This window comes from Rhizobium sp. BK512 (assembly GCF_014194915.1).
In the GTDB taxonomy this organism is placed as follows: Bacteria; Pseudomonadota; Alphaproteobacteria; order Rhizobiales; family Rhizobiaceae; genus Rhizobium.
Map to the genome: position 1 here is coordinate 610,345 of NZ_JACIAS010000002.1, position 384,489 is coordinate 994,833.

Annotated in this window: 388 protein-coding genes, 11 tRNA genes and 4 pseudogenes (1 of these 403 only partly in view); 169 read left to right on the forward strand and 234 right to left on the reverse strand. The window is 59.8% G+C overall.

Translation table 11 applies throughout. The features are described from left to right. Positions 1-249: the 3' portion of a DUF1489 family protein gene (locus tag FHX06_RS08970; RefSeq protein ID WP_112547681.1), read on the forward strand. The gene continues 189 nt to the left of window position 1, outside the view; only the last 249 of its 438 coding nucleotides appear in the window; its start codon lies beyond the left edge, outside the window; its stop codon occupies positions 247-249. Between the two features lie 56 nt (positions 250-305). On the opposite strand, the gene FHX06_RS08975 is transcribed toward FHX06_RS08970, so the two are convergent. The 7 genes and pseudogenes from FHX06_RS08975 to FHX06_RS09005 all read right to left on the reverse strand — a co-directional run bounded on the left by FHX06_RS08975 (position 306) and on the right by FHX06_RS09005 (position 6,840). Further along, positions 306-581 (reverse strand): hypothetical protein, encoded by a 276-nt coding sequence (locus FHX06_RS08975; protein ID WP_112547680.1) that lies wholly within the window; start codon positions 579-581, stop codon positions 306-308. A 111-nt stretch (positions 582-692) separates the two neighbouring features. Then, a complete protein-coding gene (locus FHX06_RS08980; protein WP_183878966.1) occupies positions 693-2,270 on the reverse strand; it encodes a D-alanyl-D-alanine carboxypeptidase in 1,578 nt (525 codons plus the stop codon). Between the two features lie 119 nt (positions 2,271-2,389). Further along, positions 2,390-3,198, reverse strand: a pseudogene (locus FHX06_RS08985) (hypothetical protein). Positions 3,199-3,353: 155 nt separating this feature from the next. Further along, complete coding sequence (locus tag FHX06_RS08990) at positions 3,354-3,959, reverse strand: transglutaminase-like cysteine peptidase (protein ID WP_113117052.1); 606 nt, start codon at positions 3,957-3,959, stop codon at positions 3,354-3,356. 383 nt (positions 3,960-4,342) lie between these two features. After that, the gene (gene pip / locus FHX06_RS08995; protein WP_113213252.1) at positions 4,343-5,302 is read right to left on the reverse strand and encodes a prolyl aminopeptidase; all 960 of its coding nucleotides are present in this window, start codon (positions 5,300-5,302) and stop codon (positions 4,343-4,345) included. A 186-nt stretch (positions 5,303-5,488) separates the two neighbouring features. Next, positions 5,489-6,100 carry a PilZ domain-containing protein gene (locus tag FHX06_RS09000; protein WP_029869225.1) on the reverse strand — a complete coding sequence of 204 codons (612 nt, stop codon included), beginning with the start codon at positions 6,098-6,100 and terminating at the stop codon, positions 5,489-5,491. A gap of 122 nt (positions 6,101-6,222) precedes the next feature. Next, positions 6,223-6,840: a PAS domain-containing protein gene (locus FHX06_RS09005; protein WP_113213221.1), complete on the reverse strand. Its 618-nt coding sequence runs from the start codon at positions 6,838-6,840 to the stop codon at positions 6,223-6,225. A gap of 292 nt (positions 6,841-7,132) precedes the next feature. Between FHX06_RS09005 and FHX06_RS09010 the strand changes: the two genes are divergently transcribed. Both FHX06_RS09010 and FHX06_RS09015 read left to right on the forward strand, forming a co-directional pair. Next, positions 7,133-7,918 (forward strand): rhomboid family intramembrane serine protease, encoded by a 786-nt coding sequence (locus tag FHX06_RS09010; RefSeq protein ID WP_183878968.1) that lies wholly within the window; start codon positions 7,133-7,135, stop codon positions 7,916-7,918. Between the two features lie 97 nt (positions 7,919-8,015). Further along, positions 8,016-8,450, forward strand: coding sequence for a CBS domain-containing protein (locus FHX06_RS09015; RefSeq protein WP_029869207.1), 435 nt, complete (start codon positions 8,016-8,018; stop codon positions 8,448-8,450). Between the two features lie 24 nt (positions 8,451-8,474). Here the strand turns inward: FHX06_RS09015 and FHX06_RS09020 are convergent, their stop codons facing one another. The 3 genes from FHX06_RS09020 to folE all read right to left on the reverse strand — a co-directional run bounded on the left by FHX06_RS09020 (position 8,475) and on the right by folE (position 10,652). Further along, the gene (locus FHX06_RS09020; RefSeq protein ID WP_113213223.1) at positions 8,475-9,443 is read right to left on the reverse strand and encodes a patatin-like phospholipase family protein; all 969 of its coding nucleotides are present in this window, start codon (positions 9,441-9,443) and stop codon (positions 8,475-8,477) included. Between the two features lie 116 nt (positions 9,444-9,559). Beyond that, complete coding sequence (gene hisI / locus FHX06_RS09025) at positions 9,560-10,012, reverse strand: phosphoribosyl-AMP cyclohydrolase (protein ID WP_029869255.1); 453 nt, start codon at positions 10,010-10,012, stop codon at positions 9,560-9,562. Positions 10,013-10,037: 25 nt separating this feature from the next. Further along, a complete protein-coding gene (folE, locus tag FHX06_RS09030; protein WP_029869256.1) occupies positions 10,038-10,652 on the reverse strand; it encodes a GTP cyclohydrolase I FolE in 615 nt (204 codons plus the stop codon). 341 nt (positions 10,653-10,993) lie between these two features. Here folE and FHX06_RS09035 point away from each other — a divergent pair, with 341 nt between their 5' ends. The 6 genes from FHX06_RS09035 to FHX06_RS09060 all read left to right on the forward strand — a co-directional run bounded on the left by FHX06_RS09035 (position 10,994) and on the right by FHX06_RS09060 (position 18,213). Continuing rightward, entirely contained in the window at positions 10,994-11,440 is a 447-nt protein-coding gene (locus FHX06_RS09035) for an iron-sulfur cluster assembly scaffold protein (RefSeq protein ID WP_113015874.1), read from the forward strand. Positions 11,441-11,443: 3 nt separating this feature from the next. Further along, positions 11,444-11,845 (forward strand): membrane protein insertion efficiency factor YidD, encoded by a 402-nt coding sequence (yidD, locus tag FHX06_RS09040; RefSeq protein ID WP_113015875.1) that lies wholly within the window; start codon positions 11,444-11,446, stop codon positions 11,843-11,845. A 1-nt stretch (position 11,846) separates the two neighbouring features. Continuing rightward, positions 11,847-12,374 (forward strand): DUF1697 domain-containing protein, encoded by a 528-nt coding sequence (locus tag FHX06_RS09045; RefSeq protein ID WP_113015876.1) that lies wholly within the window; start codon positions 11,847-11,849, stop codon positions 12,372-12,374. A gap of 118 nt (positions 12,375-12,492) precedes the next feature. Beyond that, the gene (locus tag FHX06_RS09050) at positions 12,493-15,090 is read left to right on the forward strand and encodes a tetratricopeptide repeat protein (protein ID WP_183878970.1); all 2,598 of its coding nucleotides are present in this window, start codon (positions 12,493-12,495) and stop codon (positions 15,088-15,090) included. 152 nt (positions 15,091-15,242) lie between these two features. Next, positions 15,243-17,249, forward strand: coding sequence for a threonine--tRNA ligase (thrS, locus tag FHX06_RS09055; RefSeq protein WP_112547670.1), 2,007 nt, complete (start codon positions 15,243-15,245; stop codon positions 17,247-17,249). Between the two features lie 124 nt (positions 17,250-17,373). Continuing rightward, positions 17,374-18,213: a lysophospholipid acyltransferase family protein gene (locus FHX06_RS09060; protein WP_112547669.1), complete on the forward strand. Its 840-nt coding sequence runs from the start codon at positions 17,374-17,376 to the stop codon at positions 18,211-18,213. A 29-nt stretch (positions 18,214-18,242) separates the two neighbouring features. Here FHX06_RS09060 and FHX06_RS09065 read toward each other — a convergent pair whose 3' ends face one another. Continuing rightward, complete coding sequence (locus FHX06_RS09065) at positions 18,243-19,346, reverse strand: hypothetical protein (RefSeq protein ID WP_112547668.1); 1,104 nt, start codon at positions 19,344-19,346, stop codon at positions 18,243-18,245. A 113-nt stretch (positions 19,347-19,459) separates the two neighbouring features. Between FHX06_RS09065 and FHX06_RS09070 the strand changes: the two genes are divergently transcribed. The 3 genes from FHX06_RS09070 (at position 19,460) to FHX06_RS09080 (ending at position 21,901) form a co-directional block, all read left to right on the forward strand. Beyond that, a complete protein-coding gene (locus FHX06_RS09070) occupies positions 19,460-20,044 on the forward strand; it encodes a nitroreductase (protein ID WP_183878972.1) in 585 nt (194 codons plus the stop codon). After that, the gene (locus FHX06_RS09075) at positions 20,044-20,646 is read left to right on the forward strand and encodes a flavin reductase family protein (RefSeq protein WP_183878974.1); all 603 of its coding nucleotides are present in this window, start codon (positions 20,044-20,046) and stop codon (positions 20,644-20,646) included. The genes FHX06_RS09070 and FHX06_RS09075 overlap by 1 nt, the downstream gene beginning before the upstream one ends. 124 nt (positions 20,647-20,770) lie before the next feature. Then, positions 20,771-21,901, forward strand: coding sequence for a DUF2336 domain-containing protein (locus FHX06_RS09080; RefSeq protein ID WP_183878976.1), 1,131 nt, complete (start codon positions 20,771-20,773; stop codon positions 21,899-21,901). Here FHX06_RS09080 and FHX06_RS09085 read toward each other — a convergent pair. Then, on the reverse strand, positions 21,898-22,305 hold the full coding sequence (locus FHX06_RS09085) for a hypothetical protein (RefSeq protein WP_112968149.1): 408 nt from the start codon (positions 22,303-22,305) through the stop codon (positions 21,898-21,900). The genes FHX06_RS09080 and FHX06_RS09085 overlap by 4 nt on opposite strands. 127 nt (positions 22,306-22,432) lie before the next feature. Between FHX06_RS09085 and FHX06_RS09090 the strand changes: the two genes are divergently transcribed. After that, complete coding sequence (locus tag FHX06_RS09090) at positions 22,433-22,894, forward strand: GNAT family N-acetyltransferase (RefSeq protein WP_112968148.1); 462 nt, start codon at positions 22,433-22,435, stop codon at positions 22,892-22,894. 21 nt (positions 22,895-22,915) lie between these two features. Here FHX06_RS09090 and FHX06_RS09095 read toward each other — a convergent pair whose 3' ends face one another. The 3 genes from FHX06_RS09095 to parE all read right to left on the reverse strand — a co-directional run bounded on the left by FHX06_RS09095 (position 22,916) and on the right by parE (position 27,570). Further along, positions 22,916-24,100 (reverse strand): AI-2E family transporter, encoded by a 1,185-nt coding sequence (locus tag FHX06_RS09095; protein WP_112547663.1) that lies wholly within the window; start codon positions 24,098-24,100, stop codon positions 22,916-22,918. Between the two features lie 117 nt (positions 24,101-24,217). Next, on the reverse strand, positions 24,218-25,354 hold the full coding sequence (locus tag FHX06_RS09100; RefSeq protein ID WP_183878978.1) for an esterase-like activity of phytase family protein: 1,137 nt from the start codon (positions 25,352-25,354) through the stop codon (positions 24,218-24,220). A 143-nt stretch (positions 25,355-25,497) separates the two neighbouring features. After that, positions 25,498-27,570, reverse strand: a complete 2,073-nt coding sequence (gene parE, locus FHX06_RS09105) for a DNA topoisomerase IV subunit B (RefSeq protein WP_113213228.1) — start codon at positions 27,568-27,570, stop codon at positions 25,498-25,500. 205 nt (positions 27,571-27,775) lie between these two features. Here parE and FHX06_RS09110 point away from each other — a divergent pair, with 205 nt between their 5' ends. The 4 genes from FHX06_RS09110 to FHX06_RS09125 all read left to right on the forward strand — a co-directional run bounded on the left by FHX06_RS09110 (position 27,776) and on the right by FHX06_RS09125 (position 31,970). Continuing rightward, positions 27,776-28,660: an alpha/beta hydrolase gene (locus FHX06_RS09110; protein WP_113213229.1), complete on the forward strand. Its 885-nt coding sequence runs from the start codon at positions 27,776-27,778 to the stop codon at positions 28,658-28,660. A gap of 125 nt (positions 28,661-28,785) precedes the next feature. Continuing rightward, positions 28,786-29,556 carry a triose-phosphate isomerase gene (gene tpiA / locus FHX06_RS09115; RefSeq protein WP_112547659.1) on the forward strand — a complete coding sequence of 257 codons (771 nt, stop codon included), beginning with the start codon at positions 28,786-28,788 and terminating at the stop codon, positions 29,554-29,556. A gap of 108 nt (positions 29,557-29,664) precedes the next feature. Further along, positions 29,665-30,198 carry a preprotein translocase subunit SecG gene (gene secG, locus FHX06_RS09120; RefSeq protein ID WP_113213230.1) on the forward strand — a complete coding sequence of 178 codons (534 nt, stop codon included), beginning with the start codon at positions 29,665-29,667 and terminating at the stop codon, positions 30,196-30,198. 143 nt (positions 30,199-30,341) lie between these two features. Then, positions 30,342-31,970, forward strand: a complete 1,629-nt coding sequence (locus FHX06_RS09125) for a CTP synthase (protein ID WP_112547657.1) — start codon at positions 30,342-30,344, stop codon at positions 31,968-31,970. A 64-nt stretch (positions 31,971-32,034) separates the two neighbouring features. Here the strand turns inward: FHX06_RS09125 and FHX06_RS09130 are convergent, their stop codons facing one another. Further along, complete coding sequence (locus FHX06_RS09130; protein WP_113213231.1) at positions 32,035-33,123, reverse strand: citrate synthase/methylcitrate synthase; 1,089 nt, start codon at positions 33,121-33,123, stop codon at positions 32,035-32,037. 83 nt (positions 33,124-33,206) lie between these two features. Between FHX06_RS09130 and FHX06_RS09135 the strand changes: the two genes are divergently transcribed. From FHX06_RS09135 to FHX06_RS09150, 4 genes are all read left to right on the forward strand, one after another. After that, the gene (locus FHX06_RS09135; RefSeq protein ID WP_183878980.1) at positions 33,207-34,346 is read left to right on the forward strand and encodes a citrate synthase; all 1,140 of its coding nucleotides are present in this window, start codon (positions 33,207-33,209) and stop codon (positions 34,344-34,346) included. Between the two features lie 116 nt (positions 34,347-34,462). Beyond that, on the forward strand, positions 34,463-34,990 hold the full coding sequence (locus tag FHX06_RS09140) for a FecR domain-containing protein (RefSeq protein WP_183878982.1): 528 nt from the start codon (positions 34,463-34,465) through the stop codon (positions 34,988-34,990). Between the two features lie 8 nt (positions 34,991-34,998). Continuing rightward, positions 34,999-36,861 carry a CHASE2 domain-containing protein gene (locus FHX06_RS09145; RefSeq protein ID WP_183878984.1) on the forward strand — a complete coding sequence of 621 codons (1,863 nt, stop codon included), beginning with the start codon at positions 34,999-35,001 and terminating at the stop codon, positions 36,859-36,861. Between the two features lie 97 nt (positions 36,862-36,958). Next, complete coding sequence (locus FHX06_RS09150) at positions 36,959-38,830, forward strand: DEAD/DEAH box helicase (RefSeq protein ID WP_113015887.1); 1,872 nt, start codon at positions 36,959-36,961, stop codon at positions 38,828-38,830. Between the two features lie 53 nt (positions 38,831-38,883). On the opposite strand, the gene FHX06_RS09155 is transcribed toward FHX06_RS09150, so the two are convergent. Further along, positions 38,884-39,666, reverse strand: coding sequence for an alpha/beta fold hydrolase (locus tag FHX06_RS09155; RefSeq protein WP_112547651.1), 783 nt, complete (start codon positions 39,664-39,666; stop codon positions 38,884-38,886). Between the two features lie 157 nt (positions 39,667-39,823). Between FHX06_RS09155 and FHX06_RS09160 the strand changes: the two genes are divergently transcribed. From FHX06_RS09160 to FHX06_RS09170, 3 genes are all read left to right on the forward strand, one after another. Further along, complete coding sequence (locus FHX06_RS09160; protein ID WP_183878986.1) at positions 39,824-40,486, forward strand: class I SAM-dependent methyltransferase; 663 nt, start codon at positions 39,824-39,826, stop codon at positions 40,484-40,486. Positions 40,487-40,586: 100 nt separating this feature from the next. Then, entirely contained in the window at positions 40,587-41,039 is a 453-nt protein-coding gene (locus tag FHX06_RS09165; protein ID WP_112968139.1) for a MarR family winged helix-turn-helix transcriptional regulator, read from the forward strand. Further along, positions 41,036-42,277 (forward strand): multidrug effflux MFS transporter, encoded by a 1,242-nt coding sequence (locus tag FHX06_RS09170; RefSeq protein ID WP_312866489.1) that lies wholly within the window; start codon positions 41,036-41,038, stop codon positions 42,275-42,277. Before FHX06_RS09165 ends, FHX06_RS09170 begins: the two co-directional genes overlap by 4 nt. Here FHX06_RS09170 and glp read toward each other — a convergent pair. From glp to FHX06_RS09195, 5 genes are read right to left on the reverse strand one after another with little or no spacing between them, the layout of a single operon-like run. Continuing rightward, the gene (gene glp / locus FHX06_RS09175; protein WP_183878988.1) at positions 42,246-43,469 is read right to left on the reverse strand and encodes a gephyrin-like molybdotransferase Glp; all 1,224 of its coding nucleotides are present in this window, start codon (positions 43,467-43,469) and stop codon (positions 42,246-42,248) included. The genes FHX06_RS09170 and glp overlap by 32 nt on opposite strands. Continuing rightward, positions 43,466-43,963 (reverse strand): cyclic pyranopterin monophosphate synthase MoaC, encoded by a 498-nt coding sequence (moaC, locus tag FHX06_RS09180; RefSeq protein WP_183878990.1) that lies wholly within the window; start codon positions 43,961-43,963, stop codon positions 43,466-43,468. The genes glp and moaC overlap by 4 nt, the downstream gene beginning before the upstream one ends. 2 nt (positions 43,964-43,965) lie before the next feature. Beyond that, a complete protein-coding gene (trpC, locus tag FHX06_RS09185) occupies positions 43,966-44,778 on the reverse strand; it encodes an indole-3-glycerol phosphate synthase TrpC (RefSeq protein WP_183878992.1) in 813 nt (270 codons plus the stop codon). A 9-nt stretch (positions 44,779-44,787) separates the two neighbouring features. Then, positions 44,788-45,804, reverse strand: a complete 1,017-nt coding sequence (trpD, locus tag FHX06_RS09190; RefSeq protein ID WP_112547646.1) for an anthranilate phosphoribosyltransferase — start codon at positions 45,802-45,804, stop codon at positions 44,788-44,790. Positions 45,805-45,817: 13 nt separating this feature from the next. After that, on the reverse strand, positions 45,818-47,710 hold the full coding sequence (locus FHX06_RS09195; RefSeq protein WP_183878994.1) for a SurA N-terminal domain-containing protein: 1,893 nt from the start codon (positions 47,708-47,710) through the stop codon (positions 45,818-45,820). A gap of 218 nt (positions 47,711-47,928) precedes the next feature. On the opposite strand from FHX06_RS09195, the gene FHX06_RS09200 reads away from it, so the two are divergent. Beyond that, a complete protein-coding gene (locus tag FHX06_RS09200; protein WP_112547781.1) occupies positions 47,929-48,210 on the forward strand; it encodes a hypothetical protein in 282 nt (93 codons plus the stop codon). A 63-nt stretch (positions 48,211-48,273) separates the two neighbouring features. On the opposite strand, the gene FHX06_RS09205 is transcribed toward FHX06_RS09200, so the two are convergent. From FHX06_RS09205 to FHX06_RS09215, 3 genes are all read right to left on the reverse strand, one after another. Next, positions 48,274-48,528, reverse strand: a complete 255-nt coding sequence (locus FHX06_RS09205) for a GlsB/YeaQ/YmgE family stress response membrane protein (RefSeq protein ID WP_112547644.1) — start codon at positions 48,526-48,528, stop codon at positions 48,274-48,276. Positions 48,529-48,966: 438 nt separating this feature from the next. Continuing rightward, complete coding sequence (locus FHX06_RS09210; protein WP_113213238.1) at positions 48,967-50,079, reverse strand: NAD(P)/FAD-dependent oxidoreductase; 1,113 nt, start codon at positions 50,077-50,079, stop codon at positions 48,967-48,969. Between the two features lie 217 nt (positions 50,080-50,296). Continuing rightward, positions 50,297-50,386, reverse strand: a tRNA-Ser gene (locus FHX06_RS09215). A 438-nt stretch (positions 50,387-50,824) separates the two neighbouring features. Here FHX06_RS09215 and FHX06_RS09220 point away from each other — a divergent pair. The 4 genes from FHX06_RS09220 to FHX06_RS09235 all read left to right on the forward strand — a co-directional run bounded on the left by FHX06_RS09220 (position 50,825) and on the right by FHX06_RS09235 (position 55,062). Further along, entirely contained in the window at positions 50,825-51,955 is a 1,131-nt protein-coding gene (locus tag FHX06_RS09220; protein ID WP_113117075.1) for a septal ring lytic transglycosylase RlpA family protein, read from the forward strand. 83 nt (positions 51,956-52,038) lie between these two features. Then, the gene (locus FHX06_RS09225) at positions 52,039-53,232 is read left to right on the forward strand and encodes a D-alanyl-D-alanine carboxypeptidase family protein (protein ID WP_183878996.1); all 1,194 of its coding nucleotides are present in this window, start codon (positions 52,039-52,041) and stop codon (positions 53,230-53,232) included. A 134-nt stretch (positions 53,233-53,366) separates the two neighbouring features. After that, entirely contained in the window at positions 53,367-54,044 is a 678-nt protein-coding gene (gene tmk / locus FHX06_RS09230; protein ID WP_113213240.1) for a dTMP kinase, read from the forward strand. Beyond that, positions 54,037-55,062 (forward strand): DNA polymerase III subunit delta', encoded by a 1,026-nt coding sequence (locus FHX06_RS09235; RefSeq protein WP_183878998.1) that lies wholly within the window; start codon positions 54,037-54,039, stop codon positions 55,060-55,062. Before tmk ends, FHX06_RS09235 begins: the two co-directional genes overlap by 8 nt. A gap of 65 nt (positions 55,063-55,127) precedes the next feature. On the opposite strand, the gene FHX06_RS09240 is transcribed toward FHX06_RS09235, so the two are convergent. Then, a complete protein-coding gene (locus FHX06_RS09240; RefSeq protein WP_183879000.1) occupies positions 55,128-55,916 on the reverse strand; it encodes a sulfite exporter TauE/SafE family protein in 789 nt (262 codons plus the stop codon). A 232-nt stretch (positions 55,917-56,148) separates the two neighbouring features. On the opposite strand from FHX06_RS09240, the gene metG reads away from it, so the two are divergent. Genes metG through FHX06_RS09255 form a run of 3 tightly spaced genes read left to right on the forward strand, consistent with a single transcriptional unit; the run spans position 56,149 to position 59,303 of the window. Continuing rightward, entirely contained in the window at positions 56,149-57,699 is a 1,551-nt protein-coding gene (metG, locus tag FHX06_RS09245) for a methionine--tRNA ligase (protein ID WP_183879002.1), read from the forward strand. Between the two features lie 4 nt (positions 57,700-57,703). Next, positions 57,704-58,486, forward strand: a complete 783-nt coding sequence (locus tag FHX06_RS09250; RefSeq protein ID WP_113206209.1) for a TatD family hydrolase — start codon at positions 57,704-57,706, stop codon at positions 58,484-58,486. Positions 58,487-58,490: 4 nt separating this feature from the next. After that, positions 58,491-59,303 carry an MBL fold metallo-hydrolase gene (locus tag FHX06_RS09255; RefSeq protein WP_112968124.1) on the forward strand — a complete coding sequence of 271 codons (813 nt, stop codon included), beginning with the start codon at positions 58,491-58,493 and terminating at the stop codon, positions 59,301-59,303. Here the strand turns inward: FHX06_RS09255 and FHX06_RS09260 are convergent. Both FHX06_RS09260 and FHX06_RS09265 read right to left on the reverse strand, forming a co-directional pair. Then, a complete protein-coding gene (locus tag FHX06_RS09260; protein WP_112543847.1) occupies positions 59,300-59,911 on the reverse strand; it encodes a TerC family protein in 612 nt (203 codons plus the stop codon). The genes FHX06_RS09255 and FHX06_RS09260 overlap by 4 nt on opposite strands. 33 nt (positions 59,912-59,944) lie before the next feature. After that, entirely contained in the window at positions 59,945-60,103 is a 159-nt protein-coding gene (locus FHX06_RS09265) for a hypothetical protein (RefSeq protein WP_162728575.1), read from the reverse strand. Between FHX06_RS09265 and FHX06_RS09270 the strand changes: the two genes are divergently transcribed. The 4 genes and pseudogenes from FHX06_RS09270 (at position 60,102) to FHX06_RS09285 (ending at position 64,553) form a co-directional block, all read left to right on the forward strand. Continuing rightward, positions 60,102-60,770: a DUF2161 domain-containing phosphodiesterase gene (locus FHX06_RS09270; RefSeq protein WP_112543846.1), complete on the forward strand. Its 669-nt coding sequence runs from the start codon at positions 60,102-60,104 to the stop codon at positions 60,768-60,770. The two genes, FHX06_RS09265 and FHX06_RS09270, sit on opposite strands and share 2 nt — an antisense overlap. 149 nt (positions 60,771-60,919) lie before the next feature. Beyond that, positions 60,920-61,168: pseudogene (locus FHX06_RS09275) on the forward strand (helix-turn-helix domain-containing protein); the annotation flags it as partial. A 157-nt stretch (positions 61,169-61,325) separates the two neighbouring features. Then, positions 61,326-64,178 carry a M16 family metallopeptidase gene (locus FHX06_RS09280; protein ID WP_183879004.1) on the forward strand — a complete coding sequence of 951 codons (2,853 nt, stop codon included), beginning with the start codon at positions 61,326-61,328 and terminating at the stop codon, positions 64,176-64,178. Between the two features lie 210 nt (positions 64,179-64,388). After that, the gene (locus FHX06_RS09285) at positions 64,389-64,553 is read left to right on the forward strand and encodes a hypothetical protein (RefSeq protein WP_162710070.1); all 165 of its coding nucleotides are present in this window, start codon (positions 64,389-64,391) and stop codon (positions 64,551-64,553) included. On the opposite strand, the gene FHX06_RS09290 is transcribed toward FHX06_RS09285, so the two are convergent. Beyond that, positions 64,517-64,999 carry a phage regulatory CII family protein gene (locus tag FHX06_RS09290; RefSeq protein ID WP_112543843.1) on the reverse strand — a complete coding sequence of 161 codons (483 nt, stop codon included), beginning with the start codon at positions 64,997-64,999 and terminating at the stop codon, positions 64,517-64,519. The genes FHX06_RS09285 and FHX06_RS09290 overlap by 37 nt on opposite strands. Positions 65,000-65,331: 332 nt before the next feature. Here FHX06_RS09290 and fdhA point away from each other — a divergent pair, with 332 nt between their 5' ends. From fdhA to FHX06_RS09320, 6 genes are all read left to right on the forward strand, one after another. Next, positions 65,332-66,522, forward strand: a complete 1,191-nt coding sequence (fdhA, locus tag FHX06_RS09295) for a formaldehyde dehydrogenase, glutathione-independent (protein ID WP_112543842.1) — start codon at positions 65,332-65,334, stop codon at positions 66,520-66,522. A gap of 661 nt (positions 66,523-67,183) precedes the next feature. Further along, complete coding sequence (locus FHX06_RS09300) at positions 67,184-69,532, forward strand: calcium-binding protein (protein ID WP_183879006.1); 2,349 nt, start codon at positions 67,184-67,186, stop codon at positions 69,530-69,532. Between the two features lie 128 nt (positions 69,533-69,660). Then, on the forward strand, positions 69,661-69,969 hold the full coding sequence (locus tag FHX06_RS09305; RefSeq protein WP_113117083.1) for a hypothetical protein: 309 nt from the start codon (positions 69,661-69,663) through the stop codon (positions 69,967-69,969). 62 nt (positions 69,970-70,031) lie between these two features. After that, the gene (locus FHX06_RS09310) at positions 70,032-70,538 is read left to right on the forward strand and encodes a winged helix-turn-helix transcriptional regulator (protein WP_113148388.1); all 507 of its coding nucleotides are present in this window, start codon (positions 70,032-70,034) and stop codon (positions 70,536-70,538) included. Positions 70,539-70,633: 95 nt separating this feature from the next. Further along, positions 70,634-71,899, forward strand: a complete 1,266-nt coding sequence (gene fabF, locus FHX06_RS09315; protein WP_183879008.1) for a beta-ketoacyl-ACP synthase II — start codon at positions 70,634-70,636, stop codon at positions 71,897-71,899. Between the two features lie 74 nt (positions 71,900-71,973). Continuing rightward, positions 71,974-72,402 carry a DUF4864 domain-containing protein gene (locus FHX06_RS09320; protein ID WP_112547229.1) on the forward strand — a complete coding sequence of 143 codons (429 nt, stop codon included), beginning with the start codon at positions 71,974-71,976 and terminating at the stop codon, positions 72,400-72,402. A 539-nt stretch (positions 72,403-72,941) separates the two neighbouring features. Here the strand turns inward: FHX06_RS09320 and tgt are convergent. The 5 genes from tgt to coaD form a co-directional block, all read right to left on the reverse strand. Beyond that, positions 72,942-74,075, reverse strand: coding sequence for a tRNA guanosine(34) transglycosylase Tgt (gene tgt, locus FHX06_RS09325; RefSeq protein WP_112968405.1), 1,134 nt, complete (start codon positions 74,073-74,075; stop codon positions 72,942-72,944). Then, positions 74,072-75,157 (reverse strand): tRNA preQ1(34) S-adenosylmethionine ribosyltransferase-isomerase QueA, encoded by a 1,086-nt coding sequence (gene queA, locus FHX06_RS09330; protein WP_183879010.1) that lies wholly within the window; start codon positions 75,155-75,157, stop codon positions 74,072-74,074. The genes tgt and queA overlap by 4 nt, the downstream gene beginning before the upstream one ends. A gap of 72 nt (positions 75,158-75,229) precedes the next feature. Further along, entirely contained in the window at positions 75,230-75,739 is a 510-nt protein-coding gene (locus tag FHX06_RS09335) for a peptidylprolyl isomerase (RefSeq protein WP_112547226.1), read from the reverse strand. A gap of 25 nt (positions 75,740-75,764) precedes the next feature. Next, the gene (locus tag FHX06_RS09340) at positions 75,765-76,337 is read right to left on the reverse strand and encodes a peptidylprolyl isomerase (protein ID WP_112547225.1); all 573 of its coding nucleotides are present in this window, start codon (positions 76,335-76,337) and stop codon (positions 75,765-75,767) included. 26 nt (positions 76,338-76,363) lie between these two features. Continuing rightward, positions 76,364-76,858, reverse strand: a complete 495-nt coding sequence (coaD, locus tag FHX06_RS09345; RefSeq protein ID WP_112968408.1) for a pantetheine-phosphate adenylyltransferase — start codon at positions 76,856-76,858, stop codon at positions 76,364-76,366. 197 nt (positions 76,859-77,055) lie between these two features. Here coaD and FHX06_RS35550 point away from each other — a divergent pair, with 197 nt between their 5' ends. Both FHX06_RS35550 and FHX06_RS09355 read left to right on the forward strand, forming a co-directional pair. Next, a complete protein-coding gene (locus FHX06_RS35550; RefSeq protein WP_246715521.1) occupies positions 77,056-77,226 on the forward strand; it encodes a hypothetical protein in 171 nt (56 codons plus the stop codon). 145 nt (positions 77,227-77,371) lie between these two features. Continuing rightward, positions 77,372-77,533, forward strand: a complete 162-nt coding sequence (locus tag FHX06_RS09355; RefSeq protein WP_183879012.1) for a hypothetical protein — start codon at positions 77,372-77,374, stop codon at positions 77,531-77,533. Between the two features lie 85 nt (positions 77,534-77,618). On the opposite strand, the gene FHX06_RS09360 is transcribed toward FHX06_RS09355, so the two are convergent. Together FHX06_RS09360 and gyrA are read right to left on the reverse strand one after the other, a co-directional pair. Further along, on the reverse strand, positions 77,619-77,963 hold the full coding sequence (locus FHX06_RS09360; protein WP_183879247.1) for a hypothetical protein: 345 nt from the start codon (positions 77,961-77,963) through the stop codon (positions 77,619-77,621). Positions 77,964-78,230: 267 nt separating this feature from the next. Continuing rightward, complete coding sequence (gyrA, locus tag FHX06_RS09365) at positions 78,231-81,032, reverse strand: DNA gyrase subunit A (protein WP_113117087.1); 2,802 nt, start codon at positions 81,030-81,032, stop codon at positions 78,231-78,233. A gap of 225 nt (positions 81,033-81,257) precedes the next feature. Here gyrA and FHX06_RS09370 point away from each other — a divergent pair, with 225 nt between their 5' ends. After that, positions 81,258-81,905: a MarC family protein gene (locus FHX06_RS09370; protein ID WP_112968411.1), complete on the forward strand. Its 648-nt coding sequence runs from the start codon at positions 81,258-81,260 to the stop codon at positions 81,903-81,905. Positions 81,906-81,952: 47 nt separating this feature from the next. On the opposite strand, the gene FHX06_RS09375 is transcribed toward FHX06_RS09370, so the two are convergent. Beyond that, a complete protein-coding gene (locus FHX06_RS09375) occupies positions 81,953-82,519 on the reverse strand; it encodes a single-stranded DNA-binding protein (RefSeq protein WP_112968412.1) in 567 nt (188 codons plus the stop codon). Positions 82,520-82,773: 254 nt separating this feature from the next. Between FHX06_RS09375 and uvrA the strand changes: the two genes are divergently transcribed. Genes uvrA through FHX06_RS09390 form a run of 3 tightly spaced genes read left to right on the forward strand, consistent with a single transcriptional unit; the run spans position 82,774 to position 87,005 of the window. Next, the gene (uvrA, locus tag FHX06_RS09380) at positions 82,774-85,698 is read left to right on the forward strand and encodes an excinuclease ABC subunit UvrA (protein ID WP_112547218.1); all 2,925 of its coding nucleotides are present in this window, start codon (positions 82,774-82,776) and stop codon (positions 85,696-85,698) included. Beyond that, complete coding sequence (locus FHX06_RS09385) at positions 85,695-86,174, forward strand: GNAT family N-acetyltransferase (RefSeq protein ID WP_113208527.1); 480 nt, start codon at positions 85,695-85,697, stop codon at positions 86,172-86,174. Before uvrA ends, FHX06_RS09385 begins: the two co-directional genes overlap by 4 nt. Before the next feature lie 24 nt (positions 86,175-86,198). After that, a complete protein-coding gene (locus tag FHX06_RS09390) occupies positions 86,199-87,005 on the forward strand; it encodes a DUF72 domain-containing protein (protein ID WP_113210610.1) in 807 nt (268 codons plus the stop codon). Between the two features lie 4 nt (positions 87,006-87,009). Here FHX06_RS09390 and FHX06_RS09395 read toward each other — a convergent pair whose 3' ends face one another. Next, positions 87,010-88,482, reverse strand: coding sequence for an NAD(P)H-hydrate dehydratase (locus tag FHX06_RS09395; RefSeq protein WP_113210609.1), 1,473 nt, complete (start codon positions 88,480-88,482; stop codon positions 87,010-87,012). A 344-nt stretch (positions 88,483-88,826) separates the two neighbouring features. Here FHX06_RS09395 and FHX06_RS09400 point away from each other — a divergent pair, with 344 nt between their 5' ends. From FHX06_RS09400 to hspQ, 3 genes are all read left to right on the forward strand, one after another. Then, positions 88,827-89,165, forward strand: coding sequence for a P-II family nitrogen regulator (locus FHX06_RS09400; protein ID WP_003539626.1), 339 nt, complete (start codon positions 88,827-88,829; stop codon positions 89,163-89,165). Between the two features lie 77 nt (positions 89,166-89,242). Further along, positions 89,243-90,652, forward strand: a complete 1,410-nt coding sequence (glnA, locus tag FHX06_RS09405) for a type I glutamate--ammonia ligase (RefSeq protein WP_112547213.1) — start codon at positions 89,243-89,245, stop codon at positions 90,650-90,652. A 154-nt stretch (positions 90,653-90,806) separates the two neighbouring features. After that, positions 90,807-91,136, forward strand: a complete 330-nt coding sequence (gene hspQ / locus FHX06_RS09410; RefSeq protein ID WP_007811955.1) for a heat shock protein HspQ — start codon at positions 90,807-90,809, stop codon at positions 91,134-91,136. Positions 91,137-91,292: 156 nt separating this feature from the next. Here hspQ and FHX06_RS09415 read toward each other — a convergent pair whose 3' ends face one another. Beyond that, entirely contained in the window at positions 91,293-91,964 is a 672-nt protein-coding gene (locus FHX06_RS09415) for an invasion associated locus B family protein (protein WP_112547212.1), read from the reverse strand. A 285-nt stretch (positions 91,965-92,249) separates the two neighbouring features. On the opposite strand from FHX06_RS09415, the gene FHX06_RS09420 reads away from it, so the two are divergent. Beyond that, the gene (locus FHX06_RS09420; RefSeq protein ID WP_113210607.1) at positions 92,250-94,052 is read left to right on the forward strand and encodes an extracellular solute-binding protein; all 1,803 of its coding nucleotides are present in this window, start codon (positions 92,250-92,252) and stop codon (positions 94,050-94,052) included. A gap of 125 nt (positions 94,053-94,177) precedes the next feature. Further along, on the forward strand, positions 94,178-94,849 hold the full coding sequence (locus FHX06_RS09425) for a DsbA family oxidoreductase (protein WP_112547210.1): 672 nt from the start codon (positions 94,178-94,180) through the stop codon (positions 94,847-94,849). 59 nt (positions 94,850-94,908) lie between these two features. On the opposite strand, the gene mfd is transcribed toward FHX06_RS09425, so the two are convergent. Then, positions 94,909-98,415 carry a transcription-repair coupling factor gene (gene mfd / locus FHX06_RS09430; RefSeq protein ID WP_183879014.1) on the reverse strand — a complete coding sequence of 1,169 codons (3,507 nt, stop codon included), beginning with the start codon at positions 98,413-98,415 and terminating at the stop codon, positions 94,909-94,911. Next, on the reverse strand, positions 98,412-98,714 hold the full coding sequence (locus FHX06_RS09435) for a succinate dehydrogenase assembly factor 2 (RefSeq protein WP_112547208.1): 303 nt from the start codon (positions 98,712-98,714) through the stop codon (positions 98,412-98,414). Before FHX06_RS09435 ends, mfd begins: the two co-directional genes overlap by 4 nt. Positions 98,715-98,808: 94 nt before the next feature. Here FHX06_RS09435 and recG point away from each other — a divergent pair, with 94 nt between their 5' ends. After that, positions 98,809-100,914, forward strand: coding sequence for an ATP-dependent DNA helicase RecG (gene recG, locus FHX06_RS09440; protein WP_183879016.1), 2,106 nt, complete (start codon positions 98,809-98,811; stop codon positions 100,912-100,914). A gap of 22 nt (positions 100,915-100,936) precedes the next feature. Here recG and FHX06_RS09445 read toward each other — a convergent pair whose 3' ends face one another. The 14 genes from FHX06_RS09445 to pcsA form a co-directional block, all read right to left on the reverse strand. Further along, complete coding sequence (locus FHX06_RS09445; protein ID WP_112547206.1) at positions 100,937-101,623, reverse strand: DUF502 domain-containing protein; 687 nt, start codon at positions 101,621-101,623, stop codon at positions 100,937-100,939. 124 nt (positions 101,624-101,747) lie between these two features. Continuing rightward, a complete protein-coding gene (gene glmS, locus FHX06_RS09450; RefSeq protein WP_183879017.1) occupies positions 101,748-103,574 on the reverse strand; it encodes a glutamine--fructose-6-phosphate transaminase (isomerizing) in 1,827 nt (608 codons plus the stop codon). Positions 103,575-103,682: 108 nt separating this feature from the next. Further along, positions 103,683-105,044: a bifunctional UDP-N-acetylglucosamine diphosphorylase/glucosamine-1-phosphate N-acetyltransferase GlmU gene (glmU, locus tag FHX06_RS09455; protein ID WP_183879019.1), complete on the reverse strand. Its 1,362-nt coding sequence runs from the start codon at positions 105,042-105,044 to the stop codon at positions 103,683-103,685. A 63-nt stretch (positions 105,045-105,107) separates the two neighbouring features. Next, positions 105,108-105,881: a FadR/GntR family transcriptional regulator gene (locus tag FHX06_RS09460; protein WP_112547203.1), complete on the reverse strand. Its 774-nt coding sequence runs from the start codon at positions 105,879-105,881 to the stop codon at positions 105,108-105,110. Between the two features lie 13 nt (positions 105,882-105,894). Beyond that, positions 105,895-106,863 (reverse strand): galactofuranose ABC transporter, permease protein YjfF, encoded by a 969-nt coding sequence (gene yjfF / locus FHX06_RS09465; RefSeq protein ID WP_183845935.1) that lies wholly within the window; start codon positions 106,861-106,863, stop codon positions 105,895-105,897. Continuing rightward, positions 106,860-107,870 (reverse strand): ABC transporter permease, encoded by a 1,011-nt coding sequence (locus tag FHX06_RS09470; protein ID WP_183879021.1) that lies wholly within the window; start codon positions 107,868-107,870, stop codon positions 106,860-106,862. Before FHX06_RS09470 ends, yjfF begins: the two co-directional genes overlap by 4 nt. Beyond that, positions 107,867-109,390, reverse strand: coding sequence for a galactofuranose ABC transporter, ATP-binding protein YtfR (gene ytfR, locus FHX06_RS09475; protein WP_183879023.1), 1,524 nt, complete (start codon positions 109,388-109,390; stop codon positions 107,867-107,869). Before ytfR ends, FHX06_RS09470 begins: the two co-directional genes overlap by 4 nt. A 120-nt stretch (positions 109,391-109,510) precedes the next feature. After that, positions 109,511-110,473 carry a galactofuranose ABC transporter, galactofuranose-binding protein YtfQ gene (gene ytfQ, locus FHX06_RS09480; RefSeq protein WP_063475569.1) on the reverse strand — a complete coding sequence of 321 codons (963 nt, stop codon included), beginning with the start codon at positions 110,471-110,473 and terminating at the stop codon, positions 109,511-109,513. Between the two features lie 148 nt (positions 110,474-110,621). Continuing rightward, a complete protein-coding gene (locus tag FHX06_RS09485) occupies positions 110,622-111,698 on the reverse strand; it encodes a BMP family ABC transporter substrate-binding protein (protein ID WP_112547199.1) in 1,077 nt (358 codons plus the stop codon). Positions 111,699-111,752: 54 nt separating this feature from the next. Then, positions 111,753-112,673 carry an ABC transporter permease gene (locus FHX06_RS09490; protein WP_112547198.1) on the reverse strand — a complete coding sequence of 307 codons (921 nt, stop codon included), beginning with the start codon at positions 112,671-112,673 and terminating at the stop codon, positions 111,753-111,755. Continuing rightward, the gene (locus FHX06_RS09495; protein WP_183879025.1) at positions 112,670-113,755 is read right to left on the reverse strand and encodes an ABC transporter permease; all 1,086 of its coding nucleotides are present in this window, start codon (positions 113,753-113,755) and stop codon (positions 112,670-112,672) included. The genes FHX06_RS09490 and FHX06_RS09495 overlap by 4 nt, the downstream gene beginning before the upstream one ends. Continuing rightward, positions 113,745-115,313, reverse strand: coding sequence for an ABC transporter ATP-binding protein (locus tag FHX06_RS09500; protein ID WP_113117102.1), 1,569 nt, complete (start codon positions 115,311-115,313; stop codon positions 113,745-113,747). Before FHX06_RS09500 ends, FHX06_RS09495 begins: the two co-directional genes overlap by 11 nt. Before the next feature lie 39 nt (positions 115,314-115,352). After that, positions 115,353-116,333, reverse strand: coding sequence for a quinone oxidoreductase family protein (locus FHX06_RS09505; protein WP_183879027.1), 981 nt, complete (start codon positions 116,331-116,333; stop codon positions 115,353-115,355). Positions 116,334-116,344: 11 nt separating this feature from the next. Next, positions 116,345-117,070: a phosphatidylcholine synthase gene (gene pcsA, locus FHX06_RS09510; protein ID WP_112547195.1), complete on the reverse strand. Its 726-nt coding sequence runs from the start codon at positions 117,068-117,070 to the stop codon at positions 116,345-116,347. 345 nt (positions 117,071-117,415) lie between these two features. Here pcsA and FHX06_RS09515 point away from each other — a divergent pair, with 345 nt between their 5' ends. Further along, complete coding sequence (locus FHX06_RS09515; protein WP_112968646.1) at positions 117,416-118,228, forward strand: ferredoxin--NADP reductase; 813 nt, start codon at positions 117,416-117,418, stop codon at positions 118,226-118,228. A 48-nt stretch (positions 118,229-118,276) separates the two neighbouring features. Here FHX06_RS09515 and FHX06_RS09520 read toward each other — a convergent pair whose 3' ends face one another. The 10 genes from FHX06_RS09520 to FHX06_RS09565 form a co-directional block, all read right to left on the reverse strand. Then, positions 118,277-118,891: a GntR family transcriptional regulator gene (locus tag FHX06_RS09520; RefSeq protein WP_183879029.1), complete on the reverse strand. Its 615-nt coding sequence runs from the start codon at positions 118,889-118,891 to the stop codon at positions 118,277-118,279. 102 nt (positions 118,892-118,993) lie between these two features. After that, positions 118,994-120,196: an ABC transporter permease gene (locus FHX06_RS09525; RefSeq protein WP_183879031.1), complete on the reverse strand. Its 1,203-nt coding sequence runs from the start codon at positions 120,194-120,196 to the stop codon at positions 118,994-118,996. Continuing rightward, positions 120,186-120,902 carry an ABC transporter ATP-binding protein gene (locus tag FHX06_RS09530; protein ID WP_183879243.1) on the reverse strand — a complete coding sequence of 239 codons (717 nt, stop codon included), beginning with the start codon at positions 120,900-120,902 and terminating at the stop codon, positions 120,186-120,188. The genes FHX06_RS09525 and FHX06_RS09530 overlap by 11 nt, the downstream gene beginning before the upstream one ends. Before the next feature lie 12 nt (positions 120,903-120,914). Next, positions 120,915-122,213, reverse strand: a complete 1,299-nt coding sequence (locus FHX06_RS09535) for an efflux RND transporter periplasmic adaptor subunit (protein ID WP_183879033.1) — start codon at positions 122,211-122,213, stop codon at positions 120,915-120,917. 292 nt (positions 122,214-122,505) lie between these two features. After that, positions 122,506-123,402 carry a carbohydrate kinase family protein gene (locus FHX06_RS09540; RefSeq protein ID WP_113117105.1) on the reverse strand — a complete coding sequence of 299 codons (897 nt, stop codon included), beginning with the start codon at positions 123,400-123,402 and terminating at the stop codon, positions 122,506-122,508. After that, on the reverse strand, positions 123,399-124,430 hold the full coding sequence (locus FHX06_RS09545; RefSeq protein ID WP_113117106.1) for an ABC transporter ATP-binding protein: 1,032 nt from the start codon (positions 124,428-124,430) through the stop codon (positions 123,399-123,401). Before FHX06_RS09545 ends, FHX06_RS09540 begins: the two co-directional genes overlap by 4 nt. After that, positions 124,430-125,944: an argininosuccinate lyase gene (gene argH, locus FHX06_RS09550; RefSeq protein WP_113210594.1), complete on the reverse strand. Its 1,515-nt coding sequence runs from the start codon at positions 125,942-125,944 to the stop codon at positions 124,430-124,432. Before argH ends, FHX06_RS09545 begins: the two co-directional genes overlap by 1 nt. A 3-nt stretch (positions 125,945-125,947) precedes the next feature. After that, positions 125,948-126,805, reverse strand: coding sequence for a carbohydrate ABC transporter permease (locus FHX06_RS09555; protein WP_183879035.1), 858 nt, complete (start codon positions 126,803-126,805; stop codon positions 125,948-125,950). Further along, positions 126,802-127,749 carry a carbohydrate ABC transporter permease gene (locus FHX06_RS09560; RefSeq protein ID WP_113013639.1) on the reverse strand — a complete coding sequence of 316 codons (948 nt, stop codon included), beginning with the start codon at positions 127,747-127,749 and terminating at the stop codon, positions 126,802-126,804. The genes FHX06_RS09555 and FHX06_RS09560 overlap by 4 nt, the downstream gene beginning before the upstream one ends. A 9-nt stretch (positions 127,750-127,758) precedes the next feature. Then, positions 127,759-129,015 (reverse strand): extracellular solute-binding protein, encoded by a 1,257-nt coding sequence (locus tag FHX06_RS09565; protein ID WP_113013638.1) that lies wholly within the window; start codon positions 129,013-129,015, stop codon positions 127,759-127,761. 262 nt (positions 129,016-129,277) lie between these two features. Here FHX06_RS09565 and FHX06_RS09570 point away from each other — a divergent pair, with 262 nt between their 5' ends. The 5 genes from FHX06_RS09570 (at position 129,278) to FHX06_RS09590 (ending at position 134,411) form a co-directional block, all read left to right on the forward strand. After that, complete coding sequence (locus FHX06_RS09570) at positions 129,278-130,495, forward strand: ROK family protein (RefSeq protein WP_183879037.1); 1,218 nt, start codon at positions 129,278-129,280, stop codon at positions 130,493-130,495. 33 nt (positions 130,496-130,528) lie between these two features. Then, positions 130,529-132,925 carry a PIG-L family deacetylase gene (locus FHX06_RS09575; RefSeq protein ID WP_183879039.1) on the forward strand — a complete coding sequence of 799 codons (2,397 nt, stop codon included), beginning with the start codon at positions 130,529-130,531 and terminating at the stop codon, positions 132,923-132,925. Positions 132,926-132,935: 10 nt separating this feature from the next. After that, complete coding sequence (locus FHX06_RS09580; RefSeq protein ID WP_183879041.1) at positions 132,936-133,802, forward strand: DMT family transporter; 867 nt, start codon at positions 132,936-132,938, stop codon at positions 133,800-133,802. A gap of 213 nt (positions 133,803-134,015) precedes the next feature. Beyond that, a tRNA-Lys gene (locus FHX06_RS09585) sits at positions 134,016-134,091 on the forward strand. Between the two features lie 50 nt (positions 134,092-134,141). Continuing rightward, positions 134,142-134,411, forward strand: a complete 270-nt coding sequence (locus FHX06_RS09590) for a hypothetical protein (RefSeq protein WP_112547181.1) — start codon at positions 134,142-134,144, stop codon at positions 134,409-134,411. 53 nt (positions 134,412-134,464) lie between these two features. Here FHX06_RS09590 and FHX06_RS35555 read toward each other — a convergent pair whose 3' ends face one another. After that, the gene (locus FHX06_RS35555; protein ID WP_112547180.1) at positions 134,465-134,644 is read right to left on the reverse strand and encodes a hypothetical protein; all 180 of its coding nucleotides are present in this window, start codon (positions 134,642-134,644) and stop codon (positions 134,465-134,467) included. A gap of 322 nt (positions 134,645-134,966) precedes the next feature. Here FHX06_RS35555 and FHX06_RS09595 point away from each other — a divergent pair, with 322 nt between their 5' ends. After that, entirely contained in the window at positions 134,967-135,902 is a 936-nt protein-coding gene (locus FHX06_RS09595) for a flagellin (RefSeq protein WP_113210586.1), read from the forward strand. 318 nt (positions 135,903-136,220) lie between these two features. Next, entirely contained in the window at positions 136,221-136,970 is a 750-nt protein-coding gene (locus tag FHX06_RS09600; RefSeq protein ID WP_112547178.1) for a cytochrome c biogenesis CcdA family protein, read from the forward strand. A gap of 31 nt (positions 136,971-137,001) precedes the next feature. Here FHX06_RS09600 and FHX06_RS09605 read toward each other — a convergent pair whose 3' ends face one another. From FHX06_RS09605 to cysG, 5 genes are read right to left on the reverse strand one after another with little or no spacing between them, the layout of a single operon-like run. Beyond that, positions 137,002-138,213 carry a UbiH/UbiF family hydroxylase gene (locus FHX06_RS09605; protein WP_113210585.1) on the reverse strand — a complete coding sequence of 404 codons (1,212 nt, stop codon included), beginning with the start codon at positions 138,211-138,213 and terminating at the stop codon, positions 137,002-137,004. Positions 138,214-138,254: 41 nt separating this feature from the next. Then, positions 138,255-138,767: a DUF934 domain-containing protein gene (locus tag FHX06_RS09610; protein WP_112547233.1), complete on the reverse strand. Its 513-nt coding sequence runs from the start codon at positions 138,765-138,767 to the stop codon at positions 138,255-138,257. A gap of 10 nt (positions 138,768-138,777) precedes the next feature. After that, positions 138,778-140,448, reverse strand: coding sequence for a nitrite/sulfite reductase (locus FHX06_RS09615; RefSeq protein ID WP_112968441.1), 1,671 nt, complete (start codon positions 140,446-140,448; stop codon positions 138,778-138,780). An 8-nt stretch (positions 140,449-140,456) separates the two neighbouring features. Then, positions 140,457-140,771, reverse strand: a complete 315-nt coding sequence (locus FHX06_RS09620; RefSeq protein ID WP_112547175.1) for a DUF2849 domain-containing protein — start codon at positions 140,769-140,771, stop codon at positions 140,457-140,459. A 1-nt stretch (position 140,772) separates the two neighbouring features. Next, entirely contained in the window at positions 140,773-142,209 is a 1,437-nt protein-coding gene (gene cysG / locus FHX06_RS09625; RefSeq protein ID WP_113210584.1) for a siroheme synthase CysG, read from the reverse strand. Between the two features lie 301 nt (positions 142,210-142,510). Here cysG and FHX06_RS09630 point away from each other — a divergent pair, with 301 nt between their 5' ends. Further along, complete coding sequence (locus tag FHX06_RS09630; RefSeq protein WP_183879043.1) at positions 142,511-143,098, forward strand: nucleoside deaminase; 588 nt, start codon at positions 142,511-142,513, stop codon at positions 143,096-143,098. Positions 143,099-143,104: 6 nt separating this feature from the next. Then, positions 143,105-143,950 (forward strand): nucleoside triphosphate pyrophosphohydrolase, encoded by an 846-nt coding sequence (gene mazG, locus FHX06_RS09635; protein ID WP_113210582.1) that lies wholly within the window; start codon positions 143,105-143,107, stop codon positions 143,948-143,950. 18 nt (positions 143,951-143,968) lie between these two features. Here mazG and hflX read toward each other — a convergent pair whose 3' ends face one another. The 8 genes from hflX to dusB all read right to left on the reverse strand — a co-directional run bounded on the left by hflX (position 143,969) and on the right by dusB (position 154,073). Continuing rightward, positions 143,969-145,294 (reverse strand): GTPase HflX, encoded by a 1,326-nt coding sequence (hflX, locus tag FHX06_RS09640; RefSeq protein WP_113210581.1) that lies wholly within the window; start codon positions 145,292-145,294, stop codon positions 143,969-143,971. Positions 145,295-145,372: 78 nt separating this feature from the next. After that, on the reverse strand, positions 145,373-145,615 hold the full coding sequence (gene hfq, locus FHX06_RS09645) for an RNA chaperone Hfq (protein WP_003539403.1): 243 nt from the start codon (positions 145,613-145,615) through the stop codon (positions 145,373-145,375). Positions 145,616-145,725: 110 nt separating this feature from the next. Next, a complete protein-coding gene (locus FHX06_RS09650) occupies positions 145,726-146,589 on the reverse strand; it encodes a D-amino-acid transaminase (protein WP_113210580.1) in 864 nt (287 codons plus the stop codon). A gap of 60 nt (positions 146,590-146,649) precedes the next feature. Then, positions 146,650-148,014 carry a sigma-54-dependent transcriptional regulator gene (locus FHX06_RS09655; protein WP_112547169.1) on the reverse strand — a complete coding sequence of 455 codons (1,365 nt, stop codon included), beginning with the start codon at positions 148,012-148,014 and terminating at the stop codon, positions 146,650-146,652. After that, positions 148,004-150,271, reverse strand: a complete 2,268-nt coding sequence (locus FHX06_RS09660; protein WP_112547168.1) for a sensor histidine kinase NtrY-like — start codon at positions 150,269-150,271, stop codon at positions 148,004-148,006. Before FHX06_RS09660 ends, FHX06_RS09655 begins: the two co-directional genes overlap by 11 nt. Before the next feature lie 183 nt (positions 150,272-150,454). After that, positions 150,455-151,906 (reverse strand): nitrogen regulation protein NR(I), encoded by a 1,452-nt coding sequence (ntrC, locus tag FHX06_RS09665; protein ID WP_112547167.1) that lies wholly within the window; start codon positions 151,904-151,906, stop codon positions 150,455-150,457. Continuing rightward, positions 151,903-153,057 carry a two-component system sensor histidine kinase NtrB gene (locus FHX06_RS09670; RefSeq protein ID WP_113202914.1) on the reverse strand — a complete coding sequence of 385 codons (1,155 nt, stop codon included), beginning with the start codon at positions 153,055-153,057 and terminating at the stop codon, positions 151,903-151,905. Before FHX06_RS09670 ends, ntrC begins: the two co-directional genes overlap by 4 nt. Further along, positions 153,054-154,073, reverse strand: a complete 1,020-nt coding sequence (gene dusB / locus FHX06_RS09675) for a tRNA dihydrouridine synthase DusB (RefSeq protein ID WP_183879045.1) — start codon at positions 154,071-154,073, stop codon at positions 153,054-153,056. The genes FHX06_RS09670 and dusB overlap by 4 nt, the downstream gene beginning before the upstream one ends. A 141-nt stretch (positions 154,074-154,214) precedes the next feature. On the opposite strand from dusB, the gene FHX06_RS09680 reads away from it, so the two are divergent. The 3 genes from FHX06_RS09680 to FHX06_RS09690 all read left to right on the forward strand — a co-directional run bounded on the left by FHX06_RS09680 (position 154,215) and on the right by FHX06_RS09690 (position 156,310). Beyond that, on the forward strand, positions 154,215-155,435 hold the full coding sequence (locus FHX06_RS09680) for a bifunctional 2-C-methyl-D-erythritol 4-phosphate cytidylyltransferase/2-C-methyl-D-erythritol 2,4-cyclodiphosphate synthase (protein ID WP_183879047.1): 1,221 nt from the start codon (positions 154,215-154,217) through the stop codon (positions 155,433-155,435). Then, the gene (locus FHX06_RS09685) at positions 155,432-155,926 is read left to right on the forward strand and encodes a CinA family protein (RefSeq protein ID WP_183879049.1); all 495 of its coding nucleotides are present in this window, start codon (positions 155,432-155,434) and stop codon (positions 155,924-155,926) included. The genes FHX06_RS09680 and FHX06_RS09685 overlap by 4 nt, the downstream gene beginning before the upstream one ends. Positions 155,927-156,004: 78 nt before the next feature. Next, positions 156,005-156,310 (forward strand): hypothetical protein, encoded by a 306-nt coding sequence (locus FHX06_RS09690; RefSeq protein ID WP_113013624.1) that lies wholly within the window; start codon positions 156,005-156,007, stop codon positions 156,308-156,310. A gap of 8 nt (positions 156,311-156,318) precedes the next feature. Here the strand turns inward: FHX06_RS09690 and FHX06_RS09695 are convergent, their stop codons facing one another. The 13 genes from FHX06_RS09695 to eno form a co-directional block, all read right to left on the reverse strand. After that, a complete protein-coding gene (locus tag FHX06_RS09695) occupies positions 156,319-156,768 on the reverse strand; it encodes a type II toxin-antitoxin system RatA family toxin (RefSeq protein ID WP_113148350.1) in 450 nt (149 codons plus the stop codon). Between the two features lie 9 nt (positions 156,769-156,777). Then, a complete protein-coding gene (locus FHX06_RS09700; RefSeq protein WP_183879051.1) occupies positions 156,778-157,365 on the reverse strand; it encodes an AAA family ATPase in 588 nt (195 codons plus the stop codon). A 150-nt stretch (positions 157,366-157,515) separates the two neighbouring features. Continuing rightward, positions 157,516-158,487 (reverse strand): lipoyl synthase, encoded by a 972-nt coding sequence (lipA, locus tag FHX06_RS09705; protein ID WP_113148348.1) that lies wholly within the window; start codon positions 158,485-158,487, stop codon positions 157,516-157,518. Positions 158,488-158,592: 105 nt separating this feature from the next. After that, positions 158,593-158,841: a GlsB/YeaQ/YmgE family stress response membrane protein gene (locus tag FHX06_RS09710; protein WP_112547158.1), complete on the reverse strand. Its 249-nt coding sequence runs from the start codon at positions 158,839-158,841 to the stop codon at positions 158,593-158,595. Positions 158,842-158,854: 13 nt separating this feature from the next. Next, positions 158,855-159,109 carry a GlsB/YeaQ/YmgE family stress response membrane protein gene (locus FHX06_RS09715; RefSeq protein ID WP_007822459.1) on the reverse strand — a complete coding sequence of 85 codons (255 nt, stop codon included), beginning with the start codon at positions 159,107-159,109 and terminating at the stop codon, positions 158,855-158,857. 78 nt (positions 159,110-159,187) lie between these two features. After that, on the reverse strand, positions 159,188-160,633 hold the full coding sequence (lpdA, locus tag FHX06_RS09720) for a dihydrolipoyl dehydrogenase (RefSeq protein WP_183879053.1): 1,446 nt from the start codon (positions 160,631-160,633) through the stop codon (positions 159,188-159,190). Positions 160,634-160,649: 16 nt separating this feature from the next. After that, positions 160,650-161,228, reverse strand: coding sequence for a GNAT family N-acetyltransferase (locus FHX06_RS09725; RefSeq protein WP_183879055.1), 579 nt, complete (start codon positions 161,226-161,228; stop codon positions 160,650-160,652). Positions 161,229-161,230: 2 nt separating this feature from the next. Beyond that, positions 161,231-161,872, reverse strand: coding sequence for an SGNH/GDSL hydrolase family protein (locus FHX06_RS09730; protein ID WP_112547155.1), 642 nt, complete (start codon positions 161,870-161,872; stop codon positions 161,231-161,233). Positions 161,873-161,893: 21 nt separating this feature from the next. Further along, the gene (locus FHX06_RS09735) at positions 161,894-163,243 is read right to left on the reverse strand and encodes a pyruvate dehydrogenase complex dihydrolipoamide acetyltransferase (protein WP_113202919.1); all 1,350 of its coding nucleotides are present in this window, start codon (positions 163,241-163,243) and stop codon (positions 161,894-161,896) included. A gap of 15 nt (positions 163,244-163,258) precedes the next feature. Continuing rightward, positions 163,259-164,656 carry a pyruvate dehydrogenase complex E1 component subunit beta gene (locus tag FHX06_RS09740; protein WP_112547819.1) on the reverse strand — a complete coding sequence of 466 codons (1,398 nt, stop codon included), beginning with the start codon at positions 164,654-164,656 and terminating at the stop codon, positions 163,259-163,261. Positions 164,657-164,671: 15 nt separating this feature from the next. Then, entirely contained in the window at positions 164,672-165,718 is a 1,047-nt protein-coding gene (gene pdhA / locus FHX06_RS09745) for a pyruvate dehydrogenase (acetyl-transferring) E1 component subunit alpha (protein WP_113212637.1), read from the reverse strand. Between the two features lie 146 nt (positions 165,719-165,864). Beyond that, entirely contained in the window at positions 165,865-166,185 is a 321-nt protein-coding gene (locus FHX06_RS09750; protein WP_112547821.1) for an FtsB family cell division protein, read from the reverse strand. Positions 166,186-166,329: 144 nt separating this feature from the next. After that, positions 166,330-167,604 (reverse strand): phosphopyruvate hydratase, encoded by a 1,275-nt coding sequence (eno, locus tag FHX06_RS09755; RefSeq protein WP_112547822.1) that lies wholly within the window; start codon positions 167,602-167,604, stop codon positions 166,330-166,332. A 473-nt stretch (positions 167,605-168,077) separates the two neighbouring features. On the opposite strand from eno, the gene FHX06_RS09760 reads away from it, so the two are divergent. Further along, positions 168,078-169,889 carry a methyl-accepting chemotaxis protein gene (locus tag FHX06_RS09760; protein ID WP_183879057.1) on the forward strand — a complete coding sequence of 604 codons (1,812 nt, stop codon included), beginning with the start codon at positions 168,078-168,080 and terminating at the stop codon, positions 169,887-169,889. A 13-nt stretch (positions 169,890-169,902) separates the two neighbouring features. Here FHX06_RS09760 and kdsA read toward each other — a convergent pair whose 3' ends face one another. Beyond that, on the reverse strand, positions 169,903-170,751 hold the full coding sequence (gene kdsA / locus FHX06_RS09765) for a 3-deoxy-8-phosphooctulonate synthase (protein WP_112547824.1): 849 nt from the start codon (positions 170,749-170,751) through the stop codon (positions 169,903-169,905). Continuing rightward, positions 170,748-171,635 carry a VOC family protein gene (locus tag FHX06_RS09770; protein WP_113212639.1) on the reverse strand — a complete coding sequence of 296 codons (888 nt, stop codon included), beginning with the start codon at positions 171,633-171,635 and terminating at the stop codon, positions 170,748-170,750. The genes kdsA and FHX06_RS09770 overlap by 4 nt, the downstream gene beginning before the upstream one ends. 195 nt (positions 171,636-171,830) lie before the next feature. Here FHX06_RS09770 and lexA point away from each other — a divergent pair, with 195 nt between their 5' ends. Beyond that, positions 171,831-172,556: a transcriptional repressor LexA gene (lexA, locus tag FHX06_RS09775; protein ID WP_112547826.1), complete on the forward strand. Its 726-nt coding sequence runs from the start codon at positions 171,831-171,833 to the stop codon at positions 172,554-172,556. On the opposite strand, the gene FHX06_RS09780 is transcribed toward lexA, so the two are convergent. Beyond that, the gene (locus FHX06_RS09780) at positions 172,537-174,954 is read right to left on the reverse strand and encodes a ComEC/Rec2 family competence protein (protein ID WP_409564356.1); all 2,418 of its coding nucleotides are present in this window, start codon (positions 174,952-174,954) and stop codon (positions 172,537-172,539) included. The two genes, lexA and FHX06_RS09780, sit on opposite strands and share 20 nt — an antisense overlap. Before the next feature lie 290 nt (positions 174,955-175,244). Here FHX06_RS09780 and gltA point away from each other — a divergent pair, with 290 nt between their 5' ends. Further along, the gene (gltA, locus tag FHX06_RS09785) at positions 175,245-176,534 is read left to right on the forward strand and encodes a citrate synthase (RefSeq protein WP_112547827.1); all 1,290 of its coding nucleotides are present in this window, start codon (positions 175,245-175,247) and stop codon (positions 176,532-176,534) included. A 30-nt stretch (positions 176,535-176,564) separates the two neighbouring features. Here gltA and lpxB read toward each other — a convergent pair whose 3' ends face one another. The 18 genes from lpxB to FHX06_RS09875 all read right to left on the reverse strand — a co-directional run bounded on the left by lpxB (position 176,565) and on the right by FHX06_RS09875 (position 195,322). Then, positions 176,565-177,734: a lipid-A-disaccharide synthase gene (gene lpxB / locus FHX06_RS09790; protein ID WP_112547828.1), complete on the reverse strand. Its 1,170-nt coding sequence runs from the start codon at positions 177,732-177,734 to the stop codon at positions 176,565-176,567. Then, the gene (locus tag FHX06_RS09795) at positions 177,731-178,612 is read right to left on the reverse strand and encodes an LpxI family protein (RefSeq protein WP_112547829.1); all 882 of its coding nucleotides are present in this window, start codon (positions 178,610-178,612) and stop codon (positions 177,731-177,733) included. The genes lpxB and FHX06_RS09795 overlap by 4 nt, the downstream gene beginning before the upstream one ends. 3 nt (positions 178,613-178,615) lie before the next feature. Then, a complete protein-coding gene (gene lpxA, locus FHX06_RS09800; RefSeq protein WP_112547830.1) occupies positions 178,616-179,434 on the reverse strand; it encodes an acyl-ACP--UDP-N-acetylglucosamine O-acyltransferase in 819 nt (272 codons plus the stop codon). Further along, complete coding sequence (fabZ, locus tag FHX06_RS09805) at positions 179,431-179,898, reverse strand: 3-hydroxyacyl-ACP dehydratase FabZ (RefSeq protein ID WP_112547831.1); 468 nt, start codon at positions 179,896-179,898, stop codon at positions 179,431-179,433. Before fabZ ends, lpxA begins: the two co-directional genes overlap by 4 nt. Beyond that, positions 179,891-180,952: a UDP-3-O-(3-hydroxymyristoyl)glucosamine N-acyltransferase gene (lpxD, locus tag FHX06_RS09810; RefSeq protein ID WP_113212640.1), complete on the reverse strand. Its 1,062-nt coding sequence runs from the start codon at positions 180,950-180,952 to the stop codon at positions 179,891-179,893. Before lpxD ends, fabZ begins: the two co-directional genes overlap by 8 nt. 50 nt (positions 180,953-181,002) lie before the next feature. Further along, the gene (gene bamA, locus FHX06_RS09815) at positions 181,003-183,342 is read right to left on the reverse strand and encodes an outer membrane protein assembly factor BamA (protein WP_112547851.1); all 2,340 of its coding nucleotides are present in this window, start codon (positions 183,340-183,342) and stop codon (positions 181,003-181,005) included. Positions 183,343-183,540: 198 nt separating this feature from the next. After that, positions 183,541-184,674 (reverse strand): RIP metalloprotease RseP, encoded by a 1,134-nt coding sequence (rseP, locus tag FHX06_RS09820; RefSeq protein WP_113212641.1) that lies wholly within the window; start codon positions 184,672-184,674, stop codon positions 183,541-183,543. 29 nt (positions 184,675-184,703) lie between these two features. Beyond that, complete coding sequence (locus FHX06_RS09825; RefSeq protein ID WP_113212642.1) at positions 184,704-185,534, reverse strand: phosphatidate cytidylyltransferase; 831 nt, start codon at positions 185,532-185,534, stop codon at positions 184,704-184,706. 2 nt (positions 185,535-185,536) lie between these two features. Continuing rightward, entirely contained in the window at positions 185,537-186,280 is a 744-nt protein-coding gene (locus tag FHX06_RS09830; RefSeq protein ID WP_029869054.1) for an isoprenyl transferase, read from the reverse strand. A 37-nt stretch (positions 186,281-186,317) separates the two neighbouring features. Next, the gene (frr, locus tag FHX06_RS09835) at positions 186,318-186,878 is read right to left on the reverse strand and encodes a ribosome recycling factor (protein ID WP_029869055.1); all 561 of its coding nucleotides are present in this window, start codon (positions 186,876-186,878) and stop codon (positions 186,318-186,320) included. 51 nt (positions 186,879-186,929) lie between these two features. Next, the gene (gene pyrH / locus FHX06_RS09840) at positions 186,930-187,652 is read right to left on the reverse strand and encodes a UMP kinase (RefSeq protein ID WP_029869056.1); all 723 of its coding nucleotides are present in this window, start codon (positions 187,650-187,652) and stop codon (positions 186,930-186,932) included. Between the two features lie 95 nt (positions 187,653-187,747). Continuing rightward, positions 187,748-188,674: a translation elongation factor Ts gene (gene tsf, locus FHX06_RS09845; protein WP_029869057.1), complete on the reverse strand. Its 927-nt coding sequence runs from the start codon at positions 188,672-188,674 to the stop codon at positions 187,748-187,750. A 239-nt stretch (positions 188,675-188,913) separates the two neighbouring features. After that, positions 188,914-189,681: a 30S ribosomal protein S2 gene (rpsB, locus tag FHX06_RS09850; protein ID WP_029869058.1), complete on the reverse strand. Its 768-nt coding sequence runs from the start codon at positions 189,679-189,681 to the stop codon at positions 188,914-188,916. 208 nt (positions 189,682-189,889) lie between these two features. After that, positions 189,890-190,993, reverse strand: coding sequence for a substrate-binding domain-containing protein (locus tag FHX06_RS09855; RefSeq protein WP_113212643.1), 1,104 nt, complete (start codon positions 190,991-190,993; stop codon positions 189,890-189,892). Beyond that, positions 190,993-191,610 carry a 5-bromo-4-chloroindolyl phosphate hydrolysis family protein gene (locus tag FHX06_RS09860; RefSeq protein ID WP_113212644.1) on the reverse strand — a complete coding sequence of 206 codons (618 nt, stop codon included), beginning with the start codon at positions 191,608-191,610 and terminating at the stop codon, positions 190,993-190,995. The genes FHX06_RS09855 and FHX06_RS09860 overlap by 1 nt, the downstream gene beginning before the upstream one ends. A gap of 7 nt (positions 191,611-191,617) precedes the next feature. Next, positions 191,618-193,186: a VWA domain-containing protein gene (locus FHX06_RS09865; protein WP_409564367.1), complete on the reverse strand. Its 1,569-nt coding sequence runs from the start codon at positions 193,184-193,186 to the stop codon at positions 191,618-191,620. Positions 193,187-193,200: 14 nt separating this feature from the next. Further along, a complete protein-coding gene (locus FHX06_RS09870) occupies positions 193,201-194,277 on the reverse strand; it encodes a toxic anion resistance protein (protein ID WP_183879063.1) in 1,077 nt (358 codons plus the stop codon). Positions 194,278-194,482: 205 nt separating this feature from the next. Next, the gene (locus FHX06_RS09875; RefSeq protein WP_029868876.1) at positions 194,483-195,322 is read right to left on the reverse strand and encodes a cell envelope integrity EipB family protein; all 840 of its coding nucleotides are present in this window, start codon (positions 195,320-195,322) and stop codon (positions 194,483-194,485) included. Between the two features lie 150 nt (positions 195,323-195,472). Between FHX06_RS09875 and FHX06_RS09880 the strand changes: the two genes are divergently transcribed. From FHX06_RS09880 to FHX06_RS09900, 5 genes are all read left to right on the forward strand, one after another. Then, the gene (locus tag FHX06_RS09880; RefSeq protein ID WP_029868877.1) at positions 195,473-195,940 is read left to right on the forward strand and encodes a RidA family protein; all 468 of its coding nucleotides are present in this window, start codon (positions 195,473-195,475) and stop codon (positions 195,938-195,940) included. Further along, entirely contained in the window at positions 195,940-196,659 is a 720-nt protein-coding gene (locus tag FHX06_RS09885; protein WP_183879065.1) for a glycerophosphodiester phosphodiesterase, read from the forward strand. Before FHX06_RS09880 ends, FHX06_RS09885 begins: the two co-directional genes overlap by 1 nt. A 78-nt stretch (positions 196,660-196,737) precedes the next feature. After that, positions 196,738-197,940: a GNAT family N-acetyltransferase gene (locus FHX06_RS09890; protein ID WP_183879067.1), complete on the forward strand. Its 1,203-nt coding sequence runs from the start codon at positions 196,738-196,740 to the stop codon at positions 197,938-197,940. A 51-nt stretch (positions 197,941-197,991) separates the two neighbouring features. Then, on the forward strand, positions 197,992-198,420 hold the full coding sequence (locus tag FHX06_RS09895; RefSeq protein WP_037106265.1) for an HIT family protein: 429 nt from the start codon (positions 197,992-197,994) through the stop codon (positions 198,418-198,420). 59 nt (positions 198,421-198,479) lie between these two features. Then, a complete protein-coding gene (locus FHX06_RS09900; protein WP_112547841.1) occupies positions 198,480-198,770 on the forward strand; it encodes a Dabb family protein in 291 nt (96 codons plus the stop codon). A gap of 64 nt (positions 198,771-198,834) precedes the next feature. Here FHX06_RS09900 and clpA read toward each other — a convergent pair whose 3' ends face one another. From clpA to FHX06_RS09930, 6 genes are all read right to left on the reverse strand, one after another. Continuing rightward, complete coding sequence (gene clpA / locus FHX06_RS09905) at positions 198,835-201,327, reverse strand: ATP-dependent Clp protease ATP-binding subunit ClpA (protein ID WP_112547842.1); 2,493 nt, start codon at positions 201,325-201,327, stop codon at positions 198,835-198,837. Between the two features lie 10 nt (positions 201,328-201,337). Next, a complete protein-coding gene (clpS, locus tag FHX06_RS09910; RefSeq protein ID WP_112547853.1) occupies positions 201,338-201,688 on the reverse strand; it encodes an ATP-dependent Clp protease adapter ClpS in 351 nt (116 codons plus the stop codon). Between the two features lie 262 nt (positions 201,689-201,950). Beyond that, positions 201,951-202,319, reverse strand: a complete 369-nt coding sequence (locus FHX06_RS09915; RefSeq protein ID WP_113013608.1) for a phasin family protein — start codon at positions 202,317-202,319, stop codon at positions 201,951-201,953. Positions 202,320-202,605: 286 nt separating this feature from the next. Then, positions 202,606-202,809 (reverse strand): DUF3126 family protein, encoded by a 204-nt coding sequence (locus FHX06_RS09920; protein WP_007827403.1) that lies wholly within the window; start codon positions 202,807-202,809, stop codon positions 202,606-202,608. Between the two features lie 137 nt (positions 202,810-202,946). Beyond that, the gene (gene cysE / locus FHX06_RS09925; RefSeq protein ID WP_113117129.1) at positions 202,947-203,780 is read right to left on the reverse strand and encodes a serine O-acetyltransferase; all 834 of its coding nucleotides are present in this window, start codon (positions 203,778-203,780) and stop codon (positions 202,947-202,949) included. Positions 203,781-203,911: 131 nt separating this feature from the next. After that, complete coding sequence (locus tag FHX06_RS09930) at positions 203,912-204,697, reverse strand: alpha/beta fold hydrolase (protein ID WP_183879069.1); 786 nt, start codon at positions 204,695-204,697, stop codon at positions 203,912-203,914. A gap of 146 nt (positions 204,698-204,843) precedes the next feature. Between FHX06_RS09930 and FHX06_RS09935 the strand changes: the two genes are divergently transcribed. Beyond that, positions 204,844-205,089, forward strand: coding sequence for a zinc-finger domain-containing protein (locus FHX06_RS09935; protein ID WP_112547845.1), 246 nt, complete (start codon positions 204,844-204,846; stop codon positions 205,087-205,089). 28 nt (positions 205,090-205,117) lie between these two features. Next, a complete protein-coding gene (locus FHX06_RS09940; RefSeq protein ID WP_183879071.1) occupies positions 205,118-206,266 on the forward strand; it encodes an FAD-dependent monooxygenase in 1,149 nt (382 codons plus the stop codon). 15 nt (positions 206,267-206,281) lie between these two features. On the opposite strand, the gene FHX06_RS09945 is transcribed toward FHX06_RS09940, so the two are convergent. After that, positions 206,282-207,472: a cystathionine beta-lyase gene (locus FHX06_RS09945; protein ID WP_183879073.1), complete on the reverse strand. Its 1,191-nt coding sequence runs from the start codon at positions 207,470-207,472 to the stop codon at positions 206,282-206,284. A 380-nt stretch (positions 207,473-207,852) separates the two neighbouring features. Here FHX06_RS09945 and FHX06_RS09950 point away from each other — a divergent pair, with 380 nt between their 5' ends. The 4 genes from FHX06_RS09950 to FHX06_RS09965 all read left to right on the forward strand — a co-directional run bounded on the left by FHX06_RS09950 (position 207,853) and on the right by FHX06_RS09965 (position 212,121). Next, positions 207,853-208,878, forward strand: a complete 1,026-nt coding sequence (locus FHX06_RS09950) for an amino acid ABC transporter substrate-binding protein (protein ID WP_112547847.1) — start codon at positions 207,853-207,855, stop codon at positions 208,876-208,878. A 104-nt stretch (positions 208,879-208,982) separates the two neighbouring features. Next, complete coding sequence (locus FHX06_RS09955) at positions 208,983-210,185, forward strand: amino acid ABC transporter permease (RefSeq protein ID WP_183879075.1); 1,203 nt, start codon at positions 208,983-208,985, stop codon at positions 210,183-210,185. A 1-nt stretch (position 210,186) separates the two neighbouring features. Then, positions 210,187-211,332, forward strand: a complete 1,146-nt coding sequence (locus FHX06_RS09960) for an amino acid ABC transporter permease (RefSeq protein WP_112968470.1) — start codon at positions 210,187-210,189, stop codon at positions 211,330-211,332. 15 nt (positions 211,333-211,347) lie between these two features. Then, positions 211,348-212,121 (forward strand): amino acid ABC transporter ATP-binding protein, encoded by a 774-nt coding sequence (locus tag FHX06_RS09965; RefSeq protein WP_112968471.1) that lies wholly within the window; start codon positions 211,348-211,350, stop codon positions 212,119-212,121. A gap of 63 nt (positions 212,122-212,184) precedes the next feature. On the opposite strand, the gene FHX06_RS09970 is transcribed toward FHX06_RS09965, so the two are convergent. Next, positions 212,185-212,916, reverse strand: coding sequence for a hypothetical protein (locus tag FHX06_RS09970; protein WP_113013606.1), 732 nt, complete (start codon positions 212,914-212,916; stop codon positions 212,185-212,187). Between the two features lie 274 nt (positions 212,917-213,190). Continuing rightward, positions 213,191-213,364 carry a hypothetical protein gene (locus FHX06_RS09975; protein WP_183729581.1) on the reverse strand — a complete coding sequence of 58 codons (174 nt, stop codon included), beginning with the start codon at positions 213,362-213,364 and terminating at the stop codon, positions 213,191-213,193. A 188-nt stretch (positions 213,365-213,552) separates the two neighbouring features. Between FHX06_RS09975 and FHX06_RS09980 the strand changes: the two genes are divergently transcribed. Then, positions 213,553-214,077, forward strand: coding sequence for a DUF992 domain-containing protein (locus FHX06_RS09980; RefSeq protein WP_112545716.1), 525 nt, complete (start codon positions 213,553-213,555; stop codon positions 214,075-214,077). A gap of 14 nt (positions 214,078-214,091) precedes the next feature. On the opposite strand, the gene FHX06_RS09985 is transcribed toward FHX06_RS09980, so the two are convergent. Together FHX06_RS09985 and FHX06_RS09990 are read right to left on the reverse strand one after the other, a co-directional pair. After that, on the reverse strand, positions 214,092-214,367 hold the full coding sequence (locus tag FHX06_RS09985) for a hypothetical protein (RefSeq protein ID WP_113202938.1): 276 nt from the start codon (positions 214,365-214,367) through the stop codon (positions 214,092-214,094). Between the two features lie 64 nt (positions 214,368-214,431). Further along, positions 214,432-214,962 carry a DUF4231 domain-containing protein gene (locus tag FHX06_RS09990; RefSeq protein ID WP_112545717.1) on the reverse strand — a complete coding sequence of 177 codons (531 nt, stop codon included), beginning with the start codon at positions 214,960-214,962 and terminating at the stop codon, positions 214,432-214,434. A gap of 159 nt (positions 214,963-215,121) precedes the next feature. Between FHX06_RS09990 and FHX06_RS36010 the strand changes: the two genes are divergently transcribed. Then, positions 215,122-215,247, forward strand: coding sequence for a hypothetical protein (locus FHX06_RS36010; protein WP_281413368.1), 126 nt, complete (start codon positions 215,122-215,124; stop codon positions 215,245-215,247). A gap of 879 nt (positions 215,248-216,126) precedes the next feature. Here FHX06_RS36010 and FHX06_RS09995 read toward each other — a convergent pair. The 5 genes from FHX06_RS09995 to FHX06_RS10015 form a co-directional block, all read right to left on the reverse strand. Further along, positions 216,127-216,203, reverse strand: a tRNA-Arg gene (locus tag FHX06_RS09995). Between the two features lie 54 nt (positions 216,204-216,257). Then, positions 216,258-216,563, reverse strand: a complete 306-nt coding sequence (locus tag FHX06_RS10000) for an ETC complex I subunit (protein ID WP_112545719.1) — start codon at positions 216,561-216,563, stop codon at positions 216,258-216,260. 632 nt (positions 216,564-217,195) lie between these two features. After that, a tRNA-Pro gene (locus tag FHX06_RS10005) sits at positions 217,196-217,272 on the reverse strand. 83 nt (positions 217,273-217,355) lie between these two features. Continuing rightward, positions 217,356-217,844 (reverse strand): DUF192 domain-containing protein, encoded by a 489-nt coding sequence (locus FHX06_RS10010; RefSeq protein ID WP_113212670.1) that lies wholly within the window; start codon positions 217,842-217,844, stop codon positions 217,356-217,358. Then, positions 217,844-218,422, reverse strand: a complete 579-nt coding sequence (locus FHX06_RS10015; RefSeq protein ID WP_112545721.1) for a cold-shock protein — start codon at positions 218,420-218,422, stop codon at positions 217,844-217,846. The genes FHX06_RS10010 and FHX06_RS10015 overlap by 1 nt, the downstream gene beginning before the upstream one ends. 194 nt (positions 218,423-218,616) lie before the next feature. Between FHX06_RS10015 and gloA the strand changes: the two genes are divergently transcribed. The 6 genes from gloA to FHX06_RS10045 all read left to right on the forward strand — a co-directional run bounded on the left by gloA (position 218,617) and on the right by FHX06_RS10045 (position 222,562). Then, entirely contained in the window at positions 218,617-219,057 is a 441-nt protein-coding gene (gloA, locus tag FHX06_RS10020; protein ID WP_112545722.1) for a lactoylglutathione lyase, read from the forward strand. 101 nt (positions 219,058-219,158) lie between these two features. Then, positions 219,159-220,256 carry a YcbK family protein gene (locus FHX06_RS10025; RefSeq protein WP_113212671.1) on the forward strand — a complete coding sequence of 366 codons (1,098 nt, stop codon included), beginning with the start codon at positions 219,159-219,161 and terminating at the stop codon, positions 220,254-220,256. Between the two features lie 194 nt (positions 220,257-220,450). Further along, positions 220,451-220,525, forward strand: a tRNA-Glu gene (locus FHX06_RS10030). 74 nt (positions 220,526-220,599) lie between these two features. Then, positions 220,600-220,674 (forward strand) — tRNA-Glu (locus tag FHX06_RS10035). A gap of 339 nt (positions 220,675-221,013) precedes the next feature. Further along, positions 221,014-221,088, forward strand: a tRNA-Glu gene (locus tag FHX06_RS10040). A gap of 304 nt (positions 221,089-221,392) precedes the next feature. After that, positions 221,393-222,562 carry a TMEM43 family protein gene (locus FHX06_RS10045; protein ID WP_113212732.1) on the forward strand — a complete coding sequence of 390 codons (1,170 nt, stop codon included), beginning with the start codon at positions 221,393-221,395 and terminating at the stop codon, positions 222,560-222,562. A gap of 15 nt (positions 222,563-222,577) precedes the next feature. On the opposite strand, the gene recJ is transcribed toward FHX06_RS10045, so the two are convergent. The 4 genes from recJ to FHX06_RS10065 all read right to left on the reverse strand — a co-directional run bounded on the left by recJ (position 222,578) and on the right by FHX06_RS10065 (position 228,069). Then, on the reverse strand, positions 222,578-224,380 hold the full coding sequence (recJ, locus tag FHX06_RS10050) for a single-stranded-DNA-specific exonuclease RecJ (RefSeq protein WP_113212733.1): 1,803 nt from the start codon (positions 224,378-224,380) through the stop codon (positions 222,578-222,580). 433 nt (positions 224,381-224,813) lie between these two features. Beyond that, complete coding sequence (locus FHX06_RS10055) at positions 224,814-226,139, reverse strand: homoserine dehydrogenase (protein ID WP_112545725.1); 1,326 nt, start codon at positions 226,137-226,139, stop codon at positions 224,814-224,816. A gap of 65 nt (positions 226,140-226,204) precedes the next feature. Beyond that, positions 226,205-227,422, reverse strand: coding sequence for an LL-diaminopimelate aminotransferase (locus FHX06_RS10060; protein ID WP_183879077.1), 1,218 nt, complete (start codon positions 227,420-227,422; stop codon positions 226,205-226,207). Positions 227,423-227,646: 224 nt separating this feature from the next. After that, entirely contained in the window at positions 227,647-228,069 is a 423-nt protein-coding gene (locus FHX06_RS10065; protein ID WP_112545727.1) for a hypothetical protein, read from the reverse strand. Positions 228,070-228,217: 148 nt separating this feature from the next. Here FHX06_RS10065 and phaC point away from each other — a divergent pair, with 148 nt between their 5' ends. Continuing rightward, positions 228,218-230,047, forward strand: a complete 1,830-nt coding sequence (gene phaC, locus FHX06_RS10070; RefSeq protein WP_113212672.1) for a class I poly(R)-hydroxyalkanoic acid synthase — start codon at positions 228,218-228,220, stop codon at positions 230,045-230,047. A gap of 278 nt (positions 230,048-230,325) precedes the next feature. Further along, entirely contained in the window at positions 230,326-231,672 is a 1,347-nt protein-coding gene (locus FHX06_RS10075) for a tlde1 domain-containing protein (RefSeq protein WP_183879079.1), read from the forward strand. Here the strand turns inward: FHX06_RS10075 and FHX06_RS10080 are convergent. Further along, on the reverse strand, positions 231,669-232,520 hold the full coding sequence (locus tag FHX06_RS10080) for a LysR substrate-binding domain-containing protein (protein WP_113147975.1): 852 nt from the start codon (positions 232,518-232,520) through the stop codon (positions 231,669-231,671). The genes FHX06_RS10075 and FHX06_RS10080 overlap by 4 nt on opposite strands. Positions 232,521-232,607: 87 nt before the next feature. Between FHX06_RS10080 and FHX06_RS10085 the strand changes: the two genes are divergently transcribed. Both FHX06_RS10085 and FHX06_RS10090 read left to right on the forward strand, forming a co-directional pair. Next, a complete protein-coding gene (locus FHX06_RS10085) occupies positions 232,608-233,309 on the forward strand; it encodes a haloacid dehalogenase type II (RefSeq protein WP_183879081.1) in 702 nt (233 codons plus the stop codon). Between the two features lie 22 nt (positions 233,310-233,331). Then, entirely contained in the window at positions 233,332-234,123 is a 792-nt protein-coding gene (locus FHX06_RS10090) for an aldolase (protein ID WP_183879082.1), read from the forward strand. Positions 234,124-234,129: 6 nt separating this feature from the next. Here FHX06_RS10090 and FHX06_RS10095 read toward each other — a convergent pair whose 3' ends face one another. Continuing rightward, complete coding sequence (locus FHX06_RS10095) at positions 234,130-235,287, reverse strand: pyridoxal phosphate-dependent aminotransferase (protein WP_183879083.1); 1,158 nt, start codon at positions 235,285-235,287, stop codon at positions 234,130-234,132. A 206-nt stretch (positions 235,288-235,493) separates the two neighbouring features. Here FHX06_RS10095 and FHX06_RS10100 point away from each other — a divergent pair, with 206 nt between their 5' ends. The 6 genes from FHX06_RS10100 (at position 235,494) to FHX06_RS10125 (ending at position 240,421) form a co-directional block, all read left to right on the forward strand. Continuing rightward, a complete protein-coding gene (locus tag FHX06_RS10100) occupies positions 235,494-236,252 on the forward strand; it encodes a DsbA family protein (RefSeq protein WP_112545733.1) in 759 nt (252 codons plus the stop codon). A gap of 242 nt (positions 236,253-236,494) precedes the next feature. After that, the gene (aroQ, locus tag FHX06_RS10105) at positions 236,495-236,932 is read left to right on the forward strand and encodes a type II 3-dehydroquinate dehydratase (protein WP_113013595.1); all 438 of its coding nucleotides are present in this window, start codon (positions 236,495-236,497) and stop codon (positions 236,930-236,932) included. Between the two features lie 21 nt (positions 236,933-236,953). Beyond that, a complete protein-coding gene (gene accB, locus FHX06_RS10110; protein WP_112545735.1) occupies positions 236,954-237,430 on the forward strand; it encodes an acetyl-CoA carboxylase biotin carboxyl carrier protein in 477 nt (158 codons plus the stop codon). Between the two features lie 10 nt (positions 237,431-237,440). After that, entirely contained in the window at positions 237,441-238,793 is a 1,353-nt protein-coding gene (gene accC / locus FHX06_RS10115; RefSeq protein ID WP_112545736.1) for an acetyl-CoA carboxylase biotin carboxylase subunit, read from the forward strand. A 6-nt stretch (positions 238,794-238,799) separates the two neighbouring features. Beyond that, positions 238,800-239,417: a leucyl/phenylalanyl-tRNA--protein transferase gene (gene aat, locus FHX06_RS10120; protein ID WP_112968486.1), complete on the forward strand. Its 618-nt coding sequence runs from the start codon at positions 238,800-238,802 to the stop codon at positions 239,415-239,417. Between the two features lie 74 nt (positions 239,418-239,491). After that, positions 239,492-240,421, forward strand: coding sequence for a DUF2167 domain-containing protein (locus FHX06_RS10125; protein WP_183879084.1), 930 nt, complete (start codon positions 239,492-239,494; stop codon positions 240,419-240,421). Positions 240,422-240,543: 122 nt separating this feature from the next. Here the strand turns inward: FHX06_RS10125 and FHX06_RS10130 are convergent, their stop codons facing one another. The 6 genes from FHX06_RS10130 to FHX06_RS10155 form a co-directional block, all read right to left on the reverse strand. After that, positions 240,544-240,984 (reverse strand): DUF2155 domain-containing protein, encoded by a 441-nt coding sequence (locus tag FHX06_RS10130; RefSeq protein ID WP_112545739.1) that lies wholly within the window; start codon positions 240,982-240,984, stop codon positions 240,544-240,546. 116 nt (positions 240,985-241,100) lie between these two features. Further along, a complete protein-coding gene (locus FHX06_RS10135) occupies positions 241,101-241,496 on the reverse strand; it encodes an NADH:ubiquinone oxidoreductase subunit NDUFA12 (RefSeq protein WP_112545740.1) in 396 nt (131 codons plus the stop codon). 102 nt (positions 241,497-241,598) lie between these two features. Then, positions 241,599-242,066 (reverse strand): GNAT family N-acetyltransferase, encoded by a 468-nt coding sequence (locus tag FHX06_RS10140; protein WP_113212679.1) that lies wholly within the window; start codon positions 242,064-242,066, stop codon positions 241,599-241,601. Next, positions 242,066-242,572 carry a GNAT family N-acetyltransferase gene (locus tag FHX06_RS10145; RefSeq protein ID WP_183879085.1) on the reverse strand — a complete coding sequence of 169 codons (507 nt, stop codon included), beginning with the start codon at positions 242,570-242,572 and terminating at the stop codon, positions 242,066-242,068. The genes FHX06_RS10140 and FHX06_RS10145 overlap by 1 nt, the downstream gene beginning before the upstream one ends. Before the next feature lie 163 nt (positions 242,573-242,735). After that, a complete protein-coding gene (gatB, locus tag FHX06_RS10150; protein ID WP_113013590.1) occupies positions 242,736-244,241 on the reverse strand; it encodes an Asp-tRNA(Asn)/Glu-tRNA(Gln) amidotransferase subunit GatB in 1,506 nt (501 codons plus the stop codon). Between the two features lie 88 nt (positions 244,242-244,329). Then, positions 244,330-244,839 (reverse strand): GNAT family N-acetyltransferase, encoded by a 510-nt coding sequence (locus FHX06_RS10155; RefSeq protein WP_112968491.1) that lies wholly within the window; start codon positions 244,837-244,839, stop codon positions 244,330-244,332. Positions 244,840-245,256: 417 nt separating this feature from the next. Here FHX06_RS10155 and FHX06_RS10160 point away from each other — a divergent pair, with 417 nt between their 5' ends. After that, entirely contained in the window at positions 245,257-245,514 is a 258-nt protein-coding gene (locus tag FHX06_RS10160; RefSeq protein ID WP_112545745.1) for a YjhX family toxin, read from the forward strand. A 52-nt stretch (positions 245,515-245,566) separates the two neighbouring features. Here the strand turns inward: FHX06_RS10160 and FHX06_RS10165 are convergent, their stop codons facing one another. The 5 genes from FHX06_RS10165 to FHX06_RS10185 form a co-directional block, all read right to left on the reverse strand. Next, a complete protein-coding gene (locus FHX06_RS10165) occupies positions 245,567-245,842 on the reverse strand; it encodes a hypothetical protein (RefSeq protein ID WP_112968492.1) in 276 nt (91 codons plus the stop codon). A 72-nt stretch (positions 245,843-245,914) separates the two neighbouring features. Next, on the reverse strand, positions 245,915-246,049 hold the full coding sequence (locus FHX06_RS36015) for a hypothetical protein (RefSeq protein ID WP_281413369.1): 135 nt from the start codon (positions 246,047-246,049) through the stop codon (positions 245,915-245,917). A gap of 103 nt (positions 246,050-246,152) precedes the next feature. Further along, positions 246,153-247,634: an Asp-tRNA(Asn)/Glu-tRNA(Gln) amidotransferase subunit GatA gene (gene gatA, locus FHX06_RS10175; protein ID WP_183879086.1), complete on the reverse strand. Its 1,482-nt coding sequence runs from the start codon at positions 247,632-247,634 to the stop codon at positions 246,153-246,155. Between the two features lie 60 nt (positions 247,635-247,694). Continuing rightward, on the reverse strand, positions 247,695-247,982 hold the full coding sequence (gene gatC / locus FHX06_RS10180; RefSeq protein WP_112545748.1) for an Asp-tRNA(Asn)/Glu-tRNA(Gln) amidotransferase subunit GatC: 288 nt from the start codon (positions 247,980-247,982) through the stop codon (positions 247,695-247,697). A gap of 125 nt (positions 247,983-248,107) precedes the next feature. Then, entirely contained in the window at positions 248,108-248,812 is a 705-nt protein-coding gene (locus tag FHX06_RS10185) for a metal-dependent hydrolase (RefSeq protein ID WP_112545749.1), read from the reverse strand. A gap of 178 nt (positions 248,813-248,990) precedes the next feature. On the opposite strand from FHX06_RS10185, the gene ruvX reads away from it, so the two are divergent. After that, positions 248,991-249,482, forward strand: coding sequence for a Holliday junction resolvase RuvX (gene ruvX, locus FHX06_RS10190; RefSeq protein ID WP_112545750.1), 492 nt, complete (start codon positions 248,991-248,993; stop codon positions 249,480-249,482). Here the strand turns inward: ruvX and FHX06_RS10195 are convergent. The 3 genes from FHX06_RS10195 to FHX06_RS10205 all read right to left on the reverse strand — a co-directional run bounded on the left by FHX06_RS10195 (position 249,422) and on the right by FHX06_RS10205 (position 250,701). After that, the gene (locus tag FHX06_RS10195; RefSeq protein WP_112545751.1) at positions 249,422-249,751 is read right to left on the reverse strand and encodes a DUF6105 family protein; all 330 of its coding nucleotides are present in this window, start codon (positions 249,749-249,751) and stop codon (positions 249,422-249,424) included. The two genes, ruvX and FHX06_RS10195, sit on opposite strands and share 61 nt — an antisense overlap. After that, positions 249,748-249,921, reverse strand: coding sequence for a hypothetical protein (locus tag FHX06_RS10200; protein ID WP_183879087.1), 174 nt, complete (start codon positions 249,919-249,921; stop codon positions 249,748-249,750). Before FHX06_RS10200 ends, FHX06_RS10195 begins: the two co-directional genes overlap by 4 nt. A gap of 120 nt (positions 249,922-250,041) precedes the next feature. Then, on the reverse strand, positions 250,042-250,701 hold the full coding sequence (locus tag FHX06_RS10205; RefSeq protein ID WP_112545752.1) for a TetR/AcrR family transcriptional regulator: 660 nt from the start codon (positions 250,699-250,701) through the stop codon (positions 250,042-250,044). 246 nt (positions 250,702-250,947) lie between these two features. Between FHX06_RS10205 and map the strand changes: the two genes are divergently transcribed. The 5 genes from map (at position 250,948) to FHX06_RS10230 (ending at position 256,868) form a co-directional block, all read left to right on the forward strand. Continuing rightward, positions 250,948-251,784, forward strand: coding sequence for a type I methionyl aminopeptidase (gene map, locus FHX06_RS10210; RefSeq protein ID WP_112545753.1), 837 nt, complete (start codon positions 250,948-250,950; stop codon positions 251,782-251,784). Between the two features lie 8 nt (positions 251,785-251,792). Further along, positions 251,793-252,608 carry a RadC family protein gene (gene radC, locus FHX06_RS10215; RefSeq protein ID WP_183879088.1) on the forward strand — a complete coding sequence of 272 codons (816 nt, stop codon included), beginning with the start codon at positions 251,793-251,795 and terminating at the stop codon, positions 252,606-252,608. Positions 252,609-252,679: 71 nt separating this feature from the next. Further along, positions 252,680-253,270 carry a dual specificity protein phosphatase family protein gene (locus tag FHX06_RS10220; RefSeq protein ID WP_112968497.1) on the forward strand — a complete coding sequence of 197 codons (591 nt, stop codon included), beginning with the start codon at positions 252,680-252,682 and terminating at the stop codon, positions 253,268-253,270. Between the two features lie 99 nt (positions 253,271-253,369). After that, on the forward strand, positions 253,370-254,776 hold the full coding sequence (gene sthA / locus FHX06_RS10225; RefSeq protein WP_112545756.1) for a Si-specific NAD(P)(+) transhydrogenase: 1,407 nt from the start codon (positions 253,370-253,372) through the stop codon (positions 254,774-254,776). A 412-nt stretch (positions 254,777-255,188) separates the two neighbouring features. Further along, a complete protein-coding gene (locus FHX06_RS10230; RefSeq protein WP_409564369.1) occupies positions 255,189-256,868 on the forward strand; it encodes a B12-binding domain-containing radical SAM protein in 1,680 nt (559 codons plus the stop codon). A 559-nt stretch (positions 256,869-257,427) separates the two neighbouring features. On the opposite strand, the gene tig is transcribed toward FHX06_RS10230, so the two are convergent. The 4 genes from tig to FHX06_RS10250 all read right to left on the reverse strand — a co-directional run bounded on the left by tig (position 257,428) and on the right by FHX06_RS10250 (position 261,053). After that, positions 257,428-258,921, reverse strand: a complete 1,494-nt coding sequence (gene tig / locus FHX06_RS10235; RefSeq protein ID WP_183879092.1) for a trigger factor — start codon at positions 258,919-258,921, stop codon at positions 257,428-257,430. 187 nt (positions 258,922-259,108) lie between these two features. Beyond that, positions 259,109-259,193: transfer RNA gene (locus tag FHX06_RS10240), tRNA-Leu, on the reverse strand. Positions 259,194-259,347: 154 nt separating this feature from the next. Beyond that, positions 259,348-259,938 carry a GDYXXLXY domain-containing protein gene (locus FHX06_RS10245; protein ID WP_113212683.1) on the reverse strand — a complete coding sequence of 197 codons (591 nt, stop codon included), beginning with the start codon at positions 259,936-259,938 and terminating at the stop codon, positions 259,348-259,350. Beyond that, complete coding sequence (locus FHX06_RS10250; protein ID WP_183879094.1) at positions 259,935-261,053, reverse strand: DUF2157 domain-containing protein; 1,119 nt, start codon at positions 261,051-261,053, stop codon at positions 259,935-259,937. Before FHX06_RS10250 ends, FHX06_RS10245 begins: the two co-directional genes overlap by 4 nt. Positions 261,054-261,909: 856 nt before the next feature. Between FHX06_RS10250 and FHX06_RS10255 the strand changes: the two genes are divergently transcribed. From FHX06_RS10255 to trmFO, 5 genes are all read left to right on the forward strand, one after another. Further along, positions 261,910-262,056, forward strand: a complete 147-nt coding sequence (locus FHX06_RS10255; protein WP_112968501.1) for a DUF1127 domain-containing protein — start codon at positions 261,910-261,912, stop codon at positions 262,054-262,056. Positions 262,057-262,350: 294 nt separating this feature from the next. Then, entirely contained in the window at positions 262,351-262,494 is a 144-nt protein-coding gene (locus FHX06_RS10260; protein ID WP_112545790.1) for a DUF1127 domain-containing protein, read from the forward strand. A 124-nt stretch (positions 262,495-262,618) separates the two neighbouring features. Then, complete coding sequence (locus tag FHX06_RS10265) at positions 262,619-262,858, forward strand: hypothetical protein (RefSeq protein WP_112545761.1); 240 nt, start codon at positions 262,619-262,621, stop codon at positions 262,856-262,858. Positions 262,859-262,862: 4 nt separating this feature from the next. Further along, complete coding sequence (locus tag FHX06_RS10270; protein WP_183879096.1) at positions 262,863-263,177, forward strand: hypothetical protein; 315 nt, start codon at positions 262,863-262,865, stop codon at positions 263,175-263,177. Between the two features lie 76 nt (positions 263,178-263,253). Continuing rightward, on the forward strand, positions 263,254-264,687 hold the full coding sequence (gene trmFO / locus FHX06_RS10275; protein ID WP_183879098.1) for a methylenetetrahydrofolate--tRNA-(uracil(54)-C(5))-methyltransferase (FADH(2)-oxidizing) TrmFO: 1,434 nt from the start codon (positions 263,254-263,256) through the stop codon (positions 264,685-264,687). Positions 264,688-264,698: 11 nt separating this feature from the next. Here trmFO and FHX06_RS10280 read toward each other — a convergent pair whose 3' ends face one another. The 5 genes from FHX06_RS10280 to yajC all read right to left on the reverse strand — a co-directional run bounded on the left by FHX06_RS10280 (position 264,699) and on the right by yajC (position 269,388). Next, entirely contained in the window at positions 264,699-265,166 is a 468-nt protein-coding gene (locus FHX06_RS10280) for a hypothetical protein (RefSeq protein ID WP_112545764.1), read from the reverse strand. A 69-nt stretch (positions 265,167-265,235) separates the two neighbouring features. After that, complete coding sequence (locus FHX06_RS10285; protein ID WP_409564370.1) at positions 265,236-266,090, reverse strand: phytoene/squalene synthase family protein; 855 nt, start codon at positions 266,088-266,090, stop codon at positions 265,236-265,238. Continuing rightward, on the reverse strand, positions 266,087-266,473 hold the full coding sequence (locus FHX06_RS10290) for an Mth938-like domain-containing protein (RefSeq protein ID WP_112545766.1): 387 nt from the start codon (positions 266,471-266,473) through the stop codon (positions 266,087-266,089). The genes FHX06_RS10285 and FHX06_RS10290 overlap by 4 nt, the downstream gene beginning before the upstream one ends. Positions 266,474-266,477: 4 nt before the next feature. Further along, a complete protein-coding gene (gene secDF / locus FHX06_RS10295; protein WP_183879102.1) occupies positions 266,478-268,997 on the reverse strand; it encodes a protein translocase subunit SecDF in 2,520 nt (839 codons plus the stop codon). A gap of 43 nt (positions 268,998-269,040) precedes the next feature. Next, positions 269,041-269,388, reverse strand: a complete 348-nt coding sequence (gene yajC, locus FHX06_RS10300; RefSeq protein ID WP_112545768.1) for a preprotein translocase subunit YajC — start codon at positions 269,386-269,388, stop codon at positions 269,041-269,043. 209 nt (positions 269,389-269,597) lie between these two features. Here yajC and FHX06_RS10305 point away from each other — a divergent pair, with 209 nt between their 5' ends. Then, entirely contained in the window at positions 269,598-270,470 is an 873-nt protein-coding gene (locus tag FHX06_RS10305; protein ID WP_112545769.1) for an ATP-binding protein, read from the forward strand. A gap of 98 nt (positions 270,471-270,568) precedes the next feature. On the opposite strand, the gene FHX06_RS10310 is transcribed toward FHX06_RS10305, so the two are convergent. The 13 genes from FHX06_RS10310 to FHX06_RS10370 form a co-directional block, all read right to left on the reverse strand. Further along, the gene (locus tag FHX06_RS10310) at positions 270,569-272,176 is read right to left on the reverse strand and encodes a peptidoglycan DD-metalloendopeptidase family protein (protein ID WP_183879104.1); all 1,608 of its coding nucleotides are present in this window, start codon (positions 272,174-272,176) and stop codon (positions 270,569-270,571) included. Positions 272,177-272,437: 261 nt separating this feature from the next. Further along, positions 272,438-273,091 (reverse strand): protein-L-isoaspartate(D-aspartate) O-methyltransferase, encoded by a 654-nt coding sequence (locus FHX06_RS10315; RefSeq protein ID WP_112545771.1) that lies wholly within the window; start codon positions 273,089-273,091, stop codon positions 272,438-272,440. Beyond that, positions 273,088-273,861, reverse strand: a complete 774-nt coding sequence (gene surE / locus FHX06_RS10320; protein WP_183879106.1) for a 5'/3'-nucleotidase SurE — start codon at positions 273,859-273,861, stop codon at positions 273,088-273,090. Before surE ends, FHX06_RS10315 begins: the two co-directional genes overlap by 4 nt. Before the next feature lie 4 nt (positions 273,862-273,865). Next, entirely contained in the window at positions 273,866-275,149 is a 1,284-nt protein-coding gene (serS, locus tag FHX06_RS10325; protein WP_113013576.1) for a serine--tRNA ligase, read from the reverse strand. 94 nt (positions 275,150-275,243) lie between these two features. After that, positions 275,244-276,071: a twin-arginine translocase subunit TatC gene (gene tatC / locus FHX06_RS10330; RefSeq protein ID WP_112968510.1), complete on the reverse strand. Its 828-nt coding sequence runs from the start codon at positions 276,069-276,071 to the stop codon at positions 275,244-275,246. Then, a complete protein-coding gene (gene tatB, locus FHX06_RS10335; protein WP_112545775.1) occupies positions 276,068-276,709 on the reverse strand; it encodes a Sec-independent protein translocase protein TatB in 642 nt (213 codons plus the stop codon). The genes tatC and tatB overlap by 4 nt, the downstream gene beginning before the upstream one ends. Before the next feature lie 51 nt (positions 276,710-276,760). After that, a complete protein-coding gene (locus FHX06_RS10340; RefSeq protein WP_007813596.1) occupies positions 276,761-276,952 on the reverse strand; it encodes a twin-arginine translocase TatA/TatE family subunit in 192 nt (63 codons plus the stop codon). A 183-nt stretch (positions 276,953-277,135) separates the two neighbouring features. Beyond that, positions 277,136-277,858, reverse strand: coding sequence for an SMC-Scp complex subunit ScpB (scpB, locus tag FHX06_RS10345; RefSeq protein ID WP_112545776.1), 723 nt, complete (start codon positions 277,856-277,858; stop codon positions 277,136-277,138). Then, the gene (locus tag FHX06_RS10350; RefSeq protein WP_183879108.1) at positions 277,855-278,715 is read right to left on the reverse strand and encodes a segregation and condensation protein A; all 861 of its coding nucleotides are present in this window, start codon (positions 278,713-278,715) and stop codon (positions 277,855-277,857) included. Before FHX06_RS10350 ends, scpB begins: the two co-directional genes overlap by 4 nt. A 25-nt stretch (positions 278,716-278,740) precedes the next feature. Continuing rightward, positions 278,741-279,754: a beta-N-acetylhexosaminidase gene (nagZ, locus tag FHX06_RS10355; protein ID WP_183879110.1), complete on the reverse strand. Its 1,014-nt coding sequence runs from the start codon at positions 279,752-279,754 to the stop codon at positions 278,741-278,743. Positions 279,755-279,862: 108 nt separating this feature from the next. After that, a complete protein-coding gene (locus FHX06_RS10360) occupies positions 279,863-283,219 on the reverse strand; it encodes an SPOR domain-containing protein (protein ID WP_183879112.1) in 3,357 nt (1,118 codons plus the stop codon). A 61-nt stretch (positions 283,220-283,280) separates the two neighbouring features. Continuing rightward, the gene (gene argS / locus FHX06_RS10365; protein WP_112968514.1) at positions 283,281-285,038 is read right to left on the reverse strand and encodes an arginine--tRNA ligase; all 1,758 of its coding nucleotides are present in this window, start codon (positions 285,036-285,038) and stop codon (positions 283,281-283,283) included. A gap of 62 nt (positions 285,039-285,100) precedes the next feature. Further along, positions 285,101-286,318, reverse strand: a complete 1,218-nt coding sequence (locus tag FHX06_RS10370) for a deoxyguanosinetriphosphate triphosphohydrolase (RefSeq protein WP_113013571.1) — start codon at positions 286,316-286,318, stop codon at positions 285,101-285,103. Positions 286,319-286,538: 220 nt separating this feature from the next. Here FHX06_RS10370 and erpA point away from each other — a divergent pair, with 220 nt between their 5' ends. Continuing rightward, positions 286,539-286,871 (forward strand): iron-sulfur cluster insertion protein ErpA, encoded by a 333-nt coding sequence (erpA, locus tag FHX06_RS10375; protein WP_113013570.1) that lies wholly within the window; start codon positions 286,539-286,541, stop codon positions 286,869-286,871. 118 nt (positions 286,872-286,989) lie between these two features. After that, entirely contained in the window at positions 286,990-287,781 is a 792-nt protein-coding gene (xth, locus tag FHX06_RS10380; RefSeq protein ID WP_112968517.1) for an exodeoxyribonuclease III, read from the forward strand. Between the two features lie 77 nt (positions 287,782-287,858). Here xth and exoR read toward each other — a convergent pair whose 3' ends face one another. The 5 genes from exoR to FHX06_RS10405 form a co-directional block, all read right to left on the reverse strand. Continuing rightward, a complete protein-coding gene (exoR, locus tag FHX06_RS10385) occupies positions 287,859-288,662 on the reverse strand; it encodes an exopolysaccharide production regulator ExoR (protein ID WP_112545783.1) in 804 nt (267 codons plus the stop codon). Between the two features lie 713 nt (positions 288,663-289,375). After that, positions 289,376-290,656, reverse strand: coding sequence for an OmpP1/FadL family transporter (locus tag FHX06_RS10390; RefSeq protein WP_183879114.1), 1,281 nt, complete (start codon positions 290,654-290,656; stop codon positions 289,376-289,378). Positions 290,657-291,046: 390 nt separating this feature from the next. Continuing rightward, positions 291,047-293,890, reverse strand: coding sequence for a valine--tRNA ligase (locus tag FHX06_RS10395; protein ID WP_113013567.1), 2,844 nt, complete (start codon positions 293,888-293,890; stop codon positions 291,047-291,049). A gap of 119 nt (positions 293,891-294,009) precedes the next feature. Further along, complete coding sequence (locus FHX06_RS10400) at positions 294,010-294,897, reverse strand: DUF2497 domain-containing protein (protein ID WP_113117167.1); 888 nt, start codon at positions 294,895-294,897, stop codon at positions 294,010-294,012. A 232-nt stretch (positions 294,898-295,129) separates the two neighbouring features. After that, positions 295,130-295,795 carry a protein-L-isoaspartate O-methyltransferase family protein gene (locus FHX06_RS10405; protein ID WP_183879116.1) on the reverse strand — a complete coding sequence of 222 codons (666 nt, stop codon included), beginning with the start codon at positions 295,793-295,795 and terminating at the stop codon, positions 295,130-295,132. Positions 295,796-296,264: 469 nt separating this feature from the next. Here FHX06_RS10405 and FHX06_RS10410 point away from each other — a divergent pair, with 469 nt between their 5' ends. After that, a complete protein-coding gene (locus FHX06_RS10410) occupies positions 296,265-296,555 on the forward strand; it encodes a hypothetical protein (protein WP_112545157.1) in 291 nt (96 codons plus the stop codon). Positions 296,556-296,624: 69 nt separating this feature from the next. On the opposite strand, the gene FHX06_RS10415 is transcribed toward FHX06_RS10410, so the two are convergent. Further along, positions 296,625-296,698, reverse strand: a tRNA-Cys gene (locus FHX06_RS10415). Positions 296,699-297,159: 461 nt separating this feature from the next. Between FHX06_RS10415 and FHX06_RS10420 the strand changes: the two genes are divergently transcribed. Further along, positions 297,160-297,546, forward strand: coding sequence for a KTSC domain-containing protein (locus FHX06_RS10420; RefSeq protein ID WP_112545158.1), 387 nt, complete (start codon positions 297,160-297,162; stop codon positions 297,544-297,546). A gap of 54 nt (positions 297,547-297,600) precedes the next feature. Here the strand turns inward: FHX06_RS10420 and FHX06_RS10425 are convergent, their stop codons facing one another. Beyond that, complete coding sequence (locus tag FHX06_RS10425; RefSeq protein ID WP_029616333.1) at positions 297,601-297,894, reverse strand: hypothetical protein; 294 nt, start codon at positions 297,892-297,894, stop codon at positions 297,601-297,603. A gap of 118 nt (positions 297,895-298,012) precedes the next feature. Between FHX06_RS10425 and FHX06_RS10430 the strand changes: the two genes are divergently transcribed. From FHX06_RS10430 to FHX06_RS10450, 5 genes are all read left to right on the forward strand, one after another. After that, positions 298,013-298,087 (forward strand) — tRNA-Asn (locus FHX06_RS10430). Between the two features lie 334 nt (positions 298,088-298,421). After that, a complete protein-coding gene (locus tag FHX06_RS10435; protein ID WP_113117169.1) occupies positions 298,422-299,309 on the forward strand; it encodes a helix-turn-helix domain-containing protein in 888 nt (295 codons plus the stop codon). Between the two features lie 165 nt (positions 299,310-299,474). Next, entirely contained in the window at positions 299,475-299,876 is a 402-nt protein-coding gene (locus tag FHX06_RS10440) for a GlcG/HbpS family heme-binding protein (RefSeq protein WP_018114352.1), read from the forward strand. A 37-nt stretch (positions 299,877-299,913) separates the two neighbouring features. Further along, positions 299,914-300,723: an SDR family oxidoreductase gene (locus FHX06_RS10445; RefSeq protein WP_112968590.1), complete on the forward strand. Its 810-nt coding sequence runs from the start codon at positions 299,914-299,916 to the stop codon at positions 300,721-300,723. A 78-nt stretch (positions 300,724-300,801) separates the two neighbouring features. Beyond that, positions 300,802-301,350 carry a nuclear transport factor 2 family protein gene (locus FHX06_RS10450; protein WP_113117170.1) on the forward strand — a complete coding sequence of 183 codons (549 nt, stop codon included), beginning with the start codon at positions 300,802-300,804 and terminating at the stop codon, positions 301,348-301,350. 300 nt (positions 301,351-301,650) lie between these two features. Here FHX06_RS10450 and FHX06_RS10455 read toward each other — a convergent pair whose 3' ends face one another. Continuing rightward, positions 301,651-302,310: a peroxiredoxin gene (locus FHX06_RS10455; protein WP_018114238.1), complete on the reverse strand. Its 660-nt coding sequence runs from the start codon at positions 302,308-302,310 to the stop codon at positions 301,651-301,653. 277 nt (positions 302,311-302,587) lie between these two features. On the opposite strand from FHX06_RS10455, the gene FHX06_RS10460 reads away from it, so the two are divergent. Beyond that, entirely contained in the window at positions 302,588-303,385 is a 798-nt protein-coding gene (locus FHX06_RS10460) for a creatininase family protein (protein WP_183879118.1), read from the forward strand. On the opposite strand, the gene FHX06_RS10465 is transcribed toward FHX06_RS10460, so the two are convergent. Beyond that, positions 303,386-304,336: a LysR family transcriptional regulator gene (locus FHX06_RS10465; protein ID WP_112545164.1), complete on the reverse strand. Its 951-nt coding sequence runs from the start codon at positions 304,334-304,336 to the stop codon at positions 303,386-303,388. It lies immediately after the preceding gene. 183 nt (positions 304,337-304,519) lie between these two features. Between FHX06_RS10465 and FHX06_RS10470 the strand changes: the two genes are divergently transcribed. The 6 genes from FHX06_RS10470 to FHX06_RS10495 all read left to right on the forward strand — a co-directional run bounded on the left by FHX06_RS10470 (position 304,520) and on the right by FHX06_RS10495 (position 310,584). After that, on the forward strand, positions 304,520-305,536 hold the full coding sequence (locus FHX06_RS10470) for an ABC transporter substrate-binding protein (protein WP_183879120.1): 1,017 nt from the start codon (positions 304,520-304,522) through the stop codon (positions 305,534-305,536). A 67-nt stretch (positions 305,537-305,603) separates the two neighbouring features. Next, on the forward strand, positions 305,604-306,428 hold the full coding sequence (locus FHX06_RS10475; RefSeq protein ID WP_113206774.1) for an ABC transporter ATP-binding protein: 825 nt from the start codon (positions 305,604-305,606) through the stop codon (positions 306,426-306,428). Further along, positions 306,428-307,282: an ABC transporter permease gene (locus tag FHX06_RS10480; RefSeq protein ID WP_183879122.1), complete on the forward strand. Its 855-nt coding sequence runs from the start codon at positions 306,428-306,430 to the stop codon at positions 307,280-307,282. The genes FHX06_RS10475 and FHX06_RS10480 overlap by 1 nt, the downstream gene beginning before the upstream one ends. Next, entirely contained in the window at positions 307,282-308,595 is a 1,314-nt protein-coding gene (locus tag FHX06_RS10485) for a cytosine deaminase (RefSeq protein ID WP_183879124.1), read from the forward strand. The genes FHX06_RS10480 and FHX06_RS10485 overlap by 1 nt, the downstream gene beginning before the upstream one ends. Before the next feature lies 1 nt (position 308,596). Continuing rightward, the gene (locus tag FHX06_RS10490; RefSeq protein WP_183879125.1) at positions 308,597-310,006 is read left to right on the forward strand and encodes an FAD-binding oxidoreductase; all 1,410 of its coding nucleotides are present in this window, start codon (positions 308,597-308,599) and stop codon (positions 310,004-310,006) included. Beyond that, positions 310,003-310,584: an NAD(P)H-dependent oxidoreductase gene (locus FHX06_RS10495; protein ID WP_113147941.1), complete on the forward strand. Its 582-nt coding sequence runs from the start codon at positions 310,003-310,005 to the stop codon at positions 310,582-310,584. Before FHX06_RS10490 ends, FHX06_RS10495 begins: the two co-directional genes overlap by 4 nt. 155 nt (positions 310,585-310,739) lie before the next feature. Here the strand turns inward: FHX06_RS10495 and FHX06_RS10500 are convergent, their stop codons facing one another. The 4 genes from FHX06_RS10500 to FHX06_RS10515 all read right to left on the reverse strand — a co-directional run bounded on the left by FHX06_RS10500 (position 310,740) and on the right by FHX06_RS10515 (position 312,868). Continuing rightward, the gene (locus tag FHX06_RS10500) at positions 310,740-311,129 is read right to left on the reverse strand and encodes a RidA family protein (RefSeq protein ID WP_112545171.1); all 390 of its coding nucleotides are present in this window, start codon (positions 311,127-311,129) and stop codon (positions 310,740-310,742) included. A gap of 75 nt (positions 311,130-311,204) precedes the next feature. After that, positions 311,205-311,768 carry a methylated-DNA--[protein]-cysteine S-methyltransferase gene (locus FHX06_RS10505; protein ID WP_113212211.1) on the reverse strand — a complete coding sequence of 188 codons (564 nt, stop codon included), beginning with the start codon at positions 311,766-311,768 and terminating at the stop codon, positions 311,205-311,207. A gap of 88 nt (positions 311,769-311,856) precedes the next feature. Beyond that, the gene (locus FHX06_RS10510) at positions 311,857-312,444 is read right to left on the reverse strand and encodes an RBBP9/YdeN family alpha/beta hydrolase (RefSeq protein ID WP_183879127.1); all 588 of its coding nucleotides are present in this window, start codon (positions 312,442-312,444) and stop codon (positions 311,857-311,859) included. A gap of 127 nt (positions 312,445-312,571) precedes the next feature. Beyond that, positions 312,572-312,868, reverse strand: coding sequence for a hypothetical protein (locus FHX06_RS10515; protein ID WP_183845877.1), 297 nt, complete (start codon positions 312,866-312,868; stop codon positions 312,572-312,574). Between the two features lie 198 nt (positions 312,869-313,066). Between FHX06_RS10515 and FHX06_RS10520 the strand changes: the two genes are divergently transcribed. The 5 genes from FHX06_RS10520 (at position 313,067) to FHX06_RS10540 (ending at position 318,503) form a co-directional block, all read left to right on the forward strand. Then, positions 313,067-313,390, forward strand: coding sequence for a hypothetical protein (locus FHX06_RS10520; protein ID WP_112545174.1), 324 nt, complete (start codon positions 313,067-313,069; stop codon positions 313,388-313,390). A gap of 129 nt (positions 313,391-313,519) precedes the next feature. Further along, complete coding sequence (locus tag FHX06_RS10525) at positions 313,520-314,974, forward strand: cryptochrome/photolyase family protein (protein WP_183879129.1); 1,455 nt, start codon at positions 313,520-313,522, stop codon at positions 314,972-314,974. Then, positions 314,971-316,308: an NAD(P)/FAD-dependent oxidoreductase gene (locus FHX06_RS10530; RefSeq protein WP_183879131.1), complete on the forward strand. Its 1,338-nt coding sequence runs from the start codon at positions 314,971-314,973 to the stop codon at positions 316,306-316,308. The genes FHX06_RS10525 and FHX06_RS10530 overlap by 4 nt, the downstream gene beginning before the upstream one ends. Next, complete coding sequence (locus FHX06_RS10535) at positions 316,305-317,165, forward strand: DUF1365 domain-containing protein (protein ID WP_183879133.1); 861 nt, start codon at positions 316,305-316,307, stop codon at positions 317,163-317,165. The genes FHX06_RS10530 and FHX06_RS10535 overlap by 4 nt, the downstream gene beginning before the upstream one ends. A gap of 78 nt (positions 317,166-317,243) precedes the next feature. Continuing rightward, positions 317,244-318,503: an SAM-dependent methyltransferase gene (locus tag FHX06_RS10540; RefSeq protein ID WP_112545178.1), complete on the forward strand. Its 1,260-nt coding sequence runs from the start codon at positions 317,244-317,246 to the stop codon at positions 318,501-318,503. On the opposite strand, the gene FHX06_RS10545 is transcribed toward FHX06_RS10540, so the two are convergent. Further along, a complete protein-coding gene (locus FHX06_RS10545) occupies positions 318,504-319,337 on the reverse strand; it encodes an SDR family NAD(P)-dependent oxidoreductase (RefSeq protein ID WP_112968606.1) in 834 nt (277 codons plus the stop codon). Positions 319,338-319,435: 98 nt separating this feature from the next. Next, positions 319,436-320,095 carry a ChrR family anti-sigma-E factor gene (locus FHX06_RS10550; protein WP_029616512.1) on the reverse strand — a complete coding sequence of 220 codons (660 nt, stop codon included), beginning with the start codon at positions 320,093-320,095 and terminating at the stop codon, positions 319,436-319,438. A 211-nt stretch (positions 320,096-320,306) separates the two neighbouring features. Between FHX06_RS10550 and FHX06_RS10555 the strand changes: the two genes are divergently transcribed. The 5 genes from FHX06_RS10555 to FHX06_RS10575 all read left to right on the forward strand — a co-directional run bounded on the left by FHX06_RS10555 (position 320,307) and on the right by FHX06_RS10575 (position 324,161). After that, positions 320,307-321,347, forward strand: a complete 1,041-nt coding sequence (locus FHX06_RS10555; RefSeq protein WP_018115452.1) for a cysteine synthase A — start codon at positions 320,307-320,309, stop codon at positions 321,345-321,347. 6 nt (positions 321,348-321,353) lie between these two features. Next, positions 321,354-322,091, forward strand: coding sequence for an alanyl-tRNA editing protein (locus FHX06_RS10560; RefSeq protein WP_113212217.1), 738 nt, complete (start codon positions 321,354-321,356; stop codon positions 322,089-322,091). 26 nt (positions 322,092-322,117) lie between these two features. Continuing rightward, entirely contained in the window at positions 322,118-322,987 is an 870-nt protein-coding gene (gene sseA / locus FHX06_RS10565) for a 3-mercaptopyruvate sulfurtransferase (RefSeq protein ID WP_112968608.1), read from the forward strand. A gap of 4 nt (positions 322,988-322,991) precedes the next feature. Continuing rightward, a complete protein-coding gene (locus tag FHX06_RS10570) occupies positions 322,992-323,552 on the forward strand; it encodes a GNAT family N-acetyltransferase (RefSeq protein WP_112968609.1) in 561 nt (186 codons plus the stop codon). Positions 323,553-323,651: 99 nt separating this feature from the next. Further along, complete coding sequence (locus FHX06_RS10575; RefSeq protein ID WP_113147928.1) at positions 323,652-324,161, forward strand: DUF1203 domain-containing protein; 510 nt, start codon at positions 323,652-323,654, stop codon at positions 324,159-324,161. A gap of 16 nt (positions 324,162-324,177) precedes the next feature. On the opposite strand, the gene ald is transcribed toward FHX06_RS10575, so the two are convergent. Beyond that, positions 324,178-325,296: an alanine dehydrogenase gene (gene ald, locus FHX06_RS10580; protein ID WP_112545185.1), complete on the reverse strand. Its 1,119-nt coding sequence runs from the start codon at positions 325,294-325,296 to the stop codon at positions 324,178-324,180. 158 nt (positions 325,297-325,454) lie between these two features. On the opposite strand from ald, the gene FHX06_RS10585 reads away from it, so the two are divergent. From FHX06_RS10585 to FHX06_RS10600, 4 genes and pseudogenes are all read left to right on the forward strand, one after another. Next, positions 325,455-325,916: an Lrp/AsnC family transcriptional regulator gene (locus tag FHX06_RS10585; protein ID WP_018115458.1), complete on the forward strand. Its 462-nt coding sequence runs from the start codon at positions 325,455-325,457 to the stop codon at positions 325,914-325,916. Positions 325,917-325,985: 69 nt separating this feature from the next. Then, a complete protein-coding gene (locus FHX06_RS10590; protein ID WP_018115459.1) occupies positions 325,986-326,867 on the forward strand; it encodes a DMT family transporter in 882 nt (293 codons plus the stop codon). 87 nt (positions 326,868-326,954) lie between these two features. Continuing rightward, positions 326,955-327,269: pseudogene (locus FHX06_RS10595) on the forward strand (PilZ domain-containing protein); the annotation flags it as partial. Between the two features lie 139 nt (positions 327,270-327,408). Beyond that, complete coding sequence (locus FHX06_RS10600) at positions 327,409-329,397, forward strand: bifunctional 2',3'-cyclic-nucleotide 2'-phosphodiesterase/3'-nucleotidase (protein WP_113212218.1); 1,989 nt, start codon at positions 327,409-327,411, stop codon at positions 329,395-329,397. Between the two features lie 42 nt (positions 329,398-329,439). Here FHX06_RS10600 and FHX06_RS10605 read toward each other — a convergent pair whose 3' ends face one another. Continuing rightward, positions 329,440-329,997: a DUF2087 domain-containing protein gene (locus tag FHX06_RS10605; RefSeq protein ID WP_312866498.1), complete on the reverse strand. Its 558-nt coding sequence runs from the start codon at positions 329,995-329,997 to the stop codon at positions 329,440-329,442. 188 nt (positions 329,998-330,185) lie between these two features. Further along, complete coding sequence (locus tag FHX06_RS10610) at positions 330,186-331,154, reverse strand: LysR family transcriptional regulator (protein WP_113206760.1); 969 nt, start codon at positions 331,152-331,154, stop codon at positions 330,186-330,188. Positions 331,155-331,294: 140 nt separating this feature from the next. Between FHX06_RS10610 and FHX06_RS10615 the strand changes: the two genes are divergently transcribed. Beyond that, positions 331,295-331,909: an FMN-dependent NADH-azoreductase gene (locus FHX06_RS10615; protein ID WP_018115464.1), complete on the forward strand. Its 615-nt coding sequence runs from the start codon at positions 331,295-331,297 to the stop codon at positions 331,907-331,909. A gap of 57 nt (positions 331,910-331,966) precedes the next feature. On the opposite strand, the gene FHX06_RS10620 is transcribed toward FHX06_RS10615, so the two are convergent. Beyond that, entirely contained in the window at positions 331,967-332,536 is a 570-nt protein-coding gene (locus FHX06_RS10620; protein ID WP_018115465.1) for a TetR/AcrR family transcriptional regulator, read from the reverse strand. Between the two features lie 106 nt (positions 332,537-332,642). Between FHX06_RS10620 and FHX06_RS10625 the strand changes: the two genes are divergently transcribed. Further along, on the forward strand, positions 332,643-333,419 hold the full coding sequence (locus tag FHX06_RS10625) for an SDR family oxidoreductase (protein WP_113212220.1): 777 nt from the start codon (positions 332,643-332,645) through the stop codon (positions 333,417-333,419). An 11-nt stretch (positions 333,420-333,430) separates the two neighbouring features. Here FHX06_RS10625 and FHX06_RS10630 read toward each other — a convergent pair whose 3' ends face one another. The 3 genes from FHX06_RS10630 to ilvA form a co-directional block, all read right to left on the reverse strand. Further along, positions 333,431-334,702 carry a sensor domain-containing diguanylate cyclase gene (locus FHX06_RS10630; protein ID WP_113212221.1) on the reverse strand — a complete coding sequence of 424 codons (1,272 nt, stop codon included), beginning with the start codon at positions 334,700-334,702 and terminating at the stop codon, positions 333,431-333,433. 240 nt (positions 334,703-334,942) lie between these two features. After that, positions 334,943-335,272 carry an HlyU family transcriptional regulator gene (locus FHX06_RS10635; RefSeq protein ID WP_113206757.1) on the reverse strand — a complete coding sequence of 110 codons (330 nt, stop codon included), beginning with the start codon at positions 335,270-335,272 and terminating at the stop codon, positions 334,943-334,945. Positions 335,273-335,308: 36 nt separating this feature from the next. Further along, positions 335,309-336,559, reverse strand: a complete 1,251-nt coding sequence (gene ilvA / locus FHX06_RS10640) for a threonine ammonia-lyase (protein WP_113212222.1) — start codon at positions 336,557-336,559, stop codon at positions 335,309-335,311. 195 nt (positions 336,560-336,754) lie between these two features. Between ilvA and FHX06_RS10645 the strand changes: the two genes are divergently transcribed. Beyond that, the gene (locus FHX06_RS10645; protein ID WP_018115470.1) at positions 336,755-337,117 is read left to right on the forward strand and encodes an antibiotic resistance protein VanZ; all 363 of its coding nucleotides are present in this window, start codon (positions 336,755-336,757) and stop codon (positions 337,115-337,117) included. Between the two features lie 30 nt (positions 337,118-337,147). Here FHX06_RS10645 and FHX06_RS36020 read toward each other — a convergent pair whose 3' ends face one another. From FHX06_RS36020 to wrbA, 3 genes are all read right to left on the reverse strand, one after another. Beyond that, positions 337,148-337,279 carry a hypothetical protein gene (locus tag FHX06_RS36020; protein ID WP_018115471.1) on the reverse strand — a complete coding sequence of 44 codons (132 nt, stop codon included), beginning with the start codon at positions 337,277-337,279 and terminating at the stop codon, positions 337,148-337,150. 133 nt (positions 337,280-337,412) lie between these two features. Next, positions 337,413-337,498, reverse strand: a tRNA-Leu gene (locus FHX06_RS10650). Between the two features lie 150 nt (positions 337,499-337,648). Beyond that, entirely contained in the window at positions 337,649-338,245 is a 597-nt protein-coding gene (gene wrbA / locus FHX06_RS10655; protein WP_018115472.1) for an NAD(P)H:quinone oxidoreductase type IV, read from the reverse strand. Positions 338,246-338,466: 221 nt separating this feature from the next. Between wrbA and FHX06_RS10660 the strand changes: the two genes are divergently transcribed. The 7 genes from FHX06_RS10660 (at position 338,467) to FHX06_RS10690 (ending at position 348,277) form a co-directional block, all read left to right on the forward strand. After that, a complete protein-coding gene (locus FHX06_RS10660) occupies positions 338,467-339,243 on the forward strand; it encodes a competence/damage-inducible protein A (protein WP_183879135.1) in 777 nt (258 codons plus the stop codon). Positions 339,244-339,347: 104 nt separating this feature from the next. After that, the gene (locus tag FHX06_RS10665) at positions 339,348-340,190 is read left to right on the forward strand and encodes a universal stress protein (RefSeq protein ID WP_112968620.1); all 843 of its coding nucleotides are present in this window, start codon (positions 339,348-339,350) and stop codon (positions 340,188-340,190) included. Between the two features lie 167 nt (positions 340,191-340,357). After that, complete coding sequence (gene gpt / locus FHX06_RS10670; RefSeq protein ID WP_018115475.1) at positions 340,358-340,855, forward strand: xanthine phosphoribosyltransferase; 498 nt, start codon at positions 340,358-340,360, stop codon at positions 340,853-340,855. Between the two features lie 173 nt (positions 340,856-341,028). Next, positions 341,029-341,619 carry a hypothetical protein gene (locus FHX06_RS10675; RefSeq protein ID WP_183879137.1) on the forward strand — a complete coding sequence of 197 codons (591 nt, stop codon included), beginning with the start codon at positions 341,029-341,031 and terminating at the stop codon, positions 341,617-341,619. Between the two features lie 582 nt (positions 341,620-342,201). Beyond that, the gene (locus FHX06_RS10680) at positions 342,202-346,014 is read left to right on the forward strand and encodes a vitamin B12-dependent ribonucleotide reductase (protein WP_183879138.1); all 3,813 of its coding nucleotides are present in this window, start codon (positions 342,202-342,204) and stop codon (positions 346,012-346,014) included. Between the two features lie 260 nt (positions 346,015-346,274). Further along, positions 346,275-346,946, forward strand: a complete 672-nt coding sequence (locus FHX06_RS10685) for a response regulator transcription factor (RefSeq protein ID WP_183879140.1) — start codon at positions 346,275-346,277, stop codon at positions 346,944-346,946. Continuing rightward, on the forward strand, positions 346,946-348,277 hold the full coding sequence (locus tag FHX06_RS10690; RefSeq protein ID WP_183879142.1) for a sensor histidine kinase: 1,332 nt from the start codon (positions 346,946-346,948) through the stop codon (positions 348,275-348,277). Before FHX06_RS10685 ends, FHX06_RS10690 begins: the two co-directional genes overlap by 1 nt. Before the next feature lie 140 nt (positions 348,278-348,417). On the opposite strand, the gene FHX06_RS10695 is transcribed toward FHX06_RS10690, so the two are convergent. Both FHX06_RS10695 and FHX06_RS35560 read right to left on the reverse strand, forming a co-directional pair. Beyond that, positions 348,418-349,407 carry a potassium channel beta subunit family protein gene (locus FHX06_RS10695; RefSeq protein ID WP_183879144.1) on the reverse strand — a complete coding sequence of 330 codons (990 nt, stop codon included), beginning with the start codon at positions 349,405-349,407 and terminating at the stop codon, positions 348,418-348,420. A 198-nt stretch (positions 349,408-349,605) separates the two neighbouring features. Continuing rightward, the gene (locus FHX06_RS35560; RefSeq protein WP_112545198.1) at positions 349,606-349,797 is read right to left on the reverse strand and encodes a hypothetical protein; all 192 of its coding nucleotides are present in this window, start codon (positions 349,795-349,797) and stop codon (positions 349,606-349,608) included. 243 nt (positions 349,798-350,040) lie between these two features. Between FHX06_RS35560 and FHX06_RS10700 the strand changes: the two genes are divergently transcribed. After that, complete coding sequence (locus FHX06_RS10700) at positions 350,041-350,421, forward strand: hypothetical protein (RefSeq protein ID WP_183879146.1); 381 nt, start codon at positions 350,041-350,043, stop codon at positions 350,419-350,421. A gap of 64 nt (positions 350,422-350,485) precedes the next feature. Here the strand turns inward: FHX06_RS10700 and FHX06_RS10705 are convergent, their stop codons facing one another. Continuing rightward, positions 350,486-350,974 carry a GAF domain-containing protein gene (locus FHX06_RS10705; RefSeq protein WP_112968629.1) on the reverse strand — a complete coding sequence of 163 codons (489 nt, stop codon included), beginning with the start codon at positions 350,972-350,974 and terminating at the stop codon, positions 350,486-350,488. Positions 350,975-351,091: 117 nt separating this feature from the next. Here FHX06_RS10705 and FHX06_RS10710 point away from each other — a divergent pair, with 117 nt between their 5' ends. Together FHX06_RS10710 and FHX06_RS10715 are read left to right on the forward strand one after the other, a co-directional pair. Then, a complete protein-coding gene (locus FHX06_RS10710; RefSeq protein WP_183879148.1) occupies positions 351,092-351,556 on the forward strand; it encodes an NUDIX hydrolase in 465 nt (154 codons plus the stop codon). Positions 351,557-351,607: 51 nt separating this feature from the next. Next, positions 351,608-352,213 (forward strand): carboxymuconolactone decarboxylase family protein, encoded by a 606-nt coding sequence (locus FHX06_RS10715; protein ID WP_018115484.1) that lies wholly within the window; start codon positions 351,608-351,610, stop codon positions 352,211-352,213. 31 nt (positions 352,214-352,244) lie between these two features. Here FHX06_RS10715 and FHX06_RS10720 read toward each other — a convergent pair whose 3' ends face one another. After that, entirely contained in the window at positions 352,245-353,174 is a 930-nt protein-coding gene (locus tag FHX06_RS10720) for an alpha/beta hydrolase (RefSeq protein ID WP_246715531.1), read from the reverse strand. Between the two features lie 319 nt (positions 353,175-353,493). Between FHX06_RS10720 and FHX06_RS10725 the strand changes: the two genes are divergently transcribed. Then, positions 353,494-353,916, forward strand: a complete 423-nt coding sequence (locus tag FHX06_RS10725; protein ID WP_018115487.1) for a lipocalin-like domain-containing protein — start codon at positions 353,494-353,496, stop codon at positions 353,914-353,916. Between the two features lie 101 nt (positions 353,917-354,017). Here the strand turns inward: FHX06_RS10725 and FHX06_RS10730 are convergent, their stop codons facing one another. Continuing rightward, positions 354,018-354,905, reverse strand: a complete 888-nt coding sequence (locus FHX06_RS10730; protein WP_112545201.1) for a LysR family transcriptional regulator — start codon at positions 354,903-354,905, stop codon at positions 354,018-354,020. Positions 354,906-355,029: 124 nt separating this feature from the next. On the opposite strand from FHX06_RS10730, the gene FHX06_RS10735 reads away from it, so the two are divergent. The 7 genes from FHX06_RS10735 (at position 355,030) to FHX06_RS10765 (ending at position 359,241) form a co-directional block, all read left to right on the forward strand. Continuing rightward, on the forward strand, positions 355,030-355,869 hold the full coding sequence (locus FHX06_RS10735) for an oxidoreductase (protein WP_113203021.1): 840 nt from the start codon (positions 355,030-355,032) through the stop codon (positions 355,867-355,869). 154 nt (positions 355,870-356,023) lie between these two features. Beyond that, positions 356,024-357,028 (forward strand): ketopantoate reductase family protein, encoded by a 1,005-nt coding sequence (locus FHX06_RS10740; protein ID WP_183879150.1) that lies wholly within the window; start codon positions 356,024-356,026, stop codon positions 357,026-357,028. 114 nt (positions 357,029-357,142) lie between these two features. Further along, positions 357,143-357,289, forward strand: coding sequence for a hypothetical protein (locus FHX06_RS10745; RefSeq protein ID WP_018115491.1), 147 nt, complete (start codon positions 357,143-357,145; stop codon positions 357,287-357,289). A gap of 9 nt (positions 357,290-357,298) precedes the next feature. Next, positions 357,299-358,219 (forward strand): 4-hydroxy-tetrahydrodipicolinate synthase, encoded by a 921-nt coding sequence (gene dapA / locus FHX06_RS10750; RefSeq protein WP_183879152.1) that lies wholly within the window; start codon positions 357,299-357,301, stop codon positions 358,217-358,219. Positions 358,220-358,341: 122 nt separating this feature from the next. After that, positions 358,342-358,527 carry a hypothetical protein gene (locus FHX06_RS10755; RefSeq protein ID WP_183879154.1) on the forward strand — a complete coding sequence of 62 codons (186 nt, stop codon included), beginning with the start codon at positions 358,342-358,344 and terminating at the stop codon, positions 358,525-358,527. 23 nt (positions 358,528-358,550) lie between these two features. Next, positions 358,551-358,814 (forward strand): hypothetical protein, encoded by a 264-nt coding sequence (locus FHX06_RS10760; RefSeq protein ID WP_018115494.1) that lies wholly within the window; start codon positions 358,551-358,553, stop codon positions 358,812-358,814. Between the two features lie 124 nt (positions 358,815-358,938). Next, positions 358,939-359,241 (forward strand): DUF1883 domain-containing protein, encoded by a 303-nt coding sequence (locus FHX06_RS10765; protein WP_018115495.1) that lies wholly within the window; start codon positions 358,939-358,941, stop codon positions 359,239-359,241. 34 nt (positions 359,242-359,275) lie between these two features. Here FHX06_RS10765 and FHX06_RS10770 read toward each other — a convergent pair whose 3' ends face one another. After that, a complete protein-coding gene (locus FHX06_RS10770) occupies positions 359,276-360,592 on the reverse strand; it encodes a replication-associated recombination protein A (RefSeq protein ID WP_183879156.1) in 1,317 nt (438 codons plus the stop codon). Beyond that, positions 360,589-361,989 carry a DegQ family serine endoprotease gene (locus FHX06_RS10775; RefSeq protein ID WP_183879159.1) on the reverse strand — a complete coding sequence of 467 codons (1,401 nt, stop codon included), beginning with the start codon at positions 361,987-361,989 and terminating at the stop codon, positions 360,589-360,591. The genes FHX06_RS10770 and FHX06_RS10775 overlap by 4 nt, the downstream gene beginning before the upstream one ends. 279 nt (positions 361,990-362,268) lie before the next feature. Between FHX06_RS10775 and FHX06_RS10780 the strand changes: the two genes are divergently transcribed. Then, positions 362,269-362,619 carry a lysozyme inhibitor LprI family protein gene (locus FHX06_RS10780; protein ID WP_113013526.1) on the forward strand — a complete coding sequence of 117 codons (351 nt, stop codon included), beginning with the start codon at positions 362,269-362,271 and terminating at the stop codon, positions 362,617-362,619. Positions 362,620-362,625: 6 nt separating this feature from the next. Here FHX06_RS10780 and FHX06_RS10785 read toward each other — a convergent pair whose 3' ends face one another. Next, a complete protein-coding gene (locus FHX06_RS10785; protein WP_183879161.1) occupies positions 362,626-363,084 on the reverse strand; it encodes a MarR family winged helix-turn-helix transcriptional regulator in 459 nt (152 codons plus the stop codon). A 75-nt stretch (positions 363,085-363,159) separates the two neighbouring features. On the opposite strand from FHX06_RS10785, the gene FHX06_RS10790 reads away from it, so the two are divergent. Continuing rightward, positions 363,160-363,564 carry a GFA family protein gene (locus FHX06_RS10790; protein ID WP_183879163.1) on the forward strand — a complete coding sequence of 135 codons (405 nt, stop codon included), beginning with the start codon at positions 363,160-363,162 and terminating at the stop codon, positions 363,562-363,564. Between the two features lie 58 nt (positions 363,565-363,622). On the opposite strand, the gene ilvD is transcribed toward FHX06_RS10790, so the two are convergent. Continuing rightward, positions 363,623-365,461 carry a dihydroxy-acid dehydratase gene (gene ilvD, locus FHX06_RS10795; RefSeq protein ID WP_018115501.1) on the reverse strand — a complete coding sequence of 613 codons (1,839 nt, stop codon included), beginning with the start codon at positions 365,459-365,461 and terminating at the stop codon, positions 363,623-363,625. Positions 365,462-365,779: 318 nt separating this feature from the next. On the opposite strand from ilvD, the gene msrP reads away from it, so the two are divergent. Both msrP and msrQ read left to right on the forward strand, forming a co-directional pair. Further along, on the forward strand, positions 365,780-366,727 hold the full coding sequence (msrP, locus tag FHX06_RS10800; protein WP_018115502.1) for a protein-methionine-sulfoxide reductase catalytic subunit MsrP: 948 nt from the start codon (positions 365,780-365,782) through the stop codon (positions 366,725-366,727). Further along, complete coding sequence (gene msrQ / locus FHX06_RS10805) at positions 366,727-367,386, forward strand: protein-methionine-sulfoxide reductase heme-binding subunit MsrQ (protein WP_183879166.1); 660 nt, start codon at positions 366,727-366,729, stop codon at positions 367,384-367,386. Before msrP ends, msrQ begins: the two co-directional genes overlap by 1 nt. Here msrQ and FHX06_RS10810 read toward each other — a convergent pair. After that, positions 367,383-367,811 (reverse strand): DUF2809 domain-containing protein, encoded by a 429-nt coding sequence (locus tag FHX06_RS10810; protein ID WP_183879168.1) that lies wholly within the window; start codon positions 367,809-367,811, stop codon positions 367,383-367,385. The two genes, msrQ and FHX06_RS10810, sit on opposite strands and share 4 nt — an antisense overlap. Before the next feature lie 149 nt (positions 367,812-367,960). On the opposite strand from FHX06_RS10810, the gene FHX06_RS10815 reads away from it, so the two are divergent. Both FHX06_RS10815 and FHX06_RS10820 read left to right on the forward strand, forming a co-directional pair. Continuing rightward, complete coding sequence (locus tag FHX06_RS10815; RefSeq protein ID WP_112968642.1) at positions 367,961-368,830, forward strand: DUF817 domain-containing protein; 870 nt, start codon at positions 367,961-367,963, stop codon at positions 368,828-368,830. Between the two features lie 28 nt (positions 368,831-368,858). Beyond that, on the forward strand, positions 368,859-369,242 hold the full coding sequence (locus tag FHX06_RS10820; protein WP_183879170.1) for a VOC family protein: 384 nt from the start codon (positions 368,859-368,861) through the stop codon (positions 369,240-369,242). 77 nt (positions 369,243-369,319) lie between these two features. Here the strand turns inward: FHX06_RS10820 and rplQ are convergent, their stop codons facing one another. The 28 genes and pseudogenes from rplQ to FHX06_RS10960 form a co-directional block, all read right to left on the reverse strand. Beyond that, a complete protein-coding gene (gene rplQ, locus FHX06_RS10825) occupies positions 369,320-369,742 on the reverse strand; it encodes a 50S ribosomal protein L17 (RefSeq protein WP_007812897.1) in 423 nt (140 codons plus the stop codon). Between the two features lie 179 nt (positions 369,743-369,921). After that, complete coding sequence (locus FHX06_RS10830) at positions 369,922-370,932, reverse strand: DNA-directed RNA polymerase subunit alpha (protein ID WP_018115507.1); 1,011 nt, start codon at positions 370,930-370,932, stop codon at positions 369,922-369,924. Positions 370,933-371,029: 97 nt separating this feature from the next. Beyond that, on the reverse strand, positions 371,030-371,419 hold the full coding sequence (rpsK, locus tag FHX06_RS10835) for a 30S ribosomal protein S11 (protein WP_003547577.1): 390 nt from the start codon (positions 371,417-371,419) through the stop codon (positions 371,030-371,032). 133 nt (positions 371,420-371,552) lie between these two features. Further along, positions 371,553-371,921, reverse strand: a complete 369-nt coding sequence (gene rpsM / locus FHX06_RS10840; protein WP_018115508.1) for a 30S ribosomal protein S13 — start codon at positions 371,919-371,921, stop codon at positions 371,553-371,555. A gap of 219 nt (positions 371,922-372,140) precedes the next feature. Further along, entirely contained in the window at positions 372,141-372,791 is a 651-nt protein-coding gene (locus FHX06_RS10845; protein WP_183879173.1) for an adenylate kinase, read from the reverse strand. Then, positions 372,788-374,128, reverse strand: a complete 1,341-nt coding sequence (gene secY / locus FHX06_RS10850; RefSeq protein ID WP_018115510.1) for a preprotein translocase subunit SecY — start codon at positions 374,126-374,128, stop codon at positions 372,788-372,790. Before secY ends, FHX06_RS10845 begins: the two co-directional genes overlap by 4 nt. A 235-nt stretch (positions 374,129-374,363) precedes the next feature. Further along, on the reverse strand, positions 374,364-374,837 hold the full coding sequence (gene rplO / locus FHX06_RS10855; RefSeq protein WP_018115511.1) for a 50S ribosomal protein L15: 474 nt from the start codon (positions 374,835-374,837) through the stop codon (positions 374,364-374,366). Positions 374,838-374,853: 16 nt separating this feature from the next. Continuing rightward, positions 374,854-375,063: a 50S ribosomal protein L30 gene (gene rpmD / locus FHX06_RS10860; RefSeq protein WP_007812887.1), complete on the reverse strand. Its 210-nt coding sequence runs from the start codon at positions 375,061-375,063 to the stop codon at positions 374,854-374,856. A gap of 13 nt (positions 375,064-375,076) precedes the next feature. Next, a complete protein-coding gene (gene rpsE, locus FHX06_RS10865; protein WP_007812885.1) occupies positions 375,077-375,646 on the reverse strand; it encodes a 30S ribosomal protein S5 in 570 nt (189 codons plus the stop codon). Positions 375,647-375,776: 130 nt separating this feature from the next. Beyond that, positions 375,777-376,139: a 50S ribosomal protein L18 gene (gene rplR / locus FHX06_RS10870; RefSeq protein ID WP_018115512.1), complete on the reverse strand. Its 363-nt coding sequence runs from the start codon at positions 376,137-376,139 to the stop codon at positions 375,777-375,779. 12 nt (positions 376,140-376,151) lie between these two features. Next, positions 376,152-376,685 (reverse strand): 50S ribosomal protein L6, encoded by a 534-nt coding sequence (gene rplF / locus FHX06_RS10875; protein ID WP_018115513.1) that lies wholly within the window; start codon positions 376,683-376,685, stop codon positions 376,152-376,154. A gap of 41 nt (positions 376,686-376,726) precedes the next feature. Continuing rightward, a complete protein-coding gene (gene rpsH / locus FHX06_RS10880) occupies positions 376,727-377,125 on the reverse strand; it encodes a 30S ribosomal protein S8 (protein WP_004674934.1) in 399 nt (132 codons plus the stop codon). Between the two features lie 12 nt (positions 377,126-377,137). Then, positions 377,138-377,443: a 30S ribosomal protein S14 gene (gene rpsN, locus FHX06_RS10885; protein WP_018115514.1), complete on the reverse strand. Its 306-nt coding sequence runs from the start codon at positions 377,441-377,443 to the stop codon at positions 377,138-377,140. Between the two features lie 32 nt (positions 377,444-377,475). Next, positions 377,476-378,033: a 50S ribosomal protein L5 gene (gene rplE, locus FHX06_RS10890; RefSeq protein WP_018115515.1), complete on the reverse strand. Its 558-nt coding sequence runs from the start codon at positions 378,031-378,033 to the stop codon at positions 377,476-377,478. Next, positions 378,026-378,334: a 50S ribosomal protein L24 gene (rplX, locus tag FHX06_RS10895; RefSeq protein ID WP_018115516.1), complete on the reverse strand. Its 309-nt coding sequence runs from the start codon at positions 378,332-378,334 to the stop codon at positions 378,026-378,028. The genes rplE and rplX overlap by 8 nt, the downstream gene beginning before the upstream one ends. Before the next feature lie 12 nt (positions 378,335-378,346). Continuing rightward, positions 378,347-378,715 carry a 50S ribosomal protein L14 gene (rplN, locus tag FHX06_RS10900; RefSeq protein ID WP_003573790.1) on the reverse strand — a complete coding sequence of 123 codons (369 nt, stop codon included), beginning with the start codon at positions 378,713-378,715 and terminating at the stop codon, positions 378,347-378,349. A 261-nt stretch (positions 378,716-378,976) separates the two neighbouring features. After that, positions 378,977-379,216, reverse strand: coding sequence for a 30S ribosomal protein S17 (gene rpsQ / locus FHX06_RS10905; RefSeq protein WP_018115517.1), 240 nt, complete (start codon positions 379,214-379,216; stop codon positions 378,977-378,979). A gap of 12 nt (positions 379,217-379,228) precedes the next feature. Further along, positions 379,229-379,429 carry a 50S ribosomal protein L29 gene (gene rpmC, locus FHX06_RS10910; RefSeq protein ID WP_018115518.1) on the reverse strand — a complete coding sequence of 67 codons (201 nt, stop codon included), beginning with the start codon at positions 379,427-379,429 and terminating at the stop codon, positions 379,229-379,231. Positions 379,430-379,441: 12 nt separating this feature from the next. Next, positions 379,442-379,855 (reverse strand): 50S ribosomal protein L16, encoded by a 414-nt coding sequence (rplP, locus tag FHX06_RS10915; protein ID WP_003573792.1) that lies wholly within the window; start codon positions 379,853-379,855, stop codon positions 379,442-379,444. A 38-nt stretch (positions 379,856-379,893) separates the two neighbouring features. Continuing rightward, a complete protein-coding gene (rpsC, locus tag FHX06_RS10920) occupies positions 379,894-380,628 on the reverse strand; it encodes a 30S ribosomal protein S3 (protein ID WP_003573793.1) in 735 nt (244 codons plus the stop codon). Then, a complete protein-coding gene (gene rplV / locus FHX06_RS10925; protein WP_018115519.1) occupies positions 380,628-381,017 on the reverse strand; it encodes a 50S ribosomal protein L22 in 390 nt (129 codons plus the stop codon). The genes rpsC and rplV overlap by 1 nt, the downstream gene beginning before the upstream one ends. 2 nt (positions 381,018-381,019) lie before the next feature. Beyond that, on the reverse strand, positions 381,020-381,298 hold the full coding sequence (gene rpsS / locus FHX06_RS10930; protein WP_007531666.1) for a 30S ribosomal protein S19: 279 nt from the start codon (positions 381,296-381,298) through the stop codon (positions 381,020-381,022). Between the two features lie 15 nt (positions 381,299-381,313). Beyond that, positions 381,314-382,150, reverse strand: a complete 837-nt coding sequence (gene rplB, locus FHX06_RS10935) for a 50S ribosomal protein L2 (RefSeq protein ID WP_018115520.1) — start codon at positions 382,148-382,150, stop codon at positions 381,314-381,316. Positions 382,151-382,161: 11 nt separating this feature from the next. Continuing rightward, entirely contained in the window at positions 382,162-382,455 is a 294-nt protein-coding gene (locus FHX06_RS10940; protein WP_007812862.1) for a 50S ribosomal protein L23, read from the reverse strand. Next, entirely contained in the window at positions 382,452-383,072 is a 621-nt protein-coding gene (gene rplD / locus FHX06_RS10945) for a 50S ribosomal protein L4 (protein ID WP_007812861.1), read from the reverse strand. Before rplD ends, FHX06_RS10940 begins: the two co-directional genes overlap by 4 nt. A 13-nt stretch (positions 383,073-383,085) precedes the next feature. Beyond that, positions 383,086-383,727 carry a 50S ribosomal protein L3 gene (gene rplC / locus FHX06_RS10950; protein ID WP_018115521.1) on the reverse strand — a complete coding sequence of 214 codons (642 nt, stop codon included), beginning with the start codon at positions 383,725-383,727 and terminating at the stop codon, positions 383,086-383,088. Between the two features lie 33 nt (positions 383,728-383,760). Beyond that, positions 383,761-384,069, reverse strand: a complete 309-nt coding sequence (gene rpsJ, locus FHX06_RS10955; protein ID WP_003547547.1) for a 30S ribosomal protein S10 — start codon at positions 384,067-384,069, stop codon at positions 383,761-383,763. Positions 384,070-384,375: 306 nt separating this feature from the next. Then, a pseudogene (locus FHX06_RS10960) lies at positions 384,376-384,489 on the reverse strand (elongation factor Tu); the annotation flags it as partial.

Here is a 384,489-nt window from a genome sequence, read left to right on the forward strand (position 1 = left end):
GGGCAGGTTCAGGCGCGGCAGAAAATCCTGGACGTTCAGACGTTTACCGACGGTGAGGGCATTGGACGCTGCCATCTCGTCCTCGGGCCCGAAGTGATCGAAACTTCGGTTCAGCCGAAGCGTGCCTTCCAGGGCTGGCGTTATTATCCTGATGAGGACGTGCCGCGCGATCTCCACAGTCTCGGCGCCGGCATTGCGGAAATGCCCGCGGATCTGCGCCGCGAGCTTTCGGAACTCGGATTGCTGTAAGGTTTCTTGTCCTTAGCGGCTCCGGAAAGGGCTGCACACCCTAGCTGAAATTGCTTCTACCGCAAGCGCAGCACGACCGGCGAATTGCCGTCAGGCGAGGTGATGTGCAGGTGAATATGCGCCTCCGGCTGTGAGTAGCGCCAGGCGCGCGCGCCGTGGCATAGCAGCAGGTTGATGAGATCACGGGTCTTCGGCGATTTCGCCTTCGGGCGCTGCAGGCCGATTTCGGCGAGGCGGAGTGCTGCCTCGTGCAGCGGGTGCAGGCCGGAGCGTCCCTTATTGACCGCCCGGCGCCCCGCAGGCGCATTTGGTACATTCTCGTTGATCGACATCATCTTCCCCGTACGCAATACAAATCGACTAGGATAGACTGCCGGCGGCGCGAACATCGCAGCCGGCAGGCGGGAGCGCCGCCAAGTCAGTGACAGGCAGCGCCAGATATCTCATTGTGCGGCCGCCCAGCACTTCACGCCGGCCTTCTTGAGGGCCTTGCAGGCATTGACGGCATCACGCTGGTCGTCGAAACCGCCGAAACGGGCGCGGTAGACCTGATCGGCTCCGCTGGCATAGGCGACGGCGAAAGGCTTGGCGGAGTTCAGCGCCTTGCCACCCTTGGCCTTGGCGCTTGCCAGAAGGTCCATCGCCATTTCCCGGCTGGACGAGACACCGATCTGGACGACCCAGCCGGACGGCTGCGGCACTTCCTTGGCGGCAACGTCCTTTGCAGGGGCGACCTTGGTGGAGGCCGTCGTCAATTCGTCGACGGAGGTGTCACCCTGTTCCGGCGGCACATAGGCAGCTGCCGGCGTCGGGACGGCGGCGGAGGCTTGCTGCTGCTTGATCGCGACGGTCTTTACCTTGGTCGGAGACGGCATCGGCTGCGCCAGCAAGGGATTGCCTGTCTTCGGTGCGGCGGTTTCCGCATAGGCAACTTCGGTGCTTGCAGTCTGATAACGGCTATCCGGAAGCGGCCCCTTGTGCGGCAGACCGAGATCGGCAGCGGCTGCCGCGACTGGCGGCTGATTGGCTGGGATTGTTTTCTTTTCCGCGACCTGGGCAACCTTGGCAGGAGAAACCGGAGCGGGCGTTTCGATCATCTCGGGCATCTGCTTCGACTGGGCGACGAGCGTGCCGCCGCTGGTGGCGGCCTTTGGCAGATAGGCATCGAGCAGCCTGCGCATCTGCGAGTCGCGGGCGGGGGTGGAGGCACCGCCGAGAACCACGCCGACGATCGACTTGCCGTCGACCTGCAGGGAACTGACCAGATTGAAGCCGGCAGCGCGGGTATAACCGGTCTTGATGCCATCGACGCCACGGACGGAGCCGACGAGGCGGTTATGGCTGCGAATGACGCGATTGCCGAACTTGAAGGCGCGCGTATTGAAATAGCCGTAATATTGCGGGAAATGCTGCCGAAGAGCGATGCCGAGGCGAGCCTGATCGCGGGCCGTCGTCATCTGCGCGGTATTCGGCAGGCCATTGGCATTGCGATAGGTCGTGCGCGTCATGCCGAGCGCATGCGCCTTGGCCGTCATCATCTGGGCGAAACGATCTTCCGAGCCGCCGAGCATTTCACCGAGCGCGGTCGCCGCGTCATTGGCAGACAACGTCACGAGACCGAGGATGCCCTGTTCGACAGTAATCGTGCCGCCGGCGCGCACACCGAGCTTGGTCGGCGCCTGAGCGGATGCGTGAGCAGAGAAGGGGACGGGCGTATCGAGGCGGATGCGGCCTTGCTCGAGTGCCTCGAAGGTCATGTAGAGCGTCATCATCTTCGTGAGCGACGCCGGATACTGCAGACGGTCGGCATTCTCGCTGTAGAGAACATTTCCCGTCCGGGCATCGACGACGATGCCAGCATATTTCGGATTTGCAGCTTCCGCTTCGGCATTGACCGAGTCGACCGCGACGATCGCGATAGCCATCGAAAGGATCGTCAGCACCTTTGCGAGGAAACCGGCAGACCGCGGCGATGATACGGAGGAAATTGACCTTGACACTATTCCACTCTTCGCTTGCATTTCGGATGTTTGGCGGGCCACGCACCCCCTACTGCGTAACCGGCTGTCTTGGAAAACTACCGGTTCAGCGTTACCAATCCGTTTATGATGAATCGTTTCTTCAGACATTTGCGGGGATTTTAGCGGGGTGTTGCAGACCGGCTCACAAGCCGGGTTTCCACAAAGGTCCTGATCGCGGCATCAATATGGTCCCAGTCGGCCAAATGACGACTTGAGAACCGGTAAAGCACACTTAAATCTTTGCCGACCTTGATATCGCGCTGGCAATCGCCGCTGGTCGCGACCTCGGCAGACGAGGGCAAGACACAGCGAACCACATAATCTGCAGCCCCTTCACGCGATGCGGTCAACAATATCTCACCGTTGTAGCCGGCATCGGCCCGCAGGCGGTGCAGCGTCAAGCCATGCGAGAAGGGTTCGGCGGCGCCATCCATCAGATGCGAATAGATCGGCTCCAGCCGGCCCGACATGTCCCGCGACATCGTGCCTTGCGTGATCTGCAGGAAAATCAGGCCTGACGATTGGGCGATATCATCGAAACGCTGGCGCGTTTCCTTGCTGTAGCCCTGCATTTCCGGCCAGGTGAGGTAAAGATCGACCCGTTCGGCGGCGCCGTCATGCCGTTCGCTGGGGAAGCGAATCGTGTTGGCGGGCAGGCCGATCGTATCGCGGCCGATTGTGAGTGTGATCCCATCGGTGTTTTCCGTATTGCCGGCAAGCGAGATGTGACGGCCGAACCAGCGACCGGCAATGCTGATCGCAACCGTCAGCAGCGCCAGAACCGCAATCGTCGCGGTGACACGGACCAGGAACCGGGTCGAGAGAAGGGGTTGCTCGGCAGGATGGCCCACGGCGGAATGGCTCATCGTCGTCCTCGGATATCGGGCCGCCGTAAGAAGAACGCGAGTCGTCGGTGCCGGTGATGAATCTCGGGGAGATGATGGAATAGCGGGAGTTAACGGGTCGTTAACTCAACCAAAAGGATGCACCACAAAAGAAGCGAGCCGTTCCCGGGACAGCGGGAACGGCTCTGGGCGCCGGTCGGGACGGGGATGCGGGGACTGACCGGAGCCGGTATGCCTGTTACTTCACGCTACCGACTGCGACGGCGCGGCCGTCCTGCAGCTTCGTCCAGCGGGCCGGATCATCGGCGGACTGGCGCTTCAGGTAGGTGTATTCGGTATCCGACCACAGCAGCACCTTGTTGCGCATGTTGTCGAGAATGAAGTCGCCGTGGTCGGTACGCACCGTCAGCACGGCATGGCCCTCACCATTCGGCTGCAGCACGACGGTCATCAGCGTATCGGACGGAGAGAAGCCGGCGTCGATCAGCATCTTGCGCTTCAGGAGCGCGAAGTCCTCACAGTCGCCAGCGGTCTTCGGATAGGCCCAGCGCTCCTCGACACCATAGATCTCCATGTCCGTCATCGGCTGGATGGTGGAATTGACGGTATAGTTGATCTCAAGGATTTTTTTCCAGCGATCCTCGGTGAGGATCGCAGGGCCGGCATCGCCGCCGGCATAGGCGCATTCTTTCGGATTGGCCTGGCAGAATTCATAGTGCCCGATTGGCGGGCTCGCATTGCCTGCAAGCGTCATGCTGGCGGGTGATGCCTGTCCTGCGCCCGCCATTGCCGCTATCATGCCGACGGCCAGAAGGCCGCTCTTCAGTAGATTTCGAATTGACATTATCGTCTCCCCGTTATGAGGACGACAATGACACGGACGTTTTTATCTCACGCAAAATTACGCAATCAAATTAATGGCTTAGTTGATTCAAATACGCAGCGAAGTTGAATCAAATCCATCTCGAATACGACTAAAATTAAAGACGCATTCGTCGCAAATTCGATTAAAATTGAAGGTTTGGGAAAAAGACTTTTGGACCGGAAATGACCGAAAATCGGGCAGGCCGTTAACGAAATCTGGTAAGCCGGATAAAATTCTGCAGCGGCCTGTGGCGAGAACGGTAGTTGGAGCAAATCCGGCCGCAGTGCCCAAATGGGCTGAATCGCTTCTCCAAAAGCCGATTCCGGCTCATGTCCGTATGTGCCGGCGAAAAAATAATTTCGTCAGAGATCACGAAATCTGTTCGTCGCAGCCACGATCGCGGCGGCAATATCAGCGTTTTCGGTGGAATGGGCGGCCTTTGGCAGCACCACGAGCTCGACACCGGGCCATGCGCGCGCAAGTTCCCATGCGGTGACAAGTGGTGCCTCTATGTCGAAACGTCCGTGGATCAGGACGCCAGGAATGCCTGCGAGACGCCCGGCATTCTTCAGGAGTATGCCGTCCTCGAGCCAGGCGCCCTCGAGGAAATAGTGCGTGATGATACGGGCACGTGCCAGACGATAGAGCGGATCGGACCAGCGCCGGGGCAGGCCAGCGGCGTCGGCAAGCAGGATCGTGGCAGCTTCCCATTCATGCCAGTCGTGCGCGGCCTGCAGCCTCACCTGTTCCTCGGGATGATTGAGCAGTTGATGGTAGGCGCTCACCCGATCGCTGCTACGCAACGCCGGCGGCAGCGCCTCGCCGAACCTCTGCCATTCCTCGGGGAAGAGCGGCGCCATGCCGCGATAGAGCCAGTCGATTTCGGAGCGGCGCGTCGTCGTAACGCCCGAAATGACGATGCCGTTGACATGGGCGGGGTGGGTTTGCGCATAGGCGAGCGCCAGCGTCGAGCCCCAGGAATTTCCGAAGATCGTCCACTTTTCCACGCCGAAGAGGCTGCGCAGCTGCTCTATGTCCTCGATGAGATGGGCAGTCGTGTTTCGCGAGAGGTCTGTTGCGGCGTCGGCGGCGTTCGGCAGGCTACGTCCGCAATTGCGCTGATCGAAGAGGATGATGCGGTAGACCGAAGGATCGAAATAGCGTCGTGCCGTTGTCGAGCAGCCGGACCCCGGTCCGCCATGCAGGACGAGCGCGGGCTTGCCCGACGGATTGCCGCAAGCTTCCCAATAGACGAGGTTGCCGTCACCGGTGTCGAGCAAGCCATGTTCATGCGGTTCGATTTCGGGAAAGAGGACTGACATGACCGTGCCTTGGTTGAGGCGCGCTGTATCCTTCAAGTCTGTGACGGATAGATGACGGATCTGCCGTGCCGCAGGCTGACAGGCCCGAAACCGGACGAAAAACCGCTGCGCACTTTTTCTGGAATTGCTTTTTGGTTTGGCGCAATTCCGGACGAAAAACCGCTGCGCACTTTTTCTGGAATTGCTCTAGAGAAATTCGCGGAGCGTCTCGCGCGACTGGACTGACAGGAATTCGATCGCAACGCCTTCCGAGAAATGACGAACGACGCGACCGCGCATGTTGCCGAGACGAACGGGCGTGCCGAGCGTCGGGCGCACTTCGACATCGACGGCGGCGCCGGAAAGCGACAGGTCCATGATGCGGCACATGTAGCGCGTGCCGTCCTCCAGCGTGAGTTCGGTCTTGGTCTCGCGCGGGGTCAGACGATCGTGACGGCGATCTTCCGGCAGACCGAGCTCGTGCTTGTTGGCAAGCCAGGTGAGCTGGGCGGCGAGCTTCTCGCGCTTGCGCTCGGTGGCGTTGATCGACATCGTGAAGCCGCGCATGTCGACTGTCTGCACATGACCTTCGACGCGGCCGAGGTGGTCAATATAGGCGACGACACGTTCATTGGCGCGCGGGCGGCCGGCACAGGTGACATACATGTCGCCGGGCGACATATCGATCACCATGCATTCGAATTCTTCGTAGCTCGCAAGCATCAGGCGGCCCTGCATATTGATGGGCACGCGCTGGAACACTCCCTGTTCTGGGCGCGGCGCAGGTCGGTGCGTCTGAGCGGGCTGGAACGAGTGCATCAAAGGGCTTCTTTATGAAATCGCTGAGCCCAATCCTTACCCGCAATCCCTTAACAGAAGGTTGTGGAAACAGGCAGCGCCTAACCCTAAAGTACTAGGGGCGGCGACCCAAAACGCAACAGTCAGCGAGCGGCTGCTCCATGCAGGAAATGCGACATGACACGCAGCATGGCCTGGCCGAACGTTGCCTGTTTTTCCACGGCGATCTCGACGGGACGGCGCGGTTCGGCCTCGAGCGTGCGGCCGAACTTGTCGTGCAGCAGGCGGCTGCGATCAAGCGCGAGCAGCTCGAGCGGTACGATCTCCAGCCAGCTTGCGGCGGCCGCAGGCGCGATGGCGCCGAGGAGCCGGTCGCAGCCGCCCTCCGGCGAACGCAGCGGCATCATGATGATTTCGAAGGCCGCGTGATGGCCGGCGGTGCTGTAGCCCGTCGCGTTGAAAAGCGTCGGGATGGCGTGCGCCATGACGCCCTGCGCTGTCTTTTCGATATCCTCGTGCTGGCCGTTGGCCCAGAGGGCGGAGAAACGCTCGCCGCGCAGATCACGGCCGAAGAGATCGCAGATTTTCGTGCCAGCGAGACGGAAGCGGATATGTCGGTCTTCCTCCATCTCCAGAATGAAGAGGCTCGACAGGAGATGTGGGATCGCACCAGGCTCGATCTGCGATTTCAGCGGCGCATCGCGCCCGCCGCGCAGAGCATTCCAGTAGTCGAAAATGTCGATCGTGATCTGAAGGCGCATGGCAATGTCTCATTTCGGTTCATTGGCGGGCGGTTTTCGCCCCTTCACCTTCTACCTTGCGGATTTCATGCCAAATCCGGCGAGTTAAGGTTAAGGAAGGGTTTCGCTTGAGCGCCAAGGCCTGTCGTGAGACCGTCTCTCCATCACTTCAAACAGTGAAGTTCTGCACAAGACTGCCAGGGGAGGGGCCATCCTTCGGGGAACCCAGGCGAGCCGTCCGGCCAGTTCCGGACGGCTTTTTTTTTGAAGCCGGCTCCTGTATGGCTGTGGCCTGCAACGAGGCGAGATGAGCATGAACGAACAGACGTCCGGGCCTGATCAGGCATTCCAGCCGATGCAGCCCGAACCGCCGGCCAGGCCGCCGCGCCAGCCGGTTTTCAATCTTCCGCCCGCACTGTTTGCCACGCTTCTGCTTCTGATCCTGATCTATGCCGGGCAGTCGCTGCTGTCTCCCGACGGGCTTTACTGGTTTCAGTTGAATTTCGGCTTCATTCCGCTGCGCTATGCCATTTCACTTGCTGAGCAGGGGCCGCAGCTCTACTGGACGCCGGTCACCTATTCGCTGCTGCACGGAAGCGTCGAGCACATCGTCTTCAACGGCCTTTGGCTGATGGCCTTCGGCGCGCCGGTCGTGCGCCGCATCGGCACGTTCCGCTTCATCATCTTCTGGATTCTTTCCGCCATCGCTTCGGCGGCGCTGCATGCGGCGCTGAACTGGGGCAGCGATGGGCCGCTCATCGGTGCATCCGGTGTCGTCTCCGGCCTCATGGGCGCGGCCTGCCGCTTTGCCTTTCCCTCCGGGCGACAGATGGTTCGTCCCGCGCATCTCAATCCGCGACTGTCGGTGCTGCAGGCAATGCAGAGCCGCACGGTGATCATCTTCATGCTGCTCTGGCTGGTCGGCAACGCGCTTATCGCCGTCGGCATTCCGCTCGTCGGCGATGGCAGCCAGGAGATTGCCTGGGATGCGCATATTGGCGGTTTCGTCTTCGGCTTCTTCCTTTTCGGGCTCTTCGACCGGAAGCCGCCGCAGGAGAATTTCCAACAGCCTTGGCCGGACGACGAGTTGCAATCCTGACCCAACGAGTGCACGATTGATCTCCGCGATGGGAGGAGAGACCGCCGCGGAACCTGTGTTTCCGAGAAGTGTTTCACTTTCTCCATAGGAGGTCCATATGGCCAGTTCCGTCAAAGCAATACTCGATCTGAAGGGTCGTGACGTCGTCACTACCGGGCCGAATACCACGGTTTCGGAAGCTGCCGCGATTCTCAGCAAGAAGAAGATCGGCGCGATCGTCGTCGTCGGCATGGAGAACAAGATTTCCGGCATGTTCACCGAGCGCGATCTCGTGCATGTCATCGCCAAGTCCGGCAAGGACGGGCTCGATCAGACGCTTTCTTCCGTCATGACCTCGAAGGTCTTTCGCTGCAACGAGCAGACCTCGGTCAACGAGCTCATGGAGCTGATGACCAGCAAGCGTTTCCGCCACATTCCCGTGGAAGCCAACGGCAAGCTTGCCGGCATCATTTCGATCGGTGACGTCGTGAAATCACGCATCGCCGAAGTCGAGCGCGAAGCCGAAGAGATCAAGGCTTATATTGCTAGTTAAGGCAATAAGGCTTCGCACCGGGCACTAGGGGTGCCTGGCGTAAAGTTCCTGCATTCGCTGCAGCTCGGGCAGCCTCGCCCGGGCTTCTTCATAGCCACGTTCGATGGCTTCCCCCGCACGATGGAACTCCGACAGGCCGATGTCCGACAGGCGCGGCTGCAGTGAAATGTCCGGCGGGTCGCCGGCAAGTCGGGCCCGCGCGATACGATCCTGGATGATGTTGAAGGCCTGCACCATGACGCCGGTCATGCCCATACGCGCGGAATAGGGAGCCTGCTTCTGCTGCTGCACTTCGGCGGGCGAGAGGCTGGCATTGTGGCGGACGACGGCCGAGCGGCCGTAGAGATCATAATTGAGATTGACGGCGACGACGAGCGGTTGCTCGTAGCTGCGGCAAACAGAAACCGGCACGGGATTGACGAGCGCGCCGTCGACCAAAGTGCGGTTATTGCTGCGCACCGGCTCGAAAATGCCGGGCAGGGCGTAGGAGGCACGGATCGCCGTGATCAGCGAGCCATTGGCAATCCAGACTTCGTGGCCCGTGTTGACCTCTGCCGCGACGGCGACGAAGGGCCGCTCGAGTTCCTCGATCGTCAGGCCTTCCAGATGTTCCTGCATGCGCTTGGTCAGCCGCATGCCGCCGAAGAGACCGGAGCCACCGATCGTCAGGTCGAGAAGGCTTGCGATGCGGCGCATGGTGAGCGAACGGGCGAAGCTTTCCAGCTCGTCGAGCTTGCCGGCGAGATAACAGCCGCCGACGAGCGCGCCGATCGAGGTGCCGGCGATCATGCCGATCTCGATGCCGGCCTCGTCGAGCGCACGCAATACGCCGATATGCGCCCAGCCCCGCGCGGCGCCGCCGCCGAGCGCCAGGGCAAGCTTTGCTTTCTTTTCTGAGGGGGTTTCGACTGGGGGAATTGCCGTATCCTGGAGCGCTGTTGTGGCAGAACCTCCGCCCTCGGCGCTTTGACGATGCATATTCCAGCCCAGCATGGCGTTCCTCCCTCCCGGCAGAACACTCGGGTTCCAATTAACAGCCCCGAACCCTTTCCAAAGGGTATATGGAACCGACTTGCGTCGCAATAAGGGGCAGGTGACGGGGATTCGGTCTATTTTCCGTACACATCCTTGGGATCGAAATGCAGGTCGTCATCGACAATGGTCAGCATGGGCTTTCCATCCTCCAGGGTGATGGTGCGGTAGAAGCAGGAGCGGCGGCCGGTGTGACAGGTCGCGTCATGACCGGCGACCTCGACCTTCAGCCAGATGGCGTCCTGGTCGCAATCGGTGCGGATTTCCTTGACGGTCTGGAGGTTGCCCGAGGTTTCGCCCTTCTTCCAGATCTTGCCGCGCGAGCGGCTGAAGTAGTGGGCGATGCCGGTCTGGATGGTCAGCGCCAGCGCATTGGCATTCATGTGGGCGACCATCAGCAGTTCGCCGTCGCCGGCATCGGTGACGATGGCTGTGATCAGGCCGCGATCGTCGAAGCGCGGCGTGAAATCGCCAGCGTCCTCCAGCTCGGATTTATCGTCCGATGGCTGATTGAAAATCAGTTCACTCATCGCGGCCCTCCTGAGGGAGCCGGTCTCAGCGGCCCCTTACCATTGTCATGAATCGGACCTGATCGGCCGGCTCAGTCTTGAACGTTCCTGTAAAGGTTGTCGTCAATGTGGTCGAGCCCTGCTTCTGAACGCCGCGCATGGCCATGCACATATGTTCGGCCTCGATCATGACGGCGACACCGCGCGGACGCAGCGTTTCGTCGATGGCCTTGGCGATCTGCGAGGTCATCGTTTCCTGCGTCTGCAGGCGGCGGCCGTAGATTTCGACGACACGAGCAATTTTGGAAAGGCCGAGCACGCGGCCGTCAGGCATATAGGCGACATGCGCCTTGCCGATGATCGGCACCATGTGATGCTCGCAGTGGGAGAAGAAGGGAATGTCCTTCACCAGCACCATGTCGTCATAACCGGCAACCTCCTCGAAGGTCCGGCCGAGCACGTCTTCCGGGCTCATCTCGTAACCGGCGAAGAGCTCGCGATAGGATTTGGCAACACGGGCAGGCGTATCCAGCAGGCCCTCACGCGACGGGTCGTCACCGGCCCAGCGCAACAGGACGCGAACTGCGTCCTCTGCTTCCTGCTGGGAAGGGCGATCGGATTCGTGGACGGTATGCGGAAAATTCTTGACGATGGCGTCCATATTCAATGGTCTCCTGCCCGCAACGCGGACCGTAGTCGGACTAGCCACTGGTACCCCAAGCGGGAATTCTTGCACCTTTGGCAGGTTCCGGGGCTTTCCAGGCTCGTTTTTCTCGAACCCTTCCGGCACGGTTTCCCAGTCAAACCCGATTGGCAAACTTATTGGTTCTCCAATCAAAGTTGTTCGGGGCCATTGCATTTCGATGACCCTCGAACGACATACATATAGGAAGACGACCCCGGTATGTAAGTATGCTGTCGTTTGACTGTGTGTTTTTTGTTTACACGACAATCACATAGGAATTAGCGTCGCTTTTAGGCGTTTTTGGAGCCAAATCCGTCATGGACGACATCTATAACAGCAAAATCCTCGAATTTGCCGGCAATATCACGCTGACTGGCACGCTTGACGACGCGGATGCGAGCGCCCAGGCGCATTCGAGACTGTGCGGTTCGAAAGTGCGCATCTGGCTGAAAATGGATGGCGATACGATCAGCGCCTTTTCGCATGACGTGAAGGCCTGTGCGCTCGGCCAGGCGTCCTCCTCGATCATGGCCCGCCATGTCGTCGGCGCGACATCGGGCGAAGTGCGCAAGGCGCGCCGGGATATGCTCGCCATGCTGAAAGAAGATGGTGAAGGTCCGGATGGACGGTTCGCCGACATGCGCTATCTTCTTCCCGTGCGTGATTACAAGGCGCGTCACGCCTCCACCATGCTGACCTTCGATGCCGTCGTGGACGCCATCGGACAGATAGAGGCAAGACGCGCTGAAACCGTCGAGGCGTGAGCCATGTGCGAATTCTGTCTGCTACGTGAGGAGGAGGACGAGGGCGGTGCCGCCGCCCCGAAGCCTCGCGCCGAGCCGCAGAAAACATTCTCGCGCAACTACCGGGGTCCGTTCCGCAAGACGCCGGACCGCCTGCTTGGCATGGGGTTGATCCGTCTCTACCAGCTGACACTCTCAGGCTTCATCGGCAATTCCTGCCGGCATATCCCGACCTGTTCCGAATATGGCTATGAGGCGGTTGCGCGCCACGGGCTGTGGGCCGGCGGCTGGATGACGCTTTTCCGCGTCGGCCGATGCGGCCCCGGCGGCACAAGCGGGCTCGACCCGGTGCCGGACATTCTCGCATCCCGTTTCCGCTGGTTCACGCCCTGGCGTTATTTCGCCCTTGGGCGGAAGGAGGCATAAGATGTGTACCTTCATCGCACTTCTGCACAGCATCGTCCTCACCTCCGAGCGACGCGTCATCATGGAGGATCTGCGCACGCTCGCCAAAGAACTCGGCTATCGCGATCCCCGCACATTGGTGTCCACCGGCAACCTCGTTTTCGAGGCGGACGGAATGCGGCCGCATGAGGTCGAAGAGCAGTTGGAAGAGGCTTTTGAAGAAAAGTTCGGCAAGCATGTCGATATTATCGTGCGCAGCGACTGCACCTGGATGGCGCTCTGCGGTGCCAATCCCTTCAAGGACGGTATCGGGGATCAGGTGATCGTGCGCGTCAACCGCCTGCCGATCGACCCGGAAAAGGTGGAGGCACTGAAGCAGCTTCTTGTCGAGGGACAACGAATGAAGCTGGTCGGCTGCGATCTCTGGATCGATTTTCACGGCAAGCCGAGCCAGTCGAAACTGCTTTCGGCGCTCACGACCAAGCGCATGGGCGTCGGCACGATGCGCAACTGGAACACCGTGCGCGGCCTTTTTGAAATGGTGGTCTAGGCGCCGCCTGAAGAGCACGCCACCCGCGCTTTTCGCCTCTCGGCAAAAAATATACTTGCAGTTGAAAAACTTGGGGATATCACTGTGTTTCCCGCCCCGTTTTTCAAATTTTGCGCTCATGAAACTCTTTCAATATTTCGCGACCGCGTCGCTCTTTCTTGCCTGCTCCATCGCCAGTTTTTCGGCACACGCTGCAAATGTGACCGACACCACCAGGACCGAGTGCCGCCGTCTGGCAGGGGACGACGTCGATGTCGCTTATCTCGCCCATTGGCGGGACGCGCTTGCCGCCTGCCAGACCTATTTAAAGGCGGCCCCCGACTCTAGGGATGCTCGTTATTTCACGCTCGCCAGCCAGTTCAACCTTCAGCAATACGAGCCGGCGCTTGCCGGTTTCGAAGCCCTGGCGGCACAGGGGCACGCGCCCTCGATGGTCTATCTTGCGACCGCTTATGCGAACGGCAAAGGGCGCCAGCAAGACTTCGACGTGGCGTTGTCTTGGTTGAGAAAGGCATGGAAAACCGGTGACGCGCGCTCGGCCGAATATCTGGGAGAGATGTATAGGCTGGGGTGGGGTGTTGCTCAGGATTTCGCGACGGCGCGCTTCTATTTCGAGCTTGCAGATGAACTCGGCTACATCCCTGCCAAACGTTCGCTTGCGTGGTTTTATATTGACGGGGCTGGCGTTCCAATCAACCCCAAGCGAGGTTTCGAGCTGCTTTCCATAGCGGCGCAACAAGGCAACGATGTCGCAGCAGCGGAGTTGGCGTATCTTTCCGCCAGGGGCATCGGCACGGAGAAGAACGTTACGCGCGCCGTCGCCATGTTCGACGATATGGTACGAAGCGGCTCTGTCGAAGGTATGAGAAGGCTTGCGCGATACTATTTGAGAGACGGCGACAAAATCCAGAAAAAGACTGCCGTGGAACTGCTTGAGAAAGCGGTCGCGCTTGGTGACGGCGATGCCATGAAGCAGCTGGCGGATGTCTATATCGCGGGCAAGGAGTTGCCGCGCGACTTCGCCAAGGCCGAAAGCCTGCTGGATGAAGCAATAGGACAGGGAACGCTGGCCGCATACTATGGCAAGGGCATGCTGTTTCTTAAGATGCCTGATCGGCGCTATGGCGAGGCCATGTATTGGCTGAAGGAAGCTGCCGGTCGTGGCGACGCCTCTGCCATGGCGTATGTGGGCATGCTCTACGAGGGCGGCAACGGTGTGCTGGCGGACGAAAGTGAAGCGCGCATCTGGTATGAGAGAGCTGCCAAGCTTGGAAGTACTGCCGGCGCCCGGCGTTTCGGCGACGCGCTCTATTTCGGAATAGGCGGCCCCCGCGACATCGCGACTGGCGTAAAATGGCTGGAAAAAGCTGCGGCCTACAACGACACCTATGCCATGCGGGCGCTCGCCTATTCCTATGAAAAGGGTAACGGCCTCCCAAAGGATGCGGTAAAAGCCTTCGAATGGTTCCATAAAGCGGCTGACGCGGGAGATACCGAGGCATTTATCGAGGTCGCCGACTGCTTCTATAGCGGCGCCGGGACGACGGCCGACGTCAAAAAATCCTTTGTCTGGTATCTCAAGGCGGCGGAAAGTGGCTCGGCCAAGGCGCAATATTCCGTCGGGCTTTTATACGGCAGAGGCGAGGGGACAACCCAGGATTCCAGAGAGGCGGTGCACTGGTTCAAGGTCGCGGCAGAGAACGGATATGCCGAGGCCTTTGTCGAGCTTGGTGAAATGTACGCCAATGATGCCACGCTGCCGCGGGACGACGGCAAGTCGACCGACTATCTGGAAAAGGGTGCCGCCGCCGGCAACGCTACGGCGATGATCCTGCTCGGGATCAAATATGAGGATGGCGATGGGGTCGCCCGAGACTATGCCAAAGCGATCGAGTGGTACGAAGCTGCGGCCAACAAGAAATCCGCCGACGCGATGTATAGGCTCGGGACACTCTATCGCCTGGCGGATGGAAACCAGAAGGACTATGGCAAGGCCCTCGAATGGTTGACGAAGGCCGGCGCCAACGGCAATGCGAAAGCACAATATTCCCTGGGCGATATGTACGAGTATGGGCAGGGCGTGCCCATTGACCGCTCCAAGGCGCTCAGCTGGTTCATGATGGCAGCCTTCAAGCAATACCCCGACGCGATGAATGCCGTCGGCTACTATTATCAGAATGGCATCGCCACGGAAGAGAACCAGACCATCGCTCGCGACTGGTATCAGAAGGCGGCCGACGCCGGATCTGCGGCCGGTGCCCTCAATCTCGCGTGGTACTACGAAAGCGGCAAGGATCAGGATCAAGCGATCGCTTTCAACTATTACAAGAAATCAGCCGAACTCAATTCGGCCGAGGGCATGTTCGCGCTTGGGCGGTTCTACGATGATGGGCTAGGCACTGACGTCAACCGGCAGGAAGCCATCAAATGGTATCTGCGAGCGGCAGACATGGGCTACAAAAGAGCCGCCTATCGACTTGCCTATGCTTATGACGTGACTTTCAGCTCCGATAATGCAGCGGAGAACATCCTTCTGGCAATCCGGCAGGGCGACGGACAGATTGCCGATGAGCTGAAATCGTTTTCGCCCTTCACGCGCACGGCGCTGAAAAGAAGCCTGTCGCGACGCGGTCTCTACGATGGCCCAATGGACGATGAGATCGATCAGCCTCTGAAATCGGCCCTCAAGAACTATAGGAATAGCTATGGCGGATAGGCGCTCCCTCCCGTCTCTGCGTCGGAAGTGCCTCGCTTTTCCTTTACTCAGACACCAAATATCAGTATCAGGCGGCAGCGGCATCCCGAGCAGATGACGCTTCCGTTTCAACCACCCGCATTCGTTGGCGGGACTGGACAAGGAGAATTTGAATGTCCCAATCCGTTTCCCTGACATTTCCCGATGGTTCGGTGCGCAGCTTCCCGGCTGGCGCGACCGGTAAGGATGTCGCCGAATCCATTTCCAAATCGCTTGCCAAGAGCGCCGTCGCCATTGCGATCGACGGTAACGTGCAAGACCTTTCCGATGCCGTGACCGACGGCAAGATAGAGATTGTCACGCGCAAGGACCCGCGCGCGCTGGAGCTTATCCGGCATGACGCTGCGCACGTGATGGCAGAAGCCGTGCAGGAACTGTGGCCCGGCACGCAGGTGACGATCGGCCCGGTCATCGAGAACGGCTTCTATTACGATTTCGCCAAGAACGAACCGTTCACACCCGACGATCTGCCGAAGATCGAAAAGAAGATGAAGGAGATCATTGCCCGCAATGCGCCCTTCACCAAGCAGATCTGGTCGCGCGAAAAGGCCAAGGAAGTGTTTGCCGCCAAGGGCGAGCAGTACAAGGTCGAACTCGTCGACGCGATCCCTGCAGGCCAGGATCTGAAGATCTACAATCAAGGCGAATGGTTCGACCTTTGCCGTGGTCCGCACATGGCCTCCACCGGCCAGATCGGCAGTGCCTTCAAGCTGATGAAGGTTGCCGGCGCCTATTGGCGTGGCGATAGCAACAATGCCATGCTGTCGCGCATCTACGGTACGGCGTGGGCTGATCAGGCCGATCTCGACAACTACCTGCACATGCTGGCCGAGGCTGAAAAGCGCGACCACCGCAAGCTCGGCCGCGAAATGGACCTGTTCCATTTCCAGGAAGAGGGGCCGGGCGTCGTCTTCTGGCACGGCAAGGGCTGGCGCATCTTCCAGTCGCTGGTCTCCTACATGCGTCGCCGGCTCGCCGTCGACTATGAAGAAGTCAACGCACCGCAGGTTCTCGACACCGCGCTCTGGGAAACGTCGGGGCACTGGGGCTGGTATCAGGAAAACATGTTCGCCGTGAAATCGGCGCATGCGATGACGCATCCGGAAGACAAGGAAGCGGATAACCGTGTCTTTGCCCTGAAGCCGATGAACTGCCCCGGCCACGTGCAGATCTTCAAGCATGGCTTGAAGTCCTATCGCGAACTGCCGATCCGTCTTGCCGAATTCGGTCTCGTGCATCGCTACGAGCCTTCGGGCGCGTTGCACGGCCTGATGCGCGTGCGCGGCTTCACGCAGGACGACGCGCATATCTTCTGCACCGACGAGCAGATGGCCGCTGAATGCCTGAAGATCAACGACCTGATCCTGTCGGTCTATGAAGACTTCGGCTTCAAGGAAATCGTCGTGAAGCTTTCCACCCGTCCGGAAAAGCGCGTCGGCTCCGATGCGCTGTGGGATCGGGCGGAAGCCGTGATGACCGATGTGTTGAAGACGATCGAGGCGCAGTCCGAAGGACGCATCAAGACCGGCATTCTGCCGGGCGAGGGTGCTTTCTACGGGCCGAAGTTCGAATATACGCTGAAGGACGCCATCGGCCGTGAATGGCAATGCGGCACGACGCAGGTCGACTTCAACCTGCCGGAACGTTTCGGCGCCTTCTATATCGACAGCAATTCGGAAAAGACGCAGCCGGTGATGATCCATCGCGCCATCTGCGGCTCGATGGAACGCTTCCTTGGCATCCTGATCGAGAACTTCGCCGGCCATCTGCCGCTGTGGGTCTCGCCGCTGCAGGTGGTTGTCGCCACGATCACTTCGGAAGCCGATGCTTACGGCCAGGAAGTGGCCGATGCGCTCCGCGACGCCGGTCTGCATGTCGAGACCGACTTCCGTAACGAGAAGATCAACTACAAGATCCGCGAACATTCCGTTACGAAAGTTCCCGTCATCATCGTTTGCGGCAAGAAGGAAGCGGAAGAGCGCACGGTCAATATCCGCCGGCTCGGCAGCCAGGAGCAAACGTCGATGTCGCTGGATTCGGCGATCGAAAGCCTTGCCCTGGAGGCAACTGCGCCCGATATCCGTCGTAAGCTCGAGGCAAAGAAGGCCAAAGCAGCCTGAAACTGCCTTCTTGGACAATGGCAGCGCCCGGCATCTATCTGTCCGGCGCTGTCAGAAATCTGACATGCAACAGTAATATAGCCGCCACAAAACAGGGGACGGGTTTATCCCGGCAGGCATTAGAGTGCGCTTCAAAGAGCTTTCCTACGCGAACGAACGGGATCCGCGCCTGAAGCGTTGGCTCATCCGCTCCATCGAGGGCCTTTCCGGTCGTGACCGTTACGTACGGCTCTATGACATCTGGCGCCGCGACATCGTCGGCAAGAGCGACCGCGTCTTCGGCAAGATGCTCGATCTCATCAATGTGGAAGTCGAGGTGAAGGGCAACTGGCCGCTTGAGCCGGTGCCGACCGAGCCCATCGTCATCGTCGCGAACCATCCCTTCGGCATCGGCGACGGCATTGCGGTACTGGCGCTTGCCGAGCAGCTTGGCCGCCCGTTCCGGGTGCTGATCCACAATGATCTCCTGAAGGTGCCGGAAATGGCCCCTTACTCGCTGCCGATCTCCTTCGAGGAGACAAAGGAAGCGATGGCAATGAACATGAAGAGCCGTCACGAGGCTGTCCGCCTGCTGAAGGAAGGTACGACCATCGTGGTGTTTCCGGCCGGTGGTGTCGCTACAGCAAAGAAGGGTTTCGGCCGCGCCGAGGACCTGCCTTGGAAAATGTTCCCGGCCAAGCTCATCCAGGCGGCGCGCGCCAGCGTGCTGCCGATCTATTTCGAGGGCCAGAACGGCCGCCTCTTCCATCTCGCCAGCCGGGTTTCGATGACGCTGCGTCTGTCGCTGCTGATCCGCGAATTTCGCCGTCTCTCAGGCAGCACGATCACGGCGCATGTCGGCAGGGTATTGTCCTGGGAAGAATTGAGCAGCGGCAGCGACCGCAAGGATCTGCTCGTCCGCCTCTTTGACGCTGTCTTCTCGATGGCGCCGAAGAAGAAAGCCTTCCTCAAGCGCGCAAGCTGAAATTTCCCGATCGTTCGGATGCGGCGACGTCAGTCGAGGCTGGCGCCATCGCCGTTTTGAAGATCCTCATAGGACGGCAAAGCCGGCTGCGGCGGAATCTCACCGCCGGGCTGCGGCACGCCCTTCGGCCCGGCGGCGGCCGGTCCCGGGGATAAGGCTGTCGCAGCCGGGGCAATCGGCTGCTGGGCCTGCTGGTTCTTCATCAGCACTTCGACATCGGTATTGACGCCGGCAGCGACGGTGAAGTCACGCTGATAGATCTTGTCCTTGTTGCGGGCGACCGCCGTATACTCACCTTCGGACAGGACCATGGTCGGAAAGGCGCTCACGCTTTCGCCGACGCTGTCGCCTGCTGCCGTCAGGATCGACCAGGCCGTATCGGCTATCGCTTCGCCACCGGTTTCCGAAACCAGCTTGAAATTGATCTGTGCCGCCCTGTGCTGGATCGTCGCTTCGGTGAGCTTGCCCGCCTCCACCTGGATGTCGGCCCGGATGCTCGCGTTCACGTCGCCGTATTCGGAAACGACATGATAGGTGCCGGCGTTGAGACGCACGACCGTATTCGGCGGCACATCGGCCATGACAAGGCCGCGTTCGCCATCGTCGCGCACCTCGGCGGAATAGATCGAGAAGCTCAGCTGATCCGGGCGAATACGGACGTCGGAGCCGGAGACGGCATTGAGCAGCAGCCCGCCGGCATCGAGAACCATGACCTGTTTATCGACCTCGCCATCATCCGGCACCGTCAGCTTCTTGGTGACGCCGGCGCGGCCGAAGGAAACATTGACGAAATAATCTCCGGCAGCGAGCTGGAAGGCCGCAGTGCCGCCACGAGAACTGGCGATCAGCGGCAGCTTGCCGTCATTTCCAGCAACAGGGCTGAATACATACCAGGAAAGCCCGTCTTCAACCGGCGCGCCATCGGCCGTCAATTTGGCTTCCAGCGAGACATCACGCAGGCGCACGCCTTCCTGAGCCGCACCCGGCGCGATGAACGCGTTGAGCTTCGGCATTTTGGGCGTGGATTCAAGCTGCTTGAATTCCTTGAAGGCATCCTGGGCGGCAGCGCCAAACGGCGTCAGCATCAGGGCAAGAGCAAGGCCGATCCGTGCAAAAGGCAAAATGCCAGACATCCTGTTCGTGAACCGATTGACTTCTGAAATCGCAAAGTCCACTTCAAGACCAATGCCGTGGCAAATTCAAGACCTCCGGCCTCCCTCTGCATACAAATGAGAGTTTCCCCCGCATGAAATCCGATATCAAGCTGATCGATTACCTCTCCGTGCGCCGCTCCATCCCCGCGTTCCAGATGTGCGAACCTGGACCGGAGAAGCCGGAAATCGAAGAAATCCTGCGCCTTGCTTCACGCGTTCCCGATCACGGCAAGCTCGCCCCCTGGCGCTTCATCGTCTATCGCGGCGAGGAACGCGTGCGGCTTGGCGAAGAACTGCTGAAGCTTGCCCTCGAAGCAAAACCCGATCTGTCCGAGGAAATGATCCAGGTGGAGCGTACGCGCTTTACCCGTGCGCCCGTCATTGTCGGCATCGTCAGCAAGGCTGGCCCGCATTTCAAAATCCCGGAATGGGAGCAGATCATGTCGGCGGGCGCGCTATGCCTCAATGTCATCCTGGCCGCCAATGCGCACGGCTATGTCGCCAACTGGCTGACGGAATGGTTCGCCTTCGACGAGCGCGCCTATCCACTGCTCGGCGTCCAGCCGGGAGAAAAGGTTGCCGGCTTCATCCATATCGGTTCGACGACCTTTCCGCCCGTCGAGCGTCCGCGCCCTGAACTGAGCGAAACGGTCACCTGGGTCGGCGGGGAAGACTGATGTTCTATACGACGGACACCAATCGGCACGGGCTGGCGCATGATCCCTTCAAGGCGATCGTGGCACCACGCCCGATCGGCTGGATCGGCAGCAAGGGCAGGGACGGAACGCTCAATCTTGCGCCCTATTCCTTCTTCAACGCGGTAGCCGACAAGCCGAAGCTGGTGATGTTTTCGTCGATTGGGCACAAGCACAGCCAGCGAAATGCCAAGGAGACCGGTGTTTTCACGTGCAATTTCGTCAGCCGTAATCTGGCGGAGAAGATGAACCTTTCCTCGGCAGCACTACCCTACGGTACGAGCGAATTCGAATTCGCAGGATTGACACCGAAGCAGGCCGAACTGATCGATGCGCCCTATGTGGCTGGGGCTTTTGCCGTGCTGGAATGCAAGGTGACCGAGATCATCGAGCCGAAGACGCTGTCCGGCGAGCCGACCGAGAATGTCTTCGTTTTCGGGCAGGTCGTCGGCATCCATATCGATGAGGCTATCATCAGCAATGGCCGGTTCGACGAGGCGCTGGCGCGCCCGGTCGCGCGCATGGGCTATATGGACTATTGCGAAGGAAGCGAGGTCTTCGAGATGTTCAGGCCGAAGATCTGACAGTTTCCACGTAAGGCCGCGCAAACCCTAATAAATATGGTGAACCAATCATAAACTTTTTCAGGCTACCGTCGCTGTATTGAATGAGACGCGAAGGAATCGCGTTCAGTGCTGGGGCGTGGTCGTGATCATAGAGGCATTTCTTCGTTGGGCCGAGACGGCCAAGACCGCCGACAGGGCGGCCGCTGCAAATGCCCTCGGACGCGTCTACCTCAGATGCGAAATGTCGGATGAGCGGCGCGACGCAGCTGAGAAGGCAATGACCTATCTGCTCGACGATCCGTCGCCGCGTGTGCGCTTAGCGCTCGCCGAAGCGATCGCCTGGGCGCCGCATGCACCGCGCAACATCATTCTTTCGCTCGCCGAAGACCAGCCGGAGATCGCCTGCCATGCGGTCACCTGCTCGCCCATCCTGACCGACGCCGATCTCGTCGATCTCGCAGCACGCGGCAGTGGCACGACACGGATGCTGATTGCGGCACGCGCCCATGTGACGCGCCCGGTTTCCGCAGCACTTGCCGAGGTTGGCGATGAGGACGAAGTTCTCTGCCTCCTGGAAAATGATGGCGCCACGATTTCCACCCAGTCCCTGAAACGGATTGCCGAACGGCTTGGCGATGTCAGCGGCATCAGAAACCTGCTTCTCGACCGCATCGACCTACCGGCAGATGCCCGCCAGCTTCTGACACAGCATGTCAGCAATGCGCTGGTCGGCCTGCCGCTGGCGCAGGCGGCAATCGGCCTGCAGAGGCTGCAGCGCATCAGCCGTGAAGCGACCGAAGCGGCAATCGTTTCCATTGCCGGAGATATCGCGCCCATCGAAGTGCCTGATCTGGTCGAACATCTTCGCCTGAACGACCGTCTGACGCCGTCCTTCCTCATGCACGCACTCTGCTGCGGCAAGGTGGAGTTCTTCGCCTGCGCCATCGTCAATCTGTCCGGATGCAGCGACCGGCGCGTACGGGCAATCCTTGCCACCGGCCGCATGCATGCCGTGCGCGCGCTCTATGAATCGGCAGGTCTGCCGCGGGATATCAGCATCATCTTCGTGGAAGCGACGTTCCTATGGCGTGAGGCTTCCCGCAAGACATCGACCTCGCTGCTCGGCAGCATCTGCGGGCGTCTGCTTCAGAAATTCCACGGCCGGGTAGGGCAGCATGATGCCGTCGGCGAGCTGCTCGATATGGTGGAGAAGCTGCATGTGGCCGAGCAGCGCCGTTCGGCCCGTGTCTATGCGTCGCTGGCTGCTGCCTAGTCGGTAAAGCGAGCAGCGGCCCAGGAATAGCTCGCTGAGACGAAATGCAATGGCTTCGCCAGGGTATTCTTCACATCCTGACCGGAAGGCAGATTGGCGCGAACACGCCCGGCAACATTGTCCACGAAAGCGCCAATGCCATCCTGTTGTTCGGCGACCTCGGGCGCTGTTGGAGCGGATGGTGCCGGCTTGGCCGGTTCGGCAGCGGCAAGGGATTTCGGCGCCTCGCAGACCGCAATGACCGTCGGATAGCTGGCATTGGCGTAGTTTTTCAGCCGTTGTTCAGCCTCGGCATCGCAGGCGACGACGGTTTCCCAGTGCTTGTCCACCGTGGCCACATAATTGCATTGGCTGACGGAATCGTCGCAACCGAGGATCGTCATGGCGATGAGGACGGCTTGCATATATTGCCTCCATGGCTATTGAGCGTGTCATCACCTTCGACAGCACAATTCCAACGGAATGAAGGCAGCGACGTTAACTCCCCGTCATCCGGGAAAATTTGCGCCCTTCGTCGCAAAAGGAGAGAAAATGCCTGTCACCATCGCTCTGGAATCGCCGCGCCAGGATGGCGTGATCCGCCTTCTTGATCTCTCCGATGCGTATGCGCAGTCGCTCTATCCGCCCGAGAGCAACCATCTCGTCGATATCTCGACGCTGGAAAAGCCGTCGGTGAGCTTCCTCGTGGCGCGCAACGACGACGAGATCGTGGGCTGCTGCGCGCTGGTCGAGGCGGGCGACGGCACGGCCGAGATCAAGCGCATGTTCGTCGACCCGCAAGCGCGGGGCCTGAAGGTCGCAAGCCGGCTGATGGACCGATTGGAGGAAATTGGCTTGGAGAAAGGGTTTGCAGCAGTGCGTCTGGAAACCGGCATCTCCCAGCCCGAGGCGATCGGCCTCTACAGGAAATACGGATACATCGAAATCGAGCCCTTCGGCTCCTATCAGCCAGATCCGCTCAGCCTGTTCATGGAAAAACGGCTGACTGTCTGACGACCTTCGCCGACGGGGAAATCAGCCCTCGGCGGCGCGTTGCACCGGGGGGGCTTGCTCGTCGAGGAGGATCTGCGGGCCCGTATCGGCGGTGCGGACCTCATGTATCCATTCCCGCCAGATAGCGACCAGGAGCGCCATCAGCACCGGGCCGATGAAGAGGCCAAGGAAGCCCATCGTCTTCACGCCGCCGACCAGACCGAAGAAAGTCGGCAGGAACGGCAGCTTGATCGGTCCGCCGACGAGCTTCGGGCGTAGCGTCTTGTCGACGATGAAGAGTTCGACCGTGCCCCAGACGAAGAGGCCGATACCGGCGACATGCGAACCGCTGGCGAGCAGATAGACGGATACCAGCGTGAAGGAGAGCGGCGCGCCACCCGGGATCAGCGCCATGACGCCGGTCAGCACGCCAAGCGTGACCGGAGAGGGCACGCCGGCGATCCAATAGGCGACGCCGAGCACGATGCCTTCACCGATGGCAATCAGCGTCATGCCCATGACGGTCGAACTGATCGTGGCAGGCACGACGCGGGAAATACGCTCCCAGCGGTTCGGCAGGATGCGCTCGCCCAGCATGTCGATCTGCTTTGAGAAGGAGAAGCCGTCGCGATAGACGAAGAAGAGCGCAATCAGCATGAACAGCAGCGTCAGGAGCAGGTGGAAGGCGCCGCCGCCCGCCGCCAGAACCGCGCGGTAAATGTTGCCGATATGAGCGCCGCTGACGGCCTGGATGAGTTCACCCATGGCGCCGGGGCTGCCGATATATTTCGTCCAGAGCTCATCGAGATAGGGACCGGCGAACGGCAGCGCGATGATCCATTGCGGCGTTTCCGCCCCGAAGCGGTTGGCGTGAATCGCCCAGGCAACCCAGGTGCGCACTTCACCGGTCGTATAGGCAACGGCAAGGCCGATCGGAATGACGAGGAAGGTGAGAATAAGGATGATTGCGATGGTCGCGGCAATGGTCGTATTGCCGCCCACGCGGGCGAGGAGCTTGCGGTAAAGCGGCCAGCTCGCAAAGCCGATGACGAGGGCTGCAAGCACCGGCACCACGAAGCCGTAGAAGAAGTAGACGCCGGCCGCGGCAACGAGCACGAGCAGCCAGCGAGCAGCCGAAATGGAGGGTATCAGCGGCGTACGTATCGTCGCCGATGGCCCCAGCCATCGCGGCTCCGTATTGGTTTTCTGACGGTCAAACACACCCACGCGCGCCTCTTTTTATTGTTGTCCTAGTTTATGGGCTATGAACCGGGCGGTTTCAAGGTCCGCCCGGATAAAGCGTATACAAAGCGTGGCTGTTTTTAGCTTCCGATCGCCTCGATATTATTGAGGGCGGTGGTTGATCTTGAAGGCGTAGAACTGACTCTTCTGGCCGGTCGAGAAATTATTGTCCGAACCGAGGATCAGGACATCAGTACCGTCCTTCGCCTTGCCGATTGCCATGGCCTCGATGTTGTCGGGCGTCAGGCCGATGGCGCGCAGATCCAGCACCTGGCTTTTGCGGGCCGGGACGACGCGCTGGTCGCTCTTGGCAAGCGAGGCGATGGCGGAGACATCGGTCGCGCCGTCGAGATCCATCATGAAAAGCTTGACGTTGTTGCCGAAGCCCTGGGCATAGCTGCGCTCGACGGCAAGCAGGCGGTGATCATCGAGCGCAATCATTTCCGACATGCCGTTGTCGTTGCCGCCGTCGGCCTTCGTGGCGGCCTGCGGGATTGGCGAGACCGGATAGACATACTGAGTCTTCGGCTCCCCGGTTGCGCCGTCATAGCGGATAATGCGCGACAGGCTGCCTGTCGTCAGGCTGGGATTCGGGCCGTCCTGATAGAGGGCTGCCTCTACGCCGACGAAGACATCACCGGATGGAGACACTGCGATATCCTCGAAAGCGAGATTGTCGCGGATGCCGGTCGACTTGTCGGCGGTCGGTGCAAAACCGTCGGGCAACTTGAACTCGCGCACGAAGGCGCCATCAGGAGAGGTGACGCGCACGAAGGGGGCGATCAGCGCCTTAGCGTCGCCTTCGCTACCCCAGTAAATGCCGTCCTTGCCGAAGCGGATGGATTCAGGATCGACGGTGCGCGAGGCAAAAGGCTGGCCGTTCTTGTCCTGGAGGGTGACATGCTTGACGACGGTGACGCCCTTCAGGCCGGCGGCGCCGACATCGATATCAAGATCGTAGAAGCGGGCCGGGGCCTTTTCGGAGCGATCGTCGCTGATGGCAATGTAATGGCCAGTGGCGGCATCGAAATCGAGGCCGGAAATGCCGCCGAATTCAACGCCGTTTTCCATCTGACCGGTCGGGATGACGAATTCACCGAGATAGGAAAGGGAGATCGCAGCGGCGCAATCGCCGAAGGGGCAGGCGGTCTCGACGGTCGCGCCAATATCGGTTGCGAAAACGGAAGCGGTGCTGGACAGGAAAACGAAAGCGGCAGTCGCGAGAAAACGCTTGGTCATGGCAAATATCCGGCAAAGGGTTGAAACAAGAGGGCCGGCGCTGCAGTGACCTCTCGGGAGGGCAGAGCGCCGGCCGTTCTATTGCGCCGGTATTTTGACGGAAGCGTAACGGTTCTTCGTCAGTTCTATGAATTCGCCAAGGCTTAAATATCGAGGTCTTCGGCGAAAGCTGCACGTTCCTGGATGAAACGGAAGCGTGCCTCGGCCTTTGTCCCCATCAGGTCGTCGACGGCATTGCGCGTGCCTTCGAAATCCACCTCGTCGATCAGCACGCGCAGAAGCGTGCGCTTAGACGGGTCCATGGTGGTTTCCTTGAGCTGGGCGGGCAGCATTTCGCCGAGACCTTTGAAGCGGCTGATCTCGATCTTGGCCTTGCCCTTGAATTCCGTCTCCATGAGTTCGGCGCGATGCTCATCGTCACGGGCATAGGCAGATTTTGCGCCCTGCGTGATCTTGTAGAGCGGCGGCACGGCGAGGAAGAGATGACCGCCGCGCACAAGCTCCGGCATCTCCTGATAGAAGAAGGTGATGAGCAGCGAAGCGATATGCGCGCCGTCGACGTCGGCATCGGTCATGACGATGATGCGTTCGTAGCGAAGATCCTCTTCGCGATATTTCGAGCGCGTGCCGCAGCCGAGCGCCTGGACGAGATCGGAGATCTGCTGGTTGGCTCCGAGCTTCTCGCGGCCGGCGCTGGCAACGTTGAGGATCTTGCCGCGCAGCGGCAGGATCGCCTGATTGGCGCGATTGCGCGCCTGCTTGGCGGAGCCACCTGCCGAGTCACCCTCGACCAGAAAAAGTTCGGCGCCTTCAGCGGTGTTCTGCGAGCAATCGGCAAGTTTGCCGGGCAGGCGCAGCTTGCGAACCGCGGTCTTGCGGTTGACTTCCTTCTCCTTGCGGCGGCGCAGGCGCTCTTCGGCTCGCTCGATCACCCAGTCGAGAAGCTTCTCGGCTTCACCCGGATTATCGGCGAGATAGTGATCGAACGGGTCACGCAGAGTGTTTTCGACAAGGCGCTGGGCTTCGACCGTCGCCAGTCGATCCTTCGTCTGGCCGACAAATTCCGGTTCGCGGATGAAGACCGAGAGCATGCCGACGGCCGAAATCATCACGTCGTCGGTGGTGATCTGTGCAGCGCGCTTGTTCTGCGTCAATTCGGCATAACTCTTCAGGCCCTTGGTCAGCGCGATGCGCAGACCCGCCTCATGCGTGCCACCTTCGGGTGTCGGAATGGTGTTGCAATAGGAGTGAACCTGCGGATCGCCGCCATACCAAGTGATCGCCCATTCCAGCGCACCGTGGCCGGCAACCTTTTCGCTCTTGCCAGCGAAGATTTCGCGGGTGACGGTGAATTCCTTGCCCATCGTCGCCTGCAGGTAATCCTTCAGGCCGCCGGGGAAGTGGAAGACGGCCTTGTCAGGCACGTCGGAGCCTTCGGGCAGCACGCCCGGATCGCAGCTCCAGCGGATCTCGACGCCGCCGAAGAGATAGGCTTTCGACCGGGCCATGCGGAAGACTCGGCCCGCATCGAACTTCGCGTGGTCGCCAAAGATCTGCGGGTCGGGGTGGAAGCGAACCTTGGTGCCGCGGCGATTGTGCACATCACCCAGCTCCTCGATGCCACCCTGCGGCACGCCGCGTGAGAAGCGCTGGCGGTAGAGCTTGCGGTTGCGAGCGACTTCGACTTCGAGAACATCCGACAGTGCATTGACGACGGAGACGCCGACGCCGTGCAGACCGCCAGAGGTCTCATAGGCCTTGCCGTCGAACTTACCGCCGGCATGAAGCTTGGTCATGATGACTTCGAGCGTCGACTTGCCGGGAACCTGCGGATGGTTCTCGACCGGAATGCCGCGGCCGTTGTCGGTGACAGTCAGATAACCCTGAATATCGAGATGCACGTCGATGAAATCGGCATGGCCGGCCACCGCTTCGTCCATCGAGTTGTCGATGACTTCGGCAAAGAGGTGGTGCAGTGCCTTTTCGTCGGTACCGCCGATATACATGCCGGGGCGCATGCGCACCGGTTCCAGACCTTCCAGAACACGGATCGATGAGGCGCCATAATCATCGCCGTTCGACGTTGCCGGGGCAGGGCGCGCGGCAGCGGGTGCCGCAGCCGCGGCGGGCCGTTCGGCAGGTGCCGCAGGCTTTGCAGCCTCCTCCTGCTTTTGCGCGAGGGGCATTCCGGAAAAGAGGTCGTTGCTGTCTTCCATGGAACCGTTCAGATCTTCATTCTCGTGAAGGGCCGCCGCTGGCCCACAATAGTCGCGGTCCGTATCGCGTTTGCGAATCAGGGGAATTCTGACAGAAAGCGCCCCGATACGCGACGCGCCCCGGATTTGCGGAGCTTTTCAAGATGTGATTTGCGTTGCCGGGCGCCGAATGGCAAGTCGCGGCAGCTCTTTGGGAACCATCTGCATGCCGATGTCCACAAGTCATTGCACCATAATCACTGCAATTGCGGCCTTTTTCCTGTCCGCGGCTGTCACGACCACCTCGGCCGAGACGTTGCCGCCCTACAAGGACGATCTGTTTTCGACGCAGAAAGTGCTGCAGACGGGCGATGACGGCGCATCGGAAGTGATCGATTACGACGAGATGCGCGACATTAATGGGCGCGACCAGATCCCTCAAAAGCGGGTACAGCAGAAATATGTCTCGCTCGGCATCAAGAAACTGCAGGCGGACGAAACGCTGTCGCTCGACGGCGTTAAGCTCGATGTCACCAGGGTGGGACCGGCTGAGAATGCCGCCTTCACGGTCATCTTCATACACGGCCGCGACGGCGACCGGCGCCTCGGCGCCAACGACTATTCCTTCGGCGGCAATTTCAACCGGCTGAAGAACCTTACGGCCGGTAATGGGGGCGTCTACTATTCGCCGACGGTCAAAACCTTCGACGCCACTGGCGTGACCGCCATTGCCGGGCTCATCCGCTATGCAAACGCGCAGTCTCCCGGCCGCCCGGTCATTCTCAGCTGCGCCTCGATGGGCAGCCAGATCTGCTGGGGCATCACCCGTGACGCCGAGAGCGTCAAACGGCTGAAGGGGATGCTGATCATGAGCGGCGTCTCGGACCCGGATTTTGCGAAAAGCCCATTCTACAAGGCCAAGCTGCCGCTGTGGTTTGCCCATGGCAGCCGTGACCCTGTCTATGCCGCCACCGACCAGCAGGCGCTGTACGAAAAGCTCCACAAGGCAAAATACCCGACGCATTTCACGCTCTTCCAGAATGGCAATCATGGGACGCCGATCCGCATGATCGACTGGCGCAGAGTGCTGAACTGGGTTCTGGCGTCCTGAGCGGGCAGATTCCAGGTCACATAGGGCTTTCAGGCCATCATATTTCGCCGAGGCCACCCCAGGCGCTTTCCTTTGAGCCACGCTTTTGCTAAGGCCGCCGGATATGCGGATTTTGGGAGAGCAGCATGACACCTGACGTACGCCCGCTCGTGGCGGGGAACTGGAAGATGAACGGCACGCGCGATTCATTGGACCAGATCAAGGCGATTGCCCAGGGCGTCATGGTTCCCTTGTCCGACAAGGTCGAAACGCTGATCTGCCCGCCGGCGACACTGCTTTACGTCTCGACCGCGCTTGCGACCGACAGCCCACTTGCGATCGGCGGACAGGATTGCCATCAGGCCCAGTCCGGCGCGCATACTGGCGATATTTCGGCCGACATGATCGCCGATTGCTTCGGCACTTACGTGATCGTTGGCCATTCGGAACGGCGCATCGACCATGCCGAGACCGACCATATGATCCGCGGCAAGGCACAAGCCGCCTATCAGGCGGACCTGACGGCGATCGTCTGCGTCGGCGAGACCGGCGAAGAGCGCGACGCCTATCAGACGCTCGACATTCTCAAGCGCCAGCTTTCCGGCTCGCTGCCGGGGGAAGCAACTGCTGACAATACCGTCATTGCCTATGAGCCCGTCTGGGCGATCGGCACCGGGCTGACACCGACGGCAAAGGATGTGGAAATCGCCCATGCCTTCATCCGCTCCGAACTCGTCCACCGCTTCGGTGATGAGGGCAAGGGCATGCGCATTCTCTATGGCGGCTCGGTCAAGCCCGGCAATGCCCGCGAACTGCTTGCCGTCGACAATGTCGATGGCGCGCTGATCGGCGGGGCGAGCTTGAAAGCCACCGACTTCCTCGCCATCTACGGCACATACGAGGCGCTGCTCGCCTGAGTCGATTGCATATTCCTGGCCGAAGGGCTTGGAATAGCTGATGACCTCATGTAAAGAGCCGCCAGATTATTACTTTATGTCCGTCCTCAGACGGGCAGGACTGGACCCATGCAGACCGTATTGATTGTCATCCATCTCATGATCGTGCTCGCGCTCGTCGGCGTCGTGCTCATCCAGCGCTCCGAAGGCGGCGGTCTCGGTATCGGCGGCGGATCGGGCTTCATGTCGGCCCGCGGCACGGCCAATGCGCTGACGCGCACGACGGCGATCCTGGCGACGCTGTTTTTCCTTACTTCGCTCGGCCTCGGCATCCTGACCCGTTACGAAAGCCGCCCGACCGATATTCTCAATCGCATTCCGGCAACGAGCGGGCAGGGCAACGGCATTCTCGATTCGCTCGGCGGTGGCAACACGCCGGCTCCGGCTCAGCCTGCCGATAACAGCGGCATTCCGAATGGCGGCGCTGCGGCTCCGGCACCGGCTGCCCCGGCAACGCAAGCTCCTGCAACTCAGGCACCGGCTGCAAGCGCCCCTGCGGTGACCGCTCCGGCTGCTCCGACGACGACGACGGCTCCGGCTCAGCCTGAGGCTCCGGCCGCGACCGCGCCGGCACAGCCTTCCGGCGTCCCCACGGGACAATAAGCCGGTCCAGAAAATAAACCGCCGGCAGGCCCTCGGGTCTGCCGGTTTTCTTTTGTTCAGATTCCTGCGCCACGCACCAAAAGTTCTGGAAAAGAATTTTTGGGCTGGTGGAATCGTTTTTGAAAAGGTATCCGGTGACTCCCATGGCGCGATACGTATTCATCACTGGCGGCGTGGTTTCTTCCCTCGGAAAAGGAATTGCGGCCGCGGCTCTCGGAGCGTTGTTGCAGGCCCGTGGTTATCGGGTCCGGCTTCGCAAACTTGACCCCTATCTGAACGTGGATCCGGGCACTATGAGCCCGACCCAGCACGGCGAAGTCTTCGTCACCGACGACGGCGCGGAGACCGACCTCGATCTCGGCCACTACGAGCGTTTTACCGGACGCTCGGCGACCAAGACCGACAACATCACCACCGGCCGAATCTACAAGAACATCATCGACAAGGAACGCCGCGGTGACTATCTCGGCGCGACCGTTCAGGTCATCCCGCACGTCACCAACGAGATCAAGGATTTCGTCATCGAAGGCAATGACGACTATGATTTCGTCATCTGCGAAATCGGCGGCACGGTCGGCGATATCGAGGCGATGCCTTTCATGGAAGCGATCCGCCAGCTCGGCAACGACCTGCCGCGCGGCACCGCAATCTACGTCCACCTGACCCTGATGCCGTACATTCCGGCAGCGGGCGAGCTGAAGACCAAGCCGACGCAGCATTCCGTCAAGGAACTGCAGGCGCTCGGCATTCATCCCGATATCCTGCTGGTGCGCGCCGACCGGGAAATCCCGGAAGCCGAACGCCGCAAGCTGTCGCTGTTCTGCAACGTGCGCCCTTCCGCCGTCATTCAGGCACTCGACGTTGCCAATATCTACGACGTGCCGATGGCCTATCACAAGGAAGGCCTCGACGACGAAGTGCTTGCCGCCTTCGGCATCGAGCCGGCTCCCAAGCCGCGCCTCGACCAGTGGGAAGAGGTCTGCAACCGCATCCGTACGCCGGAAGGTGAGGTCACGATCGCGATCGTCGGCAAATATACCGGCCTCAAGGATGCCTATAAGTCGCTGATCGAAGCGCTGCATCACGGTGGCATCGCCAACCGCGTCAAGGTCAAGCTCGAATGGATCGAGTCGGAGGTCTTCGAAAAGGAAGATCCGGCACCGTATCTCGAGAAGGTGCACGGCATTCTGGTGCCGGGCGGCTTCGGCGAGCGCGGTTCGGAAGGCAAGATCCATGCTGCGCGTTTTGCCCGTGAGCGCAAGGTGCCGTATTTCGGTATCTGCTTCGGCATGCAGATGGCCGTCATCGAGGCTGCGCGCAACCTCGCCGATGTCTCGAACGCCTCCTCGACCGAATTCGGCCCGACGCCGGAGCCGGTTGTCGGCCTGATGACGGAATGGGTGAAGGGCAACGAGTTGCAGAAGCGCACGGCAGCGGGCGATCTCGGCGGCACGATGCGTCTCGGTGCCTACAAGGCGTCCCTGAAGAAGGGCACGAAGATTTCGGATATATACGGCTCGACCGATATTTCCGAGCGTCACCGCCATCGCTACGAAGTCAATATCGACTACAAGGACCGGCTGGAAAACTGCGGCCTCGTCTTCTCGGGCATGTCGCCTGACGGTGTCCTGCCTGAGACGATCGAATATCCCGACCATCCCTGGTTCATCGGCGTTCAGTACCATCCTGAACTGAAGTCCCGCCCGCTCGATCCGCATCCGCTCTTTGCAAGCTTCATCGAAGCGGCGACGGAACAGAGCCGATTGGTCTAATTCTTCGCTGTTACACAATTCCAGCCGCTCCCTCCGAAACGAGGGAGCGGCTTTTTTCATTCCGTCACGCCGCCTGCGGCAGCGGTCCCACGTAGACCGAGCGGGGACGAATGAGACGACCTTCCAGCCCCTGTTCGCGGGCATGGGCGACCCAGCCGACAGTGCGGCCGATCGCAAAGACGCCGGTAAAGGCATCGCGCGGGAAGCCGAGGCTTTCCAGAAGCAACGCGGTATAGAATTCCACATTCACATCCAGTGGTCGGTCTGGCTTGCGCTCCTTCAGGATCGCGAGCGCTGCCTGCTCAACGGCTTCGGCAAGCGCGATGCGGCCGGTATTCACCTGACCTGCGGCAACAAGCGGCTTCAGCGCATTTTTCAGCGCATCGGCACGCGGGTCGCGCACGCGGTAAACACGGTGGCCGAAGCCCATCAGCCGTTCGCCGCGATCGAGCGCCGAGCGCAGCCAGGGGCCGGCATTGGCATCGCTCCCGATACCGTCAAGCATATCGAGCACCGGCCCCGGCGCGCCCCCATGCAGCGGCCCCTTCAGTGCGCTGATCGCCGCCAGCACCGAGGAGGTGAGGCCGGCGCGGGTGGAGGCGATGACGCGCGATGCGAAGGTCGAGGCGTTGAGGCCGTGATCGGAGATCGTTACGAGATAGGTGTCGAGTGCACCCGTCTGCTCGGCGCTCGGCACCGTGCCCGATAGCATCCGCAGGATATCGGCTGACTGCGACGAGCCGGCATCGGGCTTTATCGGCTTCTCGCCGCGCTGCAGGCGCAGAACCGCCGGCAGGAAGACAGCGGGTGCTGCAAGCAGGCGAAGCGCAGTATCGATATCTTCACCGTCCGGCAACCGGGCGACGAGTGCTCGCATCGCATCGACCGGCGGCAGCGCCAGCAAGCGGGAATCGGCGGCTTTGATTTCCGCGAAAACTTCCCGTCGCGCCTGGCCAAGCCGGCGGCGCAACTCGGTTGCATCGAGATGCGGTTCGATCAATCCATCCAGCAGCAGCGCGGCGACATCTTCATAGGTACTGCGCCCGGCCAGATGATCCAGGGATATGCCGCGGATGATCAGCCGGCCCGCTTCGCCGTCGACATCCGAGAGCTGTGTTTCAGCGGCAATGACATCTTCCAAACCATTTTTCATGGGTTTTCTCCTTTACCAGAGGAAAGATCGGACCTAGTTTGGTTGACGTCAATCTTGATGTAATTGATCAATATGAGGTTGCGATGACCTGGGTGACAGCAGAGGAAGCGCTGGCGGAACTCGGCACCAAGCCGCAGACGCTTTATGCCAATGTCAGCCGGGGTCGCATCCGCGCCAAGGCCGACCCAGCCGACCCGCGCCGCAGCCTCTATCAGCAAAGCGACGTCAAACGGCTTGCCGAGCGGCATGCCGGCCGACGTAAGAGCGAGACGGTCGCCGCCGAGGCAATCAGCTGGGGCGATCCCGTGCTGGCATCCGCGATCTCAACCATTGCCGCGGGACGATTGCTTTATCGGGGGCGGGATGCGGCGGAGCTTTCAGTGCATGCGACGCTGGAGGAGACTGCGCTGCTCCTTTGGAATGCGGAAAGTTTTACCTGCGTGCCACCGCGCGCCCCAGAGCCGGCAGCGCCTGCCATTCAGGCTGCACTTATGGCGCTGGCAGGACGGGTGAGCGCAGATCTGCCGTCGCTCGGACGTGCGCGCCCCGCCTTGCAGATGGAAGCATGCAGCGTGCTTTCCACCATTGCCGATGCGCTGGCGCCAGGCCCGACGGACCATTCCCTGCATCACCGTCTTGCTGCCTGCTGGGGCAGGCCGGAGGCCGCCGATTGCCTGCGTCGGGCGCTCGTCATGTTCGCCGATCATGAGCTGAATGCCTCGACCTTCGCTGTCCGCGTCACGGTTTCGACGGGAGCGGCACTTTCTGCGGCCGTGCTCTCGGGTCTCTCGACGCTGACCGGCCCACTGCATGGCTCGGCGTGGCGGAGTATCGATGCCCTTGTCGAAGCCGCATCCAGCATCGGGGCGGAGCGCGCGATCCGCCACCAGTTGCTGCGGGGAAGCAGGCTGGGGGCCTTCGGACATCCGCTTTATCCCGACGGCGATGTGCGGGCACGCGTTCTGCTCTCGTCTTTCGACGTGCCGCCAATCTTCCGCGATGTTCAGCGGGCGGGCGAAGAGATGGTGGGCGAGCCGGTCAACGCCGATTTCGCGCTTGCCGCCATGACGGCCGCCTTCAACCTGCCGGAGGAGGCGCCGATCATCATCTTCGCACTGGCGCGCACAGCCGGCTGGCTGGCGCATGCGATGGAGCAGATCGAAAGCGGCCATCTGATCCGCCCTCGCGCTCGCTACATCGGGCCGTCACCGAGCGGACCCTGAATGTTTCCGAATGGCTTGCACGGCCTCCGATTTTTGCATAGGGAAACCGGCGAATTCAGCTAGTATCGACCGGCCGGCGCCTTCGAGGATGTACCGGCGGTCATGAGAGGCGGATCATGAAAGCCATCCCAGCAATCTCCCTCAGCCTGTTTTTCGCTGTCCTGACCATCGGGCTCCTGCCTCAGGGAGCAGCTTATGCCCAGTCCGCCAGCTGCGCGATTTCGCGGGCGGCGAATGGCAACCAGATCTTCCGCTGCCCTGGCGGCGTCAATATCACCGCCGAACGCGGAGCATCGTTCACACTCATCGATCGCAATCGCGACGGCAGCCCGGATTCGCTGTCATTGCGCAGCAAGGCTGCCCTTGTCGACGTGGACAGCAGCCAGCATCGCGGCGGTTTCCAGGTGGTGACGCCGCAGGCGATCGCGGCCGTTCGCGGCACCCAATGGGCCGTCGATGTCAAAGGCAGCACGACCTCCGTACTGGTCACACGCGGCCGCGTCGGCGTACGCCGTCCGGCAGGGGCAGCCGTCGTGCTTGGACCGGGCGAGGGTGTGGACGTGACGCGCGGAACGGCTGCGCTCACTGTTCGCACCTGGCCGGCGCCCCGCGTCGCGGCTCTTCTTTCACGCCTCGGTCAATAAGCGGTCTCATGAACCACCGGCTTCCGACAGTGATCGCACTGCTGCTCGCCGGTCTGTGGGGCGCTGCCCTCGGCTATTTCCATCTGCAGCAGCAGTCGAACTCCGGCCTGATCGAGCGTGTGGAAGCCACGCTTGTCGATCTGCGCAGCATGATCGTCGGTGTCCGGTCTCCGCCCGATATCGTTTCCATTATCGCGATCGATGACCGCACCGCCGCAGCACATGGCTATCCTCTCAAGCGAGAGACGCTTGCACAACTCGTAACCACCATCGGGGCGTTGAAACCAAGGGCGCTGGCTCTCGATATACTGCTCGTCGATCCCGGCACGGAAGAGGGGGATGCGGCGCTCGCAACGGCGATCAAATCCGCGCCCAGCATCATCGCCGGTGCCGCGACCTTTCCACAAAGTCTCCAGTCGGTGACAGCAAATGCCGAGGATCCGCTTGCAACGGTTCCCGAGGCACAGCAGCTTCTGCTGCCGCAGCCGCGCTTCGCGGAGGCTGCGCCGCTCGGCATCGTCAATGTCGCGACGGACCAGAGCGGCGTGCCGCGTTTCATCCCGCTGTTTTCTCGCGCCGCCGACCGTCTGGACGCAGCCTTTCCTTTGCGCGCGGCCTCGATTGCGCTCGGGGCCGAACCCTTGATCGAAAACGATGGCATCCGGCTCGGTGCTCACCGCATTCCAACGGATACGGGCCAGCGCCTGCCGCTGACGTTCTATGGTCCTGCGGGCAGCATCAGCACCTTCAGCGCTGCCGATGCGCTCGATGGCAAGCTGCCGGCGGATGCCATCACCGGCAAGGTTGTGGTGATCGGCGCAACAGTCACCGGCGGCGGCGATGTCTTTCCCACACCGTTCGATCCCATCCTGCCGGGTGTCGAAGTCATGTCGACGGCAATCACCCATCTGATCGCCGGCGATGGCATGGTCCGCGACAGCAGAACACGGCAGGCGGATGCCGGCATTGCGACGGCCTTGCCTGTTCTCCTGGTCGCGCTGGTCGCGTGGCGCCGCAGCGCTCTCGGCTCCATCATCATATGCCTCACGGTCATTGCCTGGGCGATGCTCAACCTTGCCGCTTTCGCGAACGGTTACTGGCTGAGTGCTGCATTGCCGATTGCGGCTGCACTCCCGCCTGCGATTATTTTCGGCGCCGCAGAACTCTGGCGCGATCGCCGCCGTGCGCGGCACTTTGCCGATCAATCCGAGCGCCTGCAGCGCATCGAGGCGCCCGGCCTCGGGGAGTGGCTGGCGCGCGACCCGGCATTCCTGGCCGAGCCCGTGCGGCAGAATGCTTCCGTCGTCTTCATCGATCTCTCGGGCTTCACCGGCCTCAGCGAAGCGGTTGGACCGGCCATGGTGCGCGAGATCCTCAGCAGCTTCTTTGAACTGATCGATGAGGAAGTACGGCTTCTCGGCGGGGCGATCACCAGCTTCATGGGCGACGGCGCCATGATCCTCTTCGGATTGCCGGCACCGGCGGCGGACGATGCGGCGCGGGCCGCAGCCTGCGCCATACGGCTTGCCGATCGCACGCGCCTCTTCCTTGCAGGCCATCCTGAGCTTCGGCGCAGGAAGATAGGCTTCAAGCTCGGCGCCCATTGCGGCCCGATCGTCGCTTCGCGTCTTGGCACCGGCGACCGGCAGCAGATCACCGCGACGGGCGATACCGTCAATGTCGCGCAGCGGCTGATGGAAGTGGCGGCAAGCCGCGGTGCGGAGCTTGCGCTCAGCGCGGGACTGCTCGACGCCGCCGGTCCCGATGCCATTCCCTTGCACACGGGCCGGTTGGCCGGACCGTTCGATACGAAGCTTCGCGGCCGCTCCGGCGGCATCGCCATCTACACATGGCGCGGCGAGACACTTTGACATTCGCAGCCGGAGCGAGTAGGAACGGCCAACTCTTCGGCCGGACGTTTCCGGCTACGGCGCTCGCTGCGCCTGACAGCTCCGAAAGATCGAACAAATGACTGACTATAACGGCGTCTCTCCGGCGATCGCCAAGGCGTTGCAGAAGCGCGGCTATACAGAGCTTACCCCCGTCCAGAAGGCGATGCTCGATCCGGCGCTCGCAGAATCTGACGCTCTCGTTTCCGCCCAGACCGGCTCGGGCAAGACCGTTGCCTTCGGCCTGGCGCTTGCGCCGACGCTGCTTGAAGGCGCCGAGCGTTTCGGGCCAGCCGCCGCACCTCTTGCTCTCGTGATCGCGCCGACGCGCGAACTGGCACTGCAGGTCAAGCGCGAGCTGGAATGGCTTTACGAAATGGCGGGCGCCGTGATCGTCAGCTGCGTCGGCGGCATGGATATCCGCAGCGAGCGCCGTGCGCTGGAACGCGGTGCGCATATCGTCGTTGGCACGCCGGGACGTCTCTGCGACCACATCCGCCGCCATGCGCTCGACATGAGCGAGCTCAAGGCTGCCGTGCTGGATGAGGCAGACGAGATGCTCGATCTCGGCTTCCGCGAAGATCTGGAATTCATCCTCGAAGCGGCGCCCGATGAGCGCCGTACCCTGATGTTCTCGGCAACGGTTCCAGCTGCGATCGCCAAGCTCGCCAAGAGCTATCAACGCGATGCCGTGCGCATCAGCACGCAGGCGGAAGAGAAGCAGCATATCGATATCGACTACCGCGCGCTCGTCGTTTCTCCAAGCGACCGTGAAAACGCCATCATCAACGTGCTGCGTTATTACGAGGCGCGCAATGCGATCGTCTTCTGTTCGACGCGTGCGGCCGTCAATCACCTGACGGCACGGTTCCACAACCGCAATTTCAATGTCGTGGCACTCTCCGGCGAATTGACCCAGAACGAGCGCAGCCATGCGCTGCAGGCCATGCGCGACGGACGCGCGCGCGTCTGCATCGCGACCGATGTCGCCGCACGCGGCATCGACCTGCCGGGCCTCGATCTCGTCGTGCATGCCGACCTGCCGACCAATCCGGAAACGCTGCTGCATCGCAGCGGCCGTACGGGCCGTGCGGGACGCAAGGGCGTCAGCGCGCTCATCGTGCCGCTCAACGTTCGCCGCAAGGCAGAGCGACTGCTGGAAAATGCCGGCATCAATGCCACCTGGGCACGTCCGCCGTCCGTCGAAGAAGTGACCGAACGCGACGACGAGCGGCTGCTCGCAGATCCGATCTTTGCCGACAAGCCGCAGGATGAAGAACAGGATCTCGTACAGAAGCTGATCGCCAGCCATGGTGCCGAGACGCTTGCCGCCGCTTTCGTGCGCCTCTACCGCGCCAATCAATCGGCGCCGGAAGACCTGATCGAGGTTTCGGTGCAGGACGACCGCGCCCGCAAACGCCGCGACAACGGCGAGGCACGCGAATTTGCTCCGGCGCAGAAGGGACCGCGCGACGACTTCGGTCCGAGCGTCTGGTTCTCGGTCTCCGTCGGCCGCAAGCAGAATGCCGAGCCGCGCTGGCTGATCCCGATGCTCTGCCGCAACGGCAATCTCACGAAGCGTGAGATCGGCGCGATCAAGATGCAGCCGGATGAAACCTTTGTGGAAATTGCTGCTGATAGCGCCGATGGTTTTCTCGGCGCGCTCGGCCCGAACAAGACGATGGAACGCGGTATCCGCGTGGTCAGGCTGAACGGCATGCCCGATTTCAGCAAACCGGCTGCCAAACCCTTTGCCAAGAAGCCGTTCGAGGATCGTGGCGATGATCGTTTCCGCGGCGAGAAGCCGAAGGGCAAGTTCGGCAAGGACAGGCCCGCCAGCGCCGAGCGTCAGGACGACAAGCCCTGGACGAAGAAAGGCCCGAAGCCGAAATTCGAAGGCGGCAAGTTCGAAGGCGGCAAGGGCAAGTTCGGTAAGAAAAAGGACCGCTAACGCAGTCGCCGGCCGCACTGGTAAGGCAATGCGGCCGGCATGCAGCGAAGGTCTCAGATATGTTCGTCTTGACCGGCTGCTGCGAGGATGAGATCGGCGACGGCGCGCGGCTGCGAGATCAGCGAAACGTGGCTGGCGTCGAGCTCCACAGTGGTCGCATTCATGCGCTTTGCCATGAAGCGTTCGAGATCGGGATTGATGGTGCGGTCGTTCTTCGAAACGGCGTACCATGACGGCTTGGAGCGCCAGGCGGCAACCGTTGTCTTGGCAGTGAACAGCGTATCGGAAATGCGGCCCTGCACGGCATAGAGCGCCTTGGCGCGGGCAACCGGCAGATCGCCGGCGAAGTCTCTCACGAAAGCTTCCTCGCTCAACTGGGCGTAACCGCCATTGTGAACAAGGCCGGCACTGGCCGGCGGCGTCGGATATTGCTTGGCAAGCGCGGTATAATCCTCGCCGGCATCCGGTGCGCGAGCGGCGATGTAGACGAGTGCCGTGACCTTGGGATCGACACCAGCTTCGGTGACGAGCATGCCGGAATAGGAATGGCCGACCAGCACGGTCGGACCATCCATCAGCGCCAGGATACGCTTGGTGGCTTCGACGTCGTCGGCAAAAGAGGTGAGGGGGTTTTGAACGGCCATCACGTTCAGACCGGCGGCCTGCAGATGAGGGATGACATCCAGCCAGCAGGATGCATCGGCATAAGCGCCATGGACGAGAACGACATTCTTTGCCTTGGCGACGGTGGCGGCCCGGCTGGCAGCCGGAAACATGCTGAGTGCGGCCCCTGCAACGAGAGCGGCCGAGAATGAGCGTCTGGTGATCGGTTGCATAAGTTCCTCCAGCTTTGGGAAATAGGGGCGAACCCTGGGGGATCGCGGGTGGAAATTACGCGGGGGCGCGGGCTTCCATAACTATACAAAGGTCCAGCGAGGTATTATGCCGTCCGGAGAGCCTGAAGGCCTGTCGCAACGAGGCAATCGATAGCAGATGAGACCGGCGTCCACAGATGATCGTCTCGACCTGACGGCCTTCATCAAGGCGAACCTGCCGCTTTCGGAAGTGCCTTCCATACCTAAGGTCAGGCTGCATACGGCGACACCGAGGAGCGGCCTCTATCGGCTTGCAATGGCTGACGATTCCGACCTGATGCCGCCCTACTGGGCCTATCCCTGGGCAGGTGGCGCCGTGCTTGCGCGCTATCTCTTCGACCATCCCGAAACGGTTGCCGGCAAACGCATCATCGATCTCGGAACCGGCTCCGGTCTTGTCGCTATTGCGGCAATGAAATGCGGTGCAGCACATGCGCTGGCCGTTGATATAGATGACAAGGCGATTGCTGCTACGCTGCTGAACGCTGCAGCGAATGGTGTGATGATCGAGACGCAACTCAGCGACATCATGGGAGATGCTCCGCCTGCTGCCGAGGTAATGCTGGCCGGTGATATCTTCTATGACGAGGCGTTGGCGGGGCGTGTCCTGCCGTTTCTCGAACGCTGCCGCATGGCCGGTCTCGATGTGCTCGTCGGCGATCCCGGCAGGGCGCCCCTTCCAACGTATTCACTGCTGCGGCTTGCAAACTATGCGGTTCCGGATTTTGGCGGAGCCCAGAGCCTCTCGACCGCCGACAGCGCTGTTTTCCGACTGAAGTGAACCGAGAAAAGTGCATCGCTTGAAACGACGCACCAATCACACTTTCGTCTTGCGCCACAATAGATGACATGTCATTTATTGCTATCCCATCGATATTGACATGACCGACGACAAGATCACAACCTCATTCGGGAGCCTCATCTCCCAGACCGCTCGCTACTGGCGGCGTGTCGCCAATCTGCGTTTGCAGCCTTTCGGGCTGACGGAAGCGACATGGCTGCCGCTGCTGCGTATCGCCCGCTCGCCGACCCCGATGCACCAGAAGGAACTGGCCGCCTCGCTCTCACTCGACAATTCCTCGGTCGTACGCCTGATCGATAATCTGGAGAAGGCGGGACTGGTCGAGCGACGAGAAGGCGAAGACAGGCGTGCAAAGGAAATCCTGCTGACGGAAGAGGGCAGGAGGACCGTGGAGGCGGTCGAACGCGTGGCGCAGGGCATCCGCGAGGAGGCGCTTGCCTTGCTGCCGCGCGAGGACATCGAAACCACGTGGCGCGTGCTCGATCACATCAGCGACGTACTTGCCCGGCAGCTCGAGGAACCAGAACAGTGAATACGCATCCAGGCCCGATGAGCGAAGCGCGACCACTTGGCGCAAAGCGTCGCATACCGGTCTGGCTGCTCGGGCTCATTACCTTCAGTGGCACTCTGGCCATGCATATTTTCGTGCCTGCGCTTCCGGCAGCGGCCACCGATCTCGGTGCCTCGATCGGCGAGATGCAACTGACCGTCAGTCTCTACATTTTCGGCCTTGCCGTCGGTCAGCTCGTTTATGGTCCGCTTTCGGATCGCTACGGACGCCGGCCGGTGCTGATGAGCGGGCTTGTGCTCTATACGCTCGCCGGCGTCGCCGCGCTTGTCTCGCCCGGCGTGCATGCGCTGATCGCGGCCAGGCTCTTCCAGGCTTTCGGTGGCTGCGCCGGGCTTGTCATTGCCCGCGCCATCGTACGCGACACCTCCAGCCCCGATGAAACGGCCAAACGGCTTGCGATCATGAACCTGATGGTCACGGTCGGGCCGGGGCTTGCCCCGATCGTCGGCGGCGCGCTTGCTTCTACGCTCGGCTGGCGTTCGATCTTCGTGGCCCTCTGCGCGCTCGGCATCGTCAATCTGCTGCTGACATGGCGCAAGGTGCCGGAAACCGGCACCCGCAACTCCGAGACCTCCATGAAGTCACTGAGCCGTGACTATCTGGGGCTGCTCGCGTCGCGCTCATTCGTCGGCTATGCCATCGGCGGCGGCTGCGCGACGACCTCCATGTATGCCTTCACGGCATCCGCCCCGTTCATCGTCATCAACGAGCTTGGCCGCCCGGCAACGGAGGTCGGCATTTGTCTTGCACTGTTGATCTTCGGCTACTGGATCGGCAGCATGATCGCCACGCGGCTGATCGGCCGGTTTGCGATGAAGCGACTGATGGTGATTTCCAATCTCGTCAGCATTGCTGCCGCACTGGTCTTCTTCGGCCTCGCCGTGAGCCATCATCTAACGCTTCTGCCGATGATGGCTGCGATCATGGTCTATACGATCGGCGCGGGCGTGGCCTCGCCCAATGCGCTGACGCTCGCCGTCAGCGTCAATCCGAAAGTCACCGGCTCGGCCTCCGGCCTTTACGGCTCGACGCAGATGGCCGTCGGCGCTATCTGCAGTGCGCTTTCGGGCATAGGCGGTGACCCCGGACTTGCCGCGGCGACCGTCATCCTCGGCGCAAGCGTGCTGGCACAGCTCTGCTTCTGGCTTGCGGTCGCCTCAAGAAATGTCAGGCGAGGAGATCTGGCCGCAGAAGCATGACCGGGCAGGTGGCTCCCGCCGGCAATTCCGGCGCATGCGGCGGGCGAATGATGAGGCAGTCCGAATGGGCGAAGGTCTTCATCATCGATGAATCCTGCTTGTCGAAGGGTTCGACAAGCCAGCCGCCGACAGCGGATTTCGAGAGCTTGGCGCGCACATAATCCTGACGGTGATCATTGGCACGCAGCGTGACGGCGGCCTCCACCATCGTCTCGCGCGGAACTGATGGCAGCGAGCCAAGCTTACGGATCAGAGGCTCCAGAAAGAGCAGCGAGCAGACGAGGCTCGAGACGGGATTGCCGGGGAGGCCAAGAACATGGGTCTTTCCGAAGCTGCCGACCATCAGCGGTTTGCCGGGGCGCATGGCAATGCGCCAGAAATCGAGCTGCATGCCGGCTTCGATCAATGTCGCCTGCACCAGATCATGATCGCCGACCGAGGCGCCACCGAGGGTGACGACCACATCGACTTTCGCATTGCGCGCCTTGTCGATCGCTGCCGTGATCTTCGCCTTGTCATCAGGCACGATGCCGAGATCGAGCACGTCGGCACCGGCGCGGCGGGCAAGGGCCGCGACGCCAAAGGTGTTGGAGGCGATGATCTGTGAGGGACCAGGGGTGCTTCCGGGCGGCAGAAGTTCGTCACCGGTCGCAAGAATGGCGATGAGGGGACGGCGCAACACCTCGACATCGGGCCGGTTCATGCCGGCCGCGACCGTCAGCCGCGAGAAATCGAGGATCGTACCGGCGGGCAATACCATTTCGCCTTCGGTGAAATCCTGACCGCGTGGGCGAACATGCTGGTTCTGCCGCACCGGGAAATTGGTTCTGATACCGCCTTCGATCTTTTCCGCGTCCTCCTGCAACAACACGCTATCGGCACCCGACGGTACAGGTGCGCCGGTGAAAATGCGGACGGCCTCGCCCGGACCAACGCTACCTTCGAAACCGTGGCCGGCAGACGATGTGCCGATGACCTTCAGAACGGCGCCTGGCTCCGGCGCATCCTTACGGCGCAGCGCATAGCCATCCATGGCGGAGGAGTTGAACGGCGGTTGGGTCAGACCTGCCGTGAGGTCGGCGGCCAGAACGCGACCCTCAGCCTCTGCGAGCGGCAGCGTTTCGGACGCCATGACGGGCGCGGCACTGGACAGCAGGCGGCTTAAGGCCTCGGCGACCGGCAGAAGGTTCATCTTGCCTCCGGATGGCGGAAATCTCCGGATTTGCCGCCGGATTTTTCAAGCAACCTGACACCGCCGATCTCCATCGCCTTGTCGGCGGCCTTGGCCATGTCGTAGATCGTCAGGCACGCGACGGAGACGGCAGTCAGCGCTTCCATCTCCACACCGGTCTTGCCGGTGAGCTTGGCAGTGGCCGTGACCCGCAGGCCGGGCAGGTCGGCATCTTCCTCGATCTCGACCGTGACCTTTGTCAGCATAAGCGGATGGCAGAGAGGAATGAGGTCGGCCGTCCGCTTGGCGGCCATGATGCCGGCAAGGCGAGCGGTACCGATGACGTCGCCCTTCCTGGCATTGCCTTGACGAATGAGCGAAAGCGTGTCCGGCGCCATTTTCACGTGGCCTTCGGCAGTGGCGATGCGCACGGTCTCGGCCTTGTCGGAAACATCAACCATATGCGCCTCGCCGGAGGCATCGATATGGGTGAGGCCTGGCTTTTCGCCGCTCATGCTCATTCGGCCGCGATTGCGGCTTCGCCTGTCAGGAGAGTGCGTGTGGCGGCCGCGACGTCATCCTTGCGCATCAGGCTTTCGCCGACGAGGAAGGTATTGATCCTGACGGCCTGCAGACGCTTGCAATCCTCATGGGTGAAGATGCCGCTTTCGCCGACAAGAAGACGATCGTCAGGAACCATTGCAGCCAGCGTCTCGCTGACAGCGAGGCTGACTTCGAAGGTGCGCAGGTTGCGGTTGTTGATACCGACGAGCGGCGAAGACAGCTTGAGCGCACGTTCCATTTCCGGCGCATCGTGGACTTCGACCAGCACATCCATGCCAAGCGAGAAGGCTTCGTCCTGCAGGCGCTCGGCATCGTCATCGCTGAGCGAGGCCATGATGAGCAGGATGCAGTCGGCACCCCAGGCGCGGGCTTCATGGACCTGATAGGTCTCGAACATGAAATCCTTGCGCAGTGCGGGCAGTGCGCAGGCGGCGCGCGCTGCCGTCAGAAACTCCGGTGCGCCCTGGAAGCTCGGCGTATCGGTCAGCACGGAAAGGCAGGCAGCACCACCGGCTTCGTAAGCCCTGGCGAGAGCAGGCGGATCGAAATCAGGACGGATGAGCCCCTTGGAGGGGCTTGCCTTCTTGATCTCGGCGATCAGGCCGAATTCTCCGGCATCGCGCTTGGCGATGAGCGCCTTGTGGAAACCGCGCGGCGCGGACTGCCCGGACTGCATGGCCTTGAGATCGGCAAGCGAGGTCCTTGCCTTGGCGGCAGCGATTTCCTCGCGCTTGTAGGCTTCGATCTTCTTCAGGATATCGGTCATGAGACGATCCTAGTCGATATCGTTGGATACGGCGATCAGTTTATCGAGCGCAGATGCCGTTGCGCCGCTATCGAGCGATTCCGTTGCAAGCGTCATGCCGTCACGGATCGTCTCTGCCTTGCCTGCGATGACGAGGGACGCGGCGGCATTGGCGAGCGCAATATCGCGGTAAGCGTTCTTGGCGCCGCCGAGCACCTCGCGCAGCGCTGCAGCATTGACGGTGCCGTCGCCGCCCTTGATCTCGGCGAGCACGCGAGGCGCCACACCGAAATCAGCAGGCGAAAGCTCGAAGGTACGGATTTTGCCGTTTTCGAGCGCTGCAACGCTGGTCGTGCCGGTCGTCGTGATTTCATCAAGGCCGTCGCCATGGACGACCCACACACTCTCGGCGCCGAGGTCGCGCATGACTTCGGCAAGCGGTACCACCCATTGCGGCGCGAAGACGCCGAGAAGCTGGCGCTTGACGCCGGCCGGATTGGAGAGGGGACCGAGCAGGTTGAAGATGGTACGCGTTCCGAGTTCGACGCGCGTCGGCCCGACATGGCGCATGGCCGAATGATGCTGCTGCGCGAACATGAAGCCGACACCGGCTTCTGCGATGCAGCGGGTGATCATCTCCGGGGTAACCTCGAGATTGACACCAAGGGCCGCAAGGCTGTCGGCGGCGCCGGATTTCGAGCTCAGCGCGCGGTTTCCGTGCTTGGCGACCGGGACGCCCGCGCCGGCGACGATCAGCGCCGCCAGCGTCGATATGTTGTAGGTGCCGCTGGCATCACCGCCTGTGCCGACAATATCGATCGCGTCGGCAGGCGCTTCCACCCGCAGCATCTTGGAGCGCATCGTGGTGACAGCGCCAACGATCTCGTCGACCGTCTCTCCGCGAACGCGAAGCGCCATCAGGAAGCCGCCGATCTGCGAAGGCGTTGCCTGGCCGGACATCAGGATATCGAAGGCCTGGCGGGCCTCGTCACGGGTCAGGGGCTCGCGGCTTGCTGCCTTGGCCAGAAGCGGCTTCAGATCGGTCATGCGTCGCTTCCCCCTAGCGGACGGTCGCCTGTTCGGCGAGTTTCTGGTTGACCTGCGTGCCGTACTGGCTCTGCAACAGGTTGACCATCTGATCCAGAATATCGTCGCCGGCGGCATTTGCCATGGCGGTGATCTGCTGGTCGCGGTTATCAAGGGCATCGGTCGTCGGTTGGTCGTTGACCTCGGTCACCTTCAGCAGGATCTGGGTGCTCGGATCGGCGCCAACGGCTGCTGCGACGGTATCGACAGGGCCCGAGAAGGCTGCGTTGATGCCGGCGCGACCGAGAACCGGATCGTCGGTCGAGCGGGTAAAGCCGCTCTTGCTTTCGACGGCGATGCCGAGCGGCGTGGCGATATCGGCAAGCGACATGCCCTTCTGCGCCTCGGTCTTCAACTCGGCTGCCTTCTTGGCAAGCTCGGCCTTCTGCTGCTCGGCGGTCCAGTCCTGAACGGCCTTGTCGCGCACTTCGGCAAGCGGGCGGTCACGCTCGGGCATGATGTCGCGCACATCAAACCAGACATAGCCGTCATTGCCGACGGAAATGGCAACCGCATCGGCGCCGACATCGGTTTTGAAGGCTTCGGCCAGAAGCTGCTGCTGCGCCGGGATATCCTTGACCGGATTGCCGTCCTTGTCGGCACCCGTCATGTCGATGGCGTCGATGACGACGGCCTTCAGCTTGAGCTGGTTGGCGATCTCTTCAAGAGATGTGCCGCCGGCGCGCATATCCTCGATACGGTCGTGAACGTTGATCACTTCCTGCGAAGCATTGGCGACCGAAAGCTGCTTGCGGAGCTCTTCCTTGACCTCGTCGAAGCTTTTGGTGGTCTCCGGCTTGATGTTGGTCACGCGCAGGATCACAGGTCCAAAGCTGCCGTCGACGACAGGCGTCGTGCCGCCATCGGTCTTGACGGCGAAGGCGGCGTCGGCAACGGCCTGATCCGGAACCTTGTCCTTGGTGAATTCTCCGAGCAGCACGTCGCCCGCAGTCTTGCCCTGATCGGTAACGAGCTGATCGAAACTCGTACCGGTCTTCAGCGCGGTCTCGGCCGCATTGGCGAGATCCTTGCTGGCAAAGGTCAACTGTTCCAGCGTGCGGCTTTCCGGCGTCGTGTAAGCCGCCTTGGCCTTGTCGAAAGCTTCCTTGATCTGGTCGTCGGTGACGGTCGCGGGATCGGCGATATCATCCGGCTGAAGCTTCAGGTAGGCGATCTTGCGGTATTCCGGTGCGCGATAGCGCTGCTTGGCATCTTCGAACCATTTGGAGAGCACGTCATCGGCCGGCGCCTTGATCGGCTCGATATTGGCGTTCGTGAGCAGCAGGTAATCGACGCTGCGGCTCTCACTGCCATAGAGTTTCAGCGCGTTGACGAGCGTCGCAGGCGCCTGGAAGCCGTTGGCAACGGCCTCGATGATCTGGCTGCGGACAGCCTGCTTGCTGCGATCCTTGATATAGTCGTCTTCCCGAATGCCGGCATTGCGCAGACGCGAGGTGAAGAGCGAGCGGTCGAACTGGCCGTTGACTGCCTTGAAAGCCGGATCGTCACCGATCAGCTGGGCAAGACGGTCCTCGGAAAGACCGAGCCCCATGTCATCGGCAAGCTGATCGAGCGAGGCGCCGGCAACGAGCTGGGCGAGGACCTGCTGTTCAACGCCGAAAGCGCGCGCCTGTTCGGGTGTGAGCCGCATGCCGAACTGCTGGCTCAGAGAAGCAATCTGACGCTGATAGGCGAGGCGGAATTCGTTGACGTCCACATGCTGGTCGCCGACGGTGACCACCGTCGTGCTGTTGCCGCCGCTTATCAGCTCACGCGACACGCCCCAGATGCCGAAGGAGGCGACGAGGAGGAGCAGGAGCAGCTTGGCAACCCAGGTCTGAGCAGCTCTTCTCAGAAAATGGAACATGGAAACGCAAACCTCGCATTATCATTGGCCCCGGAAGGGCAGACATTCGTCGTTCCATAAAACAAAGCTGCGAGGAAATGAAGGCTTGTCGCACGAAAAGCTTGCGAGGCTTGCACACGCTCTCGCTGACCCGCCGCGAGCGACAAAAGATGCTACATTGCGGAACCTTTCCAGTCTTCATTTCGTTGAAGCGGCATTCCATCAAACAGGAGCAGACCATGGCCGAATTGAAAACCGCTTCCGCCGAATCCACCGCTGCGCGCGTCAAGGCTGAAGTTGCCGCCGAAGATCTGTCCGCGCAGGTTGCTGCGTTGCGCGAGGATCTGGCCCGCCTTTCGGAGAGCGTGATCGCTCTGGGGCAGGGCGCAAAGACCGCAGTGGCCGACGAAGCCTCTGTCATGACCGAGCGCGTCCGCGACAAGGTGCGTGAAGAGCCCCTGACCGCGATTGCCATCACGGCAGGCGTCGCCTATCTCTTCGGTCTCCTCAGCCGCCGATAATGAAAAAAGCCGGACGCAGGACGTCCGGCTTTTCAATCTTTCCAGCGATCTTTCCGTGTCAGGTCAGCGGCGGACGAGGCGCCCGAGCGCGATCAGGATGCATGCCCCGACAAAACCCGTGACCAGGTATCCGAGCCAGCCGGTCAACGGCTGGATATGAAGGATACCGAGAATCCAGTTGGCGACAATCGCGCCGATGATGCCGAGCAATATGTTCATGAACACGCCCATGTTGCTGTTCATGAATTTCTCCGCCAGCCATCCGGCGAAGCCGCCGATGATGATGGCTGCAATCCAACCCACACCTTCGTTTTCCATAGTGATCTCCCTCCTAGGCAAAACGTGAGATAAAACGCGCACAATCGAAATAAGTTCCGTCGCGGCAGCGGTTTGGCGGCGTCAGGGATGAAGCACCGTCACTGGCGTCGAGAGTGCGTGTGTCGCGATCTGAAACATCAGGCCGGAAAAGGCCAATGCGGCAAAGCCAGCCGGCATCAGCAAGCTCTTATTGAACATCATATCCTCCCTTTATTGGGAGCAAGCATAGTTTATCGCCTCAACTGCGCAAGCCGCTCATTAATAAGTAGTTAAGCATGTAATTTAAGTAAAATTGCCACGTCATTACATGCGCTACACCTAATATTAAATCACCTGGAACCGGAGCATTCTCAATTTGCATTATCAGAGAAGAGACTTTGGTCGATAGGATCTCTACGGCTCTCGCTCGATCAAAGCCGGCGGACGACAGAAGATTGTCTATCCGGCAAGTCTTGCCACCCTCTGCCCGATGGCGAGCGAGGCGGTCAGGCCGGGGCTTTCAATTCCGTAGAGTGCCACATAGGCAGGGTGACCGGTTTGCTCCGGCCCCTGGATCACAAAGTCACCACTGCCGCCCACAGCCGGTCCGGCGATTTTCGGACGGATACCCGAATAGGCGGGCTGCAGCGCGCCATCCGCCAGATTGGGCCAATAGCGGCGGATTGCGGAATAGAATTTGTCTGCTCGACGCGGATCGACGTTATAGTCAATCGTCTCGATCCACTCGACATCGGGGCCGAAACGTGCCTGGCCAGCAAGGTCGAGTGTCAGATGCACTCCGAGGCCGCCGGGCTCAGGGACGGGGTAGATCAGCTGCGATGCGGGCGCACCGCCGGATAGAGCGAAATAACATCCCTTGGCGTAGTGACGCGGCGGGATCGTGCCAGCGTCCAGGCCGCCCAGGCTTTCTGACAGGGCCCAGGCGTTCAGGCCAGCCGCATTGACCACAAGGCGTGTTTCGATCTCTACCGGGTCGCGGCCGCCGACTGCGAGGCGAACCTTGTCGGCAGTGAACTCACCGTCGATGACTGGAGAATTGCAGATAACGGCTCCGCCATTCGCCTCTATATCCGTGATGTAGGCCTGCATGAGGTTATGGCTGTCGATAATGCCGGTTGACGGCGAGACAAGTGCTGCAAAGCCCCTGATTTGTGGTTGCCTGAGAGCAAGCTCCGCAGCATCAATCAGATAGCAGTCTTCGACGCCATTGGCGGCAGCCTGCCTCGACAGCTTTTCAAGATATCCAACCTCCTCCTCACTCGCCGCGACAACGAGTTTGCCGCAGGCCCTGTGGGGGATATTTCTCTCCCGGCAATAGTCGTAAAGCCGATGTTTTCCGGCAACGCAGAGTTCAGCCTTCAAGCTGCCGGTGGCATAGTAGAGCCCGGCATGGATGACCTCGCTGTTGCGGGCCGATGTAATGCTGCCGGTTATCGGCTCCGCCTCGAGAAGAACCACATCGCGGCCGGACATTGCAAGTTCGCGCGCGACCGCAAGCCCCACGACCCCTCCGCCCACGACGACGCAGTCGAGGTCCAGTACCTCCGCCATGCAATTCCCCTCCATCCTCCAACCGCGTTACTGAACTCGCTGTTTTGGGAGCCCGGACAACGCAATCCAGCTTTCAGATATCGTTCGGGCGAACCTATCCCAAAATCAAGAGGATGGTGAAATACGATTTGATGCCGGGCCCGGGTCGTCTTCGCCGGAACAAGCGATGAGGAACTCGGCGACAGGAGGAAAAGCAGCCAATAGATTCAATAACGGATGGCGGAAGAGGTGGGATTCGAACCCACGGTACGGTTTCCCGCACGCCGGTTTTCAAGACCGGTTCCTTAAACCACTCGGACACTCTTCCATCCAGTTGATCCGGTCCGTCCTTGCTGACAGGCCCTCGTTTTGACAAGGACTCGTCCCGCCGACGGCCAAATCGCGGTTCGGCTGGCTTTATAGCGGTTCGGACTTCAGCGTCAATGTGCTCTGACAGTTCGGACGGATAAACTGCCATAATGTGTCCTGCTGCGGGGCAGACCATCGTGGTTGCCAAAAGGTACTGTCACGATCCGAAACGGTTCAACATGCGGAAATACATGCGCGATTTCATTCCCGCACAGATTAAAATCAACCAAATATTAACCATAATCATTCGAATTATCGCTATCGTGCCGAAATCGTTCGCAAATTCGCCATGATATCCACAAGATTAAAGTCTCGTTAGGAAGGCACGGAATAAGGCACTCCAACTCATTCACGAGTGAGTTCCTTAACCATAACGGTCTTTGGTGGCGTGGGGCATATGAAACTGAATTACGGGGCGGCGTCTTTCGCAACGGCGGCACGGTGGCTGGCATTGTCGGCGGTGTGCGCAACGGTGGCGGCTTGCGGCACAACGCAGGCGGTTCCCAAGAAGAAATCCCACGGCAAGGAATATTTCTCCGAAAGCGAGTATGGCGTCAAAGCCAGCCCGCGTGTTGCCAACGGCAACAATATCCCCAAGGGCGGTGGCCGCTACATGGTGGGCGATCCCTATGTGGTGAAGGGCAAGATGTATTACCCGAGGGAGGACTACTCCTATAACAAGGTGGGCATCGCTTCCTGGTACGGCTCTGCCTTCCACGGCCGCCTGACTGCGAACGGCGAAGTCTATGACCAGATGCATCTTTCCGCTGCGCATCCGACCTTTCCGCTGCCGAGCTATGCGCGTGTGACGAACGTTGAAACCGGTTCGTCCGTGATCGTCCGCGTCAACGACCGTGGTCCCTATCACGAAGGTCGCATCATCGACCTTTCGAACAAGACCGCATCCATGCTCGACCTGCAGCACAGCGGTACGGGCAACGTTCGGGTTCAGTATGTCGGCAAGGCGCCGCTCGACGGTCATGATATGCCCTATCTGATGGCTTCCTATGTTCCGAAGGGCAGCCGTCTTCCGGGCATCTATCCGGGCGGTGGGCAGATCGCGAGCGGCGTGATGGTTGCCTCCAACAGCAAGAAGATCACCGGCGACCAGTTGCAGAGCCTCGGCGGCTATTCCGACCCTTCGCCTGACAGCGTACCGGTGCCATTCTCGTCCGCTGCCTATGCGGGCAACTCGCCGAGTGCCAAATACAATGCGGCGCCGGCTCAGGCCCCCGTGCCGATGCGGGCGCCGGCAGGCGGCCATTTCCTGCAGCCGCCCCCGGCTTTCGCCAATGGCGCGCAGGCGATGGAACAGGCCGTGGTCCTGCCGGAAATCGGACCCATTCCCCTTGAACGCCCGAACGGCTGGTCGAAGGGCGCGTCGCTTGCGATGAACTATCAGGATGCGATCACCGTGAAGGTTCCGCTCGCATTCGATGCCGTGATGGTGCGAAATGACGGTCTGACGCAGGAATCCATTCTCGCCTCCTTCAAGCGCCAGAATGGCGGCAGCGCAAAGGCGCGATAAAGCCCAACGATAAAGTGTAATTGCATCGGCTTCCGGCTCGCTTTACCCTCCTGAGTCAACCCGCACCATCAATGGGAATTGCGATGTTGAAGCCGTTGCTTCGCCTTCTTGCATGCCTGCTTTTGCCTGCTTCTACTGCCGTTGCGGCAGAGGGAACCGAGGCCGGTTTCGTCACCAAGGCCGCGCAGGCCTATATGATCGAAGCTTCGACCGGCACTGTACTTCTCGCCAAGAACGAGAACCAGGTTTTCGCACCCGCCGCGCTTGCGAAGCTGATGACGATGGATCTCGTTTTCGATGCCGTCAGCAAGGGGCAGATTTCACTCGATACCGAATATCCCGTCTCCGAATACGCCTGGCGCACGGGCGGCGCGCCTTCGCGTGCCGCCACGATGTTTGCGGCGCTGAAATCGAGGGTTCGTGTCGAGGATCTGATCAAGGGTGTGGCGATCCAGGGCGCCAATGATGGCTGCATCATCCTTGCCGAGGGCATGGGCGGCAGCGAAGACCAGTTTGCGGCATCGATGACGCGTCGCGCACGCGACCTCGGCATGGACAAGGCCGTCTTCGGCAATTCAACCGGAATCCCGGATGGCAAGAGCAAGGTGACGGCCAAGGAACTTGTGACGCTCGCCACCAATCTGCAGACATCCTATCCCAATCTCTATTCCTATTTCGCCCAGCCTGATTTCGAGTGGAACAAGATCTTCCAGCGCAACCGTAATCCACTGCTCGGCATGGATCTCGGAGCGGACGGTCTCGCGACCGGCTTCACGGAAGGCGAGGGCTATTCAATCGTCGCCTCCGTGCAGCGCAACGGACGGCGGCTCTTCGTGGCGCTTGCCGGCATCGCCTCCGACAAGGAGCGCACGGAAGAGGCCAAGCGCGTGCTGGAATGGGGGCTGACAGCCTTCGAGAGCCGTCAGGTCTTTGCAGACACGGAAGTCATCGGAGCGGCAAGTGTCTATGGCGGCACGGCGCGGACAGTTGATCTCGTCGCCAAGGCGCCGGTCAGCGTTTACATTCCGATCAACAATCCGGACCGGCTTGCTGCCCGCATCGTCTATCACTGGCCACTGATGGCGCCAGTCAAGGCGGATACGGAAGTCGGCACGCTGCGGATCGTTTCCGGCAACAGGATGCTGCGAGAAGTGCCGCTCTATACGGTGCAATCCGTGGAGGTGGGCTCGCTCAGCAGCCGTGCGATCGATGCGCTGCTCGAGCTTGGCGAATCGCTGTTCTTCTCCTGGCTATGGGACAAGTCCGAGCAGAGCTGACGCTTCTTTTCGGGCGCAGATAGCCGTAATTTGCCGGGGAAGGCGAATATGTCGCCGCGGCAAAAGGTTTCGCTGCGCACTATCTTCGGATAGATAGAGAAAGAGCACGGCGCTCAGAATGCGGGAAAGTATCATTGTCATCCGGTAAGGGTTTGTTCGTTACGTTTGAAGGCGGAGAGGGCGCGGGCAAGTCCACGCAGATCCGCCGACTTGCCGAGGCATTGAAGGCCGATGGCCATGACGTGCTGCTGACCAGGGAACCGGGCGGTTCGCCAGGCGCCGAAGCGGTGCGCCATGTGCTGCTTTCAGGCGCTGCGGAAGCCTTCGGCACCCGCATGGAGGCGATCCTTTTTGCCGCCGCCCGCAACGATCATGTGGAAGAGATCATCCGCCCGGCGCTTTACACGGGCAAGATCGTGCTCTGCGACCGCTTCATGGATTCCTCGCGCGTCTATCAAGGCGTCACCGGCAATCTGGAACCTGATTTCATCGAGACGCTGCAGCGCATCGCCATCAATGGCGTGATGCCCGACTGTACGCTGATCCTCGATATTCCGGCCAAGCAGGGATTGGAGCGCGTCAGCAAGCGAAATGCCGACGGTCCCGACCGGTTCGAGAAGGAAACGCTCGAAACGCACGAGAAGCGCCGCGAGGCCTATCTGGACATCGCCGCGCGCGAGCCTGAACGCTGCCATGTCGTCAATGCCACGCAGACGGAAGAGGCGATCGCCACGGAGATCCTTACCATCGTCAGGCAATTGCTGAAACCATCAGCCGAAGTTCGGATGCCGGAAGCGGCCCATCATGAGTGAGGAGAGGCCCGGTCTGCTCGACGGCGCCATATGGCCAGCCGAGAATACGAAGCTCTTCGGCCATGAAGAGGCAGAGGATTTCCTGGCGCAATTCTACCGCTCGGGCAAAGGACATCATGCAATCCTGATCGAGGGGCCGGAGGGCATCGGCAAGGCGACGCTGGCCTTCCGCTTCGCCAATCACGTTCTGTCGCATCCCGATCCCGCGGGCGCACCGGAGCGCATTGCCGATCCGGATCCGGCCTCGGCCGTCAGCCGACAGATCGCCTCGGGAGCCTCACACAATCTCCTGCATCTTTCCCGCCCTGTCGACGAGAAGACCGGCAAGGTCAAATCGGCAATCACCATCGACGAAGTGCGCCGGGCCGGCAAATTCTTCTCGCAAACCTCAGGCACGGGCAACTGGCGTATCGTCATCATCGATCCCGCCGACGACATGAACCGGAATGCGGCAAACGCCATTCTGAAGATCCTCGAGGAGCCGCCGAAGCGCGCAATGTTCCTCGTTCTGTCGCATGCGCCGGGCAAGCTACTGCCGACGATCCGCTCGCGTTGCCTGCCGCTGAAGCTTGCGCCGCTCGACGATCGCGCCCTTGTTTCAGCCCTTGCCCATCTCGGCATCGAGGGGGAGGGGCACGCCCTGCTTTCTGCCGCAAAGGGCAGTGTCGGTGAGGCTCTGAAACTACTGAACTATGGCGGCGGCGAGATCATCCAGGCCTATAACGAGGTTCTGTCCTCCGAGGGACCTGCGGCACGCAAGGCCATGCATCGGCTTGCAGATGCACTTTCCGGCAGGGAAGCCGAGACGATCTTTGATTTCTTCGTAAGCCATGTCGGCGATGATGTGATGAACCGCGCGCGCCTTGCTGCCGGGGAGGGACAGATCGCGGCGGCCGACCGCCTTGCGCGGCTCTATTCCGAAATCACGGAGAAACTGACCATCTCCGGCGCTTACAATCTCGATCGCAAGCAGACGATCATGGAAGTGCTTTCCGAAATCAAGCAACCGCGCGCCTGAAGCGTCTTTGTTTTTAAGCATTTGCGGACGCGAAACCGCCGCACAGTTTGCAGGAATTCCTCCGGTCAGCCCGTCAACAGCTTCCAGGCGACAATCGTCAACGTAATGGCGAGCACAATGCGGATGGTGCGTTCGTGCAGTTTGGGCGCAAGCAGGCTGCCGAGGATGATGCCGGGAATGGAACCGACGAGCAGGGCAAGGAGCATTGCCCAGTCGATCTCTCCGATGAACCAGTATCCCATACCGCCGATCAGGGTGAGCGGCACGGCGTGGACGATATCCGAACCGACGATCTCACGCACGTCGAGCCTGGGGTAGAGGATCAGCAGGATCGTCACCCCCAGAGCGCCGGCGCCGACCGATGTCAGCGTGACGAGCACACCGAGCACGAAGCCCAGAACGACGGTGAAGGCGACGATGCTTGCCGGCTTCGGCGGCATGCGTTCACCGATGGCACGACGGGCGAATTCAAGGATCTGACTGCGGAAAATCAGCATGATTGCGGTCATGACCAGCAGCCAGCCGAGCGCGGTGGTGATGGTATTCGTGACGCCAATGCTTTTACGGTCGACGCCGGCCATGAGCCAGAGCATCGACAGCGCGGCGGGCACGCTGCCGGCCGCCAGACTGCCGACGATCTTCCAGTTGACGCGTCCATGCATGCCGTGAACAGCCGTGCCGGCCGTCTTGGTGATTGCTGCATAGAGAAGGTCGGTCCCGACGGCGGTTGCCGGGTGGACACCGAAAAGGAGCACGAGTAGCGGCGTCATCAGCGAACCGCCGCCGACGCCGGTGATCCCGACCAATGCTCCCACCATGAGACCGGACAGGGAATAGAGAGGCTCGAACGTCAAATATGCGCCTCCGAAGGCGCGCGGCCATGACTATTCCGATCGATGAAAAATGGCACTTCGCGTCTGTCCCACCCCGTTGCCGGACAAGGGGTAGATGGCGCCCGAACGTGAGTCAAGTTCGAGGCCTAGCGTCCGTGAAATCGTAGGCGGCCGCCAAACTTGATGTTTCGCTTGTGCGAGACATGCGCTAAGAGCGGCGGACGATTTATAGAGTAAGCCGGAATTGGCCGCCATGACAGACAAGACCCCCTTCTACATCACGACCGCGATCTCCTATCCCAACGGCAAGCCGCATATCGGCCATGCCTACGAGCTGATTGCGACCGATGCCATGGCGCGCTACCAGCGCCTCGACGGCAAGGATGTCTTCTTCCTGACGGGGACTGACGAACACGGCCAGAAGATGCAGCAGACGGCGCGCGCCGAAGGCATCACGGCGCAGGCGCTTGCAGACCGCAATTCCGGTGAATTCCAGGCGATGGCGAAGCTGCTCAATGCTTCGAACGACGACTTCATCCGCACCACGCAGGAGCGTCACCACGAGACTTCGCGCAACATCTGGAACCTGATGGCCGACAACGGTGATGTCTACAAGGATTCCTACGCCGGCTGGTATTCCGTGCGCGACGAAGCCTACTACCAGGAAAACGAAACCGAGCTGCGCGCCGACGGCGTGCGCTACGGGCCGCAGGGTACGCCAGTCGAATGGGTGGAAGAGGCGAGCTATTTCTTCAAGCTCTCCGAATACCAGGACCGGCTGCTGAAGCACTATGAGGAAAACCCCGATTTCATCGGCCCGGCCGAGCGCCGCAACGAGGTGATCTCCTTCGTCAAATCGGGCCTCAAGGATCTGTCGATTTCGCGCACCACCTTCGACTGGGGTATCAAGGTACCGAACGATCCCGCCCATGTCATGTATGTCTGGGTCGACGCGCTGACGAACTACATCACTGCTACAGGCTATATCGAAGACCGCAACGGACCGCGGGCGAAATACTGGCCGGCCGACGTGCATATCATCGGCAAGGACATCATCCGTTTCCATGCCGTGTACTGGCCGGCCTTCCTGATGTCGGCGAAGCTGCCGCTGCCGAAGCGCGTCTTCGCCCACGGCTTCCTGCTCAACAAGGGCGAGAAGATGTCGAAGTCGCTCGGCAACGTCGTCGATCCGGTCAATCTGGTGAACCATTTCGGTCTCGACCAGGTGCGCTACTTCTTCCTGCGCGAAGTCTCCTTTGGACAGGACGGCAGCTACAGCGAAGAGGCGATCGGCACGCGTATCAATTCCGATCTTGCCAATGGCATCGGCAATCTTGCCAGCCGTTCGCTGTCGATGATCTTCAAGAATTGCGACGGCAAGATCCCGGAATGCGGACCGCTGACAGATGAGGACAAGGCAATGCTGGCCCAGGCCGATGCGCTGCATGCCTCGACAAGCGAAGACATGGGCAAGCAGCTCATTCACCGCGCGTTGGCCTCTATCATTGCCGTCGTCTCGGAAACCGACCGCTACTTCGCCGGTCAGCAGCCTTGGGCGCTCAAGAAGACCGATCCGGTGCGCATGGGTACCGTGCTCTATGTAACCGCAGAAGTGGTGCGCCAGATCGCGATCCTGCTGCAGCCCTTCGTGCCGGAATCGGCCGGCAAGCTGCTCGACCTCGTGGCTGCTCCGGCCGACAAGCGCGATTTCACGAGCCTTGGCGAAGCGGGCCGCCTGGTGCCAGGAACGCCGATCGAGGCGCCGGCGCCGGTCTTCCCGCGCTACGTGGCTCCGGAGGCTTAAAGCCGTGCTGGTCGATACGCATTGCCATCTGGACTTTGCCGATTTCGATGCGGAGCGCGACGAGATCGTTTCACGTGCCCATGGGGCCGGTGTGGCGCAGATGGTGACGATCTGCACCCGCGTGCGCAAGCTCGACGGACTGCTCGCCATCACCGAGAAATATCCGTCGGTCTTCTGCTCCGTCGGCACGCATCCCAATAATGCGGGCGACGAGCTGGATATTCAGACGGAAGATCTGGTGCGGCTTGCCAACGCGCATCAGAAGGTGGTCGCAATCGGTGAAGCCGGTCTCGACTATTTCTATGACACGCAGAAACCGGAGGACCAGCAGACCGGTTTTCGCCGCCATATTGCCGCTGCCCGGGAAACACAGCTTCCGCTCGTCATCCATAGCCGCAGCGCCGATGCAGACATGGCGGCGATCCTGACCGAGGAGACAGGGAAGGGGGCCTTCCCCTTCATCCTGCATTGCTTCTCGGCCGGTCCGGAGCTTGCGAAGACTGGCGTCGAGCTCGGCGGCTATATCTCCTTTTCGGGCATCCTGACCTTTCCGAAATCCGAAGAGCTGCGAGAGATCGCAAAGACCATTCCGCACGACCGGCTGCTTGTCGAAACCGATGCGCCGTATCTGGCGCCCAAACGCTGGCGCGGCAAGCGCAACGAGCCGTCATACGTCGTGAATACGGCCGAGGTACTGGCCGATACGATCGGCCTTCCCTACGAGGAAGTCGCACGGATCACGACTGACAACGCTTTCCGCCTGTTTTCAAAGATGCCGAGGATCTAGCGGCGTGACACGGCGGCTGCGGTTCACCATTCTCGGCTGCTCGTCATCACCCGGCGTGCCGCGCATTACAGGTGACTGGGGTGCCTGCAACCCCAACAATCCGAAGAATAAGAGAACACGCGCAGCCTTTATGGTTCAGCAGTTTTCGGCCAGCGGCGCGGCAACGACTGTCGTTATCGACACAGGTCCGGATTTTCGCGAGCAGATGATCAGGGCAGGGGTCGATCATGTGGACGCTGTCCTCTACACGCATCCGCATGCCGACCATATTCACGGCATCGACGATCTGCGCGGCTATTTCCACAATACCCGCCGCCGCGTGCCGATCTTTGCCGACCAGTTCACCATGGGCAGGTTGCGGGAAGCATTCGGCTACTGCCTGGAAACACCGCCGGGCAGCAATTATCCGCCGATCGTGCTGCCAATCGTGATCGAGGATCTGGAAAAGCCCGTTGAAATCCATGGCCCGGGCGGAACGATCGCCTTCATGCCGCATCTGCAACAGCATGGTGATATCCATTCGCTCGGCTTCCGCATCGGGAATGTGGCTTATTGCAGCGATGTCAGCGATTTTCCGCCGCAGACGGTCGAGAAGCTGCAAAAGCTCGACATGCTGATCATCGATGCCCTGCAATATGCCTATCACCCCAGCCATCTCTCACTGGAACAGTCGCTGGACTGGATCGAGCGGCTAAAGCCGAAACGGGCAATCCTGACGCATATGCATACGCCGCTCGATTATGACGTGGTTATGGCTGAAACGCCGGACCATGTGGTGCCGGCGTTCGATCAGATGAGCTTCGAAGTCGAGCTCTAGGCGCCGATAAAAGGCGCGACTTCGAGATATCCGCGATGGATCATGTCGAGTGCAACATAGAGAATGATCAGCAGGCCGACATAGGCGATCCAGCGATGTTTGTTGAGCAGGCGGGCGATAAAGTTCGCGGCGATGCCCATCAGCGCAATGGAAAGACCGAGGCCCAGCACCAGCACGCTCGGATGTTCGCGAGCGGCTCCGGCAACGGCAAGAACATTGTCCAGCGACATGGAAACGTCGGCGATGACGATCTGTGTCGCAGCCTGAAAGAAGGTCTTCCTCGGCGCAGCTGCGCCAGCCTCGGCCGCATGTTCTTCACCATGGCCGGCACGCAGCTCACGCCACATCTTCCAGCAGACCCAGAGCAGCAACAGGCCGCCGGCGAGCAGCAATCCGACGATTGCCAGCAGATAGACGGCCACGGATGCGAACAGGATGCGGAGCACCGTTGCCGCCAGAATGCCGACAATGATTGCCTTGCGACGCTGCGTGGCTTCCAGGCCGGCAGCAGCAAGGCCGATGACGACGGCATTGTCGCCGGCGAGAACAAGGTCGATAGCAATGACCTGCAGCAGAGCCGTCAAACCGGCCGCTGTGAAAATATCCATATTGAATTACCCCCGGAATACGCTTCGAGCGTGCTAGCGTCTTGAGGGTTTTCCGTCAACCTTGGAAGGGATGCGATAATGCCCATCCACGCTATCCCAGGCAATCCGGCTGATGGCAATCGATGCGGTGTCCCGTATCAGCGGATCGATGTAGATTATGGAACGATTCTCTTCTTCGATCTGCAGGCCCATGGAAACTTCGCTTTATCTGCCCGTGAAAGGCTTTCTCGAAAAGGCAGGTTATGTCGTCAAGGGCGAAGTCGCCGGCTGCGATCTCGTCGGCCTGAGCGATGACGATCCGCCTGTTGTCGTCGTCTGCGAGCTGAAGATGAGCTTCAATCTGGAGCTCATTCTGCAGGCCGTCGATCGCGCGGCCGTATCTGACGAAGTCTGGATCGCCGCGCGAATTTCAGCCAAGGGCAAAGGCCGGGAAGCAGACAAACGCTACCGCGACCTTTGCCGGCGGCTTGGCATCGGCATGCTCGGGATTTCCGACACCGGCGACGTCAGCGTCATTGTCGGCTCCGTGTCACCGATGCCGCGGACCAATCCGAAGCGACGCTCGAGGCTGATGCGCGAGCACCAGAAACGACGCGGAGATCCGGCGCTTGGCGGCAGTACGCGCGCTCCGGTCATGACGGCATATCGCCAGCAGGCGCTTGGCTGCGCAGCAGCACTGGCATCAGGTCCGTTGCGCGTACGTGACATCCGATCCGGCGTGCCGGAGGCTGGCAAGATCCTGCTGTCCAATGTCTATGGCTGGTTCGAACGGCTCGACAGAGGCGTCTACGGTCTGACGGAGGCCGGACGCGACGCATTGCAGCGGTGGCCGCAGCCGGAGATGCAGGCGGCGCAGTAGTGGGCTAGCATTAGGGGTGATGTGGTTTGGGTATCTGTTTTAGTTCCATAATCTATCTTATGCGATCTTTGTGTACGAAGAGGTGAGTTCAAGGATAAAGTGCGACTTCCGAATGATACCAATGGGTTGTCACTCGCAAGGAAGACGCGATGAAACCTACCTACTCGCATATCGATGTGGATGAACGACGCAAGATCGCCCGCTGGCGCCGCGGCTGTCGAGATCATTGCCGAGAAGCCCGGACGGCATCGATCTACGATCTTTCGTGAGCTCAAGCGCAACACATTCGTCGACAAGCTGATTCCGGATCTCAATGGCTGCTACTGTGTGACAGCGCATGAATGGCTTGAGAACGGCGGGCTGAACTCCGGAAGCTGGTACGTTTCTCGCAGGTAAAGTCGAAGTCCGACCGACCTTCCTCAAATTTTCCTGATTTTATAGATAGGTGCATTTTCTCAACTCTTATCCATGACGGAAAATAGACGTTGATGCGAGTCGCGACCTGTCTGATAGTCCGGCCGAAGTCAAACACCCCGTGCTCGGCACCAGGACAAAATGCCCCTTAAACATATGAGGTTTCCTATTCTTTCTAGGTTCCTGGCAGCGGCCTCGCTTGCCGCACTCTTCATCTCAGGCTCACCGGCCCTTGCGGAAAATCCATCCGCGCCGTGGCCGCAGACGATCAGCGACCTGCCGGCTGAACCCGGCATACGCTTCGGCACGCTCGAAAATGGTATGCGGTTTGCGATCATGCGCAATGCCACGCCAACTGGACAAGCGGCCATCCGTTTCCGGATTGGCGCCGGCTCGCTGGACGAGAGAGATGACCAGCAGGGGCTTGCGCATTTCCTCGAGCATATGGCTTTCAAGGGCTCGACGCATGTCGGACAGGACGAGATGATCCGTATCCTGCAGCGCAAAGGCCTGGCCTTCGGGCCTGATACCAACGCCAACACCTCCTATGACGAGACCGTCTATTCGCTCGATCTGCCCGAGGTTGACGCGGATACGATTTCCACCGGCCTGATGCTGATGCGCGAGACGGCAAGCGAGCTGACGCTCGATGCCGGCGCCTTCGACCGCGAGCGCGGCGTCATCCTTTCGGAAGAGCGGCTGCGCGACACGCCGCAATACCGCGCGGCGATCGGCGTCACGAATTCCATGCTCGCCGGCCAGCGCGTGACGATGCGCGCGCCGATCGGCAAGGTCGACATCATCAGCAATGCCCCTGTCGATCTGCTGCGTGATTTTTACCATGCGAATTATCGGCCCGATCGCGCCACGCTGATCGTGGTGGGCGATGTCGATCCCGCTGCCATGGAACTGGAGATCAGGCAGCGCTTTGGCGACTGGAAGGTTGCCATCCCTGCCCCGCCAAAGCCCGATCTCGGCACGCTGAAGCCGAAAAGCGAAAGCGCCGAGGTCATCGCGGTTCCGGGCGGCACAACGAATGTTCAGATCGCCTGGACGCGGCCCTATGATGCTTCGCCTGACACTTTTGCCAAGCGTCGCCAGCAGCTGGTCGAAGATCTCGGTCTTCTGGTACTCAAACGTCGGCTAGGCGCCATGGCCAACAGGGCCAATGCTCCCTTCATCAGCGCCGCCGTCGGCTCTCAGGATCTTTTCGACTCGGCCCATATCGTTGTCGTCACCGCAAATTCCGAGACGGACAAATGGCAGCAGGCGCTCGCGGCCATCGATCAGGAACAGCGCCGTTTCCAGCAATTCGGCGCCGAGCAGGCCGAGCTCGACCGGGAAATCGTCGAATATCGCTCTCTCCTTGAAGCCGCCGCCGCCGGTGCTGCGACGCGCACAAGCACCGACATCGCCTCCATGCTGGCGAGCAGCGTGGACGACAATGAGGTCTTCACCTCCCCCGCGGAAGATCTTTCGATGTTCGAGACGATCACCAAGGGGCTGACAGCGGCCGAGGTCAACGAGGTTGTCGCGCGCGTCTTTTCCGGGAACGGCCCGCAGCTCGTCCTGCAGACCGCTCAGGCGCCAAAGGGTGGCGCCAGCGACATCAGGCAGGCATATGACGCTTCCCGTGCCGTTCCGGTCACTGCGCCGTCCGCCGCAGCGGCGGTCGCCTGGCCCTATACCCATTTCGGCGAACCCGGCGCTGTTGTCGAACGCCGCGTTGTCGAGGATCTCGGCCTGACCATGGTGCGCTTTGCCAACGGCGTGCGGCTGACCATCAAGCCGACCAAGCTGCGCGCCAACGAAGTGCTGGTACGCGAGGATATTGGTCACGGCCGGCTCGGACTGCCGAATGACCGTCCCCTGCCGATCTGGACATCGCCGGCCGTGGTCCTGTCGGGCACCAAGGCAATGGATTACCCGGATTTACAGAAAGCGCTGGCCGCCAAAATCGCCGGCATCGACTTCTCGGTGGATGACAGCTCCTTCCAGTTCACCGGCCAGACACAGACGGGGGATCTGGCGACGCAACTGCAGATCATGGCCGCCTACACTTCCGATCCCACCTACCGGCCGGAAGTTTTCAAGCGCGTCCGGCAAGCCTATTTGAACAACCTCGATCAGTATGAGGCGACGCCAGGGGCCGTCATCGGCCGCGATTTCGCAGGCCTTGTGCATTCCGGCGACCCGCGCTGGACTTTCCCGGACAAGGCGCAATTGTCTGCCACGAAACTGGAAGATTTCGAAGCGCTGTTCCGGCCGCAAATTTCCGCAGGCCCGATCGATATCACCATTGTCGGCGACATAACGGCGGACGAAGCAATCCGTCTGACGGCTGAAACCTTCGGGGCTTTGCCGGCTCGCCCGGATGCAACAACAGACAACGTTGCAAACGATGTGCGTTTCCCCGCCCCCACCGAAAAACCCGTCATGCGGACTCATAACGGCCGGAGCGACAACGCCGCGGCGATTGTCGCTGCCCCCGTTGGCGATATGCTCTCGGACATGCAGCGGGGCTTTGTCGCCAACATCGCCGGCCAGATCTTCGAAAACAGGCTGATCGACCAGTTCCGGATTGCCGAAGGCGCGACCTACAGTCCGCAGGGCGCGATGGATCTGTCGTGGGACATTCCAGGCTATGGCTACGCCTATCTCTATGTCGAGACAACGCCGGACAAGGTCGAGAATTTCTATGCGCTCGTGGACAAGATCGCTAATGACCTCAGATCGAAAGATGTCTCGCCGGACGAACTGGTCAGGGCTCGCGCACCGATTATCGAGACGTTGAAACACCAGCAGCAGAGCAACGAATATTGGGTGCAATATCTGAACGGCGCCCAAACGGACCCTCGCCGTCTGGAACGGATACGCGACAATCTTGCCGGCTATGACAAAGTCACCGCCGAGGACATTCGCCAGTTTGCCACGACCTACTTCCAGCCGGACAAGTTCTGGAAATTCGAGGTACTTCCGGCAGCGGTTCGATAGGTTTGAAGACAGGATCCCGAAGCGCGCAGTCGCTTCGGGATCTGTTCCGATCTGTTCGTAGGCCCGCGTAAAAACGACAGGATCGTTTTGATGGCGAAGCCTCGGTCGGGCTTGCTAGATGCGTCAGCAAAAATCACCGGCTTTCGCATGTCTTCCGACCATTCTCGTCCCCTCCAGGAATATGCACGCATTGTGCGCCAGAAAAACCTCTTGAAACTTCGGCTTCTTTCCGTGGAACGGCAGCTGGCGACCGCCGGCGGCGCCAGGAAGTCCTTCCTTGAGGAGACGCGCCTGACGATCATCGAGGCGATGCTCTCGCTCGAGGAAGAGGGTGAAGCCTATCTTTTACTGATGCGCAAGGACGGCCCGGCATAGGCGCCGTTGAGAGAGAGGCGAAGGGATGCGAGCGCCCTCTCCGCATCCTCGATTTCCTTGAGCACCAGTCGCTGCTTGCGGTGATCCATCCCGCCTCCGGCAAGTGCGGCATCCACAATTTCGAGCACGTCCGTCGCCTCGATGACCACGCGGGTGGCGCCCCGCTGCAGCGACCCGGCAGGCTGCTGCTGTTGCCAGTCGGAAGAACGCTCCGCCGCAACAAAGATACTCTTCTCGAACAGATAGGATGCCAAGCGCGGATCCGGCACGACTTCCAGCAGATTTTGGATTTCCTCTGCGGAAAAACATGTTCGGCTGATCAGACGTGAGTGAAAGGCCGCATAATTCATGCCCAGCGCGGTCGCGACGACCTCTACCGGATAGGCCTTCTCCACGATCAGGATAGTGTAGACGATGTCTGCGAAGGCACGGCCGCGCTGCGTCATGATGGCCCCCAGGCTCTATCCCTGCAACTATAGCGGAACCCACGTCAAAAGGGAGCTACCGTTTTGATATTGTATCCGTCACGACGGTGCTAATGCGGCGCCCTGGCAGGACGCACCCCGCCTGCCGGGGAAAGGCCACCTGTCTTCGAGTCCGCCGAAGCGGGTGGCCGGACCGTATCGAGCGCCCTGCCCTTTGACCCGGTTTTGCCGTTTCCGCCCGCAAGGCGTCGCTTTCGGGACGGCGCTCAGATCTTTCTGGTCTACTCTGTGACAGGCAACCGCTGCGGGAGGAGCTGCTGGCGCGTTGCTGCATTTCAACGGAGGAGACGGAAATGAGCAAGAACCGTGGCGTCGTCTACTTGCGGCCCGGAAAAGTGGAAGTCCGCGACATTGACGATCCGAAACTCGAGGCACCGGACGGGCGTCGTATCGAACATGGCGTCATCCTGAAGGTCATCTCCACCAATATCTGCGGTTCGGACCAGCATATGGTCCGTGGCCGCACCACCGCCATGCCGGGTCTGGTGCTCGGACATGAAATTACCGGCGAGATCATCGAAAAAGGCATCGACGTCGAAATGCTCGATGTCGGGGACATCGTCTCCGTGCCCTTCAATGTTGCCTGCGGGCGCTGCCGCTGCTGCAAATCACAGGACACCGGCGTCTGCCTGACGGTCAATCCGTCGCGGGCCGGCGGCGCCTACGGCTATGTCGACATGGGCGGCTGGATCGGCGGTCAGGCCCGTTATGTCACGATCCCCTATGCCGATTTCAACCTCTTGAAAATCCCCGACCGCGACAAGGCAATGGCCAAGATCCGTGATCTCACCATGCTTTCCGACATCCTGCCGACCGGATTCCACGGTGCCGTCAGAGCCGGCGTCGGCGTCGGCTCCACCGTCTATGTCGCAGGTGCCGGCCCGGTCGGCCTCGCAGCGGCGGCATCAGCCCGTATCCTCGGCGCGGCCGTCGTCATGATCGGCGACTTCAACAAGGATCGCCTCGCCCATGCCAGCCGCGTCGGCTTCGAGGCCATCGATCTCTCGAAGAGCGACCGTCTCGGAGACATGATCGCAGAGGTGGTCGGCACGAATGAAGTGGATAGCGCCATCGATGCCGTCGGCTTCGAAGCACGTGGACATTCCGGCGGCGAGCAGCCGGCGATCGTTCTGAACCAGATGATGGAAATCACCCGTGCCGCAGGCTCCATCGGCATTCCCGGCCTCTATGTCACGGAGGATCCGGGCGCGGTGGACAATGCGGCCAAGCAGGGCAGCCTGTCGTTGCGTTTCGGTCTCGGCTGGGCCAAGGCGCAGTCCTTCCACACCGGTCAGACACCTGTGCTTAAATACAACCGCCAGCTCATGCAGGCGATCCTGCACGACCGGCTGCCCATTGCCGATATCGTCAATGCCAAGGTGATCTCGCTTGAGGATGCCGCCCAGGGTTATGAGAGCTTCGACCAGGGTGCTGCGACGAAATTCGTTCTCGACCCGCATGGCGCAATTGCCAAAGCGGCGTGATCGATATGATGTGCCGGGGCGGAAACGCCCCGGCATTCCCTCTTGGTAATACGATCGACCGTGCCTCCCCCTACATCCTCGCCAGCCAACGACTGTTGACAGAATGTATGGCTGATCTCAGTCATCAGCGGCGTCGTCACGCATGAAATGACGGAGCAATCCGCGACTTTGATGAAGACCTCCGCCGACACCTGAATAGAGCGCGATGTGGGCGAGCTCTTGCGAGCTTGCCGGTTCCGGCTTGATGAGCACTGGAGCGTAATCTGCGTCGCCGTGCTGCGCGGCCACTACATCGGGTCGAATCGACACGACCTCGCCTTCAATTCCAGCATCACCCCCTGACCGATAGCATTGAAGCGGACCCCGGCCCTCTGGCCGAGCACGATATCATCGATATCGCCTGCGGCGTTCTTCCGCTCTGCGACCAAGCCTTATCGCTTTGGGCAACAAGGCTCTTCCCGCCGCTCCGACAGCCGAGATGCCGAGTCCGCAAATATCGGATCGCCTCCAACGCAGCGCTTAGCAATCATATTGCGAACAATACAATATGGTTAACGCAATCATAACTTTGGCGGATTCTACTGTAAATCAGGCCCTACTTTTGAAGGGAATCACTATACCATCGAAGTAATGTTTTCTACTTCCAGGCGAGGAGGATGAAATGGCCCAAGCTACTAGAATTACTGACGTAATCGATTCATTCGGGATTGACACACATATCGACTACACCGACGGGAAATATTCCAATATCGCGGAAGTTGTTAAAGCCCTGGGCTACCTTGGTCTCGACACAGTTCGAGATCATGCCCCCACCCCTGCCTCCGACCCCTACGGTCAAGGCCATCTTGGGGATGCGGCCGATGCGGGTGTCAAATTCGTTTTTGTTTCCGGGCGAGATGACACTCCCGCCACCGTCGTCCAGCGACTGCATGCCTTCGTCGAAGCGCATCCGGGTTCGATCGTCGGCATCGAAGGCCCGAACGAGGTCAACAACTGGCCGGTGGCTTATAAAGGTCTGTCGGGAGAGGCTGCGGCAGTTGCCTACCAGAAGGACCTCTTCAATGCAGTCAATGCCGATCCGCTGTTGAAGGATATTCCGGTTCTCGGTTTTACCGGTTACACGGTTGCCTCTTCCAACGATTACACGACGATCCACACCTATGCGAAAGAGGGCGACCAGCCCTTCTCCTGGCTCTCGCGTGAATCCGGCAACCAGATGCAGGCCGATCCCGGCAAGCCGCTTACCATCACCGAGATCGGCTATCACACGTCGCTGACCGCTGACACCAACGGCGGATGGGAAGGCGTCGACGAGACGACGCAGGCAAAACTGCTTCTCAACACTCTGATGGACGGCGCCTTTCTGGGATCCAAGGGAACCTTCATCTACCAGCTTCTCGATGCCTATTCGGATCCGCAGGGTTCCGATCAGGAAAAGCATTTCGGGCTGTTTCGCCTGGATTACACGCCGAAACCGGCAGCAATGGCGATCCACAATCTGACCGAAATTCTCGAAGACGACGGCGCGACCCAGGCGAGCTTCAATCCGGGCACGCTCAATTATTCAATCAACGGGCTGCCTTCCACGGCGCGCAGCTACCTGACGGAGAAATCCGACGGAAGCTATCAGATCATCATCTGGAACGAGCCGGATATATGGAACCAGACGACCGACAAGGCGATCCAGGCGGCTGCGACCAACGTCAGCGTCAACCTGGGCGGAGCTTTCGGGACCGTGCAGGTCTACGACCCGCTGGCGGGCGATACGCCGGTCAAAAGCTTCAGCAATATATCCTCGCTCAACCTGGACGTTGTCGACCATCCCATCATTATCAATATAGCCGCAGGTAGCGGCGCCCGTCCGGAACCCGGCCACATCTACGGCGGCACCGGAGACGACACGTTTACGGTCACCTCCCCGACCGACATTGTCGATGAAAGCCGCGGCGGCGGAACCGATACCGTCATGTCATCGATCAGCTTCAGTCTGGCCGATGCCGCACATGCGATCGGCGCCATCGAAAACCTGACCCTGACCGGCAACGCCAATATCAACGCGACTGGCAACAGCCTTGCCAATATTCTCGTCGGCAACTACGGAGCCAACGTGCTGGATGGCGGCGCAGGCGCAGACACCATGAAGGGCGGCGGTGGTGACGATACCTATATCGTCGACAACATCAATGATGTGGTCATCGAGGCTGGCGGCTCCGGCAAGGACGCCATCAAGTCCTATGTCTCCCTCAGCCTGATGGACAAGGACCACGTGACCGGAACTGTCGAAAACCTGACCCTGTTGGGTGCCGACGACATCAATGCGACCGGCAATGTCATGAACAACGTTCTGACAGGCAATTCCGGCGACAATTATTTCGATGGCGGCAGGGGCGAAGACCGAATGATCGGCGGCCTTGGCAACGACACGTATAAGGTGGATTCGGCGGGCGACATCGTCGACGAGACGGGCGGCGGTGGCATCGACACTGTCAATGCCTCCATATCCTTCTATCTTGAGAATGCCCTTGGAACAGTTGAAAACCTGACGCTTACAGGCTCATCGGCGATCAATGCCACAGGTAGCGGCGAAAATAACGTGCTGACCGGCAACAATGCAGCCAATACCCTGTCGGGTGGCGCAGGAAACGACAAGCTCATCGGCGGCAACGGCAACGATGTCCTGAACGGCGGAGCTGGAGCCGATACTTTCGTCTTCGACTTCAAGCCCAGTGCTTACAACAACATCGACAAGATCGAGGACTTCTCGGAAAGCACCGGTGACAAGATCGTGCTCGATCACGAGATTTTCACCGCCATCGATCCAGCGAGTTTTTCGGCCGAAAACTTCGTGCTCGGCACCAAGGCTTTGGATTCGAACGACCGTTTGATCTACGACCAGACAACGGGAAAGCTTTTCTACGATGCAGACGGAAGTGGGCGCGGCGCGGCCGTACAGATCGCGACACTCTCCAATCTGGCGGCGCTTCATCACGATGATTTCCTGTTCATTTGACATCCGAACCTGACGTCTTCAAGCGGCGGTCCTGGATGGGGCTCCATTTTTGGAGCCCCTTTTTCTTGTCCTGCGCCGGTCCTGCCCAACATTGTCAGCAGGATCCCATCAGCCGAGCGGAGAGACCGTTGCCCTGGACTGCCTACATCATTCATTTCATCGCCGCCGCATTCCTGACCAATGGCATGCCGCATTTCGTCAATGGCGTCAGCGGCCGGCCTTTTCGTACACCTTTCGCTCGCCTGCAGGGGGCGAAGCTCAGTTCTCCGGCCACCAATGTCGTCTGGGGCTGGTTCAATTTTCTCGTCGCCTTCCTGCTCTTTGCCAATATCGGGCCGCTTTATATCGGGACGCCGGGCGACACCGTCTTTGTAGCAGCCGGCGTTCTCGTAACCGGCGTTCTCCTGGCGCGGATCTTCGAGCGGTATGACGCCTGACAAGTCGCTTACGCGCGTAAGTCGCTTGCATGATGCAAGTAACTTCTGTAGTGACTTGCATCATGCAACGAACGAGCTTTGCCAATTTCAAATGCCCCGCCGCCCGCGCGCTCGACAGCGTCGGCGACTGGTGGAGCATGATGATCCTTCGCGACGCCTTTCACGGGCTGACGCGTTTTGACGAATTCCAGAAGAGCCTCGGCATCGCGCCGAACATCCTGACGCGGCGCCTTGGGCACCTGATCGATGAAGGACTGTTCGAGAAGCGCCTCTACAACGAGCGCCCTGCCCGCTACGAATATGTACTGACTGCCAAGGGACGCGATTTCTTCCCCGTTCTGATGGCCCTGTTTTCCTGGGGACGCCGGCACGTTCCGCAAGAAGATCTTGCCTTCCTGCTTGGCAATGCCGCTTCCGGCGAGGAACGCCAGCCCATGCTGGTGGATGCAGCCAGCGGCGAAGAATTGAAACCCGAAAACACCTGCCTGCTGCCGGGACCGGCTGCCGATGAGGGCGACCGCGAACGGATCGCCCGCATGCGTGCCTACTACCTCGGCATCGACGCCTAGAGCATTTCCAATGCTCTTACTCTTAGTTTTTACGCAATTCCGGACGCAACCCCGCTTCGCGCTCTTACTGGAATTGCTTTAGAAAGGTCAAATCCATGGAACGCATTGTTGTCACCGGTATGGGACTTGTTTCGCCGCTTGGCGTTGGCGTCGAGACCGCATGGAACCGGCTCGTCGCCGGTGGTTCCGGCCTGCGCGTGCTGCCGGAGAATGTGGTCGGCGATCTCGCCGCCAAGGTCGGCGGCGTCGTTCCCTCCATCGAGGAGGACAGTGAAGCCGGTTTCGATCCCGATCGCGCCGTGCCGCCCAAGGACCAGAAGAAGATGGACCGCTTCATCCAGTTTGCGATGATGGCGACGGACGAAGCGGTGCGCCAGGCCGGCTGGATGCCCGAGAGCGTCGATGCGCGCGAGCGGACAGCCACGATCATCGCGTCGGGTGTCGGCGGTTTTCCGGCAATAACGGATGCAGTGCGCACGGCTGAGACCCGCGGCGTGCGACGGCTGTCGCCCTTTACTGTGCCTTCCTTCCTCGTCAACCTGGCGGCCGGTCAGGTCAGCATACGCTACGGCTTCAAGGGGCCATTGGGCGCGCCGGTAACGGCCTGCGCGGCAAGTGTTCAGGCGATCGGCGATGCGGCGCGGATGATCCGCTCCGGCGAGGCTGACGTCGCTATCTGCGGCGGCTCGGAAGCCTGCATCGACAAGGTGAGTCTCGGCGGTTTTGCAGCAGCGCGCGCACTCTCGAGCGGTTTCAACGACAGACCCGAACTTGCGTCGCGTCCCTTCGATACAGCGCGCGATGGTTTCGTGATGGGCGAAGGAGCCGGAATTCTTGTCATCGAAACCCTTGAGCATGCGCTGGCGCGCGGCGCAACGCCGCTCGCCGAACTCGTCGGCTACGGCACGGCCGCCGACGCCTATCACATGACGGCAGGCCCGGAAGATGGCGACGGTGCCCGCCGGGCGATGGAAGCAGCATTGCGGCAAGCCAGGATCCCGGCCGCCGAGGTGAAGCATCTCAACGCCCATGCGACCTCGACACCGGTCGGCGACAGGGGCGAGATCGCTGCAATCGGTACGGTCTTCGGTCGCGACGGCGGCATCGCCATCAGCGCAACCAAGTCGGCGACGGGCCATCTCCTGGGTGCAGCCGGCGGGCTTGAAGCCATCTTCACAATCCTCGCGCTGCGCGATCAGCTCGCCCCGCCGACCCGCAATCTCGAGACGGCCGATCCCGCAGCAGAAGGCATTGATCTCGTGGGCAGGGTGGCCCGCAAGGTGGCGATGGAATATGCGATTACCAACGGCTTCGGCTTCGGCGGCGTCAATGCCAGCGCTCTCTTCCGTCGCTGGTCCTGAGCCCTGGTTTATCGGGCTCTTTCCTTGCGCGCAAAATAGCCTACACTTCTGCTGACATAGCCGGAGATGATCCTATGCGCGCCTTCTTCGCAGTGCTGGTTCTGTGTGCTGTATCCGTGATGTCAGGCATGGCGGCCCGCGCCGAAGATCCCGTGCAGGCAACACAGACAATGATCGAGGAGCAGATCAGGGCATTCCTCAAGGACGACGCGGATACCGCCTATTCCTTCGCCGCGCCCGGCATCAAGGCCATGTATCCAGACAAAAACGTCTTCTTCGCGATGGTGAAGAAAAGCTACGAGCCGGTCTATCACCCGGGCAACTATGCCTTCGGGCGCAGCAGATCGATCGACGACGGTGCAATGATCTATCAGGAAGTGCTGATTTCCGGCCGCGACGGCAAGGACTGGACGGCGATTTATCAGGTTGCTCGTCAGCCGGACGGCAGCTTCAAGATCAACGGCGTGCAGATCGTGCCGAACGCCGACAGCAAGGGCATTTAGGCATTAAGCATCCCTGCATCTTAACGTTGCGTCAGATTTCCCCTATGAGTAGAGAGCCAATATCATTCTACCCCGGGGATAGAAATCAATGCGTGCTTCTTTCAAGTGCCTGGTCGCCGTCGCGACGATCGGTTTTACAGCCATGCCGGCATTGCTCAGGCAGAATCTTTTTCCAGGCTAACGCAGCAGAATTATGCCATCGGCAAGCTCACAAGAGGAAAAGCCGGCGGTTATGGCTGGGTCCTTTCAAACGGCAGCACGCGTTTCTTTTGCCGGCTGAATGCCAGCTTGGCATACGTCAACAAGAAAGAGATGATGAGCATCCTTTCGAATGGAAGGCTCATTAAACTGGACCGCGCCACGTTTGAGGCATCGATCGGCGGTTCTGATCCGTCGATACCGCAATGGAGCGACCTTCAGACCGGCCGCGTCAAGCCGGCTGACGTTGGAAGCTGCGCACCTGTTCGCTGACCGATATCGGTACGGTACGATCTTGCTAGCAGACAGGAGTCGTAGCCAGGCGGCCCTTGCCGGGGATATCACACCGGTTCGAGATCGCCTCTCGCCCATTCCTCGATCGTTTCCGCCATGAAATCGGCGAAGCGACCTTCGGCAATCGCCTTGCGGATGCCCTGCATCAGTTCCTGATAATAGTTCAGATTGTGCCAGGAAAGCAGCATGCCGCCGAGCGCTTCGTTGGCGCGGACGAGATGGTGGAGATAGGCGCGGGAATAGTCGCGCGTCGCCGGGCAGTTCGATTGTTCGTCGAGCGGGCGCATGTCCTCCGCATGGCGGGCGTTGCGGATATTGACCTTGCCGCGACGGGTAAAGGCCAGGCCGTGACGGCCCGAGCGGGTCGGCATGACGCAATCGAACATGTCGATTCCACGGGCGACGGATTTCAGGATGTCGTCGGGCGTGCCGACGCCCATCAGATAGCGAGGCTTTTCACCGGGCAGGACCGGAAGCGTCGTCTCCAGCATCTTCAGCATGACGTCCTGCGGCTCGCCGACAGCAAGACCGCCGACGGCGTAGCCTTTGAGGTCGAGCTTTGCCAGTTCTTCGGCCGAACGGACACGCAGGGCCGGCACGTCACCGCCCTGGACAATGCCGAACATCGCCTTGCCCGGCTGATTGCCGAACGCGACCTTGCAACGCTCGGCCCAGCGCAGCGAAAGCTCCATGGCGCGCTCGATTTCCTTGGGCTCGGCCGGCAATGCCACGCATTCGTCGAGCTGCATCTGGATATCGGAGCCAAGCAGCCCCTGGATCTCGATCGAGCGCTCCGGCGACATGTGATGCAGGCTGCCGTCGACATGCGACTTGAAGGTGACGCCCTGCTCATCGAGCTTGCGCAGACCGGAGAGAGACATGACCTGAAAGCCGCCGGAATCCGTCAGGATCGGATGCTCCCAGCGAATGAGCTTGTGCAATCCGCCGAGGCGGGCAACGCGCTCGGCCGTCGGGCGCAGCATCAGATGATAGGTATTGCCAAGAATGATGTCGGCGCCGGTGTCACGCACCTGGTCGAGATACATGGCCTTGACCGTGCCGACCGTGCCGACAGGCATGAAGGCCGGCGTGCGGATGGTGCCGCGCGGCATGGAAACTTCCCCGAGACGGGCGCCGCCATCGGTCTTCTTCAGGGTGAACTGGAAATTCTCAGTGGTCATCGGTCTTTCCGGAAAAGAAGGCTCGCGTCGCCGTAGGAATAGAAGCGGTAGCCTGTCGAAATGGCATGCGTATAGGCCGCGTGCATGGTCTCGAAACCGGCGAAGGCCGAGACCAGCATGAAGAGCGTCGAGCGCGGCAGGTGGAAATTGGTCATCAGTATGTCGACCGCCTTGAAACGGTAACCAGGCGTGATGAAGATGCCTGTCGCGCCCGCCCAGGGTCTGATCTCGCCGCTCTCTTCGGCGGCGCTCTCGATCAGCCGCAGCGACGTCGTGCCGACGCAGACGATGCGTCCGCCCCTCGCCTTGACGGCATTCAGCTTCGCAGCAATCTCGGCGCTGACATAGCCGCTTTCGAGATGCATCTTGTGATCGTCGGTATCGTCGGCCTTGACCGGCAGGAAAGTGCCGGCGCCGACATGCAGCGTCACGAAGTGGCGTTCGATGCCAGCCCTGTCCAGTGCCTCGAAAAGGCCGGGCGTGAAGTGCAGACCGGCGGTCGGGGCGGCGACGGCGCCCTCCTCTCGCGCATAGATGGTCTGGTAATCGGCGCGGTCGCGTTCGTCCTCCGGACGCTTTGCGGCGATATAGGGCGGCAGCGGAATATGGCCGACGCCTGCGATTGCCTCATCCAACGCAGGTCCGGAAAGATCGAAGGCGAGCGTCACTTCGCCGGCGTCACCCTTTTCCTCGACGGTCGCGTCGAGCGAGCCGATCATGCAGCTTTGGCCACCATGGCCGAAAGCGATACGATCGCCTTCCTTGATACGCTTGCCGGGTTTGGCGAAGGCCTTCCACTTGTTGGCGCTGATCCGCATATGCAGCGTCGCCGAAACCTGCTGACCGCCCGCACCCTCGCGGTGGCGGATGCCTTCGAGTTGTGCCGGGATGACCTTGGTATCGTTGAAGACCAGCGCATCGCCGGCGCGCAGGAAGGACGGCAGGTCGAAGACGCGATGATCGGAAAGAACCGGCTGCCCGTTCGGATCGACGACAAGCAGCCGCGCGCTGTCGCGCGGCTCAGCGGGCCGCAGCGCAATGCGTTCATCCGGCAGGTCGAAATCAAAGAGGTCTACGCGCATCGAAGCACTTCCAGGCAAAGCGAAACCCGCCCCGCGCTCTCGCGCAAGGGCGGGTTCCTGCAGAAATCACAATCAGACGTCGGCGGCAACCCGCATGGAGACGATCGAATCCGGATCGGAGACGGGCTCGCCCTTCTTGATCTTGTCGATGTTATCCATGCCTTCGATGACCTGGCCCCAGACCGAGTACTGCTTGTTCAGCCAGGGAGCGTCGGTGAAGCAGATGAAGAACTGCGAGTTCGCCGAGTTCGGGCTCTGCGAGCGGGCCATCGAGCAGGTGCCGCGAACATGCGGAGTTGCCGAGAATTCAGCCTTCAGATCGTCCTTTTCAGAGCCGCCCATGCCGGCGCGGCCCGGATTGAAATTGTCGCCGCCCTTCTTGCCGAACTGTACGTCACCCGTCTGCGCCATGAAATCGGCGATAACGCGGTGGAAAACGACACCGTCATAGGCCTTCTCGCGGGCGAGTTCCTTGATGCGCTTGACATGCTCGGGCGCGACCTGCGGCAGAAGCTGGATGACAACCTTGCCCTTGGTGGTTTCCAGAATGATGGTGTTTTCCGGATCCTTGATCTCGGCCATTGTCGTTCTCCTTCTTGTCGTGAATTTACTTCTTGCCCATCGTGACCTTGATCATGCGGTCAGGATTGCTGACTTCGCCGTTCTGGCCTTCGCCCTTCTTGATCTTGTCGACGTTTTCCATGCCCGAAACAACCTTGCCGACGACCGTGTACTGGCCATTCAGGAAGGAACCGTCATCGAACATGATGAAGAACTGCGAGTTGGCGGAATTCGGGTCCTGGGCGCGTGCCATGCCGACCGTGCCGCGCACGAAAGGCGTCTTGGAAAATTCGGCCGGCAGGTCAGGCAGGTCGGAGCCACCGGTGCCGGCCTGGGCGGCATCGAAGTTCTTTTCCATGTTGCCATATTTCACGTCGCCGGTCTGGGCCATGAAGCCCGGGATGACACGGTGGAAGGCGACATTGTCATATTCGCCCTTCTTCACCAGCGCTTCGATCTGCGCCACATGCTTCGGCGCCACATCCGGCAGCAGCTGGATGACAACCGGGCCGCTCTTCAGCTGGATGGTGATGTAATGATCGGCCGCCTGCGCAAAAGCGTCGCCCGCGAAGGAGGCGAGATAGAGCACGCCGGCAAATGCAAGATAGAAGAGTTTCATGTGAGCTCCATTGCGGCGGTATCCGCCTAGGCTTTGCGCTTGGATTTCAGGGCTTGCAAGACGGCCGCCGGCACGAAGGCGCTGACATCGCCGCCCATGGCTGCGATCTGGCGCACCAATGTGGCGGTAATGGGCCGCGAGGCCGTGCCTGCCGGCAGAAAGATAGTCTGGATATCAGGCGCCATCTGCCTGTTCATGCCGGCCATCTGCATTTCATAATCGAGATCGGTGCCATCACGCAGGCCACGGATCAGCAGGCTTGCGCCATGCGCGCGCGCGGCGTCGACGACGAGATTGTCGAAGGAGACGACATCGATATGCGCGCTCTTTTCCGGCAGCACCTCAGCGAGCGACGCGCGGATCAACGCTGCCTTTTCGTCGAATGAAAAGAGTGGTGCCTTCCCCGGGTGGATGCCGATCGCGACGATCACCTTTTCGGCGACGTTGAGCGCCTGGACCAGCACATCAACATGTCCATTGGTGATCGGGTCGAAGGACCCCGGATAGAAAGCTGTGGTCATTTGGTCCGGCCGTTCGTTTGACGCCTTTTGTCATGGAAGCCCGTTTCCCGCAAGTCATTTAGCCAGACCGCCCGACGCGGCTGAACGATGAATGAACGGCGCGTTCAAGGTCCGCTCAGATGCGATCTGCTTTATTCGCATCATCAACCCAGACGCTGCCGGTCCCGGTAGCGTCACTCCCCGGAAAGACCCCGATCATGCTGATCATCCTCATCGCAGTAGCCGTTATTTCCTCGCTGTTCGCCGAGTTTTTCTACGGTTACGTCGCCGACAGGCATCAGATTGGCTGGGTACGCCCGGAGGTCAGCGAACATGCGGCGATCATGAGACAGCTTGGCCGCACACGTTCTAATCGATTTGATTTCTGAACGGCAGATGAACGTGACATTCAAGGTCGCTTCAGATCACGATTGGTAAACACCCCGCCAACATCCGGCGGAACCTTTTAAAGACGGATGCGTTCAAATGATCGACACATATGAGATGCGTAAGCGCGGCAGGAAGGGAACAAAGATGCCTGGCAAGATCACGATGATTAACATGCTCTGGATGGTAATGGTCACGGGCATGCTGACTGCCACAATCGCTCTCTATGACAATCAGAAGGTCGATGCTTCCAAGGTATATGGTCCGTTCGCTTCGGCTCGCTCCGTAAGCGTTCTCGGTCAGTACTGAGGAGCTTGAACGCAACTCCCTAAAGAAAGGAACGCCACCATGTTCACGATCCTGACAGTTTTCACAGCACTCATCAGCATCATGTTCATTGTGTCCGTGACCTCCACGATTTCCGCTCTGCGCCGTGAAAGCGAGGAAGTGAAATCGCTCCAAGAAAAGCATAAGGCTTTCTGAAGCCGCTCCCGCAGCACAAAAGCATGAATGCAAGCCGGATGTTTTGCATCCGGCTTTTCTCATGTCGAGAATGGCGGCCGAAGCGCCAGACAGCCGCTGTTTCGCAACGGCAGAACCAATAGAGCTCGTTGCCATAGAGCGCGCGCAGATAGTCGCTGCGTTCGCTTGTAACGACGGCAAAGCCCTGCCCCATCGCAAGGATCGAGACACCCTCGGGCAAAGTGCCGGGCTGGATGTTGCCGGCCGGAAAGACCACGGCAGCCGTGTCCTCACCTATTGCAGCAAATACGGCAGCGCCATCTTCAAGGGAAGTTCCGCTGGAAAGGCTGGTCCGGGATCACTTTGCGGCAGAAGCAGGAAGCTCCGCGCCGCCGCGCCGGTTGCAGCCGAAACACCGGCCAACACACCCCGCCTTGTCCAGCTGCCCACAACATTCCCCTCAGGATGAATCGGCAAGCTCTTCATAGCGCAATAAAAAAACGGGCGGCAGGTGCCGCCCGGTTTGCTATGTGAATGTCGTGAATTACTCAGCCGATGGGGTTTCGTCGGCTTCGCCCGCTGCCGGAGCTTCACCTTCGGAAACCACGGCTTCGTCACCATTCTCGGGCGTCTCTTCTTCTTCCGGCTCGCTGATACGCTCGACCGAGACGACCTTCTCATCCTTGGCCGTGGAGAAGATTGTCACGCCCTTGGTAGCGCGGCTGGCGATACGGATGCCGCCGACCGGGACGCGGATCAGCTGGCCGCCATCCGAGACGAGCATGATCTGATCGCCATCATCGATCGGGAAGGCGGCGACCAGTTCGCCGATTTCGCCTGTCTTCGACGTATCGGTGGCACGGATACCCTTGCCGCCGCGGCCGGAGATGCGGAAATCATAAGAGGACGAGCGCTTGCCGAAGCCTTTTTCAGAGACCGTCAGCACGAATTGTTCGCGTGCCCTCAGCTCTTCGTAACGCTCGTCGGAGAGCTGTCCCTCCTCGGTGACTTCTTCGCCGACCAGAGCGATATCCTCCTCGTCCACGCCCGTGGCACGACGTTCGGCGGCGGAGCGCTTGAGGTAGGCAGCGCGCTCCCAGGGCTCGGCATCGACATGGCCGACAATCGTCATGGAGATGATCCGGTCGCCATCGCCGAGGTTGATGCCGCGCACCCCGATCGAGTTGCGGCCGGCAAAGACGCGGACGTCATCGACCGAGAAGCGGATGCACTGGCCGAGCGCCGTCGTCAGCAGGACATCATCCTGATCGGTGCAGGTCTCGACGGAGAGGATTTCGTCACCCTCGTCTTCCAGCTTCATGGCGATCTTGCCGTTGCGATTCACCTGGACGAAGTCGCTGAGCTTGTTACGGCGGACCGTACCACGCGTCGTCGAGAACATGACGTCGAGGTTATCCCAGCTGTCCTCATCCTCGGGCAGCGGCAGGATCGTGGTGATGCGCTCGCCAGGTTCGAGTGGCAGCATGTTGATCAGCGCCTTGCCGCGCGAGGTCGGCGTGCCGATCGGAAGGCGCCAGACCTTCTCCTTGTAGACGATACCGCGCGAGGAGAAGAACAGAACCGGCGTGTGGGTATTGACCACGAATAGCCGGCTAACGAAATCTTCGTCGCGGGTGGTCATGCCGGAACGGCCTTTGCCGCCGCGGCGCTGCGCACGGTAGGTCGTTAGCGGCACGCGCTTGATATAGCCGAGATGCGAAACGGTGACGACCATGTCTTCACGGGCGATGAGATCTTCATCGTCCATTTCGAGACCGCCGTCGATGATCTCGGTGCGGCGCGGCGTGCCGAACTCGTCGCGGACGGCGGTGAGCTCGTCCTTGACGATCGTCTGGATGCGGATACGCGATGACAGGATATCGAGGTAATCCTTGATCTCCTCGCCTATCTTATTGAGTTCATCGCCAATTTCGTCCCGGCCGAGAGCCGTCAAACGGGCAAGGCGCAGTTCGAGGATGGCGCGGGCCTGCTCTTCCGAGAGGTTATAGGTCAGGTCATCATTGATGCGATGCCGCGGATCGTCGATCAGGCGGATCAGGCTTTCGACATCTTCTGCCGGCCAACGGCGGGTCATCAGTTCTTCGCGGGCCGACTGCGGGTCCGGCGCCTGACGGATAACACGAATGACTTCGTCGATATTGGCAACAGCAATCGCGAGACCGACCAAGACGTGCGCACGTTCGCGCGCCTTGCGAAGCAGGAATTTTGTTCTCCGACTAACGACTTCTTCGCGGAAGGCGACAAATGCGCGGAGCATGTCGAGGAGCGTCAGCTGTTCCGGCTTGCCGCCGTTCAGCGCCACCATGTTGCAGCCGAAGGAGGTCTGCAGCGGCGTGTAGCGATAAAGCTGGTTCAGGATGACGTCGGCATTGGCGTCGCGCTTCAATTCGACGACGACGCGATAGCCTTGGCGGTCGGATTCATCGCGCAGGTCGGAGATGCCTTCGATGCGCTTCTCGCGCACCAATTCGGCCATCTTCTCGATCATCGTCGCCTTGTTCACCTGATAGGGGATCTCGGTGATGATGATCTGCTCGCGGTCGCCGCGCATCGGCTCGATGGTGGCAACGCCGCGCATGACGACGGAACCGCGACCGGTTTCGTAGGCCGAACGGATGCCGGAGCGGCCGAGAATCTTGGCTCCGGTCGGGAAGTCGGGACCCGGAATGATCTGCATTAGTTCCGGCAGTTCGATCGCCGGATCATTGATCAGCGCAATGCAGCCATCAATGACTTCAGAGAGGTTATGCGGCGGAATGTTGGTCGCCATACCGACGGCGATACCGCCAGCACCGTTGACTAGAAGGTTCGGGAATTTTGCGGGAACGACAACAGGCTCGGAGAGCGTACCATCATAGTTGTCGCGGAAATCGACCGTTTCCTTGTCGAGATCGTCGAGCAGCGAATGAGCGGCCTTCTGCAGGCGGCATTCGGTGTAACGTTCGGCCGCCGGCGGGTCACCGTCGACAGAGCCGAAATTGCCCTGGCCGTCGATCAGCGGCAGACGAAGCGACCAGTCCTGCGCCATACGGGCGAGCGCGTCGTAGATCGCGGCATTGCCGTGCGGATGGTATTTACCCATCACGTCCCCGGTGACGCGGGCGCATTTGACGTATTTCTTGTTCCAGTCGATGCCGAGCTCGGACATGCCGTAGAGGATGCGCCGGTGCACGGGCTTCAGGCCGTCGCGCACGTCGGGAAGTGCGCGGGACACGATCACGCTCATCGCGTAATCGAGATATGACCGCTGCATTTCCTCCATAATGGAGATCGGCTCGATGCCTGGCGGGAGCTTCCCGCCGCCGGGGGGTGTTTGCTCAGTCAAAACGGTTCACGTTCTCTTCTAGAATCACTCGAAGATTTATAGCGGAAAGCCTGTTCCCGCGCCAATTTGGCCAGGGGTTTTGAACAGGCTTTTACGGTCGAAAGAGGGCAAATAATGGTATTTGCCCGCGATAGGTAGACAATCAGCGATCACGCATTTGCCAAATCGGAATCGGCACAGCACAATCATGAAAAACAAGCATCTATATGGGGTTTTGAAGAAGCGATGGCAAGCGCCGACCAATTGATCAACGCGTTCACGACGCTGCTCGTCACCATCGATCCGCCGGGGCTTGCGCCCCTCTTTCTCGGCCTCACTGTCGGCATGAGCCGGCCGGAGCGAAAGCAGGTGGCGCTGCGCGGCACCACCATCGCCTTCATCATTCTTGCGGTCTTTGCGCTATTCGGCTCCAGCGTGCTCGGGGTGCTCGGTATTTCCATCGGCGCGTTCCGGCTGGCGGGCGGCCTGCTGCTTTTCTGGATCGCCTTCGAAATGGTTTTCGAGAAACGCCAGGATCGCAAGGAAAAGACGACGGAAGTCGCAATTACCAAGGATCATATCGAGAATATCGCCGTCTTCCCGCTTGCCCTGCCCCTGATTGCCGGACCGGGCGCCATTTCGGCGACGATTCTGCTCGGAGGGACCCTGCCCTCCACGGTCGAACGTGCGCAGCTGATCGGCGTCATCGCTGCGTGTCTGCTGATCACCCTGATGGTGCTGTTCCTCGCCGACCGGCTCGACCGTTTCCTCGGGGTGACCGGCCGCGCGATCCTGACCCGCCTCCTCGGTGTAATCCTCGCAGCACTTGCCGCGCAGTTCGTCGTGGACGGTGCAAAATCCGCTCTTAATCTGATCAGCGCCACGCCGACATGAAAACGGCGCCTTGGGGCGCCGTCGTCAAAGCTCGGGAATAGCGTCGCTCAAAACGGGATATCGTCGTCGAGATCGCGCGAGAAGTTGCCGCCGCTGCTGCTGCCACCGCCACTGCTGCCACCGCCACGATTACCGCCGCCGCTGCTTCGGCCACCGCCGCCAGAAGACGGGCTGGAACCATAATCGTCGCCGTAACCGCCGCCACCGAAGTCGTCACCACCGCGACCGCCGCCGAAGCCGGAACCTGCGCCACCGCCTTCACCACGACCGTCGAGCATCGTCAGGGTCGAGTTGAAGCCCTGCAGCACGATTTCCGTCGAGTAGCGGTCGTTGCCGGTCTGGTCCTGCCACTTGCGGGTCTGCAGCGCGCCTTCGATATAGAGCTTGGCGCCCTTCTTCACATATTGCTCGACAACCTTGCAGAGGCCTTCGTTGAAGACAACGACCGTGTGCCATTCGGTCTTCTCGCGGCGCTCGCCGGAATTGCGGTCACGCCAGGTTTCCGAGGTCGCGATACGAAGATTGGCGATCGGCCGGCCATCCTGCGTACGGCGGATTTCGGGGTCGGCGCCCACGTTTCCGATCAGAATTACCTTGTTCACACTGCCAGCCATATCATTCACCTTACTGCCGCCCTGCCCGGCGGCGTTTAAAAATCATCGGCGCACCTTAAACCATAGAGGACAGGCGGTGCGTATCCAGTTCCTGTCATCCACAAGGAATTTTGTTCTTTATTTGTTCTAATTATTCGCTATGATCCTGTCAACAGAATCGAAAACCTTTGTTGTTCCGGACATTCAGCCTCGACTCGCCCGCCGGCATCACTAAATAAGGGCTGTTATTCCCCAAACGACTTGAAGCAGAGACGATGAGCGAACTGAAGACGATCTCCATCCGTGGCGCGCGCGAGCATAATTTGAAGGGCATCGACCTCGATCTGCCGCGCAACAAGCTCATCGTTATGACAGGCCTTTCGGGCTCCGGCAAATCCTCGCTCGCCTTCGACACGATCTATGCCGAGGGACAGCGCCGCTATGTCGAAAGCCTTTCGGCCTATGCCCGCCAATTCCTGGAAATGATGCAGAAGCCTGACGTCGACCAGATCGACGGGCTTTCGCCGGCAATCTCGATCGAACAGAAGACGACATCGCGCAACCCGCGCTCGACGGTCGGTACGGTCACCGAAATCTACGACTACATGCGCCTGCTCTTCGCACGCGTCGGCGTCCCCTATTCGCCGGCCACCGGCCTGCCGATCGAAAGCCAGACGGTGAGCCAGATGGTCGATCGGGTGCTCGCTTTCGAGGAAGGCACGCGGCTCTACATTCTCGCGCCGATGATCCGCGGCCGCAAGGGCGAGTATAAGAAGGAACTGGCGGATCTCATGAAAAAGGGCTTCCAGCGCGTCAAGATCGATGGCCAGTTCTACGAGATCGCTGATGCGCCTGCTCTCGACAAGAAATACAAGCACGATATCGATATCGTCATCGACCGTATCGTCGTGCGCCCCGACATGGCCTCGCGTCTGGCCGACAGTTTCGAGACCGCTCTGAAGCTCGCCGATGGGCTCGCCGTTGCGGAATTTGCCGACAAGCCGCTGCCGCCGGAGGAAACCTCGGCTGGTGGCTCTGCCAACAAGTCGCTCAACGAGACGCATGAGCGTGTGCTGTTTTCGGAAAAATTCGCCTGCCCGGTCTCCGGCTTCACCATTCCGGAAATCGAGCCGCGGCTCTTCTCGTTCAACAATCCCTTCGGTGCTTGCCCGACCTGCGACGGTCTCGGCTCGCAGCAGAAGATCGATACCGACCTGATCGTGCCTGAGCCGGAGCGCACGTTGCGGGATGGCGCGATTGCGCCGTGGGCCAAGTCCACCTCGCCCTATTACAACCAGACGCTTGAGGCGCTCGGCAAGCATTTCGGCTTCAAGCTCGGCAGCCGCTGGAACGATCTCTCTGAGAAAGCCAAGGATGTCATTCTCAATGGCACCGAGGAGAAGATCGAATTCCACTATGCCGATGGCGCGCGCTCCTACACGACCTCGAAGAATTTCGAGGGCATCGTGCCCAATCTCGAGCGGCGCTGGAAGGAAACGGATTCGGCCTGGGCGCGCGAGGATATCGAGCGCTTCATGTCGGCCGCCCCCTGCCCGGCCTGTAATGGTTTTCGCCTGAAGCCGGAAGCGCTCGCGGTCAAGATCAACAAGCTGCATATCGGCGAAGTGACGCAAATGTCGATCCGCATCGCGCGCGACTGGTTCGAGACGCTACCGGCGACCTTCAATGCCAAGCAGAACGAGATTGCCGTGCGCATTCTCAAGGAAATCCGCGACCGCCTGCGCTTCCTCAACGATGTCGGCCTCGAATATCTGAGCCTGTCGCGCAATTCAGGCACGCTGTCGGGCGGCGAGAGCCAGCGTATCCGGCTTGCCTCGCAGATCGGCTCGGGCCTGACGGGTGTTCTCTACGTGCTCGACGAGCCGTCGATCGGCCTGCACCAGCGCGACAATGCCCGGCTTCTCGAAACGCTGAAGCACCTGCGCGATATCGGCAATACGGTTATCGTCGTCGAGCATGACGAAGATGCGATCCTGACGGCTGATGATGTGGTCGATATCGGCCCCGCTGCCGGCGTCCATGGCGGCCAGGTGGTGGCACATGGCACGCCGCAGGAGATCATGGCCAATCCGAAGTCGCTCACCGGCAAATATCTGTCCGGCGAACTCGGGGTGGCCCTGCCCGACGAGCGACGCAAGCCGAAGAAAGGCAAGGAGATCAAGGTCGTCGGCGCGCGCGGCAACAATCTGAAGAACGTCACCGCAGCCATTCCGCTCGGCGTCTTCACGGCTGTTACGGGTGTTTCGGGAGGCGGCAAGTCCACCTTCCTGATCGAAACGCTCTACAAGTCTGCAGCGCGTCGTGTCATGGGCGCGCGCGAAATCCCTGCCGATCACGATCGCATCGACGGTTTCGAACATATCGACAAGGTGATCGATATCGACCAGTCGCCGATCGGCCGTACGCCGCGGTCCAATCCGGCGACCTATACCGGCGCCTTCACGCCGATCCGCGACTGGTTCGCCGGCCTGCCGGAGGCCAAGGCGCGCGGGTATCAGCCGGGCCGTTTCTCTTTCAACGTCAAGGGCGGCCGCTGCGAAGCCTGCCAGGGCGATGGCGTCATCAAGATCGAGATGCATTTCCTGCCCGACGTCTATGTCACCTGCGACGTCTGCCACGGCAAGCGCTATAACCGCGAAACGCTCGACGTGACTTTCAAGGGCAAGTCGATCTCCGACGTGCTGGACATGACGGTGGAAGAAGGTGTCGAGTTCTTCGCAGCGGTTCCGGGCGTGCGCGACAAGCTGCAGTCACTTTTCGATGTCGGCCTTGGCTATATCAAGGTCGGCCAGCAGGCCAATACGCTCTCGGGTGGTGAGGCGCAGCGCGTCAAACTCGCCAAGGAACTGTCGAAGCGTTCGACGGGCCGCACGCTCTATATCCTCGACGAGCCGACAACTGGCCTGCATTTCCATGACGTCTCCAAGCTTCTGGAAATGCTGCACGAGCTGGTCAATCAGGGCAATTCGGTTGTGGTCATCGAGCACAATCTCGAAGTTATCAAGACTGCCGACTGGATCCTCGACTTCGGCCCTGAAGGCGGTGACGGAGGCGGCGAGATCGTGGCCGTCGGCACGCCGGAGACCATCGTCAAGGAGAAGCGTTCCTATACCGGTCATTTCCTGAAGGAACTGCTGGAGCGGCGACCGGTCAAGAAGACGTTCGCGGCGGCGGAATGACCATGCGGCGTGCCACGGGAGCGGATCTACCGGTTGTCGTGGCGCTGACCGCAGCTGCCTTTGCCCCTTATACACAAAGCTTCGGCGCGCCACCGGTGCCCGTAACCGAAGATTACGGGCCTCGGCTCGATCGCGGAGAGATCTGGTTGCGGGAGGCTGACGACAGGATTGCGGGACTGGTCGTTGTCGAACGCTACCCGGACCATCTTATGCTCTTCAGCATCGCCGTCGCGCCTGAGTTTCAGGGATCGGGACATGGCGTTGCAATGCTTACCTGGCTGGAGGACAGAGCGCGGGAATGGGCAGTGCCGGAGATCCGACTTTATACCAATGCGCTAATGGAGCGGAATATAGCGCTCTATTCCGCCTTTGGTTTTCAGGAAACGGGTCGCCGCCCCCATCCCTATCGGCCAGGGTGGACTATCGTCGACATGTCGAAAACGATCGACAGGACGAAGAAGGTTGGCGCGATCTGAAGGATCGCAAGCGAGGAGGAAGAGATGAGCAAATCGGGCACGATCCGCGTGGGCATCGGCGGCTGGACATTCGAGCCGTGGCGCGGCCATTTCTTTCCCGACGATCTCAAGCAGAAGGACGAGCTGCACTATGCCAGCCGCCAGTTGAAGGTCATCGAGGTCAACGGCACCTATTACAGCACGCAGAAACCGGCAGTCTTCGCCAAATGGGCCGCCGACGTGCCCGATGGCTTCGTTTTTTCGCTGAAGGCGACGCGCTACACCACGAACAGGCGCGTGCTTGCCGAAGCCTGGGAGTCGATGGAGAAATTCCTCTCGTCCGGCATTAGCGAGCTTGGCGATCATCTCGGCCCGTTGCTCTGGCAGTTTGCGCCCACCAAGAAATTCGAGCCCGATGATTTCGAAGCCTTCCTGAAGCTGCTGCCCGAAAAGCAGGACGGGCTGAAGCTGCGCCATGTCGTGGAAGTCCGGCACGATTCCTTCAAGGTGCCTGAATTCATTGCGCTGCTCGAAAAATACGGGGTGGCGCCCGTCTGCGCCGAACATTTCGACTATCCGATGATTGCCGACGTAACGGCGGATTTCGTCTACACGCGTCTGCAGAAGGGATCGGACGATATTCCGACCTGCTACCCGGAGCCGGAACTGAAGGATTGGACCAAGCGGCTGCAGGTCTGGGCCGAAGGCAAGGTGCCTGACGACCTGCCGCTGATCGACAAGGACCGCAAGGTCAAAATTGAACCGCGCGATGTCTTCGCCTTCATGATCCATGAGGGCAAGGTCAACGCGCCGCATGGGGCAATGGCCCTGCAGAAGCGGGTAAACGGTTAAGAGCTCAAAACGGCAGCACGTGGCTGGCGAGATCTTCGGCGGTCAGGCCCTTGCCGGCGCGATTGCCGGCTTCGCCATGCAGCCAGACGCCGGCAGCCGCCGCCTCGAAAGCCGGCACTCCTTGGGCAAGCAGGCCGCCGATGATGCCGGCCAATACGTCGCCTGAGCCTGCGGTGGCGAGCCAGACAGGCGCGTTGGTATTGATCAGTGCACGCCCATCCGGCGAGGCGATGACGGTATCGGCACCCTTGTATATGACGGCGGCGTTGGCGCGACTTGCGGCTGCGAGCGCCTTGTCGACCTTACCCGCCTTCTCGTCTGCGGCAATATCGGGAAAGAGGCGAGCGAATTCTCCATCATGCGGCGTCAGCACGAGGCGCGGCTCCCCCTTGAACAGGTCGAACAGCGCCTGCGGGTCATCCTTGAATGAGCTGATACCGTCAGCATCGAGAACGACGTGCCGGTCCCGGAGCAGGGACACGAATTTACGGGCTTTCTTTCCAATCCCGAAACCGGGTCCGAGAACGAAGGTCTGAAGCCGCGCATCTCCAAGCCAGCCCTTCAACGCCGCCGCGTCATCAATGGCGTGCAGCATGATGGCGGTCAGATGGGCGCTGTTGGCCGACAGGGCTTCGTTCGGCGCTGCGATCGTCACCAGTCCGGCCCCGGCTTTCAGGCCCGCCATGGCCGACATGCGGGCTGCGCCCGTCTTGCTCGCCTCTCCCGAAAACACGACAAGGTGGCCGCGCTTGTATTTGTGTGTTTCCAACTGCTCGGCCGGCATAGCAGCGCGCCAGGCGCAGGGCGTATTCTCGGCCACGAGGCCAGTCGTCTGCGCCTGGATGATGCGGCTCGGAATACCGATATCGAAGACCTCGAGGCTGCCGCAAAGCTCCCTGCCCGGCATCAGAAGATGGCCGGGCTTACGGGTCATGAAGGTCACGGTATGCGCCGCGCGGAAGGCGGCTCCGAGCACGGCACCGGTGCGCCCGTCCAGGCCTGATGGGAGGTCGACGGCAATGACCGGCGTGCCCGCCCTGCCGACCTTGCGGATCAGATCGGCGACATCGGGCGGCACATCGCGCGCCAGACCCGCTCCGAAGAGACTGTCGACGACGATATCGCCCTGCTCCGGATCATAGTTGCCTATATCCAAGCCCTTCAGCGCACAGGCTGCCCTCGCCCGTGCGGCGTCCCCCTTCAGCTTCTCCGGATCGCCGAGATAGAAGATCTCCACACGTGCGCCACTCTCCTGCAGAAGCCGGGCAACCACATAGCCGTCGCCGCCATTATTGCCGGGACCGCAGAGGACGGCAAAACGTGCAGTGCCCGGATAAAGCCGCAGCGCAGCGGCGGCGACAGCGGCGCCCGCTTTCTCCATCAAGCCGTAGGAGTCGATTCCAGTTTCAGCGGCAGCCCTATCAGCGGCGGCCATTTCGGCAGGTGTGAGGAGGAGATCGGAAAGGCGTTGGCTCATGGCCCTATTCAATTCAAAAAACGCCTAAAAAACAACCGCATGATCGAGAAAACAAAAGATCATATTTTGTGCATCTGATTAATTTTTCATCGAATCGTGAGGGCCATCGAGAAGTCGAAAATGGAATGGTTTTTTCAGGTTTTGTATCATTTTCGATAAAAATGCGCCCCCACTCACCTCATTTTTCATCAAAACGACATTGAAACGCTGGCAAACAAGGTCGCGCGCATAAAATTCCGCGATTTTTTGCGCGAGACGGATTTCAAACTGGCACGATATCTGCATCATATTCCGCGAGCGGGAACGTTCCTGCTGTAACAGGAGAAGCGGAGAGACATTTTCTCATGAAAAAGATCGAAGCGATCATTAAGCCTTTCAAGCTGGACGAGGTGAAGGAAGCCCTTCAGGAAGTCGGTCTGCAGGGTATCACCGTCACGGAAGCGAAGGGCTTCGGTCGCCAGAAGGGCCACACCGAACTCTACCGCGGCGCTGAATACGTCGTCGATTTCCTGCCGAAGGTGAAGGTTGAGGTCGTGCTCGCAGATGAAAACGCGGAGGCCGTCATCGACGCGATCCGCAAGGCCGCGCAGACGGGGCGCATCGGCGACGGAAAGATTTTTGTTTCCAACGTCGAAGAGGTCATCCGCATCCGCACCGGTGAAACCGGTATCGATGCCATCTGAAGGCTTTGCCTTCGGGCAAGCTCACCCATCCTCATCGCACATAACGTAACATCATCACAAAACAGAGGAAGCATCTTATGGCGAGTGCAAGCGAAATCCTGAAGCAGATCAAGGAAAACGACGTCAAGTTCGTCGACCTGCGCTTTACCGACCCCAAGGGCAAGCTGCAGCACGTAACGATGGACGTTGTTTGCGTCGATGAAGACATGTTCGCCGATGGCGTCATGTTCGACGGCTCCTCGATCGGCGGCTGGAAGGCCATCAACGAGTCCGACATGGTGCTCATGCCCGACACGGACACCGTGCACATGGACCCGTTCTTCGCTCAGTCGACCATGGTCATCGTCTGTGACATCCTCGACCCGGTTTCCGGCGAAGCCTATAACCGCGACCCGCGCGGCACTGCCAAGAAGGCCGAAGCCTATCTAAAGGCATCCGGCATCGGCGATACGATCTTCGTCGGCCCGGAAGCCGAATTCTTCGTCTTCGACGACGTCAAATACAAGGCTGATCCCTACAACACCGGCTTCAAGCTCGACTCGACCGAACTGCCGTCGAACGACGATACCGACTACGAGACCGGCAACCTCGGCCACCGCCCGCGCGTCAAGGGCGGCTATTTCCCGGTTCCGCCAATCGACAGCGCCCAGGACATGCGTTCGGAAATGCTGACGGTTCTCTCGGAAATGGGCGTCGTCGTTGAAAAGCACCACCATGAAGTGGCTGCCGCGCAGCACGAACTCGGCATCAAGTTCGACACGCTCGTTCGCAACGCCGACAAGATGCAGATCTACAAGTATGTCGTCCATCAGGTCGCCAATGCCTATGGCAAGACGGCAACCTTCATGCCGAAGCCGATCTTCGGTGACAACGGTTCGGGCATGCACGTTCACCAGTCGATCTGGAAGGGCGGCAAGCCGACCTTCGCCGGCGACGAATATGCAGGCCTGTCCGAATCCTGCCTCTACTATATCGGCGGCATCATCAAGCATGCCAAGGCGATCAACGCGTTCACCAACCCGTCGACGAACTCCTACAAGCGTCTCGTCCCGGGTTACGAAGCACCGGTTCTGCTCGCCTATTCCGCGCGCAACCGTTCGGCCTCCTGCCGCATTCCGTTCGGCACCAATCCGAAGGCAAAGCGCGTCGAAGTCCGCTTCCCGGATCCGATGGCAAACCCTTACCTCTCCTTCGCTGCCATGCTGATGGCAGGCCTCGACGGCATCAAGAACAAGATCCATCCCGGCAAGGCCATGGACAAGGACCTCTACGACCTGCCGCCGAAGGAACTGAAGAAGATCCCGACCGTCTGCGGCTCACTGCGTGAAGCGCTGGAAAGCCTCGACAAGGACCGCAAGTTCCTGACGGCTGGCGGCGTCTTCGACGACGATCAGATCGATGCCTTCATCGAGCTGAAGATGGCTGAAGTGATGCGCTTCGAAATGACGCCGCATCCGGTCGAGTACGACATGTATTACTCGGCATAAAACAAGAGAGAAGCCCCGGTTCGCCGGGGCTTTTTTCGACCCCGAGGTCATGAAAACCGATGGGCAGACATGACAATCATGTGACGAAGTCCCGCAAAAAATCTTGATTTGCGGGGGGCCGATCACCAAATCAGGTGAGAAAGGAAGTCGTACCATGAAAGAAAGAGTTGCAAAGTTCAGCATAGGCGAAGTGGTTCGGCACAAGGTTTTTCCGTTTCGCGGCGTCATCTTTGACGTTGATCCGGAGTTCGCGAATACGGAAGAATGGTGGAATTCCATTCCCGCGGAAGTCCGCCCCAGCAAAGACCAGCCGTTCTACCATCTGCTTGCCGAAAACGATGACAGCGAATATGTCGCCTATGTTTCCGAGCAGAACCTGGTGAGCGACGAGAGCGATACGCCGCTTCGCAATCCGCAGGTCGAGCAGATCTTCGACCGCGGCCCGACGGGCCAGTTCAAACCCAAGATGAGCTTCGCCCATTAAGTCGGACCACATGACCTCTATGACAAGGCCCCGCATGTCGGGGCCTTTTTCTATTCTCGCATGTCGCGCAAAACGGCTTCACACTTTTGCGCGACAAGCCAGCAACAAAAAACCCGGCCTGAAGCCGGGTTTTTCGTCAATTCGTGAAAGTCCCGATTACTGGGCCTTTGCTGCCTTCTGGGCGTCTTCCAGCTTCTTGCGGGCTTCTTCAGCCTTCTTCTGCATGCTGTCCTGCAGGCTGCGCTGGCTTTCGGCAAGCTTCGATTCGGAAACCGGTTCGCCGTCATAAGCGCCCGTGAAGCCTTCGAGCGAAACCTTGATCGGGTTTGCAGCACGGCGGAAGTTGATCGAGGTGAAGACCACGTCGCTGCCCTTCTTGAGGCTTGCGATCATGGCGTCCGTCAGCGGAATTTCAGCCGTGCACTTGTCGGGCAGGCAGACGGCGTAATCGAGCTTCTGGCCCTTGCCGCCGTCAATCTGCATTGCAATGCCCGGGGGGATCAGGCGCGCAGCAGGAACAGAAACCTGAAGGATCTTGCGGTTGATCTTGCCGGAGACCGAGATCAAGCCAACGGCAGTAACCAGCTGGCCGCCATTGGCGAGAACCAGGTTCTGAACAACGCAGATGTCGTTGTCTTCCTGCTTGCTGCAGGTCTTGTACCAGCCGAGGCGCGGTGCACCTGCGGCCTGTGCGGGCGCGTCAGCCGACGCTGCCGGAGCCTGGGCGGCTGCATCCTGTGCGAAGGACGAGACCGGAGCCGAGGCACCGAAGATCACTGCCATCACGGACAGTGCTGCCCGCATTTTCTTTTCAGACTTGAACATCATAACGAATTCCGTCTCCTGATATCCGTTGCGGGGCTACGTTCGGCCGCCCCAACCACCGGGTCGTTCGGCACTCCACCTCTTAAAAAATTAAGGCAAATGCATGACCCCAAAACTTCGGGTCACGTGTTACATCGCGCTGTGGAAGATATCCAGCATTTCTTTGGCAATTTCGCGGGCATTTTGGCACATAGGTAAAGAAAACGGCGGGTCCGGTTGGAATTGGACGCTCGCATGTTACCCTGCCGGCGAATCGTGCCCATTGCCGCGCATCAAGGAATTTCAGCAATGCTTCGGATCGCCCTTCTCGCCGCTTTCACGCTGATCAGTGGCGCCGCCGCTGCTGAGCCCGTACATGGTATTGCCATGCACGGTGCGCCGGCGCTGCCTGCCGATTACAAGCACTTCCCTTACGTCAATCCCGACGTGAAGAAGGGCGGGAAAATCACCTATGGCGTGGTCGGCACTTTCGACAGCCTGAACCCTTTTATCCTGAAAAGCATGCGCACAACGGCGCGCGGCATGTGGGATCCGCAATTCGGCAACCTCGTCTATGAATCCATGCTGCAGCGTTCGAGCGACGAGCCCTTCACGCTCTACGGCCTGTTGGCGGAAACGGTGGAATGGGATGAAGACCGTACCTTCATTCAGTTCAACCTCAACCCGAAAGCCAAGTGGTCGGACGGGCAGCCAGTTACACCCGAAGACGTGATCTTTTCTTTCGAACTGTTGCGTGACAAGGGACGCGTGCCCTTCTCCAGCCGCCTCAATCTCGTTTCGAAAATGGAGAAGGTCGGCGACCACAGCGTACGCTTCACCTTCAACGACAAGGCAGATCGCGAGACGCCGATGATCTTCGGCCTGTTTCCGATCCTGCCGAAACATGCGATCGCACTTGATGGTTTCGACCGCAGTTCGCTCACGCCTCCCATCGGCTCCGGTCCCTACAAGATCAAGAGCCTGAAACCCGGCGAGAGCATCACCTACGAGCGCGACCCGAACTATTGGGGCAAGGACATTCCGGCCAAGGTCGGCATGGACAATTACGACCAGCTCACCGTGCAGTATTTTCTGCAGGACACGACGCTTTTCGAGGCATTCAAGAAAGGTGATGTCGATATCTATCTGGAGGGCAATCCCGGGCACTGGGCCAATGCCTATGATTTCCCGGCCGCAACATCGGGCACGGTTGTGAAGGATGTCTTCAAGCCGAAACTGCCGAGCGGCATGCTGGGCTTCGTCTTCAATACGCGGCGTCCGATCTTTAGCGATATCAAGGTGCGCGAAGGCCTGTCGCTGGTCTTCGATTTCGAATGGGCCAACAAGAACCTCTACTCCGGCGCTTACAAGCGCACGCAAAGCTTCTGGCAGAATTCTGATCTGTCGAGTTTCGGGGTACCGGCGGATGAGCGTGAACTGGCGTTGCTCGGACCGATCAAGGACCGGATCGACCCCACCATCCTTGACGGCAGCTACAAGCTGCCGGTGACGGACGGTTCGGGACGCGACCGCAAGGTGCTGAAGCAGGCTGTCGACCTCCTGAAACAGGGGGGCTACACAATCCAGGGCGGCAAGATGGCGGATGCGAGCGGCAAGCAGCTTGCCTTCGAGATCATGACGCAAAATCCCGATCAGGAAAAACTCGCCGTCGCGTACCAGCGTTCGCTGCAGACGATCGGCATCGCGGCGTCGATCCGCACCGTCGACGATTCGCAATATCAGAGCCGGACGAACAGTTTCGACTACGACATGATAATGAAGGCCTATACTTCTTCACTGTCACCCGGCAATGAGCAGCTCGGCCGCTGGTCGTCGGCGGCACGCACGCGCCAGGGTACAGACAGCTTCGCGGGCGCCAATGATCCCAATCTCGATACATTGATCGATCACCTGCTGCGCTCCCGCTCGACGGAGGATTTCACCGCTTCTGTGCGCTCTTATGACCGGCTGCTGCTCTCCAACCACTATGTGCTGCCGCTCTACCACATCGATCAGCAATGGGTTGCCCGCAACAAACGCATCGGTCATCCGGATGCGGTGCCGCTCTATGGCTATCAATTGCAGACGTGGTGGGATACGAGCGCGCAATAATCACATCATTGAGCGTAGCGCTCTATTTCCTTTCTCTTGCCTCGGCCTTCCTCTAAAGATCGCCGGCAACATCTTCTATGCATCGCGCCGACTCTTGTTGAGGGATGGCAGAATAGGGAATTACAATGGAACGCATCACCATCGACGTCGTCTCTGATGTCGTCTGCCCCTGGTGCTATCTCGGCAAGGCGCGGCTGGAGCTCGCGATCGCCGAGGTTCAGGACGAAATCGGTGTCGATATCAACTGGCGCCCCTATCGTCTCAATCCGGATTATCCGCGCGAAGGCGTCGATCAGAAGAAGATGCTGGAGCAGAAACTCGGTGGCGCCGAACGCGTGGCCGAAGCGCACAAGATGCTGACCAACTACGGTCGTGAAGTCGGCATCAACTTCAATTTCGAAGCCATCAAGATCGGGCCGAACACACTTGACGCGCACCGCCTGATCCACTGGGCGGTTGTCGAGGACAGGCAGAAGCAGGAGGCCGTGGTCTCGGCACTGTTCAAGGCCAATTTCGAAGAGGGCCGCAATATCGGCGATCATGAAGTGCTGCTCGATATCGCCGAGAAGGCAGGCCTGCAGCGCTCCGTCATTGCTGCCCTGCTCGCGTCCGATGCCGACAGCAGCGTCATTCTCTCGGAAATCGACGCGGCGCAGCGCATGGGCGTCAATGGCGTGCCGTTCTTCATCTTCGACCAGCAATATGCTGTCAGTGGCGCACAGACACCGGATGTGCTGGCAGAAGCGCTGCGCGAAATCGCCAAGGCAAAGGCCGAAGCACGCGCCGGGATGAATTGACACCGACGATCCCAGCTAACGGATGAGAGTAAGGGCAGTCCGGTTTCGCCGGGCTGCCCTTAACTTTTGGCCAGTTCCGCAAGCTGCGTCATGATGACGGCCGCGCCCTGCAGGCGCTTTTCCGGGGTGGGCAAGTCGCGGGTCAGGAACAGGCTGTGGTCGGGACGGATCTTCGCCATCGCACCCTGCTTGCCAATATAACCGACCAGATTGGCCGGGTTCGGGAATTCCTTGTTGCGGAACTGGAGGACGACGCCCTTCGGGCCTGCATCGAGCTTTTCAACATTGGCCGTGCGGCAGAGCGACTTGATGTAGACGATCTTCAGCAGGTGCTGGACTTCGACAGGCATCGGGCCGAAACGGTCGATCATCTCGGCGCCGAAGCCATCGATCTCCTTGAGCTCGCTCACCTCGCCGAGGCGACGATAGAGCGCCATGCGCAGGTGCAGGTCCGGCACGTAATTGTCGGGGATCATGACCGGCGTGCCAACGGAAATCTGCGGCGACCAGCCGGTATCGGCGATCTCGTCGACACCCTTCACTTCGGCAACCGCCTCTTCCAGCATCTGCTGGTAGAGCTCGAAGCCGACTTCCTTGATATGGCCGGACTGTTCCTCGCCGAGCAGGTTGCCGGCGCCTCTGATATCAAGGTCGTGGCTGGCGAGCTGGAAGCCGGCGCCGAGCGTGTCCAGCGACTGCAGCACTTTCAGGCGGCGCTCGGCGGTTGCCGTCAGGACCTTGTTGACGGGTAGCGTGAAGAGCGCGAAGGCGCGCACCTTCGAACGGCCGACACGGCCGCGCAGCTGATAAAGCTGGGCAAGGCCGAACATATCGGCACGGTGGACGATCAGCGTATTGGCCGTCGGCACGTCGAGGCCGGATTCGACGATGGTGGTCGAGAGCAGCATGTCATAACGGCCTTCGTAGAAGGCATTCATGATGTCTTCGAGTTCACCGGCCGGCATCTGGCCATGAGCGACGGCGACCTTCAGCTCCGGCACGTCGGACTGCAGGAAGGCGTGGATATCTTCGAGGTCGGCAAGACGCGGGCAGACATAGAAGCTCTGGCCGCCGCGATAATGCTCGCGCATCAGCGTTTCGCGGATGACGAGGCTGTCGAAGGGCGAAATGAAGGTGCGCACCGCCATACGATCGACCGGCGGCGTGGTGATGAGCGAAAGCTCACGCACCCCGGTCATGGCAAGCTGCAGCGTGCGCGGGATCGGCGTTGCCGAGAGCGTCAGCACATGCACGTCGCTCTTCAGCTCCTTCAGCCGCTCCTTGTGCTTGACGCCGAAATGCTGCTCTTCGTCGATGATCAGCAGGCCGAGATTGGCGAAGTTGATGCCCGAGCCAAGCAGCGCGTGGGTGCCGACGACGATATCCGTCTTCCCATCGGCGACTTCCTTCTTGGTCAGCGCCAATTCCTTGGAGCCGACAAGGCGCGAAGCCTGCTGCACGCGCACCGGCAATCCGCGGAAGCGCTCGGAGAATGTCTTGAAATGCTGGCGAGAGAGCAGCGTGGTCGGCACGACGACAGCGACCTGTACGCCATTCATTGCGGCGACGAATGCGGCGCGAAGTGCCACTTCCGTCTTGCCGAAGCCAACGTCGCCGCACACGAGACGGTCCATCGGCCGGCCAGCACCGAGATCGCCGCGCACGGCCTCGATGGCGTTTTCCTGATCTTCCGTTTCGTCGTAGGGGAAACGGGCAGCGAACTCATCATAGAGCCCTTCCGGCGTCGTCAGCACGGGCGCGTGGCGCGTCAGGCGCTCGGCTGCGATGCGGATCAGGGCATCGGCCATATCCAGCAGGCGCCTCTTGAGCTTGGCCTTGCGCATCTGCCATGCGCCGCCGCCGAGCTTATCGAGTTGCACTTCCGTGCCCTCGCCGCCAAAGCGTGACAGGAGATCGATGTTTTCGACCGGCAGGAAGAGCTTTGCCTCATCGGCATATTGCAGTTCGAGACAGGCATGCGGCGCACCGGCCGCCTCGATGGTGCGCAGGCCGACGAAACGGCCGATACCGTGTTCGGCATGGACGACGATCGAGCCTTCATCCAGACCCGCGACTTCCGAGATGAAATCTGCGGCGCGCTTGCGGCGACGTGAGCGGCGCACCATGCGGTCGCCGAGAATATCCTGTTCGCCGATGACGATGAGATCGCCGGTCTCGAAGCCGGATTCGAGGCTGAGCACAGCCGCGGCCGCCTCACCCTTCGAAAGACCGGAGACATCCTTCAGCGCCGTAATCGGCTTGACGCGTTCGAGGCCGTGTTCGTTCAGCACCTGCAGCAAACGCTCGAGCGACCCTTCGGTCCAGGCGGTGATGATGATCTTCGCACCGCCGGCGCGCTTGTCTGCGATGTGCTTGACGACGACGTCGAAGACATTGACGCGCTCGGCATCACCGCCGCCTTCGGCATTCGAGCGCGCCCAGCGCTGCCCCTGGCGCGCATCGAGATTGACGACGCGGCGTGCCTCGCCTTCGTGCTCGTTGAAAGGCGACATGCGGATCGCGTTGATCGCATCGAGGGTGCGCGCAAAAGTCTTGCTGTCGAGATAGAGCTGACCGGGTGAGACCGGCTTGTAGGGCGTGCCCTGCGCCATCTGGCCCTTGCCCTGCTGGCCGGAATTCAGACGCGCGTCGTAATAGTCGTAGACGAGCTTGGACCGTTCTTCGGCCGCCTCACGCACCGTGTGATCGATGACGATGCGGAAGCCGGAGAGGTAATCGAATACCGTATCCAGCTTCTCGTAAAATAACGGAAGCCAATGCTCCATGCCGGGATAGCGGCGACCTTCCGATACGGCGAGGTAAAGTGCATCGTCACGCGTGGCGGCGCCGAAGGTGGAGAGGTAATTCTTGCGGAAACGGCTGATCGTATCCGGCGTCAGCGTCACCTCGCTCATCGGATTGAGATCGAGGGAACGCACCTGGCCGATCGTGCGCTGGCTGGCCGGATCGAAGCTGCGGATGCTCTCCAGTGTGTCGCCGAAGAAATCCAGGCGAACCGGTTCTTCCGAACCCGGCACGAAGACATCGAGGATGCCGCCGCGCACCGCATATTCTCCGACCTCACGCACGGTCGCCACACGCTCGAAGCCGTTGCGCTCCAGCCGTCCGGCAATATCGTCCATCCGCACCTGATTGCCGGGACGCGCGGAAAAGGTCAGGCTTTCGATGATATCTTGCGGCGCCACCTTCTGCAGCATGGCATTGGCTGTCACCAGCACGATTGCCGCATGCGGCTTCTTGCGATGGGCGATCAGACCCGAGAGCGCGGCGAGCCTCCGCGCCGAAGTATCGGCGCTCGGCGAAACGCGGTCATAGGGAAGACAGTCCCAGGCGGGCAGCGTCAAGACTGGAATATCAGGGGCAACGAAGCCCAGCATCTGCTCCAGATCGGCCATGCGTTGACCATCTGACAGTACATAGGCGACCGGCTCGCCATTGCGTGCGAGCTCGGCCAGCAGCAACGGCTCCATGCCTGCAGGCACATTGCCGATCGTCAGCGGCTCGGCGGCGGCTGCGAGCTTCTTGGCATCAAAACCAGGGATCATTCCGGCGTCCTGGGGGTCTCGAAGTCGGGTTTGTAGGCGGCAATGCGGGCAAACATGGGCGTCTGTAAATGCTCGGGCGTCGGCCAGGTTCCCATGATCCAGCGCACTAGGTCATTATCTTCTTCCGCCATGATCGTCTCGAATTCATCGAGCTCGACTTCGCTCATCGTGGGAAGTTCATTTTCAGCAAACTGGCCGAAGACAAGGTCCATCTCTCTGATGCCGCGATGCCAGCAGCGGAAAAGAATCCGGCGGCGTCGGGGGTCGAGACCGGCGCTCGTGAGCGTTACTCCTGTCATGGCATCACCTTCCTTGTTGATGCGCCTCTATAGACCCTGGAAAGCGGCTTGTCAGCCTTGCCAAGGCCCTATTGTTCATCGCATTTTGGCGCCCATGCGCCCCACCATTCTCGATCCGCTGTTTTCTCCCGTTTCGGGCCTTCCAGGCGTTGGCCCGAAGATCTCCGAGCTTTTCGTCAAGCTGCTCGGACGTGAAACACCGGATAGTTGCCGGGTCATCGATCTGCTGTTCCACGCGCCCTACTCACTGATCGACCGCCGGAACCAGCCGGGCATTGCCCGCGCGCCGCAAGGCGCGATCGTAACCATCACTGCGCGTGTCGACCGGCATCAGGCGCCGCCCCGCGGCAATCGCAACGTTCCCTACCGGGTCTTTCTGCATGACGAGACCGGCGAGCTGACGCTCGTCTTCTTTCGCGGGCAGGCCGCATGGCTGGAAAAACAGTTGCCGATCGACGAGGAGGTGACCGTCAGCGGCAAGGTTGACTGGTTCAACGGCCGGGCCTCAATGGTCCACCCCGACTATATCGTCAGAGCAAGCGAGGGTGAGAGCCTGCCGCTGGTCGAACCGATCTATCCGCTGACGGCGGGGCTTTCACCGAAGACCTTGCGCAAAATCATCGAGGCGGCATTGCCGCGCATGCCTGAACTTCCGGAATGGATCGATCTCGCGCTGGCGCAAAAACAGGGCCTGCCGACGATCCGCGACAGTTTCCATATGCTGCACGAGCCGCGGGATACGTCCGACATCGATCCGCAGACGCCTGCCCGCCGCAGGCTTGCCTATGATGAATTTCTCGCCGGCCAGCTGTCCTTGGCGCTTGTTCGCCAGCGGCTGCGAAAGGTCGCCGGACAACCCGTACATGCCACTGGAAAAATCAGCGGCAAGATATTGCAAAATCTTCCTTTTTCTCCAACCAAGAGCCAGACCGAGGCGATAGCCGACGTACTAAAGGATATGGCCGGCGAAGAACGCATGCTGCGGCTTTTGCAGGGCGATGTCGGCTCAGGCAAAACGCTGGTGGCGCTGTTGTCGATGGCCGCCGTCATCGAAAGCGGCGGCCAGGCCGTGCTGATGGCGCCGACGGAAATCCTCGCACGCCAGCATCATGCGACGATCTCGAAATTCGCAGCCGCCGCCGGTCTTAGCGTCGAAGTATTGACGGGGCGCACCAAGGGGCGCGAACGGGAGGATATTCTCGAACGCATCGCCTCCGGCGAAGCGCAGATCGTCATCGGCACGCATGCGCTCTTCCAGGACAGCGTCAACTACAAGAACCTGATGCTGGCCGTCGTCGACGAGCAGCATCGTTTCGGCGTGCACCAGCGTCTGCGCCTGACGGCAAAGGGCATCTCGCCGCATATGCTGGTCATGACGGCAACGCCGATCCCGCGCACGCTGGTTCTGGCCGCTTTCGGCGATATGGACGTCTCGAAGCTGACGGAGAAGCCGGCCGGCCGAAAGCCGATTACCACCATCACCATCCCGATCGAGCGGACCGGCGAGATTGTCGGTCGGCTGAAGAGTGCGCTTGCCGAAGGCAAGAAGGCCTACTGGATCTGCCCGCTGGTCGAAGAGTCCGAAGAAGTCGATCTGATGTCGGTGGAAGAGCGGCATGCGACGCTCGTCTCCGCACTCGGTCCGGGCATCGGCCTCATTCATGGTCGCATGAGCGGGCCGGAAAAGGACGCCGTGATGCTCGCCTTCAAGAGTGGCGAATTGCGGCTGCTGGTGGCGACAACCGTCGTCGAGGTCGGCGTCGACGTGCCCGATGCGACGATCATGGTGATCGAACATGCCGAGCGCTTCGGGCTGGCGCAGTTGCACCAGCTTCGCGGTCGCGTCGGCCGCGGTGACGAGGCCTCGACCTGCATCCTGCTCTACAAGGGACCGCTCGGCGAGACCGGCCATGCGCGGCTGTCCATCATGCGCGATACGGAAGACGGTTTCCGGATTGCCGAAGAGGATTTGAAACTGCGTGGCGAAGGCGAAATCCTCGGGACGCGTCAGTCAGGCACGCCCGGGTTCCGTATCGCCAGTATCGAGGCGCATGCCGATTTGCTGGAAATCGCCCGCAAGGATGCCGCCTATCTCATCGAACGCGATCCGGACCTGACGAGCGAGCGTGGCGAGGCCGTGCGCACCCTGCTCTATCTCTTCCGCCGCGACGAGGCGATCCGTTTCCTCCGAGCCGGATAGAGCCGTTCCCGGCCGGGAAAGGCTAGTCGACCTTGGATATTGCCTTCGGCTTGGGGCGCACGACCGGCAGGTGTTCCGGGGCAACGAGGCCACCCGATATCAGGAATTTGGCGGCATCTTCCGGGCTCATGTCGAGCATGACGATCTTTTCGCGCGGCACGAAGATCAGGAAGCCGGCCGTCGGCACCGGCGTCGGCGGCAGGAAGACGGCGACCATGTCCTGCCCCATGGCGTTGAACTTTGAGCCGATCTCGCCCTTGGCATCGGTCGCGATGAAGACCAGCGCCCAGAGGCCCGGACCTGGATATTCGATCAGGCCGACCTTCTTGAAGGAATTGGACTGCTCCTTCAGGACCGTTTCGAAGATCTGCTTCACGCTTCTGTAGATCGTGCGCACCAGCGGCATGCGCTGGACGATGGATTCACCGAAGCGGACGATGCTCTGACCGATCAGATTCTTGCCGAGAAAGCCGACGATCGTGATGATGATCACCGCGGTCAACAGGCCAAAGCCGGGAATGGCGAAGTTTATGTAACTTTCGGGATTCCAGCGCGCCGGGATATAGGGGCGCACCCAGCTGTCCGACCAGTGGATAAAGGTCCACGTCAGCCAGATGGTGATGGCGATCGGTGCGCAGATAATCAGTCCAGCAAGGAAATTATTGCGTAGCCGCATGGCGACCGGCACTCGGGGGGCCTTCTCGGTCATCTTTTCTGATGAACTCCGTTTCAGTCTTTAGACAGGCCGGTTGACCGACCTTCCCCCTGTGTCCGCAAGGCACAAAATTGCCAGAATTCGCCTTGTCGCACAACATGTTTCAGCCTTGAAGGGCTTACTCCACAGTCACCGATTTTGCGAGGTTGCGCGGCTGGTCGACGTCCGTGCCCATGAAGACTGCCGTATGGTAAGCAAGCAGCTGGATTGGCAGCGAGAAGATCATCGGCGAGATGATTTCGTCGACATTGGGCAGCGTGATCGTCGCCATGGTCGGCAGCTTGGAAGCAGCAGCGCCATTCTCGTCGGTGATGAAGATGATGCGGCCGCCACGGGCTGCGACCTCCTGCATGTTAGACACCGTCTTCTCGAAGAACCGGTCATGGGGCGCAATGACGATGACAGGCATGTTCTCGTCGATCAGTGCGATCGGCCCATGCTTCAGTTCGCCCGCCGCATAACCTTCCGCGTGAATATAGGAGATCTCCTTGAGCTTCAGCGCGCCTTCCATGGCAAGCGGGAAGCTGGTGCCGCGACCGAGATAGAGCACGTCCTTGCACTTGGAGAGTTCGCGGGACAAGCCTTCCATCTGCGGCTGGATGAGATTGAGGACACGGCTCATGATGCGCGGCATTTCCGCAAGGTGGCGGACCATCGCCTTCTCGTCATCGGGGCTGATCGTGCCTCGGGCCCGGCCTGCGCCGATCGCCAGTGATGCAAGCACGGCAAGCTGGCAGGTGAAAGCCTTGGTGGAGGCAACGCCGATTTCCGGCCCGGCCATGATCGGGAAGACGGCATCGGATTCGCGGGCGATGGTCGATTCCCGCACATTGACGACGGCGCCGATCTTCAGGCCATTGTCCTTGCAGTAGCGCAGCGAAGCCAGCGTATCGGCGGTTTCGCCGGACTGCGAGATGAAGAGGGCGGCCTGCGACGGCTGCAGCGGCATTTCGCGGTAGCGGAACTCAGAGGCGACATCGATTTCGACCGGCAGGCGGGCATAACGCTCGAACCAGTATTTGCCGATCAGGCCGGCGAGATAGGCCGTGCCGCAGGCCGAGATCGCAAGGCCGGTCGCGGCTTTAAAATCAATGGCGGATGCATTCGGGCTGATCGTGTTGGCGGTGAAATCCACATAGTGGCTGAGCGCGTGGGAGATAACCTCCGGCTGCTCGTAGATTTCCTTTTCCATGAAATGACGGTGATTGCCCTTGTCGACCACATAAGCGGTCGCCTGGGAAATCTGGCGCGGGCGCTTGACCACCTTGCCGGAGAAATCGAGCACGGTCGCGCCTTCGCGGGTGATGATCGCCCAATCGCCGTCGACGAGATAGGTGATCTCGTTGGTGAAGGGGGACAGCGCGATAGCATCCGATCCCAGGAACATCTCGCCCTTGCCATAGCCAATGGCAAGCGGCGGGCCGGAGCGGGCAGCCATGATCGTGCCGGGATCGCTCTTCAGCATCACGGCCAGCGCATAGGCGCCGGTGACGCGGTTCAGCATCGTCAGCATGGCTTCGCGCGGAGACAGGCCCTCGCGCAGGTACTTCGCCATCAGATGGGCGACGACTTCGGTATCGGTCTGGCTCTGGAAGGCCGCGCCCTCATGGCTCAGCTCGTCGCGAAGTTCGGAGAAATTCTCGATGATGCCATTGTGGACGACGGCGACGCCTTCGACGAAATGCGGATGGGCGTTAGTCTCGTTCGGCACGCCGTGGGTTGCCCAGCGCGTATGGGCGATGCCGGTCGTTCCGGGCAATGGGTAGCTGTCGAGACGCTTTTCGAGGTTGAAAAGCTTGCCCTCGGCGCGGCGGCGATCCATCACGCCATCATGGATGGTGGCGACACCGGCGGAATCGTAGCCGCGATATTCCAGCCGCTTCAGCGCATCGACAAGACGGCTCGCAACCGGCGCATTTCCGACGATCCCAACAATTCCGCACATGCAAACGTCCCCTCAGACCTGTTCAGTGAGGCCACTCCTAGCGATTCCCGCTTATTTCTCAATTGGTACGGCGGTCACTTTCGGTTTCGGCACGTTACCGAAGAAGGCTCAGCCTTTGGCCTTCTTTGCAGCCTTGATGGCGAGCGCCCGTTCTCGCAGGAGCTTGGCACGTTCGGGCTTGATCTCCTGTCGGGCGCGGCCGAAGGCGAGCGCATCATCAGGCACGTCTGCGGTGATGACGCTGCCCGATGCGATATAGGCGCTGTCGCCGATCGTGACCGGAGCAACGAGCGAGGAATTCGAGCCGATGAAAGCGTCCTTGCCGATGACGGTCTCGAACTTGTTCACCCCGTCATAATTGCAGGTGACCGTGCCGGCGCCGATATTGCTGCCGGAGCCGATAACGGCGTCGCCGATATAGGTCAGGTGGTTGACCTTGGCGCCCTCGCCGATCTTGCCGTTCTTGACTTCGCAGAAATTGCCGACCTTGGATCCAACCGAAAGATCGGCGCCTGGACGCAAACGGGCGAAGGGGCCGACCGTCGCGCCTTCGCTCACATGCGCGCCCTCGATATGCGAGAAGGCATGGATGACCGCACCGCCATCGATGACGGCGCCGGGGCCGAAGACGACATTCGGCTCGATCAGTGCATCCTGGCCGATGACGGTGTCGTAGCAAAGGAATACCGTTTCCGGGGCGATCATCGTCACACCCGAGAGCATCAGTTCGTGGCGGCGGCGCTCCTGCCAGAAGCGTTCGATCGCCGCGAGCTCGGCGCGGTTATTGCAGCCGGCCATCTCGACCTCCGGCGCATCGACGGCGGTGACGCGGCCGCCAAACGAGCGGGCGATCTCGACGAGATCGGTCAGATAATATTCGCCCTTGGCATTGCTGTTGCCGATGCGCGACAGCAGGTCGAGCGCCTTGCGGCCGTTGATCACCATGAGGCCGCTGTTGCACCACTTGACGGCGCGCTCGGCGTCCGTGGCGTCCTTCTCCTCCCGGATGGCAATCAATTCGCCATCCTTGACAAGCAGGCGTCCGTAGCCGGCCGGACGGTCCGTATGGAAACCGATGACGACGATGTCGCTGCCTTCGGCCAATGCCTTGCGGGCTTCGAGCAGCGGACCGGCGGTCTGCAGCGGCACGTCGCCGTAAGTCACGAGAATATCGTCATAGCCTTCGGCAATCGCCTCACGGGCGGCGAGAACGGCGTGGCCGGTACCGAGGCGCTGTTCCTGAACATACGATTTGACCGTCACGCCGCCGATATCGGCAGCCTTTGCCACTTTCTCGGCATCCCGGCCGACGACGAGGGCAACGGAAGACACTCCGGTTGCGGCCACGGCATCGACGACATGAGCGATCATCGGTCGGCCGGCGACCTCATGAAGCACCTTCGACTTTGCGGATTTCATTCGGGTGCTGTCACCGGCGGCGAGAATGACGGCAAGGCAGGTGCGTTCCATGGCAGACTCCGAGAATCCATTGCGAGGCGGCTCTTCCGCCGCTCATAGCAGCAAGGCGACGCTTCAAAAAGACGAAATCGGCAGGGAAACGATGGGCTCGGAAAGCGCGGAGAAGGCTTCGTGGACGTGGTCCCTGCCCTCAACGATGACAATTTCCATCGCCTTGCGAGCCGCGGCGGCGTCGCCTGCCGCAATCGCGTCGACGATGCGCATATGGGTTTCAGCAATGTTGGCGAAACCGTTCTCGGATGGCGGCGTACTCATGCGGAACATGCCGACGAGTGCCGCCTCGATGAGCCCGCCAAGCGTGCGCATGAAGGGATTATGGGACGCCTCTGAAACGGCGAGATGGAAGCGCAGATCGGCAAGTGCCAGGCTGTCGGCCGTATGGTCACTTGCGGCCATGTCGAGCGCCAGGCCGCGCAGCCATTCGATCTCGTCCGGTTTTGCACGCTCGGCCACGAGGCCGGCCGCGAAAGGTTCGAAAGCGAGACGGATATCGTAAAGCTGCAGGAGGAATTCTTCACTCACACCGTTGGCGAAATGCCAGGATATGATTTCGGTGTCGAACATGTTCCAGAAGTTCTTTTCCGTAACACGCGTACCGACGCGCGCCTTTGCAACGACCATGCCCTTGGCAGCAAGCGTCTTCATCGTTTCACGCAGCACCGTACGCGAAACCTTGAAGCGCTGCGCCAGTTCTCCGTCTCCGGGCAGGATAGCGCCGACGGGATAGGTGCCGGCAACGATTCCCCGGCCGAGTTCATCGACGACATGCGCGTGGCTTGTTCGGGTTCTTCGCCCTACCTTACGGGTTTCAAGCGATCTGTTGCGCAATACGACTCTCCTCCTAGCCATATCTCCTGTTCAGACTGGAAAGGAAAAGGATGGCCTTCTGCATCACCATGAATGCAAAAAGCAGCAGGCCAATCAGGATTTTCGTCCACCAGCTCGACAGCGTGCCGTCGAAAGTGATGTAAGTCTGAATGAGCCCCTGGATCAGCAGACCGATGAAGGTCCCTGCCACGAATCCCGCTCCTCCTGTCAGCAGCGTCCCTCCGATGACGACTGCTGCGATGGCATCCAGTTCGACGCCCACCGCCGCAAGAGAATATCCTGCAGAGGTGTATAGGGAAAAAACGATTCCGGATAGGCCCGCCAGAAAACCCGACAGGGCGTAGATCTGGATCGTCGTGCGCGCCACTGGAACGCCCATCAACTGTGCCGTCTGCACGCCGCCGCCCAGCGCATAGACATTGGTCCCGAAGCGGGTGCGGTGCGCGATGAATATACCGGCTGCGAACACGATCAGCATGATGGCGCCAATCAGCGTCAGACGTCCGCCACCCGGCAAACGATAATAGAGGCTGGTCAGCGTCGAATAATATTCGTGATTGATCGGAATGCTGTCGATCGACAGGACATAGGCCATGCCGCGAGCGAGGAACATGCCGGCAAGGGTCACGATGAACGGCGGCATCTGCAGGAAATGGATGATCATACCCATCACGGCACCGAAGGCGGTCGTGATGATGAGAACGATCGCAAAGGCGGCCAGCGGATGAATGCTGGTATTCTGCAGGATCACTGCGAGAAAAACACCGGTGAAGGCGATAACGGATCCAATCGACAGATCGATGCCACCGGAGATGATGACGAAGGTCATGCCGACGGCGGCAACGCCGAGAAATGCGTTATCCGTCAGCAGATTGCCGATGACGCGCGTCGACAGGATGTTCGGATATTGCAGCGTGCAAACCGCGTAGGCGAGCACGAAGATGACGATCGTCGCAAGGAGCGGCAAGTATTTGGAATTCATTTGCGCCCCTTTGCGTCCGTCCGGCGGCTCAGGAAGCTGGTCAGCGATTGCATGGCCGGCGACTGGATGACCAGAATGACGATGATGATGATCGCCTTGATGATGAGATTGAACTCCGGCGGAAAGCCGGAAAGCAGAATACCGGTGTTGACCGCCTGGATGATCATAGCGCCAACCAGCGAACCGACGATGCTGAAGCGGCCACCCAGCAGCGAGTTGCCACCGACAACCACGGCGAGGATGGCATCGAGCTCCAACCAGAGGCCGGCATTGTTGGCGTCCGCACCCTTGATGTCGGCGGCGACGATGATGCCCGCGATGGAAGCACAGAGGCCGCTCAGCATATAGACCGCCATCAGCAGCACCGGCGTCTGTACACCTGACAGCGTGCTCGCGCGTCTGTTGATGCCGACAGCCTCGATCAGCATGCCGAGCGCGGTGCGGCGGACCAGCAGGATGACCATCAGGGCGACGATCAGCCAGATGACGACGGGCATCGGCAGGAAGGCGAAGGAGCCGCTGCCGAGAAAGATCAGCCCGTCATCGTTGAACGTCATGATGGCGCCTTCGGTGATGAGCTGGGCGATCCCGCGTCCGGCGACCATCAGGACGAGCGTGGCGATGATCGGCTGTATGTTGAGGACGGCGACGAGGAATCCGTTCCAGAAGCCACAGAGCAGGCCGACGACGACAGTGAGTGCCAGCGTATAGGCAAGCGAATTGCCTTCGACGATCGACGAGGCTGCAACGGCGCCACAAATCGCGATGACTGCGCCGACTGAAAGGTCGATGCCCTTGGTGGCGATCACCAGCGTCATGCCGATCGCCAGCAGCGCAACGGGCGCGCCGCGATTGAGAACATCGATGATGCTTCCGTAGAGCCGACCATTTTGAACAATTACATCAAGAAATTGCGGGAAGAAGCTGAAATTCAAAAGAAGAACAACCAAAAGCGCAATCAATTGCGGCGCAAGACGAAAGCCCAGCGCCTTCAGCGAGGCAGTCATGCATCCTCCGTTCGTTTGTCGCCCGCAGCAATGGCGTCGACGATGCCGGCGGCGGTTATGCGCTCACCGGTCAATTCAGCGATATGTTCGCGGTCGCGCAGCACGATGACGCGAGAACTGTAGGCAACCAGCTCCTCCAGTTCCGAAGAAATGACGATCAGCGACATGCCCCTGGCGCACAGTTGCTCGATCAGCTTGATGATCTCGGCATGGGCACCGACATCGATGCCGCGGGTCGGTTCGTCCAGGATCAGGAAATTGGGATTCGTGGCCAGCCAGCGAGCTAGGATCGCCTTCTGCTGATTGCCGCCCGACAGAAGCCGAATAGGCTTTTCACGGTCGGTCGTGCGGATATCGAGCGCCTTGATGTATTCGTCGGCGATCGCATTCTGTTCGGCGCGCGAAAGCGGCCGCGCCCAGCCTCGGCGCGCCTGCAGGGCAAGCGCTATGTTCTCGCGGATCGACAGGTCGCCGATGATGCCATCCGTCTTGCGATCTTCCGGGCAGAAGCCGAAGCCCCTGGCGATTGCGGCACGTGGGCTCGACAGCGTCACCGGCGCGCCATCGATCCTGGCGACGCCGCTGTCGGCGCTTTCGATGCCGAACATGAGTTCTGCTGTTTCCGTGCGCCCGGAGCCGAGAAGTCCGGCAATGCCGACAACTTCGCCGACGCGGACTTCGAGATCGAAGGGTTTCACCTTGCCGCGTTTTCCAAAGCCCTCGAAAGCATATTTGACCTCGCCGGCGGCAATCATGCGTTCCTTGGCGGCATGTTCCGTCTGCGCGAGTTCGCGCCCGAGCATCATGGCGATCAGGTTCTGCCGCGACAGTTCGGCTGCCGCGTGCGTACCCACAAGCCGGCCGTTGCGCAGCACGGTGATGCGGTCACTGACAGCATAGACCTGTTCGAGGAAATGAGTAATGAAGACAATACCCAATCCGCGCTTCTTCAAGTCATTTATGATGCGGAAAAGCATCTCGACTTCATGGGTATCGAGGCTGGCGGTGGGCTCGTCGAGAATGAGCACCTTGCCCGACAGATCGACGGCGCGAGCGATCGCGACGATCTGCTGGACAGCGACCGAGAAGCGGTCGAGCTGCGCGGTGACGTCGATATCGAGACCGTAGCCTGCCAGAAGCTCACGGGCATTCCGGTTCATGGTGCGGGCATCGATCATGCCGAAACGCTTCGGCTGGCGGCCGAGGAACAGATTCTCCGCGACGCTGAGATTGGAGAGGAGGTTGACCTCTTGGTAGACGGTGCCGATGCCGAGCTTCTGGGCGGCCAGCGTATCGGCCGGATCAATCTCGTGACCTTCCAGTGTCAGGCTTCCACCATCGCGGCGATAGGCGCCGGTAATGCATTTGATGAGCGTCGACTTGCCGGCGCCGTTTTCGCCGAGCAAGGCGTGAACCTCGCCACGGCGCAGCGTGAAATCCACCTTGTCCAGGGCGACAGCGCCGGGGAAGAATTTCGAAATGGCCGAGGCTGCGAGAATATTCTCGAAATTGTGAACCATGAGGGCTGCTGTTTCCTGATATTGCGCCTTACGCCTGCGCCAAAACCGGGCATGACGCCCGGCCCGGCACCGGCAGTTCCGCACCGGTCCATGATGGACCGGTGCGGTTGCAGGTTCTAATCAGTAGCCCTGGCCCTTCTTTTCTTCGTAGACCTTCATCGGGTCGTCAGCAGGCGTATAGAGCTTGGATTCAGTCTGGATCCACTTCGCCGGAGCCTTCTTGTCCTTCAGGTATGCATCGAGCGCATCGAAGGCCGGGCCTGCCATGTTCGGCGTCAGCTCGACCGTGGCATTGGCCTCACCTTCGGACATGGCCTTGAAAATGTCGGGCACGGCGTCGATGGAGACGACGAGGATATCCTTGCCCGGCTTCAGGCCAGCTTCCTTGATCGCCTGGATCGCGCCAACCGCCATATCATCGTTATGGGCATAGAGAGCGCAGATGTCCTTGCCGCCGTTCTCGGCCTTCAGGAAGCTTTCCATGACTTCCTTGCCCTTGGTGCGGGTAAAGTCGCCGGTCTGGCTGCGAACGATCTTCAGGTTGTCGTGGCCGGCAAGAGCCTCTTCGAAGCCCTTCTTGCGAGCGATGGCCGGCGACGAACCGGTGGTGCCCTGCAGCTCGACGACGTTGCACTTCTTGTCGCCGACGGTCTTTACCAGGAAGTCGCCTGCGACCTTGCCTTCGTGGACCAGGTCGGAGGTAACCGCCGTCAGGTAGAGATCGTCAGGAGCCTTGATCGTACGGTCGAGAAGGATGACCGGAATCTTGGCTTCCTTGGCTTCCTTCAGAACGTCGTCCCAGCCGGTTTCGACAACGGGAGCAATGAGAATGGCATCGACGCCCTGAGCAATGAAGGAGCGCAGAGCCTTGATCTGATTTTCCTGCTTCTGCTGCGCATCGGCAAACTTCAGATCGATGCCGCGCTTCTTGGCCTGTTCCTTGGTCACTGTCGTTTCAGCCGCGCGCCAGCCCGATTCCGAACCGATCTGCGAGAAGCCAACAGTCAAGCCGGCGGCCGAAGCCGAACCGAACATGCAGGCAGCCAGAATCGTGGCACTCAAAAGTGCAGTCTTCAATTTCATGATTTCCTCTCCCAATGCCGCGTCTCGCGGCGCAGGGTCAAAAAATCATATAGTAATACTTTTGTAAATGCGCATTTTGGTATGCACTGCAGCAAAAAAGGCGCTCTTTTCAGAGCGCCTTTTCGCAACTGCGAGTTACAAAAACTGCTTATTGTGCCGGCAGCTTGTCATCCACGCCTTCGACGTAGAAGTTCATGCCGAGCAGCGTGCCGTCATCAGCCTTTTCGCCGGCTTTCAGCCAGGGCGTGCCGTCCTGCTTGTTGATCGGACCGGTGAAAGGATGCAGTTCGCCGGACTTGATCTTGGCTTCGGTTTCCTCAGCCATCTTCTTCACGTCGTCAGGCATGTTGGTGTAAGGCGCCATCTTGAGGATGCCATCCTTCAGGCCGTCCCAGCTCTGCTCGGACTTCCAGGTACCGTCGAGAAGGGCGTGAACGCGCTTGGAGTAATAGTTGCCCCAGGTATCGACGATCGCCGTCAGCTGAGCTTTCGGGCCGGCTGCGATCATGTCCGATGCCTGGCCGAAAGCGTGGATGCCGCGCTCTTCGGCAACCTGCATCGGCGCAGTCGTGTCGGTGTGCTGGGTCAGCACGTCGACGCCCTGGTCGATCATGGCCTTGGCAGCGTCTGCTTCCTTGCCCGGGTCGAACCAGGTGTTGACCCAGATGACCTTGAGCTTGAAGCTCGGGTCGATCGACTTTGCGCCCTGCTCGAAGGAGTTGATGCCCATGACCACTTCCGGGATCGGGAAGGAGGCGATGTAGGCAGCGCCATGATTCTTCGAGGTCTTGGCGGCGATCTGGCCGAGGATGTAGCGGCCTTCATAGAAGCGCGAATTGTAAGTCGCGAGGTTCGGGCCGGCCTTGTAGCCGGTGCCGTGCTCGAACTTGACCTTCGGGAACTTGGCGGCAACCTTGACCGTCGCGTCCATGAAACCGAAAGACGTCGTGAAGATCAGCTGGCAGCCGGAACGCGCGAGGCGCTCGATGGCGCGTTCGGCATCCGGGCCTTCCGGGACGTTTTCGAGGTAGGGCGTTTCGATCTTGTCACCGAATTCGGCCTGGATCTGCTGGCGGCCGACATCGTGCGCCTGCGAATAACCGCCGTCATTGTGCGCGCCGACATAGACGAAGCAGACCTTCGTCTTGTCGGCCGCCGCGGCGGCTGAGGATATGCCGATCACGGCTGCGGCCGATGCGGCAAGTGTGAGTGCGAACTTCTTCATGATGACCCCTGTTGGTTTGAAGATTTTCCGGAAACCCGTCTCTATGTTCTTGTTTTATCGCTCCGGTACGAAGGCTTTTCCAAGCGACGCGGGCGTGTTGATCAACGTCGTGCGTCGATTATGAGAAATGATGATGAGAACCACAATAGTCGCGGCATAGGGCAGCATCGAGAGGAACTGCGATGGGATGCCGAGACCGAAAGCCTGCGCATGAAGCTGCAGGATCGTGACCGCTCCGAAGAGATAACCGCCGGCAAAGACCCGCCACGGGCGCCAGGAAGCGAAGACCACCAGCGCCAGCGTGATCCAGCCGCGGCCGGCGGACATGTTCTCCACCCATTGCGGCGTATAGACGAGCGAAAGCTGCGCGCCGGCAAGACCCGCGCAGGCACCGCCGAACATGACAGCCAGATAGCGCGTGCGGATGACATGAATGCCGAGCGCATGGGCAGAACCGTGGCTGTCGCCGATCGCCCTGAGTTTCAGGCCGGGACGGCTTCTGAACAGGAACCAGCTCACGCCGAAGAGCAAGGCAATCGACAGGTAGAAGATCAGATCCTGCTTGAAGAGAACCGGGCCGATAACGGGAATATCGGACAGAAGCGGGACGACGATCTCTTTCAGCTGAATGCCGGGGACGCTGACATAGGGCTCGCCGAGCTGGCCGGAGACGCCAAGGCCGAGAAGGGTCAGCGCCAGGCCGGTCGCCACCTGGTTTGCCACCAGTGTCAGCGTCAGGAAGGCGAAGAGCAGCGAGAAAAGCGCGCCGGCGGCAATGCCGCAGATGATGCCGACATAGGGCGAACCGGAGATCTGCGCGCCGGCAAAGGCGGCGACAGCACCCATGATCATCATGCCCTCGACGCCGAGATTGAGGACGCCCGAGCGCTCCGTCACGAGCTCACCGAGGGCTGCGATGACGAGCGGCGTGGAGGCGGTGATGACGGTCAGGAGAATGGCTTCGAAGATGCTCATGCCGCGTTGCCTCTCACCCGCGACCAGACGATGCGGATTTTATAATAGATCAGCGTGTCGCAGGAGAGCACGAAGAAAAGGATAAGCCCCTGGAAGACGCGGGTGACCTTGTCCGAAACACCGATCGAAAGCTGCGCCGCCTCACCGCCCAGATAGGTCAGCGCCAGCACAAGACCGGAAGCAATGACGCCGAGCGGATTGAGGCGACCGAGGAAGGCGACGATGATGGCGGTGAAGCCGTAGCCGGGCGAAATCGCCGGCTGCAGGTGGCCGATCGAGCCCGAGACCTCGCAGATACCAGCAAGACCTGCGAGCGCGCCGGAAAAGAGGAAGCTGAACCAGATCATCCTCTTCGAGGAAAAGCCTGCGAAGCGCCCTGCCCGTTCCGACTGGCCGAGCACGACGACTTCGAAGCCCTTCAGAGTGAAGCGCATCATGAACCAGACGAGAACAGCCGCGACGATCGCGAAAATGAAGGCCCAGTGGGCGCGGCCGGACTCCTCCCATATTGCCGGCACGATCGCCTCCGGCGCAAAGTCGCGCGAGACCGGGAAGTTGAAACCCTTCGGATCGCGCCATGCGCCGCGGATCAGCCAATCGAGAAAGAGCTGGGCGATATAGACCAGCATCAGCGACGTCAGGATCTCGTTGGTGTTGAAATGCGCTTTCAATAATGCCGGAACGGCTGCGAACAGCGCGCCGCCCAGCGCTCCCAGAATCAGCATCAGCGGCAGCACAAGCGGTGAATGCCAGTCGTAGAAGATGATCGGGACATAGGAGCCGGTGATCGCCCCGATAGTGAACTGGCCTTCGGCGCCGATATTCCAGTTGTTGGAGCGATAACAGACGGCAAGACCGACGGCGATCAGGATCAGCGGTGCTGCCTTGACCGCCAATTCGTGCAACGACCAGACTTCCAAAAGCGGCTCGAGGAAGAAGGCATCGAGTGCCTCGACCGGATCCTTGCCGAGCATGGCGAACATGATCGCGCCAAATATCAGCGTCAGGACAAGGGCGAGAAGCGGTGAAACGAAGGCGTAGAGCTTCGAGACCTGCGGGCGCTTTTCAAGCTCAATGCGCATCAGCGGCCTCCGCGGCATGCTTGCCTTCATGCAGGCCGCCCATCAGCAAGCCAATCTTCTCGCGCGTGAGTTCACCAGCCGCATAGGGCTTTGAAAGGCGCCCTTCGGAAATGACGGCGATATCAGTCGCCACCTCGAAGATTTCGTCGAGATCCTGGCTGATGACGACGACGGCGGAGCCCGCTTTTGCCAGGTCCACAAGCGCCTGACGGATGCGGCTTGCAGCACCGGCATCCACACCCCAGGTCGGCTGGTTGACGACCAGCACAGCCGGCTGGCGGTCGAGTTCGCGGCCGACGATGAATTTCTGCAGATTGCCGCCGGAGAGCGAACCCGCGGCGGGATCATCGCCGCTCTTGCGCACGTCCATGGCCTCCGAAATGCGCCGTGCGGCGGATTTCACCGCGCCCTGCCTGATAATGCCGAGGACACCGAGAAAGGCCTTTCGGTCCGACTGGCTGCGGGCCAGTACCAGATTGTCAGAGAGCTTCATGGCCGACACCGCCGCATGACCATGCCGCTCTTCCGGCACGAAACCGGCGCCAAGCAGGCGGCGGGCCGTGATTCCCTGCGTTCCGACCGGCTTCTTGCGGATCACGATTGCTTCGGCCGACGACACCGGATATTCGCCGGACAGCGCATCGAACAGCTCACTCTGCCCGTTACCAGCGACACCGGCGATCGCCAGGATTTCGCCTGATCTTACGGTCATCGAGACATCGCGCAAGGGCATGGCGAAGGGCGTGCGCGCTGCAACGGAAAGGCTCGAAACGGCGAGTTGCACCTCGCCCTTATCGCTACGCTCGGGATGGGTCACAGCCGCCACCTCACTGCCGACCATCATCCGGGCGAGAGAGGCGGGCGTTTCCTGCTTCGGATCGCAGGCGCCGGTCACACGACCGTGGCGGAGCACGGTGGCGCGATCGCAAATGCGCTGCACCTCTTCCAGGCGGTGGCTGATATAGAGAACGGAGCGCCCTTCGGCACGCAGCTTGAAAAGTGTTTCGAAGAGCTTGTCGGCCTCCTGCGGCGTCAGCACCGATGTCGGTTCATCGAGGATGATGAGCTTCGGGTTCTGCAAGAGCGCGCGGACGATTTCGATGCGCTGGCGCTCGCCAACCGAGAGATCGGCGACATGCGCATGCGGATCGAGCGGGAGGCCATAGGCCGCAGACAGCGCCCTCGCCTCTTCGGCGATCCTGCCGATCGGAATGCTGTCATCAAGCGAAAGCGCGATATTTTCGGCAACGGTCAGCGCCTCGAACAGCGAAAAATGCTGGAAGACCATGCCGATGCCGAGCTTGCGGGCCTCGCCCGGCGAGGTGATAGCAACCGGCGTTCCCTCCCAGAGGATATGCCCATCCGTCGGCTCCAGAACGCCGAAGAGCATCTTGACCAGCGTGGATTTGCCTGCACCATTTTCGCCGAGGAGCGCATGAATTTCGCCCGGCGCTATATCGAGATCGATTTCATTGCAGGCGGCAAAGCTACCGAAGAATTTCGTCAGCTTCTGCACCGATAACAACGCGCCGGAAGCCGGCACATTCAATGGCGACACGTTCCCCTCATTTCTTCTGCCGACCGGTCCTTTTGGATCTCATGGAATCAGCAGCGTCGTTCCGGTTGTTTTTCTTGTTTCCAGATCCGCGTGCGCCCGCCCAACCTCACGCAGCGGATAGGTTTGGTTGATATTGATACGCACTTTGTTGCTCTGCACAACATCAAATAGATTGTTTGCACAATCAGTCAGTTCCCGACGCGAGGCAATATAAGTGAAGAGCGTCGGGCGCGTGGCATAGAGAGAGCCTCTCTGGGCGAGGTGCGCCATGGTAAAATTCTCGATCGCGCCCGAAGATTGACCAAACGATGCGAAGAGGCCGCGTGGCTTCAGGCAATCCAGCGATTGTGGGAAAGTGTCTCGCCCGATCGAGTCATAAACCACGTCGACGCCTTTGCCCCCGGTGATCTCCCGCACGCGTTCTGCGAAGTTCTCGGTCTTGTAATTGATGACATGATCATAGCCATGTTCGAGCGCCAGCTGCACCTTGTCGGCGGAGCCTGCCGTGCCGATGACGGTTGCGCCGAGCGCCTTTGCCCACTGGCCTGCGATGAGGCCGACGCCGCCGGCTGCGGCATGGAAGAGCAGCACGGTTTCAGGGCCGACCTTGAACGTACGGTTGAGCAGATACTCGGCCGTCATACCCTTCAGCATCATGGCGGCTGCTGTTTCCAGGCTGACGCCGTCGGGCACCTTCACCAGATGTTTCGTCTCGATGTTGCGCTCGGCGCTATAGGCGCCATCAGAGCCCGCATACGCAACGCGGTCGCCCACGGCAAAATCAGTCACGCCGGGACCGACTGATGTCACAATGCCGGCAGCTTCCTTGCCGGTCACAAAGGGCAGATGCGGGGCCTTGTAGGTGCCGTCGCGGAAATAGACGTCGATGAAATTCAGGCCGATCGCTTCCTGGCGGATCTGCACCTGACCTTCGGAAGGCGGCGGCAGATCGATATCGACATATTCGAAAACTTCGGGTCCGCCATTTCTGGAAAAAGAAACCGCCTTCGTCATTGCCATCGCCGTTTACCTCACTTGCGTCCGAGCGCAGGGAAGAATTGGAGCACACCGCCGATGACGTAAAGGTAGATGCCGCTCACGATGAAGAGAACGACTGCCCATTGCGGCATATCGAAATGCTTCAGAAGCGAATAGGCGCCAAGTGCCGACCAGAGCAGGAAGATGCCGAGGTTCAACGGGCGCAGCCGCTGGACGCGCACTGGATGCAGGAAGTTGATCGGCAGGAAGGTGAGGACCACCGAAACGGTGACGACGATAAAGGCCGTCATCTCGCTCGCGTGCATGACGAAGAGCGTGAAGATGACCATGTTCCAGACGACGGGGAAGCCCGAGAAGAAATATTCCTCGGTCTTCATGCCCATATCGGCATAGTAGATGGCGCTCGAGACGACGATCATGCCGGCGGCGACGAAGGACCAGGGCTCGCCGATCATGCCGCTCTGATAGAGCGCAAAGGCCGGCAACAGCACATAGGTCACGTAATCGATAATATTGTCGAGCGTATCACCCGACCAGTTGGGCAGCACTTCCTTGACACGCACCTTGCGGGCAATCGGGCCGTCAATGCCATCGACAAGAAGGGCCAGACCCAGCCACCAGAACATATCGACGAAGCGGTGCTCGGCAGCCGCCACCACGCCGAGAAACGCGAGAAAGGAACCGGAGGCCGTCAGAATATGGACGGAAAATGCGCGCATTTCCGCGTATGGAACGCGCTTATAGTTGAAGATTTTCATGTTCCCCCGTAACCACCTGTCGCGCCCGCGTCGCGGTGGGCGTCGTTTTTATTGAAGCATGCGACGATCTTTCGGATCGCTCGCCACGCTCTATGTTTTTACTTGCCGCGTGTCCTTAGCGCAAAACCGCCGAACTGTTTTGCGAGACATGCTTTAATATGCATCCTTTGAATAGCTTAGCCAGTGCAAAAGCGACAGTTCATCACAGCACTGATTCCTGACAATGACATGCATATTTCGCTCCCCAGCCATGCGATGGAATGGATTGCCTTTAATTCAACGGGGTTTTGTAATATCTGCCTCGCATGTGATGATCTTCTTGCGAACGACGAGTCCGATATCGAAATGAACGCACCCGCAAAGACCGAAGAATTCGCTTCCGCCATCCCCGCCGGCGTCTATGCCGAGACGGTGCTGAGCGTGACGCATTATACCGACCGGCTCTTCCGCTTCACGATGACCCGGCCGGACGGCTTCCGGTTCCGTTCGGGCGAGTTTGCGATGATCGGCCTTATGGTCGAAGGCAAGCCGGTTTTCCGCGCCTATTCGATCGCAAGCCCGGCCTGGGCAGAAGAACTGGAATTCTTCTCCATCAAGGTACCGGATGGCCCGCTGACCTCGCATCTGCAGCTCATCAAGCCGGGCGACCAGGTGCTGATGCGCAAGAAGCCGACAGGCACGCTTGTTCTCGATGCGCTGACCCCCGGCAAGCGTCTCTATATGTTCTCGACCGGCACGGGCATTGCACCGTTCGCGAGCCTCATCCGCGATCCGGAGACCTACGAGAAGTTCGACGAGGTCATCCTCACCCATACGGCGCGCGAAATTTCCGAGCTGAAATATGGCTTCGATCTCGTCCACGAGATCCAGAATGACGAACTCCTCCAGGAAGTCGTCGGCGACAAGCTGCGCCATTATGCGACTGTCACCCGCGAGGATTTCGAATATCGCGGCCGCATCACCGACCTGATTTCCTCCGGCAAGCTCTTCACCGATCTCGGCGTTCCGCCGATCGATCCGGCTATTGACCGAGGCATGATCTGCGGTTCTTCCGCCATGCTGAAGGACACCAAGGAGCTTCTGGAAAAGGCCGGCCTCGACGAGGGCGCCAACAGCAAGCCCGCCGAATTCGTGATTGAACGCGCCTTCGTCGGCTGAGGCTGTAGTCCCGATCCACAGGCAACGGCTCCGGAAACGGGGCCGTTTCTATTTCTGGCTCAGATAATCGATGAGGTCGGCCATGGCCTCGCGCGCTTGCTCGGCCTCGCCCTGATGAATGGCCTTGATGACCGTAACATGCAGGGAGATGGAGCGATCCATCCGTTCCGGATTGGCAGTCGAATACCAAAGACGGCGGGAATGGGTCTGGACCGGCCCCAATGCGGCGATCATGAAACCGTTCGGACAGGCGTCCTCCAGGATCTCGTCAAAGGCCTTGTCGGCGGCGAAGAAGCCCGCGAGATCGCCGCGGACGGCGCACTCCTCCATCGCCAGCGCGCAAGCGACAAGCCGTCCCCTCTGCTCCTCATTGGCCGTATTTGCCACCAAAGCCGCAGCAACCGGCTCCAGCTTGCGGCGCACCTGCATGACATTGGCGTGGTCTTCAACGTGAATTTCAGCAATCTGCAGACCGACACGCGGCTTGACCACGATCAGCCCCTGCCAGGCAAGCTTCTGGATTGCTTCGCGCACCGGCGTGCGGCCATGGCCAGCAAGATCGATAAGCTGCTTTTCCGTCACCAGCGCACCCGGCGCCAAAGCCAGCGTCACGATAGCGTGCTCCAGCGCCAGATAGGCGAGATGGCTTAGCGATTCCTGCATACGGGCGAATCCGAGGCTGATATATCAATACTGGCACGGTTGAATGCCGAAGACAAGTTATCCTGATATATCAAAGCCATGCCGTGCGCGAGAGCATTCTCTCTACTCGTGGCGCAATGCCTCGATGGGATTGAGCTGGGCTGCGCGTCTCGCCGGAAAGAAGCCGAAAATCACGCCGATCGCCGCCGAGAAGACGAAGGCGATGAAGATGATGAGCGGACTGACCACGAAGGGCACATTGAGGAAGCTGACCGTACCGTAGGCAAGCGTCAGGCCGAGCATGATGCCTGCTATGCCGCCGAAGAGTGACAGGGCGACAGCCTCGACAAGGAATTGTGTCAGCACCTGGTTTTCAAGCGCGCCGATCGCAAGGCGGATACCGATCTCGCGGGTGCGCTCCGTCACCGATACCAGCATGATGTTCATGATGCCGATGCCGCCGACGAGCAAGCTGACGGCGGCGACCGCTCCAAGCAGACCCGTCAGCAGCGTGGTGGTTCCGGTCATGGCTTCGGCGATCTGCGTCATGTCATTGACGTTGAAATCGTCCTGACGGCCGGGAGTGATCTTGCGGCGTTCACGCAGCAGGTTCTCGACATCGGCCTGTACCTTTGAGGTCGAGACGCCGTCTCGCGCCGAGATGAGGATCGTCGGCACATTGGACGTGCCGCTGATGCGGCGCTGGAAGACCTTGACCGGCATGATGACGGCATCATCCTGGTCGTTGCCCATGCCGGACTGGCCGCGCTTTGCCAGGACGCCGATGACCGGGCAGGAAACCTTGCCGACACGGATCAGCTGGCCCGTCGGATCCGCAGCCCCGAAAAGCTGCTCGCGCACGGTTTCGCCGATGATGCAGCGCGACTGGCCGCGCTCTTCTGGCGGCGTGAAATTGCGGCCAAGCGCCAGATCCCAGTCCTGTGCGATGAAATAGTCGTTGGTCGTGCCATAGACCGTGGTTGAATGGTTCTGGCCGCCGAAAATGACGGTTGCCGTGGACTGGTTGGAGGGCGCAACCGCCCGGAGACCCGGAACCTGATCACGGATCGCCTCGACATCCTTCAGCGTGAAGCGCCGCGCCTCGGAACTGGCACGGCCGGGTCCGAACTGACCGGGACGCACGAAGAGCATATTGGTGCCGAGACGTGACAGCTCGGTCGAAACCTGCGCCGTCGTACCGTTGCCGATCGTGACGAGCGCGATGACGGCGGCAACGCCGATGACGACGCCGAGTACGGTGAGGAAAGAGCGCAGCAAATTGCGGCTGATCGCGCGAAGCGCGAGCTTCAGCGTTTCAAAGAACATGTTCCGCCCTCCGCTGATGCTCTACTTCGGTTTCCAGCTTGCCGTCGACGAAACGCAACAAGCGCCCTGCATAGGCAGCAATATCAGGCTCGTGCGTGACCATGACGATGGTGATGCCCTGTTCGCGGTTCAGCCGCGTCATCAGGTCCATGATCTCGATGCTGGTCTTGGTATCGAGGTTGCCGGTCGGCTCATCGGCGAGCAGCAAGGCTGGCTCGGTGACGATAGCGCGGGCGATTGCCACACGCTGCTGCTGGCCGCCAGAGAGTTCCTGCGTCTTGTGATGTTCCCTGCCCGACAGGCCGACGAGGCCGAGCGCATCCCGCGCCCGCTTGCGCCGCTCGCCGACCGCCATGCCGCGATAGATCAGCGGCAATTCGACATTCTCGACCGCCGAGGTGCGCGACAGCAGATTGAAGCCCTGGAAGACGAAACCCAGCATATGCCGGCGCAGCAGCGTCAGCTGGCTGCGGTCGAAGCCGCCGGTCGAAATGCCCTGGAAAACATAGTCACCAGAGGTCGGCACATCGAGACAGCCGAGTATGTTCATCGCCGTCGACTTGCCGGAACCGGACGGCCCCATGATGGCGACAAATTCATGCGCGCGGATCGAAAGATCCACGCGGTCGAGCGCGCGGATTGCCGCGGCACCCTCACCGTAAATCTTCGAGACCTGCCTGAATTCCAGAAGCGGCGGGCGTTCCATCATCGGCTCCCGTCAGTTCGTCCGCGTCGCGGTGTCGGTGATGATCGCATCCCTTTCGGTAAGCTCGCCGGAGGTGACCTGCGTGAACTGGCCATCCGAGGAGCCAACCTGGATCACGACGGCTGCGGGATGGCCGTTCCGCAGCACCCAGACCCGGCGCTGCGTGCCGGTCAGTTTGGCATCACCGCCACCACCGCTGCGGAGCGGACGCGGCGGGCGGAACAGGCTGAAGATACCACGGCCGCCACGGCCTTCTGCCTGCGGCGGAGCGTAACGCAGGGCCGCGTTCGGGACCATCAGCGTGTCCTTTACGGCTTCCACGGTGATATCGGAGGTCGCCGTCATGCCGGGGCGCAGAAGCAAGTCGGCGTTATCGACCGAAAGCACCGCCTTGTAGGTGACGACATTGTTGACCACCTGAGAGGCAAAGCGGATCTGCTCGATGACGGCCGGGAAGGTGCGGTCGGGATAGGCGTCGACTGTGAACTTTGCCTTCTGGCCGACGGCGATCTGGCCGACATCGGCTTCGTCGACATCCACCTGCAGCTCCATCTTCTTGAGATCGCCGGCAATGGTGAAAAGCACGGGCGCCGACAGCGAGGCAGCAACGGTCGCACCCGGATCCACCGAGCGGGTCAGGATCACGCCATCGATCGGCGCGACGATCTTCGCCTTGCCAAGATTGACCTCCGCAAGCTGCAGGTCCGCCTCCGAGGCCAGGACCTCGGCCTCGTTGATATCCTTGGCGGCGACAGCCGAGTCATATTTATAGGTCGCGTCGTCAAGGCTCTGCTGCGTGGAGACGTTGCTCTTGACGAGGCTCTTCAGGCGGTCGAGCGAAGTCGCGGCCGATTGCATATCGGCATTCGCCTTGACCACATTTGCCTTTGCCGAGTTGAGCTTGGCGCGCGAGCTCTTGACGTCTGCCTCCAGCTTGTTCGTATCGAGTTCAGCCAGAATATCGCCTGCCTTCACTGCGCTGTTGTAGTCGACATTGACCTCACGCATCGTGCCCGACAATTCGCTCGATATATCGACTTGCTGGGTCGGCTGGACCGAACCTGTAGCAGTGACAAGCACTGTAAGATCGCCTCGCTTGACAGGCTGGGTCGTGTAGCTGATCTCGGAACGGCTGCGGCCCGTGTAGAAATAGGCTGCAGCGGCTGCGGCGAGGATTAGGAGCACCAGCGCGATCAGGCGTCCGCGCCAGCGCCGGCCCCTGCTCTGCCGGCCAGCGGCCAGCACGGCAGCAAGATCGGCGTTTGCGCCATTTTTGGAACCGGTCTCTTTACCAGCCTCCAGATTGTCCATGTCATCCTCGAAATATGCTTCGCCATGCCTGGCCTGTTCGCGCCAGAATAATCACAACGAACATGAACCCAACATTACCGATGCCCTGATGATGGTACGGAAATGCGGCTGAATTTCATGAAATATTCGTAAGGAAACAGCTGGATAGCGCGGCAAGTGCAAGCTGTTCCGCAGCAAGCCCGCGGGCTCGACGCCAATATTCCGGGTTCCGTCCGGTGCAGCGATTTCCGCGCCGCTTCAGCTTAATTAGAGCGATCCGCGGCACTGAAAAGACCGCGGCATCGCCCAGAGCCTAGCGTGAGGGAAGGATCGCAGCGCCGCCCGCAGCCTGAACCGCCAGGCTGCCCATGGCAATGCCTTCGCGCAGGCAGATATCGGCACTCGCGCCGCCAAGCCAGGCATGGATGAGCCCGGCATTGAAGGCATCCCCTGCTCCCGTCGTATCCACGACCTTGACGGTGGGAGCATTCTGATGGAGCCGGACGCTGGCGGCCGCGAAATAAGCACCGCCGGCGCCTGCTTTCAGCGCGACGGCCGGGAAGCGCTCGGCGAGCCTGTCGAGTGCTTCTGTCGGATCGGAACGTCCGGTAATCGCTATGGCTTCCTCGACATTGGGAAGGAAGAGATCAATGCCTTCGCAGCGATCGAGGAAATCCTGCTGGTAGATCAGGGCCTCATCCCAGCTCGGGTCGAGCGATACCGTAAGCCCGTTTTCCCTGGCTTTCGCAATCAAGTGGGGGATTTCCGCAAGGGTTGCGAATTCGGCGATGTGCAGGTGACGCGCCTCGCTCCAGGCAAGCGCCTCTTTGAGCGTTGCAGGTTCAGCGCTGCCAGCGCGGCGCGACAGAAAGGCGCGTTCCTCGCCATTGTTGATGGCGACGGTAACCTGCGGACCAGCGTCGACCGCCCGGTCGAGAAAGCGCAGATCGACCCCACTTGCCTGCAGTTCGCCCGCCAGACCGTTGGAAAGTCCGTCCGTTCCGAGGCGGGAGAGCAAGGCGGTCTTGCGGCCGATATGGGCGGAATAAGCGGCCATGATGAAAGCGCCGCCGCCTGCGGCAATGCGCAGGTCATCAGCAAAGAGCTCGCGCCCGAGAACGGGCATAGTCTCCAGACCTGTGAAAATCAGGTCGCAGTAGGTCCGGCCAATGCTGAGCACCGCCGATCGGATGTCACTGTCAGATGTCATTGGCGCCCGAGGGCCTTTTCCGTTTTTGCATCGAAAACATAGAGAGCACCTGACGTTGCATGGGCAGTCACCGCGCTTCCGACGGCCGGTATCACCTTACCGGGGGCCGTAGCAATCACCGATGTTCCGGCGACATCGAAATGCACCAGCGTTTCGGCGCCGAGCGGCTCGACGGCCGTCACCGTGCCCGAGAGCGACAGAACGCCGGCTTCCTCGCCAATGACAAGATCATGCGGGCGTACGCCGATCAGATGGGGACCGCCCTGCCCGATGCGCAGACCATCGGCTGCCGCCGTGCCCGGAAGCAGGTTCATCGACGGGCTGCCGATGAAGCGTGCGGTAAAGACATCGGCGGGGTTCTCGTAGATATCCATCGGCGTTCCCGCCTGCAGGATGTGGCCGTCCTTCATGACAACGATGCGGTCAGCCATGGTCATGGCCTCCACCTGATCGTGCGTGACATAGACGATTGTCGTGCCGAGCCGCTGGTGCAGGCGCTTGATCTCGATGCGCATCTGGGTGCGAAGCTGGGCGTCGAGATTCGACAGCGGCTCATCGAAGAGAAAGGCTGAGGGATTGCGGACCATGGCGCGGCCGATCGCGACGCGCTGGCGCTGGCCGCCTGACAGTGCTGCGGGGCGGCGAGCGAGATAATCGGTCAGGCCGAGGATCTGCGCCGTCTCGTCGATGCGCTTGTCTTTTTCCACCTGCGACAGCTTCGAGGTGTAAAGGCCGAAGCCAATATTCTGGCGTACGCTCATATGCGGATAGATGGCGTAGTTCTGAAACACCATGGCGATATTGCGCTGTTTCGGCTCGCGTTCGTTGACCACCTCGCCGCCGATTTTCAGCGTGCCGCCGGATATGTCCTCCAGACCGGCGATCATGCGCAGCGTCGTGGATTTTCCGCAGCCGGACGGGCCGACGAAGACGACGAATTCACCATCTGCGATCGCAAGATCGATGCCGTGGACGACATCGAGCTTGCCGTAGCGTTTGACGAGCCCCTGCAGTTCGATATTTGCCATCAGGCGGCCCCCATCAATGCCGTGAATCTGGTTTGAAGTTCCTCGGCAGCGGCGGCTTCGCGCGCTGCGTTTTCCTGTGCATCTGCGGCGAATGCGGCAGCCTTTTCCTGGTAGGCTGCAAGCGCATCCGCCATCGGTGCCGGCGCGGGACCGCCGAAACGGGCGCGGACGGCAACGAAATGTTCCGGCGAGACGATCTCGGCAAACTGTGCCTTGTCGATGTCGGGTTTGCGGCCGGCCAATTCCTCGAAAGCTACGAGGAAAGGCCCATAGCCATCGTCCGAAAGACCGCCGCCCTTGGCGACGACGGCGCGGGCGACCGCCGCGGCAATCTCATGCGCCTGCCGGAAGGACAATCCTTCGAGGCGGACCAGCGAATCCGCGAGTTCGGTGATGGTAATGCAGGAGCGGCGGATATTGTAGGCCACACGCTCAGGATCGATGCTGATCTGCGCGACGAAGGCCGCCAGCAGGTCGAGCACGCGTCCGGCGGAATGGAAGGCCTCGTAGCCCATGCCCTGCGTTTCGCCTTCGCTGTCGTTCATGTCGGTGAAGGGCGTATTGTGCATGACGTCGAGCACGGTGCGGGCGCGACCAAAGGTCTGGCTCGCCAGATGGCGCATATGCTCGATCGGCACCGGATTGCGTTTCTGCGGCATGATCGAGGAGATCTGCACCAGCGCATTGGGAACATAGATCTGGCCCACCTCGAAGCTCGTCCAGAACTGGAAATCCTGGATCAGGCGGCCGAGATGCAGAAACATCAACTCGATCGCACTGTAGGTCGAGGTTGTGTAGTCGACCGCGGCGATGCAGCTGTAGGAATTGCGCAGCGGCGCAGCAAAGCCCAGCAGTTCGGCGACGCGGGCACGATCAATCGGGAAGCCTGACGTGGTGATCGCCGCAGCACCCATGGGGCTCAGGTTGACGATCTCACGCGCCTCGGCAAAGCGCTCGATATCGCGGATCAGCACTTCGATCGCCGCCGAAAGATAATGGCCGAAGGTTGTCGGCTGGGCCGGCTGCCCGTGCGTATAGGCAACGATCAACGTCTCCTTCTCCCAGTCGGCTGCCGCAATCATGGCATCGAGGAGCGTACGCGCCTTGACCATCAGAGCGTCGATGCGCTCCTTCAGGCCAAGCTTGAACAGCGTGTGGTCAATGTCGTTGCGCGAGCGCGCAGTGTGCAGTCGGCCGGCGATATCGACGCCGATGCGGGCCTTCAACTCCTTCTCGATGAGGAAGAAGAAGTCTTCGACCTCGCCGGTATAGACGAGTTTTTCCGGGTCGATGTCGCGATCGATCGCTTCGAGTGCGGCGGCGATCTTGCCGGCCTGTTCGCGATCCAGAATGCCGGTTTCGACCAGCATGACGAGATGGGCACGGTCGATGCGGCGGAAGCCATCGACATGATGCGTCTTGGCGCCATCGAAGAGCGGCTTCAGCACCGTTTCCTTGTAGACAGGGTCAGGAAAGACGCTCCTGTCGGCAAGGCGTGGATTGGTTTCGGTCATGTCTTATCCCTTCAGACCGGCCAGCATGACGCCGCGCACGATGTAGCGCTGCAGCACCAGGAAGACGATGAGCGTCGGCAATGTCGCGAGTGCCGCACCGGTCATGATCATTTCCCATTGGATGGATTGCTCGACGGCAAAGCTCGAGAGGCCAACCGGCAGCGTATAGAGTTCGCGGCTGGTGGTGACGATCAGCGGCCAGAAGAAGGCCGTCCAGTTGCCGAGGAAGGTGAAGATGGCAAGCGCTGACAGCGCCGGTGTGACCAGCGGCATCGCCACCTTCCACCAGATCTGGAATTCGTTCAGGCCATCGATGCGGGCAGCCTCGAGGAAATCGTTCGGGACCGTCTCGAAGAACTGCTTCATCAGAAAGGTGCCGAAAGCGGTCATCATGCCCGGGAACATGATGCCCCAATAGCTGTCCAGCCAGCCGAGCTGTGCCGACATCAGATACCAGGGAATGACGAGCATTTCCGTCGGGATCATCAGCGTCGAGAGGATCGCCAGGAAGATCAGGTAACGGCCGCGGAATTCGAACTTGGCGAGCGTATAGCCGACAAGGCTGTCGAAGAAGACGTTGGACAGCGTCACCGTGCAGGCAACGATCGTCGAGTTCAGGAACCAGCGCATGAAGCGACCGTCGGAGAGAACGGTGATGTAGTTCTGCAGCGTTGGCTCGGCCGGGATGAGACGCAGGTCGTAGACCTGGCCTGCCGTCTTCAGCGAGGTCGAGAACATGAAGAGCAGCGGCGAGACCATGATGAGGCCGCCGATGAAAAGCAGCGTCCACGTGATAATGGCGCCCGGGCGGATATTGGCTTTCGCCAAGGGTGCCGCGGTGTTCGTGGTCACGGCACTCATTTGCGTTCCCTCAGTATCCAGAGCTGCAGCAGGGAGACGCAGAGCAGGATGGCGAAGAGCACGACGGTCTGCGCAGCTGCATACCCCATGTTGTAGGATGAAAAGGCCGTCTGATAGATCATGAGAACCAGTGGCTTGGTCGATCCGAGCGGGCCACCGGGATCGTTGGTCGTCATGTTGTAGACCTGGTCGAAGATGCGCAGGAAGCCGATCGAAGAAAAGACGACGAGGAAGACGGTCGTCGGCTTCAGGAGCGGCAGCGTGATCTTCCAGAGGATCGGCCATTCGCCGAGACCGTCGATCTTCGCGGCCTCATAGAATGTGTTCGGGATGGCGCGAAGGCCGGCCATGAAGATGATGATCTGGAAGCCGAGGCCGGCCCAAATGGAGGTCACCATGATCGAAGGCAGGGCCTGATCGACTGAGCGGATGAACTGCTGCTGCGGCAGGCCGATCATGCCGAGCACGTCGTTGATGACTCCGATCGGGGCCGGCTGATAGAACCAGCGCCAGACCCAGGCCATGGCGGCGGCCGTCGTCAGGAACGGCAGGAAATAGAGCGCGCGGATCAGGCCGTGCAGGAAACGCACGCGATCCAGGAAGAAGGCCACGACGAAAGAGATGATGAGGCTCAGTGGCGTGCCGATGATGAGATAGGTGAAGGTATTGCGGAAAACTTTCCAGAATTGCGGGTCGTTATAGAGCTTCACATAATTGGCGACGCCGATGAATTTCGGCGGTTTCATCAGATTCCAATTGGTGAACGACAGGTAGAAGGCCTGCAGCGTCGGATAAAAGCGGATCACGCAGTAAAACAGGATCGGCAGGGCCAGGAATGTCCAGACCCAGACAAGGCGTTTCTGGCGCATCGTCAGCCGATCCCAGAACGATCCGGCGGGACGGCTGATAGCCGCCCCTTCCGTATTCGCGGGTGCGGAGCTCATGGCCGTCCCTTATTTGCTCTTTGCGTTGTCGATGATTTCCTGCTCGGCGGTTGCGGCCTGAGCAAGGGAATCCTCGGGCGACTGGCCCTCAAGCAGAACGCGGTTGACCATATCGATGGCGTTCTGGCGCTGACCGGCTTCATCCACGAAGAGCGAAGTGTGCGAATAAGCAAGTGCCTTCAGGAACGGCGCATAGATCGGGTTCTTGAGGTTTTCGTCGGTGAGAGCAGCCTCGCGACGAGCCGGCAGTTCGCCAACCGTGCCGAGCCAGATCTTCATGGCTTCCGGCGAGGTGACGTAAGCGAGGAACTTCTTGGAGGCTTCAAGCTTTTCGCCGGAGACCTTGGCGCCGATGCCGTTGGCGAAATAGCTCGCATAGTTGGAGCGCAGGCCGTCAGCGTTGGCGGGAAGCTCGGTGACGCCCCATTCGAAGTCCTTGATGCTGCCGAAGGAGCCGAGGCGGAAGGTGCCGTCGATCGTCATCGCCGCCTTGCCGCCGCGGAAGGCTGCCTGGCCCTCATCCATGAAGCCGGTCTGACCGACCTTCTTTTCAGTCTGCAGGCTGGTGTAGAATTTCAGCGCCTTGATGCCGGCATCGCTGTTGTAGGTCACCTTGGAATAGTCAGCAGTATAGGGCTCGCCGCCAAACTGGCGGATCAGTACCTCACGCCACCACTGGTGATCCTGGCCGCCCATATCGAGCGTCGTGCCTTCGACGGCAATGTTGCCGGCGGCGTCGCGCTTGACGGTCTTTTCGGCGGCGGCCACGAATTCATCGACCGTCTGCGGCGGCTTGTTCGGGTCTAGGCCTGCTTCCTGGAAGAGCTTCTTGTTGTAGAAGAGCGCCAGCGAACGCACGGCGGTCGGCAGGCCGTAATAGTCGTCGCCACGCTTCATCGCCGTCACGATCGGGAAGAAATCCTTCTCGATCTGGTCATGCGGGAAAGCGTCTGTCGGCAGCGGCTGCAGCAGTCCGCCGGCGATGAACTGGTCGAGCCAGCCGTAGAAGAGCTGCATCACGTCAGGGCCGTTACCGGCGAGATTGGCGGCAACGACGCGTGTCTGGTAATCGGCATAGGGGAAGGTCGTCTGCTTGACGGTGATGTCGGGATTGGCCTTTTCGAAATTGGCGATCAGCTGGTCCATCGCCTTGACGCGCGTATCATAGACATACTGCCAATATTCGATTTCGACCGCCTGGGCGCTGTTGACCGCAACCATGCTGATGCCGGCAAACAGGCCAGCCAATAAGATTCCGCGACGCATAATCTATTCCTCCATTGCCCGAGCCGGCATCCTTCCGCTCGCGCTCATCTGGTTCCCCAGGGCATCCCGCACATCGGCAGCGCCCCGATTTGATTGGCTCGGAAAGATGGAACTGAGGCTCCTCTTCCTCGGCATCGCACTGCGACCCTTTCAGGCTGGTTCGTATGGGAGGCTTTGTCAATAAGATAATTTAGTTTAATTATTCTATTGCCCACTTGATGATATCGGCGCTATCCATACCGGCAGAGACGAGGGCGGAGAGATGACACGGCAATCCGGCAAGCAGCAGATCGCGATGGGCAAGAACCCCGAGCGCAGCCGCGACCACAATCGTCGTGTCGTGCTCGATGTCGTGCGCATGCATGGATCGCTTGGCCGCATGCATATCGCCAAGCTGACACACCTGACCGCGCAGGCCGTCGCCAACATCGTTGACGAACTCGTCGACGAACATCTGCTGATGGAGATTGGCCGGCTGCGCTCCGGCCGCGGCCAACCACCGATCCAGTTTGCCGTCAATCCTGACGGAGCGGTGACGATCGGCGTCGAAATCGCCGCCGACCATATGGTGACGACGGTGCTCGATCTCTCGGGAAAAGTCCGTTCCGAAACGATCATGCCGGTTGTGAATACCAACCCGGAACATATCGTCCCGCTCTTTGCCGGTGAAGTGAAGAAGGTGCGCAAGCGTTTCCCGTCGAAGCTTCTCGGCATCGGCGTGGTCATGCCCGGCCCTTTCGAAATCGAAGGCATGAGCTCGGTCGGCCCCACTACCCTGCCCGGCTGGAGCAGCATCAATCCGGCCGCGGTTCTGAGCGAAGCCAGCGGCGAGACCGTCATCGTCGAAAACGACGCGAATGCGGCGGCCGTCGGTGAAAGGCTGTTCGGTGCGGGCCGCGCTATCTCCAATTTCTGCATGATCTATTTCGGCGTCGGCGTCGGTCTCGGCCTCATCCACGACGGCGCGCCCTTCCGTGGAGCCTTCGGCAATGCCGGCGAAATCGGCCACGTCGTTGTCGCTCCGCGCGGCAAGCCCTGCCCTTGCGGCCAGCGCGGCTGCCTGGAGCGCTATGCCTCGCTGCACGCACTGAAGGAGAAGCTCGCCGAGGCCGGCCATGAGAATACCGATTTTGCGGCCATCGAAGTGCTGCACCGGGAGGGCAATTCCGTCGTGAAGGAGTGGATCGCGGAGACCGCGGACTATCTTTCGCCGATGGTGGCAATGCTGGAAAACGTTCTCGACCCGGAGACCGTCATCCTCGGCGGCGCCCTACCCGACGCCATTATCGACGATATCGTCGCGGCCATGCAGACGCTTCCAGTCTCGGTCGCCAGCCGGCGGACGCGCGCGCTGCCGCGCGTCATCCGCGGCCAGACGGGCCAGTTGACGGCCGCACTCGGTGCCGCTGCGCTGCCGCTCTTCGAAGCCGTCACCCCCAAACTCGACATATCACCGACCGCCGCCGATACCGCAGCTTGAGATGCGCCGCCGGTCTGCCCCAATGGAGGAACCATGCTGACCGACCGAGATCGTATTGAGAAACAGAAGCGGAGCCTTTCGCTCACGCGGCTGCACCGGGCACTCTCCCGCCTGACCTCGACCGTCACCATGATGAATACCGGCGCCCATCCCGATGATGAGCACAACGGCCTGCTCGCCTATCTGCGCCTCGGCCTCGGCATGCGCGTCATCGTCGCCTGCTCGACCCGCGGTGAAGGCGGGCAGAATGCACTTGGTCCGGAGCGGCTCGGCGCGCTCGGCATCCTGCGCAGTCGGGAAATGGAAGAGGCAGCCCGGGAACTCGACGCCGATATCCATTGGCTCGGCCACGGCCCCGAAGATCCAATCCACGATTTCGGATTCTCGAAAAACGGCGACCGGACCTTCGACCGCTGGGGCGAGAAGCGGATCGTCGAGCGGCTGGTCCGCGCCTATCGCCAGGAACGTCCCGATATCGTGCTGCCGACCTTCCTCGACGTGCCGGGACAGCATGGACACCATCGCGCCATGACGCGGGCGGCGGAGACCGCCATCGGCCTTGCCGCCGATCCCGCCGCCTTTCCGGAACATTTCGAAGAAGGCCTGACACCCTGGCAAGTAGCCAAATTCTACCTGCCTGCGTGGTCGGGCGGCGGTGACACCTATGACGACGAAGTTCCGCCACCAGCCACGACATTGCCGCTCACTGTCGCGAGTTTCGAGCCAGTCAGCGGGGTCAGTTATGGTCATATCGGGGAGTGGTCGCGCTACTACCATGCCTCTCAGGGCATGGGCCGCTGGCGTGATATCGGCCACAATAGTTGGCCACTGCACTTAAAGCTCAGTGCCGAGGGAACTGTTGCAGAAAGCGCTATCCTCGATTCGCTTCCCTCGAGGCTGGCTGATCTCGCGCGCGAAACGGACTTGCCGCAGGGTGTCGTCGATGCGCTGATGCGAGCGGATGGCGCGATCGGCAAGGCGATCGAACGTTTTCCGGAACGATCCGCCATCGTGAATGCGTTGCTGCAAGCGGCGTGTGAGATCGAAAAGGCGCTCGAACAAGCACCCGAGGCATTCCGCTGTGCTCACGAGCATCGCCTGCGGCGCAAGCTTGTCGAAATCGATGCAGCCCTTTGTGAGGCCGAGCAGGTCTTCGTTCGCGCCGTTGCCGAGCCCGCCGAGCTTTCGCCTGGCGCGATCGGCAGGCTCACTCTTCATCTCAGCGGCAATGCCGGCGCTGCAGTCGTCAATGCCGATGCAAGATTGCCGGACGGCGTTTCGGCAGGCCTCAAAGAAACCTCACCGCTGCAAATCGCCTATGAGTTGACGTCGACAGCGGACGCGCCGCTGACCCGGCAGTATCAGCCGGGATGGTCGAGCCTCGGCGGCAATGGCAATGCTTCCGTCGACATCAGGGCGCAGATCGGCGGCCGTTCGGTCACAGTGGCCGTCGATCTCGAAGAGCAGCTCGTTATCGCCCCACGGCACTCGCTGACCCTTCAGCCCAATGCCTTCATCATTCCGGTAGAAAGCGATGGGCGGAAGCTGACCATGAAGGCTGCATCAACGGGGCATGTCGGCCTTTCCACGCCGCCCGGCTGGACAATCAGCCAGGCTGATGGCGCGACCACCCTTTCAGCTCCTGATGTCATAACACCCGGCCTAGTCACCATCACGCCGCTCGTGGACGGGCAACCGGCCATGCGCATCTCGCCGATCGCCTATCCGCATATCGGCCATACGAGCTTCCGCGAACCGGAACTGCTGCGGGTTCTGGCCCTCGACCTCAAACTGCCCGAAGGCGCAAAAATCGGCTATGTCGGTGGCGGCGCGGATCGCGTCGGCCTGTGGCTTGGTCGCATGGGGCTCGACGTCACCGAACTCGATGCTCAGGCTTTGTCAGGCGATCTTTCGCGCTTCACGACCATCGTCGTCGGCATCTTCGCCTTCGGCATCCGCAAGGATCTCGCGGCCGCAACTGCCCGCCTGCATCGCTTCGTCGAAGAGGGCGGCCACCTGCTGACGCTCTATCACCGCCCTGTTGATGGCTGGCAGCCGGATGCGACGCCACCGAAACGGATAGACATCGGTTCGCCCTCCGTCCGCTGGCGCGTGACCGATCCGACGGCAGAGGTGACCGTGCTGGAGCCTGACCATCCGCTGTTGTGCGGTCCGAACAGGATCACATCGGCAGACTGGAATGGCTGGGACAAGGAACGCGGCCTCTATTTTGCTGCCCGCTGGGACGACGCCTATGTGCCGCTGCTTGCCATGCATGACCCTGAAGAGCAGCCGCTCAAGGGGGCCTTGATATCAGCAGAAATCGGCAAGGGCCGACATACACATACGAGCCTTGTGCTGCATCACCAGCTCGACAAGCTGACATCAGGCGCCTTCCGGCTGCTTGCCAATCTCGTGCAGCCCGCCTGAGGCACGCGAGATGGATGGCCTTGCCACAGCCAGGGATAGCCGTTTCGGCATTCTCTGGCTGCTTTCCGATACGACACTGGTGACGGGCATGACGGTGCTGGTCAAGATGCAGGGCGCATCCTACCCGGCCATCCAGCTTGTCTTCATTCGCGCACTGATCGGGCTGGTGCTTATTCTGCCGTTGATCTGGCGCCATCGCCAGCAGCTTGCCAATTCCAGAGATCCTTTGCGAAACATCATGCGCATCAGCTGCAATGCCGTCGCGCTGACCAGCAATTTCGTGGCGCTCACCATGCTGCCGCTGTTGCTCGTCAATGCGCTCGGCTTCACGCGGCCACTCGTCTCCATGCTGATGGCAGTCGTCATGCTTGGCGAAAAGGTCAGCCGCTGGCGGTGGGTCGGCGCGGTATTTGCCTTTGTCGGCGTGCTCATCATGCTGGCGCCGGATACGTTCGCCTGGAATTTCGGGCTGATTGCGGTGCTGTTGTCGATCATCTTCGGGGCACTGGCGACGATCCAGACACGGATGCTGCATTACGAGAACACGACCGTCATGATGGTCTTCTATACGGCGGGCCTGACCCTCATCACCTTCATTCCCGCACTCTTCGTCTGGCAGCCCGTGCGCGGCGAAGACTGGCCTGCCCTGCTCGGAATCGGGCTTCTGGCACAGCTCGGGCAATTCTGTTTCCTTCGAGCCTATCAGATTGCGAGCGCCAGCCTGCTTGCGCCTTTCGGCTATCTGTCGATCGTCTTTGCGACGGCCAGCGGCTACATCTTCTTCGATGAAGTGCCCGATCTCCGCACATTCATCGGCATCGCCGTCATCATCGCAACCTTGCAAGCAGTCGCCTTTCTGGAACGACGGCGGCGGTAACGTCCCCCCTCGGTCGATCGATCAACCACTAATTCGGGGCGCCGGCAGAAAATGCTCGAATGTCTGGACGCTGCAATACCGCCCTCTGACGATGGCATGCATCAAGAAATGTGCGCAATGCGTCCACAAGGAGATTTTTTCGGTTGACCGCGATAGGTCGCCTGCATATGTTCCGCGCACTTCCAGCCGGGGTGCTTCGCACTCGCGGAAAGGGAGAGCGTAGCTCAGCCGGTAGAGCAACTGACTTTTAATCAGTAGGTCTCGGGTTCGAACCCCGACGCTCTCACCATAGTCCTTTTGTTTCCCAACTGTACGCCGCGTGAGGGTGCTGGAAGTCAAATGCCGAAAACACCCAAAGAACCCAAACTCGAGCATTCCGACTTCTCCGGCGAATTCGAAGACGGCGGAGTGACCGTGCTGGTCGACATATATCGGCCGGCTGGCACCAATGGCGATTGGACGCTCGAGGTCATCTCACAGACGGAAGTCGTGACGACCTGGGAAGACAAGTTCGCGACAGATCTGGATGCTTGGGAAGAATTCCTGGCCACCGCAGAGCGCGATGGCGTGCAGAGCTTTCTCGATGAGGATGAACCGCAGCTGCATTGACGGGATACTGCCAGGCACAATCCTGGCAGCTTGACCTCCCGACTCATTCACTCTCAATAGCTGCAGGAGCGACCATCATTCGGCCTGAAACCGTCCCGGCAGGCAAGGTTCATCGAATCTCCAGGCACGTAGCCGGAGGCGGAGCCATAAGAATTCGGGGGCGTTGCGCATGCCGTCAGCACGGAAATGCCAATCAGCGCGCCAACTGCCACAAATGCCCGAAACCTGCTCATCAATATTTCTCCTCTTGGATTCTCTCGCGATAATCTATCACGCGGTCACAACAACGGAATGGCCTTATGCCGGAAAAGGCTTACAGCCCGTTTCCACCTGACTGATTCGCGTGGCTATCCCTATTCGGAATCGCACGGCCCTCCAATCGCGGCCGCCTCGGCATTGCAACTTCTAGCTTTACGTTATTAGCAATGTGTTAGCCATCATGGCGTTTAACAGACGTACGAACGGCCCGACGCCTTTGCGAGTCGGAGCATGATGCTGGGTACCGTCGATCGGCAGGACGCCGGATAGGCCTTCCTCTTCTTTGGTGACGAGACGATGACCAGTATCCTGACGAACACTTCGGCTATGGCAGCGCTAAAAACTTTGCGCAGCATCAACAAGCAACTGGCTGAAACGCAGCAACGCCTGGCGACCGGCTATCGTATCAACAAGGCCTCCGATAATCCGGCCTACTGGTCGATCGCCACGACAATGCGTTCCGATGACAAGGCGCTTTCCGCCGTTCAGGATGCGCTGGGTCTCGGCGCTGCCAAACTCGATACAGCCTATGCCGCAATGGACAGCGCCATCAGCGTCGTCGACGAGATCAAGGCCAAGATCGTCGCCGCAACCGAAAAGGGTGTGGACAAGGCCAAGATCCAGGACGAAATCAGCCAGCTTCAATCCCAGCTCCTCAGCATTGCCCAGTCTGCCTCCTTTGCCGGCGAAAACTGGCTTGTCGGCGGCAACAGCACGAAGAATGTCATCTCTTCCTTCGTTCGCGATGCAAGCAATGGTGTCAGCGTCAAGACGACCGATTACGCTCTCGACAGCTCCACGAGCGGGAACGTCCTTTTTGGCCTCAATACAAGTGGCATGATCGACACATCGTCCGGCCTGCTTGGTTCATCCATCGTCGGCTCGTATGGCGGCGTTTCGATCATCATGCCCTCGATTTTTTCAATCGACGTCACCAACATGAGCCTTGGCGATCTGCAGGTGGCGCTCCAGGGCGTGGACCTGACGATCGGCAAGATGACGGATGCCGCTTCCAAGCTCGGTTCGATGCAGAAACGAATCGACATGCAGCAGAACTTCGTCAGCGATCTCCGCGATTCGATCCAGTCCGGCATTGGCCGCCTCGTCGATGCCAATATGGAAGAAGAGGCAACCAGGCTTGCGGCGCTTCAAACGCAACAGCAGCTCGCCATTCAGGCGCTATCGATCGCAAATGCATCGACGCAGAACATATTGATCCTGTTCCGTCGTTAACAGGCAGGAGAGCACGCGGAAGGTCCGGCGCCAGCCTCGTATGGACGCAGACCGGACCTCCCGGCATTTGCAGTGGGGTGCCTGCAAATGCCGGGCAATACCACCAGTCACGTCTGAGTCGATCTACTCAGAGAGCCAATGATGGTTTGCGCGCGGTTAATATCCACGCGCCTTGTCTCATGTTGGGATAATTGGAGCATCCCGCATGGCCTGCGGCAATGTGGAGATCCGTCCTGCTATGTCCGCGCAAAAAGGTGATTGGCAATCGCCCCGCCACGGCGCTAGGAACATCGCTCAGACTGCCGCCGGAGAGAATGCGTGTCGATTGCCGATATTTCCCTTTGGAGCGCGCTGCTTGCCGGAGCGCTATCCTTCCTGTCGCCTTGCGTGCTTCCGCTCGTTCCACCCTACCTTTGTTATATGGCGGGCATTTCGGTCGAGCAGTTCCGTGGCGGCGGCGCGGTTGCTGCCGGGCCGGACGTGCGGCGCGGCGTGCTTTTCTCGGCGCTTTTCTTCACCCTCGGCTTTGCGACCGTCTTCGTGGCGCTTGGCGCCGGTGCATCGACGATCGGCATGGTGCTGCGCCAGCACCTCGACCTGCTCGCCAAGATCGGCGGCCTGATCATCATCGTCATGGGATTGAATTTTCTGGGGCTTTTCCGAATCGGTCTTCTGGCGCGCGAGGCCCGCTTTCAGGGCAATGGCAAGCCGGCGACCCTGACAGGCGCCTATATCATGGGCCTTGCCTTCGCCTTCGGCTGGACGCCCTGCATCGGGCCGGTGCTCGGGGCGATCCTTGGGGTTGCGGCATCTCGCGAAACGGTTGGCTCAGGTGCGGGTTTGCTCGCCGTCTATTCGCTCGGCCTTGCCGTGCCCTTCTGGATTGCCGCCGGCTTTTCAGGCGCCTTCATGCGCTTCCTGTCGCGCTTCCGCCGGCACCTTGGCACGGTGGAGAAGATCATGGGCGTCTTCCTCGTGCTGACCGGCCTCGCCTTTCTGCTCGGCTGGGTCAGCAACGTGGCGATCTGGTTTCAACAGAGCTTTCCGATCCTGATGCAAATCGGCTGAGCAAAGACGCTCTGGCCGATTGCAATGGAATTCAGGCTTTCTTCCGCTTCAACCGTTCCTTGATCGCATCCGGGATATCGCGGAAGCCGCGCCCCGGCTCGATGCCTTCGCGCATGACGATATTGCGCAAGGGCGGGATGGCCGACAGGACATGCAGCCCTGCGGCGCGCAGCACCTGCACCGGCAGGAAATCGGAAAGAAGCGAACGATTGAGGAGATCGACGCTTGCGGTGCGCGTCAGGATGTCGGCACGACGCTTGCGGTCGAAGCTGCTGCCGGCGTCGGCGGCGACAGGCAATTCCGCGCGGGCAGAGAGGAGATCGCTCAGCGCCATGATATCACGAAGGCTGAGATTGAGGCCCTGCGCGCCGATCGGCGGGAAGACATGGGCGGCCTCGCCGACCAGTGCTACGCGGCCCTTGCCGAAACGATGCGCCATCATGCCTGACAGAGGCCAGATCTGCGCGCCCTCCTCGACAGTGACCTTGCCGAGTATGGATTGCATGCGCTCCTCCACGACATTGCCAAGCTCGGCCAGCGACAGCTCGATGCGGGCGGCGGCATCGGAGGGGTTCTGCACCCAGACGAGGCTGGAGCGATTGCCCGGCAGCGGCACCTGCGTGAAGGGGCCGTGCTCGGTGTGGAATTCCGTGGAGATATTCTGGTGCGGCAGCGTATGGGTGAAATTCAGCACCATGGCCGATTGCGGATAGGACCAGGTGCGGACATCGATGCCGACCGTTTCCCTGAGCTTCGACTTGCGGCCATCGGCGCCGACGGCGAAGTCGGCTACGATCTCTTCGCCGTCCGCGAGCGTGACCGTCACGGCTTCAGGAGCGACGCCGATCGTCTCGGCCATGCCGGTGAAACGGGTAATATTGCCCTCAGCCGCAATCGCGGTTTCGAGCACATCCATCAGCGCCTTGTTCGGGAAGTTGTAGCCAAAGGCATCGAGCCCTACTTCGGCAGAGCGGAACGTCGTGGTCGGAGCACGCAGCAGGCGGTTTGTGCCGTCGATGATGCGCATGCTGGTAAGAGGTGCGGCTGCCGGACGAAGCTTCTCCCAGAGTGTCAGCCGATCCAGGAAGCGAATCGACTGGTCCATCAGTGCCGTGGTACGGCGGTCCTCCTTGGGAGCGGGAGGGGCGACCAGCGCCACATTGCGACCGCCGCGCGCCAGGGCGACTGCGGCGATCATGCCGGCGAGACCGCCGCCGATCACCGCCACTTCGAATTTGCTCATGCTATCGTTCCGTCATCAAGAAGACGGCAGAACCGGCGGCCTCAGGCGGCCGGCTTTGCCTGACGGCGCCAACTATAGCCCTTGCCGGCTTCGGCGTCACGCACCGCCGGCTGATAATGATGCGGAATGGACGGCAGGCGCTTTTCCGAAAGACGGCGGATCGCCGTCTCGTTGGTGACGGCGAAACTGTCGATGCCGACGCGCAGCATCAGCGGCACCTGGTCGATCAGCACATCGCCGACCGCACGCAGCTCGTTGGTATAACCGAGGCGCTGGCGAAGAAGCGACGCATGGCTGAAGGCGCGGCCGTCGTTGAAGGCCGGAAATGCCACAGCCACGATCTCCAGGCGATACAGATAAGGTTCAAGTTTCAGCACGTCGTCAGCCGGCTTGATAACCACGCCGAGGCCAACATCGTTGCTCTCATCCGCCTTGGCGATCAGCTCGTCGAGCGTCAGCAGCGGCTTCTGGTCGCCGGATGCCTTGACCTCGTCGGTTTCGATCACCCACGGGTCGTTCTCGACAAAACCGCTCTCTCTCCAGATCTTCGTCATCATCCCCTCCTTATGCCGCTTCCTGAGCCGAACCGTAGAGCGCATCCTTGAAAGGCTGCGGACCGACGCGGCGATAGGCCGCTAGGAAGATTTCCGAAGGATCGAGGCGCAGGCCGAGATAGGTGTCGACGATCGTCTCGATGGCATCCGTCACCTTGTCCGGCTCGAAGCCGCGGCCGATGATTTCGCCGATCGAGGTATGCTCGTCGCCCGAACCGCCAAGCGTGATCTGGTAGAGTTCAGCGCCCTTCTTTTCAACACCCAGAAGACCGATATGGCCGACATGGTGGTGGCCGCAGGCGTTGATGCAGCCGGAGATCTTGATCTTCAGCTCACCGATCTCGGCCTGGCGGGCTGGATCGCCGAAGCGGCGGGAAATTTCCTGCGCAACCGGAATGGAGCGCGCATTGGCAAGTGCGCAATAGTCCAGCCCCGGACAGGCAATGATATCGGTGATCAGGCCGGCATTGGCTTCGGCGAGATCAATCGCAACGAGGCCACGATAGACGGCTTCGAGATCAGCGAGCGCCACATGTGGCAGGATGAGGTTCTGCTCATGGCTGACGCGGATTTCGTCAAAGGCATATTCCTCGGCGATATCGGCAATGGCATCCATCTGCGAGTCGGAGGCGTCGCCCGGGATTCCGCCGATCGGCTTCAACGAGATCGTCACCATGCCGTAATCGGGGTTCTTGTGCGGCTGGACATTCTGCTGCACCCAGCGGGCAAAAGCCGGATCGGCCTTCTTCCAGCGGGCAAGGTTTTCCCAGCCCTCGGCACGCTGCGGCAGGGCCGGCGGTGCGAAATAGGCAGTGATCGCTTGAACGTCGCTTTCCGGCAGCTTCAGCTCGCTATCCTTCAGCTGGGCGAATTCAACCTCGACCTGACGGGCGAGTTCTTCGGCGCCGGTCTCATGGACAAGGATCTTGATGCGGGCCTTGTACTTGTTGTCGCGGCGACCATGCAGGTTATACACGCGCATGACGGCGGTGGTGTAGGACAGCAGGTCCTCTTCCGGCAGGAAATCGCGGATCAGCTTGGCGACCATCGGCGTGCGGCCTTGCCCGCCACCGACATAGACGGCGAAGCCGATCTCGCCCTTGTCGTTCTTCTTCAGATGCAGACCGATATCGTGCACCTGGATGGCAGCGCGGTCGCGCTCGGCGCCTGTTACCGCAATCTTGAACTTGCGCGGCAGGAAGGAGAATTCCGGATGGACTGACGACCACTGGCGCAGGATTTCGGCATAGGGGCGCGGATCGGCGACTTCATCGGCGGCGGCACCGGCGAAGTGGTCGGCCGTCACATTGCGGATGCAGTTGCCCGACGTCTGCATGGCGTGCATCTCGACCGTTGCGAGCTCGGCAAGAACGTCCGGCATGTCCGACAGCTTCGGCCAGTTGAACTGCAGGTTCTGGCGCGTGGTGAAATGGCCGTAGCCGCGGTCATAGGTGCGGGCGATATGTGCGAGCATGCGCATCTGGCGCGAGCTCAGCGTGCCGTAGGGAATGGCAATACGCAGCATGTAGGCGTGAAGCTGCAGGTAAACGCCGTTCATCAGGCGCAGCGGCTTGAATGCGTCCTCGGCCAGTTCGCCGGAAAGGCGGCGCTGGACCTGATCGCGAAACTGCTCGACGCGCTCGGCGACAAAGGCGTGGTCAAATTCGTCGTAACGGTACATCGTCTTCCTCAGACTGCAATGAATTCGGGATCGGCCGGCTTGTAGCCGGGCGCATATTCCATGGTCGGGCCCTGGGCGCGGATACGCTCGCGCAGGCGCAGCGGCCAGAGCTGGCCGTTGGTCTCCTGGACGTCGACGACGGCAACGTCGACGACCTTGTTGTCGGCGTAGGATTTCTTGCCGATCTCCTCAAGGGCAGCGACGGCTTCGGCATGGCGGGCAACGAGTGCCTCCTGCAACGAGGTCACCCACTCGCCGTTGGCGTTCAGCCAGACGGCGATGCCATCGCCCAGGCGGTTGGCGGTCAGAACCTTGTCTACCATGTCAGCTCCTTGCAAGTTCATCGAACCGGGCGCGTTCACGCACCAAAGGTTCGGACAGTTCGAAATTGGCGCCTGCGACAGCATCGCCGATAATGACCATGACCGGGCCAGTCAATTCGTCACGATGCTGCAGGTCGGGAAGATCGCGCAAAATGCCATGAAGCAGCCGGCGATCGGCACGGCTGGCATTCTCGATGACGGCAACCGTGGTTTCGGCGGGAATGCCTGCCTGCATCAGCTTCTCGGCAACGGAAGCTGCAACCGTGCGGCCCATATAGACGGCGATTGTGGCGCCCGATACGGCGAGGCTTGCCCAGTCCGGGAGCACGTCACCCGTCAGATCATGTCCGGTCGTGAAAACCAGCGAAGAGGCGACGCCGCGAAGCGTCAACGGCAGCTCGAAATCAGCGGCGGCAGCAAATGCCGAAGTGATGCCAGGCACGATCTCATAGGAGATGCCGGCGGCACGCAGGGCGGCCATCTCTTCGCCTGCCCGGCCATAGACTAGCGGATCGCCGCTCTTCAGGCGTACGACGCGTTTGCCCTGGCGGCCCAAGTCGACCAAGAGATCGTTGATCTCTTCCTGAGACTTCGAATGGCAGCCCTTGCGCTTGCCGACCGAAAGACGTTCCGCATCACGGCGACCCATATCGACGATCGCCTGCGGTACGAGCGCGTCATAGACGATGACATCGGCTTCCATCATCACGCGCTGCGCACGCAAGGTCAGGAGATCCTCGGCGCCCGGACCTGCGCCGACAAGCCAGACATGACCTTCGACGCGATCCAGCGAACGCAGCAGACCGTTGGCGGCGCGGCGAGCTCGCGGGATGTTGCCGTTGGCGACGGCATCGGCGACAGGGCCGGAGAAGAAGCGACGCCAAAAGATGCGACGGGAAACGCCACGTGGAACGAGATGCTCAACCGTCTTGCGATAGTTCGTCGCCAGAGCCGCCAGACGCCCGAGCGAGGGCGACAGGAGCTGATCGATCTGGGCGCGGATCATCTGGGCGAGCACCGGCCCTGCCCCTTCGGTGCCGATCGCGACGGCAACAGGCGCGCGATTGACGAGAGCGGGGGTGAAGAAATCGCAATAATCCGGCTGGTCGACGGCATTGGCCGGGATCTTGGCCGCGCGGGCGGCATCGACGATACGGCGATCCTGTTCCGCATCGCCGGTTGCCGCAAACACCAGAGCAGCACCATCGACCTGGTCAGACGTAAAGGCTTCGCGGACGGTATCGATGCGGTTGGCAATCAGAAAAGCGTGGAAATCGGCTTCAGGGCGATCAGTATGCGCAACAATGCGCGCCTGCGTATTCAACAGCAGGCGAACCTTGGCGAATGCTTCGTCGCCATTGCCGAAAACGGCGGCAACCCGGCCTTCCACGCGAAAGAAGGCGGGAAATACCGAAAGCTGTTCAGTCCTGGGAGGCATTCTCAATCCACTTCGAAGTTGCCCGAATATGCATTCTCTGGACAAGCGAATGAAGAAACAGAATTCCAAAGGCCGGCCAGTCACGTATTCTTTTACCCGGTTGATCAGTGATTTGAGAAAACTCACCCGTGCGGCGCAAAAGCCACATATCCTGAGCGTATCGATTAGGTTTTTCGCTGCGGACTACGGGGCGGCACGGGAAGCGACGCCAATAAAAGCCTGTGGCAAAGTCGCCCGCGAAACAGTTGCGCATTCCGCTTCATTCCGATGGACGGTAGGATAACACGAACAGGAGAATTTCATGCCGGAAAAGACAATCGCCTCCCGCCTGCTGCAGGTCATGGAAGAGAATATCCTGCCGATGACGGAACTTGGTGTCGCCACCGGCAACAAGGTCTTCGGGGCGGCTATCCTGCGCAAATCCGATCTTTCGCTCATTGTCGCCGAAACCAATAACGAGCTCGAAAACCCGCTCTGGCACGGCGAAGTGCACACGCTGAAGCGCTTCTACGAGCTTAACGACAAACCCGCGACGAAAGACCTGGTCTTTCTCTCCACTCATGAACCCTGCACCATGTGCATGTCGGCCATCACGTGGGCCGGGTTCGATAATTTCTACTACTTCTTCAGCCACGAGGATTCGCGCGACAGCTTCGCGATCCCGCATGACCTGAAAATCCTGAAGGAGGTATTCGGCCTTGAACCCGGCGGCTACCGGCGGCAGAACGCCTTCTGGAACAGCTTTGCGATCGCCGATCTCGTCGAGACCGAGGATGAACAGCTGAAAGCCGACCTCAAACTGCAGACCGCACGGATCAAGTCCCGCTATGACGCCCTTTCCAACACCTATCAGGCAACCAAGAGTGCCAACGACATTCCGCTGAACTGAGAGACCATGGAACCTTCGAAAGACATTTCGCGCCTGATCGAAATCATGGCGGCACTTCGCAATCCCGAGACCGGCTGCCCGTGGGACGTCCAGCAGGATTTCGAGAGCATCAAACCCTATACGCTCGAAGAAGCCTATGAAGTTGCCGACGCGATCGAGCGCAAGGACATGGACGACCTCTGCGATGAACTCGGCGACCTGCTGCTGCAGGTGGTCTTTCATGCGCGCATGGCCGAGGAAGCCGGAGAATTCTCGTTCGGCGATGTCGTGGAAGCCATCACCCGCAAGATGATCCGCCGCCATCCGCATGTGTTTGCCCGTTCGGATGCCGACACGCCCGACGCCGTGAAGAAGCAGTGGGACGAGATCAAGCAGGCAGAGAAGCGCGAGCGCGCCGAGCGCAGGGCGCGGCGCGGCATGACAGAAGATTTCAAGGCCGGCTTCCTCGGCTCGGTGCAACGCAGCTTTCCGGCGCTGACCGAAGCGCTGAAGCTACAAGAACGAGCGGCCAAGGTCGGCTTCGATTGGTCGGCGCCCGAACCGATCCTCGACAAGATCGAGGAGGAAGTCGATGAGCTGCGCGTTGCGCTGCGCGACGGCGACAAGTCAAAGGTCAGCGACGAACTCGGCGACCTGATCTTCGCTGTCGTCAATATCGGTCGGCATGTGAAGGCCGATCCGGAACAGGCACTGCGCGGAACGAACACGAAGTTCAGACGCCGATTCAATCACATAGAGACGGTTCTTGATGCGGAAGGCGAGAGCCTGGAAGCGGCCAGCCTGGAGCGAATGGAAGAGATCTGGCAGGCGGCCAAGGCAATTGAGCGGGCTGTGGTAGCTCAGGCGGAGTGAAACTTCGCCCAAATGGGATTATCGCTCCCAGTCTTCCTTGGCGGGCTTCGCGCCATTGCCGATGCGGCGCTCGAGTTCGGCGGCCTCCGTCTCGGACAGGCGGAGGTCCAGCGTCACGGAACCGTCCTCGTTGTCCTCGCGGCTGTCGACGACGGCATGGTCGTAGAGCCAGGGCAATAGCGCCAGCCTGTCGACAGGCAAGGTGACAGTCGTTTCCGTCATGACGCCGGATAGACGGCGGCTGATTTCATCCATAAGCCCGTCCACGCCCTCGCCGCTGATGGCGGAAACGGCAATGACATTCTTCATGCCGGAGGACTTCTGCACCATGGCGTCATGGGCTTCGGGTTCGAGCCGGTCGATCTTGTTCCAGACCTCGAGAATGCGGCGTTCGCCTTCAGCCTCGTCGATACCGAGGTCATTCAGGATGCGCAGCACGTCAGAGCTCTGGGCCTGATTGTCCACGTCGGACATATCGCGCACATGGAGGATGAGATCGGCTTCCAGCACCTCTTCCAGCGTGGCGCGGAAGGCGGCGACCAGATGAGTCGGCAGGTCGGAGATGAAGCCGACGGTATCGGACAGGATGACGGTGCGGCCATGCGGCAACTTCATGCGGCGCAGTGTCGGGTCGAGCGTGGCGAAGAGCATGTCTTCAGCGAGGACCCCTGCCCCGGTAATGCGGTTGAACAGCGTCGACTTGCCGGCGTTGGTGTAACCGACGAGCGCCACGATCGGATGCGGCACCTTCCTGCGCTTGGCGCGATGAAGCTGGCGGGTGCGGACGACCTGTTCCAGCTCACGTTCGAGCTTGATGATGCGATCCTGCAGCAGACGCCGGTCGGCTTCGATCTGGGTTTCACCCGGACCACCCATGAAGCCGCCACCGCCACGCTGGCGTTCAAGGTGGGTCCAGCTTCGGACCAGGCGGCCCTTCTGATAGTTCAGATGCGCAAGATCGACCTGCAGTGTGCCTTCCTTGGTCGAGGCACGGCGGCCGAAGATTTCGAGGATCAGGCCCGTCCGGTCGATGACCTTGGCGTTCCATTCCTTTTCCAGATTCCGCTGCTGCACCGGCGTCAACGGGTGATCGACGATCACAAGACCGGAGTTGCGCTCGTCCAGTAGGTGTTTGATTTCCTCGATCTTGCCCGTTCCGAGAAGCGTAGCCGGGCGTGGATCGTTGACCGGCACGATCGAGCCATTGACGACGTCGAGATCGATTGCCTGCGCCAGGCCGGTCGCCTCGTCGAGACGGCTTTCCGGCGTTCGGGTCGATGCCGATTCGCTCTGCCCGCCGCGCGAGCGCGATTTGAGCACCGGCACAACGACGGTCGCGCGCATATCATCCCTGTGCTTGGCAGCTTCAGGGATGATGGAATCGTTTTTTGTATCGCGTGTCGAAATGACGGCCGGCCTTGGTTAGGACGCTGCTTCTTCGCTCTCGAACATCTGCATTGGCTGACCAGGCATGATTGTCGAGATCGCGTGCTTATACACGAGCTGCGAATGTCCGTCACGACGGAGAAGAACACAGAAATTGTCGAAAGACGTGACAACGCCTGTGAGTTTTACGCCGTTAATCAGAAAGATTGTCAGGGAAATCTTTTGCTTACGTACAGTATTGAGAAATAAGTCCTGCAGATTCTGAGAACGTTCCGCCATCGCGCCGCTTCTTTCTTTATTGCCGGCCTGATCAAGCCGGTAGAATATCAATCAACCTCTCCAGCAAGGCAGGTGGCACCCTCATTCCTCCTGTCCAGCAAATCTTGGTATCAAATCGTAATCTTTTCCGCAACGTCGAAAAAGGCTTCCCGAATATTCTGCGAAAGGCTTCCGGGATGACCATTCGCAATGGCCTGTCCATCTACGGAAACGACCGGAAAACAAATGCTTGTGGCGGCGGTGATGAAGACCTCGCGGGCTGCCATCATCTCCGAAACGGAGAATTTCCGCTCGACGATCTTGACCCCCAATCTGGCTGCGACGTCGATGAGAGTCGTACGCGTGATACCCCGCAGGATACCATGGTCGGCAGGCCGCGTTACCAGCGTACCGTCGGCATCGACGATCCAGACATTGGTTGCAGCCCCTTCCTTCACCATGCCCTCGGCATCGATATAGATCGCTTCCTGGGCTCCGGCTTCCTTGGCCTGCTGGCGCGCAAGCGCGTTCGGCAATAGCCCGACCGACTTGATGTCGACTCGGTCCCAGCGATTGTCCGGAACGGTGATCGCCTTTATGCCAGTGGCATTCTTCCTCGCGATGATGGATGGATCGGTGCTCTTGGCCGTCACGACGATCGAGGGCGGGGTTCCGGTTGCCGGGAAGACATGGTCACGGCGGGCGACGCCACGCGTCACCTGCAGATAGAAGAGACCGTTGCGGACGTGGTTGCGGCGCAGCGTCTCGCGAATCACCTGCGTCAGCGCTGCACGGCTCATCGGCCAGGCGATCCGCAGTTCACTGAGCGAACGGTCGAGACGGTTCAGATGCCGGGTCAGGTCGACGATCAGCCCGTGACGGACCTCGCAGACTTCATAAACACCATCGGCAAACTGATAGCCACGATCCTCCACGTGCACCATGGCATCGGAATGCGGGACGTAACGTCCATTCACATAGGCAATTCTTGGCATTGAAACCTGCTTCAGGCAAAGGAGGGAACCGACGCGACACGAGCCCGCGCCGGAAGAACATCAGACGCCGAGCGACTTCAGCTTGCGATGCAGAGCCGAGCGCTCCATGCCGACGAATTCGGCCGTGCGCGAGATATTGCCGCCGAAGCGGTTGATCTGGGCGATCAGATAATCCTTCTCGAACATCTCGCGGGCTTCGCGCAGCGGCAGCGTCATGATGTGGTAGTCGTTCTTGGCCGAGACCTTCGGCAGCATGTCACCCAGATCGGTCGGCAGCATGTCTGCAGTGATCGGCGCATCCGGACCGTCCGTGCGGGCAAGGATCATCAACCGCTCGATATTATTGCGGAGCTGACGGATATTGCCCGGCCAGTCATGGGCCTGCAGCACCGCCATGGCGTCATCGCCGATGCGGCGTGGCCGGATACCCGCCTGTTCGGAGATCTGGCGCATCAGCTGATCGACGAGGAAGGGAATATCTTCCCGGCGTTCGGACAGCTGCGGCACGCGCACCGGCACGACCGCGAGGCGATGATAGAGGTCTTCGCGGAACCAGCCCTCGGCGATGCGGCTTTCCAGATTGTAGGCGGTCGAGGAGATGATGCGCACATCGACCTTGACGCGCTTGGAACCACCGACACGTTCGAACTGCTGATCGACCAGCACGCGCAGGATCTTGTTCTGCGTCTCGCGCGGCATTTCGCCGACTTCATCGAGATAGAGGATGCCGCGATGAGCCTCTTCCAGTGCACCGATCTTGCGCGCCTGCCCTGGCGCGCCCTCGGTGCCGAACAGTGCAACTTCCATGCGGTCGGGCGTGATGTTGGCGGCATTGAGCGCCACAAAGGGGCCGTTGGCGCGCGTCGACTTCTTGTGGATCATGCGCGCCACCAGCTCCTTGCCGGAGCCGGATGCGCCGAAGATCATGATGCGGCTGTTGGTGGGGGCGACCTTTTCGATCGTCTGGCGCAGCTGCGAAACGGCGACCGAGGTGCCGATCAGCTCCAGCGCATCGCCGGCACGGCGCTTGAGCTCGATATTTTCGCGTTTCAGCTTGGAGTTTTCCAACGCCCGTTCGGCGATCAGGATCAGGCGATCCGCCTTGAAGGGCTTTTCGATGAAATCGAAGGCGCCACGTTTGATGGCTGAAACAGCCGTCTCGATGTTGCCGTGACCTGATATCATCACCACGGGAAGCTCGGGATGGCGGGTCCTGATCTCGTCGAGCAGCGAGAGGCCGTCGAGCTTGCTGCCCTGCATCCAGATGTCGAGAAAGACCAGGCGCGGCACGCGATCTGAAATCGCCGCCAGGGCGCTATCGCTATCATGCGCCATGCGGGTTTCGTGCCCTTCATCCGACAGGATGCCGGCAACGATCTCGCGAATGTCGTGTTCATCGTCGACGACGAGAATATCAGAGGCCATAAACGCTTTCCTTGTCACTGGCTGCCGGGGCTGTGGCCACATCGCGGCGTGGCAGATGCACGCGGATCATGGCTCCTCTTCCCTGGTCAAAATCTGCGGGCGCATCATGCAGTTCGAGCTGCCCGCCATGTTCCTCGATGATCTTCTTGACGATGGCCAGGCCGAGACCGGTGCCCTTTTCGCGCATCGTCATGTAGGGCTCCAGAATGCTGTGGCGGTTTTCGACCGGCAGGCCACGTCCGTTGTCGATGATATCGACCGTGAAGCGGTCGCGTGCCTCATCGAGCGACGTGCGCACGAGGATCTTGCGCTCCTCGCGCTCCTCGCTGGGCACGGCTTCGATCGCTTCCACCGCGTTCTTGATCAGATTGCCGAAAGCCTGCCCCAGCATGCGGCTGTCGAACATGCCTTCGAGCCGCTCCTCGCCAAGTTCCTGCAGGAAGGCGATATGGTTGTTGCCCATCTCACGCAGGAAAATCGCGTCGTGGAGGATGGAGCGCAGATCGCTCGGCTCCTTGGTCGGCTTCGGCATGCGGGCAAAGGCCGAGAACTCGTCGACCATGCGGCCGATATCGCCGACCTGGCGGATGATCGTATCCGTGCACTGGTCGAAGACGGCGCGATCGTTTTCGTCGATCTGCTTGCCGTAACGACGCTGGATGCGCTCGGCCGATAGCTGGATCGGCGTCAGCGGGTTCTTGATCTCGTGAGCAATGCGGCGGGCGACATCACCCCAGGCGGTGGAGCGCTGGGCGATGACGAGGTCGGTGATGTCGTCGAGGGTGATGACGTAGGATTCGCTCAGATCACGCACTTCCTCGCGCGTCACCTGGACGCTGAGAGTACGCACCGTACCGCCGCGCACCAGCGCGATCTGCTTGCGGAAATCGCCGCGATAGCGTGCGGCGGCTTCCGTCAGCACCTGATCCACTTCCGGCGCGACCTCCGACAGCTGCTTGCCAAGCAACTCGTCGGCCTGCAGCGCCATCAGCGTTTCGGCAGAACTGTTGACGATGGTAATGCGCCGGTCCTGCTCGACACCGATCACAGCAGCCGTCACACCCGACAGAACGGCCTCGATGAAGCGGCGGCGATCGTCCACCTCATCCTTCGCCTCGAGGATTTCGTCCCGCTGCGTGCGAATTTCCGAGATCATCTTGTTGAAGGTGCGCGACAGGCTGGCGACGTCGCCATCGACAGCGTGGACAGGCACGACAATATCCATATTGCCCGATGCGACGCTATCGGCGGCGGTAATCAGCAGGCGGATCGGCCGCACGATACGGTCGGCGACCGCAATCGCGGTCCAGATCGCCGCAAGCAGCACGATCAGAGCAAAGCCGATGTAGAGAACCGCAAAGGCGATCTGCAGAGAAACCCGGCCGGCTTCCATCGAACGGTATTCGGTGGCGTTCTCCTCCATCATGCGCATGGCATTCATGACCTTGGGGTCCACGGCACGCACCGTATAGAGGAAGGTTCCGGGGATCGATTCGAGCCTGATGATGGCGCCGACAAGGTTGGTCACGCCCGGCGGGATCAGCGTCGGCTGGCCCGCGGCCGCCTTTTCCAGCGCATCCTGCGGGATGGCGGGCAGCGGCTTTTCGGTCGTGATGTCGGCCTGGACATTGACCGAGCCATCGCGCTCGACGAGGAAGGCGCCGAGCAGGCCGCGGCCCCTTGCCTGGCGGGTCATCAGGTCGGCGAAGCCGGTCTTGTCGAGGCTGTAGAGCGCGCGGTTACGCTCAAGATCATTTGCCATCGAAACCGTCTGACCCTGCAGATAGCTGGCATTTTCCAGCATATAGGCCTGGCCGATGTTGCGAGACGAGCTGACGATCGCCTGAGTTCTGAGCGCAAACCACCGGTCAAGGCCGGCATTCAGTGTGATACTGGCAAAGATCGCCACCAGGATCGCCGGCGTGATCGCGACGATCGAGAAAAGCACGACGATACGGATATGCAGGCGCGCAGCCGCACGGCCGCGTGTACGGGCCTTGAAAAGCCGCGCGACTTCACGACCGATCAACGCGATCAGGCCGAGGACAAAGAACGAATTGATGACGACAGAGCCGATTACGACGTGCGAGGTCGGAGCAATCGGCGTCACACCGAGCAGCACGAAGAGCGTGACGGTCGCGCAAACCAGCGCGCCGCCGGCAAGCACAAGGCCGGGTACGGCAAACAGGGCGCGACGGTCGGTCACCGTTGTCACCGCCTCGTTCGCCGTTTCCGGCGATACCCCTTCTTCGTCCATCCAGCCTCTCTTCGGTCGGCAGCGCCGCCGCGCCCAACGAGAAAGCCAAACCAACGCCGGTTTCGAAAAACCGGCGTCCAAACGACTCGATCGTGGGCGAATGTCCAAACCCTATGCGTGACCTTTAAGCAACGCATTGTGGCGAAAATGCAACGCACTTTGCCACAATGTCAAGGTCGAAGGTCAGGCGGTACGGGAGCTTCTGTAGACGGAAACGCCGAGTTCGCGGATCTTTTTGCGCAGCGTATTGCGGTTCAGGCCCAGCAAATCGGCGGCTTTGATCTGGTTGCCGCGGGTGGCCGTCAATGCCGCAAGTATTAACGGATATTCCATTTCCGTTAATATGCGATCGTAAAGGCCCGGCGGCGGCAGGTTTTCGCCGAAACTGGCGAAATAGGTGCGCATATTCTCTTCGACCGCCTGGGCAATCGTCATCGTGCCGCTGCGGATCGGGCCCTTGTCGATCGGGCTATCGGGGACATCGGAGCGAAGCTCGGCGTCGATGATCTCGCGGGTGATGACATCCTGTGGATAAAGCGCCATCAGGCGGCGGATAAGGTTTTCCAGTTCGCGCACGTTGCCGGGCCAGGCATAGGCCTTCATCAGCTCCAGCGCCTCCTGATCGAAGCGCTTGGAGCCGAGACCTTCCTTTTCGGCCTGTTGGACGAAATGACGGACGAGGTCCGGGATATCTTCGGCACGATCGCGCAGCGGCGGCAGGCGCAGCGGCACGACATTGAGGCGATAATAGAGGTCTTCGCGGAACAGACCCTGATTGATCGCCTGCTTCAGATCCTTGTTGGTGGCAGCCACGATGCGCACATCGGTGCGGATCGGCGTGCGGCCGCCGACGGTCGTATATTCGCCCTGCTGCAGCACGCGCAGAAGACGCGTCTGGGCATCCATCGGCATGTCGCCGATTTCATCGAGGAACAGCGTCCCACCTTCGGCCTGTTCGAAACGACCGGTGGAGCGGGTCTGCGCGCCGGTGAAGGCGCCTTTCTCATGGCCGAAGAGTTCGGATTCGATGAGATCGCGCGGGATGGCGGCCATGTTGATGGCGACGAAGGGGCCGTTGCGGCGCTTGCCGTAATCGTGCAGAGCACGCGCCACGAGCTCCTTGCCGGTACCGGACTCGCCGGTGATCATCAGCGTCAGATCCGTCTGCATGAGGCGGGCGAGAACGCGGTAGATTTCCTGCATGGCCGCGGAACGGCCGACGAGCGGCATGCCGTCCTGCATGTCTTCGTCGAGCTTGGCCGGCTTCTTCTTCGGCTCGGCGAGCGCCCGGCCGATGATGCCGATCAGCTCCGTCAGGTCGAACGGCTTCGGCAGGTAGTCATAGGCGCCTTTTTCCGATGCCTTGATCGCCGTCATGAACGTATTTTGCGCGCTCATGACGAGAACGGGCAGCTCCGGTCGCGCCTTCTTGATGCGGGGCAGAAGGTCGAACGCATTCTCATCGGGCATGACGACATCGGTGACGACGAGATCGCCCTCGCCGGCTGAAACCCAGCGCCACAGCGTCGCGGCATTGGAAGTAATGCGCACATCGTAACCGGCGCGGCTCAAGGCCTGATTGAGCACCGTGCGGATGGCCGCATCGTCATCTGCAACGAGGATCGTGGCTGTCATCTATTGGGTCCTGTCGAGCTTGCAATAGCGGCGTCGTCAAGCGAGGCATCCTTGGAGGCCGGCATGAGGACGCGGAAAATCGTGCGGTTGTTCTGGCTGTCGCATTCGATGATGCCGCCATGATCGCCGATGATCTTGGCAACGAGGGCGAGACCCAGGCCGCTGCCATTCGTCTTGGTGGTGATGAAGGGGTCGAAAAGATGCGGCAGCAGGTCCGTCGGCACGCCAGGACCATTATCGATGACGCAGAATTCCAGCGGCAGCGAGATTTTTTCGCGCGTGCCGGCGACCGAAAGGCGGATGCCCGGGCGATAGGCGGTCGTCAGGATGATTTCACCATCCGGACGATCGCCGACGGCTTCGGCAGCGTTCTTGACCAGATTGAGGAAGACCTGCACCAGCTGATCGCGATTGGCGTAGACGGCCGGCAGCGACGGGTCGTAATTCTCCGTCACGCGGATATTGCGGGCAAAGCCCGCCTTGGCAACGGCCTTCACATGATCAAGCACGGAATGGATGTTGACCGGCACGCGGTCGACCGGGCGCTCATCGGAAAAGACTTCCATGCGATCGACCAGCGAAACGATGCGGTCGGTCTCGTCGCAGATCAGCCGCGTCAACGCGCGGTCGTCGTCGATCACGGACTGTTCGAGAAGCTGTGCAGCACCGCGGATACCGGAGAGCGGGTTCTTGATCTCATGCGCCAGCATGGAGGCGAGACCCGTGACCGAGCGGGCGGCCGCACGATGTGTCAGCTGCCGATCGATCTTGTCTGCCATCGACCGTTCCTGGAAGACGACAACGACCGAGCCCGGCTCGGCAATGACGGGCGCAACATAGAGATCGACGAGCTTGTCCTGCCCGAGACGCGGCGAGCTCAAATCCACGCGGTATTCATTGACCGGGGCCTTGCGTTCGCGCACCTGGTCGATCAAGGCCAGGAGCGGGCTGCCGAAGGGAATGAAGGTCGAAATGCGGTAGCGGGAGAGATGCGCGGCGCTGGCGCCAAAGAAGGCTTCGGCCTCCCAGTTGGCAAAGACGATGAAACCGCCCTCATCGACCATGACGACAGGGTTCTGGATAGCGTTCAGCACTGCCATCGCCATGGTGTTGACCGCATTTTCAGGGGAAGTCGTGCCGTCCGTGCTCATGCCGCCTCCCGCCGCTCTACCGCACCAGCCGCCATCGCATCGCCGAAACGGAAGATCACATCATCAGGATCGCGCGATGTCATGATCGCAGCCTTTCCCTCGCCGGAAAGGTCCGGCGCGAAGCGCTCCAGATACCAGCCGAGATGTTTGCGGGCGTGCCTGACGGCAACTGCCTCGCCATAGAATTCCAGCATCATGCGATAGTGCTCGATGGCAATTGCAGCAATCTCCTCGCGCTCGGGTTCCCGGGCTCCTGCCAGGACACCGGCATGCCACGGCCTGCCCTGGCTGCCGCGGCCGATCATCACGGCATCGGCGCCCGAGCGGCGCAAGATCTCCTGCGCATCCTCAGCCGTTTCGACATCGCCGTTGGCGATCAGGGGCACGGAAATGACATCGCGTACGGGGCGAATTGCATCCCAGTCCGCCCTGCCCGTGTAAAACTGCATGCGGGTGCGGCCATGGATGGTGATGAGTTTCACCCCCGCCTCTTCGGCGCGCTTCGCGATATGCGGCGCATTGATGGAATTCTCGTCCCAGCCGAGACGCATCTTCAGCGTCACGGGGATATCGACAGCCCTGACCGTCGCCTCGACAAGCTCAAGCGCATGATCCGGATCGCGCATCAGCGCCGAACCGGAATAGCCGCCGATGACCTTCTTGGCCGGGCAGCCCATATTGATGTCGATGATGTCGGCGCCATGATCGGCCGCGATCTTGGCGGCTTCGGCCATCCAGTATGCCTCGCGACCGGCGAGCTGCACCATGTGCGGACGGAAACCGGCGGCCCGAAGGCGTGCCCAGGATTCGGCAGTGTCGTTCACCAGCTCCCGGCTCGCCACCATTTCGGTCACGACGAGGCCTGCACCATAACGCCAGGCGAGCTCTCGGAACGGCATGTCCGTCACACCCGACATCGGCGCAAGCACAACGCGGTTCCGCACGGACACCGGTCCGATTCGAAAAGGCGTTGCGAGGTCCTTGGAAATCAAATGATTATCTTTCAGGCACACCATGTAACTGCATTATTTTTAGCCATAGATCTACGGCTTGCCAAGAGGGTCGAGCCCGAATTGATATTTTTTGGGCAAATGCTGGAAAAGGCCGAAGCAAGACGATAGAGCAACTGACATCCATTCCGCATATTTCAGGGATTTATGCTGCAAATGCATACTAAGCAACCGATATCGGCTGGGATTGTCGTCGTTGCGGCAGGCCGTGGGGAACGCGCCGGATCGTCGGAGGAAGGCCCCAAACAATACCGGATGATCGGCGGCAAGCCGGTTATCGTCCACACGCTTGAAAATTTCATGACATGGGAACCGGCAACGCAGATCGTCGTCGTCATCCATCCCGACGACGAGGCACTCTTTGCCAGAGCGTCCCGGCATATCATCTCGGCAACGCCGATCGAGACGGTTCACGGTGGCGCGACCCGACAGCAGTCGGTGCTGGCAGGTCTTCGGCACCTTAGGGATAAGGGCATCAGCCATGTGCTCATCCATGATGCGGTGCGTCCTTTCTTCGACCACCAGCTTCTCGACCGGATCGCCGATACGCTTTTAGCCGGCGCGCCAGCCGTGCTGCCTGCCGTGCCTGTTGCCGACACGCTGAAGCAGGCCAGCAGCGACGGAACCGTGCTCAAGACCATCCCGCGCGATCAGCTCTATGCGGCCCAGACGCCGCAATCCTTCGATTTTGCCACGATCCTCGAAGCGCATGAAAAGGCAGCGGAAAGCGGCAAGACGAATTTCACCGACGATGCCTCGATTGCCGAGTGGTTCGGCATTCCCGTGACCATCGTCGAAAGCGCTGCAACGAACGTGAAGCTGACAGTGAAGAGCGATATCACCATGGCCGACGACAAACTCTCGGGCGCCCGTATTCCCGATGTGCGGACCGGCAACGGCTATGACGTGCATCAGCTCGAGCCCGGCGACGGCGTGACGCTCTGCGGCGTCTTCATTCCGCACGACCAGAAGCTCAAGGGCCATTCGGATGCGGATGTGGCGCTGCATGCGCTGACGGACGCGCTGCTTGCCACCTGTGGCGCCGGCGATATCGGAGACCATTTCCCGCCCTCCGATCCGCAATGGAAGGGTGCTGCATCCCGTATCTTCATCGAGCACGCAGCAAAGATCGTGCGCGCGCATGGCGGCACGATTACCAATGCGGATGTCTCGCTGATTGCGGAAGCACCGAAGGTCGGGCCACATCGCGAGGCCATGCGCGCCAAACTCTCGGAGTTTCTCGGCATAGACATCGAGCGCTGCTCGGTAAAGGCCACCACCAACGAAAAGATCGGCTTCGTCGGCCGCCGCGAAGGCATCGCGGCAATCGCAACCGCAACCGTCGTCTATGGAAGCACGAAGCGATGAGCCTGTTTCCCGCAGACATCACGGCGACGGCGGAAGACATCATCCGGGATTTCACGGCTGCAGGCCTCATGGTCTCGACAGCGGAATCGTGCACGGGCGGACTGATTGCCGGCGCGCTCACGGAAATTTCGGGATCGTCTGCTGTCGTTGACCGTGGCTTCGTGACCTATACGAACGTGGCCAAGATGCAGATGCTCGGCGTACAGGACGAAACGCTTGCCCGTTTCGGTGCGGTTTCGGAGGAGACGGCCCGGCAAATGGTGCATGGCGCCCTCTTCCGCTCCCGCGCTCACCTGGCGGTCGCTGTCACGGGTATTGCCGGTCCTGGCGGCGGATCGCCGGAAAAGCCGGTCGGGCTGGTGCATCTTGCGGCGAAATCACGTTCAGGTAAGCTTGTCTATCGTAAGATGCTGTACGGAGACATCGGCCGCACGGATGTCCGGCTGGCGACGATCCGCACGGCACTTCAAATGCTTATCGAGATTGTGTGATTTTGAGTAACGCAACAAAAGGCAGTAACGTCGGTTTCTGCCGCGTCCAGGCAAGAGCCGTATTGAGGAACCAGTCAAATGAGATATTTCGCATGCATCGGTGTCGTCTTGAGCCTCGCCTGCGTTTCTGCGGCTGAAGCACCATCCAACTATCAGGTTTACGGCGGCGTGCGGGTGGATTCCGATCCGGTCCTGCTGCGCAAATACGACCATGCGCTCAGCCGCTGCCAGCCGGAAGCGTTGGGCTATCGCGGATCGCCTGATACCACCAGCCTGCTCTACAACGCTGCGCTCAGAGGCTGCCTGTATCGCTACAGCTTCACCGATCGCGGTTCCTATGCCTATCCGGCAACACAGATCTTCGACCATTTCATCGATCGCTGACCAAGCTTCTACCGGCTGTAGATCGTCGCTGCCCGCTTTTCGAAGGCTTCCGTGAACATGCGGAAAGCCCTGTCGAACATTGAGCCCATCAGCGCGCCAAGAATACGGCTCTTGAACTCATAGTCGATGAAGAAATCGACCGTGCAGCCGCCGCCTTCCGCCTCGACAAACCGCCAGCGGTTGTCGAGGTAGCGGAACGGACCGTCGATATATTTGACATCGATGATGCGCTCGGCCCTGTTCAGCAGCACCTGCGTGGTAAAGGTTTCGCGGATCGCCTTGTAGCCGACGGTCATATCGGCGATCAGCAGCAACTTGCCATCGCGTTCCTTGCGGTTCTTCACCGACAGGGCTTCGCAAAGCGGGAGAAATTCCGGATAGCGTTCGACATCAGACACGAGGTCGAACATCTGGTCGGGCGTGTGTGGGACGGAGCGATGCGTTTCAAATTGCGGCATGAAGCGCAGTTAAGCCGGCACACCGAGAAGATCAAGAAGCGCGCGCATTTGGCTGCGGGATTTCACCTGCAAAACCGGCACATGCGGCCCATGAGTTGCGATGGCGGAAGTCACCCGCGGCGAAAATTTCGTCTCGAAGGTCCAGATGAATTCCAGAAACTTCCAGTCCACCTTTTCTATGCAGCCCGGCGCCATCTCCGGACGTGTGCGGCCGATATGTTTCAGCCAGCGCGTCACCACACCCCAGACGCAGAGCAGGCGCGGCATGCGGACCCAGATGACGATATCGGTGCGCGGCAGGCGGATGTCGAAAGTGGAGGTATTGGTGCCGTCCATGATCCAGCGCTCGCCGACAATCCTTTCGACGATCCGCTGGCGCTGCTCTTCCTTGCTGCGCTCCACCCAGCCCGGCAGCCAGAGAATATCGCGGTCGATCGAGAGATAGGTGAGTTCGAACCGGCGCGCCAGCTTCTGCGCAAGCGTCGACTTGCCACCGCCGGAGCAGCCGATCACCATGATCCGCCTTGCATCACGGATCCGGGCGGCTGCAAAGACGTCATCGACATAGTTGATCGTTTGGTCGGCCTGCCCTTGCATACTCCAGTCCTCCTAGCCGTTTGCCGACGGCAACCGGGAAAGCGGCGTGCTGGCTAGCTGCTTCACATGACCTGAAGATGACAACGAAGCGCACAAAGAAAGACCACGGCAAAAAATCGCCGCGGCCTCTTCAAGTCAAGATGTAAGGGCTTATTCCGCAGCCAGCAGCAGCTTCTTCTCGCGTGCAGCCTTCAGGCGGGCGAAGTCGTCGCCGGCATGATGCGAGGAGCGGGTCAGCGGACTGGAAGCGACCATCAGGAAGCCCTTGGTGTAGGCGACCGTCTCGTAGGACTTGAACTCTTCCGGTGTGACGAAGCTTTCGACCTTGTGGTGCTTGCGGCTCGGCTGCAGATACTGGCCGATCGTCAGGAAATCGACATCGGCGGTGCGCAGGTCATCCATGAGCTGAAGAACCTCGTTCCGTTCCTCACCGAGGCCGACCATGATCCCGGACTTGGTGAACATTGTGGGGTCGAGTTCCTTCACGCGCTGCAGCAGGCGGATGGAATGGAAATAGCGTGCGCCAGGGCGAACCGTCAGGTAGTTGCCGGCAACGGTTTCCATATTGTGGTTGAAGACATCGGGCTTGGCGGCGACGACACGTTCCAGCGCACCGGGCTTCTTCAGGAAGTCTGGCGTCAGGATCTCGATCGTCGTCAGCGGCGATGCGGCACGGATTGCCCAGATCACCTTTTCGAAATGCTCGGCGCCACCGTCTTCCAGATCGTCACGGTCGACAGAGGTGATGACGACATGGCTGAGGCCCATCTGCTTGACGGCCTTTGCGACGTTTTCAGGCTCGGCCATGTCGAGCGCATTCGGCTTGCCGGTGGCGACATTGCAGAAGGCGCAGGCGCGGGTACAGATCTCGCCCATGATCATGAAGGTGGCGTGCTTCTTGTCCCAGCACTCGCCAATATTCGGGCAGCCTGCCTCTTCGCAGACGGTGACGAGCTTGTGCTCCTTCACGATCGAACGGGTCTCGGCATAGCCTTTCGAGGTCGGCGCCTTCACACGGATCCAGTCCGGCTTGCGCAGGACTTCCGTATCGGGGCGATGCGCCTTTTCCGGATGCCGCACGCGCTTTACGTCGGGATTGATCGTGTCGAGAATGGTGACCATGTCAGTTCAACTTTCCGCCGCCCCATGCGGCCCGGCTTCTCATATTGCGCATCGCTCCTTTATTCAAATCTTTCGATCTGAGGAGATGCGCCCGATCTTCGCACTTTATCTTCGAACCAGCCGCGCGAAGAATATCAGCAGGCAGGCGCCGATGAAGCCGGTTACGAAATAGCCGAACCTTCCACCGGCGACCTCAATGTGGAATTGCGCCAGGATGGCGGTTGCGACAACCGAGCCGACGATGCCGAGGACAATGTTCAGCAAGACGCCATAACGCGCTTCCATCAGCTTGCCCGCAAGCCAGCCTGCAAGTCCGCCGATGATGATTGCCGAAATCCAGCCGACGCCTTCCATTCTATCCCTTGCCCTACGCTATCGCCCTTGCGATCAGCACCACGACAATGGCGCCGACTGTTGCGTGGATGATCTGAACCACCAATGCATTTTCAATGCCCAGCGATATACCCAGCGCATTGAACAGAAAACCGCCCACGAACGCGCCGATGATGCCGCTGAGCAGGCACCGTATCAACCCACCCCCACCAACGACCAGGCTTGCGAGAAAGCCCGCGACAAGGCCGATCAGCAGAAAGATGAGAAGCGACTGCGTGCCCATAGACATGATGATTTCCTTTCGTTTTTTCCACCCTGACGGGGACGGAATTTTCCATCCCCGGATAAAGGGCAGATCAGGAAATTATCAAGCGTTCAGAACGCGGCCGTAAGCATCCAGCACGCTTTCCTTCATCGTCTCCGAAATCGTCGGATGCGGGAAGATCGTGTGCATCAGTTCTTCTTCCGTCGTCTCCAGGTTCATGGCAACGACGAAGCCCTGGATGAGTTCGGTGACTTCGGCACCGACCATGTGGGCGCCAAGCAGCTCACCGGTCTTCTTGTCGAAGATTGTCTTGACCAGACCCTGGTCTTCGCCAAGCGCGACTGCCTTGCCATTGGCGCTGAAGGGGAAGCGGCCGACTCTGACATCGCGGCCCTGCTCCTTGGCCTTGGCTTCCGTCAGGCCGACGGAGGCGACCTGCGGGTTGCAATAGGTGCAGCCCGGGATCTTCTGCCTGTCCATCGGGTGGACATTCGGCAGGCCGGCGATCTTCTCGACGCAGATGACGCCTTCATGCTCTGCCTTATGAGCCAGAAGCGGCGCACCGGCGACGTCGCCGATTGCGTAGATGCCGGGCACGTTGGTCTTGCCGTAGCCATCGATGACGATGAAGCCGCGATCGGTCTTGACGCCGACAGTTTCCAGGCCGATGCCCTCGACGTTGGCCTGCACGCCGACGGCCGAGATCATGCGGTCGGCGGTGATCGTCTCGGTCGTGCCGTCCTTCTTCTCGATGGTCGCGGTGATCGAGTTTGCACCCTTCTCCACCTTGGCCACCTTGGCTTCGAGATGGATCTTCATGCCCTGGCGTTCGAACTGCTTCTTGGCGAGCGCGGAGATTTCCGCATCCTCGACCGGCATGACCTGGCTCATGATTTCGACGACGGTAACGTCGACGCCCATGGTGCGATAGAAGCTTGCGAATTCGATGCCGATGGCGCCCGAGCCCATGACGAGCAGGGACTTCGGCAGTTCATCAGCCTTCATCGCTTCGAAATAGGTCCAGATCAGCTTGCCGTCCGGCTCGATGCCCGGCAGGGCGCGCGGACGGGCGCCGGTCGCAACGATGATGTGCTTGGCGGTGTAGGTGCCCTCGCCCAGCGCATTCTTCGGCACCGGACCCATCGGCTCCATCGGCTTCTTCGTCGTCTTTGAAACGACGATCTCGCCGGGTTTGGCGATCTTGGCTTCGCCCCAGATGACGTCGACCTTGTTCTTCTTGAACAGGAAGCCGACGCCGTTGTTCATGCGATGTGCGATGCCGCGCGAACGGGTGACGATCGCCTTGATATCGGGCTTGATCGTGCCTTCCAGCACTAGGCCGTAGTCCTTGCCATGCTGGGCCGTATGAAGGACATCTGCGGAGCGCAGCAGCGCCTTGGTCGGGATGCAGCCCCAGTTTGAGCAGATACCAGCCAAATGTTCGCGCTCGACGCAGGCGACCTTGAGGCCGAGCTGTGCGGCGCGGATGGCGGCGATATAGCCGCCCGGACCGGAACCGATGACGATGACGTCGTAGGATTGAGCCATTGCTTTCCTGCCTTTGTTACGCTCCCGCGCGGGTCATCAAAACCCATGCGTGCTTCTTGCTGTTATCGAAGAGCGGCACGGCATTCATACGCGCCGCTTCCGAAAATCCGTTTCTTCCGTAAAGCGACAGAGCCGCTTCGTTACTATCCGACGTGATCAGGCTGACCGACAGCCGGTCTGCCCTTGCGAGCTGATCTTCCAGCAGCCTCTTGCCGATGCCGATACCGCGCATATGGCGATAGACCGCGAGACTGCCAATGAACCAATGCCCGATCACCGATCTCTGCATCGCCAGCATCGGCTCAAGGGCCGGATGGCGGGCTTCGAGATCGCGTATGCCTTCATCCACTTCATAGCCGATCGCCATTCCGGCGATCTCGTCATAGGCCTCGCCAATGACGGCGTTCTTCCAGCCGCCGAGCGCCTCATCGCTCATCTTCAGTCGGCCCCGCTCGAGCGGGGTATCGCTCATGCCGCTGGCAACATCGGCAAACCAGAGCCATGAGGCAAAACCGTGAGACGCGATATCCGCCAGGATCGCCAGTTCCGAGGCATCCCGGCGGGAGGCCTCTCGGAGGGCGAGGAAGGCGGCCACTGTCAGAGCCCCAGCATCACCCGCACGATGGGTTCCAGGCCCCGACCGAGCGCGCGTGTATTTTCTGCATCGAGGTGAATGCCGTCGAGCGGCGTGGTCCTGGCAACGGAATTGCCGTCGAAGAAGCCACAGCCGAGTTCATCGGCAAGGTCACGGTAAAGCGTCGGAAGCTTTGCCGATTCCTCGATACCGCCGGGGAAGGATGCCGCGAAGGGCACATTGCCCGTCTCGCAGATCGCCGGCGGCGCCACGATCAGGATCTCCGGCCCGTCGAATTCGAAGGGCCAGGCATGATTGCGGATCAGCCGCACCAGACGGCCGATGCCCTGGCATGCGGCAAAGGCCGAGCCGGCGACAACCGGCTTCATGTCGTTGGTGCCGAGCAGCAAGATGACGAGATCGAGCGGCGCATGCGTCTGCAGGATGGTCGGCAGAACGCGTGCGCCGTTGCGATCGCAATCAGCAAGATGGTCGTCAAAGGCGGTGGTGCGGCCGTTCAGGCCTTCCGCGATGACGCGAGCCTCGCTTCCGAGCGTAGCCTGAAGCACGCTCGGCCAGAGGTTCTCATAGGCATGACGACCGATCGTGTCGGCGTCATAGCCCCAGGTCAGCGAGTCACCATAGCAAAGAACAGTCTTCGTCATGTCCGCCCTCCCGCGTCCTGCTTAGACCAACATGCCCATCGGATTTTCGATGTAGCCCTTGAAAGCCTGAAGCAGCTCGGCGCCGAGAGCACCATCGACGCAGCGATGGTCAGTCGAGAGCGTGACGGTCATGACCGTTGCAATCGCCATTTCGCCGTTCTTGACGATGACACGCTGCTCGCCCGCGCCGACTGCGAGGATCGTCGCATGCGGCGGGTTGATGACGGCTGCGAAATTCTTCACGCCCATCATGCCCATGTTGGAGACCGAGGTCGTGCCGCCCTGATACTCCTCGGGCTTCAGCTTGCGGTCCTTGGCACGCTTGCCGAGATCGCGCATCTCGTTCGAGATGGTCGAGAGCGTCTTCTCTTCGGCCTTGCGGACGATCGGGGTGATCAGACCGCCGGGGATCGAGACAGCGACGCCGACATCGGCGTGCTTGTGCTTGACCATGGCGTTTTCGGTCCAGGAGACGTTGGCATCAGGAACGTCACGCAGTGCAAGCGCCAGGGCCTTGATGACCATGTCGTTGACCGAGATCTTGTAGGCTGGCGCGCTGTCCTTGCGGGGAGCGGCGTCATTCAGCTGCGCACGCAGCGCCATCAGCGCGTCGAGTTCGCAATCGACCGAAACGTAGAAGTGCGGAACGGTCTGCTTGGATTCAACGAGACGGCGGGCGATCGTCTTGCGCATGCCGTCGTGCGGTACGAGCTCGTAGGAGCCTTGTTCGAAGAGCTTGAGCACGGCTTCGTCCGAAGCTCCCTTCGGAGCGGCAGCGGCCGGAGCAGCAGCCTGCGGGGCAGCTGCAGCAGCAGCCGGGGCCGCCTTGGCGCCACCACCTGCAGCGGCAGCCTCGATATCACTCTTGACGACACGGCCATGCGGACCGGTGCCGGCAACGGCGGAAATATCGATGCCGGCTTCCTTCGCAAGGCGGCGGGCAAGCGGAGAGGAGAATGTGCGTGCGCCGTTCGAAGAGACTGCAGCCGGCGCCGGGGCAGCGGCCGGAGCCGCCGGTGCCGGAGCAGGTGCGGCCTCAGCCTTTGTTTCGGCCTGAGCCGGAGCGGCGGCAGCCTTCGGTGCCGGAGCGGCAGAGCCGGCGCCGCTTGCAGCAGCGGCGACATCTTCGCCATCAGCGGCGAGAACGGCGATCAGGGCATTGACCTTCACGCCTTCGGTGCCGGCCGCGACGACGATCTTGGCGACCGTTCCTTCGTCAACGGCTTCGACTTCCATCGTCGCCTTGTCGGTTTCGATCTCGGCGATCACATCGCCGGACTTGACCTTATCGCCTTCCTTGACCAGCCACTTGGCCAGATTGCCTTCTTCCATGGTCGGAGAGAGGGCGGGCATCGTGATATTGATCGGCATCGAAAGGCCCTCTCCTTATTTGTAGCAAACGGCTTTCACCGCATCGACCACTTCGCCGACATTCGGAAGCGCGAGCTTCTCGAGATTGGCAGCGTAAGGCATCGGAACGTCCTTGCCGGCGATCGTCAGGATCGGCGCATCGAGATAGTCGAAGGCCTGCTGCATGACGCGGGTGGCGATTTCCGTGCCGACCGAGTTCTGCGGATAACCTTCCTCGACGGTAACCAGGCGACCGGTCTTCTTGACCGATTCGATCACGGTCGGAAGGTCCATCGGACGAAGCGTGCGCAGATCGATCAGTTCGACATCGATGCCGATCTTTTCGAGTTCGGCGACCGCCTTCGTCGCATAGGTCATGCCTATACCGAAGGAGACGACGGTGACATCCTTGCCCGGACGATGGATGCGGGCCTTGCCGATCGGCAGAACGAAATTATCGAGCTTCGGTACATCGAAATGCTGGCCGTAGAGAATCTCGTTTTCGAGGAAGACGACCGGGTTCGGATCACGGATGGCAGCCTTCAGCAGACCCTTGGCGTCGGATGCCGTGTAAGGCATGACGACCTTCAGGCCCGGGATCGCACTGTACCAGGCTGCGTAGTCCTGGCTGTGCTGAGCGCCGACGCGGGCAGCAGCACCGTTCGGGCCGCGGAAGACGATCGGAGCGCCCATCTGGCCACCCGACATATAGAGCGTCTTGGCAGCAGAGTTGATGATCTGGTCGATCGCCTGCATGGCGAAGTTGAAGGTCATGAATTCGACGATCGGCTTCAGGCCGGCCATGGCAGCACCGACGCCGACGCCAGCAAAGCCGTGCTCGGTGATCGGCGTGTCGATGACGCGGCGAGCCCCGAATTCCTGCAGAAGACCCTGGGTCACCTTGTAGGCACCCTGGTATTCGGCGACTTCCTCGCCCATGACGAAGACGCTGTCATCGGCGCGCATTTCCTCAGCCATGGCATCGCGAAGCGCTTCGCGCACCGTCATCGAAACCATTTCGGTACCAGCCGGGATTTCCGGATCGTTCGGTACGAAAGCCTTGGGTTCAGCCGGAACTGGAGCGGCAGCCGAACCAGTATTCGTCGGCTTCTCTTCCTGCGCGACCTGGGGGGCGGCAACTGGAGCCGGCTGAGCGGCAGCCGGGGCTGCGGAAATCGCGTCGGCGGATTCGCCATCCTGTAACAGGACGGCGATCTTGGCATTGACCTTGACGTTTTCAGTGCCGGCCGGAACCAGCAACTTGCCGATGACGCCTTCGTCAACGGCTTCGACTTCCATCGTCGCCTTGTCGGTTTCGATTTCGGCAATCACGTCACCTGAAGTGACCTTGTCGCCTTCCTGCTTGAGCCACTTGGACAGCGTGCCTTCTTCCATCGTCGGAGAAAGGGCGGGCATGAGGATATCGATAGGCATGGGTTCCCTCCCCGATTAGAGCAGAATGTCGGTATAGAGCTCGGATGCATCCGGCTCCGGATCGGCCTGGGCGAAATCGGCGCTGTCGGCAACGATATCGCGGACTTCCTTGTCGATCGCCTTCAGATCGTCTTCGGTCGCCCAGCCCTTTTCCATCACGCGCAGGCGAACCTGCTCGATTGGATCCTGCTCGGAGCGCATCTTCTGCACTTCTTCCTTGGTGCGGTACTTCGCCGGATCGGACATGGAGTGACCGCGATAACGATAGGTCAGCATTTCCAGGATGATCGGGCCCTTGCCGGAGCGGCAATGTTCAAGCGCCTCATCGGCAGCGGCCTTGACGGCGCGAACGTCCATGCCGTCGACCTGCACGCCGGGGATACCGAAACCGGAACCACGGAGCGAATAATTCGACTGCGCCGTGGCGCGAGCCGTCGAGGTGCCCATGGCGTAGCGGTTGTTTTCGACGATATAGACGATCGGCAGCTTCCAGAGAGCAGCCATATTGAAGCTCTCGTAGACCTGACCCTGGTTGGCAGCACCGTCACCGAAATAGGCGATCGAGACGCTGTCGTTACCGCGATAACGGTTTGCAAAGGCAAGGCCCGTTCCGAGCGAAACCTGGGCACCGACAATGCCGTGGCCGCCGTAGAAATGCTTTTCCTTGGAGAACATGTGCATCGAACCGCCCTTCCCGTGGGAATAGCCGTTGCGACGCCCGGTCAGCTCCGCCATGACGCCACGGGCTTCCATGCCGGTAGCCAGCATATGACCATGGTCGCGATAGGCGGTAATGACCTGATCGCCGTCCTTCTGCGCCATCTGCATGCCGACGACGACAGCTTCCTGGCCGATATAAAGGTGACAGAAACCACCGATGAAGCCCATGCCGTAAAGCTGGCCCGCCTTTTCTTCGAAACGACGGATCAGCAGCATCTCGCGATATGCCTTCAGCTCCTCATCGCGATCGAAATCGGCGATGGGACCGCCATTCGATGCCTTGGCAGCAGATTTCGCGTTTGTCTTGCGGCTGGAAACGGTCGCGGTTTTGCGCAACGCCATTCAACCCTCCCTATGGGTTTATCGGTTCTCAGGTGGCGCGTACCATAGGGAAGAAAAATGACCACAGCAATGCCATAATTGCATGGCTCATATTCGCCGTTAAATTATTGATAAACAATAAGAATTTTAGATTAACCCAAATTCGGTTAATTGCGATAGTGATTGTAAATGACGATCTCGTCCGCGCGCGACATGTTGAGCTGATACCGCGCCTTTTCGTCGAGCATATCCTTGTCCAGCGAGCCGTCACTCAAGAGCGCAACCTGCGCCTCCAGATGCTCACGCTTGGCCTTCAGCACAGCCAGTTCCTTCTCGCGCGCGACACGCTGGCGCTCGAACGCCTCCGTCGCACGCAGACCATAGTCACCGTGAATGCAATGATAACCGAAATAGGAGAGGAAGGCGACCGTCATGGCCGGAATGACGAAGCGACCTGTCTTTCTCTTCTTATGATGCTTTGTCCACATACACGCATGCTCTAACGCATTACCAATCATTTCAATCTAGCGCGCAGAGATTAACCGTTCGTTGACTCTGAGCGACTCCCGGCCAGACTCAACAAAAAACCCGCGCCGGAGCGCGGGTTCCAAATGGCTGATTATAAGCGCGTATTAGGCGCGGATGATGGAGCGGCCGGCGTACTGAGCCTGCGGGCCGAGACCTTCTTCGATGCGGATCAGCTGGTTGTACTTGGCAAGGCGATCCGAGCGCGACAGCGAGCCGGTCTTGATCTGGCCGCAGTTGGTGGCAACTGCGAGATCGGCGATCGTGGAGTCCTCGGTTTCGCCGGAGCGGTGCGACATGACGGCGGTGTAGGCTGCCTTGTGCGCCGTGTTGACGGCATCGAGCGTTTCCGTCAGCGAGCCGATCTGGTTGACCTTGACCAGGATCGAGTTGGCGACGCCCATGCGGATACCGTCGCGCAGGCGAGCCGAGTTGGTGACGAACAAATCATCGCCAACCAGCTGGCACTTCTTGCCGGCGAGATCGGTCAGCGTCTTCCAGCCTTCCCAGTCGTCTTCAGCCATGCCGTCTTCGATGGAGATGATCGGATACTTGGCAGCGAGTTCTGCCAGGTACTCGGCCATGGCGCCTGGCTCGAGCGTGCGGCCTTCGCCTTCCAGTACGTACTTGCCGTCCTTGAAGAATTCGGTCGAGGCGCAATCGAGGCCGAGGCACATGTCGTCGCCCGGCTTGTAGCCGGCTTTCTCGATCGACTTCATGATGAAATCGAGGGCTTCCGGAGCGCTCTTGAGGCCCGGTGCGAAGCCGCCTTCGTCACCGACGTTGGTGTTGTGGCCCTGTGCCGCCAGTTCTTTCTTCAGCGTGTGGAAAACTTCCGAACCCATGCGGACGGCTTCGCGGATCGAATCTGCGCCGACCGGCAGGATCATGAATTCCTGGAAGTCGATCGGGTTATCGGCATGCGCGCCGCCGTTGATGATGTTCATCATCGGGACCGGCAAAAGGCTTGCGGAAGCACCGCCGACGTAACGGTAGAGCGGCAGGCCGGCAGCCTGCGCTGCAGCCTTTGCGACAGCAAGCGAAACGCCGAGGATGGCGTTGGCACCGAGGCGCGACTTGTTTGGCGTGCCGTCGAGTTCGATCATGATCTTGTCGATCTGAATCTGGTTTTCAGCATCGATGCCGCCGATGGCGTCGAAGATTTCCGTGTTGGCAGCTTCGACAGCCTTTTCAACACCCTTGCCGAGATAACGCTTGCCGCCATCGCGCACTTCGACGGCTTCGTGCGCGCCGGTCGAAGCACCCGAGGGAACAGCTGCACGGCCCATGCTGCCGTCTTCGAGATAGACGTCGACTTCGACGGTGGGGTTACCACGGCTATCGAGAATCTCGCGGGCGATGATATCGGTAATTGCAGTCATGGTCTCTTCCTGCTCGGTGGGTGGATAAATCGTTTGAAATCGTCTTAATCGAAGGCGTACAAATTACAAAGCCGCAATTTTGCACGTTCAGCAGCGCTTCAAACGTGGCCTATAGCACATTCATGTCAGGGTTTTGAAGGGAACGGCAGTCGCCGGTCAGCATATCCCACCCATCGAAAGATGATAAACAGTCCATCCGGGCAGAATGTTGGCAGGCCGCCACCGTCGATAGCAACCCACGGCTGAAAGTCCCTGGAATAGCCCCAATTTTGGACGGTTACACGCCCCTTGATTTTAGCCTTCGGTAACCATCCCGGCTTAATTTTAATACCCGTGTGAGATCCTCAGAAGTCAGTCGTTTCAGCCCTTGGGGCGATACCGAACGGCAGGGATGAAGAGCTGCAGCCTCGCGCCAAAAACAACCAGAACGCGATTTTATCGACTCTCTTGGCGACATTTCACATGGGGCACAGATGAAACTCAATATTGCACGCAGCCTTGCCATTTTCGGTGCCGTTGTCATCCTCGGACTGGTGATCTCCATCGGCCTGCAGAATTACGCACTCAACATGCTTCGTGTGAACGGGCTGATGTATAAGCAGATCATCTACGGCAAGGATCTTGTCGCCGATATTCTCCCGCCGCCGCTCTATGTCATCGAACCCTACATGCTCGCGCTCGAAGCGGTCGAGCAGCCAGCCTCGGCAAAGGCCAATATCGAACGCATCCAAACAGTTCTGAAGTCGGCTTATGAAGACCGCCGCAAATATTGGTCCGAAACGCCGCTCAGCGCCGATCTCAAGCGCAAGCTTCTCGACAACGTACTCGTCAAGGGCGACGCGTTCTGGCAAGTCATGAACGAGGAGGCGATACCCGCAATCCTGAAGGGCGACAAGGCCGCCATCGAATCGGCGCTCCCCAAGCTTGCTACGAATTTTCATGTTCACGAAGCGGCCGTAAACGAACTCGTGGCGATGGCCAACGCCTTCCAGATGGACGCCGAAAAGCAGGCAGCGGAACAGACGGAACTGCTCTCCGCCGTTACGCTATCGGCCGCCGCGCTTTCCTTCGTGATTATCGTCGTCGGGCTCTACATGTTCCGCCGGCGCGCAATCGTGCCGCTATCGGCGATGCGCGATTATATGGCGGTGCTTGCGAGCGGCGACTATTCCCGCGAAGTTCCCTATGTCAGACGATCTGACGAAATCGGAGAAATGGCGCGCGCGGTCACGGTCTTTCGCGAATCGGCAGAAGAACGCAACGCCATACGCGCGCTTCAGGACGAGGAGCGGCAGGCACAGATGCGCCGCGATGCCGAACTCGACGCATCGAAGAGCGCGGAGAATGCCACGCGCCAGCGCGTCATCGAAAGCCTGAGCGCAGGCCTGGAGCGTCTTTCACGCGGCGACCTGACCGTGCGTCTCGACGAGAAGTTTGCCAATACCTACGAGAAGCTTCGCGAGACCTTCAACACCAGCATCATCATTCTCTCCGATGCCATGAAAGACATCTCTGCCGCCACGAATACGGTCGGCGACAGTTCGCGCGAAATCGCGCTCAGCACCAATGATCTGGCACAGCGCACCGAGAGCCAGGCAGCTTCCCTCGAACAGGCGGCTTCGGCACTGGATCAGATCACGGTCACGGTGAAAAACTCCTCGGAGCGGGCCCATGAAGCCAATGCGATGATGTCAGCCACGAAGGAGAGCGCGGCGCATTCCGCCGAGATCGTTCGTGAAGCAGTGACTGCCATGGAGAAGATCGAGGACTCAGCGGTCAGGATCGGCGATATTATCAACGCCATCGATGAGATCGCCTTTCAGACCAATCTTCTAGCGCTCAACGCAGGTGTCGAGGCAGCACGCGCCGGAGACGCGGGGAAAGGCTTTGCCGTCGTCGCTCAGGAAGTCCGCGAGCTCGCCGGACGCTCTGCCAATCTCGCCAAGGAGATCAAGCTTCTCGTCGAGACGTCGTCGCGACAGGTTTCCGCGGGCGTTTCACTTGTCAACCGTACCGGCGAGGCACTCGGCGATATCGACCGCCAAGTGCTGCAGGTGACGGCGCTGATCGAAGCGATCGTGCGCTCGTCTTCGGAACAGTCGGTCGCGCTTGTCGAGGTCAACGCTGCCGTCAACCGGATGGATCAGGTGACCCAACAGAATGCTGCCATGGTCGAGGAAACGAACGCCGCCTGCCAGGAACTCGGCACCGAGGCGTCCCAGCTCGGGCGCATGCTCTCCCGCTTCGCACTGGAGGAAAAGCGCCCGTCCCGGGCGGCAGCGTGATGCCGCCCGCTGTTCAGGCGGCCTTGGCGATCGCGTCGAAGGCGAGAAGCTTCTCGAGAAGTCGCGGCATGTCCTTGAGGTAGACCATGTTCGGCCCGTCGCAGGGGGCGTTATCAGGATCCTGATGGGTTTCGATAAAGACACCGGCGACGCCGACGGCCACGGCTGCACGGGCCAGCGTCTCCACGAACTGCCGCTCGCCGCCGGAGGTTTCCCCCTGCCCGCCAGGCTGCTGGACTGAATGCGTGGCGTCGAAAATGACGGGGGCGCCCGTTGCTGCCATGATCGGCAGGGAACGCATGTCGGAGACCAGGGTATTGTAACCGAAGGACGCACCACGCTCGCAGAGCAGAATGTTCGGATTGCCGCTCTGGTTCAGCTTGCCGAGCACGTTCTTCATGTCCCAAGGCGCCAGGAACTGGCCCTTCTTGACGTTGATGACGCGGCCGGTCTTGGCAGCGGCGACCAGGAGATCCGTCTGGCGAGACAGAAAGGCTGGTATCTGCAGGATATCGACGACCTTACCCACTTCGGCGCATTGTTCTTCGTTGTGGATGTCGGTCAGAACCGGAATGCCGAGTTCTTTCTTGAGATCGGCGAAAACTTCCAGCCCCTTTTCAAGGCCGACACCGCGTTTGCTCGACAAGGACGACCGGTTCGCCTTGTCGAAAGAGGTCTTGTAGACGAGCCCGATGCCGAGCTTGGCGCAGAGTTCCTTCAATGTGCCGGCAACCATGAATGCATGGTCGCGGCTTTCCATTTCGCAAGCGCCAGCAATCAGCGACAGACGTGAAGCATTGGAGAAGGTGACCTTGCCGGCGCCTTCGCCGACCGTCACCACGGAGTTGGTAGTAGAGCTCATGATGTTTCCTCAAAGGCGAAGAGTACGCCCTGGCCGGGCGCAGGCTTCACCAGAATACGGTTGCCCTTGCGTGTATAGGTCACCCCGTTAGCAGCCAAATGCGCTTCTGTCACGGCCAGATCGCCGACAGCAAAGCGGATCGCCCGACCGCGCAGACCACGATCGGTATCCGACGTGGCAAGATCGAAATAAGCCTCCAGACCTTCCGGGGTCATCAGGCTGATCTTTGCGTTTCCGGTGGGCACGTCCAGCCCGAAACTCGTGACCTCAGTAGATGCGCCCTTTGCCGTGGAGCGAACGAACTCACCGAAGGCTGTCGGCTCGGGGGCCGCGAGCGCGATCTCGGCAATGCCTGTGACACCATTGGCATGGGTCTCAAGCGCGGTCCGGTCGGCAGGAAGCGGATTAACGCGTTCGACTGCGAAGAGAAAGAAATCCGGTGCCCGCAGGTCGCCAGCGAAGGCGAGCCGGAAGCCGGCAATATTCTCCGTGCCATCCGGCATTTTAACAGGGCGCTCGAACTGCAGCACAGAACCGGCACTCATACTGTCCTTCACGAATCGAGCATGTTCGTGCTTTGCATCTGCCGTCGCAAAGCCAATCGCGGACAGTCCTTCGCTGCCGCAGCGGAAGCGAAAAGCCTGATTGCGGGCGGTGAACACATTGCCATCGTGTGCTGCCCCCTCGCTCTCTTCGACGCTCGCGACACCCAGGGGCTCCAGATAGGTTTTGTCGGCAAAGAAAACGCAGGCATTTTCGGTCCCAAAAGGATGACGGGCATCCGGCGCCACAGTGAAACCAAGCTTGCCAAGTCTTTCGCGGGCAAGGTCGATATCGGTAACCGGCAAAACGAGATGATCGATTGCAAGCGTATCTTGGCTCATTAGGTCCCCTCCAACAGTCACAAGGAGATGTGCTTCAGCAGGTGTTGCGAGACAAGGCCGCGAAGGCCCGGGCGCGAGAAAAATAAAATTCTCACCAGAATGGACAGAAGTTTTACGAAAATTTAGCTACTTGCGGAACACATATGGAACATATAGTGTCCGTTCTGGATTTGTTTCAAGACTGGGGTGCACGCCATGCTTACGCGCAAACAACAGGAACTCCTTCTTTTCATTCACGAAAGGATGAAGGAGTCGGGCGTTCCTCCGTCTTTCGACGAGATGAAGGATGCGCTGGATCTGGCCTCGAAATCCGGTATTCACCGGCTGATCACGGCGCTTGAGGAGCGCGGCTTCATTCGCCGGCTTCCGAACCGGGCACGCGCGCTCGAAGTCATCAAACTGCCGGAGGCCTACAGCCCCAGCCTGCAGCCACGTCGCGGCTTTTCACCGAGCGTCATCGAAGGCAGCCTCGGCAAGCCGCAGCCCGTTGCAGCGCCGGCTCCGGCAAAACCAGCGCCTGCTGCCGATAACGGCAACTCGGTCTCCGTCCCGGTCATGGGCCGCATCGCTGCCGGTGTGCCAATCTCGGCAATCCAGAACAATACGCATGACATCACCGTTCCTGCCGATATGCTCGGCTCCGGCGAACATTATGCGCTCGAAGTTCGCGGCGACTCGATGATCGAAGCCGGCATCTTCGATGGCGACACCGTCATCATCCGAAATGGCAGCACCGCCAACCCGGGTGATATCGTCGTTGCCCTCGTCGACGACGAGGAAGCAACACTCAAGCGCTTCCGCCGCAAGGGCGCATCGATTGCGCTCGAGGCTGCAAACCCTGCCTATGAGACCCGAATTTTCCCACCGGATCGAGTGAAGGTTCAGGGAAAGCTTGTCGGCCTCATTCGCCGCTATCACTGACCGGTGACTGGCTTGCGTCTGTGAATGTATCGCTGCGCCAGTCATAGGCGCGGTGGCGCATCCAGGGGCGTTGCAATGGGCCGAATGCGGTTGCGACATCGATTCCACTATCTGTGAAGCGAAGCTCGACAGAACCTGTCTTGCGTAGCGTCTCGCCGGTAAAGAGCAGCGCGCCGGAACGACAACGGTCCAAGCGCAATCGGACAGGGGTTACGACAATATCGGCCGTATCGCAGGCCGGCCCGAGATAGGCAGCATTTTCGATGACAGTCAGTTTCTTTCCATTGCCTAGCAAGGCGGTACACCAGGTGCGCTTTTGGCAAGAGAATCGTGACGTTGGGCTGATGGCGAGTGCCTGCCTCATTGCCTCTCTGGCTTCATTCTGTTGATCGGGTGACAGCTGCAATCTTTTGCCATCTGACATGGTGGGTGTCTTGGTTGCTTGAAGCATAACCGGCTTCTGATGCTCTTCGATGGCAAGTGCCCTCTGCCATTGTTCGAAAATGAAGGCTGGCGGCTTTTCACGGTTTGAAGCCATTGCCTCTCCATCGATTACAGCGACCAGGCTGCCGTCTTCCGAGATGGCGACGTCGGGCACCGCTTCTGATGGAAGCAACACAACAGCGAACGTTGAAACAGTGATTATCGCGGTTCCGATATGCCGCAACCGGGTTCTGAGCAAGGTCAGCAACAGGAAGCCGAAGACGGCTGCCGGAAAGTACCAGCCGGGTAAGCGGGCAACATCTATATTGCCGCCCCACCCCGCCACCGCCTTTGCAATGGCGATCACCAGGTCGAGCCCGAAGCCTGCCACCGGCCATAGCCAGCCATCCAGACCAAAAGGCATCAGCAGCATCGCCAGCATGCCGGCCGGCATGACGATGAAGGAAATGACCGGCATGGCCGCGAGATTTGCCGGCAGGCCATAAGCAGTCAGCCGGTGGAAATGTTCGATCGAAAACAGCGCCGTCGAGAAACCACCGATGAGAGACGTCAGGAAAATACCGCCGAAGAAGCTGCCGACCATGAAGAAAGGTTTCATGATCGGAAGTTTGGCAAAGGCATTCTCCCTCATCGGCCGCCCTTTCCAGAGGTCGTATCCGGCGACCAGGGCAAGTGTTGCGGCGAAAGACATCTGGAAGCTCGGTCCGAGCACTTCCGATGGTGAGACCGCGAGGATCACGAGAGCCGACAGCGCCACGTTTCTGAGGCTGATAGACGGCCGGTCGAAGAAGACGGCAACCAGCATGATCGCCATCATGATGAAGGCGCGTTCGGCTGAAACGGCAAAACCCGAGATCAGATAGTAGGCCGTTACCGCAGCGAGTGCGCCGGCTGCCGCGATCTTCTTAGTCGGCCACGCCTGCGCAATACCCGGGAACAGGCTGAGAATGACGCGCAGCCCGACAAAGAAGATACCGGCGGAGAGTGCCATATTGAGGCCAGAGATCGCCACGATGTGGGCAAGGCCGGACTGCCGCAGTGCCTCCGTCGTTTCATCCGAGATCGCTCGTCTCTCATCGGTGACAAGTGAAGCGGCAAAGGCCCCGGTGTCGCCCGGCAGAGTGGAGCGAATCCGATCGCCGATGCCGCTTCGCAGGCGGTAGAACCACTCCAGGACGGTCTCGCCGACAGAGCCCGCCTGTTCCGTAACCTTCTTCGGTGCTCCATAGAAGAAGCCGTTCGCACCAATGCCGTCAAAATAGGCGCTGAAGGCAAAATCGTTGAGGTGAGGAAGCGCGGGTCCTGCCGGAGGCGTCAGACGCGCCCTGCCCTCTATGATATCGCCGAGTTCAAAGGGCCGGGCGGCGCCGCGTACGAGCACAGAGATGCGCTCGGGAGGACGCTTGATTTCGGGGGCATCCGTGCCGGTGACGTCAAGGATATAACGCCAGCGCCCTTCACCATCGCCCTCTCGCCGTTCGATCCGGCCAGTCAGCGTTGTCGTCACGGCTGAATCGAGGATCAGCGTCCTTGCCCGCCATGTTTCGATCTGTGCCGAGAGCATCCCGCCGGCAAAGAGAAGCAGGGCAAGCAGTATTGCCCGCAGTCTGGTCCGGGCGTGGCTGCAGAGCGCAACGGCAATGGGGAGAACGAGCAGGCAAAGGCCGAGCGAGACCGCCGGAACGTTCGAGGCTGCCAGAAACCAGGTCGCAGCACCCGCACCAAGGAAGACCGGCGAGAAGAGAACGAGGCGACCGTGACCGGCTTCTTCGGTCGCCATGCGCACGGACGACCCGGCGTATCGTTTTGCAACGGTCGCCAATCGCCATCGAAACGGGATCGCAACCTGCGTCCGAGCCGATAGAGGCACAACGGCGCGCGGCACAACACCAGCAAAATCCATATTTTCATCAATGGATTGCTCGTACCGTTCTCTTGTCTCCAACCCCGTCATAATCGCCTGGACCCGCCCCCGGATACCGTCAGAATGCAACCTCAGATCAAAACGCGCAAACAATAATCGATTGAAATACGAGGAAAATTCACAGGAGCGAAAAAACCAGTCAAATCATGGTGTTCTGCTATGCATTCAGCTCATCGCTGCACTGCCTAAAAGATGATGCCGCGATGCACAAAATGGCATCACGGTAACTTGGCATTAGCTTCCCGATCATATAGCTATCGCTGAGGACGCTTAACTCTTATGGCGCTTTTGCGGCGCCACCGCCACTCCGGAGGATCAGCATGACGGATCAAAGCGCTACAATCAAAATCGGTGAAAAATCAGTCGACCTGCCCGTGCGAAAAGGCACGGTTGGACCTGATGTCATCGATATCGGTGCACTCTACAAGAACACGGCTTCCTTCACCTACGATCCCGGGTTTACGTCGACCGCATCCTGTGAATCGAAGATCACCTATATCGACGGTGACGAGGGTGTGCTGCTGCATCGCGGCTATCCGATCGAGCAACTGGCCGAACACGGCGACTTCCTTGAAGCCTGCTACCTGCTGCTTTACGGCGAACTGCCGACCGCAGCTCAGAAGAAGGACTTCGACTATCGCGTCACGCACCACACCATGGTGCACGAGCAGATGAGCCGCTTCTTCACCGGCTTCCGCCGCGACGCCCACCCGATGGCCGTCATGTGCGGCTGCGTCGGCGCGCTTTCGGCCTTCTATCATGACTCTACCGACATCACCGATCCGCACCAGCGCATGGTCGCCAGCCTGCGCATGATCGCGAAGATGCCGACGCTTGCCGCCATGGCCTACAAGTACCATATCGGCCAGCCCTTCGTTTACCCGAAGAACGACCTGGACTACGCGTCCAACTTCCTGCGCATGTGCTTTGCCGTTCCGTGCGAAGAATATGTCGTCAATCCGGTGCTTGCACGCGCCATGGACCGTATCTTCATCCTGCATGCCGATCACGAGCAGAACGCGTCGACCTCGACGGTCCGTCTCGCCGGCTCTTCGGGCGCCAACCCGTTCGCCTGTATCGCTGCCGGCATCGCCTGCCTCTGGGGCCCAGCTCACGGCGGTGCTAACGAAGCAGCTCTCAACATGCTGACGGAAATTGGCACGGTTGACCGCATTCCGGAATATGTCGCTCGCGCCAAGGACAAGAACGATCCGTTCCGCCTGATGGGCTTTGGTCACCGCGTCTACAAGAACTACGATCCGCGCGCCAAGATCATGCAGAAGACCACGCATGAAGTCCTCGGCGAACTCGGCATCAAGGACGATCCGCTTCTCGAAGTTGCTATGGAACTCGAGCGTATCGCTCTGACCGACTCCTATTTCATCGAGAAGAAGCTCTATCCGAATATCGACTTCTATTCGGGTATCACGCTGAAGGCTCTGGGCTTCCCCACGACGATGTTCACCGTGCTCTTCGCTCTCGCTCGCACCGTCGGCTGGATCGCACAGTGGAACGAAATGATCGAAGATCCGGAACAGCGCATTGGTCGTCCGCGCCAGCTCTATATCGGCGAGCCGAAGCGCGATTACGTGCCGGTTTCCAAGCGCTAAGCGCTGACCTTTAGACAAAAAAGAACCCGGTCAGGAATGACCGGGTTTTTTGTTGGCGAGAACATCGAGCAATATCTGCGCCGCGTGCTCTCCGGGTGGACTCTTCGTCCGCATGCGCTGCCAGATGAGCTCGTAACCCTCCTTCATCGCCTTGAGCTGGTAGGTGTCGGCCGACAGCCTTTCCATCCAGCGTGCGAGGCTGGCACCACGAACAATGTCGTTCAGATATTCCGGCACGACGGCGTAGTCGGCGATCAGATTGGGCAATGCGCCGGTCCAGGTCTTGATGCCCGATGTCAGCATGCGCATGATCCAGTCGACCTTGTAGGCGGAAACGACGGGAACATCGGCAAGCGCCAGTTCAAGGATCACGGTTCCGGATGCCGCCATGGCCGCATCGGCTTCAGCGAAGGCTTTCCACTTCGCCTCGGCACCGACGACGATGTCAAGCTTGGCCGACCATCCCGCCGTCAGTTCGCGTACGAGTGCCTCCTTGTGCGCTACCGTTGGCAGAATGAAGCGCATCGCGCCATTGCGGGCAACGAGCTCATGAGCGGCAGCCTCGAAATAAGGCAGAAGCTTCCTGATCTCTGACGAACGCGAGCCGGGAAGAAGCAGGATCGTGCCATTGCCCGGCCTCCGACCGTCGCGCAGGCGGCGGGTTTCCAGAAGCGCGGGATCCGCGACCAGACGATGCCCGACGTAAGTGGTGGTCGGGCCATTGAGGCGCTGCATCGCTTCGGGCTCAAAAGGCAGAACGGCCAGCACATGATCGACGTAGGCGAGCATGCGCTGCGCGCGGTATTCCTTCCAAGCCCAGACACTCGGGCAGACATAGTTGACGACAGGCAGATCCGGTAGCGCCGTGCGCACGCGTTTTGCGACGCGATGGGTGAAATCCGGGCTATCGATGATGAGCAGAATATCGGGTTTCGCGGCAATGATCGACGCCGTCGTCTGCCGGATGAGGGACCAGAGCTTCGGCAGCTTTGCCAGCACCTGCGTGATGCCCATGATGGAAAGCTCGGAGAAATCGAACAGCGATTTCAGTCCCTGGCCCTGCAGCCCCTCACCGCCGACGCCGACAAGCTCGATAGGTCCGGAATAGATCTTCCTGAGCCCGGCGATGAGATCTGCGCCCAAGAGATCGCCGGAGACTTCGCCGGCTATGACGGCAATCTTCAGCGGTCTTTCGCTCATTGAAGCCCCCATCCCGGCAACCCCTTGTCGATACCGCAGACAAAAAGACCGTTCTCGTCTGCTGCCTTGATAAGTGCGTCACGACCCAGCACCAGAGATCGTCCAGCCTCGATCGCGACTCCCGCAAGACCCGCGGCCTTGGCGTTGAGAATAGTGGAAACGCCAATCGCAGGCAGATCGGCGCGGATATCCTGCTGCGGCTTGCAGAGCTTGACGAGCACACCGCGGCGACGCGGCGAAATACGTCCCGCGGTCCTGAGCGCTGCCACGCGCTCCAGCATGCCGTCTGTGCCCTCCAGCCCCTCCATCGCGACAACACGACCGCCGATCGACACAGCGCCCTGGCCGATGTCCAAACGGCCAAGTGCCTCCGCCGCCTCGCCAGCACGAGCGATATCGCGCCGATCGTCATCCCCAGGCACAATAGCGCCGAGAGGGCCGACAGTTGCAAGAAGATCCGGCGCGATCTCGTGCGCGCCGACCACGCGCAGTCCCTCGCCTTCGATCAGCTTGATGACCATCTGCAGAACCGTGTCGTCTCCGCCGGACAAGAGCGTGCGGATGGCCGAGGGAACCTTGCGCAATATCCGCAGTGTCGGCCGCACCTCACGCCATTCCGGCCGACGGCGCACGCTGCCCGACATGACGACGCGGTCAATGCGATACTTCTTGAAGAGCCTGTCCAGGGCAGCGAAATCACCGATACCGATCGTGGCATGGTCGAAACCGTCCCAGCGACGGTCGCCCTCATCCTTCAGGACAACGATGACAGGGTTTTCGCCGGCAGAACGTGCAGCCTCGGCGACATAGGACGGCAGAAGGCCGCCGCCGGCAATAATCGCCAGCCGGCCTTCGGCGGTGTCACCAGCAGAAGCCACCGATCAGCCCTTCTGTCCCCGGCTCGGCGAAGACAGCGCGCGATCACTCTCGGCCGCGATGAAATCGAGGATCTCGACCACCTGCTCGCAATTGGCATATTCGTCACGAATTTGGGCGGCATTCTCGCGGATAGAGCCGGGACCCTCGAAGATCGCCTTGTAGGCACGGCGAACGGTATGAATGACAGCGCGATCAACGCCGGCGCGTGTCATGCCGACGACGTTGAGGCCGCTCAGGATGCCAGGATTGCCATTCAGCATACCGTAGGGAATGACATCGTAACTCACGGCGGACAGACCGCCGACAAAGGCGTATTTGCCGACACGGGTGAACTGGTGCACAGCCGCGCCACCGCTGATGATTGCGTGATCGCCGATCGCAACGTGGCCAGCCAGCATGACATTGTTGGACATGATGACATGGTTGCCGACCCGGCAATCATGCGCGACATGCGAATAGGCGAGAAAAAGGCTGTTGTCGCCGATGACAGTCGAACCGCCATGCTCGACGGTGCCGGTGTTCATCGTGACGCCTTCGCGAATGGTGCAGTTGCGGCCGATGATCAAGGTCGTATCAACGTGACTGTGACGGGCACTCTGGGAGTCTCCGCCGATGACGGCCGAAGGAAATATACGCGTACCGGCACCAACGGTCGTCAGACCGAGAACAACCACATGGCTGATCAGTTCAACATTGTCTTGAAGCGTGACCTTGGGGCCAACATGGCAAAAAGGGCCGACCACCACGCCTTCACCGACCGTGGCACCGTCCTCGACAACGGCCATGGGATGAATTCTGGCGCTTTCGGCAATCATGCTCATGCATTGTCCTTACGTACGATCATCGCGCCGATATCGGCCTCGGCGACGAGCGCGCCCTCGACCTTTGCGTCGCAATGGAATTTCCAGATATTGCCGCGCTGCTTGATTTTTTGCACGTGATATTCAACGCGGTCGCCCGGCACGACCGGCTTGCGGAAGCGGGCATTGTCGATCGTCATGAAGTAGACGAGGTTGCCGGTCTGGCCTTCTTTCTTGGCGCAGATCGCGCCTGCCGTCTGCGCCATGCCTTCGACAAGCAGTACGCCTGGCATGATCGGTGCTTCAGGGAAGTGACCGGTGAAATGAGGCTCATTGACCGTGACATTCTTGATGCCTACGGCTGCATTGTCGCCGTCGATATTGATGATCTTGTCGACCATCAAGAACGGATAGCGGTGCGGCAACAGCTTCATGATTTCCATGATGTCTGCCGAAGAAAGCGTGCTGGCTGTTTCCTCAGTCATTCTTGGCTCCCTTTTTTCCGCGCACTCCAGATTTTGCCATGATCTGGGCAACGTCTTTCAGATAATCATTTAGAGGACGCGCCGGTATTCCGCCATAGCGGCCGCCCGCAGCAAGGTCGGTCATCACACCGCTCTTTGCAGCGATCTGTACGCCGTCTCCAATGGTGATATGCCCCTTCAGGCCGACCTGTCCACCGATCTGCACGCCATCGCCGACAATCGTGCTGCCGGCAAGGCCGACCTGCGAAACGATGGCGCAATGACGGCCGATGCGAACGTTGTGGCCGATCTGGACCTGGTTATCGACTTTAGTTCCCTCGCCGATGACGGTATCGTCCATGGCGCCCCGGTCGATCGTGGTATTGGCGCCGATCTCGACATTGTCCTGGATGATCACCCGGCCAATCTGCACGATCTTGATCATGCCCCGCGGCCCAGGTGCGTAACCAAAGCCGTCCTGACCGATGCGCACGCCGTTATGGATGATGACACCATTGCCGATCAGCGCACAGAGAATGCTCACGCCCGTCGCAATCGAACCGTTTCGGCCAATCTTGACGTTCGGACCGATGATCGATTGCGCGCCGATGCGCGTTCCTTCGCCGATTTCCGCTCCGGGGCCGATGATCGCCATCGGTTCGACGATCACGCCCTTCTCGAGGCGTGCGGTCGGATCGATGATCGCGCTTGGCGCAATCTCCGTCTCGCCGGAGGAAAACGTCACCGGCTTCAGCGCTGAGGGATAAAGATATCCACCGGCCATAGCAAAGGCTGCATGTGGATTGGATGAGATCACGACCGGGATATTCGACGGCACGAGCCCGGCCATCGCCTTGTCGCAAATCACCGCCGATGCCGAACAGGTCGAGAACTCGTCAAGATTACGGCGCGAGAGGATATAACAGATATCGCCCGCTTGCGCTCTCGCGATCGGCGAGACCGAACGGACGATGACATCGCCATGAGCGGAATTGGCAAGTTCCGCCCCAAGAAATTGCGCCAACTCAACGAGCTTCACGCCTTCATGGGGCAGAAAAAAAGTATTTTGCTCCATCGGCAAAACTCCAGAACGGAATTGAAATTTACAGTTCCGGACTGCCGATATCAGAATTGGTTGTTAATGCCAAACTTGAAGCGCTGAGTCTTGTCGAAGTCTTCCTTCAAGACCGGGATCGCATAGTCGACACGCAACGCACCAAAGGGCGACTGCCAGATCACACCGACACCGACCGAAGCGCGCAGGGACGAACCATCACCTTCTTCGGTATCCGCGCCGAGAAGCTCGACATCATTGCCGAACAGCGTACCGGCGTCCGCGAAGACTGCGCCGCGCAGGTTGAAGTCACGCGGGAAGCCCGGCATCGGGAACGTCGCTTCGGCAGAAGCGGTGAAGTAGGTCGTACCACCGAGCGGATCGTCCGGGCTGGTGATGCGCGGGCCGATGCCCTTGTTCTCGAAGCCGCGGATATCGGAATTAGTCAGCGTGAACTGGTCGAAGACGTTCAGGTGATCACCGAAGCCAACGACATAACCAGCTGACGCCGAGACGGAGCCGATGATGTCGGCATCGTCAGCGAGCAGGTGGTAGTAACGGGCCTTACCGTAGATCTTGTAGTACTGGGAGTCGCCGCCCAGGCCTGCAATTTCCTGCGTCGCAGTGGCATAGATACCTTCACGCGGCAGGACGGTATCGTCCAGCGTATTGTAGGTCAGCGTCTGCGATATGGAAGACCGCGTCCACGGGCTTTCGTTGACCAGGTTTTGATAGGTAGCGGACAAATCGTCCAGACTGCTTCCGCTGGAATCGTACTTCATCTGCTTGTAGTTATAGCGGAACGTCGTTGCCAGATCTTCGGTGATCGGCGCCGTTACGCGCAGGACACCACTGGTTTCTTCGTAATCGTAGTTGTCGTTGCTCGACGTCTCGCTGTGATTGACATCGAAACCGGCAGCAAGGCGATAACCGAGGAAGTAGGGCTCGGTGAAGTTAATACCGTAGGAGCGCGAGCCTTCCTCACCGCCACCGGCCGAAACGCGGATGTACTGACCGCGGCCGAGGAAGTTCTTTTCTTCGATCGAAGCTTCGAGCAGCAGGCCGTCGCCGCCAGCCGCATAACCGGCGCCGATACCGAACGAACCGGTCGACTGATCCTGCACATCGACAACAATGACAACACGGTCGGGCGAGCTGCCCGGCTGGGTCGAGATGTTGACCGAGGAGAAGTAGCCGAGCGCCTCAAGACGGCGCTTTGCGCGGGTAATCATCTGCTGATTGAAGGCATCGCCTTCGCTGAGATCGAACTCGCGACGGATAACGTAATCGCGCGTGCGGCTGTTGCCGCGGATTTCGATACGCTCGACATAGGCGCGCTCGCCCTGGTCGACCAGGTATTCGACGCCGATCGTGTTGTTGTTCAGGTCGCGGTTGCCGCGCGGCGTGACGCGCGCGAAGGGATAACCGGCCGAAGCAACCTGATCCGAAATCGCCTCGATGGATTTCTGGACTTCCTTGGCGCTGTAGACCTGGCCTTCCCGCGTATCGACGAGCGACTGAAGCTGCTGGGCATCGACACCCTCAACGGTCGACTGGACGCTGACCGGACCGAAGTCATAACGCGGGCCCTCTTCGATGTTGAAGGTCAGTGTGTACTTGTTCGTGGATTCGTCGAACGCGGCATCAGAAGAAACGATGCGCATGTCGGCATAACCGCGGTTGTAATAGAACTGGCGCAGCGCGTCTTCATCAGCGTGCAGCTTGTCTTCGTTGTAGACGTCCTTGCGGGTCAGGAACGAGAGGAAGTTCGAACGCTTGGTCTGAATGACAGCGGCAAGACGGCCGGCGCTATAGGCCTGGTTGCCGACGAAATTGATGGCGGCGATCTTGGTGCGGTCGCCTTCGTTGATGACGAAAGCGAGGTTGACGCGGCCTTCGCCGAGCGGCACGACCTGCGTCGTCACTTCGACTTCACTGCGGCCGGTCGCCGCATAGGCTTCCTTGATCGCGGCGATGTCGGACTGGATCTGCGCATCGCTGTACGGGCCAGCGGCATGCGTCTTGACGACGGCGGCGAGCTTGTCGTCCTTGACCTTGCGGTTGCCGTTAAAGACGACCTGGTTGACGAGCTGGGCTTCCTGAACGTTGACGACGAGCGTGCTGCCGGAAACCGAAATCTTGACGTCAGAGAAATAGCCGGTGCCGTAAAGCTGCTTTACGGAGTCGTCGATATCCGTGTTGGAGAAGCTCTTGCCGGGGGTAATGGTGAGGTTCGACCGAACGGCTTCGGCACCGACACGGCTCGCACCGCGCACGTCAATCCGCTGAATGACGGCAGCTTGCGCAGCCGTAGCCGAAACGAAAGTCAAAGCACCTGCGCCAGAAGCAACAACACTAGCAGACAGCGCAATCGCCGATACTGCGTTCAAAAACCTTGAACCAGCCTTCATTTCACCCATTACCTTTTTCCCTCGTCTCCGGCCCCGGGAGAGACCCGATTCCGGCCACGTGTGTCGTTTTACCCGCTTTTGACATACAAGCAAGGGAGCTCGTTAATTTCTGTTTACTTCATTTCGAACCGTGACCCATTCGCCACTACAGCTTTGAAACATCGTAAATAAACAGTAATTTTCCTTCACTCATACGCACTACCCAATGAGTGCGCTAATGTCATTCCAGGTCGCAAAAACCATTAATGTAAGCACCATGGCCAGGCCAATGCGAAACGCAATTTCCTGAGCCGAAGAACCGAGCGGCCTTCCCCTGACCGCTTCCACCGCATAGAACATCAGGTGGCCGCCATCAAGTACCGGAACCGGCATCAAATTCAGCAATCCAATCGAAACTGACAAAACCGCAGCGAGCTGCAGCAGCGCGCCTATTCCAAGCGTAGCCATCTGGCCCGAAGCTTGCGCCACGCGGATCGGCCCACCCAATTGATCGGCTTTCATTGCTCCGGTGAGCAGGTTGCCGATATATTTGAAGGTGCCGGTCACGATATGCCAGGTCTGGATGACGCCTTCATGCAGCGCTTGCAGCGGCGTAAAGGTCTGCAGTCGGAAGTGGCCAACCTCTTCGTTGGTGACGATCCCGATCAGACCGACCTCGATCTTGTTGCCGAACTGGTCGGTGATGTCAGTGCGCTGCGGCACCATCGGCAGATCCATCTTCTCGCCGTTACGCTCGACCGTGACGACAATATTCTGGTTCGGACGAATGCTAACATAGCGGCGCACGTCGTCAAAAGTCTGGACCTTGGTCCCGTCGATGGAGACGAGCAGGTCGCCCGGCAATACGCCGGCCGCCGCAGCAGCGCTGTCCGGCTTCACTTCGGCGACGACCGGATCGGACACAGTGCGGCCATAGACCGCGAAAAGAATCGTGAAGATGGCAATAGCCAGGATGAAATTGGCGATCGGGCCGGCTGCGACGGTTGCGGCACGCTTCCACAGCTTTGCCCCGGCGAAGGAACGCTCGCGCTCCTCGTCCGTCATCACTGCCAGCTTGTCGGTATCCGGCTTGCTGGACGCATCCTCGTCCCCGAAAAAGCGAACATAGCCGCCGAGCGGGATCGCCGAGATCTTCCAGCGCGTTCCGTGACGATCGGTAAAGCCAACAATCTCTGGGCCAAAGCCCACGGAAAAGGCGAGGATACGGATACCGCTCCAGCGCCCGACGAGATAGTGGCCCATTTCATGCACGAAAACGAGCAGCGACAGCACGATGACGAAGGGGACGATATAGCCCGTCAAAAAACCGAATATTCCGGTCACCGCTTCCATGAGTTCCTTCTTCTATCTGGCCGCAACGATCAAAGGCCGAACAACGCCGCACCGAGCGAGGTCGTCCCGGTGCCCTTTATCAGCGAAAAAAGGCCAGCAAGCAAGAACGCTGAAAAACAGGCGAAAATCAGTCCATCGACACGGTCCATGACCCCGCCATGTCCCGGAATGAGACGGCTGGAGTCCTTCACGCCGAATTTTCGCTTGATGAAACTTTCGAAAAGATCGCCTGACTGGCTGAAGACGGACAGGATGAGCGCGATCACTGCGGCGCGATCCACGGCTTCCGGAACAAGAAAATGGACAATGACGGCTCCGGCAATGACAGCCGAAATGGCACCACCTACGGCCCCGGACCAGGTCTTCCCAGGCGAGATGCGCGGAGCAAGCTTTGGACCGCCAATCGCGCGTCCGACGAAATAGGCGAGAATATCGGTTGCCCAGACCACCGCGAAGATGAAGAGCATCGCATAGAGGCCAAGCGTTTCATCGCCGCGGATCGCGGCAAGCGCCAGTCCAGTACCCCCTGCATATAACAGCCCCGGAGCGAACCAGCGGCTGGCGCGATGCAGAAAGATCATGGCGATGCCGAGAGCGGTCAAGGCGATCAACATTCCCAAGGCATATTCGAATGCGCCTGCCAAAACGAGCAGGGCAACCACCACCTCGCCCACCCAGCCGAGCACGTTCGTGACCCGGTCGCGGGCGATGCCTGTAATCGTCGACCATTCATAATAGATCAGGAGCGCGATCGCCGCCGCCACAATGCGGAAGATAAAGCCGCCATACCAGGTGGCGGCAAGAATGATGATCGCGAGAATCAGGCCTGAAACGATACGGAGCTTCAGTTCCTGCTTCATCGTCAGGTGTTCACTGCTGCGGCCTGAGCGGAAAGACCACCGAAGCGGCGATCGCGCGAGGCAAACTTCTCAAGCGCCGATAGGAAGAGTTCGCGGCTGAAGTCGGGCCAATATTCCGGCAGGAAGACGAATTCCGAGTAGGCAGCCTGCCATAGCAGGAAATTGGAGAGCCGCTCTTCGCCACTGGTGCGGATGATGAGATCGGGGTCGGGAATGCCGGCCGTATCCAGCCGGGCATCGATCAGCGCGGGCGTGATGTCCTGCGACCTGAGGCGCCCCTCCTCCACATCCTTGGCGAGGCTCATCATGGCGCGGGCGATCTCGTCGCGAGATCCGTAGTTGAAGGCGATGACGAGTGTCAGCGCCGTATTGGCCTTGGTCGTTTCCTCGGCTTCCAGCAGGAGCTTGAGAATGTCGCTGCGCAGGTTGACGCGGTCGCCGATCACCCTGATGCGCACATTCTGCCGGTGAAGCTCTGCGAGATCGCTGCGGATGAAAGCCTTCAGGAGGCCGAGAAGATCAGTGACCTCGGCTTCCGGGCGACGCCAGTTCTCAGAGGAAAAGGCAAAGAGCGTCAGATATTTGATGCCAAGATCGCCGGCAGTGCGCACGGTCTGGCGAACGGTCTCGACCGCTCTGCGGTGTCCCATCGTCCGCGGCAGGCCGCGCTGCTTTGCCCAACGACCGTTGCCATCCATGATGATGGCAACATGTTCTGGCGCAGTCAAAAATGAGGTTTCCGACATTTTCTGTCCGGTCTTTCTTGGCGGGGACGCAAGTATACTAGACTTGCATGATTTCCTTTTCTTTCTCGCCAAGCAAGCGGTCGATTTCCAAAATCGTATCGTCCGTCATTTTCTGAACACGTTCCGACTGTGCCCGGCTTTCGTCCTGGCCGATTACGCCATCCTTTTCGGCTTTCTTAAGGCCGTCCATGCCGTCGCGTCGAACATGGCGAATCGCAACCTTGCTCTTTTCGGCATAGTCATGGGCGACCTTGACGAGTGACTTGCGGCGCTCTTCGTTGAGCTCCGGCAGCGGGATGCGAAGGTTCTGGCCGTCGACGATCGGGTTCAGGCCGAGATTCGATTCGCGAATCGAACGGTCTACTGCGCCCACCATGCTCTTGTCCCAGACGGACACTGTCAGCATGCGTGGCTCCGGCACCGTGATGTTGGCGACCTGGTTCAGCGGCATGCGCGAACCATAGGCTTCCACCGTCACCGGATCGAGAATGTTGGCCGAAGCGCGGCCAGTGCGCAGCGATGCAATGTCGCTCTTGAACGCGGAAACAGCGCCATCCATGCGGCGCTTCAGTTCCTTGATGTCGATACCTTCACTCATACCTATTCTCCTGTCTCAGAAGATTTGCGCCTCTAACGGCGCAGCTCCCTATCAGTTGTCGGACACGATGGTCTTGAGACCACCACCCGTCAAGATTTCAGCGAAACGTCCCTTCTCGTGAATCGAGAAAACAACGATCGGAATGGAATTCTCGCGCGCGAGTGCAACAGCGGCCACATCCATGACCGCAAGGCCCCGGTCGAGAACCTCCTTGTGCGTCAGATGATCGAAACGCGTCGCTTCCGGATCCTTCTTCGGATCGGCGGTGTATATGCCGTCGACCTGCGTGCCCTTGAAGATTGCCTCGGCGCCCATTTCGGCGGCGCGCAGCGCCGCAGCAGAATCAGTGGTGAAGAAAGGATTGCCCGTGCCGCCGGCGAAAATCACCACCCTGCCGAGCGACAGGTGATACAACGTGGCGCGCTGCGAGAAGCTTTCGCAGATTTCCGGCATGGAGATTGCCGACAGAACCACAGTATCGATATTCAGCTTGCGCAGCGAGGTCGCCAGCGCAAGCGCGTTGATGACCGTGCCGAGCATGCCCATGTGGTCACCGGTGACGCGGTCGCCACCCTTGGACGCAACCGCGACGCCACGGAAGATGTTACCACCGCCGATGACGACGCCGACTTCGACACCCATCTGCCGCGCATCGGCAATGTCGGACGCGATGCGGTCTGCCACCGCAACGTCGATGCCGAAGCCCTGGGAACCCATCATGGCTTCCCCAGAAGCCTTGAGTAGAACACGTTTGTAGATTGGTTCCGACGTCATGTTGGCTCCTCGTATATTGCCGCAATTGCCCGATACACGAAGGGCACCGCGTTGTCACGCGATGCCCTTCGGTTTTCCCAAATATGGCTGAAAGATCAGCCCTTGGCGACAGCAGCGACTTCGGCTGCGAAGTCGGTCTCTTCCTTCTCGACGCCTTCGCCGAGGAGCAGACGGGCCATGCCGACGACTTCGATCGCAGCGCCGGCTTCCTTTTCGGCTGCCTTGACCGCAGCGCCGACCGTCAGTTCCGGGTTGATGACGAAAGACTGCGAGAGAAGGGCTACTTCTTCGAAGAACTTTCGCATGCGGCCTTCGACCATCTTTTCGATGATGGCTTCCGGCTTGCCGGATTCGCGGGACTGCTCGATGAAGACGTTGCGTTCGCGTTCGGCGACTGCGGCATCGACTTCTTCGGCACGGATCGCCAGCGGGTTGGTCGCGGCAATGTGCATGGCAACCTGGCGGCCGATCGAGGACAGGACGGCCTTGTCGCCGACCGACTTCAGCGCGACGAGAACGCCGAGCTTGCCGATGCCGTCGCCGGCAGCGTTGTGGATGTAAGTCGCGACGACGCCGTGCTCGACTTCCAGCTTGGCTGCACGACGAAGCGTCATGTTCTCGCCGATGGTTGCGATCGCTTCCTTGATGGTGTCGGCGACCGGCTTGCCGGATGCCGGATAGGTCGCAGCCGAAATGGCTTCGACGGTGCCGTCGGTGGAAAGCGCAACTTCAGCGATGCCGCGTGCGAGATCCTGGAAGGCATCGTTACGGGCAACGAAGTCGGTTTCGGAATTGAGCTCGATGACGACAGCCTTGTGACCGGCGCCGGCGATGGCGACCAGGCCTTCAGCAGCGGCGCGGCCGGACTTCTTGTCGGCCTTGGAGATGCCCTTGGCGCGCAGCCAGTCGATCGCGGCTTCGATGTCGCCGTTGGTCTCGGTCAGCGCCTTCTTGCAGTCCATCATGCCTGCGCCGGACTTTTCGCGCAGTTCCTTCACCAGTGCAGCCGTAATCTCGGTCATAAGCTTCCTCTTGTCGGTTTATTCGGTGGCCCGCAGAACGCGGCGCGGCACCGGATTGAGGCACGAAATGTACCTGTATGTATGACAGCGTTATGAACACGCGCCATACAGAATTCATGGAGGCAAAAGCAATCACAGCTTCGGCCTGAAACGGGCAAGGCCGCCGAACTTCTGAGAGTCGCGAGCGGCCTTTCCCAATCCTTGCAAGCTTGGGCGGAGTTTTGCTCCACCCGCTTTTATCAGGCTTCGCTCGCCTCATCGAGCGCCGGCTCGAACGGAACTTCGGTCGAAGCGCCGAGGTCGCGGCCCGATCCGCTCTGCTGACGGGCGATACCGTCGATCGCAGCGCGGGCGATCAGGTCGCAGTAGAGAGCGATGGCGCGCGAGGCGTCGTCGTTGCCCGGGATCGGATAGTCGATCAGGTCCGGATCGCAGTTCGAGTCGATGATGGCGACGACCGGGATGCCGAGGCGCTTGGCTTCGTCGATCGCGATCTTTTCCTTGTTGGTGTCAATGATGAACATCAGGTCCGGCGTGCCGCCCATGTCCTTGATACCACCGAGGGCCTTGTCGAGCTTTTCGCGCTCGCGCTCGAGGTTCAGGCGCTCCTTCTTGGAGTAGCCGGACTGCTCGGAGCTCAGGATTTCGTCGAGCTTGCGCAGGCGCTGGATCGAGTTGGAGATCGTCTTCCAGTTCGTCATCATGCCGCCGAGCCAACGCGAGTTGACGTAGTACTGGGCAGAACGCTTGGCCGAGTCAGCGATCAGCTCGGAAGCCTGACGCTTGGTGCCAACGAAGAGAACGCGGCCGCCACGAGCAACGGTGTCGGACACGACCTGCAGGGCGCGCGACAGCATCGGAACGGTCTGAGCCAGGTCGATGATGTGGATGTTGTTACGATCGCCGAAAATGTAGGGCTTCATCTTCGGGTTCCAGCGGTGCGTCTGGTGACCGAAGTGGACGCCTGCTTCGAGAAGCTGGCGCATAGAAAAATCAGGCAATGCCATGCCTTTTACTCCTTTGCCGGTTGAACCTCCGCAAGGCGAACAGCATCCTCTTTGAAGATGCCACCGGGCGGAAAAGCCGGATTTCTCCCGGACGATCCCATGCCTTACGTGTGGAATGCGCGTGCCCTTACATTCGTTTTTCCGCAAAAGCAAGGCTTGTGCCAAAAAATCTGCCTTGGACAGCGCTCGATATATAGACCCGAACGGTTCAGTTTGCCAGCATGTTGAGCAACGCCAGCATGACACCGGCATCCGGGATCGGCAGCACCGCATCGATCTCGGATGGCAGAAGGCCGGCAATCGTCCCCTGCGTATCGCCGGTCGCCGTGCCGAGCGGTCCGCGGAAACCATGTTTGGTCCAGGCAAGCTCCTGCAGCCTTGCGCTCGTCAGTGCCTCGATCAGTCGTTCGGCCGTTTGGTCGACGACGATCAGCGGGTGGGCCGAGTAGACGGTCGGGCGCGGATAGAGGACGACGGGCTTCGCCCCCTGCCCCGACTGGATGCGGCTCCACCTGTCGGGATCGGCAAGCGCCCATTCGACCAGCTGATTCTCGTAGCCGATGATCATCGGCTCGCCGCCGAGGCCGCCTGCGAGATACTGATCGAACAGCTTACCTGAAGACGGCGATTTGAAACCCATGTTGCGGAAGATCGACTGCACCTTGCCGCCAAACCGGGTGAGATCATCTGGTGTTGCGACATTGCCGCTGAAGAGGCTAAGCGCAAGGCCCGAGAAGATGAAGCCGGAATTCGATCGGTTCGGATCGGTGGAGACGATGCGCGCCCGGCCGTAGAGTGTGGCGACGCCGAGCTTCGACCAGTCGGTGCCGGCAAGAATGGCATCAAGCAAGGCCTTAAGGTCGAGCTGATGATGACCGTCGACTACGGTCACGAGACCCGATTTGATCAGTCCATCCACGACAGGCTGCCATGTGTAGACGACGACAGGCGTGTTCAGCATGACCCTGTCATCGCGGATCTTCACGCCGCTCTGGCGGGCGATATCCACCATGATGGACGACGACGGCCAGAGAAATTGCGGGTTCTGCGACAGCAAGGCTTGCTCGCGAACCATCTCGACCGAGCCGGCGACGCGACTGTCGATCGATAGGCCGTAGTCCTTGACGGCGTCGACGACGTCGGGATCGGCAAGGAAAGCCTCCTTCTCGCCACCGATGAAGCCGAACAGCTTTGTACGCGTCCCCAGCAGGCCCTGCAGCTCTGGCCGGTCGCGAACGGCGAAATAACCGCCCGTGCCGGCGATACCGGTGGCAAGCAGTCCAACTCCAAAGGCGCGGCGGGAGAGAGCCATCAGCGTCCGAGATCCTCTTTGAGCGATGCCTGGATAAGGCGCAGGTCGGTGTCGAGCGTGCCAAGCGCATCATCGACAAGGCTGTCGGCATAGTGAACGAAGGCATCCTCCAGCTTTACCAGTACAGCGCGGACGTCCTCCAACTGCTTGATGTCGGGCGCGCGTTTCGCCTCGATTGCCGCAAAGCCCTCTGCAACCTCGGCCGCACGCGGCAGATAGTAGCTGAGGAAACGGCGTACGGCATTGGCGCTCTCCGGCTTTGCCTCCACCGTGCGGAAGACATCGGCGGCTATTTCAGCCAGGTGACGCACGCGCGCTGCGGTCTGCTTATCGGTGATATCCTCGGCTGCCGCCTCCAGCCGTTGTGCAGACGGCACCGCCGCTTCCAGCAATTCCCTTGCGAAGGCGAGACGACCGCGGCCGATCACCTTGATATCGAGACCTTCGAAAAGCCTGCGCGGCGCGAGAAGGAAAACGAGGCCGGCAAAAACCAGAAGGCCGATGACGGCGGCAATCCAGAACGGCATGCCGGCGGCAAACGTTAGGACGGGGACGAGAATGGCGGTCACCAATCCCGCCATGATCCAGTTGCCGTCATTGCCGAGCCAGTTGCGCATGCCGGTCCTAGTTGTAGCCGCGGGCGGTGCGGAAAGCCGTCGCAAGGTCCGACCGGCCATCGAAGACACGTGCCGCGGTCGCTGCCGCCAAACTGTCGAGCTGGGTCTTGTCCGCATCGCCGAAAGTGATCCCGAAGATCGGCACGCGTGGTTCCATCGCGTTCCAGTCGCTCATGAAGGCTGCACTCTGGTCATCCGATCTGCCGTCAGTCATGATGATGATCGCCGGCAGATAATTGCCGAGGTCCCCGGTCTTCGTCATCTGCTGGAGTGCGCGTTCGGCGCAGGCATACATATTGGTGCCGCCGCCTGCATGCTGTCCGGAAACGGCGTTGAGAAGCCCCTGCTGTTCCATCGTGTCGCCTGAGGCCGAGAAGATATCGCGGACGTTGGCATCGAACGGAATGATGAAGATGCGATCGGCCGGCGACCATTGCACCAGAACCTTGCTCGCCTCCTCGGGCGTGAAGAGGAAGCGCATCGCCTGCTGCAGACTGTTCTCGCCATCTCCCTGCATCGAACCGGAGAAATCGAGGCAGAGCACCGTTAGTGACGGTTTGCGCAGCGCCGCCTGATAGAGCGTGAGCGCCTGGCGGATCACGGCCGATTCCGGCATGCGGATCGCGGTCACCAGTTTGGCAGGATCGAAATTCCAGCTCGGCTCAGCTTCGGCGGTGACGCTGCCGAGCGGCAGGCGGCGGCCGGTTTCGGCAATCTTCTTCTGCACATCGGGCGAACGTAGATAGGTGAGCAGATCCTTGAAAAAGGCCTGGACCTCGGGACCCCGGCCATGATCCACAAAGCCGATCGGCGAATCCGCCATCGCCACGCCATCGGCGGGATAAATGGCATAGAGCGGCTCCTTGCCCATGCCTGACAGCTTGTCGTTGGTTTCCTTTATGACAGCCTCATAATTCCACATCGCATCATAGACTGTGCCCTTGCCGGCCGAGTCCGTATAGAGGTCGGCAAGCCAGCCCGACGAGCCAGAGGAGCGCGCGACGCCGGCAAGCAGGCTTCGAACTGTGTCCTGCACAGTCTTGTTGTCGAGATCGCCCGGCTCGATGACAGGCTTGTTGCCGAGCGCGCTTGAAAGCATGGCGAGATAGGCGCTGGCGCCGGAATTCGACTGGGTGGCCGATGTCATCAGGAATTGCAGCGATCCGCTGTTCACCGCTGTCAGGATATCCTTCATGAAGACATCCTTGCCGACCCAACCGAGCTGCTCGGCCTTCGACTTGCGCACGCCAAGGATGACGGGTGTCTGTGCCACCGATGTCAGGTCCTTGACCCTGCGTTTGGCATCGAACATGTCGACCCAGACGCTGGAGGCCGGCCACACGGCATCCTGTTCCACGCCTTGATCGCTTTGCAGCGCAAGGCCGATATCGAGCGTCCCCTCATATTTGAAGGAGCAGGTCGCGTGCTTCTCCTTGCAGAATTCCTCGACGATCGGCTGCAGGATGGTGTTTTCCGAGCCGGAAACGATGGAAAAATTCGGGCCGCTGGTGAAAGCATCGCAGCCTGCCAGTGCCACCAGGCCGGACAGGGTGAGCGCGGACACGAGTGATCGGATAATGATTTTGCCGCTCACGCCTGGGTCATCGCCTTTTTGAGGTCGATTGTCAGCTGTTCCATCTGCTGCTCGGCCTGTGCACGCTTCTTGCGCCCCTCTTCCTGCACGCGCAGTACGCCAGTGACGGTATCGATCAGATCCTGATTGGCCTTGGCAAGTGTATCCATATCGACAATGCCGCGCTGCGACTGCTGCTCGATGGCGATCGCCTGATCCTTCATCATTTCAGAAGCCTGGCGGATCATGTCATTGGTGGCGTCGGTCACCGTCTTCTGCAGGTCCAGGGCCGATTTCTGCCGTGTGAGCCCCAGAAGGATCACCATCTTCTGCTTCCAGGCAGGAACCGTCAGCGCCGAGGTCGCCTGCAGGTTCTCGATCAGCGTCTCGTCGCCGGCCTGGACGATGCGGATCTGCGGAAGCTGCTGAATGCCGAGCTGGCGTGCCTGCTGCAGATAGAAGATGCGCTTTTCAAGCCGGTCGAGCGCCTGGACACTGTCCTGATAGGTCTGGGCTTCCAGCATGCCGCCGCCGGGGCTGGAGGATGCGGCATCGGCCGCGCTCTTCAGCTTCGGTAGCTCGATCAATCGAAACTGCTCGGCGAAATTCTTGCCCGCCTGGACATAGGCATCGAGCTTCACGATCGACTGCATCGTCTCTTCATGCAGGTCGTCGAGCAGGGCGATGTCGCGACGCAGCGTATCCTTGTGGCGGTCGAGCTCCAGGCCGATACGGTCAATCTGGCCGGCGACATCCTCGAACTCCTCCTTGAAGCGCTCGAGACGCGCCTTGGCGGAGAGGAACACGCGGCTCAGGAAACCCCTGTCCTTGATCGACGCGGGATCAAGGCTCTTCGATTTCAGGATGATGTCGGTCAAAAGCTTTCCGACCTCGCCAAGATCCTTATTGCGCACCTCGCGCAGGATCCTGTCGGCATAGTCACTGACGGCTTGCTGCGCGCGGTCGCCGTAAACGGAGATGCCGGCACGGTCCGCAATGCGGATAGTGTCCGTAATCCGGGCGACTTCCCGGGGGTCGGCGGCGATCGCCGGCAGGGGAGCATTCTGGACAGTCGCGAGATCGGTATCGGCCATTCGGGTCGTCTTTCTCGGCTTGCGGCGCAATTGGTGTTACGAATTGTGACCCCATAATCGGAGCAAATGGGTCAAACGCCATGCAGGACCGGAAAGGCAGATTTCCGCAAAGACCGGCCCGCGGCGACTCATCTGCGGGACGACAGTTTAGCTGTACTAGAAATACTGTTTTATGACAGGCGCTTACGTCGGCGCAAAAGCCGTCTTACTGGCAGGCAGGCGCAGCCTTCTTGTCGAGCAGCTCGAGCTTGGCGAGCTTGCCGGTCAGGACGAAGTCTCCATAATCCATCGTCAGATCCCGGGTGATGCCGTTCTCATAGAGCTTGAACGACATGCGGTAGACCGGCAGCGTATCGGATTTGGCATTCTCGTTAAAATAGGAGATCGTCACCGGCCAGAACGAAGACTTGGCAAACTCGCCGGCATTGTCGGCATCGGCCTCGTCCGCAGCCGGAGTTTCCTGCTTGCCCACGATCGTCGTCGTTACCAGGGATTTGTCGCCGTCGTCAGAGCCGTCGAAAACGCGCGCCTCGAAGAAACGCTTGCCGTCCTTGGCGTTCTGGATGACGTCGAGCATGTGCTCGGTCGGAAAACGGCTTTCCGCGAGCTGCAGTTCACGGCTTGCCGGCTGCTTGAGATCGACCTTCACACCCTCCGGCTTGTCTTCGGCCGCACCGTTGACTTCCTTGTCGAGCTGATCGTCGGTGAAGGACTTGGTGTCGAAAGTGAACTTGCCGTCCTTCAGGCTTTCAAAGGTTTTGGTCTGCTGATCGCTGACGCGCACGTTGTCGCCGGTGTCGATCTGGGTGACGAAGCGGAAGTTGGTGGTGAAGCCTTCGCAGTAATTGCCGTCGAACTCATAGACCATGCGGCCATACATGGAAGCGATGCCCGAGCGTTCCGAAGCATCCTTCAGTTCCAGGTCGTAGACGGCGCGGTGAGCGACAAGCCCGGTCGCGATCGCAGCGCTCGTCGCCGGCGCGGCCGCCGAAACATTGGCGGAGACGCTTGCGAGAAGAAGAGCGGCAAGTGACGATCGGAACATTCATTAACTCCTGTTGGACTCGTCCGCGATGTTATAAGAACCGTTTCGGCCAAATCGAGGCGGCCAAGTCGAGGCTCGAAACTGTCACATTAAAGATTCTAGTCTTGATGCATAATTTTTGAAGAATTGACAACAAAAGCGGAGACGAAAATGTCCGATCAAATCGCAACGCGTCTCTCGGAAATGGGGATAACCCTGCCCGAAGCTGCCGCACCCGCCGCCAATTATGTCCCCTATGTCATCAGCGGCAATCTGCTCACCATCTCCGGCCAGCTGCCGCTTGAAGGCGGCAAGGTGGCCGTGTCGGGCCATCTCGGCAAGAATGTCGATGTCGCCACCGGCCAGCGCGCGGCAGAGCTTTGCGCCATCAATATTCTCGCTCAGGCAAAGGCGGCTCTCGGCGGCGACCTCGGCCGCATCCGCCGCGTCATCAAGCTCAACGGCTTCGTTGCCTCGACGCCTGATTTCATCGAACAGCACCTTGTCATCAACGGTGCTTCGAACCTGATTGCCAACGTACTTGGCGAAGCCGGCAAACATGCCCGCGCTGCCGTCGGCATGGCAGCCCTGCCCCTTGGGGCCGCAGTCGAAATCGATGCTATCATGGAAATCGCATAATGACGAATGCCGCCTGGATCAAAGAGCTGCCGGTTGCGCACCGTGGCTATCACGACCTCAACAATACCGTCTGGGAAAACACGCTCTCGGCTTTTTCACGAGCCGTCGAAGCAGGCTTTGCCATCGAATGCGATCTGCATTACGCGTCGGATGGCGTGCCAATCATCTTTCATGACGAAGATCTGGAACGCCTCTGCAACCTGAAGGGCGACGTGCGTGAGCGGACCTCCGGGGAGCTCGGGCTGATCGCCATCGGTGGCACGAAGGACAAGGTGCCGACACTGAAGCAGCTTCTCAACCTCGTGCAGGGTAAGGTGCCGCTGGTTCTGGAACTCAAGGGCCGTGAGGCCGATGACGAAGGCTTTGCCGAAAGCGTTCTCGAAGTCCTCGAGGGCTATGAAGGCAAGCTCGCGCTGATGAGCTTCGACCATTGGCTGCTGAAGGACCTGAAGGAGCTCGGCGCCCCCTACCCGGTCGGGCTGACGGCCAACGGCAACACGGCGGAAGAATATGCCACGCATGAGAAGGCGATGGAGCTCGGTCTCGATTTCATCTCCTATTATTATGCGGACCTGCCGAACTCTTTCATCTCGCGCCAGCGCGACAAGGGCATTCCTGTCATAACCTGGACAGTCCGTGACGAAGATGCCCGCAAGCGCACCTTCGAAAATGCCGACCAAATGACTTTCGAGGGCTTCGATCCGCGCGCGGCGGTTTGACGCTCGCTTTTTCGACAAGATCGTGCGCAGACTGGGAGGGAGCCCGCTCCCTCCTCCCAACGGCTTCGCATTTGCTTCATGACAGACGAATCGTCAGACGAACTTTCCATTCGCATCGAGCGATCATTCACCGCGATTTCCTCCGAGCGCTGGTCCAGGCTTTCGGGAGCATCGAGGGCGTGCGACACCGTCGCCTATAACCCCTTTGTCTCGCATGCCTTTCTCTCGTCGCTGGAAGAATCCGGCTCGGCCACCGCGCAGACCGGCTGGCTCGGCCACCACATGCTTCTGGAGACGGACAAGGGTGAGCTCGTCGGCGCCCTGACCGGCTATCTCAAGAACCACAGCCAGGGCGAATATGTCTTCGACCATGGCTGGGCCGACGCTTTTGAACGGGCCGGCGGCAGCTATTATCCGAAGCTGCAATGCTCGATCCCGTTCACGCCCGCGACCGGTCCGCGTCTGCTGGTGGCCGACGGATTTGCAAGACTGCCGATTCAGAATGCCATGGCGGAAAGCCTCAAGGAGGTGGTGCGCCGCCTCGATATTTCCTCGGCGCATATCACTTTCGTGCCCGAGGACGAGATGTCGGTCTTCGACACCGACGGCTATCTTCATCGCACTGACAAGCAGTTCCATTTCATCAATGAAGGCTATGCCAACCACGATGAATTCCTGGAAACGCTCGCCTCCCGCAAGCGCAAGGCACTCCGCCGGGAGCGTCGAACGGCGGTGGAGAACGGCATTACCATCGACTGGCTGACGGGACGGGATCTGACCGAAAAGATCTGGGACCAGTTCTATGCCTTCTACATGGATACCGGCGGCCGCAAATGGGGGCGGCCCTATCTGACGCGCAAATTCTATTCGCTGATCGGCGAGCGGATGGCTGACGACATCCTGCTCGTCATGGCAAAACGCGATGGCCGCTATGTTGCAGGCGCCATCAACTTCATCGGCGGCGATACGCTCTACGGGCGGCACTGGGGCTGCATCGAGGACCATCCCTTCCTGCATTTCGAGGTCTGCTACCATCAGGCCATCGATTTCGCACTGGAAAAGGGCCTCAAGAAAGTGGAGGCCGGCGCGCAGGGCGAACATAAGCTTGCCCGCGGTTACCTGCCGGTGACAACGCATTCCGCCCATTACATCGCCCATGCGGGATTGCGGCGTGCGGTTTCCGACTATCTCGAGCGCGAGCGAGAGGATGTCGAATACATGAATGAGATCCTTGCCGAGCATACGCCCTTCCGCAAGGGCGAACGGCTGCAGGAGGATTGACGCGCTTGGCTCCGCCGCGCTACGCGATGGGAAACACGAGGAGATTTCGCCATGACCAGCGCCGCCTATGACGACAACAATATCTTCGCCAAGATCCTGCGCGGTGAAATCCCGTCACATCGCGTCTACGAGGACGACAAGACCGTTGTCTTCATGGATGTGATGCCGCAAGCGCCGGGCCATGTTCTGGTCCTTCCGAAGGCACCTTCCCGCAATATCTTCGATGCCGACCCCGCTTCCCTTTCCCATACGATCACCGTCGTCCAGAAAGTCGCCAATGCGGTCAAGGAAGCCTTCGACGCTGATGGTGTGTTCATCGCCCAGTTCAACGAGCCGGCGGCGGGCCAGACCGTTTTCCACCTGCATTTCCATGTCATCCCTCGGCACGAGGGCGTGGCGCTCAAGCCGCATTCTGGCAAGATGGAGGACGGCGCCGTGCTTGCCGCCAATGCAGAGAAGATCAAGGCGGAACTCGCGTAACGGAAACGCCAGCCCATTTTTCGAAATGCCAAGTTGCTTCATTGATTTAGGAGAAAACCATGATCCGCCACACTGTTGCGTTCCGCCTCAAGCACCCTGCCGGATCCGCTGAAGAGAAGGCTTTCCTGGGAGAGGCGCTGACGCTCAGGCAGATCCCGAGTGTCAGAAATTTCGAGCAACTGCGCCAGACGAGCCCGAAGAACGATTTCACTTTCGGCTTCTCGATGGAGTTCGACGATCAGGCTGGCTACGACGCCTATAACGTCCACCCGCTGCATGTGGCCTTCGTGCGCGATCGCTGGGTGCCCGAGGTCGCGGATTTCCTCGAGATCGACTACGCGAAGCTCTGAACATTCCGCTAAAAACAACAAAGGCCGCTTCTCAGCGGCCTTTGTTTATTATCAGTCCCGAAGCTTACTTCTTGCGCGGAACCTTCGGAACCGTCGAGCCCTTCTTGGGAGCGTCGCGGACTTCAGGCTCAGGCTGCGGCACGGTCTTCGCCTTCGTCTTCTTGACCGGCTTGGTCTTCAGCTCGCCATCATCCTCGTCGATCGCTTCCGGATGAACCAGTTCGGCTTCCGGCTTCGGCTTGATGGGCGCCGTTTCCGGAATGGCTTCCAGAATGAGGCCGGGTTTGCCGTCTTCCTTCGTGCCGACGGTGACATTGACGACGCCACCCTTCTTCAGCTTGCCGAAGAGGATTTCGTTCGCCAGCGGCTTCTTGATGGCATCCTGGATCACGCGGGCAAGCGGGCGGGCGCCCATCTTCTCGTCGTAACCCTTTTCCGACAGCCAGGCGATCGCATCCTCGTGCAGGTCGAAGGTGACGTTGCGTTCGGAGAGCTGAGCTTCCAGCTGCATGATGAACTTCTGCACGACCTTGTGAATGACGGCCGTCGGCAGCGGCGCGAACGGGATGATCGCGTCGAGGCGGTTGCGGAATTCCGGCGTGAACAGGCGGGTCAGCGCCTCTTCGTCTTCGCCGGTACGCTTGGACGAACCGAAACCGATCGCGGCCTTGGCCATTTCCGAAGCGCCCGCGTTGGTCGTCATGATCAGAACGACGTTGCGGAAGTCGATCTTCTTGCCGTTATGGTCGGTCAGCGTGCCGTGGTCCATGACCTGCAAGAGGATATTGTAGATATCCGGATGGGCCTTTTCGATTTCGTCGAGCAGGACCACGCAATGCGGATGCTGGTCGACGCCATCGGTCAGAAGGCCGCCCTGATCAAAACCGACATAGCCGGGAGGCGCACCGAGCAGTCGGGAAACCGTATGCCGCTCCATATATTCCGACATGTCGAAGCGCAGCATCTCAACGCCCAGCGAGGCGGCAAGCTGCTTGGCGACTTCCGTCTTGCCGACACCCGTGGGGCCGGAGAAGACGTAAGCACCGATCGGCTTGTTCGGCTCGCGCAGGCCGGCACGTGCCAGCTTGATCGAGGTGGACAGGGCTTCGATCGCCGTATCCTGACCATAGACCACCGAGCGCAGTTCCTGCTCGAGATTGGCAAGAACGGCTTCGTCGTCCTTCGAGACGGTCTTCGCCGGGATGCGGGCCATCGTCGCAATCGTCGCTTCGATCTCCTTTTCGGTGATCAGCTTGCGGCGCTTTGACGGCGGCAGCAGCATCTGGGCCGCACCGGTCTCATCGATGACGTCGATCGCCTTATCCGGCAGCTTGCGGTCCGAGATGTAACGGGCCGACAGTTCGACAGCCGTCTTGATCGCCTCGTTCGAGTAGCGCAGGTGGTGGTATTCTTCGAAATAGGGCTTCAGACCCTTCATGATCTCGATCGCATCATCGATCGACGGCTCGTTGACGTCGATCTTCTGGAAGCGACGGACCAGAGCCCGATCCTTCTCGAAGAACTGGCGATATTCCTTGTAGGTGGTCGAACCGATGCAGCGGATCGCTCCCGAAGACAGGGCGGGCTTCAAGAGGTTCGAGGCATCCATGGCGCCGCCCGACGTTGCACCCGCACCGATGACGGTGTGGATTTCGTCGATGAAGAGCACAGCGCCCGGATATTCTTCCAGTTCCTTGACAACCTGCTTCAGGCGCTCTTCGAAGTCGCCGCGATACCGTGTACCGGCAAGCAGCGTGCCCATGTCGAGCGAGAAGATGGTGGCGTCAGCCAGTGCTTCCGGCACCTTGCCTTCGACGATGCGCTTGGCGAGGCCTTCAGCAATGGCAGTCTTGCCGACGCCGGGATCCCCGACATAGAGCGGGTTGTTCTTGGAGCGGCGGCACAGGATCTGGATGGTCCGGTTGACCTCGGCGTGACGGCCGATCAGCGGGTCGATCTTGCCACCCTTGGCCTTCTCGTTGAGGTTCACGCAGTAAGCCTTCAGGGCGTCCTGCTGCTTCTTCGGCCCGCCTTCTTCCTCATTGCCGCCGCGTGCGGTCGGCTTGGATTCGGACTCATCCTCAGCGCCGCGCGGCGGCCGGTTCTCGGATGCGCCGGGGCGCTTGCCGATCCCATGAGAGATGTAATTGACGGCGTCGTAGCGGGTCATTTCCTGCTCCTGCAGGAAATAGGCAGCATGGCTTTCGCGCTCGGCGAAGATCGCAACCAGCACGTTGGCGCCGGTTACTTCCTCGCGGCCCGAAGACTGGACATGGATCACCGCACGCTGAATGACGCGCTGGAAGCCGGAGGTCGGCTTGGAGTCCTCGTCATAACCGGTGACCAGGTTGGAGAGTTCGTTATCGACATATTCCAGGAGCGTTTTACGGAGCGCGTCGAGGTCGACATTGCAGGCACCCATGACCGCAGCCGCATCGGCATCGTCGATCAGGGCGAGCAGCAGATGCTCGAGCGTCGCATATTCATGATGCCGCTCGTTGGCAAAGGTCAGTGCCTGATGGAGCGCCTTCTCAAGACTAGGCGAAAATGTTGGCACGTTCAGTTCCTCACTTCTTTTCCATGACGCATTGCAGCGGATGCTGATGCTGCCGGGCAAAGTCCATCACCTGGCTCACCTTGGTCTCCGCTACCTCGTATGTGAATATTCCGCATTCGCCGACGCCATGGTTATGGACATGCAACATGATGCGGGTGGCACTTTCCCGATCCTTTTGAAAAAAACGCTCCAGGATATGGATGACGAATTCCATTGGGGTGTAGTCGTCATTCAAAAGCAGTACGCGATAAACGTTGGGCTTCTTGGTCTTCGGCTTGGTGCGCGTGATGACCGAGGTTCGATTTCCGTTGTCCCCGTTCCTTTCGCTGTCGTTCTGCATCCGGATCGGTTTGGCGATCATTTTCATTCATTCCTCAATCAATCCGGCGAGCAGCATGGGAGGGGTGCTTTCCCGCCGAATATCTGAAACACTAAGGTAGTTCATAATAGAGCGATTTTAAGCCCCTTGTTTCCGACTGCAATCACAATTCCGCAGGACTTGACGCAAAGGCCAAAAAAGTCTGCGTAAAAACCGGAGCATGCTTCGGGAAACAAAAAAGACCGGCCGCAAATGCGGTGCCGGTCTTTGATTTTCAATAGGTGGGGCGCGATGCGCCACCGATTTATGCGGCGGCAGGGGTTACCGGAGAGGCTTTCGAGACCTTGGCGGCAGCGGCAGCCATCGGCGTCTCGTAGGGCTTATAAGCATTTTTGGCGAGGTCGGCATACATTTCGCCGAGCCTGGTCGCCTCAGTGATGAAAGCCTCATAGGAAGACTTCGCATAACTGGTCTGCAATTCGAAGGCCGCCTCGAAGCTCTTTACGCCCGACAGCGTCTCGAAATGGGTGACGGCATCCTGAAAGGACTTCTTGGAATATTCGGCCGCCTCAGAGGCGATTGCCTGAAAACCCTTGGCGGTATCGGAATAGCTCTTGAGCACCGAGTCCACGGTTTCCTTGCTCTTCCGGTTCGCATCGTCGAAATTGAACATGACCATCCTCCAATTGGCTGTTGCAGGCAGAGGGTAGCTGCAGCGCACAAAGAGTCAAGTAGTCTTGTGCATTGCAAAACATCCAGTGGTTGCAGTCAGTATTCACGCCAGAGACCGAATTTTTGGGCACGTCCGTCTTTTATTGATTTTGCTAAAATATATCAGCCGCATGCAACCGCAGGGTTAGCAGAAATTTTGGCGAATACGCCCATTTGGCGGCGGCCGTCCAACAAAAAAGCCGCGCATCGCCCGGCGATGCGCGGCTTTTGATCAACGTGACGTTCGATCAGAGATCTACGTCGAGAATTGCCATCGAGAAATTGTAGGAACGGTCGCCGTCCTCGTCGTCGATGTAGATGACGCCCAGAAATTCTTCGCCAATATAGACTTCCGCGGAGTCGTTCTTGCGCGGGCGCGCCTTCACCACGATCTGCGGATTCAGCGTGCGTTTGAAATAGGCGTCGAGCTTCTTGATTTCTTCTGGCTTCACTCTCTCATCTCCGTAAGCGATCTCGGTTGGCCGCTTCTTGCACAGGTAAAGCGGCGCTGTAAAGGTCGCGAGATCCTGTTAGCAATGACTGTCCCTGCCAGGATCTAGGCGCTTTTCCGCATTTTTCCAATGAAGGCTCAGATATCTGCGCCGATAACCTGATCCATGACACGTGCCGGCTCCGAGCAGCCTGCCTCGCCGACGACCTTGGCGGGCACACCGGCCACTGTCGTCTTGGGCGGTACCGGCTTGAGCACGACCGACCCGGCGGCAACACGCGAACAGAAGCCAATCTCGATATTGCCGAGAATCTTGGCACCCGCGCCGATCATCACGCCCGTTCCGATCTTCGGGTGGCGGTCGGCGCCCTCCTTGCCGGTGCCACCGAGTGTGACGCCGTGCAGAATGGAGACGTTGTCGCCGATGACAGCCGTTTCGCCGACCACGAGGCCGGTCGCATGGTCGAGGAAGATACCCTTGCCGATGCGGGCGGCCGGATTGATGTCCGTCTGGAAGACACTGGAGGAGCGGCTCTGCAGATAAAGCGCGAAATCGCGACGGCCGCGGTTCAGCAGCCAATGCGCCAGCCGGTGCGTCTGCAGGGCGTGGAAGCCCTTGAAGTAGAGGACGGCTTCCATGAAACGCAGGCAGGCGGGGTCGCGATCATAGACTGCCTGAATATCCACGCGCAGGATCGAGCTCCATTCCGGCCAGTCGTCGAGCATTTCCTCAAAAGTCTGGCGCAGCAGGTTTGCCTGCATGTCGGGATGGTCGAGGCGCTCGCAGATGCGATGGATGACACATTCTTCAAGCGAGCGATGGTTGATGGCCGTCGAATAGAGGAAAGCCGCCAGCACCGGATCGCTTTCCGCCGCAAGGCGCGCTTCTTCTCGCAGACTGTCCCAGATAGGATCCATCACTTTCAGCGGATGGGCTGCGTCCAGCGTGCGGATATCCGTCTTAGCGACCATTTCCGGCCTCCTCATTTCCCGTTGGGATGCGATTATATAGAGGAAAACGCCGATAACATAAATGGGTGCCGGGGGCACACCGATTCAACGCTTTTTCCTGGAGATCACGTTTATGTCACCCGCTGGCGACATCAGCCGACAGCAACCTTTGCATAGAATTCCAGCACGGCTTTTTTGAACACCCGGTCACCCACGGCGAGCATGTGGTCGCGACCGGGGATATCCAGCGCTTCGGCGTCGGGCATCAGCGCCGCGAGCTCCTGGGGGGAACCAGCAATATCGTCCTTGGTTCCGACCCCGATCAGGGTGGGCGCGTCGATCTTGCCCATGTCAGCGCGGGCGACAAGATCACGCGAACCCTTGATGCAGGCGGCAAGCGCCTCGCGGTCACTCTTCGTCTGGTCGGCAAAAGCACGGAACATCTGGCCACGTGGGTGGGTGACATCGGCCAGAGAAGGGGCAAGCAGTGCATCGGCGATCGGATCCCAGTCGCCCACTCCGTCGGTCATGCCGATACCGAGGCCGCCGAGTACCAGCGAGCGGACGCGGTTCGGATGGGCAAGTGCGGCAAAGACGGAGATGCGGGCGCCCATGGAGTAGCCCATCAGATTGGCCTCGGGGATACCGAGATGATCAAGCAGAGCGATCGCATCGCCCGCCATGAACCACGGCCTGTAAGCTTCGGCATTGCGCGGCTTGTCGCTGGCGCCATGACCTCGGTTGTCGATGGCGATGACACGATAGCCGGCATCACCCAGCGTCTTCAGCCAGCCCGGATGAACCCAATTGACGTTGGCTGATGAGGCGAAACCATGAATCAGCAGCACCGGCGGGCCGGAGGGATCGCCCTCATCAAAGAAAGCGAGTTTCAATCCATCATGCGTGAAGCTTGAAAATGCAGGCGTATTCAGGTTCATCGGGCCGTCCTTATTTGGCGCGACCATAGTCGAGTGCCCCCCAAGCGGGAAGCCAAAAACTCGCAGGGGAGCCATGCTTTGGCACTACACTTTTGTTTCGAAGGCCTATAAGGTCCGCGCAGAATTCAAAGCATTCGGAGACAGACATGGCCGGCCACAGCATTCCCCACTTCCAGAACGACGGCGGTCACCGCGTTATCGAAGTCGGCGTCAAGGAATTCATGTGCACCGGCGCATCCGTTCCCTTCGATCATCCGCATATCTTCATCGATATGGGCGACGACAATGAGAAGGTCTGCTCCTACTGCTCGACCCTCTATCGGTACAACGCCTCGCTGAAATCCAACCAGACCAACCCGCCGGGCTGCGTCTTTCACGTCAAGGCGGCGTAATTTCCCTCTTCTATAGATCGGATATCCCATGCCGGTCGAACATGCCGCCATCATCGGCGCCGGAATTGCGGGGCTAACAGCCGCTCTGGCGCTTGCGCGACGGGGCATCAGCTCGGATATTTTCGAACAGGCGACCCAACTTGCAGAGGTGGGTGCCGGCCTGCAAATCTCTCCCAATGCATCGCGCGTGCTTGCCGAGCTCGGTGTTCTCGACGAGCTGACCGGCGTCTGGCTCGAGCCGCAATCCATCCGGTTGATTTCGGGTAGTTCGCTGCGCGAACTCGCTGCGGTTCCTGCCGGGAGCTTCGCCAGGAATCGCTGGGGAGCACCATACGGCGTCCTGCACCGCAAGACGCTTCAGAAGGCGCTTCTGGATGCTGTTGGCATCAATCCGCTCTGTACGCTCCATTTGGGAACGCGCTTCGAGTCGGATCTGCCGCAGGGCCAGCGTCCGGCCGATGTCGTCATCGGCGCTGATGGGGTCTGGTCGAGGTTGAGGCAGGCAATACCAGGCGCCCCTGCCCCGCAATTCTCGGGAAATGTCGCCTTTCGCTTTACCATCGCAGAAGGAGAGGCACCCGGGTTTCTCGATCCTACCAGCGTCTCGGCCCTGCTCGGCTCATCGGCGCATATGGTCTGCTATCCGCTGAAGGAAACCGGCGGCTTCAACATGGTGGCGATCACCGCCGGCAATATTTTACCGCAGGCCTGGCAAGGCGAACCGACACAGGGTCAGATCGAGTTTCTCCGGTCACGCTTCCGCCGCTGGCATCCGTCTGTTACCGGCTTGCTCGGACGGCACAGCGACATCACTTTTTGGCCACTGTTCGAAGCGACGCCGGGCAAATGGCAGGACGGGAACAAGACCGTGCTGATCGGCGATGCCGCACATGCCATGATGCCCTTTGCGGCCCAAGGCGCAGCAATGGCAATAGAGGATGCATTCGAGCTCGCAGCCTTCCTCGCAACCCGCCCGGTTTCCGAAGCCATCCCGCTCTTCGAACGGCATCGAACGCCCCGCATCGCCAAGCTGCGTCAGCGCGGCGCCTTCAACCGTTTTGCCTATCATGCAAGCGGACCGATCCGGCTCGGCCGGGATATTGTCCTGTCGCTGAAACCGCCGCAAAGCCTCGCGGCGGATCTCGACTGGATTTACGGCTACCGCCCTGTCGGCTGATCCGACAGCGGTTGATCAGACGGCGTTTGCCGCCGCAAAACCGCGCTCGATGTCAGCCTTGAGATCAACGATATCCTCAAGACCGATCTGCAGGCGAATGACGGGGCCTTCGACCGGTGCCTTGGCGATCTTGCGGTCAGAGAGATTGACCAGCACGGCGAGACTTTCATAGCCGCCCCAGGAATAGCCGAGCCCAAAATAGGAGAGTGCATCGAGGAAGGCATGCGCCTTCGGCTTTGCCTTCTGCGGATCATTGACATCAAGCACGAAGGAGAAGATGCCACTGGCACCCTTGAAGTCACGTTTCCAGATATGGTGCGACGGGAAGCTCGGCAGAGCCGGGTGCAGGACGCGGGCAACCTCCTCGCGGTTTTCGAGCCACGTGGCGATCGAAAGCGCGCTTTCGTAGTGGCGCTCCAGCCGGATGCCCATCGTGCGCAGGCCGCGCAGGATCTGATAGGAATCGTCGGGCGCGCCGCAAAGGCCGAGCGTGCCATGCGTCTCGATCAGCCTCGGCCAGTGCTCGGCATTGGCTGAAATCGTTCCCATCAGGATGTCGGAATGGCCCGACGGATATTTGGTAGAGGCATGGATGGACACATCGACGCCGAAGTCCAGCGGCCGGAAGTACAGAGGCGTGGCCCAGGTGTTATCCATCAGGACCACGGCGCGGTGCTTGTGCGCCACAGCCGCAATGGCCGGGATATCCTGCATCTCGAAGGTGTTGGAACCAGGGGCTTCGGTCAGCACGACCGTGGTGTTCGGCTTGAAGAGCGCTTCGATGCCCGCCTCGATCGCCGGGTCGAAGTAGTCGACTTCGACACCCATGCGCTTAAGGACAGTATCGCAGAAATGGCGAGTGGGACCGTATACGGAGTCGACAATAAGGACGTGATCGCCTGCCGCTACATAGGCAAGGATAGCGACAGTGACGGCGGCGAGGCCGGAAGGCACAAGCACAGTTCCGGCCGAACCTTCGAGCGCATTGATTGCCTCGACAAGGGCGTCGGTCGTCGGCGTCCCGCGGGTGCCGTAAGTGTATTTCTTGTTGCGCGTCTCCATGGACTTGGCATCGGGAAAGAGCACGGTGGATGCACGCACCACAGGCGGGTTGACGAAGCCATGATAGTCGCTGGGATCATAGCCGATATGGGAAAGACGGGTATTGATGCCGGCGCCCGGCAGGAGACTGTCTAGATCTTTCATTTGGGAAATGGCCTTCTGGCGAGGGTATGCGAAGCCCGAACTTTTGAACCCCGTCGCCATCAGGGTCAACCCCTACAACTTGACGTGATCGTCTCGCCTTGCGAAGCCGCCGACGTTTGACCTCGCGATTTTAGCGCCATTTTTCCTCACCTTGGCGCCCAATTTCTAGCCAAATGCCCATGCGTACAGCGTAATCTGTCAAAATGCTGAAATTTGCCGCAATTATTGGCCGCGACACTTGACCATAGTGACATTTGCGACTGTGATAGACCCACTCGCGCCGGGAGGGTTGCGGGAAACGGGGAGGCACACGGGCAATTTCAATTCGGCCGCTCCCCAATATGATAAAATATAAGACAACGGAAAAAAGGTTGGGAAAAATGAAGTACAAGCTCCTGTCCGCAGCTGTCGGCGCAGCAGTTTTCGCTCTTGGCGCTTCGGCCGCTTCGGCCACAACTCTCGGAGACGTAAAGGCAAAAGGCTTTGTTCAGTGCGGCGTCAACACCGGTCTTGCCGGCTTTGCTGCTCCTGACGCGTCCGGCAACTGGTCGGGCTTCGACGTCGACTTCTGCCGCGCGGTTTCCGCTGCGGTCTTCGGCGATCCCAACAAGGTGAAGTTCACCCCCCTCAGCGCCGCCAACCGCTTCCCTGCCCTGCAGTCCGGCGAAGTCGACGTGCTCGCCCGCAACACGACCTGGACCATCAACCGCGATACCGCGCTCGGCCTGAACTTCCGCTTCGTCAACTATTATGACGGCCAGGGCTTCATGGTTCGCAAGAGCCTGAACGTGAAGTCGGCGCTCGAACTTTCCGGTGCATCGGTTTGCGTTCAGTCGGGCACCACGACCGAGCTCAACCTCGCCGACTATTTCAAGGCCAACAACCTGCAGTACAATCCGGTGGTCTTCGAGAAGCTTGACGAAGTCAACGCTGCCTATGACTCCGGCCGTTGCGACGTCTACACGACTGACCAGTCGGGTCTCTACTCACTGCGTCTGACGCTGAAGAACCCCGACGAGCACATGATCCTGCCGGAAATCATCTCCAAGGAGCCGCTTGCTCCGGCCGTTCGCCAGGGTGACGACCAGTGGTTCGATGTTGTCAGCTGGGTCGGCTATGCGATGGTCAATGCCGAAGAATTCGGCATCACGCAGGCCAATGTCGACGAGATGAAGAACTCGCCGAACCCGGATATCAAGCGCTTCCTCGGCGTGGAAGCCGATACGAAGATCGGTACCGACCTCGGCCTGACCAATGACTGGGCCTATAACGTCGTCAAGAATGTCGGCAACTATGGCGAAGTCTTCGAAAAGAACATCGGCCAGGGCAGCCCGCTGAAGATCGCACGCGGCCTTAACGCTCTCTGGAACAAGGGCGGCATTCAGTACGCTCCGCCGGTTCGCTAATCGGCCTCAGGCATGAAAAGCCGGAAAGGCGGGAAACCGCCTTTCCTCATCCTCCTATAAAAAAGCTCCGAAAAGGGGCGCATAACGTGGGGAATTGGCCAGGCATGACGCATCAAGTTGCGGATTCATCGTCTTTGACTCGGAGCGGCTGGAGCTTCCAGTCTGCCCTCTATGACCCGACAATTCGGGGCATCTTCTTCCAAGCTCTTACCATTGTCTTGCTGGTCGCACTGATCTGGTCGATTGCTCACAATACGGCAGTCAATCTGGCGCGCGCCAATATCGCATCGGGTTTCGGATTTCTAAACGGTCGCGCCGGCTTCGAAGTCGGCCAGTCGCTGATCCCTTATTCCAGTGATTCGACCTATGGCCGTGCGCTGCTCGTCGGCCTTCTGAATACTATCCTGATCGCCGTTACCGGCATCATCACCGCGACCATCATCGGTTTCATCATCGGTATCGGCCGCTTGTCGCGGAACTGGCTGATTGCAAAGCTCTGCACAGTCTATGTGGAAGTCTTCCGCAACATCCCGCCGCTGCTGGTAATCTTCTTCTGGTACTCGGGCGTTCTGGCGATCCTGCCCAACGCCCGTGACTCGCTGCATCTGCCGCTCGGATCATATCTGAACAATCGCGGCCTCGCCTTCCCCAAGCCGATCTTCGGCGACGGTTTCTGGCTGGTCGGCATTGCTTTCCTGGTCGCGATCATCGCCGCCATCGTCACCGCCCGGTGGGCGCATCGCCGGCAAGCGGCGACGGGCCAGCCCTTCCACACGATCTGGGTCTCGGTCGGCTTCATCGTCGGCCTGCCGCTCCTTGCCTTCCTCATCGCAGGTGCGCCGCTTTCCTTCGATTTCCCGGTCGCCGGCAAATTCAATTTGACGGGCGGTTCGGTGGTCGGCCCGGAATTCATGTCGCTATTCCTGGCGCTTTCCTTCTATACGGCTGCCTTCATCGCCGAGATCGTGCGCTCGGGCATTCGTGGCGTGCCAAAAGGGCAGACGGAGGCGGCGGCGGCACTCGGCCTGCATCCCTCAGCAATCACCCGCCTGGTGGTCATTCCGCAGGCTTTCCGCATCATCATTCCGCCGCTGAGCAGCCAGTATCTGAACCTCACCAAGAACTCGTCGCTGGCGATTGCCATCGGTTTTGCCGATCTCGTCGCCGTCGGCAGCACGACCCTCAACCAGACCGGTCAGTCGGTCGAAGTGATCCTGATCTGGGCAGTGATCTACCTCAGCCTCAGCATCCTCACCTCGCTGCTGATGAACTGGTTCAATGCCAAGATGGCCCTGGTGGAGAGGTAAGATGAGCAATAGTTTTGTCAGAACCACCATGCTGGCGCAGGAGCCGCCACCATCCGGAGAAAAGGGCGCCGGAGCCTGGATACGCCGCAACCTGCTTGCGACACCCAAGGATATCGTCCTCACCCTTCTGGCAGTGACCTTCCTCGCCTGGGCGTTGCCGCATGCCATCGACTGGCTGTTCGTACAGGCGGTCTGGACAGGCCCGGACCGCACCTTCTGTGCCACGACAGTTCAGGGCGGCATTCAGCCGGACGGGTGGAGCGGTGCCTGCTGGGCCTTTGTCAATGCCAAGTTCGACCAGTTCATCTACGGGCGCTACCCGCTCGACGAGCGCTGGCGCCCGACGCTGGTCGGCATTCTCTTCGTGCTCTTGCTCGTGCCGATGCTTATTCCATCAGTGCCGCGCAAAGGCCTGAATGCGGTCCTGCTCTTCATCGTACTGCCGGTCATCTCCTTCGTCCTGCTGTACGGCGGGTTCGGCCTCGAGGTCGTCGACACGCCGCTCTGGGGCGGACTGATGGTGACGCTGGTGCTCTCGTTTGTCGGCATCGTCGTCTCCTTCCCGGTCGGCATTCTCCTGGCTCTCGGCAGGCGCTCGCATATGCCTGTCATCCGCATGGTGAGCATCATCTTCATCGAGGTCGTGCGTGGAGTGCCGCTGATCACGGTGCTCTTCATGGCAAGCGTCGTGCTGCCGCTCTTCCTGCCGGCAGGCTGGACAGTGGACAAACTGCTGCGCGCGATCGTGGGTGTATCGATCTTTGCCTCCGCCTATATGGCCGAGGTCATTCGCGGCGGCCTGCAGGCAATCCCGAAGGGCCAGTTCGAGGGCGCCGATTCACTCGGCCTTGGCTACTGGCAGAAGATGCGGCTGATCATCATGCCGCAGGCGATCAAGCTGGTGATCCCCGGCATCGTCAACACCTTCATCGGCATGTTCAAGGATACGTCACTGGTATCGATCATCAGCATGTTCGATCTGCTTGGCATCGTTCGCCTCAACTTCACCGACGCCAATTGGGCAACCGCCGTAACGCCGCTGTCCGGGTTGATTTTCGCCGGCTTCACCTTCTGGCTTTTCTGCTTCGGCATGTCACGCTATTCAGCATTCATGGAACGTCATCTCGACACCGGCCACAAACGATAAAAAGAGGAACAAGCAATGGCAGAAGCCCAATCAAAAAAGATGACCGTGTCGGCGACCGATGTTGCCGTCGAGATCATCAATATGAACAAGTGGTACGGTGACTTCCACGTTCTTCGCGATATCAACCTCAAGGTCATGCGCGGCGAGCGCATCGTCATCGCCGGCCCTTCCGGTTCCGGCAAGTCGACGATGATCCGCTGTATCAACCGTCTGGAAGAACACCAGAAGGGTCAGATCATCGTCGATGGGACCGAGCTGACCAACGACCTCAAGAAGATCGACGAAGTGCGCCGCGAAGTCGGCATGGTATTCCAGCACTTCAACCTCTTTCCGCATCTGACGATCCTGGAAAATTGCACCCTGGCGCCGATCTGGGTGCGCAAGATGCCGAAGAAGCAGGCGGAAGAAATCGCCATGCACTTCCTGAGACGCGTCAAGATCCCGGAGCAGGCCAACAAATATCCGGGTCAGCTTTCGGGCGGCCAGCAGCAGCGCGTGGCGATTGCCCGCTCGCTCTGCATGAACCCGAAGATCATGCTGTTCGACGAGCCGACCTCGGCCCTCGATCCGGAAATGATCAAGGAAGTGCTGGATACGATGGTGGGCCTTGCCGAAGAAGGCATGACCATGCTCTGCGTCACCCACGAAATGGGCTTTGCGCGTCAGGTTGCGAACCGCGTGATCTTCATGGACCAGGGCCAGATCGTCGAGCAGAATTCACCGGCCGAATTCTTCGACAATCCGCAGCACGAGCGCACCAAGCTGTTCCTCAGCCAGATCCTGCATTAACAGGACCGATCTGAAATTATGTAAAACCCGCCGGTTGACGTGCCGGCGGGTTTTACATGCATTCTAGCGGGAGGCCGTGGAGCGCAGTAGGCCGCAAAGCCCTGCAAGGCCGGAATCATAGCCGCTGGAGACAGATATATCCCGGCAACGGATCAGCAGCTTACGCTGGTCATTGACCGGCATTTCACGAAATCGTTGAACGATAGCCGACTGGGTGCTGCCGCTCCCTGCGCCTGTGCCTGTGCCTGCGCCGCTACCATTACCAGCGCCTGAGGCTGCACCGGCACCGCCGAGTCCAAGACCGAGATTCAACCCGTTCGGGCCGAAAAGCGTAGATCCTGTTTCACCTCCACCGCCGATTCGGGCATTGACGTTTGCGCCCGTCCCCGAGCGCCCGAGCGCGCGGGCTTTGACGTCAGCGTTCAGTCCATTGCTTCCGCCGGCACCGAGATTGACATTGGCGTCGATGCCATCCCGACCACCGACGTCCGCATCCACGTGGGCTGCAACCCCGCGGCTGCCACCGACTGTCGCGTCTACGTCAGCATTGGCAACGCTGCTACCGCCGAGGGAGGCGTTGGCATCCGCATTGACGCCGTTGGCGCCGCCGGCGGAGGCGTTCGCGTTGGCATCCAGCCCACGCGAACTGGTTGACGCGCCGACATCAGCACTGATTCCTCCAACATTTGCGGAAACACCGAGATCGAGCGCTCGCGCAGCAGCGGCAGGCAGTGACAGGGCAATGCAGGCCGAGGCGAAAAGCGCAAGCGACCGTCTTTGAGAAATGCACTTCATGACTTCCTCCGTTTTTTGAGCCGGATAGTTCCGGCGATAAACCGAGGAACGCGCGTACCTTCGATCGAGCGAGCCAGCCGTAAGTGACGTAACCCGTTCGAATTAAACGCCGTAAGGTTGTGAATGTTTCAGGCAAGCATCTGGAAAGGCGGAATAGTTAGGGACCTCTAAAATTAATCTCATAGCCTGTTTCACAATGAGACACATACACCTTTCGGATGAGGGGCGACCGGCCTCTTCAGCCGGCCGCAATGCTCGCAGTTGTCCCTTTATGTCAGTTGCTACCGTCATTCGGGCGGGACTTGCGCGCTTCTGTGCTGCTGGAAGAAGCCGTTTTGCCATCAGGCTGCTGGCCGAAATAAGTTCCGCCAAGATGTCCTCCGGCACTGGTATTTTCTACCTGCCGCTCTGTTCGCTTGCGGATATCGTCAGCATTGGTCTTACTCATCCTAATCTCCATCGCTTGAAAAATGGACATCTGGACAACCGATGCGGGCCAATAGGGTTCCCTAAAAGACGACCGCGACAGCTTGGCATAGTCAGCTCCTGGAACCAAAATAACAGCAAAGACTTTCCTGCCTTGGTTATGACAAAGCCGACGCTATATCCTTCCTGCGATATCCATAGGAGATTGAGATGAAAAAGATACTCGCAACCACAATCGCTACAGCCGCACTGCTTCAGACCTTCGCCATGGGCGCCAGCGCCGCGGACATGGTACGGGCAAGCCCGGCTGTCGAACCGGATGTCAGCGGGGGCGTAAAGATCGGCTACCTCAGCTGCGATATCGGCGGCGGCGTCGGCTACCTGCTCGGCTCCTCCAAACAGATCGATTGCGTCTTCCAGCCGACAAGCAATGCCGAAGCGCCGGAGCACTATAGCGGCGCATTGCGCAAATTCGGCGTCGACCTTGGTTTCACGACGCGCGGCCGCCTCCTTTGGGCTGTCTTCGCCCCGACCGCCGGCTACCATCGCGGCTCGTTGGCCGGCCTCTACCAGGGCGCAACCGCTGAAGCGACGCTGGTTGGCGGCATCGGCACCAACGTTCTCTTCGGCGGTACGTCCGGCTCGATCCATCTTCAGGTCATCAGCGTCACCGGCCAGCTCGGCATCAATGTGGCTGCAACCGGCACTTCCATGACGTTGACGCCTGGCAGCTGAGACGGCGAAAAGGCTTAAAAAACAAGGCCGGCCGCGCATTCGACTGAGGTCGCGCGGCCGGCCTTGTTGTACCGGGCGATCAGCTTCTGGTATGGCGCGGACTTCTTGAGCGGCTTCTTCGGATCGAATTCGCCGTTCTCGACGCTCTCCTCGACGTCATCGATCATACGCACTTCCTTAGCGCGCTCAAGACGCGGTCCGATCGCGATTTTCGAATAGTGAAGCTCAAGCCGATCGGCGAGCCACTGGCGGTTTTCGAAACTGCGCTTGAAGCAGACACGGCGGATCATCCGTTCCAGATCTGGCGGATATGCACGCGGCAAACATTGCCCGGCCCCAGTGATAAGCAATCCTCTATTTGTCGGGTTGCTGCAAAGTCCTGAAAAAATCCTGCGTCTGCGCGTTTGAAGCGCTCTCGTAAGCCGCCCGAAGCGAATGGTAGTTTTGCTTCCAAGCATCATCACCTGGCACGAGACCAATTCGGTTGAACTTGTACTCATCACGCGCTCGCCTGATAGCCAACTTCGCGGTGTAGGCCGACGACCACTGATCCCCAAATTTATAGATCTGCTTCACACCCTCTATAATTGCAATTGCGAGCGTTATCAGCACACCGATTACTCCGAGCGCTGCGCCCGGGATTTTTAGCGCATCCGCCGCCGCGGACCCTGCAACGAAAACCGGCGCTAAAAGAGACAGAACCATCGTGGAAACGGTCAGTCTACGATGCCACTTTCCTGCTTTTTCGATTTGCTTGCGGTAGTAGTCGAGAGATTCAGAGATGATCCGCAGAAGCCGGTCTTCTTGCTCATCGTAACCAATCTGATCTGGCGTTAGTTTCGACGCCGGCACGGCAATCGGTGATAAGATTTGCGGTTCGCTCATATTGGCCCCTCTCGTTCAATTGGCGTTCCCCTGGTTCAATAAGGAAGCGCACAATCTGAGATTTGCCAATAGAAATGACACACTTCTTCTATCGCGCGGATTGCTGCTTATCCGCGCCATCGCCCGGAACCTTTTTCGTACCAAGCTTGTTGCTAGTGCATGATCAACACAGAGCAAAAAGCCAGCAAGGGCATGATCAAGTTCGTGCTGACGATTTTCGTCATCGCGATCATTGTCGCAGTGGCGTATCTGGTGCTTTTCACGCCGGGTCAGCCCGTTCCGTAGCACAGGGGTGGCCTAGAGTGGTGCAAAACGGCTCGAACAGGATTACGCCCCAGCCAGCCACACGACCGCATGACCTTCACATCTTGTATTGACTCACAACTTAGGCGACCTTCTCATAGCCTGATTTTTTCGCGGCTAACCCGGAGGTTGATTATGAGTATCAAGTCTCTTCTTGGATCTTCGCTTCTCTCATGTACGCTTGCTCTGGCTTCCTTTGTCTCACCGGTCGCGGTTCCCCGAGTAGCGAGCGCTCAGGTTATCGTCGGCTCCGGCACCAGCCTAAACCACGGACGAGGTATATCCTGCCCTCAGGGTGCGCGGCTGCTTCGTACGCGAGGCTTTCGCGGCGTCCGTCAGGTTAATTGCCGCGGCAGGTACTTTACCTATCGCGGAGTCCGCCGCGGGGTGAGCTACGAGATCAGCATACGTCAAAGAGATGGTCGTATCGTCGACCAGCGGCGCACGAGCCAACCGCGGTAACGCTTTCATGCCGGCCACCACCAATCGCGGCTACGACGAAGCCCGCCTCGGTACGTCTGCCTGTCATGGTCCTGCCTTCTGATCGGCTGAAAATTTTCGCGTGATGTGACCCAGGGCGCTCGGCATCCGCAGCAAGCAATGCAATTTTTGATTGCATTTCTGGGTGGAGGATTCGGGATGGGTGACAATTCGGCGGTGCCCCTGGCTTCAGGTGCAACGGCGCGCCGCGCTGGAAGAGCCTCTTCATCTCAGCGCGAGATGACGGTCTGTCATTTGTCTCCTGCCATGCCCTGAAGCCTTCGATGGCTCTGGCGTCGAGATTGCAAAAGCATTGCTTGCTGCTGCTGTTACCCCAAAGCGAACAGTCAAGGAAAGTGGTGTGCCAAGCCATTGAAAAGATGGCGACCCCTGCAGGACTCGAACCTGCGACCTGCTGCTTAGAAGGCAGCTGCTCTATCCAGTTGAGCTAAGGGGCCTCTGGATGCCGCCACGAACGGCACCAGCATTTCTGTGACCGAACCTCGGACGGATCAATGCGTCCAGGGCTGCGTGCGGGTATAGCGGAAATTATCCGGGTAAGCGACCACCTGGCGAACAGGATCCTTCGGCGGGATAACACGATATTCGACGCCGTTGCGCTTCGCGTAGGCTTCGGCGAGTTCCTGAGTTTCGAAGGTCAGCTTCACCTGCTGGCGCATGTCGCCTGAAGATGTGTAGCCCATGATCGGGTCGATCTTGCGCGGCTGCTCCTGATCGAATTCCAGCACCCAGAGGTGGGTCTTGGCCTTACCGGACTGCATTGCGGTCTTGGCCGGACGATAGATCTTAGCAGACATGACTGCGGCGCCTCCGATATGCGGGCATTTCCCGCCTTTCATAACTCGGCCAAGGGACAGGCCGCTTCCACACCGAAGATGGCAGGAAGAAGTGAATTTTGATTATCCGCGAATCCCCGTTTTTTCAAGGGAAAAGCGCCATTGCCACAGCACTGACTGAGCAACGAAACCGAATGTCTCGTGGCGCGTTTATTGGATAGAGCGCTTGAGCGCAGCCCTTGTTCGCAGCCGGGTGTGGATAAGCGAGCAATCTTGTCACACGATCCGCAATGTTTCGGATTGTTGCATGTTTTGATCGCTTTCTAATTGTTATGACCGGCGGAGGCGACTAGGGTGCCTACCAACCGTTGTGACACGGGTGCGAGCTATGAGAACCTCTGCAGAATTTCATGCCATCATGATCGGAGCTACCATCACTGCGTTTTTCTATGCAGTGATCAGCTATGCTCAGTATGTCGGCCTGCTTGCTCAGGGCTGAATAACGGCACGCCTGAATAGGCGTGCTTCGCGACCTCGATGACATCGTCACGATCTACCCAAGTGCGAACTCGCGAGCAAGATCGGGCCTGTCCCCATCAGGCATCGGTCAGATGCGAGACTGCCTCAAATTGCGGAAAATATTGGGAGAATAATGGTCGGAGTGGAGAGATTCGAACTCCCGACCCTCTGGTCCCAAACCAGATGCGCTACCAGACTGCGCTACACTCCGAGCCGTTGATGGCAGCGGGAATACACGCTTCCCCCTGCCCTAGCAACCCCATAAATCCACCGGACCCGGCAGATTTCACAGGCTTACTTCGCCTTTTTCGTTATCGTGGCGCTGACGAGGCGATCGCCGGGGCGGATATTGAGCTTGCGGGCGACGCCGGCATTCACCTCGACCACATAGCGCACCTCCCCCATCGAATCGATGATGTCGCGGGAATAGGGCGTGGCGTCTTCCTTGATATGGGTGATCACGCCCCTGTCGTCTGCAAAGAGCATGTCGAGCGGCAGGACGGTATTTTCCATCCACATGGTCACGCGCCGCGATACGCCGAAATCGAAGATCATGCCGGCGTTTTCCGCCATCGACTTGCGGAACATCAGGCCGTAGGCGCGCTGGTCGCCGGTGGCGGCGATCTCCACGGTGAAGTGCAGCATCTTGCCGGCGGCCGTCTGGATGATCAGCGGTTCTTTGTCGAAGCGCATGTCCTGCTGCGCGAATGCCGGCAGGGCGGCGATGAAAAAAAGCGCCATGAAGGCGCTTCTCATCATCTCAACAGAAAACAGGCTGCGCATCAGTGAGACCGGCCAACCGGGCTCGGAACGTCAGGATGGATCTCGGCGGCCATCAGGCCCTTCTCGCCGTCGCCGAAACGCACGAGCACCACCTGGCCGGGGCGCAGTTCGGTCAGGCCGAAGCGGCGCAGCGTTTCCATATGCACGAAGATGTCTTCCGTACCCTCGCCGCGGGTCAGGAAACCGAAGCCCTTGGTGCGGTTGAACCACTTCACCAGAGCGCGCTCGAGGCCGCTCGTTGCCGTGACCTGCACGTGGGTGCGAACCGGCGGCAGCTGCGACGGATGGACCGCAGTCGACTGATCCATGGAAAGGATCTTGAAAGCCTGGTAGCCACGTTCGCGACGCTGGATGAGCGCGACGATGCGGGTGCCCTCAAGGATGGTCTGGTAGCCATCGCGGCGCAGGCAGGTCACGTGCAGCAGTACATCCTGCATGCCATTGTCTGGTACGATGAAGCCAAAGCCCTTGGCCACGTCGAACCATTTCACCACGCCGGTGATTTCAACGAGGTCAACCGGTTCCGCCGACAACTCTTCAATGTCGGTGAAGCCATTCGATGAAATCCTGTCAGCCATGTCGCCAGCCCCTCAATACGCGTCACACTGTTACGGTTAACTGATTCTTGAAATCAAGATTAACATCTTGGTAACGGATAAGCGCAAGTCCTAGTTTTCGGTTATTCCCAACTGTACATTTTATCGAGATGACTTGCCCGAAGCTGGTGTCTGTTACTCCAGATGGGCTAGCCTAAATAGAGAGAGGAAACACAATGCGTTATCTCCACACCATGGTTCGCGTCAAAGACCTCGACGCTTCCCTCCATTTTTACACTACACTCTTCGGACTCGAGGAAATCCGCCGCCATGAGAACGAGAAGGGCCGCTTCACGCTCGTTTTCCTGGCCGCTCGCGATGATCTCGACCGCGCCCGCAGCGAGAAAGCCCCCTGTCTGGAGCTCACTTATAACTGGGACACGGAAGATTATACCGGAGGACGCAATTTCGGTCACCTCGCCTATGAGGTGGATGACATCTACGCGATCTGCCAGAAGTTGATGGATAATGGTATTACGATTAACCGCCCCCCGCGCGACGGCAACATGGCCTTCGTACGCTCGCCCGACGGCATCTCGATAGAGATCCTGCAGAAGGGCGAAAAACTGGCCCCGGCCGAACCCTGGCTGTCCATGGGCAATACCGGCGCCTGGTAAGCCGAGCCAAGCTGCGGGCAAGCTTCACAAGGCACTCTCCGGCCCAATCGTAACGGAAGCGCGCTTTCGAGCGCCTTCCGCATTCACCGGAGATTTCTCGGTTGACCAGAAACAACAAGATTGCCCCTCCGAGCCGGCAGGCTATCGGAGCTTTGTTGATCGCCGGCTCCATCCTGGCGCTTTCCGGATGCGTCTCCGACAAGAAGGCGCTTGATTCGGCCGCCGTCGCCACACCGGCTGCGGAGGGACAGCCGGCACCACGGCTTGCAGCGGCAATGCCTGCCGCATCGTCCCCCGCGCCGAAACAGCTCTATCGCGATCCGATGCTGACCAATGTTTCCGGCGTCAATCCGCAGGCAGCAGTGCAGGATCCGAATGCGGCAACGGCTGCGGCACCCGTCGATCCGTCAATGCAACAGCAGCAGCAACCGGCCAATATCGGTGGTCTGGTCATGCAGTCGACGCGAATCAACGCGCAGGCAATGAGCATCTTCTCCGATCGCCAGCAGCCGCCGCAGAACAATTCGACCTCGACGATCATCCAGCCGCAGGGTGGGAACGCCTATGCGCCACTGAACGCCGGCCCAAGATCAAGCGTGTTCAGCGCGCCGCCCGAGCCGCAACAGGGCGAGATGCTGCCACAGCAATCATCGCAGAATACCAGCACGAAGATCGCGCCCGTGCAGACCGCCTCGCTTGCCGGCGGAAACATTCCGGGATCGACCATGAATGCGCTCTACAGCGCGCCGAAGCAGAACCTGCTCAGCAGCCTTTCCGGGCTTTTGCAGAAGGCATCGCTGCCCGGGATGACGCGCGTCGCGCCAAACGGCCTGCATGTGCAGAACGACAGCGTCCAGGTCGGCTGTTTCAAGCCTGATCTCATGCGGGTCATCAAGACAGTCGAGACCCACTTCGGCAAGCCAGTCGTTGTCACATCGGGTTACCGCGACCCGAAGCATAACCGTGAAGTCGGGGGCGCCGAAGAATCGATGCACAAGAGCTGCGAAGCTGCCGACATCCAGATCGACGGCATCAGCAAATGGGATATCGCCCAATATATCCGGTCGCTCCCGAACCGCGGCGGCGTCGGCACCTATTGCCATACGGATTCGGTCCACCTGGACACGGGCAATGCCCGCGACTGGAACTGGGGTTGCGGCCGCAAGAGCGCGCCGATCGCTTCTGCAAGAGCGATCTGACCTTCGATCTCTGAAAGCCTGACGTTGAGTGAAGCGGCCGGAACCCGATTCCGGCTCCCGCTGCAGCTCTTTGATTCGGCTGCAATAATCTACATTTTCCACATGCGGATACGGCCTGTCATTTTTTTGAAAAATTTCGAATTTGCCGCTTGCGGGATCGAAAGTGCCTGACTATAAGGGCGCCACCACAGCACGCGCCCTTCGTCTATCGGTTAGGACGACAGATTTTCATTCTGTAAAGAGGGGTTCGACTCCCCTAGGGCGTGCCACTTCTTCTTCCAATCCGATGTCCTATCTACCGCTTGTGGAAAGCCTTGCGCCTTCCTATTTGAGCTGAGTGCCTGCGCCCTTCGTCTATCGGTTAGGACGACAGATTCTCATTCTGTAAAGAGGGGTTCGACTCCCCTAGGGCGTACCAGAAATTCTGAGAATCCCGCGGCTGCTATCGAGCAGACCAGATGAGTCAAAGCTCTCGAGCGCCTGGTGCTTCGTCTTACACGTTCCCAATTCCAGCAGCGGCCCGAAATTCGGAATCGATTCTCGGAAGGCCTGGTGGGCGGATCGAATAGATGGAGTGTCCTGCAGGCGGGCGTAAGGCGACCGGGCATTTCCAGCGCCTCCGCACGGGACTGCAGGGCCGTGTGGTTCCCACTTTTCCACAAGCCCGGAAAAAATCTGCATAATCCGGTAAAAAATTCTCATTTTGCCGCTTGCGGCGCAGAAAGGTGCTGACTATAAGGGCGCCACCACAGAGCACGCGCCCTTCGTCTATCGGTTAGGACGACAGATTTTCATTCTGTAAAGAGGGGTTCGACTCCCCTAGGGCGTGCCACTGTCTCCTTGTTATTTCCCCGTATTTTCATAGTGTTGCCTTTGCGGGCGCAGCTACGCCTATCAAGCGAATTGATGAGGCAAATGGGGTGACATTACCCCCATCCGGCATTGCTTTCTGTGACGCAAAGTTCGGTTTCTGGCTCCTCTCGGCCATCTTGCCGAAAGGTCATTGTTTTCAATGGCATGACCAGCCAAGAATCATTTTCGGCATTTACCGGGGATTAGCCGTCGTCGCTTAATTTACTGAAATATTTTTGCAGACCGCCAATCCAGCGGGCTCTCGGCGACAGGTGATTTCGGACATGAGCTATACGGACACGACCTATACTTCGTGGTTTGCGCGCATCAAAAACGCGCTGACCGGTGCACTGGTCGGCCTTGTGCTGCTTATCGGATGTATCTGGCTCATGATCTGGAACGAAGGGCGTGCGATCCAGACCTATCGCGCCCTTTCCGAAGGTGCGTCACAGGTGATTTCGGTCGATGGTATGGCTGTCGATCCGGCCAATGAAGGCAAGCTGGTCCATATCAGCGGATCGGTGAAATCCGATCAGCGCCCGCAGGATAGTCAATTCGGTATCACCGCCGATGGCGCTGTGGGTCTCTCCCGCGAAGTCGAGATGTATCAGTGGGCGGAAAAGAGCGAGAGCCAGCCCAAAAAGACACTGGGCGGCGGCGAGGAGACGACGACCACCTATTCCTACACCAGGGAATGGAGCCCGGATGTGGTCGATTCGAGGCGCTTCAAGCAGCCGGATGATCATCAAAATCCAACCAGTATGCCTGACGGCGCTACCTTCACCGCAAAAACGGCTCATGTCGGCGTCTTCTCCGTGCCTGTCAAGGACATGGCAGGCATCGGCTACTCTTCACGCCTCGCGCTCGCTGACAGCGACGTTCAGCGCATAGGAGCAGAGATCGGCGCTGGCCGGTCGGCCAAGCGAAATGCAGAGGGTGCCTATATCGGCCTGAACGAAAACCTGCCTGCCATCGGCGACCTCAGGATCAGCTATCATCGGATCGACGTGGAAACGGCAAGCGTTCTCGGCAAGCAGAATCACAGCGCACTCGTTCCCTACGAAACGACGAACCACCGCGATATCTTCCTGACCGCTGCCGGCAATGTGGATGCCAGCCGGATGTTCCAATCGGCCGAGAGTGAAAACAATATCATCACCTGGCTTGTGCGCGTCGCCGGCCTCATCGGCTTGTTCATCAGCTTCAAGCTGATGTTTGGGCTCCTGCCCATTCTTGGCGACCTGATTCCATTTATTGGCACAGTCATTGGCTTGGGTACGAGCATCGCGGCCTTCGTGCTGACACTGCTGATCGGCCCTGTTGTCATCGCCATTGCCTGGTTCGCCTACAGGCCGATGCTTGCCATCGGCATCATCGCGGGCGGTATATTGCTTGCCCTGGCCGTAAGCCGCCTTCGCAGAAAGGCGCCGTTGTCTCAGCCGCAGCCGACCTGATGGCCCTTGGGGCGGTCACTTGGCCGGCGCGCCATCGCTGATGCGCAGCTGGATCCTGCGCGAGCCCTGATAATGTTCGGCACCGAGAGAGCCTGCGACATGCAGGTTAGCGCCGCGTGAGTTGAGGAGCAGGTTGCCGAGCGGAGTCTCCGCGGCCCTGAAGGCGATGCCGTCAAGGCGCGCGCCATCCATGGCTTCCAATGTCACTTTCACGTGCCGCTCGCCGACCAGACGGGAATCACGCACACGATGCGCCGGCACGGCAAAGACCGGCTGGGAATGTCCCGAGCCATAGGGGCCTGCGGTTTCCAGACGATCGATGAGCTCAATGGTCGCGCCGCTTGCAGCGATGGCACCATCGATCTTCAGCGTTTCGTTGGCGACAAGGGCCGAGACCGTCTTCTGTGCCTTCTCGGTGAAGAAGGCGCGCAAGAGACCGAGCTTGCTACGCTCGACAGTCAGACCTGCCGCCATCGCGTGACCGCCGCCCTTGACGAGCAGTCCCTCATCGACCGCGGCGCGCACCATCCTGCCCATGTCGAAGCCATTAATCGAGCGGCCCGAGCCGGTACCCCTGCCGGATGGATCGAAGGCGATGGCGAAGGCAGGTCGCTTGAACCTTTCCTTCAGGCGCGCGGCAATAAGGCCGACAATACCGGGATGCCATTTCTCATGGGCGGTAACGATGACGGAAGCGCCCTCGCCGTCTCCGTATTCGGCAAGTGATTCGGCTTCGGCCTCCTGCAGCATGATGGCTTCCATGGCCTGACGCTCGCGGTTGAGCTCATCCAGCCGCTGGGCGATAGCTTCGGCCTCTACGGCATCATCCAGCGTCAGCAGACGGCTTCCAAGCGCTGCATCGCCGATTCGCCCGCCGGCATTGATGCGCGGGCCGATCAGGAAGCCGAAATGATAGGGCGTAACCGGGCCAGCAAGGCCCGCCTTGCGGAATAGCGCGGCGAGGCCCGCATTGCTCTGGTGGCGCGCGGCGACCAATCCCTTGACCACATAGGCACGGTTGAGGCCCTTGAGGGGCACGACATCGCAGACGGTCGCAAGTGCCACGATATCCAGCCACTGCAGGAGATCTATCGCGAGGATGCGCTTGTCTCCCGCCTCACGCAGCAGCCGCAGCGTTGCGACAAGCACCATGAAGACGACGCCGGCCGCGCAAAGATGCCCCAGCCCGGAAAGATCGTCTTCGCGGTTTGGATTGACGAGGGAATGGCAAGGCGGCAGCTCATGTGTCACCTGATGGTGATCGACGACGACGACATCGATGTTGCGGTCCGCGGCAGCAGCCAGCGCCTCATGGCTAGTGGAGCCGCAATCGACCGTGACGATCAGGCTAGCGCCATTGTCGATCAGCTGATTGATGGCTGTTGGATTGGGGCCGTAACCTTCGAAGATGCGATCGGGAATGTAGATATGCGCCTTGACGCCGAAATGGGTCAGGAAACGATACATGAGTGCGGAGGATGCCGCGCCATCGACATCATAGTCGCCGAAGATCGCGACCGGCTCGCCATCACGGATCGCAGCCGCAATACGCTTGGCCGCCCTCTCGCAATCCGTCAGCTTGTAGGGATCGGGCATGAGGCTGCGGATCGTCGGATCCAGAAATTCGACGGCCTCGTCGACGGTCACACCGCGTCCGGCAAGGACGCGTGCGATCAGATCCGGTAAACCATGCATCTGCGACATGGCGAGCGCGCGGTTCTGCCCGGCCTGATCAAGGCGCGAAACCCAGCGATTGTCGAGAACCGATTTTTCGACGCCTAGGAAGGCGCGCGGTACCGGATCGACCTGATCTGCCATGCCAAACTCCGCTTTCATCATCTGCCCTTTTTACAGATGCGGGACGGATAGCAAAGCGGTTGATTTCAGGCCCTGTGGATTACCGGAAAATTGTCCAGATAACCAATCCGATAACAAACAGCTGGACGAAAACGATCGACAGCAGAATCAGCAGCGTGGCCCAATTTCGTCCCTGAGGCGGCTCGCATTCAAGGGCGGCTCCAAGCGCTGTCGGATCAAATTTCGGTGAACCCGCCCGAGGACTCTCGGGCTCGATGCGTATGTCATGCGTCTGCTTGATCTTCCTCACCCGCGACTCCAACGGCTCCCGGGATGATTATATCTATATCCGCATATCTGTTAATATAAATTTTTGTGAAGTACTTTGATTAATAACAGAAAACCCGTCCGAGTGATCCCGGACGGGCTGATCTGCTCCAATCTGGAATAAATGTCAGGATTCTTCCTTAGGACGCTCGATGCGGATCACCTGCGGCTCCCCGACGAGGTAGCCCTCTTCCTTGATCGCAGCAACTGCCTTGCGCACTGAGTCTTCCATCGTCGCGTGGGTGACGAGGATGATCGTCTGGTGGTGCGAAGGCGCCAGATGCTGCTTGGAACGCTGGACGATCGATTCCAAAGAAATCTGGTTTTCCGCCATGCGCGTGGCGACGCTGGCAAAAACGCCGGTGCGGTCGAGAACGGTCAGGCGGATGAAATAGCCGCCCTCATGGCTCTGGATCTGCGCCTTGCGGTAGGTCTCAAGCGACTTGGCGGGATGGCCGAGAACGGGAACGCGCTGTGCGCCCGGCTGGCTCTTGGCGATGTCGGCGATATCGCCAAGCACCGAGGACGCCGTGGCATTGCCGCCGGCACCCGGGCCGACCATCAGCAGCTCACCGAGGATATCGGATTCGATCGCGACGGCGTTTGTGACACCATCGACCTGAGCGATGACGGAATCGACGGGCACCATGGTCGGATGCACGCGCTGTTCGATGCCGGTCTCCGTACGCTGAGCGACGCCGAGCAGCTTGATGCGGTAGCCGAGGTCGGCGGCGGCACGGATATCCTCGATCGAGATATTGGTGATGCCTTCGAGATAGATATCATCGGCCGCGATCCTGTTGCCGAAGGCGAGCGTGGTCAGGATCGAGAGCTTATGGGCGGTGTCGTTGCCTTCGATGTCGAAGGCCGGATCGGCTTCGGCATAACCGAGGCGCTGGGCTTCCTTCAGGCAATCGGCAAAGGACAGGCCTTCCTTCTCCATCTTGGTGAGGATGTAGTTGCAGGTGCCGTTCATGATGCCATAGACGCGCGAGATCGTGTTGCCCGTCAGCGATTCACGCAGCGCCTTGATGACCGGGATGCCACCCGCAACGGCTGCTTCGAAATTCAGGAGCGAGCCCTTTTCCTCGGCAATCGTTGCAAGCTCGACGCCGTGATAGGCAAGCAGCGCCTTGTTGGCAGTCACCACATGGAGACCACGGGAGAGAGCGGCGCGAACAGCGACGTTGGCCGCGCCTTCAGCGCCGCCGATCAGTTCAACGAAAACGTCGATATCGGCCTTCTCGGCAAGATCTTCAGGACGGTCGAACCAGGTGATGCCGGTCAGATCGATCCCACGGTCCTTCGAACGGTCACGAGCCGAAACTGCCGTAATCGTAATCGGGCGGCCGCAGGTGACTGCAAGTTCATTGCTCTTCTGCTTGATGATGCGAACAAGCGAGGCACCAACGGTACCCAAGCCCGCAATGCCGATTTTGAGGGCGTCTGCCATGGATCGATCCTGAAATGTCTGGTGAGAGACAGCCGCAAATATGCGGCTGTCTTTCTAGGTTGCAATTAACGGTGGGCGTTGAGCGAGATGACGTTGTGCATCGTCTCGTCTGCCGTCGACATGAACTTCTTGATGTTGCGTGCAGCCTGGCGGATGCGGTGTTCGTTCTCGACGAGTGCCAGACGAACGTAATCATCGCCCTGCTCGCCGAAGCCGATGCCCGGGGCAACGGCAACGTCAGCCATCTCGACCAGAAGCTTGGAAAACTCCAGCGATCCGAGATGACGGAACTTTTCCGGGATCTTCGCCCAGGCAAACATGGTAGCGGCCGGTGGAGGCACGTCGAATCCCGCCTTGCCGAAGCTTTCGACCATGACGTCGCGGCGGCGCTTGTAGACATTGCGGACTTCCGCAATGTCGGAGCCATCGCCGTTCAGGGCATGGGTTGCGGCAACCTGGATCGGCGTAAAGGCGCCATAATCGAGGTAGGACTTCACACGCGTCAGTGCTGCGATCAGTCGCTCGTTGCCGACCGCAAAGCCCATGCGCCAGCCGGGCATGGAGAAGGTCTTGGACATGGAGGTGAACTCAACGGTCACATCCATTGCCCCCGGAACCTGCAGGACCGACGGTGGCGGCTCGCCATCGAAATAGATTTCCGAATAGGCAAGATCCGACAGCACGATGATGTCGTGCTTCTTTGCGAAGGCAATGACGTCCTTGTAGAAGTCGAGAGTCGCCACGAGAGCCGTCGGGTTCGACGGATAGTTCAGGATCAGCGCCAGCGGCTTCGGGATCGAATGGCGCACGGCGCGCTCGAGCGGCGGAAAGAAGCTTTCGTCCGGCTCGACCGACATGGAACGGATCACGCCGCCGGCCATCAGGAAGCCGAAAGCATGGATTGGATAGGTCGGGTTCGGGCAGAGGATGACGTCACCCGGCGCGGTGATCGCCTGCGCCATGTTGGCAAAGCCTTCCTTGGAGCCGAGGGTCGCGACCACCTGCGTGTCGGGATTCAGCTTCACGCCGAATCGGCGCGCATAGTATGCAGCCTGGGCGCGGCGCAGACCGGGAATGCCCTTGGAGGACGAATAACGGTGGGTGCGCGGGTCCTGGACGACCTCGCAGAGCTTGTCGACGATCGCCTGAGGGGTCGGAAGGTCGGGGTTTCCCATGCCGAGATCGATGATATCGGCCCCGCCCGCTCGCGCGCTCGCTTTCAAACGGTTGACCTGTTCGAAAACGTAAGGCGGCAAACGCCGGACTTTGTGAAACTCTTCCATCTCTTTCCCCATGGAAATGCGGCCAACGTGACCGCTGTCGAAGCTCGTTCCGTCTCCCGGCAGCTGCGATACGAGCTTCAGACTCGCAGCGCCGTATTCCTCTTCAACTTAACTGCGCGGCAAATCTTTGACGGAGAGGCCGCGCACGAAGCGCATTATCGGGAAAATTGTGTCTTCCGATCCATCCGGAAGGCTTTGCGTCCAAATCGCCTGAAAGGCAAGGCTTATTTGGTGATTTCGGAGAGCGTTTCGGCCCCGTGGTCGGCGGCCAGCTTCCGCATCTCGGCAACGCGGCGCTGATACTCCGCCTCCGAGATTGTGCCTGCCTGGCGCTTGGCACCAAGGGCGCTCAGCTGATGCTGCAACTCGGCCGCCTGTTCGTCGTTCATCTGAACGTTGGCGGCCGTCAGCGGCGCACCGAACGACGGGTAGCCGTCGGGGCTCTTGGTCAGGCCACCTTCAACGGGTTCGCCCTTGGAAGCGGGCATCACGACTGCAGTCGGTGCTGCCATGCGCTGGGCGAAGGCCTTTTTCTCCTCGGCGGTCTTGTTGCATCCGGCAAGCGCAAAGGCCATGGCCGCGGCCGCGGCGCAGATTGCTGCGGTGCGGGTGAAGGTCACGAAATGCCCAATGCCTGTCGTCGTCATGCCTGATGATCCAATCCTGCCTGCTTCGACTGTTAAATTCGTCGCAGCGACAAAGCAATAGCATGAGAGCGGGCGGGCGGAACTTGTTTTCTTCAACGCAGCAGATGTACAACGGACAAACAATGGATGCTGCCGCCGGAGGAAGTGCGTGACCGACAGCAAGCGGGAGAATGGTGCCAAGCTGGATTTCGACGCCAAGGATCTCGATCCCTATATGCTGAAGGATCCCGAGGCCATGGCGCTCAATTTCGCCCGTGCGCTCGAAAACCTCGGCAAGGCAGCTTCGGCATGGCTCGGCCCACGCAAGCGCGGCGAAATCACCGACACGGCCGTAGAACCCGTCACCGATATGGTGAAAACGCTCTCCAGGGTGACGGAATACTGGATCGCCGATCCACGCCGCACTTTCGAGGCGCAGACACAGCTGATGACCTCCTTCTTCGGCATCTGGATGCGCTCGATGCAGCGCATGCAGGGCGAGACGGTCAAACAGGAGGTCGAGCGCAAGGACAAACGCTTCGCCGACGAGGACTGGCAGAAGAACCCCTTCTTCGAATTCTTGAAACAGGTCTATTTCGTCACTGCCGACTGGGCCGAAAAGCTGGTTGCCGAGACCGAGGGGCTCGACGAGCACACCAAGCACAAGGCCGGCTTCTACGTGAAGCAGATTACTGCGGCGCTCTCTCCCACAAATTTCGTGGTCACCAATCCCCAGGTCTATCGCGAGACGATAGCGACCAGCGGTGAAAACCTCGTCCGCGGCATGAAGATGCTGACCGAGGATATTATCGCCGGTCGCGGCGAGCTGCGGCTGCGCCAGACCGACATGACCAAATTTGCCGTTGGCCGCGATATGGCGCTGACGCCGGGCAAGGTGATCGCCCAGAACGAGATCTGCCAGATCATCCAGTACGAGCCATCGACGGAGACCGTGCTGAAGCGGCCGCTGCTGATTTGCCCGCCATGGATCAACAAGTTCTATATTCTCGACCTCAACCCGCAGAAATCCTTCATCAAATGGTGCGTGGACCAGGGACATACGGTTTTCGTGATCTCGTGGGTCAATCCGGATAGCCGCCATGCACTGAAGGATTGGACCGCCTATGCCCGGGAGGGGGTCGATTTCGCGCTGGAAACGATCGAAAAGGCGACCGGCGAAAAGGAAGTCAATGCCATCGGCTATTGCGTCGGGGGCACGCTGCTTGCCGCAACCCTTGCCCTGCACGCCAGGGAGAAGAACAAGCGCATCAAGAGCGCAACGCTCTTCACCACCCAGGTCGATTTCACCCATGCCGGCGACCTGAAGGTTTTCGTCGACGAGGAGCAACTTCAGGCGCTGGAAGCGCACATGCAGGAGCTCGGCTATCTCGATGGTTCGCGCATGTCGACCGCCTTCAACATGCTCAGGGCAGGCGAGCTCATCTGGCCCTATTTCGTCAACAACTACCTGAAGGGCCAGGAGCCCCTGCCCTTCGACCTCTTGTTCTGGAATGCCGATTCGACTCGCATGGCGGCGGCGAACCATGCCTTCTACCTGCGCAACTGCTATCTCCGGAATGCGCTGACCAAGGACGAGATGATCCTCGACGGCAAGACCTTATCGCTGAAGGACGTCAAAATCCCGATCTATAATCTTGCGACGCGTGAGGATCATATCGCGCCGGCAAAGTCTGTCTTCGTCGGCAGCCAGTACTTCGGCGGCAAGGTGCAGTTCGTCGTTGCAGGCTCCGGCCATATTGCCGGCGTCGTCAATCCGCCAGACAAGCACAAGTATCAGTTCTGGACCGGCGGCCCGGCCAAAGGCGATTATGACGCATGGCTCACCAAGGCGAAGGAGACGGCAGGCTCCTGGTGGCCGCACTGGCACGGATGGATCGAATCGCAAGCCGGCGAGCATGTGGCTTCCCGCAAGGTCGGAGGAGCAGCGCTCAATGCGATCGAGGAAGCTCCCGGAAGCTATGTGATGGCGCGCAGCTGAACGCGGAAAAATTTCCCGTCGCCGGCTTGCCTTCAGCGGGCTACGGCAAGTCTTTGAAAAATAGCTTCTTCTAAATTATTACGTCTGTTTTCGCGACAATTGAAGCAGAGAGCTTCACCTGTAAACCAATTGGAAACCATAGTTCGTCATCCTTAAGAAACGGTCGCATGTCGCGAACAGGCCCAAATTCGGCCTTTTTGGGCAGTTAGCGGCTCCGGCAAAAATCAGTAAGCCAGTGCTGCCGGCCTGCGTGGCGCGTTTTGGAAGACGAGTAGAGTATGGCGTTTGCGGTAGGGACGTTCAATAACGTCGCCCCTTTTAGCGGATCCCCTGTTCGTTCAGGCAGATCTCGCGGTTTTCTAACCGGCATCGCAATCGCCGGATTTTTGACCTCCACGTGGCTTATCGGCACTGTCGCGACGATGCAATCGGTGTCGATGCCGTTCTCCACACAAAAGGAGATTTCCCCGGTTGCCGCTGCGTCAAGGGCGACACGGGTTGCCGTTACGCATGAGCGTCTCATCCATGTGAACAAGGCTTCACGGCTTGCGGCATTCGACGCAAAGCCGGTGGTGCCTTTGACGGCACAGTTGATCCAATCGCATGCGCAAAGCACATCGGCTGCCTCGAATGCAAAGCTCGCGCTGGCCAAGACCAATGGCGTTGCCGTTGCCGTCGTGGAACTTCAGCCGGTAGCCGCCTCCGGGAATTCGCGCTTCAGCAAGGACGATACAATCAAGACGCCCGATGCGACCGTGGAAACCGCTTCATTGGCGGCCAGTGAAGATGACGCCGACCGGATCATCATTCCGTCGAAGGAAGCCGTGGCTGCGGCCGAAATGCCCGCCATGGTCGCCCTTGCCGACGCGGGTCCGCGTGTCATGCCTATTCCGGTTGATCCGCAGCAGCTTAACCGCGCAGTTGCTCCTGCCGCCGACAAGCCGGCGCAGATCGAAGTTGCCGAAGCGGACGACGGTGCACCGCCTTTCGATCTGGTTCTTGCCCCCGATGAGGATTCTGTCCCGCTGCCGATGGCGCGGCCCGACGGCCTTGTCGGCAAGCCGGCTCCTGCTTCCAAGGGTTCTCAGCGCTCTGCCGAGCCCGTGCTTGCCTATGCCAAACCGAACTCACCAATCGAAGATGACGATGACGATGCGGTGCCGCGCTATGACAAGCCGGTCTTTACGCCGCGCGTGCGTGCCGGTGTCGCGATCTACGACATCGAAAACGCGACTGTCTACCTTCCGAACGGCGAGCGGCTGGAGGCCCATTCCGGTCTGGGCAAGATGCGCGACAACCCGCGCTACACTAATCAGAAAATGCGCGGACCGACGCCACCACATACCTATAATCTGACGATGCGCGAATCCCTGTTCCACGGCGTGGCCGCCATTCGCCTGACGCCGGTGCAGGGTTCGGACGCGATCTTCAACCGCGTCGGCCTTCTGGCCCACACCTACATGCTCGGCAAGAACGGCGATTCCAACGGCTGCGTTTCCTTCAAGGATTACAAGCGTTTCCTGGCCGCCTACAGGCGCGGCGACATCCGGCAGCTCGTCGTCGTGCCACGGATGAACAACAAGCCGGCTTCGACACTCGCGTCGCTCTTCTCTTCGCGGACCTAAAGCTTAGCCGCGAGGAAATCCGCCAGGGAACGGCTCTCCGCAGACAGTCGGAGCCGTCCTTTGACCAGGGCGAGTTCGGACGCCGGCTGCGGATCGAAGCCATCCGCGGCTCCAAGCTCACGATGCTCCGGCAGGACCGCATCCGACGGCAGCAGGCTGATGCCGAGGCCGGAAGCCACAGCAGCCTGCACACCCATCAACCCCTGGCTCGTATAGGCGATACGCCAGCGCCGTCCGCTGCGCTCGATGAAACGGATTGCTCTTTCGCGGTAGATGCAGCCGACAGGAAAGACGGCAAGCGGTACCGTCTCGTCCCGCACCGGCCGATGCATGCTTTCAACCCAGACCAATTCCTCCGTCCAGCTTGCCAGCGCGCTACCATCGCCCGGTTCACGCTTGATGAGCGCAAGATCGATTTCACCTGCTTCCAGAAGACGGCGAAGCTCGACGCTCCAGCCGCTCACCGTATCGAGCCTTATATGCGGAGAAGCCGCTGAAAAGCCCGAGAGGAGATCAATGAGCCTGCGGCCGGCAAAATCTTCGGGAACGCCGAGCCTGACGGTCTTGGGTGCGGCGGGCTTGCGCATAAGCTCCATCGCCTCTTCGGCTGTCGCCAGCAGGCGTCGAGCATAACTCAAGAGAAGCTCCCCTTCTTCGGTCGTCTGAATTCCACCCGTCGACTTGTCGCGCAGAAGAAGGGTGTGGCCGATATTGGCCTCCAGCTTCCGGACCTGCTGGCTGACGGTAGACTGGGTGAGATGAATGCGCTCGGCCGCCCGTGTGAAACCACCGGCGTCGACGACAGCCGCAAAAGTTCGGAGAAGATCGAGATCGAAGGGGAAGCTCATTCGATTTTCCACTGCCAGCTATTATGACATTTAATTTCTCAATGAGCTGCTTTGTTGTCAATATGATGAAAAGCATGGAGACCACTGATGACACTTCCCGGAAACCGGCCAAGCTGGCTGACCTTTGATTGCTATGGCACGCTAATTCAATGGGATGAGGGCCTGCTTGCCGCGATGAATGAGATCCTGTCGGCAAAGGGTGGCGATATCGACCAGCCAGCCTTTATCGCCGTCTATGACCGTTACGAACATGAACTCGAAGAGCAAAGGCCGCACCGATCCTTCAAACAGGTCACCGCGCTCGCGCTTGAACTGGCGATGAAAGAATTCGGCCTGCCCTTCGATGGCGCCGATGCCGACCTGCTGACTTCGTCGATCGGCCGGATGCCACCTTTCCCTGAAGTCGTTGCCACGCTCGGCAAGCTGAAAGCCGCCGGCTTCAGGCTTGCCATTATCTCCAATACCGACGACGCGATCATTGCCGGCAATATCGCGCAGCTTGGCGGTATCATCGACCGGGTGATCACTGCCGAGCAGGCGGAAGCCTACAAGCCGTCGCCGCAAATCTTCCGGCATGCATGGAAAACGCTCGGCATCGATATGAATGATCTCGTGCATATCTGCGCAAGCCCGCATCTTGACCTTGTCGCGGCGCGCGAACTCGGTTTTCGTGCAATCTGGGTGGATCGCGGCACCGGGCGCAAACCCCTCAGCGATTACCGCCCCAACGAGATCGTGCCGACGCTCGACAAGGTGCCTGCCATCTTTGCAGCGAAGGGCTGGATGTAATTGACGCGACTGGAGACAAGACATGGCTCATGAATTGAACCTCGCGAAAGGGCAGCCGGCAATATTGCGCAACCTGCCGCTCGATACTGACGAGATCTGGCAGGCGCGCGTTGATCTGGCGGCGTGCCTCAGAATGGCGGCTCGGCTTGGGCTCGAGGAAGGCATTTGCAACCATTTCTCGGCCGTCGTACCCGGTCATCCCGATCTTTTCCTCGTCAACAGGCTCGGCTGGGCCTTTCAGGAAGCGACCGCCTCGTCACTGCTGATCTGCGATTTCGAAGGCAACGTCGTTGTCGGCGATGGCGTGCCCGAGGCAACCGCCTTTTTCATCCATGCCCGGCTGCACAGGATGTCGCCGCGCGTCGGAGCCGCCTTCCACACGCATATGCCGAATGCAACCGCACTCAGCATGGTCGAGGGCGATCCTTTCGTCTGGGCCGGTCAGACGGCACTGAAATTTTACGGCCGCGTTGCCGTCGACGAGAATTATAACGGGCTGGCCCTGGACGAACGCGAGGGTGACAGGATTGCCGCCGTGCTCGGCGACAAGGACATTCTATTCATGAAGAACCATGGCGTGATGGTCTGCGCGCCCAATATCGCAGAAGCCTGGGACGATCTCTATTATCTGGAGCGGGCAGCCGAGGTTCAGCTCAAGGCGATGAGCACCGGTCGGCGGCTCATCCCGGTTTCGACAGACATCGCCGAGCAGGCTGCCCGACAGATGCGCGAAGGCGATCCGGAAAGTGCACGGCTGCATCTCGAAAGCGTCAGGCGCGTTCTCGACCGCCAAGCGCCGGAATACCGGAACTGAGCGCCGTTACTTCAGCCAGGCGCCGATGCGTTCTATCGCCTCGGCGATTTCAGCCTGCGAGCCGGCATAGGACATGCGCAGCGTGCGCGGTCCTTCGACCGGGTCGAAATCGAGGCCGGGCGTGGCAGCGACATTGATCTCGGCCAGCATGCGACGGGCGAAATCCATACTGTCATTGGTGAAGCGCGAGACATCGACATAGGCGTAGAAAGCGCCGTCCATCGGGGAAGCCGGCGCTAAGCCGATCTTCGGCAGCCGGTCGAGCAGCAGTTCGCGGTTTGCCGCGTAGCTTGCCTTGACGCGATCCAATTCTTCGTTGGCGCCAAGAGCAGCAGTAGCAGCGATCTGGGAAAGTTCCGGCGGCGAGATATAGAGGCTCTGGGCCACGCGTTCGATCGGGCGCACCAGCCGCTCGGGCAGCACCATCCAGCCAATACGCCAGCCGGTCATGCAATAATATTTGGAGAAGGAATTGATGACGATTGCCTCGTCCGTCAGTTCCAGCGCGCTCGTCTCTTCTCCTGCAAAGGTCAGGCCGTGATAGATTTCGTCGGAGATGAAGGCAATGTCATTGGCATCGCAATAGGCGGCAAGCGCCTTCAGGCCTTCGCGGCCGGTCACAGTGCCGGTTGGATTAGCAGGACTTGCCAACAGCACGCCCTTCAGTTTCACGCCCTTTTCCAGCCGGATCGCTTCGAGGCTTTCGGGCGTCAGCGTGAAATGCGTGTCCGCCGTGACCGGCACTTCGACAACGTCGAGGCCGAGAGCGCCGAGGATGTTGCGGTAGGCCGGGTAGCCTGGCCGGGCGATTGCGACCGCGTCGCCGGCATCAAAGAGCGACAGGAAGGCGAGATTGAAGGCGGCCGATGAGCCGGTCGTGACGGCAATGCGGGCGGGATCGATCTCCAGGCCATGGCGGTTGCGATAATGCGAGGCGAGCCCCTGCTTCAACCGCGCCGTGCCAAGCGCATCCGTATAGCCGATGCGCCCTTCGGCAAGTGCCGCGCGGGAAGCATCGAGTGCGGCCTTGGGCGCCGGATGGGAGGGCTGGCCGACGGCCATGGAAATGACGGGGTGGCCGCTCGCACGTCGTTTCGTCGCTTCGGCCAGAACATCCATTGCATGGAACGGTTCGACTTCGCTGCGTTTCGAGATGGAAAACACGATCACTTCCTGCCTGGCTTCAGATGACGGCCAGACAATTGCCGCAATAATCGGCTCATCACAATCCCGCGAGGGCTTGGATCGGAGGAAAATTCCTGTTTGATGGCGGCCCGACGCGCCGTAATTTGATGCGGACGCATCCAAGCCCATTAACCCGGCAATGGTAATTTCGCTTCGAAAACCCATCAGCCGACGACGAGGATACCATGGCCTTCTTCTCCAAAACGCTCACCGCACTGGCGCTTGCAGCCTCCATCGCCCTTCCGGCTCAGGCATTTGCATTCGACGACCAGCAGAAGAAGGAACTCGGCGAATTCATCAAGCAGTATCTGATCGAAAATCCTGAGATCATGCTCGACGTGCAGGATGCGCTGCAGAAGAAGCAGCAGATGGCCCAGCAGGTGAAGGCCACCATGGCCATCGAGAACAATACCGACGGCATCTTCGATTCCAAGAATGACGTGACACTCGGCAACCCGAAGGGCGATGTCACCGTCGTCGAGTTCTTCGACTACAACTGTACCTATTGCCGCCACGCCCTGCCCGACATGCAGGCGCTCCTGAAGAAAGACAAGAACGTCCGTTTCGTGCTGAAGGAATTCCCGATCCTCGGGCCGGATTCGGTTGCCGCGCACCGTGTGGCGGATGCCTTCCGCCGGATTGCGCCTGAGAAGTACAGCGACTTCCACGTCGCTCTGCTCGGCAGCGACGGCCGAGCCTCCGAGGACACTGCAATCCAGGTCGCCTCTTCCCTTGGTGTCAGCGAAGACAAGATCCGCGCGGAGATGAAAAAAAGCCCGAACGACGATATCGTGCAGGCGACCTATCAGCTTGCCGCCAATCTCGGCATCAGCGGTACGCCGTCCTATGTGATCGGCAATGAAATGGTGCCGGGCGCCGTCGGCATCGACGATCTTGAGGCCAAGGTGAAGAACATGCGGGCCTGCGGCAAGACGAGCTGCTGACGCACCGCCCATCAAATCGCCCAAATCGAAGCGCTTCAGCCATGTGGACAAACATGGCGCGGCGCCCCCTGCCGATTCCGTAAGGGCTTTCAATAAGTCCGCGTGGAGTCTATAGGTGGCGCTCGCGCATTCCCGTGCCTTTGTCACCGAGAGGCTGGCATCGGACGCGAGGAATACACTGAACCGCGTACGGTTGCTTGATCCACCGAGGTCCAGAGCCGGTGCGCCAAACGGAACATTCGATGACGAAAACGATTTTTGTCCTGAACGGGCCCAACCTGAATATGCTGGGCAAGCGAGAACCTGGCATCTATGGTGGCAAGACGCTCAAGGACATCGAGGCGGACTGCAAGGCTGCGGGCCGCGAACTCGGGTTCGACATCGACTTCCGTCAAAGCAATCACGAAGGCACGCTGGTGGACTGGTTCCACGAGGCGGATGAAAAGGCCGCCGGCGTCGCCATCAATGCCGGCGCCTATACGCATACGTCGGTCGCGCTGCACGATGCGATCCGTGCCATTTCCATTCCCGTCATCGAGCTCCACATATCCAACGTGCATGCACGGGAAGAATTCCGCCACAAGTCGATGATCGCGCCTGCATGCAAGGGCGTGATCTGCGGCTTCGGGCCTCACAGCTACATCCTGGCGCTGCACGCGCTGAAGAACATCACGGCATAAGAAGAAGACAGGGCTACACTCATGGCTGAAAAGAAATCCGGTATCGATCAGGCGCTGATCCGCGATCTCGCAAACATCCTCAAGGACACGGATCTGACCGAGATCGAAGTCGAGCAGGAAGATCTGCGTATCCGCGTTTCGCGCGCAGGCACGCCCCAGTATATCCAGGCGCCGATCGGCGCTCCCGCCTATGCGGCGCCAGCTGCAGCAGCCCCGGTCGCGGCCGCCGCAGTTGCGGCTCCGGCGGCAGTCGGACGTAACCCGGCCAATACCGTCAACGCGCCGATGGTCGGCACGGTCTACATGGCTCCGGCCCCGGGGGCGCGCGCGTTCATCGAACTCGGCGCCACCGTCAAGGAAGGCCAGACGCTGCTCATTATCGAAGCGATGAAGACGATGAACCAGATCCCTTCGCCCAAGTCCGGCAAGGTCACGGAGATCCTCGTCGAAGACGGTTCGCCCGTCGAATACGGCCAGCCACTCGTCGTCATCGAATAAGGCTTTGCCAATGATCTCGAAGATCCTCATAGCCAATCGCGGCGAGATCGCCCTTCGCGTGCTGCGCGCCTGCAAGGAACTCGGCATTGCGAGCGTTGCCGTGCATTCGACGGCCGACGCCGACGCCATGCATGTTCGCCTCGCTGACGAGAGTGTGTGCATCGGCCCGCCGCCGTCGCGTGAGAGCTATCTCAATATCCACCAGATCGTCGCGGCCTGCGAGATCACTGGCGCTGACGCCGTGCATCCAGGCTATGGCTTCCTGTCGGAAAACGCCAAATTCGCCGATATCCTCGAAGCCCACGGCATCACCTTCATCGGCCCGACAGCGGAGCATATCCGCATCATGGGCGACAAGATCACCGCCAAGACGACGGCGCAGGAGCTCGGCATTCCCGTCGTTCCCGGTTCCGACGGCGAGGTTAAGACCGAAGAGGATGCGCTGAAGACGGCTGCCTATATCGGCTATCCGGTGCTGATCAAGGCAACGGCCGGCGGTGGCGGACGCGGCATGAAGGTTGCCAAGACCGAAGCCGATCTGATCGAGGCCTGGTCGACGGCCCGCACCGAGGCAGCCGCTGCCTTCGGCAACGACGCCGTCTACATGGAAAAGTACCTCGAAAAGCCGCGCCATATCGAAATCCAGGTATTCGGCGATGGCGAGGGCAATGCGGTCCATCTCGGCGAACGCGACTGCTCGCTGCAGCGTCGCCACCAGAAGGTCTGGGAAGAAGCCAACTCTCCGGCGCTCAACGTCGAACAGCGCATGAAGATCGGCCAGGTCTGCGCCGACGCGATGAAGAAGTTGAAATACCGTGGCGCCGGCACGATCGAGTTCCTCTACGAAAATGGCGAGTTCTATTTCATCGAAATGAACACCCGCCTGCAGGTGGAGCATCCGGTCACCGAAGCCATCACCGGCATCGACCTCGTGCATGAGCAGATCCGCGTCGCCTCCGGCGGCGGTCTGTCGGTCACGCAGGACGAGGTGCATTTCCAGGGTCATGCCATCGAATGCCGCATCAATGCGGAGGACGCGCGCACCTTCGTGCCCTCCCCCGGCACGATCACGCATTTCCATGCACCGGGTGGTCTTGGCGTGCGCATCGATTCCGGCGCCTATCAGGGCTACAAGATCCCGCCTTATTACGACAGCCTGATCGGCAAGCTGATTGTCCATGGCCGTACGCGTGTCGAATGCATGATGCGCCTGCGCCGTGCGCTCGATGAATTTGTCGTTGACGGCATCAAGACAACGCTGCCACTGTTCCAGGATCTCGTTTCCAACCAGGATATCGCCAATGGCGACTATGATATCCATTGGCTGGAAAAGTATCTCGCCAACAGCAAGCCGGCAGCATAGGACAGAATGGCAGGAGCGCGCAGGAAATCGCCAGGTATTACCCCGGAGATCCTCCTGCGCGCCTATTCGATCGGCCTCTTCCCCATGGCCGAATCTGCCGATGATCCGGAGATCTTCTGGGTCGAACCTGATGTCCGCGGCGTCCTGCCGCTCGACGACCGTTTCCACGTTTCCAAAAGTCTTCGAAAGACGATCCGGCAGAAGCCCTTCGAGATCCGCTTCAACAGCGCTTTCGATGCCGTGATGACCGCTTGCGCGCAAGAGACGACCGATCGTCCGAGCACCTGGATCAACGAGACGATCCGAACGCTCTATTCCGCCCTGCACGGCATGGGCCATGCCCATTCCGTAGAAGCCTGGGATGGCGATGAACTCGTCGGAGGTCTCTATGGCGTATCGCTCGGTTCCGCCTTCTTCGGGGAAAGCATGTTCTCGCGGCGCACCGATGCTTCGAAGATCTGTCTCGTGCATCTGGTGGAACGTTTGCGGCAGAAACACTTCACGCTGCTCGATACGCAGTTCACCACAGAGCATCTGAAGACGTTCGGGGCGCTCGACGTGCCAAAGGCGGATTACGCGCTGCTGCTCGCAGATGCAATGGAATCACCACATCTGCAGTTTTAAGGTTGAAATTTTCATCCCTGCGTTGATTTTTTGACTGATTCAATTAAGGTCGAAATACAACGGAGGATGGAATTTTGAAGCGATATATTGCGGCTGCAATCCTGCTCGCGCTCGCTGCCGGAGCAGCAGATGCGCGTCCCTATCAGGAAATATTTCCAAACAGGACTGACTTCTCCGATGAAGAGAAGCCGCTTCTGGAGAAGCTCGACTTCCAGCAAGGAGCAATCAAGCTGCCGACTGCGAAGGCGACGCTGAACGTACCTGAAGGCTTTTATTTTCTAAGCCCCGAAGATACGAAAACCGTGCTTGTCGACATCTGGGGAAACCCTCCGGGAGCGGCGGCTGACGCACTGGGCATGCTATTTCCTGCGCAATATTCTCCGACTGATGCCGGATCATGGGGTTCGGTCGTCGAATACAGCGCGGATGGCTATGTATCGGATGCCGACGCAGCGACGATCGACTACGATGAACTGCTGCAGAACATCAAGGACTCCATTTCGGAGAGCAATACCGAGCGACAGAAGCAGGGCTTTCCGACGGTGACACTCGTCGGCTGGGCTTCTGCCCCGCATTATGATCAATCCGCCCACGCCCTGCACTGGGCGCGCGACCTGCTGTTCAACGAGAATGGAAACACGCAGCATACACTGAACTATTCCGTGCGCACGCTAGGCCGTGAGGGGGTCTTTCAATTCGACTTCGTTGCCGGTCTCGAGCAGCTGAAGGAAATCGAGACCGCCGTCCCGACCGTGACCAAGCTCGTACAGTTCGACAAGGGAATGGCCTACGGCGATCACGCCGATGGCGACAAGATCGCTGCCTATGGGATGGCAGGCATGATCGCTGCAGGTGCTGGCGCCAAGGTTGCCGCCAAGATCGGGCTGCTGGCCATCGCCGCAGCCTTCCTGAAGAAGGCGTGGATCCTTGTCTTTGTGGTATTTGGCGGGGCGATCAGCTTTGTGAAGAAGCTCTTCACGGGCAACAAAACGCCCAACGCTTAGCGACCGACATCGCCAGGCGTGTCGCATCGAACCGATTGTATGCGACACGCACCCGGTGCCGCCATCATCTTGCTGTAGACAGTATTTCGCAGCCGAAAGTCTGGCCGGTCAGGTGCGCGCTTTTACTTGGCGCCGGCACTGTCCGGTGGCGGGACGTCGGAGTTCTGCTTGCAGTCCTTCAGCCAGACGTCATAGATCGGATGCTCGACGGCATTGAGGCCCGGGCTGTCGGCAAACATCCAGCCGGTGAAGATGCGGCGGATCTTGCGATCCAGTGTGATCTCGTCGACTTCGACGAAACCGTCGATCTTCTGGGCTTCCGACTGGTCGCGCGAATAGCAGGCCTTCGGCGTCACCTGCAGGGCACCGAACTGGACCGTTTCGTTGACATAGACGTCAAACGTGGTGATGCGACCGGTGATCTTGTCGAGGCCGGAGAAGACAGCGACCGGATTGTCAATGCGGGCGGCCTGTGCCTGATTGGAAAGAAGCCCGGCGGAGAGCGCCAACAGCGATACAGCTCCCGCAGCCGGCAGGACCATGTTTCGCAGGGAAAGCTTCATACTACCCGTCTCCAGCACGTATCAGGTTCATGGCCGCAGCGATTGCGGCCAACCTGCGGGTAAAGGTCAATTGTGGCCAAAGCGCGGGGTGAAACCCGCCATCGGATGCCTTGATCTCAGTTACCGGGCGTCCAGGCGTCGTAGTCACCCGTCACGCGCGGACGCTCGCCAGCAACGGACAGCGAACCTGGCGGACGATAGGCCTGCGGCGAACCGGTCGGGTTGGCGCGATGCGGTTTCTGCCATTCCTTGGCGACGTAGGTTTCCTTGGACGGAGGAACATCGGTGCGGTGATGCATCCAGCCATGCCAGCCCGGAGGAATGGCGGAGGCTTCGGCGTAACCGCTGTAGATCACCCAGCGCTTCGGCAGACCGTAGGAGGAAAGACCGCCTTCGTAATAGACATTGCCCAACTCGTCTTCACCAACCCGCTTGAAGCCACGAAGGGCAAACAGCGTGCCGAAGGTGTAATTGTTCCACCAGGTGAAGGTGTGCAGCAGGAACTTGATCATGTCTTTTCCTCGTGGCCGCAGGACGCGGACGAAAGCAGATAGGCTTTTTCGCTTATGCCGCCGCCAAGCCCAATTGTCCAGTGATTCCGACCGAAAACGCGGTCATTTCAGAGCCATCTTGAAACCGAGATGCGACGGCTTGAAGCCCAGCCTTTCATAGAAACGATGGGCATCCTTGCGCACCGCATTCGATGTCAGCTGGACGAGCCTGACACCGCGACTTTTCGCCTCGGCAATGGCAAATTCGATCATTCGCGCACCGATCCCCTGCCCGCGCAGGTCGGCGCGCGTCTGGACCGCTTCGACAATCATGGCGGATGCGCCGCGTGCGTTGAGCGAGGTGGTGATCATCGTCTGGAAGGTGCCGACGACGTCAGCGTCCCATTCGGCAACATAAAGCGTCTGGGTGGAGGATGCCGCAATCGTCGCAAAGGCCCGGACGTAATCGGGATAGGCGTCAGGATCAATCGTGTCACCATGGCCGCCAAGCGGATCGGCGGCAAACATGGCGATCAGTACCGGCAGATCGGCTTCACGTGCTTCGCGGATGATAATCTCGCCGGATGCCATTAGTGGAACTCAAGCGCTTTCTCGAAAACCAGCGTGGGAATGCCGGACTGGCCGGGGCCGGTATTCTCGTTGCGGCCAGCTTCGACAAAGCCGAGCCGGGTATAGAAATGGATGGCTTCGTGGTTCTGAACCTCGACCTCCAGCCGCATGATCTCCGCATCCGGAAAGCAGGTTTCGAGCTCCGCGAAGATATCGCGGCCTATGCCCTGGCGCTGCAGATCCGGCTTTACGTAGAGAAGGTGCAGCATCACGGTTTTCGTCATCTCGGACGACATCGCCGCATAACCCATGCCGCCAATATTCCTGCCATCATCGGCCACGAGGAATTCGGCATTCTTCTTGGTCAGCCGCGCCTTCAGCGCGGTCGGCGAAAAGAGATTGGTGATCAGCTCATCGACCTTTGCGACGCCGTGACTGGCGTCATAGGCACTGTGGAAGCTCTCGACCAGAAGGGCGCGAACCTTTTCCAGATCGCGCTCGCCAGCCGTTCGGACAAAATAGACCAAGACCTTCTCCTTGCGGCGGCCTTCCGAAGCCGCTTCTGACCATTCGGCCTACAGCACCGGCCCGAAAATCGAAATCGATTCTCGAAAAGCCTGATGCGTAGCTTCAAAGAATTAGAGCGTCCTTTGTGCGTCCGAATGGAAGCCCGGCGCTCCAGCCTTCGGCTTATTCTTCCTCGATACCGAGCTTGGCCTTGACGAGGGCCTGAACGGCCTGCGGATTGGCCTTGCCGCCGGTCGACTTCATGACCTGACCGACGAACCAGCCGGCAAGCGTCGGCTTTGCCTTGACCTTGGCGACCTGGTCCGGGTTGGCGGCGATGATCTCGTCGACAGCCTTCTCGATGGCGCCGGTATCCGTCACCTGCTTCAGGCCGCGGCTTTCGACGATCTCGGCGGGGTCGCCACCTTCGTTGAGGATGATTTCGAAAACATCCTTGGCGATCTTGCCGGAAATGGTCTCCGACTTGATGAGGTCGATGATGCCGCCGAGCTGTGCCGGAGAGACCGGCGTTTCCTCTATATCCTTGCCAGTGCGGTTCAGGGCACCGAGCAGATCGTTGATGACCCAGTTGGCGGCCGCCTTGCCGTCACGGCCTTCGGCAACGGCCTCGAAATAATCGGCAATCGCCTTTTCCGAGACAAGCACGGAGGCATCATAGATAGAGAGACCCAGCTCGCGGACGAAACGCTCCTTCTTGTCGTCGGGCAGTTCCGGCAGATGCTGGGCAAGCTCGCGGACGAAGGCGTCGTCGAATTCGAGCGGCAGCAGATCCGGATCGGGGAAGTAGCGATAGTCATGCGCATCTTCCTTGGTGCGCATGGACCGCGTCTCGCCCTTGTTCGGGTCGAACAGGCGGGTTTCCTGATCGATCGAACCGCCATCTTCCAGGATGCCGATCTGGCGGCGGGCTTCGTATTCGATCGCCTGGCCGATGAAGCGGATGGAGTTGACGTTCTTGATTTCGCAGCGCGTGCCAAAGGCTTCGCCCGGGCGGCGCACGGAGACGTTGACGTCGGCGCGCATGGAGCCTTCATCCATATTGCCGTCGCAGGTGCCGAGGTAGCGCACGATCGAACGCAGCTTCGTCATGTAGGCCTTGGCCTCATCCGACGTGCGCATGTCCGGCTTGGAGACGATTTCCATCAATGCCACGCCGGAACGGTTCAGATCGACATAAGACATCGTCGGATGCTGGTCGTGCATCGACTTGCCGGCATCCTGCTCCAGGTGCAGGCGCTCGATGCCGATCTCGATATCCTCGAACTGGCCCTGACGATCGGGGCCGAGCGAGATGACGATCTTGCCCTCGCCGACAATCGGATCCTTGAACTGCGAGATCTGGTAGCCCTGCGGCAGGTCCGGATAGAAGTAGTTCTTGCGGTCGAAGATAGAGCGCTTGTTGATCTGAGCCTTCAGGCCAAGACCGGTGCGCACCGCCTGCTTGACGCATTCCTCGTTGATGACAGGCAGCATGCCGGGCATGGCGGCATCGACGAGCGAGACGTTCGAATTCTGCGGCTTGCCGAATTCCGTCGACGCACCGGAAAAAAGCTTGGAGTTGGAGAGCACCTGAGCATGGACTTCCATGCCGATGATGACTTCCCAATCGCCAGTGGCGCCGGGGATATAACGTTTCGGATCAGGCGTGCGAACGTCGACAAGGGTCATTGGATGCTCTTTAAAGGCTGTTCTTTTCATCTGGTGAGGTAAAGGAAATGGCCTGCCGGTGCAAGGCTTTCAGTGCCTCGGCAAGGGTCTAGAAACCGGGACCGTAACCTTCCGGCTCCTGCGGGCCGAGATGTTTGCTGAGACCGACGGAGGGCACGTCGCGGTCGAGCTTCGGATTATAGGCGACAGAAAGCCAGTGGATGGCGTAGCCATGCTTCTGGAAGAAGGAGATCGCCTCGGTGTTTCCCGAATGGGTCTGCATCGCCGCCTCCTCGAAGCCCTGCTCGAAAATGTCGGCTTCGATATGTTCGAGAAGTGCCGTGCCCAATCCCTGGCGGTTGAAGCTCGGATCGATCCAGAAGTCGGAAATGGTCTCGTCCAGCCCCTCGCGCGCCGCCCAGCCGGCAACCTGCCCGTTCTGCTCGACGACCGTAATGGTGAGCCAGTTATTGTCCACGAAGGTCCGGAAGGCGTTGCGGGCTCCATCCGTCATCGCGTCCGATTCGCCGATCAATGCCATCGCTCTTTGCCAGGCCCTCAAGCCGATTTCGCTCAAGAGTTCCGTTTCGCCTTCGCGGGCATTGCGAATGTGGATCAATGGCACCTCCGCGCTAGAGTATGAAGTAGACCATTGAGTCGGGCAATTTTCCAGTGCCTCCAATGAGATAAACAGCCAAACCGGGTTTATCCGCCACTTTCTGCAGGTTGCCTTCGCTTGACCAAATTGTGGTTATTGATAGAAAGCACGTCAGGGTATTTCCGCTTTTCTGCGAAACACGGAAATGCCCTATCTCTTTCTACACGCAATTCCGGACGCAAAGCCGCTGAACGCTTTTGCTGGAATTGCTCAAGAGGTGTTTATGTCTAACCTGTCTGAGACCCGGTAAAGGCCCTGCCCGCAAGCACAGCCTCGCGCGCATGGGCCCGAAAAACGAAGCCGCGGCGTATCGGATAAGCCCGAGCGCCAGATCGTTTTCGTGCGCCTTCATGAAGGCGCGTTTCCGGATCAACAGCAATGGACATCTCGCGCACAGAACAGCGCATCCTGCACCTCATGGCCCAAGGCGGCCGCATCGAAATTACCCGCAATGACAACAGAAAGATCGAAACGGTGAGTTGCTTCACCCGCGACGGCTGGGTCTATCCTGGCTTCGGCATGGAGCTTTTCCGCAAACTGAAGCGGCTGAAGGCAATCAAGTCTTCAGCCGGTCAGCCATACCGGATCACCGAACGGGGGCTGAAGCTCGTCAGGGCACAGGTCGATAACAGATAGGACTGACAAAAGCCTGGCCGCGCGACGAGGTCTTCGCGCGGCCAGGACGGTTTCAAAGCTTTTCCGAAAGCTCTGCGCGCGTCGCCGTCCACTCGTCGGCGATCGTGCCGGCGCCGATCACCTTGCCGGCACGGCGATACCAGTAGCCTGCATTCCAGTCGTCACCTTCGACACGGTGACAAAGTGCATGCCCCCAGTCGAAGGGCTGTTCGCCCTCGTGGTTCTGGCAGATCTCATGAACTGCCTCCCACTCCGGCCCCATTTTGAAGCCTTTGGCAGCGAGGCGATCAAAGGCCTCGATCAACCGCGCAAGATCCTGTTTCGGCATGAGGCCCTCCCCGCAGAGTCGTCCCTCTATAGCAGGCACCGCCTCAAAAACCGAGACGGCGCCTGCTTTTCCTCAGTCGCGGAGATTGATGATGTCGTTCATCAATCCGCCCGTACCGTCGTGGATAGTCAGGTGACCAACCTTGCCGGCAATGGTTTCGAGGGCGTCAAGCTCCTTCAGACGCAGCATGACCGGGTTTTCAGCCATGACCTTCGCCGGCCCGACTCAACTGATCCTCAAATGCATCGGCAAAAGAGAAACGCCGACCATCTTGTGGCCGGCGTCTGCATTCTTTCGGATCGTTGGGCCATCACCACCATTTGGCGGCAGTGAACTTGCCTGCCGCCTGCTCGATGACATGAGCGGTCTTGAAGAGGGTTTCCTCGTCGAAGGCCTTGCCGATGAGCTGCAGGCCGAGTGGCAGGCCTTTGTGATCGAGGCCGGCGGGAACGGCGATGCCCGGCAGGCCGGCCATGTTGACCGTCACCGTGAAGATGTCGTTAAGGTACATCTTGACCGGATCGGATGCGAGGTCCTCGTCGGCAACGCCGAAGGCCGATGACGGGGTTGCGGGCGTCAGAATGGCATCGACGCCGGCATCGAAGGCAAGTTCGAAATCGCGCTTGATCAGCGTGCGGACCTTCTGGGCGCGCAGGTAATAGGCGTCGTAGTAACCGGCCGACAGAACATAGGTGCCGATCATGATGCGGCGCTTGACTTCCTGGCCGAAGCCGGCAGCGCGCGTCTTCTCGTACATATCGACGATATCCTTGCCGTCGACGCGCAACCCGTAGCGCACGCCGTCATAACGGGCGAGGTTCGAAGAGGCTTCGGCGGGCGCCACGATATAATAGGCCGGAAGAGCGTATTTCGTGTGGGGCAGAGAGATGTTGACGATCTCGGCACCGGCATCCTTCAGCCAGGCGATACCCTGCTGCCAGATGGATTCGATCTCTTCCGGCATGCCGTCGACGCGGTATTCGTTCGGAATACCGATCTTCATGCCCTTCAGCGACTGGCCGATGGCGGCTTCGTAATCCGGAACCGGCAGGTCGACGGAGGTCGTGTCCTTGGCATCGACGCTCGCCATCGACTTCAACAGGATTGCGGCATCGCGCACGTCGCGGGCGATCGGGCCGGCCTGATCGAGCGAGGACGCGAAGGCAACCGTGCCCCAGCGCGAGCAGCGGCCATAAGTCGGCTTGATGCCGACGGTGCCTGTGAAGGCAGCCGGCTGACGGATCGAGCCGCCTGTGTCGGTTGCAGTGGCGGCTGCGCAAAGATGGGCGGCAACGGCTGCAGCCGAACCACCGGAAGAGCCGCCCGGAACGAGCTGCTGATTGGAGCCGGCGGCGCGCCAGGGGTTGATGACCGCGCCATAGTGCGAGGTTTCGTTGGAAGAGCCCATCGCGAACTCGTCCATGTTCAGCTTGCCGAGCATGACCGCACCGTCATCCCAGAGGTTCCGGGTCACGGTCGATTCATAACGGGGCTCGAAACCGTCGAGAATGTGGCTGCAAGCCTGGGTATGCACACCGACGGTGGCGAACAGGTCCTTGATGCCGAGCGGGATACCTTCGAGATCGCCTGCCTTGCCGGCGGCGATCCGCTCGTCGGAATTCTTCGCCATGAGACGGGCGAGATCCGGCGTGACCTTGATGTAAGCGTTGAGATGAGCATTGGCCGCATCGATCGCCGAGATATAGGACTCGGTCAGTTCGGTCGCGGTGATTTCCTTGGCGCGCAGCTTGCGGCGGGCTTCGGCAATGGTCAGGCTGGTGAGTTCGCTCATCGTGTTTTCGCTTCAGATCTGAAAATGGCAACAGGGTCGGAAAGAGGCGGATAAAGCGCCTTATTCGACGACTTTCGGCACCAGGAAGAAATTGTGGTCGGTGATCGGCGCATTGGCAACGACGTCCTCAGCCTTGTTGCCGTCGTTGACGACATCCGTGCGCTTCTTCATGTCCATCGGCGTTACCGAGGTCATGGCCTCGACGCCGTCGACATTGACTTCGGAGAGCTGCTCAACAAAGCCGAGGATACCATTCAATTCGCCGACCATGCGATTTGCCTCTTCTTCCGAGACGGCAATACGGGCAAGGCGCGCAACGCGCTTAACGGTGGCGAGGTCAACGGACATGGCATTCTCCGGATAGGAATTTTCCTATCGCTATAAAGACCATGTCCGTCCTGTGCAACGGGTTTGCCTTTTGGGCAATGCAGAATTCCTGCCCTCAAACACCGCGGGATTTGAGGGCTAACGCGTCAGAGCGACAGGCTTTCGCCGGGCTTCGGCGCCTTCACTTGCGTCTTGGAGGCTTCCATGCCGGCGATGAATTTTTCCGGCGTCTGGTCGATGATCGGGAAGGTGCCGTAGTGGCAGGGAATAGCCGTCTTGAAGTTGAAGTAGCGCTGGCAGGCAAGTGCGGCCACCGCGCCGCCCATGGTGAAGCGATCTCCGATCGGCACAATACCGATATCGGGCTGATGCAGTTCGTTGATCAGCGCCATATCCGAAAAGATGTCCGTGTCGCCCATGTGGAGGAGGCTCGGCTCATCGTCGAAATGCAGCATGAGGCCGTTCGCGTTGCCGAGCGAATGGGAAACGCCGTCTTCCGTCATCTGGGCCGAAGAATGCAGCGCGTTGGTGAAGGTGGCGGTGAAGCTGCCGAGCGAAACCGTTCCACCGGTATTGCCCATTTCCAGCTTTTCAACGCCCTTGGTCCCGAGCCATGAAGCAAGATCGGCATTGGCGAGAACGACGGCGCCCGTTTCCTTGGCGATCGCTACGGTATCGCCGACATGGTCGCCGTGGCCGTGGGTCAGCAGGATGTGGGTAATGCCGTTGGTCACATTCTTGATATCCTGGCCCTCGAAGGACGAATTATAGCTCAGGAAGGGATCGATCAGGATTTTGGCGGCTTTCGTCTCGATACGGAAAGCGGAATGGCCGAGCCAGATGATCTTCATGAAAAGTCTCCTTAATCACATGTTACAAAAGCGATTTCCGGGACCAGAATGGTTTAACGTGGTTCCGGTTCGGAAAACCGTTTCGCACTTTTTCTGGAATTGCTCTAAGGACATAGCCGATATGGCCGCAAAGAAAAGCGGCGGGAACTTCAATTTCTCTTGACAGGATGACATGGCAATGACGGTGCTGACGATCGAGGAACTGGCCGGAATACTCGCCCCTGGGCAGGCGATCGCCGGCCTCGATCTCGGCACCAAGACGATCGGCCTTGCCATGTCCGATCTCGGACGCCGCTTTGCGACGCCGCGTCCCGTCCTCAGGCGCGAGAAGTTCTCCATCGATGCCGAGGTCTTGCTGGGTTTTGCTGCAAAGGAAAAGGTCACAGCCTTTGTCATCGGCCTGCCGATGAACATGGACGGATCAGCGGGGCCGCGCGTGCAGGCGACGCGGGCCTTCGTGCGCAACATGGAGCAGAAGACCGCCACACCCTTCGTTTACTGGGATGAGCGACTATCGACGGTGGCGGCAGAACGGGCCTTGCTGGAAATGGATGTTTCGCGGGCAAAACGGGCCGAACGGATCGATTCGGCCGCCGCAAGCTTCATCCTTCAGGGCGCGCTCGACAGGCTTTCCTTGCTGGCGAGATCGGCTGACGACACAGAGGCGTGACGCGCCTTCCACCAGGCGGAGATCTGGCCGCGCTTGCGGAAACCCATGATGGCAAAAACGACGAGGCTGTCGACGGCGATGGCGCGGGCGACGAGCGGCGGGATTTCCTGCGGCGGCAGGCCGAGCGCCTTGCCGTAGATCTGGAAGGTCAGGTCATGGACCTGCCGCGTCAGCATGAAGATGCCGAAATTCAGATCATAGTAGGAAAGCCAGTACCATCCCGCCAGGAAGACGATCGGACCGGCCCAGAAGATCAGAAACCACTTCATGCGGCCTCTCCTTCGTGCTTGCGCAGGACCGGCATATCAAGAGACACGAGCCAGACCGACGACGCCATGACGCAGAGTACGAGCGTGGGCACGGCGATATCCAGCGCCAGTACGGCGAAAAACATCATCGCCGCGACAAGCAACGCGGTTCTGGCTGCTCTGGTTCCCATCACTGAACTCGGGTCCACATTCGTTACATTTCTAATGTGGGCCACACTGGCGGGTTAACCAGCACCACGCAACGTAAACCAAATGTTAAGGTTAACGCGGGAGCGGAGGCTGTGAATAGCTCAGCCGTAGACGCCGCGCACCAGCCGCTTCAACGCGCCTGCCGCCTTCTCCCAGTCCTTGCCGTTCTTCAACACCAGGCCCGCGCACTGGCCGCCGGCAGCGGCCGAAAGCACGAGGTGCTGGATGGAAGCAAAGATCAGGGCATTGACGGCCGCGGTATCGACGCCCTTGGGCGGCATCAGCGAACCGCGCATGCGGTCGAGCCAGAGCCCCAGCGCTTTCGAACGCGCTTCGGAAAGGCGCTTCACCTGCTCGGTATTTTCCGAAACCTCCCAGGCGACGATACGGCGCATCAAGGGATCGTCACGCAGCGCTTCCAGGAAGAGCAGCGACAGCCGCTCCATCAGGTCGCCATAGGTCAAAAGGAACATGCCGCCGGTATCTTCGGGAATGCGGTCCTTGACCCAATTGCCGAGATCGGCGCCGATCGCCTCGACAAGACCGTCGAGACCGCCATAGTAGCGGTAGATGAGCTGCTTGTCGCAGCCGGCGCGGCGGGCGACGGCATTGATGCCGAAATTCTGGAAGCCCTCTTCGGCCAGCAGATTCTTTGCGGCTTTCAAGATAGCGCGCTCGGTGGCGCTTCTGTCGCGGATGCGCTTTTCAGGTTCAGCGGCACCCGTCTTTTCGAGCACGGCCACGGCAGTTTCATTCAGCATTCGGTCAACCCCGGTCTGTCACCAATCGGTGAGTAACAGTGGAATTTTCCGTCTACAATCCTATCTAATTGAGAAGACTGTGGATATTGATGATCCGCAGCCCTGTTGACGCTGGTGGGCGGCCCGGCGGCATTTTTCACCCGACATAACACGCCGAGAAATCTTGCCCATGCGGTTGATCGCGATGGACGAACCCGGCATAGCTGCATTATGAAAAGAGACGACAATTTCTGCTAAGGCCTTGCAATGGTGAATTATATCGAAGCCGCAACCGCGCCGCCGAAAAATACCGGCGCCATCAGGCTTTACGGCCCTGAAGCATTCGAGGGAATGCGCAACGCGTGCCAGTTGACCGCACGCTGCCTCGATGCGCTTGCCGATGTCGTCAAGCCGGGTCTTGCCACCAATGAAATCGACCGCTTCGTTTTCGAATTCGGCATGGATAACGGCGCCTATCCGGCGACGTTGAACTATCGCGGCTATACGAAATCGACGTGTACCTCGATCAACCACGTCGTCTGTCACGGCATACCCGACGACAAGCCGCTGCGCGAAGGCGATGTCGTCAATATCGACGTTACCTTCGTTGTGGACGGCTGGCACGGGGATTCGAGCCGGATGTATCCGGTCGGCCAGGTCAAGCGTGCGGCGGAACGGCTGCTGGAAGTGACCTATGAGTCCTTGATGCGCGGCATCGCTGCCGTCCATCCCGGCGCGCGCACCGGCGCGATTGGCGAAGCGATCCAGACCTATGCGGAAGCCGAGCGCTGTTCGGTGGTGCGCGACTTCTGCGGCCATGGTGTCGGCCGCCTCTTCCACGATTCGCCAAACATCCTGCATTATGGCCGCGCCAATGAAGGGCCGGAACTGCGCGAGGGCATGATCTTCACCATCGAACCGATGATCAATCTCGGACGCCCGCATGTGAAGGTGCTGGCCGACGGTTGGACGGCGGTGACGCGCGATCGCTCGCTGTCGGCGCAATACGAACATACGGTCGGCGTCACCGCCAATGGCTGCGAAATCTTCACGCTTTCGCCCGCCGGCCTCGACCGGCCGGGCCTGCCGCCATTGAACGGGTGACATTGTCCATGGCGAAGGGGCCTGCTCCGCAGTCTGGCGACGACGAACTGCCTTTCGATACGGACGAGGACATCGTCACTGATGAACGAGCGTTTTTCGGACAGCCGGCAAAGGGGGCCGCTTCTACCAAAAAGGCCGCCCTGCCCGCCAAGGAAGAACATTATCACGGCCATCGCGAAAGGCTGCGCAGCCGTTTTCGAGAGCACGGCGATACGGCGCTCGTCGATTACGAAATCCTCGAACTCCTGCTTTTCCGACTGATCCCGCGCCGCGACACGAAACCCATTGCCAAGGCGTTGATCGACCGCTTCGGATCGCTTGCCGGCGTCTTCGGCGCACCGGCCGCACTGCTGCAGGAGGTCAAAGGCGTCGGAGAGGCTGTGGCACTGGATCTGAAGCTGATATCCAGCATCGGCCATCGCGCCCTGAAGAGCGAGCTTAGGGGCAAGCAGGTGCTTTCCTCGTGGTCGTCGGTCATCCAATATTGTCACGCGGCTATGGCGCATGAAACGCGCGAGCAGTTCCGCATTCTGTTCCTCGACAAGCGCAATGCGCTGATCGCCGACGAGGTGCAGGGACGCGGAACCGTGGATCACACACCCGTCTATCCACGCGAGGTCGTGAGGCGGGCGCTGGAGCTTTCCGCAACGGCGCTCATTCTCGTGCACAACCACCCCTCGGGCGACCCCACACCATCACGCGCCGATATCGACATGACGAAGATGATCATCGATGCTGCGAAGCCGCTCGGCATCGCCATCCACGATCACATCATCATCGGCAAAGATGGACAAGCAAGCCTCAAAGGGCTGCGCCTGATATAAGACTGCGACCAAGGCATGAAAAAGCCATCTTGGCGTTCTCCAAGCTGAACGACTGAAACAGGATGGGAATTATGGGCATTTCTCCTGGTCGCTTGTACGCGCCGCCAAGCCTTCGATCGCTGATACGGCTGACACTTTTGCTGCTTGTCGTAACCGGCCTCTATCTCGGTTACCTGCAGCTTTCGACGAATGTGCATGCGGTCGTCGATGGCCAAGTATACCGCTCCGCCCAGCCCTCCCCCGCGAAGCTTGGCGAACTCGTCAAGGAATACGGCATCAAATCCGTACTGAACCTGCGCGGCGACAGCAGCGGCGAGGCTTGGTACGACAACGAGATCGCCGCGGCAAAGGGACTCAATGTCCAGCATATCGATTTCCGTATGTCGGCGACAAAGGAACTCTCCGTCGAGGAAGGGCGCCAGCTGATGGCGATCATGGCCGCTGCACCCAAGCCGTTGCTCATCCACTGCAAGGCCGGCGCTGACCGTACGGGGCTGGCTTCGGCGATCTATGTCGCCGGCGTTGCCAAGGAAGGAGAGATGGCGGCGGAGTCGCAGATCTCGCTGACCTACGGCCATCTGTCGCTTTTCTTCATCGGCGCCTATGCAATGGATCGCACATTCGAGCGGCTTGAGCCGATGTTCGGCTTTCTGAACTCCTAAACTGTACCGGAAATAGAAACTGTAACATTGACCGGCTACCGATGAACGCGCGACATTTCGCGTCGCAATATGATTCCAATTCCAGTTCGGGGCTAAAGGATGTTCCAGTACGATCTCGTGGTAGTGGGCAGCGGCCCGGCAGGGCGCCGTGGCGCAATCCAGGCTGCAAAACTCGGCAAGAAAGTGCTGGTCATCGAGGCGGGAAAACGCGTCGGTGGCGTCTCGGTCCATACCGGTACGATCCCCTCGAAGACGCTGCGCGAAACCGCACTCAATCTTTCCGGCTGGCGCGAGCGCGGCTTTTACGGCCGCAGCTACCGCGTCAAGCAGGAGATCAGCGCTGAAGACCTGCGCCGACGCCTACTGATCACACTCGACCACGAAGTGGAAGTGCTCGAACATCAGTTCGCCCGCAACCGCGTGCAGCACATTCGCGGCAAGGCAAGCTTCGTCGATGCCAATACTCTGCAGATCATCAAGGACGACGGCGACACAATGACGGTGACTGGCGCCAGCATCCTGCTTGCCGTCGGCACCAAGCCGTTTCGGCCTGATTACATGCCCTTCGACAACAAGACCGTGCTCGATAGCGACGAGCTGCTTGATATCGAGGAACTGCCACGCAGCATGGTCGTCATCGGCGCCGGCGTCATTGGTATCGAGTATGCAACGATCTTTTCGGCGCTGGATACGGCCGTTACCGTCATCGATCCAAAATCGACCATGCTCGACTTCATCGACAAGGAAATCATCGAGGATTTCACCTATCAGCTGCGCGACCGCAATATGAAGCTGCTGCTCGGCACGAAGGCCGAGAAGGTCGAGCGACTTGAGACAGGCAAGGTGCAGCTGACACTCGACAGCGGCCGGCATCTCGTGACCGACATGGTGCTTTTCGCCGCCGGGCGCATGGGCGCCACCGATACACTCAACCTGGAGGCCATCGGCCTCGAAGCCGACAGCCGCGGACGCCTGAAGGTCAATCCCGAGACGTTCCAGACATCCGTGCCTAACATCTATGCCGCCGGCGACGTCGTCGGCTTCCCGAGCCTTGCCTCCACCTCGATGGAACAGGGCCGCATCGCAGCGCGCGTCGCCATCGGTGCCGTCGCCAAGGAGCCGCAAAAGTATTTCCCCTACGGCATCTATGCCGTACCGGAAATTTCGACCTGCGGCCTGACGGAAGAGGAGATGAAAGAACGCGGCATTCCCTATGAATGCGGCATCGCCCGTTTCCGCGAGACATCACGCGGCCATATCATGGGCCTTGAGACCGGTCTGCTGAAGCTGATCTTCTCGCTGAAGACGCGTCGCCTGCTTGGCGTGCACATCGTGGGCGAAGGTGCGACGGAACTGGTGCATATCGGCCAGGCTGTGCTGAACTTGAAGGGCACAGTCGAATATTTCGTCGAAAATACCTTCAACTATCCGACGCTTGCCGAAGCCTACAAGATCGCCGGTCTCGATGCCTGGAACCGGATGGGCGATATAAAATCCGAACTTTGAGAACGCAAGACGGAGACCAACCACGTTAGCATCGAGGTGTGACATCCCCGCATCTGCAGGCCTTTTCTCGATGACGCTAACATGTGCACATCCTGTGGTAGCCTGATATGAGGCCTGCAAACTGCCTATATCCTATGTCAAAAGATATTGGTAAAGTTCGAGCTGTTCGCACCGGGGGTCGTTCTATTGCGTTTTGTCTGTTGCCTTCCCAAGTATGGTGCGCGCCTTTCGACAGCATGAAATCCATGTCTTAGACTAGCCTGCGACGCCAACAAGGACCGGTCCGCAGCCAAAAACGAAAGATAATATTTTGGCCCACATTTCAGAGACTGCTCGCAGGCGGTTTCAACTTATCCTGATAAAGCCGTCGCACTATGATGACGACGGCTACGTGATCCGCTGGTGGCGGGCGATGATTCCCTCCAATTCGCTGGCGGCCATTTACGGGATCGCCGCTGACTGTGCCGAGCGGCAAATATTGGGCGCCGATACGGCAATCGACATTACCGTCATCGACGAGACCAATACGCGCATCGACTTCGCAGCGATCCTGGCGCAGTTCAAACGCAACGACAATTTCGGAATGATCGCGCTGATCGGCGTCCAATCCAATCAGTACCCCCGCGCACTCGACATCGCCCGCCCCTTCCGCGATGCCGGATTGCCGGTTTCGATGGGTGGCTTTCACATCTCGGGATGCCTGTCGATGCTCGACGGCGACGCGATCGGCCTCGAGGAATGCCGCAAGATGGGTATTTCGATGTTTGCCGGCGAGGCCGAGGGGCGGCTGGAGATGGTGCTGCGCGATGCAGTGGCCGGCGAACTGAAGCCGCTCTACAATTTCATGAACGACCTTCCCGGCATCGGCGGCACGCCGGTGCCCTTCCTGCCGAAGGACAATATTCAGCGTACGCTTGGCCTCAGCACCAGTTTCGATGCGGGCCGCGGCTGCCCCTACCAATGCTCCTTCTGCACGATTATCAACGTGCAGGGCCGCAAGTCGCGTTTTCGATCCGCTGACGATGTCGAACGGCTGGTGCGGATGAACTGGGCGCAGGGCATCCATAAGTTCTTCATCACCGACGACAATTTCGCCCGCAACAAGGATTGGGAAGCGATCTTCGACCGCCTGATCGAACTCAGGGAAAAGGATGGCATTCCGCTCGGCCTGATGATCCAGGTGGACACGCTCTGCCACAAGATCCCGAACTTCATCGAAAAGTCGAAGCGTGCCGGCGTCACCCGCGTCTTCATCGGCCTCGAGAACGTCAATCCTGACAATCTGACCGCCGCCAAGAAGAATCAGAACAAGATCACCGAATACCGCAAGATGCTACTGGCCTGGAAGGCACAGGGTATCATGACGCTTGCCGGCTATATTCTGGGCTTCCCGGCCGACACGCCGGAATCGATCCGCCGCGATATCAAGATCATTCAGGAAGAGCTGCCGCTCGACGTCATCGAATTCTTCGTTCTGACACCGCTGCCGGGTTCAGAGGACCATCAGGTTCTCTGGAAGAAGGGCGTCGAAATGGACGCCGATCTCAACATCTACGATGTCGAGCATGTCTGTACGGCTCATCCGAAGATGAGCAAGAAGGAGTGGGAAGATATCTATCAGGAGGCCTGGTCGCTCTACTACTCGCCTGAGCATATGAAGACCCTGCTGCGGCGCGGCGCGGCAACCGGCATCAAGCTCAGCAGCCTCGTCAAGGTTCTCGTCTCGTTTGCGACAACCGTGCCACTTGAGAACGTTCATCCGCTGCAGAGCGGCCTTGTTCGCCTGAAGCATCCTTCGGAGCGCCGCCCCGGCCTGAAGCGCGAGCATCCGCTGCTGTTCTGGCCGCGCTTTGCCTTCGACACCGCCCGCAAGCATCTCTCACTTGCCGGCACGATCATCAAGCTTAGCATTTCGGCTTTCTTTATCGCCCGCGATGTCGCTGCCAAAAGCTACATGGACAAGGCTCTGACACCGGTTGCCGATGATGACGAAGATGTTCTCGACCTCTTCACAAAGACGGCTGGCGGCACCGCTGCCGTCAGCCATATCAAGAAGGTCGCCGAACTGACCCACTCACGCAGGGCTGTCTAAAGTACCGTGCGTTCATCCGGACGCACCAGGGGTGCTTTAACTCGTTGAACCATCCATTGAGCTCCCCGAGAATCGACTTCGATTTTCGGGCCGGCGTGATAATAGCGACGATTGAGCGATCGAGAGAGAACGGCCACGTGATCTCGTGGCAGCGAAGTGACGTCAATCTGCCGCCCGACCCCATTCTTAAGTTAATGGCGGTCGCGTCCTGCCTCAGCCTCTATATCATCCAATCGGCAAAGCAAAGGCGCGCTGTTGTTCGTCCCAGCATCTCGTCGCCCAATAGGCTCGCCGAGTGCGGCGGCCGGCGATATTCACAGCGCTGCGTATTCAGCCGCGGTCACGCGCTGCCGACACCAAACTGAATTGGCTATCACTCGTTCACAAACAAGCCGAAGCCGTGAGGCTCTGATTTTTGTTCTGGCCCAAGCAATTTGAACAATCTGGCCCGCCTCGGCCATTTGCAGAGTATCCAGGAATTCGACGATCTTGACACGATCAAAAAGAAAAGGCCCCGCACGTCGGCGGGGCCTTTCGAATTTCAGTCCGGAAAAACCGATTACTCGGCGCTATCCTCGGAAGCCTTCTTCTTCGGAGCAGCCTTCTTCTTCGGAGCAGCCTCTTCGCCTTCAGCAACGTCTGCAGAAGCTTCCGTCTTGGCGGCAGCCTTCTTCTTCGGCGCAGCCTTCTTGGTGTCAGCCTTTTCAGAAGCTTCGCCCTCTTCGTCGGCGAGCAGTTCTTCCTTGGTCACCTTCTTGTCGGTGACGTCGATTTCGGTCAGCAGGTGGTCGATGACCTTTTCTTCGAAGATCGGAGCGCGGATCGAGGCGGCGGCACCCGGCTGGCTGCGGAAGAACTCAAGGATCTGCTTTTCCTGGCCCGGATACTGGCGCAGCTGTTCGTAGACCGCGCGCTGCATTTCGTCTTCGCTGACTTCGACGCCGGCCTTTTCGCCGATTTCGGAGAGAACGAGACCGAGGCGAACGCGACGCTCGGCGAGCTTCTGGTACTCTTCGCGAGCCTTCTCTTCGGTCGTGTCTTCGTCTTCGAAGGTCTTACCGGACTGGGCGAGGTCATTGCTGACCTGGTTCCAGATGCCGTTATACTCGGCTTCGACGAGCTTGGACGGAGTTTCGAACTTGTAGAGTTCGTCAAGCTGGTCGAGGATCTGGCGCTTCAGCTTCTGGCGCGTCAGCGAACCGTACTGGGATTCGATTTGGCCGCGGACGATTTCCTTGAGACGGTCAGCCGATTCGAGACCGAGCTTCTTGGCAAGTTCGTCGTTGATTTCAACGTCGGCCGGAGCAGCAACTTCCTTGACGGTGACGTCGAAGGTGGCTTCCGCGCCAGCGAGGTTCTTGGCCGGATAATCGGCCGGGAAGGTTACGTTGATGGTCTTCTCATCGCCAGCCTTGGCGCCGACGAGCTGGTCTTCGAAGCCCGGGATGAAACGGCCGGAACCGAGAACCAGTTCAGCGTCCTGATCGGTGCCGCCGTCGAAGGCAACGCCGTCGACCTTGCCGACATAGTCCATCTTGACGCGGTCGCCGTTGGCGGCCTTGCCCTTCTTTTCGGCATAATCGCGGGCGCTTTCAGCGACCTTGAGAACCTGCTCGTTGACTTCGTCGTCGGAGATGTCAACGACTTCGCGCGTGACCTTGATGCCCTTGTTGGACTTCAGTTCGATCGGCGGGAGAACTTCGTAGGAGAGCGTGAACTCAAAATCCTGCTGGGCAGCGAGGATCTTTTCGACCTCGGCCTGGTCTTCCGTCATATCGATTTCCGGCTGGGTCGCCGACTTTTCACCACGGCTCGACAGGATCTGCGTCGGCTGGTCGCGGACGATCTCGTTGACGAGGTCGACCATGATGGACTTGCCATAAACCTTCTTGAGGTGAGCGGCCGGAACCTTGCCCGGACGGAAGCCATTGATGCGAACCTTGTCCTTCACGTCGGCAAGGCGCTCGTTCAGCTTGTTTTCCATGTCCTTGGCCGGGATAACGACCTTGATTTCGCGCTTCAGCCCTTCAGCGAGCGTTTCGGTAACCTGCATGTCTTCCTACCTTCATTTCCGTGGCGGCCGTGCCCAGACGCCGTTCGTTTCGGTGAGCACGACGCCGGCCAACTGCCGCGCGTGGCTTTTTCTCAATTCCTGTTCGTTCCGCCTTAAGCGGAACTGCACTCGCTTTCCGGGTATCCGGGACAACCGAGTTCCAGTCCTCCCGCCCTGCAAGGCAGCTTGGTGCGGGTAGAGAGACTTGAACTCCCACGCCTTGCGGCACCAGAACCTAAATCTGGCGTGTCTACCAATTTCACCATACCCGCGTTCGCAAAACCGCATGCATATGCCTGCGCATGAGGCCTTCCGGAGCGCGGCGTCTCTATAACACCCGATTTAGAACAGGCAAAGGAAAAATGAACGGCAAATGACAGGGATTTTCGGCCAAAATCGCATCGTTCCCGCCAGCCATGCCGGCTCTCAATAAAGAGGCTCTTCATAGGCCGGCTTGCCGTCCACGACGAGGCTGCGGATCTGCGCTGCACCGGAGGAGGAAACGCTGGCAGCGATCGAAACGACGCCCTCGTTGCGGGCCTCCTCCAGCGGCTTGCCTTCGCCTTCCGGCACGTAATAGCGCTCTATCCCGTATTCGACGCGGATGGTTTCGCCGCTACCGGGACCATAGCTATAGAAAGGCAGGCTGCGCAGGACGACTGTATCCGACGCCGCCGGCAATTTTGCGAATGACGATTCGACAATGCCCCAGAATCCATCGGGCTGGCGTCTGAGGCGCACCCACAGGGTCTGCTCGCCGGCTTCCGCCGGAATGCCGCCGGTGACTGTCGAGACCGGGACCGACGATATGTCGTAGTTCAGCACGACGTAGTCGCCGCGCAGGAAATCGCGGGGATCAACCGGAGCCGTCTTCAGCAAGACTTCGGTACCGCTTGCGAGGATAGAGGCACGGCTCTGGATAATGTAGCCAAGGATCAGCGTCTGCAGGCCGGCGACGAGGATTGCGGCAACAAGATAGAAACGGCCGGTTTGCAGTCTTGCAAAGGCGAAGCTCATGCGCGGTCCTCCCCTGCCTCGACGGATCCTGTCCCAGACGCGAAGCGCCTTTCCAGGCGGATGACGAGCCAGGCCACGGCAGCGACCATCAGGCCCGAGAAAAGGAAGAGACTCGACGTGCCCAAGATCGTGCCAACCGTTACCGAGGCGAGGTACAGCATCTCGGCGGCGAAAGCGCCATAGGCCAGATAGCGCACCGCTCCATTATCCCGGCCATGGAGCACGAGCGCCACAATGGCGGCAGCCAGCGTCAGCAGGCCAATCACCACCATCCGTCCGCCTTCATCCATTTCGATATGGAGCAGGAGCAAACCCATGAGGGCGACGAGGAAACTATAGAAGGCCGGGGCTGCGCCCGCGGTTCTGACAAGCGAGGAAATCGGGCGGATGGGCAAGGCAGTCAGCAAGAAGGCCAGCATGCCGAGAACGGCGACGGCGATCGCCACGGATATTTCCTCGGTCATCATATAAAGCCATGCGAGCCAGCCGACCACCAGCAGATAGGCGAGATGGCGCGCCTGGGCAGCGCCTGTGAAGCGCACGAGCCCGATGATGACAGCCGCCATGACAAGCGGCGCATAAGGGCCGAAGCCGAACCAGCGCGTGTCGAAATTATCGAGGTAGACGGCAAAGGACGCCCAGGAGAGAAAGCCTGCGACTACGGTCACGGCGGCCGAGCGGAAAAGGATGGCTGAAACGGTCGCAACAGCGAACCAGAGATACATGACCACCTGTTCGTCGCCGGAGAGATGATACATCTGGCCGGTGAGCGATATGGCACCGCCGAAGCTCAGCGCACCGATAATGAGCAGGCCGCTCGCCGTCGCCTGCGCCCCGCGCATAAGAAGGAGTGCAGCGCCGATGTGCACCGCCCAGATGAGCGCCAGCATCAGGCCGACACGAACGAGGCGCGGGATGTACTCCCAGTTCGAAGCGACGAGAAGCAAAAGGGCAGCTCCGAGCAGTAGGGCCGCCAATCCCATCAGCACGCGGCCGAGACTGAAACTTGCCGGACGCGCGTCGTATTCGGCCAGCAGCGTCCTGGCCGTACCTTCCTCAAGAAGCCCCTTCTCCACCCAGAGAGAGAAATCCCGCTCCAACCTGCCGCGATACATGCCCTACCCCGCATCGACCCGCCAATTTCGGCTTCTGCATTTATAGCGCAGGATCGCCGCACGGAAATGCCGGTATTTCAAAAGTACAAGTTCCTCACTGGTCTAAATTGGATCAGGCATTAACGAAACACTAACCGCACCATTGCTAATATACGACCACAACAAAGAGGCATGCATGAACCGCATAGCCCTCATGAATATATTGCACTGCAAAATCATCAAAAGTCATACTATTTAGCTTGATATCGAAGCACGGGGATGGCGCCCCGGCCCGGATTTCCGGATGCCTGCGGACCATATGTCCGTGACGAGATTCGCAGACGCGCACTCCTCCTCCCAGCGCCCTGCGATAGACTGGCAACACTCCTCCTCCCAGTTGCCAGTCACCATCATGACGCCCACCGGATCCTCCCCCGGTGGGCGTTTTGTTTAACGCATGGTTAAACGATTAGCATCCTGACTTCTCAGGCCTTCACGAGGATCATCGTCAAGCATTCGTTAAGCACGGTCGGCAAAGCGGGGCGGGCAACATCGACGCCGATACGCAGCGATCTGGTGTCACGGATTTTCAGGACGGCGTTCCCGGGAGAAAAGACTTCCCGCAAGCAGGCACGCGGACCAAATATCAATTCGCAAAAGCCGGGTGATCAGCGAAAAATCATTCTGCCTATTCATTGACCAGAAAATGGCCAAAGCTTGTAAATCACAGCCAGAGCTCTGCGAATCATGCATAGGTGGATTGAAATGTTGGCTCTTTTAGTTCTTCGCGGCGCAACATATATTCTGGCCATCAAATAGAGGTCAGCGCCGAAGAGATGGCTGCTGGCAGGATCAAGCCCTAGGAAAGGGGATTAACATGAACTTCTCTCGCTCTTTCAATAACTGGCGCAAGTATCGTCAGACCGTTACTGAACTCGGCCGCATGACCAACCGCGAATTGCATGACCTCGGTATCGACCGTTCGGACATCCATCGCGTTGCTCGCGAAGCTGCCACCCGCTAAGTACAGGTAATCGCTGCTCCTCCCAAGCAGATTGCCTTCCCAAAACGCCTGCTGCTCCCGCAGCGGGCGTTTTCTTTTTGCGCATTACACTCGCTGCCGCAAAGGTTGCGAAAGTGTTAATTCCTGGTGCGCTCAAAAATCGCGCGCTGCATAATTAGCGAGCATCAGACTGCACATTTGCATAGCAGACGCCTTTTATTTGCACTGCACAAAAAACGAGACCTCGACTATATAGATGTCAACAGCAGCAACGGCGATACCCGCCGCCTGCACAAGACATCCGAGGAAAAAACCATGAACCCGATCCGCATTGCAAAGAGCTGGATTAGCTACCGCCGTACGCTCAACGAACTTGGCAACCTGTCCAACCAGACGCTCGCCGATATCGGCGTGAGCCGTTACGACATCCGCGGCATCGCATCCCGCTCGTTCCGCTAAGAAAGCGAACGAACCATTACCCAAGACGGCGCCATCAGGCGCCGTTTTCGTTTTTGGGCCTTGCTCCTTCTTTGTCGGAACCCTAGCGCCTTCCGTCAGTTCTCCTTCACGAAAGGAGACCAACATGGCAAATCAGCTCAATGCAGGCTTTACCGGCCAGCCCGCGAACAAACCCGAAGGCATCCGAAAGGCCGCGTCGAACACCGCCTCCGCGGTCAAGCGGGAAGTACAGGCCGTCGCGACGGGCGCGGCCGATCATCCACACACTGCCAGCTCGGTCGTTGTCGGTATCGGCGTGCTGGCTTTCAGCATCGGCTATCTGCTCGGCCGCCAATCCGTCGAGACCAGCCGTTTCTGGAGGTGATACCTTGACCAGAACCATTCTCGAAAAAGCAACTGATGATGCGCGGGCAGAAGACAGCCCGGCAGCCGACGCTCGCCGGCGTGAGATTGCCGACGAGACTGCCCGGGCGATGGATGCCCGGCGTAAGGACGGCGGAACACCGAAGGGTGAAATAGACACTTTCGGCGAGCACACGGAAGAAATGGCCCCCGATGATCTCCCCAACCTTGCCGCACAACGCGAAGCGGTGCGGGAACATGGCGATGCCTACGTCGTCGCTGCCGATCTCGAAGATGCCGAGCAGCGAGAAGCGTCGCCTGGAACGCGAGAGCAGGACTGACCAGGTTGCGGCGGCGCCGGGCACCGTTTTCGATTCTATTGTTGGATCGCATGTCCTGGCGTGATATCAGCCGCCAATGACCAATAATTCCTCCTATTCCCCCATTCATGTCATCGGCGGCGGACTGGCCGGCTCTGAGGCCGCGTGGCAGATCGCCCATGCGGGCGTTCCGGTGATCCTGCATGAAATGCGCGGCGTGCGCGGCACGGATGCGCACAAGACCGATGGACTTGCGGAACTCGTCTGTTCCAACTCCTTCCGCTCGGATGATGCTACAAGCAACGCCGTCGGCGTCATCCATGCGGAAATGCGCATGGCCGGTTCGCTGATCATGGCGTCGGCTGACGAACATCAGGTGCCGGCAGGCGGCGCACTGGCTGTCGATCGTGATGGCTTCTCTGATGCCGTGACCAAGGCAATCCACGAGCATCCACTGATCACGGTCGTGCGTGAAGAGGTTTCGGGCCTGCCGCCGAAGGAATGGGATCAGACGATCATCGCTACCGGTCCATTGACGGCGGCATCGCTTGCAGGCGCCATCCAGGCGGAAACGGGCGAAGATTCCCTTGCGTTCTTCGATGCCATCGCACCGATCGTCTACCGTGACAGCATCGACATGGATATCTGCTGGTATCAGTCGCGCTACGACAAGGTCGGCCCCGGCGGCACCGGCAAGGACTATATCAACTGCCCGATGTCCGAGGAGCAGTACAATGCATTCGTCGACGCGTTGATTGCCGGCGATGCGGTCGGTTTCAAGGAGTGGGAGGGCACGCCCTATTTCGACGGCTGCCTGCCGATCGAGGTGATGGCCGAGCGCGGACGCGAGACGCTGCGCCATGGACCGATGAAGCCGATGGGCCTTACCAATGAGCACAATCCGACGGTGAAAGCCTATGCCGTCGTGCAGCTGCGCCAGGACAATGCGCTCGGCACGCTCTACAATATGGTCGGGTTCCAGACGAAGCTGAAATATGGTGCCCAGGCAGAGATCTTCCGGCTGATCCCGGGCCTCGAGAATGCCGAATTCGCGCGGCTCGGCGGCCTGCATCGCAACACCTACATCAACTCGCCGACTTTGCTCGATCCATCACTGATGCTGAAATCGCGCCCGGGCCTGCGGTTTGCCGGTCAGATCACCGGCTGCGAAGGCTATGTGGAAAGCGCAAGCGTCGGTCTGCTGGCAGGTCGCTTTGCCGCTGCAGAACGCAAGGGCGAGCCAGTTTCCCTTCCGCCAGCAACAACGGCGCTTGGCTCGCTGCTCGGCCACATTACCGGCGGCCATCTCGTCACCGACGAGGAGCCGGGCAAACGCTCGTTCCAGCCGATGAACATCAATTTCGGTCTTTTTCCGGAATTGCAGCCGGGCTCGATCGTCAAGCCAGAAGGCGTCAAGCGCTTCCGCGGCAAGGACAAGACGATCATGAAGCGACAGTTGATTGCCAAGCGGGCGCTTGCAGATTGCGCGGCCTGGCTGGGTCAGGACATCAAGCTCGCCGAAAGCGCCTGAAATTACTGCGGTTAATGCCCGTTTGCCGCTGAGGTATTCGGCGCGGACAATTCCTTATCCGGCTCGGCAACATAGTTGCCGAGCAGCCATAACGAGACCTCCGACGCCTCCTTGGCCGAGGTGAACTCGTAGGTGCCGTTGTGAGAGGGTGCATTGACAAATTCGATGCTCAGCCCCCTGCCCGTTTCGGAAGCGAGGACGCGCACCGTTCCCGGCTCGATCAGATGACAAGCGAAATGGCGCGACATGTTGCGCATGAAACCAGCCTTGTTGTCATGCAGGCGTACGAAGACGGCCTGACCGTCAGCGGTCGCCTGGAGCTGGCGGATTGCTTCGTTGGGGAAAGCCCGGCCGAATTCGATGATGGCAAGGCCCGTATCGTGCAGGCCATCTTCCTTGTTCTGAGCAGCCATGCGAGTCGCCACGAAGGCGAAGAAGATGACGATGGCGAAAAGAACGCACCAGACGATAATGCCCACGCGGATTCTCCGTTTAGAATGGGGTTACGCCTGACATAACGCACGAGACTTGCGCGAGTTTGACCGTTGTCAGATTTTCTTGCGCATGCCGGCAAATGCCATGCGCATCTGACGCCGCCATTGGGGCTCCTGAAGCGAGGCCTCCAGAACGGCGGCACCGCGCTTCTGCGCCTTCACCAGTACAGGTTCCGCAAGCACAGCAGGCAGGAAGGCGGGCAGGACCGATGGCGGCAGGACAGACGCCCTCGCCTTCGCAAGGTGATCTCGACCAAGCCCGGCAAAAGCTTCGATGGCCGCAGAGATGCGCGGCTTGTCCTCACCAGCCAAAAAAGTCTCCCGGTCGAGACCTGTCGCGGACAGGATTTCAAGCGGGATATAGACCTGGCCGCGGCGTTGATGGAGGGGCATCAGGAGCAGCATGCCTGAAATAGCCTGCGCCACACCGGCATGACCGGCGGCATCGGCGGATTTCATCGCCTCGTCAGGGGAAAGGATGAGGCCTGCAAGCTGGATGAGCGCCGAGGCCGTTTCACCCGCATAGCCCTCCAGCGAAGTACGGCTTTCCATCGGGTCGTCGTAGAGATCGAAAATCCGGGCCTCTATCATGTTGACGAGCGTCTGGCGTGGCAGCCGGTGCGCCTCGACGGCCGAAAGAAGGGCTGCCGCGAGCGGATTGGCCTCGGTCGAACCGTGTGCATTGCCTTCCAGGAGATCGCGCCAATATTGCATGCGGATTTCGCCGGGTAGCGGTTCGTGCACGAGGTCGCGGATGCGGGCGAGTTCGGCATTGAAGGCATAGAGGGCGGCGAGCGCACCGCGCTTGTCATCAGGCGACAGCAGGCAGGCGAGGTAACGGTCGCGATCGGTGTCGCGCAGCATCGCCAGGCTGATATCCTGGTTCGTCCTTGTATCGCTCATGTTCAGACTGCGATCAGGGCGGCGGCGACGGCACGCTGCTCGGAGAGCATGATATTGAAGGTTCGCACGGCGGCACCGGTGCTCATCGGGTCGGAAGAGATACCGCGCGCCTTGAGCGCGGCACGCAACTCTGCGGGCAGGCGGCGAAGCTCCGTGCCGGTGCCGACCAGCAGAACTTCAATATCGGCCGCCTCATCGAGCACCTGGCGGAAATTCTCGACCGACAGAGGCTTCGTCATATCCATGTCCCAGCCGTGAATGCCCGACGGCAGGCAAAGGATGGAGCCGCGATGCGACATATCCGCAAAACGGAAGCCACCATTGCCATAGGTGTCGATGGGAGCGCGGCCCGGGAAATGGGCGTCGCGGATTTCAATGCCTTTTGCCATATGCCTATACCGCCGGCTTGCCGGATTTCATGCTGATATCGCCCTCGTCCTCGCCATCGCTCTCCCGGCGCAGCCGGAAGATGATGAGAACTGGCGCCGCTATATAGATGGAGGAGAATGTTCCAAGCGCAACGCCGAAGAGCATGGTGAATGTGAAGGAGCGGATGACGGCGCCGCCGAAAATATAGAGCGCAAGCAGCGCCAGCAGGGTCGTGGCGGCCGTCAGGATGGTGCGCGACAGCGTCTGGTTGATTGCCGCATCGATCAGGATCGGCAGCGGCATCTTCCTGTAGCGCTTCAGATTTTCGCGCATGCGGTCGTACACGACAACGGTGTCGTTCAGCGAATAGCCGACGACGGTCAGAAGCGCTGCGACACTCGTCAGATTAAATTCCATCCCACTGAGCACGAAGAGGCCGAGCATGATGATGACATCGTGCAGCGTCGCAACGATTGCGCCGACCGCAAACTGCCATTCGAAGCGGATCCAGATATAGATTAGGATTGCGAATAGCGAGGCAAGGATGCCGACCGTCGCCAGCATCGTCAACTCACCGGAAACGGAGGGTCCGACGACCTCGACACGACGGAAATCGTAGTCCTCGGCCAGTTCGCCGCGAATGAACGTTGCGACCGACTGCTCGGCATTTTCGCCGCCATCCTGCGAGCCGACACGGATGAGGGCGTTGGTGGCATCGCCGATGCGCTCGACGCGCACCGGTCCGAGGTTCAGTTCGTTCAGACGGGCGCTCAGATCGGCAATATCGGCATTGCCCTGCTTCGCCTTGACCTCGATCAGCGAACCGCCGGTGAAGTCGATACCGAGTTGCAGGCCGACCGTTGCGAAGGCGAGCATTGCGGCGATGCAGAGTGCTGCAGATGCCGTGAAGACATAGCGGCGAATGCCCATGAAACGGATATTGGCGTGCTCGAACAGCCCGGTCAGCGCAGTCTTCGGCAGATGGCGCGGATTGAGCCTTGCAAGCCAGGCGGCCACCAAGCCGCGCGACAGCGTGAAGGCGGTCAGGATGGTTGTGAGAATGCCGACGGCGAGCGTCACAGCAAAGCCGCGGATGGATTCACTGCCGACGAAAAACAGAATGACGGCGGCGATGAAGATCGTGACATTGGCATCGACGATGGTTGAAAAGGCGCGCGAGAAGCCGCGCTCGACCGCCTGTGCGAAAGCCGTATGCGGTACCCTCTCCTCTTCGCGAATGCGCTCATAGATCAGAACATTGGAATCGACTGCCATGCCGACGATCAGGACGAGGCCGGCAATGCCCGGAAGCGTCAGTATCGCGCCGGCAACACTCAGCACCGCGACGATCAGCACCAGATTGAAGGCAAGCGACACGACTGCGATGATGCCGAGCATGCGATAGAGCGCTATCATCAGCGCTGCGACAAGCACGACGGCTACGATACCGGCGATCAGGCCGGAGAAAACAGATTCAGAACCAAAGAGCGGACTGACGGTGCGCTCTTCCACTGACGTCAGCGTCGCCGGCAGCGCACCGGCCCGTAGCATGACGACAAGATCCTGAACGCCCTCCTCCGAGAAATTGGCTGATATCTCGCCGCTTCCATCTGAAATCGGCGCTTCGATGACCGGGTTTGCCATGACCTGATCGTCGAAGACGATGGCGAGATGTTTTCCGACATTGGCCGTCGTTGCCTGAGCCAGACGTTTTGCCGCCTCCGCATTCAGCTTGTAGACAATCGCGCTGTCCTGGGTCTGCGGATCGGTTTTGCTATCGACTTCGGCAAAATCGGCACCCGTGGCGATTACCGTGCGATCGACGAGATAGGGAACCGGCGGGTCATCCAGAGAATACAGCACCTGCGACGTCGCGGGCCAACGGCCGGCAAGCGCCTGCTGGCCGGTCATGCTCTCATCGATGAGGTGAAACGAGAGTGCTGCAGGTTCGTTCAGCAGGTTCTTCAACCGCTCGGCATCGACGGAGCCCAGCACCTGCACGGCGACGCGATCGTCACCATCAGGACGAACGGTGAAATTCTCTTTGCCGAAACCGGCGATCCGGCGGGCGACGATATCGAGCGAGCGGGTCTGGGCAGCGAGCGTGTCAGCATCGATCGCCTTGTCGGAGATCTGCAGCGTCAACTGACCATCATTGCTCTGCTGCAGCGAGACGTCGGCCGATGTCAGCGACTTCAGGAGATCGGCTGCGGGCTGCAACTGGGCCATATCGGTGACCTTGACCGTCACCGTCTGCGCGGTACCGGCGAGCCCCGTATAGCGGATGTTGGCGCCGCGCAGCTTGTCGCGAACGCTGGCAACCGTGGCCTCCAGCCTATCCCGGACAATGTCGGAGCGTTCGAGGCGCAGTACGATGCGGGAACCGCCCTGCAGATCGAGACCAAGGGTGACGCGGTCCTGACGAACCCAGTTGGGCAGGGAGGAGAGCTGCGCCTGGCTTAAGAGATTAGGCGCAGCGACGACAACAGCCGCAATCGCGACCAGCCAGATCAGAAGTGTTTTCAAGCGGGAAAAATGGTGCATTCTCTCGACTATCTTCCGATCCGGCGGGTGTTGCTATCGCATGTTATGCAGCGTCGGCCTTGACCGGCTCGCCCTTGACGCGGATTTCGGAAATACCGGTGCGGACGATGCGCACACGCACGCCTTCGGCGATTTCAACTTCGACTTCCTTCTCGTCGACGACCTTCGTGACCTTGCCAACGAGGCCGCCGCCGGTGACGATCTGATCGCCGCGACGGATCGCCTTCAGGGTTTCCTCACGCTTCTTGGCCTGCGCCCGCTGCGGGCGGATGAGCAGGAAATACCAGACTACCATCAGCGGCACGAACAGGATGATCATTTCGAGGCCTGAGCCGCCGAAAGCGCTCGTAGCGTCGGTTGCGCTCTGGGCAAATGCCGGGGTGATAAACATGCTAAGCTCCTCAGGCTGTGGGCGGCGGAACCCCGCCTCTCTTTTCAGGTCGCCGGACTATAGTTGCAGCCTTGATGAATGCAACAAAAACAGCCGGAAAGCGTACCGATTCCGCTGCCTCATAACCTTTCCGCTGTGGAAAGGCCATGCTACCCGGCATCAAAAAAACGAAAGCGGATGATCGCTGCAATCTATGAAGGAGGCACCCGATGGCCGAGGAAATCAATAGCGTTCTGCTTCAGGAGCTGAAGAGGCTTGCAGATGCAGTCGAACGGCTGGCCGGCGCCCCACCTGCCGCCAATGATTGGACCGCCGCGGACTGCTTCGTCTGGTCCCCCGCCCGCCAGTATCTGCAGCCTGTCAAGCGCCCCAACCGCGTGGCGCTGAAGCTCATCCGCGGCGTCGATCACGTGCGCGATATCCTGCACGAAAACACGGTGCGCTTTGCCGAGGGCTATGCAGCCAACAACGTGCTGCTCTGGGGCGCCCGCGGCATGGGCAAGTCCTCGCTCGTCAAGGCCGTGCATGAAGATGTGCGGCTCGAAAGCGGCGTATCGCTAAAGCTCGTCGAGGTACATCGCGAAGATATTGCCAGCCTGCCAACGCTTCTTGACCTCCTCAAGGATACGCCGCACCGTGTCATCGTATTCTGTGACGATCTTTCTTTCGATCACGACGATACCGCCTATAAATCGCTCAAGGCGGCGCTTGACGGCGGCGTGGAAGGGCGTCCGGACAATGTGCTCTTCTATGCGACCTCCAACCGCCGCCATCTCTTGCCGCGCCACATGATGGAGAACGAGCAGTCGACAGCCATCAACCCATCCGAAGCCGTGGAGGAGAAAGTTTCACTCTCCGATCGCTTCGGCCTGTGGCTCGGCTTCCACAAATGCAGCCAGGAAGATTATCTGGCGATGATCGATGGCTATGCCGAATACTTCAAGCTTGGCCTCGAGCGCGAGAAGATGCATGCCGAGGCGCTGGAATGGGCGACCACCCGAGGCGCCCGCTCCGGCCGCGTCGCATGGCAGTATATCCAGGATCTGGCCGGCCGCCTGCGCATCCACCTCGATCGCGCTTGAGCACGACCTGGCGACACACCTGAAAGACGACAAAAGCCCGGCTGCTGGCCGGGCTTTTGCACATTCCTGAAACGCTCTACCTGCTCAGGAAGTATTTTCTACTCAAGGAATGTCATCGGGTTGACTGGCGACGCATCCTTGCGAACTTCGAAGTGCACCTGCGGCTGCTTGACGTTGCCGCTCATGCCCGACACGGCAACCGTCTGGCCGCGCTGGATCTTCTGGCCACGCGTGACGCTCAGCGTATCGGCATTGCCGTAAACCGTGACGGTGCCGTCGTCGTGACGGACGAGAACCGTGTTGCCGAGCTCCTTGAGACCATTGCCGGCATAAATGACCACGCCGTTTTCAGCAGCCTTGATCGCCGTGCCCTGCGGAACCGAGATATCGATACCGTCGTTACGGCTGCCGTTGACGTTTGCACCGTAGGCCGCGATCACCTGTCCGCGAACCGGCCAGCGATACTTGCCGATGCCGGTTGCTTCGGGAGCGGCAGCGCTGACATCGGACTTCTTCTCGACATCATCGACTGTCTGTGTCGCGGCAGCAGCCTTGTAAGGCGCCGGCTGTGCGGAGGCCGTCTGGACCGGAGCTGCAGCCGGCTGGGCGGGCTTCACCTGCTCCACCTTCTGGGCCGGGATGGAGGCCGTCTTGATCGTGTCGGCCGAGGCTGTGCCATTCGGGATCTTCAGCTCCTGCCCGATGCGGATCGAACTCGCCGACAGATTGTTGGCCGCCTTGATATCGTCGATGTTGGCACCCGTCGCCTTGGCGATCTTGGCAAGCGAGTCGCCCTGCTTGACCGTGTAGGTACCGGCGCCACCGTTCGGGTTCTTGCCGCCGCCTGCAGGAGCCTTGCTTGTCGGATCGGCGCTTGCGACAGCCTTGTCGCGAGCCGAGTTGGCACCCGGAACGACAGCGACCTTCTGTTCCTGGCCCTTCGTCGGCTGCGGCAGGTTGCCGGGCTTTGAAAGGTCGGCGGACTGGGCTGCGGCCTTGGCGGGATTGTTGCCGCCATTGAAGGTCGGGATGAGGATCGCCTGGCCGGGCTGCGCTGCGGAAGCCGTCTTCAGATTGTTGACGCGGAGAATTTCCTTTTCCGGAACGCCAAACCGGCGTGAAAGCACCGCGATGTTTTCACCAGGACGCAGCGTGACGGAAGGCGCATTGGCCGCCGACCAGCCCGAGACTTTCGGCGTCGTGCCCGTCGTCAGTGTATCGGTAGCAACCCTCGGAGCATTCACGCCTGCCGGGGCGATACGATCAGGCTTCGGAGCCGACGGGAACGGCTGAGCGAGAGCGACATTCCTTTCCTGCTGCCGGGGAGAAACAGACCCTGCGCTCGGCGGCGCGAGTTCGGTGCGCTGAACGGAAACCGGTGCGGATGCCATCCGTGCGGGGGAAGTGGCAACCGGATCATAGTTCGGGCGACCCGGATAGGGCTGGTTCATCGCACCATTCTGAGCGTAGGCCGGCTGCACGGCCGAACCACCGAGATCAGCGCGCGGCACCGGGTCGCCCTGCGGCCCGCTGAAACCCCTGCGCGGGATCGAATTCGTCGTCATCTGATCCTGCCCCGAGGAGGAAAACAGACTGCCGAAACGTGTTACATCGGAGCTGCAGCCTGTTGCTGCACTCGCCAGCAAGGTGACGACCAGAAGATTGCCGGCCGATTTCCCGAACTTCGGCGAAAGACTGAAACGCATGACTCGACCCACTTAGAACGCAACCATTTGTGAATCTATTAAAGCGCGTTAGTGTTACCATGCGGTTAAGGCGCTGGAATCAGTGCTATATTTTTGAGAACTTGATAACCATAAGTTTGCGGGCAAAAAATCATAGCCCGCAGGGCTTTGCGGTCTGCCGATGCATGTCGCGAGTCTTCAGGTTCGCATGCCATGCTTCTGATCTTTGTTTTACGGATGTCGTTGTTGCAAAACCGGTGCACCCGTCTTGCGTGTCTTGCTTTAAAGCTGGGATGCGAGGCGGGGAACAATCGGCAGATAGGGAGCGTCAAAAAGCTCTTCCCGCTCGAAGCGGCTTCCGGTTTTTGTCAGGCGAACCATGCGGCATTCGTTTTCAGAGATCATCAGCGGCGCAATCATCGAACCGCCGGAGACCAACTGATCGGCATAGAAGCGCGGCATGGAGTTGAAAGCAGCCGTGACAAGAATACGGTCGAAAGTGCCCTCGCCCTGCATGCCGCCGCTGCCATCAGCCTGGCGGATGATGACGCTGCGCAGGCTGAGGGCTTCCATTCGGCGCTGGGCCGAAAGTGTCAGCGTCTTGTAGCGATCGACCGTCAGCACACGCTCCGCAATGCGACCGATGACCGCCGCTGTGAAACCGCTGCCTGTTCCGATTTCGAGCACGCGCTGACCGGGGCGGACCTTCAGATGATGCAAAAGACGGACCACAAAATCGACGCCCTCTAGAAAGGAGCCGCATTCGATCGGGATCGTGCGGCTGGAATAGGCGTTCTCGGTAAATTGCGGTGGTACGAAAAGCGAGCGCGGCGTTTGCTCGACTGCCGTCAGCAGATCGATGTCGGAAATGCCTTCCGCGCGCAATCTCAAGACCAGCGCTGCAAAGCCTTCCTTCTCGGCCAGTTTTGCCGTCAACCCTTTACTCCGTGTCCGAGGGCCCGCGCCACGCGGTCCGTCACGGAATAATCGGTCAGATCAAGTTTCAAAGGCGTTACCGAAATCCTATTATGCTTGAGGGCGTGGATATCGCTGCCCTCGGTAAAGGCGCCGGCACGCTCGCCGAATTTCAGCCAGTAATAGGGAAAGCCGCGGCCGTCGGTGCGCGCATCGACCTGCAGGTTGAAGGCAAGCTTGCCCTGGGCCGTCACTTCCACGCCCTCGACCTCTTCAGGGCGACAGTTCGGGAAGTTGAGGTTGAGGAAAGTGCCTTCGGGCAGATCGACGGTCATCAGCTTTTCGAGGAGAGCAGGCGCGTGCGTCTCGCAGACCTCCCAGGGCAGGATCCGCGCGCCGTTATCGTAAACATAGGCCTGGCTGAGGGCGAAGGATCGCACGCCCTGCATCGTTCCTTCGATGGCGCCGGCAATCGTACCGGAATAGGTTACGTCGTCTGCAACGTTTGAGCCGGAATTGACACCCGACAGGACGAGATCCGGCTTGATATCCAGTACCTGCTTGATGCCCATGATGACGCAATCGGTCGGCGTGCCGCGCAGCGCATAATGCTTGTCGGAAATCTTCCGGAGCCTCAGCGGCTCCGAAAGGCTGAGCGAATGCGCAAGGCCGCTCTGGTCGGTTTCGGGGGCAACGATCCAGACATCGTCAGAAAGCACCCTTGCTATCCGTTCCAGCGCACCCAGGCCTTCGGCATGGATACCGTCGTCATTCGTCAGCAGGATGCGCATTGGCTCAGGCCGCCCGTTCGATCTTTGTCAGACCGCCCATATAGGGCAGCAAAACGTCCGGAATCGTGACCGAACCATCCTCGTTCAGATAATTTTCGAGAACCGCGATCAGGCAGCGGCCGACTGCGGTGCCGGAGCCGTTCAGTGTGTGAACGAACTTCGTCGCCTTGTCGTCCTTGCCGCGATAGCGGGCATTCATGCGCCGCGCCTGGAAATCGCCGCAGACGGAGCAGGACGAGATCTCGCGGAAGGTGTTCTGGCCCGGCAGCCAGACTTCGAGATCGTAGGTCTTGCGCGAACCGAAGCCCATGTCGCCGGTGCAGAGCGTCATGGTGCGGAAATGCAGGCCGAGGCGCTTCAGTACTTCCTCTGCGCAGGCCGTCATGCGCTCGTGCTCGGCAAGCGAGCTCTCGGCATCGGTGATCGAGACCAGCTCGCACTTCCAGAACTGGTGCTGGCGCAGCATGCCGCGCGTATCGCGGCCGGCGGAGCCTGCCTCGGAACGGAAGGACGGCGTCAGCGCCGTGAAGCGCAGCGGCAGTTTCTCCTGATCGAGGATTTCCTCGCGCACCAGGTTGGTCAGCGTCACCTCCGCAGTCGGGATCAGATAGCGGCCGTCCGTCGTCTTGAAGAGATCCTCTTCGAACTTCGGCAGGTTGCCGGTGCCGAACAGGGCTTCAGCGCGCACCATCAGCGGCGAAGACACTTCGGTATAGCCGTGTTCGGTCGTGTGCAGATCAATCATGAACTGGCCGAGCGCGCGTTCGAGCCTGGCGAGCTGGTTGGTCAGGACCGTGAAGCGCGAGCCGGAGAGCTTGGTGGCACGTTCAAAATCCATATAGCCGAGGGCTTCGCCGATTTCGAAATGTTCCTTCGGCGTATGGTTCCAGCGCGGTTTTTCGCCGACGATACGGGTGACGACATTGTCGTGCTCGTCCTTGCCGACAGGCACTTCGTCAAGCGGCACGTTCGGAATGCGCGAGAGCTGGTCGTAGAGATCGGCGGAAAACGCGCGCTCTTCTTCCTCGGCTGCCGGCAGGGTCTCCTTGATCTCGGCGACCTCGGCCTTCAGCTTGTCGGCAAGCTCGGTGTTCTTCTGCGCCATGGCCGCGCCGATCTCCTTGGAGGCGGCGTTGCGGCGGGAGAGCAGGTCCTGCGCCTTCTGCACGGCGGAGCGGCGCTTTTCGTCAAGGGCGACGAGAGATTGCGACAGAGGTTCCGCGCCGCGCTTGGCAAGGGCAGCATCGAGAGCCTCGGGATTCTCACGGATCCATTTGATATCGAGCATCGTCGTTCCAGATCGTTTCAACATAAATGAACCGGTCGGAGGAAACCCCGACCGGATGGGAAACGGCAGAACTCAGTGAAATGTCCTGATGCGCTCAGACATTGTCCGTCTTGGCGACGTCGGAGGATTCGCTGGCCTCTTCAACCGCCTGTTTGGAACGCTGACGCTCCACGAGTCGTGCCGCGTAAATGGAAATCTCGTAGAGAAGGATCGTCGGTAGTGCAAGACCGATCTGGGACATGGGATCGGGCGGTGTGAGCACCGCGGCGACCACGAAGGCAAGCACGATCGCGAACTTGCGCTTTTCGGAGAGCCATTGCGACGTCAGAAGGCCGACACGGGCCAGAAGCGTCGTGATCACCGGTAGCTGAAAGACGAGGCCGAAGGAGAAGACCAGCGTCATGATCAGGCTCAGATATTCCGAGACCTTCGGGAGCAGCGAAATTGCCACCTCGTCATGACCAGGCGCCTGCTGCATCGACAGGAAGAACCACATGACCATCGGCGTGAAGAAGAAATAGACCAGCGCCCCGCCCATCAGGAACAGGATCGGCGATGCGATCAGGAACGGCAAAAAGGCCTGGCGTTCGTTCTTGTAGAGACCGGGAGCGACGAACTTGTAGATCTGTGCAGCGATGATCGGGAAGGCGATCACCAGGCCGCCGAACATCGCGACCTTGACCTGCGTGAAGAAGAACTCCTGCGGCGCCGTATAGATCAGCTGCGCTTTCTCGACATCGAGGTGAGCCCAGCTGACAGCAAGCTTGTAGGGATAGACAAGGTAATTGAAGATGTGCTTGGCGAAGATGAAGCACACGATGAAGGCGATGAAGAACGCAGCGATCGACCAGATCAGCCGCGTCCGCAGCTCCATCAGGTGCTCGATCAACGGCTGCGGCTTGTCTTGTATATCACCGCTCATGCCTCATCCTTCTTATTTTTGGCGGCAGGCTTTGCGACAGCAGCCGGCTTCCTCGTCGCGGCAGCGCGCTTCGGCTTCTCGACCGGTGCCGCGACCAACGCAACCGCGTCAGCTTTGTCTGCAGCCTTCACACGCGGCTTGCGGACGGCCTTCGGCTTTTCAGCCACGGCGACCGGAGCAACGGTGGCGGCAGCGACCGGCTGCGGCGCCGGAACGACCGGCGGCGTTTCCGGCAGGCTCATTGACGGCGCCGGCGCGGAAACTTCCGCAGGCGGCGCTTCCGTCACAGTCCCGGTACCCTGCTCCAGCGGGCGCTGTTCTGCCGGGTTGTCGACCTTCGTCGAATTCTGCAGGTCGGCCTTGATCTCGTTACCCATCTGGCGCAGCGGGTTCATCGCCTCGCGCAGGCTGTTGACCGGGTTGAGCTTCTGGGCGTCGCTGATCGTGTTACGCACATCATCAAGCTCGGCTTCGCGCAGTGCTTCGTCGAACTGGGCACGAAACTCACCCGCGACCTTGCGGGCACGTGCTGTCATCTTGCCGAAAGCGCGCAGCATCGGCGGCAGATCCTTGGGACCGACAACCACGATCAGAACGACCGCGATAACCAAGAGTTCGGTCCAGCCAATATCGAACATGCAAGGCTCCTGAACGGGCGGCGCGGGGGCAGCGCCCTTTCCCGTACGTGATTACTTCGTTTCGTCGGCCTTGTGATCGACGGTCTTTGCTGCTTCGGGCGCGTCTTCGTCCGTCATGCCCTTCTTGAAGCTCTTGATGCCCTTGGCAACGTCGCCCATCAGTTCCGGGATCTTGCCGCGACCGAACAACAAAAGCACAATGGCCAGAACGATAAGCCAGTGCCACATGCTAAAAGAACCCATTACGCATACTCCCTGTTTCGATGTTCCCTCGATGTAAGAATTTCCGATCCGGTTTCCAACATCAATCCTTCTGGATTGAGCTTAATGTCACGGTATCGGCCTTTGTGACAAGCCATTCGTCCATCGAAAAATCGTGATTGACATTGTTTTGCGCGGCCGTGGCAAAAGCAAGACCACCCTTCATCATTCCTCGGAGGCGCCACCCGGGGCGAGCAGTCCAAGCTCTTCAAGGTCCAGTTGTGTAATTGGATCCTCATCCTCGGCCAGTTCGTCGTTCATGAGGGGCGACGGAATGTTGAAATTGGCCGGGATTCGGCCGGACAGCAGGCCGGCGCCCTTCAGTTCTTCAAGTCCCGGCAAGTCGCGCAATTCCTCAAGGCCGAAATGATCGAGGAAATCACGCGTCGTGCCGAGCGTCACCGGCCGGCCCGGCGTGCGACGGCGGCCGCGGAAACGTACCCAGCCCGCCTCCATCAGCACATCGAGCGTGCCGCGCGAGGTTTGCACACCTCTGATATCTTCGATCTCGGCACGCGTCACCGGCTGGTGATAGGCAATGATCGCCAGCACCTCGAGGGCTGCGCGGGAAAGTTTGCGGACCTCATTCTCATCGCGACGGATGAAAAAAGAGAGGTCGGCGGCGGTGCGGAAGGCCCAGGCATCATCGACCTGCACGAGATTGACGCCACGCGGCGCATAGTGGTCCTTCAGGCGCAGCATGATCTCGCGCGCATTGAAGCCCTTCGGCAGACGCTCGGTGATAAAGCCTTCGGATACCGGCTGGGCGGAGGCGAAGACCAGCGCTTCGGCTATACGCTCCGCTTCGATCTCGGCCTGCAGATTGCGGGAAGCGTCTTCGCCCTCCCCATCTTCACCTTCAAAGTCATCGTCCTGCGCGCCGATCAATCCGACTGCTCCTGTTCGACCACCAGCAGGGTGGCATGTTTCGGGCCGCGGCGCATATAGATCGGCTGGAAGGCGCCATCCTGGCGGATCTCCAGCTTGCCCTCGCGCACCAGTTCCAGCGAGGCGGCAAAGGCGCTGGCAACGGCCGTGACGCGCTCGGCGGGGCTTGCAAGGTACCGCAGCAGATATTGCTCGAGCGCCGTCCAGTCGACGATGTCGCCGATCATCTGGGTCAGCAGTTCGCGGGCGTCGGTGAGTGACCAGACGTTGCGCCGCTCGATCGTCACCTGGGTGATCGCATGGCGCTGTCGCAGGGCAGCGTAGGCGCTCAGGAGATCGTAGAGATTGGCCTCATAGGCCGATTGCTGGCGATGCGGGATATGTTCGGGGGCGCCGCGGGCGAAAATGTCCCGGCCGAGCCGGTTGCGATTGACGAGGCCGTCGGCCACCTGGCGCATCGCTTCCAACCGCTTCAGGCGAAAAGCAAGCGTTGCGGCCATTTCCTCACCCGAGGGACCGTCGTCCTTGACCTGCTGCGGGATCAGCAATCGCGATTTCAGATAGGCAAGCCAGGCGGCCATGACGAGATAGTCGGCGGCAAGCTCGATGCGGATCCGCCGCGCGCTTTCGACGAACTGAAGATATTGCTCGGCAAGGGCCAGAACCGAAATGCGCGACAGGTCGACCTTCTGGTTGCGGGCAAGATAGAGCAAGAGGTCGAGCGGGCCTTCGAAGCCGGCGACATCGATCACCAATGCCGGCTCGTGGGTGGCGCGTTCCGAACCGTTCTCCTGCCACAGCTTGTCCATCGGCGTTGACGCCGCCTGGGACCGCTCCGTGCCCTTGATCGTGTTCACCCTACCCTGCCTTTCCCGCCTCTTCTCAAGCCGTCGCAAACATGGCGTCGAATTCCGCCCTTATCGTCGTCTCGTCTGCAGCATCGGCGGTCGGGAAGCCATCCTCGACCAGCCGTGCCCGCTCGCGCGCAAGACCTCCCAGCGGCGGAACATTTGCCACGACCTGAAGCATCTCGTCCATATGGCCGTTGCAATGCAGCACGATATCGCAACCGCCCGCAATGATATTCGCCGCGCGCTCGCCGATCGTGCCCGAAAGCGCGTTCATCGAGCTATCGTCCGACAGGAGCAGCCCCTTGAAGCCGATCTCGGTGCGGATGACCTCGTCAATCACCTTGCGGGATGTGGTTGCCGGATTGTCCGGATCGATGGCAGTGAAGACGAGATGGCAGGTCATGGCCATCAACTCATCCTTCATCGCGATGAAGGGCGGGAAGTCGTGAACTTGCAGTTCTTCGCGCGATACGGCGACGACCGGCAGTTCCAGATGCGAATCTGCAAAGCCGCGCCCGTGGCCCGGCATGTGCTTCATGACCGGCAGCAAACCACCGGCTTTCAGCCCCTCGGAAGCAGCCCGGCCCATTTCCGTGACAGTAACAGGATCGCCGCCATAGGCCCTGTTGCCGATAACATTGCTGCTGCCTTCGACGGGCACGTCGAGCACCGGCAGGCAATCGACATTGATCCCGAATTTCTGGAGATCAAAAGCATGCAGACGCGACATCAGCCAGGCGGCGCGCAGGCCAAGCGCACGGTCGCGGCGATAGAGATCGCCAAGCGCCTGCCCCGACGGATAGTGCTGCAGGATCGGCGGGCGGATGCGCTGGACGCGACCGCCTTCCTGATCAATGAGCACGGGCGCATGCCAGCCGACGCAATCGCGCAGCTCTGCAACGAGATCGCTGATCTGCTGGGCTTCGGAAATGTTTCGTCCGAAAAGGATAAAGCCCCACGGGCGCTCTGCCCTATAGAAGGCCTTCTCTTCGTCGGTCAGCTTGAGGCCGCTGCAGCCAAGGATCATCGCTTTTGATTCGGTCATACCCGAATCATAAGGGTCGCCCGGCGAATTGCGAGCGAGGTCAAGCGCGATCCCACAAAAAAGAACGGCGGGACAAGCCCGCCGTTGCGATAGAGGAAGCCAGAAAGCCTACTTGGAGATCAGGCAGCTTCCGCCGGCCGAGCGATACTTCTCGCAAAGAGCGGCTGCCTCGTCCTTCGAACCGGCCGGGATGCGGACGCGGTAGAACGTGCCCTTGCCGGCGATATCCGCCTTGCGGATTTCGTAAGCGCGGCCACTGAGCACGCCTGCGAACTTCTTCGACAGGCTGGCATAGGACTTCTTTGCCTCATCTTCTGACGGCAGCGATGCGATCTGGATGCCGTAGCCGCCGCTTGCAGCGGCCGGAGCCTGCTGTGCCGGCTGGGCAGCGGACGCTGCCGGTGCAGAGGCGACCTGCGTCGGTTTCTGCTGGGCCGTCGGGCGGACATTACCGTTTTCGGTTACCGTGCCGACGACATTGACCGGCTGTTCGGCCGGGCGGGCCGTCGGGACAGGCGCCGTATCGGTCGTCGCAGCGGAGGCTGTATCGGTGATCGGTGTGGTCTTGACTGCACGAACCGGCGGGTCGACCTGATTTGCGTTTGCGGCGTTCACCTCAGCCATCTTGGCGGTGGTCTGAGCCGGCTGGGCTGCAGGCGCTGCTCCGACAGGCGGAATGGCGGCGGATGCAACCTGATTGCCGTTCTGATTGCCGGCGCTGGCCGGGAAGCTTGCAGCAGACGGCGTCGCGGCCGGCTGGGCTGCAGGCGTTGTCGATGCGACTTCCTTTGCCGGCGCGGATTGCTCGGCAGGTGCCGGCTCTTCGCGGGCAACGAGCGTGCCGTCCGGCTTGACGATCATCGTGCGGACCTTGCGTGGCGAAACGGATGGCGTCCCATTGTCATCGGCAGAGGAGGCATCCGCAGACGCGTTGTGATCCGGCAGCAGGCGCGGATCCTGCGTCTCGCCGACGGCAGTCGGCAGGACCGAATCGCCCGTACCCTCGTCGTCATCGGGCGAGACTTCAGGCGTCAGCGTGCGCTGGACGACATCGACCGGTTGTTCGTCGGACGAGACCAGAGCCTTCTGTTTCGGCTCTTCGGCAGCACCTGCAACACGGTCATAGACCGCCTTGTCCTGGTTCGGCACGGTCTTGCCGCCCGGATTTTCCGGAACAACCTTCACAGGGTCCTTGTCAGCAGCGATGACCCGCGGCTCGCCGGAGCTGACGATGCTAAGGCCAGAGCCATTGGACACCCAGCTGTAGATGCCGTAAGCGCCGCCGGCAAAAACGACCAGCATGGCGGCTGCGGCCAGAAGGCGGCGCATCGAGCGGGCGCGATTGAAATCAGCGGCCTGGCTTGCGGATTGGATATGGACTTCGGAAACGCTCTCGCGGCGCTCGACGGGCTCACGCACGCTGCGGCGGAAATCCTCTTCCAGCGCGCGTTCGAAATCATCAAGACCGTCGGCGAACACAGTGTTTGCCGGCTTGGCTGCAGCGGCTGCCGTTGCGGCAGCGGCCGGAGGCGCCCAGGCGGGCGCAGCCTGCGGCTTCTCCTGCCGCTTGGCGGGCTCGAAGAAGCTTGCAATCTCGGCATCGAGATCGAAATCGAAGTCGGCGGTTTTGGCAACTGGTTCCGGATGTTCGACCGGCGGCAGCGTCGGAACATGCATGTCCTCGACCGTCTCGGGACGATCCTCCGGGTCGGAGATCATCGAGGGATCGAAAGGCAGATCGTCGGTGGGTTCGCTTGCGGGCACCGGCCTGCTGTAGCTCACCGGAGCTGGCTGCGGCTCAGGCACGAAAACCGGTGCGGGTTGCGGCTGCGGACGCGGCGCAGGCTGTGCCGCGACCACCGGAGCTGCACGTACCGGCTCGGGCTTCGGCTGCGGAGCCTGTGGCTCGGAGAAATCAAGATCGGCGAGCTCAAGCTCTATGCCGGCAAGATCCAGTTCGAAATCATGGCCGGCAAAAGGATCTTCGGCGTCCAGTTCCGGCTGGCGTGCAACGACCGGCGCGGGTGCGATAGGCGTCGAAATCGGCTCCACCGGCTCCCGAACGACCGGTTTCGGTGCTTCGGGCTGACGAAGGACAGGCGTCGCACGGCTCATCGGCACGGGCGCGATCACTGTCGGTTGCGCAGGTGCACGAGCAACGGGCGCTTCGAAGACGGGGGCTTGGAAGACAGGTGCTTCGAAGACAGGAGCGTCAAACGTGGGAGCCGGGAAAACAGGCGCGGCAGGAGCCGGGACCGGCGACAGCTCGGCAACGGGTTCAGGTGCCGCGGCAACAGGCTCTGATGCGACGGAGCCAGCAGCGCGCTGCGGCACCGGATAACGGGAGACATCCGCCAGGAGATCGTCGAGATCGAAGGCATCCGAATCGAAACTTTCCGGCAGCGCTTCCGTCAGCGCCGCGTCGGGATGAACATCGCCTTCGGCCGTAGCGGCGATCAGGTCAAAACCGGCATTGTCAGGCTCGGCCGGCTCTTCGAAGGCAGCAGCCTCTTCGAACCTTGCGACAGGCTCTTCAGGAAGGGCAACTTCTTCGTGGCGGTCGATCTCGGCCGGGAAACCGAAGGAGGCCGCAACCGGCTCGAAATCTGCCGCTTCAACCATGGCGACCGGCAGAGGCTCGTCAGCCACTTGAGGCGCAAACACTTCGGGTTCGACAAGCACTTCCGGCTCAGCAACAAATTCCGGCTCGGCAGTGAAGGCTTCGACGGGAGCGTGAGCCGGCTCAAGAACAGATGAATCGACGACTGGCGCCTCGACGGCCGGCTCGGAAAGAACCGGCTCTTCGCGACGTGGGGCGTGAAAATTGGCGAGCGGCAGACGGATGCTGGCGGCCGACCATTGCGGCGCCTTGGCCGGCGGTTGAACGACCGGAGCCGCAGGAAGAGCGTTACCGATCGAAAGCTCGAGTTCTTCGATCAGATCGCGGGCGCCACCATAGGCCGTGAAGGTGACCGGCGGCTCGGGGGGAACGGCGACAGGCTTCGAAGGCGTGGGAGCCCAGTCGGTGGCGACGGGCGCTTCCCATTCGGCGGCAACCGGCTCAGGCGCCTCCACTTCGGGGGCCACAGCAACGCTCTCTGGAAATTCAGGCTCAACAGCAGGCGTCTCGAAACCGGACATGACCGAGGGGGCGAGCTCTTCGCCAATCGAAGGAACATCTTCCTGGACCGGCTCGACATAATCGTAAGTCTCAGCTGCCTGAGCGATCGGCTCCGTCGGATGATCGAGATCGGCCAAAGGACGTGGCGCATCATAGCGCTCGAACTCACGGAGAAGCTCGTCCTCGAGATTGAGAGCCGGCTCCTGCCGTGTGGGTTCGCTTACGGTATTGGCCGCGACGCGAGGTTCAAAGCCAACAATACGAGCGAGTTCTGCCAACGGATCGTCGTCGGCAAACATATCGTCTTTACCACGCGTGTCATACGCAAGTCGTTTATCAGCCATGCCCATCCCACTCAAAAACGCAAACACTCAAATGCCAGCGCATTGTGGGGAAATGGTGACGTTATCGCATTTCGTCCGGTGCGGCAGTGCCTGTAATGGCAAGTCCCGACTTCAAAACCGACGCGACGGCGTACACCAGCCCAAGTCTGGCAATACTTGATTCTCGGTTCTTATCGTTAACAAATCGTAATTCCGTCTGATCTTTACCTTTGTTCCAGTGGGCGTGGAAGGCGCTGGCAAGATCATAGAGGTAAAAAGCGATGCGATGCGGCTCCTGAGACTGGGCTGCACTTTCGACGATACGCGGGAATTCTGCAGCCTTGGCAATCAGCTGCAATTCGGTGGAATCCGTAATGCCTGCAACGGATTGCGCCAAAAGCTCGGGTGTCGGGGCGAGATCAGGGAAGGCTTCCCTCGCCTGCCGGAAGACGGACATGCAGCGGGCATGCGCATACTGCACGTAAAAAACCGGATTATCTTTGGATTGCTCCGTTACTTTGGCAAAATCGAAGTCCAACGGCTCCGAATTCTTGCGGTAAAGCATCATGAAGCGAACCGAATCACGTCCGACTTCTTCAACGACATCGCGCAATGTGACAAAATCGCCCGAACGCTTCGACATCTTAACCGGCTCACCATCGCGGTAGAGCTTGACGAGCTGGCAGAGCAGCACCGTCAGCTTCGCCTTACCGTCGGAGACGCCACGCGCAACCGCCTCGAGGCGCTTGACGTAGCCGCCATGGTCGGCGCCGAGCACATAGATCATCTCATCGAAGCCGCGGTCGAACTTGTTCTTGAAGTAGGCGACGTCGGCAGCGAAATAGGTATAGGAGCCGTCCGACTTGATCAGAGCACGATCGATATCGTCGCCGACTTCGGTCGAGCGGAAAAGCGTCTGCTCGCGGTCTTCCCAATCTTCGGGAAGCTGGCCCTTCGGCGGCGGCAGCGTGCCCTTGTAGACATAGCCCTTGAAGGTCAGGTCGTTGATGGCGGTGCGGATTGCTGCCGCGCCATTGGCATGCAGCGTGCGCTCCGAGAAGAAGATGTCATGATGGACGTTGAGCGCAGCCAGATCCTCGCGGATCATCACCATCATCATCTCGATGGCGCGATCCTTGACGATCGGCATCCATTGCTCTTCCGGCATGTTGTGCAAGCGCACGCCGTATTCGGCGGCGAGCGATTCTCCGACCGGGACCAGATAGTCACCGGGATAAAGGCCGGACGGGATCTCGCCGATCTTCTCGCCAAGCGCCTCGCGGTAGCGCAGGAAAACAGAACGAGCCAGCACATCGATCTGCGAGCCGGCGTCGTTGATGTAATATTCCTTGACGACGTCATAGCCGGCAAAGGCAAGCAGATTTGCGAGCGCATCACCGACGACGGCGCCACGGCAATGGCCGACATGCATCGGGCCTGTTGGATTGGCCGAGACATATTCGACGTTGACCTTCTTGCCCTGCCCCAGTCCGGAGCGGCCGTAGCCTGTGCCCGACTGGATCATCGAGGCAAGCAGGCGCTGCCAGTAGCCGACGGACAGCCTGATATTGATGAAGCCCGGACCGGCGACCGAAACCTCGGCGACGTCGGTGTCTTCCTGCAGCTTGGCAATGATGATTTCGGCAAGCGCACGCGGGTTGGTGCCGAGCGGCTTGGCAAGCACCATGGCGGCGTTGGTCGCGACATCGCCGTGTGTCGCGTCACGCGGCGGCTCCACGGCAATGCGACCGAAATCGAGCTCGGATCGCTTTTCCTTGACCAGATCGAGCTGTTCAAGAGCGTTTTTAATCCTGGCTTCAAAATCGGTAAAAAGGTTCATCGCACTCTTCCATGCACAGGCTGTGCCAACAGGTTTGCCGGCGGCTGCCGGGCGCCCGCTGCCTATCGCAAATCCGGAGTGTGGTCAAACAATCGCCTGTGGGCACTGATGGCATAGGTATCCGTCATGCCGGCCAGATAGTCCCCGACATGGCGGGCTTTCGGCGCGTCGGAAAGACCGGCGATATGGTCGACCCAATAATGGCTCTGCATCTCCTTGGGATTGGCCATGTAGGCACCGAAGAGATCCTTGACGATCTGAGCGGCACCGGCACGGATGCGCATAATATCGGCATTCCGGTAGATGCGCTTGAAGAGCATCGCCTTGATCTGCCTGTCGGTCTCGGCCATCTCATCAGAAAAAGTTGCCATGACGTGATCCGCATTGCGGATATCGTCGGCGCTTTGAGGGTTCAGCTCTGTCAGGCGCTTCTGCGCTACGCCGATTACGTCCTCCACCATGCGTGTGATCTGGCGGCGCATGATTTCATGCGTGAAGCGGCTCGGCTCCAGATGCGGGTAGCGCTCCCTTACCTCGGCCATCAGCCCGGCAAGGAACGGGATTTCCTCCAGCATCTCGAAATTGAGATAGCCCGAGCGCAGCCCGTCATCGATATCATGCGTATTGTAGGCAATATCGTCGGCGATCGCTGCCACCTGGGCTTCAAGGCTCGCGTAGGTCGCCAATTCCAGGTCGTGCAGTTCGCAATAGTCGAGTATCGGCTGGGGCACCGGCCCTCGCGTGCCGACACCATCGGCCGTCAGCAGCGGACCGTTGTGCTTGACGAGACCCTCCAGGCTTTCCCATGTCAGGTTGATGCCGTCGAAATCGGCATAGCGTCGCTCGAGTTTCGTCACGATGCGCAAAGACTGGGCATTGTGATCGAAGCCGCCATAGGGCAGCAATTCCTCGTGCAGCGCATCTTCTCCGGTATGACCGAAGGGCGTGTGTCCGAAGTCATGGACGAGCGCCACGCCCTCCGCAAGATCCTCGTCGACCTTGAGAGCGCGGGCAAGTGCCCGGGCGATCTGAGCCACCTCGATCGTATGCGTGAGGCGTGTTCGGTAGTGATCGCCATCCTGGGCGATGAAGACCTGCGTCTTATGCTTCAGGCGGCGGAAGGCCGTCGTATGGACGATGCGATCGCGGTCACGCTGGAAATCGGACCGTGTCGGGCTGCCGCTCTCCGGATAGAGGCGCCCGCGCGAATTCCATGGATCTGCCGCATAGACCGCCCGTTCGCCATAACCGAAACCCAATGCATGCCTGTCGAAGCTCATTCTTCACCGTCACTAACGCGTTGCGACCTTGCCCATTGACGCCGCTTTCCGCTCTTCATACCTATAGCTTACAGAAACGGCAAAGAGGCGCTTTGTCGACCGCTTCGCCAGATTCTGTCCTTTATGGAAGGATCATGATAAGTTTCTTTGATATCATGCGTTTGAATATCAAACGTCCAAATTGGATTCTCTCCGGATCTTGACCCCGGCAGGAGGAAAAATGACTGAAGCGAATGTAACCCTTTCCGATGCCGCGGCAAAGCGTATTGCCGCCATCGTCGGCAGCGATCCCGGCAAGAGCGCGTTGCGCGTCTCCGTCGAAGGGGGCGGCTGTTCCGGCTTTTCCTACAAATTCGATCTCGTGGACGACGCGGCTGATGACGACATCGTCGTCGAGAAGAATGATGCCAAGGTATTGATCGACAGTCTCTCGCTGGTCTACATGGCCGGCTCCGAGATCGATTTCGTCGACAACCTGCTCGGCCAGTCCTTCCAGATCAAGAACCCGAATGCGGTGGCAAGCTGCGGCTGCGGCACCAGCTTCGCAATCTGATCCAAAACCGACTTTCCACGAATAACCGGCCGAAGATTTTCTTCCGGCCGGTTTCCTGTCTTGTCCGCCAACGCGGGAGCGCGATAAAAGAGCGAAAGCGAGTTAGCAGGATAAAGCCATGAAGATAGCGACCTGGAACATCAACGGCGTCAAGGCGCGTATCGACAACCTGACGCAATGGCTGAAGGATTCCAGTCCAGACATCGTCTGCCTGCAGGAAATCAAAACAATCGACGAAGGCTTCCCGCGGCTCGAAATCGAAGCGCTCGGCTACCATGTGGAAACGCATGGGCAGAAGGGCTTCAACGGCGTTGCCATTCTTTCCAAGAGCACGCCTTCCGAAGTCAATCGCGGCCTGCCGGGCGATCCGCTCGATGAGCAAGCACGATTCCTCGAAGCGGTCTTCTCGCTTCCCGGCAACAAGGTGGCACGCGTCTGCTGCCTGTACCTGCCCAATGGCAATCCGCCGGAAACCGAAAAATATCCCTATAAACTCGCCTGGATGGAACGCCTGCAGAAGTTCGCGGCCGAGCGTCTGGAGTATGAGGAAATTTTCATTCTGGCCGGTGATTACAACGTCATTCCCGAACCGCACGATTGCTTCGACCCGAAGGTATGGGAAAGCGACGCACTCTTCCTGCCGCAGACGCGCCAAGCCTTCCGCCGGCTGGAAAATCTCGGTCTCGTCGATGCCGTACGTTCGGCAACCGACGCGACGACGCTCTATTCCTTCTGGGATTACCAGGCCGGCGCCTGGCCCAAGAACAACGGCATTCGCATCGACCATCTCATGCTGTCACCGGAAGCTGCCGACTGCATGGTGTCAGCGGCGATCGAAAAGCATGTGCGCGCCTGGGAGAAGCCGTCCGACCACGTGCCCGTGGTGGCTTACTTCGATTTCGCGGCCTGAGATCTAAGCCATTTCAATTTTACGCGATTCCGGAACGCAAAACCGCTACGCACTTTTGCTGGAATTGCTCGAACAACTCAGTCGTCCGAGCCTGTCGCAATCGAGTGCGACAGGGAGACTGCCGTGCGCCGATCCGCTTCGCTGGCAACCGAGAAGGCATCTTCCTGGAGCGACTGCATCCAGCTGCAATCCTTCGGCTTGCAGCGATCGAGAGCCGCAGTCATCAGTGCGAGACCGCGGGCGGACTGGCCCTCATCGAAGAGGATATTGCCGAACACTGCCATGGCGCCGGGATGGCCGCTCTTGCGGGCCTGATTGAGCCATTTCTTGGCCTGGTTGATATTGGCGCTGCCGCCCTCGCCTGCAAGCATCATCTGCGCAAGCTGGAACTGCGCCTCGGGAACACCGAACGTGGAGGCGACCTGGAAATAGAGCTGGCGCGCCTGGTTGAGATCGATCTTCACCGGGCTGCCGGCAATGCCGTGCTTGTAATAGTTGGCGAGCGACAGCAGCGCATTGATGAAGAAGCCGGTATCCTCCGAGCCGGGCTCGACACCCTGCTGCGCAATCTCACTGTAGATCTTGAAGGCTTCGAAATCATCCTGCGCCACGCCGTCGCCGTCGGCATACATGTTGGCGAGTGCCCAGCGCGAACCGGTGTGGCCTTTTTCGGCGGCGTATTTATAGGCTTCTACCGCCTCTTCCTTCTGACCGTTCTTGTATGCCTTAAAACCGAATTTGAAGAGATCGAAGGGTCCCGATTCTTTCGTGACGCCCGTTTTGATGTCGAATGCCAGGACCGGACAGGCCAAAGCCAGGGAAACGGCCATCGACATGCTGAGCAGCATGAATTTGAACAATCTGAACTCGGACGTTACCATCTTTACCGGTTTCTTTCGTTCATCACAGACGCCTGGCGGCGGCTTTTTTTGCCGTTCTGCCCGCGTGGATGCATTCCTTCCAGGCGAGCGATCCCGCGGCGGGCTCCAAGGCCCCTTTACCCGCGTCGCTTCCAGCCCCATGCCCCTCTTTCAAAACCAGCACATCCTTGCGAACCACCCGGCTCCCGGCACGGCCCGCATATGATGCCTCAGGTACTCCCTTTGCGGTCCAGGTTTCCCCCCGTCCGCCTTTATCGTCTTCGTAAACAGCAAATGTGACCAAACCGGTATCGCTACCGTGCCTGAAGGACGAAGCGTCATGCCGGGGGACTGAAAATGAACGAAGCGAGCAAATCTGCAACACTACCGAAAGGGCGGATTTCTGGCCGGAAATGCCTTTGGCGAAAAGCAAAGCGGCCGTTGCCGCTGGCTTCTCGCCCCTGCTGTCGCGATGTCTGGCGTTGCCGGAAAAAATTCGACCCATGCTACTGCTTACGCACACCCTACGCTTGTCATCTCCTCGCCCGCTAATAGCGCTGCGCCCTCTTTGTGGCGGGAAATGGACAAATTCGCCCTGCCGACACCATACGCGAACCATCGTAAAAAAGTGTTGCTGAATCGTCACAAAACGAGACGAGAAGATGGATGATTAATGGCGGCAAACAAAGAAGAACCCGGCATTGCCGGGCTCCTCAATTCTTCAAATCAGGGAATTAAAACTTGACCTTTAGGCTGGTCGACAATGCGGCAACAAGGTCGTTGCCAAAGGAATAGGAGACATCATCTCCAAAGGTGACGCCGTTCTGGGTGACCACGCCTGACGAACCGCTCGTCAGCAGGCCAACAGCACCGGCGACGCGCCACTCGATATGCTCGGTTGGCGTGAAGGCTGCGCCGACACCCAGCGTCCAGCTATCGGTCTGTGCCCCGTAGCCTTGGCTGGTGCCGCGGTCCCATGTCAGGCTGACTGCGCCCGCCCACTGATCGTTGAACTTGTGGCCAACACCGCCGGTAATCGTCCAGCCGTCACGATAGAGAAGATCGAGCGACGTGAGTTCCGTCCTGCCACCGGAGGTACAGGCGACCAGGCCCTTCGTCGATGTCGGGCAGAAAGGCACCGACTGCAGAACACTCCAGTTCGTCCACTTGACCGAACCGAAAGCGAGCCAATCAGGAGCGATGCCGCTCTGCAATTTCAGTTCGAGCGAATCCGGCGCCTCAGCGGAGCCGAAGACGGGCGTGACCTTTCCATAGGGAGAGGCGTTCAGTGGAGCAAAGGGCGCAGTAACCTGGGTAAGGTCCACCGTGCCGGTGAGGTTGTCGTACTTTACGCGGCTGTTATAGACGAGGCTCGCGCGCATCGCATATTCCGGAATCTCGTAGGCAAGACCAGCGCGCCAGCCCCAGCCATTGTCCTCGAGATCGAGACGACCGACGCCGTCACCCGTACCGACCAGAAGCGGAACCGTCGAAACCAGCCGTTCCTTGAAGCCCTCGACTTCCTGGTAGAAGGCACCGCCGATGATACGAAGCTGTCCCGGACCGACATCGAAACGATAGGAGCAAGTACCGCCATAATTGCGGGTTTTGATCTCCGTCTCGATATTGTTGTTTGCACCAGCCCAGTTCAAACCGGGATTGGTATGCCCGCCAAACGGCTCGGAATAATCGACGAGGCAGTCGACCACATCGCCGAAGCCGCCCTTGAACCCAAAATAAGGGATGGCGTAATTCGCGGTATCGTCAGCGGTGCTCGGACGGTTGTTCAGATTGCCGCCGCCTGGAGACACAGAAGTATCTGTGTCGCGAACATTCTTCAGCTTGCGTTGGGGGGTAACATAGATGATGCCCGACTGGAACGAGAAGGGTGAGGTATCGAACAGCTGATCGATATTGTAGCCACCGCGCTCCAGGCCGCCCGCGAAGGACGGCGAAGCCAGTGCCGAAAATGCAATGAGCGATGTTACGCCCCTGGAAAACATACGCGCTGCCATTGTGTCTCCCCCACTCAAGCAATTGATGTAGCTACACTGTGCTAGTGAACTTAATAAATCGCAACGAAGCGCTCCGCTGCGACGCGAAGTTGCGTTATGGCTAATTTACGTAACTAATTGACGGGCACGTCAAAAAATCAGATAGATAAAATTCTATTCTTCTATCTATTGGCTTTAAGGGACCCGTTAGATTTTTATTCCACAAAGGGCGCTATCTGTATCAAAGCGACAACAGTGGCAGTTTTCGCACGCAGCATCGCCCAAACGGGTGATATCCACAGGCGGAAACCGAAAAAGAAGGTGATTTCCGTCGAATCGTCATACTTTTTAATGCAAAAGGCGCGCTCCGATGGAACGCGCCTCCAGAAAAAATATACTCGTTAACCGCGATTATCCCGCTTCGCTAACTCGCGCTAGAGCAGTCCTCAAACTCGCGATCTGGCTTGTCAGCTCCTCATGACGCTCACGCTCGGCTTCCACCACTTCCGGGTTGGCATTGGCCACGAACTTCTCATTCGACAGCTTGCCATCGATGCGCGCAACTTCGCCTTCGGCCTTGGCAATCGCCTTTTCGAGGCGGCTCTTTTCCGCCGTGAGATCGATCAGCTTGCCAAGCGGCAGGCAGACAGTCGCTTCCGCGACGACGATCTGAGCGGCACCTTTCGGGGCAGATTCGGCAAGCGAGATCGCCTCGACACGCGCCAGGCGCTTGATGGCCGCGTCGTGACGGAACAGCCGTTCACGCGTCAGGCTGTTGGCACCGACGACGACGAGCGGCGCGGTCGCCGACGGCGGCACGTTCATTTCTGAGCGGACCGAGCGGATGCCCGAAACAAGGTCGATCAGCCAATTGATCTCATCGGCGGCAGCATTGTCGGTGTAAGACGGCGACGGCCATTCGGCGTGGCAGAGCAATCCGTCACGTTCCTGGCCCTCACCCGCCGTATGCGCCCACAACTCTTCAGTCATGAAGGGCATGAAGGGATGCAATAGCTTGTAGATCTCTTCCAGAACATAGGCGCTGCAGGCCTGGGCTTCAGCCTTCGCGGCTGCGTCCTCTCCGCCGAAGACCGGCTTCAGAAGTTCGAGGTACCAGTCGCAGAACTGATTCCAGACAAAACGGTAGAGCGCGCCGGCGGCATCGTTGAAACGGTAGGCTTCAAGCGCTTCCGTTACGTCACGTTCCGCACGGGCAAGCTCGGTCAGGATCCAGCGATTGATGGTGAGTTCGGCTGCTTCCGGCACGAAATGCGGATCGCTCTTGGCACCGTTCATTTCGGCAAAGCGCGTGGCGTTCCAGAGCTTAGTGCCGAAATTGCGGTAACCGGCGATGCGCGCCGGGTCGAGCTTCACATCGCGGCCCTGGGCCGCCATGATCGCCAGCGTGAAACGCAGCGCATCCGCACCATATTCGTCGATCAGTTCGAGCGGGTCGATGACGTTGCCCTTGGACTTCGACATCTTCTGCCCGTTCTTGTCGCGCACGAGAGCGTGAATATAGACGGTATGGAACGGCTCGACGGGGTTATCGTCCTCGTCCTTCATGAAATGCAGGCCCATCTGCATCATGCGGACAACCCAGAACGGAATGATATCGAAACCGGTGACAAGAACGCTCGTCGGGTAATATCGCTCCAGTTCGGGTGTCTTGTCCGGCCATCCAAGCGTCGAGAACGGCCAGAGTGCCGAGGAGAACCAGGTGTCGAGCACGTCTTCATCACGTGTCAGAATCTCACCCGGCCGGAAATTCTCGAGCAGGTCCTCGACATAGGCCTTCATCGGCCCTTCATGCGACAAATAGTGCTGGATGGCGGCCTGCAGCGCCTCTTCTTCGGTCTTTTCGACGAAAACCTGACCATCCGGACCGTACCAGGCCGGAATCTGGTGACCCCACCAGAGCTGACGGGAGATGCACCATGGCTGGATATTCTCCATCCATTGGAAATAGGTGTTTTCCCAGTTCTTGGGAACGAACTTTGTCCGGCCTTCGCGAACGGAAGCAATGGCGGGCTTGGCAAGGGTCTTGTTGTCGACCCACCATTGCTCGGTCAGACGCGGCTCGATCGGCACGCCACCGCGATCGCCATGCGGAACCATATGCTTATGCGGCTCGATCTTGTCGAGCAGGCCTGCTTCCTCGAAAATCTCGACAATGATCTTTCGTGCGACGAAGCGATCCTGGCCTTCCAGCCGGTCCCACGCGCCATGCAAGGCGGCCGGATGATCGAGACCTTCCAGAAAGTCCTCGTTTTCCTTGATGGTCACCGAAGCATCAACGTTGAGGACATTGATGGCGCGCAGGCCAGCACGCCTGCCGACATCAAAGTCGTTGAAATCATGCGCGGGTGTGATCTTGACCGCGCCCGTGCCGGCTGTCGGATCGGCATAGTCGTCGGCAACAATCGGAATCCTGCGGCCAACGATCGGGAGGATGACGTGTTTGCCGACTATCGACTTGTAGCGCTCGTCCTTGGGATTGACCGCAACGCCGGTATCGCCAAGCATCGTCTCCGGCCGCGTCGTCGCAACCACGAGGTAGTCACGCGTTTCGAACTCGGTGGGCTTGCCCTCCTCGTCGAAAGCGATCGGGTACTGATAGGTGACGCCCTCTTCCAGCGGATAGCGCAGATGCCAGAGATTGCCTTTGAGCTCGATCTGCTCGACTTCCATGTCGGAGATCGCGGTCAGCAACTTCGGATCCCAGTTGACGAGGCGCTTGTCCTTGTAAATCAGGCCTTCCTTGTAGAGCGTGACGAAGACTTCGAGGACAGCCTGGGACAGGCCCTCGTCCATGGTGAAGCGCTCACGCGACCAGTCGCACGAAGCGCCGAGACGCTTCAACTGATTGAAAATCAGGCCGCCCGATTCAGCCTTCCATTCCCAAATCTTTTCGATGAAGGCATCGCGGCCCATGTCGCGGCGGCCGGGAAGCTGCTGTTCCATCAGCTTGCGCTCGACAACCATCTGCGTGGCGATGCCGGCATGGTCCATGCCCGGCTGCCAGAGAACATCCTTGCCGCGCATGCGCTCGAACCGCACCAGGACGTCCTGCAGCGTATTGTTGAGCGCGTGGCCCATGTGCAGCGAGCCCGTGACATTCGGCGGCGGGATGACAATGGTGAAGCTTTCCGCATTCGGCTTTGCGTTCACACCGGCGCGGAAGGCATCCGCCTCATCCCATTTCGCGGCGATTTTCGGTTCGACGGCAGCGGAATCGTAGGTCTTTTCGAGCATTTTCTGACCAATTCGAGGTTCGAGGATGGGCGTTTTGTAAATAGGATGGCTACGGCCAAGTCAATAAAAAAGCCGCCCCGGAGACCGGAGCGGCTCTTGTCTGGAAAAAGCGTTTCCGGTCAGCGGCGCGGGCCGCGCGCCACGCGTTCGATTTCTTCGCGGACGAGACGTTCGACCAGCGTCGGCAGATTGTCATCAAGCCATTCGCGCAGCATCGGCCGCAGCATGTCTTCGGCAATCTCATCCAGCGAGCGGCGCTCGGCTGCACCATCGATGGCAGCGGCAAGCTCTTCGAAGGAACGGGCAACCTGCAGGCCGGTGTTCTGCGACAGAAGTGACGGCTGTACTTCTTCCGTAACGCTGGCAGGCGCGACGTCGGCAGGCTGGTATGCCACCGGCTCGATACGCTGCTCGACCGCGGGAAGCGCAGGCGCCTCCTCGACGAGCGCGGGCCGCAGAACCTCGGGCAGACGCTGCTCGGCAAAAACGGGCGCCGGCTCTGGTGCATACTGGGCAGCAGGAGCAATCGGGGCAACGAGGGGCGCCGGCTCGGCCGGGCGTGGAGCGGCTGCTGCGCGCGGCGCTTCATAAGCCGGCTGCGGATCGAATTGCGGCTGCGGATCGCGGAATACCTGGGGCATGTCACGAAGAGCCTGTCCGGCCTGGACGGCGCTGCGCTCGGAAGCGGCACGGACGCGGGCTGCAACATCGGCTAGCGACATGGCGCGGGCCGGCACTTCCGGCTCGGGCGCCGTGCCGGCAGAATTTGCGGCGACGAAACGCGGATCGGAACGCAGCGCAGGCGGCTCGGGGAATTCGACGCCGGCATAGGTTTCGTCGACCGTCAGATGGATTTCGGAGTCGTTTTCCTCTTCTGCGCCGTATACGGGAGGAAGAGAGGTTGAAATCGCCTTTCCGGCGCCCGGCTCATTGCTTTCGATAATCTGACGAATGGAGGCCAGGATCTCTTCCATGGACGGTTCACGCACTACACCTGGCTGAGCCATATCTATCCCCGTTATCCCTTAAACAACGACCGGATGGCGTGGAGCATGCATCCGAATCACCATGACCTTAGAATACCCCAAAGGGGAAAAAAATCATCGCGAATCAAACAAATGCAGCCATGCACAGTTTTGTTACCCCAGTGTAAGCGAAGTCTGTGAGGGCTTTTAAGACAGCCGAAACGAAAACGGGCGCCGATGGCGCCCGCTCCATAAAAACCGCGCCAGAAACGCCTTAGAATACGAATTCCCGAGCCTTGGTGAAACCGGGCAGCGGCTTGACCGAAGCATTGAAGAAGACGTTTTCGGAAACCGCACCACGCTCGCTGACAAAGACCTTCGCGCGGGCTGCATTGCCGTAACCCTGCACGACAACGAGACGGCCGCCATCCTGCAGCTGGCCGAGAAGTGCGGCAGGAACTTCTTCTACGGAACCGTTGATGAAGATCAGATCGTAGAGTGCGCCGGCAGCATTGCCCTTTTCAAGCGCGCCAGTCACCACCTGCACATTTGCATAACCGGCGAGATTTGCCTTGGCTTCAGCAGCAAGGGTCTCGTCCGATTCGAGCGCCACGACGGAGCCTGCGATCAGCGACAGCAGTGCGGAAGTGTAGCCCGTGCCCGCGCCGACTTCCAGAACGGCATCATCCTTGGTGACGGCGGCGAGCTGCAGCAGTTTGGCGAGTGGCGACGCCTCCATGAGGAAGCGGCCTGGATTGCCGGCAGTTGCCGGAGCAATTTCGATGTCGTTATCGATATAGGCCAGCACCTTCGCCTTTTCCGGCACGAATGCTTCGCGCGGGACGGTGAGGAAGGCCGTCAGCACCGAATGCGAGGTAACGTCCGTGGTGCGGACCTGGTTGTCGACCATCTTTACGCGTGCTGCTTCGAAATCCATCATATCCTCTCGCCGATGAAATCGGTTCTGTCCTCCGTCTCTTAATCTCCGGCACGAATGCTTTCAAGGCTTGCCGGAGGCCCGTTTGAAGAATCCCGCAGGCCCTTCCCCGCATGCAACAGGTGAAAGACGAAAGCTGCAACTTCCGCGTGGAGTAAATTACGAATTCATGATATTGTTCTAACCGGAGGAAAATGAGGAGGAGCAGGCCATGTCTGCCATTCTGGAATATTTCACGCTGTTCGACTTTTTCATCGTCGCAGCGCTCGTCGGCATATTCTGCTGCGGGATGCTGGACCACGAGACGAACTGACAGATCGCCCTGCCGGCGAAAATCTTCCAACTGCCCGCTGGCGTACCGGAAGAATGGATTTCCGTGTCCATTCGGATCAAGCCGGCACAGTTGATTGCGCAATTAACTCTATATCAACCATATTGTTGCGCAGGTCACAGCTTTCGCTAGGTTGGCGGCATGCAAACATTCGCCATTCAATCATCGGATATCGAGACACTCCACTACAATCCGGAGGCTCGACTGCTGCTCGTGAAATTCAAAAGCGGCGCGATCTGCAATTTCACGCGTATTTCGGCGCAGGGGCTGCGGCGACTGCTCGGCCCCGATGTGCAGATAGAGAACGACACTGCAGCAGACGATGCCAGCTATCTGGCTGGCCTGCGCAGCGGTGGGTTGCGGGCGCTTTACTGCCTCACCGGGATCACGCCAGCCCAATTCGATTTCGCGAAGGTTCCCGGCATCTGGTGACGCGAGACTGCTGAATTGGTGCCGCGCCTCATTTCCGAGGCGGATCGATTTCTATGTCGGTGGAATTTTTGGAGGCCTCGCCCGGAATTGAACCGGGGTACAAGGATTTGCAGTCCTCTGCGTCACCACTCCGCCACGAGGCCTCACAGGCTGTCATGCTAGCCGTGGCGAGCGTTTAGAATGATCGTAAGGAAATCGCAAGAGGGCTTTCCAAAAACATTTCCTGCAATTTCAAACTCCGGCCACATAGAGCTCGTAGTGATCAAGGACCGATCCGGTGTCTGAGTACGCCGCGACAGCCGCAGGCGCAGCTGATGATAAAAGGTCCATCGTGATGGAAATTCGGGCTGCGCTGAACAACAATTAGGCTAACAGCTGCCCAGTCCGCAACCATAAGTCTATCGGCCGCGCAAAAGACAGATCTCAGCGAGATTAGCCTGTCGCCTATATTTATCCCTAGGGAACGATCTGCGATCACATTGATCGCCTTCACCTTCGCTATATTAGCTAAACCGAAATTTAACTTCAAACATTAGTAACAAACTCTTAACTTGACTTTCAGAATCGTCATTCCATCCTACCTCTGGGAGAGACAGGAGTTGAAATGAATTGGGTGCCTTTGAATTCCAAGCAGATTCGCGCTGTCTCCTACGACCCAGAGACTCAGGTCCTTCATGCCAAATTCGCCGGCCGCAGCTCAGTGCGGCATGTCGGGGTGCCGCCGCATATTTATGACAACCTCGTCGAAACCAGCGACCCGGAATTTTACTATAAATATTATCTGGAGCCTTCGCGTATCGAGAGCGGCTGGCAGAAAGCCAATCTCAGCTCCCACGCGGTAAAGCTGTTGATCATTCTCATCGGCGTGCTCGCGATAACGGCGACGGCGCTCGAGGAAAATGGCGAACTGCCAATTCACCTGTCGGAGATTACAGAAACAGGAGCAATCTCTCCAGCTCCGACTGCAAGCCCTGCTGTCTCACCGCACTGACGGATCCAGGGCTGCGCTGCGGCGCCGATCCTCTCGGTGTAGCCGCTTACGAACTTACGCGGGCCGCTTCCGGCGATGCCACCAGACGGCCAAACGGCGCCGCCATCTGCGTGCTATCGGCAAGTCGTGAGACAGGACGATGAAGCCCAGCGGCAGCATCCAGAATCCCAGAATAGGCAAAAAGCCAAGGAAACCGCCGAAAATGAGGACCATTCCAGTCATCATGCGTGCGATACGAGAGCGCGGCATCGGCACCCGCAGCGAGCCGAGAACAAGCTTGCCATCCCTGTGATCGATGCCGAAACGCTTTTCTCCGGCCTTTTTCGGCCCATTTTTGCTGCTAGTCATCCACAAGAGATGGGCCCAAGCGCTGCAAATACAAGCTGATTTCATTTTTTTGAAAAAACTGCTTGGCAAATCGGGAAAGCATTTGTATTACCCCGCTCACGCCGCGGCCAAGCGGTGATCCCTGGTAGCTCAGCGGTAGAGCATTCGACTGTTAATCGACAGGTCGCCGGTTCGAATCCGGCCCGGGGAGCCAGTTTCAGAGATAAGCGCCTGTTTTCGTAGAATATTCCGAAGCAGGCGCTTTCTCGATACCCCTCCCGTAAGTTTTCGCCGATCAGCCGATAAAATCTCGACGTCCGTCGCCGACATGCTGACAGCAGCCCTTTCGGCTATCGCACTTGCGCTCGCCTGAATTTTCGTCAAAATCCTGATTGCAGTGCGCGGGCTCCCGATATCAGCGCGCCTGTGCCCGAAATTTTCATTCATAAATCAAAAAAAGAATTGCAGATCGCAACGTGGTGGCGGCACTCAGCCCCTCGCGCTTATCAGTCCAAATTTCCAGCCTATCTTCACGACGAGGATGCGACATGGATTTCGACGCATCGCAAGGCGACAGAAAATATCCGACCAGTCAGCAGGTGGGCGGGCTTGTTGAATGTTCGGGCCTTCAGGTCGAGCTCCGGCGTTTCGATCCGGGCTGGCAGGTCGACCTTACGCTCGAATGCACGGAGATAGCCGTCCTTTTGTCGGGTCAGTCGAAGATCAGATGGACAGGCGACGGTCACCGGCGGGAAGCTATCGCCCGACCGGGCGTTGCCTGGGTATGTCCAGCTGGCGTCAATGAGAGCGCTGTTGAGATTGTCGGCACCATGCCCGAGTCCCTGCACATCTTCCTGCCGCCATCACTCGTTGCCGAGAGTGCACTTTCAAACTTTGATATCGACCCGGCCAGGGCGCAAATCGCGTATGCGGGCGGCGTCCCGGATCCGGTAATCTTGCAACTAGGCGAGCTCTTTCGTGGCGTGCTGAATCGCAAACTGGAAGCAACGGACCGGCTGTTTCTCGATGGAATCCAGCTGGCGCTGGCGGCGCATTTGCTCGGGACCTATTCGTCCGCCCGCTGGCATCCGCCGACGCGGACACCCACCATCGATCCGAAGAGGCTGAGGCGCGTCCTCGATTTCATCGAGGCGCGCATCGCGGCGGAGATATCGCTGGAGGACCTTGCGGCCGAGGCCTGCCTCAGCCCCTTCCACTTTTCCCGCGTGTTTCGCGCCGCCACCGGCTTTGCGCCGCATCGCTATGTCACCGAGCGACGGATCGAGGCAGCCAAGGAGAAGCTGCGGCTCGCGCAGTCTTCGCTGGTGGAGATCGCCATCGATACCGGCTTCGGCTCGCAGGCAAACTTCACCCGCGTCTTCCGCAAGATGACGGGGCTGACACCGGGCCAGTACCGCGCGCTTTTCACCTCATAAGCGACCCATCCACCTTCCTGAGGCGCTTGCCTGTTCCCCTTGCGCGTCCGTCGGGCGCAAGATTTGCACATAGTGCAGCAAGAGATGGAAATACGGCACGCGACTTCCAGCCTAAACCTGTCGCATCGAACGGGGCCGCCCTGAACGATGAGAGGAGACAGGGACATGATCACCATCGAAGAGGCCCGCAGAGTCATCGCTGCCGGTGAGGCGCGGGCAAGGGAAATCGGCGTTCCGGCCAATATCGCGGTCCTCGATGCGGGCGCCCACATAAAGGCGTTTGCACGCATGGACGGCGCCCTGCTCGGCTCCATCGACATCGCCGTCAACAAGGCCCGGACGGCTGCGCTATTTTCCATGCCCACGGAAACGATCGGCGAATTCTGCAAACCCGGCGGCACATCGTTCGGGTTGGAGCAGACCAATGGCGGCCTCGTCGTCTTCGCAGGCGGCATTCCCCTTACCGATGGACGCAACATCGTGATCGGCGCCGTCGGCGTGTCCGGAGGGGCAGTCGCCCAGGACCTCGACATTGCCCAGGCTGCAGCAGCCGCCATCGCCGGCTGAACTATTTTCAACCCCAAGCGCATCGAAGGAAGTCATCATGACGAAGACCATTCTCATCACTGGCGCAGGCTCAGGCTTCGGCAAGGCTGCCGCCCTCGGCATGGCCAAGAACGGCCACACCATCATCGCGACGGCGCAGGTCTCCTCGCAGGTCACGCCGCTGCGCGAAGAAGCCGCCGCGCTCGGCCTGGAAAACTTCCACGTCGAACGCCTCGACCTCACCGACCCCTACGATATCAAGCAGGCGCAACGTTGGGATTTTGACGTTCTCTGGAACAATGCCGGCATGGGCGAAGCCGGTCCGGTCTGGGAAATCCCGGTCGAGCTCGTGCGCAAGAACTACGAAGTCAACGTCTTCCTGCCGCTGGTACTGACCCAGGGCGTCGTTCAGCGCTGGATCCGCGAAGGCAAGAACCATGGCAAGAAGGTGGTCTTCACCTCCTCGATGGGCGGCCTGTTCACTCCGGCCAACTGGGGGACCTATGTCTCTACCAAGCATGCTCTGGAATCGATCGCCGAAGCGCTGCAGCAGGAACTCGGCCCCTACGGCATCAAGATCCAGACGATCAATCCGGGTGCCTATTACACCGGCTACAACGAAACGATGGCCGACAATCCGTTCCGCTGGCTCGATGACAGCAAGAACTTTACCAAGCGGGCCGAACTGCGCAGCGGCTTCGACGACTTCTTCGCCACCCCCGAAGGCAAGATGGACCCAGCGGAAATGATCGAGCGGATGATCGAGATCGTCCCAGCCGATACCGGCAAGTTCCGCAACGTCGTCCCGAAGGTCATCGAGGACATGCTTAAGGAGCATCAGCTCAAGGCCTGGGAAAACCGGATCTAAGCAGATCACCGGCGGCAAGCGCCGCAAGCGGCACCTGCCAGTGGGTGCCGCGTCGTCGATCCAACTCAGGAGGAAGCCATGTCCATCACCGCAAGCGCAACGCTCCACAGCCCGGCACCCTTTGTTCGTCGTATCTTCAACGCTGCCCTCGGCATCGCAGCCGCGATCCTGGCCCTGATCGGGCTCGAAGCCCGCGCCGCCTCGCAGACGCCAACCGAAACCGAGCGTCGCAACAAGGCGGCCGTCGAGGCCGGCTTTGAGGCATGGGCATCAGGTACAGGCAGCCCTTACGACCTTCTCGCCGACGACGCCCGCTGGACGATCGAGGGCTATTCGCTGGCATCGAAGACCTATCCGAGCCGCGAGGCGTTCCTGCGCGAGGTGATCCGGCCGTTCAACGCCCGCATGAAGGCACCGCTGAAGCCCGTGATCCGCAACGTCTATGCCGACGGCGACACCGTGATCGTCTTTTTCGATGCCCGCGGTATCGCCCGGGACGGGAAACCTTACGTCAATACCTATGCCTGGTTCCTCGACATGCGCGACGACCGTATCGTACGCGCCTCGGCCTTTTTCGATTCCGTCGCGTTCAACGAGTTCTGGATGCGTGTGACGCCTTCAGAATAGACGTCAAGAACTTGATCTCGCTCAAACGACGCGCGACGAAGCAGACGTAACCTCCGTTCACAGCCAACGGAGATCCCCATGCCAACAGAGACCATCATTATCGTCAGTGGCGTTGTCGCAGCATTCGCGCTTTTTGCAGCCGGTCTCGCCTTTGCGAGCATCACTTCCAGCAAATAGGCGGAAAGCAATCGTCCGGCTCAGAAACCGCGTCAGCAGCAGACACCGTCGCCGACAAACAAAGACGCCCCGGAAACCAGGGCGTCTTTTTTGATTCAATCGGATTGTGGTTCCCGCGCAAACTTACGCAGACGGCTGCTTGGTCTTGCGGAGATAAGGCAGAACCGTATCGAAGGAGCCGAAGCGGGCGATGGCGTCTTCGTTGGAGACGGCGGCGGTGATGATGACGTCGTCGCCCTGATTCCAGTTGGCGGGCGTTGCAACCTGGTGCTTGGCGGTCAGCTGGATGGAGTCGATGGCGCGCAGGATCTCGTTGAAATTGCGGCCCGTCGTCATCGGGTAGGTGAGGATCAGCTTGATCTTCTTGTCCGGGCCGATGACGAAGACGGAACGCACGGTGGCGTTGTCTGCGGGCGTGCGGCCTTCGGAACTTTCACCGGCACCAGCCGGCAGCATGTCGTAGAGCTTGGCGACCTTGAGGTCCTTGTCGCCGATCAGCGGATATTCGACATCGAAGCCGGTTGCCGTCTTGATGTCGTTCTTCCACTTGCCGTGGCTTTCGACCGGATCGACGGAAATGCCGATGATCTTGACGCCGCGCTTCTTGAACTCACCCTCGAGGCCAGCCATGGTGCCGAGCTCGGTCGTGCAAACCGGCGTAAAGTTCTTCGGATGCGAGAAGAGAACCGCCCAGCCGCTGCCGATCCAGTCATGGAACTGAACGGGGCCCTGGGTGGTGTCGGCGGTGAAATCGGGAGCAATATCGTTGATACGTAGGCTCATGGTCGGCCCTCCAATTGCGGATCGTTAAATCTGAGCACTCACAGGCAGTTCTGCGTGCAGATGACTATCTACAGACCTGCGCCGAGCGCGGTCAAACGAAAGCCTTCCTCGAATGGGCCAGCGGCGGAATATTTATTTCCAGCTCCAAAGATGACCTGACATCGGACTACCGGCATCATGCACGCAAAAAGGCAGCGGCGCGCGCACAAATCGATGCTTTTCGCATGCCGCGTTATTCCCTACTCACTATCGAAGAATGACAAAGAGGGAAGCGGCGATGGCGACACCATTCTATTGGAATGAACTGAACACTTATGATTTTGCCGCTCTTTCCGCTGATACGACCATCGCCATCCTGCCGATCGCTTCGACAGAGCAACACGGTCCGCATCTGCCCATAGCAACCGATGTGGCGATCGCCGAGGGCATGCTGGCGGAACTGCGCCGGCAACGGCCCGACGACCTCGATATCCTTGTCTTGCCAACCCAGGAAATCGGCAAGGCCAATGAGCATGTCTACGGTCCAGGCACGCTTTCCCTCGGCGCCGAGCTGCTGATCCCCGTCTGGACGGCGATTGGCGCGAAGGTGGCGGAGGCCGGGCTGCGCAAGCTCGTCATCGTCAACTCGCATGGTGGCAATGTCGATATCATGAGCATCGTCGCGCGCGAGTTGCGCGTGCGCCACCAGATGGCCGTCGTTTCCACACAATGGGGCCGCTTCGGCAATCCTGACGGTATGATCAGCGACCACGAGACACGCTACGGCATTCATGGCGGCGAGGTGGAAACCTCGCTGATGCTGCATTTCCGGCCGGAACTGGTGCGGATGGAGAAGGCTGAGAATTTCACATCGAAGGCTGAATGGATGCGCGAGCAATCGCAATATATCCAGCCGCTGCCGCCGCATTCGCTCGCCTGGATCGCGCACGATCTCAATCCGAACGGGGTTGTCGGCGACGCATCGAAGGGAACGGCCGAAAAGGGTGAAGCGATCTGCCGCCATCAGGTGAAGGGCTTTATCGAGCTTCTCCGTGACCTCATGCGCTATCCGCTCTCCAACCTCTATTCGCGATAGTCAGGCAACGACAGGACGCTCGAGCGGGATGTGTCCCTTGGCCTGCAGTTCCTGAACAAGGCCGGCAAGCTCGGCCAGCAAGTATTCAACGAAGAGGCTGGTGGCGGAATCGAGCGGCGCCCGGGCACGGGCAAAGAGCTTCATCGGCTGATGGCGGCTGTGCGGCTCGGCAATCGGGCGGAATACCAGTTCGCCCTGGCGGCATTCAGTGATGACATCAAGCGGGTTCAGCATGGAGAGCCCTGCCCCGCATTTGACCAGTTTCTTCAGCATTTCCGAAGCGTTGGTCTCCAGAACCGGCTCGACAGGAATATCGAGCCTCGCCATTGCGAGGTTGATGACCTCACGCAGGCTGGTGCCCTGCTGCGCAAGCACAAGCCGCTCCTGCACCACGTCGGCAAGGCTGATCGGACCGGGCCCGATCAGGGGATGGCCAGGCGGCAGGACGACGCCGATCGGGATATCGAAATTGCCGAGCGTGCGGATGCCGGGTGTGGCCTGAATATTGAAGCCGAGGCCGATATCCACCTCACCCGATAGAACCGGATTGACGGTCATCGTGCCGGCATCGTTGCGCAGATGGATGAAAACGCGCGGATGCTCGGACTGGAAGCGGGCGATGATTTCCGGCAGCGGTCCCGCGGCAAGACCGACGGTCGTCACCAGCCGCACCTTGCCGGCCTGCTGCATCTTCAGGCTTTTGATGCGACCTTCCAGCCGCTCGTAATTCTTCAGAACCTCTCTGATATGCTCGATGCAGAGTTCGCCGGCGGCCGTCAGCCGCAAGCCGCGCGGCAGGCGCTCGAAGAGCGGCGCACCCATTTCCTCTTCGAGAGCCAGTATCTGCCGGTTGATCGCCGAAGAAGCGACGTTGAGACGCGCGGCAGCCTTCCGGATCGAGCCGGTGCGGGCGATCTCGTTGATGTACAGAAGCTTTCTGGAGTGCAGCATCGAGACCTCGTTGCATCGTTTTTAAGCACAGCGCCCAAATTAGGCACAGACATCAGGTGAGATGCCAAAAAGGCATCGTTGCGCACGAATTTTGATGCTTTTCAAAGAGCGAAGCAATCGCTCAAATGAAGAAAATCGGGGGCCGAAAACGAGCTTCCAAGGCACCAGAAGGGGAACGCCGCCATGTCCAACAGATTGAAAACATCCGTATTTTCTGCCCTTCTTGGGCTTGGCGGCATGCTTGTCGCCAGTGCACCGGGCCATGCGCTGGACAAGGTCAGCTATGGCACCAACTGGCTGGCACAGGCAGAGCATGGCGGCTTCTATCAGGCAGTCGCCGACGGAACCTATGCAAAATACGGCCTTGATGTCTCTATCGTGCAGGGCGGGCCGAATGCCGCCAACAACGCGCTGCTGATCTCCGGCAAGATCGACTTCTACATGGGCGGGCCGCAGGGCGAAATCTCCGCCGTCGAACAGGGTATTCCGCTTGTCGACGTTGCCGCGATCTTTCAGAAGGACCCGCAGATCCTGATCGCTCATCCTGACGCCGGCATCGACAAGTTCGGGGATCTTGCGAAACTGAAGAGCCTGTTCCTCAGCAAGGATGGCTACCTCACCTATTTCGAGTGGATGAAAGCAAATTTTCCGGGGTTCAAGGACGAGCAGTACAAGCCCTACAACTTCAATCCAGGCCCGTTTCTTGCCGACAAGCAATCCGCCCAGCAGGGCTACCTGACCTCGGAGCCTTACGAGATCCAGAATCAGACCGGCTGGGAGCCGAAGGTCTTCCTGCTCGCCGACAACGGCTATTCGCCCTATTCGACGATGATCACCACGACCCAGCAGATGGTCGATACCAAGCCTGACGTCGTGCAGCGCTTCGTCGATGCCTCTATCGAGGGCTGGTACAGCTATCTCTACGGCGACAACAGCAAGGCCAATGCGCTGATCAAGAAGGACAATCCGGAAATGACGGATGGCCAGATCGCCTATTCGATCGCCAAGATGAAGGAATACGGCATCATCGAGTCCGGCGACGGCCTGGACAAGGGCATCGGCTGCATTACCGACGCTCACTACAAGAAGTTCTTCGACGAAATGGTAGCGATCAAGGTCTTCAAGCCTGAGACCGACTATACCAAAGCCTTTACGACGAAATTCGTCTGCAAGAACGTCGGCGCATCGCTGAAGAAATAAGCCTCCCAAGGCGGGCCTGTCGCCACCCGGCGGCGGGCCGCTTCCCCTTCGATAAAAGAGCGAGAGAATGTCCCTAGCGGAAACCAAGGCGGCGCCTTCGAAGGAGACTCGCAAGCGGCCGCTGGTCGTCATGCAGTCGGTCTCGAAGGTCTTTTCCAGCGGCACGATCGCGCTTTCGGGCATGTCGCTGACGGTCGAGAGCGGTGAATTCATCAGCCTTCTCGGCCCTTCCGGCTGCGGTAAATCCACGGCACTCCGCATCATCGCCGGTCTCGGCGACGCCACGTCGGGCAAGATCGACTGGCCAAGTTCGCGCATCAATTCGCAGGGCCTGCCGGAGGGCGATATCGGCTTCGTCTTCCAGGAACCGACGCTGATGCCGTGGAAGACCGTGTTCGGCAATGTCTACCTGCCGCTGAAACTGCGCGGCGTTTCCAAAGCGCAGGCCAGGGATCGGATCATGGAGGTCCTTGCGACCGTCGGCCTGCAGGATTTCGCCGATGCCTATCCGCGGGAACTCTCCGGCGGCATGAAGATGCGTGTGTCGATTGCCCGCGCGCTGGTGACCAAGCCAAAACTGCTGCTGATGGATGAGCCCTTTGCGGCGCTCGACGAAATCACGCGCCAGAAGCTCAATGACGACGTTCTGCGGCTGTGGAAAGCGACGGGCATCACCGTGATCTTCGTGACGCACTCCGTCTTCGAGTCTGCCTATCTTTCCAACCGCATCGTGGTGATGAAGGCGCGGCCGGGCCGCGTCCATGCGGATTTTCCGCTGACAACAAGCCTTGAGCGGGATTCACATTACCGGACCTCGGAAGAATACCGTCGGGCCTGCGAGACGGCATCGCGTTCGCTGATCGAGGCAATAGGCGGGGCGGAGGAACATTGATGAGCGTCGAGAGCATCGAAACAAGCGAGACCGCGCCCCTGTCCGTTCCCAATCCGATCAACGCAAAGAGGCGCGATCTGGCGCTTCGCATCGCTGTGCCTTTTCTGGTGATCGGCGTGCTGATCGTTATCTGGGAGTTCTACGTCGTGCTCTCGGGTGTTCCGCCCTATATCCTGCCCGGCCCTGGCGCTGTGGCAGCGGCCTTCATCCATGACTGGGGCACACTTGCCCCCGCCCTCTGGGTCACCACGCAGATCACCTTGATATCGCTTGTCCTGGCACTGATCGGGGGCGTGGGATTTGCGATCTTCCTGGTGCAATCGCGCTGGATCGAAATCGCCTTCTATCCGCTCGCTGTCATCCTGCAAGTCACACCGATCGTGGCGATCTCACCGCTGATCCTGATCTACGCGCCGTCGACGCAGGTGGCGCTCCTGATCTGCGCCTTCCTCGTCGCCTTTTTCCCGATCCTGTCCAACATGGTCCAGGGTCTGAAGAGTGTCGATCATAATCTCATCAACCTCTTCGAACTCTACGGCGCCTCGCGCTGGCAGACGCTGATCTACCTGAAGATCCCGGCAGCCCAGCCCTATTTCATGACCGGGCTTCGCATCGGCGGCGGCCTAGCGCTGATTGCCGCCGTGGTTGCCGAATTCGCCGCAGGTTCGGCGGGTGCCGGTTCCGGCCTCGCCTTCCGTCTGCTGGAATCGCAATATCGCATGAACATTCCCCGCCTTTTTGCCGCGCTCTTCATGCTGTCCATGCTCGGCGTCGCGATCTTCACCATTACCTCCTTCATTTCATGGCTCAGTCTGCATCGCTGGCATGAGAGCAGCCTGAAGCGGGAAAATTGATGACCTATTCCTTCATGTCCCCCCCGAATGCGGGCCGTTTCGTGCTCGCCAACGCAACGCTTCCGGCTGTCGCCATCAGCGGCTTTGCTGCCGTCGCCAATGAAGGTCTCGTCAAGGCGGATATCGTGATCGCCGACGGTCTCGTCTCGGCAATCCTGCCTCCCGGAACAGCGCCAGCCGAATTTGCCAAGTCCGACATGCGGGAAGGCATGGTGTGGCCTTGCTTTGCAGATATCCATACGCATCTGGACAAGGGCCATATCTGGCCGCGCAAGCCCAATCCCGACGGAACCTTCATGGGTGCGCTGGAGGCGGTCGGCCGGGACCGCGAGGCGAACTGGTCGGCGGCGGATGTGCGCAAGCGCATGGAATTTTCGCTGCGTTCAGCCTATGCGCACGGCACTGGGCTTATCCGCACGCATCTGGATTCGCTGGCACCCCAGCACCGTATCTCCTTCGAGGTCTTTGCCGAGATCCGGGAGGAATGGAAAGACAAGATTGCCTTGCAGGCGGTCGCTCTCTTCCCGCTGGACAACATGGTCGACGAGGCATTTTTCGCTGATCTCGTTGCTGTCGTAAAGGACAAGGGTGGACTGCTTGGCGGTGTCACCAAGATGGGACCAGCGCTCGACTGGCAGCTCGATACGCTTTTGCGCGCGGCGGCGGAGAACGGCCTCGATGTTGATCTGCATGTCGACGAGACCGACGACCCTGGCGCAGAAACATTGAAGGCGATCGCCGAAGCCGTTCTGCGCAACCGGTTCGAAGGCAAGGTGACGGCAGGCCATTGCTGCTCGCTGGCGCGGCAGGATGACGATACCGCGCAACGGACGGTCGAACTGGTTCAAAAGGCCAGGGTTTCGGTCATCTCGCTGCCGATGTGCAACATGTACCTGCAGGATCGCTATCCCGGCCGCACACCGCGCTGGCGCGGTGTCACTCTGTTCAAGGAACTGGCAGCTGCCGGTGTCGAGACGGCCGTCTCCTCCGACAATACACGCGACCCCTTCTACGCCTATGGCGATCTCGATCCGGTCGAAGTGTTTCGTGAGGCAGTGCGCATCCTGCATCTCGATCATCCGCTCGACACCGCGGCACGCGTCGTCACGACGTCACCGGCCAAGATTGCCGGCAGGCCGCAGATGAGCCGCATCGCTGTCGGCAGTCCTGCGGATCTCGTGCTCTTCAGCGCCAGGCGCTGGAGCGAATTCCTTTCCCGTCCGCAGTCTGACCGCGTCGTGCTTCGCCGCGGCAAGGTGATCGACCGCAGCCTGCCGGATTACCGTGAACTCGATAGCGTCGTTGGAGCCTGACATGGCCGATTATCAGAAGATCAGACAAGAACTCGAAGGTATCGCGATCGAGGACAATCCGGCGCTCGTTCGCCAGAAGAGCCGGGACTTCTACTGGTATTCGCCGATCCTGAAGGCGCAGCTCGATAATGTGACGGCCGATATCGTCGTCACGCCAAAGAATGAAGCTGAAGTCATCCAGACGCTGAAAGTCGCCTTCGCCCATGGCGTTCCCGTCACCCCGCGTGGCGCGGGCACGGGCAATTACGGTCAGGCCATGCCGCTGTCAGGCGGTATCGTGCTCAACCTCGCCGCCATGGACAAGATCAAGGAAATCCATCCGGGTCGCGTCATCTGCGAACCCGGCATCGTGATCGCCCAGCTCGACAAGCAGACCAAGGCGCATTCCGGCCAGGAGTTGCGCTTCCATCCCTCGACCGCCCAAACGGCAACGGTCGGCGGCTTCATCGCCGGCGGTTCCGGCGGTGTCGGCTCGATCACCTGGGGCGGGTTGCGTGATCTCGGCAATATCCTGCGCCTGCGTGTCGTGACCATGGAAGCGGAGCCGCGTGTGCTCGATCTCACCGGCTGGGACTTGCAGAAGGTCAGCCATGCCTACGGCACCAACGGCATCATCACGGAAATCGAGATGCCGCTCGCACCCGCCTATGACTGGGTGGATGTGCTGGTCGGCTACGATGACTTCATGGATGCAGTGCGCTTCTCCGATGCGCTGGCGAAATGCAACGGTATTCTCGTCAAGGAAATCGCGCCGATCGCGGCCCCTATTCCGCATGACTATTTCACCCGCCACAAGCCCTATATCCGCCAGGGCCAGTCGATCGTCGTGCTGATGATCGCGCCGCATTCCATGGATGCTTTCCTGGCTTTCACGGCAGCGCAGAAGGGCGAAATCATGTTCCGCTCCGACAAGGTCGAGAGCATGCGTGGCATTCCGCACGCCTATGAGCTAGCCTGGAACCATACGACGCTGCGTGCGCTCAAGGTCGATCCCACCTTCACCTATCTGCAGGTGCAGTATCCGGGACCGGACCATGTGGCCAAGGTGAAAAAGATGGTGGAGATCTTCGGCGATGAGGTGCCGGGTCATCTCGAATTCATCAAGTTCGATGGGCAGATCCAATGCTCGGGCCTGCCGCTGGTACGCTATACGACAGAGGAGCGGCTGGAAGAGATCATCAAGATCCATCAGGATCATGGCTGCCCGATCTTCAACCCGCACCGCTATACGCTGGAAGAGGGCGGCATGAAGCGCACCGACAAGGTGCAGCTCGCCTTCAAGCATGAGACCGATCCGAAGGGGCTGCTCAATCCTGGCAAGATGATCGCCTGGGAGAATCCCAATTTCGATTTCGATGCCGGCAAGAACTACCTTTTCCCGGGCCTTGCCGCCGTCATGGAGGCTTCATGAGGGTTCTTGTCCTCCACTCGCATCCGGTCGAGGAAAGCTACGGCAAGGCGCTCTACAGACAGACCCTGGAGAGCCTCGCCAAGGCCGGGCACGAAGTGGATGCCTGCGATCTCTATGCGGAGAATTTCGATCCCGTCCTCTCGCAACATGATCGGCTCGTCTACCACGACTATCCCGACAATATTTCGCTGGTGAAACCCTATGTCGACAGGCTGAAGCAGGCCGAGGCGCTGGTCATCTGCACACCGGTCTGGAATTTCGGCTTCCCGGCGATCCTGAAAGGTTATTTCGACCGGGTCTGGCTTCCCGGCGTTTCCTTCGCGCTCGTGAACGGCAAGGTCGAATCCCGCCTGCGGCATATCAAGAAGCTTGGGGCGGTGCTGACCTATGGCGCGACACCTTTCCGCGCCTTCGTTGCCGGCAATCCGCCAAAGAAGATCGTGAAGCGTGTCTTGCGGGCGCAGATCGACCCGTTCAAGCCGGTTACCTTTCTCGCCCATTACGACATGAACAACTGCACCCCCGAGACACGGGCAGCGTTCCTGGCGAAAGTGAAGGACGCGATGGAGCGATTCTAGGGGGGCTTGCATCGGTACACCTAACCGGGCGCACCCCGCATGGTGGTCGATCTCTTCGGCGCCGATATCGGCCAGCATGCGCGCACCGCCATGGGCGCTGCTGCCGCGCCGGTGAGCCGCCCCGTCGTAATCGCCGCGGAGCTTGCGATCAAATCCTAGAAAACCTTCGCCGCCGTTACTTCCACTTCCACCAGGAATTCCGGCCGGGTAAAGCCGTTGATGATAATGAGCGTCGAAACGGGTTTCGGATCGAGCGTGAAGCGGTCGCGCACCGCCATATAGGCCGGGAAGTCTTCCCGCTTCGTCACGAAGCCGGAAATACGGATGACATCAGCAAAGCTCATCTCGGCCTCGGCCAGGATCGCCTTGATCGCTTCGAAGCAGAGCTCGGCCTGGGCCGTCACATCCTCGGGAATCTTTTCATCGAGGCCGATGCCGAGCTGACCTGACGTGACCAGCAAAGATGCGCCCGGTGGTATGAGCAGGCCGTGATTGTAATTTCCGAAGGGACGGCGGACGGATGGCGGGTTGAAAATCTTCTTCATGAAAAAACCTCGCTATAGACAGAGATTTATAGCGAGGTTTTCCGTCGCATTCCAAGCACTTGCTTGCGATAGATCTCAAAAATCGAGGGATTGCTGGGCAGGAGGCGGTGGACCGACATGCACGCCTTCGAGCTCCAGCATGCGAAGCTTGGACGTCGAACCGCCAGGCGCCGAAAAGCCACCGATCTTTCCGCCTGCCGCCAACACACGATGGCAGGGAATGATGAGCGCGACAGGATTCTTTGCCATCGCCTGGCCGACGTCGCGCGCTGCCTCCGGCCCCACCCCAAGCTCCTTCGCCAGGGTGCCGTAGGTCGTCGTGCGACCCCAGCCGATACGGCGCGCGGCAGCATAGACATCGCGGAAGAATGCGTCCTGGCCGTCAAGGTCAACGGCGACAGTGGAGAAGTCGATTTCTTCGCCTTCGAAGTAACGCTTTACCGCAGCCACAGCGTCCAAAATCTGCGGCGTCGGCTTGCCCGGTTCGGCAGCCGGCAGACGGCGCAGCAACAATCGTTCTGTCGAATCGGCGCTTTTCGTGGGCAGCTGGAACCGCGTCACGCCGGCATCGCTCCAGGCGATGCCGCAAAAGCCGCCTGCGGTTTCAAAGATCAGGTATTGATGCACTTTCTGAGCCATGGTGAAGCCCTCACATTCCATCAGGTATCAGAATCGTATCGCGAGGGTGCAAGTTCAACCCGTTTCTTGCGCGTATCCCGATAAAATGTCAGGCCGATGCCGCGGTCGTGGCATGTGGGGATATCCGTGGTCTCTTTGCCTTCGCCTTGCCTTTCACCACATCAAACAACGCATAGCCGCCGGTCCAGCGTCCAAAACCGCTGGCGATATTGATATGGCCTGCGAGGCCGATGTTGCGAACTTCGGTTTTCCAGAGGCGGGTGTAGAAGCTCAGACGGTCGAGCGACATGTATTTATCGTCGAGACTGCCGACGGTGAGGCTCGGAAAGGGAAGCGGGGTAGTCGGCATGGGGCCGAAAGCGAGCGACCCGGGATGCAGCCTTTCCGTGGCCGGCAAATCGCAAGGGGCAACCAGAAGCGCTCCCTTGATCCTGCGTGCCACTGGCCGGTCGGCGAGCCTCGCCGTCAGGATGCAGCCGAGGCTATGGGCAATGATATAGGCCTCTCCAGCTTCCAGCAGTGCCTGTTCCAGGCGCTCCATCCAGCGGTCCAGACGAGCATGAGTCCAGTCGTCCTGGCAGACCAGCCGGCTCTGCGGCACATCATCAAGCCAAAAGTGCTGCCAATGCCCCTCGTCGGAACCGAACAGACCCGGCACGATCAGGATTTTCGTCATTGCTGTCTCCTGGCGCAGGCGCAGCAGGCTGCTGCAACGCATCTCGGCCAGAATTATCCATAAATTTTATAGACTAAAGAAATGAAGCTCCAAAACCCGGAAGAAAGCTGGAAAATCCATCGCCGGATCAGAAATTGCTGCTCGACGAAAAAGTCGCCAGGTCGCAGGATATTCTGAGGCCGATTGCATCGTGGCAGCCTGTGCTCTCGCCCGCAGCCATTTCTCGCCCGGCAAAAAGCTGAATGCTTTCGACGCGGACGGGGCCGGCAGACCAGAGCAACGGGCGGTTGACATCGATGGCGGCAACCCGCTGCTCGGTGGCCTTTACGACGGTGGAAGCGAGCGCCATACCGCCCAAGGTCAAGGCGAGAGCAAGTACCATCTGAAGGCAGAGATCGCCTGCCTCGCGCAGTGAAATGAACATGGCGGCCTCATGCCGTAAACGAGGATTCACTGCGCAGGTAAGGCAAGGAAGGGCGGAGGCAAAGCGGCTTTCGCGGTTAAGGTTTACGCGTAACCATCGCAATCACTTCAACCGCGCCGCTTAAATTTCGGAACAAGCAATCGCCTCGCGGGTTAGGCACATGTCACCAAAGATGAAAATCGAAGGAGGATAGCTCCCATGCGTAAATCCCTTATCGCCGCTTCGTTGCTTGCCATCGGCATGGCTTCGTCGGCATTTGCCCAGTCCAATCCCGACACTATCGGCCCGACCAACGGCGGCTCCACGGACCCGGGCTCGGGCAATTACTCCTCGGATTATACGAGTGACAGCAACGGCATTCATCCGGTTCCCTCAAGCGCGGTCGATCCGGCCACGACACAGAGCATCGGCGGCCAGGCCATCGATTGCCCCGGCATGGCGCAGCAGAACACGGGTGTCGATACGCGCGGCGGCGAAAGCGGCGCTTCGATCAGTGAGGCATGCCGCGAATACGACAACTGATCGGGCAAAGACCCGTTCGTTGAGAGAGGCCGGCTCGACCGGCCTTTTTCATGCGTGCTTCATGAAACTCCTGATCCGATTGCCCCGTACTTCCGTAACAGACAGGAGAGGCAGGACAGGGAGCAGCCATTGGCACGGGATATTGTTGCAAGACCGGTGATCGTGTGGTTTCGCAAGGATCTGCGCCTTGACGACAACAGGGCACTTCAGGCGGCATGCGCATCGGGGCGGCCGGTTATTCCACTTTATATTCGCGAACACGGGGAAGACGGCACCGGGCCACTCGGTTCGGCTCAGGCATGGTGGCTGCACCATTCGCTGCATGCGCTCGATGGCGCCCTTAGAAAACGTGACGGCAAGCTCGTCCTGGCCAGCGGCCATGCCCGAAACGTGCTGGGCGACTTCATCAGGCGAAGCGGTGCGGAAGCGGTATTCTGGAACCGTCGCTACGATCCGCCCGGCATTGCGATCGACACGCGCCTCAAGCATGAACTCGAGAAGCAGGCAATCGAGGTGCGCAGCTTCGGCGGCCAGCTCCTGCATGAACCGACGAAACTCAAGACATCAGGCGGCACGCCCTATCGCGTCTATACGCCGTTCTGGCGGGCACTCGAAGAAGATGGAGAGCCGGAAGCGCCTGTCGACATGCCTCAACGCTTCCGCTTCCCCAAAGAGTTTCCCGCATCTGAAACGCTCGCCTCTTTCAAGTTTCTGCCACGCAAGCCGAACTGGGCGAAGTCCTTCCCCGACATGTGGACGCCGGGGGAAGCCGCTGCCCACCAAAAGCTCCGGGAGTTCGTCGAAAACGCTCGTCCGGGTTACTCGGCTGACCGGGATTTCCCCGGCAAGGCGGCAACGTCCCTGCTCTCTCCGCATCTGGCACTCGGCGAGATTTCGCCAGCGCGTATTTGGGAGGCGACAAAGGGCCTCTCCCGCAGCATCCCATCCGACGATATCGTGCGCTTTCGCAAGGAACTGGCATGGCGGGAGTTTTCCTACCACCTGCTCTTCCATTTTCCCAAACTTGCAAGCGCCAACTGGAACGACAGTTTCGACGGTTTCGGCTGGCGACAGGATGAAGACGGATTCCATGCCTGGTGCAACGGCCAGACGGGCTATCCCATCATCGACGCAGGCATGCGCCAGCTTTGGCGCCATGGCTGGATGCATAACCGCGTCCGGATGATTACAGCCTCGTTTCTCATCAAGGACCTGCTGGTCGACTGGCGCCGAGGCGAAGCCTGGTTCCGCGACACACTCGTCGATGCGGACCCGGCCAACAATGCGGCCAGCTGGCAATGGGTGGCAGGTTCAGGCGCCGATGCCTCTCCCTTCTTCCGCATCTTCAACCCGGTTCTGCAGGGCGAAAAATTCGATGCGGACGGCAGCTATATCAGGCAGTTCGTGCCCGAGCTCGAAAATTTGGAGGACAAATATATCCACCGGCCGTTCGAGGCACCCGCGAGCGCGCTTGAAAAAGCCGGTATCACGCTTGGCGAAACCTATCCCCAACCCATCGTCGATCATGCCACGGCGCGCCGGCGGGCGCTGAAGGTCTATAACGCCATAAAGGATGCAGCATGAACGCGCATGTTCCTTCGCTGCCACGCCGCCTCAAGGTCGCGGTCATAGGATCGGGCATATCGGGTGCATCGGCTGCCTGGGCGCTCAATCCTGTTCATGACGTGACGCTCCATGAGAAGGATGTCCGGCCGGGCGGCCATACGGCAACGGTCGATGTCGATTATGACGGGTTGAGCATTCCAGTCGACACCGGCTTCATCGTCTACAACGAGCACAATTATCCCAATCTGACCGCGCTCTTTGCAGAACTCGGCGTCGCCACGCATGCCAGCGACATGAGCTTTTCCCTGTCACTCGATCAGGGCAGGCTGGAGTGGAGCGGCGGTGGGCTCTCGTCGATATTCGCGCAGAAGCGCAATCTGCTGAGCCCCTCCTTTCTCTGGATGATCCGCGAGATCCTGCGCTTCAACCGGACCTGCCTGGAAGATCGAGCAGCTGGGCATCTCGCCTCGCGCTCGATCGGCGATTATCTCGACTGGCGCGGCTTCTCGCCCGGTTTCACCAACAACTATCTGGTGCCCATGGCGGCGGCGATCTGGTCGACGCCATCAGCGCGCATGCTGCAATTTCCCGCCGAACATTTCGTCAATTTCTTCGACAATCACCGGCTGATCTACCGCCACCAGCATCAGTGGCGCACCGTCACCGGCGGCAGCCGCAACTACCTGAAAAGGCTTCTGTCACCGCTTGGCGACAAGGTAAGACTTGGCTGCGGGGTGCGCGGCGTAATACGCAAGGCGAAGGGCGTCATCCTCATCGATGAAGCCGGCGGCGAGGCTTTCTTCGACAAGGTGATCTTCGCCTGCCACAGCGACCAGACGTCGCGCCTGCTGATCGATGCGACGGATCAGGAAAAGCGCCTGCTCGCTGCCGTCCCCTATCAGCCCAACCGCGTTATCCTGCACCGTGATGCCAGCCTTATGCCGACGCGGCGCAAGATATGGGCCTCCTGGAATTATCTGCGCTCGAGCCATGGCGACGGCAGGGCGGGCGTAGCTGTTACCTACTGGATGAACAGGCTGCAGGGCATCGATCCGAACTTCCCGCTCTTCGTTACGCTAAACCCTGATCGCGAACCGGATAGCCGCAAGGTCTTTGCCGAGTTCACCTATGAGCATCCGCAGTTTTCCGCCGAAGCGATGGCAGCACAGAAGGCGATCGCGGTCATCCAGGGAAAGAACAATTGCTATTTCGCAGGCGCCTGGACCGGATATGGCTTCCACGAAGATGGACTTGTCTCCGGCCTTGCGGCGGCGGAAGCTCTGGGCGGCATCACACCCTGGCGAACCAACCGACCCTCCCCTCGTGAAACGATGCTGGAAGCGATGGCATGATGGGATCGCGCAAAAGCCCCGACGCATCGAGATGTGGCGTCAGCGTGACGCGAAACGGTCGTCCGCCGGACGCAGCGGCAGTGCTTTATGTGGGCAATGTCATGCATCAGCGCATGAAACCGTTCGGCCATCGCTTCCAGTATCGGGTGTTTTCGCTTGCTATCGATCTCGACCGTTTGGAAGAAGCCGACAGGCAGTCGGCGCTGTTTTCGGTCAACCGAAGCAATCTCGTCTCGTTCCATGAAGAAGACCATGCAGCAGGTGGAAAGCTGCGCTCGCATGCCGATGGCCTGCTTGCAGATGCCTGTGTCGAGCGACCGGCCAAAATCCTGCTCGTCTGCTATCCGCGGATCTTCGGCTACGTCTTCAATCCGCTTTCCGTCTATTATGCTTATGACGAGAAGGATTCAGTGATTGCGCTGATCTACGAGGTGCGCAACACGTTCGGCGAGCGGCATAGCTATGTCTGCCCCGTCGAGGAGGATGAAATCTTCGAAAGCGGTCTTCGTCAGACCTGCGAAAAGCTCTTTTACGTTTCTCCCTTCATTGGCATTGGAATGCGCTACCATTTCCGCATGCTGCCGCCCGGCCAGGAAATCCGCTGGCGCATCCTGGAGACCGATGCGGACGGACCGCTTCTTGCCGCAACGTTCGCCGGGCGGAAAAAGCCGCTGACTGGCCGGACGCTCGGTTTTCTTCTCACAACCACTCCCTTCCTGACCGTCAAGATCATGGCCGGCATTCACTGGGAGGCTCTGAAACTCTGGCTGAAAGGCGCTATCTACGTTCGCCGGCCACCACCTCCTCCGCCTGTCAGCGTGAAGCCGGCAAGCCGGCTTGCAGAAGCTGCGGAATGAATTTAGCGTTTGTCGCAATCGCCGGAGGAGAGGCGCAAGCATTGTCCTGACCGGCCCCAAAATACGGGAGGACGGACGGTGAGCAATATACAGGACTTGAACCAAGCTACCCGGGACGCGGTAACGCTGACGGCGGAGAATATTTCGCGCATCGTCAGAGACCTGCCGTTCAAGGCGAAGCTTGCGCTGCGCGGTTTGCTGGGCATACAGCAAGGGTCCCTTGCCGTCACGCTGCCCGACGGGCGCAAGGTGTTGATCAGGGGCGAGGCCGCCGGACCGAATGCAGCGCTCACGCTCCGGAATTGGAACCTTCCCGACCGGGCTCTGACCAGCGGCACCATCGGGATCGCGGAGACCTACATGGATGGCGACTGGGATAGCCCCGATATCACCGCCTTCCTCGAGCTGTTTCTCGTGAACGGCGAGGCCGCATACAGTTATTCTTATGGCACGAGCGGTGTCGGCCGCTTCGTGGAACGCATCCGCCATTGGATGAATGCCAACACCAAGGCCGGGTCCAGGCGCAATATCTCGGCCCATTACGACCTCGGCAATGACTTCTACAAGCAATGGCTCGATCCGAGCATGACCTACTCGTCAGCGCTTTATTCGACCGGCGCCAACGACCTGCAATCGGCACAGAGCGCCAAGTATCGGGCGCTGGCGGAAGCGACCGGCATCAAACCCGGTGATCATGTGCTCGAGATCGGTTGCGGGTGGGGTGGCTTTGCGGAATTCGCGGCCAGCGAACTGAACTGCCGGGTGACCGGACTGACCATCAGCCGTGAGCAGCTTGCCTTCGCACAGGAGCGCATCAGCAAGGCAGGGCTAGGCGACAAGGTTGATTTCCGCTTCCAGGACTATCGCGACGAGACCGGTGTCTACGATCGCATCGTTTCCATCGAGATGTTCGAGGCCGTGGGCGAGAAATACTGGCCGGCCTATTTTTCCAAACTCAGACAATGCCTGAAGCCGGGCGGCAAGGCAGGGCTGCAGATCATCACTATCCGGCCCGAATCTTTCGAGCAATATCGCAGTAATCCGGACTTCATCCAGAAATATGTCTTCCCCGGCGGCATGTTGCCGACGCGTCATCACCTTGCCGAACTCGGCAAGAAGATGGATCTGTCACTGGTCAGGGACTTCGGGTTCGGCCTGGATTATGCCCGCACGCTCGCGGAATGGCGCGAGCGCTTCTGGTCCGTGTGGCACAAGCTCCGGCCGATGGGTTTCGACGACCGGTTCAAGCGGCTCTGGGAATTCTACCTGTTCTATTGTGAGGCCGGCTTCCGCGCCCGCAATATCGATGTGCGGCAGGTGGTTTTTTCGCGCCGCTGATCATTCCGCCGGATGCGGTGTCGCCGGCCGGTGACCTCTGTCGAGAGGCCGCTCTCGCCAGCCTGTGAAGCGGTTGACCAGAGGGAAATAAAGACCGTAAGGCAGTATCCGCAGGAACTTCAGCATATAGGTGAAATGCCGCGGGAAAGTGATCTCGAAAGCCTGCGTCTTGAGGCCTGCCGCAATGCGCTCCGCAGCGACCTCGGGCGAAATCAGTGCCGGCATCGGAAAGGCATTCTTGCGCGTTGCCGGCGTGTCGACAAAACCCGGATTGATGAGCTGGATACGGATGCCGATCTTGTCGAGGTCGAATTTCAGGCTTTCGGCCATGTTGATCAAGGCAGCCTTGGTCGCGCCGTAGGCGGCGCTGGTCGGCAATCCCGTGTAGCCGGTCACCGAGGAAACGATGGCGACCTGTCCCTGCCCCTTCGCCTTCATGTGGCGGAGCGCCGGCAGGAGGCAATTGACGACGCCTGACAGGTTGACGGCAAAAGTCTCCTCGAAATCGGCTCTGTTCAGATCCTCGCCGTGAACGGGCTGATAGACACCTGCGCAGAGGATGGCCATGGCGAGCGCACCATGCTCGTATTCGATCGAGGCCATGACATGTTCCATGTCTTCGGCGTCGGTCACATCGCCGTCGAGCACGATGATGCTGCCGGGCAATCCGGATGCCTCGGCCTGCAATTCCACCAGTTTTTCGTGATTGCGGGCGGTGACAGCAACCCCGTATCCCTCGCCTGCGAGCTTCAGCGCCAGCGCTCGGCCTATTCCGGAACTCGCGCCGGAAATCCAGACGATACCATGCTCCGGGCGCGCGATGAAATTACGCATGACACTTCCTCCGGTCTGCCGATTTGAATACGAACACAGTCCGGAAGCTCCCCCATCTCTCCCGGGACAATGGCTCTATCACAGCATTGTGGCTGCTTTCAGCCGATGAGATCGCCAATGATCTGACGGAAGGAGCCGGTGAGCTTGATTGGGCCGTCCGAAACGGCGAAAGCGATGCAGGGCCGGTCCTTTTCTGCGACGGGGCGATGGTCGATCGTGGCATCCGCAACCGAGATATCTCCCGGCCCAAAGCGGCCGCGCTCGTCGTGGAAGGCGCCATCGAGGATGAGGATCAGTTCCATGCCCGCATGCGTGTGGGCAGGCAGCGCTCGGCCCGGCCGTATCCACATCAGGCTGACTTCGCAGCCGTCGATATCGGTCGCATATTCCTTGAAGCCCGGAAGGCGCTTGCGCCACGGCACGTCGTCAGCTTCGAAACCGACGAGATTGCGCAAGGCACGCGGAAAAAGAGCGCCCCGCGGACGTGACGGGGGCTTCGCAGGGGACGCAGGAGCCTTCGAGCCGAAGATTGCCGCAAGCTTCGCATCTCGGTCGCTGATCGGGCTTGCCGGCGTGCTTTCCAGAGCGTCTCCGGCCAGCCGTTCAAGGTCGGCCACAAGGCCGCGATTGTCCGCCTTCATTTCGAGATGGGATTCCACGAGTACGCGGGCCGGCTCCGGGAGGGAGCCGGCAACATAATGCGCCATCAATGCATCGATCGTGTCGATATGCTCGTGAACCATGTCAGATTCGGTCACGCCTTGTTCCTGCGCCCGTGCTTGCTTTGTCGTCATCCATACGCCGAAAGTCAATCTTCGGATCACCGGCGCGCCTGGAGACGGCAATGGGCTGGAAGGGAAAGACTAATTTTATCGCGTGCCTGAAAGGCATGGAATAGGATTTCTTGCCAACGCTGCCTTGTGAAGGGAAAAGACCGTTCCTAAACTATGCGTAAACGAGGCAGATTCCATGACCTTCCACCCCTCCGTAATCGAGGCTATCGGCAATACGCCCCTCATCAAGCTCAAGGGTGTTTCCGAGGCAACCGGCTGCACCATTCTCGGCAAGGCCGAATTCCTCAATCCCGGCCAGTCGGTAAAGGACCGAGCGGCGCTCTATATCATCCGTGACGCCGAGAGGAAGGGCCTGCTGAAGCCTGGCGGTGTCATCGTCGAGGGTACGGCGGGTAATACCGGAATTGGCCTGACGCTCGTTGCCAAGGCGCTCGGCTATCGTACCGTCATCGTCATCCCGGAAACGCAGAGCCAGGAAAAGAAGGACGCGCTGCGCCTGCTCGGCGCCGAGCTCGTCGAAGTTCCGGCGGTTCCCTACAAGAACCCGAACAACTATGTGAAGGTTTCGGGTCGCCTTGCCGAACAGCTTGCCAAGAGCGAGCCGAACGGCGCGATCTGGGCGAACCAGTTCGACAACGTTGCCAACCGCCAGGCCCATATCGAAACCACCGCACCCGAGATCTGGAAAGATACGGATGGCAAGGTCGACGGCTTCATCTGCTCGGTCGGTTCGGGCGGAACGCTTGCCGGTGTTGCCGCGGGCCTCAGGGGCTTCAACAAGGACATCAAGATCGGCATTGCAGATCCCGAGGGTGCCGCGCTCTACGAATTCTACGCCAACGGCGCGCTGAAGTCGGAGGGATCGTCGATCACGGAAGGTATCGGCCAGGGGCGCATTACCGCCAACCTGGAAGGCTTCACGCCCGATTTCTCTTATCACGTCACCGATGCCGAATCGCTCCCCTACCTCTTCGATCTGGTCGAACATGAGGGGCTTTGCCTTGGCGGCTCCACGGCGATCAACATTGCCGGTGCGGTTCGCCTCGCCCAAGATCTCGGTCCCGGCCATACGGTCGTGACAATCCTCTGCGATTATGGCAACCGCTATCAGTCCAAGCTTTTCAATCCGGACTTTCTTTCGTCCAAGGGTCTTCCCATTCCTGCCTGGATGGTCGGCTCGACGGATATCAGAATACCCTACGAACCCGCAGCGTGAGCCTCCATGCCAGTCAATGCCCTCTACCGTGACGACTTCTACCTTTCCACATGCGAAGCGGTCGTCACGGCCGTCCACGAGGACGGGGGCATCGAGCTGGACCAGACCTGCTTTTACGCAACGTCTGGCGGGCAGCCGGGCGACACAGGCTTCTTCGAACGGGCTGACGGCTCCAGGATAGGGCTTGGCCAGGCGAAACATGGTGCGACCAAGGACATCGTCATTCATGTGCCGCAGGAGGGCGAGCCGCGGCCGGAGGTCGGCGAAAAGCTGGTTGTGCACATCGACTGGCCGCGCCGTTACAGGCTGATGCGCATGCATACGGCCTGCCATCTTCTTTCAGTCGTCTGCTCCTATCCGATTACCGGTGCTGCTGTCGGCGAGGATGAAAGCCGCGTCGATTTCGACATGAGCGACACGATCGACAAGGACGAGGTGACGGCCAGGCTGATGGACCTCGTCAACCAGAACCATCCTGTCTATGTTCAGTGGATCACGGATGAGGAGCTCGCCGCCAATCCCGGCATCGTCAAGTCGAAGAATGTGCGTCCTCCTCTTGGTCTTGGCCGTGTCAGCCTCGTCTGTATCGGAGAGAATTCAGCTGTTGACAGCCAGCCCTGCGGCGGCACGCATGTTTCGGAAACTCAGGAAGTCGGCCAGATTCATATTGCCAAGATCGAGAAGAAGGGCAAAGAGAACAGGCGCTTCCGCATTCGCTTCGGCACGCCCGGCGACGAAGCCTGATAGACGATATTTTTGGGGAGATCATCATGAGCGACACCAAGAGCCGTTTCGTCGTCTCGGCCGACTGGCTACAGGCTGAACTCGGCAAATCCGATCTGCGCGTGCTCGACGCATCCTTCTATCTGCCGGCGCAGAAGCGCGATGCCGATGCGGAATATGCCGCCGGCCATATTCCGGGTGCGATCCGCTTCGATCAGGACAAAATCGCCGACCACTCGACGAACCTGCCGCACACGATCCCCTCGCCCGATCATTTCGCCGCCGAAGTCGGCAAACTCGGCATCAGCGAGAATGACCGCATTGTGGTCTATGACGGCATCGGCATGTTCGCCTCCCCGCGTGTGTGGTGGCTGTTCCGGGTCATGGGCGCAAAGAATGTCTTCGTCCTCGACGGCGGACTGGACGGATGGAAGGCTGAAGGCCGGCCGCTCGAAACCGAAACGCCACAATACGCGCCGGCGAGTTTCAAGACGAATTACGATTCCAACCGCGTCGTTCACCTCGAGCAGATGCGCGATATCGTTTCAAGCGGCGCCCTGCAGATCGCCGATGCCCGCAGCGCCGGCCGTTTCGCGGCCAGCGAACCGGAACCGCGCGCCGGCATGCGCTCCGGTCATATGCCGGGTGCCCGCAGCCTGCCTTCGGGCGTTTTCGCAAACCAGGGCCGTTTCAAATCGCTGCCGGAACTGAAGCAGACGATCGAGGATGCCGGTATCGATCTTTCGAAGCCGGTCGTTACCTCCTGCGGATCGGGTATTACCGCAGCAATCATCACGCTGGCGCTGGAATCGCTCGGACATACCGACAACAAGCTCTATGACGGCTCCTGGAGCGAATGGGGCAGCCGCGAGGATACACCTGTCGTTACCGGTCCTCCTGCAGCGGTCAAAGCCTGACGCCATGGGAAAGACGCCCGCCTCGCTCAAGGCCCATATCACGCGGCTTGAAATGGTCGCGCCGCCGAAGGCAAGCCTGCCCGTGCCCGTCAATATCCAGACGGCGATCATGCGCGCACCGGCCATTCCACTGCCCTTCTATCGCTATCTCTATCGACAGGTCGGGGCGCGCTGGCAGTGGGTCGATCGTCTGCGGATGAGCGACGAGGAATTGACCGTCGCCCTGCACGACAAGCGCAACAATATCAGCGTGCTCTACGTCAATGGCGCGCCGGCAGGCTTCTATGAATATCTCTGCGAGGACGAGGATACGATCGAGCTCAGCCATTTCGGGCTCTTCGAGCACGCGCTCGGCCTCGGCATCGGCAAATGGTTCCTGCTCCAGGCTCTCTACGCGATCTGGACGCTGAACCCGCAAAAAGTCACGACGACCACCAACAATCTCGACCATCCGCGGGCATTGCAGCTCTACCAGATGTTCGGTTTTTCTCCCGTCTCCACCGGCACCGGCATCGTCAGACCATTAAGCGACAAGGAACTGCTGGAAATAGCCCGACGCGGCTGATCGAGCAGCGCCCAAACCTTCCCGGTTTCAGGCAAGAATCGGGTGGTTTGAACGGCCGCAAGGGCAGACACTATGGCAAAGCTCATGAGGAGATTTGCCATGAACAACATTCAATTTTCAGCCATGCCGACAGCTGATGCAGAAGCGCTGTGGAGCGGCGGCCGCGATGCCTACGGACGTCTGCCGGAAACAATGATCTCCGATGGTCCGGGCCATCCATGCCGGCATTGCCTGCGCAATATCGGCGCTGGCGAAGAGCTGTTCGTCTTTGCCTATCGCCCCTTTCCGGAACTGCAGCCCTATGCCGAAACCGGGCCGGTCTTCCTGCACAAGCAGCCCTGTCAGCGCTATTCTTCCGACGAGGTCCTGCCTCCCGTCCTGACTACGAGCCCGGATTTCATTGTCCGCGGCTACGGCGAGAGCGACAGGATCGTCTACGGCACCGGCGCGGTGACGCCGATCGACAGAATTCCTTCCTATGCGGCCGAATTGCTCGCACGGCCTGACATCGCCTACGTGCATGTGCGCTCCGCGCGCAACAATTGCTATCAGTGCCGGATCGACAAAATAAAGGCGCCAGTCCTTGCGGAAGCTGGCGCCCTTACCTGACCTTGAGTCAGCTGGTTTACGCTACGTTCAGTGCGCTTTCAGGAGCCACTGCCTCGTAACCAAGCGCATCCGCGACCGGCTTGTTGGTGATGCGGCCCCGGTGGACGTTCAATCCGTTGCGCAGGTGCTTGTCCTCGGCAATGGCGCGCAGGCCGCGATCGGCGAGTGCGAGGCCGTGGACGAGCGTCGCATTGTTCAGCGCATGGGCTGATGTGACGGGAACCGCGCCCGGCATGTTGGCGACGCAATAATGCACGACGCCGTCGACGACATAGGTCGGTTCGGAATGCGTCGTTGCGTGCGAGGTTTCGAAGCAGCCACCCTGGTCGATGGCGACGTCGACGATGACGGAGCCCTTCTTCATGCCGGAGAGCATTTCGCGGGTCACAAGCTTTGGTGCTGCAGCGCCGGGGATCAGCACGGCACCGATGACCAGATCGGCAGTAAAGACTTCCTCTTCCAGTGCCTGGATGCTGGAATAGCGCGTGTGAATACGGCCATTGAAGATATCGTCGAGCTGGCGCAGGCGCGGCAGCGACTTGTCGAGAATGCTGACATCGGCGCCGAGACCGGCAGCCATCTTGGCGGCATGCAGGCCGACGACGCCGCCGCCGATGATCGCAACCTTGGCCGGGAGAACGCCGGGCACGCCGCCGAGCAAGATGCCAAGGCCGCCATTGGCCTTTTGCAGCGCGGTGGCGCCGGCCTGGATCGAAAGTCGACCGGCGACTTCGGACATCGGCGCCAGGAGCGGCAGGCCACCGCGATCGTCGGTTACCGTCTCATAGGCGATTGCAGTAACGCCGGATGCGAGCAGACCCTTGGTCTGTTCCGGATCGGGCGCGAGATGCAGATAGGTGTAGAGGAGCTGACCGTCGCGGAGTTGCGCCCATTCCGAGGGCTGCGGCTCCTTGACCTTGACGATCATGTCGCACTTTTCGAAAATATCCTTGGCGGAGGCGGCGATCTTCGCGCCAGCGGCCACATAGGCGGCATCATCGGCACCGATGCCGGCACCTGCCTTCGTTTCCACCCATACCTCGTGGCCATGGGCGACATATTCTCTGACCGAAGCCGGCGTCAGGCCGACGCGATATTCATGGTTCTTGATTTCCTTCGGGCAACCGACACGCATACGCGTTCCTCTCATTTTATGTCCGCATTTCGCAGAGCGTTTTCTTGCTGATAAATCCTCCCACCGCTGCAACGAAATGTCCTTGCAAAGAGGATTTGCACAAACATGAAGTTTCGAAGATTATTGCGTCTTCGCCCCAATTTTCGAAGGTTCTTCGAATGTCAGACCTCGACAACATCGATCTTGCGATTCTGAAGGCATTGCAGATCAATGCTCGCATCACCAATGCGGAACTCGCCGACAAGGTCGGGCTGTCGCCTTCGGCCTGTTCGCGGCGGCTCGACATTCTTGAAAAAAGCGGTGTCATCGGCGGCTACCATGCGCGGCTTTCGCACAAGGCGCTCGATTACAAAATGATCGCGATCGTGCACATTTCGCTGTCTGGCCAGTTCGCCAAGACATTGTCGGAATTCGAAGCGGCGGTGAAGCGCTGCCCGAACGTACTCGTCTGCTATCTGATGTCCGGCGAGTACGACTATATCCTGCGGGTCGCCGCCCGCGATCTGGAAGATTACGAGCGCATCCACCGAGACTGGCTTTCGGCGCTGCCGCACGTGGTGAAGATCAACTCGAGCTTTGCGCTGCGCGAAATCATCGACAGGCCGAATGTAGGCCTCTGAGCCCTTGCAAAGCCCCCCGGAATCCTGTCCTAGCTTGACGTCGCGGGTATTCCGCTTCAACGGCAAGACATGAAATCCAAGACTCACGGCTATATCTTCCTGCTCCTCGCGCTGACGATCTTTTCTGCGCAGGACGCGATCTCGAAGCATCTTGGTTCAGCCTATTCGCCTATCTTCGTGACGATGGTGCGCTATTGGGCCTTCGGGTTGTTCACCGTGGTTCTGGCCTCGAAAATGCGCGGCGGCATCGCCGCAACCGCCCGCACCAAGCACCCATTTCTGCAGGTCTCACGCGGCATCCTGCTTGCCACGCAGGTGGTACTGGCAATCACCTGTTTTGCGCTGATCGGGCTGGCGCATTCGCAGGCAATCTTTGCCGCCACCCCCATCATCGTCGCGTTGCTTGCCATTCCGCTGCTCGGCGAAAAGGTTGGCTGGCGCCGCTGGACGGCCATCGGCGTCGGACTTTGTGGCGTGTTGCTGATCCTCAAGCCGGAAGGCGGGTTCTTCGACGTGAACCTGCTTCTTGCGGTGGTCTCCTGCCTCAACTTCGCACTTTACGTGATCGCCACACGTTACGTGAGCCGGCAGGATTCGGCGATGACGAGCTTCTTCTATACAGGCATCGTCGGCGCTTTCGTCATGACGCTTGCAGGCCCCTTTTACTGGACGCCGATTCAGGGCTGGGACTGGATCTGGATGCTCGCCGTCTGCCTGACCGGTACATCAAGCCATTATTTCCTGATCCGCGCCTATGACAGTCTCGATGCAGCGGCCGTCCAGCCGCTCACCTATATCCAGCTCGTCTACGCCTCGATCCTCGGTGTATTGATCTACGGGGAGACGCTGACGCTGAATATGATCGTCGGCTCGATCATCGTGGTTGCGGCCGGTATATTCACGGTCTGGCGCGAGCACGTCGTGGCGCGACGGGCGGCCGTGCCGAATTGAGACTTTCGGCGCAATTTTAAATAAGCCTCTAAAGGCATTTCAATTTTCCGCGTTTATGCTTTTCCCGAATTCTTCATGGGGACAAGCATGACACGTAACCTCAAGATCACCGCCCGTAAGGCGGACCGCAGGAATTGCCGCGTCTTCGGCAAGATCAGCTATATGAACAGCCAGATAGACGCCCGCATCCTCGATCTTTCCGCCACGGGTGCGGCACTTGAGGTGAAAGCCCCGCTTTATGCGGCCGCCGGCAGCAAGGTACGCATCGAAGCGGAAGACCTCGGCCTGCTCGATGGTGTCGTTCGTTGGAAACACAATGGCCGCGTCGGCATCCAGTTCGATGTCAATTCCAATGCCCGCGCGCTCATCGCCTCCTACTTCCGCTTCTTCCATCGCGACGTGCCGCGCGTCCGGTAAGCTCAGGCTGTGCCGCTTTCGCGGCACCGTCTTTGCCGTTCTGTCATTTTCAAGATGTACTCCTTCGCCAATCATCCTAAGTTCGCCGAACCGGGTGATGCGTAATGTCAAAAGGAGTGTTTCCATGTCTTCCATTTTCGATGCGCCTGCAATGAGCCGCCGTTCCCTGCTCGGCGGCCTTGCCGCCACTTCCGCTCTCGTGCTGCTTCATCCGTTCAGCGCCCGCGCTGCCGCAAACCAGGCGCATCTGCGGCTGATGGAAACGACCGACATTCACGTCAACGTTTTCCCTTACGACTATTATGCCGACAAGCCGAACGACACGATGGGCCTGTCGCGCACGGCAACAATCATCGACACGATACGTGCGGAAGCTGCCAATTCGCTGCTGATCGACAATGGCGACGTGCTGCAGGGCAATCCGATGGGCGACTACATGGCCTATCAGCACGGCATGAAGGATGGCGACGTGCATCCGGTGATCAAGGCCATGAATACGCTCGGCTATACCGTCGGCACGCTCGGAAATCACGAATTCAACTACGGCCTGGACTTCATGTTCAAGGTGCTGAACGGTGCGAACTTCCCCTTCGTCTGCGCCAACCTGACCAGGGGTCAGCTTGCCTCCGATCCCAAGCAGGACGAGCTGTTCTTCAAGCCGTACATCATCGTCGAAAAGCAGATCAAGGACGGCTCCGGCAATGAAAGCCCGGTCAAGATCGGCTTCATCGGCTTCGTGCCACCCCAGATCATGCTCTGGGATATCAAGAACCTCGAAGGCAAGGCACAGACGCGCGATATCGTCCAGGCCGCCAAGGCCTGGGTGCCGGCCATGAAGGAAGCTGGCGCAGATATCGTCATCGCCCTTTCCCACTCCGGCATCGACGGTTCCGGCCCATCCGAAAAAATGGAAAATGCTTCGCTGCATCTCGCTGCCGTCGAAGGCATCGACGCGATCTTCACCGGTCACCAGCATCTTGTCTTCCCCGGCCCGAAAACCTGGGATGGCATTGCCAATGCCGATCCGGTCAAGGGTACGCTGCACGGCAAGCCCGCTGTCATGGCCGGGTTCTGGGGCTCGCATCTCGGCCTGATCGACCTGCTGCTGGAGAAAGACGGCAATAGCTGGAAAATCGTCGACTTCACGTCGGAAGCACGGCCGATCTATCATCGCGACGACAAGAAAAAAGTCGTGGCCGACGTCGCCGACAAGAAGGAAGTCGTCGAAGCGGCGAAGGCAGAGCACGAGGCAACGCTTGCCTATGTCCGCACGCCGGTCGGCAAAACCTCCGCGCCGCTCTATTCCTACTTTGCGCTGGTCGCCGACGATCCTTCCGTGCAGATCGTCTCGCAGGCTCAGACCTGGTACATCAAGCAGATGCTGGCCGATACGCAATTCAAGGATTTGCCGGTTCTCTCCGCCGCAGCCCCCTTCAAGGCCGGCGGTCGCGGCGGTGCCGACTACTATACGGACGTTCCTGCCGGCGATATTGCCATCAAGAACGTCGCCGACCTCTATCTCTATCCGAATACGGTTCAGGCCGTCGCCATCACCGGTGCGCAGGTGAAGAACTGGCTGGAAATGTCCGCCGGTATGTTCAACCACATCGAGCCCGGTGCGAAGGACGCAGCGCTCCTCAACAACGACTTCCCGTCCTACAATTTCGACGTGATCGATGGCGTGACCTATCAGATCGATCTGTCACAGCCGCCGAAATATGATTCGTCTGGCAAGGCCGTCAATCCGACTTCCAACCGAATCCAGAACCTTGCCTTCGAGGGCAAGCCGATCGATCCGGCGCAAAAATTCGTCGTCGTTTCCAACAATTATCGTGCGGGCGGCGGCGGCAGCTTCCCCGACATCGCTTCCGACAAGGTGATCTTCCAGGCGCCGGACACCAACCGGGATGTTATCGTGCGCTATGTCCATGATCAGGGCACGATCAATCCAGCAGCCGACGGCAACTGGACCTTCAAGCCCCTGCCCGGCACGACGGTCGTTTTCGAAAGCGGCCCTAAAGCCAAACAGTATCTCGCCGACGTCAAGAGCGTGAAGATCGAGGATGCCGGCGAAGGCGCCGAGGGATTCACGAAGTTCAGGCTGGTTCTCTGAAGCCGCAGGGGCGCGGTTTCATCAACCGCGCTCCTTTTTCGCTCAAGCCGTCTCTGCCTTGGCTTCAACGCGCCGGAGAAGCAGGCCAAGTTCGGCCGGCGGCTCCTTTTCGAGGCGGTGATATCGTCTGCCGTCCCGCGTACGGTGGACAAGCCCGAAATCGAAGAGTTCGCGGCGCAAGAGCGCCGGATCGCCGAAGAGATGCAGGCGGTCCAGCAAATCGCTGATTTCACGCTCCGTCAGTTCCGTGCCCGCCGGTATTTTCGACCACAGAACCCAAAGGCAAAGCTCCTGTAGCCCTCTCCTGCCCGGCCAGCGGATCAGTCTGCCGCTGCCATCATAATGGCGCGATGCCTTCAGCACGCGATCCTCGTCCGGCAAGGGCTCGGGATCCTGCTTCAGGTTCCAGTCCTTCAGGACTTCGGTGGACTGCGCCATACTGCGGAAATGCTGGTAGTTGCGATAACCCGCCGCGCGCGTCAGCAGATTGAGCATATCGACATGGCTCGGCTTGTCAGCGAGCGCTTCGATCTGCTTGCGGAGAGATTTGGCAAAAGCCGAAAGATCGGCGATTTCCATTGGAAAGGTAGATCTGGTCACGTCTCATCCTCAACGCGCCGCTTCCGCAAAAGGGTGTCGGTGGTCGCCGGCTTTCGACTTCGGCACAGGACAAGTGCTGATGATCTTTCTGGAGCAGGTTTAGCTTCCCTTGCGGGACGGCGACGCCTCGGTGAACTGCAGACCGTGGCGCCGTTATAACAAAGGCCTGAAACCCGTCAAGCTTGTGACTATTCCGCGGCCTCCGGCATCGCATGCAGTTCGTCTATACCGAGCATGCTGACCATTTCGCCATGGCTCGGGCACATTGAGAGCCGCCGGCGAAAAGCCTCGACCAGCCATCTGCCCGCCGGCCCCGGCGGATTGGCGGCCTTGTGCATGGCATAGATCGGGTATTCGCCCTGTTCGTAGGCATCGAGCTTGATGGCGATGAGGTTGCCTTTCATGATGTCGTCACCGACGAGAGAGACCGGCAATCCACCCCAGCCAAGCCCGCCTTTGATGAGCTGATGCTTGGTTGCTATGTCGCTGACGCGCCATGTCCTGTAAGAAAGGACATTGAAATCCCGGCCCTTGGTCAACCCGGAGGCATCGGAAACGACGAGCTGGATTTCTTCGCGCACATCGGCCAGCGTCAGTGGCCGTTCGATACGCGCCAACGGATGATCGGGCGCAACGACAGGAACCATAAAGGAATAGCCGATCTTTTCGGCTACCAGCGAATCTCCCTGCCGCACGAGCGCGCCGCCAATGCCGATGTCGGCCTTGTCGTTCAGCACCATGTCCATGACCATTCCGAGCTCGCCGACGTTGAGGTTCAGCGCAACGCCCGGGAATTTCTCGCGAAATTCGCGCAACTCCATCATGACGGCGTTGGCCGGGACCATGACGCTGATCGCCAGAGAAAGCTCCGCCTCCAGCCCCTGCTTGATGCTCTTGACGCGGGCGCGCATCACCTCGAGATCGGCCATCAGGCGGCGGGCATCTTCCAGCATTGCCTTGCCGGCATCCGTCAGCTTCGGCTGGCGGGCGCCTGAACGCTCGAAAAGCGGTATTTCAAGCTGGGCTTCCAGATTGGCGATCGTATAGCTGATGACCGACTGCGCGCGGTTCAGCACGCGTGACGCGGCCGAAAAACTGCCGGTTTCGGCGACAGTCAGGAAAACCTGCAATTGATCCAGTGTCGGGTTGGGAAGCATCGTCCATCCAATCCATCGATAATTTTGATCGACATTATCCCAGTTTTTTCGATAGCAGGCCAGTCTTATTTCTTTTCTCGAACACAGCGGTTTGCCGCTCCCAATCGCCGCTGAAACCCATTTCGAGAGGAAATTCAACCATGTCTTCCATCCTTCTTCTGACGTCCAGCCCGCGTTCAGAGTCACTTTCCACGTCGATCGCTGTCGAGCTTGCCGACAAGCTCAAGGCCCAAGCCCCGGGTAGCGTCGTCGTTCGCCGCGACCTTGCCGCAAATCCGCTTCCGCACATCGACGATCTGTTCACCGCCGCTATTCGCAAGCCGCCGGAAGCCCGCACGGCTCAGGAAGCTGCTGCCGTAAAAACGTCCGACGAGTTGGTCAATGAACTGCTCGCAGCCGACAGCATCGTCATCGGCACCGGCCTCATCAATTTCAACATCTATTCTTCGCTGAAGACCTGGATCGATAATGTGGCCCGCGCCGGCCTGACCTTCAAGTATACCGAAAGCGGCCCGGTCGGCCTTGCTACCGGCAAGAAGGTCTATGTCGTCCTTGCTTCGGGCGGCGTGTATTCCCAGGGTCCGGCTGCCGGCATGAATCATGCGGTTCCTTACCTGAAGTCGGTTCTCGGCTTCCTCGGCATTGCCGACATTGAGACCATCTATGTCGAAGGCCTCGCCTTCGGCCCAGAAGCTGCAGAAAAGGCTATCGGCGCCGCAAAGTCGCGCGTCGACGAGCTTGCTCTCGCTGCCTAACCTGCAAATTCGAAGTTCCACTCGAGGGGCCGGCGCAAGCCGGCCCTTTCATTTTGCCTAGAAATCATTGACGAAAGCTCGGGCCGTTTCCAGAATTTCGTCGGAGAGTTTTTCATCGTCCGCGATGCGCGCAAGGCCGAGCGCGCCACTCATCAGACACGAGACGATGATTGCCTTGCGGCGCGCCTCAGCCTCATCGCCCGCGCTCATACGGTCTGTCATGTTTTCCAGATTCGTCTTCAGCTGCTCGGTCGCAAGCGACCGGCATTTCCCGTCGCTGCGGGCGAGATCGGCCGTCAGCGCAGCAAAAGGGCAGCCGCCGCTTACGTCGTCACGATGAACCTCGCTCAGATAGTTGGCGGAATATTCCGCGATCGGAATATCTGCCGGCGCCCTGCCCTCTGAACGCACTTTCGCTTCCCAGGATCCGAAAGCCAGTTTCATGGCTTCCGCCACCATCTCATCGCGTGACGCAAAATGCTTGTAGAAGCCGCCGACCGTCAGCCCGGCCTCCTTCATCAGGTCGGCAACGCCGATACCCTCGAGCCCCTTCTCCCGCAGGCGCCTGGACGCGATCTCGATGATCCTGTCGTGCGTCTTCTGTTTTTCCAGTTGCGAATGGCCCATTGAAATCTCCCGACATGCGGACTTGACTTATATGGATTATGGTCATAATCCTTCTAGATATCGATCATAATCCAGATCGGGACATTTTCCAATAGGAGCCATTCCCATGCGTCTCAAGAACAAGGTCGCGCTCATTACCGGCGGCAACAGCGGTATCGGGCTTGCCACCGCCAAGGTTTTCGTTGCCGAAGGCGCGAAGGTCATCATTACCGGCCGTAATCCGGAAACGCTCGCAGCGGCCAAGAAAGCGCTTGGCGGCGACGTGCTCGCACTGAAGATTGATCTGACCGACGTAGCGGCCGCGGAGAAGATCTTCGCCGAGGCAGCTTCCGCCGTCGGCAAATTCGATATCGTCTTTGCCAATGCCGGTATCGGCGGCGCAACGCCGCTCGGCCAGACGTCGCTGGAACAGTTCGAAAAGATCATCAGCACCAACCTGACCTCGGTCTTCTTCACGGTTCAGTCAGCGTTTCCGCATCTGAATGATGGCGCATCCGTCATCCTCAACGGCTCGGTCCATGCCGTTCTCGGCGCACCAGGCTGGTCGGCCTATGCCGCCACGAAGGGCGCCGTGCGCTCCATGACCCGCAACCTTGCCTCCGAGCTTGCGCCGCGCGGTATCCGCGTCAATCAGGTAACGCCGGGCGGCACGCGCACACCGATCTGGTCGCCCTATGCGCAGACGGAAGATGCGATGTCGGCACTCGAAGAAAAGCTCGGAAGCATGAGTGCGCTTGGCCGCATGAGCGATGCAGACGAGATCGCAAAGGCTGCGCTCTATCTCGCCTCCGACGATTCCAGCAATGTCACGGGCATCGAGATCACCGTCGACGGCGGCATGACGAGCGCTCCCTCCGGCGCCAAGGTCTTCCGCGCCGCCTGAGCGCGCGGGATCTAGACGACCTTAACCACTCCGGAGCGGCCGACGACACAGTTGCGGCCGCTCTTTTTTGCATCATAAAGGCGGCTGTCTGCCGCCGACAGCACGGTTGTGAAGCTGACGCCGTCCTCGTCCGCAGTGGCAACCCCTATGCTAACCGATACCGAGGCATCGTCGGGCGTCTTCACACTGGTCACGATCGTCCAGCGCAGGCGTTCCGCCAAGAGCAGGCCTTCCTCATGGCCTGTACCGGGGCAGACGGCGACGAACTCTTCGCCGCCGAAGCGAAAGATACGATCGCTGGAGCGCAGCGTCGTTCCGAGCCTGCTGGCGATGGCCTTCAGAACCTCGTCGCCCTGCAGATGGCCGAAGCCATCGTTGACGTCCTTGAAGTGATCCGCGTCGATGATGAGGACGGTGGTATATTGACCCTGCCGCAGCGCCTCGCGCACCATCAGCGGCGCCTCCAGCTCCATGCGGCTGCGATCATAGACGCCAGTCAGCATATCGCGACCGGTGCGCTCCAGAAGATCGTTGTAGCGTTCGCGGAATGTCAGATCGCCGAAAAGGTCGCTTATCGAGCGGGCCGAGGCTGCAACGCCGTTCCGCCTGATGTGATATTCGTAGACGGCAAACATCAGGGAATAGAGGCAGACGGCCAGCATCTTGGCTTTCCAACCCGCCCAGAAGGCCGCCATCGGGACGCCCACGAAATAATGCAGGCCGCTGAAGAAACAGATCTGGTCAAAGGTCAGAACCACAAGGCCCGAGATCATGAAGCGCAGCACCACGCGCCGGCGCATGAAATCGCCGAGCTTCTCGTAGAGCAGGATGATGCCGAGCGAGTCGAGATAGAGGATCGCCGTTCCCCATACCATCAGCCAGCCCATTTCCTTCAGGAAGTTGACATCGGCCGGATGGCCCGGCGACAGCTCCAGCGGCTGATGAAGCTGCAGCACCCAGGCGATGGCAACGGTCAGGAGATTGCCGAAAAACAGGCCATAGATCGGCTGGCGAACGGTCGACGCATCCTCCTGCAGATAGAGCATGAGGATCATCATCAGCTTGCCGGAAAAGAAGATCGAAGATCCCGGCGAGACATCCCCGAACGGCAGGGAAACGTAGAAGACCGCAGCGAGGTAGGTCTCCATGAAATGCATGACGCCGAGTGCAGTCAGGAAGACACCCAGTCCGAGGCGCTGGCGAAAATGCAGGAGGCTGACCATCAGCACGAAGTAGCCGACGGCTTCGACGATGAAGAGCGCGGTGTTGAAGAGCTCCATCACGGCCTTCCACCGACAGCGCGACCGCGCGAGAGAGACGCAGCCGCAGCAGCGGATTTTCTGGTCAATCGTCCGGAAAGCTCAAACACATGCGGCGCCCTGCAAAACCTGCAGGCGCCACCTTTACCGCAATCCTTTAAGATTAGGTGAGCAAAGCAGCAATTTCCGCTGCTGGCATGCGGTCATGGATTTGAAAAACAACGGGAAATGTAGCTCGAACAAGTCCGCCCGATCAACGGGTGCTTACACTTGCCGCAGCTTCTCGCCGTCATTGAAGAGAGAGGGGCCGTGCTGATCGATGATCTGCTGCGCCTTGCGCACGGTGCATTCGATCGCATCGTCAGACGAAGAGAAGAGATCTGCGCGAATGAACTTGCGCACCAAAACGTCCTCACCGACCTTCTTTTCGATACGGCCGGCAAGACGATACTGGCCGCCTTCCTTCTGCGGCTCGGCATAGATGGTGCAATCACCATAGAGCTGGGGCTCGCCGGAAGGACCTGCAGCCGCTTCGCTGGAGGATTTGCCACCGCCGGAGAATACCGAAAGAATGTTTGAAAGGAACGAAGCCATAATCCGCCTTTAGCACGCAGTGCAGTTGACGCAAAGTCAAATGATCAGGTTTGCGAGGATCTCGTTTTCGGTAATGTCTTCGAAGCCCATGCCCGCGCTTTCGAAATTGGCAACCAGCGTTGCAAAATTCTCCGGAGCCGTCGTTTCGATGCCGATCAGGATCGAACCGAAATTGCGCGCCGATTTCTTCAGATATTCGAAGCGGGCGATGTCATCATGCGGTCCGAGCAGATTGAGGAAATCGCGTAGCGCACCAGGGCGCTGGGCAAGGCGCAGGATGAAGTATTTCTTCAGGCCGGCGTAGCGCATGGCCCTTTCCTTGACATCGGGCAGCCGCTCGAAATCGAAATTGCCGCCAGAGACGACGGCAACGATCGTCTTGCCCTTGATGGCCGCGCGATCCATGGCGGCGATCGCCGTCAGCGACAGGGCGCCGGCCGGCTCCAGCACGACACCTTCGACGTTCAGCATCTCCTGGATGGTGACGCAGATGGCATTTTCCGACATCAGCCTAACCTGATCGGCCGAAAAACCCTTCAGAGCCGCGAAATTCAGGTCACCGATGCGGGCGACGGCCGCGCCGTCGACGAAATTGTCGACCTTCGGAAGTGTCACCACCTGCCCCGCCTCAAGGCTGCGGCGCAAGCTCGGCGCGCCGGCAGGTTCGGTGAAGATGAAATCGGACTTTGCGACGATGCCATCGAGATAACCGGTAATGCCGGCGGCAAGCCCGCCGCCGCCGACCGGCAGGACGATCATGTCAGGCAAAACGCCTTCGGGAAGCTGCTGCATGATTTCGGCGGCCACTGTCGCCTGCCCCTCGATGATATCGACATGATCGAAGGGCGGCACCATGACGCCACCGATTGCCTCGACGTGATCGCGGGCAGCCTGGTAGCATTGGTCGAAGAAATCGCCGATGAGTTCAATGGTGATGAAACCGGCGCCAAACATGCGGGTCTTGTCGATCTTCTGCTGCGGCGTGGTGACCGGCATGAAGACGACGCCGGGGACGCCGAAATGGCGGCAGACGAAGGCAAAGCCCTGCGCGTGATTGCCGGCCGATGCGCAGACAAAAGTCTTGCCGCCCGCCCCTTCGGCAATTGCCTTGCGGAAGAAATTAAACGCGCCGCGGATCTTGTACGAGCGCACCGGCGACAGATCCTCGCGCTTCAGCCAGATATCGGCACCGTAGCGGGCGGAAAGGTGATCATTGAGCTGCAGCGGCGTGGCGGGGAAAAGGCTGCGCATTGCCTCTTCTGCGCCTTCGACATCGTGTCTCGTCACGGGCGTTCGTCCATTCTTCAAAATCCTGCCGCCGCTATGCCACAGGCAGCCAGCGGAAAGAAGCCCGTTTGCGCTATTTGCGGTTCGCTCGACGAAAGGCTTCCTTAAGCGCGTCTTCGGATTAAGCCCAAAATCACGGTCAGGTGGACGGCTTTTAACTTGATGGTGCATAGCAATTGCTAATATGACGGCAGCATGACATCCAAGATCACAAAGCCGCTGGCGTGGCTTCTTCTCGCCTTCATCGTATTCGTCACAGTTTCACCGATCGAATTGCGTCCCCACACGATCGAAACGCCCGATATCGATCGCGCCTCGGCTTATCTCGCCGCCGGGCTGGCTTTTGCTCTTGCCTATCCGAAGCAATGGAAAATGGTTGCCGTGCTGCTGATCCTCGGTGCGTTCGCGATCGAATATCTGCAATACCTGTCGCCGACGCGGCATGCGCGCCTTCACGATGCAGGCGTCAAGGCAGCAGGCGCCGCAATCGGCCTGGTCGCCGGCTGGGTCTTTAACAAATGGCGTGAAACGAAAACCGGGGCGAATGCCGCTGTGTAATTTGCCAGACACTGGCAGTGGATCGGAAAACTAGAAGCCGCGGAACTGCACCGCCCAGAGGAACAGCGGCACCGCTGCCATAGCCGTTCCCAACAGGAGAAGAGCGCTCATCTTGAAGAGCCTGATGCGCCGCGTTCTTGCTCCATCCCAGTCGTAAACCATCGTCTTACTCCCACTAAGACAACCCTTACTCAACCGCACAATGCCTACATTTTTTGCAGCAACGGCGCCATAGACAAGCACTGCCTATGGTTTATCCACATTATACAAGCACATTCGAACACATTTATAAAGATGGTGCGAGCGACGGGGATCGAACCCGTAAAGCCTAAGGCCGAGGGATTTTAAGTCCCTTGCGTCTACCAGTTTCGCCACGCTCGCGCGCCGTCCAGATCAACGACTTAGGCGGATTCGTCAAGAAAATGTTTATGCTGCCCTGCTGGCGATCGAAAAACTGTGCGGTGAACAACATCCCAAAATAAAACGGCGGCCCCGAAGGACCGCCGTTCATCGAAAAGATTCAAGCTGAACTCAGGCGAGCTTTGCCGCGATCTTGGCGACATGCGCGCCCTGATACTTGGCGGCTTCAAGTTCGATTGCCGAAGGCTGGCGTGAGCCGTCACCGTTGGTGATGGTGGATGCGCCGTAGGGCGAGCCGCCCTTTACTTCTTCCGTGCCCATCTGACCCTGGAAGGCATAGGGAAGGCCGACATAGGCCATTCCGTGGTGCAGGAAGGTCGGGACGAAGCCGAGGATTGTCGATTCCTGGCCACCGTGCTGCGTAGCGGACGAGGTGAACATCGAGCCGACCTTGCCGACGAGCTTGCCGGTGAACCAGAGGCCGCCGGTCTGGTCCCAGAAATTGCGCATCTGGGAAGCAACCGTGCCGAAGCGCGTGCCGGCACCGACGATGATCGCGTCGTAGTCGGTCAGTTCGTCGACGGTCGCAATCGGAGCTGCCTGGTCGAGCTTGTAATAGGAAGCCTTGGCGACTTCTTCCGAGACCAGTTCCGGCACGCGCTTGACGACAACATCAGCGCCGGCAGACTTTGCGCCTTCGGCTACGGCGTAAGCCATGGTTTCGATGTGGCCATAGGCCGAATAGTAGAGGACGAGAATCTTCGCCATTGTTATCTCCATCAAGGATGATTGAATTTCGTGACTGCCATCGTTCTACCAGCGCATCCGGCCCAACATAGCCCCGCGCAGAAGAACGCAGTGTTCACTGCCTGTAGACGAAATTTCACTTGCCGTTTCATTTTCGATTGAATGGGCTTTCCGCTTTGCCGTTTGCAAAGCGACCAAACGGCGCTACCTATTTGCGAGCTTCACACTACGGAAATATCCCCATGAGCAATGAGACTGTCGTCACCGCCGCCATGCTTGCCATCGGCGGCGAGCTTCTTTCCGGCCGTACCAAGGACAAGAATATTGGCCACCTCGCCGATATGCTGACCATTTCAGGCATCGACCTGAAAGAGGTTCGCATCGTTGCCGACGAGGAGGATGCGATCGTCGAGGCGCTGAACGCGCTACGCCGCAAATATGACTATGTCTTCACGTCCGGCGGCATCGGGCCGACGCATGACGATATCACCGCGGATGCTGTCTCCAAAGCCTTTGGTGTGCCCTGCGAGCACGATGCGGCGGCGATGGTGCTGCTTGCCGAGATGTACAAGCGCCGGGAGATGGAATTCACAGAGGCGCGCCAGCGCATGGCCCGCATGCCGCGTGGCGCTGCCCATATCGCCAATCCGGTATCGACCGCGCCCGGCTTCATCATCGGCAATGTCTATGTCATGGCAGGTGTTCCGCAGGTCTTCCAGGCCATGGTCGACAATGTATTGCCGACACTGAGAACGGGTACGCCTGTCCTCTCGCTGGCAATCGCCTGCCCCTATGGCGAAGGCGAGATCGGCACGCCGCTGACGGCTATCCAGAAGGCACATCCCGAAACCAGCATCGGCTCGTACCCGCGTTACGTGGGTCAGAAATTTTCGACCGAGATCGTGGTGCGCGGGCGCTCACAGGCCGTGATCGAGGCTGCAGGCGCGGAGGTGCGGGCCATGATCGAAGATATCAAACGCAGGAAGGATATTGCCGAAAATTATCAGGCAGAAGCGTGAGGGGCGAGTGTCGCAATCTTGATCCCGGTCAAGGAACCGTGGTGCATTCCGGCGCATTCCTTTCCTCGCGGAACGCGAATTTTTAGCCGCAAAGGAGAATTGATATGTCTTACAAAACCATTCTCGCCATTCTGGATACAGCAGATAATAGCGGCGCCGTTGCCGATTTCGCCTTTGCCATTGCCGCAGAAAGCGGCGCCCATGTGATCGGCCTGCATGCCGAAACCATTGCCGCCGTGCCGCTGGTCGCACCGATGGAGATTCCCGATCCGGTGGCTGTGCAAGCGCTTCAGGACATGGCCCATTCAGAAACCATCGAGGTCGAGCGGATATTCCGCGCCCGCGCGGAGGCTGCCGGCGCTTCCTTCGAATGGCACGCCTTTGCGACGTCGACGGGTTACGGCTCGGCGCCACTGATCGAAAGCGCGCGCAGCGCCGACCTCTTGATCGCCTCACAGGCTGATCCGGCAAAACCCTCCGACAGCCATGTGGATGTCGATGAATTCTTGTTTGAAAGCGGCCGCCCGGTCCTGATGATCCCCTACATCATCCGCCAGCCAAAGCCGATCAAGCGCGTGCTGATTGCCTGGAACGGCTCGAAGGAAGCGACGCGCGCCACCTTCGATGCCCTGCCGATCCTGCAGGCTGCCGAAGCAGTGGAAATCTTCTCTGTCGATCCAACCGAGACGGCGACACATTCGGCGACAACTGCCGGCGCAGAGATCGCAGCGACGCTTGCCCGCCACGGCGTGAACGTGACGCTTGCCACGGCTGCAAGCGGTGACAAGAACACCTCGCATGTCATCGAAAACCGGCTTTCAGACGACAGCATCGACCTTCTGGTCATGGGCGCCTACACGCATTCCTGGCTCTGGCAGGCGATTTTCGGCGGTACGACAAAGACGCTTTTGCAGTCCATGACGGCGCTGACTTTACTCTCGCGTTAAGGCCGCTCTTGCCTTTTGCCGCCAAATCCCGCTAATTGCGGCGACCGATGATATCAGGCTTCGGCATCCATCGCGCAGTTCCGGCTGCGCGATTTGCGTTTTGCCAGCCGATGTTCCTCGGTCGCCGGCAAACGGCGTGTCGTTTCTTCATGCCGCGGAGTAGCCCGATGTCCCTTCCCGATAAAGCCTTCCCTGTTTCCTGGGATCAGTTCCACCGCGATGCGCGTGCGCTTGCCTGGCGGCTCGCCGGCCTCGGCCAGGAGTTCAAGGCGATCGTCTGCATCACCCGCGGCGGCCTCGTTCCAGCGGCGATCATTTCACGCGAATTGAACATCCGCCTCATCGAAACCGTCTGCATCGCCTCCTATCATGATTACGTCAATCAGGGCGACATGGTGCTGCTGAAGGGCATTGCACCGGAGCTCACAGAAAATGGCGGCGAAGGCGTGCTTGTCGTCGACGATCTCACCGATACCGGCAAGACCGCCGCCCAGGTGCGCGCGATGCTGCCGAAGGCGCATTTCGCCTGCGTCTACGCCAAGCCGAAGGGCGTACCGACCGTCGATACCTTCATTACCGAAGTCAGCCAGGATACCTGGATCTACTTCCCCTGGGACATGGGCTTCACCTATCAGGAGCCGATTGCCAAGGGCGCTCGCGGCTGACGGCGAGCAGTCCTTGATCATACAACTGAAAATTGTTCCAATCTTGGTCTCGCCGATGGTGAATTTCCGCACCAGTTCGGTAACGTCCGTTTTATTTCATTAGCATAACCTCAGGCAACTAACGGTCGTAGCGGCCGGGCTAAGAGTATGACGGGATGCGGTTGGGGCGTGCAATGGCTTGCTGGGGCAAGATTCGAACGGCAGTGGCTTTCGGGCTGATCGGCTGCCTCACTTCCAACAAGCCGGCCGGGGCGGAGCCGGCTTATGTCGGCGTCGTGCGCGAATATGTCGAGACCCTCGTCCGGCCGATGGCGGAGGCCCCTGTCGTCGTAAAGGCGATCCAGGAGCAGAATGCCAAACTCGGCGATGTCAGCGAGATGGATATGCGGGTCCTGGACGAGACCTACCGGGCTGAGGTCGCGCAGGGCGACCTCCAGATGGCCAAGACGCTGATGGCGAAATCCGTCTCGCAATACCTCAGGACAAAGCAGGACGATTCTCAGGGGACGATCCTGGAATTCTTCGTCACCGACAACCACGGTCTCAATGTCGGCCAGAGTACCGTTACGACCGATTACTGGCAGGGCGACGAGGACAAGTTTCTGAAAACCTTCGCCGTCGCTTCGCGTGACATCTATATCGGCGGGGCGGAGCGCGACGAGTCGACCCAGCTTCTGGAGACTCAGGCAAGCTTCGTCGTCACCGACGAAAAGGGCGAGCTGATCGGCACAGCGACCGTCACGATTGCCATCGATGCGCTCTAGAAAGTCCTGATTTCCCTGAACGAATCGGAATGCGCATTTACGTTGCAAAAGCCATCCTAACTTTTGCCGCAGTCGATTTTTTTGCCTTTTCGTCCTTTCGTTTGCCCGAGCCTCGTTGCAAGCCCTTGTATTTTCAGGCTTACCCGACTTTCCCCAGTCTCCACAGGTGCATCCACAAGATGTTGTGGTTAGCATTCGGTTACGTTCCACCCCTTGACGGAATCAGCTGATTCAAAGTTAATGTTCCAGATGTTGCGGCGGCGACTGAACCGGAGGTAACGAGCCCGGTTCTCCCAAGGAAAATTGGACGCATAATCAGGGTGTTGCACCGTCGAGAACGGTAACACCCCTGAGGATTTTTGCGCCGTTTTCCAGCCTCCAGAAAGCGACATGGGGGACTGGTAAAAATAAGCTGTTAACACTATATTTAGTGTTTGCAGCCAGCCTCACCACAAGATACAGGACAAGCATCTCCGGATGACAATCCTGTCACAAGATGGAACAAGACTGGCCACACGAAGCGACACGTGGAGCCGGGTGGGAATTTTGCGCCCTTTCGGGTGCCAACACGAGGTAGAGAAAATGCACATCGAACGTCGGTTTACGAAGGCTGGTCAAGGCGCCTATGCGGATATCGAATTCCGCAAGGCGACGAGTGAGATCAAGAACCCGGATGGGTCGATCGTCTTCCGCCTCGAAAACATCGACGTTCCCGCGCAGTTCTCCCAGGTCGCCACCGACGTTCTGGCGCAGAAGTATTTCCGCAAGGCCGGCGTCCCCGCCCGCCTGAAGAAGGTGGAAGAAAATGACGTCCCCTCTTTCCTGTGGCGCTCCGTAGCCGACGACGCGGCGCTGAAGGGCCTGCCGAAGGACGAACAGACCGGCTCGGAAACCGACGCCCGCCAGGTCTTCGATCGTCTCGCCGGCACCTGGACCTATTGGGGCTGGAAGGGCGGCTATTTCTCTTCGGAAGAAGATGCGGCAGCGTTCAAGGACGAGCTTGCCTATATGCTCGCCACGCAGCGCGTTGCTCCGAACTCCCCGCAGTGGTTCAACACCGGCCTGCACTGGGCCTACGGCATCGACGGCCCCGGCCAGGGTCACTTCTATGTCGACCCCTTCACCGGCAAGATCACCAAGTCCAAGTCGGCTTACGAACATCCGCAGCCGCATGCCTGCTTCATCCAATCCGTTGAAGACGACCTCGTCAACGAAGGCGGCATCATGGACCTCTGGGTTCGCGAAGCCCGCCTGTTCAAGTATGGCTCCGGCACCGGCTCCAACTTCTCGATGCTGCGCGGCGAAGGCGAAAAGCTTTCCGGCGGCGGCCGCTCCTCCGGCCTGATGAGCTTCCTGAAGATCGGCGACCGCGCAGCCGGCGCCATCAAGTCTGGTGGTACGACGCGTCGTGCGGCCAAGATGGTCGTCGTCGATATCGACCATCCTGACATCGAGGAATATATCAACTGGAAGGTCAAGGAAGAGCAGAAGGTTGCCGCTCTCGTGACCGGCTCCAAGGTCGTCGCCAAGCATCTGAAGGCGATCATGAAGGCCTGCGTCAATTGCGAAGCCGATAATGGCGATTGCTTCGACCCGGCGAAGAACCCGGCTCTTAAGCGCGAAATCCGCGACGCCAAGAAGTCCCAGGTTCCGGAAAACTACGTCCAGCGCGTCATCCAGTTCGCCCGCCAGGGCTACAAGGACATGGAGTTCAAGACCTACGACACGGACTGGGATTCGGAAGCCTATCTCACCGTTTCCGGCCAGAACTCCAACAACTCGGTTTCGATCAAGGACAACTTCCTGCGCGCCGTCGAGGAAGATGGCGACTGGAACCTGACCGCCCGCAAGGACGGCCGCGTGATGAAGACGCTGAAGGCCCGCGACCTCTGGGAAACGATTTCCTACGCCGCCTGGGCATCGGCCGATCCGGGCATCCACTTCAACACGACGATGAACGACTGGCACACATCGCCGGCCGGCGGCCCGATCCGCGGCTCGAACCCGTGCTCGGAATATATGTTCCTCGACGACACGGCCTGCAACCTTGCTTCGCTAAACCTCTTACAGTTCAAGGACAAGGCCACCAAGCGCATCAATATCGGCGACTACGAACACGCCGTTCGCCTGTGGACGGTCGTGCTCGAAGTCTCGGTCATGATGGCGCAGTTCCCGTCGAAGCGCATTGCCGAACTCTCCTACGAATACCGCACGCTCGGCCTCGGCTACGCCAATATCGGCGGCCTGCTGATGTCGACGGGCATCCCCTATGACAGCGCCGAAGGCCGCGCCATTGCCGGCTCGCTGACGGCGATCATGACCGGTATCTGCTACGCGACCTCGGCCGAAATGGCTGCCGAACTCGGCCCGTTCCCGAATTACGAGCCGAACCGCGAGCACATGCTGCGCGTCATCCGCAACCATCGCCGTGCCGCTCATGGCGAAAACGCCGGCTACGAAGCGCTCTCGGTCAACCCGGTCGCGCTGATCCATTCGGAAAACCCGGACCAGGATCTCGCAGCCCATGCCATGTCCGCCTGGGACAAGGCGCTGGAACTCGGCGAAAAGCACGGCTACCGCAACGCGCAGGTTTCGGTCATCGCACCGACCGGCACGATCGGCCTCGTCATGGATTGCGACACCACCGGCATCGAGCCTGATTTCGCACTCGTAAAGTTCAAGAAGCTCGCCGGCGGCGGCTACTTCAAGATCATCAACCGCGCCGTTCCGGATGCGCTGCGCACCCTCGGCTATTCCGAAAGCCAGATCGCCGAGATCGAAGCCTACGCTGTCGGCCACGGCAACCTGAACCAGGCACCGGCCATAAACCCCTCGACGCTGAAGGCCAAGGGCTTCACCGACGAGAAGGTGGAAGCCGTCAACGCCGCTCTGAAGAGCGCCTTCGACATCAAGTTCGTCTTCAACCAGTGGACGCTCGGAGCCGACTTCCTGAAGACCACGCTGAAGGTTTCCGACGAACAGCTCAGCGACATGAGCTTCAGCCTGCTCGAGCATATCGGCTTCTCGAAGAAGGATATCGAGGCTGCCAATATCCACGTCTGCGGTGCGATGACGCTTGAAGGCGCGCCCTTCCTCAAGAAGGAGCATCTGCCGGTCTTCGATTGCGCCAATCCGTGCGGCAAGATCGGCAAGCGTTACCTCTCGGTCGAAAGCCATATCCGCATGATGGCGGCTGCCCAGCCCTTCATCTCGGGTGCGATCTCCAAGACGATCAACATGCCGAACGAGGCAACGGTCGACGATTGCAAGAACGCCTATATGATGTCCTGGAAGCTCGGCCTGAAGGCAAACGCCCTCTACCGTGACGGCTCCAAGCTGTCGCAGCCGCTCAACGCCTCCCTGATCGAGGACGAGAGCGACGAAGATGCGCTTGAGGATCTGATCCAGCAGCCGCTTGCCGCCCAGGCCGTGACGGTCACCGAAAAGATCATCGAGAAGGTGATCGAGCGTGTTTCCCGAGAACGCGAGAAGCTGCCGAACCGCCGTCAGGGTTACACCCAGAAGGCTGCCGTCGGCGGTCACAAGGTTTATCTCCGCACCGGCGAATTCGGTGACGGTCGCCTCGGCGAAATCTTCATCGACATGCACAAGGAAGGTGCTGCCTTCCGCGCGATGATGAACAACTTCGCCATCGCCATCTCGCTCGGGCTGCAATACGGCGTGCCGCTGGAAGAATATGTGGAGGCCTTCACCTTCACCAAGTTCGAGCCGGCCGGCATCGTCATCGGCAATGACGCGATCAAGAACGCCACGTCGATCCTCGACTACGTGTTCCGCGAACTCGCCGTCTCCTACCTCGGCCGTCACGATCTGGCCCATGTGGATACGTCCGACTTCTCCAACACGGCACTCGGCAAGGGCATCCAGGAAGGCAAGACGAACCTCGTCTCGACCGGCTGGACGCGCGGCTACAAGCCGACGCTGGTCTCCAACACCGGAAGCGACCGTCAGCTCGGCGAACCCAAGGGTGCGGCAACGGCAGCCCCTGCCCGCGCCTCCTCGAGCGGTTCGGTAACCTCCTTTGCAGGTGCCGCAGCCCGCAAGCTGGAGCCGACTGTCGCCATCTCCACCTCCGAAATCGTCGCCTTCAAACGCGACTATGAAGAGCGGGCCAAGGAATTGGCGGAAGAGATCGCCGAAGAAGTGGTCGAAGAAGCCGGCAGCGAAGCAACCGCCCTCTTCTCCGACAAGGCCGCAGCCGATGCTGCAACCGCCAAGACGGAAGCCAAGAAGATGGAAGCCGAGCGCCGCGCCCGCTCGATCATGCAGGGCTATACGGGCAACATGTGCTCCGAGTGCCAGAACTTCACCATGGTGCGCAACGGCACCTGTGAGAAGTGCGATACTTGCGGCGCCACCAGCGGCTGCAGCTGACCCCTTCGGGAAATTCAGATCTAGCTGGCCGCCAAACTGGTCAGGTCGGACAGAGATCCGATTTCCTTCAGAGCAGAACGATCAATAAAGCTCCAGGCGCCACGCGCCTGGAGTTTTTTTGTTTAGAAGCGGTCGGCAACCTCTCGTGCGATCCGCTCTATCCAGCTCGCCACGGCCGTGACTTCCCTCATTCGAACGCTCACGCCGTAATCCTGTCGCAATGGTCGTCGTGAACATAGGATCGGAAAGGTGGGCGAGACATGAAAATCCTATTGGTCGAAGACGAGACCAGGCTGGCGGAAACGGTTACGGCGTCTCTCGGCAAGAAGGGCATCGCGGTCGACCACACTGCTCTTCTTGAGGACGCAATCGAACTGGCTCGACAACAGACCTACGATGCGATCGTGCTCGACAGACGCCTGCCGGACGGCGACGGCATCACATTCATTCCCTGGCTACGAAGCTCAGGCGTCGTGACGCCGGTCATCGTGCTGACTGCCAGAAATGAACCGAAGGAACGGGTCGCGGGCCTGGACCTCGGTGCCGATGACTATCTGGGCAAGCCGTTTCTGATGGAGGAGCTTTTCGCTCGGCTGCGGGCGGTATTGCGACGCCCGTCCGCCCTGGCCGAGCCGTCCATAGTCGCAGGACGGATGACCGTGGATCCGATCCGGATGGACGTCATGGTCGGCGAACTGCAGCTCGACCTGCCTCGTCGAGAGCTGATGGTGCTCGTTACCCTTGCAAAGCGAAAGGGCAGGACCGTCCTCAGATCGGCGCTGGAAACCGAAATCTACAATTACGAAGAGACGATCCAGTCCAACGCGCTGGATGCGCATGTGTCACGACTGAGAAAACGCCTCGCTGACGCGGACGCCGGCGTGTCCATCCACAACATCCGCGGGGTCGGATACCTGCTGAAGGAACATTGATGCGATCTCCGAATACGTCGCTGTGGTGGAGACTAAACTGGCAGCTCAGCCTACTATTTGTCGGCACTACCGCATCTGTGATCGTTGGCCTTTGTATCTACGGGGCGATGATCCTTTCTCCGAACGTCAGCATGGAGCACCGGCTTCTGAACGCCCTGGAAGGGTCCTTGAGCTACGAACCCGGACGAGGGCTTCGCATCGAAGACAGCGAACAGCTCCGAGCGTTGAAAAATGATACTCCCAATCTCTTTTTCTACGCGGCAGCCCCGGACGGAACGGCGGTGGCATATGGGAATATTCCAGCTGCGTACATACAGCTGACCAAGTTCGTGTCGCTAATCAAGGACGCCGACATTCGTGGCACGGGGGCAAACGCCCCTGTACCGGCTTCAGTCGACGACATCGAGATCAACACGACCGAGGTCCGGGTACTTTATGGCGGCCGTAACGGAAACGAGTCGATATTCCTCACGATGCTTGGCGGTACGTACAAGATTTACGTGCCCCTGCTTGCAGTTACCCTACCCGCCCTCTTCTTCGCGGTGCCGCGACTGGTCAGGCGTTCGCTCTCAGGGTTGAGCGACGTCGTTCGGAAAGCGCCGGAGATCGACCCGCGCCAGCCGGGATCACGGCTTCCAGTGGATCGGGTTCCGAGCGAAGTCGTTCCGCTTATCCACGCATTCAATTCCGTTCTGGAGCGGCTCGAGCAGCAGTTCGCAGCGAGGGAACGTTTTCTGATCGACGCCGCGCACGAGCTCCGCACGCCGATTGCCGTCATGCAGACGCGTATCGATACGACCCTAGAGGGAAGCACCCGCGACATCATGATGGATGACATCGGGCGTCTGCGGGAGACGGCGGAGCAATTGCTCGACTTCGAACGGAGCGAGCAGTCTCCGGATCTCTTTGAACAGGTCGACCTTGTGGAAGTCGCCAGGAACGTCGTTGCCGACCAAGCCCCGATTGCCATAAGAAATGGATATGAGATCTCGTTCGACAGTGAGGTCGACGAGCTTTATCGCCTGGTAAGTCCGTCGGCGATGTCACGCGCCATAGGCAACCTTGTGCGCAATGCGATCGACCATGGCGGAAATACCGGCACGATATCGATTCGCGTGTTCGAACGCGGAGGAATCTCGGTCTCGGACGAGGGTCCCGGCATTCCAGCGGCGCACCGAAACCTCGTGTTCGAACCATTCTATAGGGTCACACCACGGAGCACGGGCGCCGGCCTCGGATTGAGCATCGTCAAGCAGATCGTGACCCGTCACCGCGGGAGTGTGACTCTCGAAGGCAATCCGACAGGAACGACGGTGACTATAAGCCTGTGACAGATACAGCGATCGGCTCGCCGCTCCGATGAGCGGTCAATGAAGCGCAGTAAAATGAAATGGCCGAACCAAAAAGGTCCGGCCATTTCGCATTGGAATAAAGACAAGGGCAAAGATAGCCGATCTGGCTTTGGCCCTGTCTAGAAGCGACGCGGTGCTTCCGGTTTGTTTCCGACGATGCTGTCGATCCGCTCCAGCACATCAGACGTCAGCTTGCTCTTGTGCGAGAGAGCGGCGAGATTGTCCTGCAGCTGGCTTGCGCGCGAGGCGCCGAGGATGACGGTCGAGACGTTCTTGTTGGCGAGGCACCAAAGAAGGGCGAGATGGGTGATCGACAGCCCGATCTCGTTCGAGAGCCTGGCAAGCTGCCGCACCTGTTCCAGCTGGGCGCGACCAGCGTCGGTGGACCATTTTTCCTTCAGCCATTCGTAGCCCGGCAGGTTCATGCGGCTGTCGGCCGGTACGCCGTCATTGTATTTTCCGGTGAGCACGCCGGAAGCGAGCGGTGACCAGATGGTGGTGCCGAGGCCAATCAGGTCGTAGAGCGGAAGGTAATCTGCTTCGACCTTCTGACGTTCGAAGATGTTGTACTGCGGCTGCTCCATAGTCGGCGGTGTGATGCGCAGGTCACGGGCGACAGCGTAGGCTTCCGTCAGTTGCTGGGCAGACCATTCCGACGTTCCCCAGTAGAGCACCTTGCCCTGGGCAACGAGATCGTGCATCGCGCGGACCGTTTCTTCGATCGGAGTGTCAATATCCGGGCGGTGGCAGAAGTAGAGGTCGAGATAGTCGACCTGAAGACGCTTGAGCGCCGCGTGGCAGGCGTCCGTCACATGCTTGCGCGACAGGCCACGCTGCGTCGGCTTCTGACCACCCCAGAAGACCTTGCTCGAGACGACATAACTGTCGCGGCTCCAGGCGAGCGATTTCAGCGCCTCGCCCATGACGATTTCGGATTTGCCGCTCTCGTAACCCTCGGCATTATCGAAGAAATTGATCCCGCTGTCATAGGCGAGCTTCATGAGTTCGACAGCGTCGCCGCCGTTGACCTGCTTGCCGAAAGTGACCCACGATCCGAAGGAGAACTCGCTCACTTTCAGACCCGACTTTCCCAAACGACGATATTCCATCAGATATCTCCCAAAACTTATAAAATCTGCCGCCCCAAAATTGCGGTCGGCTTCGTACAATCAGGCAATGGCTGATTTCGCGTAACCTATCTTATTGTCAATAATATGCGAGGCCTCGCAGTCACAAAGTCCTGCGTCCTATTGCATCACTTTTGTCCGTACCCTGTTCGGGCCTGCGGAGCAGAACCGCGCCTCACGCTAGTAACTGCAAGGGCGATCGTTGCCAAATCCGCCGAGGCAGGCCGGCCGGAGCCCAAAGTCGGTGCTTTGCGACCCATAGCCAACAGAGCCGGTCTGTATCGAACTATCCGAGCTTGTCGCACAGGACGAAGTAATGACCGCCACGATGACAGCTGATCCTATGATCAGCAGTTTTCGAAATTGGGACATTTTGATCTACCCCCAAACCGATAATCGGTGACACCGGACGCAGTGCATGTCGGTGTCGGCTAAGGAAATAGGCCAGTCCGGCTTTCCGAGAACGCCGCCGCCGATCAAGATTTCGTCATTTGCGCAGCATGCTGCGATCGACCATCCGACTTTCATCCTCTGGCCGCGGCAAGGAGGCGGCTGGCGTTTTTCACGGCATCGGATACAACTTGCTACAAGTCAGCCTCTGAAACCGGGATTTTCATGAAGGTTTTCGAAGCATTCCGTGTGCGCCGCCCCGTGTGCGCCGCCGTTATCGGCTTGCTATTCGGTCCTGACGTCGTGATGGCTTATCTCGGACGCGGCCTGATGGCGATCGCCTATTTCGTCGGTGGGGTTTCGGTTACGGCTGGTTTGATCCGGCTCTTCATCACGCTTTCGATCCCGGGCGCTTACGGCTCGCTTATTGTGCTTGCCTGGCATTCGTTCGGCGCGATCCTCGGCTATCGTGTAGCGTACTCGCTCCCGAGCGACACTGCTTTTCCGTGGTACTCGCGCTGGCACAATATCGTGCTGCTTTTCTCGGCTGCGATCTTGCCTCTGGCGATGCTTGCCGGACGTTTCGCGTTCCCGGCGCTCGATTAATCCGTCGCTATTGGCTTCGCTGACAGTTTAAGCGTAGCGACGGATCGACGCCACGCCGCCGCCCTCAGAAACGGGTTGCCCCAGCGAAGATTTCGGCCAGACGTTCGATCCCGGCCTGGTCGTCGGCATCGAAGCGGGCGGGAAGCGGGCTGTCCAGATCGATAACGCCGACGATCTCTTCGCCATTTCGGATCGGGACGACGAGTTCGGATCGGGATGCCGCGTCGCAGGCGATATGGCCAGGAAATGCATGGACATCTGCCACGAGGATCGAGGCGCGCTCCTTGACTGCCGTGCCGCATACGCCACGGCCGACAGGGATGCGCACACAGGCCGGCTTGCCCTGGAACGGTCCAAGGACGAGCTCCTGATCCTTAAGCAGATAGAAGCCCGCCCAGTTGAGATCGGGCATCATCTGGTACATCAGGGCCGACGTGTTGGCGGCGTTGGCGATCATGTCCGGCTCGCCTTCGAGCAGTCCCTGCAGCTGCTGGGCAAGCTCGCGGTAGAACTCGGCCTTGTTTTCCACTTCGATCGACGCCGGTTGAAACATTGTTACATCCACTTCCTGTCTCTGAGCCGCTGATATAAGTGGTCAGGCAGGTTTTGACAAATGCCCTATCCGGACACGACAGTTGAATCACGGCAGCGAATCCGGTCAGATTTCCACATGATGAAGACGATCAGAATATCGGCTGCGCTGTTATTGCGGAGCAATGGCGACACGCTTCTGGTGCGCAAGCGCGGCACGGCGGCCTTCATGCAGCCGGGCGGCAAGATCGAGCCGGGAGAGACGCCAGAGCAGGCCCTGTCTCGAGAGCTGTCAGAAGAAATCGGCGTCACCGCAACAGCTGCCGAACTCGAATTCCTGGGCCAATTTCAGGCGCCGGCGGCAAACGAGCCGGATCATCTCGTCGTCGCCGAAGTCTTCCTGGTGCATGTGAAGGATGCCGATATCAAAGCAACGGCGGAGATCGAGGAGGTCCGCTGGATATCGCCGTCGGAAGCGGGCGGGATCAATATGGCGCCGCTGACGGAACACCATATCCTGCCATTCTACCGCCAGCGGCAGAGCCAGGCGGCCGGGCAAGGTGTCAGGTATCCGTCTTGCAGAAGCGGTCGGCCGGCAGATTGATGTCGCAGGATGCCGCTCTATTCTCCCAATGGATCAAGGGAGGATCGTGCCATGGCTTTCATTCATACCCCCGATGCATCCGCCAGCGAGAAGACGGCTTCGATGTACGCTTCGGCAGAAGCGAGCTACGGCTATCTGCCGAACATGTACCGGGCTTTCGGCCACCGGCCAGAGGTGATGGAGCATTGGGGGACGCTGCTTGCCAGTATTCGCGGCCATATGAGCCAGCGGCGTTATGAGCTGGTGACGCTGGCGGCGGCCAGGGAACTCAAATCGTCCTACTGCATGCTTGCGCATGGTTCGGTGCTGCTGCGCGACGGCTTCACCAACGACAGCCTTTCGGCAGTCGCCGGCGGCAGCGAAAAAGCGCCCATTGATGCAGTCGAGCGGGCAATCATGGATTTTGCCGCCAAGGTGGCGCGCGATGCGACCTCGGTGACGCAGCAGGACATCGATGGTCTGAAGCGGCACGGGCTAAGTGACACGGAGATCTTCGATGTCACCGCAGCAGCGTCAGCACGCTGCTTCTTCTCCAAGATGCTGGATGCGCTGGGTGCCGCACCCGATCATGCCTATGCCGAGCGGCTCGATCCCAAACTCCGTCAGAATCTCGCCATCGGCCGGCCGATAGAAGGGCTGAATTCGAACCACTCGTAGAAGCTCAGATCGCGCCGCTCTGGATTGGCCATTACTGTGCGGGCGGGTCTGCAAAATGCATAATCGCGAATTCGGCGATCCTCTGGCCGGCCTTGTCGGCATCATCGAGCACCGAAGGGAAAAGCTGCCAATGATGCGGCATTCCCGGCCAGACCTCGGCCGTCACGTCGACGCCGGCCTTTTGCGCCTTGTCGGCCAGCCGCAGCGTATCGTCGAGCAGCAGCTCGCCGGAGCCGACCTGCAGCAGCAAGGGCGGAAAACCGGTGAGATTGGCATAGAGCGGAGAAATGTCGGGATCGGTCGGAGAATTGTTGCCGAGATAGGCCTTGCGCAGCGCATCCAGCGCATGCTTGTCCAGCATGGGATCGTTGGTGGCGTTCGCTGTGACCGATGCACCTGAGGCGGACAGATCGGTGATGGGGCTGAGTGCCACGACGCCTGCCGGCAGCGGCTGGCGGGAACGCATCTGCCGCAGCACCGCCTCGAGCGCGAGATTGCCGCCGGCGCCATCGCCCATCACCACGATATTTCCGTTGCTGTAGCCGCTGTCGAGCAGATAGCGATAGGCGGTCAGTGCGTCATTGACCTGTGCTGGATAGCCATATTCCGGCGCCAGCCGGTAATCGATAAGCAGCACATCGCTTGACGCAGCCTTGGCAAGCGAGCCTGCAAGCAGGCTGTGGCTACGGATGGAGCCACCGTAGAAGCCGCCGCCATGGATGAAAAGGATCACGCGCCGGCCGACCGGATGATGAAGGCGCGCCGGCCAGATAAGTTCGGCATCGACCCCATCGGCGTCGACATGCCGGATCTGGATGCGCGTCGGCTCCGGCAGCGATTCCATGAAATCGCGAAAAGCGGTGCGCCGGTCGCGCAGACTCACGGCGCCCTTGAAATGCTCCTGCCAGCGAGACACCAGTTTTTCGACCTGTTCATGCGAGGCAGGCGTCTGTGCCAGCATGTCCCGCGTCGACTTTTCCTGCGCGGCCACTGGAAAGGCAATTAGAACCGCAGCCGTTAAGGCCGACAGCATTGTTCGACGACACTCCACTTTCCACCAATTGCCAGCGGAAAAAACCGGCTTTCTCATTCGCCCCTCCGGCGCTGCTCTTCCTTCGTGCGGCGCATCTTCACCACTTCGCCACCGAGAGTCAAAAGGGAGTTTTGACTGATCACCGGAAGCTTTTCCTGCTCTGATTGGAACATTGTGACCAGGAAAGGCTCCTGATTTATAGCCTGCATTTCTAGTTGTGCTAGACTACTTTAAGGAGGGGATAATCATGGATAAAGCCGCCCTTATCGGAACGTGGCGCATGATCTCGTGGACACGAACCGTCGTTGCGACGGGGAAGGTGAGCGACGCCATGGGTGCCGATCCCATCGGATATATCGCCTATCACGCAGACGGCCGGATGATGGCCTTCGTTACCAACCGGCGCAGGCCGAAACCCAACGGCAAAGCGCCCAACGACAGTGAAAAGGCCGCACTCTTCGATACGATGCTGGCCTATACCGCCGAATATTCCCTGGAGGGTGACAAGGTGATCCATCACGTGGAGGCCGCCTGGAATCCGACATGGGAGCGGCCCCTTATCCGCCCGGTGCATATGGAGGGCGACATACTCGTCATCAGCGATGCACCCGGCACCGATCCTGTCACGGGAGAGGATGTTGTCTACCGATTGGAATTCTCCAAACTCTGACCACCAAGCATGTCGCGACAGTTTCGCTTCCGACGCTTTGGATCCTCGTATCCACGCATGTGGTTGGCACAAAACCACGGCACACTTTTACGCGATTTGCCTTAGTCGCCGCGGATCGCGTCTATCACCGTCCGGAAGCCCGCCGAAATATGCCGCCGGCTGGGATAGTAGAGATAAAGCGGCTCCTCCGGCTGGCACCATTCGTCGAGTACCTGGATAAGTTGGCCGCTTGCAATCAGCGGCGCCACCCGGCCCTCCCAGACATAGGCGAGCGCCACGCCGCTCAAGGCTGCCGCCGTCATCAATTCGTGGTCGTCGAGCGAGAGCGGACCGGTCGGGTGGAAAGTGATGGCCTGGCCGTCCCTTTCAAAGTCCCAGGGGTAACGCGCGCCCGAGGGGAACATGTTCTGGATGCAGATATGGCGCTTCAGATCATGCGGCGTCTCAGGCTTCTGCCGTGTTTCGAAATAGGCGGGAGAGCCGACGACGACGAGGCGCATGCGCGGCTTGATGCGTACGGCGATCATGCCTTCCGTAACGCGCTCGCCGAAGCGAATGCCGGCATCGAAGCCTTCCTCGACAATATCCACCAGCCGGTCAGTCGCCGCGATCTCGAGCTGTAGATTGGGATTCTTCATCAGGAGCGGCCCGATGACCTGGCCGACGACGAAGGGAGCAATGGAATTCCCGACATTGATACGAACGCGACCGAAAGGGGTATCGCGGAAACGGTTCAGCGCATCGAGTGCGGAATTGATCTCGCCGAAGGCCGGATCGAGATGGGAGCGAAGCAGTTCGCCGGCCTCCGTCAGCGAGACGCTGCGGGTCGTGCGGTTCAGCAACCGGATGCCGATGCGGTCCTCCAGGTTGAGGACAGCGTGGCTGATCGCGGAGGCGGTGACACCCCTCTCCTCTCCCGCCTTGCGGAAACTCTTGTGCCTGGCGACAGCGGCAAAGGCAGCCATTTCGGAAAGTTCGGTCGCCCTCATTAATGAATACCACTCATCATAGTCTCTCAAATAACAAATCTTATACATGAGCCGGATTTGCGTCAAATTCCTCTCCGTCAGCAGCGCACTGCTGAAACAAACAGTCTCAGGAAAGGGAATTGTCATGAAAGTCTGGTTTATCACGGGTGCATCGCGTGGCTTTGGCGCGCTGATGACCAAGGACGCTCTTGCTGCCGGCGACGCTGTCGTTGCCACCGCCCGCAACCCGAAGACCATCACCGAACAGTTCGGCGATCATCCGAACCTGCTTGCCGTCGCTCTCGACGTCACCAATGAAGGCCAGGCCAAAGAGGCCGCCGCTGCTGCCGTTGCCCGCTTCGGACGCATCGACATCCTCGCCAACAATGCCGGTTACGGCCTGCTCGGCGCCGTCGAGGAAGCAACAGCAGAGGAGATCGAGAGGATCTATGCCACCAACGTCTTCGGCCTCCTGAAGGTTACCCGCGCCGTGTTGCCCTATATGCGCCGCCAGCGCTCGGGCCATATCCTGAACTTCTCCTCGATTGGCGGCTATTACGGCTTTCCTGGCTGGGGCGTGTATGGCTCGACGAAATTCGCCGTCGAAGGCCTGTCGGAATCGCTGGCGACCGAGGTCGAACCGTTCGGCATCAAGGTCACGATCATCGAGCCCGGCTTCTTCCGCACGGACTTCCTGCATGACAATTCGCTGGCGATCAGCCCGGCTTCCATCCCCGATTATGTCGGTACGCCAGCTGGCAACATGCGCGACTTTGCAGCGAACGCCAACCACGCTCAGCCGGGCGACCCGGCCAAGCTAACCGCCGGCATTATCGAAATGGTGAACGCCGCCAACCCGCCGCTGCGCATGCCTTTCGGCAGCGATACGGTCGCCAAGATCGAAGAGGAACATGCCAACGTGGAGAAGGAACTGGCTCAATGGCGTCAGCTCGCGGTCTCCACAGACTTCGAACAGACGGCCTAAGACGGTCTGGCCTTTCACGACAACAACAAGCGTGCCTGTCGGCGCGCTTGTTTTCATTTCCGCGTGAAGAGCGTTCGAAAGGTCAAGATTTTCATTCGTCCTGCCACTTCGATGGCCTATGTCTACGCGTCATCACCAACAGGAAGAGACAGGAATGGCGAGCACATCGATCTGTATTTACGGAGCAGGCGCTCTTGGAGGCGCGATCGCCGTCAAGCTTGCAAGCCGGCTCGGCGACAATGGGACCGTCTCCGTCGTTGCCCGTGGCGCGCACCTGGAAGCGATCCGGAAGAACGGTCTTTCCCTGCATGAAGCGGATTCGGACAAACCGCTCAACGTGCGGATCACAGCAACCGACGATCCGACCACGCTTCCACCGCAGGATCTCATCATCACCGGCCTCAAGGGCCACCAGCTCGGACCGGCGGCCGAGGGCATGGCCACGCTGCTGAAGGGCAATACACGCGTTGTCATGGTCCTGAACGGGATTCCCTGGTGGTATTTTCATCGCGATACGCAAAGCGGCCATGCCGAGCTGCAGTTCGACGAACTGGATCCCGGCGGGAAACTCTGGCGCCTGATCGGTCCGGAACGAGTGATCGGCTGCGTGGCTATGCAAGGGGCGGAAGTCGTCAATCCAGGCGAGATCCGCCTGTCCAATAAAGGCCGTTTCGTGCTCGGCGAACCCTCCGGCGAAATGTCGGCCGATCTCGAATCCGTTGCCGGCCTCCTTGCCGGGGCCGACCTCAATGTCTCGACCACACAGCGCATTCGCGACGAGATCTGGAACAAGCTGACGGGCAATGCGGCGTTCAACCCGATCAGCGCACTGACGCGAGCCTTGATGACCGACATCATGGCCGATCCCGCGCTGTTCGAGATGGTCGGCAAGATCATGAACGAAGTGCGCGCGGTCGGCAGCGCGCTTGGCGCAAAATTCAGTATCAGCATCGAGGAAAGGCTGCAGCAATCGCGTCACATCGGTCCCGTGCGCACCTCGATGCTGCAGGATCTGCTCGCCGGCAAGGCGCTGGAAATCGTGCCGCTCGTCGGCATGGTCGTGGCACTCGGGCGTACCGCCAACGTGCCGACCCCCGTCTCGGAGGTCGTATTGGCGCTGGTGACGCAGCTCGACAAGGAAAACCAGCGCGGCGGCTGACGTCGCATCTTTATGTGATTCCTATATCTTCGATTTCCACTCCGAATGGATTTCCTATCGGAGGCGGCAGTAGCCTTTGCCACAACAGCAAAGGTTACCGCCATGCGAGATGTCATGTCCCCTCAATATCTGCCGCTTCGCCCGCACCGCATCACACGCGGCAATCGGCAAATGCGCGAGAAGCGCACGGCCCAGGCGCTGATGATCTTCGGCATCGTGCTCGCCTGCGTGGAACTCTACGTCATCCTCGGCTCGCTCTGAGGCCTTATCATGAACAGTACCGGAAGACTGCGCCCGGGCGGCGCAATCACCGCGCTCGTTACGCCGTTCCACAACGGCGAGGTCGACGGGGCGGCACTGGAAGCTCTCGTTGAATGGCAGGTGCTGAGCGGCGTCGATGGACTCGCTCTTTGCACGGCGGCGGGTGAAGGGCTCAGCCTCTCACCGCAGGAACGCCGCATGGTGCTCGACATCTGCGTCCGGGCCGCGGCGGACCGTATTCCGGTGATCGCCGCGGCCGGTACCAATTGCACCGAAGGCACGATCGCCCTGATACGCGATGCGGAAGAATGCGGCGCGCGCGCCGTGCTTGTCACCGTGCCCTATTATTCCAAGCCGGGGCAAAAGGGCATTCTCCATCATTTCCAGCAAATCGCCGCGGCAAGCAATCTGCCAATTCTGGTCGAGAATGCACCATCGCGCACGGCGAGTGATCTGACGGTGGAAACGCTGGGGCGATTGGCCGAGCTCGACGCGATTGTCGCCATCGTCGATGCGACCGGGGATATAGCCCGCTTCGCCAACCTGCCACCGGCACTGCGACATCGGTTCCGCTTCCTGTCCGGTCATGACGGCACGGCGCTTTCATTTCATCTTGCTGGTGGTGACGGCATCGTATCGGCGGCTGCCAATATCCTCCCGCGCCTCGTCACCTCGCTGCAGCAGGCGGCGTATGGGAGCTATATCTCCGCTGCACTTGCGCTCAGCGACAGGCTGCATCCTCTTCTGACGGCGCTTGGGCCGGAGAGTGATCCTGCCCTGCTGAAATACGCGCTGCAGGTGCTGCGCGGCATGGAGGCCGATCTTCGCCTGCCACTCGTACCGGCCGACGCGGATAGCCGCTTTGCGATCGTATCGGCGCTTTCTCCCTTTGTCGGTGGCGGCACCCAGCGCATCGCGCTATCCCTATGAGATTTTAATGTTTTTGCTTGCGGGGCCAAATGGAAACCCTATCCGCCGGCATCTATCTTGATGATCGTGACACCGCCGCAGCCATCCTACGGCGGTTGAGTTAGACTTCGAAAGGACAAACGATGTCACGCCTGACTGATACGCCTGCCAAGACTGACCCGCTGCAACGTAGCGAAAGCGCCTGTGCAGGTTCGGCTGATCCCTCTCATCCGCTGTTTGCCGGCCTGGTCGCCGTTGCACCGCGGCTCGGCGCCGTCATGGCTTTCGCCGGGCTCGTGCAGATGAGCTGCCACCTGATTTCCCAGTAAGCGCCGGACAGAGGATCACGACCATGGCAAATGCACAGCAACGCCGGCAGATTCCGGCTCCCGTCACAATCCGCCCCGCCCGCTTCACCGTCGGTCGCGACAAGGGTGGCCGCTGGATCGTCCAGGATCGCGAGGGACTGGTAGGCGGTCTCTTCATCAATGAAGCTGCAGCCCTCCATTTCGCGGCGGAAGAATGCAACCACAATCCGGATGAGATCTGCCGTGCGGCAACGGGCATCGTGCTCGATTTTGCACCTGTTGCGCGCAGCACCGGCAACATCCACTGAATACTGTGCCGTTCCTGCCATTTTGAAACAGCAGGAACGGCAACAGGCCGAGGATTTCCAACTTTTCCTTAACCGCCAGCCTGATAGAGTCCCGCTTGCAGAGACTACATATGCCGCGAGACCGATGCCGAAACCGAACTTCCGCTTCACCCATTACGATATCAAGGAACAGCGCGCCGGAACGATCGTCGAGGTGTCACTGAGCGCCGTGAACAATGTGCGGCTGATGACGGCTCCGAATTTTCAGCGGTTCACCGAAGTGCTCGATTTCAAATATATCGGCGGCGTCGCGCGCAAGTCACCGGTCAGGCTCGCGATCCCCGAAAGCGGCCACTGGCATATCGTTGTCGACATGGAAGGCCATCATGGGCTGGCGGATTCTTCCGTCAAGCTGATCGCTGCTCCAGCTGCACAGAAGCGCGCCTGATTTTAGCGCAGCCCAATTTTAGCGCAGCCCGATTTCAGCGCGGATTGCGCTCCTTGCGAAGTTTTGCCCACCAATCCAGCCGTTTGCGAATCTCGCGTTCGAAACCGCGTTCCGGCGGATCGTAAAAAGTCTGGCGACCCATCTTTTCGGGAAAATAATCCTGACCTGAAAAGGCATCCGGCTCATCGTGATCGTAGCGGTAGCCTTCGCCATATCCCTCGCCCTTCATCAGCTTCGTTGGCGCGTTGAGGATATGCTTCGGCGGCAGCAGCGAGCCGTTCTGCTTGGCGGCGATCGTCGCTGCCTTGAAGGCGGTATAGACGGCATTGGATTTCGGGGCGGTCGCAAGATAAACGCAGGCTTGCGCGAACGCCAGCTCGCCTTCCGGCGAACCGAGATAGTCATAGGCATCCTTGGCGGCGTTGCAAATGACCAGGGCCTGCGGATCGGCAAGCCCGATATCCTCCACCGCCATGCGCACCAGCCGCCGTCCGAGATAGAGCGGATCCTCGCCGGCATCGAACATGCGGGCGAGATAATAGAGCGCGGCGTCTGGGTCGGAGCCGCGGACCGACTTGTGAAGCGCCGAGATCAGATTGTAGTGACCGTCCTGCGCCTTGTCATAGACCGGGGCTCGGCGCTGGACGATGCGCGTCAGCCCCTCGGTATCGAAAGTCTCGCCCTCGCGGGCGGCGCGCCAGACTTCCTCAGCCAGCGTCAGTACCGCGCGGCCGTCGCCATCGGCCATGCGGATCAGGCTGGCGCGCGCATCCTCGGTCAGCGGCAACGGCCTGCTTTCGACCGTCTCGGCGCGTTTCAGCAGTTCCTCGAGGCTGTCTTCCTCATGCGACTTGAAGGTCAGCACGCGGGCGCGCGACAGAAGAGCGGCGTTGAGCTCGAAGGACGGGTTTTCCGTCGTGGCGCCAACGAGAATGACCGTGCCATCCTCCATGACCGGCAGGAAACTATCCTGCTGGGCGCGGTTGAAGCGATGGATCTCGTCGACGAAAAGCAGCGTCTGGCGGCCGTCCATGCGGCGCATACGGGCGGCTTCAAAAACCTTCTTCAGGTCGGCGACACCGGAGAAAATTGCCGAGATCTGTTCGAAGGCCAGGCCCGCCTCGCCCGACAGCAGCCTCGCGACTGTCGTCTTGCCCGTACCGGGCGGCCCCCAGAAGATCATGGAGCCGAGAGAGCCGCTCTCGATCATGCGGCGCAGAACGCCATCCTCACCGGTCAGATGTTCCTGACCGGTGACTTCGCCAAGCGTCTTCGGCCGCAGACGATCGGCAAGCGGCCGCCGGCTGGCGACCTCTTCCGGAACACGCGGCGCGAAGAGGTCATCACTCATCGGAAGAACTGCCTGATGCGCTGACCATCGCGTTCGATCTCGACCCGCCAGAGGCTGGGATCGGAATCGGCGATCTCCTGCAGGTCACGGCTGGTTTTGACTTCGGCCCCGTTGATGGACACGACGATATCCTTCGGCTCGAAGCCGAGCCGGGAAGCGGGAGAACCGGCCTCGACGTCGGAGATGACCACGCCCGCAGAATCGAGCGGCATCCTCAGTTCATCGGCCACGCGCGGCGAAAGGTTTTCCACGACTGCGCCGGTAAAGGGCGTATGTCCGCCGATCGTGCGCTGATCGCGGGGCTGGGTTTCCGGCGCACGGGCAAGGGCAAGCACTATCTGCTGCTCACGCCCGTTTTCCATGACCGTCAGGTTGACCGACTTGCCGAGGCCAGCTGTCGTCAATCGATAGAGAAGCGCATCCGGATGTTCGACGGAGACGCCATCGACCGCGGTGATGACCTCGCCCGCCTTGAGGCCGGACTTGGCTGCCGGGCTATCCGCAGTGACCTTGGCGATCAGCGCGCCGCGTGCCTTGTCGAGGCCGAGGGCGTCTGCGACCTCAGACGTCACCGGATCGAAGGTAGCGCCGATATAGGGCCGCTCGAAGGACTTGACGCCTGAATCGGCAGAGGTGAGAAAAACCTTGACCAGATTGGCGGGGATAGCAAAGCCGATACCGTTCGATCCGCCGCCGCGAGAAAAGATCGCGGTGTTGATGCCGATCAGTTCGCCCTTCATGTTCATCAGCGCGCCGCCGGAATTGCCGGGATTGATCGACGCATCTGTCTGGATGAAGAAGCCGAACTCGTTCTTGACCACCTGGTTGCGGGCAAGTGCCGAAACGATACCGCTGGTGACGGTCTGGCCGACGCCGAAAGGATTGCCGATCGCCAGCACGAGATCGCCGACTTCCACTGCATCGGAATTGCCGATCGGCAGTGTCGGGAAATCCGCCTTGCTATCGATCTTCAAGACCGCGAGATCGAGGCGGTCGTCACGCAGGACGACCTTGCAGGGGAATTCGCGACCGTCCGACAGCGCCACCTTGATGTCGTCGGCGCCCTCGACGACATGATTGTTCGTCACGACGGTCCCGTTCGCCTCGACGATGACGCCGGAGCCGAGCGAAGACTGCTTTTCGGAGCGGTTCGGCATCTGCTGGCCGAAGAACTGCTCGAAAAAGGGATCGCCGGCAAAGGGCGACTGCCGCTGAATAGTCTTTTCAGCATAGACATTCACGACAGCGCCCGAGGTCTGCTTGACCAGCGGCGCGAAAGAAAGCTGCATCTGCATCTGGCTTTCCGGCACTGTCTTGGTCTGCGCCTGGGCGTAGGCGGGCAGCAGGAGCGTTAGTGCCAGAAGCGAAACGGAGGCGTGCTTGGACAGGCCTTGCATGGGAATCCTTTTGAAATGCTCTTACGAAAAATGTTGTAGCGCCCGACGCTAGAAAGGAAAGGGGGCGGAAGCATGGAAGGTAGAGGCATCGCAGATTTGGGAATTTGAATCAGCAAAATCAAGCAGGTTACTGATATCTAAGCTCAAATGCAGGACGCAGTCACCGATCAGGGACATCAGCTTGGAAGCAGGCCTATGGGTTCGATCCTTGCCGTAAGACGGAGTTGCATCATCTTTGCAGTGAGGCCGAAACAGAGTGCCCTTACAATTGGAGTGACTATGAAGACCATCATCCTATCCGCTGCCATCTGCGCCACCCTCCTCGCCCTTGCACCGGAAGGCGCACGGGCGGCAAGCTTCAACTGCGATGCGAAGGAGTTGCAGCCGGATGAGAAGGTGATCTGTGAGGACCGGTCGCTCAACGATGCCGATGTGAAGATGGTGACGACTTTCGAGCTGCTGTCGGGTCTGCTGGCCATGGGTGCGCGCGGTACGCTGCAGGATGAGCAGACCGCATGGCTCAAGAAGCGGCAGGCCTGTGGCGCGGATGCAGCCTGCATCGGCGCGGCCTATCAGGATCGGTTGAAGCAGCTCGGCGAGACCTACAAGAACATCAATCGCCCGCTCTGAGGATGTTCAGCCCTGATCTCTTCCGCCCTGGAACTCGGCGATCATTTCGTTGATGAGGCCGGCTGCCTGGTGAAGGCGGTCCTCGCCGTAGTTGGACCCATGTTCGTTCGCCCAGACCGTCTGTCGCGCTGCGATATCAGCAAGAGCGCTCTTGCCCGCCTCCGTCAGTTCCATGAGTTTGGCGCGCTGGTGCATGGGATTGACGCGGTAGGCAATCAGCCCCTCGCCTTCCAGAAGATCGGCGATACGCTGTACACCCTGACGTGCGAGGCCAAGCGCACGCGCAGCATCTGCAACCGACATGGGCGCATGGTCGGCCGCGGCAAGCACCTGCCAGCGCGCGCTGGTCTGCCCCGCGGGCCTGGCAAGCGCATCGCCTTCCGTCTGCAGGTGGGCCGAGAGCCGGATCACGGCGATGGAAAGAGCGGCAAAGGCATCGCCTTCAGGCGTTCGTTTCTTGATCATATTGACAACATATTGTCATTCATTGATAATGACAATATGTTGTCATATCACATGGCTATGCGCAAGGAGGAGCACATGAAGAAGACCTATCACGGAAGCTGCCATTGCGGCCGGATTCGCTACGAGGCCGATATCGACATTCAGGCGGGGACGGGAAAGTGCAATTGCTCGATCTGCTGGAAGCTCCGCTACTGGGGCACGAACATCAAGCCGGAGGATTTCCGCCTCTTGTGCGAGGAGGCAGGCATCAGCGACTATCAGTTCGGAACCTTCTCCGGGCATCATCGCTTCTGCGCCAATTGCGGGGTGCCTGCATATGGCGACGGTTACATCGAGGCAATGGGCGGCGCCTATGTCTCGATCAATCTCGCCTGCCTTGACGATCTCGATGCCGCCGAGCTTGTGGAGGCGCCGGTGCAATATTTCGACGGCAGGAACAACAGCTGGTGGACCGTACCGGCCGAAACGAGACATCTCTGAAAAAGAAAGAGCAGCGGACTCTTAATCAGCTGCTCCAACTAATCTGCGAAAAGCCGGATTATCGCGCGTTCAGATCGCGTACCGCGCCGCGATCGGCGCTCGTTGCGAAGGCCGCATAGGCCTTGAGCGCGGTCGAGACGTTGCGCTTGCGCGGCTCGGCCGGATGCCAGCCCTTCTGATCTTGCTCGGCGCGGCGGGCGGCCAGTTCCGCATCGTCGACGCGCAGGCTGATCGTACGGTTCGGGATATCGATATCGATCATGTCGCCTTCGCGTACCAGGCCGATCGTGCCGCCGTTTGCCGCTTCCGGCGAAGCATGGCCGATCGAAAGACCTGAGGTGCCGCCGGAGAACCGGCCGTCGGTGATCAGCGCACACGCCTTGCCGAGGCCCTTCGACTTCAGATAGCTCGTCGGATAGAGCATTTCCTGCATGCCGGGGCCGCCCTTGGGGCCCTCGTAGCGGATCACGACGACATCGCCGGCCTTGACCTCATTGGCGAGGATCGCCTTGACGGAAGCATCCTGGCTTTCGAAAACGCGGGCCGGGCCAGAGAATTTCAGGATCGATTCATCGACACCTGCGGTCTTCACGATGCAGCCGTCAACCGCCAGATTGCCCTTGAGGACAGCAAGGCCGCCATCTTTGGAGAAGGGATGTTCCACGGAACGAATGACGCCGCCCACGCGGTCGGTATCGAGCTCGTCCCAGCGGGCTTCCTGGCTGAAGGCAACCTGTGTCGGTATGCCGCCGGGAGCGGCACGGTAGAAGTTGCGGACGGTATCGCTGTTGGTGCGGGTAATATCCCAACGATCGATCGCATCGCCGAGCGTCTCGGCATGAACCGTCGGGCAGTCGCGGTTGAGGAGGCCACCCTTCTCGAGCTCACCGAGGATCGACATGATGCCGCCGGCGCGGTGAACATCTTCCATGTGAACGTCGGACTTGGCGGGCGCGACCTTGGAAAGGCAGGGAACACGGCGCGACAACGCGTCGATGTCGGCCATGGTGAAATCCACCTCGCCTTCATGCGCGGCTGCGAGGATGTGCAGAACCGTATTGGTGGAGCCGCCCATGGCGATATCGAGCGCCATGGCATTCTCGAAAGCCTGCTTGGAGGCAATCACGCGCGGCAGGGCCTTCTCGTCTTCCTGTTCGTAATAACGACGAGCGAGATCGACGATCAGGTGGCCGGCTTCGACGAAGAGGCGCTTGCGGTCGGCGTGCGTTGCAAGCGTCGAGCCGTTGCCGGGCAGCGACAGGCCGAGCGCTTCCGTCAGGCAGTTCATGGAGTTTGCGGTAAACATGCCGGAGCATGAACCGCAGGTCGGACAGGCCGAACGCTCGATGACCTTGACGTCTTCATCGGAAATCTTGTCATCGGCAGCAGCGACCATGGCGTCAACGAGGTCGAGCGCATGGGTCTTGCCATGCAGGACGACCTTGCCGGCTTCCATAGGGCCGCCGGAGACGAAGACCGTGGGTATGTTGAGGCGCAGCGAAGCCATCAGCATGCCGGGTGTGATCTTGTCGCAGTTGGAGATGCAGACCATGGCGTCGGCACAGTGCGCATTGACCATGTATTCGACGCTATCGGCGATCAGCTCGCGCGAGGGCAGCGAATAGAGCATCCCATCATGGCCCATGGCGATGCCGTCATCGACGGCAATTGTGTTAAACTCCTTGGCCACACCGCCCGCCGCTTCGATTTCGCGGGCGACCAGCTGGCCGAGATCCTTGAGGTGCACGTGGCCGGGCACGAACTGCGTGAAGGAGTTGACCACAGCGATAATCGGCTTGCCGAAATCAGAATCCTTCATGCCCGTGGCGCGCCAAAGGCCGCGCGCGCCCGCCATGTTGCGGCCGTGGGTGGTGGTTCTGGAACGATAAGCTGGCATCGGTGTCTTCCTCAATATCCAGGAATTGTCTGGCGATGCCGGGCGGCAAGGGATTTGCGAAGGCCGGGCAGTCGCTGCTTTTTGGAATTGTCCTAATCCAATCGGCCCAAGCTGTCACTACCGCGAATGCCCAAAGCGGTACGGGCCGCACCATCAGGCACATACGGATACCAAGGCACTTTTGTTACCGTCTATTCCATCACGGACGAACACAAAAAATTGGCTTTTCGTCCCTAAGATTCAAGGCATACACACTGATCCAAAGCGCGCTATCTGCGTCTAAAGATTCACGGGTCGCCCCGCCCAGGAGGAATTCGAATGCCAGCCTATCGTCCGCCCAAAATCCGCTCCTCGGAGATCACACCGCGCGAGGCCTACCTGAAGCGCCGGGAATTTCTCGGCGCTGCGACGTTTGGCGCGATGGCGCTCTACGGCGCCGGCAAGGCGAGTGCGGCGGCGCTTACGACCGTCAAGAGCAAGTACACGGTCGACGACAAGCTGACGCCGATCAAAGACGTGACCACCTACAACAACTTCTACGAATTCGGCCTCGACAAGGGCGATCCTGCGGCACTCTCCGGCAAATTCAAGCCGCTGCCCTGGACGATCAAGGTCGACGGCATGGTCAACAAGCCCGGCACCTTCGATATCGAAGCGCTGATGAAGGAGTTCCCGATCGAGGAGCGCGTCTATCGCATGCGCTGCGTGGAGGCCTGGTCGATGGTCATTCCGTGGGACGGCTTTCCGCTCGCCTCGCTTCTCGACAAGGTAGAGCCGCAGGGCAGCGCCAAATATGTTGCCTTCGAGACGGTCGTGCGCCCGGAGGAGATGCCCGGCCAGGCCGGCCTCTTCCAGTCGCTGAACTGGCCCTATGTCGAGGGCCTGCGCATGGATGAGGCGCGCCACCCGCTGACGCTGCTCGCCGTCGGGCTCTATGGCGAAACGCTGCCGAACCAGAATGGCGCGCCGGTGCGCCTGGTGGTGCCGTGGAAATACGGCTTCAAGGGCATCAAATCGATCGTGCGTATCACGCTGACCGACCAGCAGCCGAAGAACACCTGGCAGGTCACCAATCCGCAGGAGTACGGTTTCTATGCCAACGTCAATCCTGCTGTCGACCATCCGCGCTGGAGCCAGGCGACCGAGCGGCGCATCGGCGAAAGCGGCTTTTTCGGCGCCAGCCGCCACCCCACCCTGCCCTTCAACGGCTATGCCGACGAAGTTGCCAGCCTCTACGACGGCATGGATCTGAGGGTGAATTTCTGATGGCGGCGTTTTCGCTCGCCATTCCGAAGCGCTGGCAGCCTGCCTCCGTCTGGCTGCTCTATGTCGTCGGGCTCGTGCCCGCCGCCTGGTATTTTTACCTCGGCGCGACGGATCAGCTCGGCGCCGATCCGGTGAAGACATTCGAGCTCTTTCTCGGCATCTGGACGATTCGTTTCCTGATCCTGACGCTTGCCGTCACCCCTGCCCGCGACCTCTTCGGCTGGAATTACCTGCGCTATCGCCGCGCGCTCGGTCTTCTGACCTTCTACTACGCGCTGATGCATTTCACCGTCTACATGGTACTCGATCAGGCGCTGGATATCGCTGCCGTCATCGACGACGTCGTGAAGCGTCCCTTCATCATGTTCGGCATGGGTGCATTGGCGATGCTCGTCCCGCTTGCCATCACATCCAACAATTTCTCGATCCGCAGGCTTGGCAAGAACTGGATCTGGCTCCATCGCCTCGTCTACATCATCGGTGCCTCAGCCGCGCTGCACTTTGCGCTATCGACGAAGATCCTCGACCTCGAGCAGTATATTTATATCGGACTGATCATCGCTCTCATTCTCTACCGTTCCTACAAGCCGATCGGGCGGAGCCGCAAGAAGGGACAAGTGCGGCCACGCGGGCGTACGGCAGCATCGACAGCGTCTTAGAGGTCTGCGTCGACCTGCAAAGACGATGATGGCTTGCGCGCGGGGTCAAGCCCGTAAGCGACTGCGATCCCGATAGTGTATGCGACGATATTCCAGAGCGAGAATACCCGCCCCAACAGCAAGGCACCCGCGGTCGTCAGTCGAAAGGCATCCAGCCAGGGCGCATGATATAGACGGAACAGCTCGACGCAGATGGCGGCAACAAGCGCCGTCGCGGCAATTGCCGCCGGTCGAATTCCCCTATGGGGACCCGCAATCAAAACGGCCAGCAGGAAATAGACCATCGCCCCCCAGAGCAGTGATCCACCATATTTGACGAAGAAGAAGGGCAAATCGACGGAATAGCCGAAGCGCCTGAGCATCAGGCCCGAAATGATGATCAGAAATAGGGCTGCGAGGCGCTGCAACTGCCTGCCTTGAATCATTCCGCTCAATTGCAATCGACCACCATGATCTCAACTGATTTGAACGCCTAATTGCGAAGCAGCAAATTATCAAGCTGGTGCTGTCCTGGCTTAACCGAGCCTGATAGCTTCCTACTGCTTCGAAACGAGTCCGGATCAGTCGCAAGAACATGCCTAGAGTTGCCGCACTTCAAGGATTGCTTCCTCTACTGGACAAGCATCTGATCGACCAACCGGCCGATCTTGCGCGCAGCGGCATTGAACGTTTCGTTCTTGAATTCTTCTATTTCGGCGTCAAGGAAGCCCGGGCCTGCCTCTTCGCGGGTCTGTTTTTTCTGTCGGTTTTTCTGGTGCCGCGTGCAGGCATCATCGGCATCCCGCGCTACGATCTGCTGCTGATCATCGCTCTTGCCATCCAGACATGGATGGTCTGGGCAAAACTCGAAACCATCGACGAATTGAAGGCGATCTCGGTCTTCCATCTGGTCGGTTTTGCGCTGGAGGTCTTCAAGACTTCAGGCAACGCGCCATCATGGAGCTATCCCGATTTCGCCTACACCAAGCTGTTTGGCGTGCCGCTCTTTTCCGGCTTCATGTATGCGGCTGTCGGCAGCTATGTCATTCAGGCCTGGCGCCTTTTTGATCTGCGCGTGAGACATCACCCACCTTACTGGATGGCCGGGCTGATGGCTCTGGCGATCTATGCCAACTTCTTCACACATCACTATATCGGGGACTATCGCTGGTACATTGCCGCCTGCACGCTCGGCCTCTATGCGCGAACGACCGTGGTCTTCAGACCCTATGATCGGGACCGCAAAATGCCCCTGCTTCTCGCCTTCGGCCTGATCGGCTTCTTCATCTGGCTTGCAGAGAACATCAGCACCTTCTTCGGCGTGTGGCGCTATCCGAACCAGATCGGCGCGTGGTCGACCGTGCACATCGGCAAATGGAGTTCGTGGTGCCTGCTGGTAATCATGACGTTCACGATCGTCGCCAATCTGAAGCACATCAAACACAAGATCCACGTGCCCGATTGAACCTCTCAGCCCATGAGGAGGATGAGACTTGATTGACCATATCACCGTCGCCGTCAGCGATCTCACGAAGAGCAGGGTCTTTTATGAGAAAGCCTTCGCGCCTTTGGGGTATACGCTGTCTTTTGGGAAAGAGGAGGTATTCTGGGCTTTCGACATCGGCAATGGCTGCCTGTTCGAGATCCAGCAAACCGATAGCACTGCGCCTCTGACACGCATCCACGTGGCCTTCCGCGCCAATAACAGAGCGGAAGTCGATGCTTTCTATCAAAGCGCGCTGGCAGCCGGCGCGCAGGATATTGGTGCACCTGGCCCGCGCCCGGACTATACGCCTCACTATTACGCCTGCTTCATTCTCGATCCCGATGGCTACAATATCGAAGCCATGATCAATCAGCCGCCTGAGAAAGCTTGAGCGGGGGAGCGATCTCAATCGCACAACGAAAAAAGCCGGGCAGAGCCCGGCTTTCCTGTTTCCGTAACCGGAAAATCTTATGCAGCGACAGACTGCTCTTCAGCAGCGACGCGAGCCTTGTCGGCTGCGCCCTTTGCGTAAGTGTCGCGGTCAACGAATTCGATGACGGCGAGAGCGGCGTTGTCGCCCTGGCGGAAGCCGGCCTTCATGATACGCAGGTAGCCGCCGTTGCGGGTAGCGTAACGCGAAGCGATCGTGTCGAACAGCTTGTTGACGACAACAGCGTCCTTGATCTGCGAGATCGCCTGACGACGAGCGTGCAGGTCGCCGCGCTTGCCGAGGGTGACGAGCTTCTCGACGATCGGACGGATTTCCTTGGCCTTCGGCAGGGTCGTAACGATCTGCTCGTGGGTGATGAGCGAAGCCGCCATGTTGGCGAACATCGCCTTGCGGTGGCTTGCAGTTCTATTCAGCTTGCGGCCGGCTTTACCATGGCGCATTGCTATTCTCCTTTAATGCAGTGCCCTTACTTCGTTACCGGGCCTGCCGTTTCCTGGCACATGCAGGCGATATGCCTGCTGTTTGACTGGAAAAGGCAGCCGTTAAGAACCTGCCTTTTTGTTATGTTCTGCGATCGGCGTGCGGGCGGAAAACCGCTTCACACTTTTCCTCACGCCGCTCAGTACTGGTCTTCGTAGCGCTTGGCGAGATCTTCGATGTTCTCGGGCGGCCATGCCGGCACTTCCATGCCGAGGTGCAGGCCCATGGAAGCGAGAACTTCCTTGATTTCGTTCAGCGACTTGCGACCAAAGTTCGGGGTGCGGAGCATTTCTGCTTCGGTCTTCTGAATGAGGTCGCCGATGTAGACGATGTTGTCGTTCTTCAGGCAGTTTGCCGAACGAACGGACAGTTCGAGCTCGTCCACCTTCTTGAGGAGCGCCGGGTTGAAGGCCAGTTCGGTGACTGCTTCTTCTTCGGCTTCCTTCTGCGGTTCGTCGAAGTTGACGAAGACGCCAAGCTGGTCCTGGAGGATGCGAGCCGCGAAAGCGACGGCATCTTCGCCGGAGACAGAGCCATCGGTTTCGATGGTCATGGTCAGCTTGTCGTAGTCGAGAACCTGTCCTTCGCGGGTATTTTCAACCTTGTAGGACACCTTCTTGACCGGCGAATAGAGGCTGTCGACCGGGATGAGACCGATCGGAGCATCTTCCGCACGATTGCGCTCGGCCGGCACATAGCCCTTGCCGTTGTTGACGGTGAACTCCATGCGGATTTCGGCACCCTCGTCGAGCGTGCAGATGACATGCTCGGGGTTGAGGATTTCGATATCGCCGACCGTCTGAATGTCGCCAGCCGTTACAACACCTGGACCCTGCTTGCGCACGACCATGCGCTTGGCATCGTCGCCATCCATCTTGATGGCGATTTCCTTGATGTTGAGCACGATGTCCGTAACGTCTTCACGGACGCCCGGGATCGACGAGAATTCATGCAGCACGCCGTCGATCTGCACGGCCGTAACAGCGGCACCGCGCAGAGAGGAGAGCAGAACGCGGCGCAGCGCGTTGCCGAGGGTGAGGCCGAAACCGCGCTCGAGCGGCTCTGCAACGAGAGTCGCCTTGGTGCGCGAGCTCGAAGAGAACTCCACCTTGTTCGGCTTGATCAATTCCTGCCAGTTTTTCTGAATCATGTTTTAGCCTTCCGTTCGTTGCCACCATCCAATCGTGGCAACCGAGCTTGAAAACCACCGGGAGCGCAGAGGCGCTCACCGGTGACGATAGCGATGATCAGACGCGGCGCTTCTTGCGCGGACGGCAGCCATTGTGCGGGATCGGGGTCACGTCGCGGATGGACGTGATCATGAAACCGGCAGCCTGGAGCGCGCGCAGAGCCGATTCACGGCCGGAACCCGGGCCGCAGACTTCGACTTCAAGCGACTTCATGCCATGTTCCTGAGCCTTCTTGGCGCAGTCTTCGGCAGCGATCTGGGCAGCGAACGGGGTCGACTTGCGCGAGCCCTTGAAGCCCTTGGCGCCAGCAGACGACCAGGCGATCGCATTGCCCTGCGCGTCGGTGATGGTGATCATCGTGTTGTTGAAGGTCGAGTTGACGTGAGCGACACCCGACGAGATGTTCTTACGTTCGCGACGGCGAACGCGGACGGCTTCCTTAGCCATGGTATTCCTTTCTTGGATCTCTTCACCGCCGTAATCCCAGCGGCTACACCGGAACAGCGCCTATATGGCCCCGCTCCAAACTCAAAAGAGGCCGGCGCAGACCGCCAGCCTCCCCATCCCGGTTTCCCGGAAATTACTTCTTCTTACCAGCGATCGCCTTTGCCGGGCCCTTGCGGGTACGGGCATTGGTGTGCGTGCGCTGACCGCGGACCGGAAGGCCGCGACGATGACGCAGGCCGCGGTAGCAGCCAAGGTCCATCAGACGCTTGATGTTCATCGAGGTTTCGCGACGAAGATCGCCTTCGACCTGGTAGTCGCGGTCGATGGTTTCGCGAATCTGAAGAACTTCAGCGTCCGTGAGCTGATGAACGCGGCGATCAGCCGGAATACCGACCTTTTCGATGATCTCCTGCGCGAATTTCTGTCCGATCCCGTGAATGTAGGTCAGCGCGATGACGACGCGCTTTGCAGTCGGGATGTTGACGCCAGCGATACGTGCCACGCCTATTCTCCTTGCATTCCAGTTGCCATCCGGCAATAGGGCTTCGTTATGCAGCCAAAGGCCGCTCGTTCAAATTCGGGTTCGTAACATCGCAAAACGACCGAACCCGGATTTCCTTCGGGAAATCCGCGCCGATCGCAGGGAATGTCGCGAGTTGGCGCGGTTTAGCGGAATCAGTGCAAAAAAGCAACCGTTCCCGCCAAGTTTATTTTCAAAGCTTTAAAGCTTGGAAAGAATGCCTTCGATCTCGGCGGTAACCTGATCGATTTCGGCCATGCCATCCACGGACTTCAGTTTGCCCTTGGCGTAGTAATAGCCGATCAGCGGCGAGGTTTCCTTGTAGTAGACCTCGAGACGCTTGGTCATTGTCTCGGCATTGTCGTCAGGACGACGCTTGAAGTGGGTCGAGCCGCACTTGTCGCAGACGCCTTCCTCGACCGGGACCTTGTCGGAGTCGTGATAGACAGTACCGCACTGGGCACAGGAATAACGGCCTGCCACCCGGCGGACCAGCTCCTTGTCGTCGACACGGAATTCGATAACGACAGAGAGATCGAGACCCTTGGCCTTCAGCATCGCCTCTGTGGCATCTGCCTGCACAAGCGTGCGCGGGAAGCCGTCGAGGATGAAGCCGTTAGCGCAATCGGGCTGATCGATTCGCTCGGATACGATGGCGTTGACAATCTCGTCCGAGACCAAGTTTCCGGCGTCCATGACAGCCTTGGCGCGCTTGCCGACTTCAGTACCTGCTTGAACGGCGGCGCGCAGCATGTCACCCGTGGAAAGCTGTGGAATGCCATGCTTTTCCACGATCCGCTGGGCCTGGGTCCCCTTACCCGCGCCCGGCGGCCCCAAAAGTATAAGTCTCATCGCCCCCTCTTTCCTCCACGCAACTTCGATTTCTTGATCAGGCCTTCGTACTGCTGCGCGATCAGATGGCCCTGGATCTGCGCCACCGTATCAAGAGTTACGCTAACCACGATCAAAAGCGAAGTCCCACCAAGGGATAATGGAATGCCGGTTTGCGACACCAGAATCTCAGGAAGGATGCAGACGAAGACGAGATAGATTGCGCCGATCACCGTGATACGGGTCAGCACGTAGTCGATATATTCGGCCGTACGATCACCCGGGCGAATGCCGGGGATAAAGCCGCCATGCTTCTTCAGGTTATCGGCCGTGTCCTTCGGATTGAAGACGATGGCCGTGTAGAAGAAGGCGAAGAAGGCAATGAGGCCGGCATAGAGAACCATGTAGAGCGGCTGACCGTGGCCAAGTGCTGCAACGATCGAGGTGGCCCAGGCCGGCATTGCCGTCGAGCTCGCAAAGCCTGCAAGGGTCGCCGGCAGAAGAAGCAGCGAGGATGCAAAGATTGCCGGGATGACGCCCGAGGTGTTGAGCTTCAGCGGCAGATGCGAAGTGTCGCCCTGGAACATGCGGTTGCCGACCTGACGCTTCGGATACTGGATCAGCAGGCGGCGCTGCGCACGTTCGACGAAGACGATGACGGCAATGACCGCGATCGCGACGACGATGACGAGCAGAATGAGGCTTGTCGACAGCGCGCCGGTACGGCCGAGTTCCAGCGTGCCGGCAAGGGCGGTCGGAAGACCGGCTGCGATGCCCGCGAAGATGATCAGCGAAATGCCGTTGCCGATGCCGCGCGAGGTGATCTGCTCACCGAGCCACATCAGGAACATGGTGCCGCCAAGCAACGTCAGAACGGTCGAAATCTTGAAGAACCAGCCCGGATCGACAACGAGGCCATTGCCGCTCTCGAGACCAACGGCGATGCCGTAGGCCTGGAGCGCACCAAGGATGACCGTGCCGTAGCGGGTATACTGGTTGATGATCTTGCGGCCCTGCTCGCCTTCCTTCTTCAGGTTTTCGAGCGCCGGCACGACCGAGGTCATGAGCTGCACGATGATCGAAGCGGAAATGTAGGGCATGATGCCGAGGGCGAAGATCGCCATGCGCTGCACAGCGCCGCCCGAGAACATGTTGAAGAGGCCGAGAATACCGCCTGCCTGGCCCTGGAAAGCCTGGGCATATGCCTGTGGATTGAGGCCTGGAAGCGGAATATGGGTGCCCAGCCGGTACACAAGGAGAGCTGCCAGTGTGAACCACAGGCGCTTCTTAAGATCCTCAGCTTTGGCGAAGGTCGAAAAATTGAGGTTTGAAGCCAGTTGTTCCGCTGCAGAAGCCATGCGTTTCTCCGCGCTACCAATTCCGGGCGCTCTCGAGTCGGCCGGCACCGGAATCAGTATGAATTTCTTTTAAAAACCGGGCTTCGGACGGATTGCTGGCGCAACCCTATGCCTCACCCTCGTTTCCAGTCTTACCGTCTCGACGCGGACGCGTCCAAGCAGGTTTTTGTGAGGCTCACATATGGGAGCAAAATCGCCCGGTGTGAAGCACCCCGGGCGATATATCATCAGTTTATTATTCTGCCGCTGCGGCAGAAAGAAGCGTTACCTTGCCGCCAGCCTTTTCGATCTTCTCGACGGCAGGCTTGGAAGCGCCTGCAACTTCGAGCGTGATCTTGGCCTTGAGCTCGCCGTCGGCGAGAACGCGAACGCCGTCCTTGGCACGGCGGATGACGCCGGCAGCCTTCAGAGCAGCTGCATCAACGGTTGCCTTCGCGTCGAGCTTGCCGGCATCGACGGCAGCCTGGATGCGTCCCAGCGATACGACGACGTAGTCGGCTGCGAAGATGTTGTTGAAGCCGCGCTTCGGCAGGCGACGGTAGATGGGCATCTGACCGCCTTCGAAGCCGTTGATGGCAACGCCCGAACGGGACTTCTGACCCTTTACACCACGACCACCGGTCTTGCCGGAGCCCGAGCCGATACCGCGGCCGAGGCGCTTGCGGCTGTGGGTAGAGCCTTCGTTGTCTTTAATTTCATTGAGTTTCATGAGCGTTACTCCGGGCTCACTTCTCGTCGACGACGCGAACGAGATGCTGGACTGCACGGATCATGCCACGAACGGCCGGAGTATCTTCCAGCGTGCGGCGACGGTGCATCTTGTTCAGTCCGAGACCGATCAGCGTGCGCTGCTGGACGTCCGGACGGCGAATCGGGCTGCCGATCTGTTCGATCGTGACAGTCTTCGCTTCAGCCTTTTTGGTAGCCTTGGCCATTGGTCAGCTCCTCTTATTCTTCAGAGGCGTTGCCAGAAGCGGCACGGCGAGCCTGAAGCGTAGCATACTTGATGCCGCGCTGTGCTGCGATGTCCTTCGGGTGAACCTGGTGCTTCAGAGCGTCGAAGGTGGCGCGAACCATGTTGTAGGGGTTCGACGAACCGGTCGACTTGGCGACGACGTCGTGGACGCCGAGCGTTTCGAAAACGGCGCGCATCGGACCACCGGCGATGATACCGGTACCGACTTTAGCCGAGCGCAGCAGAACCTTGCCGGCGCCATGACGACCATGAACGTCGTGATGCAGCGTACGGCCATCACGCAGCGGTACGAAAATCAGTTCGCGCTTGGCGGCTTCGGTAGCCTTGCGGATGGCTTCCGGCACTTCGCGCGCCTTGCCATGGCCGAAGCCTACGCGGCCCTTCTGGTCGCCAACGACGACGAGTGCTGCGAAACCGAAACGACGGCCGCCCTTGACGACCTTGGCGACGCGGTTGATCGCGACAAGCTTGTCGACGAATTCGCTATCGCGCTCTTCGCGGCTCTGGCGGTCTTCCCGCTGCGGCCTTCTTTCCTGTGCCATTGTCCTCTTCCTTTTTCTTTTCCGGGTGCAATCGGCAAACAAAACGAGGACCGCATCGGCTTCCGCGAGGGAACGATTTGCGGTCCGGTGAAATCCGGCCGAAGACTATGAACGCTTCGGCCGGAAACTATTAGAAGGTCAGACCGCCTTCGCGGGCTGCATCCGCCAGGGCCTTGATGCGGCCGTGATAGATGAAGGCGCCACGGTCGAATACGACCTCGGTCACGCCTGCCTTCGAAGCGCGGTCTGCAACGAGCTTGCCAACGAGGGCAGCTGCTGCGGTGTCGGCACCGGTCTTCAGAGAACCGCGCAGATCCTTATCGAGCGTCGATGCAGCGGCAAGGGTCTTGCCAGCAACATCGTCGATAACCTGAGCGTAAATGTTCTTCGACGAGCGATGAACCGACAGGCGCGGACGGCCGTTGGCCACCGACTTGAGATGACGGCGCACGCGGTTGGCACGACGTGCAAGTGCTTCTTTCCTGCTAGCCATTTCGCGTGATCCTTACTTCTTCTTGCCTTCTTTGCGGACAATCCGCTCTTCGGCATACTTGACGCCCTTGCCCTTGTAGGGCTCCGGACCGCGGTATTCGCGGATCTCGGCGGCGACCTGACCGACCTGCTGCTTGTTGATGCCGGTGACGACGATTTCCGTCGGCTTCGGCACAGCGATCGTGATGCCCTGCGGCGGTTCATAGACCACGTCGTGGCTGAAACCGAGAGCCAGCTGCAGGTTCTTGCCCTGCAGCGAAGCGCGGTAACCAACGCCGTTGATTTCAAGCTTGCGCTCGAAGCCGTCCTTGACGCCCTTGAAGATGTTTTCGATCATCGTGCGGGACATGCCCCACTTCGAACGAGCTTCCTTCGTCTGGCTGATCGGCGCTACGACGACCGCATTGTTTTCGAGCTTTACGCTGATTTCGTCGTTTGCGACGAAAAACAGCTCGCCCTTCGGGCCCTTAGCGGTAACCTTCTGGCCATCGACCGTAGCCGTGATCCCAGCAGGCACCTGAACGGGCTTCTTACCGATACGAGACATGTTTCAATCCTGTCTGTTCGCTATGGAGACCCTGCGCAGTCTTAGAAGACCGAGCAGAGAACCTCGCCACCAACGTTCTGTTCGCGAGCCTGGTGATCGGCCATCACGCCCTTCGGGGTCGAAAGGATGGTGATGCCGAGGCCGTTCGCGACCTGCGGAATGGACTTGACCGAGACATAAACCCGGCGGCCCGGCTTGGACACACGGCCGATCTCACGGATCACCGATGCGCCTTCATAGTACTTGAGTTCGATGTTCAGTTCGGACTTGCCGTTGCCGAAATCGACGACGGAATAGCCACGGATGTAGCCTTCGGACTGGAGAACATCGAGAACACGTGCACGGAGCTTGGAAGCAGGCGTCGAAACCGACGACTTGCGACGCGAAGCACCGTTGCGGATACGGGTGAGCATATCGCCCAACGGATCAGTCATTGTCATCTAACCTGCTCCTTACCAGCTCGACTTGACGATGCCCGGCACCTTGCCGAGATTGCCCAGTTCGCGCAGCGCGATACGCGACATACGCAGTTTACGGTAGTAAGCGCGCGGACGACCGGACACTTCGCAACGGTTGCGAATGCGGGTCTTCGATCCGTCACGCGGCAGGGATGCCAGCTTGATCGAGGCCTTGAACCGCTCTTCGATAGGAAGAGCCTGGTTCATGATGATCGCCTTCAGGGCAGCGCGCTTGGCGGCCTGGTTTGCGACCGTATTACGGCGGCGCTTGTTCTTTTCAACTGCGCTTGTCTTCGCCATGTCAGGTTCCTTTTCTACGCTCGTCGTTACGGTTACTGACGGAACGGGAAGCTGAACTCCGTGAGGAGCGTGCGAGCTTCGTCGTCGGTCGTGGCCGTCGTGCAAACGATGATGTCCATGCCCCACATCTGATCAACCTTGTCGTAGTTGATTTCTGGGAACACAATGTGCTCCTTGATGCCCATGGCGAAGTTGCCACGGCCGTCAAAGCTCTTCGGGTTCAGGCCGCGGAAGTCGCGAACGCGCGGAAGCGCGATGTTGACCAGGCGATCCAGGAACTCGTACATGCGGGCGCCGCGCAGGGTGACCTTTGCGCCGATCGGCATGTTTTCGCGGACCTTGAAGCCAGCGATAGAGTTGCGTGCACGGGTGATGACCGGCTTCTGACCAGCAATGGCGGCCAGATCGGCGGCAGCAACGGTCGGCTTCTTCGAGTCAGCCGTGGCTTCGCCCACACCCATGTTGATAACGATCTTGTCGAGCTTCGGGATCATCATCTCGTTGGCGTAGGAGTACTTCTCCTGAAGCGCCTTGCGGATCCGCTCGACATATTCCTTCTTGAGCCGCGGCTCGTACTTTGCCTCAGCCATCGATCACTTCTCCCGAACGCTTGGCCACGCGGACCTTCTTGCCGTCAACAACCTTGAAGCCGACACGGGTCGGCTTGCCGTCCTTGTCGATGATCGAGACGTTGGACAGGTGGACCGAAGCTTCCTTGGAAATAATCCCGGCTTCCTGGGTCTGTGTCTGGCGCTGGTGGCGCTTTACGAGGTTTACGCCGCGAATGACGGCGCGATCTTCCTTCGGCAGGACCTGGAGGACTTCGCCGGTACGGCCCTTGTCCTTGCCTGCGAGCATGACGACCTTGTCGCCCTTACGAATCTTCTGCATCGTTCCCGCTCCTTACAGTACTTCGGGAGCCAGCGAGATGATCTTCATGTGGTTCTTCGCACGCAATTCGCGCGGAACCGGTCCGAAGATACGGGTGCCGATCGGCTCTTTCTTGTTGTCGATGAGGACTGCTGCATTGGTGTCGAAGCGGATGACAGAGCCATCCGGACGACGGATGTCCTTGGCGGTGCGAACGACAACCGCCTTCATCACGTCACCCTTCTTCACACGGCCGCGCGGAATAGCTTCCTTGATCGAAACGACGATAACGTCGCCGATCGAGGCATACTTGCGCTTTGAGCCGCCCAGCACCTTGATGCACATGACACGACGGGCGCCGGAATTATCCGCGACGTCGAGGTTTGTTTGCATCTGAATCATATCAGGTCGCCTTCTTGTTCTTACCGGAATGGTTGGGCAAAGCCCCCTCTTCCGGCTTATGAAAATTGTCTACCGGCCGCTCGTCACGAGGACAGCGAAAACGCGGCAATAGCTTGAATAGCGCTGGATAGATCGTTGCCAGGGTGGTTTCCCAAACGGGACCTTCCGTGCGCTTAAAGCAAAAGAACGCCCGGCATTCGAGCGTTCCGACGCTGCTTCATATAGAAATTTCCGCGAGACGCAAGGCCTCGCGCAAAATTCTTACTTGGCCTGGGCGGCAACGACCGTCCAGCGCTTGTCCTTGGAGATCGGTGCGCACTCCTCGATGGAGACGATATCGCCGATCTTGTACTGATTGTTTTCGTCGTGGGCCTTGTACTTCTTGGAGCGACGAACGGTCTTCTGGAGCAGCGGATGAGCGAAACGACGCTCAACGCGAACTACGACAGTCTTCTCGTTCTTGTCACCAACCACGACGCCCTGCAGAATACGCTTCGGCATGTTCTTTTTTCCTTAAGCCTTTGCTTCTGCCGCCTTCTGGCGGGCAATGGTTTTCACGCGGGCGATGTCCTTGCGGACTTCGTTGATGCGCGAGGTCTTCTCAAGCTGGTTCGTCGCCTTCTGGAAGCGCAGGTTGAACTGCTCCTTCTTCAGGTCGGCGAGCTTGTCCTTGAGCTGGTCGGCCGTGAGGCCGCGTACTTCTTCGGCTTTCATCGTGCCTTCTCCTTACTCTGCGATGCGCTGTACAAAGCGCGTCTTGACCGAGAGCTTGGCCGAGCCGAGGCGAAGCGCTTCACGCGCGATTTCCTCGGAGACACCGTCGATCTCGAACATCATACGACCGGGCTTGACCTTGCATGCCCAGTATTCCACGGAACCCTTACCTTTACCCATGCGGACTTCGGTAGGCTTTGCGGTTACCGGAACGTCCGGGAACACGCGGATCCAAACACGACCGGCGCGCTTCATGTAACGCGTGATCGCGCGGCGAGCCGCTTCGATCTCACGAGCGTTAACGCGGTTCGGCTCCTGAGCCTTCAGGCCGAATTCACCGAAGGCAAGGTCGGAACCGCCCTTGGCAACGCCCTTGATGCGGCCCTTGAACTGCTTGCGGTACTTAGTACGCTTTGGCTGCAACATTTTCTTACTTCTCCGAGCTTATCTTTCGCCAGCGCTAATTACGCGTTGTCGCGTTCGCGGCGACGATCGCCACGGTCGCGTTCGCGGCTTGCCGGGCCCTGTGCGTCGCCTTCCAGCGCGCGGCGTTCGGAAGCCATCGGATCGTGCTCAAGGATTTCGCCCTTGAAGATCCAGACCTTGATGCCGCAGATACCGAATGCGGTTTCGGCTTCAGCCGTACCGTAGTCGATGTCAGCGCGCAGGGTGTGCAGCGGAACGCGGCCTTCGCGGTACCATTCCGTACGAGCGATTTCTGCACCGCCGAGACGGCCCGCGCAGGTGATCTTGATGCCTTCGGCGCCAAGACGCATCGCGGACTGAACGGCGCGCTTCATGGCGCGGCGGAAAGCCACGCGGCGCTCGAGCTGCTGGGCGATCGACTGAGCAACGAGCGTTGCGTCGACTTCCGGCTTGCGCACTTCAACGATGTTGAGATGCGTTTCGGAGTTCGTCATGTCCGACAGCTTCTTGCGGAGCTTGTCGATGTCGGCGCCCTTGCGGCCGATGATCAGGCCCGGACGGGCCGAGTGGATCGTGACGCGGCACTTCTTGTGCGGACGCTCGATGACCACCTTGGAGATACCAGCCTGCTTCAGTTCGCTCATCACGAACTTACGCATCTTCAGGTCTTCGTGCAGGAGCTGGCCGTACTCGGCATTGTCCGCAAACCAGCGGCTATCCCAGGTACGGTTGATGCCAAGACGGAAACCAATCGGATTGATTTTCTGACCCATTATGCGGCCTCCTCTTGTGCCTGCACTTCACGAACGACGATCGTCAGGTGAGCGAACGGACGTTCGATGCGCGACGCGCGGCCGCGACCGCGGGCGTGGAAGCGCTTCATGACGATCGACTTGCCGACATAAGCCTCGGCGACGACGAGAGCGTCGACGTCGAGGTCATGGTTGTTCTCGGCGTTGGCGATCGCAGATTCGAGCGTCTTCTTGACGGCGCCTGCGATACGCTTGCGGGAGAATTCCAGCTCAGCGAGTGCACGCTCGACCTTCTTGCCGCGGATGGCCGCAGCAACCAGGTTGAGCTTCTGGGGGCTGACGCGGAGCGTGCGGGCGACTGCCTGCGCTTCGTTGTCCTTGAGCCGGCGTTCTGTTTTTGCCTTGCCCATCGTTACTTCCTCTTTGCCTTCTTGTCCGCGCCGTGACCGTAGTAGGTGCGGGTCGGAGAGAATTCACCGAACTTGTGACCGACCATGTCTTCATTGACGCTGACCGGAACATGCTTGCTGCCGTTGTAGACGCCGAAGGTGAGACCGACGAACTGCGGCAGGATCGTGGAGCGACGGCTCCAGATCTTGATCACTTCTGCACGTCCGCCTTCACGAACCTTCTCAGCCTTCTTGAGAAGATAGCCGTCAACGAACGGACCTTTCCATACTGAACGAGCCATTGGAGACTTCCTCTCTTACTTCTTACGCTGATGACGCGAGCGCATGATCATCTTGTCGGTCGACTTGTTCGACCGAGTGCGCTTGCCCTTGGTCGGCTTGCCCCACGGAGAAACCGGGTGACGACCACCAGAGGTGCGGCCTTCACCACCGCCGTGCGGATGGTCGACCGGGTTCATGACGACACCGCGGTTGTGCGGACGCTTGCCGCGCCAAACGGTACGACCGGCCTTGCCGTCGTTGATGTTGGCGTGGTCCGGGTTGGACACGGCACCAATCGAAGCAAGGCAGACGCCGTGCACGAGGCGCTGTTCGCCAGAGTTCAGGCGAAGGATCGCCATGCCCTGGTCGCGGCCGACCAGCTGCGCGTAGGAACCGGCGGAGCGAGCGATCTGACCGCCCTTGCCCGGCTTCATTTCCACATTGTGGATGATGGAGCCGACCGGGATGTACTGCAGCGGCATCGTGTTGCCGGGCTTGACGTCGACAGCCTTGTCCGAAGCGATGACCTTGTCGCCGGCAGCAAGGCGCTGCGGAGCGATGATGTAGGCCTGTTCGCCGTCGGTGTAGGTTACGAGCGCGATGAACGCCGTACGGTTCGGATCGTATTCGATACGTTCGACGGTGCCTTCAACGTCGAACTTGCGACGCTTGAAGTCCACCAGACGGTAGCTGCGCTTGTGACCGCCGCCGATGAAGCGAGCCGTGATGCGGCCGAGGTTGTTACGACCGCCGCTCTTGGTCAGACCTTCCGTCAGCGCCTTGACCGGCTTGCCCTTGTAGAGGCCCGAACGGTCGACGATGACCAGCTGGCGCTGGCTCGGGGTCGTCGGATTGAATGTTTTCAATGCCATTTTATTAATCCTCAGAGACCGGTGGAGACGTCGATCGTCTGGCCTTCAGCCAACGTCACGACAGCCTTCTTCACGTCCTGCTGCTTGCCGACAAAACCGCGGAAACGGCGGGTCTTGCCCTTGCGCAGCAGAGTGTTGACGGCGGTAACCTTGACGCCGAAGAGCGCCTCGACTGCAGCCTTGATTTCCGGCTTCGTCGCCTTCTTGGCGACATTGAAAACAACCTGGTTGTTTTCCGATACCAGCGTGGACTTTTCGGTGATCGCAGGAGAAACGATCACATCGTAGTGGCGGAGATCGGTCACTTGAATCGCTCCTCTAGCGCTTCAACGGCAGCCTTGGAAAGCACGAGCTTGCCGCGGCGGACGATGTCGTAAACGTTGATGCCCTGGATCGGCAGAACATCGATGTTCGGAATGTTCTGTGCAGCGAGCTTGAAGTTACCGTCGAGCTCGGCGCCGCCAATGAAGAGGGCGTTGGTGAGGCCCAGCGTTGCGAATACGCCGGCCAGGGCCTTCGTCTTTGCTTCGTTGGCGACCAGATCATCGATGATGATCAGTTCATCTGCCTTGATCTTGGCGGACAGCGCATGACGCAGGCCGAGCGCACGAACCTTCTTGGGAAGGTCGTGTTCGTGGCTGCGAGCAACCGGGCCATGAGCCTTACCACCGCCGCGGAACTGCGGAGCACGAGCCGAATGGTGACGAGCGCGGCCCGTACCCTTCTGCTTGTACATCTTGGCGCCGGTGCGCCAGACGTCTGCGCGGCCCTTTGCCTGGTGCGTTCCCTGCTGCTTCTTGGCAAGCTGCCAGCGGATAACGCGGGCGAGAATATCTTCGCGGGGCTCAAGGCCGAAAATCGCTTCCGAAAGGGAAACCTTCCCAGCGTCTTTTCCCTCGAGGGTCTTGACGTTCAATTCCATTGGTCTGGCTCCCTTACTTCGCTGCCGACTTGACGGCGTCGCGCACGATGATCCAGGCACCCTTGGAACCGGGTACTGCACCCTTGATCAGGATCAGACCGCGATCTTCGTCGGTCGAAACGACTTCAAGGTTCTGCGTCGTCACGCGCGTCTGGCCCATGTGACCAGCCATCTTCTTGTTCTTGAAAACCTTGCCCGGATCCTGGCGCGAACCCGTCGAGCCGTGCGAACGGTGCGAAACGGACACACCGTGCGTAGCGCGAAGACCGCCGAAGCCGTGGCGCTTCATGGCGCCGGCAAAGCCCTTACCAATCGTCGTGCCAGTGACATCGACGAGCTGACCAGCAGCAAAGTGACCGGCCTTGAGCTCGGTGCCAATGTCGAGCAGGTTGTCTTCCGAAACACGGAATTCCTGCAGCTTGGCCTTGGGCTCGACATTAGCGACGGCGAAGTTGCCGCGCATAGCCTTGGACGTGTTCTTTACCTTGGCCTGGCCAGCACCGAGCTGAAGCGCGGTATAGCCATTCTTTTCTACGGTCCGCTGGGCCACAACCTGGCAGCCATCCATACGCAGTACCGTTACAGGGACATGCTCGCCGGCGTCGTTGTAGACGCGGGTCATTCCCACCTTCTGTGCAATCACACCTGAACGCATCGGTTCAATCCTTCCAACTCAGCTCGAGCAAGCTCAGAGCTTGATCTCAACATCGACACCGGCGGCGAGATCGAGCTTCATCAGCGCGTCTACCGTCTGCGGGGTCGGGTCTACGATGTCGAGCAGGCGCTTATGCGTGCGCATCTCGAACTGTTCGCGGCTCTTCTTGTCGATGTGCGGGGACCGGTTGACCGTAAACTTCTCGATGCGGGTCGGAAGCGGAACGGGGCCCCGGACGCTAGCACCGGTGCGCTTCGCCGTCGACACGATCTCGCGCGTGGAAGCATCGAGAATCCGGTGATCGAACGCCTTCAGGCGAATGCGGATATTTTGGCCGTTCATTCGACGTTATCCTTGTGTTTGTTTTCCGCATGTCTTTGGACAAGACACGGGTTTTTCTTTCTTCCTAAGGCGGACCACCGGTTTCAAAGATCGAGAGAGACGCCTGTTACGGCACCCCTATCCACTCTTCAGGGCCTTTTGACCCACCTTATTGTTTGTTTAGTCGCCGCTTCGTCATCCAAAGCGTTACGCAAATCGCGCTCGCGCGCCATTTGCAACATTTCTGTGTAATAAGCAAGCGGCTTGCGCCGCCTGCATCATAATAATGTCATCGAATCGGCTGCCCCACCGGAGCAGCCGAATGAATTACTCGATGATGGAAGCAACGATGCCTGCACCGACGGTGCGGCCGCCTTCGCGGATAGCGAAGCGAAGCTTTTCTTCCATCGCGATCGGAACGATCAGCTCGACGTCAACCGT

Excerpts from the sequence above, each read along its gene's own strand:
- rplE (WP_018115515.1), bottom strand. The coding sequence starts at position 378,033 with ATGGCTGAGGCAAAGTACGAGCCGCGGCTCAAGAAGGAATATGTCGAG.
- trpD (WP_112547646.1), bottom strand. The coding sequence starts at position 45,804 with ATGACCGATCTGAAGCCGCTTCTGGCCAAGGCAGCAAGCCGCGAGCCC.
- FHX06_RS09965 (WP_112968471.1), top strand. The coding sequence starts at position 211,348 with ATGGCAGAAGCCCAATCAAAAAAGATGACCGTGTCGGCGACCGATGTT.
- FHX06_RS10460 (WP_183879118.1), top strand. The coding sequence starts at position 302,588 with ATGGCGACACCATTCTATTGGAATGAACTGAACACTTATGATTTTGCC.
- tgt (WP_112968405.1), bottom strand. The coding sequence starts at position 74,075 with ATGACCACTGAGAATTTCCAGTTCACCCTGAAGAAGACCGATGGCGGC.
- rseP (WP_113212641.1), bottom strand. The coding sequence starts at position 184,674 with ATGGAAGCGGTGACCGGAATATTCGGTTTTTTGACGGGCTATATCGTC.
- FHX06_RS10440 (WP_018114352.1), top strand. The coding sequence starts at position 299,475 with ATGATCACCATCGAAGAGGCCCGCAGAGTCATCGCTGCCGGTGAGGCG.
- FHX06_RS09485 (WP_112547199.1), bottom strand. The coding sequence starts at position 111,698 with ATGAAGAAGTTCGCACTCACACTTGCCGCATCGGCCGCAGCCGTGATC.
- FHX06_RS10260 (WP_112545790.1), top strand. The coding sequence starts at position 262,351 with ATGAACCCGATCCGCATTGCAAAGAGCTGGATTAGCTACCGCCGTACG.
- FHX06_RS09575 (WP_183879039.1), top strand. The coding sequence starts at position 130,529 with ATGCTGACCGACCGAGATCGTATTGAGAAACAGAAGCGGAGCCTTTCG.
- cysE (WP_113117129.1), bottom strand. The coding sequence starts at position 203,780 with ATGGTCGCTAAGACGGATATCCGCACGCTGGACGCAGCCCATCCGCTG.
- rpsJ (WP_003547547.1), bottom strand. The coding sequence starts at position 384,069 with ATGAACGGCCAAAATATCCGCATTCGCCTGAAGGCGTTCGATCACCGG.
- FHX06_RS09470 (WP_183879021.1), bottom strand. The coding sequence starts at position 107,870 with ATGACTGCCTCGCTGAAGGCGCTGGGCTTTCGTCTTGCGCCGCAATTG.
- FHX06_RS09730 (WP_112547155.1), bottom strand. The coding sequence starts at position 161,872 with ATGACGAAGACTGTTCTTTGCTATGGTGACTCGCTGACCTGGGGCTAT.
- tatC (WP_112968510.1), bottom strand. The coding sequence starts at position 276,071 with ATGAGCGGTGATATACAAGACAAGCCGCAGCCGTTGATCGAGCACCTG.
- moaC (WP_183878990.1), bottom strand. The coding sequence starts at position 43,963 with ATGAGCGGCGAAAAGCCAGGCCTCACCCATATCGATGCCTCCGGCGAG.
- FHX06_RS09935 (WP_112547845.1), top strand. The coding sequence starts at position 204,844 with ATGGCCGGCCACAGCATTCCCCACTTCCAGAACGACGGCGGTCACCGC.
- pyrH (WP_029869056.1), bottom strand. The coding sequence starts at position 187,652 with ATGACGTCGGAACCAATCTACAAACGTGTTCTACTCAAGGCTTCTGGG.
- gloA (WP_112545722.1), top strand. The coding sequence starts at position 218,617 with ATGCGTTATCTCCACACCATGGTTCGCGTCAAAGACCTCGACGCTTCC.
- yidD (WP_113015875.1), top strand. The coding sequence starts at position 11,444 with ATGTGCGAATTCTGTCTGCTACGTGAGGAGGAGGACGAGGGCGGTGCC.
- FHX06_RS10845 (WP_183879173.1), bottom strand. The coding sequence starts at position 372,791 with ATGAGACTTATACTTTTGGGGCCGCCGGGCGCGGGTAAGGGGACCCAG.
- map (WP_112545753.1), top strand. The coding sequence starts at position 250,948 with ATGGTGAATTATATCGAAGCCGCAACCGCGCCGCCGAAAAATACCGGC.
- FHX06_RS10810 (WP_183879168.1), bottom strand. The coding sequence starts at position 367,811 with ATGATTCAAGGCAGGCAGTTGCAGCGCCTCGCAGCCCTATTTCTGATC.
- FHX06_RS10575 (WP_113147928.1), top strand. The coding sequence starts at position 323,652 with ATGAACAACATTCAATTTTCAGCCATGCCGACAGCTGATGCAGAAGCG.
- FHX06_RS09830 (WP_029869054.1), bottom strand. The coding sequence starts at position 186,280 with ATGTCGGAAACCTCATTTTTGACTGCGCCAGAACATGTTGCCATCATC.
- rplV (WP_018115519.1), bottom strand. The coding sequence starts at position 381,017 with ATGGGCAAGGCAAAAACAGAACGCCGGCTCAAGGACAACGAAGCGCAG.
- FHX06_RS10645 (WP_018115470.1), top strand. The coding sequence starts at position 336,755 with ATGACATCCAAGATCACAAAGCCGCTGGCGTGGCTTCTTCTCGCCTTC.
- FHX06_RS10770 (WP_183879156.1), bottom strand. The coding sequence starts at position 360,592 with ATGAGTGATGACCTCTTCGCGCCGCGTGTTCCGGAAGAGGTCGCCAGC.
- FHX06_RS10570 (WP_112968609.1), top strand. The coding sequence starts at position 322,992 with ATGGGAAAGACGCCCGCCTCGCTCAAGGCCCATATCACGCGGCTTGAA.
- FHX06_RS09210 (WP_113213238.1), bottom strand. The coding sequence starts at position 50,079 with ATGGCGGAGGTACTGGACCTCGACTGCGTCGTCGTGGGCGGAGGGGTC.
- FHX06_RS09005 (WP_113213221.1), bottom strand. The coding sequence starts at position 6,840 with ATGCGCCTTCAGATCACGATCGACATTTTCGACTACTGGAATGCTCTG.
- rpsQ (WP_018115517.1), bottom strand. The coding sequence starts at position 379,216 with ATGCCGAAGCGTATTCTGCAGGGCGTCGTGGTTGGTGACAAGAACGAG.
- pdhA (WP_113212637.1), bottom strand. The coding sequence starts at position 165,718 with ATGGCGTTGCGCAAAACCGCGACCGTTTCCAGCCGCAAGACAAACGCG.
- FHX06_RS09265 (WP_162728575.1), bottom strand. The coding sequence starts at position 60,103 with ATGGGCCTGCAGATCGAAGAAGAGAATCGTTCCATAATCTACATCGAT.
- mfd (WP_183879014.1), bottom strand. The coding sequence starts at position 98,415 with ATGATCCCTGGTTTTGATGCCAAGAAGCTCGCAGCCGCCGCCGAGCCG.
- FHX06_RS09370 (WP_112968411.1), top strand. The coding sequence starts at position 81,258 with ATGGCAAGCGCCGACCAATTGATCAACGCGTTCACGACGCTGCTCGTC.
- FHX06_RS09710 (WP_112547158.1), bottom strand. The coding sequence starts at position 158,841 with ATGGAAGGCGTCGGCTGGATTTCGGCAATCATCATCGGCGGACTTGCA.
- FHX06_RS10420 (WP_112545158.1), top strand. The coding sequence starts at position 297,160 with ATGAATTGGGTGCCTTTGAATTCCAAGCAGATTCGCGCTGTCTCCTAC.
- glmS (WP_183879017.1), bottom strand. The coding sequence starts at position 103,574 with ATGTGCGGAATTGTTGGGATCGTCGGAAATGCGCCGGTTGCGAGCCGT.
- FHX06_RS10480 (WP_183879122.1), top strand. The coding sequence starts at position 306,428 with ATGAGCGTCGAGAGCATCGAAACAAGCGAGACCGCGCCCCTGTCCGTT.
- FHX06_RS09385 (WP_113208527.1), top strand. The coding sequence starts at position 85,695 with ATGACCATGCGGCGTGCCACGGGAGCGGATCTACCGGTTGTCGTGGCG.
- FHX06_RS09035 (WP_113015874.1), top strand. The coding sequence starts at position 10,994 with ATGGACGACATCTATAACAGCAAAATCCTCGAATTTGCCGGCAATATC.
- FHX06_RS10745 (WP_018115491.1), top strand. The coding sequence starts at position 357,143 with ATGTCCCCTCAATATCTGCCGCTTCGCCCGCACCGCATCACACGCGGC.
- FHX06_RS09400 (WP_003539626.1), top strand. The coding sequence starts at position 88,827 with ATGAAAAAGATCGAAGCGATCATTAAGCCTTTCAAGCTGGACGAGGTG.
- yajC (WP_112545768.1), bottom strand. The coding sequence starts at position 269,388 with ATGTTTATCACCCCGGCATTTGCCCAGAGCGCAACCGACGCTACGAGC.
- FHX06_RS10220 (WP_112968497.1), top strand. The coding sequence starts at position 252,680 with ATGGGCATTTCTCCTGGTCGCTTGTACGCGCCGCCAAGCCTTCGATCG.
- msrQ (WP_183879166.1), top strand. The coding sequence starts at position 366,727 with ATGGCGGCGTTTTCGCTCGCCATTCCGAAGCGCTGGCAGCCTGCCTCC.
- lpdA (WP_183879053.1), bottom strand. The coding sequence starts at position 160,633 with ATGGCTCAATCCTACGACGTCATCGTCATCGGTTCCGGTCCGGGCGGC.
- FHX06_RS09955 (WP_183879075.1), top strand. The coding sequence starts at position 208,983 with ATGACGCATCAAGTTGCGGATTCATCGTCTTTGACTCGGAGCGGCTGG.
- lpxB (WP_112547828.1), bottom strand. The coding sequence starts at position 177,734 with ATGAGCGAAAGACCGCTGAAGATTGCCGTCATAGCCGGCGAAGTCTCC.
- FHX06_RS09390 (WP_113210610.1), top strand. The coding sequence starts at position 86,199 with ATGAGCAAATCGGGCACGATCCGCGTGGGCATCGGCGGCTGGACATTC.
- sseA (WP_112968608.1), top strand. The coding sequence starts at position 322,118 with ATGAGCGACACCAAGAGCCGTTTCGTCGTCTCGGCCGACTGGCTACAG.
- FHX06_RS09535 (WP_183879033.1), bottom strand. The coding sequence starts at position 122,213 with ATGGACAATCTGGAGGCTGGTAAAGAGACCGGTTCCAAAAATGGCGCA.
- fabF (WP_183879008.1), top strand. The coding sequence starts at position 70,634 with ATGGAACGCATTGTTGTCACCGGTATGGGACTTGTTTCGCCGCTTGGC.
- lipA (WP_113148348.1), bottom strand. The coding sequence starts at position 158,487 with ATGGTCACCATTCTCGACACGATCAATCCCGACGTAAAGCGCGTGCGG.
- FHX06_RS09875 (WP_029868876.1), bottom strand. The coding sequence starts at position 195,322 with ATGTTCCGATCGTCACTTGCCGCTCTTCTTCTCGCAAGCGTCTCCGCC.
- secDF (WP_183879102.1), bottom strand. The coding sequence starts at position 268,997 with ATGCACCATTTTTCCCGCTTGAAAACACTTCTGATCTGGCTGGTCGCG.
- FHX06_RS09750 (WP_112547821.1), bottom strand. The coding sequence starts at position 166,185 with ATGTGGACAAAGCATCATAAGAAGAGAAAGACAGGTCGCTTCGTCATT.
- FHX06_RS09075 (WP_183878974.1), top strand. The coding sequence starts at position 20,044 with ATGTTCTATACGACGGACACCAATCGGCACGGGCTGGCGCATGATCCC.
- FHX06_RS09125 (WP_112547657.1), top strand. The coding sequence starts at position 30,342 with ATGGCGCGATACGTATTCATCACTGGCGGCGTGGTTTCTTCCCTCGGA.
- FHX06_RS10485 (WP_183879124.1), top strand. The coding sequence starts at position 307,282 with ATGACCTATTCCTTCATGTCCCCCCCGAATGCGGGCCGTTTCGTGCTC.
- ilvD (WP_018115501.1), bottom strand. The coding sequence starts at position 365,461 with ATGCCAGCTTATCGTTCCAGAACCACCACCCACGGCCGCAACATGGCG.
- FHX06_RS10725 (WP_018115487.1), top strand. The coding sequence starts at position 353,494 with ATGGATAAAGCCGCCCTTATCGGAACGTGGCGCATGATCTCGTGGACA.
- FHX06_RS10545 (WP_112968606.1), bottom strand. The coding sequence starts at position 319,337 with ATGCGTAATTTCATCGCGCGCCCGGAGCATGGTATCGTCTGGATTTCC.
- FHX06_RS10815 (WP_112968642.1), top strand. The coding sequence starts at position 367,961 with ATGCCTAGAGTTGCCGCACTTCAAGGATTGCTTCCTCTACTGGACAAG.
- FHX06_RS09760 (WP_183879057.1), top strand. The coding sequence starts at position 168,078 with ATGAAACTCAATATTGCACGCAGCCTTGCCATTTTCGGTGCCGTTGTC.
- FHX06_RS09195 (WP_183878994.1), bottom strand. The coding sequence starts at position 47,710 with ATGTTCCATTTTCTGAGAAGAGCTGCTCAGACCTGGGTTGCCAAGCTG.
- FHX06_RS09000 (WP_029869225.1), bottom strand. The coding sequence starts at position 6,100 with ATGCACTCGTTCCAGCCCGCTCAGACGCACCGACCTGCGCCGCGCCCA.
- FHX06_RS10135 (WP_112545740.1), bottom strand. The coding sequence starts at position 241,496 with ATGATCAAGTTCCTGCTGCACACCTTCACCTGGTGGAACAATTACACC.
- FHX06_RS09860 (WP_113212644.1), bottom strand. The coding sequence starts at position 191,610 with ATGCGCAACTGGCTCGGCAATGACGGCAACTGGATCATGGCGGGATTG.
- rplO (WP_018115511.1), bottom strand. The coding sequence starts at position 374,837 with ATGAAACTCAATGAAATTAAAGACAACGAAGGCTCTACCCACAGCCGC.
- FHX06_RS09015 (WP_029869207.1), top strand. The coding sequence starts at position 8,016 with ATGGCCAGTTCCGTCAAAGCAATACTCGATCTGAAGGGTCGTGACGTC.
- FHX06_RS09375 (WP_112968412.1), bottom strand. The coding sequence starts at position 82,519 with ATGGCTGGCAGTGTGAACAAGGTAATTCTGATCGGAAACGTGGGCGCC.
- bamA (WP_112547851.1), bottom strand. The coding sequence starts at position 183,342 with ATGAAGGCTGGTTCAAGGTTTTTGAACGCAGTATCGGCGATTGCGCTG.
- FHX06_RS10045 (WP_113212732.1), top strand. The coding sequence starts at position 221,393 with ATGAGCTATACGGACACGACCTATACTTCGTGGTTTGCGCGCATCAAA.
- FHX06_RS10075 (WP_183879079.1), top strand. The coding sequence starts at position 230,326 with ATGGCGTTTGCGGTAGGGACGTTCAATAACGTCGCCCCTTTTAGCGGA.
- FHX06_RS10405 (WP_183879116.1), bottom strand. The coding sequence starts at position 295,795 with ATGATGGATTTCGAAGCAGCACGCGTAAAGATGGTCGACAACCAGGTC.
- FHX06_RS10535 (WP_183879133.1), top strand. The coding sequence starts at position 316,305 with ATGATGGGATCGCGCAAAAGCCCCGACGCATCGAGATGTGGCGTCAGC.
- FHX06_RS10660 (WP_183879135.1), top strand. The coding sequence starts at position 338,467 with ATGAGCAATGAGACTGTCGTCACCGCCGCCATGCTTGCCATCGGCGGC.
- FHX06_RS10510 (WP_183879127.1), bottom strand. The coding sequence starts at position 312,444 with ATGACGAAAATCCTGATCGTGCCGGGTCTGTTCGGTTCCGACGAGGGG.
- FHX06_RS09545 (WP_113117106.1), bottom strand. The coding sequence starts at position 124,430 with ATGGCAAATATCGAACTGCAGGGGCTCGTCAAACGCTACGGCAAGCTC.
- FHX06_RS09970 (WP_113013606.1), bottom strand. The coding sequence starts at position 212,916 with ATGAAGTGCATTTCTCAAAGACGGTCGCTTGCGCTTTTCGCCTCGGCC.
- FHX06_RS10060 (WP_183879077.1), bottom strand. The coding sequence starts at position 227,422 with ATGGAAGAGTTTCACAAAGTCCGGCGTTTGCCGCCTTACGTTTTCGAA.
- FHX06_RS09945 (WP_183879073.1), bottom strand. The coding sequence starts at position 207,472 with ATGAAAGATCTAGACAGTCTCCTGCCGGGCGCCGGCATCAATACCCGT.
- msrP (WP_018115502.1), top strand. The coding sequence starts at position 365,780 with ATGCCAGCCTATCGTCCGCCCAAAATCCGCTCCTCGGAGATCACACCG.
- FHX06_RS09660 (WP_112547168.1), bottom strand. The coding sequence starts at position 150,271 with ATGGACGAAGAAGGGGTATCGCCGGAAACGGCGAACGAGGCGGTGACA.
- glnA (WP_112547213.1), top strand. The coding sequence starts at position 89,243 with ATGGCGAGTGCAAGCGAAATCCTGAAGCAGATCAAGGAAAACGACGTC.
- FHX06_RS09555 (WP_183879035.1), bottom strand. The coding sequence starts at position 126,805 with ATGAGTGCCGTGACCACGAACACCGCGGCACCCTTGGCGAAAGCCAAT.
- rplQ (WP_007812897.1), bottom strand. The coding sequence starts at position 369,742 with ATGCGCCATGGTAAAGCCGGCCGCAAGCTGAATAGAACTGCAAGCCAC.
- FHX06_RS09560 (WP_113013639.1), bottom strand. The coding sequence starts at position 127,749 with ATGAGCTCCGCACCCGCGAATACGGAAGGGGCGGCTATCAGCCGTCCC.
- exoR (WP_112545783.1), bottom strand. The coding sequence starts at position 288,662 with ATGGTAACGTCCGAGTTCAGATTGTTCAAATTCATGCTGCTCAGCATG.
- FHX06_RS09505 (WP_183879027.1), bottom strand. The coding sequence starts at position 116,333 with ATGGCAATGACGAAGGCGGTTTCTTTTTCCAGAAATGGCGGACCCGAA.
- FHX06_RS10590 (WP_018115459.1), top strand. The coding sequence starts at position 325,986 with ATGAAATCCAAGACTCACGGCTATATCTTCCTGCTCCTCGCGCTGACG.
- sthA (WP_112545756.1), top strand. The coding sequence starts at position 253,370 with ATGTTCCAGTACGATCTCGTGGTAGTGGGCAGCGGCCCGGCAGGGCGC.
- rplF (WP_018115513.1), bottom strand. The coding sequence starts at position 376,685 with ATGTCTCGTATCGGTAAGAAGCCCGTTCAGGTGCCTGCTGGGATCACG.
- FHX06_RS10130 (WP_112545739.1), bottom strand. The coding sequence starts at position 240,984 with ATGAAGCTTTCCCTGCGAAACATGGTCCTGCCGGCTGCGGGAGCTGTA.
- FHX06_RS10555 (WP_018115452.1), top strand. The coding sequence starts at position 320,307 with ATGACCTTCCACCCCTCCGTAATCGAGGCTATCGGCAATACGCCCCTC.
- gpt (WP_018115475.1), top strand. The coding sequence starts at position 340,358 with ATGTCCCTTCCCGATAAAGCCTTCCCTGTTTCCTGGGATCAGTTCCAC.
- thrS (WP_112547670.1), top strand. The coding sequence starts at position 15,243 with ATGTCCCAATCCGTTTCCCTGACATTTCCCGATGGTTCGGTGCGCAGC.
- accB (WP_112545735.1), top strand. The coding sequence starts at position 236,954 with ATGGCTGAAAAGAAATCCGGTATCGATCAGGCGCTGATCCGCGATCTC.
- FHX06_RS09525 (WP_183879031.1), bottom strand. The coding sequence starts at position 120,196 with ATGTTCTTTGAAACGCTGAAGCTCGCGCTTCGCGCGATCAGCCGCAAT.
- trmFO (WP_183879098.1), top strand. The coding sequence starts at position 263,254 with ATGACCAATAATTCCTCCTATTCCCCCATTCATGTCATCGGCGGCGGA.
- FHX06_RS09355 (WP_183879012.1), top strand. The coding sequence starts at position 77,372 with ATGCCTGGCAAGATCACGATGATTAACATGCTCTGGATGGTAATGGTC.
- FHX06_RS10830 (WP_018115507.1), bottom strand. The coding sequence starts at position 370,932 with ATGATTCAGAAAAACTGGCAGGAATTGATCAAGCCGAACAAGGTGGAG.
- FHX06_RS10735 (WP_113203021.1), top strand. The coding sequence starts at position 355,030 with ATGAAAGTCTGGTTTATCACGGGTGCATCGCGTGGCTTTGGCGCGCTG.
- FHX06_RS10065 (WP_112545727.1), bottom strand. The coding sequence starts at position 228,069 with ATGACGACGACAGGCATTGGGCATTTCGTGACCTTCACCCGCACCGCA.
- FHX06_RS09145 (WP_183878984.1), top strand. The coding sequence starts at position 34,999 with ATGAACCACCGGCTTCCGACAGTGATCGCACTGCTGCTCGCCGGTCTG.
- FHX06_RS09690 (WP_113013624.1), top strand. The coding sequence starts at position 156,005 with ATGAGATATTTCGCATGCATCGGTGTCGTCTTGAGCCTCGCCTGCGTT.
- FHX06_RS10230 (WP_409564369.1), top strand. The coding sequence starts at position 255,189 with ATGATTCCCTCCAATTCGCTGGCGGCCATTTACGGGATCGCCGCTGAC.
- FHX06_RS09770 (WP_113212639.1), bottom strand. The coding sequence starts at position 171,635 with ATGAGCCAAGATACGCTTGCAATCGATCATCTCGTTTTGCCGGTTACC.
- FHX06_RS09310 (WP_113148388.1), top strand. The coding sequence starts at position 70,032 with ATGCAACGAACGAGCTTTGCCAATTTCAAATGCCCCGCCGCCCGCGCG.
- pip (WP_113213252.1), bottom strand. The coding sequence starts at position 5,302 with ATGTCAGTCCTCTTTCCCGAAATCGAACCGCATGAACATGGCTTGCTC.
- FHX06_RS09670 (WP_113202914.1), bottom strand. The coding sequence starts at position 153,057 with ATGAGCACGGACGGCACGACTTCCCCTGAAAATGCGGTCAACACCATG.
- FHX06_RS10445 (WP_112968590.1), top strand. The coding sequence starts at position 299,914 with ATGACGAAGACCATTCTCATCACTGGCGCAGGCTCAGGCTTCGGCAAG.
- FHX06_RS10265 (WP_112545761.1), top strand. The coding sequence starts at position 262,619 with ATGGCAAATCAGCTCAATGCAGGCTTTACCGGCCAGCCCGCGAACAAA.
- FHX06_RS09205 (WP_112547644.1), bottom strand. The coding sequence starts at position 48,528 with ATGGAAAACGAAGGTGTGGGTTGGATTGCAGCCATCATCATCGGCGGC.
- FHX06_RS09735 (WP_113202919.1), bottom strand. The coding sequence starts at position 163,243 with ATGCCGATCAATATCACGATGCCCGCCCTCTCTCCGACCATGGAAGAA.
- FHX06_RS09590 (WP_112547181.1), top strand. The coding sequence starts at position 134,142 with ATGCCGAAAACACCCAAAGAACCCAAACTCGAGCATTCCGACTTCTCC.
- FHX06_RS09950 (WP_112547847.1), top strand. The coding sequence starts at position 207,853 with ATGAAGTACAAGCTCCTGTCCGCAGCTGTCGGCGCAGCAGTTTTCGCT.
- rpsC (WP_003573793.1), bottom strand. The coding sequence starts at position 380,628 with ATGGGTCAGAAAATCAATCCGATTGGTTTCCGTCTTGGCATCAACCGT.
- FHX06_RS09395 (WP_113210609.1), bottom strand. The coding sequence starts at position 88,482 with ATGAGCCAACGCCTTTCCGATCTCCTCCTCACACCTGCCGAAATGGCC.
- FHX06_RS09715 (WP_007822459.1), bottom strand. The coding sequence starts at position 159,109 with ATGTCTATGGGCACGCAGTCGCTTCTCATCTTTCTGCTGATCGGCCTT.
- FHX06_RS09420 (WP_113210607.1), top strand. The coding sequence starts at position 92,250 with ATGCTTCGGATCGCCCTTCTCGCCGCTTTCACGCTGATCAGTGGCGCC.
- FHX06_RS10635 (WP_113206757.1), bottom strand. The coding sequence starts at position 335,272 with ATGGCTTCGTTCCTTTCAAACATTCTTTCGGTATTCTCCGGCGGTGGC.
- FHX06_RS09085 (WP_112968149.1), bottom strand. The coding sequence starts at position 22,305 with ATGCAAGCCGTCCTCATCGCCATGACGATCCTCGGTTGCGACGATTCC.
- FHX06_RS09335 (WP_112547226.1), bottom strand. The coding sequence starts at position 75,739 with ATGGCCGAGATCAAGGATCCGGAAAACACCATCATTCTGGAAACCACC.
- FHX06_RS10195 (WP_112545751.1), bottom strand. The coding sequence starts at position 249,751 with ATGAAGTGGTTTCTGATCTTCTGGGCCGGTCCGATCGTCTTCCTGGCG.
- FHX06_RS10205 (WP_112545752.1), bottom strand. The coding sequence starts at position 250,701 with ATGCTGAATGAAACTGCCGTGGCCGTGCTCGAAAAGACGGGTGCCGCT.
- FHX06_RS09425 (WP_112547210.1), top strand. The coding sequence starts at position 94,178 with ATGGAACGCATCACCATCGACGTCGTCTCTGATGTCGTCTGCCCCTGG.
- ruvX (WP_112545750.1), top strand. The coding sequence starts at position 248,991 with ATGACGGTGCTGACGATCGAGGAACTGGCCGGAATACTCGCCCCTGGG.
- FHX06_RS10625 (WP_113212220.1), top strand. The coding sequence starts at position 332,643 with ATGCGTCTCAAGAACAAGGTCGCGCTCATTACCGGCGGCAACAGCGGT.
- FHX06_RS09520 (WP_183879029.1), bottom strand. The coding sequence starts at position 118,891 with ATGCAGGAATCGCTAAGCCATCTCGCCTATCTGGCGCTGGAGCACGCT.
- rpsE (WP_007812885.1), bottom strand. The coding sequence starts at position 375,646 with ATGGCACAGGAAAGAAGGCCGCAGCGGGAAGACCGCCAGAGCCGCGAA.
- secG (WP_113213230.1), top strand. The coding sequence starts at position 29,665 with ATGCAGACCGTATTGATTGTCATCCATCTCATGATCGTGCTCGCGCTC.
- rpsK (WP_003547577.1), bottom strand. The coding sequence starts at position 371,419 with ATGGCTAAGGAAGCCGTCCGCGTTCGCCGTCGCGAACGTAAGAACATC.
- rplR (WP_018115512.1), bottom strand. The coding sequence starts at position 376,139 with ATGGCTAGCAGGAAAGAAGCACTTGCACGTCGTGCCAACCGCGTGCGC.
- FHX06_RS09890 (WP_183879067.1), top strand. The coding sequence starts at position 196,738 with ATGACAGACGAATCGTCAGACGAACTTTCCATTCGCATCGAGCGATCA.
- FHX06_RS10730 (WP_112545201.1), bottom strand. The coding sequence starts at position 354,905 with ATGAGGGCGACCGAACTTTCCGAAATGGCTGCCTTTGCCGCTGTCGCC.
- rplC (WP_018115521.1), bottom strand. The coding sequence starts at position 383,727 with ATGCGTTCAGGTGTGATTGCACAGAAGGTGGGAATGACCCGCGTCTAC.
- rplD (WP_007812861.1), bottom strand. The coding sequence starts at position 383,072 with ATGGAATTGAACGTCAAGACCCTCGAGGGAAAAGACGCTGGGAAGGTT.
- FHX06_RS09235 (WP_183878998.1), top strand. The coding sequence starts at position 54,037 with ATGAGTGAGGAGAGGCCCGGTCTGCTCGACGGCGCCATATGGCCAGCC.
- hfq (WP_003539403.1), bottom strand. The coding sequence starts at position 145,615 with ATGGCGGAACGTTCTCAGAATCTGCAGGACTTATTTCTCAATACTGTA.
- folE (WP_029869256.1), bottom strand. The coding sequence starts at position 10,652 with ATGGACGCCATCGTCAAGAATTTTCCGCATACCGTCCACGAATCCGAT.
- tatB (WP_112545775.1), bottom strand. The coding sequence starts at position 276,709 with ATGTTCGATATTGGCTGGACCGAACTCTTGGTTATCGCGGTCGTTCTG.
- FHX06_RS09050 (WP_183878970.1), top strand. The coding sequence starts at position 12,493 with ATGAAACTCTTTCAATATTTCGCGACCGCGTCGCTCTTTCTTGCCTGC.
- FHX06_RS09320 (WP_112547229.1), top strand. The coding sequence starts at position 71,974 with ATGCGCGCCTTCTTCGCAGTGCTGGTTCTGTGTGCTGTATCCGTGATG.
- kdsA (WP_112547824.1), bottom strand. The coding sequence starts at position 170,751 with ATGAGCTCTACTACCAACTCCGTGGTGACGGTCGGCGAAGGCGCCGGC.
- FHX06_RS10165 (WP_112968492.1), bottom strand. The coding sequence starts at position 245,842 with ATGCCGAAACAGGATCTTGCGCGGTTGATCGAGGCCTTTGATCGCCTC.
- FHX06_RS09870 (WP_183879063.1), bottom strand. The coding sequence starts at position 194,277 with ATGGCCGATACCGATCTCGCGACTGTCCAGAATGCTCCCCTGCCGGCG.
- FHX06_RS10465 (WP_112545164.1), bottom strand. The coding sequence starts at position 304,336 with ATGCTGCACTCCAGAAAGCTTCTGTACATCAACGAGATCGCCCGCACC.
- FHX06_RS10185 (WP_112545749.1), bottom strand. The coding sequence starts at position 248,812 with ATGAAGATCATCTGGCTCGGCCATTCCGCTTTCCGTATCGAGACGAAA.
- yjfF (WP_183845935.1), bottom strand. The coding sequence starts at position 106,863 with ATGAATTCCAAATACTTGCCGCTCCTTGCGACGATCGTCATCTTCGTG.
- FHX06_RS09900 (WP_112547841.1), top strand. The coding sequence starts at position 198,480 with ATGATCCGCCACACTGTTGCGTTCCGCCTCAAGCACCCTGCCGGATCC.
- FHX06_RS09200 (WP_112547781.1), top strand. The coding sequence starts at position 47,929 with ATGGCCGAATTGAAAACCGCTTCCGCCGAATCCACCGCTGCGCGCGTC.
- FHX06_RS10390 (WP_183879114.1), bottom strand. The coding sequence starts at position 290,656 with ATGGCAGCGCGTATGTTTTCCAGGGGCGTAACATCGCTCATTGCATTT.
- FHX06_RS09885 (WP_183879065.1), top strand. The coding sequence starts at position 195,940 with ATGACGAATGCCGCCTGGATCAAAGAGCTGCCGGTTGCGCACCGTGGC.
- hisI (WP_029869255.1), bottom strand. The coding sequence starts at position 10,012 with ATGAGTGAACTGATTTTCAATCAGCCATCGGACGATAAATCCGAGCTG.
- FHX06_RS09220 (WP_113117075.1), top strand. The coding sequence starts at position 50,825 with ATGAAACTGAATTACGGGGCGGCGTCTTTCGCAACGGCGGCACGGTGG.
- FHX06_RS09515 (WP_112968646.1), top strand. The coding sequence starts at position 117,416 with ATGAACGCACCCGCAAAGACCGAAGAATTCGCTTCCGCCATCCCCGCC.
- FHX06_RS09570 (WP_183879037.1), top strand. The coding sequence starts at position 129,278 with ATGACACGGCAATCCGGCAAGCAGCAGATCGCGATGGGCAAGAACCCC.
- fabZ (WP_112547831.1), bottom strand. The coding sequence starts at position 179,898 with ATGACTGAGGAAACAGCCAGCACGCTTTCTTCGGCAGACATCATGGAA.
- FHX06_RS10055 (WP_112545725.1), bottom strand. The coding sequence starts at position 226,139 with ATGGCAGACGCCCTCAAAATCGGCATTGCGGGCTTGGGTACCGTTGGT.
- FHX06_RS10470 (WP_183879120.1), top strand. The coding sequence starts at position 304,520 with ATGTCCAACAGATTGAAAACATCCGTATTTTCTGCCCTTCTTGGGCTT.
- FHX06_RS10245 (WP_113212683.1), bottom strand. The coding sequence starts at position 259,938 with ATGAGCTTCGCCTTTGCAAGACTGCAAACCGGCCGTTTCTATCTTGTT.
- FHX06_RS09620 (WP_112547175.1), bottom strand. The coding sequence starts at position 140,771 with ATGGTAGACAAGGTTCTGACCGCCAACCGCCTGGGCGATGGCATCGCC.
- FHX06_RS10495 (WP_113147941.1), top strand. The coding sequence starts at position 310,003 with ATGAGGGTTCTTGTCCTCCACTCGCATCCGGTCGAGGAAAGCTACGGC.
- tpiA (WP_112547659.1), top strand. The coding sequence starts at position 28,786 with ATGACACCTGACGTACGCCCGCTCGTGGCGGGGAACTGGAAGATGAAC.
- trpC (WP_183878992.1), bottom strand. The coding sequence starts at position 44,778 with ATGACCGATATCCTGAAGAAGATCGAAGCCTACAAGCGCGAGGAAATC.
- FHX06_RS08990 (WP_113117052.1), bottom strand. The coding sequence starts at position 3,959 with ATGTCAATTCGAAATCTACTGAAGAGCGGCCTTCTGGCCGTCGGCATG.
- FHX06_RS10615 (WP_018115464.1), top strand. The coding sequence starts at position 331,295 with ATGTCTTCCATCCTTCTTCTGACGTCCAGCCCGCGTTCAGAGTCACTT.
- FHX06_RS10765 (WP_018115495.1), top strand. The coding sequence starts at position 358,939 with ATGCCGAAACCGAACTTCCGCTTCACCCATTACGATATCAAGGAACAG.
- FHX06_RS09895 (WP_037106265.1), top strand. The coding sequence starts at position 197,992 with ATGACCAGCGCCGCCTATGACGACAACAATATCTTCGCCAAGATCCTG.
- FHX06_RS10490 (WP_183879125.1), top strand. The coding sequence starts at position 308,597 with ATGGCCGATTATCAGAAGATCAGACAAGAACTCGAAGGTATCGCGATC.
- surE (WP_183879106.1), bottom strand. The coding sequence starts at position 273,861 with ATGCGCATCCTGCTGACGAATGACGACGGTATCCATGCCGAAGGCCTG.
- FHX06_RS35560 (WP_112545198.1), bottom strand. The coding sequence starts at position 349,797 with ATGTCCCAATTTCGAAAACTGCTGATCATAGGATCAGCTGTCATCGTG.
- FHX06_RS09880 (WP_029868877.1), top strand. The coding sequence starts at position 195,473 with ATGTCCGATCAAATCGCAACGCGTCTCTCGGAAATGGGGATAACCCTG.
- FHX06_RS09985 (WP_113202938.1), bottom strand. The coding sequence starts at position 214,367 with ATGATCCGCCGTGTCTGCTTCAAGCGCAGTTTCGAAAACCGCCAGTGG.
- FHX06_RS09740 (WP_112547819.1), bottom strand. The coding sequence starts at position 164,656 with ATGCCTATCGATATCCTCATGCCCGCCCTTTCTCCGACGATGGAAGAA.
- rplB (WP_018115520.1), bottom strand. The coding sequence starts at position 382,150 with ATGGCATTGAAAACATTCAATCCGACGACCCCGAGCCAGCGCCAGCTG.
- FHX06_RS35555 (WP_112547180.1), bottom strand. The coding sequence starts at position 134,644 with ATGAGCAGGTTTCGGGCATTTGTGGCAGTTGGCGCGCTGATTGGCATT.
- FHX06_RS09135 (WP_183878980.1), top strand. The coding sequence starts at position 33,207 with ATGACCTGGGTGACAGCAGAGGAAGCGCTGGCGGAACTCGGCACCAAG.
- hspQ (WP_007811955.1), top strand. The coding sequence starts at position 90,807 with ATGAAAGAAAGAGTTGCAAAGTTCAGCATAGGCGAAGTGGTTCGGCAC.
- FHX06_RS10665 (WP_112968620.1), top strand. The coding sequence starts at position 339,348 with ATGTCTTACAAAACCATTCTCGCCATTCTGGATACAGCAGATAATAGC.
- rpmC (WP_018115518.1), bottom strand. The coding sequence starts at position 379,429 with ATGAAAGCCGAAGAAGTACGCGGCCTCACGGCCGACCAGCTCAAGGAC.
- FHX06_RS09780 (WP_409564356.1), bottom strand. The coding sequence starts at position 174,954 with ATGACGGGGTTGGAGACAAGAGAACGGTACGAGCAATCCATTGATGAA.
- accC (WP_112545736.1), top strand. The coding sequence starts at position 237,441 with ATGATCTCGAAGATCCTCATAGCCAATCGCGGCGAGATCGCCCTTCGC.
- FHX06_RS36020 (WP_018115471.1), bottom strand. The coding sequence starts at position 337,279 with ATGGTTTACGACTGGGATGGAGCAAGAACGCGGCGCATCAGGCTCTTC.
- FHX06_RS10700 (WP_183879146.1), top strand. The coding sequence starts at position 350,041 with ATGAAGGTTTTCGAAGCATTCCGTGTGCGCCGCCCCGTGTGCGCCGCC.
- FHX06_RS10015 (WP_112545721.1), bottom strand. The coding sequence starts at position 218,422 with ATGGCTGACAGGATTTCATCGAATGGCTTCACCGACATTGAAGAGTTG.
- FHX06_RS10310 (WP_183879104.1), bottom strand. The coding sequence starts at position 272,176 with ATGCGTTTCAGTCTTTCGCCGAAGTTCGGGAAATCGGCCGGCAATCTT.
- FHX06_RS10620 (WP_018115465.1), bottom strand. The coding sequence starts at position 332,536 with ATGGGCCATTCGCAACTGGAAAAACAGAAGACGCACGACAGGATCATC.
- FHX06_RS08980 (WP_183878966.1), bottom strand. The coding sequence starts at position 2,270 with ATGCAAGCGAAGAGTGGAATAGTGTCAAGGTCAATTTCCTCCGTATCA.
- FHX06_RS09445 (WP_112547206.1), bottom strand. The coding sequence starts at position 101,623 with ATGACCGAGAAGGCCCCCCGAGTGCCGGTCGCCATGCGGCTACGCAAT.
- rpsB (WP_029869058.1), bottom strand. The coding sequence starts at position 189,681 with ATGGCATTGCCTGATTTTTCTATGCGCCAGCTTCTCGAAGCAGGCGTC.
- FHX06_RS10775 (WP_183879159.1), bottom strand. The coding sequence starts at position 361,989 with ATGCAAGGCCTGTCCAAGCACGCCTCCGTTTCGCTTCTGGCACTAACG.
- FHX06_RS10515 (WP_183845877.1), bottom strand. The coding sequence starts at position 312,868 with ATGTTCATTTCACTGCGCGAGGCAGGCGATCTCTGCCTTCAGATGGTA.
- FHX06_RS10305 (WP_112545769.1), top strand. The coding sequence starts at position 269,598 with ATGGCCGAGGAAATCAATAGCGTTCTGCTTCAGGAGCTGAAGAGGCTT.
- uvrA (WP_112547218.1), top strand. The coding sequence starts at position 82,774 with ATGAGCGAACTGAAGACGATCTCCATCCGTGGCGCGCGCGAGCATAAT.
- argS (WP_112968514.1), bottom strand. The coding sequence starts at position 285,038 with ATGAACCTTTTTACCGATTTTGAAGCCAGGATTAAAAACGCTCTTGAA.
- FHX06_RS10475 (WP_113206774.1), top strand. The coding sequence starts at position 305,604 with ATGTCCCTAGCGGAAACCAAGGCGGCGCCTTCGAAGGAGACTCGCAAG.
- ntrC (WP_112547167.1), bottom strand. The coding sequence starts at position 151,906 with ATGACAGCCACGATCCTCGTTGCAGATGACGATGCGGCCATCCGCACG.
- eno (WP_112547822.1), bottom strand. The coding sequence starts at position 167,604 with ATGACTGCAATTACCGATATCATCGCCCGCGAGATTCTCGATAGCCGT.
- coaD (WP_112968408.1), bottom strand. The coding sequence starts at position 76,858 with ATGACCACAGCTTTCTATCCGGGGTCCTTCGACCCGATCACCAATGGA.
- FHX06_RS10760 (WP_018115494.1), top strand. The coding sequence starts at position 358,551 with ATGGCAAATGCACAGCAACGCCGGCAGATTCCGGCTCCCGTCACAATC.
- FHX06_RS09140 (WP_183878982.1), top strand. The coding sequence starts at position 34,463 with ATGAAAGCCATCCCAGCAATCTCCCTCAGCCTGTTTTTCGCTGTCCTG.
- mazG (WP_113210582.1), top strand. The coding sequence starts at position 143,105 with ATGGAACCTTCGAAAGACATTTCGCGCCTGATCGAAATCATGGCGGCA.
- FHX06_RS09700 (WP_183879051.1), bottom strand. The coding sequence starts at position 157,365 with ATGCAAGGGCAGGCCGACCAAACGATCAACTATGTCGATGACGTCTTT.
- radC (WP_183879088.1), top strand. The coding sequence starts at position 251,793 with ATGGCGAAGGGGCCTGCTCCGCAGTCTGGCGACGACGAACTGCCTTTC.
- frr (WP_029869055.1), bottom strand. The coding sequence starts at position 186,878 with ATGAGTGAAGGTATCGACATCAAGGAACTGAAGCGCCGCATGGATGGC.
- FHX06_RS09680 (WP_183879047.1), top strand. The coding sequence starts at position 154,215 with ATGCTGCAAATGCATACTAAGCAACCGATATCGGCTGGGATTGTCGTC.
- FHX06_RS36010 (WP_281413368.1), top strand. The coding sequence starts at position 215,122 with ATGATCAACACAGAGCAAAAAGCCAGCAAGGGCATGATCAAGTTCGTG.
- rplP (WP_003573792.1), bottom strand. The coding sequence starts at position 379,855 with ATGTTGCAGCCAAAGCGTACTAAGTACCGCAAGCAGTTCAAGGGCCGC.
- ytfQ (WP_063475569.1), bottom strand. The coding sequence starts at position 110,473 with ATGAAATTGAAGACTGCACTTTTGAGTGCCACGATTCTGGCTGCCTGC.
- FHX06_RS09595 (WP_113210586.1), top strand. The coding sequence starts at position 134,967 with ATGACCAGTATCCTGACGAACACTTCGGCTATGGCAGCGCTAAAAACT.
- FHX06_RS09290 (WP_112543843.1), bottom strand. The coding sequence starts at position 64,999 with ATGACGCAGCGCGGCCGTGCCTTCGCAGACATCGTCTACACTATCCTG.
- FHX06_RS10610 (WP_113206760.1), bottom strand. The coding sequence starts at position 331,154 with ATGCTTCCCAACCCGACACTGGATCAATTGCAGGTTTTCCTGACTGTC.
- FHX06_RS35550 (WP_246715521.1), top strand. The coding sequence starts at position 77,056 with ATGCTGATCATCCTCATCGCAGTAGCCGTTATTTCCTCGCTGTTCGCC.
- FHX06_RS09630 (WP_183879043.1), top strand. The coding sequence starts at position 142,511 with ATGCCGGAAAAGACAATCGCCTCCCGCCTGCTGCAGGTCATGGAAGAG.
- FHX06_RS09855 (WP_113212643.1), bottom strand. The coding sequence starts at position 190,993 with ATGGCTCTCTCCCGCCGCGCCTTTGGAGTTGGACTGCTTGCCACCGGT.
- FHX06_RS10675 (WP_183879137.1), top strand. The coding sequence starts at position 341,029 with ATGGCTTGCTGGGGCAAGATTCGAACGGCAGTGGCTTTCGGGCTGATC.
- aroQ (WP_113013595.1), top strand. The coding sequence starts at position 236,495 with ATGACGAAAACGATTTTTGTCCTGAACGGGCCCAACCTGAATATGCTG.
- FHX06_RS09975 (WP_183729581.1), bottom strand. The coding sequence starts at position 213,364 with ATGAGTAAGACCAATGCTGACGATATCCGCAAGCGAACAGAGCGGCAG.
- FHX06_RS09825 (WP_113212642.1), bottom strand. The coding sequence starts at position 185,534 with ATGAAGCAGGAACTGAAGCTCCGTATCGTTTCAGGCCTGATTCTCGCG.
- FHX06_RS10080 (WP_113147975.1), bottom strand. The coding sequence starts at position 232,520 with ATGAGCTTCCCCTTCGATCTCGATCTTCTCCGAACTTTTGCGGCTGTC.
- FHX06_RS10360 (WP_183879112.1), bottom strand. The coding sequence starts at position 283,219 with ATGGCTGATAAACGACTTGCGTATGACACGCGTGGTAAAGACGATATG.
- FHX06_RS10395 (WP_113013567.1), bottom strand. The coding sequence starts at position 293,890 with ATGCTCGAAAAGACCTACGATTCCGCTGCCGTCGAACCGAAAATCGCC.
- FHX06_RS09565 (WP_113013638.1), bottom strand. The coding sequence starts at position 129,015 with ATGCGTCGCGGAATCTTATTGGCTGGCCTGTTTGCCGGCATCAGCATG.
- FHX06_RS10740 (WP_183879150.1), top strand. The coding sequence starts at position 356,024 with ATGGCGAGCACATCGATCTGTATTTACGGAGCAGGCGCTCTTGGAGGC.
- parE (WP_113213228.1), bottom strand. The coding sequence starts at position 27,570 with ATGGAAGACAGCAACGACCTCTTTTCCGGAATGCCCCTCGCGCAAAAG.
- xth (WP_112968517.1), top strand. The coding sequence starts at position 286,990 with ATGAAGATAGCGACCTGGAACATCAACGGCGTCAAGGCGCGTATCGAC.
- FHX06_RS09110 (WP_113213229.1), top strand. The coding sequence starts at position 27,776 with ATGCCGATGTCCACAAGTCATTGCACCATAATCACTGCAATTGCGGCC.
- FHX06_RS09615 (WP_112968441.1), bottom strand. The coding sequence starts at position 140,448 with ATGTACCGTTACGACGAATTTGACCACGCCTTTGTCGCCGAGCGCGTC.
- FHX06_RS10400 (WP_113117167.1), bottom strand. The coding sequence starts at position 294,897 with ATGGCTCAGCCAGGTGTAGTGCGTGAACCGTCCATGGAAGAGATCCTG.
- FHX06_RS10790 (WP_183879163.1), top strand. The coding sequence starts at position 363,160 with ATGAAGAAGACCTATCACGGAAGCTGCCATTGCGGCCGGATTCGCTAC.
- gatA (WP_183879086.1), bottom strand. The coding sequence starts at position 247,634 with ATGAGCGAACTCACCAGCCTGACCATTGCCGAAGCCCGCCGCAAGCTG.
- FHX06_RS09340 (WP_112547225.1), bottom strand. The coding sequence starts at position 76,337 with ATGAAACTCTTCTATCTTGCATTTGCCGGCGTGCTCTATCTCGCCTCC.
- FHX06_RS09270 (WP_112543846.1), top strand. The coding sequence starts at position 60,102 with ATGGAAACTTCGCTTTATCTGCCCGTGAAAGGCTTTCTCGAAAAGGCA.
- lpxD (WP_113212640.1), bottom strand. The coding sequence starts at position 180,952 with ATGGAGCAAAATACTTTTTTTCTGCCCCATGAAGGCGTGAAGCTCGTT.
- pcsA (WP_112547195.1), bottom strand. The coding sequence starts at position 117,070 with ATGAAAATCTTCAACTATAAGCGCGTTCCATACGCGGAAATGCGCGCA.
- FHX06_RS09415 (WP_112547212.1), bottom strand. The coding sequence starts at position 91,964 with ATGATGTTCAAGTCTGAAAAGAAAATGCGGGCAGCACTGTCCGTGATG.
- FHX06_RS10085 (WP_183879081.1), top strand. The coding sequence starts at position 232,608 with ATGACACTTCCCGGAAACCGGCCAAGCTGGCTGACCTTTGATTGCTAT.
- FHX06_RS10450 (WP_113117170.1), top strand. The coding sequence starts at position 300,802 with ATGTCCATCACCGCAAGCGCAACGCTCCACAGCCCGGCACCCTTTGTT.
- FHX06_RS10695 (WP_183879144.1), bottom strand. The coding sequence starts at position 349,407 with ATGGAATATCGTCGTTTGGGAAAGTCGGGTCTGAAAGTGAGCGAGTTC.
- FHX06_RS09160 (WP_183878986.1), top strand. The coding sequence starts at position 39,824 with ATGAGACCGGCGTCCACAGATGATCGTCTCGACCTGACGGCCTTCATC.
- lpxA (WP_112547830.1), bottom strand. The coding sequence starts at position 179,434 with ATGAGCATGATTGCCGAAAGCGCCAGAATTCATCCCATGGCCGTTGTC.
- tig (WP_183879092.1), bottom strand. The coding sequence starts at position 258,921 with ATGCAGGTTACCGAAACGCTCGCTGAAGGGCTGAAGCGCGAAATCAAG.
- FHX06_RS09930 (WP_183879069.1), bottom strand. The coding sequence starts at position 204,697 with ATGAACCTGAATACGCCTGCATTTTCAAGCTTCACGCATGATGGATTG.
- nagZ (WP_183879110.1), bottom strand. The coding sequence starts at position 279,754 with ATGACCGAATCAAAAGCGATGATCCTTGGCTGCAGCGGCCTCAAGCTG.
- FHX06_RS09260 (WP_112543847.1), bottom strand. The coding sequence starts at position 59,911 with ATGGATATTTTCACAGCGGCCGGTTTGACGGCTCTGCTGCAGGTCATT.
- FHX06_RS10505 (WP_113212211.1), bottom strand. The coding sequence starts at position 311,768 with ATGGCTCAGAAAGTGCATCAATACCTGATCTTTGAAACCGCAGGCGGC.
- FHX06_RS10455 (WP_018114238.1), bottom strand. The coding sequence starts at position 302,310 with ATGAGCCTACGTATCAACGATATTGCTCCCGATTTCACCGCCGACACC.
- FHX06_RS09225 (WP_183878996.1), top strand. The coding sequence starts at position 52,039 with ATGTTGAAGCCGTTGCTTCGCCTTCTTGCATGCCTGCTTTTGCCTGCT.
- dusB (WP_183879045.1), bottom strand. The coding sequence starts at position 154,073 with ATGGTGTGCCTGAAAGATAATCATTTGATTTCCAAGGACCTCGCAACG.
- FHX06_RS10560 (WP_113212217.1), top strand. The coding sequence starts at position 321,354 with ATGCCAGTCAATGCCCTCTACCGTGACGACTTCTACCTTTCCACATGC.
- clpS (WP_112547853.1), bottom strand. The coding sequence starts at position 201,688 with ATGATCGCCAAACCGATCCGGATGCAGAACGACAGCGAAAGGAACGGG.
- FHX06_RS10785 (WP_183879161.1), bottom strand. The coding sequence starts at position 363,084 with ATGATCAAGAAACGAACGCCTGAAGGCGATGCCTTTGCCGCTCTTTCC.
- FHX06_RS09580 (WP_183879041.1), top strand. The coding sequence starts at position 132,936 with ATGGATGGCCTTGCCACAGCCAGGGATAGCCGTTTCGGCATTCTCTGG.
- FHX06_RS08975 (WP_112547680.1), bottom strand. The coding sequence starts at position 581 with ATGTCGATCAACGAGAATGTACCAAATGCGCCTGCGGGGCGCCGGGCG.
- argH (WP_113210594.1), bottom strand. The coding sequence starts at position 125,944 with ATGACCGAAACCAATCCACGCCTTGCCGACAGGAGCGTCTTTCCTGAC.
- FHX06_RS10340 (WP_007813596.1), bottom strand. The coding sequence starts at position 276,952 with ATGGGTTCTTTTAGCATGTGGCACTGGCTTATCGTTCTGGCCATTGTG.
- FHX06_RS09280 (WP_183879004.1), top strand. The coding sequence starts at position 61,326 with ATGCCCCTTAAACATATGAGGTTTCCTATTCTTTCTAGGTTCCTGGCA.
- metG (WP_183879002.1), top strand. The coding sequence starts at position 56,149 with ATGACAGACAAGACCCCCTTCTACATCACGACCGCGATCTCCTATCCC.
- rpmD (WP_007812887.1), bottom strand. The coding sequence starts at position 375,063 with ATGGCCAAGGCTACCAAAAAGGCTGAAGCGAAGACTGTCACGATCGAA.
- FHX06_RS09655 (WP_112547169.1), bottom strand. The coding sequence starts at position 148,014 with ATGGCCTCTGATATTCTCGTCGTCGACGATGAACACGACATTCGCGAG.
- FHX06_RS09045 (WP_113015876.1), top strand. The coding sequence starts at position 11,847 with ATGTGTACCTTCATCGCACTTCTGCACAGCATCGTCCTCACCTCCGAG.
- FHX06_RS10250 (WP_183879094.1), bottom strand. The coding sequence starts at position 261,053 with ATGTATCGCGGCAGGTTGGAGCGGGATTTCTCTCTCTGGGTGGAGAAG.
- FHX06_RS09980 (WP_112545716.1), top strand. The coding sequence starts at position 213,553 with ATGAAAAAGATACTCGCAACCACAATCGCTACAGCCGCACTGCTTCAG.
- FHX06_RS10090 (WP_183879082.1), top strand. The coding sequence starts at position 233,332 with ATGGCTCATGAATTGAACCTCGCGAAAGGGCAGCCGGCAATATTGCGC.
- hflX (WP_113210581.1), bottom strand. The coding sequence starts at position 145,294 with ATGCGCGCGACCGTCGTTGTGCCGGTGCTCAAATCGCGCTCGCGCGGC.
- erpA (WP_113013570.1), top strand. The coding sequence starts at position 286,539 with ATGACTGAAGCGAATGTAACCCTTTCCGATGCCGCGGCAAAGCGTATT.
- FHX06_RS10720 (WP_246715531.1), bottom strand. The coding sequence starts at position 353,174 with ATGCTGGCACAGACGCCTGCCTCGCATGAACAGGTCGAAAAACTGGTG.
- FHX06_RS09155 (WP_112547651.1), bottom strand. The coding sequence starts at position 39,666 with ATGCAACCGATCACCAGACGCTCATTCTCGGCCGCTCTCGTTGCAGGG.
- FHX06_RS09605 (WP_113210585.1), bottom strand. The coding sequence starts at position 138,213 with ATGAGCAAATTCGAAGTGGCGGTGATCGGCGGCGGTCTCGCCGGCATG.
- dapA (WP_183879152.1), top strand. The coding sequence starts at position 357,299 with ATGAACAGTACCGGAAGACTGCGCCCGGGCGGCGCAATCACCGCGCTC.
- FHX06_RS10715 (WP_018115484.1), top strand. The coding sequence starts at position 351,608 with ATGGCTTTCATTCATACCCCCGATGCATCCGCCAGCGAGAAGACGGCT.
- FHX06_RS10425 (WP_029616333.1), bottom strand. The coding sequence starts at position 297,894 with ATGACTAGCAGCAAAAATGGGCCGAAAAAGGCCGGAGAAAAGCGTTTC.
- FHX06_RS10780 (WP_113013526.1), top strand. The coding sequence starts at position 362,269 with ATGAAGACCATCATCCTATCCGCTGCCATCTGCGCCACCCTCCTCGCC.
- FHX06_RS10410 (WP_112545157.1), top strand. The coding sequence starts at position 296,265 with ATGCAAACATTCGCCATTCAATCATCGGATATCGAGACACTCCACTAC.
- glmU (WP_183879019.1), bottom strand. The coding sequence starts at position 105,044 with ATGGAACGCACCTGCCTTGCCGTCATTCTCGCCGCCGGTGACAGCACC.
- FHX06_RS09990 (WP_112545717.1), bottom strand. The coding sequence starts at position 214,962 with ATGAGCGAACCGCAAATCTTATCACCGATTGCCGTGCCGGCGTCGAAA.
- FHX06_RS09100 (WP_183878978.1), bottom strand. The coding sequence starts at position 25,354 with ATGACCAAGCGTTTTCTCGCGACTGCCGCTTTCGTTTTCCTGTCCAGC.
- wrbA (WP_018115472.1), bottom strand. The coding sequence starts at position 338,245 with ATGGCGAAGATTCTCGTCCTCTACTATTCGGCCTATGGCCACATCGAA.
- FHX06_RS10600 (WP_113212218.1), top strand. The coding sequence starts at position 327,409 with ATGTCTTCCATTTTCGATGCGCCTGCAATGAGCCGCCGTTCCCTGCTC.
- FHX06_RS10140 (WP_113212679.1), bottom strand. The coding sequence starts at position 242,066 with ATGGCATCCGGCGAGATTATCATCCGCGAAGCACGTGAAGCCGATCTG.
- FHX06_RS10255 (WP_112968501.1), top strand. The coding sequence starts at position 261,910 with ATGAACTTCTCTCGCTCTTTCAATAACTGGCGCAAGTATCGTCAGACC.
- gatC (WP_112545748.1), bottom strand. The coding sequence starts at position 247,982 with ATGTCCGTTGACCTCGCCACCGTTAAGCGCGTTGCGCGCCTTGCCCGT.
- queA (WP_183879010.1), bottom strand. The coding sequence starts at position 75,157 with ATGCGCGTAGACCTCTTTGATTTCGACCTGCCGGATGAACGCATTGCG.
- recG (WP_183879016.1), top strand. The coding sequence starts at position 98,809 with ATGCGCCCCACCATTCTCGATCCGCTGTTTTCTCCCGTTTCGGGCCTT.
- gatB (WP_113013590.1), bottom strand. The coding sequence starts at position 244,241 with ATGACCCTTGTCGACGTTCGCACGCCTGATCCGAAACGTTATATCCCC.
- FHX06_RS36015 (WP_281413369.1), bottom strand. The coding sequence starts at position 246,049 with ATGGCTGAAAACCCGGTCATGCTGCGTCTGAAGGAGCTTGACGCCCTC.
- serS (WP_113013576.1), bottom strand. The coding sequence starts at position 275,149 with ATGCTCGATATCAAATGGATCCGTGAGAATCCCGAGGCTCTCGATGCT.
- fdhA (WP_112543842.1), top strand. The coding sequence starts at position 65,332 with ATGAGCAAGAACCGTGGCGTCGTCTACTTGCGGCCCGGAAAAGTGGAA.
- FHX06_RS10290 (WP_112545766.1), bottom strand. The coding sequence starts at position 266,473 with ATGGCAAAAGGCATTGAAATCCGCGACGCCCATTTCCCGGGCCGCGCT.
- FHX06_RS09540 (WP_113117105.1), bottom strand. The coding sequence starts at position 123,402 with ATGACATCTGACAGTGACATCCGATCGGCGGTGCTCAGCATTGGCCGG.
- FHX06_RS09915 (WP_113013608.1), bottom strand. The coding sequence starts at position 202,319 with ATGTTCAATTTCGACGATGCGAACCGGAAGAGCAAGGAAACCGTGGAC.
- rplX (WP_018115516.1), bottom strand. The coding sequence starts at position 378,334 with ATGCAGAAGATTCGTAAGGGCGACAAGGTCGTCATGCTCGCAGGCAAG.
- FHX06_RS10435 (WP_113117169.1), top strand. The coding sequence starts at position 298,422 with ATGGATTTCGACGCATCGCAAGGCGACAGAAAATATCCGACCAGTCAG.
- FHX06_RS09435 (WP_112547208.1), bottom strand. The coding sequence starts at position 98,714 with ATGACAGGAGTAACGCTCACGAGCGCCGGTCTCGACCCCCGACGCCGC.
- FHX06_RS10160 (WP_112545745.1), top strand. The coding sequence starts at position 245,257 with ATGGACATCTCGCGCACAGAACAGCGCATCCTGCACCTCATGGCCCAA.
- secY (WP_018115510.1), bottom strand. The coding sequence starts at position 374,128 with ATGGCTTCTGCAGCGGAACAACTGGCTTCAAACCTCAATTTTTCGACC.
- tsf (WP_029869057.1), bottom strand. The coding sequence starts at position 188,674 with ATGACCGAGATTACGGCTGCACTGGTGAAGGAACTGCGCGAAAAGTCC.
- FHX06_RS09685 (WP_183879049.1), top strand. The coding sequence starts at position 155,432 with ATGAGCCTGTTTCCCGCAGACATCACGGCGACGGCGGAAGACATCATC.
- FHX06_RS10530 (WP_183879131.1), top strand. The coding sequence starts at position 314,971 with ATGAACGCGCATGTTCCTTCGCTGCCACGCCGCCTCAAGGTCGCGGTC.
- FHX06_RS10500 (WP_112545171.1), bottom strand. The coding sequence starts at position 311,129 with ATGAAGAAGATTTTCAACCCGCCATCCGTCCGCCGTCCCTTCGGAAAT.
- FHX06_RS10585 (WP_018115458.1), top strand. The coding sequence starts at position 325,455 with ATGTCAGACCTCGACAACATCGATCTTGCGATTCTGAAGGCATTGCAG.
- FHX06_RS09650 (WP_113210580.1), bottom strand. The coding sequence starts at position 146,589 with ATGCCAAGAATTGCCTATGTGAATGGACGTTACGTCCCGCATTCCGAT.
- FHX06_RS09610 (WP_112547233.1), bottom strand. The coding sequence starts at position 138,767 with ATGACGAAGATCTGGAGAGAGAGCGGTTTTGTCGAGAACGACCCGTGG.
- recJ (WP_113212733.1), bottom strand. The coding sequence starts at position 224,380 with ATGGCAGATCAGGTCGATCCGGTACCGCGCGCCTTCCTAGGCGTCGAA.
- FHX06_RS10685 (WP_183879140.1), top strand. The coding sequence starts at position 346,275 with ATGAAAATCCTATTGGTCGAAGACGAGACCAGGCTGGCGGAAACGGTT.
- FHX06_RS10370 (WP_113013571.1), bottom strand. The coding sequence starts at position 286,318 with ATGAGCTTCGACAGGCATGCATTGGGTTTCGGTTATGGCGAACGGGCG.
- FHX06_RS09020 (WP_113213223.1), bottom strand. The coding sequence starts at position 9,443 with ATGCTGGGCTGGAATATGCATCGTCAAAGCGCCGAGGGCGGAGGTTCT.
- FHX06_RS10000 (WP_112545719.1), bottom strand. The coding sequence starts at position 216,563 with ATGTCTGCTAAGATCTATCGTCCGGCCAAGACCGCAATGCAGTCCGGT.
- FHX06_RS09165 (WP_112968139.1), top strand. The coding sequence starts at position 40,587 with ATGACCGACGACAAGATCACAACCTCATTCGGGAGCCTCATCTCCCAG.
- cysG (WP_113210584.1), bottom strand. The coding sequence starts at position 142,209 with ATGCCTCCCAGGACTGAACAGCTTTCGGTATTTCCCGCCTTCTTTCGC.
- FHX06_RS09090 (WP_112968148.1), top strand. The coding sequence starts at position 22,433 with ATGCCTGTCACCATCGCTCTGGAATCGCCGCGCCAGGATGGCGTGATC.
- FHX06_RS09530 (WP_183879243.1), bottom strand. The coding sequence starts at position 120,902 with ATGGAACGCCCGCCGCTTCTGGAATTCAGGCAGGTCTCGAAGATTTAC.
- FHX06_RS09940 (WP_183879071.1), top strand. The coding sequence starts at position 205,118 with ATGCCGGTCGAACATGCCGCCATCATCGGCGCCGGAATTGCGGGGCTA.
- aat (WP_112968486.1), top strand. The coding sequence starts at position 238,800 with ATGGCAGGAGCGCGCAGGAAATCGCCAGGTATTACCCCGGAGATCCTC.
- FHX06_RS09130 (WP_113213231.1), bottom strand. The coding sequence starts at position 33,123 with ATGAAAAATGGTTTGGAAGATGTCATTGCCGCTGAAACACAGCTCTCG.
- FHX06_RS10755 (WP_183879154.1), top strand. The coding sequence starts at position 358,342 with ATGTCACGCCTGACTGATACGCCTGCCAAGACTGACCCGCTGCAACGT.
- rpsH (WP_004674934.1), bottom strand. The coding sequence starts at position 377,125 with ATGACAATGACTGATCCGTTGGGCGATATGCTCACCCGTATCCGCAAC.
- FHX06_RS10680 (WP_183879138.1), top strand. The coding sequence starts at position 342,202 with ATGCACATCGAACGTCGGTTTACGAAGGCTGGTCAAGGCGCCTATGCG.
- ald (WP_112545185.1), bottom strand. The coding sequence starts at position 325,296 with ATGCGTGTCGGTTGCCCGAAGGAAATCAAGAACCATGAATATCGCGTC.
- FHX06_RS10705 (WP_112968629.1), bottom strand. The coding sequence starts at position 350,974 with ATGTTTCAACCGGCGTCGATCGAAGTGGAAAACAAGGCCGAGTTCTAC.
- FHX06_RS09065 (WP_112547668.1), bottom strand. The coding sequence starts at position 19,346 with ATGTCTGGCATTTTGCCTTTTGCACGGATCGGCCTTGCTCTTGCCCTG.
- FHX06_RS09960 (WP_112968470.1), top strand. The coding sequence starts at position 210,187 with ATGAGCAATAGTTTTGTCAGAACCACCATGCTGGCGCAGGAGCCGCCA.
- FHX06_RS09070 (WP_183878972.1), top strand. The coding sequence starts at position 19,460 with ATGAAATCCGATATCAAGCTGATCGATTACCTCTCCGTGCGCCGCTCC.
- lexA (WP_112547826.1), top strand. The coding sequence starts at position 171,831 with ATGCTTACGCGCAAACAACAGGAACTCCTTCTTTTCATTCACGAAAGG.
- glp (WP_183878988.1), bottom strand. The coding sequence starts at position 43,469 with ATGAACCTTCTGCCGGTCGCCGAGGCCTTAAGCCGCCTGCTGTCCAGT.
- FHX06_RS10710 (WP_183879148.1), top strand. The coding sequence starts at position 351,092 with ATGATGAAGACGATCAGAATATCGGCTGCGCTGTTATTGCGGAGCAAT.
- rpsN (WP_018115514.1), bottom strand. The coding sequence starts at position 377,443 with ATGGCGAAGACAAGCGCAGTTGAAAAGAACAAGCGCCGCCGTAATACG.
- FHX06_RS09695 (WP_113148350.1), bottom strand. The coding sequence starts at position 156,768 with ATGCCGCAATTTGAAACGCATCGCTCCGTCCCACACACGCCCGACCAG.
- ytfR (WP_183879023.1), bottom strand. The coding sequence starts at position 109,390 with ATGGTTCACAATTTCGAGAATATTCTCGCAGCCTCGGCCATTTCGAAA.
- rpsS (WP_007531666.1), bottom strand. The coding sequence starts at position 381,298 with ATGGCTCGTTCAGTATGGAAAGGTCCGTTCGTTGACGGCTATCTTCTC.
- rplN (WP_003573790.1), bottom strand. The coding sequence starts at position 378,715 with ATGATTCAGATGCAAACAAACCTCGACGTCGCGGATAATTCCGGCGCC.
- FHX06_RS10520 (WP_112545174.1), top strand. The coding sequence starts at position 313,067 with ATGCGTAAATCCCTTATCGCCGCTTCGTTGCTTGCCATCGGCATGGCT.
- FHX06_RS10690 (WP_183879142.1), top strand. The coding sequence starts at position 346,946 with ATGCGATCTCCGAATACGTCGCTGTGGTGGAGACTAAACTGGCAGCTC.
- FHX06_RS09010 (WP_183878968.1), top strand. The coding sequence starts at position 7,133 with ATGAACGAACAGACGTCCGGGCCTGATCAGGCATTCCAGCCGATGCAG.
- FHX06_RS09495 (WP_183879025.1), bottom strand. The coding sequence starts at position 113,755 with ATGCGCATTGAGCTTGAAAAGCGCCCGCAGGTCTCGAAGCTCTACGCC.
- gltA (WP_112547827.1), top strand. The coding sequence starts at position 175,245 with ATGACGGATCAAAGCGCTACAATCAAAATCGGTGAAAAATCAGTCGAC.
- FHX06_RS09150 (WP_113015887.1), top strand. The coding sequence starts at position 36,959 with ATGACTGACTATAACGGCGTCTCTCCGGCGATCGCCAAGGCGTTGCAG.
- FHX06_RS10010 (WP_113212670.1), bottom strand. The coding sequence starts at position 217,844 with ATGCGCAGCCTGTTTTCTGTTGAGATGATGAGAAGCGCCTTCATGGCG.
- FHX06_RS10100 (WP_112545733.1), top strand. The coding sequence starts at position 235,494 with ATGGCCTTCTTCTCCAAAACGCTCACCGCACTGGCGCTTGCAGCCTCC.
- FHX06_RS09490 (WP_112547198.1), bottom strand. The coding sequence starts at position 112,673 with ATGAGCATCTTCGAAGCCATTCTCCTGACCGTCATCACCGCCTCCACG.
- FHX06_RS09300 (WP_183879006.1), top strand. The coding sequence starts at position 67,184 with ATGGCCCAAGCTACTAGAATTACTGACGTAATCGATTCATTCGGGATT.
- FHX06_RS10200 (WP_183879087.1), bottom strand. The coding sequence starts at position 249,921 with ATGGGAACCAGAGCAGCCAGAACCGCGTTGCTTGTCGCGGCGATGATG.